At 62.0% G+C, this 456,614-nt stretch carries 400 protein-coding genes, 7 tRNA genes, 7 rRNA genes, 1 pseudogene and 1 riboswitch (2 of these 416 only partly in view); of the genes and pseudogenes, 284 read left to right on the plus strand and 131 right to left on the minus strand.

Annotation, left to right across the window (positions count from 1 at the left end):
* On the plus strand, positions 1–6,594 hold the 3' portion of the coding sequence (locus FJQ89_RS20060) for a glycoside hydrolase family 94 protein (RefSeq protein ID WP_141172904.1). The gene continues 2,034 nt to the left of window position 1, outside the view; 6,594 of the gene's 8,628 nt are visible here — the last part of the coding sequence; its start codon lies beyond the left edge, outside the window; the stop codon is at positions 6,592–6,594.
* A gap of 73 nt (positions 6,595–6,667) precedes the next feature.
* On the opposite strand, the gene FJQ89_RS20065 is transcribed toward FJQ89_RS20060, so the two are convergent.
* Entirely contained in the window at positions 6,668–7,243 is a 576-nt protein-coding gene (locus FJQ89_RS20065; protein ID WP_141171444.1) for a TMEM165/GDT1 family protein, read from the minus strand.
* A gap of 21 nt (positions 7,244–7,264) precedes the next feature.
* A riboswitch (yybP-ykoY riboswitch) is annotated at positions 7,265–7,434 on the minus strand.
* A gap of 145 nt (positions 7,435–7,579) precedes the next feature.
* On the opposite strand from FJQ89_RS20065, the gene FJQ89_RS20070 reads away from it, so the two are divergent.
* The 3 genes from FJQ89_RS20070 to FJQ89_RS20080 all read left to right on the plus strand — a co-directional run bounded on the left by FJQ89_RS20070 (position 7,580) and on the right by FJQ89_RS20080 (position 13,611).
* The gene (locus FJQ89_RS20070) at positions 7,580–9,973 is read left to right on the plus strand and encodes a M1 family aminopeptidase (protein WP_141171445.1); all 2,394 of its coding nucleotides are present in this window, start codon (positions 7,580–7,582) and stop codon (positions 9,971–9,973) included.
* 118 nt (positions 9,974–10,091) lie between these two features.
* Positions 10,092–11,951, plus strand: a complete 1,860-nt coding sequence (locus FJQ89_RS20075; protein ID WP_141171446.1) for a M1 family metallopeptidase — start codon at positions 10,092–10,094, stop codon at positions 11,949–11,951.
* Between the two features lie 22 nt (positions 11,952–11,973).
* Entirely contained in the window at positions 11,974–13,611 is a 1,638-nt protein-coding gene (locus FJQ89_RS20080; protein ID WP_141171447.1) for a serine hydrolase, read from the plus strand.
* A gap of 45 nt (positions 13,612–13,656) precedes the next feature.
* Here FJQ89_RS20080 and FJQ89_RS20085 read toward each other — a convergent pair whose 3' ends face one another.
* Together FJQ89_RS20085 and FJQ89_RS20090 are read right to left on the minus strand one after the other, a co-directional pair.
* Positions 13,657–14,484 (minus strand): class I SAM-dependent methyltransferase, encoded by an 828-nt coding sequence (locus tag FJQ89_RS20085; RefSeq protein ID WP_168208489.1) that lies wholly within the window; start codon positions 14,482–14,484, stop codon positions 13,657–13,659.
* Between the two features lie 80 nt (positions 14,485–14,564).
* On the minus strand, positions 14,565–15,224 hold the full coding sequence (locus FJQ89_RS20090; protein WP_141171448.1) for a pyridoxamine 5'-phosphate oxidase family protein: 660 nt from the start codon (positions 15,222–15,224) through the stop codon (positions 14,565–14,567).
* Positions 15,225–15,330: 106 nt separating this feature from the next.
* On the opposite strand from FJQ89_RS20090, the gene pdxR (FJQ89_RS20095) reads away from it, so the two are divergent.
* Positions 15,331–16,815, plus strand: a complete 1,485-nt coding sequence (gene pdxR / locus FJQ89_RS20095) for a MocR-like pyridoxine biosynthesis transcription factor PdxR (RefSeq protein WP_141171449.1) — start codon at positions 15,331–15,333, stop codon at positions 16,813–16,815.
* A 15-nt stretch (positions 16,816–16,830) separates the two neighbouring features.
* On the opposite strand, the gene FJQ89_RS20100 is transcribed toward pdxR (FJQ89_RS20095), so the two are convergent.
* From FJQ89_RS20100 to FJQ89_RS20135, 8 genes are all read right to left on the minus strand, one after another.
* Positions 16,831–17,610 carry a spermine/spermidine synthase domain-containing protein gene (locus FJQ89_RS20100; RefSeq protein ID WP_141171450.1) on the minus strand — a complete coding sequence of 260 codons (780 nt, stop codon included), beginning with the start codon at positions 17,608–17,610 and terminating at the stop codon, positions 16,831–16,833.
* Between the two features lie 59 nt (positions 17,611–17,669).
* On the minus strand, positions 17,670–18,194 hold the full coding sequence (locus FJQ89_RS20105) for an FxDxF family PEP-CTERM protein (protein ID WP_141171451.1): 525 nt from the start codon (positions 18,192–18,194) through the stop codon (positions 17,670–17,672).
* Between the two features lie 238 nt (positions 18,195–18,432).
* The gene (locus tag FJQ89_RS20110; protein WP_243136147.1) at positions 18,433–19,749 is read right to left on the minus strand and encodes a sensor histidine kinase; all 1,317 of its coding nucleotides are present in this window, start codon (positions 19,747–19,749) and stop codon (positions 18,433–18,435) included.
* A gap of 14 nt (positions 19,750–19,763) precedes the next feature.
* Entirely contained in the window at positions 19,764–21,116 is a 1,353-nt protein-coding gene (locus FJQ89_RS20115; RefSeq protein ID WP_141171453.1) for a sigma-54-dependent transcriptional regulator, read from the minus strand.
* 28 nt (positions 21,117–21,144) lie between these two features.
* Positions 21,145–22,383 carry an ABC transporter permease gene (locus tag FJQ89_RS20120; protein ID WP_141171454.1) on the minus strand — a complete coding sequence of 413 codons (1,239 nt, stop codon included), beginning with the start codon at positions 22,381–22,383 and terminating at the stop codon, positions 21,145–21,147.
* 37 nt (positions 22,384–22,420) lie between these two features.
* On the minus strand, positions 22,421–23,743 hold the full coding sequence (locus FJQ89_RS20125; protein WP_141171455.1) for an ABC transporter permease: 1,323 nt from the start codon (positions 23,741–23,743) through the stop codon (positions 22,421–22,423).
* 9 nt (positions 23,744–23,752) lie between these two features.
* Complete coding sequence (locus FJQ89_RS20130) at positions 23,753–24,469, minus strand: ABC transporter ATP-binding protein (RefSeq protein WP_141171456.1); 717 nt, start codon at positions 24,467–24,469, stop codon at positions 23,753–23,755.
* Between the two features lie 34 nt (positions 24,470–24,503).
* Complete coding sequence (locus tag FJQ89_RS20135) at positions 24,504–25,769, minus strand: efflux RND transporter periplasmic adaptor subunit (protein WP_141171457.1); 1,266 nt, start codon at positions 25,767–25,769, stop codon at positions 24,504–24,506.
* A gap of 207 nt (positions 25,770–25,976) precedes the next feature.
* On the opposite strand from FJQ89_RS20135, the gene FJQ89_RS20140 reads away from it, so the two are divergent.
* Positions 25,977–27,542 carry a MutS-related protein gene (locus FJQ89_RS20140; RefSeq protein ID WP_141171458.1) on the plus strand — a complete coding sequence of 522 codons (1,566 nt, stop codon included), beginning with the start codon at positions 25,977–25,979 and terminating at the stop codon, positions 27,540–27,542.
* 9 nt (positions 27,543–27,551) lie between these two features.
* Here FJQ89_RS20140 and FJQ89_RS20145 read toward each other — a convergent pair whose 3' ends face one another.
* Entirely contained in the window at positions 27,552–29,477 is a 1,926-nt protein-coding gene (locus tag FJQ89_RS20145) for a phosphoethanolamine transferase (RefSeq protein ID WP_141171459.1), read from the minus strand.
* Positions 29,478–29,910: 433 nt separating this feature from the next.
* Between FJQ89_RS20145 and rpsL the strand changes: the two genes are divergently transcribed.
* From rpsL to FJQ89_RS20175, 6 genes are all read left to right on the plus strand, one after another.
* Entirely contained in the window at positions 29,911–30,294 is a 384-nt protein-coding gene (gene rpsL / locus FJQ89_RS20150; protein ID WP_010394376.1) for a 30S ribosomal protein S12, read from the plus strand.
* A 152-nt stretch (positions 30,295–30,446) separates the two neighbouring features.
* Entirely contained in the window at positions 30,447–30,917 is a 471-nt protein-coding gene (gene rpsG, locus FJQ89_RS20155; protein ID WP_010394377.1) for a 30S ribosomal protein S7, read from the plus strand.
* Between the two features lie 108 nt (positions 30,918–31,025).
* Positions 31,026–33,131: an elongation factor G gene (fusA, locus tag FJQ89_RS20160; protein ID WP_141171460.1), complete on the plus strand. Its 2,106-nt coding sequence runs from the start codon at positions 31,026–31,028 to the stop codon at positions 33,129–33,131.
* A gap of 72 nt (positions 33,132–33,203) precedes the next feature.
* Positions 33,204–34,394, plus strand: a complete 1,191-nt coding sequence (gene tuf, locus FJQ89_RS20165; protein WP_070345915.1) for an elongation factor Tu — start codon at positions 33,204–33,206, stop codon at positions 34,392–34,394.
* Between the two features lie 179 nt (positions 34,395–34,573).
* Complete coding sequence (gene rpsJ / locus FJQ89_RS20170; protein WP_010394389.1) at positions 34,574–34,891, plus strand: 30S ribosomal protein S10; 318 nt, start codon at positions 34,574–34,576, stop codon at positions 34,889–34,891.
* 502 nt (positions 34,892–35,393) lie between these two features.
* A complete protein-coding gene (locus FJQ89_RS20175; protein WP_243136149.1) occupies positions 35,394–38,141 on the plus strand; it encodes a TonB-dependent receptor plug domain-containing protein in 2,748 nt (915 codons plus the stop codon).
* Between the two features lie 83 nt (positions 38,142–38,224).
* On the opposite strand, the gene FJQ89_RS20180 is transcribed toward FJQ89_RS20175, so the two are convergent.
* A complete protein-coding gene (locus FJQ89_RS20180) occupies positions 38,225–39,193 on the minus strand; it encodes an IS1595 family transposase (RefSeq protein WP_141171461.1) in 969 nt (322 codons plus the stop codon).
* Between the two features lie 163 nt (positions 39,194–39,356).
* On the opposite strand from FJQ89_RS20180, the gene FJQ89_RS20185 reads away from it, so the two are divergent.
* The 33 genes from FJQ89_RS20185 (at position 39,357) to dsbD (ending at position 60,556) form a co-directional block, all read left to right on the plus strand.
* Positions 39,357–40,202 (plus strand): DUF817 domain-containing protein, encoded by an 846-nt coding sequence (locus FJQ89_RS20185; RefSeq protein ID WP_141171462.1) that lies wholly within the window; start codon positions 39,357–39,359, stop codon positions 40,200–40,202.
* A 100-nt stretch (positions 40,203–40,302) separates the two neighbouring features.
* Positions 40,303–41,025 (plus strand): two-component system response regulator CreB, encoded by a 723-nt coding sequence (gene creB / locus FJQ89_RS20190; RefSeq protein WP_141171463.1) that lies wholly within the window; start codon positions 40,303–40,305, stop codon positions 41,023–41,025.
* Positions 41,022–42,443: a two-component system sensor histidine kinase CreC gene (creC, locus tag FJQ89_RS20195; RefSeq protein WP_141171464.1), complete on the plus strand. Its 1,422-nt coding sequence runs from the start codon at positions 41,022–41,024 to the stop codon at positions 42,441–42,443. Before creB ends, creC begins: the two co-directional genes overlap by 4 nt.
* A gap of 248 nt (positions 42,444–42,691) precedes the next feature.
* Entirely contained in the window at positions 42,692–44,101 is a 1,410-nt protein-coding gene (gene creD / locus FJQ89_RS20200) for a cell envelope integrity protein CreD (RefSeq protein ID WP_168208490.1), read from the plus strand.
* Between the two features lie 215 nt (positions 44,102–44,316).
* The gene (rplC, locus tag FJQ89_RS20205) at positions 44,317–44,973 is read left to right on the plus strand and encodes a 50S ribosomal protein L3 (RefSeq protein ID WP_071079769.1); all 657 of its coding nucleotides are present in this window, start codon (positions 44,317–44,319) and stop codon (positions 44,971–44,973) included.
* 3 nt (positions 44,974–44,976) lie between these two features.
* Positions 44,977–45,597: a 50S ribosomal protein L4 gene (rplD, locus tag FJQ89_RS20210; protein ID WP_034753197.1), complete on the plus strand. Its 621-nt coding sequence runs from the start codon at positions 44,977–44,979 to the stop codon at positions 45,595–45,597.
* Positions 45,594–45,911 carry a 50S ribosomal protein L23 gene (rplW, locus tag FJQ89_RS20215; protein ID WP_010394398.1) on the plus strand — a complete coding sequence of 106 codons (318 nt, stop codon included), beginning with the start codon at positions 45,594–45,596 and terminating at the stop codon, positions 45,909–45,911. Before rplD ends, rplW begins: the two co-directional genes overlap by 4 nt.
* Positions 45,911–46,738 carry a 50S ribosomal protein L2 gene (gene rplB / locus FJQ89_RS20220; RefSeq protein ID WP_010394400.1) on the plus strand — a complete coding sequence of 276 codons (828 nt, stop codon included), beginning with the start codon at positions 45,911–45,913 and terminating at the stop codon, positions 46,736–46,738. Before rplW ends, rplB begins: the two co-directional genes overlap by 1 nt.
* 10 nt (positions 46,739–46,748) lie before the next feature.
* Entirely contained in the window at positions 46,749–47,024 is a 276-nt protein-coding gene (gene rpsS, locus FJQ89_RS20225) for a 30S ribosomal protein S19 (protein ID WP_008444295.1), read from the plus strand.
* Positions 47,021–47,353, plus strand: coding sequence for a 50S ribosomal protein L22 (gene rplV / locus FJQ89_RS20230; RefSeq protein ID WP_170840583.1), 333 nt, complete (start codon positions 47,021–47,023; stop codon positions 47,351–47,353). Before rpsS ends, rplV begins: the two co-directional genes overlap by 4 nt.
* Positions 47,354–47,362: 9 nt before the next feature.
* Entirely contained in the window at positions 47,363–48,187 is an 825-nt protein-coding gene (gene rpsC / locus FJQ89_RS20235) for a 30S ribosomal protein S3 (RefSeq protein WP_034753199.1), read from the plus strand.
* Between the two features lie 2 nt (positions 48,188–48,189).
* Positions 48,190–48,609, plus strand: coding sequence for a 50S ribosomal protein L16 (rplP, locus tag FJQ89_RS20240; RefSeq protein WP_010394411.1), 420 nt, complete (start codon positions 48,190–48,192; stop codon positions 48,607–48,609).
* Positions 48,610–48,621: 12 nt separating this feature from the next.
* Positions 48,622–48,813, plus strand: a complete 192-nt coding sequence (gene rpmC, locus FJQ89_RS20245; RefSeq protein ID WP_010394412.1) for a 50S ribosomal protein L29 — start codon at positions 48,622–48,624, stop codon at positions 48,811–48,813.
* On the plus strand, positions 48,810–49,082 hold the full coding sequence (gene rpsQ / locus FJQ89_RS20250; protein WP_010394415.1) for a 30S ribosomal protein S17: 273 nt from the start codon (positions 48,810–48,812) through the stop codon (positions 49,080–49,082). The genes rpmC and rpsQ overlap by 4 nt, the downstream gene beginning before the upstream one ends.
* Before the next feature lie 253 nt (positions 49,083–49,335).
* The gene (gene rplN / locus FJQ89_RS20255) at positions 49,336–49,704 is read left to right on the plus strand and encodes a 50S ribosomal protein L14 (RefSeq protein ID WP_008444317.1); all 369 of its coding nucleotides are present in this window, start codon (positions 49,336–49,338) and stop codon (positions 49,702–49,704) included.
* Positions 49,705–49,713: 9 nt separating this feature from the next.
* A complete protein-coding gene (gene rplX, locus FJQ89_RS20260) occupies positions 49,714–50,028 on the plus strand; it encodes a 50S ribosomal protein L24 (RefSeq protein ID WP_034753204.1) in 315 nt (104 codons plus the stop codon).
* Positions 50,029–50,034: 6 nt separating this feature from the next.
* A complete protein-coding gene (gene rplE / locus FJQ89_RS20265) occupies positions 50,035–50,574 on the plus strand; it encodes a 50S ribosomal protein L5 (RefSeq protein WP_010394421.1) in 540 nt (179 codons plus the stop codon).
* A gap of 2 nt (positions 50,575–50,576) precedes the next feature.
* Positions 50,577–50,882 carry a 30S ribosomal protein S14 gene (gene rpsN / locus FJQ89_RS20270; protein ID WP_010394423.1) on the plus strand — a complete coding sequence of 102 codons (306 nt, stop codon included), beginning with the start codon at positions 50,577–50,579 and terminating at the stop codon, positions 50,880–50,882.
* Positions 50,883–50,896: 14 nt separating this feature from the next.
* Positions 50,897–51,292: a 30S ribosomal protein S8 gene (gene rpsH / locus FJQ89_RS20275; protein WP_010394425.1), complete on the plus strand. Its 396-nt coding sequence runs from the start codon at positions 50,897–50,899 to the stop codon at positions 51,290–51,292.
* 10 nt (positions 51,293–51,302) lie between these two features.
* Positions 51,303–51,836, plus strand: a complete 534-nt coding sequence (gene rplF, locus FJQ89_RS20280; protein ID WP_141171466.1) for a 50S ribosomal protein L6 — start codon at positions 51,303–51,305, stop codon at positions 51,834–51,836.
* 13 nt (positions 51,837–51,849) lie between these two features.
* Positions 51,850–52,212 carry a 50S ribosomal protein L18 gene (gene rplR / locus FJQ89_RS20285; protein ID WP_071079767.1) on the plus strand — a complete coding sequence of 121 codons (363 nt, stop codon included), beginning with the start codon at positions 51,850–51,852 and terminating at the stop codon, positions 52,210–52,212.
* A gap of 9 nt (positions 52,213–52,221) precedes the next feature.
* A complete protein-coding gene (rpsE, locus tag FJQ89_RS20290; RefSeq protein ID WP_010394433.1) occupies positions 52,222–52,740 on the plus strand; it encodes a 30S ribosomal protein S5 in 519 nt (172 codons plus the stop codon).
* Between the two features lie 10 nt (positions 52,741–52,750).
* Complete coding sequence (rpmD, locus tag FJQ89_RS20295) at positions 52,751–52,930, plus strand: 50S ribosomal protein L30 (protein WP_010394435.1); 180 nt, start codon at positions 52,751–52,753, stop codon at positions 52,928–52,930.
* 30 nt (positions 52,931–52,960) lie between these two features.
* On the plus strand, positions 52,961–53,392 hold the full coding sequence (rplO, locus tag FJQ89_RS20300) for a 50S ribosomal protein L15 (RefSeq protein WP_034753211.1): 432 nt from the start codon (positions 52,961–52,963) through the stop codon (positions 53,390–53,392).
* A gap of 32 nt (positions 53,393–53,424) precedes the next feature.
* Positions 53,425–54,759: a preprotein translocase subunit SecY gene (gene secY / locus FJQ89_RS20305; protein WP_010394438.1), complete on the plus strand. Its 1,335-nt coding sequence runs from the start codon at positions 53,425–53,427 to the stop codon at positions 54,757–54,759.
* Positions 54,760–54,777: 18 nt separating this feature from the next.
* Positions 54,778–54,996, plus strand: a complete 219-nt coding sequence (infA, locus tag FJQ89_RS20310) for a translation initiation factor IF-1 (RefSeq protein WP_005663428.1) — start codon at positions 54,778–54,780, stop codon at positions 54,994–54,996.
* 42 nt (positions 54,997–55,038) lie between these two features.
* Entirely contained in the window at positions 55,039–55,152 is a 114-nt protein-coding gene (gene rpmJ / locus FJQ89_RS20315; RefSeq protein WP_010394471.1) for a 50S ribosomal protein L36, read from the plus strand.
* 14 nt (positions 55,153–55,166) lie between these two features.
* Positions 55,167–55,532 carry a 30S ribosomal protein S13 gene (gene rpsM / locus FJQ89_RS20320; RefSeq protein ID WP_046681666.1) on the plus strand — a complete coding sequence of 122 codons (366 nt, stop codon included), beginning with the start codon at positions 55,167–55,169 and terminating at the stop codon, positions 55,530–55,532.
* 17 nt (positions 55,533–55,549) lie between these two features.
* A complete protein-coding gene (gene rpsK / locus FJQ89_RS20325) occupies positions 55,550–55,954 on the plus strand; it encodes a 30S ribosomal protein S11 (RefSeq protein WP_010394475.1) in 405 nt (134 codons plus the stop codon).
* A gap of 255 nt (positions 55,955–56,209) precedes the next feature.
* Positions 56,210–56,833, plus strand: a complete 624-nt coding sequence (rpsD, locus tag FJQ89_RS20330) for a 30S ribosomal protein S4 (RefSeq protein WP_010394478.1) — start codon at positions 56,210–56,212, stop codon at positions 56,831–56,833.
* 111 nt (positions 56,834–56,944) lie between these two features.
* A complete protein-coding gene (locus FJQ89_RS20335; RefSeq protein WP_008444343.1) occupies positions 56,945–57,922 on the plus strand; it encodes a DNA-directed RNA polymerase subunit alpha in 978 nt (325 codons plus the stop codon).
* A gap of 133 nt (positions 57,923–58,055) precedes the next feature.
* Complete coding sequence (rplQ, locus tag FJQ89_RS20340) at positions 58,056–58,448, plus strand: 50S ribosomal protein L17 (RefSeq protein ID WP_010394482.1); 393 nt, start codon at positions 58,056–58,058, stop codon at positions 58,446–58,448.
* A gap of 158 nt (positions 58,449–58,606) precedes the next feature.
* The gene (gene dsbD, locus FJQ89_RS20345) at positions 58,607–60,556 is read left to right on the plus strand and encodes a protein-disulfide reductase DsbD (protein ID WP_141171467.1); all 1,950 of its coding nucleotides are present in this window, start codon (positions 58,607–58,609) and stop codon (positions 60,554–60,556) included.
* Between the two features lie 100 nt (positions 60,557–60,656).
* Here the strand turns inward: dsbD and FJQ89_RS20350 are convergent, their stop codons facing one another.
* A complete protein-coding gene (locus FJQ89_RS20350; protein WP_168208491.1) occupies positions 60,657–61,160 on the minus strand; it encodes a Spy/CpxP family protein refolding chaperone in 504 nt (167 codons plus the stop codon).
* 198 nt (positions 61,161–61,358) lie between these two features.
* Between FJQ89_RS20350 and FJQ89_RS20355 the strand changes: the two genes are divergently transcribed.
* The 5 genes from FJQ89_RS20355 to FJQ89_RS20375 all read left to right on the plus strand — a co-directional run bounded on the left by FJQ89_RS20355 (position 61,359) and on the right by FJQ89_RS20375 (position 68,984).
* Positions 61,359–62,087, plus strand: coding sequence for a response regulator (locus FJQ89_RS20355; RefSeq protein WP_141171469.1), 729 nt, complete (start codon positions 61,359–61,361; stop codon positions 62,085–62,087).
* The gene (locus tag FJQ89_RS20360) at positions 62,084–63,442 is read left to right on the plus strand and encodes an ATP-binding protein (RefSeq protein ID WP_141171470.1); all 1,359 of its coding nucleotides are present in this window, start codon (positions 62,084–62,086) and stop codon (positions 63,440–63,442) included. The genes FJQ89_RS20355 and FJQ89_RS20360 overlap by 4 nt, the downstream gene beginning before the upstream one ends.
* Positions 63,443–63,529: 87 nt before the next feature.
* Positions 63,530–64,702: an efflux RND transporter periplasmic adaptor subunit gene (locus tag FJQ89_RS20365; RefSeq protein WP_141171471.1), complete on the plus strand. Its 1,173-nt coding sequence runs from the start codon at positions 63,530–63,532 to the stop codon at positions 64,700–64,702.
* Positions 64,699–67,809 carry an efflux RND transporter permease subunit gene (locus FJQ89_RS20370; protein WP_141171472.1) on the plus strand — a complete coding sequence of 1,037 codons (3,111 nt, stop codon included), beginning with the start codon at positions 64,699–64,701 and terminating at the stop codon, positions 67,807–67,809. Before FJQ89_RS20365 ends, FJQ89_RS20370 begins: the two co-directional genes overlap by 4 nt.
* Positions 67,810–68,075: 266 nt before the next feature.
* Positions 68,076–68,984 carry a hypothetical protein gene (locus tag FJQ89_RS20375; RefSeq protein WP_243136152.1) on the plus strand — a complete coding sequence of 303 codons (909 nt, stop codon included), beginning with the start codon at positions 68,076–68,078 and terminating at the stop codon, positions 68,982–68,984.
* Positions 68,985–69,054: 70 nt separating this feature from the next.
* Here the strand turns inward: FJQ89_RS20375 and yihA are convergent, their stop codons facing one another.
* Positions 69,055–69,792 (minus strand): ribosome biogenesis GTP-binding protein YihA/YsxC, encoded by a 738-nt coding sequence (yihA, locus tag FJQ89_RS20380; RefSeq protein ID WP_141171473.1) that lies wholly within the window; start codon positions 69,790–69,792, stop codon positions 69,055–69,057.
* A 186-nt stretch (positions 69,793–69,978) separates the two neighbouring features.
* Here yihA and FJQ89_RS20385 point away from each other — a divergent pair, with 186 nt between their 5' ends.
* The 5 genes from FJQ89_RS20385 (at position 69,979) to FJQ89_RS20405 (ending at position 75,873) form a co-directional block, all read left to right on the plus strand.
* Positions 69,979–70,650 carry a c-type cytochrome gene (locus FJQ89_RS20385; RefSeq protein ID WP_141171474.1) on the plus strand — a complete coding sequence of 224 codons (672 nt, stop codon included), beginning with the start codon at positions 69,979–69,981 and terminating at the stop codon, positions 70,648–70,650.
* A gap of 185 nt (positions 70,651–70,835) precedes the next feature.
* Positions 70,836–72,932: a cytochrome c biogenesis protein ResB gene (locus tag FJQ89_RS20390; protein WP_141171475.1), complete on the plus strand. Its 2,097-nt coding sequence runs from the start codon at positions 70,836–70,838 to the stop codon at positions 72,930–72,932.
* A 64-nt stretch (positions 72,933–72,996) separates the two neighbouring features.
* Positions 72,997–74,148 (plus strand): c-type cytochrome biogenesis protein CcsB, encoded by a 1,152-nt coding sequence (gene ccsB / locus FJQ89_RS20395; protein WP_141172908.1) that lies wholly within the window; start codon positions 72,997–72,999, stop codon positions 74,146–74,148.
* An 84-nt stretch (positions 74,149–74,232) separates the two neighbouring features.
* Positions 74,233–75,210 carry a protein-methionine-sulfoxide reductase catalytic subunit MsrP gene (gene msrP / locus FJQ89_RS20400; RefSeq protein ID WP_071079758.1) on the plus strand — a complete coding sequence of 326 codons (978 nt, stop codon included), beginning with the start codon at positions 74,233–74,235 and terminating at the stop codon, positions 75,208–75,210.
* Positions 75,211–75,219: 9 nt separating this feature from the next.
* The gene (locus FJQ89_RS20405; protein WP_141171476.1) at positions 75,220–75,873 is read left to right on the plus strand and encodes a protein-methionine-sulfoxide reductase heme-binding subunit MsrQ; all 654 of its coding nucleotides are present in this window, start codon (positions 75,220–75,222) and stop codon (positions 75,871–75,873) included.
* Here the strand turns inward: FJQ89_RS20405 and lptM are convergent.
* A complete protein-coding gene (gene lptM / locus FJQ89_RS20410; protein ID WP_141171477.1) occupies positions 75,870–76,052 on the minus strand; it encodes an LPS translocon maturation chaperone LptM in 183 nt (60 codons plus the stop codon). The two genes, FJQ89_RS20405 and lptM, sit on opposite strands and share 4 nt — an antisense overlap.
* Positions 76,053–76,092: 40 nt before the next feature.
* Between lptM and cyaY the strand changes: the two genes are divergently transcribed.
* Positions 76,093–76,422: an iron donor protein CyaY gene (gene cyaY, locus FJQ89_RS20415; RefSeq protein WP_071079755.1), complete on the plus strand. Its 330-nt coding sequence runs from the start codon at positions 76,093–76,095 to the stop codon at positions 76,420–76,422.
* A gap of 139 nt (positions 76,423–76,561) precedes the next feature.
* On the opposite strand, the gene FJQ89_RS20420 is transcribed toward cyaY, so the two are convergent.
* Entirely contained in the window at positions 76,562–78,907 is a 2,346-nt protein-coding gene (locus FJQ89_RS20420) for a penicillin-binding protein 1A (RefSeq protein ID WP_141171478.1), read from the minus strand.
* 300 nt (positions 78,908–79,207) lie between these two features.
* Between FJQ89_RS20420 and pilM the strand changes: the two genes are divergently transcribed.
* The 10 genes and pseudogenes from pilM (at position 79,208) to FJQ89_RS20470 (ending at position 93,247) form a co-directional block, all read left to right on the plus strand.
* On the plus strand, positions 79,208–79,840 hold the full coding sequence (gene pilM / locus FJQ89_RS20425) for a pilus assembly protein PilM (RefSeq protein WP_168208492.1): 633 nt from the start codon (positions 79,208–79,210) through the stop codon (positions 79,838–79,840).
* Positions 79,837–80,397, plus strand: coding sequence for a PilN domain-containing protein (locus FJQ89_RS20430; protein WP_168208493.1), 561 nt, complete (start codon positions 79,837–79,839; stop codon positions 80,395–80,397). The genes pilM and FJQ89_RS20430 overlap by 4 nt, the downstream gene beginning before the upstream one ends.
* Before the next feature lie 15 nt (positions 80,398–80,412).
* Positions 80,413–81,435: a pilus assembly protein PilP gene (locus FJQ89_RS20435; protein WP_141171481.1), complete on the plus strand. Its 1,023-nt coding sequence runs from the start codon at positions 80,413–80,415 to the stop codon at positions 81,433–81,435.
* 98 nt (positions 81,436–81,533) lie between these two features.
* A pseudogene (locus FJQ89_RS20440) lies at positions 81,534–82,859 on the plus strand (type IV pilus secretin PilQ); the annotation flags it as partial.
* 97 nt (positions 82,860–82,956) lie between these two features.
* A complete protein-coding gene (locus tag FJQ89_RS20445) occupies positions 82,957–85,149 on the plus strand; it encodes an Ig-like domain-containing protein (RefSeq protein ID WP_243136153.1) in 2,193 nt (730 codons plus the stop codon).
* Between the two features lie 39 nt (positions 85,150–85,188).
* On the plus strand, positions 85,189–86,808 hold the full coding sequence (aroKB, locus tag FJQ89_RS20450) for a bifunctional shikimate kinase/3-dehydroquinate synthase AroKB (protein ID WP_423245169.1): 1,620 nt from the start codon (positions 85,189–85,191) through the stop codon (positions 86,806–86,808).
* 1 nt (position 86,809) lies between these two features.
* On the plus strand, positions 86,810–87,946 hold the full coding sequence (locus FJQ89_RS20455; RefSeq protein ID WP_141171485.1) for a deoxyguanosinetriphosphate triphosphohydrolase: 1,137 nt from the start codon (positions 86,810–86,812) through the stop codon (positions 87,944–87,946).
* Between the two features lie 242 nt (positions 87,947–88,188).
* Positions 88,189–88,899 (plus strand): sulfate reduction electron transfer complex DsrMKJOP subunit DsrO, encoded by a 711-nt coding sequence (gene dsrO / locus FJQ89_RS20460; RefSeq protein WP_071079747.1) that lies wholly within the window; start codon positions 88,189–88,191, stop codon positions 88,897–88,899.
* 3 nt (positions 88,900–88,902) lie between these two features.
* On the plus strand, positions 88,903–90,015 hold the full coding sequence (nrfD, locus tag FJQ89_RS20465; protein ID WP_141171486.1) for an NrfD/PsrC family molybdoenzyme membrane anchor subunit: 1,113 nt from the start codon (positions 88,903–88,905) through the stop codon (positions 90,013–90,015).
* 10 nt (positions 90,016–90,025) lie between these two features.
* On the plus strand, positions 90,026–93,247 hold the full coding sequence (locus FJQ89_RS20470) for a molybdopterin dinucleotide binding domain-containing protein (RefSeq protein WP_141171487.1): 3,222 nt from the start codon (positions 90,026–90,028) through the stop codon (positions 93,245–93,247).
* Here FJQ89_RS20470 and FJQ89_RS20475 read toward each other — a convergent pair.
* Genes FJQ89_RS20475 through mutM form a run of 5 tightly spaced genes read right to left on the minus strand, consistent with a single transcriptional unit; the run spans position 93,244 to position 99,628 of the window.
* Entirely contained in the window at positions 93,244–93,858 is a 615-nt protein-coding gene (locus tag FJQ89_RS20475; RefSeq protein WP_141171488.1) for a response regulator transcription factor, read from the minus strand. The genes FJQ89_RS20470 and FJQ89_RS20475 overlap by 4 nt on opposite strands.
* Positions 93,855–95,660, minus strand: coding sequence for a sensor histidine kinase (locus tag FJQ89_RS20480; protein WP_141171489.1), 1,806 nt, complete (start codon positions 95,658–95,660; stop codon positions 93,855–93,857). The genes FJQ89_RS20475 and FJQ89_RS20480 overlap by 4 nt, the downstream gene beginning before the upstream one ends.
* Positions 95,660–96,835 carry an A/G-specific adenine glycosylase gene (gene mutY, locus FJQ89_RS20485; RefSeq protein ID WP_243136155.1) on the minus strand — a complete coding sequence of 392 codons (1,176 nt, stop codon included), beginning with the start codon at positions 96,833–96,835 and terminating at the stop codon, positions 95,660–95,662. Before mutY ends, FJQ89_RS20480 begins: the two co-directional genes overlap by 1 nt.
* Positions 96,836–96,879: 44 nt before the next feature.
* Positions 96,880–98,781 (minus strand): dynamin family protein, encoded by a 1,902-nt coding sequence (locus FJQ89_RS20490; protein ID WP_141171490.1) that lies wholly within the window; start codon positions 98,779–98,781, stop codon positions 96,880–96,882.
* A gap of 10 nt (positions 98,782–98,791) precedes the next feature.
* Positions 98,792–99,628 carry a bifunctional DNA-formamidopyrimidine glycosylase/DNA-(apurinic or apyrimidinic site) lyase gene (mutM, locus tag FJQ89_RS20495; protein WP_141171491.1) on the minus strand — a complete coding sequence of 279 codons (837 nt, stop codon included), beginning with the start codon at positions 99,626–99,628 and terminating at the stop codon, positions 98,792–98,794.
* A 166-nt stretch (positions 99,629–99,794) separates the two neighbouring features.
* On the opposite strand from mutM, the gene FJQ89_RS20500 reads away from it, so the two are divergent.
* The 7 genes from FJQ89_RS20500 to pth all read left to right on the plus strand — a co-directional run bounded on the left by FJQ89_RS20500 (position 99,795) and on the right by pth (position 105,912).
* A complete protein-coding gene (locus FJQ89_RS20500) occupies positions 99,795–101,585 on the plus strand; it encodes a tetratricopeptide repeat protein (RefSeq protein ID WP_141171492.1) in 1,791 nt (596 codons plus the stop codon).
* Between the two features lie 61 nt (positions 101,586–101,646).
* Positions 101,647–102,297, plus strand: a complete 651-nt coding sequence (locus FJQ89_RS20505; RefSeq protein ID WP_141171493.1) for an outer membrane lipoprotein LolB — start codon at positions 101,647–101,649, stop codon at positions 102,295–102,297.
* Entirely contained in the window at positions 102,294–103,178 is an 885-nt protein-coding gene (ispE, locus tag FJQ89_RS20510) for a 4-(cytidine 5'-diphospho)-2-C-methyl-D-erythritol kinase (RefSeq protein ID WP_141171494.1), read from the plus strand. Before FJQ89_RS20505 ends, ispE begins: the two co-directional genes overlap by 4 nt.
* Before the next feature lie 78 nt (positions 103,179–103,256).
* Positions 103,257–103,333: transfer RNA gene (locus FJQ89_RS20515), tRNA-Gln, on the plus strand.
* Between the two features lie 150 nt (positions 103,334–103,483).
* The gene (locus FJQ89_RS20520; protein ID WP_034753270.1) at positions 103,484–104,434 is read left to right on the plus strand and encodes a ribose-phosphate pyrophosphokinase; all 951 of its coding nucleotides are present in this window, start codon (positions 103,484–103,486) and stop codon (positions 104,432–104,434) included.
* Positions 104,435–104,600: 166 nt separating this feature from the next.
* A complete protein-coding gene (locus FJQ89_RS20525) occupies positions 104,601–105,212 on the plus strand; it encodes a 50S ribosomal protein L25/general stress protein Ctc (RefSeq protein ID WP_141171495.1) in 612 nt (203 codons plus the stop codon).
* Positions 105,213–105,327: 115 nt separating this feature from the next.
* Positions 105,328–105,912, plus strand: coding sequence for an aminoacyl-tRNA hydrolase (gene pth, locus FJQ89_RS20530; RefSeq protein WP_141171496.1), 585 nt, complete (start codon positions 105,328–105,330; stop codon positions 105,910–105,912).
* A gap of 2 nt (positions 105,913–105,914) precedes the next feature.
* Here pth and FJQ89_RS20535 read toward each other — a convergent pair whose 3' ends face one another.
* Positions 105,915–107,012 (minus strand): serine hydrolase domain-containing protein, encoded by a 1,098-nt coding sequence (locus tag FJQ89_RS20535; RefSeq protein ID WP_141171497.1) that lies wholly within the window; start codon positions 107,010–107,012, stop codon positions 105,915–105,917.
* A 118-nt stretch (positions 107,013–107,130) separates the two neighbouring features.
* On the opposite strand from FJQ89_RS20535, the gene FJQ89_RS20540 reads away from it, so the two are divergent.
* The 3 genes from FJQ89_RS20540 to ychF all read left to right on the plus strand — a co-directional run bounded on the left by FJQ89_RS20540 (position 107,131) and on the right by ychF (position 109,182).
* Positions 107,131–107,706: a hypothetical protein gene (locus tag FJQ89_RS20540; RefSeq protein ID WP_141171498.1), complete on the plus strand. Its 576-nt coding sequence runs from the start codon at positions 107,131–107,133 to the stop codon at positions 107,704–107,706.
* The gene (locus FJQ89_RS20545) at positions 107,706–107,939 is read left to right on the plus strand and encodes a helix-turn-helix domain-containing protein (protein ID WP_141171499.1); all 234 of its coding nucleotides are present in this window, start codon (positions 107,706–107,708) and stop codon (positions 107,937–107,939) included. Before FJQ89_RS20540 ends, FJQ89_RS20545 begins: the two co-directional genes overlap by 1 nt.
* Positions 107,940–108,090: 151 nt before the next feature.
* Positions 108,091–109,182, plus strand: a complete 1,092-nt coding sequence (ychF, locus tag FJQ89_RS20550) for a redox-regulated ATPase YchF (protein ID WP_099760900.1) — start codon at positions 108,091–108,093, stop codon at positions 109,180–109,182.
* Between the two features lie 222 nt (positions 109,183–109,404).
* Here ychF and FJQ89_RS20555 read toward each other — a convergent pair whose 3' ends face one another.
* Positions 109,405–111,117, minus strand: a complete 1,713-nt coding sequence (locus FJQ89_RS20555) for a PAS domain-containing hybrid sensor histidine kinase/response regulator (protein WP_141171500.1) — start codon at positions 111,115–111,117, stop codon at positions 109,405–109,407.
* A 117-nt stretch (positions 111,118–111,234) separates the two neighbouring features.
* On the opposite strand from FJQ89_RS20555, the gene FJQ89_RS20560 reads away from it, so the two are divergent.
* The 10 genes from FJQ89_RS20560 (at position 111,235) to FJQ89_RS20605 (ending at position 123,375) form a co-directional block, all read left to right on the plus strand.
* Complete coding sequence (locus tag FJQ89_RS20560) at positions 111,235–111,963, plus strand: hypothetical protein (RefSeq protein WP_141171501.1); 729 nt, start codon at positions 111,235–111,237, stop codon at positions 111,961–111,963.
* A 65-nt stretch (positions 111,964–112,028) separates the two neighbouring features.
* Positions 112,029–112,547 (plus strand): sigma-70 family RNA polymerase sigma factor, encoded by a 519-nt coding sequence (locus FJQ89_RS20565; protein WP_141171502.1) that lies wholly within the window; start codon positions 112,029–112,031, stop codon positions 112,545–112,547.
* A 3-nt stretch (positions 112,548–112,550) separates the two neighbouring features.
* Positions 112,551–113,522 carry a FecR domain-containing protein gene (locus tag FJQ89_RS20570; protein WP_141171503.1) on the plus strand — a complete coding sequence of 324 codons (972 nt, stop codon included), beginning with the start codon at positions 112,551–112,553 and terminating at the stop codon, positions 113,520–113,522.
* A 102-nt stretch (positions 113,523–113,624) separates the two neighbouring features.
* Positions 113,625–115,391 (plus strand): ABC transporter ATP-binding protein, encoded by a 1,767-nt coding sequence (locus FJQ89_RS20575; RefSeq protein WP_141171504.1) that lies wholly within the window; start codon positions 113,625–113,627, stop codon positions 115,389–115,391.
* A complete protein-coding gene (locus FJQ89_RS20580; protein ID WP_141171505.1) occupies positions 115,385–117,151 on the plus strand; it encodes an ABC transporter ATP-binding protein in 1,767 nt (588 codons plus the stop codon). Before FJQ89_RS20575 ends, FJQ89_RS20580 begins: the two co-directional genes overlap by 7 nt.
* Before the next feature lie 13 nt (positions 117,152–117,164).
* Complete coding sequence (locus FJQ89_RS20585) at positions 117,165–118,121, plus strand: ABC transporter permease (RefSeq protein ID WP_243136157.1); 957 nt, start codon at positions 117,165–117,167, stop codon at positions 118,119–118,121.
* Positions 118,118–119,068, plus strand: coding sequence for an iron chelate uptake ABC transporter family permease subunit (locus tag FJQ89_RS20590; RefSeq protein ID WP_141171507.1), 951 nt, complete (start codon positions 118,118–118,120; stop codon positions 119,066–119,068). Before FJQ89_RS20585 ends, FJQ89_RS20590 begins: the two co-directional genes overlap by 4 nt.
* Entirely contained in the window at positions 119,065–119,835 is a 771-nt protein-coding gene (locus tag FJQ89_RS20595; RefSeq protein ID WP_141171508.1) for an iron ABC transporter ATP-binding protein, read from the plus strand. The genes FJQ89_RS20590 and FJQ89_RS20595 overlap by 4 nt, the downstream gene beginning before the upstream one ends.
* 1 nt (position 119,836) lies before the next feature.
* Entirely contained in the window at positions 119,837–120,820 is a 984-nt protein-coding gene (locus FJQ89_RS20600) for a siderophore ABC transporter substrate-binding protein (protein WP_141171509.1), read from the plus strand.
* A gap of 107 nt (positions 120,821–120,927) precedes the next feature.
* The gene (locus FJQ89_RS20605; protein ID WP_141171510.1) at positions 120,928–123,375 is read left to right on the plus strand and encodes a TonB-dependent receptor; all 2,448 of its coding nucleotides are present in this window, start codon (positions 120,928–120,930) and stop codon (positions 123,373–123,375) included.
* A gap of 5 nt (positions 123,376–123,380) precedes the next feature.
* On the opposite strand, the gene FJQ89_RS20610 is transcribed toward FJQ89_RS20605, so the two are convergent.
* The gene (locus tag FJQ89_RS20610) at positions 123,381–124,217 is read right to left on the minus strand and encodes a MipA/OmpV family protein (RefSeq protein WP_141171511.1); all 837 of its coding nucleotides are present in this window, start codon (positions 124,215–124,217) and stop codon (positions 123,381–123,383) included.
* Positions 124,218–124,234: 17 nt separating this feature from the next.
* Entirely contained in the window at positions 124,235–124,729 is a 495-nt protein-coding gene (locus FJQ89_RS20615) for a tetratricopeptide repeat protein (protein ID WP_141171512.1), read from the minus strand.
* A 133-nt stretch (positions 124,730–124,862) separates the two neighbouring features.
* On the opposite strand from FJQ89_RS20615, the gene FJQ89_RS20620 reads away from it, so the two are divergent.
* The 3 genes from FJQ89_RS20620 to FJQ89_RS20630 all read left to right on the plus strand — a co-directional run bounded on the left by FJQ89_RS20620 (position 124,863) and on the right by FJQ89_RS20630 (position 128,132).
* On the plus strand, positions 124,863–125,957 hold the full coding sequence (locus FJQ89_RS20620) for a type II asparaginase (RefSeq protein ID WP_141171513.1): 1,095 nt from the start codon (positions 124,863–124,865) through the stop codon (positions 125,955–125,957).
* A gap of 128 nt (positions 125,958–126,085) precedes the next feature.
* Positions 126,086–126,937: an MOSC domain-containing protein gene (locus FJQ89_RS20625; RefSeq protein WP_141171514.1), complete on the plus strand. Its 852-nt coding sequence runs from the start codon at positions 126,086–126,088 to the stop codon at positions 126,935–126,937.
* 34 nt (positions 126,938–126,971) lie between these two features.
* Positions 126,972–128,132, plus strand: a complete 1,161-nt coding sequence (locus tag FJQ89_RS20630) for a GGDEF domain-containing protein (protein ID WP_141171515.1) — start codon at positions 126,972–126,974, stop codon at positions 128,130–128,132.
* Positions 128,133–128,146: 14 nt separating this feature from the next.
* Here FJQ89_RS20630 and FJQ89_RS20635 read toward each other — a convergent pair whose 3' ends face one another.
* Positions 128,147–130,126 (minus strand): monovalent cation:proton antiporter family protein, encoded by a 1,980-nt coding sequence (locus tag FJQ89_RS20635; RefSeq protein ID WP_141171516.1) that lies wholly within the window; start codon positions 130,124–130,126, stop codon positions 128,147–128,149.
* 84 nt (positions 130,127–130,210) lie between these two features.
* Between FJQ89_RS20635 and FJQ89_RS20640 the strand changes: the two genes are divergently transcribed.
* From FJQ89_RS20640 to FJQ89_RS20675, 8 genes are all read left to right on the plus strand, one after another.
* Positions 130,211–131,245 (plus strand): KpsF/GutQ family sugar-phosphate isomerase, encoded by a 1,035-nt coding sequence (locus tag FJQ89_RS20640; protein ID WP_373629837.1) that lies wholly within the window; start codon positions 130,211–130,213, stop codon positions 131,243–131,245.
* Positions 131,245–131,778 (plus strand): KdsC family phosphatase, encoded by a 534-nt coding sequence (locus FJQ89_RS20645; RefSeq protein WP_141171517.1) that lies wholly within the window; start codon positions 131,245–131,247, stop codon positions 131,776–131,778. The genes FJQ89_RS20640 and FJQ89_RS20645 overlap by 1 nt, the downstream gene beginning before the upstream one ends.
* A gap of 45 nt (positions 131,779–131,823) precedes the next feature.
* Positions 131,824–132,435: an LPS export ABC transporter periplasmic protein LptC gene (gene lptC / locus FJQ89_RS20650; RefSeq protein ID WP_243136159.1), complete on the plus strand. Its 612-nt coding sequence runs from the start codon at positions 131,824–131,826 to the stop codon at positions 132,433–132,435.
* 25 nt (positions 132,436–132,460) lie between these two features.
* Positions 132,461–133,024, plus strand: a complete 564-nt coding sequence (gene lptA / locus FJQ89_RS20655; RefSeq protein ID WP_099760889.1) for a lipopolysaccharide transport periplasmic protein LptA — start codon at positions 132,461–132,463, stop codon at positions 133,022–133,024.
* On the plus strand, positions 133,024–133,779 hold the full coding sequence (gene lptB, locus FJQ89_RS20660; RefSeq protein ID WP_071079722.1) for an LPS export ABC transporter ATP-binding protein: 756 nt from the start codon (positions 133,024–133,026) through the stop codon (positions 133,777–133,779). The genes lptA and lptB overlap by 1 nt, the downstream gene beginning before the upstream one ends.
* A gap of 4 nt (positions 133,780–133,783) precedes the next feature.
* Complete coding sequence (locus tag FJQ89_RS20665) at positions 133,784–135,262, plus strand: RNA polymerase factor sigma-54 (protein ID WP_141171518.1); 1,479 nt, start codon at positions 133,784–133,786, stop codon at positions 135,260–135,262.
* Positions 135,263–135,331: 69 nt separating this feature from the next.
* On the plus strand, positions 135,332–135,694 hold the full coding sequence (gene hpf / locus FJQ89_RS20670; RefSeq protein WP_141171519.1) for a ribosome hibernation-promoting factor, HPF/YfiA family: 363 nt from the start codon (positions 135,332–135,334) through the stop codon (positions 135,692–135,694).
* Positions 135,695–135,828: 134 nt separating this feature from the next.
* Entirely contained in the window at positions 135,829–136,914 is a 1,086-nt protein-coding gene (locus FJQ89_RS20675; protein WP_141171520.1) for an enoyl-CoA hydratase/isomerase family protein, read from the plus strand.
* Here the strand turns inward: FJQ89_RS20675 and rapZ are convergent, their stop codons facing one another.
* From rapZ to ilvA, 5 genes are all read right to left on the minus strand, one after another.
* Complete coding sequence (gene rapZ / locus FJQ89_RS20680) at positions 136,915–137,778, minus strand: RNase adapter RapZ (protein WP_141171521.1); 864 nt, start codon at positions 137,776–137,778, stop codon at positions 136,915–136,917.
* A gap of 148 nt (positions 137,779–137,926) precedes the next feature.
* The gene (gene hprK, locus FJQ89_RS20685; protein WP_034753337.1) at positions 137,927–138,862 is read right to left on the minus strand and encodes an HPr(Ser) kinase/phosphatase; all 936 of its coding nucleotides are present in this window, start codon (positions 138,860–138,862) and stop codon (positions 137,927–137,929) included.
* 36 nt (positions 138,863–138,898) lie between these two features.
* Positions 138,899–139,381 carry a PTS sugar transporter subunit IIA gene (locus FJQ89_RS20690; protein ID WP_096233534.1) on the minus strand — a complete coding sequence of 161 codons (483 nt, stop codon included), beginning with the start codon at positions 139,379–139,381 and terminating at the stop codon, positions 138,899–138,901.
* A gap of 333 nt (positions 139,382–139,714) precedes the next feature.
* Entirely contained in the window at positions 139,715–140,557 is an 843-nt protein-coding gene (queF, locus tag FJQ89_RS20695; RefSeq protein WP_141171522.1) for an NADPH-dependent 7-cyano-7-deazaguanine reductase QueF, read from the minus strand.
* A gap of 112 nt (positions 140,558–140,669) precedes the next feature.
* Entirely contained in the window at positions 140,670–142,205 is a 1,536-nt protein-coding gene (ilvA, locus tag FJQ89_RS20700) for a threonine ammonia-lyase, biosynthetic (RefSeq protein WP_141171523.1), read from the minus strand.
* A gap of 202 nt (positions 142,206–142,407) precedes the next feature.
* Between ilvA and FJQ89_RS20705 the strand changes: the two genes are divergently transcribed.
* The 29 genes from FJQ89_RS20705 to FJQ89_RS20845 all read left to right on the plus strand — a co-directional run bounded on the left by FJQ89_RS20705 (position 142,408) and on the right by FJQ89_RS20845 (position 171,736).
* On the plus strand, positions 142,408–142,899 hold the full coding sequence (locus FJQ89_RS20705; RefSeq protein ID WP_071079715.1) for a YqaA family protein: 492 nt from the start codon (positions 142,408–142,410) through the stop codon (positions 142,897–142,899).
* A 268-nt stretch (positions 142,900–143,167) separates the two neighbouring features.
* Entirely contained in the window at positions 143,168–147,208 is a 4,041-nt protein-coding gene (locus FJQ89_RS20710; protein WP_141171524.1) for a DUF3683 domain-containing protein, read from the plus strand.
* Positions 147,208–147,657 carry an HIT family protein gene (locus FJQ89_RS20715; RefSeq protein ID WP_141171525.1) on the plus strand — a complete coding sequence of 150 codons (450 nt, stop codon included), beginning with the start codon at positions 147,208–147,210 and terminating at the stop codon, positions 147,655–147,657. Before FJQ89_RS20710 ends, FJQ89_RS20715 begins: the two co-directional genes overlap by 1 nt.
* Positions 147,658–147,666: 9 nt before the next feature.
* Entirely contained in the window at positions 147,667–148,119 is a 453-nt protein-coding gene (locus FJQ89_RS20720; protein ID WP_141171526.1) for a gamma-butyrobetaine hydroxylase family protein, read from the plus strand.
* A gap of 98 nt (positions 148,120–148,217) precedes the next feature.
* The gene (locus FJQ89_RS20725; RefSeq protein WP_141171527.1) at positions 148,218–148,562 is read left to right on the plus strand and encodes a YciI family protein; all 345 of its coding nucleotides are present in this window, start codon (positions 148,218–148,220) and stop codon (positions 148,560–148,562) included.
* Positions 148,563–148,564: 2 nt separating this feature from the next.
* Positions 148,565–149,806: an RNA polymerase sigma factor gene (locus FJQ89_RS20730; RefSeq protein ID WP_141171528.1), complete on the plus strand. Its 1,242-nt coding sequence runs from the start codon at positions 148,565–148,567 to the stop codon at positions 149,804–149,806.
* A 29-nt stretch (positions 149,807–149,835) separates the two neighbouring features.
* Complete coding sequence (gene ubiE, locus FJQ89_RS20735) at positions 149,836–150,570, plus strand: bifunctional demethylmenaquinone methyltransferase/2-methoxy-6-polyprenyl-1,4-benzoquinol methylase UbiE (RefSeq protein ID WP_010394608.1); 735 nt, start codon at positions 149,836–149,838, stop codon at positions 150,568–150,570.
* Between the two features lie 31 nt (positions 150,571–150,601).
* The gene (locus FJQ89_RS20740; protein WP_141171529.1) at positions 150,602–151,543 is read left to right on the plus strand and encodes a Tim44 domain-containing protein; all 942 of its coding nucleotides are present in this window, start codon (positions 150,602–150,604) and stop codon (positions 151,541–151,543) included.
* Between the two features lie 152 nt (positions 151,544–151,695).
* The gene (locus tag FJQ89_RS20745; RefSeq protein WP_168208494.1) at positions 151,696–152,334 is read left to right on the plus strand and encodes a ubiquinone biosynthesis accessory factor UbiJ; all 639 of its coding nucleotides are present in this window, start codon (positions 151,696–151,698) and stop codon (positions 152,332–152,334) included.
* Positions 152,331–153,902, plus strand: a complete 1,572-nt coding sequence (gene ubiB, locus FJQ89_RS20750) for a ubiquinone biosynthesis regulatory protein kinase UbiB (protein ID WP_141171530.1) — start codon at positions 152,331–152,333, stop codon at positions 153,900–153,902. Before FJQ89_RS20745 ends, ubiB begins: the two co-directional genes overlap by 4 nt.
* A gap of 18 nt (positions 153,903–153,920) precedes the next feature.
* Positions 153,921–154,523, plus strand: coding sequence for a methyltransferase (locus FJQ89_RS20755; protein WP_141171531.1), 603 nt, complete (start codon positions 153,921–153,923; stop codon positions 154,521–154,523).
* Between the two features lie 90 nt (positions 154,524–154,613).
* On the plus strand, positions 154,614–154,922 hold the full coding sequence (locus FJQ89_RS20760) for an FmdB family zinc ribbon protein (protein WP_099760875.1): 309 nt from the start codon (positions 154,614–154,616) through the stop codon (positions 154,920–154,922).
* 39 nt (positions 154,923–154,961) lie between these two features.
* Positions 154,962–155,603 carry a DUF502 domain-containing protein gene (locus FJQ89_RS20765; RefSeq protein ID WP_141171532.1) on the plus strand — a complete coding sequence of 214 codons (642 nt, stop codon included), beginning with the start codon at positions 154,962–154,964 and terminating at the stop codon, positions 155,601–155,603.
* 63 nt (positions 155,604–155,666) lie between these two features.
* A complete protein-coding gene (aspS, locus tag FJQ89_RS20770) occupies positions 155,667–157,469 on the plus strand; it encodes an aspartate--tRNA ligase (protein WP_168208495.1) in 1,803 nt (600 codons plus the stop codon).
* Positions 157,470–157,554: 85 nt separating this feature from the next.
* On the plus strand, positions 157,555–158,019 hold the full coding sequence (gene nudB / locus FJQ89_RS20775; protein WP_141171533.1) for a dihydroneopterin triphosphate diphosphatase: 465 nt from the start codon (positions 157,555–157,557) through the stop codon (positions 158,017–158,019).
* 19 nt (positions 158,020–158,038) lie between these two features.
* Positions 158,039–158,332, plus strand: a complete 294-nt coding sequence (locus tag FJQ89_RS20780) for a hypothetical protein (RefSeq protein WP_072457749.1) — start codon at positions 158,039–158,041, stop codon at positions 158,330–158,332.
* A gap of 69 nt (positions 158,333–158,401) precedes the next feature.
* On the plus strand, positions 158,402–158,704 hold the full coding sequence (locus FJQ89_RS20785; RefSeq protein WP_141171534.1) for a hypothetical protein: 303 nt from the start codon (positions 158,402–158,404) through the stop codon (positions 158,702–158,704).
* 71 nt (positions 158,705–158,775) lie between these two features.
* Positions 158,776–159,597, plus strand: coding sequence for an endonuclease/exonuclease/phosphatase family protein (locus FJQ89_RS20790; protein WP_141171535.1), 822 nt, complete (start codon positions 158,776–158,778; stop codon positions 159,595–159,597).
* Between the two features lie 9 nt (positions 159,598–159,606).
* The gene (gene clsB / locus FJQ89_RS20795) at positions 159,607–160,770 is read left to right on the plus strand and encodes a cardiolipin synthase ClsB (protein WP_141171536.1); all 1,164 of its coding nucleotides are present in this window, start codon (positions 159,607–159,609) and stop codon (positions 160,768–160,770) included.
* Positions 160,767–161,156 carry an RNA-binding S4 domain-containing protein gene (locus FJQ89_RS20800; protein WP_141171537.1) on the plus strand — a complete coding sequence of 130 codons (390 nt, stop codon included), beginning with the start codon at positions 160,767–160,769 and terminating at the stop codon, positions 161,154–161,156. The genes clsB and FJQ89_RS20800 overlap by 4 nt, the downstream gene beginning before the upstream one ends.
* Positions 161,157–161,414: 258 nt before the next feature.
* A complete protein-coding gene (locus FJQ89_RS20805) occupies positions 161,415–162,017 on the plus strand; it encodes a TetR/AcrR family transcriptional regulator (protein WP_071079697.1) in 603 nt (200 codons plus the stop codon).
* Between the two features lie 80 nt (positions 162,018–162,097).
* A complete protein-coding gene (locus FJQ89_RS20810; RefSeq protein ID WP_035824186.1) occupies positions 162,098–163,888 on the plus strand; it encodes an acyl-CoA dehydrogenase C-terminal domain-containing protein in 1,791 nt (596 codons plus the stop codon).
* A gap of 14 nt (positions 163,889–163,902) precedes the next feature.
* A complete protein-coding gene (locus tag FJQ89_RS20815; protein ID WP_096233572.1) occupies positions 163,903–166,302 on the plus strand; it encodes a 3-hydroxyacyl-CoA dehydrogenase/enoyl-CoA hydratase family protein in 2,400 nt (799 codons plus the stop codon).
* An 11-nt stretch (positions 166,303–166,313) separates the two neighbouring features.
* Positions 166,314–166,811, plus strand: coding sequence for a PaaI family thioesterase (locus tag FJQ89_RS20820; RefSeq protein WP_243136161.1), 498 nt, complete (start codon positions 166,314–166,316; stop codon positions 166,809–166,811).
* Between the two features lie 60 nt (positions 166,812–166,871).
* Complete coding sequence (locus FJQ89_RS20825) at positions 166,872–168,068, plus strand: acetyl-CoA C-acyltransferase (protein ID WP_071079694.1); 1,197 nt, start codon at positions 166,872–166,874, stop codon at positions 168,066–168,068.
* Between the two features lie 202 nt (positions 168,069–168,270).
* Positions 168,271–169,050: an enoyl-CoA hydratase gene (locus tag FJQ89_RS20830; protein ID WP_141171538.1), complete on the plus strand. Its 780-nt coding sequence runs from the start codon at positions 168,271–168,273 to the stop codon at positions 169,048–169,050.
* A 137-nt stretch (positions 169,051–169,187) separates the two neighbouring features.
* Positions 169,188–169,796 (plus strand): TetR/AcrR family transcriptional regulator, encoded by a 609-nt coding sequence (locus FJQ89_RS20835; protein ID WP_141171539.1) that lies wholly within the window; start codon positions 169,188–169,190, stop codon positions 169,794–169,796.
* 82 nt (positions 169,797–169,878) lie between these two features.
* Positions 169,879–171,036: an iron-containing alcohol dehydrogenase gene (locus tag FJQ89_RS20840; RefSeq protein WP_141171540.1), complete on the plus strand. Its 1,158-nt coding sequence runs from the start codon at positions 169,879–169,881 to the stop codon at positions 171,034–171,036.
* 22 nt (positions 171,037–171,058) lie between these two features.
* Positions 171,059–171,736, plus strand: coding sequence for a type 1 glutamine amidotransferase domain-containing protein (locus tag FJQ89_RS20845; RefSeq protein ID WP_141171541.1), 678 nt, complete (start codon positions 171,059–171,061; stop codon positions 171,734–171,736).
* Between the two features lie 7 nt (positions 171,737–171,743).
* Here the strand turns inward: FJQ89_RS20845 and FJQ89_RS20850 are convergent, their stop codons facing one another.
* Entirely contained in the window at positions 171,744–172,331 is a 588-nt protein-coding gene (locus tag FJQ89_RS20850; protein ID WP_168208496.1) for a TetR/AcrR family transcriptional regulator, read from the minus strand.
* 41 nt (positions 172,332–172,372) lie between these two features.
* Here FJQ89_RS20850 and FJQ89_RS20855 point away from each other — a divergent pair, with 41 nt between their 5' ends.
* Positions 172,373–172,939: a dihydrofolate reductase family protein gene (locus FJQ89_RS20855; RefSeq protein ID WP_141171543.1), complete on the plus strand. Its 567-nt coding sequence runs from the start codon at positions 172,373–172,375 to the stop codon at positions 172,937–172,939.
* Here the strand turns inward: FJQ89_RS20855 and FJQ89_RS20860 are convergent.
* A complete protein-coding gene (locus FJQ89_RS20860; protein ID WP_141171544.1) occupies positions 172,885–173,700 on the minus strand; it encodes a metallophosphoesterase family protein in 816 nt (271 codons plus the stop codon). The two genes, FJQ89_RS20855 and FJQ89_RS20860, sit on opposite strands and share 55 nt — an antisense overlap.
* Before the next feature lie 139 nt (positions 173,701–173,839).
* Between FJQ89_RS20860 and bla the strand changes: the two genes are divergently transcribed.
* The 3 genes from bla to FJQ89_RS28100 all read left to right on the plus strand — a co-directional run bounded on the left by bla (position 173,840) and on the right by FJQ89_RS28100 (position 176,455).
* Complete coding sequence (gene bla, locus FJQ89_RS20865) at positions 173,840–174,784, plus strand: subclass B3 metallo-beta-lactamase (protein WP_141171545.1); 945 nt, start codon at positions 173,840–173,842, stop codon at positions 174,782–174,784.
* A 277-nt stretch (positions 174,785–175,061) separates the two neighbouring features.
* Positions 175,062–176,270 carry an RtcB family protein gene (locus FJQ89_RS20870; protein WP_141171546.1) on the plus strand — a complete coding sequence of 403 codons (1,209 nt, stop codon included), beginning with the start codon at positions 175,062–175,064 and terminating at the stop codon, positions 176,268–176,270.
* A gap of 11 nt (positions 176,271–176,281) precedes the next feature.
* Positions 176,282–176,455 (plus strand): hypothetical protein, encoded by a 174-nt coding sequence (locus tag FJQ89_RS28100; RefSeq protein WP_168208497.1) that lies wholly within the window; start codon positions 176,282–176,284, stop codon positions 176,453–176,455.
* Here FJQ89_RS28100 and FJQ89_RS20875 read toward each other — a convergent pair.
* Together FJQ89_RS20875 and FJQ89_RS20880 are read right to left on the minus strand one after the other, a co-directional pair.
* Positions 176,452–177,255 (minus strand): metallophosphoesterase family protein, encoded by an 804-nt coding sequence (locus FJQ89_RS20875; RefSeq protein WP_141171547.1) that lies wholly within the window; start codon positions 177,253–177,255, stop codon positions 176,452–176,454. The genes FJQ89_RS28100 and FJQ89_RS20875 overlap by 4 nt on opposite strands.
* 46 nt (positions 177,256–177,301) lie before the next feature.
* Positions 177,302–178,207 carry a LysR family transcriptional regulator gene (locus FJQ89_RS20880; RefSeq protein ID WP_141171548.1) on the minus strand — a complete coding sequence of 302 codons (906 nt, stop codon included), beginning with the start codon at positions 178,205–178,207 and terminating at the stop codon, positions 177,302–177,304.
* A gap of 118 nt (positions 178,208–178,325) precedes the next feature.
* On the opposite strand from FJQ89_RS20880, the gene FJQ89_RS20885 reads away from it, so the two are divergent.
* Together FJQ89_RS20885 and FJQ89_RS20890 are read left to right on the plus strand one after the other, a co-directional pair.
* The gene (locus FJQ89_RS20885; RefSeq protein WP_141171549.1) at positions 178,326–179,192 is read left to right on the plus strand and encodes a pirin family protein; all 867 of its coding nucleotides are present in this window, start codon (positions 178,326–178,328) and stop codon (positions 179,190–179,192) included.
* A 65-nt stretch (positions 179,193–179,257) separates the two neighbouring features.
* Positions 179,258–179,959 carry an isochorismatase family protein gene (locus FJQ89_RS20890; protein WP_205704514.1) on the plus strand — a complete coding sequence of 234 codons (702 nt, stop codon included), beginning with the start codon at positions 179,258–179,260 and terminating at the stop codon, positions 179,957–179,959.
* Between the two features lie 5 nt (positions 179,960–179,964).
* On the opposite strand, the gene FJQ89_RS20895 is transcribed toward FJQ89_RS20890, so the two are convergent.
* Positions 179,965–180,726 (minus strand): substrate-binding periplasmic protein, encoded by a 762-nt coding sequence (locus FJQ89_RS20895; RefSeq protein ID WP_141171550.1) that lies wholly within the window; start codon positions 180,724–180,726, stop codon positions 179,965–179,967.
* 135 nt (positions 180,727–180,861) lie between these two features.
* Between FJQ89_RS20895 and pnuC the strand changes: the two genes are divergently transcribed.
* Positions 180,862–181,464 carry a nicotinamide riboside transporter PnuC gene (pnuC, locus tag FJQ89_RS20900; RefSeq protein ID WP_141171551.1) on the plus strand — a complete coding sequence of 201 codons (603 nt, stop codon included), beginning with the start codon at positions 180,862–180,864 and terminating at the stop codon, positions 181,462–181,464.
* 329 nt (positions 181,465–181,793) lie between these two features.
* Entirely contained in the window at positions 181,794–184,361 is a 2,568-nt protein-coding gene (locus FJQ89_RS20905) for a TonB-dependent receptor (RefSeq protein WP_141171552.1), read from the plus strand.
* Positions 184,362–184,370: 9 nt separating this feature from the next.
* On the opposite strand, the gene FJQ89_RS20910 is transcribed toward FJQ89_RS20905, so the two are convergent.
* On the minus strand, positions 184,371–185,177 hold the full coding sequence (locus FJQ89_RS20910) for a response regulator transcription factor (RefSeq protein ID WP_141171553.1): 807 nt from the start codon (positions 185,175–185,177) through the stop codon (positions 184,371–184,373).
* A gap of 341 nt (positions 185,178–185,518) precedes the next feature.
* Here FJQ89_RS20910 and FJQ89_RS20915 point away from each other — a divergent pair, with 341 nt between their 5' ends.
* The 5 genes from FJQ89_RS20915 to FJQ89_RS20935 all read left to right on the plus strand — a co-directional run bounded on the left by FJQ89_RS20915 (position 185,519) and on the right by FJQ89_RS20935 (position 188,257).
* A complete protein-coding gene (locus FJQ89_RS20915) occupies positions 185,519–185,755 on the plus strand; it encodes a hypothetical protein (RefSeq protein WP_141171554.1) in 237 nt (78 codons plus the stop codon).
* A 19-nt stretch (positions 185,756–185,774) separates the two neighbouring features.
* On the plus strand, positions 185,775–185,975 hold the full coding sequence (locus tag FJQ89_RS20920; RefSeq protein ID WP_141171555.1) for a hypothetical protein: 201 nt from the start codon (positions 185,775–185,777) through the stop codon (positions 185,973–185,975).
* Positions 185,976–186,022: 47 nt separating this feature from the next.
* The gene (locus tag FJQ89_RS20925) at positions 186,023–186,580 is read left to right on the plus strand and encodes a winged helix-turn-helix transcriptional regulator (RefSeq protein WP_141171556.1); all 558 of its coding nucleotides are present in this window, start codon (positions 186,023–186,025) and stop codon (positions 186,578–186,580) included.
* 155 nt (positions 186,581–186,735) lie between these two features.
* Positions 186,736–187,209, plus strand: a complete 474-nt coding sequence (locus FJQ89_RS20930; protein WP_141171557.1) for a CHRD domain-containing protein — start codon at positions 186,736–186,738, stop codon at positions 187,207–187,209.
* A 94-nt stretch (positions 187,210–187,303) separates the two neighbouring features.
* On the plus strand, positions 187,304–188,257 hold the full coding sequence (locus tag FJQ89_RS20935) for an AEC family transporter (RefSeq protein WP_141171558.1): 954 nt from the start codon (positions 187,304–187,306) through the stop codon (positions 188,255–188,257).
* On the opposite strand, the gene FJQ89_RS20940 is transcribed toward FJQ89_RS20935, so the two are convergent.
* Together FJQ89_RS20940 and FJQ89_RS20945 are read right to left on the minus strand one after the other, a co-directional pair.
* Positions 188,241–188,894: an FMN-binding negative transcriptional regulator gene (locus FJQ89_RS20940; RefSeq protein WP_141171559.1), complete on the minus strand. Its 654-nt coding sequence runs from the start codon at positions 188,892–188,894 to the stop codon at positions 188,241–188,243. The genes FJQ89_RS20935 and FJQ89_RS20940 overlap by 17 nt on opposite strands.
* Positions 188,894–189,355, minus strand: a complete 462-nt coding sequence (locus FJQ89_RS20945) for an OsmC family protein (protein ID WP_141171560.1) — start codon at positions 189,353–189,355, stop codon at positions 188,894–188,896. Before FJQ89_RS20945 ends, FJQ89_RS20940 begins: the two co-directional genes overlap by 1 nt.
* Before the next feature lie 111 nt (positions 189,356–189,466).
* On the opposite strand from FJQ89_RS20945, the gene pdxR (FJQ89_RS20950) reads away from it, so the two are divergent.
* From pdxR (FJQ89_RS20950) to FJQ89_RS21000, 11 genes are all read left to right on the plus strand, one after another.
* A complete protein-coding gene (gene pdxR / locus FJQ89_RS20950; protein ID WP_141171561.1) occupies positions 189,467–190,963 on the plus strand; it encodes a MocR-like pyridoxine biosynthesis transcription factor PdxR in 1,497 nt (498 codons plus the stop codon).
* Positions 190,964–191,001: 38 nt separating this feature from the next.
* The gene (locus tag FJQ89_RS20955; RefSeq protein ID WP_141171562.1) at positions 191,002–191,565 is read left to right on the plus strand and encodes a DNA-3-methyladenine glycosylase I; all 564 of its coding nucleotides are present in this window, start codon (positions 191,002–191,004) and stop codon (positions 191,563–191,565) included.
* Positions 191,565–193,196, plus strand: coding sequence for an FAD-dependent 5-carboxymethylaminomethyl-2-thiouridine(34) oxidoreductase MnmC1 (gene mnmC1 / locus FJQ89_RS20960; RefSeq protein ID WP_141171563.1), 1,632 nt, complete (start codon positions 191,565–191,567; stop codon positions 193,194–193,196). The genes FJQ89_RS20955 and mnmC1 overlap by 1 nt, the downstream gene beginning before the upstream one ends.
* Before the next feature lie 118 nt (positions 193,197–193,314).
* Positions 193,315–193,812 carry a rhodanese-like domain-containing protein gene (locus tag FJQ89_RS20965; RefSeq protein ID WP_141171564.1) on the plus strand — a complete coding sequence of 166 codons (498 nt, stop codon included), beginning with the start codon at positions 193,315–193,317 and terminating at the stop codon, positions 193,810–193,812.
* A 19-nt stretch (positions 193,813–193,831) separates the two neighbouring features.
* On the plus strand, positions 193,832–194,818 hold the full coding sequence (epsC, locus tag FJQ89_RS20970; RefSeq protein ID WP_141171565.1) for a serine O-acetyltransferase EpsC: 987 nt from the start codon (positions 193,832–193,834) through the stop codon (positions 194,816–194,818).
* A gap of 7 nt (positions 194,819–194,825) precedes the next feature.
* A complete protein-coding gene (locus FJQ89_RS20975) occupies positions 194,826–195,050 on the plus strand; it encodes a helix-turn-helix domain-containing protein (protein ID WP_070305409.1) in 225 nt (74 codons plus the stop codon).
* Between the two features lie 113 nt (positions 195,051–195,163).
* On the plus strand, positions 195,164–196,093 hold the full coding sequence (locus FJQ89_RS20980) for a family 2A encapsulin nanocompartment shell protein (RefSeq protein WP_034784363.1): 930 nt from the start codon (positions 195,164–195,166) through the stop codon (positions 196,091–196,093).
* Positions 196,068–197,867 (plus strand): family 2A encapsulin nanocompartment cargo protein cysteine desulfurase, encoded by a 1,800-nt coding sequence (locus FJQ89_RS20985; RefSeq protein ID WP_141171567.1) that lies wholly within the window; start codon positions 196,068–196,070, stop codon positions 197,865–197,867. Before FJQ89_RS20980 ends, FJQ89_RS20985 begins: the two co-directional genes overlap by 26 nt.
* A 157-nt stretch (positions 197,868–198,024) precedes the next feature.
* Positions 198,025–198,744: a sensor histidine kinase gene (locus tag FJQ89_RS20990; RefSeq protein WP_141171568.1), complete on the plus strand. Its 720-nt coding sequence runs from the start codon at positions 198,025–198,027 to the stop codon at positions 198,742–198,744.
* Between the two features lie 11 nt (positions 198,745–198,755).
* Positions 198,756–200,486: a tetratricopeptide repeat-containing response regulator gene (locus FJQ89_RS20995; protein WP_141171569.1), complete on the plus strand. Its 1,731-nt coding sequence runs from the start codon at positions 198,756–198,758 to the stop codon at positions 200,484–200,486.
* A gap of 64 nt (positions 200,487–200,550) precedes the next feature.
* Complete coding sequence (locus tag FJQ89_RS21000; protein WP_010394693.1) at positions 200,551–200,766, plus strand: hypothetical protein; 216 nt, start codon at positions 200,551–200,553, stop codon at positions 200,764–200,766.
* 21 nt (positions 200,767–200,787) lie between these two features.
* Here FJQ89_RS21000 and FJQ89_RS21005 read toward each other — a convergent pair whose 3' ends face one another.
* Positions 200,788–201,510 (minus strand): PhaM family polyhydroxyalkanoate granule multifunctional regulatory protein, encoded by a 723-nt coding sequence (locus FJQ89_RS21005; protein ID WP_141171570.1) that lies wholly within the window; start codon positions 201,508–201,510, stop codon positions 200,788–200,790.
* 149 nt (positions 201,511–201,659) lie between these two features.
* Between FJQ89_RS21005 and FJQ89_RS21010 the strand changes: the two genes are divergently transcribed.
* From FJQ89_RS21010 to FJQ89_RS21040, 7 genes are all read left to right on the plus strand, one after another.
* Positions 201,660–202,778: a DUF3108 domain-containing protein gene (locus FJQ89_RS21010; protein ID WP_243136163.1), complete on the plus strand. Its 1,119-nt coding sequence runs from the start codon at positions 201,660–201,662 to the stop codon at positions 202,776–202,778.
* A complete protein-coding gene (locus FJQ89_RS21015) occupies positions 202,779–203,540 on the plus strand; it encodes a DUF3108 domain-containing protein (protein ID WP_141171571.1) in 762 nt (253 codons plus the stop codon). It abuts the gene before it with no gap.
* A gap of 271 nt (positions 203,541–203,811) precedes the next feature.
* Complete coding sequence (locus tag FJQ89_RS21020) at positions 203,812–205,182, plus strand: hypothetical protein (RefSeq protein ID WP_141171572.1); 1,371 nt, start codon at positions 203,812–203,814, stop codon at positions 205,180–205,182.
* A complete protein-coding gene (locus tag FJQ89_RS21025; RefSeq protein WP_141171573.1) occupies positions 205,175–205,909 on the plus strand; it encodes a hypothetical protein in 735 nt (244 codons plus the stop codon). The genes FJQ89_RS21020 and FJQ89_RS21025 overlap by 8 nt, the downstream gene beginning before the upstream one ends.
* Before the next feature lie 8 nt (positions 205,910–205,917).
* Positions 205,918–208,749: an ATP-binding protein gene (locus FJQ89_RS21030; RefSeq protein ID WP_141171574.1), complete on the plus strand. Its 2,832-nt coding sequence runs from the start codon at positions 205,918–205,920 to the stop codon at positions 208,747–208,749.
* A complete protein-coding gene (locus tag FJQ89_RS21035; protein ID WP_168208498.1) occupies positions 208,749–209,768 on the plus strand; it encodes a DUF4424 family protein in 1,020 nt (339 codons plus the stop codon). The genes FJQ89_RS21030 and FJQ89_RS21035 overlap by 1 nt, the downstream gene beginning before the upstream one ends.
* A 12-nt stretch (positions 209,769–209,780) precedes the next feature.
* The gene (locus tag FJQ89_RS21040) at positions 209,781–210,581 is read left to right on the plus strand and encodes a hypothetical protein (protein ID WP_141171576.1); all 801 of its coding nucleotides are present in this window, start codon (positions 209,781–209,783) and stop codon (positions 210,579–210,581) included.
* 1 nt (position 210,582) lies between these two features.
* Here the strand turns inward: FJQ89_RS21040 and FJQ89_RS21045 are convergent, their stop codons facing one another.
* Positions 210,583–211,101 carry a CcdC protein domain-containing protein gene (locus tag FJQ89_RS21045; RefSeq protein WP_141171577.1) on the minus strand — a complete coding sequence of 173 codons (519 nt, stop codon included), beginning with the start codon at positions 211,099–211,101 and terminating at the stop codon, positions 210,583–210,585.
* Between the two features lie 189 nt (positions 211,102–211,290).
* Here FJQ89_RS21045 and FJQ89_RS21050 point away from each other — a divergent pair, with 189 nt between their 5' ends.
* The 3 genes from FJQ89_RS21050 (at position 211,291) to FJQ89_RS21055 (ending at position 214,270) form a co-directional block, all read left to right on the plus strand.
* Complete coding sequence (locus FJQ89_RS21050; RefSeq protein ID WP_168208499.1) at positions 211,291–213,786, plus strand: alpha/beta hydrolase family protein; 2,496 nt, start codon at positions 211,291–211,293, stop codon at positions 213,784–213,786.
* Between the two features lie 67 nt (positions 213,787–213,853).
* Positions 213,854–214,006 carry a hypothetical protein gene (locus FJQ89_RS28105; RefSeq protein ID WP_168208500.1) on the plus strand — a complete coding sequence of 51 codons (153 nt, stop codon included), beginning with the start codon at positions 213,854–213,856 and terminating at the stop codon, positions 214,004–214,006.
* A gap of 24 nt (positions 214,007–214,030) precedes the next feature.
* A complete protein-coding gene (locus FJQ89_RS21055; RefSeq protein ID WP_034753464.1) occupies positions 214,031–214,270 on the plus strand; it encodes a hypothetical protein in 240 nt (79 codons plus the stop codon).
* A gap of 112 nt (positions 214,271–214,382) precedes the next feature.
* On the opposite strand, the gene FJQ89_RS21060 is transcribed toward FJQ89_RS21055, so the two are convergent.
* A complete protein-coding gene (locus FJQ89_RS21060; protein WP_141171578.1) occupies positions 214,383–218,807 on the minus strand; it encodes a translocation/assembly module TamB domain-containing protein in 4,425 nt (1,474 codons plus the stop codon).
* Positions 218,807–220,714: an autotransporter assembly complex protein TamA gene (locus tag FJQ89_RS21065; RefSeq protein WP_141171579.1), complete on the minus strand. Its 1,908-nt coding sequence runs from the start codon at positions 220,712–220,714 to the stop codon at positions 218,807–218,809. The genes FJQ89_RS21060 and FJQ89_RS21065 overlap by 1 nt, the downstream gene beginning before the upstream one ends.
* Before the next feature lie 223 nt (positions 220,715–220,937).
* Here FJQ89_RS21065 and queC point away from each other — a divergent pair, with 223 nt between their 5' ends.
* Together queC and FJQ89_RS21075 are read left to right on the plus strand one after the other, a co-directional pair.
* Entirely contained in the window at positions 220,938–221,663 is a 726-nt protein-coding gene (gene queC / locus FJQ89_RS21070) for a 7-cyano-7-deazaguanine synthase QueC (protein ID WP_141171580.1), read from the plus strand.
* Between the two features lie 83 nt (positions 221,664–221,746).
* Positions 221,747–222,652 (plus strand): sterol desaturase family protein, encoded by a 906-nt coding sequence (locus tag FJQ89_RS21075; protein WP_141171581.1) that lies wholly within the window; start codon positions 221,747–221,749, stop codon positions 222,650–222,652.
* Here FJQ89_RS21075 and FJQ89_RS21080 read toward each other — a convergent pair.
* Positions 222,636–223,319 (minus strand): helix-turn-helix domain-containing protein, encoded by a 684-nt coding sequence (locus FJQ89_RS21080; protein ID WP_205704515.1) that lies wholly within the window; start codon positions 223,317–223,319, stop codon positions 222,636–222,638. The genes FJQ89_RS21075 and FJQ89_RS21080 overlap by 17 nt on opposite strands.
* A gap of 299 nt (positions 223,320–223,618) precedes the next feature.
* Between FJQ89_RS21080 and FJQ89_RS21085 the strand changes: the two genes are divergently transcribed.
* Positions 223,619–226,624: a sensor domain-containing diguanylate cyclase gene (locus FJQ89_RS21085; protein ID WP_243136164.1), complete on the plus strand. Its 3,006-nt coding sequence runs from the start codon at positions 223,619–223,621 to the stop codon at positions 226,622–226,624.
* Here the strand turns inward: FJQ89_RS21085 and FJQ89_RS21090 are convergent, their stop codons facing one another.
* On the minus strand, positions 226,625–226,999 hold the full coding sequence (locus FJQ89_RS21090; protein WP_141171582.1) for a hypothetical protein: 375 nt from the start codon (positions 226,997–226,999) through the stop codon (positions 226,625–226,627).
* A 210-nt stretch (positions 227,000–227,209) separates the two neighbouring features.
* Between FJQ89_RS21090 and FJQ89_RS21095 the strand changes: the two genes are divergently transcribed.
* Positions 227,210–227,446 carry a hypothetical protein gene (locus FJQ89_RS21095; RefSeq protein ID WP_141171583.1) on the plus strand — a complete coding sequence of 79 codons (237 nt, stop codon included), beginning with the start codon at positions 227,210–227,212 and terminating at the stop codon, positions 227,444–227,446.
* Positions 227,447–227,531: 85 nt separating this feature from the next.
* Here FJQ89_RS21095 and FJQ89_RS21100 read toward each other — a convergent pair whose 3' ends face one another.
* Positions 227,532–228,170: an Npun_F0296 family exosortase-dependent surface protein gene (locus FJQ89_RS21100; protein WP_243136165.1), complete on the minus strand. Its 639-nt coding sequence runs from the start codon at positions 228,168–228,170 to the stop codon at positions 227,532–227,534.
* Positions 228,171–228,533: 363 nt separating this feature from the next.
* Between FJQ89_RS21100 and FJQ89_RS21105 the strand changes: the two genes are divergently transcribed.
* A complete protein-coding gene (locus FJQ89_RS21105; protein ID WP_099760825.1) occupies positions 228,534–229,043 on the plus strand; it encodes a hypothetical protein in 510 nt (169 codons plus the stop codon).
* Positions 229,044–229,117: 74 nt separating this feature from the next.
* On the opposite strand, the gene FJQ89_RS21110 is transcribed toward FJQ89_RS21105, so the two are convergent.
* The 5 genes from FJQ89_RS21110 to FJQ89_RS21130 all read right to left on the minus strand — a co-directional run bounded on the left by FJQ89_RS21110 (position 229,118) and on the right by FJQ89_RS21130 (position 236,861).
* On the minus strand, positions 229,118–232,300 hold the full coding sequence (locus tag FJQ89_RS21110) for an efflux RND transporter permease subunit (RefSeq protein WP_141171584.1): 3,183 nt from the start codon (positions 232,298–232,300) through the stop codon (positions 229,118–229,120).
* A gap of 25 nt (positions 232,301–232,325) precedes the next feature.
* Entirely contained in the window at positions 232,326–233,531 is a 1,206-nt protein-coding gene (locus FJQ89_RS21115; protein ID WP_141171585.1) for an efflux RND transporter periplasmic adaptor subunit, read from the minus strand.
* A gap of 13 nt (positions 233,532–233,544) precedes the next feature.
* Entirely contained in the window at positions 233,545–234,783 is a 1,239-nt protein-coding gene (locus FJQ89_RS21120) for a TolC family protein (RefSeq protein WP_141171586.1), read from the minus strand.
* Between the two features lie 119 nt (positions 234,784–234,902).
* Positions 234,903–235,271 carry a cation efflux protein, CzcI family gene (gene czcI, locus FJQ89_RS21125; RefSeq protein ID WP_141171587.1) on the minus strand — a complete coding sequence of 123 codons (369 nt, stop codon included), beginning with the start codon at positions 235,269–235,271 and terminating at the stop codon, positions 234,903–234,905.
* Positions 235,272–235,313: 42 nt separating this feature from the next.
* Complete coding sequence (locus tag FJQ89_RS21130) at positions 235,314–236,861, minus strand: C13 family peptidase (RefSeq protein ID WP_141171588.1); 1,548 nt, start codon at positions 236,859–236,861, stop codon at positions 235,314–235,316.
* 185 nt (positions 236,862–237,046) lie between these two features.
* Between FJQ89_RS21130 and FJQ89_RS21135 the strand changes: the two genes are divergently transcribed.
* The gene (locus FJQ89_RS21135; protein ID WP_141171589.1) at positions 237,047–238,990 is read left to right on the plus strand and encodes a GAF domain-containing sensor histidine kinase; all 1,944 of its coding nucleotides are present in this window, start codon (positions 237,047–237,049) and stop codon (positions 238,988–238,990) included.
* A 138-nt stretch (positions 238,991–239,128) separates the two neighbouring features.
* On the opposite strand, the gene FJQ89_RS21140 is transcribed toward FJQ89_RS21135, so the two are convergent.
* Positions 239,129–240,640: a DUF3369 domain-containing protein gene (locus FJQ89_RS21140; protein ID WP_141171590.1), complete on the minus strand. Its 1,512-nt coding sequence runs from the start codon at positions 240,638–240,640 to the stop codon at positions 239,129–239,131.
* Between the two features lie 434 nt (positions 240,641–241,074).
* Here FJQ89_RS21140 and FJQ89_RS21145 point away from each other — a divergent pair, with 434 nt between their 5' ends.
* Positions 241,075–241,578: a DUF3016 domain-containing protein gene (locus tag FJQ89_RS21145; RefSeq protein ID WP_141171591.1), complete on the plus strand. Its 504-nt coding sequence runs from the start codon at positions 241,075–241,077 to the stop codon at positions 241,576–241,578.
* Between the two features lie 155 nt (positions 241,579–241,733).
* The gene (locus FJQ89_RS21150; RefSeq protein ID WP_243136166.1) at positions 241,734–242,276 is read left to right on the plus strand and encodes a DUF3016 domain-containing protein; all 543 of its coding nucleotides are present in this window, start codon (positions 241,734–241,736) and stop codon (positions 242,274–242,276) included.
* Between the two features lies 1 nt (position 242,277).
* Here FJQ89_RS21150 and FJQ89_RS21155 read toward each other — a convergent pair whose 3' ends face one another.
* The 3 genes from FJQ89_RS21155 to FJQ89_RS21165 form a co-directional block, all read right to left on the minus strand.
* Complete coding sequence (locus FJQ89_RS21155) at positions 242,278–243,069, minus strand: substrate-binding periplasmic protein (protein ID WP_141171593.1); 792 nt, start codon at positions 243,067–243,069, stop codon at positions 242,278–242,280.
* Between the two features lie 59 nt (positions 243,070–243,128).
* Positions 243,129–243,572 (minus strand): thioesterase family protein, encoded by a 444-nt coding sequence (locus tag FJQ89_RS21160; protein ID WP_071079638.1) that lies wholly within the window; start codon positions 243,570–243,572, stop codon positions 243,129–243,131.
* 145 nt (positions 243,573–243,717) lie between these two features.
* Positions 243,718–245,178: a PQQ-dependent sugar dehydrogenase gene (locus tag FJQ89_RS21165; RefSeq protein ID WP_141171594.1), complete on the minus strand. Its 1,461-nt coding sequence runs from the start codon at positions 245,176–245,178 to the stop codon at positions 243,718–243,720.
* Positions 245,179–245,454: 276 nt separating this feature from the next.
* On the opposite strand from FJQ89_RS21165, the gene FJQ89_RS21170 reads away from it, so the two are divergent.
* Positions 245,455–246,561 carry an S-(hydroxymethyl)glutathione dehydrogenase/class III alcohol dehydrogenase gene (locus tag FJQ89_RS21170; protein ID WP_141171595.1) on the plus strand — a complete coding sequence of 369 codons (1,107 nt, stop codon included), beginning with the start codon at positions 245,455–245,457 and terminating at the stop codon, positions 246,559–246,561.
* 116 nt (positions 246,562–246,677) lie between these two features.
* Positions 246,678–246,911 (plus strand): hypothetical protein, encoded by a 234-nt coding sequence (locus FJQ89_RS21175; protein WP_141171596.1) that lies wholly within the window; start codon positions 246,678–246,680, stop codon positions 246,909–246,911.
* A gap of 22 nt (positions 246,912–246,933) precedes the next feature.
* Here FJQ89_RS21175 and FJQ89_RS21180 read toward each other — a convergent pair whose 3' ends face one another.
* Positions 246,934–247,938: a GlxA family transcriptional regulator gene (locus FJQ89_RS21180; protein WP_141171597.1), complete on the minus strand. Its 1,005-nt coding sequence runs from the start codon at positions 247,936–247,938 to the stop codon at positions 246,934–246,936.
* A 115-nt stretch (positions 247,939–248,053) separates the two neighbouring features.
* Between FJQ89_RS21180 and FJQ89_RS21185 the strand changes: the two genes are divergently transcribed.
* The 3 genes from FJQ89_RS21185 to FJQ89_RS21195 all read left to right on the plus strand — a co-directional run bounded on the left by FJQ89_RS21185 (position 248,054) and on the right by FJQ89_RS21195 (position 252,326).
* The gene (locus FJQ89_RS21185; protein WP_141171598.1) at positions 248,054–250,990 is read left to right on the plus strand and encodes a polymer-forming cytoskeletal protein; all 2,937 of its coding nucleotides are present in this window, start codon (positions 248,054–248,056) and stop codon (positions 250,988–250,990) included.
* A gap of 91 nt (positions 250,991–251,081) precedes the next feature.
* The gene (locus FJQ89_RS21190) at positions 251,082–251,780 is read left to right on the plus strand and encodes a dienelactone hydrolase family protein (RefSeq protein WP_141171599.1); all 699 of its coding nucleotides are present in this window, start codon (positions 251,082–251,084) and stop codon (positions 251,778–251,780) included.
* 129 nt (positions 251,781–251,909) lie between these two features.
* Complete coding sequence (locus FJQ89_RS21195; protein ID WP_071079630.1) at positions 251,910–252,326, plus strand: SRPBCC family protein; 417 nt, start codon at positions 251,910–251,912, stop codon at positions 252,324–252,326.
* 60 nt (positions 252,327–252,386) lie between these two features.
* On the opposite strand, the gene FJQ89_RS21200 is transcribed toward FJQ89_RS21195, so the two are convergent.
* Positions 252,387–254,003 carry a M28 family peptidase gene (locus FJQ89_RS21200; protein ID WP_141171600.1) on the minus strand — a complete coding sequence of 539 codons (1,617 nt, stop codon included), beginning with the start codon at positions 254,001–254,003 and terminating at the stop codon, positions 252,387–252,389.
* A 134-nt stretch (positions 254,004–254,137) separates the two neighbouring features.
* Between FJQ89_RS21200 and FJQ89_RS21205 the strand changes: the two genes are divergently transcribed.
* The 3 genes from FJQ89_RS21205 to FJQ89_RS21215 all read left to right on the plus strand — a co-directional run bounded on the left by FJQ89_RS21205 (position 254,138) and on the right by FJQ89_RS21215 (position 259,516).
* Positions 254,138–254,983 carry an alpha/beta fold hydrolase gene (locus tag FJQ89_RS21205; RefSeq protein ID WP_141171601.1) on the plus strand — a complete coding sequence of 282 codons (846 nt, stop codon included), beginning with the start codon at positions 254,138–254,140 and terminating at the stop codon, positions 254,981–254,983.
* A 271-nt stretch (positions 254,984–255,254) separates the two neighbouring features.
* A complete protein-coding gene (locus FJQ89_RS21210; protein WP_141171602.1) occupies positions 255,255–257,417 on the plus strand; it encodes a DEAD/DEAH box helicase in 2,163 nt (720 codons plus the stop codon).
* A 455-nt stretch (positions 257,418–257,872) separates the two neighbouring features.
* Complete coding sequence (locus tag FJQ89_RS21215; protein WP_141171603.1) at positions 257,873–259,516, plus strand: methyl-accepting chemotaxis protein; 1,644 nt, start codon at positions 257,873–257,875, stop codon at positions 259,514–259,516.
* A gap of 34 nt (positions 259,517–259,550) precedes the next feature.
* Here the strand turns inward: FJQ89_RS21215 and bamE are convergent, their stop codons facing one another.
* Genes bamE through FJQ89_RS21240 form a run of 5 tightly spaced genes read right to left on the minus strand, consistent with a single transcriptional unit; the run spans position 259,551 to position 262,989 of the window.
* A complete protein-coding gene (bamE, locus tag FJQ89_RS21220; RefSeq protein ID WP_141171604.1) occupies positions 259,551–259,859 on the minus strand; it encodes an outer membrane protein assembly factor BamE domain-containing protein in 309 nt (102 codons plus the stop codon).
* A complete protein-coding gene (locus FJQ89_RS21225; RefSeq protein ID WP_141171605.1) occupies positions 259,856–260,644 on the minus strand; it encodes a hypothetical protein in 789 nt (262 codons plus the stop codon). The genes bamE and FJQ89_RS21225 overlap by 4 nt, the downstream gene beginning before the upstream one ends.
* 47 nt (positions 260,645–260,691) lie before the next feature.
* Positions 260,692–261,051, minus strand: coding sequence for a nucleotide pyrophosphohydrolase (locus tag FJQ89_RS21230; protein WP_141171606.1), 360 nt, complete (start codon positions 261,049–261,051; stop codon positions 260,692–260,694).
* On the minus strand, positions 261,048–261,542 hold the full coding sequence (locus FJQ89_RS21235) for a GNAT family N-acetyltransferase (protein WP_243136167.1): 495 nt from the start codon (positions 261,540–261,542) through the stop codon (positions 261,048–261,050). Before FJQ89_RS21235 ends, FJQ89_RS21230 begins: the two co-directional genes overlap by 4 nt.
* A 4-nt stretch (positions 261,543–261,546) precedes the next feature.
* Entirely contained in the window at positions 261,547–262,989 is a 1,443-nt protein-coding gene (locus FJQ89_RS21240) for a cytochrome P450 (protein WP_243136169.1), read from the minus strand.
* A 135-nt stretch (positions 262,990–263,124) separates the two neighbouring features.
* Between FJQ89_RS21240 and FJQ89_RS21245 the strand changes: the two genes are divergently transcribed.
* On the plus strand, positions 263,125–263,982 hold the full coding sequence (locus FJQ89_RS21245) for a helix-turn-helix domain-containing protein (RefSeq protein WP_243136172.1): 858 nt from the start codon (positions 263,125–263,127) through the stop codon (positions 263,980–263,982).
* Positions 263,983–264,077: 95 nt separating this feature from the next.
* Here FJQ89_RS21245 and ilvB read toward each other — a convergent pair whose 3' ends face one another.
* Entirely contained in the window at positions 264,078–265,817 is a 1,740-nt protein-coding gene (gene ilvB, locus FJQ89_RS21250; protein WP_141171608.1) for a biosynthetic-type acetolactate synthase large subunit, read from the minus strand.
* A 99-nt stretch (positions 265,818–265,916) separates the two neighbouring features.
* On the opposite strand from ilvB, the gene FJQ89_RS21255 reads away from it, so the two are divergent.
* On the plus strand, positions 265,917–266,378 hold the full coding sequence (locus FJQ89_RS21255) for an Lrp/AsnC family transcriptional regulator (RefSeq protein WP_070217690.1): 462 nt from the start codon (positions 265,917–265,919) through the stop codon (positions 266,376–266,378).
* A gap of 93 nt (positions 266,379–266,471) precedes the next feature.
* Positions 266,472–268,961, plus strand: coding sequence for a TonB-dependent receptor (locus FJQ89_RS21260; RefSeq protein ID WP_243136174.1), 2,490 nt, complete (start codon positions 266,472–266,474; stop codon positions 268,959–268,961).
* Positions 268,962–268,965: 4 nt separating this feature from the next.
* On the opposite strand, the gene FJQ89_RS21265 is transcribed toward FJQ89_RS21260, so the two are convergent.
* Both FJQ89_RS21265 and FJQ89_RS21270 read right to left on the minus strand, forming a co-directional pair.
* Positions 268,966–269,634, minus strand: a complete 669-nt coding sequence (locus tag FJQ89_RS21265) for a response regulator (RefSeq protein WP_141171610.1) — start codon at positions 269,632–269,634, stop codon at positions 268,966–268,968.
* Positions 269,631–270,539, minus strand: a complete 909-nt coding sequence (locus FJQ89_RS21270) for a histidine kinase (protein WP_168208501.1) — start codon at positions 270,537–270,539, stop codon at positions 269,631–269,633. The genes FJQ89_RS21265 and FJQ89_RS21270 overlap by 4 nt, the downstream gene beginning before the upstream one ends.
* A 436-nt stretch (positions 270,540–270,975) precedes the next feature.
* On the opposite strand from FJQ89_RS21270, the gene FJQ89_RS28230 reads away from it, so the two are divergent.
* From FJQ89_RS28230 to FJQ89_RS21295, 5 genes are all read left to right on the plus strand, one after another.
* Positions 270,976–271,791 (plus strand): NF038120 family PEP-CTERM protein, encoded by an 816-nt coding sequence (locus FJQ89_RS28230; RefSeq protein WP_243136175.1) that lies wholly within the window; start codon positions 270,976–270,978, stop codon positions 271,789–271,791.
* A gap of 1 nt (position 271,792) precedes the next feature.
* Positions 271,793–274,957 (plus strand): S8 family serine peptidase, encoded by a 3,165-nt coding sequence (locus FJQ89_RS21280; RefSeq protein WP_141171612.1) that lies wholly within the window; start codon positions 271,793–271,795, stop codon positions 274,955–274,957.
* Positions 274,958–275,080: 123 nt separating this feature from the next.
* Entirely contained in the window at positions 275,081–275,734 is a 654-nt protein-coding gene (locus FJQ89_RS21285) for an AIM24 family protein (protein WP_141171613.1), read from the plus strand.
* 17 nt (positions 275,735–275,751) lie between these two features.
* The gene (locus FJQ89_RS21290; RefSeq protein ID WP_141171614.1) at positions 275,752–276,393 is read left to right on the plus strand and encodes an AIM24 family protein; all 642 of its coding nucleotides are present in this window, start codon (positions 275,752–275,754) and stop codon (positions 276,391–276,393) included.
* Between the two features lie 3 nt (positions 276,394–276,396).
* Positions 276,397–277,134 carry an AIM24 family protein gene (locus FJQ89_RS21295; protein ID WP_141171615.1) on the plus strand — a complete coding sequence of 246 codons (738 nt, stop codon included), beginning with the start codon at positions 276,397–276,399 and terminating at the stop codon, positions 277,132–277,134.
* Positions 277,135–277,268: 134 nt separating this feature from the next.
* On the opposite strand, the gene FJQ89_RS21300 is transcribed toward FJQ89_RS21295, so the two are convergent.
* Positions 277,269–278,072 carry an enoyl-CoA hydratase gene (locus FJQ89_RS21300; protein WP_141171616.1) on the minus strand — a complete coding sequence of 268 codons (804 nt, stop codon included), beginning with the start codon at positions 278,070–278,072 and terminating at the stop codon, positions 277,269–277,271.
* Positions 278,073–278,115: 43 nt separating this feature from the next.
* Entirely contained in the window at positions 278,116–278,745 is a 630-nt protein-coding gene (locus FJQ89_RS21305; protein WP_070305483.1) for a head GIN domain-containing protein, read from the minus strand.
* A 160-nt stretch (positions 278,746–278,905) separates the two neighbouring features.
* Between FJQ89_RS21305 and FJQ89_RS21310 the strand changes: the two genes are divergently transcribed.
* Positions 278,906–279,463 carry a flavin reductase family protein gene (locus FJQ89_RS21310; protein WP_096233711.1) on the plus strand — a complete coding sequence of 186 codons (558 nt, stop codon included), beginning with the start codon at positions 278,906–278,908 and terminating at the stop codon, positions 279,461–279,463.
* Between the two features lie 60 nt (positions 279,464–279,523).
* Here the strand turns inward: FJQ89_RS21310 and gdhA are convergent, their stop codons facing one another.
* From gdhA to FJQ89_RS21345, 7 genes are all read right to left on the minus strand, one after another.
* A complete protein-coding gene (gene gdhA, locus FJQ89_RS21315) occupies positions 279,524–280,867 on the minus strand; it encodes an NADP-specific glutamate dehydrogenase (RefSeq protein WP_141171617.1) in 1,344 nt (447 codons plus the stop codon).
* Between the two features lie 194 nt (positions 280,868–281,061).
* Positions 281,062–282,309 (minus strand): DUF819 family protein, encoded by a 1,248-nt coding sequence (locus FJQ89_RS21320; RefSeq protein WP_141171618.1) that lies wholly within the window; start codon positions 282,307–282,309, stop codon positions 281,062–281,064.
* A gap of 184 nt (positions 282,310–282,493) precedes the next feature.
* Positions 282,494–283,855 carry a prephenate-dependent tRNA uridine(34) hydroxylase TrhP gene (gene trhP / locus FJQ89_RS21325; RefSeq protein ID WP_141171619.1) on the minus strand — a complete coding sequence of 454 codons (1,362 nt, stop codon included), beginning with the start codon at positions 283,853–283,855 and terminating at the stop codon, positions 282,494–282,496.
* A 212-nt stretch (positions 283,856–284,067) separates the two neighbouring features.
* Positions 284,068–284,658: a choice-of-anchor J family PEP-CTERM protein gene (locus FJQ89_RS21330; RefSeq protein WP_243136177.1), complete on the minus strand. Its 591-nt coding sequence runs from the start codon at positions 284,656–284,658 to the stop codon at positions 284,068–284,070.
* A 412-nt stretch (positions 284,659–285,070) separates the two neighbouring features.
* Complete coding sequence (locus tag FJQ89_RS21335) at positions 285,071–287,440, minus strand: acyl-CoA dehydrogenase (RefSeq protein ID WP_141171620.1); 2,370 nt, start codon at positions 287,438–287,440, stop codon at positions 285,071–285,073.
* A 122-nt stretch (positions 287,441–287,562) separates the two neighbouring features.
* Positions 287,563–287,895 (minus strand): collagen-like protein, encoded by a 333-nt coding sequence (locus FJQ89_RS21340; RefSeq protein ID WP_141171621.1) that lies wholly within the window; start codon positions 287,893–287,895, stop codon positions 287,563–287,565.
* 285 nt (positions 287,896–288,180) lie between these two features.
* A tRNA-Phe gene (locus tag FJQ89_RS21345) sits at positions 288,181–288,256 on the minus strand.
* A gap of 131 nt (positions 288,257–288,387) precedes the next feature.
* Here FJQ89_RS21345 and FJQ89_RS21350 point away from each other — a divergent pair.
* A complete protein-coding gene (locus FJQ89_RS21350) occupies positions 288,388–289,146 on the plus strand; it encodes a hypothetical protein (protein ID WP_243136179.1) in 759 nt (252 codons plus the stop codon).
* Positions 289,147–289,188: 42 nt separating this feature from the next.
* Here FJQ89_RS21350 and FJQ89_RS21355 read toward each other — a convergent pair whose 3' ends face one another.
* The gene (locus FJQ89_RS21355; RefSeq protein ID WP_141171622.1) at positions 289,189–289,614 is read right to left on the minus strand and encodes a hypothetical protein; all 426 of its coding nucleotides are present in this window, start codon (positions 289,612–289,614) and stop codon (positions 289,189–289,191) included.
* Positions 289,615–289,822: 208 nt separating this feature from the next.
* On the opposite strand from FJQ89_RS21355, the gene FJQ89_RS21360 reads away from it, so the two are divergent.
* Positions 289,823–290,818, plus strand: coding sequence for a cytochrome-c peroxidase (locus FJQ89_RS21360; protein ID WP_141171623.1), 996 nt, complete (start codon positions 289,823–289,825; stop codon positions 290,816–290,818).
* Between the two features lie 136 nt (positions 290,819–290,954).
* Here the strand turns inward: FJQ89_RS21360 and FJQ89_RS21365 are convergent, their stop codons facing one another.
* From FJQ89_RS21365 to FJQ89_RS21380, 4 genes are all read right to left on the minus strand, one after another.
* Positions 290,955–293,354 (minus strand): S9 family peptidase, encoded by a 2,400-nt coding sequence (locus tag FJQ89_RS21365; protein WP_205704516.1) that lies wholly within the window; start codon positions 293,352–293,354, stop codon positions 290,955–290,957.
* A gap of 92 nt (positions 293,355–293,446) precedes the next feature.
* Positions 293,447–295,711, minus strand: a complete 2,265-nt coding sequence (locus FJQ89_RS21370) for a putative bifunctional diguanylate cyclase/phosphodiesterase (protein ID WP_141171624.1) — start codon at positions 295,709–295,711, stop codon at positions 293,447–293,449.
* Between the two features lie 120 nt (positions 295,712–295,831).
* Positions 295,832–296,242: an energy transducer TonB gene (locus FJQ89_RS21375; protein ID WP_243136181.1), complete on the minus strand. Its 411-nt coding sequence runs from the start codon at positions 296,240–296,242 to the stop codon at positions 295,832–295,834.
* An 88-nt stretch (positions 296,243–296,330) separates the two neighbouring features.
* Positions 296,331–296,636 carry a PsiF family protein gene (locus FJQ89_RS21380; protein WP_071079602.1) on the minus strand — a complete coding sequence of 102 codons (306 nt, stop codon included), beginning with the start codon at positions 296,634–296,636 and terminating at the stop codon, positions 296,331–296,333.
* A 266-nt stretch (positions 296,637–296,902) separates the two neighbouring features.
* Between FJQ89_RS21380 and FJQ89_RS21385 the strand changes: the two genes are divergently transcribed.
* The 3 genes from FJQ89_RS21385 (at position 296,903) to FJQ89_RS21395 (ending at position 299,179) form a co-directional block, all read left to right on the plus strand.
* Entirely contained in the window at positions 296,903–297,442 is a 540-nt protein-coding gene (locus FJQ89_RS21385) for a DUF2058 domain-containing protein (RefSeq protein ID WP_071079601.1), read from the plus strand.
* 247 nt (positions 297,443–297,689) lie between these two features.
* Positions 297,690–297,833 (plus strand): DUF2256 domain-containing protein, encoded by a 144-nt coding sequence (locus tag FJQ89_RS21390; protein ID WP_243136585.1) that lies wholly within the window; start codon positions 297,690–297,692, stop codon positions 297,831–297,833.
* Entirely contained in the window at positions 297,830–299,179 is a 1,350-nt protein-coding gene (locus FJQ89_RS21395; RefSeq protein WP_141171626.1) for a DASH family cryptochrome, read from the plus strand. Before FJQ89_RS21390 ends, FJQ89_RS21395 begins: the two co-directional genes overlap by 4 nt.
* Positions 299,180–299,292: 113 nt before the next feature.
* Here FJQ89_RS21395 and FJQ89_RS21400 read toward each other — a convergent pair.
* Positions 299,293–299,368, minus strand: a tRNA-Phe gene (locus FJQ89_RS21400).
* 186 nt (positions 299,369–299,554) lie between these two features.
* Here FJQ89_RS21400 and dkgB point away from each other — a divergent pair.
* The 9 genes from dkgB (at position 299,555) to FJQ89_RS21445 (ending at position 310,264) form a co-directional block, all read left to right on the plus strand.
* On the plus strand, positions 299,555–300,379 hold the full coding sequence (gene dkgB / locus FJQ89_RS21405) for a 2,5-didehydrogluconate reductase DkgB (protein WP_141171627.1): 825 nt from the start codon (positions 299,555–299,557) through the stop codon (positions 300,377–300,379).
* Between the two features lie 10 nt (positions 300,380–300,389).
* The gene (locus FJQ89_RS21410; RefSeq protein WP_141171628.1) at positions 300,390–301,319 is read left to right on the plus strand and encodes an LLM class oxidoreductase; all 930 of its coding nucleotides are present in this window, start codon (positions 300,390–300,392) and stop codon (positions 301,317–301,319) included.
* A gap of 66 nt (positions 301,320–301,385) precedes the next feature.
* Positions 301,386–302,630 (plus strand): FAD-dependent monooxygenase, encoded by a 1,245-nt coding sequence (locus FJQ89_RS21415; protein WP_243136182.1) that lies wholly within the window; start codon positions 301,386–301,388, stop codon positions 302,628–302,630.
* Between the two features lie 161 nt (positions 302,631–302,791).
* Positions 302,792–303,508 carry a DsbC family protein gene (locus tag FJQ89_RS21420; protein ID WP_243136184.1) on the plus strand — a complete coding sequence of 239 codons (717 nt, stop codon included), beginning with the start codon at positions 302,792–302,794 and terminating at the stop codon, positions 303,506–303,508.
* 132 nt (positions 303,509–303,640) lie between these two features.
* Positions 303,641–304,099, plus strand: coding sequence for a (2Fe-2S)-binding protein (locus FJQ89_RS21425; RefSeq protein ID WP_071079595.1), 459 nt, complete (start codon positions 303,641–303,643; stop codon positions 304,097–304,099).
* Between the two features lie 10 nt (positions 304,100–304,109).
* Positions 304,110–306,383 carry a xanthine dehydrogenase family protein molybdopterin-binding subunit gene (locus tag FJQ89_RS21430; RefSeq protein WP_141171630.1) on the plus strand — a complete coding sequence of 758 codons (2,274 nt, stop codon included), beginning with the start codon at positions 304,110–304,112 and terminating at the stop codon, positions 306,381–306,383.
* Positions 306,384–306,396: 13 nt separating this feature from the next.
* A complete protein-coding gene (locus tag FJQ89_RS21435; RefSeq protein ID WP_141171631.1) occupies positions 306,397–307,005 on the plus strand; it encodes a nucleotidyltransferase family protein in 609 nt (202 codons plus the stop codon).
* Between the two features lie 27 nt (positions 307,006–307,032).
* The gene (locus FJQ89_RS21440; RefSeq protein WP_141171632.1) at positions 307,033–308,874 is read left to right on the plus strand and encodes a M61 family metallopeptidase; all 1,842 of its coding nucleotides are present in this window, start codon (positions 307,033–307,035) and stop codon (positions 308,872–308,874) included.
* 214 nt (positions 308,875–309,088) lie between these two features.
* The gene (locus tag FJQ89_RS21445) at positions 309,089–310,264 is read left to right on the plus strand and encodes a GGDEF domain-containing protein (protein WP_141171633.1); all 1,176 of its coding nucleotides are present in this window, start codon (positions 309,089–309,091) and stop codon (positions 310,262–310,264) included.
* Here the strand turns inward: FJQ89_RS21445 and FJQ89_RS21450 are convergent.
* From FJQ89_RS21450 to rpe, 7 genes are all read right to left on the minus strand, one after another.
* A complete protein-coding gene (locus FJQ89_RS21450; protein ID WP_141171634.1) occupies positions 310,215–310,679 on the minus strand; it encodes a hypothetical protein in 465 nt (154 codons plus the stop codon). The genes FJQ89_RS21445 and FJQ89_RS21450 overlap by 50 nt on opposite strands.
* A gap of 20 nt (positions 310,680–310,699) precedes the next feature.
* Positions 310,700–311,500 (minus strand): indole-3-glycerol phosphate synthase TrpC, encoded by an 801-nt coding sequence (trpC, locus tag FJQ89_RS21455; protein ID WP_116743124.1) that lies wholly within the window; start codon positions 311,498–311,500, stop codon positions 310,700–310,702.
* 36 nt (positions 311,501–311,536) lie between these two features.
* Positions 311,537–312,580 carry an anthranilate phosphoribosyltransferase gene (trpD, locus tag FJQ89_RS21460; protein WP_141171635.1) on the minus strand — a complete coding sequence of 348 codons (1,044 nt, stop codon included), beginning with the start codon at positions 312,578–312,580 and terminating at the stop codon, positions 311,537–311,539.
* 65 nt (positions 312,581–312,645) lie between these two features.
* Positions 312,646–313,209: an aminodeoxychorismate/anthranilate synthase component II gene (locus tag FJQ89_RS21465; protein ID WP_092719017.1), complete on the minus strand. Its 564-nt coding sequence runs from the start codon at positions 313,207–313,209 to the stop codon at positions 312,646–312,648.
* A 1-nt stretch (position 313,210) separates the two neighbouring features.
* Positions 313,211–314,707 carry an anthranilate synthase component I gene (gene trpE / locus FJQ89_RS21470; protein WP_141171636.1) on the minus strand — a complete coding sequence of 499 codons (1,497 nt, stop codon included), beginning with the start codon at positions 314,705–314,707 and terminating at the stop codon, positions 313,211–313,213.
* 255 nt (positions 314,708–314,962) lie between these two features.
* Entirely contained in the window at positions 314,963–315,679 is a 717-nt protein-coding gene (locus FJQ89_RS21475) for a phosphoglycolate phosphatase (protein ID WP_141171637.1), read from the minus strand.
* The gene (rpe, locus tag FJQ89_RS21480) at positions 315,679–316,353 is read right to left on the minus strand and encodes a ribulose-phosphate 3-epimerase (protein WP_071079585.1); all 675 of its coding nucleotides are present in this window, start codon (positions 316,351–316,353) and stop codon (positions 315,679–315,681) included. Before rpe ends, FJQ89_RS21475 begins: the two co-directional genes overlap by 1 nt.
* A 159-nt stretch (positions 316,354–316,512) precedes the next feature.
* Here rpe and apaG point away from each other — a divergent pair, with 159 nt between their 5' ends.
* The gene (gene apaG / locus FJQ89_RS21485) at positions 316,513–316,887 is read left to right on the plus strand and encodes a Co2+/Mg2+ efflux protein ApaG (RefSeq protein ID WP_034753698.1); all 375 of its coding nucleotides are present in this window, start codon (positions 316,513–316,515) and stop codon (positions 316,885–316,887) included.
* Between the two features lie 23 nt (positions 316,888–316,910).
* Here the strand turns inward: apaG and FJQ89_RS28110 are convergent, their stop codons facing one another.
* Positions 316,911–317,057: a hypothetical protein gene (locus FJQ89_RS28110; RefSeq protein WP_168208503.1), complete on the minus strand. Its 147-nt coding sequence runs from the start codon at positions 317,055–317,057 to the stop codon at positions 316,911–316,913.
* A gap of 181 nt (positions 317,058–317,238) precedes the next feature.
* Here FJQ89_RS28110 and mltA point away from each other — a divergent pair, with 181 nt between their 5' ends.
* A complete protein-coding gene (gene mltA / locus FJQ89_RS21490; protein WP_279239613.1) occupies positions 317,239–318,348 on the plus strand; it encodes a murein transglycosylase A in 1,110 nt (369 codons plus the stop codon).
* A 29-nt stretch (positions 318,349–318,377) separates the two neighbouring features.
* On the opposite strand, the gene FJQ89_RS21495 is transcribed toward mltA, so the two are convergent.
* Complete coding sequence (locus FJQ89_RS21495; RefSeq protein WP_141171639.1) at positions 318,378–318,815, minus strand: universal stress protein; 438 nt, start codon at positions 318,813–318,815, stop codon at positions 318,378–318,380.
* Between the two features lie 138 nt (positions 318,816–318,953).
* Positions 318,954–320,255 carry an MFS transporter gene (locus FJQ89_RS21500; RefSeq protein ID WP_243136185.1) on the minus strand — a complete coding sequence of 434 codons (1,302 nt, stop codon included), beginning with the start codon at positions 320,253–320,255 and terminating at the stop codon, positions 318,954–318,956.
* Between the two features lie 76 nt (positions 320,256–320,331).
* On the opposite strand from FJQ89_RS21500, the gene FJQ89_RS21505 reads away from it, so the two are divergent.
* The 6 genes from FJQ89_RS21505 (at position 320,332) to rrf (FJQ89_RS21530) (ending at position 326,693) form a co-directional block, all read left to right on the plus strand.
* A complete protein-coding gene (locus FJQ89_RS21505; RefSeq protein WP_141171640.1) occupies positions 320,332–321,108 on the plus strand; it encodes an enoyl-CoA hydratase in 777 nt (258 codons plus the stop codon).
* Positions 321,109–321,504: 396 nt separating this feature from the next.
* Positions 321,505–323,035 (plus strand): 16S ribosomal RNA (locus FJQ89_RS21510).
* Between the two features lie 100 nt (positions 323,036–323,135).
* Positions 323,136–323,212, plus strand: a tRNA-Ile gene (locus FJQ89_RS21515).
* A 19-nt stretch (positions 323,213–323,231) separates the two neighbouring features.
* Positions 323,232–323,307: transfer RNA gene (locus tag FJQ89_RS21520), tRNA-Ala, on the plus strand.
* Between the two features lie 246 nt (positions 323,308–323,553).
* Positions 323,554–326,442, plus strand: a 23S ribosomal RNA gene (locus FJQ89_RS21525).
* Between the two features lie 138 nt (positions 326,443–326,580).
* Positions 326,581–326,693: ribosomal RNA gene (gene rrf, locus FJQ89_RS21530) — 5S ribosomal RNA — on the plus strand.
* Together the 16S, 23S and 5S rRNA genes with 2 tRNA genes alongside form the textbook arrangement of a ribosomal RNA operon.
* A 286-nt stretch (positions 326,694–326,979) precedes the next feature.
* Here the strand turns inward: rrf (FJQ89_RS21530) and rtcR are convergent.
* A complete protein-coding gene (gene rtcR / locus FJQ89_RS21535) occupies positions 326,980–328,587 on the minus strand; it encodes an RNA repair transcriptional activator RtcR (protein WP_141171641.1) in 1,608 nt (535 codons plus the stop codon).
* Positions 328,588–328,882: 295 nt separating this feature from the next.
* On the opposite strand from rtcR, the gene FJQ89_RS21540 reads away from it, so the two are divergent.
* The 4 genes from FJQ89_RS21540 to FJQ89_RS21555 all read left to right on the plus strand — a co-directional run bounded on the left by FJQ89_RS21540 (position 328,883) and on the right by FJQ89_RS21555 (position 332,626).
* On the plus strand, positions 328,883–330,118 hold the full coding sequence (locus FJQ89_RS21540) for an RtcB family protein (RefSeq protein WP_141171642.1): 1,236 nt from the start codon (positions 328,883–328,885) through the stop codon (positions 330,116–330,118).
* Between the two features lie 16 nt (positions 330,119–330,134).
* A complete protein-coding gene (gene rtcA / locus FJQ89_RS21545) occupies positions 330,135–331,151 on the plus strand; it encodes an RNA 3'-terminal phosphate cyclase (protein ID WP_141171643.1) in 1,017 nt (338 codons plus the stop codon).
* A gap of 131 nt (positions 331,152–331,282) precedes the next feature.
* Positions 331,283–331,768, plus strand: a complete 486-nt coding sequence (pedF, locus tag FJQ89_RS21550) for a cytochrome c-550 PedF (RefSeq protein ID WP_141171644.1) — start codon at positions 331,283–331,285, stop codon at positions 331,766–331,768.
* Between the two features lie 24 nt (positions 331,769–331,792).
* Positions 331,793–332,626, plus strand: a complete 834-nt coding sequence (locus FJQ89_RS21555) for a substrate-binding periplasmic protein (RefSeq protein ID WP_243136187.1) — start codon at positions 331,793–331,795, stop codon at positions 332,624–332,626.
* Between the two features lie 120 nt (positions 332,627–332,746).
* On the opposite strand, the gene FJQ89_RS21560 is transcribed toward FJQ89_RS21555, so the two are convergent.
* Positions 332,747–334,885, minus strand: coding sequence for a TonB-dependent receptor family protein (locus FJQ89_RS21560; RefSeq protein WP_141171645.1), 2,139 nt, complete (start codon positions 334,883–334,885; stop codon positions 332,747–332,749).
* 203 nt (positions 334,886–335,088) lie between these two features.
* Here FJQ89_RS21560 and FJQ89_RS21565 point away from each other — a divergent pair, with 203 nt between their 5' ends.
* The 7 genes from FJQ89_RS21565 to FJQ89_RS21595 all read left to right on the plus strand — a co-directional run bounded on the left by FJQ89_RS21565 (position 335,089) and on the right by FJQ89_RS21595 (position 344,752).
* Positions 335,089–336,045, plus strand: a complete 957-nt coding sequence (locus FJQ89_RS21565; protein WP_141171646.1) for a beta-propeller fold lactonase family protein — start codon at positions 335,089–335,091, stop codon at positions 336,043–336,045.
* 348 nt (positions 336,046–336,393) lie between these two features.
* Positions 336,394–337,914 (plus strand): aldehyde dehydrogenase, encoded by a 1,521-nt coding sequence (adh, locus tag FJQ89_RS21570; RefSeq protein ID WP_099760759.1) that lies wholly within the window; start codon positions 336,394–336,396, stop codon positions 337,912–337,914.
* Positions 337,915–337,968: 54 nt separating this feature from the next.
* On the plus strand, positions 337,969–338,358 hold the full coding sequence (locus FJQ89_RS21575; RefSeq protein WP_034756816.1) for a DUF779 domain-containing protein: 390 nt from the start codon (positions 337,969–337,971) through the stop codon (positions 338,356–338,358).
* A gap of 49 nt (positions 338,359–338,407) precedes the next feature.
* Positions 338,408–340,144: a methanol/ethanol family PQQ-dependent dehydrogenase gene (locus FJQ89_RS21580; protein ID WP_279239614.1), complete on the plus strand. Its 1,737-nt coding sequence runs from the start codon at positions 338,408–338,410 to the stop codon at positions 340,142–340,144.
* 287 nt (positions 340,145–340,431) lie between these two features.
* A complete protein-coding gene (locus tag FJQ89_RS21585; protein WP_243136197.1) occupies positions 340,432–341,592 on the plus strand; it encodes a porin in 1,161 nt (386 codons plus the stop codon).
* A gap of 117 nt (positions 341,593–341,709) precedes the next feature.
* Positions 341,710–343,752 carry a NosR/NirI family protein gene (locus FJQ89_RS21590; protein ID WP_243136198.1) on the plus strand — a complete coding sequence of 681 codons (2,043 nt, stop codon included), beginning with the start codon at positions 341,710–341,712 and terminating at the stop codon, positions 343,750–343,752.
* Positions 343,742–344,752 (plus strand): FAD:protein FMN transferase, encoded by a 1,011-nt coding sequence (locus FJQ89_RS21595; protein ID WP_141171649.1) that lies wholly within the window; start codon positions 343,742–343,744, stop codon positions 344,750–344,752. The genes FJQ89_RS21590 and FJQ89_RS21595 overlap by 11 nt, the downstream gene beginning before the upstream one ends.
* 1 nt (position 344,753) lies before the next feature.
* Here the strand turns inward: FJQ89_RS21595 and FJQ89_RS21600 are convergent, their stop codons facing one another.
* On the minus strand, positions 344,754–346,742 hold the full coding sequence (locus tag FJQ89_RS21600) for a sigma-54-dependent Fis family transcriptional regulator (RefSeq protein WP_243136199.1): 1,989 nt from the start codon (positions 346,740–346,742) through the stop codon (positions 344,754–344,756).
* Positions 346,743–347,342: 600 nt separating this feature from the next.
* Here FJQ89_RS21600 and FJQ89_RS21605 point away from each other — a divergent pair.
* The 6 genes from FJQ89_RS21605 to rrf (FJQ89_RS21630) all read left to right on the plus strand — a co-directional run bounded on the left by FJQ89_RS21605 (position 347,343) and on the right by rrf (FJQ89_RS21630) (position 352,789).
* Positions 347,343–348,873 (plus strand): 16S ribosomal RNA (locus tag FJQ89_RS21605).
* A 100-nt stretch (positions 348,874–348,973) separates the two neighbouring features.
* Positions 348,974–349,050: transfer RNA gene (locus tag FJQ89_RS21610), tRNA-Ile, on the plus strand.
* Positions 349,051–349,061: 11 nt separating this feature from the next.
* Positions 349,062–349,137: transfer RNA gene (locus FJQ89_RS21615), tRNA-Ala, on the plus strand.
* A gap of 238 nt (positions 349,138–349,375) precedes the next feature.
* Positions 349,376–352,248: ribosomal RNA gene (locus FJQ89_RS21620) — 23S ribosomal RNA — on the plus strand.
* 137 nt (positions 352,249–352,385) lie between these two features.
* Positions 352,386–352,498, plus strand: a 5S ribosomal RNA gene (rrf, locus tag FJQ89_RS21625).
* 178 nt (positions 352,499–352,676) lie between these two features.
* Positions 352,677–352,789: ribosomal RNA gene (gene rrf, locus FJQ89_RS21630) — 5S ribosomal RNA — on the plus strand.
* A 61-nt stretch (positions 352,790–352,850) separates the two neighbouring features.
* Here rrf (FJQ89_RS21630) and FJQ89_RS21635 read toward each other — a convergent pair.
* From FJQ89_RS21635 to FJQ89_RS21650, 4 genes are all read right to left on the minus strand, one after another.
* Positions 352,851–353,195: a DUF1840 domain-containing protein gene (locus FJQ89_RS21635; protein WP_141171650.1), complete on the minus strand. Its 345-nt coding sequence runs from the start codon at positions 353,193–353,195 to the stop codon at positions 352,851–352,853.
* 180 nt (positions 353,196–353,375) lie between these two features.
* On the minus strand, positions 353,376–353,921 hold the full coding sequence (locus tag FJQ89_RS21640; protein WP_141171651.1) for a hypothetical protein: 546 nt from the start codon (positions 353,919–353,921) through the stop codon (positions 353,376–353,378).
* Between the two features lie 64 nt (positions 353,922–353,985).
* Complete coding sequence (locus FJQ89_RS21645) at positions 353,986–355,506, minus strand: YifB family Mg chelatase-like AAA ATPase (protein ID WP_141171652.1); 1,521 nt, start codon at positions 355,504–355,506, stop codon at positions 353,986–353,988.
* A 111-nt stretch (positions 355,507–355,617) separates the two neighbouring features.
* Complete coding sequence (locus FJQ89_RS21650; protein ID WP_035824443.1) at positions 355,618–355,866, minus strand: accessory factor UbiK family protein; 249 nt, start codon at positions 355,864–355,866, stop codon at positions 355,618–355,620.
* Between the two features lie 270 nt (positions 355,867–356,136).
* On the opposite strand from FJQ89_RS21650, the gene FJQ89_RS21655 reads away from it, so the two are divergent.
* The 13 genes from FJQ89_RS21655 (at position 356,137) to FJQ89_RS21715 (ending at position 368,914) form a co-directional block, all read left to right on the plus strand.
* Positions 356,137–356,904 carry a TorF family putative porin gene (locus FJQ89_RS21655; protein ID WP_141171653.1) on the plus strand — a complete coding sequence of 256 codons (768 nt, stop codon included), beginning with the start codon at positions 356,137–356,139 and terminating at the stop codon, positions 356,902–356,904.
* Positions 356,905–356,915: 11 nt separating this feature from the next.
* Entirely contained in the window at positions 356,916–357,254 is a 339-nt protein-coding gene (locus tag FJQ89_RS21660; protein ID WP_010393464.1) for a P-II family nitrogen regulator, read from the plus strand.
* Between the two features lie 11 nt (positions 357,255–357,265).
* The gene (locus FJQ89_RS21665; RefSeq protein ID WP_141171654.1) at positions 357,266–358,801 is read left to right on the plus strand and encodes an ammonium transporter; all 1,536 of its coding nucleotides are present in this window, start codon (positions 357,266–357,268) and stop codon (positions 358,799–358,801) included.
* A gap of 204 nt (positions 358,802–359,005) precedes the next feature.
* Entirely contained in the window at positions 359,006–360,304 is a 1,299-nt protein-coding gene (gene gshA / locus FJQ89_RS21670; protein WP_071079543.1) for a glutamate--cysteine ligase, read from the plus strand.
* Positions 360,305–360,401: 97 nt separating this feature from the next.
* Positions 360,402–361,370 (plus strand): glutathione synthase, encoded by a 969-nt coding sequence (gene gshB / locus FJQ89_RS21675; protein ID WP_141171655.1) that lies wholly within the window; start codon positions 360,402–360,404, stop codon positions 361,368–361,370.
* Positions 361,371–361,372: 2 nt separating this feature from the next.
* Positions 361,373–361,777, plus strand: coding sequence for a PTS sugar transporter subunit IIA (locus FJQ89_RS21680; RefSeq protein WP_029496035.1), 405 nt, complete (start codon positions 361,373–361,375; stop codon positions 361,775–361,777).
* Positions 361,778–361,869: 92 nt separating this feature from the next.
* Positions 361,870–362,139 carry an HPr family phosphocarrier protein gene (locus tag FJQ89_RS21685; protein ID WP_010393142.1) on the plus strand — a complete coding sequence of 90 codons (270 nt, stop codon included), beginning with the start codon at positions 361,870–361,872 and terminating at the stop codon, positions 362,137–362,139.
* Between the two features lie 44 nt (positions 362,140–362,183).
* Entirely contained in the window at positions 362,184–363,926 is a 1,743-nt protein-coding gene (gene ptsP / locus FJQ89_RS21690) for a phosphoenolpyruvate--protein phosphotransferase (protein WP_141171656.1), read from the plus strand.
* A 167-nt stretch (positions 363,927–364,093) separates the two neighbouring features.
* Positions 364,094–365,260, plus strand: coding sequence for a homoserine O-succinyltransferase MetX (gene metX, locus FJQ89_RS21695; protein ID WP_243136588.1), 1,167 nt, complete (start codon positions 364,094–364,096; stop codon positions 365,258–365,260).
* Positions 365,257–365,868 carry a methionine biosynthesis protein MetW gene (gene metW, locus FJQ89_RS21700; protein ID WP_141171658.1) on the plus strand — a complete coding sequence of 204 codons (612 nt, stop codon included), beginning with the start codon at positions 365,257–365,259 and terminating at the stop codon, positions 365,866–365,868. The genes metX and metW overlap by 4 nt, the downstream gene beginning before the upstream one ends.
* Complete coding sequence (locus tag FJQ89_RS21705; RefSeq protein ID WP_141171659.1) at positions 365,868–367,127, plus strand: AmpG family muropeptide MFS transporter; 1,260 nt, start codon at positions 365,868–365,870, stop codon at positions 367,125–367,127. Before metW ends, FJQ89_RS21705 begins: the two co-directional genes overlap by 1 nt.
* Positions 367,108–368,010 carry a M48 family metallopeptidase gene (locus FJQ89_RS21710; RefSeq protein WP_141171660.1) on the plus strand — a complete coding sequence of 301 codons (903 nt, stop codon included), beginning with the start codon at positions 367,108–367,110 and terminating at the stop codon, positions 368,008–368,010. Before FJQ89_RS21705 ends, FJQ89_RS21710 begins: the two co-directional genes overlap by 20 nt.
* Before the next feature lies 1 nt (position 368,011).
* Positions 368,012–368,914 carry a pseudouridine synthase gene (locus FJQ89_RS21715; protein ID WP_141171661.1) on the plus strand — a complete coding sequence of 301 codons (903 nt, stop codon included), beginning with the start codon at positions 368,012–368,014 and terminating at the stop codon, positions 368,912–368,914.
* 134 nt (positions 368,915–369,048) lie between these two features.
* Here FJQ89_RS21715 and FJQ89_RS21720 read toward each other — a convergent pair whose 3' ends face one another.
* A complete protein-coding gene (locus FJQ89_RS21720) occupies positions 369,049–369,825 on the minus strand; it encodes an exodeoxyribonuclease III (RefSeq protein ID WP_141171662.1) in 777 nt (258 codons plus the stop codon).
* A gap of 109 nt (positions 369,826–369,934) precedes the next feature.
* Here FJQ89_RS21720 and pyrE point away from each other — a divergent pair, with 109 nt between their 5' ends.
* Positions 369,935–370,597 carry an orotate phosphoribosyltransferase gene (gene pyrE, locus FJQ89_RS21725; protein ID WP_141171663.1) on the plus strand — a complete coding sequence of 221 codons (663 nt, stop codon included), beginning with the start codon at positions 369,935–369,937 and terminating at the stop codon, positions 370,595–370,597.
* Here the strand turns inward: pyrE and FJQ89_RS21730 are convergent.
* Together FJQ89_RS21730 and FJQ89_RS21735 are read right to left on the minus strand one after the other, a co-directional pair.
* Positions 370,594–370,839, minus strand: coding sequence for a GNAT family N-acetyltransferase (locus FJQ89_RS21730; protein ID WP_168208504.1), 246 nt, complete (start codon positions 370,837–370,839; stop codon positions 370,594–370,596). The genes pyrE and FJQ89_RS21730 overlap by 4 nt on opposite strands.
* The gene (locus FJQ89_RS21735; protein ID WP_141171665.1) at positions 370,836–371,579 is read right to left on the minus strand and encodes a sulfite exporter TauE/SafE family protein; all 744 of its coding nucleotides are present in this window, start codon (positions 371,577–371,579) and stop codon (positions 370,836–370,838) included. Before FJQ89_RS21735 ends, FJQ89_RS21730 begins: the two co-directional genes overlap by 4 nt.
* A 125-nt stretch (positions 371,580–371,704) precedes the next feature.
* On the opposite strand from FJQ89_RS21735, the gene FJQ89_RS21740 reads away from it, so the two are divergent.
* The 5 genes from FJQ89_RS21740 to FJQ89_RS21760 all read left to right on the plus strand — a co-directional run bounded on the left by FJQ89_RS21740 (position 371,705) and on the right by FJQ89_RS21760 (position 374,786).
* Positions 371,705–372,598 carry a LysR substrate-binding domain-containing protein gene (locus FJQ89_RS21740; RefSeq protein ID WP_071079533.1) on the plus strand — a complete coding sequence of 298 codons (894 nt, stop codon included), beginning with the start codon at positions 371,705–371,707 and terminating at the stop codon, positions 372,596–372,598.
* A 21-nt stretch (positions 372,599–372,619) separates the two neighbouring features.
* Positions 372,620–373,486 carry an alpha/beta fold hydrolase gene (locus tag FJQ89_RS21745; protein WP_141171666.1) on the plus strand — a complete coding sequence of 289 codons (867 nt, stop codon included), beginning with the start codon at positions 372,620–372,622 and terminating at the stop codon, positions 373,484–373,486.
* Positions 373,487–373,580: 94 nt separating this feature from the next.
* Positions 373,581–373,772, plus strand: coding sequence for a YqaE/Pmp3 family membrane protein (locus tag FJQ89_RS21750; protein WP_034749384.1), 192 nt, complete (start codon positions 373,581–373,583; stop codon positions 373,770–373,772).
* A gap of 220 nt (positions 373,773–373,992) precedes the next feature.
* Positions 373,993–374,457 (plus strand): carboxypeptidase-like regulatory domain-containing protein, encoded by a 465-nt coding sequence (locus FJQ89_RS21755; protein ID WP_141171667.1) that lies wholly within the window; start codon positions 373,993–373,995, stop codon positions 374,455–374,457.
* Complete coding sequence (locus FJQ89_RS21760; protein WP_141172930.1) at positions 374,457–374,786, plus strand: hypothetical protein; 330 nt, start codon at positions 374,457–374,459, stop codon at positions 374,784–374,786. The genes FJQ89_RS21755 and FJQ89_RS21760 overlap by 1 nt, the downstream gene beginning before the upstream one ends.
* 21 nt (positions 374,787–374,807) lie before the next feature.
* Here the strand turns inward: FJQ89_RS21760 and FJQ89_RS21765 are convergent, their stop codons facing one another.
* From FJQ89_RS21765 to gatC, 4 genes are all read right to left on the minus strand, one after another.
* On the minus strand, positions 374,808–375,845 hold the full coding sequence (locus FJQ89_RS21765) for an oxidoreductase (protein WP_141171668.1): 1,038 nt from the start codon (positions 375,843–375,845) through the stop codon (positions 374,808–374,810).
* A gap of 103 nt (positions 375,846–375,948) precedes the next feature.
* Positions 375,949–377,409, minus strand: a complete 1,461-nt coding sequence (gene gatB, locus FJQ89_RS21770) for an Asp-tRNA(Asn)/Glu-tRNA(Gln) amidotransferase subunit GatB (protein WP_141171669.1) — start codon at positions 377,407–377,409, stop codon at positions 375,949–375,951.
* A gap of 51 nt (positions 377,410–377,460) precedes the next feature.
* Positions 377,461–378,945 (minus strand): Asp-tRNA(Asn)/Glu-tRNA(Gln) amidotransferase subunit GatA, encoded by a 1,485-nt coding sequence (gene gatA / locus FJQ89_RS21775; protein ID WP_141171670.1) that lies wholly within the window; start codon positions 378,943–378,945, stop codon positions 377,461–377,463.
* 53 nt (positions 378,946–378,998) lie between these two features.
* Positions 378,999–379,301, minus strand: a complete 303-nt coding sequence (gene gatC, locus FJQ89_RS21780; protein WP_101483781.1) for an Asp-tRNA(Asn)/Glu-tRNA(Gln) amidotransferase subunit GatC — start codon at positions 379,299–379,301, stop codon at positions 378,999–379,001.
* Positions 379,302–379,652: 351 nt separating this feature from the next.
* Between gatC and FJQ89_RS21785 the strand changes: the two genes are divergently transcribed.
* The 6 genes from FJQ89_RS21785 to FJQ89_RS21810 all read left to right on the plus strand — a co-directional run bounded on the left by FJQ89_RS21785 (position 379,653) and on the right by FJQ89_RS21810 (position 386,540).
* Positions 379,653–380,696: a rod shape-determining protein gene (locus tag FJQ89_RS21785; RefSeq protein ID WP_010393186.1), complete on the plus strand. Its 1,044-nt coding sequence runs from the start codon at positions 379,653–379,655 to the stop codon at positions 380,694–380,696.
* 108 nt (positions 380,697–380,804) lie between these two features.
* Entirely contained in the window at positions 380,805–381,872 is a 1,068-nt protein-coding gene (gene mreC, locus FJQ89_RS21790; protein WP_141171671.1) for a rod shape-determining protein MreC, read from the plus strand.
* Complete coding sequence (mreD, locus tag FJQ89_RS21795) at positions 381,869–382,381, plus strand: rod shape-determining protein MreD (RefSeq protein ID WP_035824494.1); 513 nt, start codon at positions 381,869–381,871, stop codon at positions 382,379–382,381. The genes mreC and mreD overlap by 4 nt, the downstream gene beginning before the upstream one ends.
* Positions 382,382–382,393: 12 nt before the next feature.
* Complete coding sequence (mrdA, locus tag FJQ89_RS21800) at positions 382,394–384,364, plus strand: penicillin-binding protein 2 (RefSeq protein ID WP_141171672.1); 1,971 nt, start codon at positions 382,394–382,396, stop codon at positions 384,362–384,364.
* Positions 384,365–384,372: 8 nt separating this feature from the next.
* Positions 384,373–385,488, plus strand: a complete 1,116-nt coding sequence (gene rodA / locus FJQ89_RS21805; RefSeq protein ID WP_141171673.1) for a rod shape-determining protein RodA — start codon at positions 384,373–384,375, stop codon at positions 385,486–385,488.
* Entirely contained in the window at positions 385,488–386,540 is a 1,053-nt protein-coding gene (locus FJQ89_RS21810) for a septal ring lytic transglycosylase RlpA family protein (protein WP_141171674.1), read from the plus strand. Before rodA ends, FJQ89_RS21810 begins: the two co-directional genes overlap by 1 nt.
* Positions 386,541–386,591: 51 nt before the next feature.
* Here the strand turns inward: FJQ89_RS21810 and FJQ89_RS21815 are convergent, their stop codons facing one another.
* The 7 genes from FJQ89_RS21815 to argS are packed head-to-tail and all read right to left on the minus strand — an operon-like array spanning position 386,592 to position 392,778.
* The gene (locus tag FJQ89_RS21815) at positions 386,592–387,290 is read right to left on the minus strand and encodes an SPOR domain-containing protein (RefSeq protein ID WP_141171675.1); all 699 of its coding nucleotides are present in this window, start codon (positions 387,288–387,290) and stop codon (positions 386,592–386,594) included.
* On the minus strand, positions 387,284–388,042 hold the full coding sequence (locus tag FJQ89_RS21820; RefSeq protein WP_141171676.1) for a type III pantothenate kinase: 759 nt from the start codon (positions 388,040–388,042) through the stop codon (positions 387,284–387,286). Before FJQ89_RS21820 ends, FJQ89_RS21815 begins: the two co-directional genes overlap by 7 nt.
* Positions 388,043–388,046: 4 nt before the next feature.
* The gene (locus tag FJQ89_RS21825; RefSeq protein WP_141171677.1) at positions 388,047–388,850 is read right to left on the minus strand and encodes a biotin--[acetyl-CoA-carboxylase] ligase; all 804 of its coding nucleotides are present in this window, start codon (positions 388,848–388,850) and stop codon (positions 388,047–388,049) included.
* Positions 388,851–388,860: 10 nt separating this feature from the next.
* The gene (locus FJQ89_RS21830; protein WP_141171678.1) at positions 388,861–389,622 is read right to left on the minus strand and encodes an SDR family oxidoreductase; all 762 of its coding nucleotides are present in this window, start codon (positions 389,620–389,622) and stop codon (positions 388,861–388,863) included.
* Between the two features lie 37 nt (positions 389,623–389,659).
* A complete protein-coding gene (locus FJQ89_RS21835) occupies positions 389,660–390,331 on the minus strand; it encodes a thiol:disulfide interchange protein DsbA/DsbL (protein WP_141171679.1) in 672 nt (223 codons plus the stop codon).
* Between the two features lie 9 nt (positions 390,332–390,340).
* Complete coding sequence (locus FJQ89_RS21840) at positions 390,341–391,048, minus strand: SPOR domain-containing protein (RefSeq protein WP_141171680.1); 708 nt, start codon at positions 391,046–391,048, stop codon at positions 390,341–390,343.
* 20 nt (positions 391,049–391,068) lie between these two features.
* Positions 391,069–392,778 (minus strand): arginine--tRNA ligase, encoded by a 1,710-nt coding sequence (gene argS, locus FJQ89_RS21845; protein WP_141171681.1) that lies wholly within the window; start codon positions 392,776–392,778, stop codon positions 391,069–391,071.
* 376 nt (positions 392,779–393,154) lie between these two features.
* On the opposite strand from argS, the gene rsmB reads away from it, so the two are divergent.
* The 8 genes from rsmB to FJQ89_RS21885 all read left to right on the plus strand — a co-directional run bounded on the left by rsmB (position 393,155) and on the right by FJQ89_RS21885 (position 401,387).
* Complete coding sequence (gene rsmB / locus FJQ89_RS21850; protein ID WP_141171682.1) at positions 393,155–394,576, plus strand: 16S rRNA (cytosine(967)-C(5))-methyltransferase RsmB; 1,422 nt, start codon at positions 393,155–393,157, stop codon at positions 394,574–394,576.
* A 43-nt stretch (positions 394,577–394,619) separates the two neighbouring features.
* Positions 394,620–395,180, plus strand: coding sequence for a DUF4390 domain-containing protein (locus FJQ89_RS21855; protein WP_242428526.1), 561 nt, complete (start codon positions 394,620–394,622; stop codon positions 395,178–395,180).
* Complete coding sequence (locus FJQ89_RS21860; RefSeq protein ID WP_141171683.1) at positions 395,180–397,477, plus strand: sensor histidine kinase; 2,298 nt, start codon at positions 395,180–395,182, stop codon at positions 397,475–397,477. Before FJQ89_RS21855 ends, FJQ89_RS21860 begins: the two co-directional genes overlap by 1 nt.
* 98 nt (positions 397,478–397,575) lie before the next feature.
* On the plus strand, positions 397,576–398,295 hold the full coding sequence (locus tag FJQ89_RS21865; protein ID WP_099760725.1) for a response regulator: 720 nt from the start codon (positions 397,576–397,578) through the stop codon (positions 398,293–398,295).
* On the plus strand, positions 398,292–398,693 hold the full coding sequence (locus FJQ89_RS21870; RefSeq protein WP_141171684.1) for a GTPase: 402 nt from the start codon (positions 398,292–398,294) through the stop codon (positions 398,691–398,693). Before FJQ89_RS21865 ends, FJQ89_RS21870 begins: the two co-directional genes overlap by 4 nt.
* Positions 398,694–398,845: 152 nt before the next feature.
* Positions 398,846–399,103: a BTH_I0359 family protein gene (locus FJQ89_RS21875; protein WP_071079509.1), complete on the plus strand. Its 258-nt coding sequence runs from the start codon at positions 398,846–398,848 to the stop codon at positions 399,101–399,103.
* Between the two features lie 86 nt (positions 399,104–399,189).
* Positions 399,190–399,969 carry a class II glutamine amidotransferase gene (locus FJQ89_RS21880; RefSeq protein ID WP_096238274.1) on the plus strand — a complete coding sequence of 260 codons (780 nt, stop codon included), beginning with the start codon at positions 399,190–399,192 and terminating at the stop codon, positions 399,967–399,969.
* Between the two features lie 137 nt (positions 399,970–400,106).
* A complete protein-coding gene (locus FJQ89_RS21885) occupies positions 400,107–401,387 on the plus strand; it encodes an EAL and HDOD domain-containing protein (RefSeq protein ID WP_071079507.1) in 1,281 nt (426 codons plus the stop codon).
* A 104-nt stretch (positions 401,388–401,491) separates the two neighbouring features.
* On the opposite strand, the gene FJQ89_RS21890 is transcribed toward FJQ89_RS21885, so the two are convergent.
* Positions 401,492–401,863, minus strand: coding sequence for an SPW repeat protein (locus FJQ89_RS21890; RefSeq protein ID WP_141171685.1), 372 nt, complete (start codon positions 401,861–401,863; stop codon positions 401,492–401,494).
* Between the two features lie 112 nt (positions 401,864–401,975).
* Entirely contained in the window at positions 401,976–405,770 is a 3,795-nt protein-coding gene (gene metH / locus FJQ89_RS21895; RefSeq protein WP_243136200.1) for a methionine synthase, read from the minus strand.
* Positions 405,771–406,286: 516 nt separating this feature from the next.
* Between metH and FJQ89_RS21900 the strand changes: the two genes are divergently transcribed.
* Positions 406,287–408,758 (plus strand): hypothetical protein, encoded by a 2,472-nt coding sequence (locus FJQ89_RS21900; RefSeq protein ID WP_141171686.1) that lies wholly within the window; start codon positions 406,287–406,289, stop codon positions 408,756–408,758.
* Positions 408,759–408,835: 77 nt separating this feature from the next.
* Here the strand turns inward: FJQ89_RS21900 and fmt are convergent, their stop codons facing one another.
* Both fmt and def read right to left on the minus strand, forming a co-directional pair.
* Positions 408,836–409,792 carry a methionyl-tRNA formyltransferase gene (gene fmt, locus FJQ89_RS21905; protein WP_141171687.1) on the minus strand — a complete coding sequence of 319 codons (957 nt, stop codon included), beginning with the start codon at positions 409,790–409,792 and terminating at the stop codon, positions 408,836–408,838.
* Between the two features lie 96 nt (positions 409,793–409,888).
* Positions 409,889–410,431 carry a peptide deformylase gene (gene def / locus FJQ89_RS21910; RefSeq protein WP_141171688.1) on the minus strand — a complete coding sequence of 181 codons (543 nt, stop codon included), beginning with the start codon at positions 410,429–410,431 and terminating at the stop codon, positions 409,889–409,891.
* A gap of 303 nt (positions 410,432–410,734) precedes the next feature.
* Between def and dprA the strand changes: the two genes are divergently transcribed.
* The 3 genes from dprA to FJQ89_RS21925 all read left to right on the plus strand — a co-directional run bounded on the left by dprA (position 410,735) and on the right by FJQ89_RS21925 (position 415,437).
* Positions 410,735–411,838: a DNA-processing protein DprA gene (gene dprA / locus FJQ89_RS21915; RefSeq protein ID WP_141171689.1), complete on the plus strand. Its 1,104-nt coding sequence runs from the start codon at positions 410,735–410,737 to the stop codon at positions 411,836–411,838.
* Positions 411,839–411,932: 94 nt separating this feature from the next.
* The gene (locus FJQ89_RS21920; protein ID WP_141171690.1) at positions 411,933–412,397 is read left to right on the plus strand and encodes a Smg family protein; all 465 of its coding nucleotides are present in this window, start codon (positions 411,933–411,935) and stop codon (positions 412,395–412,397) included.
* Positions 412,398–412,770: 373 nt separating this feature from the next.
* A complete protein-coding gene (locus FJQ89_RS21925) occupies positions 412,771–415,437 on the plus strand; it encodes a DNA topoisomerase III (protein WP_141171691.1) in 2,667 nt (888 codons plus the stop codon).
* Positions 415,438–415,517: 80 nt separating this feature from the next.
* Here FJQ89_RS21925 and FJQ89_RS21930 read toward each other — a convergent pair whose 3' ends face one another.
* The 3 genes from FJQ89_RS21930 to FJQ89_RS21940 form a co-directional block, all read right to left on the minus strand.
* A complete protein-coding gene (locus tag FJQ89_RS21930; RefSeq protein ID WP_141171692.1) occupies positions 415,518–416,243 on the minus strand; it encodes a hypothetical protein in 726 nt (241 codons plus the stop codon).
* Between the two features lie 78 nt (positions 416,244–416,321).
* A complete protein-coding gene (locus FJQ89_RS21935; protein WP_141171693.1) occupies positions 416,322–417,746 on the minus strand; it encodes an alkaline phosphatase in 1,425 nt (474 codons plus the stop codon).
* Positions 417,747–417,775: 29 nt separating this feature from the next.
* Positions 417,776–419,227, minus strand: a complete 1,452-nt coding sequence (locus tag FJQ89_RS21940) for an alkaline phosphatase (RefSeq protein ID WP_168208505.1) — start codon at positions 419,225–419,227, stop codon at positions 417,776–417,778.
* Positions 419,228–419,497: 270 nt separating this feature from the next.
* On the opposite strand from FJQ89_RS21940, the gene FJQ89_RS21945 reads away from it, so the two are divergent.
* From FJQ89_RS21945 to FJQ89_RS21960, 4 genes are all read left to right on the plus strand, one after another.
* The gene (locus FJQ89_RS21945; protein ID WP_168208506.1) at positions 419,498–420,367 is read left to right on the plus strand and encodes an MBL fold metallo-hydrolase; all 870 of its coding nucleotides are present in this window, start codon (positions 419,498–419,500) and stop codon (positions 420,365–420,367) included.
* A gap of 20 nt (positions 420,368–420,387) precedes the next feature.
* Entirely contained in the window at positions 420,388–421,044 is a 657-nt protein-coding gene (locus FJQ89_RS21950; protein WP_141171694.1) for a DsbA family protein, read from the plus strand.
* 93 nt (positions 421,045–421,137) lie between these two features.
* Positions 421,138–422,601 (plus strand): catalase, encoded by a 1,464-nt coding sequence (locus FJQ89_RS21955; RefSeq protein WP_141171695.1) that lies wholly within the window; start codon positions 421,138–421,140, stop codon positions 422,599–422,601.
* 176 nt (positions 422,602–422,777) lie between these two features.
* Positions 422,778–423,158 carry a hypothetical protein gene (locus FJQ89_RS21960; protein WP_141171696.1) on the plus strand — a complete coding sequence of 127 codons (381 nt, stop codon included), beginning with the start codon at positions 422,778–422,780 and terminating at the stop codon, positions 423,156–423,158.
* Between the two features lie 53 nt (positions 423,159–423,211).
* Here FJQ89_RS21960 and FJQ89_RS21965 read toward each other — a convergent pair whose 3' ends face one another.
* The 4 genes from FJQ89_RS21965 to FJQ89_RS21980 all read right to left on the minus strand — a co-directional run bounded on the left by FJQ89_RS21965 (position 423,212) and on the right by FJQ89_RS21980 (position 429,855).
* Positions 423,212–426,790, minus strand: coding sequence for an ABC transporter permease/M1 family aminopeptidase (locus tag FJQ89_RS21965; protein WP_141171697.1), 3,579 nt, complete (start codon positions 426,788–426,790; stop codon positions 423,212–423,214).
* Between the two features lie 10 nt (positions 426,791–426,800).
* Complete coding sequence (locus tag FJQ89_RS21970) at positions 426,801–427,694, minus strand: ABC transporter ATP-binding protein (protein ID WP_099760708.1); 894 nt, start codon at positions 427,692–427,694, stop codon at positions 426,801–426,803.
* 181 nt (positions 427,695–427,875) lie between these two features.
* Complete coding sequence (locus FJQ89_RS21975; protein ID WP_141171698.1) at positions 427,876–429,072, minus strand: ABC transporter permease; 1,197 nt, start codon at positions 429,070–429,072, stop codon at positions 427,876–427,878.
* 3 nt (positions 429,073–429,075) lie between these two features.
* Entirely contained in the window at positions 429,076–429,855 is a 780-nt protein-coding gene (locus FJQ89_RS21980; RefSeq protein WP_141171699.1) for an ABC transporter ATP-binding protein, read from the minus strand.
* 148 nt (positions 429,856–430,003) lie between these two features.
* Between FJQ89_RS21980 and FJQ89_RS21985 the strand changes: the two genes are divergently transcribed.
* Together FJQ89_RS21985 and coq7 are read left to right on the plus strand one after the other, a co-directional pair.
* Positions 430,004–430,435 (plus strand): hypothetical protein, encoded by a 432-nt coding sequence (locus FJQ89_RS21985; RefSeq protein WP_071079494.1) that lies wholly within the window; start codon positions 430,004–430,006, stop codon positions 430,433–430,435.
* 86 nt (positions 430,436–430,521) lie between these two features.
* The gene (coq7, locus tag FJQ89_RS21990) at positions 430,522–431,166 is read left to right on the plus strand and encodes a 2-polyprenyl-3-methyl-6-methoxy-1,4-benzoquinone monooxygenase (protein ID WP_070222718.1); all 645 of its coding nucleotides are present in this window, start codon (positions 430,522–430,524) and stop codon (positions 431,164–431,166) included.
* A gap of 109 nt (positions 431,167–431,275) precedes the next feature.
* On the opposite strand, the gene FJQ89_RS21995 is transcribed toward coq7, so the two are convergent.
* A complete protein-coding gene (locus FJQ89_RS21995) occupies positions 431,276–431,698 on the minus strand; it encodes an OsmC family protein (protein ID WP_141171700.1) in 423 nt (140 codons plus the stop codon).
* Between the two features lie 225 nt (positions 431,699–431,923).
* Here FJQ89_RS21995 and rplM point away from each other — a divergent pair, with 225 nt between their 5' ends.
* The 5 genes from rplM to erpA all read left to right on the plus strand — a co-directional run bounded on the left by rplM (position 431,924) and on the right by erpA (position 434,904).
* The gene (rplM, locus tag FJQ89_RS22000; RefSeq protein WP_010393282.1) at positions 431,924–432,352 is read left to right on the plus strand and encodes a 50S ribosomal protein L13; all 429 of its coding nucleotides are present in this window, start codon (positions 431,924–431,926) and stop codon (positions 432,350–432,352) included.
* A gap of 9 nt (positions 432,353–432,361) precedes the next feature.
* The gene (gene rpsI, locus FJQ89_RS22005; RefSeq protein WP_010393285.1) at positions 432,362–432,754 is read left to right on the plus strand and encodes a 30S ribosomal protein S9; all 393 of its coding nucleotides are present in this window, start codon (positions 432,362–432,364) and stop codon (positions 432,752–432,754) included.
* Between the two features lie 170 nt (positions 432,755–432,924).
* Positions 432,925–433,962 carry an N-acetyl-gamma-glutamyl-phosphate reductase gene (gene argC / locus FJQ89_RS22010; RefSeq protein WP_141171701.1) on the plus strand — a complete coding sequence of 346 codons (1,038 nt, stop codon included), beginning with the start codon at positions 432,925–432,927 and terminating at the stop codon, positions 433,960–433,962.
* A gap of 91 nt (positions 433,963–434,053) precedes the next feature.
* Positions 434,054–434,443, plus strand: a complete 390-nt coding sequence (locus FJQ89_RS22015; protein ID WP_141171702.1) for a bactofilin family protein — start codon at positions 434,054–434,056, stop codon at positions 434,441–434,443.
* Positions 434,444–434,541: 98 nt separating this feature from the next.
* Positions 434,542–434,904, plus strand: coding sequence for an iron-sulfur cluster insertion protein ErpA (gene erpA, locus FJQ89_RS22020; protein ID WP_029496047.1), 363 nt, complete (start codon positions 434,542–434,544; stop codon positions 434,902–434,904).
* Between the two features lie 65 nt (positions 434,905–434,969).
* Here erpA and FJQ89_RS22025 read toward each other — a convergent pair whose 3' ends face one another.
* Positions 434,970–436,064, minus strand: coding sequence for an anhydro-N-acetylmuramic acid kinase (locus FJQ89_RS22025; protein ID WP_141171703.1), 1,095 nt, complete (start codon positions 436,062–436,064; stop codon positions 434,970–434,972).
* 123 nt (positions 436,065–436,187) lie between these two features.
* Positions 436,188–437,555, minus strand: coding sequence for a M23 family metallopeptidase (locus FJQ89_RS22030; RefSeq protein WP_141171704.1), 1,368 nt, complete (start codon positions 437,553–437,555; stop codon positions 436,188–436,190).
* 154 nt (positions 437,556–437,709) lie between these two features.
* Here FJQ89_RS22030 and tyrS point away from each other — a divergent pair, with 154 nt between their 5' ends.
* The 11 genes from tyrS to FJQ89_RS22085 all read left to right on the plus strand — a co-directional run bounded on the left by tyrS (position 437,710) and on the right by FJQ89_RS22085 (position 446,880).
* Positions 437,710–438,975 carry a tyrosine--tRNA ligase gene (tyrS, locus tag FJQ89_RS22035; protein WP_141171705.1) on the plus strand — a complete coding sequence of 422 codons (1,266 nt, stop codon included), beginning with the start codon at positions 437,710–437,712 and terminating at the stop codon, positions 438,973–438,975.
* Positions 438,972–439,421 (plus strand): D-aminoacyl-tRNA deacylase, encoded by a 450-nt coding sequence (gene dtd / locus FJQ89_RS22040; RefSeq protein WP_141171706.1) that lies wholly within the window; start codon positions 438,972–438,974, stop codon positions 439,419–439,421. Before tyrS ends, dtd begins: the two co-directional genes overlap by 4 nt.
* A 19-nt stretch (positions 439,422–439,440) precedes the next feature.
* Positions 439,441–440,073 (plus strand): YbhB/YbcL family Raf kinase inhibitor-like protein, encoded by a 633-nt coding sequence (locus tag FJQ89_RS22045; protein WP_141171707.1) that lies wholly within the window; start codon positions 439,441–439,443, stop codon positions 440,071–440,073.
* A 3-nt stretch (positions 440,074–440,076) separates the two neighbouring features.
* On the plus strand, positions 440,077–440,721 hold the full coding sequence (locus tag FJQ89_RS22050) for a histidine phosphatase family protein (protein WP_141171708.1): 645 nt from the start codon (positions 440,077–440,079) through the stop codon (positions 440,719–440,721).
* A gap of 166 nt (positions 440,722–440,887) precedes the next feature.
* Positions 440,888–441,892: a tRNA dihydrouridine synthase DusB gene (dusB, locus tag FJQ89_RS22055; RefSeq protein WP_423245219.1), complete on the plus strand. Its 1,005-nt coding sequence runs from the start codon at positions 440,888–440,890 to the stop codon at positions 441,890–441,892.
* Positions 441,893–442,061: 169 nt separating this feature from the next.
* Complete coding sequence (locus FJQ89_RS22060; protein ID WP_008445162.1) at positions 442,062–442,295, plus strand: helix-turn-helix domain-containing protein; 234 nt, start codon at positions 442,062–442,064, stop codon at positions 442,293–442,295.
* Positions 442,296–442,397: 102 nt separating this feature from the next.
* Positions 442,398–443,984: a bifunctional phosphoribosylaminoimidazolecarboxamide formyltransferase/IMP cyclohydrolase gene (gene purH / locus FJQ89_RS22065; protein ID WP_071079484.1), complete on the plus strand. Its 1,587-nt coding sequence runs from the start codon at positions 442,398–442,400 to the stop codon at positions 443,982–443,984.
* A 181-nt stretch (positions 443,985–444,165) separates the two neighbouring features.
* Positions 444,166–444,705: a crossover junction endodeoxyribonuclease RuvC gene (gene ruvC / locus FJQ89_RS22070; RefSeq protein WP_141171710.1), complete on the plus strand. Its 540-nt coding sequence runs from the start codon at positions 444,166–444,168 to the stop codon at positions 444,703–444,705.
* A 31-nt stretch (positions 444,706–444,736) separates the two neighbouring features.
* Entirely contained in the window at positions 444,737–445,315 is a 579-nt protein-coding gene (gene ruvA / locus FJQ89_RS22075; RefSeq protein WP_071079482.1) for a Holliday junction branch migration protein RuvA, read from the plus strand.
* 6 nt (positions 445,316–445,321) lie between these two features.
* Positions 445,322–446,377: a Holliday junction branch migration DNA helicase RuvB gene (ruvB, locus tag FJQ89_RS22080; RefSeq protein WP_071079481.1), complete on the plus strand. Its 1,056-nt coding sequence runs from the start codon at positions 445,322–445,324 to the stop codon at positions 446,375–446,377.
* A gap of 32 nt (positions 446,378–446,409) precedes the next feature.
* On the plus strand, positions 446,410–446,880 hold the full coding sequence (locus FJQ89_RS22085) for a YaiI/YqxD family protein (protein ID WP_141172934.1): 471 nt from the start codon (positions 446,410–446,412) through the stop codon (positions 446,878–446,880).
* 40 nt (positions 446,881–446,920) lie between these two features.
* Here FJQ89_RS22085 and FJQ89_RS22090 read toward each other — a convergent pair whose 3' ends face one another.
* From FJQ89_RS22090 to FJQ89_RS22105, 4 genes are all read right to left on the minus strand, one after another.
* Positions 446,921–448,060, minus strand: coding sequence for an OmpA family protein (locus tag FJQ89_RS22090; RefSeq protein ID WP_141171711.1), 1,140 nt, complete (start codon positions 448,058–448,060; stop codon positions 446,921–446,923).
* 13 nt (positions 448,061–448,073) lie between these two features.
* The gene (locus FJQ89_RS22095) at positions 448,074–449,849 is read right to left on the minus strand and encodes an Ig-like domain-containing protein (protein ID WP_141171712.1); all 1,776 of its coding nucleotides are present in this window, start codon (positions 449,847–449,849) and stop codon (positions 448,074–448,076) included.
* A 276-nt stretch (positions 449,850–450,125) separates the two neighbouring features.
* The gene (locus FJQ89_RS22100; RefSeq protein ID WP_141171713.1) at positions 450,126–450,593 is read right to left on the minus strand and encodes a DUF2147 domain-containing protein; all 468 of its coding nucleotides are present in this window, start codon (positions 450,591–450,593) and stop codon (positions 450,126–450,128) included.
* A 114-nt stretch (positions 450,594–450,707) separates the two neighbouring features.
* Positions 450,708–453,515, minus strand: a complete 2,808-nt coding sequence (locus FJQ89_RS22105) for a valine--tRNA ligase (protein WP_141171714.1) — start codon at positions 453,513–453,515, stop codon at positions 450,708–450,710.
* Positions 453,516–454,005: 490 nt separating this feature from the next.
* Between FJQ89_RS22105 and FJQ89_RS22110 the strand changes: the two genes are divergently transcribed.
* Positions 454,006–455,046 carry a porin gene (locus FJQ89_RS22110; RefSeq protein ID WP_141171715.1) on the plus strand — a complete coding sequence of 347 codons (1,041 nt, stop codon included), beginning with the start codon at positions 454,006–454,008 and terminating at the stop codon, positions 455,044–455,046.
* Here the strand turns inward: FJQ89_RS22110 and FJQ89_RS22115 are convergent.
* Positions 455,043–456,614: the 3' portion of a putative bifunctional diguanylate cyclase/phosphodiesterase gene (locus tag FJQ89_RS22115; protein WP_243136202.1), read on the minus strand. 513 nt of this gene lie beyond the right edge of the window; the window shows 1,572 of its 2,085 coding nt (coding positions 514–2,085); the start codon falls outside the window, past its right edge; it ends in the stop codon at positions 455,043–455,045. The two genes, FJQ89_RS22110 and FJQ89_RS22115, sit on opposite strands and share 4 nt — an antisense overlap.

Genomic DNA, 456,614 nt, shown 5'->3' on the forward strand with positions numbered 1-456,614 from the left:
GCCGGCTATGGCATCCTGCAGCCGCGTGTGGCCGTGGCGCTGCCCAGCGCGAATGCCTCGCGCTACGAACTGCTGTGCGGTGGCGAGCCGGGCATCGACCCCTACACGCGCACCGTCTCCGACCTGTACCAGGACGTGTTTTATGAGGGCTCCTTCATCGGCAAGGGCATCTACGACCTCGACATGTTCGAGCGCGTGCTGGGCCAGCGCCTGCCCGACAATAAAATCCTCAGCCACGACCTGCTCGAAGGCTGCTACCTGCGCGCCGGCTTGCTCAGCGACTCGCAGCTGTATGAGGAATACCCGGCCCGCTACGACGCCGACGTGAGCCGCCGCCAGCGCTGGATACGCGGCGACTGGCAGCTGATCGGCTGGTTGCTGGGCCGCGTGCCGGGCCGCGCCGGCAAGCGCGAACGCAATCCTCTGTCGATGCTGTCGCGCTGGAAGCTGTTCGACAACCTGCGCCGCAGCATCGTGGCACCGGCCACCACCGTGTCGTTGCTGCTGGTGTGGGGTTTCTTGCCGCACGTGGTTTTCTGGAGCGTGGCGGTGCTGGCCATCATCTTCCTGCCGCCCGTTTTTTCGGCCCTGTACGATCTGCTGCGCAAACCGCGCGACACTCTGTGGCGCCAGCATCTGACCGCGTTCGAGCGGCGCTGCGGCGTGCAGTTTTCGCATGCCATGCTGACCCTCGTCTTCCTGCCGTACGAGGCGTGGATCAGCCTCGATGCCATCGCCCGCACCCTGTGGCGTCTGGGCGTGTCGCACAAGCATTTGCTCGACTGGCGTGCCTCGAACCTGCATACGTCTTCCGGCTCGCAGGCAGACAGCTGGCGCGCCATGTGGTGCTCGCCCGCGCTGGCGCTGGCCACCTTTGCCGCCTTGCTGCACTGGCGCCCGGCAGCGTTGCCGGCCGCCGCCGTGGTGCTGCTGTTATGGCTGGCCGCACCCGCCATCGCCTGGTGGATCAGCCGCCCCATCGAACGGGCCGTGGCGCGCCTGTCGGCCGAGCAGGGGCGTTTCCTGCATGGCGTGGCGCGCAAGACCTGGGCCTATTTCGAGACCTTCGTCGGACCGGACGACCACTGGCTGCCGCCCGATAACATGCAGGAGCATCCGAACCTGGTGGTGGCGCACCGCACCTCGCCGACGAATATCGGCCTGGCCCTGCTGGCCAACCTGACGGCCTACGATTTCGGCTATGTCACCATGGGCCAGTTGATCGAGCGCAGCCGCGCCACCTTGCACAGCATGGGGGAACTGGAGCGCTTCCAGGGGCATTTCTACAACTGGTACGACACGCAAACGCTCAAGGCGCTGCAGCCCATGTATATCTCGACGGTCGACAGCGGCAATCTGGCCGGCCATCTGCTGACCTTGCAGCCCGGCCTGGTGGAACTGTACGACGCTCCCATCATGGGGCCACAGATCGTGGACGGCATCCGCACGACGGCGCAGGTACTGCAGGAATTCATTGCCGCGGAAGGCGAAGACAAGGCGGTGCGCGCATCGCTGGCGTTGCTGCAGATGCCGGCCGCGCCAGCCAGCCTGCCCGAATGGCATGCCTACCTGAGTGCCGCGAATGGTGCGGCCGACGCGCTGCTGTCGCTGACTCTGCAAAGCGACGATAGCGAGCTGGCCATGTGGAGCGGCGCGCTGGCGCGCCAGTGCCGCGCGGCGCTGGCCGAGTTGCTGCAACTGGCGCCGTGGGCGGCACAGGCGGGCCTCGATGCGGCGTGGCTGCGCGTGCCGACCCTGCGCGAACTGGCCAATCTGGAGACGCCGGAAGGCTTGCCTTCCGAGCTGGCTGCATGGCTGGCGCAAGGCCGCGAACAGGCGGGCCGTCACATGCGCGACATCGCCCACGCGGCGGGCCAGGCGCGCGACTTCGCGCAGATCGAATACGCGTTTCTGTACAACCCGTCGACCAAACTGCTGGCCATCGGCTACAACGTCAGCGAGCGGCGCCTCGACCCCAGCTATTACGATTTATTGGCTTCCGAAGTGCGCCTGGCCAGCTTCATCGCCATCGCGCAGGGCCAGCTGCCGCAGGAGCACTGGTTCGCGCTGGGCCGCCAGTTGTGCATGGTGGCGGGTCAGCCCGTGCTGCTGTCGTGGAGCGGCTCGATGTTCGAGTATCTGATGCCGCTGCTGGTGATGCCGAACTATCCGAACACCTTGCTTGACCAGACCTACCACTCCGTCATCGAGGCGCAGATCGACTATGGCCGCCAGCGCGACGTGCCGTGGGGGATTTCCGAATCCGGCTACAACACGGTCGACGCCAGCCTGAATTACCAGTACCGCGCCTTTGGCGTGCCGGGGCTGGGCCTGAAGCGGGGCCTGGCCGACGACCTGGTGGTGGCGCCATACGCCAGCATGATGGGTTTGATGGTGCAGCCGGAAGCGTCGTGCCAGAACCTGCAGCGCATGCAGGCGGCCGGCTACATGGGCCGCTACGGCTTCTTTGAAGCCATCGATTTCACCACCGCGCGCCTGCCGCGCGGACAGGTCAGCGCCGTCATCCGCTCGTTCATGGTGCACCACCAGGGCATGGGTTTCCTGGCTCTCAGCTACCTGTTGCACGACCGCCCGATGCAGCGCCGTTTCGAGTCCGATCCGCTGCTGCAATCGGCCTTGCTGGTGCTGCAGGAGCGTACGCCGCAAGCGGGCGCGTTTTATTCGAACACGGCCGAACTGGCGGTGCTGCGCAGCGGCGCGTCCGAGCAGGCCATGCCGATGCGCATCCTCACCCAGGCCAACAGCGCCGTGCCCGAAACGCAGTTGCTGTCGAATGGCCGCTACCACGTCATGGTGAGCAATGCGGGCGGCAGCTACAGCCGCTGGAAAGACTTGTCCGTGACGCGCTGGCGCGAGGACAGTACGCGCGATAACTGGGGCAATTTCTGTTATTTGCGCGACCTCGACGACGGTGCCGTCTGGTCCACCATGTATCAGCCGACCCTGGTCGAACCGAAGAAGTACGAAGTGATTTTCTCCGAGGGGCGCGCGGAATTTCGCCGTGCCGACCATGGCCTCGACCTGTACACGGAAATCGTCGTCTCGCCCGAGGACGACATCGAAATCCGCCGCACGCGCATCAGCAACAATTCGAACCGCCAGCGGCGCATCGAGATCACCAGTTTTGCCGAAGTGGTGATGGCGCCGGCGGCGGCCGATGCGGCGCATCCCGCGTTCAGCAAGCTGTTCGTGCAGACGGAAATCCTGGCGCATGAAAATGCGATTTTATGCACGCGCCGGCCCCGCTCGAAAGACGAGCAGATGCCGTGGCTGCTGCATGTGATGACGGTGCACGATATCGAACACTATGCCGTGTCGTTCGAGACGGACCGCGCGCGCTTCATCGGCCGCGGCAACACGGCGCAGCTGCCGCTGGCGTTGCAGGAGAGTGGTCCGCTGAGTGGCGGCCACGGTTCCGTGCTCGACCCCATCGTGGCCATCCGTTACGTGATCACGCTCGAACCGGACCAGGCGGTCACGGTCGACAGCGTGACCGGCATGGTGGAACAGCGCGAGGCGGCGCTGCACCTGATCGACAAATACCAGGATCGCCACCTGGCCGACCGCGTGTTCGAACTGGCCTGGACGCACAGCCAGGTGGTGCTGCGTCAGTTGAATGCCAGCGAAGCGGACGCGCAGTTGTATGCACGCCTGGCCAATGCCGTGATCTACCCGAATGCGACCCTGCGTGCCGAGGCCGGCATCCTGATCAAGAACCAGCGTGGCCAGTCCGGCCTGTGGGCGTATGCCATTTCCGGCGACTTGCCCATCGTGCTGCTGCAGATACGCGACGTGGCCAATATCGAACTGGCGCGCCAGATGGTGCAGGCGCATGCCTACTGGCGCCTGAAAGGATTGATAGTCGATCTGGTGATCTGGTACGAGGACCAGTCGGGCTACCGCCAGCTGCTGCACGACCAGATCATGGGCTTGATCGCCTCGGGCATCGATGCGCAGGCGATCGACCGCCCTGGCGGCATTTTCGTGCGCCTGGCCGAGCAAATTGCCAACGAAGACCGCATCTTGCTGCAATCGGTGGCGCGCGCCATTATCAGTGACCTGCGCGGCACCCTGGCCGAACAGGTCAAGCGCCCGCCCAGCCCCGTGCTGCGCATGCCGCCGCTGCTGCAGGATTCTGCCCGCGAACAGGGCGGCGTGCCGTACCAGGCGCCAAAGCGCGCGCTGATCCTGGAAAATGGCCTCGGTGGTTTTACGCCCGACGGGCGCGAATACGTGATCACCACGGGCGAAGGCACACAGACGCCGGCGCCCTGGTCGAACGTGCTGGCCAATGCGCAATTCGGCACGGTGGTGTCGGAAGGCGGCCAGGCGTATACGTGGAGCGAGAATGCGCATGAATTCCGCCTCACGCCATGGCAGAACGACCCTGTCTCCGACCTGTCCGGCGAAGCGTTTTATGTGCGCGACGAGCAAACCGGCCAGTTCTGGTCGCCGTCGGCCCTGCCGGCGCGCGGCAGCGGCGACTACGTGACGCGCCACGGCTTTGGCTACAGCATTTTTGAACACAGCGAGGGCGGTATCGCCACCGAACTGTGCACCTATGTGGCGCTCGACGCGGCCGTCAAATACGCCGTCATCAAGGTGCGCAACGACAGCGGCGTGCCGCGCCGCCTGTCCGTCACAGGCTACGTGGAATGGGTGATGGGCGACCTGCGCGCCAAGTCCTGCATGCACGTCGCGACCGAGGTCGACACCATCAGCGGCGCGCTGTTTGCGCGCAATAACTACAACACGGAGTTTTCAGGCCGTGTCGGCTTTTTCAATACCGACGCCAGCATCCGCTCCATCACCTGCGACCGCAATGAATTCATCGGCCGTAACGGCAGTCTCGCGCAGCCGGCGGCGCTGCGGCGCGTGCGCCTGTCCGGCAAGGCGGGTACGGGGCTGGACCCGTGCGCAGCGATCCAGGTGCCGTTTGAACTGCAGCCGGGGCAGGAGCGCGAAATCGTCTTCATCCTCGGCGTGGGCGGGCGCCGCAACGCCGACGCCAGCACCATGGTGCAGCGCCATGCGGGCAAGGACGCGGCCCGCATGGCGCTCGACGCGGTGCGCGCGCACTGGGAGAGCACGCTGGGCGCCGTGCGCATCGAAACGCCCGATCCATCGCTGGACGTGATCGCCAATGGCTGGCTGATGTACCAGACCATCGCCTGCCGTTTGTGGGCGCGCAGCGGCTATTACCAGTCGGGCGGCGCGTATGGCTTCCGCGACCAGTTGCAAGATGCGATGGCCATGATCCACACGGCGCCGCAACTGCTGCGCGGCCATTTGCTGCTGTGCGCGGCGCACCAGTTTGTCGAAGGCGACGTACAGCATTGGTGGCATCCGCCGTCGGACCGGGGCGTGCGCACGAACTGCTCCGATGATTACCTGTGGCTGCCGCTGGCCGCCTGCCGCTATGTGATTGCCACGGGCGACGTCAACGTGCTGTCCGAAGTGGCGCCCTTCATCGAGGGACGCGCCGTCAAGCCGGAAGAGGATTCCTATTACGACTTGCCCGTGCGCTCAGGCGAGTCCGCCGACCTGTACGAGCACTGCGTGCGTGCCATCCGCCACGGCTTGCGCCTGGGCGTGCACGGCTTGCCCCTGATGGGCTCCTGCGACTGGAATGACGGCATGGACAAGGTGGGCGAACACGGCAAAGGCGAGAGCGTGTGGCTGGCCTTCTTCCTGTATGAAGTGCTGCAGCGCTTTGCCGAGGTGGCCGTGCTGCGCGGCGATGCGGCGTTCGCCCAGTTCTGCCGCGACGAAGCCGTGAAACTGGCGGCCAATGTCGAGGAACATGCATGGGATGGCGAGTGGTACCGGCGTGCCTACTTCGACGACGGCACGCCTTTGGGATCGCATACGAACGAGGAATGCCAGATCGATTCGATTTCGCAAAGCTGGGGCGTGCTGTCGGGCGCGGCCAACAAGGAGCGCGTGGCCGGCGCCATGCGCCAGGTCGATGCGCGCCTGGTGCGCCGAGATTCCGGCGTGATCCAGCTGCTCGATCCGCCGTTCGACAAATCCGATCTCAATCCCGGCTACATCCGCGGCTATGTGCCGGGTGTGCGCGAGAACGGCGGTCAGTACACGCATGCGGCCATCTGGACGGCGATGGCGTTTGCCCGCATGGGCGATGGCGAAAAGGCGTGGGAACTGCTGCGCATGATCAATCCCGTACGCCATGGCGTGGATGCGCAGGCGGTGCAACGCTACAAGGTCGAGCCGTATGTGGTGACGGCCGACGTGTATGCCGTGGCGCCGCATGTGGGGCGCGGCGGCTGGAGCTGGTACACGGGATCGTCGGGCTGGCTGTACCGGCTGATTGTCGAATCCCTGCTCGGCTTGACGCGCGAAGCGAACGTGCTGCGCCTGCTGCCGACCATGCCGGCCGAATGGGACAGCTTCAAGCTGCATTACCGCTTCGGTGCCAGCAGCTATGCCATCACGGTGGAAAAGGCACAGGGGCGGCCCGCAGGACTGTCGCTCGATGGCGTGGCGCAGGAGGGCAACAGCATCGCCCTGCGCGACGAGGGCCGCGAGTATGCGGTGCTATTGCTGGTGTAGTCTTGCCCATGTCTCTGGAAAGCGCGCTGACCGTTCAGGATCAGCGCGCCGGTATGCATGTTGCCGACATTGGTCAGAAGCCCAGGGCCGCGCCCGCACCCAGCAGGGTCGCCACGCCCAACGCGGCAAAGACCAGCGCCGCGATGCCGTGTACCAGTCGCAGTGACACGCGGTTGGCGATCTTGTCGCCCAGGTACACGGCCGGCACGTTGGCCAGCATCATGCCGAAGGTGGTGCCCAGCACGACGGAAACAATGTCGTGGTAGCGCGCCGCCAGCGCCACGGTCGCCACCTGCGTTTTATCTCCCATTTCCGCCATGAAGAAGGCGATCAGGGTGGTCAGGAAGACGCCATACTTGGCCAGCTTCGTTTCGTCTTCATCGAGCTTGTCGGGGATCAGGGTCCAGGCGGCCATCGCCAGGAACGATACGCCAAGTACCCAGCGCAGCACGTCGGGCCCCAGCATGCTGGTGATCCAGGCGCCGACGGCGGCGGCAAACGCGTGGTTGGCGACGGTGGCGACGAAAATCGCCAGCACGATGGGCAAGGGTTTGCGGAATTTGGCCGCCAGCAGAAAGGCCAGGAGTTGGGTTTTGTCGCCGATTTCAGCGAGACCGACGATGCCGGTGGAGATGAGGAATGCTTCCATGAGATTGCAAGAGGTACGCGGGCCGGACGAATTAACCAATGATCCATGGGCGACTCCGGCCCATGCGGCCGCCCTGGATCAATGGTCTCGTCAAGTTCTGCAACCACCTGCACCATGGCCTGCGGGCCAATTATGTTGATACAGGTTCCCGCGGCAGGACCGCAGGACGACTACTCCCCAATGTTCGAGGCGCATCATACGCCAATGCCCGTGCTGGCGCCAGTGCTGCCGGGGCATGGCGCTGGCTGGTGTGTGGGACTTCCACAACAATGAGCGATTTGCAAACAGACTCGACTTAGAATGCAGTCTGTCCACGACTCCCAGATGGAATGCGCCATGCCGGTCCTTGTCCGCTTGCTTGCCTTGTGTTTGACCTTGCTTATCCCCTTGCCCGGCCTGTGCGCCGCCGCGCCCTTCGACGACAAGTTCCGCCAGCTGGAAGAATTGCTGCCCACGCCAAATAACTACCGCACGGCGTCCGGCGCGCCGGGCCAGGCCTACTGGCAGCAGCGCGCCGATTACGTGATCCGCGCCACCTTGGACGAAGCGCGCCGCGAAATCACGGCCAGTGAGCAGATCACCTATCACAACCGCTCGCCGGACAGCCTCGCGTATCTGTGGCTGCAACTGGACCAGAATGGCTTGCGCCACGATGCCGACCAGCGCCGCGTATTGAGCGCGCCGTCGCGCCAGGCCTGGCTCAGCGGCACCGAAGAGGAAGCGCTGAAATTCGAAGACTTGCGCGCCCTCCATGCGGGCCGAGAATTCGACGGCGGCTTCAAGCTCACCGCCGTGAAAGCGGCCAGCGGCAAGCCGCTGCCGTATGTGGTCAACCAGACCATGCTGCGCATCGATTTGCCGGTGGCGCTGGCGCCCGGCCAGAGCATCAGCTTTGGCATCGACTGGTCCTATCAAATCAATGACCAGAAGGTGCTGGTCGAGCGCTCCGGCTATGAATATTTTGAAGACGACAAGAACACGATTTTCCAGATCGCACAGTGGTTTCCGCGCATGGCCGCGTATTACGACGCCGTTGGCTGGCAACACAAGCAATTCCTCGGCTCCGGCGAATTCACGCTGGAATTTGGCGACTACGAGCTGTATCTGACGGTGCCGGGCGACCATGTGGTGGCCGCCACGGGCGAGCTGCAAAATCCTGCCAGCGTGTTGAGCGCGGTGCAGCGCGAGCGCCTGGCGCGGGCGAAAAACAGCAATACGCCGCTGCTGGTGATCACGCCCGCCGAAGCGCTGGCGGCGGAAAAGGGCCGCGCGGCGGGGATGAAAACCTGGCACTTCAAGGCGGCCAATGTGCGCGACGTGGCGTGGGCGTCGAGCCGCAAGTTCATCTGGGATGCGCAGGGGCTCGACAGCGGCGGCAAGCGCGTGATGGCCATGTCCTACTATCCGAATGAGGGCAACCCGCTGTGGCAGCAGTACAGCACGCGCGCCGTCGTGCACGCGATCGAGCAGTACAACAAGTACAGTTTCGACTATCCGTATCCGAACGCGATTTCCGTCAATGGCGCCGTGGGCGGCATGGAGTATCCGATGATTGCGTTCAATGGCGGGCGTCCCGTGAAGGACAAGAAGACGGGTGAACTCACGTATTCGAAGACGGCGAAATATGACCTGATCGGCGTGATCATCCACGAAGTGGGACACAATTACTTCCCCATGATCGTCAACTCGGACGAGCGCCAGTGGACGTGGATGGACGAAGGCCTCAATTCCTTCCTGCAGTACCTGGCCGAGCAGGCGTGGGAAGAGCATTTCCCGTCCTGGAATGGCGAGCCGCGCAAGATCGTCGACTACATGCGCAGCCAGAACCAGGTGCCCATCATGACCAATTCCGAGTCCTTGTTGCAGTTCACGGCGAACGCCTACGACAAGCCGGCCACGGCGCTCAACATCCTGCGCGAAACTATTTTAGGGCGCGAGCTGTTCGACTTCGCCTTCAAGCAGTACGCCTTGCGCTGGAAGTTCAAGCGTCCCACGCCGGCCGACTTTTTCCGCACCATGGAAGACGCTTCCGGCACTGACCTGGACTGGTTCTGGCGCGGCTGGTTCTATACCACCGACGCGGTCGACATCAGCATCGACGGCATCAGCGAATATGGCGTGAGTACGAAAAATCCGGAGGTCGAAAAAGCGTGGAAGAAGGCGCAGAAGGCCGCGCAGCCGATTTCGATCTCGGACCAGCGCAACCAGGCGCTGCCGAAGAAGGTGGAGCTGGACCCCGCGCTGAAGGATTTCTATAACCGGCACGATGAATTCACGGTCACCAACAAGGACCGCAACAGCTATGCGGAAGAACAGGAAACGCTGGAGCCGTGGGAGCGAAAGCTGCTGGAGCAGCGCAACATGGGCAAGCATCTGTACCTGGTCGATTTTTCGAATCTCGGCGGCCTGGTGATGCCGCTGATCCTGGAAATTGAACTGAAAAGCGGCAAGAAGATCATCGAGCGCGTGCCGGCCGAAGTGTGGCGCTATGCGCCGCACAAGATCAGCAAGGTCATCGTCACCGACGAGCCGATGGTGGGGCTGGTGCAAGACCCGTACTGGGAGACGGCCGACATCGACACCAGCAACAACGCCTGGCCGCGAAAAATCACGCCATCGCGCCTGGAGTTGTTCAAGCTGGACCGCGACAAGAACAACCTGATGAAGGATTTTAATACGCCGCTGAAGGCACCCGAGGCCAAGGCCGAAGTCCGGCCAGATACGAAATAGGAAAAAAGCGCCGGCCAGCCCGGCGCTTTTTTATGCCGGCCTGCGCCGGAAGTGCTATTCTGCGCGACGCCCCGGCGCACACGGACCGGGGCTTTCGCAAATCATTCAAAAGACGACCATGCAAACTTTGACCTTCCTGCGCGCGCTGGGCTGTGCGCTACTTTGCCAGGTGACCCTGGCAGCGCACGCCGATCCCCTCAGCTACGCGCGTTACGACCAGGTGCGCACGCGCGACCTGCAGCTGGACCTGAAAGCCGATTTCAAGCAAAAGACGCTCTCCGGCTATGCCGAGCTGTCCTTGAACTGGATCGACCCGGCGGCGCGTACCCTGGTGCTCGATACGCGCGATCTGTCGATCGCGAAAGTGCAGGTACAGGACAAGCGCGGCGCATGGCAGATGGCGCCGTACCAGCTGGACAAGGCCGACCCGGAAAAAGGCCAGGCGCTGCGCATCACCACCACGGGCCAGCCGGGCAAGGTGCGCGTCTACTATCACACGGCGCCGAACGCCATTGCGCTGCAGTGGCTCACGCCGCAGCAGACCATGTCGGGCAAGCTGCCTTTCATGTTCAGCCAGTCGCAAAGCATCAATGCCCGCTCGTGGGTGCCATCGCAGGACACGCCGGCCGTGCGTTTTACCTACAGCGCGCGCATCGATGCGCCAGCGGGCATGCGCGTCGTGATGAGCGCCGAGAATGACGACAAGGCGACGGGCAAGGGTGGCTGGAAATTCAGGATGCCGCAGCCGATTCCATCGTACTTGCTGGCCATCGCCATCGGCGAACTGGAAGTGCGCAAACTCGGTCCCCGTTCCGCCGTGTATGCCGAACCGCCGCGCATCAAGGCGGCCGAATACGAGCTGGCCGATACGGAAAAGATGATCCAGGCCGCCGAAGCGCTGTATGGGCCGTATGGCTGGGGACGCTACGACATGATCGTGCTGCCGCCATCGTTCCCCTACGGTGGCATGGAAAACCCGCGCCTGACCTTCCTCACGCCGACCATGATCGCGGGCGACCGCAGCCTGGTCGACCTGATCGCGCATGAACTGGCCCACTCGTGGTCGGGCAACCTGGTCACCAACGCCTCGTGGAAGCACATGTGGCTCAACGAAGGCTTTACCACCTACGTCACCACGCGCATCGTCGAGCAGCTGTATGGCAGCGACGTGGCGCAGATGGGCGTGCAGGTCGACCAGGAAGAACTGGCCGCCTCGATCAAGACATTGCCGGCGGCGAAAACGGCGCTGATCACGCGCGATGCGGACGCCAACCCGGCCGAAACGTACACGGATGACGGCATCATTTATCCGAAGGGCGCCTGGTTCCTGGCCACCATGGAACGCCGCGCCGGCCGTGCCGTGTTCGATCCTTTCCTGCGCGGCTGGTTCGACCAGCACGCGTTCCAGAGCGTGACGACGGAGCAGTTCATCGCCTACCTGCGCAAGAACCTGCTGGCGCAGCATCCGGACGTGATGCCGCCAGCGGAACTCGATGAATGGCTGTATGGCACCGGCGTGCCGGCCAGCGCGCAGCGCGTTGTCTCGCCGCGCCTGGCGCTGCTCGACCAGCACCGCGACGCCTGGCTCAAGGGCGAGCTTGCCACCAAGGACCTGGGCATGGACAAGTGGATTGCCATCGAATCGATGCACTTCCTGAACGACATCAACAACAAGGCCAGCGCGGCGCAATTGCGTGAGCTGGACCAGGTCTACGGCGTGGGCAAGAGCGGTAATAATGAAGTCGCCTACCGCTTCTATCTGGCCTCCGTGAATGCCGGCTACGACGTGCGCCAGCCCTTGCAGGCATTCCTGCTGAGCGTGGGTCGCCAGAAGTTCGTCGTGCCCCTGTACAGCGCCTTGATGAAGACGCCGCAGGGCCATGCCTGGGCCAAGGACGTGTATGCGCAGGCGCGCGAACGCTACCACCCGGTGACGCAGGAAAGCGTCGATAAATTGATGGCCGCGCAAGCGCATTGAACCTTATTTGGACATCCTGACCATGCATACCATGAACCGCATTGCCGCCGCCATCGTGCTGGCGTTTTCCAGCATCGCCGTGCCGGCGCTGGCCTTTGATGCCGCCCCCGTCGTTGCCGCTGCGCCTGCGCCCGCGCCGGCCTTCGATCTTGAGCGCGACGTCGCCACCGCCCTGAAAGTGTTCGACGTACCCGGCATGGCGATCGCCATCGTCAAGGATGGCAAGGTCATCACCGCCAGGGGTTTCGGCGTACGCAAGCTGGGCGAACCGGCATCCGTCGACGCCAAGACGCTGTTTGAAGTGGCATCGAATTCGAAGGGTTTCACGGCTGCCGCGCTGGCCATGCTGGTCGACGATGGCAAGCTGGCATGGGACGATCCCGTCACCAAACATTTGCCCGGCTTCCAGATGCACGATTCGTACGTGACGGGCGCCATGACCATCCGCGACTTGCTGACGCACCGCAGTGGCCTTGGCCTTGGAGCGGGCGACTTGCTGTGGTGGCCCACCACCACGTTTTCCACCGACGAGATCATCGAGAAGCTGCGCTACATCCGTCCGGCCACGAGTTTTCGCAACAGCTATGCCTACGATAACCTGCTGTATATCGTGGCCGGCAAGATCATCGCCGACAAGGCGGGCAAGAGCTGGGGCGAGGCGATGCATGAGCGCATCCTGGCGCCGCTGGGCATGACGGCTACCACCACCAGTCTGGCGGAAAACGTGGGTAATCCCGACGTCGCCAATGCACACAGCAAGATCGACGGCAAGATCGCCGCCGTCAAATCGATGCCGGTGCCGAACGCCGTGGGCGCCGTCGGCATCAACACGAATGCGGAAGATATCGCCAAGTGGATGATGGTGTTGCTCGACGAAGGCAAGATCGCCGGCGTGAAAGACAAGGATGGCAAGGACGCGCGCCTGTTCAGCGAAAAGCAGGGCCGCGAAATGTGGACGGCGCAAACGCCGATCAAGATTGCCGAGCCTAAACCGCCGCTTGCCGCGACGAAACCGAACTTCAGCGCGTATGGCCTGGGCTTCCAGCTGCGCGACTACAAGGGCATGAAAGTGGCCATGCACGGCGGCGCGCTGCAGGGATTTTATTCGCGCGTGGTGATGGTGCCGGAAGCGAAACTGGGTGTGGCCATACTCACCAATGCGGAAAATGGCGGCTCCATGACGGCACTGCAATGGCGCATCCTCGACCATTACCTGCAGGCGGCGCCGTCGGACTGGTTGGCGCTGGTGGCCAAGGTGGAGCAGGACCAGCATGCCGAAGAAGTCAAAAAACAGGGCAAGGCGTCGAGCGCGCGCGCGGCCAAATCAGAGCCATCGTTGCCGCTGGCCGCGTATGACGGCGAGTATGAGGACGCCTGGTATGGCAAGGTCGTCATCAAGCCGGAAGGGAAAAAGCATATCCTCAGCTTCACGCGCACGCCGGACCTGACGGGCGAGCTGGAACACTGGCAGCACGATACCTTCATCGTGCGCTGGAATGAGCGCAATTTCAACGCCGATGCCTACGTGACGTTCTCGCTCAATCCCGATGGCAGCATCGACAGGGTCAAAATGGCGCCCGTGTCGGCCGAGACGGATTTCAGCTACGACTTCCAGGACCTGAACCTGGCGCCGGTAAAGCCGAAGGAAACGAAGAAATAAAGCGGCAGGTCGGGTTGGCGCGCAGCGCGTAACCCGACACTCTCATTATGGCTTGACGAACTTCAAGGTCATGCGGTCGCTCTCGCCGATGGCCGTGTATTTGGCCCTGTCCACATCCTTGTTGGCGTAGGTCGGCGGCAACGCCCAGACGCCGCCCTGGTGGTCGGCATGGTCTTTCGGATTGGCGTTGATCTCCGACCTGGCCGCCAGCTTGAAGCCAGCATTTTCCGCCAGCTTGATCACATACGCTTCGTGCATGTAGCCGCTGCTGGCCGTGGCATCTTGCGCCTTGCTGGCCGGCAGGCGGTGCTCGACGACGCCGAACACGCCGCCCGGTTTCAGGCTGTCATACACTTCCTTGAACAAGGTCTGCATGCCTGCTTCGCCGATGGGTATCCAGTTGTGGATATTGCGGAAGGTGAGCACCATGTCGGCCGTGCCCTTGGGCGCGATGCGGTAGGTGGTGGGCGGTGCGAAGGCACCGATCTCCACCTTGCCGAAAGCGGCGGGATTGGCGTCGAGTTTTTGCTGGAAGCGCGCCGCGCCACGGCGTGCGCCTTCGCTGGCGGATTGAGGATCGTTGCCGGCGGCGATCAGCTTGCCGTTGTCGCGCAGGTAGGGCGCCAGGATCTCCGTGTACCAGCCGCCGCCAGGCGCCAGCTCCACCACCGTCATGCCCGGCTTGATGCCGAAGAACGTCAGCGTTTCATACGGGTGGCGGGCGCTGTCGCGCAGCGCGTTGGCCGGCGTGCGGGCGTTGCCGGCAATGGCCGCCTTCAGGGCCGCGTCGCTGCTGTCGGCCGCCAGCGCCGCGCCGCTGCCGCCGCAGGCCAGCATGACCGTCAGGGCCGCGGCCAGGGATACTCGCTTCATCATCATCTGCTCCATTCATGAGTGGGTCGATTGGTGGCGATCGCCATCAACGCCGATCATCGGGCAAGCACGCTGGCCGGTCAAGCGGATTCCGTACTCCATGCGGCGGCATACGCGGGCAGCGCGCTGGTGTTGAGGGCATCGGCGATGGCCGCGCCACGGCTGTGCGTAAAAGGCAGTTCGCCCGTCCAGACGACGTGCGCCATGTCGCCCGCATCGTCGAGCGGGCCACCCTTGCGCTGCTTGACGGCGCATTCGTCGAGCGCGATGCGCAGCACGGTGGTGGCCGCGTATTCCTTGGCGCTGCCGCCGCGCACCTGCGCCAGGCGTCCCGGCGCCAGCTTTTCCATCAGCGCATCCATGGCCGCATGCTGCTGGCCGATGTCGCTCACCTTGTCAAACTGCCCGTAGACCATCGCCGAGCGGTAGTTCATGGTGTGATTGAAAGCGGAGCGTGCCAGCACCAGGCCGTCGAGATGGGTGATGGTCACGCACACGTCGGTGTCGTTGACGAGTTGCTTGAGCATGCGGCTGCCGTTTGAGCCATGGATGTACAGGTGGCCGTCGATGCGCCAGCAGGCGGTCGGGATGCAATGGCTGCCCTTGTCGTCGCGGAAGGCAATATGGCACAGAAAGGCGGCGTCGACGATGGCGTACAGGGTGGCTTGCTCGTAGCTGGCCAGTTCGGCGACGCGGCGCACGCGGGTACGGGGGCTGGGAGGGAGGGCGACAGCGGTCATGGTGGGAATCCGGTTGGTTGAGGAAGCAGGCCGCACTATAATCGGCATCTGGCCCTGAAAAAAGATCCAGAAGTTAGAAATAATTTGGAGCCATAACGGGAGTCGCATGGATTACGCATTGCTGCTGAACGCTTTCGAACGCACGCACCGCGAGCGGGGCTGGCCGCGCCAGCGCCTGCTGCATGAATGCCTGCGCGCGGCGATCCGCGGTGGCCAGCTGGCGCCAGGTACGCGTCTGGCCGCCACGCGCGTGCTGGCGGCCGAACTGGGACTGGCGCGCAATACCGTGCTGTACGCCTACGAGCAGCTGGCCAGCGAAGGGTTTGTCTTGCCGGACCGGCGCGGTACCGTGGTCGCCGGCAACGTCGGCCAGCCGGTGGTGGCGCCGCCGGCCAGCAGCAAGGATGGCTTGTCGCGCCGCGCACAACATTTGCGCGGCGTGGCGGGACAGGACAGGAATGCGACGGTGGTGTTTCCCGCCGACGCGATGGGGGCGTTCGCGCCTGGCGTGCCGGCGCTGGACGAATTCCCGCAGGCGCAGTGGCGGCGCATGCTGGACCGCGCGTGGCGCGCGCTGACGCCGCGCCAGCTCAATTACGGCGACCCTGCCGGTGAGCCGCAGCTGCGCATGGCCATCGCCGACCATTTGCGCGCTGCGCGCGGCGTCGTCTGCGATGCGGGCCAGGTGTTCATCACGGACGGCACGCAGAGCAGCCTGGATGTGTGCCTGCGCGCCTTTGCCGACCAGGGCGACACCTTGTGGATCGAGCACCCCGGCTATGGCGGCGCGCTGGCGGCGGGGCGTGGCGCCGGGCTGCAGGTGACGGGCATTGCCGTCGATATGGATGGCATCGCGCCGACGGACGACGACTGGAACGCGGCGCCGCCGCGCCTGATCTACACCACGCCGTCGCACCAGTATCCGACCGGCAGCGTGCTCAGTCCCGCGCGCCGCATGGCGCTGCTCGAACGTGCCCGCGCCGCAGGCGCCCTGATCATCGAAGATGATTACGACAGCGAATTTCGCCATGGCGGCCCGCCCCTGGCGGCCATGCAGGGACTGGTGGCCGACGCGCCCGTCGTGTATCTGGGTACCTTCAGCAAGACCATGTTTCCGGCCTTGCGGCTGGCCTTTATTGTCGTGCCGGCAGGGCTGGCCGGGGCCTTTGCGCAGATGCAGGCGCAGGGCGCCACACGGGGACGTGTCGCCGAACAGCTGGCGCTGGCCGAGTTCCTGCGCAGCGGCCTGTTTGCGCGCCATGTGCGTCGTATGCGCCGCCTGTATTGCCAGCGCCGCGACGCCTTGAGCGAGGCATTGCAGCGCCATGCGTGTGCGGGCGCGGTCATCCATGGCGGCACGGCCGGCATGCACCTGGCGCTGCGTTTTCAAGACGTCCAGTGGGATGACCTGGCGTTGAGCCGCCGCGCAGCGCAGGACGGCATCGTGGCGCTGGCGTTGTCGGCGCACGGCACGGGCGACAGGATGGGGGAAGGTGCGGGCTGGAACGGTTTCCTGCTCGGTTATGCGCAGGTGCCTGCCGAAAACATGGACGGCCTGGCGCGCCGCCTGGGCGCGCTGCTGCCGGCGTGATGCGGCGCTACTGCCTTACTGCTGGTCCTGCATCCACTGCTTCAAGCCGTTGACCCAGTTCTTGGCGGGCAGGTTGAATTGCTTCTTGATGGTGGCGGCGCGTTCGTACAAGTCGCTGAAATCGAGCGATGGCGATTTTTTGAAGGCCAGCACGACGATGTTTTCATCTTCAATTTCCGGCACCCAGACGACGGCATCGAAGACCAGTTCCATCGCCTGCAAATTCTTGTCGTAGTTGGGAAAGTCGCCGAAGACATTCGTGCACATGATGCCGTCGTCTGCCAGGCAGTCGAAGCAGGCCTGGTAGAACTCGGGCGTGTCGAGCACGGGACCGCGCGCGTCTTCGTCGTACAGGTCCACTTGCAGCGCATCGACCGTGCCATGGTTGGCAGGATCGAGCACGAAGTCGAGCGCATTCATTTCGCGCACGTCGAGACGCGCATCGTTCGGCGGCAGCGCAAACTGGGCGCCGCAAATGGCGATCACGTTCGGATTGAGTTCGATGGCCGTGACCGTGGCGTCGGGGAAGCGGCGGTAGCTGAATTTGGTCAGCGCGGCGCTGCCCAGTCCCAGCTGCACGATGCGTTTTGGCTGCGTCTTGAACAGCATCCACATCATCATCATCTGCACGTATTCGAGCTCGATGGCATCGGGCTTGTCCAGGCGCATGGCGCCCTGCACCCACTTGGTACCCAGGTGCAGGTAGCGGATGCCGCGGTGTTCGGTGGTGGTGGCCGGCGGGTGGCCCGGATGGCTGAAAGCGGTATGGCTGGTGGAGGTAAAGTCGGTCGTCATGGCGTCAGTGTAGCAGCCGACTGGAAAAAAGACGCCGAGGCGTCTTTTGGGTGGGGAGATCAAGATTGCTTGCGGCGCCGTGCCAGGAAGCCCAGTATGCCCAGGCCGGCAAGCAGCATGGCATAGGTTTCCGGTTCAGGAACGGGAGCCAGGTTCAGGTTGAAGACGCCGCCATAGCTGCCGCCCTTGGTGTTGCCCGTCACGGTCAGGACCAGCGGGCCATTGAACAGAACGCTCGTTGGTGCGAGTACTTCACCCTGGGCATAGCCAAAGACGGTAGGTCCGCCAAAGCCGGTCAGTCCTATGCCGTTCAGGTCGGCGCTGGAGAAGCTGATGGAGGAACTGTCCGAGCCCGTGACGGACAGGTTTGCCAGGAAGGCTTGCGCGGTGGAACCGAAGGTCGCATTGGGTGTGAACGTGAAGGTATCCGTGAAGTTGCCAAGCGGGCTGGGCACGGCGTTGAAGCCGCTGGTCCACAGATTGCCGGTGGTATTGACGAGGTTGACCACGTAGGCGGTGGCGCTGGCGCTACCGATGGAAGCAGCGCTCAGTACTGCCGCTGCGATGAGTGATTTTAGTTTCATGTTTATCCCCGCGAAAAAACGATTAATGTTTCAAAAAAACCGTACCGCTCAGATAAATTATCGCCAGGACATCTTATTGTCAATCAGCTATTTTTATATCATTATGCAAACTTAAATAGCTTATTTCTAACACAAGGGCATGAAATGCGGAGAGTTGATGTAATTGAAACTATTATTATCAATATTTTACTCAAAACTCGTCTGGGATTTTGTGATCTAAAAATCGTTACATGAGGAACTAATTTCTGTCCAGCAAGGGGAAAATCAATGTCACCGCCAGTCCACCACCTTCGCGGTTGGCCAGGGTGATGCGTCCGCCATGCGCTTCGGCGATCTCGCGCGCCAGGGCCAGGCCCAGTCCCGTACCGCTGCGTTTGGTGGAGTAAAACGGCACCAGCGCGTTTTCCAGCACGGCGCCATTCATGCCCGGCCCCCGGTCGCGCACTTCGATGCGCAGCTGCCCATGCGCCTGGCTGACGTGCAGACCGATATGCTCTTCCCGCGAGCCCGATTCCAGCGCATTCTTGAGCAGGTTCAGCAGCGCCTGCTGCATTTGTGCCGCATCGAACACGGCTGCCTGCGCCGGCGGCGGGCCGTCGAGCGTGAACGCCGCTTGCGAGGCCAGGCTGTCGAGGAAGGGTTGCCACTCGCATGGCGCCAGGCGCGGCGCGGGCAGCTTGGCAAAGCGCGCATAGCCGAGGATGAAGGTTTCCAGGTGACGCGTGCGCTCTTCGATGGTGGCGAGGATTTGCGGCAGGCGTTCGGTCTGGCCGCGGCGTACCAGCTCGGCGCCGGAATGGGCCAGCGAGGCCAGTGGCGCCAGTGAGTTGTTGAGCTCATGGCTGATGACGCGGATCACCTTTTTCCAGGTTTGCACTTCCTGGCGCCGCAGTTCCAGGGTCAGCTGGCGCAGCAGCAGCAGTTCATGCTTGCGCCCGTTCAGGCTGAAGCTGCGCCGCGCCAGGTGATACACCTCTTCCTGTTCCCCTTCGCCGCTGGTAAACAAGCCGTCGTTGCGGCGCGCGAGCGCTTCGGCCAGGGCCGGCGCCGCCTCGCGCACGATGTCGGCCAGGTGATGCCCTTCGAGCCGGCGGCCGTGGTGCAGCAATTGTCGCGCGGCCAGGTTGGCGTAGACGATGGCGTTACCCTCGGCCACCAGCAGCATGGCGACCGGCGTGTTTTGCACCATGGTGTCGAGCAGCAGTTCGCGCTGCACCAGGTCCAGGCGCTGCTTGCGCAGCACGTCGCCCAGCGCATTGTGGGCCGCCACCAGGTCGGCCAGTTCATCGTTCTGCGGCCAGCGCAAGCTGAAGCCGAAGTCGCCATCCTGGTAGCTGGCGACCGTGCCGCTCAAGGCGCGAAACAGCGACAGCATCGATTGCAGCTGCGCGCGGATGGTAATGACGGCCACCGGCAGCACGCATAGCAGGGTAGCGGCCAGCACCAGCAGCGGCTGACCTGGCAAAAAATGCGCGAGCAGCAGGGCGATGACGATGCCCAGCACCAGCAAGGTGACGATCAGCGCCGTCCAGCGCGTGAGCAGGGAGAGGCGCATGGGACGCAATGCCATCAGCCGCGCGCGATGCCCAGGCGTTCCATGCGCCGGTACAGCGCCTGGCGCGACAGCCCCAGTTCCTGCGCTGCCTGCGCCACCACGCCGTGTGCGCGCGCCAGGGCGGCAACGACGCTGTCGCGGTCCGGCTCCGTCGCGGCGGCATCCTGCGGCGCGCGCGGCGACGTGATATCGGCCAGCGGCAAGCCCGTTTCCTGCGCGCCGATCACCGGGCCTGCCGTCAGCAGGCTGGCGCGCTGCATCACGTTTTTCAGTTCGCGCACGTTGCCCGGCCAGCCGTGCGCCAGCAGGGTCGCCTGCGCCTGCACGTCCAGGGTTTTTTCGCTGCCCAGGAAATGCCGCGCCAGTACCAGGATATCCAACGGGCGCTGCGCCAGCGGCGGCAGGCGCAGTTCGATCACGTTCAGGCGGTAGAACAGGTCTTCGCGAAATGTGCCGGCCTTGATCATCGCCGGCAGGTCGGCGTTGCTGGCGCTGATGACGCGCACTTTCACTTGCCGCTCGCGGTTCGAGCCGAGGCGCTCGAAGCGCCCCGTTTCCAGCACGCGCAGCAGTTTCATTTGTCCGGCCAGCGGCAGGTTGCCGATCTCGTCGAGGAACAGGGTGCCGCCGTCGGCCGCGTCGAACTTGCCGTCGCGCGCGCGCGTGATGCCGGTATAGGCGCCCGCCTCGGCGCCGAACAGTTCCGCCTCGATCAGCTCCACTGGCACGGCGCCGCAATTGAGCACTACGAAGGGGCCGCTGGCGACCTGCGAATTGGCTTGCACGATGGCGGCGATGCGTTCCTTGCCGCTGCCGTTCGGCCCCGAAATGAGCACGGGCACGTCGGCACGCGCCACCTGGCACGCCAGGTGCACCACTCTTTCGGTGGCCGGGTCTTGCCACACCATGCCGCGCAAATCGAAGTCGTGTTCCAGGGCGTGGCGCTGGCGCCGCTCGGCCACCACGCGCTGGCGCAGCGCGCGGTTGGCCTGCCCCAGTTCCAGCAGGTTCTGCACGGAAGCGATCAGGCGCCGGTCATCCCATGGCTTGGCCAGGTAGTCGGCTGCGCCGGACTTGATCAGGTCGACGGCCGCGTCGAGCTGGGTCCATGCCGTCAGCAGGATCACGGGCAGGTCCGGGTAGCGCGCGCGGATGGCGTGGAACAGCGCGCTGCCTTCCTCGCCCGAGGTGGTGTCGGCCGTGAAGTTCATGTCCTGCACCACCAGGTCGATGGCGTGCCGTTCCAGCAGTTGCAGGCCTTCCTCGGGCGAGGCGGCGCGCACGGCGTCGATCTCGTGCAGGGAGAACAGCACGTCGAGCGCGATGGCCACGGCGGCATTGTCGTCAATAATCAGTACGGTAGGCATGCGCGCAGCATATCACTCAGGTGCCGACTCAGGTACTGCGGGTGGCCGTGGCCGGCGAAATGCTGGCCGCGCGCCAGGCCGGGCCGTACACGGCGCCCACGCCCAGCAGCCAGAACACCAGCGCGCCGGCCAGCAGATAGCCGGGTGGCAGGCGCGCCATTTCCAGCTGGCTCACCAGCAGCTGGTTCAAGCCCAGGGCCAGCAGAACGCCGCACGCCACGCCGACGCTGGTAATCATGAAATTCTCGGTCAGGAAGTAGCGCAGGATGTCGATGCGGCGGGCACCCAGTGCACGCCGCACGCCGATCTGCTTCCTGCGCTGCGTCACCCACAGGCTGGCAATGCCGACGATGCCGCTGGCCGTCACCAGCAGCAGCAGGGTCGAGACGGCGATCAGCATCCATGACAGGCCGCGGTCGGCCCGGTAGCGTTCCTGGCGGTGCTGCTCCAGTGTGTCGATGCGCACCAGGATGCGATCCGTGGTGGAGGTGCGGATCGCCTGGGCCGCCTCCTGCATCAGGCGGTCGCGCTGGCCCGGTTCGGCGCGCACGGCATACATCAGCGAATCGCGCCTACCCGTCAGGCGTGCCGGCAGCAGGGCCGAATATTCGCCTCGGGGCTTGACCTGGGCACCCTGGGTCTGCAGCCGTTCGACGATGCCGACCACGCGCAGTTCCGGGTCGTTATCGCCGGTGCCCTTGTACAATGTCTTGCCAACAAAACTGGTCTCGCCGGGCCAGATTTTCTGCGCCGCCAGGCGCGTCAGGATCAGCACCTTGGGATAGGTGTCATCGACATCGTCGTCGATCTCTGGCACCTCGTCGGGCCGGAAGTCGCGTCCTTCGACCAGTTGCAAGCCATAGGTCTTCAACAGCGAATCGGGGCTGAAGTAGGTTGACACTTCGGCGCTGGGCGTGGCCTGGCCGCGCTTGGCCGACACGCTGGTGATATTACCGGAACGTGACAGCACGGCCTGTGATGTTTGCGCCACCGACATCGCTCCCGGCAAAGCGCGCAGCAGGGCAGCCTGGCGTTTCTGTTCGGCCAGCTGGCGCTGGTGGCCGCCGCGGTCCATGTTCTGCACATTGACATAGAAAATATCGTTTTCAGCGGCCACGCCGGTGGGCCGCGCGGCCACGGCCTGGCGCACGTTGACGATATACAGGGCGTTGGCCAGGATGGCCAGGCTGATGGCCACTTGCACGGCCACCAGGATGGCGCCGGTTTTGCTGCGCATCAGCGCCGACAGGATGGGACGGATTTCCATGCTGGACCTCATAGTGGGTAAGTGTGTGTGATCGGCTTCATTGGGACTTGAGCTGAATCGCCGGCGTGACCTGGCAGGCGCGCCAGGTGGGCAGCAGGCCGGCCAGCAGGGCGGCGGCGACCGACATGGCAAACGTCAGCAACAGCATCGGTATGTCCATGTGCGCCACGGTGCCCAGCTCTTCCGATTGCTGGCTGACCACGGCCAGCGCGCCAAACGCCAGCAGCAGGCCCAATACGCCGCCGGCCAGGCCGATCACGCCCGTCTCGATCAGGAACTGGCGGAAGATGTCGCGCCGTGTGGCGCCCAGTGCGCGGCGGATGCCCACTTCGGAGGCGCGCACCGAAAACTTCGCCAGCAGGAGGCCGATGGTGTTGACCAGGCACAGCAGCAGGAAACCAAAGGCCAGCCAGGCAGCCAGCCGGTTGTCGTTGTCGACTACCTGCAGGTAAGCCATCCACTCTTGCAGGTCGTACAGGTGGTTAGGCGCGTTGCGCATCATGCGTCCCAGCTTGCGCTGCTCGCCTGCGTAGGCGTCCAGGTATTGCTGCAACTGGCCACGCTCGCTGCTGCTGGCCATCTCGAACCAGAACTGCAGCCAGGTGCAGCCTGACGCCAGCATGCCCTGATAGCCGGGCGCGACATTGTCGCCGTTGCAGCTCATGCCGCCATCGTGCACGGTCTCGTGGCGGATCGCGCTGGCAAACGGAATGAAGAATTCGTCCTCCGGGCCGAACGCTCCCTTGCTGCCGATAATGTGATGCGCGCGCGGCACCACGTCCCAGGTCTTCAGCACGCCCGTCACCATGTAGGGGCGGCCCAGCACCGTCACGCGCTGGCCTACCGGATTGCTGGTACCCACCAGTTTTTCGGCCAGGGCGCGACTGAGCACGATCACGTCGGCGCCGCTGGCGTCATCGGCTTCGCTCCATGGCTGGCCATGCAAAAAAGGTGGTTCGAACATGGTGAAGAAGTCGCGCGTGGGTGCCATGCCCTGGGCGAAGAAGGAACCGATATCCTTGCGCGCCGGTTCTACCTGGCCGGCCACCCCATACATCACGGTGCGGCGCACGCCCATTTTGCTGCGCATGAAGTTCTGCGCATCGATATAGCTCATCTGCATCTGTGAAAAGCCCGGTTTTTCGCCGGGTACATAGCCTTTCACGGGCAGGATGTCGATCAATGGCACGAACAGGCGGTCGCTCTTGTGCGGCAGCGGATCGCCCGACATGGCGTGCAGGATGGTGACGGTGGATACGCTGGCGGCGACGCCGACGGCCAGGGTCAGTATCATCAATGCGGTCAGGGCGCGGTTGCGGCGCAGGCTGCGCAGGCCCAGCGTGAAATAGTAGCGGAACATGTTCTCTCCTTACGCGGTCACGGGGTGCTGCGGCCTGGCCGACAACGTGGCACTGTGTTGCACCAGGTCCGACACCTGGCCATCGATGATGTGCACATTGCGCTGGCTGCGCAGCGCCAGTTCCGGATCGTGCGTGACCATCAGGATGGTGGTGCCTTGCGCATTGATTTCTTCCAGCAGTTCCATCACGCCGCGCGCCATCTGCGTGTCCAGGTTCCCGGTCGGCTCATCGGCCAGCAGTAGCTTGGGCGAGCCGGCCAGCGCGCGCGCGATCGCCACGCGCTGCTGCTGGCCGCCCGACAGTTCGGCCGGATAGTGTTTCATGCGCGATGCCAGGCCCACCTTGGCCAGCGCTTCCTCGATGCGCTCCTTGCGTTCGGCGCGGTTGAAACCGCGGTAGCGCAGCGGCACGTCGACGTTGTCGAACAGCGACAGGTCGGGGATCAGATTAAAACCCTGGAAGATGAAGCCGAGTTTTTCATTGCGCAGGCGCGAGCGGGCATTGTCGTCCATGCCCCTGACATTGACGCCGTCGAGTATGTATTCACCGTCGGTGAATTCCTCGAGCAGGCCGGCGATGTTCAGGAAGCTCGTCTTGCCCGAGCCGGACGGTCCCGTGACGGTGACGAATTCACCTTGTTGCACATGGATGTCGAAGCCGCGCAGCGCGTGGGTTTCGATCATGTGGGTACGGTAGACTTTGCTCAGGTTTTGCATGCGCAGCATGGAGGGGCCTCTTGTAGAGTGAGATGAAGGAGATTCAGTTGAGCGAGACGCGCGCGGCGTTCGCGAAGTTTTCCGTGCCGGCGACGACCACCTTGTCGCCCAGTTTCAAGCCGTCGAGGATTTCCACTGCCGACACGCTGGTGGCGCCCAGTTTGATCGGCGTGCGCATCGCCACGCCGTCGCGCACGACGTAGGCGAAACGGCCGCCTTCGGCTTCGACGAAGGAGCCGCGCGCCAGCATCAGCACATTCGGTTTTTCATCGATCAGCAGGCGCGCCGCCACGCGCTGGTTCTGGCGCAGGCCGGCTGGCTGCTGGCCATCGAAACGCACGCGCGCCAGCACCTGGTTTTTGACCACTTCGGGCGACAGCGCCGACAACTTGCCGCTCGCCTTGATGACGCCTGTTTCGATCTCGGCGCGCATGCCCAGGCCCATGTCGGCGACATAGGTTTCCGGTACCTCGAGCTCGACTTCCAGCTGCGACAGGTCGACCAGGGTCATCAGGGCCGTATTGGCTTGCACCACGCTGCGGTTGGCCACCGACAGGGTGCCGATGAAGCCGTTGACGGGCGCGCGCACGGTCAGCTCGTCGACTCGGCGCTGGGCATTGTCGCGGCTCAGGCGCTGGCGTTCCAGTTCATTGCTTTTTGTTTTCAGGGCCAGGGTCACGTCTTCGCTTTCCAGGCCCGCCGCCTGCGAAGCGTGCTTGCTGCGGATGTCGGCCGAATTCAAGGCATCCTTGGCCTTCTGGTAATCGATCTTGGCGATGATGCCCACCTGCGCCACGCTTTCATAGCGTTCCAAAGTGCGCTGTGCGGACAGGCGCTCGATCTCCGCCGTGTCGGCTTCGCGGCGCGCCAGCAGCTTCTGCTTCTTGGCCAGGATCTGCTGGCGCGCCACCTCGGCTTCCAGTTGCTGCACGCTCGATTGCTCGCGCTTCAATGCGTCGGACAGGTCAGGCGATTCCAGTACGGCCAGGATGTCGCCCTTTTTCACCGTGTCACCGGCCTTGGCCTTCAATGTCACGGTCGCCACCGTTGTCGAATACAGGGTGGGACTGATGGCGGCCACCACGCGGCCATTCACGGCTGCGTCGCGGATCAGGGTGCCGCGTGTGACCTCGGCGATGCGCAGGCGGCTGCTGTTGACGGAATGCTCGCTGTTGCGCCAGGCGGCAACGGCAGCGATGGCGGCGCCGATGACGATGACCGCGCCAGCGAGCAGCAGGGCGCGTTGCTTGTGGCGCTGGCCCGGGGGGGCGGACAGCACGGCATCTTGGGAGGAAGTATCGCGGATCATGGTCAGGTCTCGTGAAGGATGCCTTTTCCAGTGCAGGATTCGTGCCAGTTATCAAGTCGTTGATTTGAATGGATATTTTGTTGGTGTCCGGCTGTCCGCCGTGTCCGCGTTGTCCGGCATGTCCGTTCGCGCAGGTTGGACTTGATAAATTGGCAATCGCCTGCATCTGCTGTGGCGACTCCTTTTTTTGACTCCTCCCCAGGCGCCATGCATCCATTTCTCCAGCAACTTTTCCCTGCCCGCGCCTTGGCGCCGGCGCTCGATTATCCTTTCGCGCGCAGCGACGTGGCGATGCTGCAGCGGTTGACGGGCGAGGCGCCATCGCTCGATGGCCAGACTTGGAACGAGCTGCTGCTCGACCAGTATGCGGCGCATCTGGCGCGCGAGACCAGCATCTTCGGCCAGCAGGAGCTGCACCGGCGCCTGAGCGGTGGTCAGGCCGATCCCGCCTCCATTGCGCGCGTCCGGCGATTGCTGGACGATCCGGCCCAGGCGTCCAGCCTGCAGCGCGCCTGCCTGCCCTTGCGTCAGGCCGATACGGAGGTGAGCGAGACCCTGTTCGGTGCGGCGCTGGCATCGGCACCCTGGTGGAGTGCCTGGCTATGGCTGGTGCCGCTGGCCTTGTTGCTGGCCATCGCCGCCAGCTGGCTGGTGGGTTGGCCGGCGCTGTTAGGCGTGCTGGCCGCCTGTGTTGCGCTGATGACCGTGCAGGTACGGTTTTACGAAAGTGCCAAACTATGGGAGCGTACGCTCGATACCTTGCGCCACCTGTTGAAAACCCGTGCCGCGCTGGCGCGGCTCGCGGTGCCGGCAGCCTTGCCATTGGCGGCAGGCGGCGCGCAGGCGGCCAAGCTGACGCGCGCCATCGAGCGCTCGCTGCTGCATTACGTGCCCTTCATTGATACGCTGCTGGTCGAGTATGGCGACTGGCTCCTGCTGAAAAACGTCAAGCGCTATTTCCGCACGCGCCAGCTGGTGGCGCAGCAGCTGCCCTTTCTGCGCGACAGCTTTACCCAGGTGGCCCAGCTGGAAGCGGACCTGGCGCTGGCGCGGCAGTTGCGCGCGGCCCCCGTGTTTTGCTGGGCGGGCACTGCGGCGCCGCGCGCGCTGGCCTTGCAGGGCATGCTGCATCCCTTGCTGGAGAACGCGGTGCCGCTGTCGTTCAGCGTGCAAGGCAGGGGGGGCTTCATCTCCGGCCAGAACGGTATCGGCAAGAGCACGTTGCTGCGTTGCATAGGCTTGAACCTGGTCTGCGCGCGGGCCTTTGGCTTTTGTCATGCGGACAGCGCTGATGTGCCGCGCCTGGCCGTGTATGCGAGCATGCAGAATGAAGATTCGCTCGATGGCGGCGAAAGTTTATATATTGCTGAACTGCGGCGCGCGCGCGAATTGCTGGCGCTGGCCGAAGCAGGGGCGCCGGCCTTGTTCCTGATCGACGAGATTTTCCGCGGCACCAACCACCTTGAATCGGTGGCGGCGGCGGCCGCCGTGCTGCACAGCCTGGCGGCGCGCCACCTGGTGCTCGTCTCGTCGCACAACCTGGTGCTGGGGCCGCTGCTGGAAGACTGCCTGGCGCCGTGGTGCGTGCGCCGCGATGAAGGGGGCGCGCTGCTGCTGGCGCCCGGCGTGCTGCAAGCCACGAATGGCATCGCCCTGCTGGCGCAGCGCGGTTTTGACGCCGGCATCGCGGACAAGGCGGGGCGCGTCTTCGACTGGCTCAGCACGCACATGGCGCAACCGGCCGATTGCGGCGGCGTCCTCGAACGCGCCTGATGGCCGCCCTTACTTGTCCTGCTTTTCCGGCGTGCTCTTGTCGATCACTTCGCGGCAATCGCCGCGGATGATGGCGTTGTCGTAGTTGGTCCAGCCGTAGCTGTCGACGTAGCGCTTGTGCTGCTTGAAGCGGGGGCTGGCGATGCTCCATTCGGGCTGTTCGCCGGCAAAGCGGATGTCGCCCAGGTCGAGCAGCGTGTGGAACATGTTTTCCGTCGACAGGCGCGCCTTCTGATGGCGCTGCAGCTGCGTCACTTTGTCCGGATAGTGCTGCTGGAATTGCGGCGAATACCAGACGAAGGCGGGCACATGGAATTCGAATTGCGTGTTGTGGCCATGGAAGGCCAGGCGGCAGGTGCCGTCGTACAGGGTCTGGCCATGATCGGCCACGTAGACGAGCGAGCTGCGCAGGGCGGAGCGCTGGCCATCGTCCTTCAGCATGCCGATCACGTTCGACAGGAACCAGTCCGTGTACAGGATGGAACTGTCGTAGCTGTTGTTGAGCTGCGGCTTGATGGCCGTGTCCGTGTAGACGGGCTTGTCGACGCCGAACAGCGACGGCTGCCACTTGTCGAATTGCTTGGGGTAGCGCTGGCTGTAGTTCCAGTGGCTGCCCAGCGTGTGCAGCACGATGAGTTTTTTCGGCGCCGGGTCGGCCAGCGCATTCCTGAACGGGTCGAACAGGATCTGGTCGAAGTTGGAACTGTTGGTAAAGCCGCCCAGGTTCAAAAATTGCACCACGTCCGCTTCCTTGGCAAACACGGACACGGGCGTGTCGAACTGGCCGAAGGAAATCTGGTTCGACAGCCAGTAAGTCTTGAAGCCCGCTTCCTTGTAGGCGGTGAGGAAGGATTTTTCCGAGAAGCCATCCTTGAGGCTTTGCGTGGCCGGCTTGCGCGAGATGATGACGGGCACGGACAGGCGCGTGGCGGAAACGGCCGTGATGACATCGGCCAGCGGCACCAGGTTGCTTTCCTGTTTCAGCAGGGGATTGGTGTCGCGTTCGTAACCATTCAGGCTCCAGCGGTCGTAGCGCGACGATTCGCCGATCACCATGACCACCACTTCCGGATGGGCATCGGGCTGTTGCTGGTGCGCGCCGAAACGGAAGTTGCTGCTTTTCTGTCCCAGCTCGGCCAGGTACTTGCGTTCCTTGTAGAAATCGAAGCCGCGCGCGGCCAGGCCGAATGGCCAGGAATTGCTGACGGTGTCGAAGGCGTACGGCAGGCGCGCCCAGTGGGGCAGGCTGGGCCAGCCCAGGCCCGTTTCGTCGGCGCCGGCGATGCTGGCGTTCTCCGGCTTGCTGCTTTCCTCGTCTTCCTCGGCTGTTTCGTCTTCGGCCGAGCTGGCGTCGCCGAAGCCGGAGGCGCCCGCCTTGCCGCTGGCCGCCGGATGGCTGGCCTTGGCCGGCGCGGGCGCGCTATGCGGAACCTTGGCCTCGAAACCGAATTCGTAGCCGTACCACCAGAAGCCGCCCAGCAGGATCAGCAATATGAAGGCGGCCGGGCGCGTCTTGCCGCGCCAGTCCAGGTCGCGCGTGCGCGTGGCGGCAAACCAGGCCAGCGCGCACCAAGCGATCACGCCCAGCATGACGGCGCCCATCAGCCACACTTTTTGCCCGAGGAATTCCATCGCTTCCTTGGGGCTGGTTTCGAAGATGATGCCCAGGTGGTGCGTGGAAATACCCTGGCCATAGAAGATGAACAGGTAGATTTCCGTCGGCAGGGCCAGGAAGGCGGGGACCAGCAGCCAGTGGAACCAGGCGGGGCGCTTGAACACGCTCCAGACAGCCAGCCAGGCCAGCAGCTCGAAGCTGAGCATCTGCCAGGGATGTTCGGGCGCACGCCCCAGCAGCGCGGGGACGAAGGGCACGGCCGTCAGCAAAGCATATGTCAGGAGCAGGAACAAATTGGCGGGGCGAAGCAAGAAGCGCATAAGGGTGGGCGGGAGGGCAGCGAAAAATGTCCGCTATTATCAATCCTTTTGTTGTCTTGCGGTCGTACAAGAATGCGCGTGCCAGATGCTTGGTTGCAGAGAAAGAGTGCCAAATCATCAAGCACTGCGAGGTGCCGGCGTCTGTGCGTCGCAGCCAAAGATTAGTCAAAATGCCACAAAAGCGCCTCTTTTTTGCCTTTTTTTATAGCAAAAAGCGGTAAACTGATTGACCCCCTGTAACACAAGGTCTAAACTAGCGAGTTCTCGATTTTATTCTGCTCATCGTTTACGCATTACTTGGCATTTCATGGCCGCTCCTTATCGAGTGGCTGCGGGCGCCTCCGGTGCGCAGTAGATGGAAGCGGGACGAGGTTTTAGTCGCCGGGCATCTTGCCCGGGTTATTAATCGTAGTTTTTTGTTGGATTTATAACGATGCCAACCATCAATCAATTGATTCGCAATCCACGCGTCGCTTTGACCGTGAAGAGCAAATCGCCGGCGCTGGAAAACAGCCCGCAAAAACGTGGCGTTTGCACACGTGTTTACACCACGACTCCAAAGAAGCCTAACTCGGCTCTGCGTAAAGTCGCTAAAGTTCGCCTGACCAATGGTTTCGAAGTCATTTCGTACATTGGCGGTGAAGGCCATAACCTGCAAGAGCATAGTGTTGTGCTGTTGCGCGGCGGCCGCGTCAAGGATTTGCCGGGTGTGCGTTACCACATGGTTCGCGGTGCTCTGGATACCCAAGGCGTTAAAGACCGTAAGCAATCGCGTTCGAAGTACGGTACCAAGCGCGCTAAAGCAGGCAAGAAGTAATAAGTTGTACGCAGCAAACCCAAGTTTCGCTCAGTGGCAACTAGCTAAGTGAATGTAGTCGACCGCATCTGGTCGAGTAAGTGGAAGACTATGATGGTCGTCCGCGAGTGTGCGAAGAACGCGCGCTCAACTGAAGATTGAAAGGAATTGATATGCCACGTCGTCGTGAAGTACCCAAGCGCGAAATTTTGCCAGATCCAAAATTCGGCAACACTGATGTCGCTAAATTTGTAAACGTGCTGATGCTGTCCGGTAAGAAATCGGTTGCAGAAAACATCATCTACGGTGCTTTCGAGCACATCGCAGCAAAATCGGGCAAAGATCCGCTCGAAGTTTTTGCTACCGCAATCAACAACGCCAAGCCGCTGGTTGAGGTGAAATCCCGTCGCGTCGGTGGTGCAAACTACCAGGTGCCGGTCGAAGTTCGCCCAGTCCGTCGTATGGCTCTGTCCATGCGTTGGTTGCGTGAAGCTGCTAACAAGCGCAGCGAAAAATCGATGCCACAACGCCTCGGCGGTGAGCTGATGGAAGCGGCTGAAAGCCGTGGCGGCGCGATGAAAAAACGCGACGAAGTCCATCGTATGGCTGAAGCGAACAAAGCGTTCTCGCATTTCCGCTTCTAATATAAAGCCAGCTACCGCAAGGCGGCTGTCAAGCATCTGTTGTTCGAGGCCGGGCTCATTTTTGCAAAAAAATGCTGCTCGGTTTTGTCCATTCATTTAGGATTAATTATGGCCCGCAAGACCCCCATTGAGCGCTACCGCAATATCGGTATCTCCGCTCACATCGATGCAGGTAAGACGACCACCACCGAGCGCGTTCTGTTCTACACGGGCGTGAACCACAAGCTGGGCGAAGTCCATGATGGCGCTGCTACCACCGACTGGATGGCGCAAGAGCAAGAGCGCGGCATCACGATTACCTCGGCTGCTGTTACGTGCTTCTGGAAGGGCATGGCAAACAACTTCCCTCCGCATCACATCAACATCATCGACACCCCAGGTCACGTTGACTTCACCATTGAAGTAGAACGTTCGATGCGCGTGTTGGATGGCGCCTGCATGGTTTACTGTGCAGTCGGCGGCGTGCAGCCACAATCGGAAACGGTTTGGCGCCAGGCTAACAAGTACAAAGTGCCACGTCTGGCCTTCGTGAACAAGATGGACCGTACCGGCGCCAACTTCTTCAAGGTCTACGATCAGATGCGTTCGCGCCTGAAGGCCAACCCAGTGCCTATCCAGATGCCTATCGGCGCTGAAGACCTCTTTACCGGTGTTATCGATCTGGTCAAGATGAAAGCGGTTATCTGGGATGACGCTTCGCAAGGCATGAAGTTTGAATACGGCGACATTCCAGCGAATCTGGCTGCTGAAGCTGCCAAGTGGCGCGAAAACATGGTTGAGGCCGCTGCTGAAGCGTCCGAAGAACTGATGAACAAGTACCTGGAAGAAGGCGACCTGTCGGAAGCCGAGATCAAGGCTGCTCTGCGTCAGCGTACCATCGCCAGCGAAATCGTTCCAATGCTGTGCGGTACCGCCTTTAAAAACAAGGGCGTACAAGCCATGTTGGACGCGGTGATCGAGTATCTGCCATCGCCAATCGACATTCCACCTGTCCCAGGTCTGGACGAGGACGAGCAGCCAGTTGAGCGCGCAGCCGACGACAATGAGAAATTCTCGGCATTGGCGTTCAAGATCGCAACCGATCCGTTCGTCGGTCAGCTGTGCTTCATCCGCTGCTATTCGGGCACGTTGAATTCGGGCGATTCGGTCCTGAACTCCGTGAAGCAGAAGCGTGAGCGTATTGGCCGTATCGTTCAGATGCAAGCCAATGAGCGCGAAGAAATCAAGGAAATGCGCGCTGGCGACATCGCTGCCGTCGTGGGTCTGAAAGACACCACCACTGGCGATACGCTTTGCGACGAAAAGGCAAGCGTCGTTCTGGAGCGCATGGTCTTCCCTGAGCCGGTGATTTCGCAGGCAGTCGAGCCAAAAACCAAGGCCGACCAGGAAAAAATGGGCCTGGCGCTGAACCGTCTGGCAGCAGAAGATCCATCGTTCCGCGTGCGTACCGATGAAGAATCGGGCCAGACCATCATCGCCGGTATGGGCGAGTTGCATCTGGACATCATCGTTGACCGCATGAAGCGCGAATTCAACGTTGAAGCGACCGTCGGCAAGCCACAAGTGGCTTACCGCGAAACGATCCGTAAAGTGTGCGAAGAGTCGGAAGGCAAATTCGTCAAGCAATCGGGTGGTCGTGGTCAATACGGTCACGTGGTTCTGAAGATCGAACCGCAAGAACCGGGCAAGGGCTTCGAATTCGTTGACGCGATCAAGGGCGGTACCGTTCCTCGCGAATACATCCCTGCAGTTGAAAAAGGTGTGCGCGATACGCTGACTTCGGGCGTGATGGCTGGTTATCCAGTTGTTGACGTTAAAGTCACGCTGTTCTTCGGTTCGTACCATGATGTTGACTCGAACGAAAATGCATTCCGCATGGCCGCTTCGATGGCATTCAAAGATGGCTGCCGCAAAGCATCGCCCGTCATCCTGGAGCCGATGATGGCCGTGGAAGTGGAAACGCCGGAAGACTACGCCGGTACCGTGATGGGCGATCTGTCGTCGCGTCGCGGTATGGTGCAAGGCATGGATGAAATTGCTGGTGGTGGCGGCAAGATCATCAAGGCCGAAGTGCCTCTGTCGGAAATGTTCGGTTACGCCACATCGTTGCGTTCGTCGACCCAGGGTCGTGCGACTTACACGATGGAATTCAAGCACTATGCTGAAGCACCTAAGCATGTGACTGAAGCGATCGTAAGCTCGAAAGCTAAGTAATAGAAGTTCCGGGCCGGCTTTCACGAGAATGCCGGTCCCTACATTTAAATCATTGTTCTAAGGAAGAATAAAATGGCAAAAGGTAAATTCGAACGGACCAAGCCGCACGTCAACGTCGGCACCATCGGCCACGTCGACCACGGTAAAACCACGCTGACCGCTGCAATCGCAACGGTTCTGTCGAAGAAATTCGGCGGCGAAGCTAAAGCATACGACCAGATCGATGCAGCACCGGAAGAAAAAGCGCGCGGTATCACGATTAACACCGCCCACGTCGAGTACGAAACGGCATCGCGTCACTACGCGCACGTTGACTGCCCAGGCCACGCCGATTACATCAAAAACATGATTACCGGTGCCGCGCAGATGGACGGCGCGATCCTGGTATGCTCCGCAGCTGACGGCCCAATGCCACAGACCCGCGAACACATCCTGCTGGCCCGCCAAGTTGGCGTTCCATACATCATCGTGTTCCTGAACAAGTGCGACCTGGTCGACGACGCAGAGCTGCTGGAACTGGTTGAAATGGAAGTGCGCGAGCTGTTGTCGAAGTATGAGTTCCCTGGCGACGACGTGCCTATCATCAAAGGTTCGGCACGTATGGCGCTGGAAGGCAAAGAAGGCGAAATGGGCGTAGATGCAGTGTTGCGTCTGGCCGATGCCCTCGATTCCTACATCCCAACGCCAGAGCGCGCTGTTGACGGTGCTTTCCTGATGCCAGTGGAAGACGTGTTCTCGATCTCGGGTCGCGGTACCGTGGTCACCGGTCGTATCGAGCGCGGCATTGTCAAAGTCGGCGAAGAGATCGAAATCGTTGGTATTATCGATACCGTCAAAACGACTTGCACCGGCGTGGAAATGTTCCGCAAACTGCTGGATCAAGGTCAAGCAGGCGACAACGTTGGTCTGCTGCTGCGCGGCACCAAGCGTGAAGACGTGCAACGTGGTCAAGTTCTGGCCAAGCCAGGTTCGATCAAGCCGCATGCGCACTTCACCGGCGAGATCTATGTTCTGTCGAAAGACGAAGGCGGCCGTCATACGCCATTCTTCAACAACTATCGTCCACAGTTCTACTTCCGCACGACGGACGTGACTGGTTCGATCGAGTTGCCAGCAGATAAAGAAATGGTTATGCCAGGCGATAACGTGTCGATCACCGTCAAGCTGATCAACCCGATCGCGATGGAAGAAGGCCTGCGCTTCGCTATCCGTGAAGGCGGTCGTACCGTCGGCGCTGGTGTTGTTGCAAAAATCCTGGCTTAATTCTTAAGCCTGCATAAAAGAAGACGCGTCGTCGCCCGGCGCCCTTCTTTTTATTCAACTGCCGGGGTTGGCAAGCATTTTGGTGCTATCATGTCGACCCTGACGGTTGTTGCGTCAGAAATTCCCGTATGACCTCATTGCCGTGCAGATCGCGCGGTTCGTTCTTTTAAGGAAATATCATGTCGGCACCAAACCAAAAAATCCGTATCCGCCTGAAGGCTTTCGATTACAAACTGATCGACCAGTCCGCTCTGGAAATCGTTGAAACCGCGAAGCGCACCGGCGCTGTCGTCAAAGGCCCAGTACCACTGCCTACCCGTATTCAACGTTTCGATGTGCTGCGTTCCCCGCACGTCAACAAAACTTCGCGCGATCAGTTCGAGATCCGTACGCACCAACGCCTGATGGACATCGTTGACCCAACGGACAAAACCGTTGACGCGCTGATGAAGCTGGACCTGCCAGCTGGTGTTGATGTTGAAATCAAACTGCAATAAGAGTTTCAAGGGCAGCTGACAATACCGTAGCACCAGGTAGTGACAGCTGTTCCAGGCCGGCGGGGTGTCCCGCTGCCTGATGATGGGGCCGGGCCTGCTCACAATCGTGAGTGCGCCCGGCCCCATTGCTATTGGCCTGCAGTATTGTGTTTACGCCGTACATCTTTCACTCTCCCTGTCTCTTTCTCCGCTTTACTTTCTTTTTCTATCGTTATGCAAACGGACGGACCAGGCCGGCACAGGCCAAATTAATACCGGAAAACAACAAGTTGGCGAATAAAGTTGTATAAGAACAACAATTGTTAAATTTTCTCTTCCTTGCTGGGCCTCAATGTGAGAAATTTGTAATATACGCCGAGATTGTGTGACTTTTTTACAAAAATAGTCAATGAGACGTATCGATTTATAAAACGAAAACAATATTTGAGGAGTAGTTTTGAAAGTTCCGGTAATTAACAATACACCACGGTTGAAGAAAAGTACGCTTGCAATTGCATTGACATTGGCCTTCTCTCAATACGCCACGGCACAAACAGCTGCCGAGCCTGTAGAAAAACTGCAGCGCGTCGAAGTCACCGGTAGTAGCATCAAGCGTACCGAAGCTGAAACAGCTGGCGCGCTGCAGGTTCTGACCCGCGACGACATCGAGCGCACCGGCCAGACCACGGCGCTGGGCATCCTGAATTCCTCCGCCGCCATCAGCACCTCGATCGACTCGGCAAGCTCCAGCTCCGGCAGCTTTGCTACGGGCTCCTCGGGCGTGGGCATGCGTGGCCTGGGCAAGGTCGCCACCCTGGTGCTGGTTAACGGCCGCCGCATTGCACAATACGGCCTGGCCGATGGTGCACAGCAAAACTTTACCAACCTGGATGCGATCCCGGCTGCCGCCATCGAGCGCATCGAGATCCTGAAGGACGGCGCTTCGGCAATCTACGGTTCCGACGCCATCGCCGGCGTGATCAACATCATCTTGCTGAAGAACTTTGAAGGCGCCAAAATCACTGGCAACTACAAGGAAACCGACGGTTTCAAAGATCAGCGTAGCCGCAGCGTTTCCGGCATCGTCGGTTACGGTGATGTCGACAAGGATGGTTTCAACACCTACCTGACGTACGAAGCCTACAAAAACGACGGCTACACCGTCGACGATCTGCGCAGCCACTATCCTGACTGGCACCGCCAGACCCCGACCCGTTCGACCTGGGACGCGAAGAACTCGTATTCGCCAACCGGCAACTACTTCCTGGATAGCAACAATATCGTTGCCGCGCCAGGCTGCCCGGCTGACATGATCGATGCCAAGGACAAGCTGTGCAAGATGGACCTGTTGCCGTACAGCGGCCTGGCAACCAAAGCCAAGCGTTATGCGCTGGCCAGCAACACGCATTTTAAAATTGGCAAGTCTATCGACGCCAATTTCGAGATCACCAATGCCGGCGCCAGCAACGATTACATCGTCGCGCCATTCGCCCTGAGCAGCACTTCGTCGCCGAGCACCTGGTATAACGCGATGGACGGCAAGATGGTCGGTCCGTTCTACTATCCAAAATTGCCAGTTGGCCACGCCAACAACCCTTACGGCAAACCGGTGGAATACCGTGCCCGTCTGATGGACACCGGCAACGGCTTCAATTTCAACCGTACCGAATCCGACCAGACGCGCGTCATGCTGAGCCTGAATGGCGACATCGGCAATTTCGACTGGAAATCCGCAGCCGGCTACATGACGTCGAATGCCACCAAGGCCACCCGTGCAGCCAGCGCCGCTGGCTACACCAACGCCATCGTCAACGGCACCTACAAGTTCGGCCAGCAAAACGATACCGCGCTGCTGGAGTCGATGTTCCCTGTGCGTACCACCAAGGGCGAGTCGAAGATCACCTTCATCGACGCGACCGTGTCCGGTGAAGTGGCGCAATTGCCAGCCGGTCCTTTGAACGTGGCGTTCGGTACCGACATCCGCCGCGAAAAGTATGAAATGACCAGCTCGGACAACGTCCTGCGTGGTGACCTGGTCGGCATCGCCGGCCTGCAAGTCAAAGACACCATGGATCACTACGCGCTGTTCGCTGAAGCGACCATTCCGGTGGTCAAGCGTGTGGAAGTGAGCGCCGCAGTACGTGCCGACAAGTCCACCAACAGCGACGTGCACTTTTCGCCGAAACTGGGCTTGCGCGTCAACGCGACCGACACCCTGTTGCTGCGTGCCACCGCTGCTGGCGGCTTCCGCGCGCCTAACATCGTTGAAACCGGTAACGGTCTGGGCCGCAGCTCGTTTGCTACCGATGTCAGCGATCCACGCCGCTGCGCAACCGCCAGTGCCTTGAACAAGCTGGTGCAAGGCAATCCAGCCGTCACCCCCGCCGACAAAGCGCAGGGCAACACCTTCCAGAACAGTGATTGCAAAGGCGGCGTTCCTAGCTTCGTGTCGGCGAACAAGGACCTGAAACCGGAAACCTCGCGTTCGATCACCGCCGGTTTCGTTTTTGAACCGGTCAAGAACTGGACCGTGGCACTGGACTACTACCATATCGAACGCAAGGACGAAATCGGTACCCGTGCCGTGGCCGACATTCTGCGCGGCGAAGCTGCTCTGCCAGCCGGACAGCTGGTGCGTGTCGACAACTCGGCTTCGGATGCGCAATTCCTGGCACTGGTGAAAAAGTACGCACCAGGCAATACGACCAACTTCGGCGGCGTTGGCGTGATCGGCCTGTTGTACAACCCATACGTCAACAGCGGCAAGACCCGTGCTTCGGGCTTCGACTTTGATGCGGGTGGCCGTTTCAACACCAGTATCGGCCAGGTTCGCCTGAAACTGGAAGGTAGCTACCTGTGGAAATACCAGGAGTTCAGCGTGACCGACAATGCTTATGCTGACAACCTGGCTGGCAACTGGGCCCTGCGTTCGCGTCTGAACACCAAGCTGCGCGCCAGCCTGAAGGCCGGTTCGTTCGATCACGGCATGACCCTCAACTATGCCAGCGGCTATAGCAACAACGACGATACGTCGCCGACCTTCTGCGCCACGAATAAAGTTTCTGCCGAGAACATGGCAGCATGCTCGCGCGTCGGCAGCAACACGACGGTCGACTACAACCTGTCGTACAACGGCATCAAGAACACGCGTCTGAGCCTGTACGTGGATAACATGTTCGACAAGGCAGCGCCAATTCAATGGCGTTCCGGCTATGCTGATACGTTCCAGATGCGTCGTATCGGTGTGACCGCCAGCTACACTTTCTTCTGATCGTCGTCAGCTGACAAGCTTTCGCCCGGCATCATTGCCGGGCGCAGCAAAGACCAGGCCTCGTGCCTGGTTTTTTTTTGGGGCTATGTCACCGTCAGATGTGGAAATGCTCCCAGGGTTGCTTTCAATAACGTTTCTGGTGAACGGATGCGCCCGGCGTCGAGTATCCAGCGCCATCCCAGGTAGTTCGGCAGGTAACGCGTCGCCACGCCGTGAAAGGGCCGTAGCCACTCCCGCAGGCGGCGATGATACGCATTGACGTTCTGCACATGGGCCGCGCCCCGCACGCGGATGCCGGCGCGCAAGTTGACGGCCTGGTGGCTGATACCCGCCTCCCTGGCGAAGGCCCGGTAGGCGGCATGGCCATCGGTCACCAGCAAAACATCCTTGTCGATGACGGGCAACAAACAATGGTGCAACTGCGCCTTCGTCAGCGCCCCTTTGCCCGTGACAAAATCGAGGGTTTGTCCCGTGCGGTCGCGCGCCACCAGGATACAGACCTGTTCATTGGAAATGCCGCGTTGGCGGGCATGGCCGCCCCGGCGGCGGGCTCGGCGCGTCATTTGTCTGGCTCCCTTTTCCGATTCCGGCAGATATAACTCGTCGGCCTCGGCGATGCCATGCAGGCCATGCGGCCGGTCCGTCTTGGCGACCGTTAAAAAACGGTGGCGCCAGCGAAAGGTGGTATTGCGGTGCACACCCAGCTGCTGAGCGGCCTGGCGCACCGAGGCGGAGTCGAGCAGACAATCGGCATACGCGAGCCATAGCGCCTTGTGGCGCAAGCGGGCCAGCGGCGTGCCCGTCAAGGCATTGAAGGTACGCCCGCACGGCACGCAACGGTAGCGTTGCAAGCCGTGTGCATGGCCATGCCGGTGCAGCTGAGGCGAGTGGCAGGCGGGACAGGCCAATCGCCGCTGCGCCACACTTTCCAGCAGAGCGACAGTCGCGTCGTGTGGGGCATTGCCACGCAGCAGGGCCATTCCAGCCTGCCGCTGGCGTCGGTTCAACTGCGCAAATTGCGCGATAAAGCTGATCCATTCGGCTGCCTGCATGATCTGCTCCTTGTCAGGTGAGTATGCAGAGTCAGACAGCACTGTCAAAGGAAGATTCCAGCATTTACCCTACTTACCGATGACAGAGCCTTTTTTTGCCCTGCCATCGATGCATGGGGGGATATCGCTTTACAGTGCTGAGGCTGGACGATAAAGTTGCCGCATGCTCAATGCCCTCGATACCCACCTGTTAAATGCGACGCCACGTCTGCGCTTGCGCGGCTGGCCGCGCTTCCTGACCGAATTCCTGTATTTCGGCATCAAGGAGGCGAGGTCGTGCCTGTTCGTGGGGCTGTTTTTTGCTGCCGTGTTCCTGGTGCCGCGCGCGGGCCTGTTCGGCCTGCCGCGCTATGACGTGCTGCTGCTGGTAGCGCTGGCGATCCAGGGCGCAATGGTGTGGAGCGGGCTGGAAACGTGGGATGAGTTGAAAGCCATCTGCCTGTTTCATGCGGTCGGCTTCGCGCTGGAAGTGTTCAAGGTATCGGGGACGATCCAGTCATGGAGCTATCCCGACTTCGCCTACAGCAAGGTGTTCGGCGTCCCCCTGTTTTCCGGCTTCATGTATGCGGCCGTCGGCAGTTACATCATCCAGACCTGGCGCCTGCTCGACATGCGGATCCGCCACCATCCGCCGTACTGGATGGCGGTGCTGATCGCGCTGCTCATCTACGCCAACTTCTTCACCCATCACTACATCGGCGACTACCGCTGGTATCTTGCCGCCTGCGCGCTGGGCTTGTACGCGCGCACCAGCGTGGTGTTCCGTCCGCTCGACCGCGACCGCAGCATGCCCTTGCTGCTCGGTTTCGTGCTGGTCGGCTTCTTTATCTGGCTGGCCGAAAACATCAGCACCTTCTGGGGCGTGTGGCGTTATCCGAACCAGCTTGGCGCCTGGTCGGTGGTGCATGTCAGCAAATGGAGTTCATGGTCGCTGCTGGTGGTGATGACGTTCACCATCGTGGCCCACCTCAAGCACATCAAGGCCAGCATCCACGTCGCCCAGCCTTAGGTCGGGCGGCTTTTTGCCCGCGCACGGCAAGGCGCGCGATTGACGCCGCTTGCCCGCTTCAGGGATACTCCGGACTTGTCCATTAATGTGTGCCGCCGCCATGTCCAAGACTGTCCTGATCGTGGAAGATGAACAGGCGATCGCCGACAGCATCGCCTATGCCTTGCGCACGGACGGCTTTACGCCGCGCCATGTGACCTTGGGTGAGCAGGCGCTTGCCGTGCTGCGCAGTGAGGCCGCACCGCAACTGGTGGTGCTCGATATCGGCTTGCCCGACATGAGCGGGCTGGAAGTGTGTCGTCGGCTGCGCCAGTTTTCCGAGGTGCCGGTGATCTTCCTGACGGCCCGCAGCGACGAGATCGACCGTATCGTCGGCCTGGAAATCGGCGCCGATGATTACGTTACCAAGCCGTTCTCGCCGCGCGAACTGGTGGCGCGCATCCGCGTCATCCTGCGCCGCGCAGGCGCCGCGCCAGCGCTGCGCGAGACTGGCATGACGATCGCCGATGCCGTCACGGCGGCCGCGCCGGCGCCGGCGCGCTTCGAGTTGCGCGCGCTGGAGGCGAAAGTGCTGTTTCACGGCCAGCCGCTGGACCTGACCCGTTACGAGTACCTGCTGCTGAAAACCCTGCTCGAGCACCCGGGCCACGTGCTGTCGCGCGCGCAGCTGATGGCGCGCGTGTGGAGCGCAGCGCCCGACACGCTCGAGCGCACGGTTGATGCACACGTCAAATCGCTGCGTGCCAAGCTGCGCGCCATCGATGCGCAGGCTGACCCCATCCACACCCACCGTGGCCTCGGCTACAGCCTGGCCGGCGCATGAAGATCGGCCTGCGCATCCTGCTCGGCTACTTCCTGATCGTGGGCCTGGCCGCGTGGTTCTTGCTGAACGTCTTCATGGAGCAGGTCAAGCCGGGTGTGCGCTCGACCCTGGAAGATACCCTGGTCGATACCTCGCAACTGCTGGCCAGCCTGGTGGCGCCCGAATTGAAGGCGGGCACGCTGGCGCAGTCGCCCGTGGCCGAGCGCATGCAGGACTATGCGCGCCATGGCGTGGACGTCAATATCAATGGTGTGCGCAAGCGCACGCTCGACTACCGTATCACCATCACGGACCGGCACGGCATCGTGCTGTTCGATTCCAGCGGCCGCGACGTGGGACGCGACTATTCGCGCTGGAATGACGTGTATCTCACCTTGCAGGGCAAGTATGGCGCGCGCAGCACGCGCAGCCGGCCCGACGACGAGATGTCGACGGTGATGCACGTGGCCGCACCGATCCGCGACGGCAATGAAGTGATCGGCGTGCTGACGGTGGCCAAACCGAATGCCAGCGTGCAAGCCTTTGTCGAACGCAGCCAGCGCAAGATATTGCAGCGCGGCGCCATCCTGTTGCTGTTGTCGTTGCTGATAGGCCTGGCATTCGCCTGGTGGCTGCACCATGCGCTGGGCAAGCTGATGCATTACATCGGCGACGTGGAAGCAGGGCGCAAGGTGGCGCTGCCGGCGCTGGGCAGCAACGAGATCGGCACCCTGGGGCGGGCGCTGGAGGCGATGCGCACGCGCCTGGAAGGCAAGGAATACGTGGAGCAGCTGATGCATACCCTGGCGCATGAATTGAAAAGCCCGATCGCCGCCATCCAGGCATCGGCCGAGCTGCTGCAGGAAGACATGCCGCCGGCCGAGCGGCGCCAGTTCCTCGCCAGTATCCTGGAACAGAATGCGCGCCAGCGGCAGCTGATCGACAAGCTGCTGGCCCTGGTGCGCGTGGAAAAGCAGCAACGGCTGGAGCATCCCGAGCGCATCGCGCTGGCGCCGCTGCTGGCGCAAGTGGCGCAGGACGCGGCCGCCACCCTGGCGGCGCGCGGCGTGCGCCTGCAGGTACAGGCGGAAGAGGGGAGTGTGGCGGGCGACGCCCTGCTGCTGCGCCAGGCGCTGGGCAACCTGCTCGACAACGCGGCCGGCTTCGCGCCACCGGGTAGCTGCATCGAGCTGATGGCGCAGCGCCACGGCAGCCAGGTGGAAATTGCCGTGCGCGACCGCGGCGAGGGGATCCCCGCGTATGCGCTGGAACGTATCTTCGAGCGCTTTTATTCCCTGCCGCGCCCGAGTACTGGCAAGAGCACGGGCCTGGGCCTGCCCTTCGTGCGCGAGGTCGCTTCCCTGCATGGCGGCACGGTCGAAGTACTCAATCATCCCGATGGCGGTGCCTGCGCGCGCCTGTGCCTGCCGCTGGCTTAGAGGCTATCCCAGTAGGGAGCGCCATCTGCTGGTAGTTCATCAGGAGCGCGGACAAGGCGTGAGGAGGACGCGTGGCGAGCCACGCGACGACGATCAACGCCGTCCCCGCTTCTGAGGGGCGCCAGCAGGGGATGTATTCATCTACTGGGATAGGCTCTTGGCGCGCATTTATTTCCAGACTTCACACGCAGCGCATCATCAGCGCACATGTTTTTTCTACACTGGCCTCCTTACTTCAAGGATGCGCCATGCAAAAAACTCTCTTCGTCAAAGCGTTGATCGTGTTCGGCCTGATGTTGCTGATCGGCCTGCCTCTGCTGATGATTCAGGAAACGATCAAGGAGCGGATGGAATTCCGCCAGGAAGCCGTCAACAGCATCGCCGCCGATTCGGTGCGCGAACAAACCATCATCGGTCCCATCCTGGTGATCCCCTACACGGAGCAATATGAAGAGCGCGTGGAGGTGGCCAAAGGCGATGACAGGGAAGCGAAAGCGCCTGTGCGCACGGAGTTGCTGCACCGCACGGTGCAGCGCCGCTTGCTCGTGTATCCGAACGACTTGCAGATCAATGGCAATATCGACACGGACCGCCGTTACCGCGGTATCCACCAGGTGCTGGTGTACAGCGGCCAGCATGCCTTCAAGGGAGATTTTACGGTGCCGGCCAGCACGCAGTTGGCGCGCAAGTCGCCGGACTCGCGCATTACCCTGGGCACCCCTTTCGTCGCGCTATCCATCGAGGACGTGCGCGGCATCCGCAATATCCCGAAAATCGACTGGGGCGGGCAGAAGATCGAGTTCGAGCAGGGCACCGACTTGTTTGCCTTCCGCAGCGGCCTGCACGCGCCGCTGGGCGCCATGCCGCTGGCGCAAGCGCAACAGGTGAAATTCAGCTTCGACCTGGGGCTGGACGGTATCGAACGCCAGCATTTCGTGCCGGTGGCGAAAAACAGCCAGGTCAGCATCAAGTCGAACTGGCCCCATCCGCAGTTTGGCGGGCGCTTCCTGCCATCGCCGAAGAATCGCCAGATCGATGCCCATGGCTTCAATGTGGCGTGGAATATTTCGTCGCTGGCGACGAATGCGCAAACGCAGCTGAGCACCATCGAGGGGGAATTCAAGGTGCCCGACAGTGCGCCGCTGGGCCAGGTAGACCGCTTCAGCGTGGGCTTCATCGAGCCGGTGAACGTGTATTCGCAATCGGATCGGGCCACCAAGTATGGCTTGCTGTTCGTGGCGCTGACCTTTGCCGCCTTCTTCATCTTTGAAATCCTGAAGAGCCTGCCGATTCACCCGGTGCAGTACTTGCTGGTGGGCCTGTCGCTGGTGATCTTCTTCCTGCTGCTGGTGGGCCTGGCCGAGCACATCGCCTTCCTCGCTGCCTACCTGATCGCCAGCGCCGCCTGTATCGCGCTGACCAGTTTTTATCTGGCGCACGTGCTGCACAATGCCTGGCGCGGCATCGGCTTCGGCATGGCGCTGACGGCGCTGTATGGCGCCCTGTATGGCTTGCTGAGCTCGGAAAACAATGCGCTGGTGATGGGCAGCATCCTGTTGTTCGCCGTGCTGGCAGCCATCATGGTGGCGACGCGCAAAGTTGACTGGTATCAAGTGGGCAAGGGCGCAGTGGCACCCGCTGCAGAGCCGCATGAATAGGCGATGTATGCTACATTAGCCGACCTTTGCAGCGCCCCTGGCAACTGTCGCAGGGGCGTCGCGCAACACTTTGACATACCTCGTGTTAACTTGTTGCGTCAAGGGTTTTTGTGCTATATACTAGCCGGCTTCGGTATGGATTCGTCTTTTTTGGATCCTACGTTACTTTGTAGTTAAACAAGCCCCGCCCAATCGCAGGTGGGAATGGAGAAAAAATGAGCCTAGGCCTTCTCGGTCGCAAGGTTGGTATGATGCGCATTTTCACGGATGAAGGGGATTCGATCCCGGTCACCGTGTTGGACGTATCGAACAACCGTGTTGCGCAAATCAAAACCCCTGAAACAGATGGCTACTCCGCTGTTCAGGTCGCATTCGGTCAACGTCGCGCTTCCCGCGTGACCAAAGCTGTTGCTGGTCATCACGCTAAAGCTGGCGTTGAAGCCGGTACTCTGTTGAAAGAGTTCCGTGTCGATGCTGCTAAAGCCGCTGAACTGAAAGCTGGCGATGTTGTCGCTGCTTCCCTGTTCGAAGTCGGTCAAAAGATCGACGTGCAAGGCGTTACCATTGGTAAAGGCTATGCAGGCGTTATCAAACGTTATCACTTCTCTTCTGGCCGTGCAACGCACGGTAACTCGCGTTCGCACAACGTTCCAGGTTCCATCGGTATGGCACAAGATCCAGGTCGCGTTTTCCCTGGTAAGCGCATGACCGGTCATCTGGGTGACGTTAACCGTACGATCCAGAACCTCGTGATCGCCCGTATCGATGCCGACCGTCAGCTGTTGCTGGTCAAAGGCGCGATTCCAGGTGCGAAAAATGGCCAGGTAGTTGTCTCGCCAGCCATCAAAACCAAAGCCAAGAAGGGAGCTTAAACGATGGAACTCAAGCTTCTGAATGCGCAAGGTCAAGCCGCCTCGAACGTTGCTGCAGCCGATACGATTTTCGGCCGTGACTACAATGAAGCGCTGATCCACCAAGTCGTCATCGCGTATCAAGCGAATGCACGTAGTGGTAACCGCAAGCAAAAAGACCGTGAAGAAGTTCACCACACGACGAAAAAGCCATGGCGCCAAAAAGGTACCGGCCGCGCTCGTGCTGGTATGTCGTCGTCGCCACTGTGGCGCGGCGGTGGTCGGATTTTCCCGAACTCGCCTGACGAAAACTTCACCCACAAAGTGAACAAAAAGATGTATCGCGCAGGTATCTGCTCGATCTTGTCGCAGCTGGCTCGCGAAGAGCGCCTGATCGTCATCGACGATCTGACGATCGACGCGCCAAAGACCAAGCTGTTGTCGCAAAAATTGAACGGCCTGGGCTTTGATTCGGTTCTGATCATCACCGACGTTCTGAACGAAAACCTGGAACTGGCATCGCGCAACCTGCCTAACGTACTCGTCGTTGAGCCACGTCACGCAGACCCGATGTCCCTGGTGTTCTACAAGAAGATCCTGGTCACCAAAGCTGCATTGGCCAAGATTGAGGAGATGCTGGCATGAGCGCGATTTTGAAACATAGCGAAGAACGCTTGATGAAGGTGCTGTTGGCGCCCGTGATTTCCGAGAAGGCCACCATGGTCGCGGAAAAGAACGAGCAAATTGTATTCCGCGTACTGCCGGATGCAACCAAGCCTGAAATCAAGGCAGCGGTCGAACTGCTGTTCAAGGTTGAAGTTCTGTCCGTGCAAACTGCAAACCGCGAAGGTAAGCAGAAACGCACCGGCAAGTTCAACGGTCGTCGTAACCATACCAAGCGTGCTTTCGTGTGCCTGAAGCCTGGCCAGGAAATCAACTTCTCCGAGGAGGCTGCATAATGGCACTCGTTAAGATGAAACCAACCTCGCCAGGCCGTCGCGGCATGGTAAAGGTGGTGAACCCAGACCTGTACAAAGGTCGTCCGTTCGCTGCCCTGGTTGAAAAGAAATCCAAGACCGCTGGTCGTAACAACAACGGTCACATCACCACCCGTCATATCGGTGGTGGTCATAAGCAACACTATCGCTTGATCGACTTCAAGCGCACCAAAGATGGTATTCCAGCGAAAGTGGAACGTATCGAATACGATCCAAACCGCACCGCGAATATCGCTCTGTTGTGCTACGCCGACGGCGAACGTCACTACATCATCGCAACCAAAGGCATGGCCGTTGGCGACAGCGTGATGAACGGTTCGGAAGCACCGATCAAATCGGGTAACTGCTTGCCAATCCGTAACATCCCAGTCGGTACCGTGATGCATTGCGTCGAAATGCTGCCAGGTAAAGGTGCCCAAATGGCACGTACCGCTGGCGCTGGCGTTGTGCTGATGGCACGTGAAGGTACCTACGCTCAAGTGCGTCTGCGCTCGGGTGAAGTACGTCGCGTGCACATCGAGTGCCGTGCAACGGTTGGTGAAGTCGGCAATGCCGAGCACAGCCTGCGTAAAATCGGTAAAGCTGGCGCGATGCGCTGGCGCGGTGTTCGTCCTACCGTTCGCGGTGTGGTCATGAACCCGGTCGATCACCCGCACGGTGGTGGTGAAGGTAAAACAGCAGCTGGTCGTCATCCAGTTTCGCCATGGGGCCAACAGACCAAGGGTAAGAAAACACGCAGCAACAAGCGTACGACTTCCATGATCGTCTCGCGCCGCGGCAAGAAATAAGGGGTAGCACATGACACGTTCATTGAAAAAAGGGCCGTTCTGTGACGCCCACCTGGTGAAAAAAGTTGAAGCCGCGCAAGCAGCCAAAGACAAAAAGCCAATCAAAACCTGGTCGCGTCGTTCGACAATCATGCCGGATTTTATCGGCCTGACGATCGCGGTTCATAACGGCAAGCTGCACGTGCCGGTTTATGTTTCCGAAAACATGGTTGGTCACAAGCTCGGCGAATTCGCACTGACCCGTACGTTCAAGGGCCATGCAGCTGACAAAAAGGCTAAGAAATAATGGAAACTAAAGCTATCCTCAAAGGTGTGCGCCTGTCGGACCAAAAGGGCCGCCTGGTTGCTGACCTGATCCGTGGCAAGAAAGTTGACGCTGCACTCAACATCTTGCAATTCAGCCCGAAAAAAGGTGCTGCGATCATCAAACGCGTTCTGGAATCCGCTATTGCGAATGCCGAGCACAATGATGGTGCGGACATCGACGAATTGTTCGTGAAAACGATCTACGTCGAAAAGGGCCCCGTCCTGAAGCGCTTCACCGCGCGTGCAAAAGGCCGTGGCGACCGTATTTCGAAACAATCCTGTCACGTTTACGTGACTGTCGGTAACTAAGGAGCCACGATGGGTCAGAAAATTCATCCAACCGGTTTCCGTCTGGCGGTCACCCGTAACTGGGCTTCGCGCTGGTATGCAGGCAACGGTAATTTCGCTGCCATGCTGAACGAAGACTTGAAAGCACGTGCTTACCTGAAAAAGAAACTGAAGAACGCATCCGTTGGTCGCATCGTTATCGAGCGTCCAGCCAAGAACGCGCGCTTCACGATCTACAGCTCGCGTCCAGGCGTGGTCATTGGTAAAAAAGGCGAAGACATCGAAGTACTGAAGTCCGCGCTGACCAAGATCATGGGCGTACCTGTTCACGTGAACATCGAAGAAATTCGCAAGCCAGAAATCGACTCGCAACTGATCGCCGATTCGATCGCTCAGCAGCTGGAAAAACGGATCATGTTCCGCCGCGCCATGAAGCGTGCAATGCAAAATGCAATGCGCCTGGGTGCTCTCGGTATCAAGATCATGTCGTCCGGCCGTCTGAACGGTATCGAAATCGCGCGTAAAGAGTGGTACCGCGAAGGCCGCGTGCCTCTGCATACCCTGCGCGCCGATATCGACTACGGTACCAGCGAAGCGTCGACCACCTACGGCATCATCGGTGTCAAGGTGTGGGTATACAAAGGTGACCGCGCGCCTAACGGCGATGCACCAGTCATCGATACCCCAGCTGACGAGAAGAAAAGCCGCGGCCCACGCCGTGACGATGGCAAGCCAGCTGGCCGTCCACGTCCAGCCGGTGCCGGTGCGAAACCATCCACAGCACCAGGTGCACGTGTGCGTACCGCCGCTAAACCGGCCGCCGCAGCAGCACCAGCTGAGAAAGCAGGAGAATAATCATGCTGCAACCAGCACGCAGAAAGTATCGTAAAGAGCAGAAAGGCCGTAATACCGGTATTTCGCACAGCCGCGGCACCGCCGTGTCGTTTGGCGAATTCGGTCTGAAGGCAGTTGCGCGCGGTCGTATCACTGCGCGTCAAATTGAAGCGGCGCGTCGTGCAATGACGCGTCACATCAAGCGCGGTGGCCGTATCTGGATCCGTATTTTCCCGGACAAACCGATTTCGAACAAACCGGCTGAAGTCCGTATGGGTAACGGTAAGGGTAATCCTGAGTACTACGTCGCTGAAATTCAGCCAGGTAAAGTACTGTACGAAATGGATGGCGTTGATGAAGCGCTGGCACGGGAAGCTTTCCGTCTTGCCGCCTCTAAACTGCCACTGGCGACGACGTTTGTCATCCGCCAAGTCGGCCAATAATTGGAGTTGTATATGAAAGCATCTGAACTCCGCGGCAAAGACCAGCCAGCTCTGCAAAAAGAGCTGAATGACTTGTTGAAGGCACAGTTCGGCCTGCGTATGCAAATCGCTACGCAGCAGCTGAGCAACACTTCGCAGCTCAAGAAGGTACGCCGCGATATCGCGCGTGTGAAGACGGTAATGAATCTGAAGGAAGCCAAATGAACGAACCAGTGAAACAGTCGCTCAAGCGCACGCTGATCGGTAAAGTGGTTTCGGACAAGATGGACAAGACCGTTACCGTTCTGATCGAGCGCCACGTAAAACATCCTTTGTATGGCAAGATCATCATGCGCTCGAACAAGTATCACGCGCATGACGAGACCAACCAAGTCAAGGCCGGTGATACGGTCGAGATCCAGGAAGGTCGCCCGATCTCCAAAACGAAGGCATGGACGGTGACACGTGTGGTTCAAGCCGCACCAACCGTTTAAATAAAAACCACCGTTTCGGCGGTGGCTTTTAATTAGTACTTGCAGGCCCGCAAATTGTATGTAATACTTGCGGGCTTCGTTCATGTAACGCCGCAAAGTGTCTGGTCACAGACAGTAGCATTCGCGGTCAGTTAATGTATGAAGGTCATGCACCCAAACAGTGAAGCCCAGCAGGGCGGCTCTGGCGGGACCAAGACTGACCGTGGGTCTACATTGTGTGGATTCTTCGGCTTAAGTTGGGAAAGAGAATACTATGATTCAAACTGAAAGCCGGCTCGAAGTGGCTGACAATACCGGTGCCAAAGAAGTAATGTGCATCAAGGTATTGGGCGGCTCCAAGCGCCGTTATGCTGGCATTGGCGATGTGATCAAGGTAACCGTTAAGGTTGCTGCGCCACGTGGCCGTGTCAAAAAAGGTGAAATTTATAACGCCGTGGTTGTGCGCACCGCTAAAGGTGTTCGCCGCCAAGACGGTTCCCTGGTGAAGTTCGACGGCAATGCCGCCGTTCTGTTGAACGCCAAGCTGGAACCGATCGGTACCCGTATTTTTGGACCTGTCACACGCGAACTGCGTACTGAGAAGTTCATGAAAATCGTGTCCCTGGCACCGGAAGTCCTGTAAGGAGTCGTAATGGATAAGATTCGTAAAAACGACGAAGTCATCGTTCTGACCGGGAAAGACAAGGGCAAACGTGGTGTGGTACAGCAGCGTATCGATGCTGAACATATCGTGGTTGATGGCATTAACATCGCTAAAAAAGCGACTAAGCCAAACCCGATGACTGGCGTAACTGGTGGTATCGTCGATAAGACCATGCCAATTCACGTGTCCAACGTTGCATTGTTTAATGCAGCGACTGGCAAGGCAGATCGCGTGGGTTTCAAAGAAGTGGACGGCAAGAAAGTTCGCATCTTTAAATCCTCCGGCGAAGTAGTGAAGGCTTAAGAAATCATGGCACGTCTCCAAGAATTCTATAAAGAAAAAGTCGTTGCCGACCTGACCAGCAAGTTTGGTTACAAGTCGGTAATGGAAGTTCCACGCCTGACCAAGATCACCCTGAACATGGGTGTTGGTGAGGCTATCGCGGATAAAAAAGTTCTCGAGCACGCAGTTGCTGACTTGACCAAGATCGCCGGCCAGAAGCCAGTGACCACCAAGTCCCGCAAAGCGATCGCAGGCTTCAAAATCCGTGAAGGTTACCCGATCGGTACGATGGTCACCCTGCGCGGCGCTCGCATGTACGAGTTCCTGGATCGCTTCATTACCGTGGCTCTGCCACGCGTACGCGATTTCCGTGGTGTGAACGGCCGTGCATTTGATGGTCGTGGTAACTACAACATCGGTGTCAAGGAACAGATCATTTTCCCTGAAATCGAATACGACAAGATTGACGCGTTGCGCGGTATGAATATCAGCATCACGACAACCGCTAAGACCGATGACGAAGCCAAAGCTTTGCTCGCCGCCTTTAAATTCCCTTTCAGGAACTGATCATGGCCAAACTGTCACTGATTAATCGTGAGATCAAGCGTGCTGACCTGGTGGCGAAATTCGCCCCTAAGCGCGAAGCTCTCAAGGCCATCGTCGATGACCAATCGAAATCGGAAGAAGAGCGCTACGAAGCTCGCCTGAAATTGCAGGCGCTGCCACGTAACTCGAACCCGACGCGTCAACGTAACCGTTGCGCCATCACTGGTCGTCCGCGCGGCACATTCCGTAAATTCGGTCTGGGTCGTATCAAGCTCCGTGAATTCGCCATGCGTGGTGAAATTCCGGGTATGACAAAAGCAAGCTGGTAATAGGAGAATATGCAATGAGTATGAGCGATCCTATCGCCGATATGCTGACCCGCATTCGCAATGCACAAGGCGTGCAAAAGACGACCGTGGCCATGCCATCGTCGAAAGTCAAAATTGCGATTGCCAGCGTCCTGAAGGACGAGGGTTACATTGAAGATTTCGCTGTTACCGAAGCTGGTGGCAAAGCGGAACTGAAAATCGGTTTGAAGTATTATGTTGGCCGTCCCGTTATTGAGCGCTTGGAGCGCGTGTCCCGTCCGGGTCTGCGCGTCTACAAGGGTAAAGACGAGATCCCTGTTGTGATGAATGGCTTGGGTGTGGCGATCGTGTCGACTCCGCAAGGCGTCATGACTGACCGCAAAGCACGCGCTACCGGTGTCGGCGGCGAAGTTATTTGCTACGTGGCTTAAGGAGTTACACATGTCTCGAGTAGCTAAAATGCCTATCGTAGTGCCAGCTGGCGCCGAAGTCGCCATCTCCGCACAATCGATCACCGTAAAAGGCCCGCTGGGCGTACTTTCCCAGGCCCTCACCGGCCAGGTCAAAGTGGAAAACAATGCAGGAACCCTGAGTTTCGACGTGGCGAACGACAGCCGCGAAGCCAATGCCATGTCCGGCACGCTGCGCGCACTGGTCAACAACATGGTTGTTGGCGTCACCAAGGGTTTCGAGAAAAAGCTGAACCTGGTAGGCGTGGGTTACAAGGCGCAAGCTCAAGGCGACAAGTTGAATCTGTCCCTGGGTTTCTCGCACCCTGTAGTGCATGACATGCCAGCTGGCGTTACCTGCGCAACACCAACCCCGACCGAGATCCTGATTAAAGGTATCGACCGTCAACAGGTTGGCCAGGTAGCCGCTGAAGTTCGTGCTTACCGCGCTCCTGAGCCTTATAAAGGCAAGGGCGTTCGCTATGCGGACGAAGTGGTTAAGCTTAAAGAAACCAAGAAGAAGTAATTAGGGGCTGACGATGGATAAGAAAGAATCACGGCTTCGCCGCGGACGCCAAACCCGCATCAAGATTGCGGAATTGAAAGTAAATCGCTTGTCGGTGCATCGCACCAACCTGCACATTTACGCCAACCTGATCAGCCCGGATGCAAAAATCCTGGTTTCGGCCTCGACGGCTGAAGCGGAAGTTCGCGCTGAACTGGCAGGCCAATCCGGCAAAGGCGGCAATGCCGCTGCTGCAGCCTTGATCGGCAAGCGCGTCGCTGAAAAAGCGTTGAAAGCAGGGATTACCGAAGTTGCGTTTGACCGCTCCGGTTTCCGTTACCACGGCCGTGTGAAAGCGTTGGCAGAAGCCGCACGCGAAGCCGGTCTGAAGTTCTAAGGATCAATCATGGCAAAAATGCAAGCAAAAATGCAAAGCGACAAGCCGGATGATGGCATGCGCGAAAAAATGATCGCGATCAACCGCGTGACCAAAGTGGTCAAGGGTGGTCGTATCATGGGTTTCGCCGCGCTGACCGTAGTTGGTGATGGCGATGGCCGCGTCGGCATGGGCAAGGGCAAATCGAAAGAAGTGCCAGTTGGCGTGCAGAAGGCAATGGAAGAAGCCCGTCGCAACCTGATCAAAGTGCCGCTCAAAAACGGTACCTTGCATCACACGGTTGTTGGTCGTCACGGCGCCTCCAAGGTCCTGATGAACCCAGCTAAGCCTGGTACTGGCGTGATCGCTGGTGGCGCCATGCGCGCTATCTTCGAAGTGATGGGCGTGACGGACGTGGTGGCGAAATCCACCGGTTCGAACAACCCATACAACCTGGTACGCGCTACGCTGGACGGCCTGTCGAAAATGAGCACTGCTTCCGATATCGCTGCCAAACGCGGCAAGTCGGTTGAAGACATTCTGGCTTAAGGTGGACAAAATGACAAACACAGTCAAAGTGCAATTGGTCAAGGGCTTGATCGGTACGCGCGAATCGCATCGCGCTACCGTGCGCGGTCTGGGTCTGCGTCGTGTAAATTCGGTTTCCGAATTGCAAGACACCCCATCCGTACGCGGCATGATCAATAAAGTATCGTATCTCGTTAAAGTTGTCGGGTAAGCCTTCGGGCTTACACGAACGGAGCAAATCATGGAATTGAATACTATTGCACCAGCCGAAGGCGCTAAGCACTACAAGCGTCGCGTCGGTCGCGGTATCGGCTCCGGCCTGGGTAAAACCTCGGGTCGTGGTCACAAGGGTCAGAAATCGCGTTCGGGCGGCTTTCATAAAGTCGGTTTCGAAGGCGGTCAGATGCCTCTGCAACGCCGTCTGCCTAAGCGCGGTTTCAAATCGATGCACGCAACCTTCAAAGCTGAAGTGCGCCTGTCCGATCTGAACAACCTGGCTGTTGGCGATGTCGACATTCTGGTCTTGAAGCAAGCTGGCGTTCTGGGCGTGTTGGCCCGTGACGTGCGCGTGATCTTGTCCGGCGAAATCACCAAAGCGGTGAATTTGAAGGGCTTGAAAGTGTCCGCTGGCGCGAAAGCCGCCATCGAAGCAGCCGGCGGCTCGGTAGCCTGAGTTGACCGCTAACAGCTTGATCGGAGCGAAAATTGGCGACTAATCCACAACTTGCTAAAAGTGCAGCGGCCGGTTTCCCTTGGGGACGGCTCTGGTTTTTGCTTGGCGCATTGGTGGTTTATCGTATCGGTGCTCACGTCCCGGTTCCCGGGATTGACCCGACACAATTAGCCTCGCTGTTCAAGGAGCACGAAGGCGGCGTCCTGGGCATGTTCAACATGTTCTCGGGCGGTGCCTTGTCTCGTTTTACAGTGTTTGCGCTGGGTATCATGCCTTATATCTCGGCCTCGATCATCATGCAATTGCTGTCGATCGTGTCACCGCAGATGGAAGCGTTGAAAAAAGAAGGCGAAGCAGGTCGTCGCAAGATCACCCAGTACACCCGGTATTTCACGGTTGCCCTGGCACTGTTCCAAGCGTTAGGCATTGCAGTCGCACTGGAGTCGCAAGCTGGTCTGGTGTTGGAACCTGGTCTTGCATTCCGCTTCGTGACGGTCGTCACTTTGTTGACCGGAACAATGTTTTTGATGTGGTTGGGTGAGCAAATTACCGAGCGCGGCTTGGGGAATGGCATCTCGATCATCATTTTTGCCGGGATTGCAGCAGGTCTGCCGTCGGCGTTGGGTGGCTTGTTCACTCAGGTGTCGAATGGTTCGATCGGCAGCTTCAGCGCGATTTTCATCGTGATCCTGGTAGCACTGGTAACGTACTTCGTTGTATTCGTCGAACGTGGTCAGCGCAAAATATTGGTCAATTACGCGAAGCGCCAGGTAGGCAACAAGATTTATGGCGGTCAAACCAGCCATTTGCCGTTGAAGCTGAACATGGCCGGCGTGATCCCGCCGATCTTTGCTTCTTCGATCATCTTGTTTCCGGCCACTATCGTGGACTGGTTTTCAAAGGGCGCCGACAACGCTAACCCTGCGGTGCGGTTCTTGAAAGATTTGGCAGCATCGATGGGGCCTGGTGAGCCTATCCATGCGCTGTTGTACGCAGTGGCGATCGTGTTTTTCTGTTTCTTCTATACAGCGCTGGTGTTTAACAGCAAGGAAACAGCAGATAACTTGAAGAAAAGCGGTGCGTTCATTCCCGGGATTCGTCCAGGCGAGCAGACAGCCCGTTACATCGACAAGATCCTGACACGCTTGACACTTGCCGGCGCAGTCTACATCACCCTGGTGTGTTTATTGCCGGAATTTATGCAAGCCCAGTGGAAAGTACCATTCTATTTCGGCGGTACTTCTTTATTGATTATTGTAGTTGTCACCATGGATTTCATGGCGCAAGTACAGAACTACGTGATGTCGCAGCAATATGATTCGCTGCTGCGCAAAGCAAATTTCAAGGGCGGAATTCCGACGCGTTAAGCGCGGTAAACATACCGAATGGCAAAAGACGACGTCATACAGATGCAGGGCGAGATTCTTGAGAATCTCCCAAATGCAACATTTCGAGTGAAGCTGGAGAACGGACACGTGGTGCTCGGGCATATTTCAGGTAAAATGCGGATGAACTATATTCGCATTCTCCCTGGAGACAAGGTGACGGTGGAGTTAACGCCGTACGACTTGAGCCGAGCCCGCATTGTGTTCCGTACCAAGTAACACACTGAATCAAACCAAAGAAGCGAAAGAAAGAGCCCAAAAATGAAAGTTCTCGCATCAGTCAAGCGGATCTGCCGCAACTGCAAGATCATCAAGCGCAAAGGCGTAGTCCGCGTAATCTGCGTGGAACCACGTCACAAGCAGCGTCAAGGTTAATCGAGGAATAACAAATGGCACGTATTGCAGGGGTTAATATCCCAAATCATCAGCATACCGTTATCGGCCTGACAGCCATCTACGGTGTGGGCCGTCCACGCGCAGAGAAAATCTGTGCATCGACCGGTGTAGCAACCAACAAAAAGATCAAAGATCTGGATGACAGCGAACTGGAAAAACTGCGCGATGAAGTAGGTAAATTCATCGTCGAAGGCGATCTGCGTCGTGAACTGTCCATGAACATCAAGCGTTTGATGGATCTGGGTTGCTACCGCGGCATGCGTCATCGTAAGGGTCTGCCTTGCCGTGGCCAGCGTACGCGTACGAACGCACGTACCCGCAAGGGACCGCGTAAAGCCGCTCAATCGCTGAAAAAATAATCCGCTAGGGAATAATTATGGCTAAGTCGCAAAATAACGCCGCATCAGCACGCGTGCGTAAAAAAGTTAAAAAGAACGTCGCTGAAGGCATTGCACATGTCCACGCTTCGTTCAATAACACCATCATTACCATCACCGATCGTCAAGGCAATGCCTTGTCGTGGGCTACCTCCGGCGGTGCAGGCTTCAAGGGTTCGCGTAAATCGACCCCGTTCGCAGCGCAGGTCGCCGCGGAAGCCGCTGGTAAAGTGGCTGTTGAGTGTGGCGTCAAGAACCTGGAAGTACGTATCAAGGGCCCAGGTCCTGGTCGTGAGTCCGCTGTTCGCGCGCTGAACAACCTGGGCATCAAGATCACCGAGATCCAGGACGTGACGCCGGTACCGCACAACGGTTGCCGTCCACCGAAACGCCGTCGTATCTAAGATAGTGTTGCAGAGGGCGCTTCGGCGCCAGCTGCTTTTCTATCTGTTGTATTAGTACAGTTGTGTGAAATTGCTGGAGCAGGGAGCCGGAAACGGTTATACTGCCCGGCTGTTCTTGCCTGTCAAATTCCATTTGGCGGGTTTTTCGTTTTCAGCCACCGTCTGATTGAAGCTGAGTCAGACTAGCGCCTAACCGCAGCAGCGTGTTCGATCATGCATGTGGCTGGGGCGTTATCATTAAAAAAAGGAAGTATCGTGGCACGTTATATCGGACCTAAAGCAAAACTCTCCCGCCGTGAAGGTACTGACCTGTTCCTGAAGAGCGCACGTCGCTCGCTCGACAGCAAGTGCAAACTGGACGTCAAACCAGGCCAGCACGGTGTCAAATCCGGCGCCCGCACCTCGGACTACGGTAACCAACTGCGCGAAAAGCAAAAAGTAAAACGCATGTACGGCGTGCTGGAACGTCAATTCCGCCGCTACTTCGCTGAAGCAGACCGTCGTAAAGGCAACACCGGCGAAACGCTGTTGAAGTTGCTGGAAACGCGTCTGGACAACGTTTGCTACCGCATGGGCTTTGGCTCGACCCGCGCTGAAGCGCGTCAATTGGTCAGCCACAAAGCGTTCACCGTGAACGGTATCGTTGTGAACATCGCTTCGTACGCAGTCAAAGTTGGCGACATCGTTGCTGTTCGTGAAAAATCGAAAAAGCAAGTGCGTATCGTTGAAGCACTGTCGCTGGCTGAACAAGTTGGTATGCCTAGCTGGGTTTCGGTTGATGCCAAGAAAATGGAAGGTACCTTCAAGTCCCTGCCAGAGCGTAACGAAATCGCTAACGACGTCAACGAATCGCTGATCGTCGAGCTGTACTCGCGTTAATAGTAGTCAGTAGCAAGATCTCCGCCCACTTTGCTTTTGTAAAGTGGGCGTTTCACTAATGCCATCAGCCTTATCGGTGTAATGAGCCGAGGGTATTGAAAAGGACATTTCATGCAAAACAGTTTGTTGAAGCCACGTATTATCGATGTTGAAGCTCTCGGTGCAGGTCACGCCAAAGTCGTGATGGAACCGTTCGAGCGCGGCTATGGCCACACATTGGGTAACGCGTTGCGCCGCGTTCTGCTGTCGTCGATGGTAGGCTACGCGCCGACCGAAGTGACGATCGCTGGCGTCGTCCACGAATATTCCTCCCTCGATGGCGTGCAAGAAGACGTCGTCGATCTGTTGCTGAACTTGAAGGGTGTGGTTTTCAAAGTCCACAACCGCGATTCGGTAACCCTGACCCTGAAAAAAGAAGGCGAAGGCGCGATCCTGGCCTCCGACATCGACCTGCCGCATGACGTCGAACTGATCAACCCTGACCACGTGATCGCCCACCTGACCGCTGGTGGCAAGCTGGACATGCAGATCAAGGTTGAAAAAGGCCGCGGCTACGTGCCTGGTAACGTGCGTCGCCTGTCGGAAGACACGAACAAGACCATCGGCCGCATCATCCTGGACGCGTCGTTCTCGCCAGTGCGCCGTGTATCGTACTTCGTTGAATCGGCGCGCGTTGAACAACGTACCGACCTGGACAAGCTGATCATCAACATCGAAACCAACGGCGTGATCTCGCCGGAAGAAGCGATCCGCCAGTCGGCCCGCGTCCTGGTGGACCAGTTGAATGTGTTCGCTGCCCTGGAAGGCACGGAAGCTGCCGCCGAAGCGCCATCGCGCGCTCCGCTGGTCGATCCTATCCTGTTGCGTCCAGTCGATGACCTGGAGTTGACCGTGCGTTCGGCGAACTGCCTGAAAGCGGAAAACATCTACTACATCGGCGACCTGATCCAACGTTCGGAAAACGAACTGCTGAAAACGCCAAATCTGGGCCGCAAGTCCCTGAACGAAATCAAGGAAGTGCTGGCATCGCGCGGCTTGACCTTGGGCATGAAGCTGGAAAACTGGCCGCCTGCAGGCCTGGAAAAGTAATTCGTAGTTGTAGCAAACTGCTTGGGACAGGTGTCCCAGGCTTTTATTTTGAAGCACCAAACCGGCCCGCGATGTTGCACTAGCTTCATCGATCGAAGAGCTGGAATTTAAACACTCACCGAAAGGATTTATCATGCGTCACGGTCACGGCCTCCGTAAACTGAATCGTACCTCGTCCCACCGTCTGGCAATGCTGCGCAACATGACAGTATCGCTGCTGCGTCACGAAGCGATCAAAACCACCCTGCCAAAAGCAAAAGAACTGCGCCGCGTTGTCGAGCCAATTCTGACCTTGGGCAAAACTGACTGCCTGGCAAACAAGCGTCTGGCCTTCAACCGCCTGCGCGATCGTGAAATGGTCTTGAAGCTGTTCGCTGAACTGGGCCCACGTTACGCTAACCGTAACGGCGGCTATGTGCGCATCCTGAAAATGGGTTTCCGCGTAGGCGATAACGCTCCTATGGCGTTCGTCGAACTGATGGATCGTCCAGACACGACCGAAGCAGTTGAAATCGCTGGCGAGTAATCCCGCCAGTTGTATCTGAGAAAGCCAGGCCTAGCCTGGCTTTTTTGTTTTCTGCTGCAGTCATTCTTACCGCAGTGTACTATTCTCCTTTCGCGCCGGCCCGGCACACGCGCTGCCTGCTCCGCGCGTCCTCTGTCGAATGGTCGAAAAGGTAGTTCATGTCCCGTCTCCTCTCCAGCGCCACCGCGCGCGCCGCGCCACGCCATCCTTTGCTCACCTGGTTTGCTGCCTGTTGCTTCCTGTTGATCGCCGTTTTTGGCGCCGGCCATGCCCGTGCCGACGATGAGTTCCTCGATCCCGAGCTGGCCTTCAAATTTTCCGCCCGCATGCAGGATCCGTCCACCATCGCCGTCACCTATGTGATTGCCGATGGTTACTACATGTACCATGAGCGCTTCAAGTTCGACGCCGTGGGTGCCAAACTGGGCACGCCCGTGTATCCGGCTGGCAAGGTCAAGTTTGACGACACTTTCCAGAAAAACGTGGAAACGTTCCGCAAGACGCTGACCATCACGATTCCAGTGCAGGCCGCTGGCGCGTTCACCCTGAAGGCGACGGGGCAGGGCTGTTCCGACAAGGGCCTGTGCTATGCGCCGCAGGATGCGACGGCCCAGCTGGTGGGCGGTGGCGGTGGCCAGAGCGTGGCGCCCGGCACGGGTCTGCCGTCGAAATTCGCCTTGCCGGCCGCGCCGGCAGTCGACACGTCGGCCGTCAACGGGCCGCAGGCGCAAGCTTCGCCTGGCGTGTCCGTGCTGAGCATTCCCCAGGCGGACATCATCAGCACGCCCGAGCCGGTAGCGGCGGTTCCTGTGGCGGCAAGCGCGGCGCCCGCGCAAAACGAGCTGGGCAAGATCGAATCGGCCCTGAAGGGCGGCAAGCTGCTGGTCATCGTGCCCCTGTTCATGCTGCTGGGCCTGGGCCTGGCGTTCACCCCGTGCGTGCTGCCGATGGTGCCGATTTTGTCGTCGATCATCATCGGCGATGGCGCCAAGGTCAGCCGCTCGCGCGGCTTGCTGCTGTCGCTGACGTATGCGCTGGGCATGGCCATCGTCTACACGGCGCTGGGCGTGGCGGCGGGCCTGGCGGGCGAAGGCCTGGCGGCCAAGCTGCAAAATCCGTGGGTGCTGGGCTTTTTCGCCTTGCTGATGGCGGGCCTGGCGCTGTCGATGTTCGGTTTTTATGAGCTGCAAGTGCCGGCTTTCCTGCAAGGCAAGCTGACGTCCGTGTCGAACCAGCAATCGTCGGGCCGCCTGGCGGGCGTCTTCGTCATGGGCGCCATTTCCGCCCTGATCGTGGGGCCATGCGTGGCCGCGCCGCTGGCCGGTGCCTTGCTGTATATCAGCCAGACGCGCGACGTCGTCATCGGCGGCAGCGCCCTGTTCGCCATGGCGGTGGGCATGAGCGTGCCTTTGCTGTTGGTGGGCGTCTCGGCCGGCACTCTGCTGCCGCGCGCCGGCGCCTGGATGGATGCCGTCAAGCGCTTCTTTGGCGTGCTGCAGCTGGGCGTGGCCTGGTGGCTGGTCTCGCCCGTGCTGCCGGGCGCCGTGCAGATGCTGGGCTGGACGGTGCTGTTCGTCGGCTATGGCATGTATCTGCTGGTGGGCAAGAGCGGCGCGCGGAACGCCTGGGTGGCCAAGGCCTTCGGCCTGGTGTTTGCCGTGCTGGGTGCGATGCAGCTGGTGGGCGTGGCCAGCGGTGGCCGCGACCCGCTGGCGCCGCTGGCGCACCTGGGCGGTGGCCAGGTGCATGCGCAACCATTTACGCGCGTAAAGACCGTGGCGCAGCTCGATGCGGCGCTGGCCCAGCTTAATGGCAAGCCGGCCTTGCTGGATTTTTATGCGGACTGGTGCGTGTCGTGCATCGAGATGGAAAAGCTGACCTTCGTCGACCCTGCCGTGCGCGAGAAGATGGGGCAAGCCGTGCTGCTGCAAGTGGACGTGACGGCCAATGACGCGGACGACAAGGCCATGCTGAAGCGTTTTCAGCTGTTCGGCCCGCCTGGCATCATCATGTTCAACCCGCAGGGGCAGGAAATCGCCCAGTCGCGCGTGATCGGTTTCCAGAATGCATCGACGTTCCTGACTTCCTTGCGCAAGCTTGACGAGTAGGTCGGATTACGGCCCTTCGGGCCGTAATCCGACACCACCACGTTCAGCACCAACAATGTTGTCGGATTACGCGGCGTTCCGCCGCTAATCCGACCTACGCTCAGCCTGCTTTATGGTGACCACCACGATGGCCACCGTGCTTGCCGCCAGGCACGCTGTCGTCAAACACTTTCTTTTGCTCCGGCGTCAGCACGGCATAAAAGGTTTTCAGCGAGGCCAGGCGACTTTCCTGGCTGGCGATGCGTTCCTTCGACATGGCGATCCATTGTTCCATGCGTTCCGGCGCCGACAGCTTGGCCGTCGCTTCGTGCTTGGCCTTCCAGTCGCCCATCGGTTTTTTCGGCGCATTGGCGGCCGTGAAAGTGGCCCAGGCCGGTTCCTGCGCGGCTGTCAGCTTCAGCTTGTCGTGCAAACGGGCCTGGTACTTGGCCATGCGCTCGGCCGGGTTGCCACCGCGGTGCTGGCCGCGTTGGCCATCATGTTGCATCTTGGTGCTGGCGGCAGGCGCGCTGGCGGCCGCTTCCTGGGCGTGGACGGTCAGCGATGCCGCACCCATGCCGAGTACGCTCATGGCGATGATCAAGTTTTTGCGTAAAGTCTTCATTGAGGCGTTCATCTGGATTCCTTTGTAAAAATGAGAGGTGTGCATGCTGCTGCACATGAATCCATGGTGGACGCGCCATGTTTCCCCGAAGTGTCCGCTGCCAGACAGTTTGTATCTATATGTTTCTTCGGGTCTCCTATATACAAGACGATACAAATGCGCTGTGCAAGGGTAGGGGAAGTGGGGATAATTCGTACCATGGAACCCACTTCTACAATTCTCATCGTCGACGATGACCGCGATATCCGCAGCTTGCTGGCGGACTACCTGGAAACGAACGCCTACCGCACCCTGGGCGCGGCGGATGGCACGGCCATGTGGAAAATTCTCGACGAAACGCGGCCCGACCTGATCGTGCTCGATTTGAACCTGCCTGGCGACGACGGCCTGACCTTGTGCCGCAAGCTGCGTGCCCAATCGATTGTGCCGGTGATCATGTTGACGGCGCGCAATGAACCGCTGGACCGCATCCTGGGCCTGGAAATGGGCGCCGACGATTATTTGCCGAAACCGTTCGAGCCCCGCGAATTGCTGGCGCGCATACGCAGCGTGCTGCGCCGCAGCCATGCCATGCCGTCGAACGTGCCCTCGGACAAGGCGCAGCAAATTCGTTTTTCCGGCTGGACCCTGGACCTCACGGCGCGCCACCTGCTCAATCCCACGGGCCTGGTGATCATGCTGTCGGGCGCCGAGTTCCGCTTGTTGCGCGTGTTCCTGGAACACCCGAACCGCGTGCTCAACCGTGACCAGTTGCTGAACCTGACGCAAGGGCGCGACGCCGACCCGTTCGACCGCTCGATCGATATCCAGATCAGCCGCCTGCGGCAAAAACTCGGTGAAGATGCCCGTTTGCCGCAAATCATCAAGACCGTGCGGAACGGCGGCTACGTGCTGGCCGGGCAAGTCAACGTGGAGCCGCACGCGTGAAGGCCTTCCTGGGGTCGATGACGGGCAGAGTCTTCATGTTTCTGCTGATCGGCATCGTCGCTTCGGCCGCGCTGACGCAGTGGCTGGCCGTGGGCGAACGCCAGCGCGCCATCGAGCAATACCGCGATTACCACGCCGTCGAGCGGGCCGAGCAGCTGGTGATGGCGGCCGACGTGGTGCCGCTGGCCTCGCGCGCCGCCTACCTGAAGGTCGCCAACAAGGGCAGCGTGCGCCTGGAATTGCGTCCCGACACGGCACATACGCCCGGCGCGCCGACGGAATTTTCCAGCGCCCTGCAAGCCAAGCTGGGCGAGGGTTTCAAGGTCAGCGCGCTGGCCGAACGCCCGGAAGCCTGCGTCAAGCCGCGCCAGTCGCCGGGCATGTTCGGCGCCAAGCCTTGGGGCGGCACCTGCGAAAACCTCGACGTGCGCATGCAGGATGGCCACGTGCTGCGCCTGATGGTCTTGCCGCCGCGCCAGCAACCGCCGTTCAATGAACATAACGACTGGATGACCCTGCTGCCTTTCCTGATCAGCATCGCCATCCTCGCCTACCTGGTCACGCGCATGACCATGCGCCCGCTGAAACAGCTGGCGCAGGCGGCAAAAGACCTGGGCAACGACATCAACCATCCGCCGCTGACCCTGTCCGGGGCCAGCGAGATCCGCCAGGCCAGCGCCGCCTTCAATGCCATGCAGGCGCGCATACGCCAACATATTTCCCAGCGTACACAAATGCTGGCCGCCATCACGCACGACTTGCAGACGCCGCTGACGCGCCTGCGCCTGCGGCTGGAAAAGGTGGCCGATACGGAATTGTATGAGCGCCTGGTGGGCGACCTGTCGGCCATGCAGAGCATGGTCAAGGAAGGACTGGACCTGGCCCGTTCGATGGACAGCACGGAAGCGATGCAGGCGCTCGATCTCGATTCCCTGTTAGATAGCGTCTGCTCGGATGCGGCCGATGCCGGCCAGAACGTGACCCTGGCCGGGCAGGCCAGCATGGCCTTGATGGCCCGGCCCATCGCCATGCGGCGTTGCCTGGTGAACTTGATCGACAATGCCGTCAAATATGGCCAGTATGCGCAGGTGACGGTCGAGCGCATCGCCGGCGTGGCGCGCATCCGCATCCGCGACGGCGGACCGGGTATTGCGCCAGATCAGCTGGCCAAAGTGTTCGAACCGTTTTATCGTATCGAGACCTCGCGTTCGCGCGAATCGGGCGGCACGGGCCTGGGCCTGACCATCGCGCGCAACATCGCCGAGCAGCATGGCGCCACGGTTTCACTGCTCAATCATGTCGACGGTGGACTGGAAGTTACCCTGATCGTGCCAGAGTATTACGCTGGAAAGTGAGCATTTCCGTGCGACAATATTGTGCTTTATGCCCCCTGGCAACTACATCCAACCTGCAGCCCTGCGCTGCAACAGCGTGACAGAACAATGAAAAAGACTAGCCTGGCAATCCTTGTGGGTGCGGCCCTGTGTATCGGTGGCGGCATCTGGTATTTCAATCATCAGTCGGGCAAAGCGGCCGGTGGGCAGGATGGCAAAGGGGGCAAGGGCGGACAGGGGCCGACCACGGTGAGCGTGGTCGCGCCGCTGCGCCAGGACGTGCCGATGCTGCTGCAAGCCAATGGCAGCGTGACGCCCATCAGCAGCGTCGACCTGCATCCACAGACGACCAGTACGATCACCAAGGTGCACATCCGCGAAGGCCAGTTCGTCAAGCAGGGCGAACTGATGTTTACGCTGGACGCGCGCAGCGAACATGCGAATGTCGACAAGGCGCAGGCGCAAGTATTGCGTGACCGCGCCTCGGTGCTGGACCTCGAACGCCAGCTCAAGCGCAGCCAGGATTTGCTGAGCAAGAACTTCATCGCCCAGGGCGCCGTGGATACCCTGCAAAGCCAGCTCGACGCGGCACGCGCCTTGCTGGCCGCCGACCAGGCCGCCTTGCGCGCCGCCCAGGTCGATTCCAGCTACACCGTCCTGCGCGCGCCGCAGGGGGGCCGCGTGGGCGCCATCAATGTGTACGCGGGCAGCCTGGTGCAGCCGACTACTTCGCTCACCAGCATCACCCAGCTCGACCCGATCGATGTGGTCTTCACCTTGCCGGAAAGCAGTCTGTCGGGCTTGCTGGCGGCGCAGAAGGCGGGCGAGGTGGCGGTCAAGGCGCTGCTGGCCGATGCGGGCGGCAAGCAGCTGGAAGGTAAACTGAGTTTCATCGACAATGCCGTCGATCCCGCTACGGGCGTGATCAAGGTCAAGGCCCGTTTCAACAATGGCGCTACCGACCTGTGGCCTGGCCAGTATGTGAATACGCAGCTGACGGTGCGCACGCTCAAGGATGCGCTGGTCATCCCGCAAAACGCCATCATCACCAATACCACGGGCATCTTCGTGTATTCGATGGAAGCCGATAATACGGCCAAGGTGCGCAAGATTGCCCGCGTGTATGCGTTCGGCCCGAATGCCGTCGTCACCGGATTGACCGGCGACGAAAAAGTCATCGTCGACGGCAAGCAGAACCTGCGTCCTGGCGGCAAGGTGCGCCTGGCGGAAAAACACAAGGCCGCCGATGGCGCTGCCGCACCGCAGGGCAAGCCAGCATGAACCTGTCCGAACTGAGCATCCGCCGCCCCGTCATGGTGGTGCTGCTGTCCCTCTCCATTATCCTGGCCGGCGTGCTGGCGTATGGCCACATTCCCGTGGCGGCCTTGCCGAGCTATAACACGCCCGTCATCAACGTCAGCGCCGACCTGGCCGGCGCCAGCCCCGAGACCATGGCGTCTTCCGTGGCCTTGCCGCTGGAAAAGCAGTTTTCCACGATTGCCGGCCTGAGCCTGATCACCTCGACGAGTACCCTGGGCAATACCTCGCTGACCCTGGAGTTTGACGCCAGCATCAATGTCAACGAGGCTGCCGTCGATGTGCAGGCGGCCCTGCTGCGCGCGCAGCGCCAGTTGCCGACGGAAATGACGGACTTGCCGTCCTACCGCAAAGTCAATCCGGCCGATGCGCCGGTGCTGTTCATCCAGATGACGTCGCCATCGCTGAACTTGTCGGATCTGAATGATTATGCGGAAAACCTGATTGCGCCCAGCCTGTCGACCTTGCCTGGCGTGGCCCAGGTCAGCGTGAATGGCCAGAAACGCTTCGCCGTGCGCGTGCGTGCCCGTGCCGACCTGATGAATGCGCGCAACCTGACGATGGACGAGCTGGCCGCCGCACTGCGCGCTTCGAACACGAATTCGCCGCTGGGCATCCTCGACGGCCCCAGCCAGACGCTGACCATCCAGGGCAACCCGCAGATGATGAAGGCGGCCGATTTTGCCGAACTCATCGTCGCCACGCGCAATGGCCAGCCCGTGCGGCTCAAGGAAGTGGCCGAAGTGGAAGACAGTTTCCAGTCAACCAAGACGGCCGGCAGTTTCAATGGCGAGCGCTCGATCACCTTGCTGGTGCAGCGCCAACCGGATGCGAACACGGTGCAAGTGGTCGATGCCGTGCGCAAACTCTTGCCGGGTTTCAAGGCGCAATTGCCCGCTTCCATTCAGATCAGCCTGGTCAATGACCGTTCCGTCTCGATCCGCGAAGCGATCCACGACGTCAATCTGACCCTGGCCCTGACGGTGATCCTGGTAGTGCTGGTGATCTTTTTGTTCCTGCACCGCGCGGCCGCCACTTTCATTCCCGCCGTCACCATGCCGATTTCCCTGCTCGGTGCGCTGGCCCTGCTGTACTGGCTTGGCTACAGCCTCGACAATATCTCCCTGCTGGGTATCACCCTGGCCGTGGGCCTGGTAGTCGACGATGCCATCGTGGTGCTGGAAAACATCGTGCGCCATATCGAGATGGGCAAGAAACCGATCCAGGCGGCTCTCGTGGGCGCCAAGGAAATGGGGTTCACCATCATTTCCATTTCCGTCTCGCTGGTGGCCGTGTTCATCCCCATCTTCTTCATGCCGGGCGTGATCGGCTTGCTGTTCCACGAGTTTGCCGTCGTCGTCTCGCTGTCCATCCTCGTCTCGGCCATCGTGTCGCTGACCCTGGTGCCGATGCTGGCCAGCCGCTTCCTGCCGGCCGACTCGCGCGAACACAACGACAGCGACCCCACGCATGGCGAAAAGTCCTTCATCGGCCGTCACTTCGAGGCGGGGTTCACGAAGTTGCGCAATGGCTATGTGCATCTGCTCGACAAGGCCCTGGCGCACCGCAACGTGGTGCTGTTTGTTGCCGTGTGCACCTTTGCGCTGACAGTGCTGCTGTACGCGACCATTCCGAAGGGTTTCTTTCCCGAGGAAGACCTGGGCCAGATCCAGGTGAATACGGAAGCGTCGGAGGATATTTCTTCTGCGGCATTGCAGGACTTGCAATCGCGCGTGGCGGCCGTGCTCAAGGCGGACCCCAGCGTGCAGGATGTGACCTCGTTCGTCGGTGGCGGCAACACGGGCCGCATGTTCATGGTGCTGAAACCGCGCAGCGAACGGCCGAAAATGCCCGTGGTGCTGGAAAACCTGCGCCGCGCGACGAGTACCGTGCCCGGCATGGCCGTGTATTTCCGTCCCGTGCAAAACTTGCAGCTGGGTGGACGCCAGAGCAAGAGCCGCTACCAGTACACCTTGCAAAGCGTCAGTCCCGATGCCTTGAATGACTGGGCGGAAAAGTTTATTGCTGGCATGCGCGCCGATCCCGCGTTCCGCGACGTCACCAGCGATTCACAGATCAAGGGCTTGCAGGCGTCCCTGCGGATCGACCGCGACAAGGCCAGTCTGCTGGGCGTGCAAATGTCCGATATCCGCACGGCCCTGTACAGCGCCTTTGGCGAGCGGCAAGTGTCGACCATCTATTCGTCGGCAGCGAGCTATTACGTGATCCTGGAAGCGGCCACGGCGGATCGCCAGTATGACGATGCGCTCACGCGCGTGTCCGTGCGCAGCAAGTCGGGCGAACTGGTGAAACTGTCGAGTATTGCCTACGTGGAGCGCACGATCGGACCCACGTCCGTGAATCACCAGGGACAGTTGCAGGCCGTGACCATCGCCTTCAACCTGGCGCCGGACGTGCCGCTGGGTGTCGCCACGGGCAAGATCGACGTGATGGGCAAGGACATGAGCTTGCCGGCCTCCATCATCACGCGCTACGGCGGCGACGCGGCCGTGTTCCAGGATTCGCAGTCCAGCCAGATCATCCTCATCATCGCCGCGCTGGCCGTGATCTATGTGCTGCTCGGCGTGCTGTATGAAAGCTATATCCACCCGCTGACCATCCTGGCTGGCTTGCCGTCGGCGGCCGTGGGGGCGCTGTTGACCTTGCGCCTGTTCGGCATGGACCTGACGATGATCGCCATCATCGGTATCTTGATGCTGATCGGTATCGTCAAGAAAAACGCCATCATGATGATCGACTTTGCCTTGCATGCGCAGCGCAATGAGGGCATGAGCCCGCCTGAAGCCATCCGCCAGGCCTGCATCCTGCGTTTCCGCCCCATCATGATGACATCGGCGGCGGCCCTGATGGGTGCCTTGCCCATCGCCCTGGGCCTGGGCGCCGGCGCCGAGCTGCGCCAGCCGCTGGGTCTGGCCGTGGTCGGCGGGTTGCTGTTTTCGCAAGTGATTACCCTGTTCATCACCCCCGTCATCTATTTGTTCCTGGATAAGTACAGCGGCACGGGGCCGGTGACGGACGAGCAACTGGTGGCACTCGACAACAAGGCTTGAGCGCTTGCGTTGCCCTTTGATCCGTTGACCCGTGACCGGCGCCCCATTCCTGCGTGAATGGGGCGCCGGTTTTGTATGGGCAGTGATACATACGGTAACAACCATCAAGGGACGGCTCGGGTACTCTGGTGGCGCTGCAAGGAATGTCGCTATCCTGTACGCTTCGGGTTGGAAAGGCCGAGGAAGTGTTCCCAAAAGCAAGGGACTCTGGCACTATGGCTGGCCTGTAATGTTATTTCTTCGCTACACAGAAAGCACGATTCATTTTGCATGACACGACCCATTTGTTGGCTGCCGATTCCGATGTTTGCCCCACCTGCGGGCAAGTGATCCAGCCACTGCCGGCCTACGGGTCCAGGACCAGCACCACGCGCAAGGTTGCGCTCGGCGTGTCCGTCTTGCTGCATGTGCTGCTGGCGGCGTATGTCCTGTTGCGCAGCGACAAGATCGAAAAGATCCCGCCGCCGAAGAAGGAAAGCGCGATGGTCTACATCGCACCCCTGAAGGACAAGCCGCAACCGAAGCCGCAGCCGAAACCCACGCCCAAGCCGAAGGACACGAAAGTGGCCAAGGTGAAACCGCCACCGGCGCCGAGCAAGCGCGTGGTGAGCAAGGACGTGCCGCGCGACAAGCCAAAACTGGAAACCTTCACGCCGCCGCTGGTATCGAAAGTGCCGTTGCCGCCGCCGCCGGCCGAAGACATGAGTTCGATGATCGAGCAGCGCCGCAAGCAGCGTGAGGCGCAGAATCCCACGCCGCCTGCCGAGGAAAGCGAGAACGACCGTGCCATGCGCGTGGCCAAGGCGAATATCGCCGGTGCCCAGGGGCGCAATTCGGGCAGCGACCGCGAGGATTCGGGTGGCGTGTTTTCCATCGTCAACCAGACTTCGTTCAGTGCCGAAGTCAAGTTCAAGGGCTGGAATGGCAACTTCAAGCGCAATTGGCTGAAGCAGGAAAAAGTGGAACTGGGCAATGAACCCGATATCGAATCGGCCATCATCAAGAAGATGATCCAGTTGATCCGTGCCGAAAAACCGGGCGACTTCGTCTGGGAGTCGCGGCGCCTGGGGCGTAACGTCAACCTCAGCGCCCGCGTGGAAGACACGGCCGAGCTGACTGCCTTCCTGCGCCAGGAATTCTTTTCCGAGAAGAGGCCAGGGCCGGGACGGCGTTAAACGCTCAGCGCAATAAAAAAGGCTGCACCGTGTGAACGGGCAGCCTTTTTTTACGTAGCGTTGATCTCGATCAAGCCGGTTTGTCCGACTCCGGCTCGACGTCGTCTTCCATGTCGATCAGTTCGACCATCTGGGCCGCGCCATCTTCGCTGATGCCGGCCAGTTCCATGATTTTGTCATTGGCTTCGTCGATGCCAACGCGCTTCAATGCGGAAAACAGCTGCACGGTGAACGGGAAGCCGATGCCGTCTTCATCCACATAGCTGTCGAGCTTGGCTTTCGCCTGGCGCAAGGCATTCACCGATTCATTGCGGTTCAGCTTATCGACTTTGGTCAGGATGCAGTGAATTGGTTTACCCGTCGGGGCGAACCATTCCAGCATCTGGACGTCCAGGTCGGTGAACGGACGGCGCGAATCCATGATCAGGACCAGGCCCGCCAATTGCTCGCGGCGCTGCACGTAGTCGCCCAGCAGGCGCTGCCAGTGCAGTTTGGCCGAGCCCGAAACTTCCGCGTAGCCATAGCCGGGCAAGTCGACCAGCAGGCATTCGATCTCTTCGACGATGGTCGCATCCTTGCGGTGCTGCGCCACATGGGCGCCGCCGATGGAGAAGTAGTTGATGTGCTGGGTACGGCCAGGTGTCTTGGAGGCGAACGCCAAGCCTTTCTGATTACACAAGATGTTGATGGCGGTCGATTTACCGGCATTGGAGCGGCCGGCAAAAGCGATTTCCGGCACCGTGGTATCGGGCAGGTCACGCAATTGGTTGACGGTCGTAAAGAAGCGGGCTTGCCAGAGTTTTGACATGGGAGTAGTAAAGCAACAAAATGGAGCGATAAGGGAGCGATAACGCCAAGAAGCTATTGTACAATAAGGGATTGTTAATTGTTGCCGGCGTAGCAGCGATGCGGCTTGCGGCCCTGAAAATAAATCAAAAATCTCAGGAGCGCGGCAATGTCCACCACTAATTTCTCACTGTCTCAGGGTGCCTGAATGAATCGTGCGTTTTCACCGTTTATCAAATCCATGCTGCTCGCTTTGCTGGCTGTATCGGCAACTGCTTCCGCGGTCGAAGCACCGAAACCGGCCGTCAAGGCCGATGCCGCCAAGGGCGCTACCCTGTACGCCGATGGCGATGCGGCGCGCGGCTTGCCTGCCTGCGTGTCCTGCCATGGTGCGGCCGGCAACTCGACCATCACGGTCAACCCGAAGCTGGCCGGCCAGCACGAAAGCTATATCTACAAGCAACTGGTCGATTTCACCACGCCGGAGCGCAACCAGCCCGTCATGACGACGTACGCGAAGATGCTCAGCGACGCCGACAAGAAGAATATCGCCGCCTACCTGGGCGCGCAGCTGTCCAAGCCGGGCGCCGCGAAAAACAAGGATACGATCGACCTGGGCAAGAAAATCTACCGTGGTGGCATTGCTTCCAAGCAAGTTGCTGCCTGCGCCAGCTGTCATGGCGCGACGGGCAATGGCATGCCCGTCCAGTATCCGCGCATCGCCGGCCAGCACCAGGACTACACGGTGGCCCAGCTGACGATGTTCCGCAGCACCAAGGCTGATGCCCGCAAGAACAGCGCGCAAATGCACACCATCGCCGCCCGCATGTCGGATGACGAGATTGCTGCCGTGGCCGATTACATCGCCGGCCTGAAGTAAGTTTTCATAGTGGCAAGAGATTGCCTGGCGTACCATCGCGCATGAACCAGGGCGGCCGTCTCAACAGGCTGCCCTTTTTTATGGCAGGGGCCAAAACTGGAGTATGCTGCCGCCTTGCGTGGAGAAACTATCTGCTCCATGCCACATTTTCTTGAAGATTGCATATCCCGTATGAGTATCCACGTATGAGCACAGGCACGACCGGAATCGAGTTAAAGACCCAACGCCGCAGCCTGGCTGAATTCGTCGAGCTGGTCTCGTCGATGCGCTTTGCCATCAGCCTGCTGACACTGATCGCCGTCGCCTCCATCATCGGCACCGTGCTCAAGCAGAACGAGCCCATGCCCAATTATGTGAACCAGTTCGGTCCGTTCTGGTTCGCCGTCTTCGACAAGCTGAGCCTGTATTCCGTGTATTCGGCCTGGTGGTTCCTGGTGATCATGGGCTTCCTCGTCGCCTCGACCTCGCTGTGCATCGTGCGCAATGCGCCGAAGATGCTCAAGGATATGCGCAGCTGGCGCGACAATGTGCGCGAGCAATCGTTGCGCAATTTCCATCACAAGATGGAATGGCAGGTGCCGCTGCCGCGCGCCGTGCTGGCACAGCAGATGGTGATGCGCCTGAAAGACAGCGGCTATGCGGCCAAGGTGGTCGAGAAGGACAACGCCACCCTGGTGGCGGCCAAGCGCGGCGCGGCCAATAAATGGGGCTATATCTTTGCCCACGGCGCCATCGTCATCATCTGCGTGGGCGGCTTGCTCGACTCGGAAATGCCGATCCGCGTACAGCAATGGTTTTTTGGCAAGACGCCATTTTCCGGCAGCGGCGTGATTGCCGACATTCCCGCCCAGCACCGTTTGAGTCTGTCAAATCCTACTTTCCGTGGCAATACCATGATCCCGGAAGGCTCGTCGAGCAACACGGCCATCATTCCCCAGGCCGATGGCGTGCTGATCCAGGATCTGCCGATCACCATCCTGCTGAAAAAATTCCACATCGATTTCTACAGCACCGGCATGCCGAAGCTGTTTGCCAGCGATGTCGTCATCACCGACCATGTCACGGGAGAAAGTTTTCCTGCCACCATCAAAGTCAACCAGCCGCTGTTGTACAAGGGCCTGGCCCTGTACCAGTCCAGCTTTGAGGATGGCGGCAGCAAGCTCAAGTTGACGGGTTTTCCCATGACGGGCAAGACGACGAAACGCTTCGATATCGGCGGCGAAGTAGGCGGCAGTACGCCGCTCGAGCGCAGCGATGGCAATTCCTACACGGTGGAATGGTCGGGTTTCCGTCCCTTCAACGTGGAAAACCTCAGCGCCGGCCAGGATGTGCGCGCCGTCAGCAAGGCGGAAAGTTTCAACGATAAATTTGCCGTCGGCCTGGACAAGCGCCTCGGTTCGGCCGCGAAAAATGCGAACAACAAGGATCTCAAGAATGTGGGCCCCTCGGTGCAATACAAATTGCGCGACAAGACGGGCCAGGCGCGCGAGTACCAGAACTACATGCAGCCTGTCACAGTGGATGGCACGACGGTGTTCCTGGCCGGCATGCGCGTCAACCCCAGCGACCCGTTCAGCTATCTGCGCATTCCCGTCGATGACAATTACAGCGTGACGGAATGGATGCGTTTGCGTGCCGCGCTGCAAGATCCGGCGCTGCGCCAGCAAGCTGCCGCGCGCTATGCGGCGCGCGCCATGCCGCAGGCGAACGCGGAAGCCCTGCGCGGCCAGTTGCAGGAATCGGCGGCGAAAAGCCTGGGCATCTTTGCCGGCAATGGGCAAGAGGGTGGTTTCCTCGCCATTTCACGTTTCCTGGAGAAAGTGCCTGCGGCCGAGCAAGAAAAAGCGGCCGATATCTTCATGAAAATCCTGAATGGCAGCCTGTGGGACTTATGGCAGGCGGCGCGCGCCCAGGATGGCTTGAAAGCCATCGAGGCCGATGACAAGCACGGCCGCTTCCTGCAACTGGCCACGAATGCGCTGTCCGACAGCTTCTTCTATGGCGCGCCCGTGTATCTGCAGCTCGACGAGTTCACGGAGATCAAGGCGTCCGTGCTGCAGGTGACGCGTTCGCCGGGCAAGAGCGTGGTGTACCTCGGTTGCCTGTTCCTCGTGATCGGCGTGTTTTCCATGTTTTATATCCGCGAGCGCCGCCTGTGGGTGTGGATCAAGGATGGCGAAGGCGGCAGCGAAGCCTTGATGGCCATGAGCACGCAACGCAAGACGCTGGATTTTGAAAAAGAATTTGAGACTTTGAAGGCAAAGCTGCCGCAATCGGCGTAAGCTGCGCTGAGTTGGATTGGCTGAGTTTCGGGACGCTTGCGCGTCTCCGGGAATGGAGAAAATGATGGAATTGGCAAACAAGCAAATATATACGCAGGAACCAGGATTTTTCAAGCGCCTGAGCCTGATCGATTGGCTGTATGGCGCCGGCTTGCTGGCCGCCTCCCTGTTCGGCCTGATGCGCTTTGGCGCCTTCATGGATATCTATGAAAAGGCCATCCTGCTGGCTGCGGCGCCCACGTTTGCGTGGCTGGGCTGGTACTGGAAGCCCGTGCGCTGGCTGATCCCCGTGGCGGCCGTGCTGTCGCTGTTCGCCATCGAGCTGTACGCGGGCCATCTGGAGATGGCGAACCAGAAATTCTTCCTCAAATACATCTTGTCGAGCCAGTCCGCCATTCTGTGGATGGGCACGCTTTTCGTGCTGTCGACCCTGTTCTACTGGATCGGCCTGGTGGCGCGCTCGGAATTCGGCTCGTCCGTCGGCTCCCTGCTGTGCTGGGCCGGCGTGGTGCTGGGCCTGACGGGCATGCTGGTGCGCTGGTACGAGTCTTATCTGATCGGCGCCGACGTGGGCCATATTCCCGTCTCGAACCTGTATGAAGTGTTCATCCTGTTTTCCTTGATCACGGCCATGTTCTACCTGTATTACGAGCAGCATTATGCGACGCGCCAGCTGGGCGCCTTCGTCATGCTGGTCATTTCGGCAGCCGTGGTGTTCCTGATGTGGTACACGGTCACGCGCGACGCGGCCGAAATCCAGCCGCTGGTGCCGGCCCTGCAAAGCTGGTGGATGAAGATCCACGTGCCGGCCAACTTCATCGGCTACGGCACGTTCGCCCTGTCGGCCATGGTGGCCGCGGCCTACCTGCTCAAGTCGAGCGGCTACCTGGTCGACCGTCTGCCGTCGCTGGAAGTGCTCGACGACGTCATGTACAAGGCCATTTCCGTGGGCTTTGCTTTCTTCACGGTAGCGACCATCCTGGGCGCCCTGTGGGCGGCCGAAGCGTGGGGCGGCTACTGGTCGTGGGATCCAAAAGAAACGTGGGCGCTGATCGTCTGGCTCAACTATGCAGCCTGGCTGCACATGCGATTGATGACGGGCTTGCGCGGCCGCGTCGCCGCCTGGTGGGCGCTGGTGGGCTTGCTGGTGACGACGTTTGCCTTCCTGGGCGTGAATATGTTCCTTTCAGGCCTGCATTCCTACGGCAAGTTGTAATTGATTTTTGCATGACAGAAGCGTCATGAACGGCCCGGAAAAACTGGTGTAAGGTATATCCAATCACCTTTTTCCGGAGCCGCCATGTTGATCAAGCGCAGTCCCAACGGCATTGAATTGCCGTATTCTTCCGAAATCACGCCGCGCGCCGTGTTTGAATCGCGCCGCAGCTTCATCAAGCAAGTGGCACTGGGCTCCGTGTCCAGCGCGGCCCTGCTGGAAATGGCCAGCCGCGAAGCGTTCGCGCAAGGCACCAATCCGAAGCTGGCTGCCAAGCTCAATCCCGCCTATTCGGCGCTGGAAAAGCAGACGGCCTATAAAGACGCCACCAGCTACAACAATTTCTACGAATTCGGTACGGACAAGAGCGACCCCGCGCAAAACGCGGGCACCTTGCGCACGCGGCCGTGGACGGTCAGCATCGAAGGCGAGGTCAAGAAGCCCATGACCCTCGATCTCGATGCGCTGTTAAAACTGGCGCCGCTGGAAGAGCGCGTCTACCGGCTGCGCTGTGTGGAAGGCTGGTCGATGGTCATCCCGTGGGTCGGCTATTCCTTCTCGGAAATCATCAAGAAGGTCGAACCGACGGGCAATGCCAAGTACGTGGAATTCATCACCCTGGCCGACAAGAAGCAGATGCCGGGCGTGGGTAGCCGCGTGCTGCAGTGGCCGTATACGGAAGGCTTGCGCATCGATGAAGCGAACCATCCGCTGGCGCTGCTGACCCTGGGCATGTATGGCGAAACCTTGCCGAACCAGAATGGCGCGCCCGTGCGCATGGTCTTGCCGTGGAAATATGGTTTCAAGTCAGCCAAATCCATCGTCAAGATCCGTTTCGTCAAGGAACAGCCGCGCACGTCGTGGAACCTGTCGGCGCCGTCGGAATACGGTTTTTACTCGAACGTGAACCCGAACGTCGATCATCCGCGCTGGTCGCAAGCGTCCGAGCGGCGCATCGGCGAAGACGGCTTTCTCACGCGCAAGCGCAAGACCCTGATGTTCAATGGCTACAACGATGTCGCTTCCTTGTACGCGGGCATGGATCTGAAGAAGTTTTTTTAAGGAACGACCATGGCCCTCAACCCCACGTCGAGACAATTGTCGCTATTCAAAAGCCTGGTTTTTCTGCTGGCGCTGCTGCCGTTTGCGCGCATGGTCTGGCTGACGTACACGGGGCAACTGGTGGAGCCGCTGGAATTCATCACGCGCGGCACGGGCGACTGGACCCTGTATTTCCTGTGCATCAGCCTGGCTGTCACGCCCTTGCGGCGCTTCACGCAATGGAACTGGCTGATCAAGCTGCGCCGCATGCTGGGCCTGTTCGCGTTTTTCTACGCGGCGCTGCACTTCACCACTTTTTTATGGTTCGATCACTTTTTTGATGTGCAGGAAATGTGGAAGGATGTGCTCAAGCGGCCGTTCATCACGGTGGGTTTCATCGCCTTCGTCTTGCTCATTCCGCTGGCCGTGACGAGCACGAACAGCATGGTCAAGCGCCTCGGTGGCAAGCGCTGGCAGTGGCTGCACCGGCTGATCTACATCATCGCGCCGCTGGGCATCCTGCATTTCTGGTGGATGAAGGCGGGCAAGCATAATTTCGCGCAACCGATCCTGTTCGGCAGTATCGTCGCGCTACTGCTGCTAATACGCGTGGCTTTTGCCTGGAACAAGCGAGAGAAGAGCGCCAGGGCGGCCAAGGCAGCCACCCCGGTGCGCTCCGTTTAGGTGACGGGCACGATGACCGGTGGCGGCGGCACGGGGGCCGGTTCGACCGGGCCCTTGGCTGGCGCACCTTTGGCCGCTGGCGGCTTGGGCAGGTACAGGGGGCCGGGCTGGCCACAGCCGGCCAGGACGCTGGAAACCACAATGGCGGTGCCGATATAAAACGCTGAGGATGACTTCACGATTAGAATCACGGTTTGATTAAGATCTTTGGAGTGTAGCATGAGCGAATCGGAATTCCTGGCCCTGGCCGAAGCCACCCTGACCCAGATCGCCACGGCGCTGGACCGGCTGAACGATGAAGACGTGCTCGACGTCGAATGCAGCCGCAGCGGCAATGTGCTGGAAATCGAATTCATCGACAACGGCACAAAAATCATCGTCAACAGCCAGGCCCCCATGCGCGAAATGTGGGTGGCCGCCCGTTCCGGCGGTTTTCATTACAAGCGCGTGGGCGATGAATGGATCAACACGCGCGACGGCTCGGAACTGTTTGCCGCCTTGTCCAGCATGGCCAGCGAGCAGGCGGGCGCGCCCGTCGTGCTGAAGTAATTGTTTTAGCCGCACGCAATAAAAAAAGGGCAGCCTGCATGGGCTGCCCTTTTTGCTTGCGTAATCCGACAACATCTGGCGCCGGCGTGGTGTCGGGTTACGGCCTGCGGCCTAACCCGACCTACTCCATGCGCTGCCGTCAGAACAACTCGTTCTTCACGGCTTCTTTCGCTTTTTCTTCCTCCGGCGTGCCGCGCGCCGCGCCTTCCAGGCTGCCTACGCCCGTGCCCGGCGGATTTTCCGCATAGTAATACTCGTCGCCCACGCGTATCAGGCCTTCCGGCACGGCGCGTTCCTCGACGGGAATGCTTTTCAATGCCTTCGCCATGTAGTTGATCCAGATTGGCAAGGCCAGGCCGCCGCCCGTTTCCCGGTTGCCCAGGTTGCGCGGCTGGTCGTAGCCGATCCAGGCGATGCCCACCAGCTTGGCCTGGTAACCGGCGAACCAGGCGTCGATGGAATCGTTGGTGGTGCCTGTTTTGCCGGCCAGGTCAGGGCGCTTCAAGGCCATGGCCTTGTTCGCCGTGCCGAAGCGCACGACGTCGTTGAGCATGCTGTTCATCATGAAGGCATTGCGCTCGTCGATGACGCGGTTGGCTTCCTCGCCCGCCAGGTCCGGCTTGGCTTGCGACAGGATATTGCCATCGCTATCGGTCACCTTGGCGATCAGGTACGGGTTGATCTTGTAGCCGCCGTTGGCGAAGACGGCGTAGGCGCCCGCCATCTGCAGCGGTGTCACGTTACCGGCGCCCAGGGCCAGGGTCAGGTACGGCGGGTTCTTGTCCGCATCAAAGCCGAAACGCGTCGCGTATTCCTGGCCATACTTGGCGCCGATCTTGTGCAGGATGCGGATGGAAATCATGTTCTTCGATTTCATCAAGCCCTTGCGCATGGTCATCGGGCCATCGTATTTGCTGTCGTAGTTTTTCGGTTCCCACGCCTGGCCGCCCGTCTGGCCCGCATCGAACGAGATCGGCGCATCGTTGATGATGGTGGCCGGCGACAGGCCCCGTTCCAGCGAAGCGGAATAGATGAAGGGCTTGAAGGCGGAACCGGGCTGGCGCCACGCCTGCGTGACGTGGTTGAACTTGTTGCGGTTGTAATCGAAGCCGCCCACCATGGCGCGAATGGCGCCGTCGGTGGTGCTGGCCGACACGAACGCCGATTGCACTTCCGGCATCTGCGTCAGGACCCAGGCGTTGCCTTCTTGCATGACGCGGATCACGGCGCCGCGCTTGATGCGCCGGTTCGGCGCCGCTTTTTCCGACAGCCAGGCCGCGCCGAAGGTCAGGCCGGGGCCGGTAATGGTGATTTCCTCGCCGGCCGACGTGACTGCCTGCAACGATTTGGGTGATGCCTGCAGCACCATGGCGGCGATGATGTCGTCGCTGTCCGGGTGGTCGGCCAGCTCCGTCTCGATGGCGTCGTCCGCTTCGGCCTTGGTTTTCGGAATCTCGATGTAGGCTTCCGGGCCGCGGTAGCCGTGGCGTTTCTCGTAATCCATCACGCCCTTGCGCAAGGCGATATAGGCGGCGTCCTGGTCGGCCTTGGTGATGGTGGTGTAGACGTTCAGGCCGCGCGTATAGGTGTCTTCCTTGAATTGTTCGTAGACCAGCTGGCGCGCCATTTCCGACACGTATTCCGCGTGCACGCCGAAGGCGCTGCTGTCGGTCTTTACTTTCAGCTCTTCATTTTTCGCTTCTTCGAACTGCGCCGGGGTGATGTAGCCCAGCTGCGCCATGCGCTGCAGAATGTATTGCTGGCGCATGCGCGCGCGTTTCGGATTGACGACGGGGTTGTAGGCCGACGGCGCCTTCGGCAAGCCTGCCAGCATGGCCGCTTCGGCCACGGTCAGGTCCTGGATATTCTTGCCGAAATAGATTTGCGCGGCCGAGGCGAAGCCGTAGGCGCGCTGACCCAGATAAATCTGGTTCATATACACTTCGAGGATCTGGTCCTTGCTGAGGTTTTTCTCGATTTTCCATGCCAGCAAGACTTCATAGGCCTTGCGTTTCAAGGTCTGTTCGCTGGACAGAAAGAAATTGCGCGCCACCTGTTGCGTGATGGTCGATGCGCCTTGCTTGGCGCCGCCCGTCAGGTTGTGCAGGGCCGCACGCGTGATGCCCAGGTAATCGACGCCGCCATGTTCATAGAAACGGTCATCTTCGATGGCCAGCACGGCTTTCTTCATGACATCGGGAATATCCTTGATGTGCACCATGTTGCGTCGCTCTTCGCCGAACTCGCCGATCAGCACACTGTCGGACGTGAACACGCGCAGCGGCATCTTTGGCTTGTAATCGGTCAAGGTATCGAGCGCCGGCAGGTTCGGATAGGCCATGGCCAGGCCAAAGACCACCAGCAAGACGCCGACGATGCCCAGGCCCAGCAGCGATACCAGGGCCATCAGCAGGAAACGTTTGGGTTTGCTGCCCTTGGTGGGCGGCTTCGAGCCAGCGGAGCCAGCGGAGTTTGAAGATGTCATGCGTCGTATGTCTTTCGGTTAATTATGCCGGCCAATTATAAGCGAGCTTGCCGGGGTGGCAGCGCGCCGTGGCGCTTGCCGGGGGAGTGTTGAAACTTGTCGATACTCTATATAAGCGTGTATTGGCCCGCTGGCAACCAGGATTTGGTAACAGTTTTTCTGCGCCAGATCACAGCCAGGCCAGATAGACGCCGCGCGCCGCAGACACCGGCGTGAAATCCGTTTACAAGCGCGCGCTGCCAGGACTAGGCTTGCCGAAGGCAGCAACCCCTCCCACGCTGACGTTTCTCTATGAAAAACATGTCTATCCGCAGTTTTCTTGGCATCGGCTTGCTGGGCGTCGACATGGCGGACGATGGCGTGCGCGTGGTCGAGTTGAGGCGCCGGCGAGGGAAATTGTCGTGCCGGCATTGCGGCAGCGCCGCGCTGGCGGCAGGAGTGATGCTGGAAGGTCATGTCGAAGATCCGCAGGGCCTGGCCAGCGCCGTGCGCCTGGCATGCCGCAACAGTGGCAGCGGCTGCACCCGCGTGGCGCTGGCCATGCCGGCCACGGCCTTGATCACGCATGTGATACGCCTGCCCGCCGGCTTGCCGGAGGAACAGCTGGAAATCCTGGTGGAGCTGGAGGCGGCCCAATACATGCCGTTTGCACTGGAAGACGCCAGCCTGGATTTTTTCATTCTTGGCCCCGCGCCGCCGCTTGCGGGCCAGACGGACACGGAGATCGACGTGCTGCTGGTGGCGGCGCGGCGCGCCAGCGTGCAGCGCCGCCTCGATGCGGCCATGGCGGCCGGCTTGACGCCCATCGTCATGGATAGCGAGGCGCTGGCCCTGCAGGCGGCACTCGCGCAGGGTGGCTGGCAAGCCTTGCCGGACGGCGGCCTCAGTTATCAGCTGGCCTGGGGCCTGGCCATGCACCGGTACGCGCGATGACGGCCGTGGCGCAAGTGCCAGGCATCAACTTGTTGCCGCATCGGCAGGCGGCACGGCGCCGGCGCAGTCAGCTGCTGCTGTGGCAACTGGCCGGTGGGGCGATGCTGGGATTGCTGTTGGCCCTGGCGGCAGGCGCCTGGCTGCAACACCAGCTCGACGCGCGACTGCGTCGCCAGGAGGACTGGCGCCATGCCATGCAGCAGGTGAATGCCGTCCTCGTCTCCGGCAAGCGGGTGCAGGGCGAGACGGCGGCGCTGCTGCTGCGCCAGCAGGCCATTGCCAAATTACAAGCGCAACGCCATGCCTGGGTGCGCATGCTGGACGCGCTGGCGCGGGCGATGCCGGCCGGTGTGGCCTTGCACAGTGTGCGCCAGGAAACGGCGCTGGTGCGCCTGCAGGGGCAGGCTGCGTCGCAGGACAAGGTCGCGGCACTGCTGCTGGCGCTGGAGCAGGCCGCCCCCTGGTCCCGGCCGGAAGTGATTGAAGTGCGCGGCGCGTCAGAGGGCGCCGTGGAATGGACGATACGGCTGGCGTTGGCACCCGCTGGGCAATCTTAGTCGTGGAGGTTGATCATGCTGAGCTTGAAGACCGCGTCGCTGTGGCCGCTACCCGTGCGCCTCGCTTGCGCCACCCTGGCCGGTACGCTGGTAGCCGCGCTGCTGCACGCCGCGTGGCTGGATGGACTGGTGGCCGCCGTGCAGGCGGCGCAAGACGAGGAGGGCCGCTTGCGCGCCGGGTATCTGGCGGCGCAGGCCAGGGCGAGCCAGTTGCCGCAGTGGCGTGCGCAGCGGCGCCAGGCTGGCGCCGAGCTGGCCCAGCTGGAACAGCAATTGCCCGACCCGCAGGCGATGGCGCTGTTGTTGACGGACATTAACGCCGCAGGCCAGTCGCGCGGCCTGCAAGTTTCGCTGTTCAAACCGGGCGCGGCCCGGCCGCAAACGCCGTATGTCGCCTTGCCGATCGCCATACAGTTGCGCGGTGGCTATCACGCCATGGGCGCGTTGCTGGCGGACCTGGCGCGCCTGCCGCGCATCGTCACGGTGCATGAGCTGGCCTTGACCCTGGGCAAGGATCGCTTGCTGACCCTCGATGCCGTGCTGCACGCGTATCGCTTGCCCGAAGCGGGGGAGCTGGCGGCGCAAGCGGCATTGCCTCCAAAGACCGGCGCGCCAGCATGGCGCCCGCTTGCCGCTGTCGCGCCGCAGGCGTACGCGGCCGCTGCCCTGGCCGACCCTTTTGGCGCCTTGCCAGCGGCAAGCGCGCCAGGGCAGCATGGCAGCGTGGCCGGACCCGACCCGCGCCGTGTGCGCGAGCCGCTGGAAAGCGTCGCCTTGCCGGCCATCAGCATGGTGGGCAGCGTGCAACAGGAAGGGCGCCTGAGCGCGCTGCTGCTGGCGGGCCAGCGCGTGTACCGGGTGGCAGTGGGCCAGTATCTGGGGCCAGACCACGGCCGGGTCACGCAGATGAGCGAACAGGCGCTGCAGTACAAAGAGTTGCTGCCGGACGCGGGCGGCGGGTGGCGCGAACGGCATGGCAGCCTGTCCCTGCAAAAGCCGGGTGACGCCAGGACCAGTGTGCCGGAGGCCACACCATGAAGCCGTCTGTGTGGATGTGTTTCATGTGTTGGCTATTGCTGCATGGCGCCGCCCTGGCCGGGGACGAGGCGGTGGTGCAGGTGACGGCGCCGCGCCTGTATGCGGGCGAAAAAATCTCCGTCGATTTCCAGAACGTGGGCGTGCGCGCGGCCCTGCACATCCTGGCCGACGCATCTGGGCAAAACATCATCGCCAGCGACAGCGTGACGGGCAACCTGACGCTGCGCCTGCACAACTTGCCGTGGGACCAGGCGCTCGACGTGCTGCTGCAGGCGAAGGGGCTGGACATGCGGCGCAATGGCAACGTGCTGTGGATCGCGCCGCGCGAGGAAATGCTGGCGCGCGAAAAACTGGAACTGGAACAGCGCGCGCAGATCGCCGAACTCGAACCGCTGCAGTCGGCCATCTTCCAGCTCAACTACCAGAAGGCGGAAGCGTTCCGCAGCGTATTCGGCCTCGATGCGGGGGAAGGGCGCAGCCGGCTGCTGTCGCGCCGTGGCAGCGTGCTGATCGAGCCGCGCACGAATCAGTTGTTCGTCACCGACGTGCCGGCGCGCCTGGAGCAGATCCGTCAGCTGATCGCCAAGACGGATATTGCCACGCGGCAAGTGATGATCGAGGCGCGCATCGTCGAGGCGAACGACAGCTTCAGCCGCAACCTGGGCGCGCGCCTGGGTTTTACGGACCAACGACTGGCAGCGGGCCAGCTGCCCGGTTTTTCCCTGGGCGGCAGCGGGCGCCGCGCAGCCATCGGCGGCACGTATCAGGGCGTGGGCGAGGCGACGGGGCAAACGGTGGCAGGCAGCGGCGCTTTCGTGCCGAACACGCAATTTGTCAACCTGCCGGCCGCCAGCATCAATGGCTTGCAACCGGCCAGCTTCGCCCTGAGCCTGTTTTCGGCGGCCGCCAACCGCTTCCTGAACCTGGAATTGTCCGCATTGGAAGCTGATGGCAGGGGCAAGATCATTTCCAGCCCGCGCGTGGTGACGGCCGACAAGGTGCTGGCGCTGATCGAGCAGGGCATCGAATTGCCCTACCAGGTGGCCACCAGCAGCGGCGCCACGTCGATCACGTTCCGCAAGGCGAACCTGCGCCTGGAAGTGACGCCGCAGATCACGCCGGACGGCAACGTGGTACTGGAAGTGGACGTCAACAAGGATAGCGTGGGCCAGGAAACGCGTTCCGGCTTCGCCATCGACACCAAGCATGTGCGTACGCAAGTGATGGTGGAAGACGGCGGTACGGTGGTGCTGGGGGGCATTTATCAGCAATCCGAACGGGGTACGGACAGCAAGGTGCCGCTGCTGGGCGACATCCCCGTGCTCGGTGTTTTTTTCCGCAGCACGGGCCGCAGTCAAGAAAAAACGGAACTGATGGTGTTTATTACGCCGAAAATAGTGGCAGATCGGCCAGCAACACGTTAATGTCACATCTTTACGTTTAAGTAACAATGCAAACGAAAGCGGACTGATGGCGACTATGCGGAATTTTTCTTTAGGCAATACTTCTTGGAGTAGGGCATTGAATTGGCTGGCTCTGCTGGTCTTGAGCACTGTACTGGCCGCGTGTGGTGGCGGTGGCGGTGATCCGACCCTGGGTACGCCCGGCGGTGCAAACAACGGCGTTGCCAGCATCTCGCTCGTGGCCAGCGCCACGACCATTGTTGCCTCAGGCGCCGATGGCACCGAAGTCACGCTGACGGCAATTGTCAAAAATACAAGCAATAATGCCTTGAGCGGCCAGACGGTCGCCTTCACTGCCAGTTCGGGTACGATCAGCAATACCACGCGCGTCACGGATGCCAACGGCACCGTGGTTGAAAAGCTCAGCGTGAAGGGGGACGCGACCTTGCGCGACATCACGATCCAGGCCAGCAGCGGCGGCATCACGTCCACGCCGGTCGTGGTCAAGGTGGTGCCAGTCACGTCCGGTATTGCTACCTTGCTGCTGACTTCCTCTGGCGGCACCCTGGCATCGTCGGGCGGTACCGCAGTCAATGTCATCGCTTTTGTCAAAGATGCCAACAATGCCATCGTGCCCAATGCCAGCGTGACGTTCAGTGCCGATTCGGGTGCGCTGGGCGCGACGGTGGTCAGCACCAATGCGCAAGGGCAGGCTACGGTCAGCCTGAATACGGGGGGCGATGCCAGCCTGCGCACGATCAAGGTCAGCGCCAGTGCCGGTGCGCAAACGGCCAGTACCGATATCAGCGTCAGCGGCACGAAACTGGCCGTCAATGCCTTTTCGTCGATTAACCTGAAAACGAGCACCGACATGGTGATCAAGCTGGTCGACTCCAGCGGCAATGCGCTGGTGGGCAAGCCGGTGGCTTTCAGCGCGCAGGTCAATCCGCTGACGGTGAAGGGTGGCGGTGCCAGCCCGGCATTGACGGACAATAACGGACAGCTGGTATTGAGCTACAACGCCCAGTCTGGCACCAGCGATACGATCACCATCAAGGCCCAGGGCGACAGCCTGGTCATGCCCGTGGCGATCAATGCAGCCAATTTCACGATCAACGCCGTCTCCGGTGCGAATGTCGCGCTGACAACGCTGGCAACGCAAACCTGCTACGCCATCAGCGTGCATAGCGATGTGGCCGGCACACCGCAAACGGGCAATGTCCGTTTCAGCACGTCGCGCGGCGCGATTTACCAGGATGCAGGCTGCGCCACGCCGTTGCTGGCGCCGCTGGCGCTCGTTGGCGGTAATGCCGTTGCCTACGTGCAGGCTGCCGGCGCGGGCCGCACCTCGCTGACCGCCAGGAACGAGAGCACGGGCGTGTCGGTCCAGGCTGACGTGGAATTCGTCGCTCCGCTCACGCCGCAGGCAAGCATCACTTTGCAGGCCGACCCTGCGGTGATCGGTGCCAATACGGCAGGCAGCACTTCCCAACGCAGCTCCCTGCGCGCCATCGTGCGCGATGGCACGGCGGAAAACAATCTCGTCAAGAATGCCCAGGTCGGCTTCACCATCCAGAGCGATGCCAGTGGTGGTTCCTTGAGCTCGCCGTCGGTGGTCATGACTGATAGCGACGGCATGGCCACGGTCAGCTATATCGCCGGCCAGGCCAGTACCGGCGTCGACGGCGTGGTCGTCCAGGCGCGATTGCAGGGCGTATCGACCAGCAGCGTCACGGCCAAGTTGACGGTGACGAAGAAATCGCTGTTCATCAGCGCCGGCAGCGGAAATGTGCTCGATGGCACGGACAGCAGCACCTATCGCAAGACCTATACCGTGTTTGTGACGGACGCTGCGGGCAATCCGGTCCCTGACGTGATCATCACGGCCGCGGCCTGGCCCAAGGAGTATTACAAGGGTTATCTGCAGTTTTCCACTGCGGCATTAAGCTGGGTTCGGGTGCCGAGCGTGACATGCAAGAATGAGGATCAGAATCGCAATGGCATGCTCGACGCGAACGAAGATGAGAATAAGAACGGCTTCCTCGATCCCGGCATCCCGCTCAATCTGTCCACTGGAGGCAAAACGGACAGTAGCGGCACCACCACCGTTACCTTGACTTATCCGCGCGACAGGGCCAACTGGCTGAACGTCGAATTGACGATTCGTGGCAACAGTTCCGGGACGGAGGCAACTTATGTCGGTTACACTTTGCTTCCGGGACTGTTCTCGGACTTTAACCGCCTGGATGTGTCTCCACCGGGCATGTATAGTCCGTACGGGCAGGCGAATGTTTGTAGTGATTCAAAATAACTGTCGCAGCACATGCAAAATCTGTTTTTAGTAGGCCTCATGGGCGCAGGCAAAACCACCATCGGGCGCATCCTGGCCCGCAAGCTGGGCTTGCGCTTTGTCGATTCCGACCACGAAATCGAGGCGCGCACGGGAGCGACCATCCCGTGGATCTTTGAAATCGAGGGCGAGGCCAGCTTTCGCCGGCGCGAGGCCGAGGTCATTCGCGACTTGAGCGCCCAGGAAGGCATCGTCATGGCCACCGGCGGCGGCGCCATCCTCAATGCCGACAGCCGCGCCTACCTGAAGGAACGGGGTACGGTCGTGTATCTGCGCGCCAGCGTCAGCAACATCCTGGCACGCACCAGCCATGACAAGAATCGTCCGCTGCTGCAGACGGCCGACCCGCGCCGCAAGCTGGAAGAATTGACGTCGCAGCGCGAGCCCTATTACATGGAAGTGGCCGACATTGTCATCGACACAGGCCGTCCTAACGTACAATCGATGGTTCAGACCATCCTGATGCAGCTGGCCAGCCTCGAATGCGAGGCTTCGCCCAACTGCGTCATTCATGCAGAGCCTTCGATGAACGAGCAATCCAAAATGTTGTTGAGCGTAGACCTCGACGAACGCAGTTATCCGATCGCCATCGGTCCCGGCCTGCTGGCCGACGCCGATGCGCTGCTGCGCCATATCAGCGGCCACAAGGTGGCCATCGTCACCAATACCACCGTCGCGCCGCTGTACCTGGGCCGCCTGCAGGCAGCACTGGCCAGCGATGGCCGCGAAGTAATCTGCATCGTCCTGCCGGACGGCGAAGAATATAAAAACTGGGCCAGCCTGATGCAGATCTTCGACGCGCTGCTGGCCAATAAATGCGACCGCAAGACTACCCTGGTGGCGCTGGGCGGCGGCGTGATCGGCGACCTGACCGGCTATGCGGCGGCCAGTTACATGCGCGGCATCGGCTTCGTGCAGGTGCCCACCACCTTGCTGGCGCAGGTCGATTCCTCCGTCGGCGGCAAGACGGGCATCAACCACCCGCTGGGCAAGAACATGATCGGCGCGTTTTATCAGCCGCGCGCCGTGATCGCCGACACCTCGACCCTGGAAACCCTGCCGGCGCGCGAGCTGTCGGCCGGCCTGGCCGAAGTGATCAAGCATGGCGCCATCATCGATGCCGCCTTCTTTGACTGGATCGAGGCGAACATGGCCAAGCTGATGGCGCGCGACAAGGGCGCCCTGGCTTACGCCATCGCCCGCTCGTGCGAAATCAAGGCCGACGTGGTACGCCAGGACGAGCGCGAAGGCGGCTTGCGCGCCATCCTGAATTTCGGCCACACCTTTGGCCACGCCATTGAAGCTGGCCTGGGCTACGGCCACTGGCTGCACGGCGAAGCCGTCGGCTGCGGCATGGTGATGGCGGCCGACCTGTCCTGCCGCATGGGGTATATCGACCAGGTGGCCGTGGAGCGCTTGCGTAAACTCGTCGCCGCCGCCGGCTTGCCCGTCAAGGCGCCGGACCTCGGTGTCGCGCGCTGGCTGGAACTGATGGAAGTAGACAAGAAGAACGAGGGCGGCGCCATCAAGTTCATCCTGTTGAAACCGCTGGGCAGCCCGTGCATCACGTCGGCGCCGCACGAACTGGTGCTGGCCACCCTGGCCGCCGGAGTGCAATAAGATGCTGCCCGAAGACTTCCTGGCTCCCTATGCGGCCCATTCGGCGCAGGGACAGGGACGTCGCTTTGCCGAGGCGCCGCACGCCTCGCGCAGCCAGTTCCAGCGCGACCGCGACCGCATCATCCATTCCTCGGCCTTCCGCCGCCTCGAATACAAGACGCAGGTGTTCCTCAATCACGAGGGAGACCTGTTCCGCACGCGCCTGACGCACAGCCTGGAAGTGGCGCAAGTGGGCCGCTCCATCGCACGCAACCTGCGCCTGAATGAAGATCTGGTGGAAGCCATCGCCCTGGCGCATGACCTGGGCCATACGCCATTCGGCCACGTGGGCCAGGACGTGCTCAATGAGTGCATGCAGGCGCACGGCGGCTTCGAGCACAACCTGCAAAGCCTGCGCGTGGTCGACACGCTGGAAGAGCACTACGGCGCCTTTGACGGCTTGAACCTGATGTTCGAGACGCGCGAAGGCATATTGAAACACTGCTCGCTGGCGCATGCGCGCGAACTGGGGCCCGTGGCCCAGCGCTTCATCGACCGCACGCAACCGACCCTGGAAGCGCAGCTGACCAATCTGGCTGATGAAATCGCCTACAACAGCCACGATATCGACGACGGCCTGCGTTCCGGCCTGATCACCATCGCCCAGCTGGAAGAGGTGGAATTCTTTGGCCGCCTGTGGCGCGACGTGCAGCAGGCATTTCCAGGCCTGTCGGGCCGGCGCGCCATCTACGAGACCCTGCGCCGCCTGATCACGGCCCTGGCCGACGATCTGATCGTCACGTCGAATGCCCTGATCCTCGACGCGGCGCCGCGCGATGTGAACGAAGTGCGTGCCAGTGCCCCGCTGATCCGTTTTTCGGACGCCATGCGGCGTGACGCGACGGACCTGAAACGCTTTTTAAGAGCAAACCTGTACCGCCACTACCAGGTCAACCGCATGCGGGTCAAGGCGAGCCGCATCGTGCGCGAACTGTACGACAGCTTCATGGCCGAACCGGCCCTGCTGCCGCCCGACTATCAGGTCAATGGCGATGATGTGAGCAAGCAGGCGCGCAAGATCGCCGACTACATCGCCGGCATGACGGACCGCTACGCGATCCGCGAGCACCGCCGGCTGTATTCGCTCGACGAGCTGTAACGGTCACTGCGTGGACTGACATGTCCGCGCGACGCTTCATGTCGGGTTACGCCGTGCCGGCTAACCCGACCTACCAATGCAAGCGGTCATGGGGAATCCGACCTACTCCGCATTGTCGATCCTGTCAATTGGCATGATCATCTAGGTCCCCGCACTATCACCCCAATATCCGTACGGCAACTTCTTTTCTATCATGGCAGCAAGTCAACAAGGGCTTGCCGCCCATAGTCAAGGAGAGTGTCATGATTGAATCGCGCCGCAGTTTTTTGCGCGCCTTGCCAGCCGTTACCATCGGGGCGGCCATCGCGCCGCTGCCCGGCAAGGCTGCAACGAAGGGCGAGGGCGGGCAGCGCTGGGCGATGGTGGTCGATGTACAGAAGTGCATCGGCTGCCAGGCGTGCACGGTCTCCTGCATCATGGAAAACGCCGTACCGGAAAACAGCTTCCGCACCGTCGTCTCGACCTATGAAGTCAAGGAAGAGAACCGCTGCGGCACCTACATGCTGCCGCGCCTGTGCAACCACTGCGCCAATCCTCCCTGCATTCCCGTCTGTCCCGTGGGCGCCACCTTCCAGCGCAAGGATGGCGTTGTCGTTGTCGATGGCGACCGCTGCGTGGGCTGCGCCTACTGCGTGCAAGCCTGTCCGTACGACGCGCGCTTCATCAACCACGAGACGGGCAAGGCCGACAAATGCACATTCTGCGCGCACCGCGTCGACGAAGGCTTGCTGCCGGCCTGCGTGGAAACCTGCGTCGGCGGCGCGCGCATCTTCGGCGACCTGAATGACCCTGAAAGCATGGTGCACCAGCTGCTCACCGAGAACAAGGTGAAAGTGCTGAAACCCGAACAGGGTACCCAGCCCCACGTGTTCTACCTGGGATTGGACACGCGCTTCGCCGGCCACGTCGAGGGCGAAGCGACACTTTGGCAACCGAGCAAACACGGGAAATAAACCATGGACAGCCACATCACCGAAATTGTCAACGTCACGCGCGAAGCGGCATGGCTGCCGTGGGCGGTGCAGTATTTTTTCCTCATCGGCCTCAGTTACGGCAGTTTCATGCTGACCTTGCCGTACTTCGTCTTTGGCCGCAAGGCGTATGAACGCCTGGGGCGCATCGCGCTGCTGGCGTCCCTCGTGTGCGGCATGACGGCGCCTGTGGCGCTGCTGGCCGACCTGCACGGGCCGGGCCGCTTCTATCACTTCTATATTTACTTCCAGCCGCAGTCGTGGATGTCGTGGGGCTCGTTCTTCATTCCTCTGTATCTGGGCTGCCTGATGCTGTACGCATGGCTGGCGCTGCGCGTGGACTTCGCCACGCGGGGGCAGGGCCAGGACCGTCTGGCTTTCCTGTACAGCCTGGCCGGGCGCGGTGGCGCCGCATCGCGCAAGGCCATCGTCACCGCCGCCGCCTTCACCTTGCTCGCCGCCTTCGTGGTGGGCCTGTACACGGGCATGGAAGTGATGGTGGTGCGCGCCCGTCCCCTGTGGTTCACGCCTTTCCTGCCGGCGCAATTTGCCGCCACGGCCTTTGTCGGGGCCGTGGGCCTGGCGTTGCTGTTCAACCGTTTCCTGCCGGGCCGCGAGCAGGCGCTGGAAGTATCGCTGAACCGCGCGCTGGCCCTGTCGCTGGCGCTGGTGCTGGCGCTGGGCGGCGGCTGGCTGTTCGTCAGTCTCTCCGGCGTGAGCGCCAGCCACAGCATGGCGTTTACCCAGGTGGCGGGCATGCCGCAATGGCAGTTCACGGCTGTCTGGGCCGTGCTGTCGTCCATCGTGCCGATGGCGCTGGCCATCTGGCGCCCGGCCACGAGTGGCCTGGTGAATGGCCTGATCGCGCTGCATAGCGCCTGGATGATGCGCTGGACGATTTTCATCGGCGGCCAGAACATCCCGAAAACGGGCGCGGGCCTGTACGACTACCACCTGCCGATGGGGAACGACGGCTTGCTGGGGATCATCGGCACGGCCGGCCTGTGGATCGCGCTGCTGTTGCTGATGCTGGAATTTTTGCCATGGGCGGGACGCGCGATTGCAACACGCAGCCGCCCTGCCATGGCCACGCACTGAGGAGTCAAAAATGAACGAACACACAAATAACGACGACCGCAACGACGTCCCTGAAGATGAAAACGAAAAGCGCCGCAAGCTGCTGCGCTACGGCGCCATCGGCGGTGGCCTGGCCGCCTTTGCCGCCAGCTTTTCCACCACGGCCGGCCGCATGGTCGACCACGCGCTGGGCAAGGATAAACCCGTACAGCGCTTGCACGGCAATTCCCTGCCGCCCGAGTTTTCCGTCGACACGGCCACGGGGAAACTGACCGTCAACCCGGACCAGCAGGTCAGCTACACCATGTGCATGGGCTGCACCACGTTTTGCGGCGTGCGCGTGCGCCTGGATAAAAAAAGCGGCAAGGTGCTGCGCGTGGCGGGCAATCCCTACAGCCCCATGTCGGCCGACCCGGCGCTGCCTTACCAGACCTCGATACGCGACAGTTTTGTGTCGCTCTCGCGCTTCCAGGAAAAGGGGCTGAAAGGCCGCTCGACCGCTTGCGGCCGTGGCAATGGCGTGCTGGAACAGATGGAGTCGCCGTTCCGCGTGCTGGCGCCCATGAAGCGCGTGGGACCGCGCGGCGGCGGCCAGTGGGAGCCGATCGCCTTCGATCAGCTGGTGAAGGAAGTGACGGAAGGCGGCGACCTGTTTGGCGAAGGCCACGTGCAGGGCTTGCGCGCCTTGCGCGAGCTGGAAAAACCGATCGATCCGGCGCAGCCGGAACTGGGGCCGCAAGTCAACCAGGTGGGCCTGATGTGCAGCACGGACGACGGCCGCCTGGCGTTCGGCACGCGCTTTTTCAAGCAGTCGTACGGCAGTTTGAACCTGGTCAACCACGGTTCGTATTGCGGCGGCGCGTATCGCAGCGGCTCGGGCGCCATGTTCGGCGACATGAAGAAAATGCCGCATGCGAAAGTGGACCTGGAAAATACGGAATTTTGCATTTTTGTGGGCACTGCGCCGGGCAATGCGGGCAATCCGTTCAAGCGCCAGGGCACCCTGATCGCAAAAGCCCGCTCGGGCAAGCGCGATTTCAGCTATGTCGTCGTCGACCCCGTGCTGACGAATGCCGACAGCCTGGCGGCGGGCGACCGTAGCCGCTGGGTACCGATCAAGCCGGGCACGGATGGCGCGCTGGCCATGGCGATGATACGCTGGATCATCGAACACGAACGCTATGACCGCAACTTCCTCGTGCAGCCGAACCTGAAGGTGGCGGAATCGGCGGGCGAGGCCGCCTGGTGCAACGCCACGCATTTGATCATCAACGAAAAGGGCCATCCGCGCGATGGCCGCTACCTGCGCGCGTCGGACATCGGCGCGGTGGAGCTGGCGGAAGAAGAGCGCTACAAGGATGGCGATGCCTTTTGCGTGATCGACGCCGCCACGCAAGCCATCGTGCCGCACAACGCGGCCAAGGGCGAGGGTCGCTTGTTCTTCGACGGTCCGCTGGAGGTGGCGGGCGCGCAGCTGCACCTGAAGACGGCCATGACGATGTTGAACGAAGAAGCACAGCGCCACAGCATGGATGAATACGCAGCTGCCTGCGGCATCGGGCGCGACATCATCGAAGGCCTGGCGCAGGAACTCACCAGCCACGGCAAGCGCGCCGCCGTCAATGCGCACGGCGGCATGATGTCGGGCGCCGGTTTTTATAACGCGTATGCGCTGGTCATGCTCAATACCCTGATCGGCAACTTGAACCGCAAGGGCGGCACGCTGGTCAATGGCGGCAGCTTCAAGGATGCGGGGCCTGGGCCGCGCTATAACCTCGAGAGTTTCGACGGCGAGATCAAGGCGGCGGGCATGCCGATCGGGCGCAATGTGCCCTATGAAAAAACCTCGGAATTCAAGCTGAAGAAAGAGGCGGGAAAGGCGTATCCGGCCAGGGCGCCGTGGTATCCGAACGCACCTGCGCTGGCGACCGAGTGGCTCACCAGCGCCATGAACGGCTATCCGTACACCTTGAAGGCGCTGATCCTGTGGAGCTGCAATCCCGTCTACGGCATCACGGGCTTGCGCGCCCAGATCGGCAAGGAGCTGGCCGATCCGAAGAAAATTCCCCTGATCGTCGCCATCGACCCTTTCATCAACGAAAGCTCGGCGTTTGCCGACTACCTGTTGCCCGATACCTTGCTGTATGAAAGCTGGGGCTGGGCCGGCGCCTGGGGCGGCATGCCAGTCAAAATGAGCACGGCGCGCTGGCCCGTGGTCGAACCGCGCGTGCAGAAAACGCCGGATGGTCAGACCATCTGCATGGAATCGTTCTTCATCGCGCTGGCCAAAACGATGGCCTTGCCGGGCTTCGGCCCGGAGGCCTTGCAGGACATGGATGGCCAGCGCTTCCCCTTGCTGCGCGCGGAAGACTGGTATCTGCGCGGCGGTGCCAACATCGCCTGGCAGGGCAAGACGGCCGTGCCTGAGGCCAGCGACGACGACATTGCGCTCTCTGGTGTGGCGCGCATCCGCCCCGAACTGGAGCAGACCTTGAAGCCGGAAGAGTGGCGCAAGGTGGCTTTCATGCTGGCGCGCGGGGGACGCTACCAGAGCTATGGCGAGATGTTCGGCCTGCGCCTGCCGCCGCCCGTGAACCCCAAGGCGCCGGCGGCGCCCGTGCCGGTGCTTGATGAAACGCCATATCCGCAGGACTGGTCCACGCACCGCTATCTGAAACCGATGATGCTGTACAACGAGGGCCTGGGCGTGAGCAAGAACAGCTTGAGCGGCAAACGCTTCCCCGGTACGCCCGCCTGGAGAGTGGCGGCGTTTGCCGACGGCACGCCCGTGCGCAAAACCTACCCGGCCAGCGAGTGGCCATTCGAGTTGATCAGTTTTAAATCGGCGCTGCAGAACTCCTACAGCATCGGCGCGCGGCGCTTGCGCGGCATCCATCCCGACAACCCGGTTGCCGTGCATCCCGACGATGCGGCGCGTCTGAAACTGCAAAATGGCGATGAAATTGTTCTGGAAACGCCGGGCGGCAGGGCCAGGGCCACGGTGATGCTGCGCCATGGCGTGCAGCGGGGCGTGATTGCCATTGAACATGGCTTTGGCCACAAGGAGCATGGCGCGCGGGCCCACCGCATCGGCAAGTCGCGTCAGCCCGACGAGCCGGCCATCGGCGCGGGCATCAATCTGAACGATCTGGGATTGACGGACCCGAGCCGCAGCGACAAGAACGTGTTTGTCGATCCCGTGTCGGGCACGTCGGTGCGGCAAGGACTGCCGGCGCGCATCGTGCGGGCTTAAATCTGTCCACCGGCCATCAGCAGCCGGGCTACCTCGGCTGCTGAGTGCAGGCCCAGTTTTTCCATCGTGTTATGGCGGTGTACCTGCACCGTCTTGTCGCTGATGCCCAGCTCGCGGGCGATGACTTTCGAGGCTTTGCCTTCGGCCATCAGCAGCGCCACTTCGCGCTCGCGCGCGGTGAGCCTGGCCAGCGCCGATTGCGCCGTATTCGCGCTGGCGGCGTTGCGGCTCTCATCCACGCTGCGGGCCACGGCGCGCGAGACGGCGTCCAGCAGCACCTGGTCCTTGCACGGCTTTTCCAGAAAATCACAGGCGCCGGCCTTCATCGTCTGCACGGCCATGGCCAGGTCGCCATGGCCGCTCAAGAAAATCACGGGCAGCGAAATGGCGTGGCGCACCAGTTCCTGTTGCAATTCCAGTCCGCTCATCAAAGGCATGCGCACGTCGAGCAGCAAGCAACCGGGCGCATGGCCATCATAGCGTTGAAGGAAGTCGCGCGCCGATTCAAACGTCGCCACTTGCCAGCCGGCCGAATCGAACAGATAGGCCAGCGAGCGGCGCATGGCGGCGTCGTCGTCGACGACAAAGATGATCGCATCGCTTTCATTCATGGTGTTTCCTCTTGGTTTTCCTTGTGCGCTTCCATACCGGTATCTTCGGGCAGTCGGAACCAGACCGTCAAGCCTGGCGCATCGGCGTTGGCGTGCGCCGACAGGCTGCCGCCGAACGATTCGATGATGCTTTTGCTGAGCGACATGCCCAGGCCCAGGCCTTCGGCCTTGGTGGTAAAAAAGGGTTCGAACAGGCGCGCCATCTGCGCGGCCTGCAGGCCGCAACCGGCGTCGCGCACGGCCACCGTGCAGGCGCCGTTTTCGCGGTGCAGCAGTACGCCGATGGGGTGCCCCGGATTGTCGTTTTCCACCTGCGCATCGAGCGCATTTTTCAGTAAGTTGAGCAGCACCTGCTGCACTTGCTGCGGATCGGCCAGCACGCGCGGTGCAGCGCTGACCTCCTCGTGACGCCCGCTGATATTGGCTTGCGGATGGGCCGCGCGGAACAGCGATACCGCCTGCTCCACGGCGTCGGCCAGGGCGAAGGGCGTGCTGTGCGCGGGACGCTTTTGCGCCATCGCGCGGATGTGCCGGATGATGGCGCCCGCGCGTTCGCTTTGCGTGGCGATTTCCTGCGCGCCGTCGAGCAGTGGCGCCGCGTCGAGCCGGCCCGCCGCGATGCGGCGCGCCATGCCGCGCGCGAAATTGCCGATGGCCGCCAGCGGCTGGTTCAATTCGTGCGCAATGGCGCTGGCCATTTCGCCCAGGATGGCCAGGCGCGCCGTGTGGTCGAGCGTGGCCTGGCGCTGGCGCGCCTGTTCTTCCAGCGCGCGCTGCTGGTGCTGGGCGGCACGCAATTGCTCCGTGCGCCGGCTGACCAGGTATTCCACGCGCACCGTATGCACGGCCCAGGCCACCAGCAAGGCCAGCACCAGCAGCATCCAGCCCCAGTAGCGGCGCAGGGCCGTCTCGAACGTCAGCTTGTCCAGGTAGGCGTAGGGGCCGATGCGCAGCTCGCGGAACAGTTCATCGACGATCTGGTAATCGCTGGGCACCGTCCAGCTGTAACCTTCATCGGTACGCGGCATGGCCAGCAGGGCCTGCGCCACTTTTTTCGCCAGCGCCGGCGGCGTCTGGCGCAGGGCCACGAAGGGCCAGTCCGGATACAGCCGCGACGAGCTGGCGCAGCGAAAACCGGGAATCGGGCGCGTGGTGATCACGCGCAGTTCATCGGCGCGCACTTCGCCGCGCGCCACCATCTGCTCCAGCAGACAGGTGCGCACGATGCCGGCATCCATGCGTCCCGCCCGCACGGCTTCGACGATTTGCTGCGAGGGGAAACCGCTGTAGCGCAGGCTGGCAAAATCATGCGTGGGATCGATGCCCGCTTCGCGCAGTTCGCGTGCGGCGATCTGGTAGCCGCCAAACGCATCGGGCGCCACCGCCATCACGTTCTTGCCCGCCAGGTCGGCCAGGTCATGCAGCGGCGACGTGCTGCGCACGACGATGGCCGAGCCGATGGCCTGGCGCGGCGAGTCCGTCCATGGCGATTCGAGCGTGGCGATGCGGCTGGCGCCATCGCTGTGTTCCAGCGCCACGTAGTGGCCGCTGCTGGTGATGGCGAAGGCGATCGCTTGCGACTGCACGGCACGCGTCAAGCCCGCCTGGTCGTAGTCGGCCAGTGTAAAACGGATGCCGGGGATGCTCGCTTGCAGGTGGCGCGTCACGTAAGACCAGTCCTGCTGCACGGCGTCGGCGCCCTTGTAGGCGAGTACACCGATGCGTACCTCCGGCAGCGCGTCAGCCGCTTGCGCGCCGTGCAGGCACAGCGCCGCAAGCACCAGGGTAGCAAGCCGGCGCACTAGAACATGCTGCGCTGCGCCGCATGCGCATCGCCGAACAGCTCCAGCAGCAGTTTCTTGATCGGTGCGGGCAGCGGCGCGTCGGCAATTTTCGCGCCGTCATACCAGACGTGCGTCGCTTCCCCGGCCAGCGCCAGGCGCCGCGCCAGGGTGATGCGGCAGGGCACGATGTGCAGCTTGTAGTGGGTGAAGACGTGCACGATGGGCAGCAGCCGTTCCTGCGTCTCGATTGCGCCGAACGGCGCCACGGCGCGTGCCAGTACCTGCGGGTCTATCTCTCGCGGCGAGTCTGCATCGGCCAGCATGTGGCCATCGAGTTCGGGCAGCGACAGCAAGCCGCCCCAGATGCCCGAGCCGGGGCGCTGCTCCAGCAGCACCTGGCCATCGTCGACGATGACCAGCATGACGGCATGTTTTTCCGGGCTGGTTTTCTTCGGCTTGCGTACCGGCAGATCTTTGGTGCGGCCAGTGGCGTAGGCCACGCAGCGCGGCTGCAAGGGGCAGCGGCCGCAATCGGGGCTGCTGCGCGTGCACAGGGTGGCGCCAAAGTCCATCAGGCCCTGCGTGTAGGCTTCGATACCCGATTCAGGCAGCAGCGCTTCGGCGCGGCGCCACATTGCTTCCTCGACCCGTTTCTCGCCGGGATAGGCATCGATGCCGAAGGTGCGCGCAAACACGCGCTTGACGTTGCCGTCCATGATGGCCGCGCGCGTGCCGCTGGAAAACGCGGAAATGGCGGCCGCCGTCGAGCGGCCGATGCCGGGCAGGTCGGCCAGCAGGGCCGGGTCGCTGGGAAAGACGCCATCGTATTCGGCCACCACGCGCTGCGCGCACTTGTGCAGGTTGCGCGCCCGCGTGTAGTAGCCGAGGCCGCTCCATTGCGCCATCACGTCTTCCACCGGTGCTGCGGCCAAATCGCGCAGGGTGGGGAAGCGTTCGAGGAAGCGCGCGTAGTAGCCGAGTACTGCGGTGACCTGCGTTTGCTGCAGCATGATTTCGGACAGCCAGATCAGGTAGGCATCGCGCGTGTTTTGCCATGGCAGTGCATGGCGGCCATGCTGCTTTTGCCAGGCGATGACGGTGGCGGAAAAAGTCGGGTCGATATAATTTTCAGGCGCGTTTTCAAATTGAGTCGTGCCCGTGGCGGGCGAGAGCGGATGCAGCAGACGTTTCATGCAGGATTCCAGTGTTCTGTTGTTTGATGGTGCTGATGTTGCGTTCAGCTTGCGCTGGCCGCGCGCAAGGCGGCCAGCAATTGCGCCAGCTGCGCCTTGTCGCGTTCGAGCGCCGCCAGGCTGGCCTCGAAACCGGCGATTTTCTGTTCCAGGCTGCCCGTGGCGTCGTGGATGCGCTGGATCGAGGCAAAGCGCAGTTTCAGCTGCTCCTTGTACTCGACGATCTGCGCTTCGAGGGGTGCCATGATGACTTTCAGCCAGGCGCTCGCGTCGTCGTTGGCGTTGGTGAAACTGCGGCGCACGCGCGAGGCGATGGTGTCGAAGAATTTTTCCATCAGCACGACCCGGCTGGTGGTCAGCAGGGTCGCCGTGCCGAACTGCTTGTGATACACGGCTTCGATGTCGGCGATCTCCTGGCGGTAGCGGGCCAGCGAAAACGGCATCGGCAAGGCCAGTGCCAGGCCGTGTTCGGAGGCGAATTTTCGGTACATCACGTTCATCATTTCCGTGATCTCGGCCGTCTTGCCTTCCGAGCGGTCCAGGTTACTGGCGATGCGCTCGAAGTACTGGCGCACGGCTTCGCGCAGGCCCGTGAAAAAGCGGCTGCGCTGCATGGCCGCGCGCACGCCATCGATATCGTCGCGCACGATGTCCATGCCCAGGCTCGTATACAGCTCCGTCGACAGGCGGGTAAAGACGGCGCGCGTCGCTTGCAGCTTGAACAGGCTGCTGTCGAATTCCTTCTTCTCGATATCGATGCGCCGCATCATGTGGGCGATCACGCTCTGGTTCTTGCCGCGCAGGCTGTGCAGCTCGTGCAGCTGCTCGGCGATGCCGCGCGCGCGCGCCGCCGCCTGCACCTGCTGCGCCGCTTCGATGGCGTCCAGGTCGAACGCCAGCTGGCGCCGGATGATGTCCTTGCGCGCGGGGATCAGCTCATCGAACAAGGCCGTCTCGAGCGCCTGCAGGCGGCTCTTTTTCAGCAGCGCCGCATCGTGGTTGATCTTGCCCACCAGGGCCTTTTGCGCCGACACGGGAAACACCTGCCCAGCGTCGAGCGTCAGCAGATGCGCCACGCTGGCCTGCTGGCGCTCGATGGCTTGCGCCACCTCGGCGTCGCCGCGCAATTCATCCCACATGCTGTCGATCTTGTTGAGCACCACCAGGCGCCCCGCACCGGCGCCGATATGGTTGCGCCATACCTCGATGTCGCTGCGGGTGACGCCCGTGTCGGCCGCCAGAATAAACAGCACCGCGTGCGCATTCGGGATCAGGTTCAGGGTCAGTTCCGGTTCCGTGCCGATGGCGTTCAGGCCGGGCGTATCGAGAATCACCAGGCCCTGTTTCAGCAGCGGATGGGGGAAGTTGATGATGGCGTGGCGCCACATGGAAATTTCCACCTGGCCGTTGTCGTCCAGCATGGCGGGAGCATCCGCGTCGTCGGCGTCGTACAGACCGTAACGCGCCGCTTCTTCCACGCTGACTGTTTTCGTCAGGCTGACCTGGCGGATGGCTTCCTGCATGTCGCCGCCCGCATCGATGTTCAGGGGCAGGACGGTCCAGGCGGCGGGCAGGTCGCGGTAGTCGCTGGTCGACAGGTTTTGCGCGCGCGTCTCGATGGGCAGCAGCCGGATCGATGGCGGCCAGGCGGCGTCGTACAGCAGCTCGGTGGGGCACATGGTGGTGCGGCCCGCGCCCGAGGGCAGGATGCGCTGGCCATAGCCGGCAAAGAAGATGGCGTTGATCAGCTCGGATTTGCCGCGCGAAAATTCCGCCACGAAGGCGACAGATAGACGGTCGTCGAGCAGGCGGGAACCACAGCGCGCCAGGCGCAGCGCGGAAGCGCCGTCGACCAGGCCCACCGCGCTGGCGGCTTGCCGGTATGCCTGCAAGGCGGCCTGCACGTCCTGCCGCCATGCGCTGTATTGTTCCAAATCTCTGACCATCAGGCCCCCTTTACTTTTGACAGTTCACGCAGTAGAACGTGGAACGCTGCCCCTGCACGATCTGGCGGATAGGCGCGCCGCATACGCGGCATGGCTTGCCCGCGCGGTTGTACGTGAAATACGTCTGCTGGAAATAGCCGGACTGGCCGTTCACGCCGATGAAGTCGCGCAGGGTGCTGCCGCCTTGCACGATGGCTTCGGCCAGCACGTCGCGGATCGATTGCGCCAGTTTCTCATAGCGCGCCAGGCCGATGCGCCGGGCCGGCGTCTTCGGGTTGATCCCCGCGCGAAACAGGCTTTCGGAACAATAGATATTGCCCACGCCGACGACGATATCGCCCGCCATCAGTACCTGCTTGATATTGGTGCCCTTGTTGCGCGTTTTTTCGAACAGCAGCCGGCCCGTGAAGCCGCCTTCCAGCGGTTCCGTGCCCAGGCCGCGCAGCAGCGCGTGGCCATCGAGCGGGCCGTCGGCCTCGTCGTGCCACAGCACGGCGCCGAAGCGGCGCGGGTCCGTCATGCGCAGCACCTGGCTGCCGCCGTCCGCGTCTTCCACGACGAGGTCGAAATGGTCGTGCTTTTGCGCCTCCGTGCCCGTCGGCAGCACGCGCAAATGGCCCGACATGCCCAGGTGGATGATCAAGGTGCCGTGGCGGAAGTGGATCAGCAGGTATTTGCCGCGCCGCCCCGTCAGGCCGATGGTTTGCCCCGACAATTGTTCGCCCAGGGCCGGAGGGAAGGGCCAGCGCAGGCCGTCGCGGCGCAGCACGACGGCGCGCACGGCGCGGCCCTCGATATGGGGCGCGACACCGCGCCGTGTGACTTCGACTTCTGGCAATTCTGGCATAGGGCTCGAATGGTTGAAAACCGGGTAAAAACAGGCGGGTTGCCGGCGCAGGGCTGGTTCGGGCCAGCTACGCCGCCACGACGTATATATTTCGTTACATACGTGAAGTACGCGATAGCCGTGTTGGGCGTAGAATCAAACTTTGCCGTTTAGCCAGGATCAGCCTTTGAAAAACGCTTTCGCCATTGTAACCTTGTCCGCCCTGATGGCCACGCATGCCATGGCACAGACGCCTGTCGCCCCCGCCGATGCCGCGGCCAGCCCCACTGCGCCCGCGCCCGCCGCGCCGCAGGAGCCGGACGCCACCTCCAAGGAGGGGGCCGGCGGCGACGAGCTGCCGAAGGTCGAACTGAGCAGCGACTTGCTGTACAAGCTGACCAAGGCCGAGATGGAATTCAAGAGCGGCCAGTGGCAAGGTCCGTACGTGACGATGATGGTGGCGGCGCAGCAGACGCGCGACCCGCGCCTGGCGCGCCGCGCTTCGGAAATGGCGCTGGCCGCCAAGCAGGGTGGCGAAGCGCTGGCGGCCATCCGCCTGTGGCGCGAGCTGGCGCCTGATTCTGACGAGGCGACGCAGTTCTTCCTCGGCTTTGTCGTGTTGACGGACAAAATCGAAGAAGCGGAACCGATTTTCGCCGAGCGCCTGGCCAATGCGCCGGCGGGCGCGCGCGGCGTGGCGCTGTTCCAGATGCAGCAGATTTTGTCGCGCTCGAATGACAAGCTGTATGCCTATTCGATGGTGACGCGCCTGGCGCAGCCTTACCTGGATATGTTCGAAGCGCACCTGGTGCTGGCGCAGGGTGCCCTGTCGATCGGCGAGCGTGAGCGCGCCATCGGCGAAGCGAACAAGGCGCTGGCCATCAAGCCGAACTCCGAGCTGGCCGTGCTGACCCTGGCGCAGGTGACGGGCGAGGCCGAGGCGGCGGGCAAGGTGCTGGCCACTTTCCTGCAAAAGAATCCGGACGCCGTCGAAGTGCGCGGCGCGTATGCGCGCCTGCTGGTCGAACAAAAACAGCTGGAACCGGCGCGCGACCAGTTCCTGCTGCTCCTGAAAAGCGCGCCCGATAACGTGGGCGCCCTGTATGCGCTGGGTATCGTGGCGCTGCAGCTGGAAGACACCAAGGGCGCGGAGCAGTATTTCAAGCGCTTCCTGGCCGTGCTTGAAAAATCCCCTGGCGACACGCGCGATCCGTTCAAGGCCCTGATGATTTTGTCGCAGATCGCCGAGACGCGCGGCGACACGGCCGGCGCCATCGCCTGGCTGGACAAGGTCGACAACAGCGCATCAAGCGGTTATGTCGAGGCGCGCTTGCGCCGCGCCCAGCTGATCGCCCGTGGCGGCAATCTCGATGCGGCGCGCAAGGCGCTGACGGAAATCGAAACGGACGATCCGGCAAGCCAGGCGCAGGTGCTGCTGGTCGATGCGCAATTCCTGCGCGACGCCGGCTATGTGCAAAGCGCCTACACGGTGCTGGAAAACGCCTTGCTGCGCTTCCCCGACAATCCGGAACTGCTGTATGACTACGCCTTGCTGGCCGAGCGCCTGGATAAACTCGAGCTGATGGAAGCGAGCCTGCGCCGCGTGATGGCGCTGGCGCCCGACAATCAGCATGCATATAACGCCCTGGGCTACTCGCTGGCCGAGCGGGGTATCCGCCTGCCGGAAGCCCATGCGCTGATCGAAAAAGCCTTGCAGATGGCGCCGGGCGACCCGTTCATCATGGACAGCATGGGCTGGGTGCAGTTCCGCATGGGCAACCTGGCCGCGGCGGAAAACGCGCTGCGCCGCGCCTATGCCGTGCGCAGCGATCCGGAAATCGCCGTCCACCTGGGCGAAGTGCTGTGGCAGAAGGGCGACAAGGATGAAGCGCAAAAACTGTGGCGCGAAGCGCGCAGCAAGGACCCGAAAAACGATGCGCTGAAAAGTACCCTGGCGCGCTTGAATGTCAGTTTGTGATTGAACCGATTAACTCAACTATAAAAAACCAGCGCCATGGCGCTGGTTTTTCCTTGTGCCCATGTTAAAAAAACTCCTCCCCCTGGCTCTCGTCTGCCTGTCCCTCTCGGCCTGCTCGACCCTGACTTCGCCATTCTCGTCCGGCGCCGCGCCATCGGGCGCTGCTGTGGCTCCGTACCGCGAACAGGTGGAGCTGACGGGCCGCTTGAACGTGGTGTACCAGAAAGACGACAAGCCCGAATCGGCGACCGTCAATTTCAACTGGCAGCAGACGGCGCAGCGCACGGATGTGACGCTGTATTCGCCCGTCGGCAGCACCTTGGCCACCATCGCCGTCACGCCGCGCGAGGCCGTGTTGACGCAAAGCGGCAAGGCGCCGCGCAGCGCGCCCGATGTCGATACCCTGAGCGCGCAGATGCTGGGCTGGTCCTTGCCCGTGTCGGGCTTGCGCGACTGGCTGCAGGGCTATGCCATGGGCGCCGATGGCAAGCGCTTTATCGCTTCGCCCGCGAACGACAGCGTGACGACCAAAGACGGCTGGCGCTTGCGCTATGTGTCGTGGCAAGAAGTAGGGCAAAATGTGGCTGACAATACACCGGGCGCCTTGCCGCAACCGCGGCGTATCGATGCCGAACGCAATGCCAGCGCGCAGGCCGATGCCGTCTCGCTGCGCATCGTGCTCGATCCCGCCACTTCCGCACCTGCACCATGACACTGACGACCCTGAACAATTGCCCGGCCCCGGCCAAGCTGAACCTATTTCTACACGTTAACGGCCGCCGCGCCGATGGCTACCATCTGCTGCAGACGGTGTTCCAATTGCTCGACCATGGCGACACCTTGCATTTTGCGCTGCGCGACGACACGGCGATTGTCCGCGTGACGGCGCTTGCCGGCGTACCGGAGGAGCAGGACCTGATCATCCGCGCCGCGACATTGCTGCAGGCCGAAGTGCTGCGCCGCAAGGGCGCCTTGCCGCGCGGCGTCGATATCGCCATCGATAAAGTGCTGCCCATGGGTGGCGGCCTGGGGGGCGGCTCGTCCGATGCGGCCACGGCACTGATGGCCTTGAACCGCCTGTGGCAAGCGGGATTGACGCGCGAGGAATTGATGGCGCTGGGCTTGCCGCTGGGCGCCGATATCCCGTTTTTCATCTTTGGCGAGAATGCCTTTGCCGAAGGCGTGGGCGAGGCCTTGCAGCCTGTCGCCACGCCAGAATGCTGGTATGTGGTGATCGAGCCGGGCGTGCAAGTACCCACCGCTGCAATTTTTTGCGCGGAAGGCTTGACGAGAAATACCGAACCCGTCACAATAGCGGACTTTTCCAGGTACCTCGCAGAAGGAAACGATGCGGGCGGGTTTGGTAAAAATGATTTACAGCAAGTAGCATGCAGTCTTTTCAAGCCGGTAGCAGATGCGGTAAAATGGCTGGGTGCTTACGGTGAGGCCAGGATGACTGGTTCCGGTGCTTGTGTGTTTAGTGCGTTTGGCAGTCAGGAAGAAGCGGATGCGGTGCTCAGCAATGTGCCACCAGTCTGGATCGCCTGGAAGGCAAAAGCGCTGAGTCGCCACCCGATGCTCACCATGTTGTAGAGAGCAAAAAAAGATTTTGCTTAGCGTCAAATAGTCGGTATAATACTGGCCAACATGACGGCAAGCAGTCAGTAACGTAGGGGAATCGCCAAGCTGGTTAAGGCACTGGATTTTGATTCCAGCATGCGAAGGTTCGAATCCTTCTTCCCCTGCCACCATTTCACCGTAGTCTGTCGATGCGAAGTTAGCGTCCAGTGCGGGAAAAAGCAGATATGTCGCCACGCGGCATATTCTAAACAATGACTGACCGGGCCTATGCCCGGTTAGTGCTTTTCAAGACTTCTATATCACCTCTTGGGACTCCCATGGCTTACGAAAACCTGATGGTTTTTACCGGCAACGCGAATCCAGCGTTGGCAGAGGGGGTCGCAAAAAACCTCGGCATCCCTCTCGGTAAAGCAAACGTTTCGAAATTCTCCGACGGCGAAGTAATGGTCGAGATTAACGAAAACGTGCGCGGCAAGGATGTTTTTGTTTTGCAATCCACCTGTGCTCCAACCAACGACAGCCTGATGGAAATCATGCTGATGGTTGATGCCTTGAAACGTGCTTCCGCTGGCCGCATCACCGCCGCAATTCCTTACTTCGGCTACGCCCGCCAAGACCGTCGTCCGCGCTCCGCGCGTGTGGCGATTTCGGCCAAGGTGGTGGCGAACATGCTGGAAGAAGCCGGTGTCGAGCGCGTCCTGATCATGGACTTGCACGCTGACCAGATTCAAGGTTTCTTCGATATCCCAGTCGACAATATCTACGCTTCGCCAATTTTGCTGGGCGACCTGCAAAAGAAAAACTACCAGGATTTGCTGGTAGTGTCGCCGGACGTCGGCGGTGTGGTACGTGCGCGCGCCCTGGCAAAACGCCTGGGCTGCGACCTGGCCATCATCGACAAGCGTCGTCCAAAAGCGAACGTGTCCGAAGTGATGAACATCATCGGTGAAGTCGAAGGCCGCAACTGCGTGATCATGGATGACATGGTCGACACGGCAGGCACCCTGACCAAGGCTGCCGAAGTGCTCAAAGAGCGCGGCGCGAAAAAAGTCGTGGCGTATTGCACGCACGCGGTGCTGTCTGGCCCGGCGATCGACCGTATTTCGGCTTCGCCACTCGATGAGCTGGTCGTGACCGACACGATCCCCCTGTCCGAAGCGGCCCTGGCCTGCGGCAAGATTCGTCAATTGACGTGCGCGCCGCTGCTGGCCGAGACGTTCAAGCGCATCATCAAGGGTGATTCGGTTATTTCCCTCTTTATCGACTAATTCGATAAATAGAAACAGACGTAATGCCTGCGGCGCGACCGGCTTTTTGCCTGTTGCGCCGCAGTGTTTTAGTTTTCGGGGCGCGTCTGCGCCCATTTCCGAAGATTCCTGGTCGCGGGAATCTTCATAACACAAGGCGCAAGCCTTGTTCTTCTTGGAGTTTCACATGAAAGTTATCGCATTTAAACGCGAATTGCAAGGTTCCGGAGCGAGCCGCCGCCTGCGCATTTCCGGCCAAACCCCTGGTATCGTCTACGGTGGCGCTGAAGCCCCGGTGCTGATCTCGCTCGATCACAACGCCCTGTACCACGCGTTGAAAAAAGAAGTGTTCCACTCGTCGATCCTGGATCTGGAAATCGACGGCGTTTCCCAGCAAGTTCTGTTGCGCGACTTCCAAGTCCACGCATACAAACAACTGGTTCTGCACGCTGACTTCCAGCGCGTTGACTCGAAGCAAGCTATCCACGTAAAAGTGGCGCTGCACTTCATCAACGCTGACGTTTCCCCAGCAGTCAAACTGCACGGCGCGACCATCAGCCACGTAGCCAACGAAATCGAAGTTTCGTGCCTGCCAGGCCAACTGCCAGAATTCATCAACGTTGACCTGTCGAACATCGACGTCGGTCACTCGCTGCACGTCGGCGACCTGGTCCTGCCAGCTGGCGTGACCGTTGTGGCCCATGGCGACAACCTGACCATCGCTACCGCTTCGGTACCGGCTGGCCACGTTGCTGCTGAAGCTGAAGCAGCTGCTGCTGTCGAAGCCGACAAGAAGTAATTTTGCCGCCGCAGCAATGCGGTAGTCGCAAGGAAAAACCCGCCAGGTTCGCCGCGCGGGTTTTTTTCTGCCTGTTTTCACCGATAATGTTTTCTTTTTCATTGCAGACACAGCCATGCCCATACGCCTGATCGTCGGCCTCGGCAACCCGGGACCCGAATACGAACAAACCCGCCACAATGCCGGTTTCTGGCTGGTGGACAATCTTGCCAACAGCTTGCCCGGCACGCGCTTGCAGCGCGATTCGCGCTATAACGCCATGCTGGCAAAAACATCGATCGCCGGCAAGGAAGTCTGGCTGCTCGAACCGCTGACCTTCATGAACCGCTCGGGCCAGTCCGTGGGCGCGCTGGCGCGCTTTTTCAAGATCGCCGCCGATGAAGTGCTGGTGGTGCACGACGAGCTCGATCTGATGCCCGGCATTGCGCGCCTGAAGAAAGGTGGCTCGGCCGGCGGCCACAATGGCTTGAAAGACATCACGGCCGCGCTGGGCACCCAGGATTACTGGCGCTTGCGCCTGGGCATCGGTCACCCACGCACCCTGAGCCTGCAGCAGCAGGTGGCCGACTTCGTGCTGCACCGGCCGCGCCGCGAAGACCAGGAATTGATCGAGCAAGCCATCGAGAAATCCTTGCAGGTCATGCCGCAGATCATCGAAGGCAAGTTCGAGGCGGCGACCATGAAGCTGCATACGGCTTAAGCCTAGTTGCCTGCCTTGCCGAAGCCGGCCATGATGGTTTTCGCCATCTGTTGCTGGCTGGCCTGGGCACTGCTGCCTTCGCCTGCGTTAGCGGCGATCAGCAAGCCGTCGCCGCTGCCGGGCGCCAGCGCGATCAGCGCGTGCCAGTAGCCGTTCGAGCCCAGGTGCGTGAGTACGCGCTGCGGCGCCTGCGGTGGAAAGTGCATCACGCCCCAGCCCAATGCCGCATTCGTGTCGCCTTGCGCCGTGTGCAGCAAGACATACGTTTCCCGTTTCAGCAATTTCCCCTTGCCCTGCTCGCCATGCAGTTGATCGAGCGCAAACTTGGCCCAGTCTTGCATGCTCAGGTGAATTTCCCCATCGGGCGCCATCATCAACGGATTGCTGGCCATCAAGCCGGCAATCGGCTTGCCTTCCTTGTGCCCCAGGTTCTGCCCGCGCACGGTGGGACCGAACGCGGCCTGCATGCCCAGCGGGCCGAACACTTCAGCCTGCATTAATTCCTCATACGTCTTGCCTGTGACGCGCTCGGCAATGGCGGCGGCGATCATGGCGCCGCTGTTCGAGTAGTGCGATTCGCCGCGCGGCGTGGCCACCGGCGCGTCGGCCAGCGCGCGTTGCGCGTATTCCAGGCGCAGCAGCGGCAATGGACGCGGGTCTGTGTAGGTGGAATTGATCCACGCCTCATCGGGATTGGGCGGCAGGCCGGCGCGGTGCGACAGCAGATCCATCAGGTTGACGTCACGGTACGCGGCGCGCATGCCGCCGGCCAGCGCGGGCAGCATGTTCGACAGCGGCGCATCCCACGACAGCACGCCCCGTTCCACCAGCCGCGCGATCAGGGTCACCGTCATGGCCTTGCCGTCGGAGCCGATATTCCACACATCGTCGGCGCGCACGGCGTCATGCCCGTCATTGGCGCGCACGCCCGCCTGCGCCTGCGCATCGATCTTGCCGTCGCGGATCACGAGTATGGCCATGGCCGGCACGCTCTTGTCGGCCAGCGCCTGCTGCAGCGTGGCGTTCAAGTCATGCGCGCGGACGGTGCCGCTGAGCAAAAAGGCGGTGCTGCAAACGAGTGAGGCAAGCAGGGTTTTCATGGTGTCTCCAGTCGATGGGGGTGGGCTAACATGTTAAAATAGTCGCAAAACATGATTTAGTTATTGTTTTACGATAATTTATTCTAACCATACTTGACGTTCTCGTATACTTTTAAATATGAAAAAAAATCCAACGGGGCCGGCAGCGCTGAGCCGGCGCGTGCGCTACGGCGTTTCGGGTTTCTTTGTGCTGTACCTGCTGCTGACGGTGCTGGGCTGGCTGGCGCCCGCGCCTGCCGTGCAGGGAGCGGTCGGTGGCGCTGGCATGTATGAACTGTTGCTGCAATTGCAGAGCCAGCCATTCGAACGCCTGGCCGCCATGCCCCTGTGGCAGCGTGGACTGGGCCTGGCGCTGGCCTTGCCGGCCTTGCTGGTGCTGGGCGATGCCGTGCGCCAGCTGGCTCTGGTCTTGCGCCAGTTCGAGCAGGGCGTGTTTTTTACGCCGCAGGTGGCGCGCCACTTTCGCCGCTTCGCCGGCGGCTTGCTGCTGGGAACGGTGTTGACCTTGCTGGAGCCGACCGTGCGCGGCATGCTGTTTGGCTTGCTGGAAGACGGGGCGAGCCAGTTGCGCCTGGTCATCGACATCACGGGCGGCGACCTGTGGACCTTGCTGCTGTGTTCAGTTTTCTTTGCACTGGCACAAATCCTCCATGAAGGCCAGCGCCTGGCCGATGAAAACAGTGGTTTCATCTGATGGGTATCATCGTGCGCCTCGACCTGGTACTGGCCAGGAAAAAAGTGAAATCGAAGGAACTGGCCGCCTTTATCGGCATCACAGAGCAGAACCTGTCCCTCTTAAAATCGGGCAAGGTGCGCGGCGTGCGTTTCGATACCCTGTCGAAAATCTGCGAGATGCTCGAATGCCAACCCGGCGACATCCTGGAATTCGATGCGTCGCAGCCGGACGACGGGGATGGCGACAGTTAGCGTCACCGGGGCGGTTTTTTTGAAGAGTAGGGTGCATAGAGGTACAATTGACCCCTAGAGCACCAATACAGCAAGATTATCCAGAAAACGCCCGCAACGGCCGTTTTGCACCAGCCGCTTGCCGGCAATATTGATTATTTAAAGGTTTTCCATGAGTCTCCAATGCGGTATCGTCGGCTTGCCGAACGTCGGCAAGTCCACCCTGTTCAATGCACTGACGAAAGCCGGCATTCCGGCTGAAAACTATCCGTTCTGCACCATCGAGCCGAACGTCGGCGTCGTCGAAGTGCCGGATCCACGCATGGATGCGCTGGCCGCCATCGTCAAGCCGGAACGCACGGTCAACGCCATCGTGGAATTCGTCGACATCGCCGGCCTGGTGGCTGGCGCATCGAAGGGCGAGGGCCTGGGCAACCAGTTCCTGTCGCACATCCGCGAAACGGACGCCATCGTCAACGTCGTGCGCTGTTTTGAAGATGACAACGTCATCCACGTGGCCGGCAAGATCAGCCCGCTCGACGATATCGAAGTCATCCAGACCGAACTGGCGCTGGCCGACATGGGCACCGTGGAAAAAGCGATTCATCGCGAAAACAAGAAAGCCCGCTCGGGCGACAAGGACGCGGCCAAGCTGCTGGCCATCATGGAACGCATGATGCCGTACCTGAACGACGCCAAACCGGTGCGCGCGATGGGCCTGGACGCCGACGAAATGGAACTGATCAAGCCCTTGTGCCTGATCACGGCCAAGCCAGCCATGTTCGTGGCCAACGTCTCCGACACGGGCTTTACCAACAACCCGCTGCTGGACCAGCTGACCACCTACGCACAATCGCAAAACGCGCCCATCGTCGCCATCTGCGCATCGATGGAAGCGGAAATCGCCGATCTGGATGCGGCCGACAAGGGCGCTTTCCTGGCCGACATGGGGCTGGAAGAGCCCGGCCTGGACCGCCTGATCCGCAGCGCCTACAAGCTGCTGGGCCTGCAAACCTACTTCACGGCGGGCGTGAAGGAAGTGCGCGCCTGGACCATCCACGTGGGCGACACGGCACCGCAAGCGGCCGGCGTGATCCACACCGACTTCGAACGCGGCTTCATCCGCGCGCAAACCATCGCCTATGACGATTTCATCACCTACAAGGGTGAAGCCGGCGCCAAGGAAGCGGGCAAGATGCGCGCCGAAGGCAAGGAATACGTGGTCAAGGATGGCGACGTGCTGAACTTCCTGTTCAACGTCTAAGTAATGCTCAGGAAATTATTGTGAAATTATGACGAACAGAACCGGATGCTATGCAAGGCGCCCGCTGCTAGCAGCGGGCAAGCCTCGTCGGCCACCTTGCAGAGCGCCGGTTATGGAAGTCAGAAATCACAATAATTTATTGGGGGTTACTTGGACGTCTGGCAGATAAAAAAAACCTCGCGGCTTGCGAGGTTTTTTTGTTTCTGACGCGCGTACAGCACGCTATGGCGTTGTGGCGCCCTTTGCCGGCGCTGCCGTCAAGCTGAGCGCCGTGTCGAGCGCCTCCATGAACTCGGGTACGTTGATGGGCTTGGTCAGATAGCGCAGGAAGCCGGCGTCGAGGCCTTTGCGCACGTCACGCGGCAGGGCGTTGGCCGACAAGGCGATGACGGGGATGTGCGCCGTCAGCGGATCGACGCGCAGCAAGCCGAGCACCTCGGTGCCGCTGATGCCGGGCAGGTTGATGTCCATCAGGATCAGGTCGGGCTGGTGCTGGCGCGCCAGCGCGATGCCGAGGTGGCCATCGACGGCGCTGAGCATGCCCAGGTCGCTGCGGCGGGCGATCAATTGCTCGACCAGGATCAGGTTGGCCGGATTGTCCTCCACGTACAGCACCTTGCGGCGCGGCGCATCGAGCGGCGCATCAGCCGATGGCTCCCGGCCCATATTCCCGGCATGCTCGCCGAGTTGCAGTTCAGGAGCAGATGAGGCTGCCAATTCGATCCAGAACAGCGTGCCGACCCCGACCTCGCTCTCCACCCCCAGCGTGCCACCCATCAGCTCGACCAGCTGCTTGGTGACCACAAGGCCGATGCCGGTGCCTTCCTCGCTGCCGGCTTCCTGTCCCAGCCGGTTAAACGGCTGGAATAATTGTTGCAATTGCTCGGCGCTCAGGCCGTTGCCGGTGTCGCGCACGCTCAGGCGCACTTTGTCGCCATGCCGTTTGCATTCCACCTGCACGCTGCCGCCCGTGCGGTTGTATTTGATCGCATTCGACAGCAGGTTGATGACCACCTGTTTGACGCGCGTCAGGTCGGCATGTACGTAGAACGGCTGGTCGAGTGTAGGGAAGGACAGCGTGATATGGCGTTTTTGCGCTTGCGGCATGATCATGGCGCGGCAATCGCGCAAGACTTCGGTAAGCGCCATCGCCTCGCGCGACATGGCGACCCGCCCCGATTCGATCATCGACAGGTCGAGAATTTCATTGATCAGGCGTAGCAGATACCAGCCGCCGTTGAGGATCTGGTCCAGCGAGCGTTGCTGCGATGGGCTGGGCGGCGGCGTGTCCGATGCCATCAGCTGGGCAAAGCCCAGTACCGCGTTGAGCGGCGTGCGCAACTCATGGCTCATGCTCGACAGAAATTCCGACTTGGCGCGGTTGGCCTTGTCCGCTTGCGCACGCGCATTTTCCAGTTCCACGCTATTGTCGCTCAGCACACGATTGAGCAGCTCGCGCTCCTGTTCCGCATGCTTGCGCACGGTATTGTCGGTGCCGATCAGCAGATAGCCGATGATGGCGTCGTCCGCATCGCGCAGCGCCGTCACCGAGACAATCGCGGGGAAGCGGCTGCCATCCTTGCGCACATATGTCAGCTCATAACTGTCTTCGATGCCGCGCGACGCCTTGTAGACCAGCGCCTCAAAACCGGGCGCGATCAGCGTACCGATTTCCTCGGAGAGGGCGGTGGCGCGGCTGATGACCTCGGCCGGATCGGATATGCCGGCCGGCGTGATCTGGTTGATCACCTCGTCTGCCTGATAGCCCAGCATGCGCTCGGCGCCGACATTGAATAATTGGATCACACCCTGTGCATCGGTGGCGATGCAGGAAAAATAGGGGCTGTTGAAGATGGCTTCCTGTAGTACGCCCGCTTTCAGGAGCGCAGGCTGGGCTGCGCGCGCGGCGGTGCCGGCACGGTGAATGTCGTTCATGCTTACTGCCCTTGGTTCGCAACGCCCGCTTCCGGTCGGATAGGGCTGGCTGCATATTGTTGAGCGACAGGCGCTGTGGCTTTGTGAAAGACGCTGCTGTCTGTGTTGCTAAACCACATGACAAAGGATATTTTAGCAAATTTCCTTCCCATCGCCGCGTGCATCACGCGGACAAGACGGACGGTCTGGCGTGGGCAGCCAGTTGTACCAGATTTCGCCCGCACCGGCACCGCGGCAAGTGCCGCCGCGCCGGTGGCCGCCAACATGCCGTCGTCGGCCGTCCATATCGAGGTCAGGCGCTTGCGCGTGATGCGCGCCCGGGTCTATCCGGAAGCGGCGCGGCTGGCCCAGACGGCCTTCCAGCCGGGTAGCTGGCTGACGTCGACCACGCCGCAAACGCTGGAATGGAACGCCGGTCTTGACGTGCTGGTCAATGCGACGATCACCTCCAGCACGCCTTCAGGCAATCCGACGGCATCGTGTATATCCCTCCAGAAACCCGACCGGCCAGTTCCGTGTTCCCGCACTATCCGGCACAATCATCATTCGACGGCCATGCGGCCCGAGCGTTGCCACGTCCACATCAGACCGGTGTCGGCATCAGTCTGGCCCGCCGGCCCGCCTTGGTCATTCTCGCCTTCGCGGCGGGCCATGCGTTTTTTGCGCAGCGTCTGGGGCCGCTTGCCCCGCTGGCATGGTGCGTGCTGCTGGCGGCCGTACTGTATGTCTGCCGGCCTTCGCTGTGGGCCGCCTTCAGGCTGCTCAGGCCGGTCAAACAACAGCACTCTGACAGCGTTTGCTGCCCGCAGCCGTATTGCGCTTTCCTCGTCATTCCGCGTACAATGAGAATAATTCTCATTTATAATCCGATGCGCCTGTTCTTGCTGGCCGTTGGCGACAGGAAGGGTAACGTGACCACCGCCGAGTTAGCGCTTCAGCAGCAAGTCAGCAGTCTGTACACCGACCACCATGGCTGGCTGCGGGGCTTGTTGCGCCGAAAGCTGGGCAATGCCTTCGATGCGGCCGACCTGGCGCACGACGTGTACCTGCACCTGATGAAGACGGGCCGCGTACCGCCAGCCGGGGAGTCGCGCCGTCACCTGACGCGGATCGCCAATGGCATGGTCATCGACCTGTACCGCCGCCGCCAGATCGAAGCGGCTTACCTGGAAGTGCTGGCCCAGGTGCCCGAAGCGCTGGCGCCGTCCGAGGAAGAGCGCGCCCTGGTACTGGAAGCGCTGGCGGAAATCGACGCCGTGCTGCATCGGCTGCCGTCCAAGGCGCGCCAGGCCTTGCTGCTGTGCAAACTCGACGGTATGAGTTACCGCGACATCGCCGCTGAACTGCAAGTCTCTGTTTCGTCCGTTGAAAAATACATCGCCGCCGGCTTGCTGGCCTGCTACCAGGCCTTGCATGGGCAGGATGCCTGAGCCATGGAAGTGCTGATTGCGCCCGCCATCGTCCAGCAGGCTGCCCGGTGGATGGCGCGCCTGTGGTCCGATGACGCCAGCGACGAGGATCAGGCCGAGTGCGCCCGCTGGCGCGCTGCCCATCCGCACCACGACCTCGCCTGGCAGCGCCTGCAAGCGTTCGAAGGCAAGCTGCACAGCGTGCCGCGCGAGGTGGCCCGCCATGCGCTGCGCGAACCGGCCGCCGCCTACCTGAACCGCCGCCGTGCCCTGAAGGTGCTTGCCTTGCTGTTTCCCGTGGGCGGCATGCTGTACGCGGCGCGCGGCACGGATGCCTGGCAAGTGGCCATGGCCGGCCACGGTACGGAGAAAGGGGAAATTCGCGAGTTCATATTGCCTGACGGCACGCGCGTGATGCTCGCTTCCGCTTCCGCCATCGACGTGCGCTTCGACGCCAGCGAGCGCCTGCTGATCCTGCGGGCAGGGGAAATCCTCGTCACCACGGCCCACGACCCGTCACAGCGGCCTTTCCGCGTGCAGGGCCGCCACGGCACGGTGCGGGCCCTGGGTACGCGTTTTACTTTGCGGCAAGACGAACACACGTCGCGCGTGGCCGTCTTCGAGGGCGCCGTCGAGGTGCGCCTCGCGCATGCGCCGGAGCGGCCCGTGCGCATCGCCACGGGCCAGGGCGCCGTCTATTCGGCCGACATCGTGCAGTCTGGCGCGCCTGCCTCCGCCAGCGCCGCGGCCTGGATCAAGGGTGTGCTGGTGGCCGACAACATGCGCCTCGATGACCTGCTTGCCGAACTGTCCCGCTACCGTCCTGGCCTGCTGCGCTGCGATCCGGCCGTGGCCAGCCTGAGCGTCAACGGCGTGTTTCCCTTGCGCGATACGGACCGCGCGCTGCACAACCTGGCGCTGGCCTTGCCGGTGCGAATCCTTGCGCGTACGCGCTACTGGGTGACGGTTCAAGCCATCCCCCAGGCAGCTGCCTGACAATTTCACGGGCCCGATTGAGGGTTTTGCCATCTCGTTCGGGATATAGGTAAGAGCCACCCTTATCCATTGACCTTATGCACGTTTTTTTCCGTTTTTCCCATGAGTAGCCCAAGCCGCCAAGCCGGCCCCATCAGCCGGATCTTGCACCCTATCCGAGGACGGCTGATCGCCGCTGCCGTGCTCGCCGGCACGGGTTCCATGCTCACCCTGGTGCCGCTGGCGGGCATCGCGCACATCGCGCACATCGCCCTGAACCCGGCGCTGGCGCACGGCGATGTCTGGCCCGCCATCATCGCCAGCGTCGCTTGCCTGTTCCTCGGCATGGCGCTGATGTCGCTGGGCGAGCTGGCTGCCCATCTGGCCGACAACCGCCTCACCCACCAGTTGCGCCTGCAAGCCATGCAGCGCCTGGGGCAAGTGCCGCTGGGCTGGTTCACCAGCCGGGCCTCGGGCGAGGTCAAGCAGGCGATGCAGGATGACATCAACACCCTGCACAGCCTCACTGCCCATTTTTATACGACGACGGGACGCGCCGTCGGCGCCATCGCTATCTCGGTGGTGTACCTGTTCGCCATGGACTGGCGCCTGGCCATCGTCTCGCTATTGCCATTCCCCGGTTTTTTCCTGTTCTTTGGCCGGGCCATGAAGGCCAGTGGGAGTAACATGGAGCAATTCGTCGCCGGCATGGGGCGCATCAACAATGCGGTGGTGGAGTTCGTCAATGGCATTCCCGTGGTCAAGGCCTTCGGCGCCACGGGCCGCGCGCACGGCAGCTACCGCGCGGCCGTCGACGCTTTTGCCGTCGCGTTTTCTGCCTTCACTCGTCCGCTGGTCGGTTCCATGGCCAACGCCAATGCGCTGATCGCACCCGTGGCCGTGCTGGGCGTGGTGGTGCTTGCCGGCACCGTGTGCGTGGCCCTTGGGGCGATGGCGCCCGTGGACATCCTGCCGTTCGCCCTGGTGGCGCCCGGCATTTCCGCACCGATGCTGCTGCTGCATTACCTGACGCACGACCTCAATAATGCCACCGGCGCCGCCCAGCGCGTGCAAGCCTTGCTCGATACGCCCGTGCTGGCGCAGCCGGCGCCCGACCAGCAGCAGTTGCCAGATGGCACCGAGATCCGCCTGGAAGGTGTGGGCTATGCCTACGATGGCCACAACAAGGTGCTGTCGGACGTCAGTTTCACTTTGCAAGCTGGCACGGTGACGGCTATCGTCGGCGCCTCCGGTTCCGGCAAGTCGACCCTGGCGCGCCTGCTGCTGCGCTTTTTCGACCCGAGCGAAGGGCGCATCACCCTCGGTGGCGTCGACCTGCGCCACATCGCCACGCCCGAGCTGTACCGGCGCGTCGGTTTCGTGCTGCAGGAAGTGCGATTGATCCACGCCAGCGTGCGCGAGAACATTGCGCTGGGGCGGCCATCGGCCAGCAGCGACGAGGTCGAGGAAGCGGCGCGCCTGGCGAACATCCACGAACGCATCCTGGCCTTGCCGCGCGGCTACGATTCCGTGATCGGCGAGGATGCGCAACTGTCCGGCGGCGAGCTGCAGCGCGTGAGCATCGCCCGCGCCGTGCTGCTCGATCCAAACGTGCTGGTGCTCGATGAAGCCACGGCGGCGGCCGATGCGGAAAACGAGGTGGCGATCCAGGACGCGCTGTCGCGCTTTGCCCGGGGGCGCACCCTGCTGGTGATTGCGCACCGGCTCGATAGCATCATGCACGCCGACCACATCATCGTCGTCGAGAACGGCGCCATCGTCGAGCAGGGCAGCCATGCCGGATTGCTCGCAGACAAGGGCCGCTACGCGCAACTGTGGGCGCTGGGCGGTTACCAGGATACCGAGAAAGAGGCGACCCCGTCATGCTGAAGACTTTCATACAATTGCTGGGCGATGATGCGCCTGTCTTCCGCCGCTACTGTGCCATGGCCGTCGCGTATGGCGTGCTCAGCGGGCTGACGATCACCGCGCTGGTGCTGGCGCTGGGCCGGCTGCTGGCTGGAGACACGGGCGGCGCGGCCTTGTGGCTGCTGGTGCTGCTGGCCGGGCTGGTCGCTTGCTGGGGCTGGCGGCGCCAGGTGGAAAAGGCGGGCGTGCGCGTGGGCGTGACGGTGCTGCAAGGGGCGCGCCAGCGCCTGGGCGACCACGTGGCGCGCCTGCCTGTCGGCTGGTTCACGCCGGAAAACACGGCGAAACTGGGCCACGTCATCACGCAGGGCATGATGAACGTGGCGCAACTGCCGGCCCACGTATTGACTCCCGTCATTTGCGGCGCCGTCACGCCCCTGGTGCTGGTGGCCGCGCTGTTCGCGCTGCACTGGCAGCTGGGCCTCATTGCCCTGCTGGCGCTGCCCCTGCTGGCGGGCGCCTTGCGGCTCACGGCGCACCTTGGCCAGCGCGCCGACGACGCCTATCACCGGCATTTTGCCCAGACCAGCCAGCGCCTGGTGGAGTTTGCGCAAGCGCAATCCGTCTTGCGCGCTTTCAATGGTAACGGCGATGGCGACGGCACGCGTTTTTTGCGGCAAGCCATCGACGAGCAACGCCATGCGGGCACGCGGCTGATTTATCTGTCGGCCTTGTCGTCGGTGCTCAACGCCTGGGCAGTGCAAGCCATCTTCGCCGCCTTGCTGGCCGCCGCCGCGCTGTGGCTGCAGGGCCTTCTGGGTGCGGCATCCGCTGCGGGTGACGCTATTTCTGTCATCGTGGCACTGCTGCTGGTGGTGCGTTTTGTCGACCCGCTGCAGGAAGTGGCCAGCTATGGCGAGGTGCTGCGCGGCGCGCGGGGACCGCTCGACGCTGCGCGCGACATTTTCGCCGTGCAACCCTTGCCGGAAGCTCCAGCGCCGCAAGCGCCGCGCGATGGTGGCGTCGAGCTGCGCGGCGTGGCTTTTCGCTATGCACAGGACCAGCCTGACGTATTGACGGACATCAATCTGCAGATTGCACCGGGCAGCATGACGGCGCTGATCGGCGCTTCCGGCTCCGGCAAGACGACGTTAGTACGTTTGATCGCGCGCTTCTTCGATGCCAGCGAAGGTAGCGTGCTGGTGGGCGGTGTCGATGTGCGCGACGTGTCCAGCGAGCAATTGGCCGGGCAGATCAGCCAGATCTTCCAGGACAGTTATCTGTTCCACGGCAGCATCGGCGACAACATCCGCCTGGGCAAGCCGGACGCGACCGATGCCGAAGTGCTGGACGCGGCGCGTCAGGCCGGCGTGGCCGAGATCATCGCCCGCCTGCCGCAGGGACTCGCTACGCCCGTGGGCGAGGGCGGCGCGCGCCTGTCCGGTGGCGAGCGCCAACGCATTGCGATTGCCCGCGCGCTGATCAAGGATGCGCCGATTTTGCTGGTCGACGAAGCGACAGCCGCGCTCGATGCGGAAAACCAGGCCGCCATCGCCGAGGCGCTGGCGCGGCTGCGCGGCAAGCGCACGGTGATCGTCATCGCCCACCAGCTGTCGACGGTGGCCATGGCCGACCAGATCGTCGTGCTCGATGGCGGCACGATCCGCGAGCAGGGCGCGCCAGCCACCTTGCGCGCGCACGATGGCCTGTATGCGCACTTCCTGGCCCAGCGCCAGGCGGCCAAGGGCTGGCGCATCGCCTGCGCTGCGCCGCAGCAATGAACGGGATGACGATTTGACACAAGCGCGTCTGCTGTTCCTGTTCTTGATCCTGTGTTGCGCCTCGCTGTTGGTCGGCGCCAGGCACATTGCCTGGACGCAGCTGTTTGCGCTGTCCGGCGCGCTGTCCGCTGATGCATGGCTGACGCTCACGGCCAGCCGCCTGCCGCGCCTGGCGGCGCTGGTGCTGACGGGCGTGGGCCTGTCCGTCTGCGGTGTCATCCTGCAGCATATCGTGCGCAATAAATTCGTCGAACCGGCCACCTCGGGCGGCCTCGACGCGGCCAAGCTGGGCATCCTCGTGTCGCTGACCGTGGCGCCCGCAGCGGGCACGGCGGGCAAGATGGCGTTCGCGCTGGCCTTTTGCTTTGCCGCCAGCTTGCTGTATGTGGCGCTGATCCGCCGTATCCGCTTCAGGAACACGATTCTGGTGCCCGTCATCGGCCTCGTGTATGGCGGCGTACTCAGTGCCGTGGCCGAGTTTTATGCCTACCGCAACAATATCCTGCAAAGCATGCAGGGCTGGCTGCTCGGCGATTTTTCGCGCATCGTGCAGGGCAACTATGAAATCATTTATCTGATCCTGCCCATCGTTGCCCTCACGTATTTGTACGCGCAGCGTTTTACCGTGCTGGGCATGGGAGAAGGGATGGCCACCAGCCTCGGCCTGAACTATGCGGGCACGGTGGCGCTGGGCCTGATGCTGGTGGCCGTCACGGTGGCGGCCACGGTGATCACGGTAGGGGCGATTCCGTTTGTCGGGCTGGCCATTCCGAACCTGGTGGCTTTGCGCCATGGCGACAACCTGGGCCGCACCCTGCCCATCGTGGCCCTGTGCGGCGCCTCGCTGCTGCTGGCCTGCGACATCGCCGGGCGCTTGCTGATCTATCCATTCGAGGTACCGATCGGCCTGACGGCGGGCGGCGTGGGCGGCGTGCTGTTCCTCATATTGATCATCCGGGGACGGCGATGAGGCGCGTACTGAAGCCGCGGACGCTGTCGCTGCTCGTGTTTGCCCTGGCGCTGACCTTTCTCTTCCTCTGCGCGAATTTTGACTTTGATTACGTCATCCCCAAGCGCCTGGCGCGCCTGGCCGCCATCGTCATCGGCGGCGTCTGCGTGGCCGTCTCGTCCATCGTGTTCCAGACCATCGCCAGCAACCGGATACTGACGCCGGCCGTCATGGGTTACGAAGCCGTGTATCTGCTGCTGCAGTCGCTGCTGATCCTGGCGATGGGCATGCACAGCGTGCTGCTGCTGGGGCCGAGCGGCAATTTTGTCGTATCGATCGCGCTGATGCTGGCGTATTCCTGGGCCATCCACTATTGGCTGTTTCGTGATGGCAAGAACAACGTGTATTTCCTCTTGCTGCTGGGATTCGTGCTGACGATGGTGATCGGCACGTTCACCCAGTTCATCCAGCTGCGCATCAGTCCCGGCGAATTTGCCATCTTGCAAGGATTCAGCCAGGCATCGTTCAACAAGGCGCAGCCCGCACAATTGCTGACCTCGGCCCTGCTGGTGGGCGCCGCCTGCGTGGCCGTGCTGAAAGCCTTGCCGGCGCTCGACGTGCTGGCGCTGGGCCGCGAGCAAGCCATCTCGCTCGGTATCGATTACCGGCGCATGGTGCAGCTGCAGCTGGCGCTGATCGCCGTGCTGGTGGCGGTGTCGACGAGTCTGCTGGGTCCGACGGCCTTCATGGGCATCTTTGTGGCGAACACAAGCTATGCCCTGGCCCGCACGGCGCGCCATCGCGTCATCTTGCCATTGGGCTGCGCCATCGCCATCGCCATCTTCCTGGCCGCCCAGTTGCTGGTCGAGCACGTTTTCAATTACCGGACCACGGTCGGCATCCTCGTCAACCTGGTGTGTGGCGCGTATTTCCTCGCGCTCATGGTCCGCACCCGAGGCACCGCATGATCCATGTCAAACAGATTGAAAAAAGCTACGGCGCCAGGCGCGTGCTGGCCAACGCCAGCGCGCAGTTTCCCAGGGGGAAAGTGACATCTTTGATCGGCCCCAACGGCGCCGGCAAGACGACCTTGCTGATGCTCATCGCGCGTCTGCTGGAAGCGGAGCAGGGGGAAATTCTGCTTGGCGGGCGCAGCATCGCGGACATTCGCATTGCTGACTATGCACGGCAAGTGGCCACCCTGCGCCAGTCGCCTGATTTCAACCTGCGCCTGACGGTGGAAGAACTGGTCGCATTCGGCCGCTTCCCCTACAGCCGTGGCACGCTGACGCCGCAGGACCGGCTGGCCATCGACGAGGCGATCGCCTTTTTGTCGCTCGAAGCGCTGCGTGCCGCGTATGTCGATGAACTGAGCGGCGGCCAGCGCCAGATGGCCTTCCTGGCCATGACGATTGCCCAGCAGACGGACATTTTGCTGCTCGACGAGCCGCTCAACAACCTCGACATGAAACACGCCGTGCAGATCATGCGCGCCCTGCGCCGCCTGTGCGACGAGCAGGGCCGCACCGTGATTCTGGTGATCCACGACATCAACTTCGCCGCCAATTACTCGGACCACATCGTCGCCATGCAGGGCGGCACCGTGCGCTATGCTGGCCCCGCGCACGAGGTCGTCACCGAGGAACGCTTGCGCGCCCTGTACGACATCGATTTCCACATCGTGCGCAACGAACGCGGCTGCGTGTGCAATTACTTTACCCCCACAGGAGCTTGAGATGATCTGCAACCAACCCCGTCTGGCAATCGCCGTGCTGCTCGCCGCCATGGCGGTCTTGCAAGGCTGTACCGACAAGACGGCGAGCGTACCGCCGGCGCCTGCCGCCTCGGCCACACAGCCGGCGTTTGCTCCCATCACCATCGTGCACAAGCTGGGCACGACGGTGATCGAACAGCGTCCCCGGCGCGTGGCCGTGCTCGACATGAACGAAGTCGATTTCCTCGATCAGCTGGGCGTGCCGGTCGCCGGCATGGTGAAGGATTACGTGCCGCACTTTCTCATCCGCTACAAGGAGGACCAGGGCATCCGCGACCTGGGCGCCATCGTGCAGCCGAATCTCGAACATATCCACGCGCTCCAGCCCGACCTGGTGCTGATGACGTCGATCCAGGCAAACCACTATCAGGAGCTGAGCCAGATCGCGCCCACCTTGCACTTCGACGTGGATTACCAGAACAGCGAGAGCAAGCACATCGAGGTGGTCAAGCAACACTTGCTGACACTGGGACGTATCTTCGGCAAGGAAGACCTTGCTCGCCAGAAGGCCGCCGAGCTCGATGCGAAGGTGGCGGACGCGCGCAAGGTGACGCAGGAGCGTCCCGAGAAGGCGCTGATCGTGCTGCACAACAACGGCGCCTTCAGTGCATTCGGCGTGCAGTCGCGCTACGGCTTCGTCTTCGATGCGCTGGGCGTCAAACCGGCCAGCACGGCCATCGAAGCGGGCTTGCATGGGCAGCCCATTTCCAGCGAGTTCATCCAGCAAGCCAATCCCGACATCATTTATGTTGTCGACCGTACGGCCGTGATGGAACACCGTCCCGTCATGACGGCCGAACAGATGGCCAATCCGCTCTTGCGCCAGACCAATGCCTGGAAGAACGGTCGTGTCATCTTTGTCGATGCCGATGCCTGGTACATCACGGCAGCCAGCGTGACGTCGCTGAAACGGGTGATCGACGACGTGCTCAGGGGGTATGAATAATAGAAGTTATTTTTGTAATGATTCGTATTTGCATTGAGGGTTTTGCCTTTTCGTTCGGGAGATAGGGTGAGAACAAGCAATCATCCCATCTGAAAAGGACTTAACTTATGACAACACGCATGGCGACACGCCACCTTCCCGCCTTGAACCTGAGCCGTATCGCCACTGCCGTGCAACTGGTGCTCGTCACGGGCCTGACCGTGGGGGCGCTGAGCGCGGCTAGCCCGCCAGCCTTTGCGCAAGCGGCGCAAGTCCGGCAAGCGTTCAGCGTGCCGGCCGGTGCACTGGGCCTGGCGCTCAACACCTTTGCTGCCGAGGCAGGCGTCGAACTGACGGTTGATGCAGGTTTGCTGCAGGGCAAGCACAGCGCCGGCCTGTCCGGCAGCTACAGCGTGCCCGAAGGATTTTACGAATTGCTGCGCGGACACGGCTTGCAGGCCGTGCGCGAGGGCAATGGCAGCTACACGCTGCGCCGCGAGCCGGCGCACAGCGCCAGTGCAGAGGCCGCCGCAATCATGCCGGCCGTGACGGTGTGGGGCACAGGCAATACTGTCACCGATGCCTACGCAGGCGGGCAAGTGGCGTCCGGCGGGCGCGTGGGCTTTCTGGGCGACAAGGATTTCATGGAAACCCCGTTCAACACCATCAGCTATACGGATAAATTCATCGAAGACCGGCAAGCGCGCGACATCACCGATGTGATCTCGGCCACCGATCCCACCGTCTTCAGCAGTGGCATGACGGGCATCATCGGCGAGAATTATTCGATACGCGGGTTCAGTTCCGGCACCAGCGACGTCGCGTTCGGCGGGCTGTTCGGCGTCTCGCCCGTGTACCGTACCTCGCCCGAGATGTTCGAACGCATCGAAGTGCTGAAAGGCCCGTCGGCCTTGCTCAACGGCATGCCGCCGGGCGGTTCGGTGGGCGGCAGCATCAATCTGGTGCCCAAGCGCGCGGGCGAGGCACCGCTGGCGCGCGTGACGGCGTCGTATATGTCGGATTCCCAGTTCGGTGGGCATGTTGATCTGGGTCAGCGCTTTGGTGAAAACAAGCAATTCGGCATCCGCATCAACGGCGTCTACCGCGACGGCGATGGCGCCATCGAGCATCAGAAAAAGAAGACCCAACTTGCGTCCGTGGGACTCGACTGGCGCGGCGTTGGCGCGCGCCTGTCCGCCGACCTGTACAGCAGCGAAGACCGCGCGCGGGGCTTGAACCGTGGCGTCAACCTGGCAGCCGGCTTGCCTGTGCCGCGTCCGCCGAAAGCGGAGACCTTGCTCAATCCCAGCTGGGCCTTCTATGACACGAAGGACAAGGGCGCCATGCTGCGCGGCGAATATGACGTGAGCGAACAACTGATGGCGTATGCCGCCATCGGCGCCGGCAAGGCCGATTACCAGTCGACGGGCGCCTACCTGATCCAGGTGTTCAATACGGCCGGCGACTACCGCACCAATCTGGCCGACCTGGGTTTTAAACTGGAAAAACAATCGGCGGAAGCGGGCGTGAAGGGCAAGTTCCGCACAGCCGGCATCAGCCATCAATGGGCGGCCAACGCCACGTATTACCACCACACGGACCAGCAGTTCGGCCGCAGGAATACCTTGGCGCAAGATTGGATCACGAATATCTACCATCCCGTCTGGGGTCCAGCGACCCGCTTCGAGGCGCCGCAAATTTCGAAGACGGAATTGCGCCTGGCCAGCTATGGTCTGGTCGATACCCTGTCGTTTGTGCAGGATCAAGTGCAACTGACGGTGGGCTTGCGGCGCCAGGAAGTGCTCAGCGACAGCTTCAACGTGAAGACGGGGGCGCGAACCTCCCGCTATGACGCCGCCGCCACGACGCCGGCCGTCGCCCTGCTGGTCAAAGCCGCCAGGAACGTTTCGCTGTACGCCAACTACATCGAAGGCTTGAGTCAGGGTGCGACGGCCCCCATGACGGCGGCCAACGCGGGGGAAGTGTTTGCCCCGTATAAATCGAAGCAGATGGAGGCCGGCGTCAAGGTCGACCTGGGCGAATTCGCCCATACGCTCAGCGTGTATGAAATCAGACGCCCCAGCAGCTATGTCGATCCGGTCAGCAATGTCTTTTCCTTTGGCGGCGAGCAGCGCAACCGCGGCGTCGACTGGGGCTTTTTCGGCGCGCCCGTGCGCGACATGCGCCTGATGGGCGGTATCGCCTATGTGGACCCGACCCTGGCCAGGACGGATGACGGCGTCAACCAGGGCAAGCAGGCGGCGGGCGTGCCCAAGCTGCAGGCCAAGCTGGGCGTGGAGTGGGATGCGCCGCCAGTGCCGGGGCTGACCCTGACGGCGAACGTGACGGCGGCATCGAAGCAATACATCAATGAAGACAATTCATTGTCGGTACCGGGCCGCAGCGTATTTGACCTGGGCGCGCGCTATGCCACCCGTGCCGCCGGCCGGCCGTTGACCGTGCGCGCCAGCGTGAACAATGTGGGCAACAAGGCGTATTGGGCGTTGCCGCAATGGACCAGCCTGGGGCTGGGCGCGCCGCGCACCTTCATGCTGTCGGCCACGACGGACTTTTAAGCCGGCTAGTCGTCCGGGCCGCGCGCCTGGCTGCTTGAACGTTGCCACGTCCACAGCAAGCCGATACCGGCCGAGGTGCCGCTGTTCTGGCGCAGCAGGGGGCTGGCACGGTTGGCGGCGCTTGCGTAGTTGTCATAGCGTACAAAGGCAAAGGCGCGCCAGTCCTGGTGCAGCCGGTAGGAACCGCCCAGGCCCAGGCGCGTGAGCATCAGCCCGCTTTTTGCCGCATACGCCGGACGCTGGCCGGTGGCAAACGCCGGGCTGACGCCATAAAAGTAATCGTTGATGGCGGCATTGCCCAGTACGGCGCCGACGCTGGCATAGACGTGCCATGCCTGCTGATCGCCTTGCAGTGCATACACGAGGCGCGGTTCGAACGTGGCGCCCTGGCGGCGCAGGCCGCCGCGCGCTTCGATGACGGCGCGCAAGGGCAGTTCCAGGCCCAGGCGGCTGTGTTGCGTCGGCTCGGCCAGCTTGATTTTCAGGCGCGGGCCAAATTCCACCAGGGTGCCCAGGTCCGGCATGCCGTGCCGGGCCGGCACGTCGCTGGACCTGGCCGGCAAGGACAGGGCGAAACCCACGTCGAATTCCACTCGGTCCGTATTGAGCAGGCGCGCGCCCACGCCGGAGCGGTCGGCACGCAGCACTTTCCCGCGATAAATCAAATAGGGCAGGGCCAGGCTGCGCGTCGAGCGCTCGCTGGCGCCGGGATAGGCGGGCGTGACGGCCGTGCCGCCGAAGATGCCCGCTTCCCATAAGGGTAACGCTGGCTCGGCGGCGCACGCGGGCGCCATGGCAGCGAAGAGGGCGGATGTGGCCAGCAGCGTGCGTGTCACTCTCATCGGTGGACTTTCCTGTGCTAGGGAGGTGTGCCGCAAGACTTGCCCACCGGCAGCGATTCCCGGTCGGCAAAGGCGCCCAGGGCCGACGATTGATGAAAGCCCAGTTCGTTACGCACTGCCAAGGCTTCCGTCGACTTGCCCTGGCGGTCATATTGGTCGATCAGCGCCTTGTAGCTGAGCGCGCTCGACCGTTCGCTCTTCTTTGCCAGCGCGATGGCCTGGCGGAAATGAAACTCGGCCGCATCGTAGCGGCAGGCCCCGCTGGCGGCGCGTCCCGCCTGGTGATGCAGCCGCGCCTGCCAAGCGAAGTCGCCCCGGCCCAGTTCGGCATTGTCGACAGCCGCCTCATAGCTGCGCATGGCCTGCGCCCAGTCGCCCTGGCTGGCCGCCTCGCGTGCGAACTGCTCCTGCTGCGCGGCCATGCGCAGTTCGGTTTGCGTGGAGCAGGCGCCCAGCGCGATCAGGATCAGCGGCAGGACGAGGCAAGAGCGGAAGGGGAGTAGTGTGGACATGGCGCCACTGTAGCGCATGCGCGGGCGCGCACGTTTGCGCGGGACGCATGAATTGGGGGATTCGTGCGGCACCGATGACATATAATTTGCACACGACTTTGTTATTTTTGACATATCACCGAACAGGAGCACCATGTTTTCACGTAAATTCCATTCTTGTGCACAGCTGATGCTGGCCACCTTGCTGATGGGCTTTGTCGCCGCGTCCCCTGCGCGCGCGCAGCAAGCGGCCGTCAAATTGCCGAATGTGGTGATCCTGGCCACGGGCGGCACCATCGCCGGCAGCGGCGCCGACAGTACCACCACCGTCGGCTACACCTCGGCCACCGTGGGCGTCGAGCGCCTGATCGCGGCCGTGCCGGAACTGAAGAAAGTGGCGAATGTGAAAGGCGAGCAAGTGTTCCAGATCGCCAGCGAAAGCATGGGCAATAGCCACTGGCTGGCCCTGGCCAAACGCATCAACGTGCTGCTGGCCTCGAACGATGTCGATGGCGTGGTCGTCACGCACGGCACCGATACCATCGAAGAGACGGCGTATTTCCTGAACCTCACCGTGAAGAGCCACAAACCCGTGGTCGTGGTGGGCGCCATGCGTCCGTCGACCGCCATTTCGGCCGACGGCCCCATCAACCTGTACAACGCCGTGATGCTCGCTGGCAGCAAGGAAGCCGTGGGCAAGGGCGTGCTGGTGGCCTTGAACGACCAGATCAACGCGGCGCGCGAAGTGACCAAGACGAACACCTCGACCACCGATACCTTCAAATCGCCGGAACTGGGCATGCTCGGCTACATCCAGGGCAGCAAGGCCTTTTTCTACCGCCAGTCGACGCGCAAGCACACGCTGGAATCGGAATTTGACATCAGCAAGCTCGATGCCCTGCCGCAAGTGGACATCGTGTATGGCTACGCCAACATGAACCGTGTCGGCATGGATGCCTTCATCGCCGCCGGCGCCAAGGGCATCATCCACGCGGGCGTGGGCGATGGCAGCGTGGCCGCGCAAATGAAGCCGGCCCTGGTGGAAGCGCGCCAGAAGGGCGTGCTGATCGTGCGTGCTAGCCGCGTCGGCCAGGGCATCGTGGCGCGCAATGGCGAAGCCAACGACGATGAACTCGACAGTGTCGTGTCCGACACCCTGAACCCGCAAAAAGCCCGCATCCTGCTGATGCTGGCCTTGACCAAGACCAACAGTACGCAAGAAATCCAGCGTATTTTCTATACCTATTGATCGCCGTCACGCCGGCCCAGCCACTGCGGCTGGGCTTGGCTGATTTACGCTAGCCCGCTTTGCTGCCATACTTCGCATCTGAATAATTTCCTGGCAGAAGCAGCAATACTGTTCCTTGTCCCCTGTTCATGGCTATCCTGTCCGACATCATCCTGTATCCGATCAAATCGTGCGCCGGCATCCATTTGCGCGAGGCGGTCTTGACGCGCTCAGGGCTGATGAGCGAACACGTGTTCGACCGCGAATGGATGGTGGTCGATGCGCAGGGCCGTTTCCTGACCCAGCGCGAACATCCGCGCATGGCGCTGATCGTGCCTTCCATCAAGGCCACCACGCTGGAATTGCGCGCACCGGGCATGCTGCGCCTGGAAATCGAACTGGGCTTGCCACATCCGCAACTGGCGCCCATGCTGGAAGTGCAGGTGTGGGACGATAGCGTGCGCGCCTACGATTGCGACGACGTCACGGCCACCTGGTTTTCCAACGCCATCGGCGTGCCGTGCCGCCTGGTGCGCTTTCACCCGGACGTGGTGCGCGCCACCAGCACCACCTGGACGGGCGGCGTGGCCGCTTCGACCATGTTTGCCGACGGTTACCCGGTGCTGATCGCCGGCAGTGCCTCGCTGGACGATGTCAATGACAAGCTGCGCGCCGCCGGCCGCGAGGCGCTGCCGATGAACCGTTTCCGTCCCAATCTGGTGATCGGCGATATCGGTGCCTTCGAGGAAGACTACGCCGCGTTCCTGCAATTTGGCGCCACCGTGTTAACACCCGTCAAGCCGTGCTCGCGCTGCCCGATCCCGTCGGTGGACCAGGCCACGGGCGTGCCGGGACCGGACCCGCTCGACGTCATGCATGGCTATCGTGCCAAGCCCGAACTCGATGGCGCCATCTGCTTCGGCATGAACGCCATCGTCACCGACGGCGGCGACGAGCGCATCGTGGTGGGGCAGGACATCGGTTTCGAACTGGCATTTTAAGCATGGCGCCCGCACACAAGGGTTTAAGGTTTTTATGAATCAAGCAATACCGCCGGACCCGCGCATTGCCAGCCTCGAAGCCGAAAACCAGGCCTTGCGCGCGCGCATGGCTTTCCTGCTGGAACAGGTTGAACGCAACCACGACATCATGTGCCGCCACCAGGCGTTCGACCTGGAAATCGTCAGCGCGTCCACCTTTCCCGAACTGATCGGCACCATTTTTCGCACCTTGCCCGTGATCTCCGACCTCGACGGCGTCACCTTGAGCCTGCTCGACGAGGATGACGATATCGTGCTGGTGATGGAAAAGCTGGGCGTCGATTTCAGCGCCTTTCCGCAGTTGCTGTTCGTGCATGCCGTGGCGGAGCTGGGTTTTGCTTCGCCAGCGCCCGCAGCCGAAGGGGAAGCGGCCTTGCCGCCGTCGCCCCTGCTGGGACAGTTCGACGCCGCGGTGCATGGCCCCCGCTTTCCGGGCATCGACGCTCCCCTGCGCAGCGTGGCGCTGGTGCCCTTGCTGCGCAACAAGCGCCTGATTGGCAGCCTGAACCTGGCCAGCGGCGACATGACGCGCTTCACGCCTTCGCTGGGCACGGATTTCATCAAGCACATGGCCTCCATCATCGCCATTTGCCTGGAAAACGTGATCAGCAATGAAATGCTGAAGTACATCGGCTTGACCGATTCCTTGACGGGCGTCTATAACCGCCGCTATATCGACCGTCGGCTGCTGGAAGAAATCGGTCGCGCGCGGCGCCAGAATTATTGCATTTCGTGTATGTATATCGATATCGACCATTTCAAGCTGGTCAATGACACCTATGGCCACCAGGGCGGCGATGAAGTGCTGCGCGAAGTGGCCACGCGCATCCGCACGGAATTGCGCCGCTCCGATGCGCTGGGCCGCTTCGGCGGCGAGGAATTCGTCGTCCTGCTGATCGATGCCGACCTCGACAGCGCGACCTTCGTTGCCGAACGCATCCGCGCCAGCATCGCCGGCACCATGTTTGACTTGCCGGGCAGCGCGCAAGCGTGGGTCAGCGTGTCGATCGGCGTGGCCAGCCTGGAAGCGGACGCGGCGCTGCTACCCATTGAAACGGTGGCGCAGCAGCTGGTGGCGCACGCCGACCAGGCCCTGTACCAGGCCAAGGCGGGCGGACGCAACAAGGTCATCAGCTGGCAGGCGCAGATCGGCTGACCAAGATCGGCTGACTATTTCAATAATAGTGTTTCGGCTTTGGCCACGGCATCCGCGCTGCCGCGCAGCACCACCACATCGCCGCTGGCCAGCTGCGTCTCGGGGGTGACATCGAGGCGGCCACGGCCGCGGCGGATGGCCGTCACGGTCGCGCCGCAGCCAGCGACGTCGAGCATGCTCAAGGGCAAGCCCACACACTGCGCGCCCTCGCTGACGGTGACTGTATGCAGGCGTTCCAGCTCGGCATCGTCGCCCGCGTCGCTGGAGCCATGGAAATAGCCGCGCAGCGAGGCATAGCGTTCCTCGCGTGCCGCCTGCACCCGGTGCACCACGCGGCGCAGGGGCACGCCCATCATGATCAGCGCGTGCGAGGCGAGCATCAGACTGCCTTCCATCAATTCCGGCACCACTTCGGCCGCGCCCGCTTTCTTCAACTGGTCGAGGTCGCTGTCGTCGTGGCTGCGCACGATGACGGGCAAGGTGGGCGCCATGTCGTTGAGTAAATGCAATAACTTCAGTGCCGAGGGGGTATTCGCATAGGTGATCACCACGGCGCTGGCCCGGTAGATACCGGCCGCCACCAGGCTTTCGCGCCGGCCCGCGTCGCCATACGAGACGTGGGCGCCAGCCAGCTGCGCCTCCTGCACCCGTTCCGGGTCCAGGTCCAGCGCGTGGTACTCGATCTTTTCTTCCGCCAGCAGGGTGGCCAGGCTTTGCCCGCTGCGCCCGAAGCCGGCGATCAGCACGTGTTTCTGCGACGCCATGGTGCGCGTGGCGATCTTGGTGAGCGCCAGCGATTGCATCATCCAGTCGTTGGCCGCCAGCTTCATGACGATGGCATCGGACTTGGCGATGAGGAAGGGCGCCACCAGCATCGACAGCACCATCGAGGCCAGTACCACCTGCACGACGAACGGATCCATCAGCTTGATGCCGCCCGCCAGGTTCAGCAGCACGAAGCCGAATTCGCCCGCCTGCGCCAGTCCCAGTCCCGTGCGCAAGGCCACGCCGTTGCTTGACCCGAACAGCCGGGCCAGGCCCGCGATCAGGGCAAATTTCAGCAGCACGGGGCCGCACAGCAGCAGCAAGACCAGCCACCAGTTGTCGAGCACCACACGGATATTGAGCAGCATGCCGACGGTGATGAAGAACAGGCCGAGCAGCACGTCGCGGAAGGGCTTGATATCCTCTTCCACCTGGTGCTTGAATTCCGTCTCGGAAATGAGCATGCCGGCAACAAACGCGCCCAGGGCCAGCGACAGCCCCGCCCGTTCCGTGATCCAGGCCGCGCCCAAGGTGATCAGCAGCAGGTTGAGCATGAACAATTCCTGCGAGCGGCGCTTGGCGACGATGGTCAGCCAGCCACGCACCAGCTTCTGGCCGATGAACAAGAGCAGAATCAGGACAACCAGGGCCTTGCCACCGGCCCAGGCCAGGGTTTCGGCCAGGTTGTCCGAATCGCGCGTGAGGGCGGGAATCAGGATCAGCAGGGGCACCACGGCCAGGTCCTGGAACAGCAAAATGCCGATGATCTTGCGGCCGTGTTCGCTTTCCAGTTCCAGCCGTTCCGTGAGCATTTTCGAGACGATGGCCGTCGACGACATGGCCAGCGCACCACCCAGGGCGAAGGCGGCTTGCCAGCTCAGGTGGATGTAGGCGGACAGGTAGCGTCCGACGAACCAGCCGAAGACGACTGTGGCGATGATGGTGGTGACCACCTGCGCCATGCCCAGTCCGAAGACGATGCGCCGCATGGCGAGGAACTTGGGCAGAGAAAATTCCAACCCGATGGAAAACATCAGGAAGACGACGCCGAATTCGGCCAGGGTGTGGCTGGCTTCGTTCTCGGCTGCCAGGCCCAGCGCGTGGGGGCCGATGACGATGCCGACGGCCAGGTAGCCCAGCATGGGCGGCAGATGCAACATTCTGAAAGCGACCACGCCCAGCACGGCGCTGCCGAGTAACATCAGGGTCAGTTCAAGCGAGGAAAACATGGGTTGCCCGGTGCGGTCAATGGAAATCGTTGTTTGTTGTGACTGGCAAGTTTTTTGCTTTCCTAATTCGTTTATACTTTGGGCATGAGTGTAACCCATGAAAAAACAATGCTGAAAGCTTTTGATCGAATTGACATGCAAGCGACGACCGAGCGCGCCGTCGCGCTGGCCCGCACCACCTTGCAGATCGAGTCCGACGCCATCGTTGCGCTGCACGCGCGCCTGGCCACGGACGACAGCGTAGGCCGCGCCGTGGCGATGTTGCTGCAATGCAAGGGGCGTGTCGTCGTCTCCGGCATCGGCAAGTCCGGCCATATCGCGCGCAAGATTGCCGCCACCCTCGCTTCCACCGGCACGCCGGCCCTGTTCGTGCATCCGGCCGAAGCGGCCCATGGCGACCTGGGCATGGTCACCTCGGACGATGCTTTTATTGCCATATCGTACTCCGGCGAATCGTCGGAACTGATGGCCATCATGCCCGTCGTCAAGCGCATGGGCGGCGTGCTCATTTCCATGACGGGCAAACCGAACTCCAGCCTGGCGCAATTGGCCGACGTGCACCTGGATATTTCCGTTGAGAAAGAAGCCTGTCCGCTGAACCTGGCGCCGACGGCCAGCACCACCGTCACCCTGGCTCTGGGCGACGCGATCGCCGTGGCCTTGCTCGACTTGCGCGGCTTCAAGGAAGAAGATTTCGCCCGCTCGCACCCGGGTGGCGCCCTGGGCCGCCGCCTGCTCACGCATGTGCATGACGTCATGCGCAGCGGCGAACGTGTACCGAAGGTGCCCGTGGACGCTTCCTTGCTGCAGGCGCTGGAAGAAATGACGAAGAAGGGCATGGGCATGACGGCCGTCGTCGATGCGGATGAGCGCCCCGTGGGCGTGTTTACCGATGGCGACTTGCGCCGCATGTTCGAGCGCGTGCAGGATTTCACGCAAGTGGCGATCCGCGACGTCATGCATGCGCAGCCGCGCAGCATCGCGCCCGAACGCCTGGCCGTCGATGCCGTGGCCGTGATGGAGCAGTTCCGCATCAACCAGATGCTGGTCGTCGATGCCGACGGCAAGCTGGTGGGCGCGCTGCATATCCATGATCTGACGCAAGCGAAGGTGATCTGATGGATAGCGTAGCGGACAACCTGGCGCGCGCGGCCAAGGTCAAACTGATGATCTTTGACGTCGACGGCGTGCTCACCGACGGCAGCCTGCATTTCGGCCCCGATGGCGAGATGATGAAAACGTTTAATGTGTATGATGGCCTGGGCATCAAGCTGCTGCAGGAATCGGGCGTGCAGACGGCCATCATCAGCGCGCGCCGCTCGGCCATCACGGCGCGCCGCGCGCAAGACCTGGGCATTACCCATGTGCACCAGGGCGGTCACGACAAGCTGACGCCGTTTCGCGAACTGCTGGCGCTGACGGGCTTGACGGAAGAGCAATGCGGCTATATCGGCGACGATGTCATCGATGCGCCCATCCTGCGCCGCGTGGGCTTTGCCGTCAGCGTGCCGGGCGGGCGTCCGGAAGCGCTGGACCTGGCGCACCATGTGACGCAGGCCGGCGGCGGCCGTGGCGCGGTGCGCGAGATCTGCGAATTCCTGCTGCGCGCTCAGGATAACTATGCGCGCGTCATGGCGCCATTCCTGGAGTGAGGCGCATCGCCTTGCCGCCAGTCAGATTTGAAAGAGTGAAATCCTATGCGTAAGCCAGGAGGCGCCCATCGCTGGCGCATGATTTTTACCGTGCTGGGGGCCGTCGTCTTTGCGCTGGGCAGCTTTTGGCTGCTGGAAGTGATGAACAAGAATGCCCAGGACATCACGGCCAGCAAGCATCTGGATGAGCCAGACTATTTCATCACCAATTTCAGCCTGGTGCGCATGGACTTGACGGGTAAACCCAGCTATATCGTATCGGGCACCAAGCTCACGCATTATCCGCTCGACGATTCATCCGATATCGACCAGCCTTTCGTGCGCAAGCTTACGCCTGGCATGCCGCCGATGAACATGAATGCGGAACTGGCGCATATCGACCAGGACAATACCCGGTTGCAACTGCACCGCAAGGTCGTGATCGACCGCGTGGCCAGTCCGAAGGCGCAGAACCTGACAGTCAAGACGGAAGCGCTGACGGTATTCCCGGATGAAGAAAGAATGGAAACGGACGTGCCTGTCGATATCCTGACGGGCGCCTCGCGCATCAATGGCATCGGCATGAAGGCCAATAACGCCACTGGCGTGGTGGAAGTGCAGAATGCGCTGCGCATGGTCCTCCCGCCGAAACCGCGCCCGGCTGCGGCGGCAAAATGACAGAATGAAACAAGGAAACCATACTATGAAGAATATCTTGCTGTTGACCGTATTTTCTCTGGCCATGATGGGCGTGGCGCATGCCGAGAAGGCCGATTCCGAGAAGGAAGCCGTCATCACGGCACGTAGCGGCCACGTCGATGACGTCAAGCAGGTACGCACGCTGACGGGCGACGTCGTGCTGGTGAAAGGGACTCTGACCATGAAGGCGGGCCGGGCCCTGATCACGGAAGACCCGCAAGGCTACCAGTTCATCACCTTCTGGGCCGATCCCGGCAAGCTGGCCACCTTCCGCCAGAAGCGCGATGGCGCGGGCGACCTGTGGGTGGAAGGCGAGGCGGAGCGCGTGGAATACGATAACAAGACGGAAGTGGTGAAACTGTTTTCCAAGGCCAAGCTGACGCGCCTGGAAGGCACGAAAGTGACCGACGTGGCCAACGGTGCCTTCATCTCGTATGACAGCCGCAAGGAAGTATTCAAAATGGAAAATTCCGACAGCGGCACCAGCACGCCCGATGGCGGCAGCGTGCGCATGGTGATCCAGCCGAAGCCCAAGGCGCCGGCCACGCCCGCACCAGGAAAGAACTAATGGACAATACACGTTGCGGCAGCACCCTGATCGTTCGCGGGCTGCAAAAAACCTATGGCAAGCGGCAAGTCGTGCATGATGTCTCGCTGCAAGTCGAATGCGGCGAAGTGGTGGGATTGCTGGGCCCGAACGGCGCCGGCAAGACCACCTCGTTCTACATGATCGTCGGCCTGGTGCCGTCGGACGGCGGCACCATCGATATCAGCGGCGTGGACATTTCCCGCCTGCCGATCCACCGCCGCGCGCAGATGGGCCTGTCGTATCTGCCGCAGGAAGCGTCCGTCTTCCGCAAGCTGACGGTGGAAGACAATATCCGCGCCGTGCTGGAAATCCAGACCGTCGAAGGCCGTCCCCTGAAGAAGGCCGAGATCGAGGAGCGCCTGGATAAATTGCTGGCCGACTTGCAAATTGAAAAGTTGCGCGAGAACCAGGCGCTGTCGCTGTCGGGCGGCGAGCGCCGCCGTGTGGAAATCGCCCGCGCGCTGGCGACCGACCCGCGTTTCGTGCTGCTCGACGAACCGTTCGCCGGTGTCGACCCGATCGCCGTGATCGAGATCCAGCGCATCGTGCGCTTCTTGAAGGAGCGCAATATCGGCGTGCTGATCACCGACCATAATGTGCGCGAGACGCTGGGTATCTGCGACCGTGCCTACATCATCAACCAGGGCTCGGTGCTGGCGTCGGGACGCCCCGACGACATCATCGCGAACGAGTCGGTACGCCGGGTCTACCTGGGCGAACACTTCCGCATGTGAGCCAATGAAACAATCATTGCAGCTGCGCACTTCGCAGCACCTGGCACTGACGCCGCAGTTGCAGCAATCGATACGCCTGTTGCAATTGTCTACCCTGGAATTGCACCAGGAACTAGAGCAACTGCTGACGGACAATCCCTTGCTCGAGCGCCTCGACGATCCGCTCGATCATTCGCTGCGCCTGCTGTCCGACGGGGCCCTGAGTTCCACGGCCGCGCCGGCCGAAGCGCCGCCCCAGCCGCCAGGCCAGGATGCGCCTGCGGCGCCGGCCGAAGCAGAAGCCTTTGATGGCGAGGCGGGCGACGGCCCGGCCGCCGCGGACGGCGGCGACAGCGACTGGAGCGAGGCGAGCCGGGGCAAGGCGCCCGACGACGAAGATTCCCGTCCGCAATTGGAAGCCCATCACTGCACCCTGCGCGAGCACCTGATGGAGCAGATGCGCGTGACGGTGCTCGAGTTGCGCGACCGCGCGCTGGTCGAGCTGATCATCGACGCGCTCGACGACAATGGCTACCTGGAAGAGTCACTCGACGACATCCTGGCGCGCCTGCCGGAAGAGCTGGAAATCGACGCCGACGAGATGCGCACGGCCTTGTCCCTGTTGCAAAGTTTCGATCCGCCCGGCGTGGGTGCGCGCAATGCATCCGAATGCCTGGCGCTGCAAATCAAGCGTTTGCCGCACGTCGCCATGGTGACGCGGCGCATGGCCCTCGTCATCGTGGAAAAGCACCTGGCCTGGTTTGCCCAGCGCGATTTCAACAAGCTGAAAAAAGCCCTCGATTGCGACGAGGAAGACTTGCGCGAAGCGCAGACGGTGATTCGCCAGTGCAATCCGCATCCGGGCGCCGTGTTCGCCTCGGACGTGTCCGATTACGTGGTGCCCGACGTCGTCGTCAAGCGCGCGCGCAATGGCTGGCAAGTCACCCTGAACAACGACGTCATGCCGCGCCTGCGCGTCAACGCCATGTACGCCAACTTGCTCAAGCAGGGCAAGGGCGAGGGCGCCATGGGCGCACAGTTGCAGGAAGCCAAGTGGCTGATCAAGAATATGCGCCAGCGCTTTGACACGATCCTGCGCGTGGCGCAAGCGATAGTAGAAAGACAAAAGAACTTTTTCTCGCATGGGGCCGTTGCCATGCGCCCCCTTGTGCTCCGTGAAATAGCTGATACACTGGGTTTACACGAGAGTACTATCTCGCGGGTAACAACTCAAAAGTACATGCTGACCCCGCACGGCATGTTCGAGTTGAAATATTTCTTTGGTAGCCACGTCGCCACCGAAGCGGGGGGCGAAGCATCATCGACGGCGATACGGGCATTGATCGTGCAACTGACAGGAGCAGAAGACCCTAAAAATCCTTTATCCGACAGTAAGATTGCGGACATGCTGGGGGAACAAGGCATGGTGATTGCGCGACGTACTGTTGCCAAATACCGGGAAGCGTTGAAAATTCCGCCAGTGAGCCTGCGTAAGTGTTTGTAAGTTTTTTTCGGTTCCTCTGCGGGCCGGATAGGATGGACCGCACGAACCCGATCATCTTTAGGAGTGTGTATGAATCTCACCATCAGCGGACATCATCTCGAAGTGACACCAGCCATCCGTGAATACGTACAAACGAAGCTGGAGCGCGTGAAACGTCATTTCGATCAAGTTATCGATATCGCCGTGATTCTGACCGTGGATAACCTCAAAGAGAAAGAAAAACGTCAAAAGGCCGAAGTCAACCTGCGTCTGAGTGGCAAAACTGTCTATGTGGAAAGCCTGGCGCATGACCTGTATGCCGCAATCGATATCCTGATCGACAAGCTGGACAGGCAAGTGATGAAATACAAAACCAAAGTGCAAGGGCACGGTAAAGAGGCGATCAAGCATCTGCCAGACAACTCCGAGGAAGACGCCGTCGTCGCCGTTTAAGGCCACCCGCTTCCAGCAGTTGTGATCAACTAAGGGCGCACATCTTGCGCCCTTTTTTGCGCCCGTACCTGTCGAACGCAATGTTCCCCATGCAGGCGCTAGAATGTTTGCACTTTCACTTCTTTCTGCCTGCCATGAGCGACTTCGTCCAGACCTCCATCCGCAACCGTACCGGGCACATCGTGCTCGACCGTCCGAAAGCCTTCAATTCCCTGTCGCTGGAGATGGTGCGCGCCCTGAGTGCCGTCTTGCTGGCCTGGCGCGACGATCCGCAGGTGGACGCCGTCGTGATCCGTTCCAGCAGCGAAAAAGCCCTGTGCGCCGGTGGCGACATCCGTTTCTTTTACGATGCGGGCCTGGCTACGCCGCAAGGCGGCAGTGCGTTGCTGGAAGATTTCTTTACGGAAGAATACGCCTTAAATCATGTGATTCATTTCTACCCGAAACCGTATATCGCCGTGATGGATGGCGTGGTCATGGGCGGCGGCATGGGCGTGGCGCAAGCCGGGCCCGGCAACCGCCTGCGCATCGTCACGGGCCGCACGCGCATGGCCATGCCGGAAGTCAATATCGGCTTGTTCCCGGACGTGGGCGGCAGTTATTTCCTGTCCCGCCTGGCCGGCCGGCTGGGCCTGTACCTGGGCTTGACGGGCTTGACGATCAACGCGGCCGATGCCCTGTACACGGGCCTGGCCGATGTCTACCTGCCCGAGGCGCAGATGGGGGCGCTGCTGGCCCTGTTCGACTCGACGCCGGGCGAGGCCTTGCCGGTGGCCATCAAGGCGCTGGCCGCGCCGTTTCAGGCCGAGGCGGGGGCTTCTCCTTTGGCCACCGCGCGCACGGCGCTGGACCGCCACTTCGGCGCCCCTTCCGTGGCTGCCATCATGGCCTCGCTGGCGCAGGACGACAGCGCGTTCGCGGGCAAGGCCCTGGCGGCCATGCGCCTGCGTTCTCCCTTGATGATGTCGGTGACCCTGGAATTACTGCAACGCGGTGCCCATCTGGGCGTGGCCGATTGCCTGCGCCTGGAGCGCAGCGTGGTGCGCCACAATTTCGCGCATGGCGAAGTGCTCGAAGGCGTGCGCGCGCTGGTGATCGACAAGGACAATGCGCCACGCTGGAACCCTGCCAGCCTGGACGAGGTCGATGCAGCCATGGTGGCGCGTTTCTTTGCGCCCGTCTGGCCGGCGTCAGCGCATCCGCTGCGCCACCTCGATTAATTAGCTGCGCTCGCGGTGGCGCAAGACCACGCGCTCGTTGGGGCCGAAGTATTGCGCCAGCCGTTCCGCCATGTACACGGAGCGGTGCTGGCCGCCCGTGCAACCGAGCGCCACCGTCAGGTAGCTGCGGTTGTCGGATTTGAATGACGGCAACCACTTCTCGATGAAGGCGCGGATGTCGGCCAGCAGCTCCAGCGCGCTCGGTTGCGCGTCGAGGAAGGCGATCACGGGCGCATCGCGTCCGTCGAGCGGACGCAGCGCCAGGTCGTAATAGGGATTCGGCAAGGCCCGCACATCGAAGACGAAATCGGCGTCCAGCGGCACGCCCAGTTTGAAGGCGAACGATTCGAAGAACAGGGTCAGCGGCGCGCGTTCGGAGGCGACGATATCCTTGATCCAGGCGCGCAATTTATTGGCGCTCAGTTCCGAGGTATCGATCACATGGCCCAGCTGTTCGATGGTCGACAGGCGCTCGCGTTCTTCCGAGATGCATTCGATCAGGGTGCGGCGGCTGGCGGGGTTCTGGTTCGGACGCAATTCGTGCGACAGCGGATGGCTGCGCCGCGTTTCCGAGAAGCGCGCCACCAGCGAATGCGTGGTGGCCGTGAGGAACATCACCTTGACGTCATGCCCCTGGTCGCGCAGCAGGGCCACATTGTGCGGCAGGCTGGCCAGCGACTCGGCGCTGCGCGCATCGACGGCGACGGCCAGTTGCGGTGTGCCTTCGTCGAGCAAGGTTTGCACCAGGCTGGGCAGCAAGGCCGGTGGCAGGTTGTCGACACAATAGTAGCCGGTATCTTCCAGCACATTGAGCGCGACGGATTTACCGGAGCCGGATATTCCGGTGATAAGGACGATATGCATACGCCGATCATACAATAAAGATTGGCACTGCGCTCCCGAGGCAATGATCTTTACAAATTATTGCAATTATTGTTCGAGCATTGCTTGTATTTAATTGTTGCCATTGGCGTCAATGTGGGGTCAGACCCGTCGGGTCGGACCCCGGTAATTAGTCACCACTCATTGCCAACCTCTGCCGCTCCATGAACTCCTGCAAGGTATCGATGCCGCGCAGCTGCAGAATCGTATTGCGCACGGCCGCTTCCAGCAGCACGGCGATGTTGCGGCCGGCGGCGACGGGGATGACGACCTTGCGCACGGGCAAGCCGAGCACGTCTTCCGTGGGGAACAGGAAGGGCAGGCGTTCGACTTCCTCTTCCAGCGCGTTGCGGCGCACCAGGTGCACGATCAGTTTCAAACGCATCTTGCGGCGCACGGCCGTTTCGCCAAAGATGGCCTTGATATCGAGCAAGCCCAGGCCCCGCACTTCCAGCAGGTTTTGCAGCAGGGGCGGGCAGCGGCCTTCGATCATGTTGGGCGCGATGCGCGAGAATTCCACGGCGTCATCGGCCACCAGGCCGTGGCTGCGCGAAATCAGTTCCAGGCCCAGCTCGCTCTTGCCCAGACCCGAATCGCCCGTGATCAGCACGCCCACGCCCAGCACGTCCATGAACACGCCATGCATGATGATGCGCTGCGCCAGCTTTTTGGACAGGTAGACGCGCAGGAAGTCGATCACTTGCGCGGCCGGCAGCGGGGTCGAGAACAGGGGAATGTTTTGCTCGTCGCAGATGGCGAGGATGTCGGGCGGCGTTTCCAGCCCTTGCGCGATGATCAGCGCGGGTGGGCCGCCGGCGATCAGTTCACCGATCACATGCGTGCGCGTGTTGACCTTCAGGCGCTGATAATAATTGATTTCCTGGTGACCGAAGACCTGGATGCGGCCCGGATGGATCAGGTTCAAGTGGCCCACCTGGTCGGCGGCCGACGAGACGTCGCCCGAGATCAGGCGCTCGCCGCCGGGAAAGCCGGCGAACCAGCCCAGTTGCAGACTTTCACGATTATCGTCGTACAGGCGTTGTATCGTCAGCGGCGTTTGCAACATGGCAGTCTTCTTCAGGAGTGGAGGAATACCTGAAGTTTAACCCGTCGCTTGCAGACTGGGTTGCCAATTGACGATGCGCGAATGCACGGATTTCGGTTCCGGATCCGTGGCCAGCGCCGTGCGGAAGGCATCGTCGGAAAACATTTCGGCGATTTCCGACAAAATTTCCAGATGTTGCTGGGTGACATGATCGGGAATCAGCAGGAAAAACAGCAGATTGACGGGCTTGCCATCGGGCGACTCGAACGGAATCGGCTCGGCCAGACGCACGAAGGCGCCCAGCGGGGCTTTCAGGGTCTTGCTGCCCTTGACCCTGCCATGCGGTACGGCCACGCCATGGCCCAGGCCTGTCGAGCCCAGGCGTTCGCGGGCAAACAGATTGTCCGAAACGGTAGAGCGGGCGATGCCGTAATTGTTTTCGAAGATCAGGCCGGCTTGCTCGAAGGCGCGCTTTTTACTGGACACTTCCAGGTCCAGCAGGACGTTTTCGAGGGATAGTATTTTGCTAAGATTAGTCATGACACTCAATGAAATGGTGCAATGCGCAGAGGGCTTGCGAGCCGAATTATAGGCCTGTTTCTGCGGCCTGTAACGCCAATTCTCAACAGTATACGCCCGCTGCGGGCACAGTGCGCGCTACAGCCCATGTCGCCATCATTTTAGCAAAAAAATAACATCGGGGTGTATCGGCTATTTCTTGATTAAAAACACACGGCGAACAGATTTTTCCGCCGCCGAATGGCGATTTTCCGATTTTTCAGCGTCTTTGACATGCTCTGCGGCACTACGGTAACGTTGTTTTAAAACACAGCCAACATTCCTGTTGGCATGGTTTTGTGGTGTTGCCTGGTATTACTGGCGCGCATTGCGCAGATTGCCCGGCATCGTGCCCGTGCTGAAGTTGCTGCGCCACGGATTGATATCGAGCCCGCCGCGGCGCGTATAACGCGCATACACGGACAGTTTTTGCGGCTTGCACTGGCGCAAGATATCGACAAAAATGCGCTCCACGCATTGCTCATGGAATTCATTGTGTTCGCGAAAACCGATCAGGTAGCGCAGCAGGCTTTCCTGGTCGATCTGTGGTCCTGCATACGCGATCTGCACGCTGCCCCAGTCCGGCTGACCCGTCACCAGGCAATTCGATTTGAGCAAGTGCGAGACGAGTTTTTCTTCCACGGGCGCATCATCGAACGCCGCCTTCAGCAGCAGCGGCGAGGGCGTGTATTGCGTGATTTCCAGGTCCAGGCGGTCGAGCAGCACGCCGTCGAACTCGCCCATTTTGAGCTTGCCGAAATCTTCCTGCAAGGTCAGTTCCACTTGCACGGGCGCGCCAAAGCCGTTCGACAAATCCTGCTTGAGCAAGGTCAGCAACGCTTCAGGGCTGTCCAGCTTGGTCTGGTTGAACGAGTTCAGGTACAGCTTGAACGATTTCGACTCGATGATGTTCGGCGAATCGGCCGGCGCGCTGACCTTGGCAATGGCCACCTGCGGCTTGCCGCGCTGGTTCAGCCACGACAGTTCATACGCATTCCAGATATCGAGGCCGAAGAACGGCAAGGTGCCGTGCAATTCCAGCTCGTCGCGCTTGCCTTGGCGGGGAATCGGAAACAGCAGTTCCGGCGCGTAATCGCTGCGGTAGGCGGAGCTTTTGCCGAGGGGAGATTGTTCGGCGAGGTCGTTGGTGGTGGTCATGGTCGTGTGGCGTGAATTCAGTCAAGCACGCATGGTAGCCTATTTCAACCCAACGGCGACGGCTGGGGTCGTACCCTGCAGGGTACGACCCCAGTATTTGCAGTTGGGCTTATTACCCCAGGAACAGTTTATACACAGGATTGCTGCTTTCATCCCAATAACGATAGCCGAGGGTATCGAGGAAGCGGGCGAATTCTCCCATTTCATCGGGCGGCACTTGCAGGCCCACCAGGATGCGGCCCACGTCGCCGCCCTGGCTGCGGTAATGACACAGGGAAATATTCCAGTTCGGCGCCATGCTGTCGAGGAAGCGCATCAGCGCACCGGGGCGCTCGGGGAATTCAAAGCGGTACAGCAGCTCGTCCTGTGCCAGGCGGCTCTTGCCGCCCACCAGGTGGCGGATGTGCGACTTGGCCAGCTCGTCGTGGGTCAGGTCCAGCGTCTTGAATTCATGCTCTTCGAATTTCTTCGCCATCGCCCCGGATTCATGCCGGTCGGCAATCTGGATGCCGACGAACACGTGCGCGGCTTTTTCATCGCTGATACGGTAGTTAAATTCCGTCACGTTGCGCGCGCCGATGAGCGAGCAGAAGCGCTTGAAGCTGCCCCGCTGTTCGCGCATGGTGACGGCAAACACGGCTTCGCGGAACTCGCCCAGCTCGGCACGCTCGGCAACGAAGCGCAGGCGGTCGAAATTCATGTTGGCGCCGCAGGCGATGGTGATCAGCGTCTGGTTGACGATGGGGTGCTTGCTCAGGCTGGCCCGCTCCACGTAGGCCTTGGCGCCCGCGATGGCCAGTGCGCCGGCCGGTTCCAGGATGGAGCGCGTATCCGTAAACACATCCTTGATGGCGGCGCAGATGGCGTCCGTGTCGACGATGATGATGTCATCGACATATTGCTGCGCCAGGCGGAAGGTTTCCTCGCCCACCAGACGCACGGCCGTGCCGTCCGAAAACAGGCCCACGTCGGGCAGGGTCACCCGTTCGCCCGCTTTCAGCGAGCGCGCCATGGCGTCCGAATCGACTGTTTGCACGCCGATGATCTTGATGTCGGGGCGAATCTGTTTCACATAGGCAGCCACGCCGGCGATCAGGCCGCCGCCGCCGATGGCGACGAAGATGGCGTGGATGGGGCCGGAATGCTGGCGCAGGATTTCCATGCCGATCGTGCCCTGGCCGGCGATCACGTCCGGATCGTCGAACGGGTGCACGAAGGTCAGCTTCTGTTCTTTTTCCAGGGTCAGCGCGTGGTTGTAGGCGTCCGTGTAGGACTCGCCGTGCAGCACGATTTCCACATGCACGCCGCCGCGCGCCTTGACGGCGTCGATCTTGACGGGGGGCGTGGTGGTGGGCATGACGATGACGGCGCGGCAGCCCATGCGCGCGGCCGACAGGGCCACGCCCTGGGCATGGTTGCCGGCCGAAGCGCAAATGACGCCGCGCTTGCGTTCCGCATCGCTGAGCTGGGCCATCTTGTTGTAGGCGCCGCGAATCTTGAAGCTGAACACACTTTGCATGTCTTCGCGCTTGAAGTAAATCTGGTTGTTCAGGCGCTGCGACAGGGCAGGGGCCAGTTCCAGCGGCGTTTCGGTGGCGACGTCATAGACGCGGGCGGTCAGGATTTTCTTGAGGTAGTCGATGTTCATAGTCTGCTAGCAAGTGATTCTGGGCCAGAAAGGTACTGGAGCGTGTCGGTCGATAGCGGCGGCGCCGCGGCGGATAGCCTGGCGACAAATAATGCTCTGTGGAACTGCGGGCGGGTATGCCTTTGCCTGCTGGCGCGATGTGTGCGGCGCCCAGGCTGCTCTTCATTATAATGGAGAGCCATACTGCATCGCGAAGTGTTCCATGATCGAATCCGCAATCGCCTGGCTGCTGCAGCTGATCGCAGCACCGGAAGTCGGGCTGACGTCGGTCTTTCTGATCAGCTTTATTTCCGCCACCTTGTTGCCGCTCGGCTCGGAGCCGGCCGTGTTTGCCGTCATCAAGGCCAATCCCGCACTGTTCTGGGCCGCCATCGGCGTCGCCACCCTGGGCAATACCCTGGGCGGCATGGTCGACTACTGGATGGGCTACCGGGCCAAGCAGGCGTTCGCCAAGGAGCGCGACACGCGCTGGTTCCGCTGGCTGGCCCGCTATGGCGCCAAGACCATGCTGCTGGCCTGGCTGCCCCTCGTGGGCGACCCCCTGTGCACCCTGGCGGGCTGGCTCAAGCTGCCGTTCTGGCCCAGCGTGGCCTACATGGCCATCGGCAAGTGCGCGCGCTACCTGAGCATGACGGCTTTGCTGCTGTACGTGCCCGATGGCGTATGGCACCGGATCGGACAAATGCTGGCGTAAACGGCAGGCAAACGGGCGTAATGCAACGCCTGTTTGCCCTATTTTTGGGCAGTTCGATAGTTTGTAGTAGAGTCCGATTCTTGGCATTTTTGCGTCAAAAAATCATGGAAACTGGTTTTTTATTCATGCAAAAGTAGGCTTTTCCGTATTTGCTATGGCAGCGGATGGGGTGCTTAAACCTTAGGCGGCCTAAGGCTGTTCCGGCATGGTGCGGCGCAATAAGATAAAATGATCCTTTAGGGTCCAGTCCACATCGTCACCACATTCCATGAACGCTCCCGCACATATCCAAGCTTTACTGGCAGAAACGCCGAATGGTCCCGCAGCAAGCCGCCTGCGCGAAATCCCGTATAACTACACGTCGTTTTCCGATCGCGAGATCGTCATACGCCTGTTGGGGGAGGACTCCTGGCGCCTGCTCGACGAGCTGCGCGGCGCCCGCCAGACGGGCCGTTCGGCCCGCATGCTGTACGAGGTGCTGGGCGACATCTGGGTCGTGCGCCGCAACCCCTACCTGCAGGATGACTTGCTGGACAACCCGAAGCGCCGCCAGGGCTTGATCGACGCCTTGCATCACCGCCTGGCCGAAGTCGACAAGCGCCGCCTGTCCATCGATGCGGCCGGCGGCGACGTCGCAGCCAGTGGCGAAGCGCCCGAAGTGGCCAAGGCGCGCAGCAACAATGTCGAGCTGTTGCTGAAGGCAGCCAGCAAGGCCGTGGCCGACTTTGGCGACGAATTCCGCAAGACCTACGATTTGCGCAAGCGCACGGTCAAGGTGCTGGGCCGCTACACGGAAAAGCACAATGTGCGCTTCGACGGCATGACGCGCGTGTCGCACGTGACGGACGCCACCGACTGGCGCGTCGAATACCCGTTCGTCGTGCTCACGCCCGACACTGAAGAGGAAATGGCCGGCCTGGTGAAAGGCTGTATCGAGCTGGGGCTGACCATCATCCCGCGCGGCGGCGGCACCGGCTACACGGGTGGCGCGATTCCCTTGACGCCGATGTCGGCCGTCATCAACACGGAAAAGCTCATCACCCTGGGTGCCGTGGAAATGACGGTCTTGCCGGGATTGAGCCACGAATACGCGACGATCAATTCGGGCGCGGGCGTGATCACGAATAAAGTGTCGGAAGCGGCTGAAAAAGCCGGTTTCGTGTTTGCCGTCGACCCGACCTCGGCGCACGCTTCTTGTATCGGCGGTAACGTTGCCATGAATGCGGGCGGCAAGAAGGCCGTGCTGTGGGGCACGGCGCTGGACAACCTGGCCTCGTGGCGCATGGTCGACCCGAACGGCGACTGGCTCGATGTCACGCGCCTCGACCATAACCTGGGCAAGATCCACGATATCGCACTGGCACGTTTCCAGCTGGAATGGCGTCACCCGAGCACGCGCGACGCGACGAAACCGAACGCGCCGTTCAAGACGGAAATCCTGGAAATTCCTGGCCGCAAGTTCCGTAAAGAGGGCCTGGGCAAGGACGTGACGGACAAATTCCTCGCCGGCTTGCCGGGCATCCAGAAAGAAGGCTGCGACGGCCTGATCACGTCGGCGCGCTGGATCTTGCACAAGATGCCGAAATTCGCCCGCACCGTCTGCCTGGAATTCTTTGGCCAGGCGCGCGATGCGATCCCGTCGATCGTGGAAATCAAGGATTACCTCGATGGCTTGCCGGCCAAGGGCGAGCAATACACGACCATCCGCCTGGCGGGCCTCGAGCACCTGGACGAGCGCTACCTGCGCGCCGTCGGCTACGCCACCAAGTCGAAGCGGGGCGTGCTGCCAAAGATGGCCCTGTTTGGCGACATCGTCGGCGACGATGAAAATGCCGTCGCGCAAGCGGCGTCGGAAGTGGTGCGCATCGCCAACACCCGCGTGGGCGAAGGCTTTGTGGCCGTCAGCCCGGAAGCGCGCAAGAAATTCTGGCTCGACCGCGCCCGCACGGCGGCGATCGCCAAGCACACGAATGCGTTCAAGATCAATGAAGACGTGGTGATTCCCCTGAATCGCATGGGCGAATACACGGATGGTATCGAGCGCATCAATATCGAACTGTCGATCAAGAATAAGCTGCAACTGGCCGATGCCCTCAGTGAATTCTTTGCCAAGGGAAACTTGCCAATTGGCAAGAGCGACGATGCCTCGGACGACCGCGTCGACGACGCTGAAATGCTGGGCGACCGCGCCGAGCAGGCGCAGCAGTTGCTGGCGCAAGTCACGGCACGCTGGACCTATCTGCTGGCCCAGCTGGACCGCCCGCTGGCCGACGTGAAGGGCGAACTGGCCGAGCTGGGCATGGAGCGCTTGCTGCCCGTCTTCGATGCGCGCCTGGAAACGCAGCCGGACGCCACCCTGTTCGACGTGGTGCAGGACCGCACCGTGCGCATTACCTGGAAGCAGGAAATTCGCGCCCAGCTGCGCCAGATCTTCAATGGCGCCGCTTTTAAACTGATCCTCGACGAGGCGACGGCGATTCACGCGCGCATCTTGCGTAGCCGCGTATTCGTCGCGTTGCACATGCATGCGGGGGACGGCAACGTGCACACGAACTTGCCCGTCAACTCGGACAATTACGAAATGCTGCAGGATGCCCATGAAGCCGTGGGCCGCATCATGATCCTGGCCCGCTCGCTCAATGGCGTCATTTCCGGCGAACACGGTATTGGCATCACCAAGCTGGAATTTTTGACGGAAGAGGAAATCGGCGAGTTCCGCAGCTACAAGCAGCGCATCGATCCGGAAGGCCGTTTCAACAAGGGCAAATTGCTGAACCTGCCGGGTATGGGCGCCGACTTGCGCAATGCCTACACGCCATCGTTCGGCCTGATGGGGCATGAGTCCTTGATCATGCAGCAAAGCGATATCGGCGCCATCGCCGACAGCGTCAAGGATTGCTTGCGTTGCGGCAAGTGCAAGCCAGTCTGCGCAACCCATGTGCCGCGTGCCAACTTGCTGTACTCGCCACGCGACAAGATTTTGGCGACCTCGTCCCTGATCGAAGCCTTCCTGTACGAAGAGCAGACGCGGCGTGGTATTTCCATCAAGCATTGGGAAGAGTTCGAAGACGTGGCTGACCACTGCACGGTATGCCATAAATGCGTCACGCCCTGTCCCGTCAACATCGACTTCGGCGACGTGTCGATGAACATGCGCAACTTGCTGCGCAAGATGGACAAGAAGAGTTTTAATCCAGGCACCAAGGCAACGATGCTGTTCCTCAACGCCACCGATCCCGTGACCATCAACGCCACGCGCAAGGTCATGATCGGCTGGGGTTACAAGGCGCAGCGCCTGGGCCACGACTTGCTGAAGAAATTTGCCAAGAAGCAGACCAAGGCGCCGCCGCCATCGACGGGCAAGCCACCGGTCAAGGCGCAGGTGATCCATTTCATTAATAAAAAGATGCCGGGCAACTTGCCGAAGAAAACGGCACGCGCGCTGCTCGACATCGAAGACGATAAAGTCATTCCGATCATCCGCAATCCGAAGACGACCACGGCCGATACGGAAGCCGTGTTCTACTTCCCCGGTTGCGGTTCGGAACGGTTGTTCTCGCAAGTGGGCCTGGCGACGCAAGCGATGCTGTGGGAAGTGGGCGTGCAGACGGTCTTGCCGCCTGGCTACCTGTGCTGCGGTTATCCGCAACGGGGCGCCGGTGAGTTCGACAAGGCCGAGAAGATGATGACGGATAACCGCGTGCTGTTCCATCGCATGGCCAACACGCTCAATTACCTGGACATCAAGACGGTGCTCGTCTCGTGCGGCACCTGCTATGACCAGCTGGCAACGTACCAGTTTGAAAAGATTTTCCCCGGCTGCCGCATCATGGATATCCATGAGTATTTGCTGGAGAAAAACGTCAAGCTGGAAGGCGTCAACGGCACGCGCTATATGTATCACGAGCCATGCCACAATCCGATGAAGTTGCAGGAATCGGGCAAGACCATCAATTCCCTGATCAGCACGGTAGACAACGTGAAGATCGAGAAAAATGACCGTTGCTGCGGCGAATCGGGCTCGCTGGCCGTCACGCGCCCCGACATTTCCACGCAAGTGCGTTTCCGCAAGGAAGAGGAGATGGTCAAGGGCGCCGACAAGCTGCGCGGCGACGGGTTTACCGGCGACGTGAAAATCCTCACCAGCTGCCCGTCGTGCCTGCAAGGCTTGTCGCGCTACAATGATGATTCGGGCACGACGGCCGACTACATCGTCGTCGAGATCGCCAAACACTTGCTGGGAGAGAACTGGATGCCGGATTACGTGAAACGCGCCAATGACGGCGGCATCGAACGGGTGCTGGTGTAATGTCCACGGGGTGCGATCTGTGCCAGTTGCTGGACGGCTACGCCAACAAGCAGGGTCTGGAGACCTTGCTGTGGCGCAGCGAACGCTTGTCCGTGGTGGCCGTCGATGATCCAGGCTACCCCGGCTTTTGCCGCGTGATCTGGAACAAGCACGTGAAGGAAATGACGGATTTGACACCGGGCGAGCGCAATTACGTCATGGAAGTCGTGTGGCAAGTCGAGCTGGCCGTGCGCGAAGTGATGCAGCCGGAAAAGGTCAATCTGGCCAGTTTCGGCAACATGACGCCGCACGTGCACTGGCACGTCATTCCCCGCTACCGCGACGATGCGCATTTCCCGAACCCCAGCTGGGCGGTGGTCCAGCGCGAGACGGCGCCGGAAGTACTGGCCACGCGGCGCGCCTTGCTGCCGGCACTGCGCGCCGCCATCATTCAACGTTTATCCGCATAAAGTATCGCCATGACTGAAAAAACAGCAACACCCCAACCGACCGGCTTGACCGTGCACAACCAGTCGCGCGTGCTCGATGTGGCCTTCGACGATGGCAGCACATTTGCGTTGCCGTTCGAATACCTGCGCGTGTACTCGCCGTCGGCCGAAGTGCAGGGTCATGGCAAGGGCCAGGAAACCTTGCAATTGGGTAAGCGCCTGGTGGGCATCACGGGTCTGGAGCCGGTCGGCAACTACGCCGTGCAACCCACCTTCAGCGATGGCCACAATTCCGGCCTGTACACCTGGGCCTATCTGTACAAGCTGGGCGCGCAGCAAGCGACCCTGTGGCAGGATTACCTGGACCGTCTGACGGCAGCCGGCTACCCCGGTGACAGCGGCCGCGACGCGAAGGCCGACATGACGGTCAAGCAATCTTCCGGTGGTCATGTTCATGGACCCAGTTGCGGGCACAAACACTAAGGTGAAAAAATAATGCGGTAATCTTGTCGGATTGCCGCATATCCATTCGTCGTACGAATGCCCGCGCTTGCGGGCATTTTTCTTTTGGAGAAGAGACTATGGAATACCTGATCCTGATCTACGCCGATGAATCCCGTTATGAAACGATGGCAGAAGGGCAGATGGCCAGCCTGATGGCCGACTTTGCCAGTTATACACAGGCACTGGAGGCCGCTGGCGTGCTGCGTGGCGGGGCCGAGCTGGCGCCCGTGGGCAGCGCCACCTGCGTGCGCGTACAAAATGGCAAGCCTGTCATCACGGATGGGCCGTTCGCGGAAACCAAGGAGCAGCTGGGCGGATATTACCTGCTAGCCTGTGCCAACCTGGACGAGGCGCTGGCCTGGGCCGGGCGTTGCCCGGCAGCCTCGCTGGGCACCATCGAAGTGCGGCCTGTCACGGCATAGTCATGGCTGGCGACGCCCTGTCGGCCGTCGAGTACGTCTTTCGCCAGGAACGGGGCAGGGTGCTGGCCGGCCTGATGCGGCGCTTTGGCGACCTGGGCCTGGCGGAAGATGTGTTGCAGGAAGCGTGCCGCAAGGCACTGGAACTGTGGCCGCGCACAGGCATCCCCGATCATCCCGCCGCCTGGCTCAGTGCCGTGGCGCGCAATGCAGGCCTCGATCTGGTCCGCCGCGCGGGCAAGAGCGTCGTCGATGCCGAGGTCGTGCTGTCGAGCCTGCCGGCATCCGCGATGGAAGAAACGCACGCCATCGAGGATGACCGGCTGCGCCTGCTGTTCATTTGTTGCCATCCCGCGCTGGCGCCCGAGGCGCAGGTGGCGCTGGCCCTGCGCACCCTGTGTGGCTTGTCCACGGCCGAGATCGCGCGCGCCTTCGGCGTGGCGGAAGCGGCCCTGTCGCAGCGGCTATTGCGCGCCAAACGCAAGATCGCCGAAGCGCGCATCCCCTTCGAGTTGCCGCCAGCGCAAGACTGGCCACCACGGCTGGCGCAAGTGTTGCACGTGATTTACCTGGTGTTCAGCGAAGGCTATTGCGCCAGCGGCGGCGATGTTTTGCTCCGCGCCGACCTGTGCGCGGAAGCGCTGCGGCTGGGACGGCTGCTCGACAGCCTGCAGCCGGGCCAGCCGGAAGTGCAGGGTTTACTGGCTCTGATGTTGCTGCAGGCGTCACGCGGCCCGGCCCGCCTGTCGCCCGAGGGTCATTTGCTGACCCTGGAAGAGCAGGAGCGGCGCCTGTGGGATGGTGCCCTGATTGCCGAGGGACTGGTCGTGCTGGCGCTGGCGCTGCCGGCGCGCGCACCGGGCCCGTACCAGCTGCAGGCGGCGATTGCCGCCTTGCACGCCCAAGCTCCCACGGCCAGCCAGACGGACTGGCGCCAGATCCACGTCCTGTACGGCGCCTTGTTGCGGCACAAGCCGGAACCCTTGATCTTGCTCAATGCGGTGATCGCCTGCGCCATGGCGCATGGCGCCGCACACGGACTGGCATGGCTGGCGCGCCTGGAAGCCGTGCCCAGCCTTGCCAACTCGCATTATCTGCATGCGGCCCGGGCCGACTTGCTGCGCCGCCAGGGTGATCGCTCAGGCGCGCTGGCGGCGTATGCGCAGGCGGCAATGCTTGCTTCAAATACAGTGGAAAGGCAATACCTTCTCCGGCGTCAGGGGGAAATGCGCCTGCCGCTTGTATAATGCGTGCAAGTTCAAACAGACTGCCTACCATGACCAATACGACCCATTTCGGATACAAAACAGTTGCAGAAGACGACAAAGTGCGCGAAGTCGCCAAGGTGTTCCATTCCGTCGCTGCCAAATATGACGTGATGAACGACTTGATGTCGGGCGGGCTGCACCGTCTGTGGAAGACGTTCACCATTGCCAACGCGGGCGTGCGCCCCGGTTTCAAGGTGCTCGACATCGCCGGCGGCACGGGCGACCTGTCAAAGGCGTTTGCCAGGCAGGCAGGGCCCACGGGCGAAGTCTGGTTGACCGATATCAATGAATCGATGTTGCGCGTGGGCCGCGACCGCCTCTTGAATCGCGGCTTGCTCACCCCCACCTTGTTGTGCGACGCGGAAAAACTGCCGTTCCCCGATAATTATTTTGACCGTGTCAGCGTGGCCTTTGGCCTGCGCAACATGACGCACAAGGATGTGGCGCTGGCCGAAATGCGCCGCGTGCTCAAGCCGGGCGGCAAGCTGCTGGTGCTGGAGTTTTCCAAGGTGGCAGCACCGCTGCAAAAGCCGTATGACCTGTATTCGTTCTCGGTCTTGCCGTGGTTCGGACAGAAAATCGCCGGCGACGCGGAAAGCTATCGCTACCTGGCCGAATCGATCCGCATGCACCCGGACCAGGAAACGCTGAAGACCATGATGGAAACGGCGGGCCTGGAGCGCGTGCAGTACTACAATTTGACGGCAGGCATTGCCGCTTTGCATACCGGCATCAAGATGTAATGCATCAATGTTGGTGATTTTAGGAGATGGAATGAAATTGAAGAAATTTATGGTCGGCATGATGCTGGCCGCGACCACGGTATCCATGCTCGGTGAGGCGCTGGCCCGTCCGATGGGCGGTGGCCGTTCGTTTGGCCGCCAGTCGCAAAACGTGGGCCGTCAGGCGCCCGCACCGGCGCCGACCCCGGCACCGGCTGCCGCGCCACGCCAGGCGCAACCTGCGCCCGCCCCCGCACCGGCACCTGCCGCCAAGGCACCGAGCCGCTGGAAGGGTTTGCTGGGCGGCGCCTTGCTGGGCCTGGGCCTGGGCGCGCTGCTGTCGCATTTCGGCCTGGGCGGCGCCCTGGCCAGCATGATCAGTACCCTGCTGATGGTGGCTTTGCTGGCCGGCGTGGCCTACTTCATCTACCGCATGGTGCGCGGCAAGCGTGACAGCAACACCAGCGGCAATGCGCCGTTCGCCGGCTTCGGCAACCAGCCGGCACCGGCCGGCAACGTGCCCGACATCGGTTCGCGCATTCCGCCGCTGCCGCCGCTGCAGCCCGTCTCGTCCGGCGTAGGCCTGGACAAGCCGGCGCCGGTGGCCGCGCCATGGGGCGTGCCAAGCGACTTCGACAAGGAAGCCTTCCTGCGCCACGCGAAAAGCAATTTCATTCGCCTGCAAGCGGCCTGGGACAAGGCCGACGTCAACGATATCCGTGAATTCACGTCGCCGGAAGTGTATGGCGAACTGCGCATGCAAATCCAGGAACGGGGCGCGCAGCCAGACTTTACCGATGTCGTCACCATCGATGCCGAACTGCTGGGCATCGAGACGAGCGTCAACGACTACCTGGCCAGCGTGAAGTTTACGGGCCTGATCCGTTCGGCGCCGGGCGCGGCAGCCGAGCCGTTCGCGGAAGTGTGGAATATGTCGAAACCCGTCAGCGGCAACAGCGGCTGGGTCTTGGCAGGCATCCAGCAATTGAATTAATTGTCAAAACTTGCTGAATAATGGCTTAAGTTCATGCGCAATGCATGATGCTTGACAGATATTTCCCGCTGAACTGGTAAGATCGAAACCGCCCACGTTGTTTTACGGGCGGTTTTTTCTTTTTAGGGGCGCGCGCGGCGCGCAGTATATAGATGGCACCACTTTCCGATCTCTCCCTGATGACGCCCGTCATTGCGACCATCAACCATTTGCTGGTGCAAGAGCCGTGGGCGCGCCAGCAACTGGCCGTGCACGCCGGCAAGCTGGCCTGCATCGACACGGGCGCCGTAGCCTTGCGCCTGCGTGTCGATAACGCCGGCATGCTGGAAGCGGCGCCGGCCGATATGCCGGCCAACGTCACCATCCGCGTGAAATTGTCCGATGTGCCGCTGATCCTGCAAAACCGCGAGCGGGCGTTTTCGTATGTAAAAATCGAAGGCGATGCCGAGTTTGCCAATGCGATTTCGCAATTGAGCAAGGGGTTACGCTGGGAAGCCGAGCACGACCTGGAAAAGCTGGTCGGTCCCATGCTGGCTACGCGCCTTGTTTCCGGCGCGAAGGATGCCGTCGCCTTTGTGCGTACGGGCCAGCAAAAGCTGGCGGAAAACGTGGCCGAATATTTTCTCGACGAACAGCCGATGCTGATTCGTCCTGCTACCCTGCAGGAGTATTCCTCTGGCGTGACGCGCGTGCGCGATGATGTCGAACGCCTGGCCAAGCGCCTCGCCCGGCTGGAAAAGGCGGCCGCCGCCGTCCAGCCGCAGTCCTCCTCACCGGATTTGTCTACATGATATTGAAATTCCTGCGCCTGTTTAAAATCATCCGTGTTTCCATCAAGTACGGTCTGGATGAGATAGCGATTTCTGGTCTGCAAGTTCCCCGCACCGCCAAATTGATCGACACCCTGATTTTCTGGCGCGACCTGTCGTCGCCACGGGGCATGCGCCTGCGCCTGGCGCTGGAAGAGTTGGGCCCCATTTTCGTGAAATTCGGGCAAGTGCTGTCGACCCGGCGCGATCTGATGCCACCCGACATCGCCGAAGAACTGGCGCGCCTGCAAGACCGGGTGCCGCCGTTCGATTCCGACCTGGCCATCGCACAGATCGTCAAGTCGCTGGGCGCGCACCCGGATCAGTTGTTTGCCCGCTTCGAGCGCGAGCCGGTAGCGTCCGCCTCGATTGCCCAGGTGCACTTCGCCACCTTGAAAGACGGCCGTGAAGTGGCCGTGAAGGTCTTGCGTCCAGGCATGAAAAAGCTGATCGACGAAGACGTGGCCCTGATGCATATCGCGGCCGACTGGACCAGCCGCCTGTGGGCCGACAGCAAGCGCCTGAAACCCAAGGAAGTGGTGGGCGAGTTCGACAAGTACCTGCACGACGAGCTGGACCTGATGCGCGAGGCGGCCAACGCCAGCCAGTTGCGCCGTAACTTCGCCAACTCGGACTTGTTGCTGGTGCCGGAAATGCACTGGGATTATTGCTCCAGCAGCGTCATTGTCATGGAACGCATGGTGGGCATTCCCGTGTCGCAGATCGACCGCCTGGTGGCGGCCGGCGTGGATTTGCGCAAGCTCTCCAGCGATGGCGTGGAGATTTTCTTCACGCAAGTGTTCCGCGACGGCTTTTTCCATGCGGATATGCATCCAGGCAATATTCTCGTGTCGATCGCGCCCGAATCGTTCGGCCGCTACATCGCGCTGGACTTCGGCATCGTGGGTACGTTGAACGATTACGACAAGGATTATTTGTCGCAAAATTTCCTCGCCTTCTTCCGCCGCGACTACAAGCGGGTGGCCGAGGCGCACATCGAATCGGGCTGGGCGCCGAAAGACACGCGTGTCGATGAACTGGAAGCGGCCGTGCGCGCCTGCTGCGAACCGATCTTCGACCGTCCGCTGAAAGATATTTCTTTTGGGCAAGTCTTGCTGCGCCTGTTCCAGACCTCGCGCCGCTTCAATGTGGAAGTGCAGCCGCAACTGGTGCTGCTGCAAAAGACCCTGCTCAATATCGAGGGCCTGGGCCGCCAGCTCGATCCGGAACTGGACCTGTGGCAAACGGCCAAGCCTTACCTGGAAAAATGGATGAGCAACCAGGTGGGGCCGCAAGGCTTCATGGAACGCCTGCGCGCCGAGGCGCCCCGTTATGCGCACATCTTCCCGCAATTGCCGCGTTTGCTGCACCAGGCCTTGACCGTGCATGGCGAACCGCGCGAAAACGATGTGGAATTGATGAAAACCTTGCTGGCAGAGCAACGCCAGACGAACCGTTTGCTGAGTTTTATCGTGTACTTCGTGGGCGCCTTCGCGCTCGGCGCGCTGGGCTTGCAAGTGTTCATGCGCTGGCATCAACTGCCGTTTTAAAGGCTGAGGACGTAAGTGATGGCTGACTTTCAGACCCGCGATCCGCTCTCGCCCGCCTTCTGGGACGAGCGTTTCGAGAAGCAATTTACACCCTGGGACCAGGGCGGCGTGCCCACGCGTTTGCGCCGCTTCGTTGCCGGCAGTCCGGCGCCGCTGCGCTGCCTGATTCCCGGCTGCGGCTCGGCCTATGAACTGGTCTTCATGCTCGATCACGGCTGGGATGCCACGGCCATCGATTTTTCGCCGGCCGCCGTGGCCGCCGCGCGCGCCGTCGTCGGTGCGCGGGCAGGGCAGGTGGTGCAAGCCGATTTCTTTGCCTGGCAGCCAGCAGCGCCGCTGGACCTGATCTATGAACGGGCGTTTCTGTGCGCCATGCCGCGCGCCATGTGGCCACAAGTGGCGGACCGCTGGGCGCAATTGCTGGCGCCGGGCGCCATGTTGGCCGGCTACTTTTTCTTTGACGACAATGCCAAGGGACCGCCGTTCGGCATGTCGCGTGAGCAATTGCAGGCCTTGCTGGCGCCGCATTTCGACTGCCTGGCCGATGAGGCCGTGGACGATTCCATCGCCGTCTTTGCCGGCAAGGAACGCTGGATGAGCTGGCGCCGCCGGGCGGACTGAGGCGGCAACGGTCGCGGCCGGGCATTTTCCGCTGGGAATGGCGGAAAAGCTTTATAATTCAGGGTTTTTGATGATTTTCTCGGAGTAGAGATGCCGATTTATGCTTACCGTTGTGACGAGTGTGGTTTTGCCAAGGACGTCTTGCAAAAGATCTCCGATCCAGTACTGACGGTGTGCCTGTCGTGCGGCAAGCCCAGTTTCAAGAAACAATTGACGGCCGCCGGTTTCCAATTGAAGGGCACCGGCTGGTACGCGACCGATTTCCGCGGCGGCACGGCGCCCACCACGGCCATTCCGACCGGCCCGGCCGATGGCGCCAAGCCCGCCCCAGCCGCCGAGAGCACGCCTGCGGCTGCACCTGCGTCCGCCCCGGCTGCCGCTGCGCCGAAAGCGGACTGAGAGCGCGCCGCGCCGATACGTTCCATTACCGAGAAACCGATGCGTAAATACTTTATTACCGGATTACTGATTTTAGTGCCCCTGGCCATTACGGCCTGGGTCTTGAATCTGGTAATCAGCACGATGGACCAGTCACTGCTGCTGGTGCCCGGCAGTACGAAGCCCAGCGTCTGGTTCGGCCACCAGGTGCCCGCGCTGAGCACCATTCCCGGTCTGGGCACGGTATTGACGGTACTGATCGTGTTCTTCACGGGCTTGCTGACGAATAACCTGGTCGGCAATTATGTGGTGAAGCTGTGGGAAAAATTGCTGCAACGTATACCCATCGTCAATTCCCTGTATTCCAGCGTCAAGCAAGTGTCCGATACCTTGTTTTCCCCGTCGGGCAATGCCTTCCGCAAGGCCGTGCTGGTGCCGTATCCGCACCAGAATTCCTGGACCATCGCTTTCCTGACGGGCGTGCCGGGCGGCGATGCGGCGAATCACCTGGTAGGCGACTATGTCAGCGTGTACGTGCCGACGACGCCGAATCCGACATCGGGCTTTTTCCTGATGATGAAACGCAGCGATGTCGTCGAACTCGACATGAGCGTCGATGCGGCGCTCAAATATATCGTCTCGATGGGCGTGGTAGCGCCTGCGGAAGTTGTTGCTGTACCGGCCCCGGCAGCCAAAGAATAAAGGCAGGCGTCCCACGCGGGACGTGGCCGGATTGAACACTCACTAACCTGAACTGAGAATTTTATGTCTATGCGTACTGAATACTGCGGCCTCGTCACCGAAGCCATGCTGGGACAAACCGTCAGCCTGTGCGGCTGGGTACATCGCCGCCGCGACCACGGCAGCCTGATTTTCATCGACTTGCGCGACCGTGAAGGTCTGGTGCAAATCGTCTGCAACCCGGAACAAGCGGAAATGTTCAAGGTCGCCGAAGCCGTGCGCAATGAATTCTGCCTGCGCGTGACGGGCGTCGTGACGAACCGTATCGAAGGCACCATCAACAACAACCTGAAATCGGGCAAGATCGAAGTGGTCTGCTCGGAGCTGGAAGTGCTGAACCCGTCCGTGCCCGTGCCGTTCCAGCTCGATGACGACAACCTGTCGGAAACGACGCGTCTGACGCACCGCGTGCTTGACCTGCGCCGCCCGCAAATGCAGAACAACCTGCGCCTGCGCTACAAGGTGACGATGGAAGTGCGCAAGTACCTCGACGCGCTGGGCTTCATCGACATCGAAACGCCGATGCTGACCAAGTCCACGCCAGAAGGCGCGCGCGACTACCTGGTGCCGTCGCGCGTCAACGCGGGCAGCTTCTTCGCTTTGCCGCAATCGCCACAGTTGTTCAAGCAACTGTTGATGGTCGCTAACTTTGACCGTTACTACCAGATCACCAAGTGCTTCCGCGACGAAGACTTGCGCGCTGACCGCCAGCCTGAATTCACGCAGATCGACTGCGAAACCTCGTTCCTGACGGAACAGGAAATCCGCGACCTGTTCGAAGACATGATCCGCGTCGTCTTCAAGAACACCCTGAACATCGACTTGCCGAACCCGTTCCCGGTGATGGATTTCGCCGAAGCGATGGGCCTGTATGGTTCCGACAAGCCGGACATGCGCGTCAAGCTGGCCTTCACGGACTTGACCGAAATCATGAAAACGGTCGAATTCAAGGTCTTCAACGGCGCCGCCAACATGAAGGGCGGCCGCGTGGTGGCCCTGCGCGTACCGCAAGGCGGCAGCATGCCCCGTTCGGAAATCGACGCCTATACGCAATTTGTCGCCATCTACGGCGCCAAGGGCCTCGCTTACATCAAGGTCAACGAGAAAGCCAAGGGCCCTGAAGGCTTGCAATCGCCGATCGTCAAGTTCCTGCCTGCCGACGTGCTGGCCACGATCCTCGAGCAGACGGGCGCGCAAGACGGCGACCTGATCTTCTTCGGCGCGGACAAGGCCAAGGTCGTCAATGACGCCATCGGCGCGCTGCGCGTGAAAATCGGTCACAGCGAGTTCGGCAAGAAAGCCGGCCTGTTCGAAGACGTGTGGAAGCCATTGTGGGTGGTCGACTTCCCGATGTTCGAACACGACGAAGAAGCGGACCGCTGGACGGCGACCCACCATCCATTCACGGCGCCGAAAGACGGCCATGAAGACATGCTGGAAACGAATCCGGGCGCCTGCATCGCCAAGGCCTACGACATGGTCTTGAACGGCTGGGAACTGGGTGGCGGTTCGATTCGTATCCACCGCGAAGAAGTGCAAAGCAAGGTCTTCCGCGCATTGAAAATTGATGCCGAAGAAGCCCAGCTGAAGTTCGGCTTCCTGCTTGACGCCCTGCAATACGGCGCGCCACCGCATGGCGGCCTGGCATTCGGCCTGGACCGTATCGTGACCATGATGACGGGTTCCGATTCGATCCGCGACGTGATCGCCTTCCCGAAAACCCAGCGCGCCCAGTGTCTGCTGACACAAGCGCCGTCGGAAGTGGACGAGAAGCAATTGCGTGAGCTGCACATCCGTTTGCGCGGCGCCGAGCCAAAAGTAGCGTAATGCGGCATGCGGCCGCTGCGGCGGCCGCTGTTTGATAATGCTATGCAAAAAGAGGCGCTGACGAGGCGCCTTTTTCATTGTTGATATGACTCATAAAATTCCCGTTTCCGTGCTGGTCGTCATTCATACGGCTGATCTGGACGTCTTGCTGATCGAGCGCGCGGGCCAGCCCGGTTTCTGGCAATCGGTGACCGGTTCCGTCGACGCCGTCGACGAACCGCTGCTGCAGACGGCCGCGCGCGAATTGTGCGAGGAGACCGGCATCGTCGTCGATGGACAGCACATCGTGCTGCGCGACTGGAACTTGTCGAATGTGTACGAGATCTATCCGATCTGGCGCCACCGCTATGCGCCCGGCGTGACGCGCAACACGGAACACGTGTTCAGCGTGCAAGTGCCGCGCGACACGTTGATTACGCTGAGTCCCCGCGAACACCTGCAGTACGCGTGGCTGCCGTACCTGGCGGCGGCCGACCGGTGTTTCTCGTCGTCCAACGCGGAAGCGATTTTGCAATTGCCGGCCATGACGGGCCTGGCGCGTCCCACCTGATTCCCCGAGAAAGCATTCCATGTTGAACTGGTTACATTTGACTGCGCAGCAAAAACTGCTGGGCACCCTGGGCATCGTTTTCTGCCTGTGCTTCATTTTTCTGCTGTTCAGCTCCACCGTGCCCGGCCGCACGCCGCCGATCGGCATGCCGCTGATGGCGATTGGCTGGCTGCTGCATCCGGGCGCCTTTGCCAAGGGCAAGCGTACCGTGGCCTGGCGCGGCGCACCGTTGCTGGTCAAGATCGTCTGGGCGGCCGGCATTACCGCGCTGCTCGTCAGCGTGACGGCGGGCGTGGGACGCATGCTGGCTTGAGTCGCCGCAACTATTGTCATATGGTATTATTGCCTTAATGGTAATTTCACTGGATGACGAAAGGCTTGCATGCTGAACTGGCCTCAACTTTCTTTTCAACAGCGCCTCCTGGGCGCCATCTTCCTGTCCTGGATCTTTGGCGCCCTGTATGCCGTGTGTTTTCCCGATCAGCCACATACCCGCTTGCCACAGGCAGGCTTGCCCTTGCTGATGCTGGGATTTCTCCTGCACCCCCGGTGCTTTGCCGGTGGACGCGGTGCCTTCAGCTGGAGCAGCGCACCCAGGCTGGTGAAGGGCTTGTGGGTCATCGGCATCGTGGTAGGCAGCATCAGTGCCGCCGATAGTTTGCTGGGAGCGATGGCAGGCAGATAAAGTGGGACTTGGGTGCGCACGCGCACCTATGTTGGCGCCGCGCGGGGCCCGTCTGGGAGTAGAATCAAGGCATGAAAATCCGCGTAGCAACTTATAATATCCACAAGGGTGTCTCCTCCGTGCGGGGCTTGCCCAGGGTGCACGCCTTGAAGCAGGCGATCGCTCTCTTCCATGCCGATGTCGTCTTTTTGCAGGAAGTGCAAGGCAAGCATGACCGCAATGCGGCCCGCTATGGCGCCGAGAACAACGGCCACAAGCATTGGCCGGAAGCGTCGCAGCATGAATTCTTTGCCGGCGCCGAGCACCATTCGGCGTATGGCATGAATGCCGTGTACGACCATGGCCACCACGGCAACGCCTTGCTGAGCAAGTTTCCCATCGCCTCGCAAACCAATCACGACGTGTCCGACCATGCCTACGAGCAGCGCGGCATCCTGCATTGCGTGCTCAAGACGCCGCAGGCCGACGTGCACTGTTATGTCGTGCACCTGGGCCTGTTCGAATCGGGAAGGGGCCGCCAGACGCAGGCGCTGATCGACGCCGTCCTGGAATCGGCGCCGAATGGCGAGCCCGTCATCATCGCGGGTGACTTCAACGACTGGCGCAACACGCTCAGCGACAAGCTGCGCAATGCGCTCGGTGTGGTGGAAGTGTTCGACCAGCGCGCGTCGAACTCGGCCCTGGGCGACCTGGTACGCACCCTGGCGCGGCGCCAGACGAAAACGCCCGTGCCCGTGCCGGCGCGCACCTTTCCCGCCGCCTTGCCGTGGTTCCGCCTGGACCGCATCTATGTGCGCGGTTTCCACGTGGAAGGCGCGCAAGTGATGCATGGCACGCTGTGGGCAAAATTGTCGGACCACGCGCCGATCGTTGCCGCTTTGAAACTCGCGTAGACTGCCGGCATGCGTACAGTCAATTTCATCGCCCACAACGACATCGAGCTGCTGTGTTGCGGCACCGATTACTTTCCCGCGTTGGTCCAGGCCATCGACGGCGCGCGTTCGGAAGTGTATTTCGAAACGTATATCTTTGCCGATGACGCGACGGGCACTCTGGTGCTCGATGCGCTCAAGCGTGCCGCCGCGCGCGGCGTGCTGGTGTGCATGATCACGGACTGGTTCGGCACGGGCAATCGCCGTGTGAAAGCCATGCATGCGCAGCTGGAAGCGGCCGGCGTGCACCACCGTATCTTCAACCCGTGGTTCCGGCGCGGCATCACGCGCACGCACCGCAAGATCTGCGTCGCCGACGGCGAGATCGCCCTGGTGGGCGGCATCAATATCAACGACGACATGTTTTGCGACTACGACCACAGCATCAGCCTGGAAGCGCCGCGCTGGGATTTCGCCGTGCAGGTTAAGGGCCCGCTGGTCGACGCCATCCATGAAGAAGTGCAGGCGCAGTGGGCGCGCTTGGGCAAGATGAACCTGGTGCGGCGTATCAAGCTGTACCGCAAGATGCGCGTGGTCAGCAAGGAGCTGGCGAAGAACCCCGTCGTGGCCGGTTTTGTCGTGCGCGACAACCTGCGCAACCGCCGCACCATCCAGCGCGCCTACCTGCAGGCGCTGGGGCAGGCGCGCAAGAGCGTGATGCTGGCCAACCCGTATTTCGCGCCCGGGCACAAGCTGCGCCACGCCCTGGCCCAGGCGGCCCAGCGGGGCGTCGACGTGGTGCTGTTGATCGGCGTGGGCGAATTTCGCATGCAAGATGCCGTGGCGCATTCGTTTTATCCGAAACTGCTGGCTGCCGGTGTGAAAATCGTCGAATACCGCAAGACGCAGCTGCACGCCAAGGTGGCCGTGGTCGACGATGACTGGGCGACAGTGGGTTCGAGCAATATTGACGCGCTGAGCCTGTTCCTCAACCAGGAAGCGAACATCGTCATCAAGGACGTGGCGTTCGCGCAAAGCCTGCGCCAGCACATCGAGCAGGGCGTAGCCGACGGCATCGTGATTCACCAGGATGATTTCAAGCACATCGGCCGTGTCCGGCGCATCGGCTACGAAGCCGCCTTCCTCGTGTACCGGCTGGTGATGCGCATTTTTTCAGTAGGCAAGTACGCATGAACGAGATGACAACGGTAAGGCTGGATAAATGGCTGTGGGCGGCGCGCTTCTTCAAGACGCGCTCGCTGGCCAGTGAGGCCGTCGACACGGGTAAAGTCAAAGTGGGCGGCGAGCGCGTGAAACCGGCGCGCAGCCTGCGAGTGGGCGACGAGCTGGCCATCGACAATGGCTTTGATACGTGGGAAGTGGCCGTGCTGGGCTTGTCCGACAAGCGCGGCGCGGCAAGCGTGGCGCGTTTGCTGTACGGAGAAACACCGGCCAGCATCGCCCGTCGCGAGCAGCTGGCGGAGGAGCGCAAGCTGTTCCGCGAGCCGGGCACCACCATCAAGGGGCGGCCGACCAAGCGCGACCGCCGTCAATTGAGCAAGGCAGGCGACCTTTCCTGAGGCGCGCTTGTTGCTATCAGGCAAGGGCGCGCACCGCTTTTGCCTGCCTGAAATCGCTACAGACACGCGGCCAAAAAATGCTGCGCTGCACCAATAGAACACCGGCTCTAAAGTTCCCGTTTGACTTTTACGTGGTAGTGGATAATAGTACGAGCGTTCGGATTTTTTCGAAGCGTGCTTTTTTTTACCCTCGCTTCAGTCCGCCAGATCGGCAACATCACTTTTAGAACGGACCTCTTGAATACTTCAGTCAAATTCATGCGCAAGGGCGAACTGACCCGTGCAGCCATCCTCGACGTGGCGCTGGACTTGTCCAGCCGCGACGGCCTGGAAGGCCTGACCATTGGGCTGCTTGCGGACAAAATGAACATGAGCAAGTCGGGCGTGTTTGCCCACTTTGGCTCGCGCGAAGACTTGCAGATGGAAGTGCTGAAGCTCTACCACTATCGTTTCGAGCAAGAAGTCTTTTTCCCCAGCATGAAAGAGCCACGCGGCATCCAGCGTCTGCAATCGATGTTTGCGCGCTGGGTCAAGCGGGTCAGCGTGGAGATCGCTTCCGGCTGCATCTATATCAGCGGCGCCGTCGAGTATGACGACCGTCCCGGCCCCATCCGCGATTCCCTGGTAGCCATGGTACGGGCCTGGCAAGGCGCGCTGCTGCGCTGTGTCGAGCAATCGATCGCCACGGGCGACCTGAAAGCGGATACGGACGCCCAGCAGCTGGTGTACGAGATGTATGGCCTGATCCTGGCCCTGCATCACGATGCGCGCTTCCTGCGCGTGCCGGGCAGCATCGAACGGGCGCAGGCAGGATTTGTCCGCTTGCTGGCGTCGTACCAGAATTCAGTAACAAGCAAATAAGCCGTCAGGCAGTATCCGCAGCAACGCACACGCAGTTCACAAGTACAACACTTTAGCTAAACGCCTTCAGGAGAAAAATTATGGGTCAATACGTCGCGCCAATCCGGGATATGCAATTCGTTCTGCATGAGTTCCTGCAAGTGGAAGAAGAACTGAAGCAAATGCCGTCGTACGCCGACGTCGACGCCGATATCATCAACCAGGTACTGGAAGAGGGCGGCAAGTTCACTTCCGAAGTGTTGTTCCCCCTGAATCACTCCGGCGACCGCGAAGGCTGCCACCACGATCCGGTCACGAAAAGCGTGACCACGCCTAAAGGCTTTAAAGAAGCCTACAAGCAGTACGTCGAAGGCGGCTGGGCGGCCTTGGCTTGCGATCCGGAATACGGCGGCCAGGGCTTGCCCGTCGTGCTGAACAATTCGTTCTACGAAATGCTGAACTCGTCGAACCAGGCCTGGTCCATGTACCCTGGCCTGTCGCACGGCGCCTACGAGTGCCTGAAGGAACACGGCACCGACCACCAGAAGGAAGTGTATCTGCCGAAACTGGTTTCGGGCGAATGGACGGGCACCATGTGCCTGACCGAACCGCACTGCGGCACCGACCTGGGCCTGCTGCGCTCGAAGGCGCTGCCTGAGGCGGACGGTTCCTGGACCATCACCGGCAACAAGATTTTCATCTCGGCCGGCGAGCACGACATGGCGGAAAACATCCTGCACCTGGTGCTGGCCCGCGTGCCGGACGCACCGGAAGGCTCGAAAGGCATTTCGCTGTTCCTGGTACCGAAATTCCTGCCGAACGCAGACGGTACGGTCGGTGAGCGCAACCCGATCACCTGCGGCGCCATCGAAGAAAAAATGGGCATTCACGGCAACTCGACCTGCCAGATGAACCTGGACGGCGCCAAGGGCTGGATCATCGGCCAGCCGAACAAGGGCCTTAACGCCATGTTCGTCTTCATGAACGCGGCCCGCCTGGGCGTGGGCATGCAGTCGCTGGGCCTGACGGAAATCGCTTACCAGAACGCGCTGATCTATGCCAAGGACCGCACGCAAATGCGTTCGCTGTCCGGCATCAAGAACCCTGAACTGCCGGCCGACCGCATCATCGTGCACCCTGACGTGCGCCGCATGCTGTTGACGGGCAAAGCCTACGCCGAAGGCGCGCGCGCCTTCACCTCGTACGTGGCGCTGCAGATCGACCGCGAACTGCACCACCCGGACGCCGACGTGCGCAAGGAAGCCGCCGACGAAGTGGCGCTGCTGACCCCTGTCATCAAGGCCTTCATTACCGACAACGCCTGGATCGCCACCTCGGACGCGATGCAAGTGTTCGGCGGCCATGGCTACATCTCGGAGTGGGGCATGGAGCAGTATGTGCGCGACGCGCGCATCAACATGATCTACGAAGGCACGAACACGATCCAGTCGCTGGATCTGCTGGGCCGCAAGATCCTCGGCGACAACGGCGCCAAGCTGCGCAAGTTCGGCGAAAAGATCAAGGCGTTTGTCGAAGACAACGGTACCGATGAAGCGATGAGCGAATTCGTCACCCCACTGGGCGACCTGGGCGACAAAGTCACCAAGCTGACCATGGAAATCGGCATGAAAGCCTTCCAGAATCCTGACGAAGTGGGCGCGGCATGCGTGCCATACCTGCGTGTCGTCGGCCACATGATCTACAGCTACCTGTTCGCGCAGATGGCCAAGATCGCCCTCGAAAAAGAGTCCAGCGGCGACACCTTCTACACCGCCAAACTGGCTACCGCACGTTTCTACTTCGCCCGCTTGCAGCCTGAAACGGCAACCCTGATCCGTCAGGCGCGTTCCGGTTCGGCCAACCTGATGGCACTCGACGCAGACCTGTTCTAAGACTTGAGGAAAATATGACCAATTTCATCGTTAAAAAAGTAGCCGTCCTCGGCGCCGGCGTGATGGGCGCGCAGATCGCCGCCCATTGCATCAACGCGAAAGTGCCGGTCGTGCTGTTCGACTTGCCAGCGAAGGAAGGCCCGAAGAATGGCATCGTGCTGCGCGCCATCGAGAACCTGAAAAAACTGTCGCCTGCGCCGTTGGGCAACAAGGATGATGCATCGCTGATCCAGGTAGCCAACTACGAAGACAACCTGGACCTGCTGGCCGGTTGCGACCTGATCATCGAAGCCATCGCCGAGCGCATGGACTGGAAACACGACCTGTATCAAAAGGTCGCACCGCACATCGGCCCGAACGCGATCTTCGCCTCGAACACCTCGGGCCTGTCGATCACCAAGCTGGCCGAAGGCTTCGACGCCGACCTGAAATCGCGCTACTGCGGCGTGCACTTCTTCAATCCGCCGCGCTATATGCACCTGGTCGAGATCATCCCGACCGAGTTCACCAAGCCTGAAATCGCCGATCAGCTGGAAGGCTTTTTGACCACCACCCTGGGCAAGGGCGTCGTGCGCGCCAAGGATACGCCGAACTTCATCGCCAACCGCGTTGGCGTGTTCGGCATCCTGGCCATCGTGCACGAAGCCGAGAAATTCGGTCTGTCCGTGGACGTCGTCGATGACTTGACGGGCTCCAAGCTGGGCCGCGCCAAGTCGGGCACCTTCCGCACGGCGGACGTGGTCGGCCTGGACACCATGGGCCATGTGATCAAGACCATGCAGGACTACCTGCCGAACGATCCCTTCGCTGCCGTCTACAAGACGCCGGCCGTGCTGGCGCAACTGGTGGAAAAAGGCGCACTGGGCCAGAAGAGCGGCGCGGGCTTCTACAAGAAAGTTGGCAAGGAAATTCAACGCCTCGATTTCGCTACCGGTGAATACGTCGCTGGCGGCGCCAAGGCTGCCGACATCATCGCCCGCATCCTGAAAGAAAAGGATCCGGTCAAGAAGATGAAGGCGCTGCGCGAATCGACGAATCCGCAAGGCCAGTTCCTGTGGGCGATCTTCCGCGACGCTTTCCACTACATCGCCATCCATCTGGACACCGTGGCCGACAATGCGCGCGACATCGACTTCGCCATGCGCTGGGGTTTCGGCTGGAACGTCGGTCCGTTTGAAACGTGGCAGGCATCGAACTGGCTGCAAGTGGCCAACTGGGTCAAGGAAGACATCGACGCCGGCCACGCGCTGTGCAACGCACCGCTGCCTGCATGGGTATTCGAAGGCCCGGTCGCTGAAAAAGGCGGCGTGCACACGCCGGAAGGTTCGTATTCCGCCGTGTCGAACAGCTTCGTACCCCGCTCGAGCCTGGCCGTGTACGACCGCCAGCCATTCCGCGCGCCCGTGCTGGGCAGCGGCGCCATCGACGGCAAGACCGCCGGCACCACCGTCTTCGAAGACGAATCCGTGCGCGTCTGGCATACGGGCGACGATGTATTGATCATCTCGTTCAAGACCAAGATGCACGTGATCGGTGAAGGCGTGATTAACGGACTCAAGCTCGCGTTGGCCGAAGCCGAGAAGAACTTCAAGGGCCTGGTGATCTGGCACGCGGACGCAGCCGAAGGCGGTGCCTTCTCGGCCGGCGCCGACCTGCAATCGGCCCTGCCAGCGTTCATGCAAGGCGGCGTGAAAGCGGTCGACCCGATCATCGCCGAACTGCAAAACACCTTCATGTCGCTGAAATACGCGAACGTGCCGGTGATCGCCGCAGTCGCTGGCCTGGCCCTGGGCGGCGGTTGCGAGCTGGCGCTGCACTCCTCGAAGCGCGTGGCCTCGATCGAGTCCTACATCGGCCTGGTGGAAGTGGGCGTGGGTCTGATTCCAGCCGGCGGCGGCCTGAAGGAAGCGGCGCAGCGCGCCTACAAGGAAGCCAAGGGTAACGATATCCTGCAATTCCTGAAAACGGGCTTCACCAATGCGGCCACCGCCAATGTGTCGAAATCGGCGCTGGAAGCGAAAAAAATGGGCTACCTGAAAGAAGACGACGTGATCGTGTTCAACGCCTACGAGCTGCTGCACGTGGCCAAGGTCGAAGCGCGCGCCATGTTCGACGCGGGCTTCCGTCCGCAACTGCCGTCGCTGATCCAGGTCACGGGCCGTTACGGCTGGGGCACCATCAAGGCGCAGCTGGTCAACATGCGCGACGGCGGCTTCATTTCGGCGCACGATTTCAAGCTGGGCGAGATGATCGCCGAGATCGTATCGGGCGGCGACGTGGACCAGGGCAGTTTCGTCAGCGAACAGTGGCTGCTGGATATGGAACGCAAGGCATTCCTGGAGCTGTTGAACCATCCGAAAACCCAGGAACGGATCATGGGCATGATGCAGACCGGTAAGCCGGTACGCAACTAAGCACAACGTCGATGACGATCCTGTCACTCGTTTTTAAAGTACTGCTGCGCGTGAGGCCAAGCATGGTGTATGACCGTATCAAACAACAGATGATGGACACCTTGCCCTTCGTGCGGCTGCTGGGGATCAGCATCGACGACATCGGCGCCGGCACCTCGAAGGTGTCGATGCCGGAAGATCCCAAACTGCATAATCACCTGGGCACGCAGCATGCGGGCGCCTTGTTTACCCTGGCCGAAACGGCTTCCGGCGCGGCCATGGCTGGCGGCTTCGCCGAGCTGATACTGGGCTTGCGCCCGGTGGCCAAGGAGTCGCGCATTCAGTACCAGAAGCTGGCCCGGGGCGCGACGCGCGCCGAAGGCCGGGTACCGGGCGACCTGACTGCATTGAAGGCGCAGCTGGCACAGGACGGCAAGGTGGCGTTTCCCGTGGAAGTCGATATCTTCGACTCCGAAGGCACGCTGGCGGCACAGGTGACGGTGGACTGGTATTTGTCGCAGAAGCGATAGGCCAGCATCCCGGACATTCGACAGAACACGAACCTCGTTCAACATCTTTGAAAGCATAAAATGAGCAAACAACTTCAAGACGCCTACATCGTCTCTGCAACCCGCACCCCGATCGGCAAGGCGCCGCGCGGCATGTTCAGAAACACCCGCCCGGACGACCTGCTGGTGCGCGTGCTGCAATCGGCCCTGGCGCAAGCGCCTGGCCTCGACCCGGCACTGATCACCGATGCCATCATCGGCTGCTCGTTCCCGGAAGCGGAGCAGGGCTTCAATATTGCGCGTAACTCGGTGCTGCTGGCCGGCTTGCCGAAAACCGTGGGCGGCGTCACCGTCAACCGTTACTGCGCTTCGGGCATCACGGCGATTGCCATGGCGGCCGACCGCATCCGCGTGGGCGAAGCCGACGTGATGATCGCCGGCGGCATCGAATCGATGTCGATGGTGCCGATGATGGGCCATCACCCATCGATGAACCTGGACATGTTCAGCGATGAAAACATCGGCATGGCCTACGGCATGGGCCTGACGGCCGAAAAAGTGGCGCAGCAATGGAAGGTGTCGCGCGAACAGCAGGACGCGTTCTCCGTTGAATCGCACCGCCGCGCCATCGCCGCGCAGCAAGCCGGTTTCTTCAAGGCCGAAACGACGCCAGTCGAAATCATCACGCGCACGCCGAACCTGGCCACCGGCCAGGTGGACGTCTCGCGCCGCACCGTCGACACCGACGAAGGCGCGCGTGCCGATTCGACGATGGAGTCGCTGGGCAAACTCAAACCCGTGTTTGCCGCCAAGGGCACCGTCACGGCCGCCAACAGCTCGCAGATGTCCGACGGCGCCGGCGCGCTGCTGATCGTCAGCGAGAAGATTTTGCGCGAGCATAACCTGACCCCGCTGGCGAAATTCTCCTCGTTCGCCGTGCGCGGCGTGCCGCCGGAAATCATGGGCATCGGCCCGAAATTCGCCATTCCCGCAGCGTGCGCCGCCGCCGGCATCACGCAAGACCAGCTGGACTGGATCGAGCTGAACGAAGCGTTTGCCGCGCAAGCCCTGGCCGTCATCGGCGACCTGGGCCTGGACCCATCAAAGGTCAACCCGATGGGCGGCGCGATCGCCCTGGGCCACCCGCTGGGCGCGACCGGCGCCATCCGCGCGGCCACCGTGATTCACGCACTGCAGCGCACCAAGCAGAAGTACGGCATGGTCACGATGTGCGTGGGTGCCGGCATGGGCGCAGCAGGAATCTTCGAGCGCGTTTGATGACACCTGGCATAAGCTACTGCGCGTTGCGATTCGCGGCCTACGATGCTCACTGTGCCTTCGCACAGCTGCGCGTCTCGGCCACAACTCGCTGCCGCTCGCTACGCTTCTGCCAGGCGTCGTGACGTAGGTGGTCAGATAAGATTAGTCAAAACTTGGGCGCTGAGGATACCTCGGCGCCCTTTATCTTTTTGGAGACGACATGGATATTTTGTGCAGCAAGAGCGAGGGCATTTTGACCCTGGAATTCAACCGCCTGGAACGCAAGAACGCGATCACGGGCGCCATGTACCAGACCCTGGCCGATGCGCTGGTGGCGGCCGAGACGGATGATGAGGTACGCGCCATCCTGATCTGCGGCAAGCGCGAGATTTTCACGGCCGGTAACGATCTCGATGATTTCATGAAGACGGCGCGCCCGAAGGATGGTTCGCTCGACCATGACCGTCCCGTGTTTCAGTTCATGCGCGCCCTGTACGGCAGCAGCAAGCCCGTGGTGGCGGCAGTCTCCGGCCCCGCCATCGGCATCGGCACGACCTTGTTGATGCACTGCGACCTGGTGTATGCGGCCGACAACGCCAGCTTCTCGATGCCGTTCACGCAGCTGGGCCTGTGCCCGGAATTCGGCTCCAGCCTGCTGCTCACGCAACTGGCCGGCTACCCGCGCGCGGCGGAAAAGCTGATGCTGGGCGAGTCCTTCCCCGCCAGCGAAGCGCTGGAAATGGGCCTGGTGTCGAAAGTCGTGCCCCTGTACGACCTGATGACGTTCGCGCAAGGCCAGGCCGCCAAGCTGGTGGCCCTGCCAGCGGCCTCGATCCGCGCCACCAAGCGCCTGATGAAGCAAAGCCGCATGGAACCGATGAAGGCCGCCATCGCCGACGAAAACAAACTGTTCAGCGCCATGCTGGGCGGCGCCGAAGCGAAGGAAGCGTTTACGGCCTTCTTTGAAAAGCGCAAGCCGGATTTCAAGAAATTTGCCTGAGCTGAATGCCGGGGTCAGACCCCCGCGCCCGTTAGCGCAAGACTGTGCGTTAGCGGCCTTGAGGGTCCGACCCCAGAATTTTTCTCTGGGTTCAACTTGCACTAGACGACTGGTCTAATTGTGCTACAATGCCTCGCATGAAAGCTGAATACACCGACGTGCGCCAGCACATTATTGACCAGGGCAAGGCCATCATCACGCGCAAGGGCTTTGCCGGCGTGGGGTTGAACGAGATTTTGTCGGCCGCCGACGTGCCCAAGGGTTCGTTCTACCATTACTTCAAGTCCAAGGAATTGTTTGGCGAGGCGATGCTGGAAGATTACGTCGCCGGCTACCTGGCCGGGATGGAAGACGTGCTGGGCCAGCCGGGCCAGAGCGCGGCGCAGTCGCTGATGGCGTATTGGGCCAGCTGGACCAGCGAAAGCCTCGATGGCAGCGGTTGCGATTGCCGCTGCCTGGTGGTCAAGCTCAGCAGCGAAGTGGCGGACATGTCCGAACCGATGCGCGTGGCGCTGCTCGATGGCACCCACCGCATCATCGCCAGGCTGGCCCTGGCCATCGCGCGGGGCAGGGTGGACGCTTCGCTGCCAACGGTGGCCGATCCGGCGCAAATGGCCGCCACCTTGTACCAGCTGTGGCTGGGCGCGGCCATGCTGACCAAGCTGCGGCGCGACGCCAGCGCCTTGCAAACGGCCTGGCGGGCGACCCTGGCCATGCTGCAGCTGCCGGCGGACAGCTACCGATAGACAGCCAGCAAGCGGACGCAGCACGTCCGCGTTTTTTTTGAGTGAGTCATAGACGACCAGTCTAATAATAAGGAGCGACAGCATGAAAAATTTTGAATTCCATAACCCGACCCGTATCGTCTTCGGTCTTGATACCGTCGCCAAATTGTCCACCCTGGTGCCGCACGATGCGCGCGTGCTGATCTTGTACGGCGGCGCCAGCGCGGAAAAGACCGGCACCCTGGCCGAAGTGCGCGCTGCGCTGGGCCAGCGCAGCGTGCAGGAGTTTGGCGGCATCGAACCCAATCCCAGCTATGAAACCCTGATGCGCGCCGTGGCGCAGGTGCGCAGCGAGAAACTGGACTTCCTGCTGGCCGTCGGTGGCGGCTCCGTTATCGATGGCACCAAGTTCGTCGCCGCGGCCGCCCTGTACGACGGCGAGCCGTGGGAAATCGCCGAGCGCGGCGGCGCCAATGTGCGTCAAGCCCTGCCGTTCGGCACGGTGCTGACCTTGCCAGCCACGGGGTCGGAAATGAACAACGGGGGCGTGGTGACGAAAAAAGCCACGCATGACAAGCTGAGTTTTCGCAGTCCGTTGCTGTACCCGCAATTTTCCGTGCTCGACCCCAGCAAAACGTTTACCTTGCCGGCCACGCAGGTGGCCAATGGCCTGGTCGACGCCTTTGTCCACACGACGGAACAGTATCTGACCTATCCGGCGCAGGCGATGGTGCAGGACCGCTTTGCCGAAGGCTTGCTGCAGACCCTGGTCGAGATCGCCCCGCAGGCGATCGCCGCGCCCGACGATTACGATACCCGCGCCAACCTGATGTGGACGGCCACCCTGGCCCTGAATGGCCTGATCGGCGCCGGCGTGCCGCAGGACTGGGCCACCCACATGATCGGCCACGAACTGACGGCCCTGTATGACATCGACCACGCGCGCACCCTGGCCCTGGTGCTGCCGGCACTGCTGGACGTGCAGCGCGAGCAGAAACGCGGCAAGTTGCTGCAATTTGGCGAACGTGTCTGGAACATCACGCAGGGCAGCGACGACGAGCGCATCGACATGGCCATCGCCAGCACCCGCGCCTTCTTTGAAGGCCTGGGCATCCCGACCCGTTTGTCCGCTTACCAGCTGGGCCAGGACGCGGTGGAAGCGGTACTGAAACAATTGGAAGCACACGGCATGACCTCCCTCGGCGAACACCGCGATATCGACCTCGCGCGCAGCCGCCGTATCCTCGAAGCAGCACTGTAACCCTGACATAAAAGAAAATAACATGAACATCCTGATGGTACTGACCTCGCACGATCAACTGGGCGACACCGGCAAGAAAACCGGCTTCTGGCTGGAAGAATTCGCCGCGCCCTACTATGCCTTGCAGGAAGCGGGCGCCAAGCTGACGGTGGTCTCGCCCAACGGTGGCCAGCCGCCGCTGGACCCGAAAAGCGACGAACCGGATTCGCAAACGGACGCCACGCGCCGCTTCAAGCAGGACGCCGATGCGCAAGCCGTGCTGGCCAACACGGGCAAGCTGTCCGATGTGAAGGTGGCCGACTTTGACGCCGTGTTTTACCCGGGCGGCCATGGTCCGCTGTGGGACCTGGCCGAAGACCCGCACTCGATCGCGCTGATCGAGCAGATGATCGCCGCCGGCAAACCCGTCGCCGCCGTCTGCCACGCGCCGGGCGTGCTGCGCCACGTGAAGGCGCTGGATGGCACGCCGCTGGTGCGCGGCAAGCAGGTGACGGGCTTTACGAATACGGAGGAAGACGCCGTCGGCTTGACCGCCATCGTGCCTTTCCTGGTCGAGGACATGCTCAAGCAAAACGGCGGCGTCTACTCGAAGCTGGGCGACTGGCAGCCGTACGCCGTCACCGATGGCTTGCTGGTCACGGGCCAGAATCCCGCATCGTCGGAAGCGGCCGCGCAGGCGCTGCTCAAGCTGCTGGCCTGATGCCAGGCTAGTGACCGGCGGTCATGCCCGCCAGGATCAGGCCGACCGAGGCGTGCCATTGCGTCTCGCTGGCGGGCCTGCCCGCCAGCGCATAGCCGTGTAAAAAATCGACGAGCGCATCGCGCCCGCGCAGCCGGGTTTTTTTGTCCAGCTCAAGGCCTTCCACGGCCAGCTCGAACAGCGCCGTGAATCGCTCGGCGACATCGGTTTGTTCCACCAGCCCGCGCGCCATCAGGCGCACGAAATACGGCGTGGCGCTGACCAGTTCCAGGTACAGCGCGCACAGCGCGAGCAGGCGCCGCAGGGGCGTTTGGCGCCGCGTAAACGGCGGCTGGCGCGGATCGAGCGCGGCAAAACGCTGCGCCATCAAGGCCAGCAATAATTCCTCTTTTCCCGCGTAGTAGTGATACACGGCCATGGCGTCGACGCCCAGGCTGTGCGCCAGCGCGCGCATGGAAAACGCTTCGCCTTGTTCTTCCAGCAGGACCTGGGCAGCGTGCAGGATGCTGGCGTTGTCCAGCGCGGGCGCGATGCGGCGGGGGCGGCCCGCGCGGCGCACGGGATGTTCAATAGCTTGAATTTTTGGCGGTTTCATGGGCATAATTCTACACCGTAGAATTAATTGGGGAGTGCTTCATGCAAAAACCTTTCGTCAGTGCTTTTCTCGGCATCAGCATCGACGGCTGCATCGCGGGAGAAAACGGCGACCTGTCCTGGCTGGCCGAACTGGCGCCCGACTCGCCCGACGCCACCGGTTATACGGCCTTGATGGAGCAAGTCGATACCCTGCTGATCGGGCGCACCACGTATGACGCCGTGCTGGGGTTCGATCCTTGGCCGTATGCGGGCAAGCGCGTGGTGGTATTGAGCCACCGCGACTTTGCGCCACGGCATGGCGAGCAGCGCCGCGAAGGCGGCGTGCGCGAAGTGCTGGCAGGTCTGGCAGCGGAGGGCTGCCGGCACGTGTATCTCGATGGCGGCGCCGTCATCCGCGCTGGTTTACGCGAAGGCGTCATCGACAGCCTGACCTTGTCCGTGCTGCCCGTGGTGCTGGGCAAGGGCGTGCGCCTGTTCGAGGACGGCTTGCCGCGCAGCGACTGGCGCCTGGAAGACACGCGCCCGCTACCGAGCGGCGTGGTGCAGCTGCGCTATCGGAAACCTTCAACCGCGCTGGCGATGTCGACGATGAAGCCGGAATCGTAGCGTTCGTTTTCCGGCGTGCCGTCTGGCCGCTTGTAGCCGCAGGGGTTGCACACGACGCGGCACTCGCCTATCTGGTAGTCGAGCGAGGCATGCATGTGGCCATGCACCCACAGGTCCGCCTGCGCCACCAGGTCGTCCAGCTGCGAGGCGAACGCGGGCGAACCCAGGTTGGCTGCGTATTGCTCGTCCACCGACAGCATCGATGGCGCCATGTGGGTGATGACGACGGTCTTGCCGGCGAACGGTTGCGCCAGTTGCTCGGCTAGCCAGGTCTTGTGCCGCGCGTGCAGTTGCGCCGTGTCGCTGGCACACAGCAGACGCGGCGTGTCGCCGCCCGTGCTGATGTGCTTGTAGTCGGGCATATAGGCTTGCGCCGCGTTAAGCGCTTCTTCCTGGCGTTCCGCGCCGAACAGCAGAAAATCCGTCCACAGCGTGATGCCGAGGAAGCGCACGCCGTTCAAGACCACGGCGTCGCCGTCAAGCAGGGCGATGTTGGCGCCCTGCGCATTCGCGCTGGCGCAGGCATCGCGCACGGCGTCCTGCATGTGTTCGAGCTGGTGCCCATAGCCCTCGTGATTGCCATGCACATACAGCACGGGCAGGGCGCCGAAGGTGCGCGCGGCCCAGGCGATGGCATGGTTACCCGTGGCGATGTCGCCGGCCAGGATCACCACGTCTGGGCGGCTGGTGGCCAGGTCGATGGCGGGTGTGTCTTCACCCCAGACTTCCAGGTGCAGGTCGGACAGGATCAGCAAACGCATGGCAGTGGGCGCGGCAAGGCGCGCGGCAGTGGATGGTCCTCTATCGTAGCGTAAGTCGCTGCGTCCGTCTGCTTGACCGCGCCAGGGTGGCAACGTTACCCTATGGCATCGATTACCACACACTCACTCCTGGAGCCGCATGCCGCCTTTCTTCCTTCACAAGACCTTGCTGGGCATCGCGCTGGCCGCCATGGCGCTGCCGTTGACGGCACATGCCGCCACGCCCGCCATCGATCCCCTGACGCAGCCGATTGCCTCACCCTACGCGGCGCAGTGGAACCGCCCGCAGCAACCGGCGCGCATCCACGGCGACACGTATTACGTGGGCGTGGGCGGCTTGAGCGTGGTGCTGATCGACACGCGCGCAGGCCTGATCCTGATCGATGGCGCGTTGCCGCAATCGGTGGCCGCCATCAAGGAACATATCCTCGAGCTGGGCTTTCGCCTGCAAGACATCAAATTCATCCTGAATACGGAAGCGCATTTCGACCATTCGGGCGGCGTCGCCGCGCTGGCCCGCGACAGCGGCGCGCAAGTGGTCGCCAGTCCGCTGGGAGCTGAGGCGCTGCGCGCGGGAGCGGTGCTCGCTGCGGACCCGCAAGCGGGCGAAATCGATCCCATGCCGGCCGTGGAAAACGTGCGCGAGATCGCCGATGGCGAAACCCTGCAGCTGGGCGACGTGAGCGTGACGGCGCGCTACACGCCCGGCCATACGCCGGGCAGCACCAGCTGGACCTGGGTCTCTTGCGAGGATGCGCAGCGTCAGGACTGCCTGAACGTGGTGTTCGGCGCCAGCCTGACGCCGGTGGCGGCCGACGATTTTCACTACCTGGGCGATGAACGCCATGCGGACCTGACGCCGGCCTTCCGCCGCGTCATGCAGGACTTTGCCAAACTGCCGTGCGACATCCTGATCTCGGCCCACCCCGACCACTCCGGCGGCGACCGCAAGCTGACGCAATTGCTGGAAGGCGTCACGCCGAACCCCTTCATCGATGCGCAGGCATGCAGCCACTACGCGGCCAAAAATGAAGCCAAGCTCGATGCCCGCATCGCCAAGGAAAAGGCGGCTGCGACAAATTAACAACGTTGGCGTCTTCGCCATGAAAAGCGGTTGACGCACTGCAGCATAAGGTGCAGAATCACCGTCCGCAGTGCAGATCAACCATCAAATAGAAAGGAAACCCATGTTCGAGCAGGCTGGCAGCAAGTACGACCACTAGCCCCGTGCATGACGCTCGGGGCCATCGGCACATTGCCGATCCCGAGCCGGTGTCCTTCAAAACCCCGGTGAGGAAACTCGCCGGGGTTTTTTGTTTCATAGGAGCCCCGGCATAACGACAAGACCAAGGAATACCGTTATGCCCATTCATCAGACACTGCGCGGCGCCCAGGTGCCCGTGCATATTTTTACCGACGATATCGATGCACAGGCGCTGCGCCAGCTGCACAATATTGCCAGCCTGCCCATCGTCCATCCGCATGTGGCGGCCATGCCTGACGTGCATGCCGGCATCGGCGCCACCGTCGGCAGCGTGATTCCCACGCGTGGTGCGATCATCCCCGCAGCCGTTGGCGTCGACATCGGCTGCGGCATGAACGCCGTGCGCACGACCCTGACGGCCAGCGACCTGCCCGACAACCTGGCGCGCCTGCGCAGCGCCATCGAAGCGGAAGTACCCGTCGGTTTCGAGCAGCACGAATGGAGCCGCGTGCAAGGCTCGCGCCAGGCGCGCGCCGTGCGGCCCCTCGGCGACCGCCTGGCGCACATCGTCGAGCGCCACCGCGGCATCGCCAAGATGCTGCGCCAGTTCGAGCGCACGTGGATCTGCCAGGCAGGCACCCTGGGCGGCGGCAACCACTTCATTGAAATCTGCCTCGACGAGGAACAGCGCGTGTGGATCATGCTGCATTCGGGTTCGCGCGGCATCGGCAACGTGATCGGCCGCTATTTCATCGCCGCCGCGCAGAAGGACATGCGGCGCCACCAGCTGAAGCTGCCGGACGCCGATCTGGCGTACTTCAGCGAAGGTTCCACGGTCTTCGACGACTACGTGGAGGCGGTGGACTGGGCGCAGGATTACGCGCTGCTCAACCGCAGCGAAATGATGCGCCGCGTGCTCGACGTGCTGGCGAAGCATGCACCGCCGTTCCGGCTCGACGGCGAAGCGATCAACTGCCATCACAACTACATTGCGCGCGAAACGCATGGCAATGAGGATTTGTATGTGACGCGCAAGGGCGCCATTTCGGCGCGGCAGGGCGAGCTGGGCATCATCCCTGGCAGCATGGGGGCACGCAGCTTCATCGTGCGCGGCAAGGGCAACCCGGAATCGTTCTGTTCCTGCTCGCATGGGGCGGGGCGCAGCATGAGTCGCAGCGAGGCGAAGCGCCGCTTCAACCGCTTCGACCTGGCCGAGCAGACGGCCGGTATCGAGTGCCGCAAGGATGGCGGCGTGGTCGATGAAATTCCGGCTGCCTATAAAAATATCGACGCCGTCATGGCGCACCAGAGCGACCTGGTGGAAGTGGTGCATACCTTGCGCCAGGTCGTCTGCATCAAGGGCTGAAAGGAGAAACCATGAAAATCAAAGTGAAAGCCCCGTCCAAGCCGCGCAACCCGCTGGTGGCGGCTGCCAGGCTGCGCGGCGGCGCCGGCGCGCATCAGTCGGAGGCGTCGCCACGGGCTGCGCGCCGGGCTGGCAAGCACCGCTTGCAGCAATTGCTGGCGGGCCGGCTTAAACCGGACGATTAGCGGGCCGGTAGCTCGACGATGAAGTTCGGATCAAAAGCGGGATTTTGCGGCGTGCCGCTGCGCGTCTTGTAGCCGCAGGGGTTGGCTACGACGCGGCACGGGCCGATCCGATAGTCGCGCGAAGCGTGGATGTGGCCATGCACCCACAGGTCCGCCTGCGCGGCCAGCTCGTCCAGGCGCGAAGCGTAGGCGGGCGAACACCCTTCGCTGCCATACGCATCGTCGACCGACAGCAGCGACGGCGCCATGTGGCTGATGACGACGCTGCGGCCTTCGAAGGGCTGCGCCAGTTCGCGCGCCAGCCAGGCTTTTTGCTGCGCGTGGAACATGGCCGTGTCGGCCGCACGCAGCTTGCGATAACCCATGTTGGCCAGACGGATGCGCTTGTAGTCGTTCATGATGGCTTCCGCATCGCGCATGGCCGCTTGCCGCGTCTCGTCGCCCAGCAGGCGGAAATCCGTCCACAGGGTGGCGCCCAGGAAGCGCACCTGGTTACCGGCCTGGTCGGTGATGACGTGGCTGTCGGCGTCGAGGAAATGCACGTTGTCGGTGGTGGCGCAGGCCGCGCGCAGTTCCTGGCGCACCTTGTCTAGATGGTGGCCATAGCCTTCGTGGTTGCCATGCACGTACAGCACCGGCAAGCCCGCAAACGTGCTGGCCGCCCAGGCGACGGCGCGGGTGCCCGTGTCGATGTCGCCGGCCAGGATCACGGCATCGGGACGGCTGAGCGCAAGGTCGCCTTGCGGCGCATCTTCGCGCCATAACTCATGGTGCAGGTCCGACAAAATCAATAAACGCATGCGGTATCCGGGCGATTGGCGAGTACGCCATCGTACCTGAAAAGCCTCACTCTTCCTCCAGCGCGGCGAAGCTGTGCGCCAGGTAGTCGATCAGCGCGCGCACGGCCGGCAGCAGGCCGCGCCGCGACGGGAAGACGGCGTGGATGATTTCGCGCTGCGGCCGCCATTGCGCCATCAGCGGCAGCAGGCTGCCGTTGGCTACCTGCTCGACGATCATCATGGTCGGCAGCTGCACCACGCCCACACCGGCCACGGCCGCGTCGCGCAGGGTCAGCATGTCGCCGGTGACGAAGCGCGGCGTATGCCGCAGCTGGGCGCGCGCGCCATCGGGGCCGTGCAAATCCCATTGGTAGTGCTGTTGCGGCGCGCCCAGCGCCAGGCTGGGCCAGTCGGCCAGGTCGGCCGGCGCGGTTGGCCTGGCGGCGTCGCCGAACAGCAGCGGGCTGCCCACCATGCACTGGCTGCGCTCGGCCAGCACGCGCAGCACCAGGTCACTGTCGGGCAGCGGCGGCGGACGCACGCGGATGGCCACGTCGATGCCTTCGGCCACCAGGTCGACGCGGCGGTTGCTCGCTTCGAGCAGCAGGGTCACTTGCGGATGTTCGCGCATGAAGCCGGCCAGCATGGGCGCGACCAGGGAGTGCAGCAGGGCGATGGGGCAGGACAGGCGCACCGTGCCGCGCGGCGCGGCCCGCGTCAGCTCGATCGCTTCCTGCGCCGCTTCCGCTTCCACCAGCATGGCCTTGCAATGCTCGTAAAACGTCTGGCCCACGTCGGTGACGGAAAAATGCCGCGTCGTGCGCTGCAGCAGGCGCACACCGAGCCGCTCTTCGAGCAGCGCGATGCGCCGGCTGAGTTTGGATTTCGGCATGCCCAGCGCGCGTCCGGCCGGCGCGAAGCCGCCATGGTCGACCACCTGCACAAAGTAATACAAGTCATTTAAATCCTGCATGCCGACTCCTTTACCGTTCTATTTTTGGAACGCTGATGGCGTATTTTACAGTCTACCGCCCTCATCGTTGCAAGGATATTCTGTCTCCATCGTCATGCACACCCCACAGGAGATCGAGATGAATACAGTCACAGGTATCTACAGCGCACCGCGCCAGCACTGGGTCGGCGACGGTTTCCCCGTGCGCTCGATGTTTTCGTATAACGGCCATGGCAAGCAGCTGAGCCCCTTCTTGCTGCTCGACTATGCAGGCCCTGCCGAATTTGCGCCCGGCACGCGTCCGCCCGGCGTCGGTTCGCACCCGCACCGCGGCTTTGAAACGGTGACCATCGTCTACAAGGGCGAAGTGGCGCACCGCGATTCGACGGGCCAGGGCGGCGTGATCGGCCCCGGCGACGTGCAGTGGATGACGGCCGGTGCCGGCATCCTGCATGAAGAGTTTCACTCGCCTGCCTTCACGCAGTCGGGCGGCACGCTGGAAATGGTGCAGCTGTGGGTGAACCTGCCGGCCAAGAACAAGATGACGGCGCCCGGTTACCAGGCGATTGCCAGCGACACGATTCCCACCGTGGCGCTGCCCGATGGTGCCGGTTCCCTGCGCGTGATCGCCGGCGATTTCGATGGCCAGCATGGGCCGGCCCGCACGTTCTCGCCGATGCAGGTGTGGGACCTGCGCCTGGCGCAGGGCAAGCTGACGCAGCTGCCGGTGCACGCCGGCTGGAGTACGGCGCTGATCGTCCTGCACGGCACGGTGCTGGTGAATGGCGAGAGCGTGGTGCGCGAAGCGCAGATGGCGCTGTTCGAACGCGATGGCGACAGTATCACCGTCGAGGCGAACAGCGACGCCGTGGTGCTGCTGCTGAGCGGCGAGCCGATCGATGAGCCCATCGTCGGCCATGGCCCCTTCGTCATGAACACGGAAGCGGAAATCGCGCAGGCGTTCGAGGATTTCAACCGCGGCCGCTTCGCCCGCATCGCGACGTAATTTGTGTAGTTAATTTGTGCAGTACCCATGCCGCATCCCGCGGCATGGTTTTTCAGGAGACCACCATGAGCACCCCCGCCAACTTCCAAGGTTTGCCACCGATGATCGATCCCGACGACGCCGTCATGCTGCTGATCGACCACCAGAGCGGTTTGTTCCAGCTGGTGCGCGACATCGAGCAGCACGTGCTGCGCGGCCACGTCACGGCGCTGGCCAAGCTGTCGCGCCTGGCGAGCATGCCGACTTTTACCACCGCTTCCGTGCCCGACGGCCCGAACGGCCCATTGATCCCGGAAATCCACCATTTCAACCCGGATGCCGTCTACATCCCGCGCACGGGCCAGATCAATGCCTGGGACAATCCGGCCTGGGTCGAAGCCATCGAAAAAACGGGCCGCAAGACCCTGCTGATCGCCGGCACGCTGACCAGCGTCTGCATGGCGTTTCCCACCATTAGCGCGCTGGCGGCCGGCTACAAGGTGTTTGCCATCATCGACGCCTCGGGCAACTGGTCGAAGATGGCCACTGACATCACCATGGCGCGCGTGACGCAGGCGGGCGCCGTGCCGATCGATACGTATGCGGTGCTGGCTGAAGTGATGAGCACCTGGAACCGCGCCGATGCGATGGAATTCGCCGCCATCATGACGGACCATATCGTGCCGCCGTACCGCGCGCTGATCGAAAGCTACGACAAGGCGCAGGGCGTGCAAAAGAATGGCCGCGAGACGAAGCTGGAAATTCTGGAAGCGGCCAGCAAGGGCTGATCACCTTACGGCGCGTCGTAGCGGGCGCGTATCGCCGCCAGCACGCCACGCTGTTCCAGGTGCATGATGGCGGCGTTCATGCGCGCCAGGTCGTCGGCGCTGGTCGTGCGCGCATTGAGCATCAGGTGCACGGGGGCGCGCAGGAGCAGGAAGGGCAGGGTGTTCAAGGCGACGCCCTGCAGGCGCGCTTCGTGGCGTACGGCCAGCACATCGCCCAGCAACAGGTCGGCGCGGTCCGCGTCGAGCATGCGGATGCCCTGCTGGAAGCTGCCGAAGGTACTCAGTCGACCGGCCTTTTCCAGCGCCGGCCGGGCCGCCGCATACTGCGCGCCATACCAGCCCACTTTGGGCGCCAGCAAGGTCGACTTGCCGCGCGCCAGCTGCGCGAAGCTGCTGGCATGGCGCTGCGCTGCGTGCGTGCCGGCCTTGCCGAAGATGCCCACGGTTTCGTCGCGGTAGCTCACGCTGAAACGCGCATACGCATGGCGCTCCGAGGTGTCGGAGGCGGCCAGCATCAGGTCCAGCCCCCCTTTCTGGAACAGCAGCTGGCGCCGCGCCGTGGGCAGTTCCGGCGCGGTCAGCAAGGTGCAGCGCGCTTCCTTGAAAATGGCGCGCAGCAGCTCCAGGTCCAGCCCCGTATAGTTGCCTTGCGCATCGCGATACAGGTAGGGCGGCCATTGCTCAAGCGCCATCGTCATGCGGCAGGCCTGGGCGGGCAGAACGCTGCCAAGCAGCATTGCCGCAAGCAGCACGTGGCGCAAGCGCATGGAACATCTCCGCAGTGGTTCAGGGGTACTGTTTGCCAATTTGCCAGAATGGCCACGGAAGTCAAGCAGTACATGGCTGGTTGCGGATATCAAATGGGCTATAGTGGCGGCGTGCCCCACTCAAAGGAAGACCGCTTGACTCCCTCGCTCGAGATCGCCGCCAATGTGCTGATGACTGCCTCCATCATCTTGGCTGGACGCAATAATATTCATTCCTGGTGGATCGGCATCGTCGGCTGCGTGCTGTTTGCCGTGCTGTTTTTCCAGGTCAACCTGTATGCCGATGTGATGCTGCAGCTGTTTTTCATCGTCACCTGCGTCATCGGCTGGCTGCAATGGCGGCGTGGCGCCGGCGGCAAACCGTTGCCGATCACGCGCACGGGCTGGCGCAGCCTGGCCTGGGTGGTGCCAGCCGGCATCGCCTCGGTGGTCATCTACGGCATGCTGCTGCACCGGTTTACGAATGCCTACGCGCCTTTCATCGATTCGGCAGTGTTGGTATTTAGCATCATCGCGCAATTCTTGCTGATGAGCCGGCGCATCGAAACCTGGGCCTTCTGGCTGCTGGTCAACACCGTGGCCGTGCCCCTCTACTACAGCCGCGGCCTGCACCTGACGGCCGTACTGTATGCGGCTTACTGGGTCAATGCCCTGATTTCCTGGTACTGGTGGGGCGTGCAGGCACGCCGCGCGGCGCAGGTGCCCGCGGCGCCGTCCGCGGCAGTCGTCGACGCCTGATATTGCCAAACGCCAAGTCCTTAGATTCAAATCGTATATACAATCAATTTTTAATTCGTTCACGCCATAAAGACACCGGGATATAGTGGCCTTTCCCCGCTTACCGGTGTCTTTTATGTTGCGCTTTAGTCTTTCTGCCTGTTTTTATGCCGCCCCGCACCAGCTGACCATGCAATGCATGGCGCAGTCGATGCCGGTGCGTGCCCGTCCACGCATCCCGTAATTCCTTCCTGCCCCCGTCGTCGTTTTGCCCGCAGGCCCATCCGGTCCGCGTGCCCCTGCTCGGCCTTTTTTATCTGAAAAAGGCTCAATCCCAATAAGAGGAAACCATGTTCAAACCACTCGCCATCAGTCTTGCCATCGCCGCCGCCTTCCCCGCTTTCCCCATCCTTGCCCACGCCGAAGAGAACATGCTGCGGGTCAACGTCACCGGATCGAATATCCGCGTCAGCGAAAAGGAGGGCGCCAGCGCGGTGCAGGTCATCACCGCCAAGGAGTTGAAAGCCAGCGGCAAGACCAGCGTCTCGGACGTGCTGCGCGCCATCTCAGCCAACAGCGGCAACAGCTACAACGAACAATATACGGGCAGTTTCTCGGCCGGCACCTCGGGCCTGTCGCTGCGCGGCATCGGCCAGAAAAATACCCTGATCCTCGTCAATGGCAAGCGCGTGGCCAGCTATGCGACGGCGCAAAACCTGCAGGAAACCTTTGTTGACCTGAACAGCCTGCCGATGGCGGCCGTACAGCGCATCGAGGTGCTCAAGGATGGCGCCTCGTCCGTCTACGGCTCCGACGCCGTGGCTGGCGTGGTCAACATCATCCTGTACAAGGAATTCACGGGCACGGACATCACGGCGCAGTGGGGCGGCTCGACCGAAGGCACGGGCCAGCATGAAAAGAGCGCGGCGCTGCAGACGGGCTTTGGCAAGCTCGAGGAAGACGGCTACAGCCTGGTCTTCTCGGTCGACGCGCAGCAGCGCGACAAGCTGCAGCAAAGCGACGTGGCGTGGATGCGCGATGCGGATTTCCGCAAGCAGCAGCGGGGCAGCCTCGGCTGGGCCATCACCAATTACGCGGGCACGGACCCGACCCGGACCTTGGGCGGCGTGCGCGGGCCACTGCAACTGGTCAATTATGGCGACATCACGCCGGGCAAGACGGGCCAAGTGCTGGCGTATAACCCGTCGCCGTATAAAACCCTGATTCCCGGCATCGAGCGCGTGCATACGGCCGCGCGTGCCACTTTCAAACTGAATGCGGATACGGAAGCGTATGTCGACTTGCTGCACAGCTATTCGCGCGCCGACCAGACCTTCAGCGCGCCGCTCACCGTCAACAATGCCACGCGCGTGTGGAACAACGCGACGCAAGCGCTCGACACCATTCCTGTCGTGCTGCCTGTCGGCCACCCGAACAATCCGGGTACCACGCCGCTGCCGTTCACGGCTACTCTGTTCGACCTGGGGCCGCGCCTGAAGCAGGACAAGGTCACCTTCTACCGCGCGCTGGCCGGCGCCAAGGGCACCCTGGCAGGCTGGGACTGGGATGCGGCCGTGGGCCATTCGAGCAGCAAGCTGGAAGAAACGGTGCAAAACTTCGTCAACCGCTATGAATTCCAGGAGGTGCTGGCCGACGGCAGTTATAACTTCTTTGACCAGTCGCAAAACAGCGAAGCGGTGCGCAACCGCCTGCGCCTGTCGACCCTGCGTCCGGCCGAGTCGACCCTCGACACCGTCGATTTCTCGGCCGCGAAAGACCTGTGGCAGTTGCCGGCCGGTCCGCTGGGCTTTGCCGCCGGTGCGCAGTGGCGCCGCGAAAAGATGGATTCGCAAACCTCGACGGCCGTGCTGTCGGGCACGGAGCTGCGCCCGGCGATCAACATCATCAACGGCTCGCGCAGCGTGTCGGCCCTGTTTGCCGAATTCAACGTACCCGTGGTCAAAGACCTGTCCGTCAACGTGGCCGGCCGCGCCGACCATTACAGCGATTTCGGCAATGCGTTTTCGCCGAAAGCCAGCGCCCGCTACCAGGCGGCGCCGTGGCTGCTGGTGCGCGGCACCGTGTCGCGCGGCTTCCGCGCGCCGTCGCTGCCGGAAATCACGCAGAGCACGGCCGTCAGCTATGTCAGCGTGCTCGACCCGCGCGACCCGATCACGCCGACGCAGACGCGCGGCGTGACGGCCATTACCATCGCCAATACGGCGCTGCGTCCGGAACGGTCGAATAACCTGAACCTGGGCGTGGTGGTCTCGCCGACCAGCAGCTCGAGCATCGGCCTCGATTACTACCGCATCAAGCAAGATGGCGTGATCGGCACGGAAAGCGCCACCACCACCCTCGCCAATGAAGCGTCGGCGCCGCAGAAGATCACGCGCGACGCCGATGGCCGCATCACGACCCTGTACCGCCAGTACCGTAACCAGGGACAGCGTGAAGTGTCTGGCATCGACCTCGACCTGCGCCAGCGCTTCGTCGACCAGGAATGGGGCAAGCTGACCCTGGCCGGCCAGCTGAGCCGCGTGCTGCGCTTTGCCGAGCCGCTGTCCGATGGCGCACCGCTGACGAACGGCGCCGGCACCAATTATTTCGGCTCCATCCCGAAATGGCGCGGCGTCACCTCGGCCACCTGGGAGCAGGGCAAGTGGTCATCCACGCTGACCTGGAACTACGTGGGCAGCTATGCGCAAAACACGCATCTCGATGAAGCGGTGGCCGCCTTCAGCACCTTCGACGTGAGCAGCAGCTGGCAGGTGACAGCCAAGGCGAACGTCACCTTCATCGTGCAAAACCTGGCTAACAAACGCGCGCCGTGGGATTACTCGGCCTCGGGCTTCGACTATACACAGGCCGACCCGCGTGGACGCTTCGCCTCGCTCAAGCTGAACTACAAGTTCTGATCTGCAGTTCTAATGCCCGTTTGACACCTGCCGCTGGCCCGTCTGCTCCTGCAGGCGCTGGCGGTAGGCGCTGGGCGTCATGCCCATGCGCTCGCGGAAGGCGGTGGCGAAGTTGCCCGCGTTGTGAAAGCCGATCAGCAGGGCGACATCCTGCACGTCGATGTCTGTCTGCTGCAGCAATGCCACGCCGCGGGCGATGCGCGCTTCGCGGATGAAGGCAAACACCGTCATGCCCGTTTGTTCGCGGAACATCAGGGTCAGCTTTTCGCGGTAGGTGCCCACGCTGCGGGCGATTTCGGACAGGTTGGGCAGGCTGCCCAGGTTGTCGAGAATGAGCTGTTTGACGGCATTGACGAACACCAGGTCGGGATGCTGCTGGCGCTCGCTGGCCGGGACCGCGATGGGCAAGGTGCCGTTTCCTTTACGCATCAATCCCAGGTGGATATGAATGCGCGCGGCCAGTTCTTCCGGTGTGAACGGCTTCGAAATGTAGTCGACACCGCCCACCTGCAAGCCCATGATGCGTTCCTTGGCGGCATCAGCGCCGCTGAGAAAGATGACGGGTATCTGTTCCGTTTCGGGATTGGCCTTGAGCAATCGGCATGCCGTGTAGCCATCCATCTCGGGCATGCGCACATCGAGCAGGATCAGGTCGGGTAGCGTGGCCAATGCCAGCTGGTAGCCCTGGTAACCGTTGAACGCGATGCTGAAACGGTAGGGCTGCTCGCTGAGCAGCTCCATCAGCATGCGCTGCTCGAACGCGGAATCGTCCACGATCAAGATGTTTTTTTTGACGGTTTCGCTGGTCAATGGCATGGATGACTTAACCAAAAAGCAAGTGTGGCTTATTATGCCTCGCTTTTTCTTTTTTTTCTGCTTTTCTCGTATTTCAAAAGAGGTTTCTCCGCTAGAAGAAGCGGCGATTTCCCAGATCGCTAATAATCCACCCATGCATTGACTTAAAGCAATGTCGATTATTAAAAAATCTGTTTTGTAAATGCGGCAAAAAACCGACGCCCTCAGGTTCCTGGCTCTCGGCGCTGATATTTTGTTGTCCTGGTTTGCGTGCCCCAGAAAACGCCGGCAATACCGTGACTATCCTCGACGTCCTTCATATTGACGGGCTCATTAATGATGTTCGATCATCAGGAGGTATCATGTTGCGAGTTATTTCCCCCCACCTTATCGTTGCCGCCAGCACGGCACTGCTGCCGCGTGGCGCCGACGCTGCCGTGTATCTGAACGGCAGCGCCAGTATCACCTTTGACCAAAGCCAGGGTGTCCGGGCTACTGCCGTGAACGTCAATACGCGCGTGAGCGTGGCCTGCACCACGCGCTACCTGAGCGGCACCGGCGCCCGATACCTGCAAGTCGGGCATCACGGCCACCGTTGACTGTCAAGCCAGGCGCTGCGTGAAGGCCAGTTCTGCTTCCCTGTCGCTCAACCTCCGCCTTGTCCGTGCCGAGGCGGGCCTCGTCGCGCAGGAAAACACCTGTCGCGTGTTCATCGATGAGGTCAGCCGTGACGATGAGCCGGGGCGCATGATGAATATCGGATCAGCAGCAGGCGTGGCTGACTTTGCATTTGATCGTACTGATGTTTTCGTGTTGTAACTGAGATTTTTTCGATTGTTGTGTTGAATCAATGTGAGGAGATGGTCATGAAACATACCAACTTTAATAATTTGCCTTGCCCGATTGCCCGCAGCCTGGGCAAGGTGGGCGAATGGTGGAGCATCCTCATCCTGCGCGAAGCGTTTTATGGCAAGACGCGCTTCGACGAATTTGAAAAAAGCCTCAAGATCGCCCCCACCATCCTGACGCGCCGCCTGGCGGACCTGGTGGAGGGTGGCTTGATGACGCGCCGCTTGTATTGCGCCAAGCCGCCGCGCTACGACTATGTGCTGAGCAAGTCCGGGCGCGCCTTCAAGCCCGTCTTGCTGGCCTTTATCGCCTGGGGCAATGAAAATTTCGCACCGGAAGGCGCCAGCCTCGTCATCGCCAGCCGTGACACGGGCCTGGCTGCCGATCCCGTGCTGGTCGATGCCATGACGGGCTTGCCCATCAATGATGAGTACTACGCGTTCGCGCCGGGACCGGCCGCCAGCGACAGCATGCGCAGCATCATCCTCGATGCGGAAAAAAGCAGCGGCATCGCACCCAAACCGAAGCCAGCACCAACCAACCGGGGCTGGGTGGCGGAAGGGCATCTGGCCTGAGGCGCGACGGCAGGCGAGCAGCAAGTTTGGCGCACAGCAAAGCGGGCACGGCGGTATGGCGTTACCGTCGCAGTATGCAACACCAGTGCGGCGCAGGCCCGCTTACGCGGACTGGGCGCCCTCCCTGATCCGCTGTCCGCTGAAGGAGATCTGCAATGAGCATATTGCAACTACAAGTACGCCGCGCCGCCACCGTGCTGGCGCTGGCCGCCTTGCTGGGTGCCTGTTCCCATGGTCCGCATCATCCGGGCGGCCATGATGTCACCTTGACTGGCGCGCAGGAAGTGCCGGCCAATACCAGCACGGCCAGCGGCAGCAGCAGCATCCGCGTCGCCCACGACCGCAGTGTCAGCGGCGGCGTGCGCTACACGGGCATGCTGGCTACCGTCGCGCATATCCATGAAGCGCCGGTGGGCGCCAACGGCCCCGTCATCGTGCCGCTGGTGAAAACCGCCAACGGCCCCGTCATCGTGCCGCTGGTGAAAACCGCCGATGGCATGTTTGCCGTACCGGCCGGCACCCTGCTCACGCCGTCCCAGCATGCGAGCTACCAGGCCGGCAACTTGTACGTGAACGTGCACAGCGCAGCCTACCCGGCCGGCGAGATCCGCGCCCAGCTCAAGCCCTAGCTGCCGGCGTTATCCCCGAAACCTCCTTGGGCCGCGCGAGCGGCCTTTTTTTGCGCCAGGGGATGCTGCACGAGGCACGCTACAATGGCGCTCCATGCTGACCATCCTCGCCATCACCTTTCCGTTCTTCGCCCTGGTGCTGTGCGGCTACCTGGCCGTGCGGCGCACGCTGCTGCCGCTGGCCGCCATCGGCGGCTTGAACAGTTTTGTCCTGTACTTCGCGCTGCCCTGCATGCTGTACCGCTTCGGCGCCGCCACGCCCATCACCCAACTGCTCGACGCCAGCGTGTTCGGCGTCTACCTGCTATGCGCGCTGATCATGGTGGGCGTCACCACGGCCATGACGCTCAGCCACCGCATCGACTGGAATAACGCCGCCTTCGGTGCGCTGGTGGCGGCCTTCCCGAACACTGGCTTCATGGGCGTGCCCCTGCTATTGACCTTGCTCGGGCCGCGTTCCTCGGGCCCCGTCATCGTCACCATCGTCGTCGACTTGCTCATTACCAGCTCGCTGTGCATCGCCCTGTCGCGCATCGGCAGCGGCGGCGCGCACGGCAGCCGCACGGCCGTCGTCAACGCCATGAAGGGCATGGTAGGCAATCCCATGCCATGGGCGATCGTGCTCGGTGCCTTGACGTCGTGGCAGGCACTGGCCTTGCCCAAGCCTTTGACGCAGACGGTGGGCCTGCTGGCCGATGCCGCCTCTCCTGTCGCCCTGTTTACCATCGGCGCCGTGCTGGCCCGTTCGCAGATGAGCACCAGCGACCCGGCGCCGCTGGGGGAATATGTACCGGTGGCGCTGAAAAAACTGCTGCTGCATCCGCTGCTGGTATGGGGCATCGGCCACGCGGCCATCGCGCTGGGCGCGCCGCTCGAGCCGTTCGCGCTGACCTGCATGGTGCTGGTGGCTTGCCTGCCCAGCGCCAGCAACGTGTCGCTGCTGTCCGAGCGTTTTGGGGCTAACACGGCGCGCATCGCCCGCATCATTCTGGTCTCGACGGCGCTGTCGTTTTTGACGTTTTCGGCGGCCGTCAGCTGGCTGGCTTGACGTTCGCGGCGATCAGCGCACCCAGCGCCTGCGCCGCGCCGGCTTGATGCTCCAGCGCCAGGCCGTGGGCCATGCTGGCCTGGTCTTGCATGCTGCGGTTCTGCCCCAGCTTCCATTTTCCCGTGATGCGCGTGAGGGGAATTTCGATGCCGACGATGGCTTTTAACAGCTTGTCGATATAGTCGGCCGGCGCATCGCTCACCCGCCACGGCGTAGCTTGATCTGCCTCATGGCGCGCCGTCAGCCGCTCCACCAATCCCAGCAGCCATGCCGCGTCGTCGATGGCGCGCAGGGGGCCGTGCGCGTGCACCACCGCATAGTTGAAAGTGGGGACTTCCTTGCCGCTGCGCTGCTTTTCCAGATACCAGGCGGGCGTGATGTAGGCGTGCGGCCCCTGAAAGATCACCATGCATTCATCTTCTTCGCCCGCCGCGCGCCACAGCGGATTGGCGCGTGCCACGTGGGCGCGCAGGATGCCGAATGGGGCGTCAAGCGTGGGTGCGGCGATCTCGAACGGCAGATGGTCGGCGCACAGGCCATCGGCGCCGTGGCGCACCAGCGCGCCCAGCGGATGCGCGTCGATCAGGCCATGCAGCACGTCGAGGCGTTCTTCGCGGAAGCTGGCGGGCGTGTACATTAGGCGACGCCTTCCACGACCACGTCGGCCGTCAGCGAATTGGCGATGTAGCAGCGCTCGTGTGCGTCGTGGTGCAGGGTGGCCAGCACCTCGGGCGAGGGCGGTGTTCCCGCGAAGGCGATGCGCGGGCGCAGCACGATGCGCGTCATGGCCAGGCGGCCCGCGGCATTTTTTCCCAGCTCGCCGACGGCGTCGTCGCGGTAGTCGTCGATGACGTAGCCGCGCTGCGCTGCCAGCGACAGGAAGAACAGCATGTGGCAGCTCGACGTGGCCGCCACCAGCGCTTCTTCCGGGTCGATATTTGCTGCCACCGACATGGGCAGCGGCACGGACAAGGGCGACGACGAGGCGGGTACCGTCAAGCCGCCGTCGAACTGCCATGCATGGCCACGGCTATAGCGCTGGCCGGCGAAATCCTGGCCGTCGCGCTGCCAGGCCACGGTGGCGAAAAACTGATGCATGGGTGCTCCACGGGAGTAAGAGGGGATGCGTCATCTTAGCGCCAGTCTTGGCTATTTAAAACAGCCAATAAGTGCTATCTTGAGGCTACCAATTCAAGAGCCTTCCCCGCCATGCCAGCTTCCCACCTGAACCAGATCATCGCCGCCTTGCCGCTGCAGCGCGGCGCCACCGAACCGCTGTTCCGCCAGCTGTATGCCGCCATCAAGGCCGCCATCCTCGATGGCCGCATGAGTCCCGGCATGCAGCTGCCGCCCACGCGCGACTTTTGCCTCCTGCTGGCCGTGTCGCGCCAGACGGTGCTCAATGCGTATGCGCTGCTGACGGCGGAAGGCTATCTCGATGGCACCGTGGGGCGCGGCACCTTTGTCAGCCGCGACGTTCCCTTGTCCGTACCTGTAGCCGCGCCGGCCGGCAAGGTGGATGCGCCCGGCCTGCTGCGGCCCCTGTCGGCGCGCGGGCAGGGCGTGGTGGCGGCCATGCGCCAGGTGGCGTTCCACCGGGGCCCGCTGCGCGCTTTCCGCGTCGGCATGCCGCGCATCGACCATTTTCCATTCGACGTGTGGAACCGCCTGGAAGCGCGGCGCTGGCGCCGCCCCGACCACCAGTTCGGCTACAGCGACCCGGCCGGCTACCTGCCGCTGCGCGAGCTGCTGTGCGTGTACCTGAAGGCCTCGCGCGGCGTCCAGTGCACGCCGCAGCAGATCGTCATCACCTCCGGTTCGCAGCAGGCGCTGTTCATGCTCTCGACTATTTTGCTGGCACCGGGCGACGCGGCCTGGATGGAGTCGCCCGGCTACCGGGGCGCCAGCGGTCCGTTGCGCGCGGCCGGCGCGCGCGTGTTTCCCGTTCCCGTCGATGCGCAGGGGCTGGACGTGGCGTATGGCGTGGCGCACTGTCCGCAGGCGAAGCTGGCCTACGTGACGCCGTCGCACCAGATGCCGCTGGGTGTGAGCATGAGTTTGCCGCGCCGCCTGGCCCTGCTGGCCTGGGCCGCACACAACAAGGCGTGGCTGGTGGAGGACGATTACGACAGCGAATACCGCTACTCGGGCGCGCCGCTGGCCTCCCTGCAAAGCCTGGACCGCGATGGCTGCGTGGTGTACGTGGGTACCTTGTCGAAAGTGATGTTCCCCGGCCTGCGCCTCGGTTACATGGTGGCGCCGCCCGCGCTGGCCGAGGCACTGGTGCAGGCCAAGGCCGTGATGGACCGCCACACGGCCATCGTGCCGCAGATGGCGCTGGCGGACTTCATCGCCGAGGGCCACTTTGGCCGGCATATCCGCCGCACGCGCGACAGCAATGCCGAACGGCGCGACCAGCTGGTGCGCGGCTTGGCGCACGAACTCGACGACCAGCTCGCATGCGGCCCGGCCGACAGCGGCCTGGAATTGTGCGCGTACTTTCGCGCTGGCCATGATGAAGAAACGGTGTCGCGCGCGGGGCTGGAACGGGGCATCGAACTGCGCCCTCTGGGGCACTATGCCGACCCTGACGCCGGTGCCGCCTGCGCCACGCCGCCCGGGCTGCTGCTGGGCTTTGCCGCCATTGCCCCGGCAGAGATGCAGCACGGCCTGCTGGAACTGGGGCGCCTGCTGCGCGGCCGATAAACTATACTGGTGCTTGCCCGCACATGAAGAACACGACCATGACTATTACCCGCTGCGCCTGGGCCAATCCGGCCAATCCCCGCTACCTTGACTACCACGATACGGAGTGGGGCGTGCCCTGCCACGACGAGCGCCAGCTGTTCGAGATGCTGAACCTGGAAGGCGCGCAGGCTGGCCTGAGCTGGGAAACCATCTTGAACAAGCGCGACACCTACCGCGCCGCTTTCGATGACTGGGACGCGGAAAAGATCGCCGCGTATGGCCCTGAGAAGGTGGCGCAGCTGCTGGCGGATCCCGGCATCGTGCGCAACCGCCTGAAGGTGGCGGCGGCCATCACGAACGCACAGGCCTACCTGCGCCTGCGCGCGCAAGGCCAGACCCTGGACAGCTTTTTGTGGGCGTATGTCGATGGCCAGCCCATCGTCAACAGCTGGCAACCGGGCGAATTCCCCGCCAAGACGGCCTTGTCCGACACGTTGTCGAAAGACTTGCTCAAGCTGGGTTTCAAGTTCGTCGGCTCGACCATCGCCTACGCCTACATGCAGGGTATCGGCATGGTCAACGACCATGCGCCGACCTGCTTTTGCCGCGCGGGGCATTGATGCGCCGCCCGCTGGTCCTGCTCGACACCGATTTTGACGGCGCCCGCTTTGGCGCAGCCTGTGCGGCGCATGGCGGGCGGCGCCTGCATTACATCGCGCTGGCGCCGCGTCCCGTCGATGCCAGCCACTTGCCCGAGCAGTGGCGCGCACAGTGGCCGCTTTGCGTGCCGGGCCTGCATCGCATGGTCTCGCACGATGGCCTCGTCACGCTCGATGTGCTGATCGGCGAGCCCGATGCCTGCCTGGCGCAATTGTCGGCACGCATCGATGAAGTGCTGCTGGCGTGGGTGCCTGCCGCCATGGCGGTGCTGGCGCGCCTGATGGTCGATGGCGGCCAGCTGCATGCGCTGCATCTGGACGAGGCACAGCGCGCGCAGTTGCAACAGAATGGTTTTGTCTTCGACGAAAGCCGCTTGCGCGCCGTGTTTTATGCGCGGCGCGCAGAACACGTGGCTGCCGTGACGCCCGAACGGCGCGCCATCGTCATCGGCGCGGGCGTGGCCGGCGCGGCCGCCTGCGAACGGCTGGCCGCGCGCGGCTGGAAGGTGACCCTGATCGAGCGCCACGCGCAGCCGGCCAGCGAGGCGTCGGGCAACCTGGCAGGCATCTTCATGCCGTTGCTGTCGAAGGATGACAATATCCCCACGCGCCTGACGCGCGCCGCCTATCTGTACTCGCTGCGCCGCTGGAAAGACCTGGGCGGCATCGGCGCCGCCATCGAGGGTGCGCAAAGCGGCGTGCTGCACCTGGCGCGCGACGGCGCGCATGCGCAGGTGCAGCGGCAGATCGCCGCCAGCGGCCTGTATCCGCGCGAATTCGCCCGCTGGCTGGAAGCGCCCGAGGCGAGCGCCATGCTGGGTGCGCCGGCGCCCGATGGCGCCTGGTGGTTCGCACAGGGCGGTTGGGCACGCCCGTCTTCCGTCTGCGCGGCCATGCTGGATGCCTGCGGCACCTTGCTCACGCGGTGCTTTTCCAGCAGCGCCCTGCGGCTGGAGCGTGGCGATCAGGAGTGGCTGGTGCGCGATGCGGACGGCGCCCTGATCGCGGCGGCACCCACCGTCATCCTGGCGGCGGGCACGGGGGCAGTCAATTTTGAGCAGGCGGCCGGCCTGCCGCTGGACGCCGTGCGCGGCCAGGTCACGCACCTGGCCGAAGGCAGTCTGCCGTCGTTGCCGTTCGTCGTCTGCCGCGAAGCCTACATGACGCCGGCATACCAGGGCGTCATGTGTGTGGGCGCGACCTATGCTGCCGATGCAGACAGCAGCCTGCGCATGGATAGCCAGCACGACAATATCGCGAAGATCGCCGACATGCTCGATCTGTCTCCGTTCGAGGCGCCGCTGGCCGGGCGCACGGGCTTTCGCTGCATGGCGCCGGACCGCCTGCCGCTGGCGGGCGCCTTGCCCGATCCCGGCGTGCCAGGCCGCTGCGAGCGCCTGCGCGACGTACCGCGCTGGCCCGGCCTGTTTGGCTTGCTCGGTTACGCTTCGCGCGGCCTGATCTGGGCGCCGCTGGCGGCCGAGCTGCTGGCGTGCCAGCTGGAGGGCGAGCCGCTGCCGCTGGAGCGTCAACTGGCAGAGGCGCTTGATCCCGCCCGCTTCTTGTTACGTGAACGCCGGCGCGCTGCATAAATCCTCCATATACGTTTTTCAGCTTTCCAAACTCTTTTTAATTTGTTTTCCGAACAACATAAGTTCGCTACAGTGGACTCGTGCTGGTTTTTTGACGACGGAATAAAGAGGTGGAACGATGGCTGCTGCAGAACTGATTTTCGATCCCCGCGCCGCGCACGGCGCGGCGGCCTTTGACGAAGTACTCCATCTCGCGCGCGCCCAGGCGCAGGCCCAGGGCTTGCCGTATGCGGGCGTCGTCAGCGCGCAGGATGCATGGCAGCTGGTGCAGGCTGGCAAAGCCGTGCTGGTCGATGTGCGCACCAACGAGGAACGCACTTTCGTCGGCTACGTGCCCGCCTCGCTGCACGTGGCGTGGGCCACCGGCACGGCCATGAACCGCAATCCCCGCTTTACGCGCGAACTGGAAGCGAAGGCGGGCGGCAAGGATGCCGTCGTGGTGCTGCTGTGCCGCAGCGGCAAGCGCTCGGCCCTGGCCGCAGAAGCGGCCGCCAAGGCCGGTTTCACGCACGTCTTCAATATCGCGCAAGGCTTCGAGGGCGACCTCGACGCGCAGCAGCAGCGTGGCCATAGCGGCGGCTGGCGCTGGCATGCGCTGCCCTGGCTGCAAGATTAAATCTCTTTCCGGGACCACCATGAACCAGCGAGCCATTCCCCCCGCCTCCCTTGCCGCGCAGCCGCAATGGGAACTGCGCCAGATCGTCGACGAATTGCGCGCCGTGCGCGCGCAGTGGCGCGAAGGATTGGCCGGCAGCCAGGAGTGCGGCGCGCGCGAATTCCCGTCGCGCCAGCACTTGCACGACATCGTCGATGCCTTGTGCGCGGCCCTGTTTCCCATGCGCCTCGGCCCCCTCGACCTGCAGCAGGAGAGCGAAGATTTCTTTGTCGGCCACACGCTCGACACGACCCTCACGGGATTGCACGAACAGGTGCGGCGCGAACTCAGTTACCACGCGCGCCAGCACGGCTTGCAGCAGACGGTCTCCATCGAACAGCAGGCGCTGGCCATCGTGCAGCGCTTCGCCCGCGCGCTGCCGCGCATCCGCGCCCAGCTCGACACGGACGTGGCGGCCGCCTTCCATGGCGACCCGGCCGCGCACAGCGTCGATGAAGTGCTGCTGTGCTATCCGGGCATCCTGGCCATCATCCATTACCGCCTGGCGCATACCCTGTATGCACTGGGCGCGCCGCTGGTGGCGCGCATCATCGCCGAGGTGGCCCATTCGCAGACGGGCATCGACATCCACCCGGGTGCCAACATCGGCAGCAGCTTTTTCATCGACCATGGCACGGGCGTGGTGATCGGCGAGACGGCCATCATCGGCGAACGGGTACGCATTTATCAAGCCGTCACCCTGGGCGCCAAGCGCTTTCCCGCCGGCTTTGATGGCGTGTTGAAAAAGGGACTGGCGCGCCACCCGATCGTGCAGGACGACGTGGTCATTTACGCGGGCGCCAGCATACTCGGGCGCGTGACCATCGGCCAGGGTTCCGTCATCGGCGGCAATGTCTGGCTGACCCGCAGCGTGGCGCCCGGCAGCCATGTCACGCAAGCGCACAACCAGCAGGAAGCAGCGGACTTGCCGGCGCCATCGCATCCCGCTTTTGCCCACCACCCATGAGGACAGCATGTTGATCAAACAGTTTGGACTGGCCGTGCGCCAGTTGCGCGAAGGGCATGGCTGGTCGCAGGAGCGGCTGGCCGAAGCGGCCGACTTGAACCGCTCCTTCATCGGCGAAATCGAACGGGGCGCCGCTACGCCGTCGCTGCTGACGGTGGAAAAACTGGCCGTCGCGCTGGGTGTCGGCCTGGCGGGATTGATGGCCCGCTGCGAACCGGAGTTGGTGGATTAGGTCATTGAAAACGCCACGATGATGGCGATAGCATGTTGAGAGATCAGGGGAGACGCTTGATACTTTATTTGTTTTTCAGATAAGCATATTCACTTTTCTCATCAGGAGTAGTCATGGCAGAAGCAACAGAGAACCAGTTCGCGCTGGGCGATAACGCCGCGCGCCAGCTGGCCAATGCAAGCAAGAGCGTCCCCCAGTTATCCACGATCACGCCGCGCTGGCTGGTGCACCTGCTGCAATGGCTGCCCGTGGAAGCGGGTATCTACCGCCTCAATCGCGTGAAAAATCCGAAGGATGTGCGCGTGGCCTGCTCGCAGCGCGACGAGTCGGAACTGCCGCAAACGTTCGTCGACTACGACGACCAGCCGCGCGAGTATTTTCTCAATGCCGTCAGCACGGTGCTCGATGTGCACACGCGCGTGTCGGACCTGTACAGCAGCCCGCACGACCAGATCAAGGAGCAATTGCGCCTGACCATCGAGACGATCAAGGAGCGCCAGGAAAGCGAACTGATCAACAATCCCGACTACGGCCTGCTTGCTAGCGTGCATGACGACCAGCGCATTTTTACGCTGACGGGCGCGCCCACGCCGGACGACCTCGACGAACTGCTGACAAAAGTGTGGAAGGAACCGGGCTTCTTCCTGGCGCACCCGCTGGCGATCGCCGCTTTTGGTCGCGAATGCACGCGCCGCGGTGTGCCGCCACCGACCGTCAGCCTGTTCGGTTCGCAGTTTTTGACCTGGCGCGGCGTGCCGCTGGTGCCGTCCGACAAACTGCCGATCGAAGACGGCAAGACGAAAATCATTTTGCTGCGCGCGGGCGAGCAGCGCCAGGGCGTGATCGGCCTGTTCCAGCCTGGCCTGGCGGGCGAGCAAAGCCCGGGCCTGTCCGTGCGCTTCATGGGCATCAACCGCCACGCGATTTCGTCCTATTTGATTTCGCTGTATTGCTCGCTGGCCGTGCTGACCGACGATGCACTGGCCGTACTGGAAGACGTGGAGATCGGTAAATACCATGACTACCCAGATACCTACAAGTGATGGCGCGGCGGCCCTGGCGCCGTCGTCCCTCTTGCCCGATGAAGCGACCCTGAACCGGCTGGCAGGCGAGTTTTTCGCGCGTTTGCCGGGCTTGGACAAGTCGCCCAGCCTCGGTGGTTCCGGCAGCGTGCTCGATGCGGTGCCCCGCTATGCCAACCGGCCGCCGCCGCAGCCCGGACCTTCGTTCGCCGCCATCGCCCCCGGCGTGGCGACGGCGCAAGTGCCGCCCGTGACGGCGCCCCTGGAGTCGCCGATTGCGCCGGCGCCTGCTTCCGTGCCGACGCCACGGGCATCCAGCCTTGGTGCACCGTCGCCCTACTATTTTGTCGGTGGCGCGCATGGCTATCCCGCGTCGAACGGCAAGCTCGATGGCCTGGCGCAGCAGGGACTGGGGCAGGCGCCGGCGGCACCCGGTGATTTAAGCGGGCTGTTTGCCACGCCGCAGCGCTCGCCCGCGCGTCAGCTGCCCGTATCGCCGGCCAACAGCCAGCCCGCGTTCTATTTCCAGACCGAGCTGCCCTCGGCGACGCAGCCGGGCCAACGCCAGGCACCCGCGCCGTTCGACGTGCACGCCGTGCGGCGCGATTTTCCCGTGCTGCTTGAGCGCGTCAACGGCAAGCCTTTGGCGTGGTTCGATAATGCGGCCACCACGCACAAGCCGCAGTCGGTGATCGACCGCGTGTCGTATTTCTATGCGCACGAGAATTCGAACATCCATCGGGCGGCGCACGCACTGGCGGCGCGCGCCAGCGATGCGTACGAGGCCGCGCGCGCCAAGGTCGCCCATTTCCTTGGCGCCGCCTCGGCCAATGAAATCATCTTCGTGCGGGGCGCCACGGAAGGCATCAACCTGGTCGCCAATACCTTCGGCCGGAAGTACATCGGTAGCGGCGACGAGATCATCGTCTCGCAGCTTGAACACCACGCCAACATCGTGCCGTGGCAGCAGCTGGCGGCGGAAAAGGGCGCGACACTGCGCGTGATTCCCGTCGACGACAGCGGCCAGATCATCGTCGAAGAATTCCGCAAGCTGCTCAACGGGCGCACCAAACTGGTGTCCGTGACGCAGGTGTCGAATGCGCTGGGCACGGTCACGCCCGTGGCCCAGATCATCGCGCTGGCGCATGCGGCCGGCGTGCGCGTGCTGGTCGATGGCGCGCAAGCCGTGTCGCACCTGCGCGTCGACGTGCAGGCGCTGGGCGCCGATTTTTACGTGTTTTCGGGGCATAAAGTGTTCGGCCCGACGGGCATCGGCGCCGTGTATGGCAAGGCGGACTTGCTGGAGCAATTGCCGCCGTGGCAGGGCGGCGGCAACATGATCGCCGACGTGACGTTCGAGCGCACCGTCTACCAGGGCGTGCCGAACCGTTTCGAGGCGGGCACGGGCAATATTGCCGATGCCGTGGGCCTGGGTGCGGCCATCGATTACGTGCAGCGCATCGGCCTGGACAACATCGCCGCCTACGAGCACGCGCTGCTGGAATACGCCACGCACCATTTGCAGGCCATTCCCGGCGTGCGCCTGATCGGCACGGCATTCGAGAAGGCCAGCGTGGCCTCGTTCGTGCTGGCCGGCTACGAGCCTGCGGAAGTGGGGCGCGCCCTGAACGACGAGGGCATCGCCGTGCGCTCGGGCCACCACTGCGCCCAGCCGATTTTGCGCCGCTTCGGCGTGGAAGCGACCGTGCGGCCATCGTTCGCCTTCTACAACACGTATGAGGAAATCGACCGGCTGATCGCGGTGGTGCGCCGCCTGGCGGGTGCGCGCCGCTGATCTTGCCGGTTTGGCAATGCAATGCCGCCCTTGCGCCAGCTGGGGCGGCATTGTTGCGTCAGGTCACGGACTTTGCGCGCGGCTGGCTGGCGTCCGCAGGCTGGCGGTATAATTTATCCTTGGCAATATTCAAGCTGCGGCCCCAAGGAGATATCCGGTGGAAAATCAACACAGCTCGCCCGAGCTTTTCCTGTTCCTGGCGTCGACCGTGCACGACATGAAAAATTCGATCAGCGTGGTCAGCGGCACTTTGGAGTCGCTGCTGGCGGCCGAGCAGGCCAAGCCCGCGCCCCAGGCCGACCCCGCCTACCTGCAGATGGCGCAGATGCTGTACCAGACCAAGCGCCTCAACGATAACCTGATCCAGCTGCTGGCCCTGTACAAGGAAGTGGGCAAGCCTGGCTACCCGTTTGACGTGCAGCCGCAACTGGTGAGCCAGGTCATCGACCAGGTGGTGGACCAGGAAAAGATCCTGCTGGCCTCGAAAGGCATCCGCCTGGAGACGGCTTGCCCGGCCGAGCTGATCTGGACCCTCGATGAAGACCTGGTCATCGGCGTGCTGGCGCATGCCATCAACAACGCCATCCGCTACACGAAGGACACGATCCGCCTGTCGGTGCAGGAGCACGACAATATGCTCGAGCTGCGCGTGGACGACAATGGCGACGGCTACTCGCAGGCGCTGCTCGACGCGGGCGGCGCAGCCATGGATGGCATGGCGGCCGGTGTGAACTTTTCCACCAACAGCACGGGACTGGGCCTGTATTTCTCCAGCGAAGTGGCGAAGATGCACAAGCACCGGGGCCGTAGCGGCAGCATCGCCCTGGAAAATGGCGGCGCGCTGGGCGGCGGCTGTTTCATCCTGCGCCTGCCCTGAATGAGGATGCCATGACGACAGAGAGCCACGCCACCGCCGGCGAAGCGGGCAGCACCGACTGGGCCGACAAGCATTATCTGCTGGTCGACGACTTCATCGGCATTCGCATCCTGCTGCGCGAATCCTTGCGCAACCTGGGCGCGCGCCATATCGACCAGGCCGCCAGCGGCGGCGAAGCCATGAAGCTGCTGGCCAAGACGCGCTACGACGTGGTGCTGTGCGATTACAACCTGGGTGAAGGCAAGAATGGCCAGCAGGTGCTGGAAGAGACGCGCGTGCGCAACCTGACGGCGCCGTCGAGCGTGTGGCTGATGGTGTCGGCCGAGAAAAGCGTGGAATCGGTGATGGGCGCGGCCGAGCACCAGCCCGACGCCTACCTGATCAAACCCATCACGGAAGGCGTGCTGCTGACGCGGCTGAACCGCGTGTGGCACAAGAAGCAGGTGTTTCGCGAAATCGACCAGGCCTGCATGGAAAAGGATTATTTGCGCGCGGCCAGATTGTGCGACGCGCAGATCGAGCTCAACAAGCTGCACGCGCTGGAATTGCTGCGCATGAAGGCATCGTTGCTGCTGAAAAGCGGCGAGCCGGAAAAGGCCCGCGCCGTGTACGAAAAAGTGCTGGCCGAGCGCGATTACAGCTGGGCCAGGGCGGGCCTGGGCAAGATCCGCATGAATAACGGCGAGCACGAGGCGGCGCGGCAGATCTTCCAGGGCGTGATCGTCGAAAACAAGTATTACATCGATGCCTACGATCAGATGGCCGTCGCTTACCAGCTGATGGGCCAGCACGAGGAAGCCTGCGGCGTGCTGGAAAAGGCGGCGCGCCTGTCGCCCAATTCGGTGCCGCGCCAGCGCAATCTGGGGCTGGCCGCCTTGAAAGTCGGCAATGTCAGCATGGCGGAAAAGGCTTTTCGCAAGTGTATTTCCATCGGTGAATTTTCTGTCATGAAGACGCCGGATGCCTACCTGGGCCTGGCGCGCGTGTGCGGACTGAAAAAGGATGCCAAGGAGGCGCTGCAATGGCTGCTGCTGGCGCAGCGTGAATTCCCGCCCGAGCAGATCGGTTTGCGCGCGAAGATCACGGAAGGCATGGTGCACCACGAAACGGGCGATTACCGGCGCGCGCGCAAGTGCGGCGACGAGCTCGAAGCCATGCTGCTGGAAGACCCGGCGCGGCCCGAAAAAAGCATCTGCATGGAACTGGCGACCCTGCTGTTCGCCGTCGGCGTCAAGGATGCGCCGGCCGGCCTGCTGTGCTACGTGGTAAAGAATAACCACGACAACCAGGTGGTGCAGGACGAGGTGCAAAAGATCTTCGACAAGGCGAAGATGGGCGACGAAGGCACCAGCCTGATCATCGCTGCGCGCAAGGAAGCGTCGGACTTGATGAACAAGGGCGTGCTGCTGTGGAAGACGGACAAGCTCAACGAGGCGGTCGCCTGGATGCGCGCGGCACGCGAAAAACTGCCGAACAACCTGCGCATCCTGTTCAATTCCGCGCAAATCATCGTGTCTTTTTTGGAGCAGCGCGGTTACCAGGCGGAATTGGCGGCCGAAGCCATGGAAGTGTTGTTGTATGTAGACAAAATCGCACCGGGACAGCAGCGCTTTGCGCAATTGATGGAGCAACTGGTGCAGCTGACGCCGCCGCCCGGGCCGGAACAGGCCGTCGAGGTGGCGGAAAAAACGCTGCCGGCGCCGGAAAAAGGGGGAAAATCCGTGCGCGAGCGTGCCGGATGATAAACTAGGGGCCAGCGTGGGTTCGCCCGTGCTTGAGTTGCTTTACAACAATAAGGAAGAAACTATGCGTGATGTGGTCAATGAAGTGTACAAAAAAATGAAGGTCGGCAGTATTGCCTGGGTACGCCCGGTCGCCGCCAAGGGAGACACGCTGGAAACATTCCAGTCTTCGTACGAGCACGCCAAGGCGCTGGCCGACGAAGGCCTGATCACGATCGGTGACGTAAAACGCCAGGCCGACAACATGATCGAGGCGATCCGCATTCATCGTATCGCCTGATCATATCGCTGGCTTGACGCGTCAGGCCTTGCCTGGTGCTTTAGCCTTGGGCGCTGCGCGTTTCGCGGGCGCCTTGCGCAGCGGGGCCTTGGCCTTGGCTGCCGTGCCTGCTTCTGCCGGCTTGGCGGACTTGCTGGCCGCTGGCTTGGCCTTGGTGCCACCGCCGAAACTGGCCGCTGCCGCACTGGCAGCGTCGGGCGACATTGCCGTCGACACGGCCTGCTTGAACTGATCTTGTAACAAATTCCACCAAGCACTTGGATTGGCCAACTGGGCTGCTGCCTGGTTGTCGGCATCGTCGGGCACCGCCGCAGCGGGTTCCGGCGCGGGCGCAGGTGCGGGCGCCGGTTTTGGTGCAGGCGCGGGTGCCGCAGGTGTCGCCTGCTGGAAAAACGCGGAAGCGTAGGGCACTGATTCAAAGACGCTTTTCTCGCTGGCGCCGGGCTGGGTGATGGCCGCCGCCAGTGAAGCACCCATCGATTTCAGCGTGGCGATGGTGCCGCGCTGTACTTCCAGCGCCTGGATACTGCCGCGCAGCATGCTGGTATTGAGGTTCAGCCATGCTTCGACGGCTTTCAGGTCGCTGATTTTCTTGTCCAGCTCTTCCACCGACATGGTGGGCGCCGTGATGCCGGGCATGCCCATGCCGGGCACGCTCATGCTGCCCCACAGGTTCTTGACGAAGTCGAGGGTATCGGTCACAACTGCTGCGCCCGGCATTTGGGGCATTTGCGGATTTGCCATGCGAAATCTCCTGGTAGGTGGATGCCCCTAGCGTAGCAGATATCAGCTTGCAACTGACGCAACGCTGCCAACATTTTCTTACATAAAACATCAGGAGTTGAGCGCGGGCAAGAAGCGGGAAGTGGGGTGGAAGCGGTACACTACGGCCTATGATGCCCGACTCCTTCTTTTCGCCACCGCGCCGCCGTACCGTCATCTTTGTCGCGGTCATCGGCGCACTGCATTACGTGGCGTTGGAATGGCTCACCTCGCATGCCCGCATGGTGCCGCTGGGGCAGAATCGTGCGCAGATGGTCAGCATGGCCTTGATCGCCGAGCCGCCCAGGCCATTGCCAGTGGTGCCACCACCGCCGCCGCCCGAGTTCCCCATGCCCAAGCCCAGGCCGCCGCCACCGCCGCCGCCGACGGAACTGGCGTCGAGCGAAACGCCCCAGTGGACGGCGCCCGCCAGCGATGTGCCGCAAGGCCCTGCCACGTCCGAGCCGGCCGCAGTGGCTGCCCCGGCCATCACGGCGCCTGCGCCTGCCGTGGCGGCCGCGCCCGCGCCAGCTGCCGCGCCGCCACCACCGGCCGTCGAGCAGGCACGGCACTACAAGACGAATGTACCTGCCTCGGCCCAGTTCGACTTGCATGTGGACCGGCGCGATGCCGACGGCACCAAGTGGCAGGGCGTGGCCGCCATGGCGTGGGACAACAAAGGCGATACCTACCAGCTGACACTGGAAGTGGGCTTGAGCATGCTGATCACGCGCATCAACCTGCTGGTGCTGACCAGCGAGGGCGTGATCGACGGCAGCGGCATCGTGCCCGTCACGGCCACGGAAAAACGCAAGGGCCGCGCGCAAACGGCCACGCATTTCAAGCGCGACGCCAAGGCCATCACGTTTTCGGCCACGACGGCCACGGCGCTATGGCAGGAGGGGGCGCAGGACAAGGCCACGGTGCCGTTCCAGCTGGCCGCCATCGGCCGCGCCGACGTCAACCAGCTGGCCGGCAATATCGACATCCTCGTCGGCGAGGAAAAGGAAGCGACCGTGTTCCGCTTCCAGCTGGTGGGCGAGGAAGAACTCGATACCAAAATGGGCCGTCTGGTGACCTGGCATCTGCGCCGGCCACCGAAGCCCGGCACCTATTCGTCGCAGCTCGATATCTGGCTGGCGCCGTCCATGCAATGGTATCCGGTACAAATACGCAATACCGAGGCGAGCGGGGCGCTGACCACGCAAACCGTGACCCAAATTCGCGTCAATGACGCTACAGGAAAATAAATGATGACTTTGACTACTTTAAAACGCGTGGTGCTGGCCAGCTTGCTGGCCGCCACCCTGACTCCCGCCATGGCCGACGCGCCCGTGGAGCATCCCGTCATCAAGCGCCCCTACAAGCTGGCGCCATCGGCTGACCTCGTCTATTCGATCAAGGCCAAACAGCGCGGCATCGGACTGTCCGGCGAATCGGTCAGCAACTGGCGCGTGGGCGATGGCAAGTATTCGCTGCTGGCCGAAACCAAGGCTGCCCTGTTCGGCAAGATTTTGGAACAGCGCAGCGAAGGCACGGTGGACGATTTCGGCTTGGCGCCTTCTCAATTCGTGGAAAAACGCTTCCGCAAGGAAGCGGCCACCACCACGTTCAAGCGCGACAGCAAGAGCATCGTCTTCAGCGAGGGCGATGACAGCTATCCGCTGAAAGGCGGCGAACAGGACCGCAACAGTACCGTCTGGCAACTGGTCGGCGTGGCGCGCGCCACGCCCGAGAAATTCACGCCCGGTTCGGAATGGAGCTTCTTCGTGGCCGGTCGCCACGATGCCGAGCCGTGGACCTTCAAGGTCGTCAAGGATGACAAGGTCGCCACCGGCCTGGGCGAAGTGGCTGCCATCCACCTGGTCAAGGCGCCGCCGCCGGACAAGAAGGGCCAGCAAGTGGACCTGTGGCTGGCGCCGTCGCTGGAATGGTATCCCGTGAAGGTGACGTTCGCCGATGAAGACGGCGATTACGTCGAGCAAACCTTGCAAAAGATCGTCAAGAAGTAAGCGCTTGCTAATAACCCCGATGCAGAAACCGGGATCGGACCCTGCAGGGGGATGCACCCAGTGGGTGCATCCGATTCCGAAGGAACCGACCTTTCTTCGCCGTTGGGGTTTCCCTCAATACAACACTCGGCGAACTGACTGCCCGCTGGCGGCCCTCCCACGCGCTAAATTGCATGTCAGAACTGATATACTGACGCCCCCGCCCCGCAGCGCTGCGTTAGCCCGCTGCGCCGCCCGCTGAACACTCATCCGGAAAAGAATGATTGATATAATGGCAAGTGCAGCCGTGGCTACGGATGCACATCAGACAGAGCAAGAGCATCACGATTCCTTGCAGGCGCATTTCCAGCCCAATATTTCGGCCGATGAAATTGAGCAAGTTTTTCACTTGAAGCGGGCGCAGCCTTTGCTGCAAGTGTTTACAGCCCTGTTTCATGGCGGTTTCGATGGCGTGCTGGTGCGTTTGCTGGTGTTGCGCGAGCTGGCGTCCGATGCGGCCACGTCCGCCTATACGCGCGCCGATATCAACACCAAGCTGGCCTATTTATTGCCGGAAAGCCTGGAAACGGTCTTGATGCGCCTGCGCTCGAACCAGTTGCTGGCCTGGGATGCGCAGCAGGGCGTGTACCGCGTCACGCCCATGGCGCGCAACGTGCTGTCCGCTATCGACAGCCTGCTGGGCCTGGGCCAGACGGAAGACGAAGCGGAAATGGGCTTTTTGCTGTCGCAGGTGGCCGGTGCGCAAGCCGTCGGCGGCGTATCCGTTGAACAACTCCAGCATTTGCTGGGCCGCCTGGTGGATTTGACGGAAGAGTTCTCCGACGCAATTGCTTCCGGTTCCGAATTCCGGCTGCGCACGGCGCAAGCGAAGTGGAACATGGCCTGCGACTGGGTCGAGAAGGGGTCCGAGATTCTCGTGGCGATTACTTCCGATGAAAACGCGGACAGCGCCACGCACAAGGCGGCGCAGGCCATCGGCCGCGCACAAAGTAAATTGTTGAACATGCAAGGCATGTTTTCGCGCGCGCTGAACCAGATCGAGCGCCAGCGCGTGCACCTGGGCCAGTCGGGCCTGTCGACCACGGACATCAAGCGCTGGCTCTTGCTGCATGACGACCTGGCCAGCCTGGCCGAGGGCGCCATCGACCAGCCTGTCGTGCCCCTGTTCAGCACGCCGGCCGAGATGATCGACGTGGCCGAAACGGAACTGCTGTCCGAACGGGCGGCAGGTGTCATCAACACGGGCCTGCCCAGCGGAGAGGACGCGCCCACCACCATCAGCGACGGTCCCGCCATGCAGCTTGAACTCGATGACTTGCTCGAACGCCTGTCGAACTTTGCCAGCCTGGGCAATTTCCCCAGCATAGGCGAAGAAGGGCCGAAGTCCGTACCGGTGCAGGATTCGCTGCTGCCGGCCAGCTTTGCCGTGGCATCGTACCGCGCCTCGATGCTGCCGCTGCTCGGTGATGTGTCCGAAGCGAGCTTGCAAGGCTCGACGGCCGAACTGGCCCGTTTGCCGATCACCTTTACACCGACCGACGAGATGGTCCAACTGACCGACCCCCACGTGGCGGCCATGTCGATCGCCTCGCTTTCACTGAATGTTTCACTTGATTTAGATAGCGGCACTGCCGATGAATGACGATTCCCAAATCCTGATTGCGCGCCTGCTCACGCATCAAACCCTGCGCCGCGACGACAAGCTCGTCAAGCGCGTGCTGTCCGACGAGCTGTTCCGCGCCGAGATCGATGCGCGCCTGCTGGCCTGTGGCCTGAAACTGCTCGACAACGTGTATGCCGACCACGTAACTTTGGCCCTGACGCGCACCATCGAGCCGAAGATTTTCGGCGCGCGCGACGTCTGGCAAAACAATAATTTCGGTTTGGCGCGCGATGGCGTGGCCTTGCTGGTGGTGCTGTGGGCGCAGATCATCCTGCCCAAGCGCGAACGCCAGGAAACGCACCAGCACGCGGACGATGACCAGAACGATATGTTCGGCACGGAAAAACCGCTGCCGCGCGCGGAAGACGCCTCGATCGGCATTTCCTACAAGGCGCTGCTGTCGGACTTCGGCGACAAGCTGGGCAAGAAAACGCGCATGGACATGAACCTGGGCACGCTGGCCAAGCTGGGCTTCATCGAGCGTCGCGGCGACTTCATCCTGGAAGGTCCGCTGCTGGACCTGATGATGGATACCGACGTCTTGAAAGAGCGCATCATCAATGGCGCCCTGGCCGACGTGTTCAAGCGGGCGCCGGCACGCCTGGTGGCCGTCGATCCTGACGCCGACCTGGCTGACGACCTGTCCGCCGAGATCGGCGACTTGCCAGACGCCGGTGACGCCGATTCGTCCGACCTCCCTCACTGAAAGCGCCCATGTTTCATATCAAATCACTTGAACTGGTGCACTGGGATTACTGGCAGCGCATCAAGAATATTCCGCTCGACGCGAAGATCATCACCATCGCGGGGCAGAACGGCTCGGGCAAGACCACCTTGCTCGACGCCTTGCGCACCCTGTTCGGCCTCGATTGCTCGATGGGCCGCACGTACAAGCACTATGCGCGCCACTCGGGCCAGCAGACGGCCTGGCTGCGCGCCGTGGTCGACAACAAGAACGTGGGCAAGCAGCTGTCGAACCGCCCATTCCGCAGTTCCGGCTTCTTCAGCGACGATGAAGTGACCCTGTTTTGCCAGATCCAGAAGAATGGCGGCGACTGGAAGCGCCAGTATCTGATGCGTCCGGGCAATGTGCAGATCGAGGACATCACGGACGCCAACGACTGGCTGGGCGTGGAGAACTACCGCAAGCGCCTGGCCAATGCGGGCCTGTCGCCCGCCATGTCGAAAGTGCTGGCGCTGGAGCAGGGCGAGACGGACAAATTGTGCGAATACGCGCCGCGCCAGTTGCTCGACCTGGTATTCCAGGTGTTCGGCGACAAGGAAGTGCTGGACGCCTACGACGAAGCCAAGCGCCACCAGCGCGATACGGAAGTGGAGCTGAAACGCTTCGAGACGGAACTGGAAGCGTCGAAGACCAACCTGGAAGGCTTGCGCCTGCGCGTAGCCAATTACCACCAGTGGGAAGGGCTGCATAAAGAGCGCCGCAACCTGCTGGAAGAAGTGCTGCCCAGCTTGCAATACCACGAGGCGCGCGAAAAGGCGGCTCAGGCCAGCCGGCAATTGCGCGATGCGCGCAAACCGATGGCGCAGGCGGACCAGCAGCTGACGGATAAACGCAATGCGCTGGCGGCGCAAGCGAAGGCCCTGTCCGACGCGCAGATGAACGAAACTTTGCTGGAGCAGGAATCGATTGGCTTGCAGAGCCGCTTGTCCCTGATCAATAGCAAGCTGAAACCGCTGGATAGCCTGCTGGAACAGAAGGACCGTTTGCACAAGCTGGCAGCCGACTCGGGCAGCGACATCGCCGAAGTGACGGCACAGCTGGAACAGAAGGAAGCGCAATTGCTGCAGCAGCGCCAGCAGCGCGACGCCTTGTCGGCGCGCATCGCGGGCGAGCAGGCGACGATTGCCGCGCTGCAAGGCAAGACGGCCATGCCGGAGCCGGACAATGTGCGCGGCATGCGCCGCGCGCTGCGCGACGCGGGCATCAGCCACGCCATGCTGTCGGACATCGTCGAAGTGACGGACAGCCGCTGGCAGGGCGCCGTCGAAGGCGTGCTGGGCGGCTATGCCTCGGTCGTCCTGCTCGATAAAGCCAAGGATGCGGCTGCCGCCTACCGTCTGGCGGAGAAGGAGCGCTATCGCCACTTCATCGTGCCCGAGCTGGTCACGGCGCCTGTCGCGAAAGACGAGAGCTTGCTGGCCGTGGTGAAATTTTCCGCGCCCGTGCCCAGCTGGCTGATCGAGCAATTGTCGCGCATCGCCCGCGTCGATTCCGTCGAAGCTGGTTTCAAGTTGGGCAACAATGAGGAGTGGATCACGCCCGAGGCGTATCACCGCGAACGCCGCGGCGGGCGCTCGCTGTTCGTGGAAGCGTCGCGTTACCGCTTCGGCCAGGCCGGCCGCAGTGGCCGCCTGGAAGCGCTGCTGCGTTCGCTGCCGGGCCTGGAAGGACAGGAAGATACGCTGACCCTGGCGATCTCGAAACTGGCGGCCGAAGTGGGCGCCCTGAAAGCGCGCATCGCCGGCGTCGACGCGGCCAAGGAACTCAGTGCGCGCCAGGAAGAATTTGCCGAAGCGCTGCGCAACTCGAAGCCGCTCAAGGAAGAGCGCCTGGAAGTGGGCGGCCGCCTCGGCGAGCTGCAAAACCTGACGAAGAACGCCACCGTGGCGCGCACGCGTGCCGATACGGTGTGGCAAAACGCGCGCCTGGCGTTGTCCGAAGCGGAAGCGGGTGCGCGCCTTGGCTACAAGAAGCAGATCGAGCAGCGCACCGAGCATGCGCGCGCCTTGCTGGCCTTGCGCCATGCATGGCGCCATCTGCCGAAAAGCTGGCGCCGCCCTGCGCGCCGCGCGGCGCTCGTCGCCGAGCACCAGAATGCGCACCAGGTCGATCTGCGCGTGGCCAGCCTGCAAAACAGCCTGGCGCGCGACGACTGGGAACTCGACGCCACCGTCATCGACCAGCATCACCGCCTGTCGGACCAGCTGCATGGCCGCCAGTCGGAAACGGACGAGCGCCGCTACCAGAACAACCGCGCCATCGAAGCGACGGGCAATGCCCGCGGCGCCTACATGGAACGCTTGCGCTATACCATCAAGACCTACAGCAAGAACATCAAGGAGCTGGGCGAGCTGGCCGGCATCGAAGTGCATGCCGACCCCGTGCGCCTGGAAAACGATGACGTGCAGCTGTCGCAGGCGGGCTTGCACGTGCGTTTCAAATTTGACGGCAAGGGCGTGATCGGCATGAACGATGGCGAAGCGTCGGGCGGCCAGCAGGTGATGAAGTCGCTGGTGCTCTTGATCGGCTTGCTGAAATCGGACGACGGTTCCGGCGGCTTCGTCTTCATCGACGAACCGTTTGCCCACCTCGATATCCGCAACATTCAATTGGTCGGCGAATTCCTGAAAAACACGCAAGCGCAATACCTGATGACGACGCCATTGACGCACAACACGGATGTCTACGATCCATCGGAACTGACTTTGATCACCAGCAAAAAGAAAAAGGATAGCCAATGGGCGCAACCGATTTTCGTGCTGCAGCGCCGGGTCGAGCCCGTAGCGGGCAAGGTGGCGTGATGCGCCGTTTGCTGCTGTCGGCCGCGCTGGCGCTGGCGTGTTCGGCGCCAGCCATGGCCAATGACGGCATCGGTTCCGTCAGTGCCGGCGGCATTATCGTCGGCAAGACCGACGCCGTGGCCATGAAAAAGGAGGTGCTGACGGTCAGCACGGACTTGATCAAGGTCGAGTACGAGTTCCTCAACGAATCGGCAAGCGATGTGGAAGAGACCATCATCTTCCCGCTGCCTGCCTACCAGGCCGGTTACCACCAGTCGCCCACGTACTATGGCCAGCCGCAGCAGTTCTCGATCGAGGTCGACGGCAAGCGCAAGGATTACCAGACCGTGCTGCTCGCCAAACTCGACGGCCGTGACGTGACGGCGCGCCTGGCGCAGCTGGGCCTGTCGGACGCGCAAGTCGCCTATTTCCCGTCATTCAGCCCGTTCGAAAAAAAGGTGGCGCCTGTGACCGCCGCGCAGAAAAAAGCCATGGTGGCCGAAGGCTTGCTGGCCAAGCTGTCCGAAGACGACGAATGGGTGCCGGCCTGGTCCGTGACAGTGGTCTACCAGTGGCAACAGAAATTCCCGGCCGGTAAAACGGTGCGCGTGCGCCATCAATATGCCCCCTTCGTGGCCGCCGGCCCCGGTGCCTCCTACCTGGGCGAAGGCAAGGAGTTTGAACAAAAATATTGCGGCGACAAGGCTTTCTACAAGACGTGGAACCGCCTGGCGGCACAACAGGGCGAGGGCGGCTTCGTCAATGCCAAGTGGGTCTCGTACATCCTGAAGACTGGCAACACCTGGAAGAATGGCATCGAGGACTTTACCCTGAACCTGGTCAAGGGTAAGCCGGATGAGTTGATCAGCCTGTGCTTCCCTGGCACGTTTACCAAGATCAACCCCACTACCTTGCAGGTGAAACTGCGCAATTTCCGTCCGCAGCAGGATCTGAACGTGTATTTCGGCAATGTCGAGGGTGGCAGCGAGAATACGGGCGAGGCGCCTGCGCTGCGCCCCCATTATTTGCTGAAAAAATAGAAAGATATCGCCATGCCAACTGCAACTCTCAATCGTCCTCTGCGTATCCTGTTCCTGGGGATGCTGCTTGCCGCGCCCGCCGTCCGGGCCGACAGCTACACCGATTTCCAGGACGCCAGTGCGCGCCTGGAAGCGATGGTGGCCAAGGCGACGCCGCAAAGCGGCTTGCCGCGCGTGGGCGACCCTGGCGTGGCGGCACTGTTTGCCCAGGCCGCCGATGGCCCGCGCCTGTTCCAGGCACCCGTGGCCGCGCTGCAAGACATGAACCAGAGCGTGGCCGTGTGCGAGCGGGCGACCAACCTGGGTAAGGCGTATTACACGTTTGGCCTGCAACGGCCGCTGCTGCTGTCCGGCGCCGAGCTGCAGCAGGCGCGCCGGGAGCAGGTGACGCAGAATCTGGCCAATTATGGCGATGAAATGGCCGCCCTGTTTGCCTTCGGCGTGCATTGCCATGCGCACTTGATCGGCTTGATGGAAGCCGAGTTCAGTACGCAGCCGGCGCAGGGTGTGAGCGGTGCCGAGCGCATGCGCGCCCGCGCCTTCAGCAAGGGATCGAGCACCATGTTTGCGAACGTGGTGCAGTTTGTGCAGGTGCCGTTCTGGAATGTGGCGCAAAAGAACGTCATGCTGGCAACGGCGGCGCAGCACGCCACGGCGAATGCCAATCTGATGGCGCCGCCCTTGCGCGAGCGCCTGCTGACCAGTCTGGCCGATGCGGACAAGGATCTCGATCCATCCCTGGCGCCGGCGCTGGCGACGATACGCCAGGCACTGGCGGTGACGACGTGTACCGGCCTGTGCCAGTACTACTAAGTTACTCGGCGGCCTGCAAGGGCTTGTTGCGCTGGCGCCAGCGCACCAGGCCCCACGCATACATGGCGTAGTAGCCGATGACCAGGCCATAGGCGGCCATGGTCAGCGGGCTTTGGCCGAATGGCGGCGGCGGCACGGGCACGTCGAGGCGCGTGTTCAGGTAGATTTCCATGCCGCGGTACAGCAGGCGGGCGATGAACAGCATCGTGATGGCCAGGCCCAGGTAGCGGTGCTGGGTAAAAAAGAAATCTTTTCCGACTTGCTCGAAGCGCGTCAGCTTCAAGCCCAGCACGCCCAGCCAGCCGCCGGCCAGCGCTGCCGCGCCCAGGCTGGACAGGGGCAGGATGTCGAATTTCGTCGTTGTCGCCAGGAACAGCAGCAGCGCGGGAAACGCGATCGCCACGCTCCAGTGGCGCCACAGCTGCGACTTCTGGCGCGCCACCAGTTTCTTCAGGCGCGAATAAATACGCCAGACCAGCAGCGGGACCAGTAACAGCAGGGCGAGGGTGGTGGTTTCCATGTAGGCAATCGGGTGCGGGTAAAACAGCGATTGTAAGCGAGATGGGGACGGGCGGCGATGCTTGTCAAACGGTAAAAGTTGCTGGTTGACATTTACATGGCATGAACGCACTATGCCTTGTCACAATGCACCGCCATGAGCGGTGCGGTGCGTTCGCTGCTTGTCACCACCTTCATACACTGGAGTTTCATGTCTACTCGTTTGCCTTTGCTGCCCATCACTGTCGGCCTGTTGGCCTCGTCTTCCCTGGCCATGGCGCAAGATGGCGCTTATCAAGCCCCGCCAGCGCCCCTGCAAGCCATCGTCGATGCGCCGCGCGCGCCGACCCTGAGCCTGAGCCCGAAACGCAACCTGGCGGCCGTGCTGCCCACGCCATCCTTGCCCGGCATTAGCGAAGTGGCGCAGCCGGAACTGAAGCTGGCGGGTTTGCGCATCAATCCGCGCACCTATTCGGCCAGCCGCTTCAGCTTCCACACGGGACTGGGATTGCTCGACATCGATACGCAGAAGGAAATCAAGGTCAGCGGCTTGCCTGTCTCGCCCCGCATCGCCGACCTGGCCTGGTCGCCCGACCAGCGCTACCTGGCGTTTACGCATGTCGCCTATGCCGATCCCGCCAAGGGCGTGAAGGAATCGGGCGTGCAATTGTGGCTGCTCGACGTGCAGACGAAAGCGGCGCGCAAGCTGGCCAGCGCGCCCCTGTCGACCGTGTATGGCCGTGGTTTTTCCTGGATGCCGGACAGCAAGACCCTGCTGGTGCAGCTGAAGCCGGCCAAGCTGGGTGGGGCACCCGTGGCGAGCGGCATCCCGACGGGTCCGTCCATCCAGGATAGCGTGCCGGGCGGTGGCGTCAAGCAATTGCGCACCTATCCCGACCTGTTGAAGAACGAACAGGATGCCCAGCTGTTCGAACACTACATCACCGTCCAGCTGGCCTTGCTGGACGTGGCGGGCAAGCAGCGCCTGGTGGGCCAGCCGGGCCAGTTCTCGCGCGTGTCGGCCTCGCCCGATGGCAAGCACCTGCTGACGACCCGCATCGTGCGTCCGTATTCGTACATCGTGCCGGCGCATGACTTTGCCCACCAGATCGACGTACGCGACCTGAATGGCAAGGTGGAGCATGCGGTGGCGGCACTGCCGCTGGAGGAAGGGCTGCCGCCAGGCAATGACGCCGTGTCCGCCGGCGTACGCTCCGTCAGCTGGCGCGTCGATGCGCCCGCCACTCTGGTGTGGGCTGAAGCGCAGGACGGCGGCGATCCGGCCAAGACGGCGGAGATCCGCGACATCGTCTATACGCAGGCGGCGCCGTTTACCGACAAGCCGGCCGTGCTGGCCAGGCTGGGCTCGCGCTATGCGGGCGTGGCCTGGGGGCGCGGCGACCTGGCCCTGCTCAGCGAAGCGTGGTACAAGACGCGCGCCGTCAAGCAGTGGAAGATTTCGCCAGATCAACCTTCCACGCCAGCCGACCTAGTGTATGCGGGATCGTTCGAAGACCGCTACAACGATCCGGGCCAGCCCGTCATGCGCGCCGATGCGGCCGGCTTGCCGCGCTTGCTCATCGCCGCCGATGGTTCCATCCTGCTCGATGGCCAGGGCGCCTCGAAGGATGGCGACCGTCCCTTCATCGACCGCCTGAACCTGGCGACAAAACAGAAGCAGCGCCTGTTCCAGAGCGCCGCGCCGTACTATGAAAACGTGGTGGCCGTGCTGGACGAGGACGGCAGCCGTTTGCTGTCGACGCGCGAGTCGCCTGTCGAGCAGCCGAATTACTATGTGCGCAACCTGAAGCAGCAGGGCGCGGCACAATTGACGGCCCTCACGCACTTCCCCCATCCGCTGCCGCAATTGAAGGACGTGCAGAAAGAGCTGATCCGCTACAAGCGTGCCGATGGCGTGGACTTGACGGCCACCCTGATGCTGCCGCCGAACTACGACGTCAAGCGCGATGGCCCATTGCCGACCCTGATGTGGGCATATCCGCAGGAATTCAAGACGGCCAGCGCCGCCAGCCAGACCACGGGTTCGCCGTACAAATTCAATGCCGTCAGCTACTGGGGCCCGGCCGCCTTCCTGTCCATGGGCTACGCCGTGCTCGACAACCCATCCTTCCCCATCGTCGGCAACGGCGAGCAGGAACCGAACGACACCTATCTGCCGCAGCTGGTGGCCGATGCCGAGGCGGCCGTCGATGAAGTGGTGCGCCGTGGCGTGTCCGACCGCAACCGCATCGCCATCGGCGGCCACTCGTATGGCGCCTTCATGACGGGCAACTTGCTGGCGCACACGCGGCTGTTCCGCGCCGGCATCGCCCGCAGCGGCGCCTACAACCGCACCCTGACGCCGTTCGGCTTCCAGGCGGAAGAGCGCTCGTTCTGGCAGGCGCCCGCCGTCTACCAGGCCATGTCGCCGTTCAACTATGCGGACAAGATCAAGGATGCGCTGCTGATGATCCACGGCGAGCAGGACAACAACTCGGGCACCTTCCCCATCCAGAGCGAGCGCATGTTCCAGGCCGTCAAGGGACTGGGCGGCACGGCGCGCCTGGTGATGCTGCCGAACGAGAGCCATGGCTACCGCGCGCGCGAATCGATCATGCAGATGCTGTATGAAAGCAACAACTGGCTGGAAAAATATGTGAAGAACGCCGCGCCACGGGCCGCCGACGTCAAGCCGGCAGCGAAATAAGGGGCGCGCAGGGCAGGAGGCGCATTTCTCGTGGTATGGTCTTCTTTTGTCTGCAGGGAGGCCAGCCATGTCCGTCATCCACGCCCACCGCGCGCCCGACCCGGCGCCTGTCGATGAACCCATGCCGGCGCCGGAGCCGCAAGAAGCGCCCGGGCACCATCCGGGGCCCGTGCACCCGGTGCCGCAGGACGATCCGGTGCCACACCCGCATCCCAGTTAACCTCGTCAAGAAAGGCTGTTTCAGATGGCAATTGTCAAGGAAGTCTACACACGCAAAGTCAGCGGAGAATCGTTTGACTATGAACTCGATTACACCCAGGGCGCGGACGTGGCCTGGATTGCGCGCGTGTACCACGATGGCGTGCTGAAAGGCTCGCCGCACGGCGCGCTGACGGCCAACGTGCTGTCCGGCCCCGCGCTGGAACAATATCTGCGCGCGTATGTCGAAGGCATGATAGAGCGGGGGCTCGACGTGGCTGAATAAGATCGCCTTTGCGGTCGATCAAGAAAAAGGGCGCCGAGGCGCCCTTTGTTGTTTCTGTGGTGTCGGATTACGCGGCTGCGCCGCTAATCCGACAACATTGTTGGCCGCCACTCTAATCAAATGCCCACGTGTACAACACGTCCAGCGCATTGTTCGTGCCGGTCTGGAATTGCAGGGTGATGCGGCGATTCAATTTGTAGCGCAGTTTCACCAGGCTCGTCGCCGTGCTGGTGCCCTGCTCGAACGTCAGGTAGGCGCGCGAGGACAGGCGCTTGCCGACCGTGACGACGGTGCTTTCCAGCCCTTGCGCCTGCGACAGGCCCACTTCATCGAGTCCCAGCGAATTGGCCAGCTTGCCTTGCAAGCCGCCGCCGGAGCCGCCGAAGAGGGCGCCTGCGGCCGTCGTCAGCAAGGCCATTTCATCACCGGCCGCCGTTTCCGCGCCGTGACCGAGGATCAGCCAGGCCAGCTTGTCGCTGTCCGAGACGCTCGGCGTGGAGACCAGCTTGGCCGTCGGCGCCTGCGCCGTGCCGCGCACTTCCACGCCCGCTTCCACATTCGTTTCCGACAAGGCTTCGCCCTCGGGACGCTTGCGCACGGCCAGGATATTCAGCGACGGGTTGTCGTAGGCGCCCGTGAAGGCGATCAAGCCCCGTTCGATCGACAGCTTCTGCCCGTAGGCCGCGTACTGGCCGTTGGTGACTTTGATGCTGCCCGTCACGCGCGGCGCGGCGCGGTTGATGACGCGGGCGCGCACATTGCCGGCCAGGTCGGCGTCGAGTCCCATGCCGCGCAGGTGGAAGGCATTGCCCAGGTCAAATTCCAGGTCGATATTCAGGGGCAGTGACGGCGCTTCCTTGCCGCCCTTGACTTCCTTGCCCAGCACCACCACGTCGCTGCTTTGCGTCGGGGTATCTTGCGGCGCCAGTTCGATCAGCGCGCGGTTGGCCTTGAACTTGCCCTCGAAGCTGAAGCGCTTGTCGTTGCGCAGCAGGGTGCTGTTGCCCGACAGGATCAAGGTACGGTCGGGGCGCGACAGCGCCTGCAGGCGGTCGGCCATCAGTTTCAGTTCCAGGCTCGCTTCGCCATTCGCAAAGCGTACCCAGCCATCTGCCTGCACCTTGCCATCGCCGCCGTCAAAGCTCAGGCGCTGCAATTGCAATTGATCGCCGGCCAGCTTGGCTTGCAGCACGCCATTGCGCAATTTCAAGCCCTGGTCGGCCCAGTTCACCAGCAGCTTGCTGCCGTTGATATCGCCATTCAATTGCGGCGCGCCGATGGTGCCGCTGCCGGACAAGGCCACTTTCAAGGCGCCGCCCAGCTCCAGGCCCGGCTGGCCCGTCAGCGGCGCCAGCCAGGCCAGTGTATCGATGCTGGTGGTGCCCGTCAGCGAAAGGGCGCTGTCATTGCCGATACGCCCGTTCAGCATTTGCACGGTGGCATTGATATCGCTCTGGCCCGCGCGCGCGCCATCGAGTTTCACGGCCAGGCGCAGTTGCTGGTTGGCCACATCGATGCGGGCATCGAAGGTGCGCAGTCCCAGCGCCAGCGGCTGTTCCACGCCCACCGTCACATCGCCTTTTTCGCGGTAGATGTGCAGCATGCCGGCCAAGGACGGGTCTTTCTGTTGCGCCGTCGGCACTTGCATGTCGAGCGACCATTGCGCGCCCAGGGTCAGGTCGCTGCGCGCATTGGCTTGCAGCGAGGGAATCACTTGCGCCAGATAGGTCAGCGCCACGCCGGCCGCCTGGCCGGAACTGCTCCAGCGTGTACCATTCTTGACCAGGCTTTGCATGGTGATGCTGCCTGCCGGCAATTTGATGACGGTGTTGCCCACGCTGATCTGTTCAGGCTGGCCCAGGCCCGCCACGCCGCTGCCGGCCGGTCCGGCCACTTTCACCGGCACGGGCGCTTGCAGCACCAGCGCATAGCGGCCCTTGTTTTGCAGGCTGTCGATGGTGCCCGTCCAGCCAGCACCGCTCTGGCTGCCCCTGATTTGCACGCTGGCGTCGAAAGCGTCGTTGCGCGCCGCCAGGTTCACCGTATGGCTGCCGCGCGTGCCGGAGGTACTCAGGCGGGCGCTGCCCAGCTTGAAGGTGGGCGTGCTGTAGCCGGTAATCTCCAGGCTGCTGACCATGGGGTCAAGCGCGCCCTGGCCGGCGCCCACGCTGGCGCTGCCCTTGATGGATTTCAATTGCTGGTCGCCAAAGAAGGTCAGGTCACGGCCATCGAGCGTCAGTTGCGCGGCGGGCGCGTCCATCTTGCCCGAGACGGAGCCGGCCGCCTGCAGCACGCCGGCAAAGCGCGGGCCCAGGGTCGACAATTGCGGCGCATCGAGTTTCCATGTGAGCTTGTCGGTGGCGCCGCCCAGCGCGCCCTTGGCCAGCAGGCTGTTCGGCCCCAGGCGCAGTTCCGCATCGACGCTGTCGATGCGTTTCGCGTTGGCCGACAGCTTGGCGTAACCGGCCAGCGGCGCGTTTTGCAGGGTCGATTCGCGCAAACCCAGGTTCAGGGCCACTTGCCAGTCGCTGGTCAGGCGGCCGCTGCCGTTGAAATCCGCATTCACGTTGCCGTTGGGTAATGTCGCACCGAAGGCGGCCGGGTTAATCTTTTGCAAGGAACCCGTCATTTTCAATTCCGCTTCCTGCTTCGGACCCGTCAAGCCCACGTCGCCGCTGGCGTGGATGGCGCTGTCGGGCGCAGGGCGCTTGCCGCTGGTCAGGCCCAGTCCCTTCGCATCGGCAACAAAGCTCGTGCGCGGCTGCTGCAAAGTTCCCTGCACCACGCCGCTGGCTTGCACGGCGCCCAGCAAGTCGCTTTTCAGGGCGGACAGTTGCCGCGCATCGACGTTCCAGTTGAGTTTTTCGCCGGTGCCGCCAAAGTTGCCCTTGGCCGTGAGATTATTCTTGCCCAGCGCCAGTTGCACGTCGATGCCGCTGAAATGCGCCGCATCGGCCGTCAGCTTGCCCTTGCCGGACAAAGGCTGGTCGAGCAGCTTGCTGGGGCGTACGGTGAAGTCCGCATTCGCCAGCCACTTGGGGGTCACGTGGCCATTGGCGCGCACGTCGAGGTTCAGGTCGGCCACGGGGAAGGCGCCGAAGTCGGCGGGATTGAGGCGGCTGGCGTTGGCCACGGCCTTGAATGGTTGCTCGTCCTTCAGGCTGATCTGGCCCGTCGCGTTGACGCTGCTTTTGCCTGCTTGCAAGGTCGCCTTGCGTAGTTGCACCAGCGAGTCGGCCAGGGTGGCTTCCACGTCCAGGCGCAGCTTGGCTTCACCGAGCTTGGCGCGCAGGGTCTGCGTCTTGCCGTCGCTGTCGAGCACGATGTCGCCGACGATCTTGGTGCTGTTGATGCTGCTGTAGATATGCTGCAAGTCGATCTTGTCGGTGTGCAAGGTCAGCTGCGCATTGCCGATGGGCGCATCAACGGCGTCGCGGTTGAGCTTGCCGCTACCCGTGAATTTGCCCGCGTTGCCGAAATCGATGATGGCCGACTCTAGCGTCGTGGCCGTCAGGGTGCCGCCCAGGCGCGCTTCGAACTGGCGCAGCGGCAGTTTTTGCTGGTCGATGGGGCCGGGCGTGGCGTGGTTGAGGATGGCCAGCTTGCCCGACACCGTTTGCTTGGCCGGCCGGGTGTCGATGGCGGCATCGAGTTCCAGGCTCAGGTCCGCCTGCGGTAAAGTCGCGTCGAATTTGCCCGGATTGATGTTGCGCCCGCGAATGCTGGCCGAGCGCAGGATGATGACAGGGTCGAACGGCGCCAGCGCCAGCTGGGCGTCGGCCGTGGCCGCGCCCGCGCTGCCCTTGGCCGTCACGTTCAGCACGTTCAAGTCGCCACCCAGCTGCAGGGCCAGGGCAGCGGGTTTTTCGCCGGCGGCGGCATTAAGCTGCGTCAAGCCCGCCTTGCCTGACAATTTGAACGGCTGCGTGGCGTCTATCGTCGCGCTGGCCGTGGCCTGGCCGAACGGCGTCAACGCCGAGGCGTCTTGCAGCTGCCATTGCGTCTTGTCGCCCGACAAGGTGAAATGGATTTTCTCAAATACCGTGTTGCCGCCCGCACTGACCAAGGTCACCTTGTCCAGGCGCGCGTCGCTGATGCCGATCTTGAACGGCGAGGCCAGGCTGGCTGGCATCGTCGATGGTTCCTCGGACGGCGCCGTGCTTTCCACGGACAGGCTGGCCACGTGGAGTTCGCTGATGGCAATACCTTCCGAGAAGAACTGGAACGGCGACCAGTTGATGTCGATGTTGTCGGCCGTGATGTGCTGTGTCTTGCTGCGGTAGCTGACGTGGCCCAGGTGCATGCGGTTGTACAGCGAGCCGGACACGCCCGACACTGCGATGTCGCCGCCGCTGGCGCTGGCCACTTTTTGCACCAGCATCTGCAAGGTCGATTCGCGGCCCAGGAACCAGAAGGCGCCACCCAGCAGCACGGCCAGGCTGGCGACGGCGATCAGTACGTAGCGCACCCAGCGGCGCGGTTTTTTTGCCGGCGGTGGCGGCGCGGCGTCGTGGGACTCGGTAGTAATATCGGACATCAGAAAGTGAATCCCAGAGAGAAGTGCAAACGGTATTTTTGAACGGCGTGGCCATACGCCACGTCGACATTGATGGGGCCGACGGGGCTCTTGTAGCGCCCGCCCAGGCCATAGCCCGATTTCGGCGTCATGGCCGCTTTGACCGTGTCGGCCGCGTTACCGGCGTCATAGAAGGCGGCAATCGCCCATTTCGGCTTGAACCAGTACTGGTATTCGGCGCTGCCGGTGAGCATGTAGCGCCCGCCGATGGTGGCGTCGCCTTCCTTCACGCCCAGTTCCTGGTAGCCATAGCCGCGCACCGACTGGTCGCCGCCCGCGCGGAACAGGTAGACGGCCGGCACGCCGCGTTTTTCCTTCGAACCGAGCGCGCCCATTTCGCCGCGCACGATCAGCTCGCCTTTTTCACCGAGCGGACGGTAATACACGGCCTTGCCGGCCACGCGCACGAAGCGCTCGTCCGTCAGCACGGGCAGCAGGGCGCCGCCCACCTGGGCATTGATGACATAGCCCCTGGTGGGAAACAGCAGACTGTCGAGGCTGCGCTTGGTGATGGCATAGGTCAGGGGCAAGCTCTTGCTGCGCGTCTGGTCCAGGCCCACGACGGTCTTGTCTTCGCTGAGGAACTCGAACGTCAGGCTGCGCTCGAGGTTGGTACCGCCCCAGTTGCGCTTGGCCGAGATGGTGGTGACGGCCGTGATTTCATTGGAAATGTCGCTGCGCTCGAACGAGGCGCCGGCGCTGTCGTTGTAGCCGCGCTCGGTCGTTGGAAAGTAAAAATTGGCGTGCGCCGCCTGTTTCTTCGTTTCCATGGTGATCGCGCTCTTGAAGCGCGTGCCCCACACGTTCAGGTTGTCATAGTTGAGCTGGGCGCGATTGCCCGTATTCGTACTGAAACCGAGACCGGCGCTGACGTTTTGCTGCTTGTTCTCCGTCACGCGCACGACCAGCGGCAGCAGCGGCGCGGGGCCGCGGTTGACGGGCTTGGCCCCGGCGCTGGCACCTTCGGCCTCGGCTTGCTGGCTTTCCTGGCCAGCCTCGATCTGCTCGCCCAGGATGCTGCTCATGTCGGCGCTCACTTCCACGCTGGCGAAGTAGCCCGTGTCCTGCAGGCGCGCCTGGAACGATTGCAGCGCCGATTCGCTGTAATAGTCGCCCGGGCGTATCTTGTCGAGGTTGCGGATGATGCTGGCATCGTAGCGCTTCAGGCCTTCGATGCGCAGCTCGCCAAAGCGCAGCTCGGGGCCGCTGTCGAGCACCACCAGCAAGGACACCTTGTGCGTTTCCGGATCGACCACGGCTTGCGTGTCGACCAGCTGGGCGCGCGGGTAGCGCGTCTGCACCACTTCGCGCAGCAGCGCGCGCTTGGCCGATTCCCAGTCGGCCTGGCGGAACACGCTGCCCGATTTCAGCGACCAGCTGCGCTTCAGGGCTTCCGTGTCGAAGGGTTCGGACGCGGCCAGCGGCGGCGTGGGGTCGAAGCCGCGCAATTCCAGCTCGACCTTGTCGATGGTCACCGGTTCGCCCGGGTCGACGTCGACGATGACGACGGGTTTGGCGCCCGTCGTATCGATGCGCACCGTGACGACGGGCGTGTAGTAGCCGGCCGTGGCGATGAGGTTTTTGGCTTGCTCAGGCGTATCGCGCACGAGGCGCTGCAATTGTTCGCGGTCCATGCGCGGGTTGCCGCGGAAGCGTTCCAGGTCCAGGTTTTTTTCCAGCAATTCATCGAGGTCGCCCGGCGCGTTGACCTTGACCTCGTACTGCAGCGGCGCCGGTGCCGCTTCCGTGGCGGGGCTGTCCGCAACGGCATCTTGCGTGCGTTCTTGCGCACCTTCCTGCGCGCGGGCTTCGGCGATCGGGCATATCAAGATGACACTGCCGGCGGCCGCCAATGTCAGTTGCCCCATTACTTTTGTCACTACTTGTGCCAAAATTCGTGGTCGTATCGCCTTGCCGGCAGCCGTATGCCGTATGGGTCGTGCAGAAAACATGGTGCTCCAGATGAGTAAATGCTGACTGCATGTTACCGGAATAGGTAAACTGATGGCGGACGAATAAGTATTTTTTGCGCTGGGAATCACGTTTCCCCGCGCACGATTGCAACAGAGTAAAACTGAAAAGAAAGAAATTATGCTAGCAACGGACTCCGCACTGGTGCTCTTTAGCGGTGGACAAGATTCCACCACCTGCCTGGCCTGGGCCTTGAAGCACTATAGCCGCGTGGAAACCATCGGCTTTGACTATGGACAGCGCCATGCGATCGAGCTGACCGTGCGTCCCGGCGTGCTCGAACAGATGCGCCAGCAATCGCCCGAGTGGGACAGCCGCCTGGGCCAGGATCACATGATCGACCTGTCCCTGATTGCCGCCATTTCCGATACGGCCATGACGCAGAACGTCGAGATCGTCATGCAGGAAAACGGCTTGCCGAACACCTTCGTGCCTGGACGCAATTTGCTGTTCATGACGGTGGCCGCCACCGTGGCGTATCGCCGCGGCTTGACGGTGCTGGTAGGCGGCATGTGCGAGACGGATTTTTCCGGCTACCCGGATTGCCGTGACGACACGATGAAGGCCCTGCAAGTGGCGCTGAACCTGGGCATGAATACGCGCCTGAAGCTGGAAACACCGCTGATGTGGCTGGACAAGGCGCAAAGCTGGGACCTGGCGCAAGACCTGGGCGGTCAGCCGCTGGTCGACCTGATCCGCAGCGGCACGCATACGTGCTACCTGGGTGAGCGGGGGCAATTGCACGACTGGGGCTATGGCTGCGGCACTTGCCCCGCCTGTGCCCTGCGCGCAAATGGCTACCAGCAGTACGCGGCGAGGAAGGCAGCGAAACCGGCCCTGAAGTAAAGTAAACAGGTTGCGCCGTTTCTTCAAGCGGCGCGGCGGGGGGACAAGCCATGCTGTGGTTTTTGCCACAGGAGCGTCTTGCCATGAAATCCCTCTTTGCCGCGCTGTACGGCCCCGTGTTCTGGGCCGGCTTCATCGGCGCCGCCGCCTGGTTAATTGCGGTTCGCCAACATTCCCTCTGGGTATTGCCGCCCTTGCTGCTGCTGGCTCTGCTCACCTCTTTTCTTGCTGAACGCTATCTGCCATACGATGGCGCGTGGAACCATGCGCACGGCGACGGCTGGCGCGACGTGCTGCACGCGCTCGTCAACGAGGCGCTGTACCTGCTGGGCCTGGCTGCTTTCCCCCTGCTGGCTGGCCATCTGGCGCTGGGGCCGTTCTGGCCAGTCCAGCTGCCATTCTGGCTGCAACTGCTGCTGGCCATCCTCATCGCCGACTGCGGCATTACCCTGGTGCATTACCTGAGCCACCGTTATTACTTTCTGTGGAAACTGCATGCCGTGCACCACAGCGTGCAGCGCCTGTACGGTTTGAATGGCTGGATGAAACACCCGCTGCATCTGTTGCTGGAAGCGGCGGGCGGCATGCTGCCCTTGCTGTTGCTGGGCATCCCGGAGCCGCTCATGGCCGTGCTGGCGTTTGCCGTGGCGATCCAGCTGTTGCTGCAACACGCGAATGTCGACATGCGCATGGGGCCGCTGCGCCGCGTGTTTGCCTGGGCGCCGCTGCACCGTTTCCACCACATGAAATACGGTACGGCCGGCGACGTGAATTTCGGTCTGTTTTTTACGTGCTGGGACCGCCTGCTGGGCACCTGCTTCGACGCGCCGGATTACCGCATGCGTGGCGAAGACCTGGGTATCGGCAGCCGGCCCGATTACCCGCTTGCGTATGGGGCGCAGTTGCTGGAACCGTTCCGCGCGGAAGAGGGCGTGCGCGCGCCCGCGCTGCCGGCCGGTTTGCGCCAGGGTCTCAGTCGAGAAGCGTGACCTGCAACTGGCGCAAGCTGCGGTCGGCGCGCACGCCGAACAGGCTGCGCATGGTGCGCGAAAAATGCGCCGCATCGGCAAAACCGGCGCCGTGGGCCGCATCCGTCAATGTACCGCCGAGCAATATGAAACGGATGGCCAGGCGCAAGCGGCGCCACAGCACCAGGCGCCGTACGGGCAGTCCCAGCTGGGCGCTGAACAGCCGTTCCAGCTGGCTCAGCGACAAATGCGCCGCTTCGGCCACGGCGGCCGCGCTGACCTTGCCCGACAGCAGCGCATCGACCTGGTCCAGCGCGCGCTGCACGCGCGCGTCGGCCAGGATTTCCCTCGGTTGTGCCTGCAGCGCGGCGGCCAGGCTGTCGAGCTTGGGCGCGCCTGCGCTGTTGGCGGCCGCCAGCAAGGCCGCGCCGCTCAGACGCTGCGGTTCCGCATAGATTGTCAGCATGAAAGCCGGCACGGCCACGATGGAGTGCGGGCGCAGGCTTTCGATCAGCAAGTGTCGCGCCGTGTGGACGATGCCGTCGAGCTCTGCCGTGAAGGGCGCCCCGGTGCTCAGCATCAGCTGGTGCGCATAATGGGCGTGGCTGTCCGTGGCGCCCGCTGCGCCATGCAAGATGGCAAAGTCGGACGCCAGCCATAGTGTTCCCTGCCAACTATCGTGCTGCAAACGCGGCTCCCAAGTGATGGATTGCGGGGCGATCATACCAGCGGGAGGAGATGGTTTTCGTGGCATCGAATTTTCCTGGAGTACACATCATTGCATGCACGAAATATGTGGTCTTTTTAATACAATATTCAGCATTGCAAGGGCGCCCGCTGTAACGTACTATCATTCTCATCGACTACCGATGGTCGTCGTGCAACCCGCTGCCAGCCATGTTGCTGGCAGTGTCGCGGTTTGATGTCCGTTCTGCTTGTCTGCCTGTCATGCCTACACGCACGTCTACGTCTTGGTTTGCTCGATCAGTGTCGCACTGGGTGGGGCCGCGCGTGCTGGCTGCGCTGGTGCTGGCGCTGTGCCTGGGGCTGACGTATGGTGCCTGGCGCAATGCCCACGACGCCAACGAACAGCAGGTACAGGCCGATTTTGCCTTCCGCGTGCGCGAACTGGTGGGCAACATTGTCGTGCGCATGCAGACCTACATCCAGGTGCTGCACGGCGTGCAGGGAATGTATGCCAGTTCGCAAGACGTCACGCGCAGCGAATTCCATGCCTACCTGTCGGTGCAGCAGGTGGACCGGCATTTTCCCGGCATCCACGGCATCGGCTACCTGCCGTTGTTGCCCGGTGCCGGGCTGGCGCGGCATGAAGCGAGCGTGCGCGCGGAGGGCTATCCCGGCTATGCCGTGCGTCCGCCGGGCCAGCGCGCCTGGCATGCGCCCATCACTTATCTGGAACCTTTAAGCGAAAGCAACTTGCTGGCGTTCGGCTATGACATCTGGTCGGAACCCGTGCGCCGCGCCGCGCTCGAACAGGCGCGCGACACGGGGCAAGCGGCCATGACGGGCAAGATCCAGCTGGTGCAAGATGGCGGCAGCGCCCAGGCGCATGGTTTCCTGGTCGTGCTGCCCGTGTATGACAATGGCTTGCCGCGTGCCAGCGTGGCGCAGCGCCGCGCCGCCTTGCGCGCCTGGGTGTTTGCGCCGTTTCGCATGGTCGACCTGATGGCGGGCGTGGGCGGCGAGGGGGCGCGCCAGCTGGACCTGGAAATCTATGATGGGGTGCAACAGACTGAGGCGGCCCTGATGTATGACAGCTTGCCGGACATGCTGGCGGCGGCCGGGTCGGACAGCCTGGTGTCGCAGCAGGCGGTCAGCATCGCCGGCCATACCTGGACCTTGCGCGTGCGCGCCATGCCGGGTTTCGATGGCGAGCTGCTGGCGCGGCCCCGCCTGGTGGCCTGGACCGGTATATTGGCCAGCATCGTGCTGGCGCTGGCGGCCTGGCTGCTGGCGGCGGGCCGCACCCGCGCCCAGGCGGCGCTGGCGCGTTCGAGCCAGTTGACGGACCAGCTGGAGCAGGGCCAGGCCAGTGTGCTGGCGATGGCCGAGGCGGCGCAGCGCAGCCAGGCCATGCTGCGCAGCATCCTCGATTCGACCATCGACGGCATTTTGGTCGACAACGTCAACGGCCGCATCTTCACCTCGAACCGGCGCTTCCGCGACCTGTGGCAAGTGCCCGACGCGCTCGACTGGCAGGCGGACGGCACGGCACTGGTACGCCATGTGGAAAGCCAGTTGGAGCAGGCGGCGCCTTTCCTGGGAGCACGCGCCCACGCGCCACATGGCCACCGCGAGCGGCGCGACGTGCTGCACCTGCGCGATGGACGGGTGGTCGAGCAATACGTGCGCAGCATGCAGCTGGGCAATGAACAGGCACGCTTGTGGACCTTCCGCGATATCAGCGAGCGCAGCCAGATGGAACGGCGCGAGCACACGCGGCGGCAAGTGCTGGAAATGCTGGCCACGGGCGCGCCGCTGGAGCGGGTGCTGGAAAGCGTGGTGCTGAGCGTGCAAGCCGACCATCCCGCCATGCTGTGCAGCATCTTGTTGCTCGATGAAAATCGCCACCGCCTGGTGCTGGGCGCGGCGCCCAGCTTGCCCGCGTTTTTCAACGTGGCCAGCCATGGCCATGACCTCGATACCCTGCAGGGCGTGCATGGCATCGCCGCGCAAGCGCTGCGCGACGGCCAGCGCGTGATCGTGGGCGACCTGCATGCCGTTGCCGATGTGCAAGAGACGATGGAACTGGCGTGGCGGGCCCAGCTGCAATCGTGCTGGGCCGAGCCCGTGCGTGGCGGCTCGGGCAAGTTGCTCGGTGTGCTGATGGCGTATCACCGCCAGCCTACCTTGCCGGGCGCGGCGCATCTGGCGCGGCTGAGCGAGGCGGCGCACCTGGCCGGCATGGCCATCGAACAGGCGCAGGTGGCGCTGGCTCTGCGCGCCGGCGAAGCGCGTTTTCGCAGCCTGTATGACCATGCGCCCGTGGCCCTGTGGGAACAGGACTGGTCGGCCGTGCGCGCCGCGCTCGATGCGCTCGAACAAGCGGGCGTGCGCGACCTGGGTGCCCACTTCCAGGCCAATCCGGACGCGCTGCAGCGGCTGGCGGGGCTGGTGCGCATCATCGATGCGAACGGCGCCGCGCTGGCGCAGGTGCGTGCCAACGAGAGCGACCAGCGGCGCGGCGCGCTGGGCCTGGCGCAGAATTTCGATGCCAGCGCCTTGCCCCGTTTCGGCGATGCGCTGCTGGCGCTGGCCAGCGGTGCCCACCTGTACGAGTGCGAGAGCAGCTTCGTGCGTCTCGATGGCGCGGCGCGGCAAAATGAGCTGAGCTTGCTGGTGATGCCCGGCCATACCGACAGCCTGGACTTCGTCATGGTGTCCTCGCTCGATATCACCGAGCGCAAGCGCATGAACGCGGAATTGCTGCAACTGGCGACCACCGATTTTTTGACGGGCTTGCCGAACCGGCGCCACTTCATGGCGGCACTGGAAAACGAGCATGCACGGCTGCAGCGTGAACTGGCCAGCTGCGCCAGCGTGTTGATGCTCGATATCGATCACTTCAAGCGCGTCAACGACGAGTATGGCCACGCCGTGGGTGATACCGTGCTGCGCCACCTGGGCGCGCTGATGTGCCAGGCGCTGCGCAAGGTCGACGTGCCAGGCCGCGTGGGTGGCGAAGAATTCGCCATCTTGCTACCGGGCACCGACCTGGCGGCGGCAGCCGTGTTTGCCGAACGCTTGCGCCGGCGCGTGGCGGAAAGTTCGCTGACCACCGATGGCGGCATCCTGATCACCATCACGGTGAGCATCGGCATGGCCGCCATGGCCGGCACGGATGCCGATTGCGACGCCGTGCTGGCGCGCGCCGACGAGGCGCTGTACCGGGCCAAGCGGGGCGGGCGCAACCGCATTGAACAGAATGATGGCGGCAGCGACGGCGTGCTCAGCAAGTTCATGGCGCAGTGATTACAGGCTGTGCTGGTGCGCTTGTGCCTGCTTGTGCTTGCGGCTGACGATCAGCCAGACGATGGCGACGGGAATCAACAGGGGCAGCAGCACGGGCGTGCTCAGCGCCAGCACCAGTACCACGCAGAGTGCCAGCACGGCGATCAGCACCACGCCCACTCCCGCCAGCACCACGCCCGTGACGACGGCGGCGCACACCAGCGCAATGGCAGCGACCAGCAAACCGCCACCGGCAAACACCAGGCCGAACAGCCATTCCAGCGGACCGTCGACATCGTCGCCGTGGAATTGCATGTGCATGTCGCTGCCGCCGACCTTGTCGAGGAACAGGCAGGCCAGCATGACGATGAGGACGAAGGTGAGTAATTTTTTCATGATAAGCCTCAGTGTGTGGGGATGGGGTGTTGCATGATCACACTGTAGGGGCACGCCGGGCTGGCCGCCAGCGGCGTGCGACAGGCCGTCATTTTCACGGTATGGGAGGTCTGTACGGGCAGTAAACACTGATCTGTAACAAGATTTCTTTTCTTGTAATATGCGTAAGCCGTCCTATACTGAACACCTCAGTCTCGCAAGGAGGGCAACATGCTTTTGTTTGCAGATACCGGGGATCAATCGCTATCCCTTTCCCACCATCGAAGCACGCGCCAGCGTAGCGCCCCGCAGTCCTGCGCCGAACCCGTCGGCGCGCCATCGGCGATACCGCCGATCATCATCAATCCCTTTAATTACCATGCGCCACTGCCAGCCATCGACCCGCGCTGGGTGCCGCCCGGTCCGCCGCTGACCTGGCCTAACCGGCCTGCCATGTCCATGTGCTGAAGCGCATGTCTGCGTCGTCGCGGTCCATGTGATGGCTGCCGTAAAAAAAGCCCGCGTCGCGGGCTTTGGCTTGTGCATTGCCGTGTTATGAAGCTTTACGGCGCAGCATGAAGCCCAACAGGCCGAGGCCGGCCAGCAGCATCGCATAGGTTTCCGGTTCGGGAACGGCCGCGATGTAGGCGTGGTTGTCGCTTTCAAACGCGTTCGTGTTCGGCGATTGGAAGGCGATCGAGGTGAATTTCGCTCCTTCGCCAGCCCAGGCGTTGATATACAGGCCGACGGATTGGTTGCCGTTGGGGCTGACGCCACCCAAGGCAGCCATTTGCGAACCGGTCAGCATGACTGTGCTGCTGTCGCCCATGGTGAAGACGATGCTGTTATAGGTGTCGGGCGATCCCATGTAGAAACCAAAATAGCTGAGCCCGCCACTGAAGGTGGCCACGCCTGGCGTGATCTGGCCATCCGAGACGCCAACGGAATAGAAGGCCGTCAAATCATTCGGTGGTTGCGCGGCATAGCTGGGGTGGTTGCTGGTAAACACGGCACCCGTGTAGTTGCTTGGTAGTAAGCCATCGTTGAAGTCGATCGTCGTGGCACCTGCGACCGAGGTGACCAGGCCTTCACCTGCCAGTGCCGTGCCACCGGCAGTGAAGGTGGGGGCGGCGCTGGCGGTCCCGGCGGCGACAGTCAACATGGCCAAGGCCAGTGTAGTCAGGAGTTTCATGTTGAGTCCCTCTATTATGTTTATATAAGTGTATGCAGCGGTCGTGACCGAAAGAAGTACCTGGCGTGGCGATGCGTGCGGCGTGCGGGGGCGAGGGGCGTCGCATGGATGAAAATTTCTTGTGGCCAAGCATTACTAAATGCAATATTTGAAATATAAAAAACACAATTCAAATTGCAAATTAATAATAGGTTTACTTGAGTAATATCAAAGCCCGATCGCTAGAATAAAACTACTAGATTGATAGCTTGTCTTATTGTCGAGATCGACTATGGCGGGCCGCGCCTTACCTTACGGCAAGGCGGCACGGGTGGACGTTTTCGACTATCATGCTAGCCCCGACCTTCCATCACGAGCACCGCCATGAGTACCGATTTCCCCGACTTTTCCGACGAAGCAGCCGAGCAGGACAATGACGCCCCGATCCAGGAGCCGCGCCTGTGGGTAGGCAATGGCTGGACGGCGAGGGTGATCAAGAACGAGGAAGATGAAGGCTGGGCCGTAGCCATGATCAAGGATGGCGAGCCGGAGCCGGCGCTGGTGGGGCCGTGGACCATGGGCCGCGACAAGAAAAACCCGAAGCCGCTCGACGTCAACGCGTTTAATACGCTGGTCAAGACGGCCTCGGAAGTGCTGCGCCGCCACGAGCAGCAGCTGCATGCGCAATTGCACAAGAACCTGTTCGTCGCTACCGACGAGGGCCAAATCAAGGTGATGTTCGACATCGTGCCCGACGAAGAGCACCCGTACGCGGAATTGAGCGCCTATGACGCGGACGGCGAACAGATCGCCAAGGTGCGCACTTCGGCCGCCTTCAAGTTCAATGCTACCGCAGCGGCGAACTGGATCGAGGGCGGCTACCGCCGCCCATGACAGGCGTCGGTCGGATTAACGGGGCAAAGCCCCGCGTAATCCGATCTATTGTTGGCGCCAGTGGTGGTATCGGATTACGCTCCTTCGGACCTAATCCGACCTACCCCCTCTTCTTTCTCTTCCTCCTCCTCTTGCCGGCGGTACGCCAGCCGGTACAGCAATGGCAGCACCAGCAGGGTCAAGGCCGTCGACGACAGGATGCCACCGATCACCACGGTGGCCAGCGGACGCTGTACCTCCGCGCCCGTGCCCGTGGCAATGGCCATCGGCACGAAGCCCAGCGAGGCCACCAGCGCTGTCATCAGCACGGGCCGCAGGCGCGTGATGGCGCCTACACGTATCGCCTCCTGCAAGGGCATGCCCTGTTCGCGCAGCTGGCGGATGTAGGCGATCATCACCAGGCCATTGAGCACGGCCACACCGGACAGGGCGATGAAGCCGACAGCGGCCGAGATCGACATGGGAATGTCGCGCAGCCACAGGGCGACGATGCCGCCCGTCAGGGCGAACGGGATGCCGCTGAACACCAGCAAGCCATCCTTCACGTTGCCGAACATGGCGAACAGCAGCACGAAGACGAGCGCCAGCGCCACGGGCACCACCAGCTCCAGGCGTTTCGTGGCCGATTGCAATTGCTCGAACTGGCCGCCCCAGCTGGTCCAGTAGCCGGCAGGAATGGCCACCTGCGCCTGCAACTGCTGCGTGGCTTCCGCAACAAACGAGCCGATATCGCGCCCGCGCACGTTGGCGCTGACGACGATGCGGCGCTTGCCGTCTTCGCGGCTGATCTGGTTCGGCCCCGGCGCCACTTGCAGGCTGGCCACTTCACCGAGCGGGATGAAGCGCGCGCGGCCTTCCGCCGCCGCGCCCAGTGGCAGGGCGATGGGCAGGCGTTTCAACTGCTCCAGGTCGCTGCGCAGGCTGTCGGGCAGGCGCACGACGATGTCGAAGCGGCGGTCGCCCTGGAACAGGGTGCCCGCCTCTTGCCCGCCGATGGCCGTGGCAATCGCCGCTTGCACGTCGGCAATGTTGAGGCCGTAGCGCGCCGTCTGCTCGCGGTCGATCTGCACCGTCAGCATGGGCAGCCCCGTCGTCTGCTCGACTTTCACTTCCGTAGCGCCCGGTATCTTGCCCAGCACGCCCGCGATCTTCGCCGCCGTGCTGTCGAGGACAAGCATGTCGTCGCCGAACAGTTTCACGGCCACATCGCTGCGCACGCCGGAAATCAGTTCATTGAAGCGCAGCTGGATCGGTTGCGAAAACTCGTAGTTGTTGCCCGGCAAACTGGTGGCCGTCGCTTCGATTTCCGCCAGCAATTGCTCGCGCGATTTTGTCGGCTGCGGCCACTGATCGCGGGGCTTGAGCATGATGTAGCCGTCGGAAATGTTCGGCGGCATCGGGTCCGACGCGATCTCGGCCGTTCCCGTGCGGGCGAAGACGCGCGCGATTTCCTTGTGGTTTGCCATCAGCTTGCTTTCCAGTTGCTGCTGCATGGCCAGCGATTGCGTGAGGCTGGTACCGGGGATGCGCAGGGCCTGGATGGCGATGTCGCCCTCGTTCAGGCTGGGCACGAATTCGCTGCCCATGCGCGTGGCCAGCAAGCCCGACAGCACGACGGCCACCGCCGCGCCCGTCAGCACGACGGGGGTATTGCGCATCACCTTGCCCAGCAGCGGCGCATACCAGCGCTTGGCGGCGCGCATGATGGCGTTTTCCTTCTCCGCTACCTTGTCGCCGATAAACAGCGCCACGGCGGCGGGAATGAAAGTAATCGACAGCAGCATGGCGCCCAGCAAGGCGATCACGACCGTCAGGGCCATCGGTGTAAACATGCGGCCTTCGACGCCCGTCAGCGCGAAGATGGGCAGGTACACGACCATGATGATCAGCTGGCCGTACAGCAGCGGCCGGCGCGCTTCTTGCGATGCCGCAAACACTTCATGAAAACGTTCCTGCAAGGTCAGGGGCCGCCCGAGTTTTTGCTGCGCATGGGCCAGGCGGCGCACGCAGTTTTCCACGATCACCACGGCGCCATCGATGATGATGCCGAAATCGAGCGCGCCCAGGCTCATCAGGTTGGCGCTCACATGGTATTGCACCATCCCCGTAAACGTGAACAGCATGGCCAGCGGAATCACCATGGCCGTGATGACGGCCGCGCGGATATTGCCGAGGAACAGGAACAGGATGGCGATCACCAGTACGGCGCCTTCGAGCAGGTTTTTCTTCACCGTATTGATGGCCTTGTCGACCAGCACCGTGCGGTCATACACGGTGACGGCGTGCACGCCTTTGGGCAGGCTGCGGTTGATCTCGATCATCTTTTTGTCGACTGCTTGCGACACGGCGCGGCTGTTCTGCCCGATCAGCATGAAGACCGTGCCGAGCACCACTTCGCGGCCGTTTTCCGTGGCCGCGCCCGTGCGCAGCTCGCGCCCCAGCACCACGTCGGCCACGTCGCGGATGCGTATCGCCACGCCCTGCACATTGGCGACGACGATGTTGGCGAGGTCGTCTTTCGATGCCACCTGGCCCGGCGCGCGTATCAGCAGTTGCTCGCCCTGCCGTTCGATATAGCCGGCGCCCACGTTGCTGTTGTTGCGTTCGAGCGCCGTCACCACATCTTGCAGGCTGATGCCGTAGGCGGCCAGTTTTTCCGGATACGGCGCCACCTGGTATTGCTTGGCGTAACCGCCGATGGCATTGATTTCCGTCACGCCCGTGACATTGCGCAACTGCGGCTTGATGATCCAGTCCTGGATTTCGCGCAAGTCAGTCGGCGTGTACGGCGTGCCGTCCGGTTTCTTCGCGCCCTCCTGCGTTTCCACCGTCCACAGGTAGATTTCGCCGAGGCCCGTGGAGACGGGCCCCATCTTCGGCGTGATGCCGGCCGGCAAGCTTTCCTTGGCTTCCTGCAAGCGTTCGTTGATCATCTGGCGGGCAAAATAAATGTCCGTGCCATCCTTGAAGATCACCGTCACTTGCGACAGGCCATAGCGCGACAGCGAGCGCGTCTGCTCCAGGTTGGGCAAGCCGGCCATGGCCGTCTCGATGGGGAAGGTGACGCGCTGCTCGGTTTCCAGCGGCGAGTAGCCGGCGGACTGTGTATTGATTTGCACCTGCACATTGGTGATGTCGGGCACGGCGTCGATGGGCAGCTTCTGGTAGTTGTAGATGCCCAGGCCGGCCATGGCGGCCACGGCCAGCATCACCAGCCAGCGCTGCTCGATGGCGAAGCGGATCAAGCGTTCAAACATGATGGTTTCCTTTCGTTTGACGTGATCAATGTTCGTGGCCGGCGGCATCTTTGCCCAGCTCGGATTTCAGGACAAAACTGCCTTGCGCCGCGTACGGCGTGCCGGCGGCCAGTCCCTGTTTGATGTGCGTCAAGGTGCCATCGCTGCGCCCCAGCACCACGGGCGTGGCCTGGTAGCCATCTTTCACCTGCACGAAGACGACGGGCTTGTCTTCCACCGTCTGGATGGCCGTGCTCTGCACGGTGACGGGCGCGTCCGCTTCACCGGACACCACTTCCACCGTGACGAACAAGCCCGGACGCCACGCCATGTCGGGATTCTGCAAGCTGATGCGAGCTTTCGCCGTGCGTGTCTGCTCGCCCAGCAGCGCGCCCACATAGGTGATCGTGCCTTGCGCGCTGGCGTCAAAAGCGCTGGCTTTGACTTCCGCCTTGCCTCCCATGCGCACGGTGGCCAGATCTTTCGCCGGCACGGCGATTTCCGCCCACACGGTCGACAGGTCGGAAATGACGAAGATGTTTGCGTCTTCCTTGACCGCTTCGCCCAGGGTGATATGTTTTTCCAGCACCATGCCGTCGAACGGCGCGCGGATCTCGTAGCGGTTCAGCGGACCCTTGGCAGCGCCACTGGCGCCCAGCGCGCTGAGCTTTTGCTGCGCATTTTGCACGGCGATTTCCGCCTCGCGCCACGCCTGCTGCGCCTGCAGGTAATCCTGTTCGGCCGAAATTTTTTCGCGCCACAGTTTTTCTTCGCGCTCATATGTGGAACGGGCCAGCGACAAACGCCGCTGCGCCGACAGCAGTGCGCTGCGCTGTTCCGACAGCTCCGTGCTGGCGATGACGGCCAGTACTTGTCCCTTTTTGACCAGCTGGCCCAGGTCCGCTTGCACGGCTTCCACCACGCCGGCCAGACGCGGCACGACGTGGGCCGTGCGGTCTTCATTGAAACGAATTTCGCCGGGCAGGGCCACCGTCGTCTTGATGCGGCCGGGCGCGGTCGTGGCGATGACGATGCCGGCCGCGCGGCTTTGCGCCGCCGTCAGTTCCAGCCGGCCTTCCACTTCTTCGTGGCCGTGTTCGTCTTTCTTTTCAGCATGGGCTTCCGCCTGGACGGCAGGCGCTGGCGGGGCGCTGGACTTGCCCGTGCCGAGGATGAGGATGGCCAGTACGATGCCGGCGGCCGCGATGGAGACTATGGCGATCGCCTGTTTTTTGTTGAGTGTGATGTTCATTATCGGGTCTTCCTTACAGGGGAGCGGGGGCGCCAAGCAGGCGCTCGATCTCGGCGGCGGCGTGCTGCGCTTCGGTCAGCGCGCGCAGGTATTGGTTTTTGGCTTGCAGCAAGGTGCGCTGGGCATCGAGCACGTCGAGGAAGGCGAACTTGCCGAACTCAAAGCCCTTGCTGGCCGCATCGTAGGCGCTCTGGGCGCCAGGCAAGATGTCCTGGCGCAAGCTTTCCACGTCGAGCCGGGCTGTGGCCAGCCGTTCGGTGGCGGCGGCCACGGCCGTTTGCACGGCGATGCGGGCGGCGGCCAGCTCGTCGCTGGCCTTGTCGCTGCGGCGCAAGGCATCGAGTTTGTTGCCCGCGTTGCGGTCGAACAAAGGCAGCGGCAAGGCCAGGCCGATGATGGCCTGGTTGCGGCCCAGCTCTTCCGAGCGCTTCATGCCGATGCTGACAGTGATGTCGGGCGTGGCGCGTCGCTGTTCCACGTCCAGCATGGCTTGCCGCTGGGCCAGCGCGCTGTGCGCCTGGCGCACGGCCGGGGCTTGCCCCAGGCGCGCCGCCAGTTCGCTGCTTGGTGGCAGCTCGGGCAAGGTTTCCAGGCGACCTTCCGCCAGGCTGAAGCGTGGCGTGGCATTGCCCCACAGGGCGGCCAGGCGCTTGCGCGCGCTGGCCAGGGTGCTGCGGGCCAGGTTCAGCTCCAGCCGCACGCTCGCTTCGGCGACACGGGCGCGGGTTTCCTCGACAGGGGAAGCCTTGCCGGCTGCCACCCGGCGCGCCGTGATGTCGCTGGCGCGCGCCGCCAAGGCTTGCGCGCTGTCGGCCAGGCGCAAGCCTTCCTGCGCCGCCAGCACGTCGACAAAGGCGGTGGTCACTAGCGCGCGCGTGTCGGCTTGCTGCAGGGAAAGGCCGGCTTGCGCCAGGTCTTCGCCGCGCTGGGCGACGGCGGCGCGCGCCCCGCGCTTGCCGCCCAGCTCTATGAGCTGATTGAGCTGCACGGTGGTGCTGCGCGTGGCGCGCCGCGTGTCTTCCAGCACCGTTTGCAGTTCCGGGTTGGGCAGGGCGCGCGCCTGTTGCAGGGCGCCCCCTTGCGCCGCCAGTTCATGGCGGGCGGCCGACAGGGTGGCGTTGCCGCCTTCGGCCAGCAGCAGTGCGGCGGGCAGGGTCAGGGGGGCGGCGGGTTCCACGCTGGATTGCGCGTGGGTAAAGTTACCGGCCAGCAGGCCGGAGCAGAGACATAACAGATAGATGGAACGGTGCATCGAATTCTCCAAAAGCATGGAAAAGAATTCGACGGGACGCGCAGGCTTGCGCCTGACTTATTGCGCCTGACTTAATCAGGCGCGCATATGGCGATAAGTGATTGAAGCGTCCCGTCGGCCTAGGTGGCCGATGACCAGTCAGGGCGCTTGGGAACGTCCGGGATATGGGAAGCGTAAAAGAAGGGGGAAGTGTCTGCGTTGACGGACGCCATGTCGCCGATGGGCAGGCTGGAGCCGGCAGGCAGCCACGCATGGCCGATGCCATGGCAGACGTTGCAATCGCTGTGCGGCTGGCCTTTGGATTGCTTGTCAGCCACCTTTTTATCGGCCACGGGTTTCTTGTCCGCATCCGCCTTGTGCTGGTGGCTGTGGTGGCCCAGGTGCTGCGCCGCCTTGCCTTCCTCGTGCAGGCAATACGCGCTCGCCGCGGCCCAGGACATCTGGAGCGGAAGCACGAACAGCAGCAAAATGAGGAAGAATTTTTTCATGTGTGTGCTTATTGTACAGAAAGGCGGGCGGCCGTGCCCGGCTTAGTGCGGCTGGGCGCGCCACGCCTTCAGCTGCGCGGCGATGGCCTTGCCCTGGAATAGCTGTGGCTCGGAATGCTCTTCCGCTTCCATGCCGCCCTCGCGGAAGTCGGCCGCCTCGCGCGCCTGCACCAGCACCTTGGCCTGGTCAAAGGCTTCGGCAAAGCCGGCGCTTTTCGGCAAGGCTTCCTTGAAATACGCTTCGCTGAAATACGTAAAATCGTTCTGGTCGTCGCAGCCGAACGAGGTGCGGTCGCTGCGCGCGGCCGTGATGATGAGGGTGTTGTCATCTTTTAATGGTGCTATGAAGCCGCCCGCATAGCAGGCCGAGATCACGATGACTTTCCAGCGGATGCCGCTGTGCTTGAGCATGGATGCCAGCTCTTGCGCGGGCAGGCTGTGCAAATCCATGCCGTTTTGCGCCAGCGCCAGTGCGTGCTCGGGCGAACCGTGGCTGGTGAGGAACAGGAACAGGATGTCGTTGGCCTTGTCCATCTTCGCGCCCAAGGCGTCGAGGCTGGCGGCGATGCTGGTGCGCGTGGCCATCGGCTGCTGCGCCACCGTGTTGCGGCTGTTGACCAGCATCAGGGAACGCCCCACGGTGCCGTAATCGCGGTCGAACTGGCGCTGCACGAAGGCCGTTTCGCGGTGAAATACTTCCTGCGCGCCATCGCCGGCCACGCCCAGCAGGTACAGATTGATTTTTTTCGCCGCATCGCGCGGCGCGATGCGCGCCAGGGCGCCGTCGAGCAGGCTGCGCTGGTTATACAGGGCCAGTTCGATATTGTCGCGCGTGAGCTTGTCCAAGGCCGGGTCGTCCAGCTGGCCTTCCGTCCAGTTGCCGCTGTCTTCGCGCCGGCCGTCGGCCTGCGCCACGGCGTAGCGCAGCACGCCCTTGCCGTCGAACTGGCCATTCTTGAAGCCGCCCCGGTATTCGTCGCCGTCGGCCGTGCGCAGCACGCCTTCGCCGTCGAATTTCCAGTCTTTCAGCTCGCCTTCGTAGTGGATGCCGTCGCTGGTGCTGACTTTCGCCTTGCCCTGCAGCTGGCCCTGGACGAAGTCGCCTTCGAAGACGGTGCCGTCCGTGTCGGTCAGCTTGCCGGCGCCGTGCGGGCGCCAGTGTTTGAAGTGGCCTTCGAAGGTGGCGCCGTCGGCGCCCTGGAAGCGGCCTTGTCCCTCGAAGCTGCCCTTGACGAAGCTGCCCGCATAGATCTCGCCCTTGGGCGAGGTGTAGCGGCCGATGCCGTCGAAGGCGCCCTGGCGGAAGGCGCCCGTGTACTCGACGCCGGACGCCTGGCGCAGCGTGCCCTGGCCGGAAAACACGCCGCGCGCGAAGCCCCCTTCATAAAACGCGCCGCTCGCGTACTCGAGCCGGCCCTGGCCATGCATCTTGCCCGCGACGAGGGGGCCGAAATAGCGTCCGCCATCGGCCGTCTCCGCCGCCGGCACCTTGGCGGGCGCGGCGCACAGCGGCGGCATGCCCAGCGCGGCAAAGACCAGCAGGCCGGCGAGGGTATAGGGGCGAAGCGAGGCGCGTAGCGTGGCGGTCATGAGGACGGTCTGGTCTGTAGGAAGGGGCCTAGTCTGCCACTGTATCGCCAAGGTGGCAAATGCCGGCGTGGCGTGTGTTGCGCTGCCTCAAGGCAAGATTGTGCGTTTTATGCCGTGCCAAGGCTGGGCTGAACTGATAATATTGATTTTCAGAACATATACTTACACAAGGCACACAGTTACCCATGGAAAGCCGTCTCAGCCGCCTGGAAGCCGTTCAAACCGTGTTGCTGGAAATCGGGCAGCGCTCGAGCACCTGCAGCGATATCAGCGAATTCCTGCAGGCGGTGCATGCGGCGCTGGGCCGCATCATGTATGCGGCGAACTTTTATGTGGCCCTCAGCGACCACGATGACGGCCTGGTGCGCTTTCCCTACTTTGTCGACGAATTCGACGCCGCGCCCGATCCGGACGAGGGCGTGCGCCTGGCCAGTGCCGCGCAGTCGCCCACGGCGTGGGTCATCGTCAATCGCAAGCAGCTGGTGATGACGGCCGACGACGATGCCATGCGCGCCATCGGTGGCGGCGCCTGGGGCGGCGGCACGGCGGCCGAGCACTGGATCGGCTGTCCGCTGCTGGATCAGCAGCATCAGGTGCTGGGCGCCATCGTCATCCAGAGCTACGATGCGCAGCACCACTTCAGCCTGGAAGACCAGGCTCTGTTCGCGCTGATCGCCACGCACGTGTCGAGCGCCCTGCAAGGCATGCAAAGCATGGACCGGCTGGAAAAGGCGGTGCAGGAGCGCACGGCCCTGCTGGCGCACGAGGTGGCCGAGCGGCGCCGCGCGGAAAACCTGCAGCATGCGCTGTATGAAATCGCCAACCTGTCGGCGCAGGCAGCCGACGCCACGACCCTGTATGCGCGCCTGCATGCCATCATCAGCGAGCTGGTGACGGCGAAGAATTTCCTGATCGCCCTGTACCATCCCGACAACAAGGACATCACGATCCCGTATTTCGTCGATGAAAAGGATGCGCAGGCGCCTGTGAAACGCTTCCATTACGGTATCGGCATGAGTTCCTACGTGCTGGCGCGCCGGCAAGCGTGTTTGCTCGATGCCAGCAGCTATGCGGCGCTGGTGGCCAGCGGCGAGATGGACGAGCCGCTGGGCAATGTCGGCATCGCCAGCTGGATGGGCGCTCCCATGCTGCTGGGCCAGCGCAAATATGGCGTGATCATCGTGCAAAGCTACGACGAATCCGTCGTGTATGGCCAGGCGGAACTGGACGTGCTGGCCTTCATGGCCAGCCACGTGGCCGTGGCGATGGCCCGCATCCAGGCCGACAGCGCCATGCGCCAGGCCAAGGAAACGCTGGAAGAGCAGAACGCGGCCCTGAACAGCGCCCTGAGCGCCTTGCAGGAAGCGCAGTCGGAACTGGTGCGCCAGGAAAAACTGGCATCGCTGGGACGCCTGGTCGCTGGTGTGGCGCATGAAATCAATACGCCGCTGGGCATCTGCGTGACGGCCACCAGCCACCTGGTGCAGGAATTGAAACTCACGCGCGAAGACCTGGACGGCGGCCAGCTCGATGAAGACGGCTTGCGGCAATTCCTCGACATCATCGACCAGACCTTGCGCATCATGACGACGAATACGCAGCGCGCCGCGGCGCTGGTGCGCAGCTTCAAGCAGGTGGCCGTGGACCAGTCTTCGGACGAGTTGCGCAGTTTTAATTTGCGCAAATACCTCGATGAAATCCTGCTGTCCCTGCAACCCAAGCTGAAGGGCAAGCCGATCAAGGTGGAGATCGATTGCGCGCCCGAGGTACAGCTGCGCAGCTATCCGGGCGCCGTCTCGCAGATCGTCACGAACATGGTGGTCAATTCACTGGTGCATGGCTTTGTCGAAGGCGAGCCGGGCAAGATCAGGATCAGTGCCAGGGCGGCCGGCGAGATGCTGGAACTCGACTACAGCGACGATGGCATGGGCATGGACAGCGCCACCCTGGGCCAGCTGTTTGATCCCTTCTTCACGACCAAGCGGGGTTCCGGCGGCAGCGGCCTGGGTGCGCATATTCTGTATAACCTGGTGACGGGGCCGCTGGGCGGCACGGTGAAGGTGGTCAGCGCGCCCGGCATGGGGTTGCATTACAAGATCCGTTTCCCGCTGGAACCGAAGAGCGCTTGAAAACAGCTAGCTGAACAGCGCCCAACAAGACCGTAGCGAGCGGAAGGGAGATGTGGCTGAGAAGCGGAACCGTACTTTATGTACGGTGAGCATCGCAGGCCGCATATACCGACGCGCAGTAGGTTTGGTTGGGTACCCCTAATCAGGGAAACGCTGATTCAACGCAAGCGCTTCATCCAGATTCGCAATCAGTAACTCCACATACTGCGGATCGAGGTGGCTGCCGCTTACTTCGCGCAGGTAGCTCACTACCCGCTCCAGCGGCCAGGCGTCCTTGTAGCAGCGCTTGTGCATGAGGGCGTCGAAGACGTCGGCGACGGCGGCGATGCGCGCGTATTTGTGGATGTTTTCACCGACCAGGCCTTGCGGGTAGCCGCTGCCGTCGTATTTTTCATGGTGCTGGTGGGCGATTACGGCGGCTGCTTTGAGCAGCGGGCGCTGCGAACCGTCGAGGATGGACATGCCCACCGTCGGATGCTGCTTCATGATTTCCCACTCGGCAGCGTCGAGCTTGCCGGGTTTCAGCAGCACGGCGTCGGGCGTGGAAATCTTGCCGATGTCATGCATGGGAGCCGCGTGGCGCAGCACCATGGTTTCTTCTTCCGACATGCCGGAGGCCTGCGCCAGCAGCTGGCATACTTCGGCCATGCGGCGCACGTGGTTGCCGCCTTCGTGCGAGCGCGATTCGACCACGTCGCCCAGGCGCAGGATCAGTTCGGCCTGGGTATCGGTGATTTCCTGCGTCAGCAGGATGTTGTCGAAGGCAATCGCCACGCCGGAGCAGAATACTTCCAGTAATTGCGCGTCGAGGTCAGAAATTTCTTCCACGCCCTTCAAGACCAGCAAGGACGCCTTGCCGCTGCTGTTGGGAAAATAGCCGACATAGGTGTCACCGTGCAGGCGCGAGATTTTATTGCTCTTGGCGTCGTCCAGCTGTGACAGCAGGGAAGGGCTGAGGATGCCGTCATCGGCTTCATGGTCGCCGATCTGCGCGAGGATTTCATAGTCCTGCTCGCCCGAGATGGCGCTGGCGCCGCGCAGGCGCAGCAGCATGCTCGTTTCCAGGCGCAGCAGGGCGACGACTTGCTGCAGCAGGCCGCTGGCGAAGTCGCGCAGGTTGCGCTGCTTGAAGATATGCGCCGAGGCGGCGATGACTCTTTCCAGGCCTTCGCGGTAGTGCAACTGGGCCTGGCGCGCCTCTTCCACCTTCATGATGTCGCGGTAGGCGCGCAGGGCGGCAAAGGTGGTGGTGAACAGCTTGGTGCGGTCCAGTTCCGTCTTTTCCTTGTAGTCGTTGATGTCGTAGTTGACGATCACCCGTTCTTCCGGCGCCTGTCCCGGCTGCCCGGTGCGCAGCACGATGCGCGTAAACTGGTTGCCCAGGTCTTCGCGCATCCAGCGCGCCACTTCCAGGCCGCTGTCTTCGCGTTCCATCACCACGTCCAGGAAGACCAGCGCGATGCCTTCTTCGCGCGCCAGCACCTGCTTGGCTTCGGCGCCGCTGTAGGCGTGCACGAAGCTCAGGGCACGGCCTTCCAGGCGGAAACGGCTCAGCGTCAGTTTGGTGATGTCGTGGATGTCGGGTTCATCATCGACGAGCAGGACTTTCCAGGGGGGTAACTTGGGCGATGCTGAAGACAAAAATGACATGAGGGCGAGTTCCGCTAAAAGGCATAACTGACGCAATGTTGAGGCGCCTGCGCCAGGAATTCCTGTGCGCCATTACCGGCGTTGCGCATTTTTCGGGCGCATTTTGTCGATTGTAGACTGACAGCTAAATATTAACAATATGCAAGAAAAATTGACTAACAACATGCAACACACATGCCAAAAAAACACTTTAAATCCAGGCTGCTGGCACTATCTATGCTTTATCGCTTAGGCAACTATATTTTCAAGACAATACTTTGTTTTAATTAATATTGCCAATGAATCTGCAAAAAAAAACGGCGTCTCGCCTTTCTGGCGCGAAATCAGAAAAGTAACAAGGTATGAATTGCGCGTCAGAATGGGCCGCAGCGCGCTATATTGAACAGGTATAAGAAGTGGCACCATGCCACGCACATTTCCTGAAAGGGTACATCATGCAAAAGCAAACGACGCGCGCCCTGGTCGCCGGCCTGGCCTTGCTGGCCAGCAGCGCGGCCTGGGCAGGAACGGAAGTGCAGTTCAGCAAACCGGATCAATATACGGATGTCCCGTTCAACCCTCAGGAACGCGATGACGTATTGAAGGAACTGAGCCGGCATTTCGAGAAACTGGGCGCATCGCTGCCGCCCGGGCAGACTTTGAAAATCGACGTCACGGATGTGGACCTGGCGGGACGTGAAAATCCGTCCCTGCGTGCCGGGCAGGAGATCCGCGTCATGAATGGCCGGGTCGACTGGCCGCGCATGCGCCTGCACTATGTGCTGGAGCAGGATGGCAAGGTCATTCGCAGTGGCGATGCCGCCCTGTCCGACATGTCGTACCTGACCCGCATCAATCATTACTTCAGCAATGAAAAGCTGCGCTATGAAAAGCTGATGATCGATGACTGGTATGCCAATACCTTTGGCGTCAAGGTGAAACGCCAGGCGCGCAAGTAAGGGGCGCAGCCCGTCGGCGGCTTGCCGCTGCGCGTGCCGCCGCGCGAAACGTATTGCGCTACGGAAATTTTAACTTCGGGCTATAGTCAAACGGTGTCAGGCAGATGCGGCGTGGTGGCAGCTGCTTTCCCGTGACTTTTCTGAAAGGAATGCACATGCGTATTTCCAAGATGGCGAAAACATGGCTGGCCGCGTTGGCGCTGGCCGCCGGCAGCAGCGCCTGGGCGGGCGTGCAGGTGACGTTCGATAACCCCGATGACTATTCCGATGTTCCGTTCAGCTCGCGCGACCGGGAACAGGTGCTGGCGGGCCTGGAGAATCACTTCACCTGGCTGGGCAAGAGCTTACCCCCCGGCCAGGACCTCAGGATCGAGATCACCGATGTCGACCTGGCAGGACGCGAAGACCCGGCACGGCGCGGTGCCTTCGATGTGCGCGTGATGACGGGCCGTGCTGACTGGCCCCGCCTGCGCTTGCGCTACACGCTCGAGCAGCATGGCAAAGTCATTGCCAGCGGCAACGCTTATCTGTCGGACATGTCCTATTTGCAGCATATCAATCGTTATTCCCGCAACGATGCCTTGCGCTATGAAAAGCGCATGATCGACGACTGGTTCAAAAATACCTTCGGCGTCAAGCTCCAGGGCCGCAGCAGCCCCGTCATGAGCTTGCAGCCGCGCGAAGTGCAGCGTCGCTGATTCAGCGCAGGTAAGCCTCTTCGATGCGTGCCAGCTGGCCGTTGTGCCGCATGGCAAGCAAGGCCGCATTCATCTTCTCGATGAAATCGGCCTTGTAGACGGGCGTATTGCGTGCGCTGTAGGCGATATATGTGGCTTCGGACGACAGTTCCAGCACTTCGTGCAATTGAAAGCCGTAGCTGCTTAGTTCTCCTTGCAGTTGGCGTGCCGTGTAGCGGGCCGCGCCGCGGTCGCTGGCGTAGCAATCGATGCGCCGCAGGGCCAGTTTCTTCAGATTGGCATCGTTGCCCTTGGCCGCTGCCAGATGCAGCAATCCCTGGCGGGCCGGCGCCATCAATTTTTCCGACAGCAAAAACCCCGTGTTGACGCCGATGGTCAGGCCGGCGAAGTCGGTCGGGAAGTGCGTGCGCGGCTTGCGCATGACGGCGTCATGGCAAAACAGCACCACCGATTCGCGGTACAGCATGGCCGAATACGGTTGCACGTACGGCCGCTCTGTCTTGCGCCCGGGCGGGAACAGACCGAATACCTGGCCTTTTTCCAGCGCGGCTAGTCCCCGTTTCCAGGGGCGCGGCTGCAGGTCCAGCCGATACTCCGCCATGCTTGTGGCGGCTGCGCGCAGCATATCGACGTACATGCCCTTGAAGACGCCGTTTTCCACATAGCTGTACGGCGCATAGTCGTCGTCGCCATACAGGATGACGGTTTGCGGCGCGGCCAGGACGGTCTGCCACACGCCCGACAACGCCAGGGCCAGGGCCAGGCACAGTCTTGCCGTTATCGCTGCTTGCATGTCGCTCCAGTTTCAATGTCTTCCTGGCAAGCATACAGCATGGTGGCAAGGCGCTGCCGTTAATCGATCCAGTTCACCTGCGGGAACTTGCTGCCGAACTCTTCCGGCATGGGCACGACCTGGCTGCGCTTGTAGTTGAAAAACACAAAGCCGGACTTGGCCATCGCGATCAGGGTGTTGTCGCGCGGACGCGTGATGCGGAAGGTGATGTCGCCGCCATATTTATTGAAATCCATGACGCCCACTTCGAACAGCAGCTGGTCGCGCGCATGGGCTTCGGCACGGTAGGTGGTGGCCAGGTCGGTGACGATGATGCCGGTGCCATCCGCTTCAATGTCGCGCACGCCGAATTCAAACAGGAAGCGGGCGCGCGCCTCGGAAATCATGGAAATCATGGAGTCGTTGCCGAGATGGTTGCCGGCATTGATGTCCGTGGTGCGTACCGTCAGTTGCGAGGAATAACAGTACTGGTCTTCGGGAAATTCAAGTTTCAAACGGGCCATGGTGTTCTCTTGGGCTGGTGCGCGGGGCGCGACGGGAAAACCCATTCTAGCCGTTTCCCCGCGCCCCGTCGAAAAACGCCCTCTGCCGCGTGCGCCGCCATGTCCGCCTGCGCACGCTTATTGGCGTGCGCTTATTTATGTACTCTTATTTACGTACAACCTTGTACACCTTGCCCGTGCCGCTCAGCATGTACAGCTCGTTTTGCGCATCCTGGCCAAACGACAGGATATTGCCCACATTGGTGATGCCCCAGTCCGTCACGGCGGAGGGCGTGCCATTGCTGTAGCTGAAGCTTTTCAGCCAGCCGCTGCAGTAGTCCGAATACAGGTACTGCCCCGCCAGTTCCGGCAGGGCTGTGCCCCGGTACACATAGCCGCCCGTGATCGAGCAGCCGCCGGCCGTATCGTGGCCGTATTCGATGGCGGGCAGGACCAGCCCCGCCTGGTTGCAACTGGTGCTGTTGTAGCAATGCAATCCTTCCATGATGTTCCAGCCATAGTTGTTGCCCGCCTGCCCCACGGGACGCACGTCGACTTCTTCCCAATTGGCCTGGCCCACGTCGGCGATATACAGCAGTTGGGCCGGCACGTCGAAGGCGTAGCGCCACGGGTTGCGCAAGCCGTAGGCCCAGATTTCGGCGCGCCCGCCCGCCGTGGCAAAGGGGTTGCCAGGAGGAATGGCGTACGGTTGGGCTACCGTGCTGGCGTTGACGTCCAGGCGCAGCAGCTTGCCCAGCAGTACATTTGTGTTTTGCGCATTGCCGGGCGGGTCGCCCGCGCTGCCGCCGTCGCCCGTGCCCGCGGTCAGGTAGCCGTCCGGGCCAAAGCTGAGCAGGCCGCCATAGTGGTTGCTGAATGTGGGGTGGGGTATCGTCAGGATGGTCAGGGCGGACAGGGGATCGGCCACGTTGGCGTTGCCCGCCGACACTTGCCGCCGCTCGATGACGATGTCGCCGGCCAGGTTGGTGTAATAGATAAAGAAATAGCCGTTGCTGGCGTACTGCGGATGGAAGGCCAGCGACAGCAAGCCCCGCTCGCCGCTGGTAGTGGTGAGCGGGCTGATATCGAGGAAGGGCGTGGCCAGCAGGTTGCCGTTCTGCAGCACGCGGATGCGGCCGGGGCGTTCGAGAATGAAGAGGCGGCTGTCGCCGGGCGGCGCCGTGAGGAAGATGGGTGCGCTCAAGCCACTGGCCACCTCTTGCAGGGCCAGTGCCAGCGGTGCCGTGGCCGCATAGCTGACACTGGCGCTGGCCGTCGCCCCCGCAGTGACTTGGACCTGCTGCGTGACGGGCGTGGGCGCCAGCGTTTGCGTGCCTTGCGCCACGCTGGCGGCGCTGAGCGTGTAGGCGCCAGGCGCCAGGCTGGCGAGCGTGGTGCTGACCGTCAGCGTCTTGCTGTACGACCCGGGGCCGCTGAGCGTGACGGCGCCCGCCACGCCGGCCGGCAAGCCAACTATGCTGATTGTCAGGTCACCCGTGGTGGCGCCGGGCGGGTCGTCGTCATGGCCGCCACCACAGGCGGTCAGCAGGGCCAGGCAGCACGCCAGCAGCAGGGGCGGCAGCAGGGGCAGCCAGGGGCGGGAAAAGCGGGAAAGCAGATGGCGCATGTCAGTCTCCTGCGGGAACGACGCAACGGCTACGCGATGAATGGCGCTTGTGCCAAGAATGCGCGTCTGTCTGCCGGGAAGATTGAGCTGGCGCAAACGGACATCGCACTGACGCCAGCATACGCCCCGCGCCTGCCGCGCTTCCGTGCGCTGCTGCACCGTGCGGCGGTAGCGGACAAATGCGCCGCGTTTTCAGACAAGCGCAGGGCCCCTTGCCCCGCCACGTCCGCCGGCGCCCGATAATGGCGTATCTGAAACCGAGCAGGAAGACATCCCATGAAAACCAAAGCCGCGATTGCCTGGAAGGCGGGCGCCCCGTTGACCATCGAAGAAGTCGACCTGGCCGGCCCGCGCGCCGGCGAAGTGCTGGTCGAGCTGAAAGCCACGGGCATTTGCCATACCGATTACTACACCTTGTCGGGCGCCGATCCGGAAGGCATCTTCCCCGCCATCCTCGGTCATGAAGGCGCCGGCGTCGTCGTCGATGTGGGCCCGGGCGTGACGACCCTGAAAAAGGATGACCACGTCATCCCCTTGTACACGCCGGAATGCCGCCAGTGCAAATTCTGCCTGTCGCAAAAGACGAATCTGTGCCAGGCCATCCGCTCCACACAGGGCCGCGGCCTGATGCCGGACGCCACCAGCCGCTTTTCGCTGAATGGCCAGCCGCTGTTCCACTACATGGGCACCTCCACTTTCTCAAACTATATCGTCGTGCCGGAAATCGCTCTCGCCAAGATCCGCGAAGACGCGCCGTTCGACAAGGTGTGCTACATCGGTTGCGGCGTGACGACGGGCGTGGGCGCCGTCTTGTTCTCCGCCAAGGTCGAGGCGGGCGCCAACGTGGCCGTGTTCGGCCTGGGCGGCATCGGCCTGAACGTGATCCAGGCGGCGAAAATGGTCGGCGCCGACAAAATCATCGGCATCGACATCAACCCGGCGCGCCAGGCCATCGCGCGCAAGTTCGGCATGACGCATTTTATCAACCCGAACGAGGTGGAAAACGTTGTCGATGCCATCGTGCAACTGACGGACGGCGGCGCCGATTATTCGTTTGAATGCGTGGGCAACACCAACTTGATGCGCCAGGCGCTCGAGTGCACGCACAAGGGCTGGGGCAAATCGTTCATCATCGGCGTGGCGGCGGCCGGTCAGGAAATTGCCACGCGCCCGTTCCAGCTGGTGACGGGGCGCGAATGGCGCGGTTCGGCCTTCGGCGGCGCGCGCGGTCGCACGGACGTGCCGAAGATCGTCGACTGGTATATGGAAGGCAAGCTCAACATCGACGACCTGATCACGCACCGCTTGCCGCTCGAACGCATCAATGAAGGCTTCGACCTGATGAAGAGCGGCGAATCGATTCGTTCCGTTGTGTTGTATTAATTTTATCTGACTGTACTCATTGCGCAACACTTGACGGACGGGGCAGGGCGGCAGGCTGTACTTCGCCGCCTGCGCCTGCTAGTGTGAAGACATCCGCCTTGCTTTGGGAGCCGCTCATGTTTGCCACTGCCTACCTCGCCACGTTGCGCCGCATGCTGCCCGTCTTCCTCGGTGCGACCCTGTCTTCCCTGCTGGCCTTGTGGTGGAGCAATGCCGCCAGCCTCGCCACGCCCGCCATCTGGCTGGCGCTGCTGGCCACCTATCTGCTGTGTGCGCTGATGTTTACGCCGCTGGCCTGGCACCGTCAGCAGTTGGCCACGCGCCACGTGCGTACCAACAAGTCGCGCTGATTCCCGCTACCCCTCGCTGCGCCTAGCGCGCCGTGCTGGAAAAGCGTTCGCGGTAGTCGCGCGGCGTGATGGCGAGTTTCTTTTGAAACAGGCGGCGCAGCCTTTCCTCGCTGTGCAAGCCCGCCTGCACGGCCACCTGTTTTAAGGAAGACACATTGTCTTCCAGCAAGCGGCGCGCCACTTCAAAGCGCGCCGTCTCGATGAATTCCGTCGGACTGCTGCCCGTTTCGCGCTGGAACACGCGCGTAAAGTTGCGCTCGCTCATGGCCAGCCTTGCCGACAGCAGCGGTATGCCGAGCTCTTCGCCCAGGTGTTCCATGATCCAGCCCTGCAACTGGCGGATGGTCGGATGCGTGGTCATCTGGCTCGACAGGTGCACGGAAAACTGCGACTGGCCACCGGGGCGCTTCAGGTACACCACCAGGTCGCGCGCCACTTCCAGCGCGATATCGCGGCTGAAATCGTCTTCCACCAGCGCCAGCGCCAGGTCGATGCCGGCCGTTACGCCGGCCGACGTCCAGAATTTTCCTTCCCGCACGAAAATCGCATCGGCATTGACCTGTATCAAGGGATAGCGCTGGCGCAGGCTGTCCACGGCGCTCCAGTGCGTGGCGGCGCTCTTGCCGTCGAGTACACCGGCCTCGGCCAGGAAGAAGCAGCCCGTGCACAGCGCCGCCAGCGTGTCGATGCGCGGCGCCGCCTCGGCCACCCAGGCGGCGAGGGCGGGAATATCCTGCAAGACTTGCTCGACGTGGTGGCAGCCGACGATGACGGCCAGGTCGGGCAGGCGGTTCACATCGAGCGCCTTGCTGGCGTGCAGCGACATCAGCGTGTCGGACTCGACTGGGCCGATGGCTGTCGAGGCGATGCGCACGTCGTAGCCGCCGGGCAGATTGCGCAGGCGCAAATGGGTGTTGGCGTAATCAAACACTTTCATGGCACCGATGGCTTCGAGCGCCTTGAAGCCGGGATAGACGATGATGTCGACGGTACGCAGGGGAAATTCTTTGGGGCTTTGCTTGATCATGCGAAGTACGTGTGGGTGGAAAATACTGCCATAATGCAATACCAGCGGTGGCATAGATTAGCATGAAATAAGCGACGGACCGCCTGGTTTTCCACTCATCAGATTCTTCGATATCTTGCGCAATTACATTTTTCTCGTCGGCTTGTTCTTCTATCTATCGACCGGCATGGCCCAGGCGGCCACCTTCAATTTCAACGGCGTTGACGTCAGCAATTGCGCCCGGTCTGGCGCGCAATATACCTGCGGCAACCTGTCCATGGCCGATACCGACGTTATCGTGATCGCCAACGGCTATGGCGTGACCTTCAACAGTTCTCTGACCATGACTTATAACCAGGGATTGAGGATGAGTGGCAGCGCCGCGTTGACGGCCACGGGCAATCTCGATATCAAGGACATCAATCCATCCAACCTGAAGGTGACTGGTGGCAGTCTGACGGCGGAGGGCGGCACGTTCAGCATGGGAGCGCAGGCGCAGACGATCATTGCCAACATTGCCGCCACGACCATCAAAATGGGGGGGAGTGCCGTCAAGGTGACAGGCAGCATCAGCGCCAAGGGACTGGTGGAAATTGCATCGGGCTCGACCATCACGGGGGCGATTGGTGGCAATATCGTCAATATCCTTCCCGCGAATAGCCAGATCGAGGGCGATATCACAGCCAAGACTACGCTGACCATCGGTTCCGGCAGCCAGATCAAGGGCAACCTGGCTGCGCCGACCATCGATCTGAAAGCGTCCGGCCTGGTCGTCACGGGCGACGTGACGGCATTAAAGTCGCTGACCATCGCCTCTGGCAATGCCATCAATGGCAATGTCGAGGGCGGCAATGTCACCCTGGATGCGGCGAATGGGTATATCACGGGCAACGCTCTGGTCGACCACATCACGCTGGGATCGTGGACGCACGTGGATCAGACGATCACCTGCAAGGCCTATACTCCAGCCAACCCCTGCAGTTGCGTGACGAACAACAGCGGCTGGCCTGCCGGCAGCGTCAACGGCCCGAAATGCGGCCCCGGCACCCCCACCGGTCCCCACCATTTCCAGATCGATCATCGAGGCACGGCCCTGACGTGCGCGCCGCAAACGGTGACGGTCACGGCCTGCGCGGATGCCGCCTGCAGCGTCAAGTACACGGGCGGCACGGATGTCACCGTCAGCCCCGGCGGCACGCTGACGCCGATCGACAGCAGCGGCGTGGCGACGGCCAGCGTGCGCCAGTACACGGTCGGCACGGCCACCCTGAGCCTGACCAGCGTGCCCGGCGCCACCGGTGCGCTCGTCTGCAAGCGCGCGTCGGACAACAGCAGCAGCTGCGACATGAGCTTTGCGGCGACAGGCTTGATGGTCACTCCCGTCAATCATCATTCCGCCGTGGCCACGGCGTTCAATATCAGCGCCTTGCAAGACAAACCGAACGAGCAGGCCTGCGTGCCCCTGTTCAGGAATGCCAGCAAGGATTTGACCCTCAGTTGCGGCTACAGCAATCCTGCCACCGGCACCTTGCCGGTCCTGGTCAAAGGGACGGGGGCCTTCGTGCCATTGGCCGCGAGCGCCAGCAGCGCGTGCAGTGCGACGGGCCAGTCCGTCAACCTGGCGTTCGACAACGCTGGCGTTGCCACGGCAACCATGTTGTATGCCGACGCGGGCAAGCTGACGTTGAACGCGAAGTATGAATCGGCCAGCGGCAGCGACAAGGGCTTGAAGATGCAGGGCAGCGGTGAAGTGGTTGTCGCTCCCTACGATTTTGTGTTCAGTGCGATCGCCACGCCACAGCGTGCGGGCCTGGCCGTGACGGGCGTGGCGCCGGCAACGGTGGTTAGCGTATCGGCACGCAATGCCTTGAAGGCGGTTACGCCCAACTTTGGCCGGGAAGCGGCGGCGCCAGCCGTGCTGCTGGGACGTACTGTCGTTGAACCCACGTTTGCCGGCCACGCCGAACCGTCGGCCGATGGCAGCCTGGGCTTTAGCGGGGGTGTCTTGATCGCCACGGGCATGAGCTGGAAGGAAGTGGGGCTTGTTCAATTTACGGCCAGCTTGAATAATTACCTGGGATGGCAACGGCCTGCCGTCAATGGCGTCGTTCCACCGCTGGCAAGCGGCACGAGTGGCCAGGTGCAGTTCATCCCGCATCACTTCATCACGGAGCTGATCAAAAAGGACGACGGTGACGAGCCGGCCGCGACCAACGGCATCGCCACGCCGTGCGCCGCGCCGCTCACCTGTGCCAACGATGGGGAGAAAGGCCGCTACGCCTACTCGGGGCAGGCGATAGGCGTGCGCGTGACGGCGCGTGCCCTGGGGGGGGCGACGACCCAAAATTATGATGAGCTCAATCCGGGTGTCCTGGCGCCCGTGTTGCTCGAAGGCCTGGATGCGGCCACGGGCACGATTTCCTTTCCGCCGAGCACTCCTGATGGCAGCAGCCGCCTCACCGATGGCAGCAAGGCACAAACCACCGTCACCGGCGTGGCGCCCGCGAAATTCACCCTCGGCATCGCCCGAAGCATGGTCGCCTACCGTTTTCCGGGTAAGGCAGGCGTGCCGGTGACGGTGGCGCCCACCGACGTGCTGCTGCGCGCCAGCAGCACGTATCCCGGCGGCGCCGTCGTCAGCTCAAGTTCGGCATTGATACAGAACGAGGCACGGATGACCGTGCTGTCGGGGCAATGGCAGGTAGCCCACGGCTATGGCTCCGAGTTGCTGCCCGTTCGACTGGCCGTGCAAGTGCAGTACTGGAATGGCACGAAATGGATCACGAACCTGCTCGACAGCATCAGTGCGTTCAGCAAGTCGCAAGTACTGTTTGTCAATTGCAAGAAAACGCTGGACTGCAGCAAGCTGGCCGCTGATGACCTGGCCTATGCCGTCGTGCAAGGCGCGTTGCCGCAGGCCAATCGCCTGACCCTGCTGGCGCCCGGCGCCGGCAAGGCCGGCAGAGTGGACGTTTCCGTGGGCAACCATCCCTACCTGGGCAGCACGGTGGGCGTTGTTGTCTTTGGCATCCTCAGATCGGGCCCCGTGATTTACCTGCGCGAGATGTATTGAGCCTGGGCAAAGGGGTGCGGACGCAGGCGGCGTGAAAAACCAGTAACATGCCTGGCTGTGGCATTTCCCCCAACCTCAGACTGGAGTTTCTATGAGCACAACATCGCAGTGGATCGATATCGCCGGCCCGGACGGCAGCTTCCCGGCTTACCTGGCCGTGCCGCATATCGGTAAAGGCCCCGCCATCATCCTGTTGCAGGAAATTTTCGGCGTCAACGAGCACATCCGCGCCGTGGCCGACCAGTACGCGGCCGATGGCTACGTGGTGCTGGTGCCCGACCTGTTCTGGCGCGCGGGCGCACACATCGAGCTGGGCTATGACGAAGCAGGCTGGAAGCGCGCCGTGGAACTGATGCAGGCCACCGACAATCCGCATGCCGACGCCGATATCGCCGCCACCGTCGCCGCCCTGCGCGCGCGCCCGGAAGTGACGGGCAAGCTGGCTTCGGTCGGCTACTGCTTCGGCGGCCGCCTGTCATTCCAGACTGCAGCAGCCGGCCTGGTCGATGCCGCCATCGCCTATTACGGCGGCGGCATCCAGAACAAGCTGGACCTGGCCGACCGGATCACGGTGCCGTTGCTCATGCATTTCGGCGGCGAGGATAGCCATATTTCGCCGCAAGCCGTGCAAACCATCGCCGAGCGCTTCGAGGACCGGCAAGACGTGGAAATCCATATCTACCCGGGCGCCGAACACGGTTTCAATTGCACCCACCGCGACAGCTACCAGCAGCGCGCCGCCGCCCAGGCACATGGCAATTCCTTGATTTTCCTGTCGGAAAATCTGTAAGCGGGAGCGCCGCCAGCGCTGTCGACTCGGCAGTAAAGCCGCATGGGCGCTAAAATAGCGGCTGTGCCGGGCATCTCCGGCCGGCCGGGCGCAGCGCCCGGCAAACCTGGATGAGGAACCGAATCAAAGATGGCCCAAGTAATTGTTTCTGTGACATTGGCGGCAAGCGCCGAACGAGTGTGGGATTTTATTGGCGGCTTCCAGTCGCTGGCCGAATGGTCGAGCTCCATCAAGACCAGCCTGCCTGAGCACGGCGGCCGCGTGCGGCGCCTGAAAACCACGGACGGCGCCATCATCGCCGAACGCCTGCAAAGCTACAGCGAAGCGGACAAGAGCTACAGCTACACCATCGTCTCCGGTCCGATCCCCGTCAAGAACTACCGTTCCACCCTGCGCGTCACGGGCGAACCGGGCGGCGCTTCCTGCGTGGCCGAATGGTCGGGCGAGTTCGACGCGGCCGAAGGCGTGGAAGAGGTCATGGTGGGCGCGTTTCAGCATTTATACGAAACAGCGTTCGTCGACCTGAAACGCATCATGGCAATTTGAATCAACCAGTGTAGGTCGGATTAGCGGCTACGCCGCGTAATCCGACACCACCACTAGACGTTACCGCTTCACCTTTCCAAACGCCTCGCCCTTGTTCCAAGTAGGCAAGTTCTTGTCGTTCGCCACTTCGTAACCGAGGTTCAGGGTGAACTGTGCCTGCTGCAGCATGCCGGACAAATCCCACGACGGGTGGTACTCATCGGTGACCTGGTGGTAATCCTTTTTAAACGCCACCAGGCGCTCGCCTGAGGCTTTGGGTTCCTTGACGAAGTCGAAGGAGCCGTCGCCGGAGAATACTGCCGAGCCCACGTTGAAGGCGGGCACGCCGGCCTTGGCAAACGCAAAATGGTCGGCCCGGTAAAATGCGCCGGACAGGTCGGGAATGGTCGGCGCCAGGCGCAGGCCCATGCGTTTTGCCACCTTGGCGGCGCTGGCGTACAGGCTGCTGCGCTCGGCGCCGGCGACGCCGATGTCGTGCGTCTTGCCGACGAAGTTCATGCTATCGAGGTTCAGGTCGGCGGCGGTTTTCGCCAGCGGCCACAGGGGCGTGCGCGTATAGGCCGTGCTGCCAAGCATGCCCGTTTCCTCGCCAGCCGGCCACAGGAAGATCTGCGTGCGGCGCGCCGGCTGTTTCACGGCCACCTGCGCCATGGCCAGCAGGGCCGCCGCGCCCGAGGCGTTGTCGATGGCGCCGTTGTAGATATGGTCGCTTTGTCCTGTGCGGGCGCTGCCTTCGTCATCCTTGCCCAGGTGGTCCCAGTGCGCCGAATAGATCACGGCTTCGTCCTTGAGTTTCGGGTCCGTGCCCGGCACGATGCCGGCCACGTTGAATTGCTCGATGCTGCGGATCTGGCTATTGACTGCCACCTTGACCGTCGCGTTCAGGGGCACGGGGCGAAACGCGCGCGTTTCCGCCTGCGCGCGCAAGGCGTCCAGGTCTTGCCCGGCTTGCTGGAACAGGGTGCGCGCCATGTCTTCCTGCAGCCAGCCTTCCATCGCATTGCCCGCGCCAGCGAGGTTGAAGCGCTCGTGGCCGAAACCGTTGGCGGGCACCGACCATGGATACGAGGCGGACGCCGTCGTGTGGATCAGCAAGACCCCGGCGGCGCCCTGGCGCAGCGCTTCCTCGTACTTGTAGACCCAGCGGCCGTAATACGTGAGGGACTTGCCGGCAAAACGGTTTGCTTCGGCAACGGTCGGCTGCGGGTCGTTGACCATCATGATGACAAGCTTGCCCTTCAGATCGACGCCCTTGAAATCGTCCCAGTTTTCTTCGGGGGCGCGGATGCCGTAGCCGACAAACACGACGGGCGCGTCGAACGCCACTTTCTGCTGGCCATTCGCCGCGCCAAAGACGATGTCCTTGCCGAAGGCGGGAGACAAGGTCTTGCCGCCCGCGCTGAAGGTCACTGTGCTCGATGGCAAGGCCTTGCTGCCGACGATGGTCAGCGCCTGGCGATATGTGCCATCTTTTAATGGTTGCAGGCCGGCCACGGCCGCCTGCGTTTCCAGGTAGCGCACGGCCAGGTCGCCGCCGCGCTGGCCCGTGCCGCGTCCTTCCAGCAAGTCGTCGGCCAGGAAAGACAGATGGGCGCGCAGGGGCGCTTCGGCAACGAGCGGTTGGGCGAGGGCGGCCGTGCTGAGCAGGCTGGTGGCGAGGATGAAGGGAAAGCGCATGACAACTCCAAAAGTGAATACGGGAAAGCAAAGCAGCGACAATCTTACTCTACCGCAATGCTCTGGCGTAGCGCGCGGCGTGCGCGCGCCATTGCGGCCACAATGGCCGCTGGTCCACCGACAAGGAGCGTTCCATGACTGCCACTGACTTGCATTCAAACAATACCCTGCGTACCGCCGACGGCACCTTGATTTATTACAAGGACTGGGGCAGCGGCCCGCCCGTCGTCTTCAGTCACGGCTGGCCGCTGTCGTCCGATGCCTGGGAAGACCAGATGTTTTATCTGGCTGGGCACGGCTACCGCGTCATCGCGCACGACCGGCGCGGCCATGGCCGCTCCAGCCAGCCGTTCGACGGCAACGACATGGATACCTATGCCGATGACCTGGCTGCCCTGATAGCCGCGCTGGACTTGACGGGCGCCACCCTGGTCGGCCATTCGACGGGCGGCGGCGAGGTGGCGCGCTATATCGGCCGCCATGGCACCGAGCGCCTGGCGGGCGCCGTGCTGGTGGGCGCCGTGCCGCCGCTGATGCTGCAAACGGCCGACAATCCGCTGGGCTTGCCGCTGTCCGCGTTTGACGCCATCCGCGCCGGCGTGCAGGCCGACCGCAGCCAATTCTTCCGCGACTTGAGCGAGGCTTTCTATGGCTATAACCGGCCCGGCGCCACACCGTCGCAGGGCGTGCGCGACAGCTTCTGGCGACAAGGCATGCAGGCGGGCATGCCGGCATCCTATTTATGCATCAAGCAATTTTCCGAAACGGATTTCACCAGCGACCTGGCCAGCTTCGATGTGCCAACCCTGGTGATCCATGGCGACGACGACCAGATCGTGCCGATTGCCGCCTCGGCGCGGCGCACTGCCGAGCTCATCATCGGCAGCAAGCTGCTCGTGTATGCGGGCGCGCCGCACGGCCTGGCGACGACGCACAAGGACCGCCTGAACGAGGACTTGCTGGAGTTTTTGCGCACCTGAAACGGGGCGGGCGCCATGCTGGCGAGGCGCCCGCCGTTGCTGTTGCCGCGCAGAACAGGCGCAGGCGGCACATTGTTGTGTATCATTTAATGTTGGCAAAATCACGCGCCAATTGCGTGCGGATCACCGATTTTTCTGCCTTTTTTCGGTCCATATGCCGCAAAAAACGGCGTTCTGCGGCATGCAGCCACCCGGTAAGGGCCAGTAAAGAGTAAACTAGCAGATACACTCTTTCGCATTGGGCGATTCGAGCGAACTTGTGAGTGATTTCATGTCTGATACACCAATTTCCTTATTTTCCGACCTTAACCTGAGCGAGCCGCTGATTCGCGCGCTCAAGGATGTCGGTTACGAAACACCGTCGCCTATCCAGGCGGCCACGATTCCATTATTGCTCGCTAACCGCGACGTGCTGGGCCAGGCGCAAACAGGCACGGGTAAGACCGCCGCCTTCGCCTTGCCTATCCTGTCGCGTATTGATCTGAAACAAAGCTCACCCCAAGCCCTGGTCCTGGCACCGACGCGCGAACTGGCCATCCAGGTCGCCGAAGCGTTCCAGGTGTACGCCGCCCACATTCCCGGCTTCCACGTGCTGCCGATCTACGGCGGTCAAAGCTATGGCCCGCAACTGTCGGCCCTGCGCCGCGGCGTGCACGTCATCGTCGGCACCCCTGGCCGCGTCATCGATCACCTGGACAAGGGTTCGCTCGACCTGTCCAAGCTGAAGACGCTGGTGCTGGACGAAGCCGATGAAATGCTGCGCATGGGCTTTATCGACGATGTCGAACGCATCTTGAAAGAAACGCCGGATGGCCATCAAACGGCGCTGTTCTCGGCCACCATGCCTTCCGTCATCAAGCGCATCGCCACCACCTACCTGGTCAATCCAGCCGAAGTGACGGTCGCCGCCAAGACGGGCACGGCCGACAACATCCGCCAGCGTTACTGGCTGGTGTCGGGCATGCACAAGCTCGACGCTTTGACCCGCATCCTGGAAGCGGAAGCGTTTGACGGCATGATCATCTTTGCCCGCACCAAACTGGGTACGGAAGAGCTGGCCGGCAAACTGCAGGCACGCGGCTTCTCGGCTGCCGCCATCAATGGCGACATCCAGCAAGCGCAGCGCGAGCGCACGATCCAGCAGTTGAAAGACGGCAAGATCGACATCCTCGTGGCTACCGACGTGGCCGCCCGCGGCCTGGACGTCGAGCGCATCAGCCACGTCGTCAACTACGACGTGCCGCACGATCCGGAAAGCTATACCCACCGTATCGGCCGCACGGGCCGTGCCGGCCGCAGCGGCGAAGCGATCCTGTTCATCACCCCGCGTGAAAAGAACTTGCTCAAGGCCATAGAACGCTCGACCCGCCAGCCGATCAGCATGCTGGAATTGCCGACGATTCAGGCCGTCAACGATGTGCGTATCGCCAAGTTCAAGGAACAGATCAGCGAAACCCTGGCCCTGGGCGAACTGGAGCAATTCCAGTCGCTGATCGAAGATTTCGAACGCGAACAGAATATTCCTGCCATCGAAATCGCCGCCGCCCTGGCGAAGATGGCGCGTGGCAATACGCCGCTGCTGCTGGACAAGAACAAGGCGCGCGAGCAAGCCACCTGGCAAGACGACCGTCCGGTACGCCAAGAGCGCTTCGAACGCAACGACCGTCCGGAACGGGGCGACCGTTTTGAGCGTAACGAGCGCAGCGAACGTGGCGAACGTCCGGCCTTCCCGAAAAAGGAACGCATTTCCCGTCCTGCCGACGCCGGCATGCAGACTTTCCGTATTGAAGTCGGTCATCAGCATGGCGTGAAACCGGGCAATATCGTGGGCGCCATCGCCAACGAAGCGGGCATCGATTCGAAAAATATCGGCCGCATCGAAATCTATGACGACTACAGCGTGCTGGATTTGCCAGACACCATGCCAAAAGAATTGCTGGACCAGCTGAAGTCCGTTTGGGTCGCTGGTCAGCAATTGCGCATCAGCCGCGACGGCGATGCACCGGACCTGGCGCCGCCAGCCGCGCCGCGCAAGCCATTCGCCGCCAAGTCCGCGCCAGCGTTCAAGGATGCGCCAGCGGACGCGGGCGAGGCAGCACCAGCGCCGCGCGCGCCGAAGAAGGAGCGTCCGCGCCCGGGCGTGACGGCTTACCGCATCGAAGTGGGTCGTGAGCACGCCGTGACGCCAAGCAACATCGTGGGCGCCATCGCCAACGAAGCGAACCTGGAAGCCAAGCATATCGGCCGTATCGATATCTTTGACAACTACAGCGTGCTGGACTTGCCGGAAGGCATGCCGCCGGAAATCCTCGACCACCTGAAATCGGTCGTCGTGTCGGGCCAGAAACTGCGCATCAGCCTCGATGACGGCACGACGGAGCGCAAACCGGCGCCAGCGCGTCCAAAGTCGCCACCGCGTAAAACGTTCAAGTAAGCCCTCCCTTCCCAGGCGCCTCCCCGGCGCCTGTGTCGCGGATTGGAGACACATCCCCCACTGGCGCATTCGCGCCAGTTTTTATTTTCCCTCAATAAATATTCATTATTGCTGCGTCATGCTTGCGGACAGGCGTCGCCCTGTGCCGGCCTCTATCGCAATGCTTCCGCGTCCTTTTATCGGCGCAAACACCACATTTATTGCCTGCCGCATCGATACATAATTTTTTATTAATTATTGCATCTGCACGCAATTTGAATTTTGCATTTCAATAAAATCAATCAAGTTAATTCAAAGTAAATTCTAAAGCATAAATGAATTGACTTTTATTACATTATTTGACCGGCGTCACTGTCGCCGTGGCGATATCTCGCCGGTGCTTGATGTGGTATATTGTTTTTATGTTTTTGTTATGCTAGATGAAAAAAAATAGAGGAGCGACGATGCGGGTCAATATGCCTATCACGCAAAAGGAATACGTATTAAATGAAGGCATGACGATTGTTTCCACCACGGATTTACAGGGAAACATCAATTACGCCAATCAGTATTTCATTGAGGTCAGCGGTTTCTTGGAAACGGAACTGCTGGGTGCGCCACAGAATATTCTGCGTCATCCCGATATGCCGGCCGAAGCCTTTGCCGACTTGTGGGATACCATCAAGACGGGCATGCCATGGACCGGCATGGTCAAGAACCGCTGCAAGAATGGCGATTTTTATTGGGTCTTCGCCAATATCACGCCCGTCATCGAGAACGGCCGTCCGATCGGCTATATGTCCGTGCGTACCAAGCCTACGCGCGAGCAGATCAACGAGGCGGCGGCCCTGTATAAAAGTTTCAAGGATGGCAATACCGCCAGGCTGGCATTCCGCAATGGCCGCGTCGTGCGCCAGGGCTGGGCCGCCAAGCTGGCCGAGTGGCGCAAATTGACCCTGTCGCAAGACCTGGCCTTCCATTGCATCGTCTTTGGCGTGGTGCTGGCCATCCTCGGCTGCGCCGTGTGGAGTATCGACGGCGACACGAGCACGGCCACGCGCAGCTGGCTCAGCGGTGCTGCCGCCGCGGCCGTGGTGCTGATGCTGTATTTCTGGACCCATCTGCACAATTCGCTCGTTACCCCGCTGGGCGACGCCATCACGATGGCGCGCAAGATGGCCGGTGGCGACCTGACGGGCGTCATCGACAAGGTGCGCGACGATGATATGGGTCAATTGATGGCGGCCTTGCGCCAGACCAATATCAACCTGCACAGCATCATCGGCGACGTGCGCGCCAACTTCGAGGATATCCGCGTCACCACGGCGGAAATCGCCACGGGCAATATGGACCTGTCCAGCCGCACCGAATCGCAGGCGTCCAGCCTGGAGCAGACGGCGGCGAGCATGGAAGAGCTGACGTCCACGGTGCAAAACAGCGCCGACCACGTGGCCACGGCCAACGACCTGGCGGTGCAGGCGTCCACCGTCGCGGCCAAGGGCGGCACCATCGTCAGCGAAGTGGTCACCACGATGGATGAGATCAGCACCTCGTCGCGCAAGATTCTGGACATTATCGGCCTGATCGACGGCATCGCTTTCCAGACGAATATCCTGGCCTTGAACGCGGCCGTGGAAGCGGCACGCGCGGGCGAGCATGGCCGCGGCTTCGCCGTTGTGGCGGGCGAAGTGCGCAGCCTGGCGCAGCGCTCGGCGACGGCGGCCAAGGAAGTCAAGCACCTGATCGACCATTCGATCGCCACCGTGAATGCGGGCAGCGTGCTGACCAGCAATGCGGGCGCCACCATGGCGGAAGTGATCGCCTCGGTGGCCCGCGTGACGGAAATGATGGACGAGATTTCCTCCACTACGCGCGAGCAGAACCAGGGCATCGGGCAAGTCAACCAGGCCGTCATCCACATGGATGGCATTACGCAGCAGAATGCGGCGCTGGTGGAGCAGGCGGCCGCGGCCGCCACCAGCCTGGCGCAGCGCACCGACAGCGTGGCCCAGTCGATCGGCATCTTCAAACTGAAGGCCTCACCCAAGCGCAAGGTGGCCGGTGTAGGCCGCAGCGTGGGCGCGGGCGTGGCGGCAAGGGCCTTGCTGAAGGCACGCTAAGACCATCATCCCGCCAGCGCAACGCTGGCGGGAGCTACTTCGCTACCCGGTACACTTCCCCGCTGCGCACCTTCCGTACCACCCCGTCCCCGCCAAACAAAATCACATATTCTCCCTGCGCGCCCGAGGCGGTCGGGTAGGTGTACATCCACACTTCATTGCCGCTGTCGAAGCGGATGGCCGTGCTGTCGCCCAAGGCGGCGCGCACCTGCTCGCGCGTGCTGCTGCCCGGCTGCACCGTCTGTTCCAGGGTAGCGTAAGGCACCGTTTTACTTGCCAGCAAGGCGCGCGTGCCCGAGCACCCGGCGAGCAGCGTCAGCATGGCGAAGACCAGCCATTTCATGGCGCCACCTCATCCATATAAGTAAATTCCAGCAGGGTATCGTCGGGCCAGCGCGCATCCCACAGGGGCGCGTAATACGTGCGGTCAAGCAAGACCTGGCAATCGCAATAGGGCAGCGAGGCCGGCGTTTGCTCGCCGCCCGCGTACAGCATCTTGAAGGGTAGCGACACCCTGCGCTCGCCATGCACGAGGGTCACGCCGAACAGGGGCCGCTCCGTGAAGAACAGATAATTGCCGTCCGGCTGAGAGCAGACCTTGTCGGTGCTGTAGAGCATGCTGGACAGCCAGGCGATGATTTGCGGGTCGTTCGAAATCAGACCCGAATCCATGCCGGCGCGGCATTCCAGGCGCAAATCGCCCAGGCGCCGCGTGCCGGGCGGCAAGCCGGGCGTGATGACCTGCGCGCGCCAGCTCATGCTGGAAGCCTTGCGGTTGGCGATCAGCACGGCATCCTCGCGCGCGGCCTGCGCGTGGCGCACGGGGGCAAAGCTGTTGTCCTCGGCCAAGGGCAAGGGGATGCTGACGCTGTCGCCGGCGATGCGCAGCTGCACGCCCGTCATGTCCACGCCGGGCTGGCGCGGCAGCAAACGGAAGCGCAGCACCGCTTGCGGCGCCAGCGCATGGTCGCGCTCGAAACGCTCCACGCCCTGCAGCATCTTGCGGTAGGATTTATCCACGGGGTCGCGCGTGGCGTCCACTTTCACTTGCGGCACGGGCGCGGTTTGCGCCAGCGCAGCATGGCCGTGGATCAGGCAGACGAGCAGCAGGGAGAGAGGGATGCGCATGGCCCGATGCTACGCCTTTTTGCGCATCAGCCACGCACGGCTGGGGATCAGTACTCGCTGTATTTGCGCGCGTCGCCGCGCACCTGCTGCGCCGGGTATTTCTGTGCGTTGAGCTCCATCTTTTCCAGCACGGCCGCATGCAGGTCGACGCCGCTCTTGTCGGCCAGGCGCACCAGGTACATCAGCACGTCGGCCAGTTCGTGGCGGATGCCCGTGCGTTTGGCATCGTCCAGTTCGCTGTCCGCGCCGGTGGGCAGCCACTGGTAGTGTTCCATCAGTTCCGCCACTTCCACGGACAGGGCCATGGCCAGGTTCTTTGGCGTGTGAAACTGGTCCCAGTCGCGCTCGGCGGCAAAGGCGCGCAGGCGCGCGCGGATGTCCGTCAAGCTGTCGGCCGGCGCGCTCATGCCGCCACCTGCAGCGGTTTTTCCATGAAGACACTGAATGGATCATCGGGATAGGCGCCGTAGGGACCGCGCCGCTGGTAGCCATGGCGCGCGTACAGGGCGATGGCGGCGGGCTGGTGGATGCCCGTTTCCAGGGTCAGCAAGCGGCAGCCGCGCGCCAGCGCCTGTTCTTCCAGCAAGGCAAGCAGGCGCCTGGCCAGGCCCAGGCCGCGGCTGTCCGGGTGCACGTACATGCGCTTGACCTCGCCGAAATCGGGCGTGACGACGATGGCGCCGCAGGCGCGCGCCGTGCCTGCGGCATCGCGGGCGACGGCAAACAGCAGGGTGTCAGGCGGCAACGATGCCAGATCCAGCGAATACACGCATTCGGCCGGATACAGGGTCTGCTGATAGGCATCAAGCTCGGCGATCAGGGTTTGCACGTCGGCTTGCTGCGGCGATTCCAGGTGAATTTGCATGGGGGAAAGCACGTTGACTGAGATTGCCCCCATGGTATCACTGCGGCCGCGCCAGGCGCAGCGTCAGGCCGATGGGCGACATCACAAAGCCCATCAATTCCTGCGCCTCGCCGCCATCGGGCGTATCGACCCCGGCGATGTCGAAGCTGCCCAGCAGCATGGCCATGGCGATCTTGATTTCCAGCAAGGCCAGATAGCGGCCCGGGCACGTGCGCAAGCCGGCGCCGAAAGGCATCGAAGCACGCTTGTTGTTCGCCTCGCCGCCTTCGGCCAGCCAGCGTTCAGGCTGGAAGACTTGCGCGTCGGGAAAGTGCGCATCGGCTACGCTGTCGTTGCGCATCACGCACCACACGAGGGTGCCGGCCGGCACGGCAATATCGGCGATGACCGTGTCGCGCAGCGCCTCGACGGGCAGGAACGGCGCCACGGGTTTCAAGCGCATGGCTTCGCTGGCGCAGGCGCCCAGGTAGTCGAGGCTATCCATCTGCTCGATGGTGAAGCGGGCCACATCGGGCGCCAGGCGCCGCACTTCCTCGCGCGCCCGGGCCAGGGTGTGCGGATGGCGTTGCAACAAATAGATCATCCAGGATACCGTGTTGGCCGTCGTATCTTCGCCCGCCAGCAGCATGGTCAGCACATTGCCGGCCACGTTGCGGTCGGTCACGCCGCTGCCTTCCAGGTCGGCGGCGGCGATCATCGCTTCGAGCAGGTTGGGCGGCCGCTCGCGGCGCGCCGGGTCGTGCGCCATGCGCGTGCGCGCCTGCTGCACCAGGTCGGCCACGGCGGCGGAAAGCGCCGCCACGTCGCGGTCCAGCCGCCGGTCGACGGGCAGCTTGACATAGCGCCAGTACGGGAACATGGACAGGCTGCGCCGCGCCACGGCGGGCAGGATGTCGTCCATGTGGCGCTGGATCACGTCTTCGCCCGATTCGAGCGTGTTGACTTCCGTGCCGAAGGCCAGGCCGGCGATGATGTCGACCGTGTAGCGTTTCAGGTCGCCATCGAGGTCGATCGCCTGGCCTTGCGTGGCGGCCAGATGCCAGCGCCGCTGCAGGCGCTGCGCCACCGTCACCAGGGCCGGGAAGTAGGCCTTGATGGCGCCGGGCGCCATGCCGGCCATGACCATGCGGCGCTGGTTGCGCCACTCCGTGCCCTCGGCCAGGAACAGGCCGGGCACGCCGCCCATTTCGTCGGAGACGACGGAGCTGCTCAGGGGGCGGCGAAAACCGTCGGGCCGGTCGCGCAGCACGGCGCCGACGGCCTCGCTGTCGGCCACCACCAGCACCAGCGTGCGGCCGAACCAGGCGCGCATGAAGGGGCCGTAGCGCTGCACCCACTGTTCCACGTCGCGGTGGATGCGCGTGAGCTTGATCTGCAGGCTGTTGCCGACGATGGGCAGGGCGAAGGGCCCCGGCAAGCGGCGGATCTGGCGCAGCGGCCGCGCAATGTCGGGTGCGGCGGCGTGGTCGAGTGGCGGCATGGACATCTCCTGTCGATACGGTGAAAGTACGAGGATTGCTTGCAATAATGGCCATACTCTACGCGATTGCGGCCCGTTTGTATTGAACGAATACGACATCGTGCGCGGCCAGAAATTGCCGGTACAATCGTCGCCATGCCTGCCGCCCCTACGACCCTGACCCGCCTGATCGCGCCGCGTACCGCGCTCGCTTCCTGCGTGCGCGCTTTCCTCGTGCGCGACACCACGCGCTGCGCGCCCTTGCCGCCGGCCCAGCGCCTGAACCGCTTTCCCGCCGCGCCCATGTGCAGCATCATCTGGACCGTCGCGGGCGACGTGGAAGCGGCCGCGCCTGGCCTGTCGCTGCCGGACGTGCGCATGCCGCCCGCGCTGTTCGGCGGCCCCCGTTCGTATCCGCTGGTCAGCTACAACCCCGGCCCCGTGCATTCGTTTGTCGTGATGTTGTATCCGGCCGCCCTGCATGCCTTGACGGGCATATCGATGGATGCCTTGCTGGACCAGTTTCGCCCGCTCGGTGCGCTGTTCGATGCCGACTGGCTGGCCCTGTCCGACGCCGTGCTGGCAGCGCCCGACGACGCGGCGCGCATCGGCCTGGTGGAGGCTTTTCTTGCGCCGCGCTGGCAGGCGGCGCGCAAGGGCAGCGACGTGTCGGCCGGCGTGGTGCAGGACTGGGTGCGCCGCCTGGGCGTGCAGGCGGCCTCGACGGGCCTAGCCCGCAGCGCGCGGCATTTCGAGCGCCGCATCAAGGCCTGGGCCGGCCAGCCCATGCGCACCTTGCGCCGCATGCGCCGCGCGGAGCAGCTATTCCTCGACGAGCGCGGCGCCATCCTGCAAGGCAAGGTGTCCTGGTCCGAAATCGCCGCCAGCGGCGGTTACGCCGACCAGGCGCATTTCTGCCGCGAGACGCGTGAAATCACGGGCTTGAGCCCTACCGAGCTGGCGCGCGCCATGAAGGAAGATGAGAGTTACTGGATCTACCGGATTTGGGCGTAGGTCGGATCAGGTCCGAAGGACCGTCATCCGACAACGTCGTTGGCGAGGCCGGTGGTGGTGTCGGATTACGCGAGGCGTTGCCCCGCTAATCCGACCTACCGTTCCTTGTACACCTTTCCCTTGGATAACGTCATCTCGTGGTGCCCCGCGCCGGGCGCCAGCATGGGGAAGCAGTTTTCCGCGCCGTGCACGCGCACGTCGAGGAAGTACGGGCCTTCGCAGGCCAGGCAGACGGCCAGCGCCGCGTCGAGCTCCTCGCGCCGGCTTACCGTGTGCGCCTGCCAGCCAAACGCGCGCGCCAGGGCGACGAAATCGGGCAGCGCTTCCGTGTAGCTGTGGCTGTAGCGCCCTCCATGGAGGAGTTCCTGCCACTGGCGCACCATGCCCATGACGCCATTGTTCGACAGCACCACCTTGACGGGCAGGCGGTGCTGCACGGCGGTAGCCAGTTCCTGGATATTCATCAGAATCGAGGCGTCGCCGCTGACGCACACCACGCATTTTTCAGGGTGGGCGACCTGCGCGCCGATGGCGGCCGGCAGGCCATAGCCCATGGTGCCGGCGCCGCCCGAGGTCAGCCAGCGGCGCGGCTGCTCGAAGCGCATATGCTGCGCGGCCCACATCTGGTGCTGGCCCACGTCGGTGGCGACGATGGCGTCGCGGCCGTTCAGGGCCGCCTGCAGCCGGCGCATCAGCGCCTGCGGCGCGATCACGTCAGGCGTGTCGTCGAACGCCAGGCTGTCTTGCGCGCGCCAGCCATCGATGCGTTGCCACCACGGCTGGCGGTCCGCCAGCAAGCGGCCGCGCAGCTGCGCCAGCAAAGCGGTGAGCACGGGGGCGCAATCGCCGCGCAGAGGCACGTCGGCGCGCACCACCTTATGGATGGAAGCCGGGTCGATATCGATGTGGATGATTTTCGCGCCGGGACAAAAAGCGTCGAGGCGGCCCGTGACCCGGTCGTCGAAGCGGGCGCCGACGCAGACGATCAGGTCCGCATGGTGCATGGCCAGGTTCGCTTCCAGGGTGCCGTGCATGCCCAGCATGCCGAGGAAAGCCGGGTGCGAAGCGGGAAAGGCGCCCAGGCCCAGCAGGGTCAGAGTGCAGGGCGCGGCCGCCAGTTTCACCAATTGTTGAAACGCGGCGCAGGCCTCCGGGCCGGAATTGATGAGACCTCCACCGCCATAGAACACGGGCTGGCGCGCACCGGCGATCAGGCTGGCGGCGCGTTCCAGGTCAGTACTGTCTGGCAGGGGTGCGGCGACGGTAGCGGCGGGCGGCAGCGGCGCGGTTTCGATGACCTGCGCCAGCTGCAAGTCCTTGGGAAAGTCGATCAGCACGGGGCCGGGCCGGCCCTGCGTGGCCTGCGCGTAGGCTTCGTGCACCACGGCCGCCGTTTCGTCGGCCGTGCGGATTTGCCGGTTCCACTTGGTGACGGGGCGCGAAATGCCCAGCGCGTCGCATTCCTGGAAGGCGTTCGTGCCGATGCTGGTGGTAGCCACCTGGCCGCTGATGCAGATGACGGGAATCGAATCGCACAGGGCGTCGAGCAGTCCCGTGGTGGTATTGCTCATGCCGGGGCCGGAGGTAACGAAGACCACGCCGGGCCGGCCCGTGCTGCGCGCATAGCCTTCGGCCGCGTGCACGGCCGCCTGTTCGTGGCGCACCAGCACGTGGCGCAAGCGGGGCTGGGCGTGCAGGGCGTCGTACAGGGGCAGCACGGCGCCGCCCGGATAGCCGAAGACGGTGTCGACACCGAGCGCCAGCAGGGTGTCGATCAGGGTGCTGGCACCGTTATGGGATGCGCGAGCGAGGAGGGGAGCGGGATCGGGTTTCATGGCCTTATTTTCTGCCTGATACGGCAGAAAAGGCTGCTGGTTTTCTCGTATAGAATGCTAATTTAAGCAAAATTTGCTGCAAAATAGTGAAAGAACAGAATGAAGCTGGATAAATTCGACCTCGCCATCCTGACGGCCCTGCAGCAGGACGCCCGCATCAGCCTGCACGACCTGAGCGCCAAGGTGGGCCTGACCTCGTCGCCATGCTGGGCGCGCATCAAGCGCATGGAAGACGATGGCGTCATCGAGGGTTACACGGTGAACGTCAACGCGGCCAAGGTGGGGCTGGCCGACACCGTCATCGTGCAAGTCACGCTGGACGACCATTCCGACCAGGCCCTGTTCGAATTCGGCCACGCGCTGGCCATGATCCCGGAAGTGCTGGAAGCGTTTCTCGTCTCCGGCGACTACGATTACTACCTGCGCATTGCGGTGAGCGACACGCGCGATTATGAGCGCCTGCTGCGCGAGCGTTTATACAAAATTCCCGGTATCCGCCACAGCAAATCGAGCTTTGTCTTGCGCCAGCTCAAGCAGAGCTACCTGCCTTTGCAGCGTTAGGTCCCTGCACGGCGGGAGTTTTTCCCTAGTCCATTGGTGGCCGCTGCCCGATACTGGACAGTAATAAAAACCATGATAAAACTGGGGACCCGCATGAAACTGACTTTATTCGCCGCCGCCGCCATGGCGCTGTGCCAGGCGCAGGCCGCCGACCTTGCCAATCCTGCCAACCTGGAGCTTGCGTACGACTTGCCCACCGTCATCATCACGGGCAGCATGCCGCTGCCCACCGTGGAGCAGCCGCGCGATTCCCTGGCCGCGCCCGTGCAGACGGCCAGCGCGCAGCAGATCGCGCGCAGCGGCGCGCTCGACATTTCCGCCTTCTTGCGCCGCAACCTGGGCAGCGTGGTTGTGAACGAAGTGCAGAACAACCCGTTCCAGCCCGACGTCAGCTATCGCGGCTATACGGCTTCGCCACTGCTGGGCACGCCGCAAGGACTCTCTGTGTATCTCGACGGCATGCGCCTGAACCAGCCGTTTGGCGACGTCGTCAGCTGGGACTTGATCCCGCGCATGGCGATCGAATCGCTGACCCTGATGCCCGGCTCGAACCCCCTGTTCGGCTTGAATACGCTGGGCGGCGCGCTGGCCCTGCAGACCAAGGACGGGCGCAGCAATCCCGGCACCGCCATCGAGGCGCGCCTGGGCTCTGATCAACGGCGCGGCGTCGAATTCGAGCATGGCGGCAGCAATGCGCAGGGCTGGCACTGGTATGTGACGGGCAACCGCTTCAAGGAAGACGGCTGGCGTGACGACTCGCCGTCCGACGTGCGCCAGCTGTTTGGCAAGCTGGGCTGGAGCGATGCGCGCACCGACATTGCCGCCACCGTGGCTCACGCGGACAATGCGCTGACGGGCAATGGCTTGCAGGAGCAGCGCCTGCTGGCGCGCGATTACCGCAGTGTCTACACCAAGCCGGACTTGACGCAGAACAGGTCGACCCTGCTGAACCTGACGGGCAAGCACCAGGCCAGCGAGGCCTTGCTCTTGTCCGGCAATGTCTACTACCGCAAGATCGACACGCACACGTTTAACGGTGACCTGAACGACGAGTCGCTCGACCAGTCCGTCTACCAGCCCGGCGCGGCCGAGCGGGCGGCCCTGGCGGCGGCCGGCTACACGGGCTTTCCCGCCAGCGGGGCGAATGCAGGCAATACGCCGTTTCCGAAGTGGCGCTGCATTGGCAACGTGCTGCTGAACGATGAGCCGGCCGAAAAATGCAATGGCATGATCAACCGCAGCCATACGCAGCAGGAAAACTATGGGCTCTCCGGCCAGTTCACCGTGCTGGCCGATCTGGCGGGCGCGCGCCATGCCGTCACGGCCGGCGCCGCCTACGACACGAGCCACGCTACCTTCCGCCAGACCAGCCAGTTCGGCTACCTGAACCCGGACCGCAGCATCACGCCCGTCGACTTCTTTGCCGACGGCACGGAAATCGATGACGACGGCACGCCCGTCGATAACCGGGTCGACTTGAGCGGGCGCATGCGCACGTGGAGCGTGTATGCGAGCGACAGTATTGCATTGAATCAAGCGTTGACCTTGACCGTTTCCGGCCGCTACAACCGCAGCACGGTGCGCAACCGCGACGCCATCACGCCCGGCGGCGGCAGCGGTTCGCTCGATGGCGACCACCGTTTCAGCCGCTTCAATCCCGCCATTGGCCTGGCCTATTCGCCAGCGAAGGGCGTGAGCGCCTACCTCGGTTACAACGAAGGCAGCCGCACGCCGACGGCCATCGAACTCGGTTGCGCCGACCCGGAAAACCCATGCCGCCTGCCCAACGCCATGGCTGGCGACCCGCCATTAAAACAGGTGGTGACGAAGACGTGGGAAGCGGGCGTGCGCGGCAAACTCGCCGACGTGGCCCACTGGAGTGCAGGCGTGTTTCGCGCGGAAAACCACGACGACATCCTGTTCGTGGCCGACAACCAGGCGGGATTTGGCTACTTCAAGAATTTCGGCAAGACGCGCCACCAGGGCGTGGAACTGGCGGCGGGTGGTAAGGCGGGCGCGCTGGACTTCGGCGTCAACTACACGTGGCTGCAGGCGACGTATCAAAGCCGGGAAGTGGTCAACGGCAGCGCCAACAGCAGCAGCGATGCGGACGCAGCTGGCCTGGAAGGCAATATCGTTATCACGCCGGGTAACCGCATCCCTTTGACGCCGAGCCACATTGTGAAGGCGCACGTGGATGTCCAGGGCGGACGCGACTGGACGGTGGGGCTGGCCATGACGGCCGTGTCGAGCGCGTATGCGCGCGGCAATGAAAACAATGCGCACCAGGCGGGCGGGCCATCGTACCTGGGGTCGGGCAAGAGCGGCGGCTATGCCGTGGTGGAACTGAATGGCAAAGTCCAGCTGACGCCGCAGCTGAGCATATTTGCCCAGGTGAATAACTTGTTCGACCGGAAATATGCGACGGCGGCCCAGCTGGGCGCCACGGCTTTCGACGCCAACGGCAATTTCGCCGCCCGGCCGCTGCCCGCCGTGAACGGCGAGTATCCGATGGTCAACGCGACCTTCTATGCGGCTGGCGCGCCGCGCAGCGTGAATGCGGGCTTGCGCTACGCGTTTTAAACTGTCAAAGCTGGCGCTGCTCGATGATGCCGTTGCGCAGGGCAAGATGGACGAGGGCGGCGGGGCCGGGCACGTCGAGCTTTTCCTTGATGCACGTCTGGTGGTTGGCCACCGTCTTGCTGCTCACGTGCAGCAGGCGGGCGCAGTCGGCGGCGCTGCGGCCTTCGGCCAGCAGGCGGAAGATTTCGAATTCGCGCTGGCTCAGGCTGCTCAAGCGCTGCGCTTCCATGCTGGCCGTGCCCTGCAGCACGCCGGGCGCGCTGTGCGGGTCCAGGTAGCGCCGGCCTGCGTGGGCGGCGCGCACGGCGGCGACCAGGTGTTCCGGGTCTGCCTGCTTGCTGACGAAGCCGCAGGCGCCGCCGTCAAACGCGCGCGCGATCAGCTGCGGCGTGTCGTGCATGGAAAACACCAGCACGCGGGCAGCGGCGTCGCGCGCGAGCAGCTTGCGCAGCAATTCCAGGCCGCCGATGCCGGGCATGGACAGATCCGTGACACACACGTCGGGCGCCTGCTCCAGGTACAGGCCATACGCCGTTTCGCCATTGCCTGCCTCGGCCACGACGGCGATGTCGCCGCCCTGTTCCAGCAGGCGCCGGTAGCCCGTGCGCACCACCGGATGGTCGTCCACCAGCATGACGCGGATCGGCTGCAGGGCGTTGTGTATGGCGTTCATGCCGCGCACCGTGCTGTCAGCGCCACTTCGATGCGCAAGCCGTTGCCCAGCGCACTGATCCAGCGGATATGGCCGCGCAGGCCGGCGACTCTTTCACGCATACCCAACATGCCGAAGCCGGGATCCTGCTGCCTGTCCTGGCACAAGCCCCGGCCATTGTCTTCGATGGCCAGGTGCAGCAAGCCGTGCGCATCGGCGCGCAATTCCACGGTGGCCTGGTCGGCGCCCGCGTGGCGCGCCACATTCGTCAAGCCTTCCTGCACCAGGCGGTAGATGGCCGTGGCGATGCTGTCGTCGAGGTCGGCGGGGATGGCGTGCGGCGTAAAACGGCAGGCGATGTCGTGCTGCTGGGCCCAGCTGTCGCACAGCGTCTGCAGGGCCGCTTCCAGGCCAAGGCTGTCGAGCACGGGCGGGCGCAGCCGGTGCAGCATGCTGCGCACCATCGCATGCAGCGCTTCCGCGGAGCGGGCGATGCTGGCGGCGCAGGCTTGCACGTTCGCCTGGTCGCCATCGCGCGCGCGCAGGATGTAGCTGGCGGCGGCGCGGATGGCCGTGCAGTCCTGACCCACTTCATCGTGCAGCTCGCGCGCCAGCGCGCAGCGTTCCTCTTCCTGCGCGTGCAGCAGGCGCTGCGTGAGCGCGCGGTTTTGCGCCAGCAGCAGCGCCACCTGGCGTCCGCGCCAGACGGCAAAGCCGGCCAGCGCCAGCACCAGCAGCAGCAGGCTCAGGGCCAATTCATCGAGTTGCCAGTGCTCCTGGCGCCAGAGGACGCGCGTCAGCCGTTCGGCCAGGTCCAGCCTGGCGGCCAGCAGGAAAAAAGCCAGCGCCAGCGCGCAGCACACGATGCTGCGCCAGGCCGGCCGCGTGCCTGAGCGGCCGCTGCCGGCCAGTTGATAGTGTTCCATGATGCGGCTCCCTGAGCACGGTCGATTCCCTTGTTGTGCAAGCTTCATGCCATCGGCACTGGGGGCGCAGGGGGCGTCTGACGGAGCGCCGGCAGACCAGGCACTGTTCCAGGATGGAACAGGTGTACCGCGATGTGACGCAGAGGACGACGCGGCAAGCGCGGTTTTCGAGCTTATCTGAAGTCGGGCCGGCCCGTTGGCGCGCACGTCAATCGCGTGATGCGTTGTGGTTCAAATGTAACGTTGAGATTGCTCAATCTTTCATAGATAAAACAAAACAAAGTTTCGTGGACTTAGATAAAAAATAAATAAATGATATTAAAAATATGATATTTGTTTTATGCGATTTGCTATATTTGTTGACACTTTTGTCAAAAAGCTGAAAGCGGGCGCCAGACCTGTCGACCTATCTATCCACAACATACAAGGGAATAGAATGAAACGTTTATCACATGCGCGGGTATCGCCCGCCAGCGTCAATCCGCCCGCTACCCGCGGTCGCTCCACCGTTTTTGCCGCGCTGGCCACCTTGTCCGTGCTGGCTTCGGCGCCGGCCATGGCCAGCGTACTGAGCTTCGACACGCTGCGTCCCGATATCTATGAAAGCGGCCAGACGCTCAATACGTCGAGCTACAATCTGCTGTTCCTGGCCGACCCGACCACGGCGGCCGGCGGCGGCATCAGCGGCGTGGGCGCCATCCTCGATGGCAGCGTGGTATCGTCGTGCGATATCGCCGCCTGCCCGCAAGGCGCCAGCGGCAACTACCTGGCCATCCTCAACGATGGCGGCGTGAACTTCTCGCGTGCCGACCACCAGGCATTCACCCTGGCCGGTTTCGACTATGCCTTCATCGCGCCCGTGTCCGGCCTGCCCGACATGCAGTGGGGCCAGCTGCAGCTGAGCGGCACCCTCAGCAACGGCCAGGTAATCAGCACTTCGTGGGCGTTTCCGGGCCAGGGCAGCGATGGCAATTACCATTTCCAAAGCGCTTCCCTGCTCAGCGGCTTTGGCAACTACGCCTTCACGGGCCTGACCTTCAACGCCTGCATCTTCAACGAGACGGGCGCGTGCAGCAATTCCCTCGATTTCCCCGCCTTTAACCAGGGCCAGTTCGCGCTCGACAATATCAATATCAGCGCCGTGCCGGAACCGTCGACCTACATGCTGATGCTGGCCGGCCTTGGCGCCATCGGCATGCTGTCGCGCCGCCGCGCGGGCAAGTTCGCAGCTTCCACCGTGCAAGGAGCATGAGATGAAACTACGTCCCGTCTCGCTCGGTATCCTCCTGCTGGCCGCCAGCCTGGCGCAAGCGGCGCAGGCGCAGGAACGCCGCTCCTACATCGTGCAGCTGGTCGACAAGCCGGCCGCCACCTACACGGGCCAGGTCAATGGCCTGGCCGCCACCAAGCCGGCGCCGGGGACACGCATCAACGTGGGCGCCGCCGATGTGCAGGCCTACCTGAGCTACCTCGACACCAAACAGGCCGCCGTGGCCGGTACCGTCAGTGCGGCGGAAATCACGCACCAGTACAGCGTCGTCTTCAACGGCTTTTCTGCCTTGCTGACGGACGATGAAGTGCGGGCCCTGAAGAAAAACAGCGGCGTGGCCAGCATCAGCGCCGACTCCATCCTGCAACTCGACACCAGCTACACGCCCAGCTTCCTGGGCCTGGACAAGCCGGGCGGTATCTGGGAGCAGCTGGGCGGCAAGGCGCACGCGGGTGAAGACATCATCATCGGCATCGTCGACAGCGGCATCTGGCCAGAGAACACGGCCTTTGCCGACCGCCTCGACGAGAACGGCGTGCCCAGCCACAATGGCAACAACGTCGTGTACGGCGCGCCACCGGCCAGCTGGCAGGGCACGTGCCAGACAGGCGAGGGATTTTCCGCTGAGAATTGCAACAACAAGCTGATCGGTGCGCGCTACTACCGCGCCGCCACATCGGCCCTGCACTGGACGGAATTTTTATCGCCGCGCGATTCCGTCGCCGGCCCGACGGGGCACGGCGGCCATGGCACGCATACGGCGTCCACGGCAGGCGGCAACAATGGCGCCCTGGCCACCTCGAACGGCGTGTCGCTGGGCAAGGCGTCGGGCATGGCGCCGCGTGCCCGCATCGCCGCCTATAAAGTGTGCTGGACGGCCGCCTCGACGGGGCGCAACGGCTGCGCCACGGCCGACAGCGTGGCCGCCATCGATCAGGCGGTCAAGGATGGCGTCAACGTCATCAACTTCTCCATCGGCCCGAACGCGGGCGGCGGCGCCTTCGACGAGCCGACGGAAGTGGCCTTCCTCGGTGCGGCGGCGGCGGGCGTATTCGTCGCCACGTCGGGCGGCAATTCCGGTCCGGCCACGCCCGCACCCGACGTGCCGGCGCCGGTGTCGCACATCAGCCCCTGGCTGGCGACGGTGGCCAATTCCACCCACAACCGCCTGTACGCGGCCAACGTCATCCTCAGCAACGGCAGCAAGCTGGAAGGCGCATCGAGCAATGCGAAGACGCCGGCGCTGCCGCTGATCCGCTCGCGCGACGCGGGCCTGGCCGGCGTGTTGCCGACGGATGTCAACCTGCTGCGCTGCTTCGGCGTGGCCGATGCCACCTCGGCCTACCTGGACCCGGCGAAAGTGGCGGGCAAGATACTCGTGTGCGACCGTGGCGGTAACGTGCTGGTCAACAAGAGCGCGAATGCCAAAACGGCGGGCGCGGCGGGCGTGATCATCGCCAACGTGGCCGGTGGCGTCAACACCATCATCAACCAGGCGCATGTGCTGTCGACCGTGCACCTGGCGCAGGTGCAAGGCGACGCGCTGAAGGCTTTCATGGCGGTGACGCCCGACGGCACGGCGGCATTGGGCGAAATCCATACCATCCCCGACACCACGGTGCAGGCGCCCATCGTCAGCGACCGTTCCTCGCGCGGGCCGAACGTGGCCAATGCGAACATCCTGAAGCCGGATCTCTCGGCGCCCGGCACCAACGTGCTGGCCGGCGTGACGGCCGACCTGACCCTGGCGCAGCGCGATGCCGTGGCGGCCGGTGGCGTGGCGCCGTCGGCCGAGTGGGAGTTCTATTCCGGCACCTCGATGGCCAGCCCGCACGTGGCCGGCGTGGCGGCGCTGCTCAAGCAGCAGCATCCGAGCTGGTCGCCCGCGGCCATCAAGTCGGCGCTGATGACGACGGCGTTCAGCACGTATTCGGATGGCTTGAACGGTTCCGTGTCGTGGGATGCCACGGCGAAGAACTCGGGCCAGCTGCCGTGGGGCCAGGGCGCCGGCCACATCGCGCCGAACAGCGCGGCCGATCCGGGCCTCGTGTACGACGTGTCGGAAATCGACTATGCGCGCTTCCTGTGCGGTCTGAACCTGAAGGTCTACACTGCCGCCACCTGCCAGGCCATCGGCAGCATCGCCGCCTACAACCTGAATCTGGCGTCACTGACGGCGGCCAACGTACTGGGCACGCAAACATTGACGCGCACGGTGACCAACGTGGGCACCAGCAGCGCCGTCTATAACGTCTCGGCCAGCCTGCCCGGCTATACGGTGGCGGTGACGCCAACCAGCCTGAGCCTGGCGCCGGGCGCCAGGGCGCAGTACCAGGTCAAGCTGACGCGCACCACGGCGCCGGCCAATACCTGGACTTACGGCGCCCTGAGCTGGAGCGATGGCACGCACACGGTGCGTAGCCCGCTGACGGCGCGCGGCACCTCGCTGGCCGCCATTCCACTGGTCAGCAGCGAAGCGGCCACAGGCAGCAAGGTGCTGACCCTGGGCACGGGCTTCACGGGCGCGCTGGTGGGCGTCAAGTCGGGTCTCGTCGAAGCCGTGCGCCAGGCGCGCACGATCGGCCAGGCAGTGACCGGCGCTGCCGCATCGGCTGCCTGCAAGGCTGGCGGCGCCACGGGCGTGAACGTGCACAGCGTAGTGATTCCGGCCAGCACTCTGGCGGCGCGCTTTGCCACCTACGACGCGGAAACGACGGGCGGTGCAAATACCGACATGGACATGGAGGTCTACAACGCCGCCAATGTGCTGGTCGGCAGCAGCGGCAATGAAGGTTCCAATGAGCAAGTGGAACTGCGCCTGCCCGCCGCTGGCACCTACAAGGTGTGCGTGATCGGCTACGCGCCGCAAGGCGGCCAGGCCGACTACACCCTGTCGTCGTGGGTGCTGGCACCTGGCCTGTCGAATGGCGGCTTCAAGGCGCTGATGCCGGGCACGGCCTACACGGGCGGCACGGCGACTGTCTCACTGAGCTGGTCCAACCTGGCCGAAGGCAAGCGCCACCTGGGCGCCGTCGGCTACCAGGTGGGCGGCGTGGTGCAGGGCGTCACGGTGGTCGAGGTCAATACCAATGACCCCGTGCCGCTGTTCCAGAACGCACGCGGCGCCAGGCCGGTGCTGGCTGAATAAGCCGTTCTTTGCGTGAACGCAAGGCGTGCCTCCGGGCACGCCTTTTTTTTTATTCACTCATCCCCGTTCGGGAGGAATAGCGCTTGCGCGCCGGCAAAGCCATCGGTATCTTGTCGGATAGCCATGGCTTTGTGCCCTGGCATTCTTGGGGAGTCGCGCGTGACCAGTTTCCGCACCAATACCGACCGCCTGCTGGAAGTGCGCCTGCAGGATGAAAAAGTGCTGGCGATTGCCGGCGCCATGGTCGCCTATACGGGCAGCATCAAATTTGAAAAATCCTTGCTCGGCGGCGAGGGCATCTTCGGCGCGCTCAAGCGCAAGGTGACGAACGAAGGCATGCAGCTGATGCAGGCTTCAGGCAGCGGCACGGTGTTTTTCGCGCAGAATGCGGCCGAGATCACCGTCATGGCGCTGGCCGGCGAAAAGCTGACCATCGAAAGCAGCAGCCTGCTGGCCTACGACACCAGTCTGAAGACGGGCACCAGCTTTGCGGGCCTGCGCGGCGCCAGCTCGGGCCAGGGCCTGTTTTCCACCACCGTCGAAGGCCATGGCAACCTGGCTGTCATTTCGCGCGGCAACCTGATCATGCTGGAAGTGACGCCCGCGCACCCGCTGCGCGTGGACCCGGACGCCTTCGTCGGCTTCAAGGGCGATATCCGCCAGGAATTCGTTTTTGATGTCAACTGGCGCACCATGATCGGCCAGAGCTCGGGCGAATCGTACCAGCATAAATTCACCGGCCAGGGCGTGGTGTTCATCCAGCCCGCCGAACGTTAAGTCAGCGAGGACCCGCGATGCCTGTCTATCAGCAGATCAATGAAAAGATGCTTGAGGTCAAACTCGGCAATGAAGAAGTGTTTGCCCGCAAGGGCGCCATGGTGTCTTACCAGGGCGATGTGGCGTTCAGCCGCTCCTTCCTGGCCGGCCAGGGCGTGCAAAGCCTGGCCATGCGCGCCGTCACGAGCGAGGGTTATGCCCTGATGTCGGCGCGCGGCACGGGCAGCGTGTTTTATGCGCAGGGCGGTCTGTTCGTTACCATCGTGCCCGTGCGCGGCGAAACGTTCTATGTGGAAAGCGACTCCCTGCTGGCCTTCGATGCGCGTCTGACGGCCGGCACCATGTTCCTCGGCAACCAGGGCGGCGTCCAGGGCGTGGTGCGCGGCATGGCCTCGGGCCAGGGTTTGTTTACCACCACCTTGCAAGGCACGGGCGAAGTGGCGATTTTGTCGGACGGCAATGCCATTGGCTTGCCCGTCACGTCGGACGTGCCCGTGTTTGTCGACCCGCAAGCATATATCGGCCACACGGGCCAGCTGAGCTCGACCATCGTCACGGACCTGAACTGGAAAACCTTCGTCGGCCAGGCGTCCGGCGAATCCTACCAGGTGAAGTTCACGGGCCAGGGCACGGTCTACATCCAAGCGAGCGAAAGGTAAGCCATGACGATTTACAACCCCGATACCTTGCCGAAGAACGATAACCTGAACCGTTTTTCGTATGTCATCGACGTCAAGGAACAGATATTCATTCGCAAGGGCAAGATGATCGCCTTCTATGGCGAGCTGCGCTTCGAAGCCATGGGCAGCAGTGTGCTCGACTTGATCGTGCGCAATGCCTTCAATGCGCCCAAGTATGTGCACCACTTTGTCGTGGCGCAAGGCCAGGGCCAGTTGATCCTGGGCGATAACGGCAACGACCTGGCGTGCTACGACCTGGACAACGCCAACATGACCATCCGCGCGAAAAACCTGCTGGGTTTTACCAAGGATGTGATTTGCCAGGAATCGACCCTGCCCGGCTACCTGACGATGATAGGCACCGGTAAAGTGATCGCCTCGTCGAACGGCCCCGTGCATTTCCTGGAATTGCCGTGCCGCGTGGACGAGCAGGCCGTGCTGGGCTGGGCCGATTGCCCCAGCCCTTCGTATCACTACGATTACGCCCACGTGCAGGGCTGGGCCTCGGCCGCCGGCGCACTCACGGGTTTTACCCTGTCGGGCGAGGAAAAGCAGATCGACTTCACGGGCGCCGGCACGGTGCTGGTGCAGTCGTCCGAACTGGACGTGACGGGCAGCTCGGCCCTGATGCAGCTGCTGGCGCAACTGCCGCTGCTGGGCAAGGAAGACCTCGGTACCTTGAGTCTTTCCGTCCAGCAGCAGATGAAGGACAATCGTTAAGACTAGGAAGTCCAGAGTTCCTGACAGAACCGTAGCGAGCGGAAGGGAGAGGTAGCCGAGAAGCGCAACCGTACTAAAGTACGGTGAGCATCGCAGGCTGCCTATACCGACGCGCAGTAGGTTCGGTCAGGTACTCAAGGCCGCGCCCAGCTGGGCGTCCGTTTTTCAAGGAAGGCGCTCACGCCTTCGTTTGCATCCTCTTCCATCATGTTGCGTGCCATCACGTCGCCCGCATACGCATACGCGTCGTCCAGCGGCAGCTGGCGCTGCCGGTAGAACATGGCCTTGCCGTAGCGGATGGCTGTCGGGCTTTTTGCCATGATTTGCTGCGCCAGCCGCGCCACGGCCTCGTCGAGCGCCGTGTCGGCCACCGTTTCATTGACCAGGCCCCAGTCGGCGGCCGTATCGGCGTCGATGAAGCGGCCCGTCACCAGCATGTCGAAGGCACGTTTGGGCGACACATTGCGCGACAGGGCCACCGATGGCGTGGCGCAGAACAGGCCCACGTTGATGCCGGAGACGGCAAAACGGGCGGACGCGCCCGCCACGGCCAGGTCGCAGCTGGCGACTAACTGGCAGCCGGCTGCCGTGGCGATGCCGTGCACGCGGGCAATTACGGGCACGGGCAAGGCCTGGATGGCTTGCATCACGCGCGAGCATTGCGCGAACAGGGTTTGATAATAGTCAAGCTGGCGCGTGGCCTGCATCTGGCGCAAGTCGTGGCCCGCGCAAAAGGCCTTGCCTTCGGCGGCCAGCACCACGCAGCGCACGTGCGGCTGCTGCGCGATGGTATCGAACGCTTCTTGCAGCGCCGCCAGCATGGCTTCCGACAGGGCATTGAATTGCAGGGGGCGGTTCAGGCGCAGGGTGACCAGGCCATCGTGCTCTTCGCGCAGCACCAGCGGTGCGTTGTCTTGGGTATCGGGTATTGCGGTCATGCGGTCTCCAGTGGCCTGATGGCCTTGTTTTTTTCAGGGGATCTTATTTTGCTGCGTTGACGCTGCCGATGCCGGCGATCGACTTGTGCACGATCTTCGGCTTGCCGTAATACGTCAGTTCGCCCATGCCGCGCACCACGGCGTTCAGTTCGCCCGAGGAATACACCTTGACGGAGCCGATGCCTTCGAAATTCACATCGACGTTTTTCGCCAGCAAGGCTTTCGTATCGACTTCGCCCACGCCCTGTGCCTTCAGGCGCAGCCAGTCGACCTGGCCATCGGCGGCCAGGCGGCCCGCGCCCTTGTAGCTGATGTCGACTCTTGGGCCATTGAGCTTGGTCAGGATCTTCTCGCCCGCGCCTTCCGCGATCAGCTTGCGCAAGGTGGGCATGGTGATGATGATGCGCGGGTCGCCCTCGGTCTTCTTGATGTCCTTGTCCTTCATGGAAATTTTCAGCTCGCCATCGACCACTTCCGTGATCACGCCGCTGAGGAATTTCTGGTCGCCGCGCAGCAGCAGGCTTTGCTCCTTGCCCGATTCCACTTCGATGCTGATGGGGCCGCGGATGTCGATGGCGTTGAAGGCGGCTACCGTGCGGGTTTGCTCGTCGGCATGTGCGAGGGTGGAGAGGCAGGCGAGGGACAGGACTGACAACAGGAACAGAGGGCGCATGGCGGTTTCCTTGAGTAGTTGATCAGTGTATTCTATTGTGCAACATCTCCATTGGGGAGAAATTTGCGATGAACGGCACAAATCGCGGCGCGGATGACAGCCGCGCGCCCGGCGCGGCGCCGTTGGGCTATGCTATGGCGTACCGCGTCCTGGAGACCAGATGAAAAATTACCACAAAGAAGATTATCCCGTCGCCGATATCCGACGCTTCCTCGAACCGGGGCCGGTGGTGCTGGTCAGTTCAACGTGGAAGGGCGAGAGCGACGTCATGACCATGGCCTGGCACATGCTGATGGAATTTACGCCATCGTTGCTGGGCTGCTTCATTTCCGATGCGAACCACAGCTATGAAATGATCAAGCGCAGCATGGAATGCGTGATCAACCTGCCCACGGCCGACATGGTCGACCAGGTGGTCGCCATCGGCAATTGCAGCGGCGAAGACACGGACAAATTCACCGCCTTCGGCCTGACGCCGCAGCCGGCCGAGCTGGTGGGCGCACCGCTGATCGCCGAGTGCTACGCCAACTTCGAATGCAAGCTGGCGCAGGTGGCGGGCAATCCGAAGGGCGGCTTCTTCATCTTCGAGTGCGTGAAAGCCCACGTGGCCACCTCGCCCAAGCTGCCCGAAACCCTGCACTACCGGGGCAACGGCGAGTTCATGGTGTCGGGCCGCACGATCAGCCGCAAGAGCCTGATGAAGCCCGAAATGTTGTAGGTCGGCGTAGGTCGGATTAGGCGCAAGGCGGCGTAATCCGACAACATCGTTGGCCGATGATTAAATCACCCCTTGCGCCAGCATGGCATCGGCCACTTTGACAAAACCGGCGATATTGGCGCCATCCACATAGCTGACGGTGCCGTCAGGACGCGTGCCGTATTGCCTGCACGCGGCATGGATGCCTTGCATGATCTGCAGCAAACGCGCATCGACTTCTTCGCGCGGCCAGGAAATGCGGGCCGCGTTCTGGCTCATTTCCAGGCCGGAAGTCGCCACGCCGCCCGCATTGCTGGCCTTGCCCGGCGCATACAGCACGCCAGCCGCCTCGAAGGCCTTGGCTGCCTCGATGGTGGTGGGCATGTTGGCGCCTTCGGCCACGCATTGCACGCCATTGGCGATCAAGGTGCGCGCATCGTCGATGTTCAATTCATTTTGCGTGGCGCAGGGCAGGGCGATGTCGACCGGCACATGCCATGGCGACACGCCCGCTTCGAAGCGCACGCCCGTGCGTTCGGCGTAATCGCTGACGCGGCCGTACAGATGGTTTTTGACCTCCATCAGGATGGCCAGCTTTTCCGGCGTGAAACCGTCTTCATCGATGATGGTGCCGCTGGAATCGGAGACGGTGATGACTTTCGCGCCCATGGCCATGGCTTTTTCTACCGCGTACTGCGCCACGTTGCCCGAACCGGACACGGAGACGCGCATGCCTTCGAACGAGCGGCCCCGCGTTTTCAGCATTTCCTCTGCAAAATACACGGTGCCGTAGCCCGTCGCTTCCGGCCGCATCAGCGAGCCGCCAAAGCTGGCGCCCTTGCCCGTGAACACGCAGTCGGCGCGGTTGCTGAGTTTTTTCATCATGCCGGCCATGTAGCCCACTTCACGCCCGCCCACGCCGATGTCGCCGGCCGGCACGTCCGTGTCCGAACCCACGTGACGGAACAGTTCGCTAACGAAGGCCTGGCAGAAACGCATCACTTCGCCGGGGCTCTTGCCCTTCGGATCGAAATCGGCGCCGCCCTTGCCGCCGCCCATCGGTAACGTGGTCAGCGCATTCTTGAACGTCTGTTCGAAGGCGAGGAATTTCAACACGGACAGGGTCACGGAAGGATGGAAGCGGATGCCGCCCTTGTACGGCCCGATGGCCATGCTGTGCTGGATGCGGTAGCCGCGATTGACTTGCACTTGCCCATGGTCATCGACCCACGAGACGCGGAACATCACCACGCGCTCCGGCTCGATCAAGCGTTCCAGCAAGCCTTGTTCCGCGTATTTCGGGTGCTGTTCCAGGAACGGCCACAAGCTCTCCATGACTTCGGTGACGGCTTGCAGAAACTCGGGTTGACCTGGATTGCGTGCGGCGACATGCTGGACATACTCGTGAGCAGATGCGTATTTCATCAGAATTCCATGGAGGTAATCGGTTATTTGGGCAACTATCATCGCAGATTTCGCACAAAAATGGTGCGGAAATTTGGTTTTGAGGGGTTTCTGCTACATTTTGGGGATTTTTCAGGACGCTGCGGACGATGCGAGCGGTAAACGACAACGCCAGCCCGAAGGCTGGCGTTGTCGTCATTGTGCTGCCAGGAGCGTCACCCCGCCATGCTGCGCAAGATCAATCCTGTGATGTAGGCGCCATAGGTGCCCAGCGCGTAGCCGAGCACGGCCAGCAGCACGCCGACCGGCGCCAGGGATGGGTGGAAGGCGCTGGCGATGACGGGGGCCGAGGCGGCGCCGCCGATGTTCGCTTGCGATCCCACGGCCATGAAGAACAGGGGCGCGCGTATCAGCTTGGCGACGAGCAGCATCAGGCCGCCATGCACGGCGATCCAGATCAGGCCCAGCAGGAACAGGAAAGGCTTGTCGAACAGGGCTTTCAAGTCCATGTGCATGCCGATGGTGGCCACCAGCACGTACAGCATGGCCGAGCCGATGGTCGAGGCGCCCGCGCCTTCCAGGCTGCGCGCGCGGGTAAAGCTCAGCAGCAGGCCGAAGGTGGTGGCGAGCACGACGATCCAGAAGAAGTTCGATGTCAGGCTGTAATCCTGCAAGCGCCACTCGGCCGGCAGGGTGGCGATCCAGCTGATGATGGGGCCGGCCAGGAAGTGCGACAGGCCCGTCACGCCCAGGCCCACGCCGAGGATGATCATGATGTCGGTCAGGGTGGCGATGCGCGCGTGCTGGGCCCGATAACTTTCGATGCTGTCCTTGAGCGCATTGATGGCGGATAAATCCGCGCCGGTCCAGCGGTCGAAGGCCCCCGCACGGCCGGCCAGGAACAGCAGCACGGCCGTCCAGACGTTGGCCACCAGCACGTCGACAGCGACGAACTGGCCGAACAGCGTGGCATCGACTTCAAACACTTCCTTCATGGCCGCCTGGTTGGCGCCGCCGCCTATCCACGAACCGGCGACGGTGGTCATGCCGCGCCAGGTGTCGCCCGCCACCGTTTCCGGGTGGATCAAACGCAAGGCTTCGAACGAGACGAGGGCGCCCAGCATCACGCCGAGCGTTCCTGTGAGAAACATGATGATGGCCTTGGGGCCGAGGCGGATGATGCCGCCGAAATCGATGGCCACGCACAGCAGCACCAGCGCGCTGGGCAGCAGATAGTCGCGCGCCACGGCGTACAGGCCGGAGGCGTTGCCGTCGATGATGCCGAAGGTGTTGAGCAGCGCCGGGATCAGGTAGCACATCAGCAGCGACGGGATATAGGTATAGAACTTTTTCCAGAAGCCGTCCGCGCGGGAGGCTGTCCAGAAGACGGCCCCCAGGGTCATGGCGAGCAGGCCGAGGACGACGGCGTCGTTGGTGATGAGGGCGGTAGTGGCAGGTGGCATCGGGGATTCCGGTGAACGTGTCAGGGACGCACCGGGTTCCGATAACGGCCCCGGGCGCAGGGTGGCCGTATCGTATAGCAATGTTGAGGCTTAAACAAATTGTTTAAGCGGCGATGTGCGGATTTTTACTTGTCAAATCAAACACTTGCATACTGGCTCATCACCCCGCGCAGCAGACTGGCGGTTACAAATAGCGTGCCAGCAAGGCCTTGTCCAGCGCCCCGTCGAGTTCGATGTGCACGAAGTGGCCGCTGCCGGGCGCGACCTGGATCTCCTTGCCATCATCGCTGAGCATGCGGGCAATGGTGAAATCGCGGTTGCCGCCCGGATGCAGGGCCTCGATGCGGTCGCCCACGGCGAAGCGGTTTTTCACTTCCACCCTGGCCCAGCCGTCCGTCACGCCCAGCACGTCGCCCACGTACTGGCTGCGGTCCGCCTCGGACGCGCCGCGCATGTAGTTCTGGTGCGTTTGCGTGTGATGGCGCTGGTAAAAACCGTCCGTGTAGCCGCGGTTGGCCAGGCCTTGCAGCTGCCCCAGCAGGCTGATATCGAAAGGACGGCCCGCCACGGCGTCATCGATGGCCTGGCGGTAGACTTGCGCCGTGCGCGCCGCGTAGTACAGCGACTTGGTGCGGCCCTCGACCTTCAGCGAATCGACGCCGATCTTGACCAGGCGCTCGATATGCTCGACGGCGCGCAAGTCCTTCGAATTCATGATGTAAGTGCCGTGCTCGTCTTCGAGAATAGGCATCAGCTGGCCCGGGCGCTGGGCTTCTTCGATAAAGTAGGGCTGGTCGGCCAGCGGGTGGCGCGGCTGCTGGTGCAGGGCGGAAAACGCATTGTTGTCGGCCTCGGCCAGCGCCTGGTGAAATTCCAGCGGCACCACCTGCATGCCGCCCAGGTCACCGCTGGCGTCTTCCGAGGCATTTTTCACCTTGTAATCCCAGCGGCAGGAATTGGTGCAGGTGCCCTGGTTCGGGTCGCGGTGATTGAAGTAGCCGGAGAGCAAACAGCGGCCCGAATAGGCGATGCACAGGGCGCCGTGGACGAACACCTCGAGCTCCATTTCCGGGCAGCGCTGGCGGATTTCCTCGATTTCGTCGAGCGACAGTTCGCGCGACAGAATCACGCGCGTCAGGCCCATGCGGTGCCAGAACTTCACGTCGGCCCAGTTGACGGCATTCGCCTGCACCGACAAGTGCACGGGAATCTCCGGCCACTTGTCGCGCACCATCATGATCAGGCCGGGATCGGCCATGATCAGCGCGTCCGGGCGCATGGCGATCACCGGTTCCATGTCGCGCAAATACGTTTTCAGCTTGGCGTTGTGGGCGAAGATGTTGCTGGCGACAAAGAATTGCTTGCCGCGCGCATGCGCGCCATCAATTCCCTCCTGCAAGGCTTGCAAGGTTGAAAAATCGTTATTGCGCACGCGCAAACTGTAGCGCGGCTGGCCCGCGTAGACGGCGTCGGCGCCATAGTCGAAGGCGGCATGCATCTTGGCCAGTGAGCCGGCAGGCAGGAGAAGTTCGGGAGCGTGGCGCATGGGCGAGGGGCAAAGCCGGCCATTCTATGCGGGCTGGCGCCAGATTGCCTTGCCTTGGGTCAAGGGATTGGCATCCTGCGCCCGCCGACTTCCAGCCGGGGTGCCCTTGGGCCATCAGGGCGAAAGGCACGGCGCCGGCCCTGCCGTCGCTGGCATGGACGCCAAGGCTGGCCTTGCAAGGACTTGCCGCTGGCAAATCCTTGCTTGGTGACTCAGGCCTGCTGCTTGCGTTTGCGCATGCGCAGGAAGCCCAGCATGCCCAGGCCCATGCCCAGCATCATGTACGTGCCGGGTTCCGGCACGGCGGAGGTGATGTTCACGGTGTCGATGCCGATGAAGTTCGAGTTATTGCCATTCGGACCGCCGTCGCCCACCAGGTAGCGGAAGGCCAGGGCACCAGTGGTCGCGTTCGACAAGCCGCTCAAGGTAACGCTGTATTGCGTCCACGTTTCCGGATAGCCGAACAGGCCCAGGCTCGGGTTTACGCTCAGCAGTAGCGTCGAGAAGGTGCCCACGCTGCCGGCGCTGTTGCCGACATCGGTACCGCCGACATTGCTGAAGCGCACTTCCAGGTTATCCGGAAAGAACGACATATCCTCCGTGCGGGTAAAGAAGGACAGCGTGTCGCCATTGCGGTAAGTCGAGGTGGGCAAGATCAGCCAGGTGCTGATGTCGGACACGCTACTGCCATTATTGAAGTTGGCTGCCAGATAGGAGTTGGCTGCGCCTTGATGCGCGTCGAACACCGTTGGGTTGCCCTGGAACCAGCTGGTCGAACCTGCAGGCGAACTCAGGTTGTTCACGGTCCAGCCAGCGGGAAGGCCCTCATCGAAATTTTCAGTCAATGCATCGGCTGAGGCAGTGCTGCTAAGGCTTAAGGCCAGGGTCAGGGCAAGCGTGGAAACCAACGTGGATTTGAACGTGACAGACATCATGAACCTCCATCAAGGAATAGTGGAAAAGCGTAGTAACGCGTGTGGGCGTTGCAACCAAGATAACACTATTATTGGTAAAATTGCTAACAATAAATGCAACTATCACTATCTGTTTTTATGCGCAGCTTCATCGGCCTGCGTGAGACAGGCGCGGGCAAGGAAAAGCATGTTGTCAAAATGATAGTGCCAACCGGAGGGCTGGCACTGTTGAAGGTCAGGCACTGCCTGGTGGTCTTGGGCGGTATCGTCCGAGAGCCTGGCCCTGTGAGGAGCGTCCTGCCTATGCCGCGAGACTGCCGCCCGCAGGACTGTTGCCGCCGGCGCCGTATGCAAAGGCGCGGCCTGCGAGCGACGCGGCCGGTGGAAAATCGTCGACCTGGATCAAGCCATCGACCAGGCGCGCGTATTCCAGCAAGGTATTGTGATCCTGGCCGCTGACGGTGCCTGCCGCCTTGGCTGCAGCCAGCCATTGCTGCATGGCGGACAGGCTTTGCGGCAGGTGCCGCAGGGCCGCGCCTTCGGGCGTATCTTTCAGGCGCTTTTCGATGTGCAGCACGTCGGGCAGCAAGGCCAGTGCCCGCTCGGCGCAAGCCACGGGATCCGCCGCGTCGCTGGCCACATGGCCGTCGGCCAGCAGGCGCTCGCGGTCGGCGCCCGGCGTTTGCAGGGCCAGCGCCACTTCACTGCCCAGTTCGTCGGACGGCGGACGATGGGGCAGGCCAAACGGGAACAGCAAGGTGCGCAGCAGCACGGCCAGCACGCGCGCGGGGAAATTGTCGAGCACGCCCGTCAAGCCCTGCTGCGCCTTGACCAGCGCATCTTGCAGCGACCAGTGCACATAGGGCAGGTCGGCGGCCAAACGGCCATCGTCCTCGTAGCGCTTCAGCACGGACGAAGCCAGGTACAGCTGCGCCAGCACGTCGCCCAGGCGCGCGGACAGCCGTTCGCGGCGCTTGAGTTCGCCACCGAGCACGAACATCGACATATCCGTCATGACGGCAAACGCCGTCGACAGCCGCGTCAACGCGCGGTAGTAGGGGGCCAGTGCGGGCGCGCCGGCGTCGGGCACGGCCGCCAGGCGCGCGCCGCCCAGTCCGTACCACAGCCCTCTGGCCAGGTTGCCCAGCACAAAGCCTACGTGGCCGAAGAAGGCAGCGTCAAAATCGCGCACGGCCTTGCGACAGTCGCTTTCGCTGACGGCGGCCATTTCCCTGAGTACATACGGGTGCGCGCGGATGGCCCCCTGGCCGAAGATGATCAGGCTGCGCGTGAGGATGTTGGCGCCTTCGACGGTGATCGCGATGGGGATTTGCTGGTAGGCGCTGGCGAGGAAATTGTTCGGCCCCACGCAGATCCCCTTGCCGCCGAGAATGTCCATGCCGTCATTGACGAGCGCACGTCCCCGTTCCGTGACGTGGTATTTGACGATGGCGGAAATGACGGCCGGCTTTTCGCCCAGGTCGACGGCGTGCGCGGCCAGGGTGCGGGCCGCGTCCATCAGGTACAGGTTGGCGCCCATGCGTGCCAGCGCTTCCTGCACCCCCTCGAACTTGCCGATCGGCATGTTGAACTGGCGCCGCACGGCCGCGTACGCGCCGGTGCCGCGCACGGCCATCTTGCCCATGCCCACGCTGGACGAGGGCAGAGAGATGGCGCGCCCCGCCGCCAGGCATTCCATCAGCATGCGCCATCCTTTACCCACTTGCGCCTGGCCGCCGATGACCCAGTCGATGGGGATGAAGACATCGTTGCCGGACGTGGGGCCGTTCTGGAATGCGGCGTTCAATGGGTGATGGCGCCGGCCGATCACCACGCCGTCGTGACTGGCGGGGATCAGGGCGCAGGTGATGCCCGGTGCATCGTTGTCGGAGAGTAAATGTTCGGGGTCGCTGGTCTGGAATGCCAGGCCCAGCAAGGTCGCCACGGGCGCCAGGGTGATGTAGCGCTTGTTCCAGCTGAGGCGGAAACCCAGGGTGGCGCGCCCTTCATGCATGCCCATGCACACCACGCCCAGGTCGGGAATGGCGGCCGCGTCGGAACCCGCATACGGACTGGTGAGGGCAAAGCAGGGAATCTCGGTGCCGGCGGCCAATCGCGGCAGATAGTAATCTTTCTGGGCGTCGGTGCCGTAGTGCAGCAGCAGTTCGGCCGGTCCCAGCGAATTGGGCACCATCACGCTGACAGCCAGCGCCGAGCAGCGGCTCGACAGTTTCATCACCACCTGCGAATGCATGTAGGCGGAGAACTGTTTGCCGCCATATTGTTTCGGGATGATCATGCCGAGGAAACCCTGGCTTTTCATGTAGGCCCAGGCTTGCGGTGGCAAGTCGAGTTGCTGCTGCGTTTCCCAGTCGTTGACCAATTCGCACAGGCGCTCGACGTCATGCTCAAGAAAGTGGCGCTCTTCGGCCGTGAGTGTGGCGCGGCCATACGCGAGCAGTTTTGTCCAGTCGGGCCGGCCGGAAAACAGGTCGGCATCCCACCATGTGGTACCTGCCTCGAGGGCGTCGCGTTCCGTGTCGGACATCGTTGGCAGGATGCGCTTGAACAGGGCCAGCAGGCGCGGAGCAAGCAGGGCGCGGCGCACGGGGCCGGGCGCGAACAGTGCAAGCAGGCCCAGCAGGGCCACCATCAGTATGATCGTCAGCATGCGATATCTCCCATTGAATAGGGACAGGATAGGCTGATGCGGCCGATGTTACTGTGCGGTACAGCGCATACGCACAACGCCAACCGCAGGGGTTGGCGTTGTGGTGTCCGGAGTCGCTCGGATTAGCGTGGTGGAACGACAATCACCGTATCGCCCGTCTTGCCCTTGGCGCCCGTGTCGCCTTTGGCGCCTGCATCGCCAGCAGTGCCAGCGTCGCCCTTGGCGCCATCGTTGCCTTGCATGCCGCTGTCGCCGGTCTGGCCCGTGGCGCCGGTGGCACCCGTCGCGCCGGCAGGGGCTTCAGCGCCCTTGGCACCGGTAGCGCCGGCAGGACCAGGCGCGCCGGCAGGGCCGGGAACGACTTGCACGACGGTAGGCGCGGGTGGCGTTTCGCGCTGGCAAGCGGTCAAGGCGAGGGTAGAGGCGAGCGCGAGCAATATCAGGGTAGGTTTCATGATGCATCCTTTGGCAGTGTGCCGTTATGTACGGAACGGCTCGACGGCGTCGGGCGCGAGTTTCGCATGGCGGTATGGCGGGGAGAGCTGACCAGGCGACCCGTCTGCCGCGTCGCGCAGGGCGCTGGCGGCGGGAAGGGTGTGTGGTCTGCCTGCAGCATGGGCTCTTGGGCGGCGGCTGTCCGTACGTTTGCGTACACAGCGGTGGGGTGAGGGAAGTTTTGTGCAAAGGAAAACAAAAAAGCCACCCGAAGGTGGCTTTTTTGCTATGTACTGCTGAATTCTTGGTGGCCCGGGGCGGAATCGAACCACCGACACAAGGATTTTCAATCCTCTGCTCTACCGACTGAGCTACCAGGCCAAGGCGGCGAATTATAGCAGAAAGACTTTCCACCTGACCAGAGCTAGCTGTGTTCAAATGCAACAGATGGCCAAAACATGGTGTTTTGGCATCCTTGTATGACCTGAAGGGATGTGGCGATGCAGCGATGTATGGGAGTGCAAGGCCTGGCGGCTGTGGGCTTGTTCAGTTTGTTTTGCGGTACGGCGCGGGCCGATGGCCTGGCTGATCTGAATGCGGCGCTGGCGCGTTTGCAGGGCCAGATGCCGATCAAGGCGCAGGTCGAATCGAAAACCTGGCGCCGCGAGGGCGAGGGCAAGACGGCGGAAGACGATAGCGGCCAGGCCACGGTGGCTGTCGAGGGCGGGCCGGCGGGCTTGCAGGTGCTCTACAGTAAGGAGGTGCTGGCGAAAGTGGAAGCCGAGCAGCGTGCCAGGGTGAAAGATCCGAAGGTCAAGACGCCGATCGGCTTTGCGCTGGGAGAAATGAAGGCGACGGAGCTGCGTTCCATGGTGTCGGCGGCGGACGCCCTGTCGCGCGAAATCGAGGAAGCCGTGTTCAGCGGCGAGAAGATGGATAACTACAAGGGCAAGCCGGCGCGCCTGCTCAGCTTTACCTTGTCGCTCGACAAGGTGCCGGAAAAGGACCGCAAGTATGTGAAGAAGTTCGAAGGCGGCATCGAGGTGTGGATCGCCGCCGACGGCACGCCGCTGGCCAGCCATTTCCACTTTGACGTGAGCGGGCGCGCTTTCGTCGTCATCAGCTTTACGCAAAAGACGGACGAGACGCGCCAGTATGGCGTCAGCGGCGACCATTTATTGCTGCTGCGCAAGGAAAGCAAGAATGCCACCTCGGGCGCGGGCGAGAAGGTAGAAAGCAAAATTATCAAGACCTTGCAGCTGCAGTCCTGACCTGTTGCAGAACCCCCCAGGCCGCTGATTCAGCGGCTTTTTTTACATCGCCGAGCTGCCGCCCAGGCCGCTCTTTTGCAGCACGCAGCGTCCCGCTTCGCAGGTGGCGCCCGGGTCCGTGACGATGGAGCAGGTCGACATCATGCCGTCCGCCTGCTGCTGCTTGCGGCTCGCCTCGGCTTGCGCTTGGGTCAGTGCCTTGAGTTTCTTGCCGTCATAGTCCTTGCTGGACCAGGCCAGGTAGCGCTCGGGTCCGCCGCAGGCCTTGGCGCCGATGGCGATAGTCTGGCATTGCTGCGTGGAATCGCAGGCGGCGGCGCCCACCTCCGCCTGGATTTGCGCCAGCAAGCTGGCATTGCCGGGGGCGGGCGGCGCATCTTGTGCGGGGGCGCTGCCGCAGGCACTGGTGACCAGCAGCAGGATGGCGGCGCACGCGGCGCGTAGGACGGAGTAGGTTGGTGTTTGCATGCCTTCATCATGTGCCACGCTTGCCCAAATGGCAAGCGCGATTCGCGCGCTGGACTATCCTTGATCCCCGTCATTTTCATTGCCAAGCAGTCAAAGTTAATATAAATCAACATCCAACTAGCGATGTACGGGTGGCAACCGGGCCGGTGCGCTGCATTCCCGCGCCGGCGCGTGCCGCCGATTCGGGAATGTTTCCAGGAGTTAGACTATGCGCCGCACCCTCTCACCCTTCCTTTTCATCACCAGCCTGGCCTTCGGCGGTGTGCTGCACGCCGCCGACAAGGAACCGATCCAGCCGATCACTGCCGCCAAGGTGGCCAATCCGGCGATGGTCGAATTGGGCAAGAAACTGTTTTTCGACCCGCGCCTGTCGCGCTCGGGCTTTATTTCCTGCAATAGCTGCCATAACCTGAGCATGGGCGGCACGGACAACATCAAGACTTCGATAGGCCACAACTGGCAGCGCGGGCCCATCAATTCACCCACGGTGCTCAATTCCAGCATGAACGTGGCGCAATTCTGGGATGGCCGCGCCAAGGATTTGCAGGAGCAGGCGGGCGGCCCCATCGCCAATCCGGGCGAGATGGCTTTTACGCACGAGCTGGCCATCGACGTGCTGGCCTCGATTCCCGCCTACCGCTCGGAATTTCGGCAAGTGTTCGGCCAGGATAAATTGACCATCGAGCAAGTCACGCGCGCCATCGCCGCCTTCGAGGAAGTGCTGGTGACCCCCGGTTCCCGCTTCGACCAATGGTTGATGGGCAAGAAAAGCGCACTGTCGAAAGACGAGCTGGCCGGCTACCAGCTGTTCAAATCGAGCGGCTGTATCGCCTGCCATAACGGTCCCGCCGTGGGCGGCAACACCTTCCAGAAGATGGGCGTAGTGGAACCGTATAAAACGGCGATGACGGCGCAAGGGCGCTCGGCCGTGACGGGCAAGGATGCCGACCGTTTCAATTTCAAGGTACCGACCCTGCGCAACGTGGAATTGACGTATCCCTACTTCCACGATGGCGAAGCGGCCACCCTGACGCAAGCCGTCGACGTGATGGGCCGTTTGCAACTGGGCCGCACGTTTACGCCCGATGAAAATGCCAAGCTGGTGGCTTTCCTGAAGACCCTGACGGGCAAGCAGCCGCAGCTCGTGCTGCCGATCCTGCCGCCATCGTCGGACACGACGCCGCGGCCCGTGCCGTTTGACTGAGTAATTGGAGTGTGGGGGTGTCGGATTACGCGGCTGCGCCCCTAATCCGACCTACGCCTGAGCGAGTAGGTCGAATTAGCGAGGCCTCGCCTCGCGTAATCCGACAGTTTTTGCCGAGCGAGCCGGGCAATGACGATTACTTCAAGGTTCTTTGGAACAACTGATAAATCCGCCGGTATTCGTCATACCACGCTTCCGGCTGTACGAAGCCGTGGCGTTCCATCGGGTAGCTGGCCATTTCCCAGTTATCCTTTTTGAGCTCGATCAAACGCTGCGACAGGCGCACGGAATCCTGGTAAAACACGTTGTCGTCGATCATGCCATGGGCGATCAGGAGGTTGCCTGTCAGCTTGTCGGCGTATTCGATGGGCGACGAGATTTTATACGCCTGCGGATCGATGTCCGGCGTGTTCAGGATATTCGCCGTGTACTCGTGGTTATATGTGGTCCAGTCCGTCACGGGACGCAGGGCGGCGCCGGACTTGAAGATTTCCGGGGCGCGCATCAGGGCCATCAGGCTCATGAAGCCGCCATAGCTGCCTCCATAGATGCCCACATTTTTGATGTCGCCCTGGTGCTGCTGCGCCAGCCAGTTGGCGCCGTCAATAAAATCGTCCAGTTCCGGGTGGCCCATCTGGCGGTAGATGGCCGTGCGCCAGGCGCTGCCATAACCGAGCGAGGCGCGATAGTCGACGTCGAGCACGATATAGCCTTGTTCTACCAGCAGGTTGTGGAACATCTGTTCGCGGAAATACACGGGGTAGCGCTCGGTCACGTTCTGCAGGTAGCCGGCGCCGTGGGCGAACATGACGATCGGATACTGTTTGCCCGCCTCCAGCTGCGCCGGGCGATACAACTTGGCCCAGATGGGGGCTGCGCCATGCGTGGACGGCACTTGCACCAGTTGCGGCATGACCCAGCTGCGCGCCTTGAAGGCCTCGCTGCGCGTATCCGTCAGGATGTTCGCCTTGCCGCCTGCAACGGAAATCGTCGCCAGCTGTGCCGGCATATAGCTGGTCGAATAGCGCAGCAGCAGCTTGCCGCCATCGGGCGACAGGCCGAAGTTTTCCACGCCTTTCAACTGCGTGATTTCGCGCGCTCCGCCATCGCTGGCCGTACTGGCGCACACTTCATACGTGCCTGGCGCCTGCCGGTTGCACATAAAATAGGCGCTCTTGCCGTCGCGGCTCCATTCGACGGCGCTCACTTCCCACTGGCCGCTGGTCAAGGCGCGTGCCGGAGCGGCGCCCGTCTTCGTGTACAGGTGGGCGTAGCCGCTTTCCTCGGACAGATACCACAGGGTGGCGTTGTCGGGCAGCCAGCCGAATTCCTCGGCGCGGCGGTTGACCCAGGCCGCGTCGCTGATGCGGTGCACGGGCAGCAAGGCGCCATTGGCCAGATCGACGGTGGCAAGCCAGCCGTCCTTGTTGTCGATGGCGCGCACGCGCACGGCCACCTTGGAACCGTCATCGGTCCAGGCGATGCCGTCGCGCTGGGCATCGATGCGCACGGGGCGGTTGCCTTTCAACGGCGGAAGTTTTTGCTCGGCGCGCAGAAGCGCCAGCGGATCGACCGCGATGCCGGGCAGGCTGTCGAAAGCGATGTCGCGCACCTGGCCCGTGCGCAGGTCGGCCAGTTTCAGGCTTTGCGCGATGGGCATGTTGCGGCCCACGCGCGTGCGCTCGTCGTCCGCTTCCGGGTAGCCCGTTTCCGTCACGTAGCGGGCCAGTTTGCCCAGCTTGCCCTTCTCGGCGGCCTTGTCCTGCGTGACGAACAGCAGCCAGCGACCATCCGGCGACAGGGCGCTGCCGGAAATCGTGACTTTTTCGCCCAGATAGATCGGTTCCGGCGCGCGCGTGGCGTCCAGGCGGCGCTCTTCGTGGCGGCGCTCGCGGCTGGCGTCGCGGTCTTCCTTCTGGCGCGCCAGGTTGACGATCAGGCGCAGCTGCAGTTCGCGCAGGGCGTCCGCTTCCGGCTTGGCGTCCGGGTCCTTGGCCGCGCGCAGCAGGGCGACGGGGGCGCTCAGGCGGTCAACGCGGCTCCAGCTGAACCAGTCGGTGCCGCTGCGGTATTGCACCGCGCCGCCGTCGGCGGAGTATTGCGGGTCGCTGATGGCCGAGACGCCGCGTGTGATTTGCGTCAAGGCGCCGTTTTTCAGGTCGCGCTCGAACAAGTCGCCGTTGCGCAGCAGGATGGCGCGCGTGCCGGCCCGGTTGACGAGCATCTGCTGGCCGTCGAGGTTCGCCAGTTGCGCATCGTCAACCTTCTTGCCGCTATTCAGTTTGGCGCTGGCACCTGGCAATTGATAGGTGTCGCGCAAGGGCGAGCCGAGGCGCTTTTGCTTGTAATACAGTTGGCCATTCCAGCCCCACCAGGCCGCTTCGACGGGTGTGCCGATCCAGTCGGGATCGGCCATGGCCTGGTCCAGGGTGATGGGCGTGGGTGCTGCGGTGGTGGAAGGGGCCGCATGCGCGGTGGGCAGCAGAGAGAGCAGCAGCGGCAGCAGGAGCGGCAGCAGGGGAAGAACCAGACGCATCGGGGATCACTTTAGTCAAAGGGGATGGTGAAGGTACAGGCTATGAGGCCGGTATTCTAGCGGAGGAGTTTCGTGCAGGAAATGTCGGAAAGCTAAGCTTGCTGCCGGGCCAGCCAGGCGAGAAAGTTGGCAAGCGGCATCGGCCGCGCATACAGGTAGCCCTGCAAGCCGTCGCAATCGTGGGCGACCAGGAAGTCGGCCTGCTCCTGCGTTTCCACGCCTTCGGCCACCACGCGCAAGCCCAGGTGGCGCGCCATGGCCAATATCGCTTGCACGATGGCCGTGTCGCGCGGCGTGTCGTCGATGAAGCGTTTGTCGATTTTGAGTTCGTACAGCGGCATCGAGGTCAGGTAGGCGAGGCTGGAATAGCCGGTGCCGAAATCGTCGATGGAAAAGCGGATGCCCAGGGCTGCCAGTTCGCGCATGCGCGCCAGCGAGGCGTCGCGCTGGTCGATCAGCAAGCCTTCCGTCAGTTCCAGGATCAGGGCGCCGGCCGGCGTGCCGTGTTCGGCCAGCGCCGCCTGGACGCGGGAGGCGAAATCGGGCTGGCGAAACTGGGCCGGGCTGACGTTCACCGACAGGGGAACGTGCCGGCCAGCCTGCGCCAGCAGGCTGGCGGCGCGGCACGCTTCGCGCAGGGCCCAATGCCCCAGCTTGACGATCAGCCCTGATTCTTCGGCGATGGGGATGAAGATGCCCGGTGCGATAAAGCTGCCGTCCGGCTGCGGCCAGCGCATCAGCAATTCGGCGCCCGTGACCCGGCCATGGCGGTCGACCTGCGGCTGCACGTGCATGCATAATTGACTGGCATCGAGGGTGCGCGCCAGCGCCCGTTCCAGGGTCAGGCGACGCTCCACGTCCGCCTGCATGGCCGCTTCAAAGAAGGCGATGCCGTTGCGCCCTTCCGCCTTGGCGCGGTACATGGCGATATCGGCTTCGCGCAGCAGGTCGTGCGCCTGCCGCTGCGTTTTCGGCAGCAGGGTCACGCCGATGCTGGCACTGCAATGATACGACTGCCCGCCGATCTCGAAGTCGCGCGCGATGGCGGTGCGGATTTTCTCGGCCACCTGAGCCGCCGCATGGGCCGCGCCGTGCAAGTCATCGGCCAGGTGCGCCAGCAGCACGACGAATTCGTCGCCGCCGATGCGCGCCACCGTGTCGGCCTTGCGCATCAGCTGTGCCAGCCGTTCGCCCGCCAGGCGCAGCAGCGCGTCGCCCGTGGCGTGGCCGCGCGCGTCGTTGATGTGCTTGAAGTGGTCGAGGTCGATGAACATCAGCGCACTGATTTTATGGTCGCGCGGCGCGGCGGCCAGCAAGTGGGCGATGCGGTCCATCAGCAGGCGCCGGTTGGGCAAGCCCGTCAGCACGTCGTAGAAGGCCAGGCGGTGGATGTCCGCTTCCGATCGCTTGCGCTCGTCGATTTCGCGTTCGACAGCCACCCAGTGCGTTTGCCTGCCGTCCGCATCCGTAAACGGCACCAGTTCCGCTTCGACCCAGTACGCCTTGCCGGCCTTGTTGTAGTTCAGCAACTCCGCCCTGGCCGGCTGGGCGCAGGCCATGGCGGCGGCGACGCGCGCCAGTTCGCCCGCCTCGGTGGCGGGGCCCTGCTGGAACAGCAGGCTGCGGCCCAGCACCTCGGCGCGCGCATAGCCGCTGCTGCGCTCGAAGGCATCGTTGACGAAGATGATGCGCGTGGCCGGCACCGCGCCGGGGCCGGGTGGGGTATCAGCCACTTCGGCCACTTCGGCGATCATCACCATGTCGTTCAGGCGGGCCAGCGCCGTGGCCGTCAAGCGCAGCTCGGCGTTGCGTTGCGACAGGGCCTGGCTGCTGTCTTCCAGGTGGCGCAGCAGGAAGGCGCAGGAGAGGGTCAGCACGGCCGCGATGAACAGGAAGTTCAGGGCCACGATCAGCGCGCGCAGCACGGGAGAATCGGGCGTGCCCGGCAGGTGCAGGGCGACGTCCGGATGCAGGCCCAGGAAAAAGATGGTCAGCGAGGTCAGGGCCAGGGTGGACAGGGCGGGCCGCATGCCCAGCAGCAGTGCCGCCAGCACGGGCATGAGCATCATGTAGATCTGGCTGACGGGGCCGATTTTCAGCAGCAGGCCCACGCCCACCAGGTAGGCGACGATGAGGAATTGCCACACGCGCCAGCGGTAGGGCATGGCGCGCAGATGCCAGATGACGCCGACCCAGCCGATGGCCAGCAAGTCGAGGGCGACAATGGACCAGATGGCTTCGCTCGCGGCCAGCAACGCGCTGGGAATGGCCGTCACGAAGCCAAGCAGCAGCACCACCTGCAGCAGGTGCTTAAAGACCTGGCCGCGCCAGTGCGCGAGATCGTTCGACGCCGCCACGCTGCCGTCCTTTCTCCAGAATGCCGTGTAGCCGTACTGAGCAGTAGGTTGATTAAATACTACGCGTTATCTTTCTCCATGTCATCTTGATCATTAAGCATGATTGCCGGCGTTCAACGTTCAACGTTCAGCCTTGTCGACGGATGCATTGATCCATTCGTAGGGCATGATCACCTTGCTGGCGACGGGCTTGCCATCTAGCGTTTCCGGCTGGAACAGGCACTTGGCCAGCGCATCGCGGGCTGCCTGGTCGAGGGCGGGATAGCCGCTGGAGCGGATGACTGCCGCTGCGCTGACCTTGCCGTCCGCCTCCACCGTGAAGTGCAAGGTCACTCTGCCTTGGGCGCCGCGCCGTTGCTCGCCCGGGGGCCAGGCTGGCTGGGTGCAAGCAGCCGGCATGCTGGCCGGCACGCGCACGGCAGGTGCCGCGACGGGCGTCGGCGTGGCCGTGTGACAGCCTGCCAGGACGATGGCGAGGCAGGCGGTGGCCAGCAGGCTGCCGGCAGAGGAAGGGGACAGGCGATAGGGCAAGAGGGAACTCCATATTCGGAACAAAAAAAAGCCAGCCTTTCGGCTGGCGCTATGGGGTGAAGCGCACACTGGCGCTTCGAACCGGCGTTTATTTCTTGGGGGCGCTCAGGCATTCTTTCATGAATGCCTTGCGCGCGTCGCCCTTCATGTCCTTGGCATCGGCATTGCACGTTTTCATCTTGTTTTGCTGCGTCATGGCCGGTGCCGGCTTGGCGCTCAGGCATTCCTTCATGAAGGTTTTGCGCTCATCGCCCTTCTTGCCGGCGGCATCGGCATTGCAGGTGGTCATTTTCGACTGCTGCGCCGTCTTGGCGGCGGGGGCCGCTTCCGGTGCGGCGGCAAAGGCGGTGCTGGCAAACGCGGCAGCGATGCAGAGGGCGATTAATTGTTTCATGGCAAATCCTTGTAGACGCAGGCGATGGAAGGGAACGTGCAATCGGCAGTTCACTGCCGATATGCAGAACGTAACTAACTATATGACATTTATCAACAAAATTCCCGCGCGAGTGTGTCTTTTTGTTACTGTCAGGCGCCATGCGTCCACCGGCTGGCCCGGGCAGTCATGTTGCGGCGGCAGCGCTCCTGTTTTTTGCTATGCTAGCGTCTTTCCACCGGCCGATGCCGCTGCCTTGGCCGGCGCACCCTCAATACGGAGTAGTTATGGTCTCGTTGCAAGAGCAGTTTTTAAAGGCCGGCCTGGTCGACAAGAAGAAGGTCAAGCTGGCCAACCAGGACAAGAGCAAGCAGAAAAAGGACGAGCGCAAGAGCGGCACGCAAAGCGTCGACGAGGTGCGCCTGGCCGCGCTCGAGACGCAGCGCAAGAACGCCGAACGCGCGCGCGAACTGAACGCCCAGCGCGACGCGGCCGCCAACCAGAAAGCCATCGTGGCGCAGATCGCGCAAATGGTGCAAAAAAACCGCCAGAGCAAGGGCAACCACGGCGAGCTGCCGTACAACTTCACTTTTAATAACAAGATCGAGCGCATCTACGTGACGGCCGCCGTGCAAGCCCACCTGGTGGCGGGCCGTTTGGTGATCATCTGCCTGGGCGGCGCCGTGGAATTGGTGCCGCGCATCATCGCCGACAAGATCGCCGAACGCGATCCGGCCATCGTCGTGCGCGTGAAACAGGCCAGCACGGAAGTGGACGAGGACGATCCGTATGCGGCGTTCCAGATTCCCGATGATTTGATGTGGTAAGAGGGAGATCTCCCGGCGCCAGGTGCGTTGGATGATGTAGCGAGCGGGCCGGAAATGGCTCGTTCAGGACGGCGCTTATAGCAGCGCCAGATCCGTTTTTTCCGTAAGATTGTGGCACCGCCAGAATGTGGCATACTCGATCGTGCTGGCCGTCAGGCCGCCCAGTGGCGACCGGCTTCTGCTTCGCTTGCCTCGCGTGACACCCTGCGTCCTGCGTCCTACGTTAGCCAGAGTTATCAACATGCGTATGCGAAAAAAATCTGACCTTCCGACCAAACGCTGTCAGCAATGCCAGTTGTCGTTTGCATGGCGTAAAAAATGGGAAAAGGTCTGGGACGAGGTGAAATACTGTTCAGATCGCTGTCGCCAGGATAGCAAGCGTCAGAGATGATTACCGACCCCGCCGCAAGGTCCGCACAAACGCATATTTACTGGTTTCGCAATGATCTGCGGCTCGAGGATAATCCGGCTTTGCGCCAGGCCTGCCAACGCGCCGGCCATCTGTTGTTTGTGTATTGCCATCGCAGCGTGTCGGTCGCGACGCGCTGGAATGTGCCGCGCACCAGCCCGCATCGCCAGCATTTCCTCCGGTCGGGCCTGGCGGACTTGGCGACGCAGCTGGCGTCGTACGGCAGTCAGTTGCTGGAGGTCGAGGGCGATCCCGCCAAGGTGTTGTTGGCACTGGCGCACTCCATCGGCGCGACGACTATCCATTGCGAGGAGATTGCCGCGCCAGAAGAACAGGGCGACCTTGCCGCACTGCGTGCTGCTGGCCTGACAGTAGAAGCGCTGTGGCAATCGAGCTTGCTCGATCCGGCCGCGCTGCCGTTTCCGTGCGCTGCCTTGCCTGAGGTCTTCACCCACTTCCGCATACTCGTAGAGCGAGAGCAGGTGGCGCCGTCGGCCCCGCTCGCGCGGCCGACGACGATTCCGCCCTTGCCGCCGGCCTTCGAAGCACTGGCTGAAACCTGGGCGGTGGTGCCGGACGTGCTCCAGGACGTGCATCTTGCCACCGCACGGTCGTCCTTCCCGTACGCGCTGCCGGCCTTTTACGGTGGCCCGAGTGCCGCCGCTGAACATCTGCGCCAGTATTTCGGTGGTGAGCTGGCACACACCTACAAGCTCTCACGCAATGGTTTGACCGGCGTCGACTACTCCACCAAATTTTCTCCATGGCTAGCCTGCGGCGCGCTATCCGCGCGCGTGGTGTGCGCCGCGCTCAGGCAATTTGAAGCAGAACACGGCGCCAACGACAGCACTTACTGGATCTGGTTTGAATTGATGTGGCGCGACTATTTTCGCTTTCTGCATCTGCAGCATGGGGGCGCGCTGTACCGGGCGCAAGGCTTGAGCAGCCTGGGCCAGCCCAGTCACGATGCGCATCGATTCGAAGCATGGTGCCAAGCCCGCACCAGTGAACCGCTTGTCAATGCGGGCATGACCGAGCTCAGTGCCACCGGTTATCTCTCCAACCGGCTGCGTCAAATTGTTGCCAGTTATCTGGTGCACGATCTGGGCTGCGATTGGCGCGCCGGCGCTGCCTGGTTTGAAGCACAACTGATCGACTACGACGTCTACAGCAATCAGGGTAACTGGCTGTACATTGCCGGTCGAGGGACCGACCCGCGCAACGGGCGACGGTTCAAGCTGCAAAAGCAAATGCGTGACCATGATCCAGACGGGGCCTATCGGCGCCTTTGGGCGACGCAAGGCACGGCGCAGGTCGAGCTGAAGTGATGGATGTCAACGGGGTGCAGCTTTTGCGCCGGAAACGAACCGGCGCCAAGGACTGCGCACCCCGGAAACGACAACGCCCACTAACATGAGTGGGCGTTGCGTGAACAAATTCTTGGTGGCCCGGGGCGGAATCGAACCACCGACACAAGGATTTTCAATCCTCTGCTCTACCGACTGAGCTACCAGGCCAAGGTGGCGAATTATAGCAGACCAAAACGGGAATGCAAGAGCCGGCTGCGACTTTTCCCCGATTTCCTGCATGGCCATCACATTACTTGCCTGTGGGTCAAATATGATTTGATACAAACGGAATTTTTCTCAACAAAGGATGGGCGCATAGTGTGGTCATCGACATTTATTTGAGAGGACTGCCGCATGAACTCCAGCACCCAACACACCGCCATCCCTGAAGTCGGCCTGGGCACCTTCCGCCTGCAGGGCCAGGTCGTCATCGATTCCGTCACCGCGGGCCTCGATGTCGGCTACCGCCATATCGACACGGCGCAAATCTATGGCAATGAAGCCGAAGTGGGCCAGGCGATCGCCGCCAGCGCCGTCCCGCGCGACGCGCTGTTCGTCACCACCAAGATCTGGATCGACAATCTGCGGCGCGACAAGCTGATTCCCAGTTTAGAAGACAGCCTGCACAAGCTGCAGCTGGAACAACTGGATTTAACGCTGATCCACTGGCCGTCGCCGCAGGACGCGATTCCAGTCGCGGAGTACATGGCGGCGCTGGCGCAGGCCAAGGCGCAGGGGCTGACCAGGGCCATCGGCGTATCGAATTTCACCAACGCGCAGCTGCGGCAAGCCATCGATACGGTGGGTGCGGCAGAAATCGCCACGCAGCAGGTCGAAATCCATCCTTTCCTGCAGAACCGCACCGTCATCGACTTCGCGCGCAGCCAGGGCATCCACATCACGGCCTGCATGCCGCTCGCGTACGGCAAGGTGGTCGCCGATCCGGTCATCATGTCGATTGCGGCCAGACACGGCGTGACGCCGGCGCAAGTGGCCCTGAGCTGGTCGCTGCAGCAGGGCTTTGCCGTGATCCCGTCGTCGACCAAACGCGTCAACCTGGAAGCGAACCTGCATTTCCAGCGCATCACCCTGTCGCCGGACGAGATGGCGCAGATGGCCACGCTGGAGCGGGGCGAGCGCCTCGCCAACCCGGATGGCCTGGCGCCGCAGTGGGATTGAGGAGAAGCCCATGACTGCGATGCAAAAGCTGGGGCAGGGCGGTTTCAGTATCGGCCTGGAACTGCCGCTCGATAATGACTGGTCGTCCACGGGGCGCCAGGCGCATGCGGCCTCCGGCCGCGTGCCGGGCGAACCCGATATGCACCAGCACGCGGTGCTGGCAAAGCTGGCCGACCGCCTGGGTTTCCGGGCACTGTGGCTGCGCGACGTGCCTTTGTACGACCCGTCGTTCGGCGACGCGGCCCAGGTCTTCGAGGTGTTTACTTACCTCGGCTACCTGGCCGGCATCACGCAAAACATCTTGCTGGGTACGGCCGCCGTGGTGCTGCCACTGCGCGAGCCGGTGCTGACGTTAAAAGCGGCGGCCAGCGCCGGTCAGCTGAGCGGCGGGCGTTTGCTGCTGGGCGTGGCCAGCGGCGACCGGCCCGTCGAGTATCCCGTGTTTGGCCGCGACTTCGACCAGCGCGGCGCCGCCTTTCGCGAGCAGGTGGCCATGCTGCGCGACTGGGGAGAAATGCGCCTGCCGCCTGGCATCCGTTTGCTGCCCAAGCCGGGCGCGCCGTTGCCGCTGCTGGTGGCGGGCCTGGCGCAGCAGTCGCCCGCCTGGATCGGCGCGCAGATGGATGGCTGGCTCGCCTATCCGGGCACGCCGGAAGACCATGCGCGGCGTGCGGCGCAATGGCGCGCCGTGGCTGGCGACGACAAGCCGTATGTCAGCTTCATCCACCTCGACCTGGATGACGATCCGCACCTGCCGCTGCAGCGTTTCCGCTTCGGCGGGCGCACGGGGCGTGATGGCCTGATCGCGGAGCTGCACGCGATGCGCGCGGCCGGCGTCCGGCATATCGGCTTGCAGCTGCGGCAGAACCGCCGCCCGCTGGCCGAGACCTTGCAGGAGATCGCGGAATACGTGCTGCCCGTGTTTCATTGCGCGGCTTGATCTGGGGCACGCGCCCTGTACTTCCGGACTATCTGAAAAGGGTGGAGCAAACGCTATAATGACCGCATGAACAGTCCCACTCTCCCCACCATGCGGCGCTTCATGCACAGCCACAGCGACGTTTGCATCGTCGGCAATGGCGCCATCGCGAAAACCACGGCGCTGGCGTTTGCCCAGGCAGGACAAAGCGTCACCCTGTTATCCCCGGTGAGCCCGCCGGCGTCTACATCCACGTCGGCCGCCAAGCCTGTCGAAGCCAGCTGGGATGTGCGCGTGTATGCGCTCAATCACACGGCGCACCAGTTGCTGTCGTCGCTGAAGGTATGGGGCGCCCTGGAGGCCGACAGGGTGGCGCCCGTCGACGCCATGCTGGTCAACGGCGACGGCGCGCAGGCGGGCGGACTCGGTTTCGACGCCTACGGCGCCCATGTGAATACCCTGGCCTGGATCATCGAAGACCGTAACCTGGGCCAGGCGCTGGACGCTGCGCTGAAATTCGCACCTAACGTCAATGTGCTGCAGGGCCGCGCCAGTCGCCTGGAATGGACGAACGACTCGGCCATCGTGCACCTCGATGGCGGCGATACCGTCACCTGCGCGCTGGTGGTCGGCGCGGACGGCGCCCAATCGTGGGTGCGCGGCCAGTGCGACATCGGTCTCGATTACCGCTCGTATGGCCAGCGCGGCGTGGTCAGCAACTTCGCCTGCGAAAAGCCGCACCATGGCGCGGCCCACCAGTGGTTTACGGGCAGCGAAGGCATCGTCGCGCTGCTGCCGCTGCCGGGCGAGCGCGTGTCGCTGGTCTGGTCGGCACCCGATGCGCTGGCCGATACGCTGATGAGCGAATCGGCCGACGCCCTGGCTGCGCGTCTGGCTGCATACTGCCAGGATAAGCTGGGCAAGCTCACGCCGTTGCAGCCGGAACTGGTGCGCGCGTTTCCGCTGACCCTGATGCGCCCGCACGCCATGGTGGCGCCGCGCGTGGCCCTGGTGGGCGACGCCGCCCACGTGGTGCACCCGATGGCCGGCCACGGCATGAACCTGGGCTTTGCCGGCGTGGCGCAGCTGGTCAAGACGATCAGCGAACGCGAAGCGCACCGCGGCATCGGCGACGAGCGCGTGCTGGCCCGCTATGCGCGCGCGCGCAAGGAAGACGTGCTGCTGATGCAGCTGGCCACCGATGGCCTGGCGCGATTATTCGGCGCCGATCTGGAGCCGCTGCGCGTGGTTCGCAATTTGGGATTAAACTTGCTCGATAAATTACCTGCGCTGAAGCGAAAAATGATTGCGCATGCATTGGGACATCAGTAAATCTTAAGATAGCGCCGGATAATGGCAGGTGTGAAAATTCAAGGTCGCCGCAGCTGGTCTGCGGCGATCGTTTTGTCAAAGAGATAACGACGCCGGGCCAGAGGCCAGTTCCGCCAGGCGTTTCAAGTGGAGAAGTGATAGTGATAACAATGAACAGAAGCATGAGCAAAATCGCCTTGCTGATGGCATCGGGCCTGATGATGTCGTGCGCCGGCGCGGAAACGCCGACGGAAGCGAGCATCAAAAAGCTGATCGAGCCGCGCCTGGGCGAAGGCGCCAAGGTCGACTCGGTCAAGGAAACGCCGTACGGCGGCCTGTACGAAGTGCGCACGGGCGGCGACATCCTGTACACGGACAAGGCCGCGCAATACCTGTTCGTCGGCCACGTCTTCGACGCCAAGACCTCGCAAGACCTGACCAAGGTGCGCCTGGACGAAGTCAACCGCATCAAGTTCTCCGACCTGCCGCTCGACTCGGCCATGAAATCCGTCAAGGGCAATGGCAAGCGCGTGATCGCCGTGTTCGAAGATCCGAACTGCGGCTATTGCAAGCGCTTCCGCCAGAACGCGCTGAAGGAAATCGACAACGTCACCGTCTACACCTTCATGTATAACATCTTGTCGCCGGACTCCATCGTCAAGTCGCGCAATGTCTGGTGCGCCCAAGACCGCAACAAGGCCTGGGATGACTGGATGTTGAACGGCAAGGCGCCGGCCACGGTCGCCGCCACTTGCGCCAATCCGCATGAAAAAATCCTGGCCCTGGGCCAGCAGTTGCGCGTCTCGGGCACGCCGGCCATCTTCTTTGCCGACGGCAGCCGCATTCCGGGCGCAGTCGACGCGAAAACGCTGGAACAGAAATTCTCGACCATTAAGTAATCCGGGCTGTCGCCAGGAAGGCTGGACGGCGCGCCCTCGCAAGGCGCGCTTTTTTTTGCACTTTTTTCCGCTGTCGTATCATCAAGTGTTGTTTGTAGACGCCATAACAATCCAAAAAAGGGGAAGCAGCAGATGATTACCTTGAATATCAACGGACGCGACACGCAGGTCGACGCCGATCCATCCACGCCCATCCTGTGGGCGCTGCGCGATAACCTGAACATGACGGGCACCAAATTCGGTTGCGGCGCGGCCCTGTGCGGCGCCTGCACGGTGCACCTCGACGGCCAGCCCATCCGCTCGTGCATCACGCCGATTTCCTCGGTGGGCGCGCAAAAGATCACCACCATCGAAGCGATGGAAAACGACCAGGTGGGCAAGGCCGTGCAGGCGGCATGGGTGCGCCACGACGTGCCGCAATGCGGCTACTGTCAAAGCGGCCAGGTGATGAGCGCCACGGCGCTGCTGCGCAGCAACAAGGCGCCCAGCGATGCCGACATCGACGGCGCCATGAGCGGCAATATCTGCCGCTGCGGCACCTATCAACGGATCCGCGCAGCCATCAAGGACGCGGCCAAGACCCTGGCCTGAGGAGAGCGACATGCGTATCGAATGGTTGAATCAGGAAGCATTGCAGCATGGCGGCGTGACCCTGGGCGCGGCGCTGGCAGCGGCGCCGGTGGTTGTGGTTGGCGCGGCCGATGGCGTCTCGCGGCGCGGTTTCATGAAGGCCGGCGCGGTGGCCGGCGGCGGCTTGATGCTGGGCTTTTTCCTGCCCGGCGCCGGCAAGCCGGCGCAGGCGGCCGATGCCGCCCCCGCCAAGCCCGCGTACGCGCCGAACGCCTTTTTGCACATCGCCCCCGATAACACGGTGACGGTGCAGGTGAACCGGCTGGAATTCGGCCAGGGTGTGCAAACGAGCTTGCCCATGCTGATCGCCGAGGAACTCGACGCCGACTGGTCGACGGTAACGGGCGCGCTGGCGCCGGCCGGCGAGCAGTACAAGGATGCCGCCTACGGCATGCAGATGACGGGCGGCTCCGGCAGCATCGCCCATTCGTTTACACAGTACCGGGAAATCGGCGCCAAGGCGCGCGCCATGCTGGTAGGCGCCGCCGCCGCACAATGGAAAGTCAGTCCCGACCAGGTGCGCGCCGCGAAAGGCGTGCTGTATGGCCCCGGCGGGCAAAAGGCGACGTATGGAGAACTTGCCGACGCGGCCATGCGTCAACCGGTACCTGCCAGCGTCAAGCTGAAGGACCCGCGTGACTTTGCCATCATCGGAAAACCCGTGAAACGGCTCGACGCGGCCGCCAAGTCCACGGGAAAACAGCAGTTCGGCATCGACTTCAAGCCGCCTGGCGCGAAAGTGGCCATGGTGGCGCGCCCGCCCGTGTTTGGCGCGAAAGTGGCGAAGTTCGACGCCAGCAAGGCCAAGGCCATCAAGGGCGTGCTGGAGGTGCTGGAAGTGAAGACCGACCGTGGCGGCAGCGGCGTGGCGGTGATTGCCGACGGCTACTGGCCGGCCAAGCAGGGACGCGACGCGCTGGTGATCGAATGGGATAGCAGCGCCGTGGAAAAGGTCAGCAGCGACCAGCAACTGGCGGCCTTCAAGGCGCTGGCCAAGACGCCCGGTACGGTGGCGCGCGCATTCGATGTCGCCGCATTATCCAAGGCGCCGAAAAAAATCGAGGCCGTCTACGAATTCCCCTATCTGGCACACGCGCCGATGGAGCCGCTCAATTGCGTCGTCGACCTGCAGGCCGATAAATGCACGATGTGGGTCGGCTCGCAATTCCAGACCGGCGACCAGGCGGCGATTGCCGCCACGTCCGGCCTGAAAGCCGAACAGGTGACCCTGCACACGATGATGGCCGGCGGCGGCTTCGGCCGGCGCGCCGTGCCCTCGTCCGATTACGTGGTCGAAGCCGTCAATGTCGCCAAGGCGTACCGGGCGGCGGGCAAGAGCGGACCATTAAAGCTGATGTGGAGCCGCGAGGACGACATCAAGGGCGGCTACTACCGGCCGTCGCATGTACACCGCGCGCAGATCGGCCTCGACGCCAAGGGCAAGATCCTCGCCTGGGACCACACCATCGTGGGCCAGTCCATCATGGCCGGCACGCCGTTCGAAGCCTTCATGGTGAAAAATGGAGTCGATGGCACCATGGTCGAAGGCATGGGCGAGCCGTATACCCTGCCGATGAAATTGTCCGTGCACACGGCCAAGGCGAACGTGCCCGTGCTGTGGTGGCGCTCCGTCGGATCGACGCACACGGCCTTCGTCATGGAAACCCTGATCGACGAAGCGGCGCACGTGGCAAAGATGGACCCCGTCGCCTACCGCAAGCAGCTGATCGACGCGAAGCACACGCGCCACATCGCCGCGCTGGACCTGGCCGTGGCCAAGTCCGGCTATGGCAGGAAGAAGCTGCCGAAAGGGCAGGCCTGGGGCGTGGCCATGCATGAATCGTTCAATTCCGTGGTCGCCTACGTGGTGACGGCGTCGGTGGTCGAGGGCGCTCCCAGGCTGCACCAGGTATGGGCGGGTGTGCATTGCAACCTGGCCGTCAATCCCCTGACGATCGAGGCACAAGTGCAGGGCGCCGCGCTGATGGCGCTGGGCATGACCATTCCCGGCGCGGCCATCACGCTCAAGGATGGCGTGGTGCAGCAGCAGAACTTCGGCGACTACCCGGTGCCGCGCATGCCCGACATGCCTGTGATCGAGGTGCACCTGGTGCCATCGGGCGACGCACCGACGGGAATGGGCGAACCGGGCGTGCCGCCGCTGGCGCCCGCCTTCGCCAATGCGCTGTTTGCCCTGACGGGCAAGCGCCTGCGCAAGCTGCCGTTCGACCTGGCGGCCGCATGACGGTAGCAGTTTTTTGAGTACGGTCGGCATCTTGCTGGCAGCCGGAAGGGGACGCAGGTTCGACCCTTCCGGCGTGCAGAACAAATTATTGCAGCCGTTGACGGACGGCCCGCATGCGGGCTTGCCGGTCGTGGTGGCGGCGGCCAGGAACATGCTGGCGGCCTTGCCGCGCGTGCTGGCCGTGGTGCGTGCCGACGATACGCAGGTGGCGCGCGCGCTCGGTGCGCTGGGCTGCGAGGTGCGCGTCTGCCATGATGCCGATACGGGCATGGCCGCCTCGCTCACCTGCGCCATCGACTACGTGCGCGGCGCGCCGGGCTGGCTGATCGCCCTGGGCGACATGCCTGGTGTAGAACCGGCTACAATCGCCGCCTTGTCGCAAGCCATCGGCGATGGCGCGCACATCGCCGTGCCCGTGTTCCAGGGACGGCGCGGCAATCCTGTCGCGTTCAGTAACTTTCACTTGCCGCTGCTGCTGGCGCTCGATGGCGACCAGGGCGCGCGCAGCATCGTCAACAGCCATGCCGTATGCGACGTGACAGTGGACGACAGCGGCATCTTGCGCGATATTGATACACCTGACGATTTGTCGCCGGTGCATGGCGCGCCCGGGCGACTTTAGAACATCCATGCCAGACACGAGAAAAACATGAAAAAAGCTCCAATTAAAAAAAATATCGCCAAGTCGCCCGTCGCCGGCATCATCTACAGCATCGCCGCCTCCGACCTGGCTGGCCACATGTTCAAGGTGACCTTGACGGTCAAGTCGCCGGCCGCCATCGGCCAGGTCTTGTCCTTGCCGGCCTGGATCCCGGGCAGCTACATGATCCGCGAATTTTCGCGCAACATCGTCAGCATCCGCGCCGAGTCCGAGGGCAAGGCCGTGGCGCTGGCCAAGCTCGACAAGCATTCGTGGCAAGCGGCTCCGTGCAAGGGCGCCTTGACGCTCGAATACGACGTTTACGCCTGGGATTTGTCCGTGCGCGCCGCGCACCTGGACCAGAATCACGGCTTCTTCAATGGCACCAGCGTGTTCCTGCGCGTACTGGGCCAGGAAGCCGAGCCGCACGAGGTGCACATCGTGCAGCCGAAGGATGCGGCCTGCAAGACCTGGCGAGTCGCCACCACCCTGCCGGAACTCAAGGCGAAGCGCTATGGTTTCGGCAGCTACCAGGCGGCCAACTACGATGAGCTGATCGACCACCCGGTGGAAATGGGCGACTTCGCGCTGGCCACCTTCAAGGCGCATGGCGTGCCGCACGATATCGTCGTCACGGGCAAGGTGCCGAACCTGGACCTGGACCGTTTGTGCCGCGACCTGAAAGCCATCTGCGAAACGCAGATCGCCTTCTTCGAGCCGAAGACGAAAAAAGCCCCGATGGACCGCTATGTGTTCATGACCATGGCCGTCGGCGATGGTTACGGTGGCCTGGAACACCGTGCCTCGACGGCGCTGATTTGCGCCCGTGCCGACTTGCCGACGACGGCATCAAGCAGCACGGAGATCGGCGAGGGCTACCTGAAATTCCTGGGACTGTGCAGCCACGAGTACTTCCATACCTGGAACGTCAAGCGCATCAAGCCGGCCGCCTTTGCGCCGTACAACCTGCAGGCGGAAAGCTATTCGCCGCTGCTGTGGCTATTCGAAGGCTTCACCAGCTACTACGACGACCTGATGCTGGTGCGCGCGGGCCTGATCGACGAGGCAGCCTATTTCAAATTGCTGGGCAAGACCGTCAACAGTGTGCTGCGCGGCAGTGGCCGCAGCAAGCAAAGCGTGGCCGATTCCAGCTTCGACGCCTGGGGCAAGTACTACCGCCAGGATGAAAACGCGCCGAACGCCATCGTCAGCTATTACACCAAGGGTTCGCTGATCGCGCTGGCCTTCGACCTGACGATCCGCAGCAAGACGCATGGCGAAAAGTCGCTGGACGACGTGATGCAGGTGCTGTGGCAGCGCTATGGCCGCGATTTCTACAAGGGCAAGGGAGAAGGCAAAGGCCGCGGCGTGACGCCGGCCGAAGTCGAAGCCCTGTTCGATGAGGTCTCCGGCACGCGCATGAAGCCGTTCTTCGAGCGCTACATCCGCGGCACGGACGACGTGCCACTGGCGCGCCTGCTGGCGCCGTTCGGCGTGAAATACAGCGACCAGCGCAGGGCGGAAAAGCCCAGCCTTGACGTCACTCTGGGCCGCGACGGCAACGACGCCAGACTGGCGCAGGTACACCAGGGCGGCGCCGCCCATGTGGCTGGCCTGTCGGCGGGCGACGTGCTGGTGGCGGTCGATGGCTTGCGCGTGACGGGCACCAACCTGGACACCTTGCTGGGCCGTTATGCCGTCGGCGCCAGGGTGGCCATCCACGCCTTCCGCCGCGACGAGCTGATGACGTTTGCCACCATATTGCAGGGCGACCGTGTTCCTGGCGTCAGCCTGGCATTGCTGCCCGCGCCAAAGAAAGCCACGGGGCCGAAGCGTCCTAGCGCGGCATGATGCTGATGGTCATGCGTTAAGACAAAGAACCGGCCGTTATGGCCGGTTTTTCATTTCAAGATGCCACTTCTTAAATGCAAGTAATCCACCAATATTGGCGCTGTACCATCATATTTACCGCAAATGAACTAATTTTCCTTTAAGTAAACTAAAATTGCCGAACTCTTTCTTTTAGATCGTGCCCAACGTGCAAACCCTCGATCCACGAACGATTATGTTGATGACGACCCTGATGTGCGGGGCGATGAGCATTGTCATGTTCTCGGTGTATCGCAGTTTCCGGCGCGAGGTACACGGCCTGGGGCATTGGTCGGCCGGTTTGCTGTTGCTGGTGTGCGCATCGCTGCTGTTCGGCACCCGCGAGGTGCTGCCGTCGGCATTGTCCATGATCTCGGCCAATGCTGCGCTGGTGGCCGGCATCGGCCTGTCGATGCTGGGCACGGAGAAATTCTTTGGCCTGGCGACGAGTCGCCGCGCCTATCTGCTGATACTTGCCCTGGCCATCGCTGGCAATAGCTGGTGGCTGCTGGTGCACCCCGACTTCTCGGCGCGCGTGACGGTCTTCTCCCTGCTGGTCTTCCTGTTTTATGCGCGCCAGGTGCAGCTGGTATGGTGCTACGGCGAGCGCCATTTTTCGAGTTTTTTCTTTGGTGCGCTGATGCTGCTGCAAGCTGTCGTGGTGCTGGCGCGCGGCGTGTCGGCATTGCTGCATGGCGGCGCCAGCGTCAACCTGGCGGTGACCGGCACGCCGGCCGGCATCTATCTGGCGGTCGCCAATTTCATGGCGCTGCTGCTGACGGTGGGCTTCATGACGGTGGCGACGCGCCGCCTGCAGCAGATACTGGAGCGCCGCTCGACCCACGATCCGCTGACGCAGGTGCTGAACCGGCGCGGCTTTGGCGACGCCTATGCGCGCGAGATAGGTAATCTGCGCCGCCGCCGTTTGCCGTTGACACTGCTCAGCATCGACCTCGATTACTTCAAATCGATCAATGACCGCTACGGTCACGCGGTGGGAGACCAGGTGCTGGCACATGTGGCCACCGTGATCAAAGGCGCCTTGCGCGAATCGGATTGCGTGGCGCGTTTCGGCGGCGAGGAGTTCGTCGTGCTGATGCCGGATATGCCTGTACATAATGCCTTGGGCGTGGCCGAACGCATACGCGCCTTGCTGCGCGAGTCCAGTCATGCAGGACTGCCTTCGTGTACCGTCAGCATAGGCGTCGCTTGCCAGGCCTCGGTGGTGGAGGGGCTGGAAGAATTGCTGTCGCGCGCTGATGCTGCCCTGTACCTGGCCAAGAAGCGGGGACGCGACCGCATCGAGCTCGATGCCGCCGCGCTTACTGCGGACCGGACAATGTGCGCAGCTGGAATCGGTACTGTTCGTTGAACAGGAAGGTTTCGGAAAAATCGAAGGTTTTGGCGTGGCGGCGCATCAGGTGTGCCGCTGGCGGGAAGAGTTCTTGTACGCGCCGCACGGCGGCCAGCGCCGCAGCCGAGGCTTCGCTGTCGCGTGAGCGGTGTACCTGCACGCTTTTCAGCTCGCCGTCGGGGCCCACGCGCAGGTCGAGCACGACGATGGCCGGCAACATGGGCGGCAGGCGCCCGCTGAACGTATATGCGCCGTTGGCTGCCATGATCTGCTGCGCCACCAGCGACTTGTAGGCGTCGATGCTGGCGGCAAGCTGTATCGCGGCCGGCGTGCGAGGTGGCGTAGCTGCGGGCGTGCGCGCCCCTGGCGGGGCTGCAGTCTGGCAAGCCGACAGCAGGCTGGCGGCGGCAAGGACGATCATCGCGTGTCTCATGCCTGCCAGCCTACCATGGTTTAACTGAACAGGCGTTCCAGTTCCACGCCGGGGTCGGGTGCGCGCATGAACGCTTCACCCACCAGGAAGCTGTGGATGTGTGCATCGCGCATGCGTTGCACGTCGGCTGTGCTGTGGATGCCCGATTCCGTGATGATCAATTTGTCTTGCGGGATGCGCGGCAAGAGATTGATGGTCGTGTCGAGCGAGGTCTCGAAGGTGCGCAGGTTGCGGTTGTTGATGCCGATCAGCGCGCTCTTGAGCTTGAGTGCCGCGTCGAGTTCTTCGCCATCGTGGCTCTCGATCAGCACGCCCATGCCCAGTTCGTGGGCACACGCTTCCATTTCGGCCATCAGACCGTGGTCGAGCGCGGCGACGATCAGCAGGATGCAGTCGGCGCCCATGGCGCGTGCTTCATAGATCTGGTACATGTCGACCATGAAGTCCTTGCGCAGCACGGGAATGGCGCAGGCGGCGCGCGCCTGCTGCAGGTAATCCACGCAGCCCTGGAAGAACTGTTCATCCGTCAGCACGGACAGGCAGGCCGCGCCATGCGCCGCATAGCTGGCGGCGATGTCCGCCGGGCGGAAGTCGGCGCGGATCACGCCTTTCGACGGCGAGGCCTTTTTGACTTCGGCGATGATGCCGGGCTTGCCGGCTGCGATGTGCTGGCGCAGGCTGGCCTCGAAGCCGCGCAGATCGGCGCGCAGGGCGCTGTCGCTTTCCACGTCGCCGCGCAGGCTTGCCAGGCTGCGATGGGCTTTCGCCTTCGCCACTTCGTCGGCCTTCACGGCCAGGATTTTATCGAGTATGTCGGACATGATGGTCGCTATTCTATCAAGGAGGGCGGGGAGAGCTTACGCTTGCGCCGGGGTGCCAAGCTGCTGCGTCACCTGCACGAATTGTTCCAGTTTTGCCAGGGCGGCGCCCGAGCTGACGGCGATGCGCGCGCGCGCCAGGCCGTCTTCGATCGAGCTGGCCACGCCGGCCGCGTACAGCGCCGTGCCCGCGTTCAGGGCGACGATGTCTGCCGCCGCACCGGGCTCGCCGCGCAGTGCTTCCAGCATCTTGGCCTTCGATTCGATGGAGTTGGCCACCTTCAGGTTGCGGCTGGCGATCATCGACATGCCGAAGTCTTCCGGATGGATTTCATATTCGCGGATTTCGCCGTTGACCAGTTCTCCCACGAGCGTAGAGGCACCGAGCGACACTTCATCCATATTGTCGCGGCCATACACGACGATGGCATGCTGCGCGCCCAGGCGCTGCAGCACGCGCACCTGGATGCCGACCAGGTCGGCGTGGAATACGCCCATCAGAATGTTCGGCGCGCCGGCGGGATTGGTCAGCGGACCGAGGATATTGAAGATCGTGCGCACGCCGAGTTCGCGGCGCACGGGCGCCGCATGCTTCATGGCCGCATGGTGGTTCGGTGCATACATGAAGCCGATGCCCGTTTGCGCGATCGACTGGGCGATCTGCTCGGGCTGCAGGTTGATATTGACACCCAGCGAGTCGAGCACGTCGGCGCTGCCGGACGAGGACGAGACGCTGCGTCCGCCATGTTTGGCCACGCGCGCGCCGGCTGCCGCCGCCACGAACATCGAGGCGGTGGAGATATTAAAAGTGTGCGCGCCGTCGCCGCCCGTGCCGACGATGTCGAGCAGGTTGGTGGTGTCGGCCATGGGCACCTTGGTGGAAAACTCGCGCATCACTTGCGCGGCGGCGGCGATTTCGCCGATGGTTTCCTTTTTCACGCGCAGGCCCATGGTCAGCGCCGCGATCATGGTGGGCGACATTTCGCCGGACATGATCTGGCGGAACAGGTACAGCATTTCGTCGTGAAAGATTTCGCGGTGTTCGATGCAGCGCAGCAGGGCTTCTTGTGGGGTGATCGGCATGATGCTTCCTTCTTCAATGATGGCGCAGGAGGACACTGATGGCACGCCGGGGCGTGCGCAGGGAATCAGCGCTCGAGGAAATTCTTCAGCAGGGCGTGGCCGTGCTCCGAGAGGATCGATTCGGGGTGAAACTGCACGCCCTCGATATCGTATTCCCGGTGGCGCACGCCCATGATTTCGCCGTCGTCCGTCCACGCCGTCACTTCCAGGCAGGAAGGCAGCGAGGCGCGTTCGATCGCCAAAGAGTGGTAGCGGATCACTGTGAAGGGGCTGGGCAAGCCTTTGAAGACGCCGACACCCGTATGCGCGATGAGGGAAGTCTTGCCATGCATGACCTGCTTGGCGCGGATGACCTTGCCGCCAAACGCTTCGCCGATGGCCTGGTGGCCCAGGCAGACGCCCAGAATCGGCTTCTTGCCGGCGAAGTGCTTGAGCACTTCCACCGAAATGCCTGCCTGTGCCGGCGCTTTCGGGCCGGGCGAGATGCAGATGCGGTCCGGGTTCAGCGCTTCGATCTGTTCGATCGTGATTTCATCGTTGCGGTAGACCCGCACGTCTTCACCCAGTTCGCCGAAATACTGCACGATGTTGTAGGTGAAGGAGTCGTAGTTGTCGATCATTAGCAGCATCTTAAAACTCCCCATCCAGGCCATCTTGCACTTGTTCGGCGGCGCGCAATACGGCGCGCGCCTTGTTTTCGGTTTCCTGCCATTCCATTTCGGGGATCGAGTCGGCCACGATGCCGGCCGCGGCCTGTACGTACAACATGCCATCCTTGATCACGCCCGTGCGAATCGCGATCGCCACGTCCATTTCGCCGCCAAACGACAGGTAGCCGCAGGCGCCGCCGTAGATGCCGCGCTTGGTGATTTCGAGTTCGTCGATCACTTCCATGGCGCGCACTTTCGGCGCGCCCGTCAGGGTGCCGGCGGGGAAGGTCGCGCGCAGCACGTCCAGGTTCGACAAGCCATCTTTCAGCGTGCCTTCCACGTTCGAGACAATGTGCTGCACGTGGGAGTATTTTTCGATGACCATGCGGTCGGTGACTTGCACGCTGCCCGTTTCGGCGATGCGGCCGATGTCGTTGCGCGCCAGGTCGATCAACATCACGTGTTCGGCGATCTCTTTCGGATCGGCCAGCAGTTCGGCCGACAGTTCGGCGTCGCGCTCTGGCGTGGCGCCGCGTGGGCGGGTGCCGGCGATGGGGCGCAAGGTGACTTTCTTGCCGCCGTCCGCCCTCGTCTCGTTACGCACCAAAATCTCGGGCGAGGCGCCGATGATCTGCATGTCGCCGAAATTATAGAAGTACATATAGGGCGACGGATTGAGCGAACGCAGGGCGCGGTACAGGGTCAGCGGCGAATCGACATAGGGTTTGCGGATGCGCTGGCCGATCTGCACCTGCATCAAGTCGCCGGCCATCACGTATTCATGCGCCTTGGCGACCGCCTTCAGGTAGTCTTCCTTGGAAAAGTCGCGGATGGTTTCCGTACGCACGGAGGCGCTGGTGACGGGCGCATCGACGCCGCGGCGCAGCATCATGCGCAAGTCTTTGAGGCGCTGGCGCGCTTTCGAGAACGACTCGGGTTGCGTGGTGTCGGCATACACGATCAGGTAGAGTTTGCCGGACAGGTTGTCGATGACGGCCAGTTCTTCCGTCACCATCAACTGGATGTCGGGCAAGTTCAAGTCGTCTTTCGGCGCGCCGCCGGCCAGCTTTTTCTCGATGTGGCGCACGGTGTCGTAGCCGAAGTAGCCGGCCAGCCCGCCGCAGAAACGCGGCATGCCGGGGCGCAGGGCCACCTTGAAGCGCGATTGGTACTGTTCGATGAAGTCGAGCGGATTGCCTTCGTGCTCTTCGATCACTGCGCCGTTCTTGACGATCTCGGTGCGGTTGCCATGGCTGCGCAACACCGTGGTGGCGGGCAAGCCGATGAAGGAATAGCGGCCGAAGCGTTCGCCGCCGACGACCGATTCGAGCAAGAAGGTGTTCTTGCCGCCTTGCTGGGTTTGCGCCAGTTTCAGGTACAGCGTGAGCGGGGTTTCGAGGTCGGCAAAAGCCTCCGCGATCAGGGGGATGCGGTTGTAGCCTTGTTGGGCCAGCGATTTGAATTCGAGTTCGGTCATGTGTCTCTCCATGCCGCCAGGGTACGCGTGTGCGTCGTGCTTACAAAGCACAGATCCTGCGGTGGGTTATCAAAAAACCTGCCGGCGCATACAACACGCAAATGCGCGCGTGCCGCCGACAGCAATCTTACACGGCTCGGCCCTTAGGCCTGCCAGGATTGCCAGCGTCGCCAAAGCCAGGCCTCAATCGAGCCGGTTTGGGTGACATTGTGTTTTTTGATGAGAAACGTGTTCACGATATGGTGTTAGGTATGGTCAGTATGCTGGTCTGTTGTGCATGCTAATAAAATGCGCCGCTTCGAGCAGCGTATTTACTATACCATCGGAATCGGTGTCGTGTATAGAGTGTCCGTGGTTGTAACCATACGGTACGGTCAAGACGGGGCAAGCCGCAGCCCGTGCCGCTTGCGCGTCATTCGAGGAGTCGCCGATGGCCACCACTTTGGCGGGCGCCAGATCGAAGTCCGCACATACTTGCAGCAGCGGCATGGGATGCGGTTTTTTCTGCGGCAGCGAATCGCCGCCGTAGACGATCTCGAAATACCCGTCGAGTTTTTTCTGTTTCAGCAGGGGCAGGGCGAAGGCGATCGGCTTGTTGGTGACGCAGGCCAGGCGCAAGCCCGCTGCCTTCATCGCCGCCAGGCCTGCTTCCACGTCCGGGTACAGGGTGCTGAACTGGCCATTGACGGCCAGGTAGTGGCGCTGGTAGGCGTCCATGGCGTGCTCAAATCGCTGTTCCACGCCGGCCGCGTCAAAGTCCAGGGCCAGCACGGTGCGGATCAGGTTTTCCGAACCCTTGCCCACCATCAGCTTGATGGCGTCGGCGCTGATGGGCGCCAGATCGAATTCGGCGCGCATGCCGTTGATGGCGACCTGAAAATCGGGCACGGTGTCGAGCATTGTGCCATCGAGGTCGATGATGGCGGCGCGCACGCCGGCCAGTACGTGGTCTTTCACCGTGCCCGCTTGCATCAGGCGCCCGTCACTTTTGCCAATTCGGCACGCATGGCGTCGATGACTGCTTTGTAATCCGGCTTGCCGAAGATGGCCGAGCCGGCGACGAAGGTGTCGGCGCCGGCGGCAGCGGCGGCGCCGATGTTGTCGATCTTGATGCCGCCATCGACTTCCAGCATGATGTCACGGCCCGATTCGTCGATCATGCGGCGCGCTTCGGCGATTTTTTTCAGTGCTTGCGGAATGAAGGACTGGCCGCCGAAGCCAGGGTTGACCGACATGATCAGGATGATGTCGATCTTGTCCATCACGTGTTCCAGGTAGTGCAGCGGCGTGCCCGGGTTGAACACCAGGCCCGATTTGCAGCCATTGTCGCGGATCAGCTGCAAGGAACGGTCAAGGTGATCCGACGCTTCCGGGTGGAAGGTGATGATGTTCGCGCCAGCCTTGGCGAAATCCGGGATAATGCGATCGACAGGCTTGACCATCAGATGCACATCGATGGGTACTTGCACGTGCGGGCGAATCGCTTCGCACACCAGCGGGCCGATGGTCAGGTTCGGCACATAATGGTTATCCATCACGTCGAAGTGGATGATGTCGGCGCCGGCGGTGACGACGTTGCGCACTTCCTCGCCCAGGCGGGCAAAGTCGGCGGACAGGATGCTGGGAGCGATACGGAATGTTGTCATGGTGGCTAAAGGCTCAGAGTAGAAAATGCGAAGATGCGCTATTTTACGCTTGACGCCGTTACCATGGCTTACTGGAACGCAGAATACACGGCGCGCGATGGCCAATGCGGCGCGCGCGACACACAATATACGACTGACAATGTCTGAATAGGAATGACGATGGCGACTTATGAATTTACGGTAACGGTCAAGACACAATATCTGCCCGAGCAATCGGCCCCCGACCAGGGGCGGCACGTGTTCAGTTACACGATTCGCGTCGTCAACACGGGCACGGCCGGCGCGCAACTGATTTCGCGCCACTGGGTCATCACGGATGCGAACAACAAGGTGGAAGAGGTGCGCGGCCTGGGCGCCGTCGGCCACCAGCCGCTGCTGCAGCCGGGCGAGCAGTTCGAATACACGAGCGGCACCATGCTGGGCACGCCGCAGGGTTCGATGCACGGCGAATACTTCTGCGTGGCCGAGGATGGCCATCAGTTCGAAGCGCCGATTCCCGAGTTCGTGCTGTCGGTGCCGCGTACCCTGCATTAAGGAAACGCCGGGGGCTTGCACCCCTATTTCAGTTTTTCGATGGCGTCCTGTTCTTCGCTGAGCTGCTTGCGCGCCGGCGGTGCGGGTTTTTTACCCGAATACATGGTCCACCAGACTATAAATGCCAGCAAGAAGAACGCCACCAGCGCCTCTATCATCAAGATCCACATACGCACTCCTATGTTATTTACCCGCAGCTTAGTATTTACCCGCCGTCTGTTGACACGCGGTAGTCTACCCGTTTCAGTCGGCGCCGTCGCGCTTGCGCTTTCCGCCTGCACCACGCCGCCGGCAGAGCCGGTCACTGCGTCTGGCAAGGCACCGGCGATCGCTCCGACTGTCGTCAGGCCAGTGCCGGCCAAGCCGGCCGATGCCAAGGACGCCAAGGACACGCTGGATGCAGCGGCAGCCCCCACCTTCGTCCCCGCCAAATTTGCCGCTTTGCCAGGTTGGGCCCGCGACGACATGCGCGCCGCCTGGCCCGCCTTCATGGCTTCATGCGGCGTGCTGGTGAAACGCCCGGACTGGAAGGAGTCGTGCACCATCGCGCGCCAGGTGAATGCCGATAGCGACAAGGCCATCCGCCTGTTCTTCGAAACCTTCTTCGTGCCCAATCAAGTCGTCACCGCCGATGGCGCCAGTACCGGCTTGGTGACCGGTTATTACGAGCCGCTGCTGCATGGCGCGCGCAAGCGCGGCGGTCCATACCAGACGCCGCTGTACAAGGTGCCTGACGATCTCGTTTCGGTCGACTTGTCCGGCGTGTATCCGGAATTGAAAAACATGCGCTTGCGGGGCAAGCTGGTGGGCAAGAAGGTGATCCCGTACGCGACCCGCGCCGACATCGAGCGCGCCACGGCCGTCACGGGCAAGGAATTGCTGTGGGTTGATGACGAAGTCGAAGCGTTCTTCCTGCAAGTGCAGGGTTCCGGGCGCGTGCAGCTGACCGATACGCAGGAAACCGTGCGCGTGGCGTACGCGGACCAGAATGGTCACCCGTACAAATCGATCGGTCGCTACCTGGTCGACAAGGGCGAGCTGACGTTGAGCCAGGCGTCCGCGCAGGGCATCAAGGCGTGGATCGCCGGCCACCCCACGCGCAAGGATGAATTATTCAACGCCAATCCGAGCTATGTCTTCTTCAAGGAAGAGCGCCTGCCTGATCCGAAAGTGGGACCGAAGGGCGCATTGGGCGTGCCGTTGACGCCGCAGCGCTCGGTGGCCATCGATTCGCGCTTCCTGCCGCTGGGTGCGCCCGTGTTCCTGTCCACCACGCAAGCCAATAGCGAGATTCCCATGCAGCGCCTGGTGATGGCGCAGGATACGGGCGGCGCCATTCGCGGGCCCATCCGGGTCGATTACTTCTTTGGTTTCGGTGCGGAAGCGGCGGAGAATGCGGGCCGCATGAAGCAGAGCGGCGCCGTGTGGGTGTTGTTGCCGAAGCAGGCGCCGGCGCGCTGAGTTTCTCGCGGCGCCGGGTAAGCCGTGGCTTAGCGCAGAACCATGACTGGCAGCTCGGTATGTGCCAGCACTTTTTGCGTTTCGCTGCCCACGAACAGCTTGTTCAATCCTTTGCGGCCATGCGAGGCCATCAGGATGATGTCGCAATGGTGGGTTTGTGCCGCATTGACGATTTCCTCGTGCGGGCTGGGCGAGACGACGACCACGCCTTCGAAGGGCACGCCGACGGCGCGCGCCGCTTCGCCGATCTTGTCGACAGCGCGTTGCGATGCTTCCTGCATCTGCTGTTCATACAGGCTGGCGTCGAGCACGATGCCGCCATCGGCCATCGGCGAGAACGGGAACGGTTGCACCACGCTGAGGGCGACCAGCTTGGCCTTGTTCAATTGAGCGAAGGCGAGGGCCGTCTCGGCCGCTTTGTCGGACAGCGGCGAGCCGTCGGTGGGAAATAAGATGGTGTTAAACATGACGTTGCTCCTAGAGTGATGGAAGACAGCTTATGGATTTACCTCAACTAAAACCTTGATGTAAATCAAAACTCACAGGCTTTGGCATGAATAGTGTCGCCAAGGCAATCTTTTAGCAGTGTATGCCCGTTTATCGCTTCAGGTGCGCACGCTACGCAGCGGCGTGCCCCACACCATGGCGATCGTCAGTGCGATGCTGCCTGCCGCGATGCAGGCCAGGCCATTGCGCACGCCAAAGTGTTCCGCTACCCAGCCGGCGGCCAGCGCGCCCAGCGGCGCCGTCGCCACCGTCAGGAAACGCATGGTCGAGGTCATGCGGCCCAGCATGGGGTCGGGTGTGACTTTCTGGCGCAAGCCCAGGTAGGGAATAAAGAACAGCATCACGCCGCAATCAAAAAAGAACATCAGCACGGCATACGCCACGGCACTGGCCGCCGCACTGCCTAATAGTAAGGCAGGGATGGTGGGCGTCAGGGCAAAGCAGACGGAGGTGGACGCCAGTCCGATCAGAATGGTGCGGCCGGCGCCATAGCGGCGCGTCAATGGCTTGACGATGAAGGCGCTCAGCAGCACGCCGGCGCCACCGAGCATCTGCGTCATGCCCAGCACGCCAGGACTCATGCCCAGGTCGCGCGTGGCAAACAGCACCGTCAAGGCCATGCTGGCGTAAAACAGGAAGTGCCAGATGCCGGCACCCCAGGCCAGCGCGCGCAGCAGTGGTTCGCGCCAGACAAACAGCAAGCCGTCAGCGATGTCGCGCAAGGCGTGCTTGCTTGACGGCGCCGGGCGAGGGTCGCGCACGCTCATGGCGCGCAGATTGAAGACGGAAACCAGATAGCCGCAGGCCGTGCACAGGATGGCGACGGGCGCCGACAGGACTTGCACCAGCACGCCGGCCAGGCCGGGGCCGATCAGGCGCGAAGCCGATTCGGTGGCAGCAAATTTTGATTGCGCATCGATCAAGCCGTCGCGGCCCACCAGGAAGGTCAGGAAAACCTGTTCGGCGCCGCCACCGACGACGAAGCCGGTGCCGATGATGAATCCCACTACATATAACCAGGGCATCGACAGCACGCCGCACCAGTAGGCGACGGCGACGCTGGCCAGCGCCAGGCCCGACATGCTTTCGCTGAATAGCATGATCGGGTGCTTGCTGCGCCGGTCCAGCAGCACGCCGACGGGCAAGCCGAAGAGGGCAAACGGCAGCGCCTGCAGGGCGACGAGCACCCCCATTTGTTCTGGTGTCGCATGTAATAACAATACCGCGCACAGGGGCAGGGCCAGCGAGGTGATCTGGGCGCCGAAGCAATTGAGGCCGTTGCTGAACCACAGGCGGCGAAAATTGACGCTGGCGGCGCTGCCGTCGCCGCGCAGATGGCGGGCGCAGTACTGGAAGAAGGAAGAGAAAATACGCTGCTCGATAAAGGTGATCGGGTTCACAATAATAGCAGCGCACTTGTCGCGCCGCCGCTGTTAGCCGCTACAATCGTCACACCGTTCATCCAGAGGAGACACTATGCAATACGAAGACTTGATCATCGACATCCAGGACAAAGTGGCGGTCATCCGCCTGAACCGCCCGAAGGCGCTCAACGCCTTGAACGACAACATGATGAATGAGCTGGGCGACGCCCTGCTGAAATTCGACGCGGACGAGAATATCGGCTGTATCGTGCTCACGGGCAGCGAAAAAGCGTTTGCGGCTGGCGCCGATATTGCCGCCATGGCCGATTACACGTATCCGGACACCTTTACCCAGGGTTATATCAGCCGCAACTGGGAGCATATCTTGCGCGTGCGCAAACCGGTGGTGGGTGCCGTAGCTGGCTACGCACTTGGTGGTGGCTGTGAACTTGCCATGATGTGCGATTTCCTGATCGCCGCCGACAGCGCCAAATTCGGCCAGCCGGAAATCAAGGTTGGCGTCACGCCGGGCGCGGGTGGCACGCAGCGCTTGCCGCGCGCCATCGGCAAGGCCAAGGCCATGGATCTGCTGCTGACGGCACGCACCATCGACGCTGCCGAGGCGGAACGCATCGGCTTGGTGTCGCGCGTGGTGCCGGCAGATAAATTAATGGAAGAAGCCCTGGCCGCCGCCAAGACCATCGCCGCCATGCCGACCTCGGTTGCCATGATGATCAAGGATTGCGTCAACCGCGCCTTTGAAACGACCCTGACCGATGGTGTCGCCTACGAGCGCCGCTTGTTCCAGGCCGCCTTCGGCACGCCTGCACAAAAAGAAGGCATGCATGCTTTCCTGGAAAAGCGCTTGCCAAACTTCGACAGTCTTTGATATGATTCGCCTCCTCGCAAAACGACGCACACAAAACATGGTGTTGCAGAGTAAAACGGGGAGAAAAAGAAGGTTGACGAAATGCTGAAAAAGCTTCATACTCTTCCTTCTTCGCAGCTGACAAACACAACGCTTTGTCGATAGCGCGAAAGCAGTACCGAATACAGTTCTTTAACAATTAACAGTCGATAAGTGTGGGCATTTGATGTAAGTGCAGCGTCAATCTTCGGATTGGCGTCTAACTTAAAATATCAAATGTTCACAAGAAATAATGAAATAGGCGCTACGCAAGTAGTGGCCTGTCAGTTTTTTGAGTGAGCAAATCTTTTGCAATGCAAAAGATTTGGATGGTAGTGATACTGTCCGACCTGTCAGAAATGACATTAAACAGAGATTAAACTGAAGAGTTTGATCCTGGCTCAGATTGAACGCTGGCGGCATGCCTTACACATGCAAGTCGAACGGCAGCACGGAGCTTGCTCTGGTGGCGAGTGGCGAACGGGTGAGTAATATATCGGAACGTACCCTAGAGTGGGGGATAACGTAGCGAAAGTTACGCTAATACCGCATACGATCTAAGGATGAAAGTGGGGGATCGCAAGACCTCATGCTCGTGGAGCGGCCGATATCTGATTAGCTAGTTGGTAGGGTAAAAGCCTACCAAGGCATCGATCAGTAGCTGGTCTGAGAGGACGACCAGCCACACTGGAACTGAGACACGGTCCAGACTCCTACGGGAGGCAGCAGTGGGGAATTTTGGACAATGGGCGAAAGCCTGATCCAGCAATGCCGCGTGAGTGAAGAAGGCCTTCGGGTTGTAAAGCTCTTTTGTCAGGGAAGAAACGGTGAGAGCTAATATCTCTTGCTAATGACGGTACCTGAAGAATAAGCACCGGCTAACTACGTGCCAGCAGCCGCGGTAATACGTAGGGTGCAAGCGTTAATCGGAATTACTGGGCGTAAAGCGTGCGCAGGCGGTTTTGTAAGTCTGATGTGAAATCCCCGGGCTCAACCTGGGAATTGCATTGGAGACTGCAAGGCTAGAATCTGGCAGAGGGGGGTAGAATTCCACGTGTAGCAGTGAAATGCGTAGATATGTGGAGGAACACCGATGGCGAAGGCAGCCCCCTGGGTCAAGATTGACGCTCATGCACGAAAGCGTGGGGAGCAAACAGGATTAGATACCCTGGTAGTCCACGCCCTAAACGATGTCTACTAGTTGTCGGGTCTTAATTGACTTGGTAACGCAGCTAACGCGTGAAGTAGACCGCCTGGGGAGTACGGTCGCAAGATTAAAACTCAAAGGAATTGACGGGGACCCGCACAAGCGGTGGATGATGTGGATTAATTCGATGCAACGCGAAAAACCTTACCTACCCTTGACATGGCTGGAATCCTTGAGAGATCAGGGAGTGCTCGAAAGAGAACCAGTACACAGGTGCTGCATGGCTGTCGTCAGCTCGTGTCGTGAGATGTTGGGTTAAGTCCCGCAACGAGCGCAACCCTTGTCATTAGTTGCTACGAAAGGGCACTCTAATGAGACTGCCGGTGACAAACCGGAGGAAGGTGGGGATGACGTCAAGTCCTCATGGCCCTTATGGGTAGGGCTTCACACGTCATACAATGGTACATACAGAGCGCCGCCAACCCGCGAGGGGGAGCTAATCGCAGAAAGTGTATCGTAGTCCGGATTGTAGTCTGCAACTCGACTGCATGAAGTTGGAATCGCTAGTAATCGCGGATCAGCATGTCGCGGTGAATACGTTCCCGGGTCTTGTACACACCGCCCGTCACACCATGGGAGCGGGTTTTACCAGAAGTAGGTAGCTTAACCGCAAGGAGGGCGCTTACCACGGTAGGATTCGTGACTGGGGTGAAGTCGTAACAAGGTAGCCGTATCGGAAGGTGCGGCTGGATCACCTCCTTTCTAGAGTTTGCACGAATCAGGTAACTGATTCACGCATCAAATGTTCACACTTATCGGCTGTTTAATTAAGAAGAAACAGTAGTAGTAGTAGCACCGCGTTGGGGCTGTAGCTCAGCTGGTTAGAGCACCGTGTTGATAACGCGGGGGTCGTTGGTTCGAGTCCAACCAGCCCTACCAGCTAATTAGTAAAATCTCAGGGGGATTAGCTCAGCTGGGAGAGCACCTGCTTTGCAAGCAGGGGGTCGTCGGTTCGATCCCGTCATCCTCCACCAATACTTTGAAAGTGCAAACGTAAGCCGTCAGGTTTAGGTTTGATCTTTTAGCGATCAAAGCTGTTTCGTTCTTTAACAATCTGGAAGAAGTAAAGATTATTTATTGATCAAGTCTATGCGTGCAGCAATGCATGAGGCGACTTGATGGGTAATGATTGTATGTATCAACAAACAAGCAACAACGTTGTACTTTCTTATCCCTGTAGCGCTCTTTGGACACCTAGTGATCAGAGGCTAACGTTATAGGGACAAGCGAATAAGTGCACATGGTGGATGCCTTGGCGATTACAGGCGATGAAGGACGTAGTAGCTTGCGATAAGCTGCGGGGAGTGAGCAAACACACTTTGATCCGCAGATTTCCGAATGGGGCAACCCACCCTTTTAGGGTATTGCATACTGAATACATAGGTATGCAAGGCGAACGCGGCGAACTGAAACATCTAAGTAGCTGCAGGAAAAGAAATCAACCGAGATTCCCAAAGTAGCGGCGAGCGAAATGGGAAGAGCCTGTACGTGATAGTCGGACTGATAGAAGAATCCTCTGGAAATAGGAACCGTAGCGGGTGATAGTCCCGTATTCGAAATCAGACCGGTGATACTAAGCGTACGACAAGTAGGGCGGGACACGTGACATCCTGTCTGAATATGGGGGGACCATCCTCCAAGGCTAAATACTCGTAATCGACCGATAGTGAACCAGTACCGTGAGGGAAAGGCGAAAAGAACCCCGGAAGGGGAGTGAAATAGATCCTGAAACCGTGTGCATACAAACAGTAGGAGCGGACTTGTTCCGTGACTGCGTACCTTTTGTATAATGGGTCAGCGACTTACATTCAGTGGCAAGGTTAACCGCATAGGGAAGCCGTAGAGAAATCGAGTCCGAATAGGGCGATCAGTCGCTGGGTGTAGACCCGAAACCAAGTGATCTACTCATGGCCAGGATGAAGGTGCGGTAACACGCCCTGGAGGTCCGAACCCACTAATGTTGAAAAATTAGGGGATGAGCTGTGGGTAGGGGTGAAAGGCTAAACAAACTTGGAAATAGCTGGTTCTCTCCGAAAACTATTTAGGTAGTGCCTCAAGTATCACCATCGGGGGTAGAGCACTGTTATGGCTAGGGGGTCATTGCGACTTACCAAACCATTGCAAACTCCGAATACCGATGAGTGCGAGCTTGGGAGACAGACGTCGGGTGCTAACGTCCGGCGTCAAGAGGGAAACAACCCAGACCGCCAGCTAAGGTCCCAAAGATTGGCTAAGTGGAAAACGAAGTGGGAAGGCTAAAACAGTCAGGATGTTGGCTTAGAAGCAGCCATCATTTAAAGAAAGCGTAATAGCTCACTGATCGAGTCGTCCTGCGCGGAAGATGTAACGGGGCTAAGCCAGTCACCGAAGCTGCGGATATTGTTCTGTGATTTATCACAGATATATATGGTAGGAGAGCGTTCTGTAAGCCTGCGAAGGTGTCTTGTAAAGGATGCTGGAGGTATCAGAAGTGCGAATGCTGACATGAGTAGCGATAATGGGGGTGAAAAGCCTCCACGCCGTAAGCCCAAGGTTTCCTGTTCAACGTTCATCGGAGCAGGGTGAGTCGGCCCCTAAGGCGAGGCAGAGATGCGTAGCTGATGGGAAGCAGGTTAATATTCCTGCACCGTCGTATGATGCGATGGGGGGACGGATCGCGGAAGGTTGTCCAACTGTTGGAATAGTTGGTTTTTGGCTCATAGAAGGCACTTAGGCAAATCCGGGTGCGGAATTCAAGGGGTTGAGACGAGTGAACTTGTTCACGAAGCAATCGGAAGTGGTTCCAAGAAAAGCCTCTAAGCTTCAGTCATACGAGACCGTACCGCAAACCGACACAGGTGGGCGAGATGAGTATTCTAAGGCGCTTGAGAGAACTCGGGAGAAGGAACTCGGCAAATTGGTACCGTAACTTCGGGAAAAGGTACGCCCCGGTAGCTTGATTGGTTTACTCCATGAGGGTGAAAGGGTTGCAATAAACTGGTGGCTGCGACTGTTTAATAAAAACACAGCACTCTGCAAACACGAAAGTGGACGTATAGGGTGTGACGCCTGCCCGGTGCTGGAAGATTAAATGATGGGGTGCAAGCTCTTGATTGAAGTCCCAGTAAACGGCGGCCGTAACTATAACGGTCCTAAGGTAGCGAAATTCCTTGTCGGGTAAGTTCCGACCTGCACGAATGGCGTAACGATGGCCACACTGTCTCCTCCCGAGACTCAGCGAAGTTGAAATGTTTGTGATGATGCAATCTACCCGCGGCTAGACGGAAAGACCCCATGAACCTTTACTGTAGCTTTGCATTGGACTTTGAACCAATCTGTGTAGGATAGGTGGGAGGCTTTGAAGCGGGGACGCTAGTTCTCGTGGAGCCAACCTTGAAATACCACCCTGGTTTGTTTGAGGTTCTAACCTTGGTCCGTTATCCGGATCGGGGACAGTGCATGGTAGGCAGTTTGACTGGGGCGGTCTCCTCCTAAAGTGTAACGGAGGAGTTCGAAGGTACGCTAGATACGGTCGGACATCGTGTTGATAGTGCAATGGCATAAGCGTGCTTAACTGCGAGACTGACAAGTCGAGCAGGTACGAAAGTAGGACATAGTGATCCGGTGGTTCTGTATGGAAGGGCCATCGCTCAACGGATAAAAGGTACTCTGGGGATAACAGGCTGATTCCTCCCAAGAGTTCATATCGACGGGGGAGTTTGGCACCTCGATGTCGGCTCATCACATCCTGGGGCTGTAGCCGGTCCCAAGGGTATGGCTGTTCGCCATTTAAAGTGGTACGTGAGCTGGGTTTAAAACGTCGTGAGACAGTTTGGTCCCTATCTGCCGTGGGCGTTGGAAATTTGAAGGGGCTGCTCCTAGTACGAGAGGACCGGAGTGGACGTATCTCTGGTGTACCGGTTGTCACGCCAGTGGCATTGCCGGGTAGCTAAATACGGAAGAGATAACCGCTGAAAGCATCTAAGCGGGAAACTTGCCTTGAGATGAGATTTCCCAGAGCCTTGAGCTCTTTGAAGGGTCGTTCGAGACCAGGACGTTGATAGGCTGGGTGTGGAAGTGCAGTAATGCATTAAGCTAACCAGTACTAATTGCCCGTACGGCTTGTCCCTATAACCTTAGCAGGTACAGAGGATAAGACGGTACAACGTTGTGCGTTTGTTGATACTACTATTCATTACCCCAATCTTTGCTTCTTCCAGATTCAGGCTTTGTCGCTCAACTGAGGACAAATGCCAGTACAAGTTATGCCTGATGACCATAGCAAGTTGGTCCCACCCCTTCCCATCCCGAACAGGACCGTGAAACAACTTTGCGCCGATGATAGTGCTGCAACCAGTGTGAAAGTAGGTTATCGTCAGGCTTGTTATTCGCAGTAGAGAAAAACCCGATCAGAAATGGTCGGGTTTTTTTCGTCTGGTGGTTTTGTTTGCTGCTGGTGCTGGTGGTGGCTGTCGGCTTACGCGCGTTGCGCTAAGCCGACCTACGCCGACCTACGCCAACCTGCGCCGACCTGCGCCGACCTGCGGTCGGAGCCTCCATAGCGCCAACGCAAAAGTCATCGCCAACGTGCGCGGCGGGGGGATGCGCCCCGGTGGGGCACATCCCGATCACGAAGTGACTGACTCCGGCTGTACAGGCGTCGGGTTTTATCGGCTCACGTTCTCCCAGCTCACGCCAAACTTCGTCAGGTATTTTTTCAGCCTGTCGGCGTCATTCGGCTTGGCTTTCGCCGCACGCGAGACGGCATACAGTGTGCGGCCCGCATCGGACAGGCTGTTCGATTGCCGGCACACCTGGATCACAGCCTGCAACTGCAGCGCATCGAACAGGTCGAGTTGCGAAGCCGCCTGCTCTCCCATGATCCCTGTCAGGTCCACTTCCGCATTATCGCTGCGCCCATCATGATGTCGCCACATCCGCTGCAGGCGCTTGATCTCTTCGTCGACGACACTATCCGTGATGCGCCCCGCCTCCGACAGGGTGGCCAGGCGCGTGACAGCGGCAGACAGGTCGCGGAAATTGCCATTCCATGCCGAGGCGGGCAAGGTGGCGAAACGCATGAAGCGTTCGCGCGCCTCCTTGTTGAAGCGCACTCTTTCGCCCGTTTCGGCGCCATATTGCGCCAGCAGGTATTCCAGGTTCGGCTCGATGTCTTCCGGCCGCTGCGTCAGGCCCGGTAATTCGTAGGTCCACAGGTTGATGCGCGCGTACAGGTCTTCGCGGAAGCTGCCGGCAGCCACCTCTTTACCCAGGTCGCGGTTGGTGCCGGCGATCAGCTGGAAGTCGCTTTGCACTTCCGTATCGGCACCGACGGGGAAAAAGCGCTTTTCCTCGATGGCTTTCAGCAGCATCGCCTGCTCGTCGAGTCCCAGCTCACCGATTTCGTCGAGAAACAGCAATCCCTTGTGTGCGCTGCGCAGCAAGCCTGGCCGATCCGCTCCCGCGCCCGTGAAGGCGCCCTTGATATGGCCGAACAGAGTGGAAGCGGCGCCATCGCCATGCAAGGTGGCGCAATTGAGGTCGATGAATTTTCCGTCGATCTGGTGGCGTGATTTTTTCAGCTCATACACGCGGCGCGCGAGGAAGGATTTTCCTGCGCCGGTCGGCCCCATCAGCAGCATGGGGGCTTTCGATTTGATGGCGACTCGCTCGATTTCCTCGATCATCCCGTTGAACTTCGCATTGCGCGTGGCGATGCCGGACTTCAGGAAGGCCACGCCTTCGGCCTGTTCGCGCGTAAAACGCTGGGCGATCTGGTCGTAGCGCGACAGATCGAGGTCGATCAATGCGTAGCTGCCGGGATTGCCGGCAGCCTGGCGCCTGGGCGGCGACGTTTGCACGAGGCGGCCCGGAAAATAGCGTGCTTCCGTCATCAGGAACATGCAGATCTGCACCACGTGGCTGCCGGTGGTGATGTGGATCCAATAGTCTTCCTTGTCCGGATCGAACGGGTAGTTGTTGGCAAAATCGTAGAGGGCGCCGTACACGTTCTCGAAGTCCCAGGCATCGCTGATGGGTAGTTCGTGGGCGATCAGCCTGGTTTCAGGCGAGACGCTGGCGATATCCTGCGATACCTGGCGTACCAGATTGTCAAACTGGCTGCCCGCGTACAGCAGTTCGAAGCGGTCGATGATCTTGTCCTCATGCTGGGTCAGGGCGATGCTGGGGCGCCACTTTTCCCAGCGTGCCGCTCCCCTGCCATTGTCGAGCTGCGTGCCGAGAAAGCCGATGACGACGGTGCGTTTTGCTTGCATAAATTGGATAAATATTTATCTAAAAAGATAATTATAGTTTAGATTGTAATGCGCAGGAACTTGCTCGGCAGAACATGCATTTAAATATTATTTAATTAAATCAATGGGTTATATGTATCTTGGGTGAAATATTAAAAGCTGGCACAGCGCTTGCAATAGAGAGTGTAGCAACGAGATGAAAGTAGAGAGCAGGGAGGAACGAAAATGGCCAGTACCTACCTCCAGAGCCGATACGTCGGCAGACGTTTTACCAAGCCTTGTCATCACCCCTTATAAAATAGAAGAAAAGAAGCAGATGAAAAACGAAGAATACGAAGTCCTGCATACCGAAGGCAGCCGTCCCATCAAAATGTGGACCCGTGGCGTGCCCGTCGAAGAAGCGGCTAAAAAACAATTGCGCAACACGGCGGCCCTGCCGTTCATTTACAAGCATATCGCCGTCATGCCCGACGTCCACCTGGGTAAAGGGTCGACCATCGGCAGCGTGATTCCCACCCTGGGTGCGGTGATTCCGGCGGCGGTGGGCGTGGATATCGGTTGCGGCATGATGGCGGCGAAAACCACGCTGACGGCCAGCGACTTGCCCGATAACCTGGGACCACTGCGCAGTGCCATCGAACGCGCCATTCCGCACGGGATGTCGCCGAAGACGCGCGGCCACCGTGGCCGCGACGAAGGTTCCTGGCAGACGCCGCCATCGGTAGTTGATGCGGCATGGCTGCAATTGAAGGATGAATTCGATGCCATCTGCCTGAAAACGCCGAAGCTGAAAAATACGAATCACTACCGCCACCTGGGAACTTTGGGCAGCGGTAACCACTTCATCGAAGTGTGCCTCGACGAGCAGGGCTCTGTGTGGTTCATGCTGCATTCCGGCTCGCGCGGCGTGGGCAATGCCATCGGCACCCATTTCATCGAACTGGCCAAGCAGGATATGCGCACGCACTTCATCAACCTGCCCGACCAGGACCTGGCTTACCTGGCCGAAGGTACGCAGCATTACGACGATTACGTGGAAGCGGTGGGCTGGGCGCAGCGTTTTGCGCGCAACAACCGCGAAGTGATGATGCAGAACCTGATCGCGGCCGTGCGCACGGTCATCCATAAACCGTTCCAGACGCATGTGGAAGCCGTCAACTGCCACCATAACTATGTGCAGAAGGAACACCACTTCGGCAAGGACGTGCTGGTCACGCGCAAGGGGGCCGTGTCGGCCCGTGCCGGCGAGCTGGGAATCATTCCCGGATCCATGGGCGCGAAGAGTTTTATCGTGCGCGGCAAGGGCAATGCGGAGAGTTTTCATAGCTGCAGCCACGGTGCGGGACGCACGATGAGTCGCACGGAAGCGAAGCGGCGCTTCAACCTGGCCGACCAGATCCGCGCCACCGAGGGCGTGGAATGCCGCAAGGATGAAAATGTGATCGATGAAATTCCGATGGCCTACAAGGATATCGATGCGGTGATGCTGGCGCAGCGCGAGCTGGTCGATGTGGTGCATATCCTGAAGCAGGTCGTGTGCGTCAAAGGTTAAGAGAGAGAAAGCAGAGATGATAGAAATTGATGGAGCGCAAGGTGAAGGCGGCGGACAGATTTTGCGTTCGGCGCTGAGCCTGTCCATGATCACGGGGCAGCCGTTCCGGCTGATTAACATCCGCGCGGGACGGGACAAGCCCGGCTTGCTGCGCCAGCATCTGCTGGCCGTGCAGGCTGCAGCCGCCATTTGCGGGGCGCGCACGACGCCGGTGGCGCTGCGTGCAACCAGCCTGGAATTCGTGCCGGGGACAATTCGTAGCGGCGAATACCGCTTTGCCATCGGCAGCGCCGGCAGCTGCACCCTGGTGTTGCAAACCTTGCTGCCGGCCCTGCTGCATGCGGATGGGCCGACCACCGTGCGCATCAGTGGCGGCACGCACAATGCCATGGCGCCGCCCGTGCATTTCCTGCAGCGCGCGTATGGCCGTGTTCTGGAGCAGATGGGCGCCGAGGTAGAGATGACGCAACAGCGCTATGGTTTTCATCCCGCAGGCGGCGGCGAGGTGCTGGCCACCGTGCAACCGTGCCAGCGCTTGCGGCCCATTTCACTGCTGCAGCGCGGCGAACGGAAGGCCGGGTATGCGGAAAGCGTGGTGGCGGGCGTGCATGTAAACGTAGCGCAGCGCGAGCTCGAGCGTGTCGCCGACGGCATGGGCTGGAGCGGCAAGCAGCTGCGCCTCGTCGGCTTGCCGGCGGAGCAGGGACCGGGCAACGTCCTGTTGCTGACATTGGAACATGAGCACGTCACGGAAGTATTTACGTCGTTCGGTGAAAAATCCTTGCTGGCCGAAACGGTTGCCAAGCGCCTGTTGAACGAGGTGCGCGCCTATCTCAAGACGGACGCGGCAGTCGGCGAGCACCTGGCCGACCAGCTCTTGCTGCCGATGGCGCTGGCCGGTGGCGGTAGCTTCAGTTGCAGCAAGGTGTCGCAGCATGCGCTGACGAATGCGGAGGTAATTGCCCGATTTTTGCCCGTGCGTATCACTTTCGAGCAGCGGGAGGGGGGCAGCATCTGCACGGTGGCCGCCTGACCCTCTTGGTGACACAGATACCTGTTGCAGCTGTTCCAAATTGATACATGGGCGACCGGATGTGGGGCATGTACGCATGGCATGGCATTTGCTCTTCTTGGATATTCACTAAAAAAACCAAGGAGACCAGCATGACCTATTCCATCCGTACCCTGCTCGGCGTGGCAGCCGCCGGCGCCGTCGCCCTCACTTCCCTGCTGACCTTGCCGCAGGCCTATGCGCACGGCAATGTCACGCCGCAAGGCGTCGACACCACGGGCTTGCCCAAGGTGGGCGACAAGTGGCTCGAACAAAACCCGTATCGGGGCAACAAGCTGGCCTTGACGGTCGGCACGTCGGCCTACAACCAGAATTGCGCGCGTTGCCACGGTATCGAAGCTATCTCGGGCGGCATCGCACCGGACTTGCGCCAGCTCGACCGCGATTGCTTCGGTATCAAGAATGAGACAAAGAAACAGGCTTGCTACAAGGAAACTGACAATTATTTCCTGGCGAGCATCCGTCACGGTAAAGTACGCAATGGCGCCGTGTACATGCCGCCGTTCGAAGGCGTCTTCAACCAGGAAGCCATGTGGGCCATCAAGACCTATCTGGAAACCCGCCGCGAGCCTAACTGAGCCGATTGACCACCAAGGAGTCCCATGCATTCATTCCAACTCCCGGGCGCGCGCGCGATGCTCTCGCTCGCCTGCCTGGCGCTATGCGCAGCCGCGCCAGCGCGCGCCGACTGGCAGAAAGTGCAGCAGTCGGGCAGCCTGAAAGTGGCGGTGTACAACGAGTTCGCGCCGTTTTCCGACAAGGGCACGGGCATCGATATCGACATTGCCGAAGCGCTGGCCAAAAAGCTGGGTTTGAAACTGAGCTTGCTGCCCTTTCCCGCCGGTGAAAACCTGAACGACGATTTGCGCAATATGGTGTGGAAGGGGCATTACCTCGGCTATGGTCCCGCCGATGTGATGCTGCATGTGCCGGTCGATAAAAAATTGATGGCCGATAACGATAAGGTCGAAATCTTTGCGCCGTATTATGTGGAAACCGTGCGCCTGGCGCACAGCGCGCAAGCCGTGCCGCAATTCGATGGCGTCGCTTCGCTGGCCGGCAAGCGTATCGGCGTGGAAAAGGTATCGATCGCCGCCATGCTGATGCTGGGCGAAGACAATGGCAAGTACCGCGACGACGTGCGCATCTTCGACACGGCCGCCGAAGCCTTGCAGCAATTGCAGGCAGGCAAGCTCGACGCCGTGCTGGCGAATCGTTCGGAAATCGAGTCGGTGCTGAAAAGCGATCCCGCTTTTCCCTTGAGCGAAGTGGCGTTCGCCCGCCTGCCGCGTGCCGGCTGGGCCGTGGGCCTGGCCGTCAGCCGCCAGCAGCTCGACGTGGGCAAGTTGCTGCAGGCAGCCATGAACGAGATGGCGGCCAGCGGTGAATTGAAAGCCATCTTTGAGAAATATGGGGTGAAGGAAGCGCGGCCGTAATAGGCCATGTTGAATGACAATAAAGCCCGCGCTTCGGAAGAGGCGCGGGCTTTTTCATGAGAACGCCTGAAAAATGTTCAGGGCAATGCAACGCCGCCATGGACTTTTTCTCAGGTGTTCTTAAAACGAGTATTGCGCGCTAGCGCCTAACAACCAATTGCGTCCCGGCGCCGCTTCATAGTAGCGCTTGTTGCTGTCGCCGACGATGACGGAGCCCACGTAGGTCTTGTCGAAAAGATTGTTCAGGCGGGCAAACTCCTTGAAGCGCCAATTCCCCACGTTTTGCTTGGCATTGACCCTGGCATTGAACACCGTGTAGCCGGGCGCCGGTTTTTCGATATTGCTGTCTTCCGCGTACACCTGATTGCTGGCCACGCTTTCCAGCGCCGCGCCGAAGCGGTCGAGCGTGTCTTTCCAGGCCAGTTCCGCAAACAGGTTGGCGCTGGGCGCGCCCGGCAAGCGGCTGCCTTCGCGCACATTGCCAAAGGCCTGGTCATATACGGCGTGCAGGCTGGTCAGCGCCACTTTTGTCGTGAAACCATACGGCAGGCTGGAGTCCAGGGACACTTCCATGCCCTGGCGCAAGGTCTTGCCCGCATTGCGGTAGCTGGTGCGCCCTCCGCTGGAACTGTCGACCACCAGCTCGTCGTTGGTCTTGATCTGGAACACAGCCGCGTTCACATGCGTGTTGTTGCCGATCCTGGCCTTGACACCCGCCTCCAGGTTGGTGCTGGTGGCCGGTTTCAGCTGGTAATTGAAGCCGCCGCCCGTGCCCGAGTAAAACAGTTCGTTCAAGGTGGGTGCTTCGAAGCCGCGCGCGGCGCTGGCGTACACGTTGACGTTCGGCGTCAGTTTATACAGCAGGCCCAGCACCGGAGTCGTGTGGCTGAATTCCAGGCTGCCGCTGTCGTTGCCATTGCTGAGGAAATGGTCGTTAACTTCCACTTTCATCTTGCTGTAGCGCACACCAGCGCTGAGCAGCCATGGCCCGCTTTGCCATTCCATCTGGAGATACGGATCGAGGCTGGAGACGACATCCTGCTCGTCGCGGCGCAGCTTGCCTTTTACGCCAAAGCTATTGCCAATGTAATTCTCATAGCCGGTGCGGTCATCGCTGGAGCGGCCGTAATCGATGCCGATGGTGGTGCTCAGCTTGCCGTCAGCCAATTGATTTACGTGCAGCCAGTTGGTATCGATGCCATAGAACTGGCGCTGGAAGTCGACCACACCGCCCGAATGGCTGGCCGGTGCCTGGAAGCCTTTGGTGAAAGCCTGGTACTGGATGACATCGCGGTTGCCGCCATACACCATCACATGCAGGCGGTCGTCGCCAAACGCTTGTTCATAGGTGGCGCCGATCTGCTGGTGGTCGATACTCTTGCGCGTGTTGTAGCGCTCGGCCAGGGTGCGTTTCGGGCTCTGTGTATCCGTCGTATCGATTTCGCCGGCGCGCGGGTCGCGGGCAAACGTGGCCCAGGTGGCGCCCAGCGGATCTTGCGTGTTGCCCTGGTGCAGGCTGTTGGCGACGATGGTCAGCTTGCTGTCCGCATTGGGCTTGACGGTGATCTTGCCGAACGCCTGTTCGCGCGTGGCGGCGCTGTGGTCGCGGAAGCCATCCGTGCGGAAGCGCGAACCGTCGAGCACGTAGCCGATGCCGCCTGCCTGGCCTTGCGCCGTCAGGTCCACCTTGCTGGTGCCGAAACTGCCGCCCGTTACATTTAGTTCGACGGACGGGGGATTCTGCCCATCCTTGGAAAACAGCTGGATCACGCCGCCAGAATGGTTGCCATAGATGGCAGAAAACGGTCCGCGCAGCACTTCGATGCGCTCGGCCGTATCGAGGTTGAAGGTAGCGGCCTGGCCCTGGCCATCGGGCATGCTGGCAGGAATGCCATCGCTGATCAGTTTGACGCCGCGCACGCCGAAGGCCGAGCGGGCGCCAAAGCCGCGCGACGAGATCTGCAAGTCTTGCGCGTAGTTCTGGCGGTTCTGCACAACCAGGCCCGGCACTGCGGCCAGCGCTTCCGATGCATTGACGCGGATTTGGCCATCCTGAATGCGGGCGCTGTCGACCACGTCGAGCGAGGCCGGCACTTCCTGGCTGGGGTGGGCGATGCGGCTGCCGCTGATGACCACCGTATCCATGAGTTGCCCGTTGGCCAGGTCAGCTGCCTCGGCGGCGAAAACGTGGGGGGCGAGGGTGGCGCTGCCGGCGACAAACAGGCTGGCAATGGTGTTCAAGCGGAAACGATGCTGCATGCGGGTTCTCCAATGTGAATAAAAGCCTGCTTGAGCGCGTGAGCGGCGCAGGTCTGCATAGTTGTATCAAGCAATATGCCTGCCATGTCTCCATTGGTGGGCTGAAATTATACGCGCGTCAGTGGCACGGCGTTTGCATGCAGCAATGTTCAGAGGCGCCGATGCCGCGCGCTTTTCCTGTGTTTTCCATTGAAAAGGTGATTATGCCCAACTTCTTCTCACGCTTGCGACAGGTCTGCTGGCTGCTGCCTGCGCTTGCCAGCAGCGCCCTCCAGGCCGCTCCTTTTGCCTATGTCCCCAATGAAAAATCGGGCACCTTGAGCGTGATCGACACGGCGACCGACCAGGTGGTGCACCAGATCGCGGCAGGCAAGCGGCCGCGCGGCATCGCCGCCGACCCGACCGGGCGGCAATTGTTTGTCACCGATGCCGCCAGCAGCGCCTTGTTGCTGATCGATAACGCGAGCGGCACGCCCGTGCGCACGGTGGCGCTGGGCAAGTCGCCCGAAGGCGTCAGCGCTTCGCAGGACGGTCGTTACGTGGCCGTGGCCGTCGAGGAAAACAACAGCGTGAGCTTGCTCGATGGTCAGACGGGCGTCTTGCTCGCCGATATCAAGGTGCAGGGACGCAATCCGGAACATGCCGTGTTTAGCCCGGACGGGCGCTGGCTGCTGGTCAGTGCGGAAGAGGCCGAGCAAGTCGATGTCATTGATGTGACGCAACGCCGCCAGGTGGCGTCCATCGCCGTGGGCTTGCGTCCGCGCGGCATTGGATTCAGTCCGGACTCGGGCCACGCCTATGTGGCGTGCGAACTGGTCAACGCCGTGTATGTGATCGACATGGCTGCGCGCAAGGCCGTCGCCACCATTCCAGCGGGCAAGAATGCCAACGGCATCGCCGTCCATCCCAGCGGCAAGCAGGTGTATGTCTCGAACGGCACGGACGGCACGGTGATGGTGATCGATACGGCCAGCAACAAGGTGACGGCCACCATTCCCGTCGGCAAACGTCCGTGGAATATGGCCATCACGCCCGATGGCAGCAAGCTGTACGTGGCCAATGGCCGCTCGAACAGCGTGTCCGTCATCGATACTGCCAGCGCGCGCAAAGTGGCCGATATTGCCGTGGGCGAATTGCCATGGGGCGTGGTGATACGGTAGTGGTACAGGCGCAGGTGTTCCAGTCTGGTACACCTGTTCCATTGTGCAGCGGCGCAGGGAGCGCGATGCGGGGTGGTGGCGAGGCTGGCACGGATTGGAACAGGGGCCGCGCCGCCTGTTCAAAACGCCAACACAGCCACGCCCACGGCTCAAGCCCGGGGCATGCGCTGAAAAGCGCGCCGGTATTGACGCCACGCCCTTGTAACAGGGGGAAAAGCGGCTAAGTTTGTAGTGGGATGGTGAGCTGGCACGGCATTTGCGGAAGACTCCGTGTACTCACCCCATCTGTACCAGGACGTTTGATTTTAATTAAGTAATTCCATTCTAATTAACCCGATAGAGGACGACATGAATCTCGCAGACATCAGCAAACTGGGCGTAGCCAATCCCTTCAAACAACGTTATGACAATTACATTGGCGGCCAGTTCGTTGCACCAGTAAAAGGTGAATACTTTCCTAACATCACACCCATCACGGGCTTGCCGTTTTGCGAAATCGCCCGTTCCACGGCGGAAGATGTCGAGCTGGCGCTGGACGCCGCGCATGCCGCCAAGGATGCCTGGGGCAAGACTTCACCCGCCGAGCGCGCCAATATCCTGAACCGCATCGCCGACCGCATCGAACAAAACCTGAGCCTGATCGCCACGGCGGAAACCATCGATAACGGCAAGCCGATCCGTGAAACGATGAATGCCGACATTCCGCTGGCCATCGACCATTTCCGTTACTTCGCCGGCTGCATCCGCGCGCAGGAAGGTTCCGTCGCGCAAATCGACGCGGAAACCTATGCCTATCACTACCATGAGCCGCTGGGTGTCGTGGGCCAGATCATCCCGTGGAATTTCCCGATTCTGATGGCCGTGTGGAAACTGGCGCCAGCCCTGGCCGCCGGCAATTGCGTGGTCCTCAAACCGGCCGAGCAAACCCCCGCCTCCATCATGGTGTTGATCGAACTGATCGGCGACTTGCTGCCACCGGGCGTGTTGAACATCATCAACGGTTTTGGCCTGGAAGCGGGCAAGCCGCTGGCGTCGAGCAAGCGCATCGCCAAGATCGCCTTTACGGGTGAAACGGGCACGGGCCGCTTGATCATGGGCTATGCCGCGCAAAACCTGATTCCCGTCACACTGGAGCTGGGCGGCAAGTCGCCGAACATCTTCTTTGAAGATGTGATGGATGCCGATGATGATTATTTCGATAAGTGCCTGGAAGGCTTCACCATGTTTGCGCTGAATCAAGGCGAGGTGTGCACCTGCCCATCGCGCGTGCTGATCCAGGAATCGATCTACGAGAAATTCATCGAACGGGCCTTGAAGCGCGTGGCCGCCATCAAGCAGGGCAACCCGCTCGACTCGTCCACCATGATCGGCGCCCAGGCGTCGCAGGAGCAGCTGGAGAAAATCCTGTCCTACCTCGACATCGGCCGCCAGGAAGGCGCCGAAGTGCTGGCCGGTGGTGAGCGCCATACGCAGGCAGGCGATCTGGAGGGCGGCTACTACGTGCGTCCGACGGTGTTCAAGGGCAACAACAAGATGCGCATCTTCCAGGAAGAGATCTTTGGACCAGTCGTGTCCGTGACCACCTTCAAGGATGAGGCCGAAGCGCTGGCGATTGCCAACGATACCTTGTACGGCCTGGGTGCCGGCTTGTGGACGCGTGACGGTTCGCGCGCCTTCCGCATGGGACGCGCCATCCAGGCGGGCCGCGTGTGGACCAATTGCTATCACCTGTATCCAGCCCACGCCGCGTTCGGCGGCTACAAGCAGTCGGGTATCGGCCGCGAAAACCACAAGATGATGCTCGACCACTACCAGCAAACGAAGAACTTGCTGGTGAGCTATAGCCCGAAAGCCCTGGGCTTCTTCTAAACCGGCAACAGGCGCCGCGCCCTTAGCCGGGGGCGGCGCGCAGAAAGGGATGCCATGAGTGCAGCAATTGCCCGGGTGGTCGCCACCGATGCGGCGCTGGAAATGATGGACAAGTTACGCCAGCGTCACGGCCCGCTGATGTTTTTCCAGTCGGGCGGCTGCTGCGACGGGAGTGCGCCCATGTGTTATGCGCTGGGCGAGTTCGATGTCAGCGATACCGATATCTATCTCGGCAACTTGAATGGCACACCGTTTTACATGGGACTCGAGCAATTCGAGTACTGGGAGCATACCCAGTTGATTATCGATGTGGTCGATGGCAATGGCGGCATGTTTTCACTCGACAACGGCACTGGCAAGCGCTTCCTGACGCGCTCGCGCCTGTTCACCGATGAAGAGTGCGCGCTATTGCATGCCCAGCCGCATGAGCACCGCAAGACCTGATACACACATACTAATAAAACAGAGGGAGATGATTGTGCAGAAAAAAATCATGGGGATCGTCGTCGGTTTGAGTGTCGCCTCGTTGGTCCAGGCGGCCGACGTGGGCAATGTCACCAATGCCATGCTCGACAACACGGCGAAGAATCCGGCCAGCGTCCTGTCGTTTGGCATGGGCACGCAGGGGCAGCGCTATTCGCCGTTGACGCAGATCAATGACAAGACCGTGGCCAAGCTGGTGCCGGCCTGGTCGTTCTCGTTTGGCGGCGAAAAACAGCGGGGCCAGGAATCGCAGCCGCTGATTCATAACGGCAAGATGTTCGTCACGGCATCGTATTCGCGCATCTTTGCCGTCGACTTGAAAACGGGCGCCAAGCTGTGGAAATATGAGCATCGCTTGCCGGACGGCATCATGCCCTGCTGCGACGTGGTCAACCGCGGTGCCGCCCTGTATGGCAACCTGGTGATTTTCGGCACGCTCGACGCCTACCTGGTGGCGCTGGACCAGAACACGGGCAAGATCGTCTGGAAGGAAAAGGTCGACGACTATGCGGCAGGGTACTCGATGACGGCCGCGCCGCTGATCGCCGAAGGCTTGCTGCTGACGGGCGTGTCGGGCGGGGAATTCGGTATCGTGGGGCGGGTCGAGGCGCGCAACCCCATGACGGGTGACCTCGTGTGGAGCCGTCCTACGGTCGAGGGCCATATGGGCCACCGCTACGACAAGGATGGCAAGGCGAGCGATAACGGCGTATCTGGCACGGTCAACAAAACCTGGCCGGGCGACCTGTGGAAAACGGGCGGCGCGTCCACCTGGATGGGCGGCACCTACGATCCGCAAACCAAGCTGGCCTATTTCGGCACCGGCAACCCGGCGCCATGGAACAGCCATTTGCGTCCCGGCGACAACCTGTATTCCTCATCCACCGTGGCGCTGGACGTCAAGACGGGCCAGATCAAATGGGCGTATCAAAACACGCCCAACGATGCCTGGGATTTCGATGGCGCCAACGAGTTCGTCACCTTCGACATGGATGGCAAGCGCTACGGCGGCAAGGCCGACCGCAACGGTTTCTTCTATGTCATCGATGCTACCAACGGCAAGCTGCAGAACGCCTTTCCGTTTGTGAAGAAAATCACCTGGGCCAGCAGCATCGACCTGAAAACGGGACGGCCGAACTACATCGCCGCCGGCCGCCCAGGCGATCCGACCAAGGGAGAAGAAGGCAAGAAAGGCACGACCGTGTTTGCCGCGCCTGCTTTCCTCGGTGCAAAAAACCAGATGCCGATGGCGTACTCGCCGCAAACCAAGCTGTTCTATGTGCCGGCGAACGAATGGGGCATGGATATCTGGAACGAGCCGATCAGCTACAAGAAGGGTGGCGCCTTCCTCGGTGCAGGCTTCACCATCAAGCCCTTGTTTGACGACTACATCGGCGCCATGCGCGCCATCGATCCGAAGACGGGCAAGATCGTCTGGGAAATCAAGAACAACGCGCCGCTGTGGGGCGGCGTGATGAGCACTGCCGGCAATCTGGTGTTCTACGGCACGCCGGAAGGCTTCCTGAAAGCCGTCGACGCGAAGACGGGCAAGGAACTGTGGAAATTCCAGACGGGTTCCGGCGTCGTGGCGCCGCCCGTCACCTGGCAGGATGGCGATACGCAATATGTAGCCGTCGTATCTGGCTGGGGTGGCGCGGTGCCGCTGTGGGGTGGCGAAGTGGCCAAGAAGGTCAACTTCCTGGAGCAGGGCGGCTCCGTGTGGGTCTTCAAACTGGCATCGAAGTAACGGGGTGAAACGCCCGGGCCACTCGGACGGGTGTCTCCCTGTTCGCCGGGCGCTTTCTTTTTGCTGACGGCCCAGGCCGTCAGTTTTTTGTTTACCTGTACGCCCGCTATGCATACTTGCGGTCAAAAAATGAACACTATCTGTGGCAATTGATCCGCTGCTGCACACGTTAACGACGCTTTTTCTCTTTCTCCCTCTGAGCAGTGCTGGGCACGCTTATTGCCAAAGCTTGAGGTACATCAATCACTGGTGTGCACACTAAAAACAGAGAAGAAAGAGGAGACGCAATGAACACATTGAGCAAGCTGGGGAGCCTGGGTGTCATGACAATCGCAGCGATGGGGCAGGCACAAGCCGTCGATATCAAGGCGGGCGACTGGACCGTGTCGGTGGGCGGCATCGTCAACGCCTATTACACGCAAGTGTCGTGTTCGGGCGATGCGGTGGGTGGGCTGGCGCTGGGCGGCCAGGCGCTCGGTTGCGGTGGCGAGAAGGACCGCACCACGATCGGCAACGGCTTGCTGCCGAATGGCTTGATCACCTCGGCAAGCTCGCGCCTGGGCGAGTACGACGTGAAAGCCTTGATCGGCATCTACAACTCGACGGCCACCGACAGCGCCATCAGCCAGAACAGCGTGGTCGATGTGCGCCAGGCCTTCTTCACGTTCGGCAATGCGGAAATGGGCACCTTCAAGCTGGGCCGCGACTACGGCATCTTCGGCGCGAATGCGATCCTGTCCGACATGACCTTGTTGGGTTCGGGCGCACCCGTGCAGGCAACGCAGCGGGGCCGCGTGACCCTGGGCCATATCGGCGCCGGCTACACCTATCTGGGCAACTATGGCCAGATCATGTACAGCTCGCCGAAGTCCGGCGGCTTTGGCGTCGATGTGGCGCTGGTCAGCCCCGTTTCCGATACGCCCATCGTGGCAGGCTCGACCTATTCCTCGAAGTCGAGTCCGCAAGTGCAGGCGCAAGTGACGTATGCGCAGGAAGGCTTGAAAGCCTGGCTGGGCGTGAAGTCGCAAAAATTCACCTCGAAAACGCCAGGTGTCGATGACCTGACCATGCGCGGCGTGGAAGTGGGCGGCTCGTACCAGATGGGCCCGGCCGGCGTGCTGGTCAACTTCCAGGGCGGCAAAGGATTGGGGATACTCTCCGATGCGGATCAGGGCGATACCAAGTCGAAGAACTGGCTGCTGCAAGGCACGTATAAAACGACGGACAAGCTGAAGCTGGGCTTGTCCTACGGCATCAGCAAGAACGACGACAATACGGCCGGCACGGGCGGCTTGAAGTCGAACGCCAACCTGACGCTGGGCGCGTATTACTCGCTCAACAGCGCGATCACCCTGGTGGGCGAACTGGGCCAGACGCGCTCGAAAGGCTTTACGGGCGGCGAAGCGAAGATGAATGGCGTGTCGCTGGGCGGCATTATTTTCTTCTAACCAATAAATGCGGCGCCTTGCGACAGGGCGCCGCACGGAGTGCAATGCATGCGGATAATGCGGTTGTTCATCGGATGCTGGCTATTCCTGTTTATCTTGGGACAGGCGTGGGCAGGCGTGCTCACCAAGGCCGAGCTGGCACGGCGTTTTCCTGCTCCCATCGTCGTCGGCGACAAGGAGACCGACTTGCCCGTCTGGCCCTTGTTCCGGCAAAACGCCACGGCCACCGAACTGGTCGGCTACGTGTTTGAATCGGTGGACCTGGCTCCGATTCCCGGTTTTTCCGGCGTGCCCGTCAATCTGCTGATCGGCATCGATCCGAAAGGCAGTTTTCTGGACGTCGCCGTGCTGTCGCAACACGAACCGGTGTTTCTCGACGGCCTAGGTGAAGCGCCCCTGTTTCAATTCGTCAAACAGTACCAGGGTTTGTCGCTGAAACAGAATATCGCCATCGATGCGCGCACCAAGCGCGCGCCAGATGCGACCCACGCCGATATCGACGGCGTGTCGAAGGCCACGGCCTCCGTGCGCATCATCAACCAGAGCGTGCTGGCCTCCGCCTTGAAAGTGTCGCGCAAAAAACTGGGTTTTGCGCAAGGGCGCGACCCCGACCAGATTGCCCGCATCCGCATGGACGTGTTCGAAAAACTCAGCGCGGCGCAGATGCTCAAACAAGGCTTGATCCAGCATGTACGCCTGAGCAACAAGGACGTGGAAACCCTGTTTGCCGGCAGTCCTGGCGCGGGACTCGATACGCAGGCCACACGCGAACCGGACGGTGTGTTCATCGACCTGTACCTGGCGTATGTATCCGTGCCCACGGTGGGACGCAATCTGTTGACGGAGCGCAGCTGGAGCAAACTGCGCAACCGGCTCGACGAGGGCGACCACGCCATCCTCGTCATGTCGCGCGGGCGCTACAGCGTGCTGGGCGACGATTTTGTGCGCGGCACCGTGCCGGACCGGCTGTTGCTGAAGCAGGATGGCTTGCCCATCGACATGCGCGACCTGGACCTGGAATTGAGTTTGTCGGAGGGGGCAGCGTTGCCGACGGAAAATGTCGCTGTCTTTCGCATCATCAGCCAGGCGGGGCTCGATGCGGCCAGCCCGCTGGCGTTCACACTTCCCATCACGCGCAGCAAGGGCATCGTGTATCCGGAACGCATCGCCCGCAACGTGGATTTCAGTTTCCGCCTGCCGGCTGATTTTTATAGCGCACCGCAAGGCGACGATGCCACATGGCGCGGCACGTGGAAGAACCGCAAGGCCGAGCTATTGACCTTGCTGGCCGGGCTGGCGCTGCTGGCCGGCGCTTTGGCCTGGCAAAAACGCCTGGTGCGCGAGGGGCGGCAATTTACCTGGTTCCGCCGCCTGTTCCTGTTGTTTACCATCGCTTTCATCGGTTACTACGCGCAGGGGCAGTTATCGATCGTCAATATTACGGGCGCATTCCAGGCGCTGCTGGCGGGGCGCAGCCTGGGCTTTTTCCTGTTCGATCCGATGACGGTGATCCTGTGGGCTTTCGTGCTGCTCAGTCTGTTTATCTGGGGGCGCGGCACGTTTTGCGGCTGGCTGTGTCCGTTCGGCGCGCTGCAGGAATTCACGGGCAAGCTGGGCCAGTGGTTGCGATTGCCTCAGTGGAAGATCAAGCCGCGCCTGGACGGGCGCTTGAAATGGGTCAAGTATGGCTTGCTGGCGGCCATTCTCGGCAGCAGCGTGTTTTCCAGCCAGCTCACGGACAAGCTGGTGGAACTGGAGCCGTTCAAGACGGCGATCACTTTGAATTTCGTGCGCGCCTGGCCCTTCGTCGTCTATGCCGTGGGCTTGCTGCTGCTCAGCAGCGTTTCCTACAAATTCTTTTGCCGCTACCTGTGTCCGTTTGGCGCGGCGCTGGCGCTGCTGGGGCGCTTTCGCCTGTTCAACTGGATTCCCCGCCGCAAGGAATGCGGCACGCCTTGCCAGACTTGTCGCCACCGTTGCGAGTATCACGCCATCGCGCCCAGCGGGAAGGTCGATTACGGTGAGTGTTTCCAGTGCATGGATTGCGTGGTGATTTACGCCAGCGATGAAAAATGCGCACCCTTGATGCTGGAAATCAAGCGTGCCCGTACCATTCCCATCGTCCGGGCCACGGCGGAGGAGAGCAGCAATGCAGCGTAGAACCTTTATTTCCGCAGCGATCGGCAGCGTGGCCGGCATGGCGGGCGTGTCCTTGCCTGGCAGCATGGCGCGCGGCACGGCCACGGCGTCCGGCGTGCGGCCTTATCAAGGCGCCGCGCTGGCGTTTGGCACGACGATCGCCGTCACCGTGTTGCACCACGATCAGCACCAGGCCGAACTGGCGATTGAAGACGCCTTGCATGCGGCCAGGAATATCGACCGGCTGATGAGCATTTACAGCCCGGCCAGCCAAGTCTTTCAGCTGAATCGTGATGGCCGTCTGGCCCGGCCGGACGTGCATCTGCTGGCCGTGCTGGCGCAGGCGCAAGCCTTGTCGCAATCGAGCGATGGGGCGTTCGATATCACCGTGCAACCCTTGTGGCAGCTATTTCGCGCGGCGGCAGACCAGGCACGCTTGCCGACGGACACATTGCGTCGTGCCGCGCAGGCGCGGGTTGGCTGGCGGCAACTGGCGTGGGATAGCCGCGAAGTGCGTTTTCTTCAGCCCGGCATGGCGCTGACCTTGAATGGCCTGGCGCAAGGCTACGCGGCGGACATGGCGCTGGCGGCCGTGCAGGCGCGCGGCATACGGCACGCGCTGCTCGACACGGGTGAGTTCATTGCGCGCGGACAGCGCTCCCTGCGCCGTCCGTGGACCTTGGGCATCCAGGACCCGCGCGACAGGGAAATCCTGGCGGCTACCTTGAAAGTGGAAGGGCGCAGCGTGGCCACGTCAGGCGATTACGAATGCACGTTCACGCCCGACTTCGCGCATCACCACATCTTCGACCCTTCGAACGGCGATTCGCCGCGCGAACTGGCCAGCGTGACCGTGCTGGCGCCCACGGGTTTGCTGGCCGACGGTTTGTCGACGACCTTCATGGTGACGGGGGCCGCGCGTGCGCATGCGATGGCCGCACACATGCAGGGCGTCGACCTGATGACCATCGACAAGTCGGGCCAGCGCAAGATGTCTCCCGGCTTTGCCCGTCTAATCTAAGCTATTTCAGATGCGGTACCTTGCGATAGATCGTGTTGCGCGACACGCCCAGGGCCCGCGCCGTGGCCGAGACGTTGCCGCCGTGGGCATCGAGCGACTTGAGAATCGCGCTTTGTTCCATTTCTTCCAGGTTCGCGCCGGCGGCAATCATGCGGTCCGTGCTGGCGCTGGCGGCATGGGCCTGCGTCATCTCAATATCGTCGAGGAAATCATCAGGCATGTGGCGTAGACAGATTTCATGCTCGTCGCCTGCCATGACGATGGCCGTGCGCAACAGATTGGTCAACTGGCGGAAATTGCCTGGCCATTTATGCTGGTGGAACATGCGCAGGATGTCCGGCGCCACCGTGTAGCGCGTATCGGGCGCTTCCGTCGCGAGGATTTTCTTGACGACTGTGTCCAGGTCGGTGCGTTCACGCAGCGGCGGCAGTTTGACCACCAGGCCATTCAGGCGATAATACAAGTCTTCGCGGAACAGTCCCTTGGCCATGCGTTCGCGCAAGTTGTGATTCGTGGCGCAAATGAGTTCCACATTGACGGTGATCGATTTGCTGCTGCCCAGCGGGGTGACCATGCGTTCCTGCAGCACGCGCAACAGCCGCGCCTGCAAGCCGAAGGGCATGTCGCCGATTTCATCGAGGAACAGGGTGCCACCATTGGCTTGCAGGATCTTGCCGATGGCCCCTTTCTTGCGCGCGCCCGTAAATGCCCCGTCTTCATAGCCGAACAGTTCAGACTCGATCAGGGTTTCCGGGATCGACGCGCAATTGACGGCGATAAACGGTCCCATGGCCCGCGGCGAGTCGTTATGGATGGCTTGCGCCAGCAATTCCTTGCCTGTGCCCGTTTCACCCATGACGAGGATGGGAATATCGCGCCCCAGCACCTTGTTGACTTTTTCGATCACCAGTTCCAGTTGCGGATCGCCCGTGCGCAAGTAGCGCAGGCCGGACAGGCGGCGCGCCGCGTTGGCCGCATGGCTGGCTGGTGCGGGAACCTGGGCCGGCACGGCGTTGATATCGCTATGGTCGGTGCTGGCAGTGAAACCGTGCTGGAAAACGCTATTGGACAAGCGCAACTGCGCGCGCCCATACACGCGCACGCCGCTGTGCATGCACAGGTTCAGCAAACCGGGTGAGGCCGTCCGGTAATGTTCGTACAGGGCAGACACGGGCAAGCCGAACAGGGAGCTGAAGGTATGGGATTGCAGCGCGGCGAATGACAGGCCCAGCTGGAACAAACCGTTTTTATTGGCGGATAAAAACCGCCCGCCCGGCGTGAATGAGGCGATGCCTTCCATTAAGGTGCCGATGAATTCGGGACGCGCGTGGAAGTGCACGGTGATGGCGTCTTCAAAGGTGGCGGAAAACAGCTGATTCTCAATCATCAGCGCCGACATGCGCACCAAAGCCATCGTATGCTTGTGAAAGCTGCGCTGATCGCTGGACACGTCCAGCACGCCGATGACATTGCCCCGGTGATCGGTGATCGGTGCCGCGGAGCACGTCAGGAAATGATTGGCGGCCAGGTAATGCTGGTCCGCATGGACCAACGTCGGTACTTTCTCCGTGATGGCCGTGCCGATGGCATTCGTGCCGCGGCTTTGTTCCGACCATGCCACGCCCGGCTGCAGCGCCACGCGGTTGGCTTTCTCCAGGAAATCATCGTCACCCAGCGAATGCACGATCACGCCGTTGGCATCCGTCAAGATCACCATATTGTGCGTGTTGACGATTTGCTGGTACAGGGTTTCCATGGCGGGCAGTGCGTGCGTGTGCAGCATGCGGTTTTGCTCGATCAGCAGTGACAGGTCGGATTTGCCGGCCGGCGTAAAGTCGGGCGTGGCCGTGGGCGACAGCCCAAAGGCGACTGAGCGCTGATGGGACGTTTCGATGATGACGGGGACGTTGTCCTGTCCTGCCGGCAAAATGTTCGCGTCCGCGATGGACGAAAACGGTGCGCTACGGTAAGTAGCTGACGGTTGATACATGATCTCGTTGCCTCCGTTGGGCCCTGTACTGCGGCGCTCTTTTGAATATCGAGAGTGTTCCATAATGTAGCACCTGTCACAGATGGGAGCAAAGCAAAGCGAACCGGGCTGTCCCCAGTGTTGCTGCCAGGCCCAGAGTTGCTGCCATCAGTGTGCAGTGCATATGTCTGTATAAGCAAGTGCGGTGCCAGGGCTGTTTCTCGGAGCTGAAAAATAGCCCTTGCAGGGTGCACGGGGCAGGGCTATAATTCGCCCCCTCGCTGAACGATGCATGCAAATGCTGAGTGAAGCGGGTAAAAAAGAAGGTTGACGAAATGCTGAAAAAGCTTCATACTCTTCCTTCTTCGCAGCTGACAAACACAACGCTTTGTCAAGAGCGCGAAAGCAGTACCGAATACAGTTCTTTAACAATTAACAGTCGATAAGTGTGGGCATTTGATGTAAGTGCAGCGTCAATCTTCGGATTGGCGTCTAACTTAAAATATCAAATGTTCACAAGAAATAATGAAATAGGCGCTACGCAAGTAGTGGCCTGTCAGTTTTTTGAGTGAGCGACCCGTCGCAAGACGGTGCCAATAAAATGGCAAAGTAACAGAGATTAAACTGAAGAGTTTGATCCTGGCTCAGATTGAACGCTGGCGGCATGCCTTACACATGCAAGTCGAACGGCAGCACGGAGCTTGCTCTGGTGGCGAGTGGCGAACGGGTGAGTAATATATCGGAACGTACCCTAGAGTGGGGGATAACGTAGCGAAAGTTACGCTAATACCGCATACGATCTAAGGATGAAAGTGGGGGATCGCAAGACCTCATGCTCGTGGAGCGGCCGATATCTGATTAGCTAGTTGGTAGGGTAAAAGCCTACCAAGGCATCGATCAGTAGCTGGTCTGAGAGGACGACCAGCCACACTGGAACTGAGACACGGTCCAGACTCCTACGGGAGGCAGCAGTGGGGAATTTTGGACAATGGGCGAAAGCCTGATCCAGCAATGCCGCGTGAGTGAAGAAGGCCTTCGGGTTGTAAAGCTCTTTTGTCAGGGAAGAAACGGTGAGAGCTAATATCTCTTGCTAATGACGGTACCTGAAGAATAAGCACCGGCTAACTACGTGCCAGCAGCCGCGGTAATACGTAGGGTGCAAGCGTTAATCGGAATTACTGGGCGTAAAGCGTGCGCAGGCGGTTTTGTAAGTCTGATGTGAAATCCCCGGGCTCAACCTGGGAATTGCATTGGAGACTGCAAGGCTAGAATCTGGCAGAGGGGGGTAGAATTCCACGTGTAGCAGTGAAATGCGTAGATATGTGGAGGAACACCGATGGCGAAGGCAGCCCCCTGGGTCAAGATTGACGCTCATGCACGAAAGCGTGGGGAGCAAACAGGATTAGATACCCTGGTAGTCCACGCCCTAAACGATGTCTACTAGTTGTCGGGTCTTAATTGACTTGGTAACGCAGCTAACGCGTGAAGTAGACCGCCTGGGGAGTACGGTCGCAAGATTAAAACTCAAAGGAATTGACGGGGACCCGCACAAGCGGTGGATGATGTGGATTAATTCGATGCAACGCGAAAAACCTTACCTACCCTTGACATGGCTGGAATCCTTGAGAGATCAGGGAGTGCTCGAAAGAGAACCAGTACACAGGTGCTGCATGGCTGTCGTCAGCTCGTGTCGTGAGATGTTGGGTTAAGTCCCGCAACGAGCGCAACCCTTGTCATTAGTTGCTACGAAAGGGCACTCTAATGAGACTGCCGGTGACAAACCGGAGGAAGGTGGGGATGACGTCAAGTCCTCATGGCCCTTATGGGTAGGGCTTCACACGTCATACAATGGTACATACAGAGCGCCGCCAACCCGCGAGGGGGAGCTAATCGCAGAAAGTGTATCGTAGTCCGGATTGTAGTCTGCAACTCGACTGCATGAAGTTGGAATCGCTAGTAATCGCGGATCAGCATGTCGCGGTGAATACGTTCCCGGGTCTTGTACACACCGCCCGTCACACCATGGGAGCGGGTTTTACCAGAAGTAGGTAGCTTAACCGCAAGGAGGGCGCTTACCACGGTAGGATTCGTGACTGGGGTGAAGTCGTAACAAGGTAGCCGTATCGGAAGGTGCGGCTGGATCACCTCCTTTCTAGAGTTTGCACGAATCAGGTAACTGATTCACGCATCAAATGTTCACACTTATCGGCTGTTTAATTAAGAAGAAACAGTAGTAGTAGTAGCACCGCGTTGGGGCTGTAGCTCAGCTGGTTAGAGCACCGTGTTGATAACGCGGGGGTCGTTGGTTCGAGTCCAACCAGCCCTACCAGTCATTACCCAGGGGGATTAGCTCAGCTGGGAGAGCACCTGCTTTGCAAGCAGGGGGTCGTCGGTTCGATCCCGTCATCCTCCACCACGTTTTACTCGAAAGTGCAAACGTAAGCCGTGAGGTTTAGGTTTGATCTTTTAGCGATCAAAGCTGTTTCGTTCTTTAACAATCTGGAAGAAGTAAAGATTATTTATTGATCGGTTTGCCGTAAAAAGCGAATCGATGGGTAATGATTGTATGTATCAACAAACAAGCAACAACGTTGTACTTTCTTATCCCTGTAGCGCTCTTTCATCATGCAAATGATGAGAGGCTAACGTTATAGGGACAAGCGAATAAGTGCACATGGTGGATGCCTTGGCGATTACAGGCGATGAAGGACGTAGTAGCTTGCGATAAGCTGCGGGGAGTGAGCAAACACACTTTGATCCGCAGATTTCCGAATGGGGCAACCCACCCTTTTAGGGTATTGCATACTGAATACATAGGTATGCAAGGCGAACGCGGCGAACTGAAACATCTAAGTAGCTGCAGGAAAAGAAATCAACCGAGATTCCCAAAGTAGCGGCGAGCGAAATGGGAAGAGCCTGTACGTGATAGTCGGACTGATAGAAGAATCCTCTGGAAATAGGAACCGTAGCGGGTGATAGTCCCGTATTCGAAATCAGACCGGTGATACTAAGCGTACGACAAGTAGGGCGGGACACGTGACATCCTGTCTGAATATGGGGGGACCATCCTCCAAGGCTAAATACTCGTAATCGACCGATAGTGAACCAGTACCGTGAGGGAAAGGCGAAAAGAACCCCGGAAGGGGAGTGAAATAGATCCTGAAACCGTGTGCATACAAACAGTAGGAGCGGACTTGTTCCGTGACTGCGTACCTTTTGTATAATGGGTCAGCGACTTACATTCAGTGGCAAGGTTAACCATATAGGGAAGCCGTAGAGAAATCGAGTCCGAATAGGGCGATCAGTCGCTGGGTGTAGACCCGAAACCAAGTGATCTACTCATGGCCAGGATGAAGGTGCGGTAACACGCCCTGGAGGTCCGAACCCACTAATGTTGAAAAATTAGGGGATGAGCTGTGGGTAGGGGTGAAAGGCTAAACAAACTTGGAAATAGCTGGTTCTCTCCGAAAACTATTTAGGTAGTGCCTCAAGTATCACCATCGGGGTAGAGCACTGTTATGGCTAGGGGTCATTGCGACTTACCAAACCATTGCAAACTCCGAATACCGATGAGTGCGAGCTTGGGAGACAGACGTCGGGTGCTAACGTCCGGCGTCAAGAGGGAAACAACCCAGACCGCCAGCTAAGGTCCCAAAGATTGGCTAAGTGGAAAACGAAGTGGGAAGGCTAAAACAGTCAGGATGTTGGCTTAGAAGCAGCCATCATTTAAAGAAAGCGTAATAGCTCACTGATCGAGTCGTCCTGCGCGGAAGATGTAACGGGGCTAAGCCAGTCACCGAAGCTGCGGATATCCTTTATTGGATATGGTAGGAGAGCGTTCTGTAAGCCTGCGAAGGTGTCTTGTAAAGGATGCTGGAGGTATCAGAAGTGCGAATGCTGACATGAGTAGCGATAATGGGGGTGAAAAGCCTCCACGCCGTAAGCCCAAGGTTTCCTGTTCAACGTTCATCGGAGCAGGGTGAGTCGGCCCTAAGGCGAGGCAGAGATGCGTAGCTGATGGGAAGCAGGTTAATATTCCTGCACCGTCGTATGATGCGATGGGGGGACGGATCGCGGAAGGTTGTCCAACTGTTGGAATAGTTGGTTTTTGGCTCATAGAAGGCGCTTAGGCAAATCCGGGCGCGTAATTCAAGGGGTTGAGACGAGTGAACTTGTTCACGAAGCAATCGGAAGTGGTTCCAAGAAAAGCCTCTAAGCTTCAGTCATACGAGACCGTACCGCAAACCGACACAGGTGGGCGAGATGAGTATTCTAAGGCGCTTGAGAGAACTCGGGAGAAGGAACTCGGCAAATTGGTACCGTAACTTCGGGAAAAGGTACGCCCCGGTAGCTTGATTGGTTTACTCCATGAGGGTGAAAGGGTTGCAATAAACTGGTGGCTGCGACTGTTTAATAAAAACACAGCACTCTGCAAACACGAAAGTGGACGTATAGGGTGTGACGCCTGCCCGGTGCTGGAAGATTAAATGATGGGGTGCAAGCTCTTGATTGAAGTCCCAGTAAACGGCGGCCGTAACTATAACGGTCCTAAGGTAGCGAAATTCCTTGTCGGGTAAGTTCCGACCTGCACGAATGGCGTAACGATGGCCACACTGTCTCCTCCCGAGACTCAGCGAAGTTGAAATGTTTGTGATGATGCAATCTACCCGCGGCTAGACGGAAAGACCCCATGAACCTTTACTGTAGCTTTGCATTGGACTTTGAACCAATCTGTGTAGGATAGGTGGGAGGCTTTGAAGCGGGGACGCTAGTTCTCGTGGAGCCAACCTTGAAATACCACCCTGGTTTGTTTGAGGTTCTAACCTTGGTCCGTTATCCGGATCGGGGACAGTGCATGGTAGGCAGTTTGACTGGGGCGGTCTCCTCCTAAAGTGTAACGGAGGAGTTCGAAGGTACGCTAGATACGGTCGGACATCGTGTTGATAGTGCAATGGCATAAGCGTGCTTAACTGCGAGACTGACAAGTCGAGCAGGTACGAAAGTAGGACATAGTGATCCGGTGGTTCTGTATGGAAGGGCCATCGCTCAACGGATAAAAGGTACTCTGGGGATAACAGGCTGATTCCTCCCAAGAGTTCATATCGACGGGGGAGTTTGGCACCTCGATGTCGGCTCATCACATCCTGGGGCTGTAGCCGGTCCCAAGGGTATGGCTGTTCGCCATTTAAAGTGGTACGTGAGCTGGGTTTAAAACGTCGTGAGACAGTTTGGTCCCTATCTGCCGTGGGCGTTGGAAATTTGAAGGGGGCTGCTCCTAGTACGAGAGGACCGGAGTGGACGTATCTCTGGTGTACCGGTTGTCACGCCAGTGGCATTGCCGGGTAGCTAAATACGGAAGAGATAACCGCTGAAAGCATCTAAGCGGGAAACTTGCCTTGAGATGAGATTTCCCAGAGCCTTGAGCTCTTTAAAGGGTCGTTCGAGACCAGGACGTTGATAGGCTGGGTGTGGAAGTGCAGTAATGCATTAAGCTAACCAGTACTAATTGCCCGTACGGCTTGTCCCTATAACCTTAGCAGGTACAGAGGATAAGACGGTACAACGTTGCGTGTTTGTTGATACTACTATTCATTACCCAATCTTTGCTTCTTCCAGATTCAGGCTTTGTCGCTCAACTGAGGACAAATGCCAGTACAAGTTATGCCTGATGACCATAGCAAGTTGGTCCCACCCCTTCCCATCCCGAACAGGACCGTGAAACAACTTTGCGCCGATGATAGTGCTGCAACCAGTGTGAAAGTAGGTTATCGTCAGGCTTGTTATTCGCAGTAGAGAAAAACCCGACCAGCAATGGCCGGGTTTTTTTTCGTCTGGTGCTTTTTCGCTATAAAAAGCCACTTTTGGCCCCATTCCCAGATAAATTCGTATATAATTCGCCTCCTCAGATCAGATGGTTTGCTGCCCCGTTGGGAGCAGGCTGTTGAAAAAGTTATGCCTGATGACCATAGCAAGTTGGTCCCACCCCTTCCCATCCCGAACAGGACCGTGAAACAACTTTGCGCCGATGATAGTGCTGCAACCAGTGTGAAAGTAGGTTATCGTCAGGCTTGTTATATAAAAAAACCCCGCTAGGTGCGGGGTTTTTTTTCGTCTGCAGCGTTCATGGGATCAGATGCCCCAGGTAATGCTTTCACCTTCTGCCTTGGCCGAGCGCAGCATCTCCATCAAGGGATAGGCGCGCTGCGAAAAATGCACTTTTTGCGCGCGCGCATGGGCGCCCGATTCGCCATCTTCCAGCGTTTCCGGCGTATGGGTATCGTGCTCGATGTCATTTTCCGGATGCAATTTGCTTTCCGCGACTTCTTTTTCCAGCAAGGCCAGGGCATCTCCTGCTTCCGTTGGCGTAATGACGCCGCGCGTGGGATTCTTGTGCAGGATGTCGAGGATACGCTGGGCATGCTCCTGGTACATCAGTACTTCAGGGGAGGATTTGGATTTGAATGAGATCAACATAAGCGCTTTCTGAAACTTGTTGTTAGTGTCGAAACAATATCACGACTTGAAACATCGCACAGGCCGTCCGATTGCCCGGATTGCACATTTGCAAGCCGGATATCGCCATCTGTTGGACAGCGCACGTATTTACAAGAGCTTGCTGACCGTGAAAACATCCGTTTAAGCGATCACTAAGTCTCAATCCAGTTTCACTGAGTCCATGAAGGTGTCGATGGTGTCACGCGACAGCTTGCGCTCTTCACCGAGAATGATGATCTGGAAGATGTGCTTGTCCTGTGCCACAAAACGGCCGACCAGCAGGACAGGCTTGCCTTGCTGCGTGCCGCTGGCCTCGATGCTGAGCGAACTGCGCTGATGTATTCCGGCAGCAGTGCTGCTGGCTGCCGATGCGGACTTTTCGCTGCGTACAGTGCCGTTGATATTTTTCAACAGGGCGGTCTGCATGGCGGGCAGGGCCGCTTGCGCCTGTTCTGCGTTGTCGAGCACGGCACTGCCGATGGCGAAGGTATTGCCATCAACCTCGCTCGCCGTCATGGTCAGGCTGACTTTCTTGCCATCGAGATCGATCTCGCGCGTCAGCACGGCCGGCTTGCCTGGAAACAGGGCCGTGAACTGAGCGTCGGGGCTGCGATAGTCGCGCCAGTCGAATTTCGGACTGCAGGCGGACAGGACGCTGGCGGCCGCGAGCGTAGCCAGCAAGAGAGCAAGTGATGGTTTTTTCATCAGCAGATGGTAGCAGTGCCGCCAGTCACGCGCAATCGCGTATGTGTGGCGTTCATTGCTCTCCTTACATTTCACGCAGTACGCGCCGGTACTGGATCGCTTCGGCGACATGCGGCTGCGTGATCGTGGGGCTGCTTGCCAGGTCGGCGATGCTGCGCGCCACGCGCAGTACCCGGTGGTAGGTGCGTGCCGACCAGTGCAGGCGCGCCATGGCGCCATGCAACAACTGTTCGCCATGTGGCTCCAGGCGACAATGCTGTTCGATTTCCGTGCTGCTCAGGCGCTGGTTCGCTTTCCCCTGGCGTGCCAGCTGCAGGGCGAAGGCTGCCGCTACCCGCGTGGCGATGGATTGCGTGCTTTCGCCGGCGCCTGCGTGCCGCCCCAGCGCCGCCGCTGGCATGGCGGCAACTTCGATTTGCAGGTCGATACGGTCGAGCAGCGGGCCGGACAGGCGACTGCGATAGCGCAGCACGGCGTCCGGCGTGCAGCGGCAACGGCCGGAAGCATGCCCCAGGTAGCCGCACGGGCAGGGATTCATGGCGGCGATCAACTGAAAGCGGGCAGGAAACTCGGCCTGGCGGGCCGCACGCGAAATGCTGATGACGCCCGATTCCATGGGTTGGCGCAAGACATCGAGGACCCGGCGCTGGAATTCGGCGATTTCATCGAGAAACAACACACCGCAGTGTGCCAGCGAGATTTCTCCCGGGCGCGGCAGGTTGCCGCCGCCCACCGGGGCCACGCCGGACGCCGTCTGGTGCGGGGCACGATAGGGACGGCGTTTCCAGTGTTCCACCTTGAAGTGGCCGCCCAGCGAATGTACGGCGGCCGATTCCAGTGCCTCTGCATCGCTCATGGGCGGCAGCACGCCGGGAAACCGGCTGGCCAGCATGGTCTTGCCCGCACCCGGCGGTCCCACCATCAGCACGTTGTGGCCGCCCGCGGCCGCCACTTCCAGTGCGCGTCGCGCCTGCTGCTGGCCCTGTACATCGGCAAAGTCGGGATACGCAAAAACCTGCGCTGCCAGCACGGGTTGATGGCGTTGCAGGGCCATCTGGCTGGCGGGCGCGGCAAAATGCGCGCAGACCTCGAGCAGGCTGTGGGCGGGATAGATGCAGGCATCGCTGACCAGCGCCGCCTCGTCCGCGTTCGCTTGCGGCAGGATGAAGGCGCGTGGTGTGCCCGATTGGCTGCGCTGCATGGCAAAAGTCATGGCCAGCGCACCGCGGATGGGGCGTAGCTGGCCCGACAGTGACAGTTCGCCCGCGAATTCGTAGTGGTGTAGTTGGTTGCCCGGCAATTGGCCGGAGGCGGCCAGGATGCCCAGCGCAATGGGCAAGTCGAAGCGGCCCGATTCCTTGGGCAGGTCCGCAGGCGCCAGATTGGCTGTGATGCGCCGCGCCGGCATTTCAAAGCCGCAGTTTTGCAGCGCAGCGCGGACGCGGTCGCGCGATTCCTTCACTTCCGTATCCGGCAGGCCGACTATCGTAAACGAGGGCAAGCCATTGGCAAGGTGGACTTCGACACTTACCTCGGGTGCCTCCATGCCGGCCAGGGCGCGGCTTTTCAGGACGGCCAGACTCATCAGACTCCCCTGTGGCGCGAGCGCGGTCAGGATCAGTCTAGCGCTTGAAGCGCTGTCAGGCTTGAGATATGCCAGCAAGGCGGCGTATAACGCGACCTTGCTGGCGGTACGTTATGCCTTTGGGTCGTTCAGGCGCGTTTCCAGTTCGATCAGGCGCAATTCCAGTGCATCGAGCTTGGCGCGGGTCTTGGCCAGCACTTGCGCCTGGATATCGAATTCCTCGCGCGTGACGAGATCGAGACGGGCGAAGCCCTGGGTCATCATCGATTTCACGTTTTTCTCGATATCCTTGGCCGGCGAGTTCTCGATGGCCTGGTGAATCTTGCCTTGCAAGTCGTTAAAGAAGGTATTCATGTCCATGGTCAGTCCTTTTATGGTGCGGCATGTGCATCGCACCATTGCGGTGCACAGCGGTGTTAATCTGGTGCGGAAATGGGTAAATCCACAACGCTTCAGCAGCCCATTTCCGCATGCCCAATGGCTTGCAGGGTATGTATGGACGGAAATGCACCTGTCAAGGTGGCAAGAGAGCTGGCACGTATTCTGCTAAAGAAGGTATGAACGCTTTGTGATCTCCAGCCAAGATTTTAAACCTCAACCGCTTTAAAAGTTCAATAAAAGGAAATCGCCATGAAGAATCTCTCCAAGAACATGACTTTAGTAGCAGCGTTGACGCTGGCCATGACCGCCGTGTGCGGTAGCGCCATGGCCCAGGATGCAGTGGCAGCGCCTGCCGCGGCCGAAGCCGTACCTGATAACGTGGTGAGCTACAACGTGGCATTGACCACCGACTACCGCTACCGTGGCGTGTCGCAAAGCCGTCTTGACCCAGCCATCAGCGGTGGTGCCGACTATACCCACAATCCGACGGGCCTGTATGTGGGCACCTGGTTGTCGAGCATCAAATGGATCAAGGATGGCGGCGGCGATACCAATCTGGAATGGGATATCTACGGCGGCAAGCGGGGCGAGATCAGCAAGGATTTTACCTATGATGTGGGCGGCCTGTACTATTTCTATCCCTCGAATGGGCTGAGCACCAATGCCAACACTTTCGAGTTGTACGGCCAGCTTGGCTACGGCCCTGCCTATATCAAGTACTCGCACTCGACGACCAATCTGTTTGGTGTCGCCGACAGCAAGAACAGCGGCTACCTCGATGTGGGTGCGAATATCGATATGTACGAAGGTTATCTGCTGAACCTGCATGTGGGCCGCCAGAAGGTCGCGCACAACGATTCCCTCAGCTACACCGATTACAAGCTCGGTGTCACCAAGGATTTCGGCATGGCAACCGTTGCCCTGGCCTACGTCAAAGCCAATATCACGTCGCTGGCACCGAATGGCAAGAACCTGGCGAAATCCGGTCTCGTGCTGACCGTGTCCAAAACCTTTTAAGCGAGACTGCCATGAAAATGATTACCGCAATCATTAAACCATTCAAACTGGACGAAGTGCGTGAAGCCTTGTCGGCTATCAATGTGCAAGGCATTACCGTCACCGAAGTGAAAGGGTTCGGCCGCCAGAAAGGTCACACGGAACTCTACCGTGGGGCTGAGTATGTCGTCGATTTCTTGCCGAAGACCAAGATTGAAGCGGCCGTCGATGACGCCATTGTCGACCAGGCCATCGAAGCGATCGAAGGTGCCGCGCGTACCGGTAAAATTGGTGATGGCAAGATTTTCGTCTACAACCTGGAACAGGTCATCCGTATCCGTACCGGTGAAACCGGCAACGAAGCGCTCTAAGGGGAATATTGATGCATAAAAATATAACAAAATTGCTCGCCGGGATAGCCTGCCTGTGTGCGTTTGGCATCGCCACGCCAAGCTTTGCCGATGCGCCCGCCAAGACGGAGGCGGCCACGACCACGGCCGTCGCCGCCCCCGCCGTGACGCCGGTGCCTGACGCCGCGCCCGCTGCCGCCGCTCCGGCCCCGGCCGCTGCTGCGCCAGTCGCCGCGCCCGTCGCCAACAAGGGCGATACCAGCTTCATGATGATCAGCACCTTGCTGGTGATCTTGATGACCATCCCCGGCCTGGCCCTGTTCTACGGCGGCCTGGTGCGTTCGAAGAACATGCTGTCGGTGCTGATGCAGGTGTTCATGGTGTTCGCGCTGGTCATCGTGCTGTGGTGCATCTACGGCTACTCGATCGCCTTCACGGAAAAAACCGCCTTCTTCGGTGGCTTCGACCGCCTGTTCCTGAACGGTATCTGGGATCCGGCCAAGGGCACGTTTGCCGCCGCCGCCACCTTCAGCAAGGGTGTCGTCATTCCCGAGTTCGTCTTCGTGGCATTCCAGGGCACGTTTGCCGCCATCACCTGCGCGCTGATCGTCGGCGCCTTTGCCGAGCGCGCCAAGTTTGCCGCCGTGCTGGCCTTCGTCGTGCTGTGGTTCACGTTCGCCTACCTGCCAGCGGCCCACATGGTGTGGTTCTGGACCGGTCCTGACCTGATCACCAACGCCGCCACCTCGGCCAGCGAAGCCCTGAAGGCTGGCTGGATCTGGCAAAAAGGCGCGCTGGACTTCGCCGGCGGCACCGTGGTGCACATCAACGCCGCCGTTGCCGGCCTGGTAGGCGCCGTCATGATCGGCAAGCGCGTCGGCTACGGCCGCGAATCGATGGCGCCGCACTCGCTGACGATGACCATGATCGGTGCCTCGCTGCTGTGGGTGGGCTGGTTCGGTTTCAATGCCGGTTCCTCGCTGGAAGCGGGCGATGTGGCGGCATTGGCTTTCGTCAACACCTTGCTGGCCACTGCCGCCGCCACCCTGTCGTGGGTATTTGGCGAGTGGATCAGCAAAGGCAAGCCATCCATGCTCGGTGGCGCGTCCGGCGCCGTGGCCGGCCTGGTGGCGATCACCCCGGCAGCCGGCTTTGTCGGCCCGATGGGCGGCCTGGTCATCGGCTTGCTGGCCGGTGTCATCTGCCTGTGGGGTGTGAATGGCCTGAAACGCCTGATCGGCGCCGATGATTCGCTCGACGTGTTCGGCGTGCATGGCGTGGGCGGCATCCTGGGTGCCTTGCTGACGGGTGTGTTTGCTGCACCACAACTGGGCGGTCAAGGCATCTTCGACTATGTCACCAACAAGATGTCGGCGGATCCGTACTCGATCGGCCATCAGGTGTGGGTGCAGGCGCAAGCGGTCGGCACCACCATCATCTGGTCGGCCGTGGTCTCCGTCATCGCCTATAAACTGGTCGACATCGTCATCGGCCTGCGCGTACCGGAAGAAGAAGAGCGCGAAGGCCTCGATATCACCAGCCATGGCGAGCAGGCATATCATGGTTAAATGATGGCAATATGGCATGCCAGCGCCCCGGCGCGGCATGTCAGGCTGGAAAAGGCGCCTCGTTGAGGTGCCTTTTTTTCGTTGTGGGAATGGAAAAGGTCTTTAAAACAAGGCTTTTGCCCCGATTTGGGATACTTACACGGTAATATAGTCGGCAGTTCTGTGTGCTTTTTTGAATACTGCACATAATTTAAGGATGTAACTATGGTTCCCCATCTCGTCACGGCCCTGACCGGACCGCTGCTCGACCTCGAAAAAAAGATTCTGGCCGCGACGCCGGCCATTGAGCGCTGGTTTCGCATGGAGTGGCAAGAGCACACGCCGCCCTTCTATTGCTCGGTAGACTTGCGTAACGCGGGCTACAAGCTGGCGCCCGTCGATACCAATCTGTTCCCTGGCGGTTTTCATAACCTGGCCACGGAAATGCTGCCCCTGTCCGTGCAGGCGGCCATGGCTGCCATCGACAAGTATTGTCCGGACGCCCGCAATCTGCTGATGGTGCCGGAATTGCACAACACCACGCCGCAATACCTGCAAAACGTGGCGCGCTTGATGCAGATCTTCCGCCAGACGGGGCTGCACGTACGCCTGGGCTCGTGGTCGCCCGAGATCACTCAGCCGACGCCATTGGCGTTGCCAGATGGCAACATGCTCGTCATCGAGCCGCTCGTGCGCCTGAACAACGGCCGCCGCCTGGGCTTGAAGGATTTCGACCCGTGCACGATCTTGCTGAATAACGACTTGTCGGACGGCATACCCGATATCTTGCAAAATATTCATGAGCAAAGCCTGCTGCCGCCGCTGCACGCGGGTTGGGCCTTGCGCCGCAAGAGCAACCACTACACGGCCTACGATGAAGTGGTGAAAAAATTCGGCAAGATGATCGATGTCGATCCGTGGATGCTCAATCCCTTCCACGCCAAGTGCAGCGACGTCAATTTCCAGGAAGGCGAGGGCGAAGATGCGCTGGCCGCCAGCGTCGACGTGCTGCTGGCCAAGATCCGCAAGAAATACAAGGAATACGGCATCAAGGAAAAGCCGTTTGTCATCGTCAAGCCCGATGCGGGCACGTATGGCACGGGCATCATGACGGTGCGCGATGCCAGCGAAGTGCGCGACTTGTCGCGCAAGCAGCGCGAAAAAATGTCGATCGTCAAGGATGGCCAGCTGGTAACCGACGTGATCATCCAGGAAGGCGTGCCGACCTTCGAAAGCATCAAGGATGCGGTGGCCGAGCCCGTCGTCTACATGATCGACCGCTATGTGGTAGGCGGTTTTTACCGCGTGCATGCTGAGCGGGGCGTGGACCAGAACCTGAACGCGCCCGGTTCGCAGTACGTGCCGCTGGCGTTTGCCCAGCAGCATGCGGTGCCGGACTTGAAGGCCAAGCCGGGCACGGCCGCGCCGAACCGCTTCTATGTGTACGGCGTGGTGGCGCGTCTGGCCTTGCTGGCCGCGTCGCTGGAAATGGAGCGCACGGACCCGAATCCCGAGGTGTATTGATCTACCCCTGCCGCTTGCCAGGCGCGGTGACTACCGCGCCTGGCGATCTCGGCTAGAATCAAGCATTCCTTATCCAGGCTCCCCGATTGGACGCACCATGAAAATTGCATTCCTTGCCGACCCGCTGGCAGGCTTCAAGACTTACAAAGATTCCACCTTCGCCATGATGCGCGAGGCGGCCAAGCGCGGCCACGCCGTGTACGCCTTCGAACAGAAGGACATGGCGCTGGAAGAGGGCATCGTCACGGCATTGGTCAAACATATCGAACTGACGGGCGACGAACACGACTGGTACAAGGTGGTCTCCACCGAGGAAGTGCGCCTGTCGGCCCTGGACGCCATCATCGAGCGCAAGGATCCGCCGTTCGACATGGAATACGTGTATGGCACGTATCTGCTGGAACTGGCGGAAAAGCAGGGCGCCTGCGTCTTCAACAAGCCGTCCGCCATCCGCGACAACAATGAAAAGCTGGCCATTGCCCAGTTTCCCGAATTCACCTCGCCGACCCTGGTAACGTCGGATGAAGCGCGCCTGCGCGCCTTCCACGCCAAGCACCAGGACGTCATCTTCAAGCCGCTCGACGGCATGGGCGGCACGGGCATCTTCCGCGTCAAGGCCGATGGCCTGAACCTGGGCGCCATCATCGAGACCTTGAGCGAGAACGGCGCGCAGACCATCATGGCGCAGCGTTTTATTGCCGACATCGTCAAGGGCGACAAGCGCATCCTCGTCATCGGCGGCAAGCCGGTGCCGTTTTCGCTGGCGCGCATTCCGCAAGCGGGCGAAGTGCGCGGCAACCTGGCCGCCGGCGGCACGGGCGTGGCGCAGCCATTGACGGCGCGCGACCTGGAAATCGCTGAAAAACTGGGCCCGATCCTGGCCGCGCGCGGCCTGATGCTGGTAGGATTGGATGTGATCGGCGACTATCTGACGGAAGTCAATGTCACCAGCCCGACCTGCTTCCAGGAAATCATGCAGCAGACGGGTTTTGATGTGGCTGCCATGTTTGTCGACGCCGTCGAGCATGGCGTTGTGCAAGCGCAGCAGCGTCAGAAGGTGAAATGACTATGGTAGGGATTTTGCTCATGACACATGCACCGCTGGGACAGGCCTTCATCGCCGCCTGCGCGCATGTGTTTCGCGGGCCAACGGAACGGTTTGAAGCCATCGACGTCGTCGCCGACCAGGACCTGGCGGAGGTGCAGAAGCTGGCATCGGAAGCCATCTGCCGCCTCGACGACGGCTCCGGTGTGCTGGTGATTACCGACGTGAAGGGCGGCACGCCGTCGAACTGCTGCAACAAGCTGGCCGATGCGGGCAGGGTCGAAGTTATCGCCGGCATCAGCCTGCCGATGCTGCTGCGCGCCATCACGTATCGCCGCGACACGCTCGACGTGGTGGTGGAGATGGCGCTGGCCGGTGCGCAAAGCGGCGCCGTGCGCGTCGATAACCGTATCCGCGTGGGCGAATAGGGAAGTACAAGGCCGCCGCCCTGAAGGCGGCGGGTTTTATAGGCCAAGATTGTCATCAGCGTAGCGCATTCAGGGATAGAGACCATACAAAAATGATTCAAAAAGAACTCGAAATCATCAACAAGCTGGGACTGCACGCACGCGCCTCCGCCAAATTTACCCAGCTCGCCGCCAAGTTCAAGAGCGACGTCTGGCTGACCCGCAACGCGCGCCGCATCAACGCCAAATCCATCATGGGCGTGATGATGCTGGCCGCCGGCAAGGGAGCGAAAGTGACCCTGGAAGCCGAGGGCGATGATGAGCAGGCATGTGTCGATGCGCTCACCGCCCTGATTAATGACAGGTTTGGCGAAGGCGAGTAATGCCTGCCGAACGTAGCCGCAGCCGCATTCCGACAGGTCACCCCATGGCATCTTTCACGCTCCACGGCATCCCGGTCTCCCGCGGCATCGCCATTGGCCGCGCGCATCTGCTGGCGCCGGCCGCCCTTGACGTCAAACACTACCTGGTCGCCCAGGAACAGATCGAAGCCGAAGTCCAGCGTCTGCAAAACGCCATCGCCGCCGTCCACAAGGAACTGCAAACCCTGTGGAACGAGCTGCCGAAAGACGCGCCTACCGAACTGGGCGCGTTCATCGACGTGCATGCGCTGATCCTGTCGGATCCGTTGATCGCCGAAGCGCCGCTCGACATCATCCGTTCGCGCCATTACAACGCCGAATGGGCATTGCTGACGCAAATCGATGAATTATCGGCGCAGTTCGATGAAATCGAAGACCCATACCTGCGCGAACGCAAGGCCGACATCCAGCAGGTGGCCGAGCGCGTATTGAAAGTCTTGCTGGGCACGGAGCAGCTGCTGCCCAAGGCCGCCGCCGAAGACGAATTGATGGCGCAGATGATCGTGGTCGCCCACGACATTTCTCCGGCCGACATGCTGCAATTTCGCGACCGCTCCTTCATCGGCTTCATCACCGACGTGGGCGGACAGAACTCGCACACGGCCATCGTCGCGCGCAGCCTGGATATCCCGGCCGCCGTCGGCATGTCGCAGGCGTCGATGCTGATCGAGCAGGACGACTGGCTGATCATCGACGGCGACGCCGGCGTGGTCATCGCCAACCCCAGCGCGCTGGTGCTGGAGCAGTACCGCGAGCGCCAGGTGGCCATGCAGCGCGCGCGCAAGAAGCTGGGCAAGCTGAAAAAGACGCCGGCCGTCACCAAATGCGGTACCCCCATCACCCTGCTGGCGAATATCGAACTGCCCGATGATTGCGCGTTTGCGCTGGAGTCCGGCGCCAGCGGCGTGGGCCTGTTCCGCTCCGAATTCCTGTTCATGGGCCGCGCCCACAAGATTCCCACCGAGGATGAGCAGTTCGAGGCTTACCGCAACACGGTGCAGTCGATGAAAGGGCGCGTGGTGACCATCCGCACGCTCGACATCGGCGCCGACAAGCCGCTCGACCAGTCCGACCATACGGCCTTGAATCCCGCCCTGGGCCTGCGTGCCATCCGTTACTGCCTGGCCGAGCCGCAACTGTTCCTGACGCAGCTGCGCGCGATCCTGCGCGCCTCGGCTTTTGGCAAGGTGCGCATCCTGATCCCCATGCTCGCGCATGCGTTCGAGATCGACCAGTCGCTGGCCATGATCGCGCAAGCGAAGGCCAGCCTGCGCGAGGAGGGCGTCAAGTTCGACGATGCCGTCGAAGTGGGCGCCATGATTGAAATTCCCGCCGCCGCGCTGGCCCTGCCCATGTTCGTCAAGCGCATGGATTTCCTGTCGATCGGCACGAATGACCTGATCCAGTACACGCTGGCCATCGACCGCGTCGATTACGAAGTGGCGCATTTGTACAATCCGCTGCACCCGGCCGTGCTGCAACTGATCTCGATGACGATCGCCGCCGGCCACAAGGCGGGCATCGACGTGGCCGTGTGCGGCGAAATGGCGGGCGACGTGAAGCTCACGCGCTTGCTGCTGGGCATGGGACTGCGCGAGTTTTCCATGCATCCGGCCCAGCTGTTGGCGGTCAAGCAAGAGATCCTCAACAGCGACCTGGGCCTGATCGCACCACAAATGCGCAAAATTATGCGTTCCATGGAACCAAATGTGATCGCGGAAGCCGTACATCAGTTGCAGCTCATGTAAACTGTCACCCTATCAGCATCAGGACACATCGCGCGCGGCAAGAGGTGTCCTGATGCTAAAGTTGCAGCACCTATCATCGCGGTGCTGCATCGACCATGGCCCGTGGGGCCACCCCCTTTTATAAACCGACACACATGTCATCCATTGGAATCGTTTCGCCGCAAACCATGTATTTTGCGCAACCCCTGCAGCTGCAAAGCGGCGCATCGCTGCGGGACTATATGTTGATGTATGAAACCTACGGCACCCTGAACGCCGACAAATCGAACGCGGTGCTGGTCTGCCACGCCCTGAACGCCTCGCATCACGTGGCCGGCGTCTACGCGGATGAACCGAAAAGCACGGGCTGGTGGGACAATATGGTGGGACCGGGCAAGCCGCTCGACACCAATAAATTCTTCGTCATCGGCGTCAACAACCTGGGCTCCTGCTTCGGCTCGACTGGCCCCATGCACACCAATCCCGCCACCGGTAAGCCGTATGGCGCTTCCTTCCCCGTCGTCACGGTGGAAGACTGGGTCAGCGCGCAGGCGCGCCTGGCCGATGAACTGGGCATCACTCAGTTCGCCGCCGTGATGGGCGGCTCGCTGGGCGGCATGCAGGCGCTGGCGTGGAGCATCATGTTCCCCGAGCGGCTGCGCCACTGCGTGGTGATCGCCTCGACGGCCAAACTGTCGGCGCAAAACATCGCCTTCAACGACGTGGCGCGCCAGGCCATCCTGTCCGACCCCGATTACCATGGCGGCGACTTTTATGCGCATGGCGTGGTGCCGAAGAACGGCTTGCGCGTGGCGCGCATGGTGGGCCACATCACGTATCTGTCGAATGACGACATGGCCGAGAAATTCGGCCGCAAGCTGCGCGACGCGGCGCAGACGGGCGACTACAAATTCGGCTTCGGCATCGATTTCGAGATCGAATCGTATCTGCGCTACCAGGGCGACAAGTTCTCCGAGTACTTCGACGCGAACACCTACCTGCTCATTACCAAGGCGCTCGATTATTTCGACCCGGCGCGCGCGCATGGCGGCGACCTGGCCAAGGCCCTGTCGGGTACCAAGGCCAAGTTCTTCCTCGCCTCGTTTTCCACCGACTGGCGCTTCTCGCCCGAGCGCAGCCGCGAAATCGTCGAGGCGCTGGTGTGCAACCGCCGCCAGGTGACCTATGCGGAAATCGACGCGCCGCACGGCCACGACGCCTTTTTGCTGGAAGATGCGCGCTACATGAACATGGTGCGCGCCTATTATGGCCAGGTATGGAACGACATCGGGGCGGGCTTGCCCGCTCCTGCACAGCACACCGCCGTCCGCCAGGGCGCCAAGGAGATCGCATGACTTTTGACGAATTGAGCGCACTGCGCCCCGACCTGGCCTTCATCGCCCACTGGGTGCCGAACAACGCGCACGTGCTGGACGTGGGCTGCGGCGAAGGCGTGATGCTGCAGTATCTGCAAAGCGACAAGGACTGCAGCGGCTATGGCATCGAGATCGCCGACGACAAGGTGCTGGCCAGCACCCTGCGCGGCGTGAACGTGATCCAGCAAGACATGGAAAAGGGCCTGGCCATCTTTGGCGACAACAGCTTCGATACGGTGCTGTGCCTGTCGTCCCTGCAGATGATGAAGCAGGTCGAGCCGCTGCTGCGCGACATCGTGCGCGTGGGTGCCGAGGCCATCGTCTCGTTCCCCAACTTCGCCTACTGGCCGCACCGCGTGGCGCTGCTCAAAGGCCGCATGCCCGTGTCGAAATCGCTGCCCTACCAGTGGTACGACACGCCCAACGTGCGCTGCGCCACCATCAACGACTTCCGCGAGCTGGCCGAGGAATGCGGCCTGGAAGTGATCGAATGCGTGGCCCTGGCCGAAGGCAAGATGGTCTCCGTGCTGCCGAACCTGCGCGGCGACCTGGCCGTCTTCCGCCTGCGTAAAAAAGCGGTGCATTGATGACCACAAGCCCGGTGCCTGGCTGGCGCTCCTATGCCAATGGCCGCATGCTGGCCGTGCTGGTGCTGGGCTTCAGTTCCGGCCTGCCCCTGTTCATCCTGCTGTACCTGCTGCAGGCATGGCTGGCCAAGTCGGGCTTGAACGTCAAGGCGCTGGGGCTGTTCGCCCTGGTGCAGTTCCCGTACATCTGGAAATTCCTGTGGGCGCCGCTGATGGACCGCTACCGCATCCTGGGCCTGGGGCGCCGGCGCGGCTGGATGGCGGCCACGCAAGTGGCGCTGTTCTTCTCCATCGGCGCCATGGGCATGCTCGATCCGCTCACGCAGATCGGCCTGATCGCGGCGGCTGCCGGTGGCGTCGCTTTTCTGTCTGCCAGCCAGGACATCGTCATCGACGCCTACCGGCGCGAAATCCTTAGCGACAACGAGCAGGGCCTGGGCGCCGCCGTCATCGTCAACGCGTACAAGGTGGCGGGCATGGTGCCGGGCGCGCTGTCGCTGATCCTGGCCGACCGCATGCCGTGGCAGCCCGTCTTCTGGATCACGGCCGCCTTCATGCTGCCGGGCCTCGTGTGCACCTTGCTGATCAAGGAGCCTGCCGTCTACGGCTCGCCGCCGAAGACCATGCGCGAAGCGATCATCCTGCCGTTCCAGGAATTCATCGCGCGCGATGGTTGGCGTAACGCAATGTGGATCCTCGCTTTCGTATTACTCTACAAAATCGGCGACAGCATGGCCACGGCGCTGGCGACGAAGTTTTATCTGGACCTGGGGTTTTCCATGACGCAGATCGGCCTGGCCGCCAACACCACGGGTTTCTGGGCCAGCCTGGCCGGCGGCGTGGTGGGCGGCGTGTGGATGCTCAAGCTGGGCATCAACCGGGGCCTGTGGGTGTTTGGCGCGCTGCAGGCGATCGCGATTCTGGGATTCGCCTGGCTGGCACAGGTGGGGCCGAACACCATGCTGCTCAGCGCCGTGATCGGTTTTGAAGCCTTTGCCAGCCTGGGCCTGGGTGCGGCCGCCTTTGTCGCGTTCCTGTCGCGCACCACGGACCCGCGCTACACAGCCACGCAATATGCCTTGTTTTCCAGCCTGAGCGCCGTGCCGCGCACCCTGATCAATGCCTCGGTGGGCTTTCTGGTCGCGGAACTGGGCTGGTTTTCGTTTTTCATCGTGTGCTTCTTCCTGGCCTTCCCGGCCATGATGATGCTGCCTAAAATCGCTCCATGGAGGTCTGCCAATGGCACCAATATCCCTTAAACGTTACGCCATCCTGGCCAGCCTGTGCGCGGCCACCGCCCTGGCCCCCCTGTCCACCCACGCCCAGCAGGCGACGATGCAGGATGGCATCAAGGTGCGGCCCTTGTCGACCTCGCGCATCTTTGCCGGCGGCGCCGATTTCAATGCAGAATCGAAGCAGCAATATACGCAGCTGGTCAACGAAGCGAAGGAAAAAAACGCGCTGGTGCCCGACAGTGACCCGCAGGTCAGGCGTCTGCGCGCCATCGCCCAGCGCATTATCCCGTTTGCCACGCGCTGGAACGAGGCGGCGGCGAACTGGAACTGGCAGGTCAATCTGCTCAACTCGGACGAGGTCAATGCCTTTTGCATGCCGGGCGGGCAGATCGCTTTTTACAGCGGCATCATCACCAAGCTCAATTTGACCGACGATGAAGTGGCCATCGTCATGGGGCATGAAATTTCGCACGCGCTGCGCGAACACTCGCAGGCGCAGGCCGGCAAGGGCAACCTTGCGGCCGTCGGCGCCAAGCTGGCCGGCGCCGGGCTGTCAGCCTGGCTCGGCGTCGATCCGACCATCACCAGTACCGCCACGAATATGGCGGCGCAGGGCGTGATGCTGAAGTTCTCGCGCGACGATGAACGCGAGGCAGATTTGATCGGCATGGACCTGGCCGCACGCGCCGGCTTCGATCCGCGTGCCGGCGTGATTCTGTGGCAGAAAATGGCCGCCGTGAGCAAGGGCGCGCCACCGGAATTCCTCTCGACCCACCCGTCGGGCAAGGACCGCATCTCGCAGATGAACAGCCACATGGCGCAAGTGCTGCCCTTGTACGCGCGCAGCAAGGGCGTCAGCGTGGATGCCTTGCCGCCGTACCGCAGCACCGCCATCGCGCAGCGCTAGGATGTTGAAGCGTCACGCCGCCGCACCCTTGCCCATGCGCGATGGTGTGGCGCCCAGTTATCTGTGGTTGCCGGAAGGGCAGTGGCCGGACATGCTGTCGTTTCTGCTCGAGCGCTATCCGCAGATCAGCGCCGCGCAATGGCTGGACCGCATGGCGCGCGGCGAAGTGCTCAATGGCGATGGCGCAGTGCTCGGCCCCGACAGCGCATACCGGCGCGGCATGCGCATTTTTTACTACCGCGAGCTGGAACGCGAAACGCCGATCCCCTTCCAGGAAGAGATCCTGTTCCAGGACGAACACCTGGTGGTGGTCGACAAGCCTCACTTCTTGCCCATGACGCCGGCCGGGCGCTTCGTGCAGGAGACCCTGCTGACGCGCCTGAAGAAAAGCCTGGACTGCGCCGAGCTGACGCCGATCCACCGCCTCGACCGCGAGACGGCTGGCGTGGTGATTTTTTCGCGCCAGGTAGCCAGCCGTGGCGCCTACCAGACGCTGTTCCAGCGCCGCGAAGTGCGCAAGATGTATGAGGCGCTGGCGCCCGTCCTGGCAGGCCGCGATTTTCCGTTCACGTATCGCAGCCGCATGGTCGAGGGCACGCAGTTCTTCCTCATGCGCGAGGAGGCGGGCGAGCCGAACTCGGAAACCGTCATCGACGTAATCGAGCGGCGCGGCGAGGTGAACCTGTACCGCTTGTACCCGCACACAGGGCGCAAGCACCAGCTGCGCGTGCACCTGGCTGCACTCGGCATCCCCATCGTCAACGACGCGTTTTACCCGCTGGCCCAGCCGTGCAAGGAAGACGACATGTCGCACCCGCTGCAGCTGCTGGCGCGCGCCATCGATTTCACGGATCCTTTGAGCGGCGAGCCGCGCCATTTTGAGAGCCGGCGCATGCTCGGGTAATCCGACACCCCCATTGGCGTGTCAACCTTGTTGTCGGATTACGGCCCTGCGGTCCTAATCCGACCTACGATAGATCAGGCGTAGGTCGGCTTAGCGCGCAGCGCGTAAGCCGACACCACCACGGACGTATCAGATCAGCCCTTGACCGTGTAATCGATGATCAACGGCGCATGGTCGGAAAACCGCTCGTCCTTGTAGACGCTGACCGTATGCGCCTGCGCTGCGATGCCGGGGGTGGCGACGTGGTAGTCGATGCGCCAGCCGACGTTCTTCGCGTAGGCTTGTCCGCGGTTGCTCCACCACGTGTACTGGTCTTCGCGCTTGTCCAGGCCGCGGTGCACGTCGACAAAGCCCACTTCGTCGAAGACGCGCGTCAGCCACGCGCGCTCCTCCGGCAGGAATCCGGAATTCTTCTTGTTGCCCTTCCAGTTTTTCAGGTCGATTTCGTGGTGGGCGATATTCCAGTCGCCGCAGATGACCACTTCGCGGCCCAGTGCCTTCAATGCCAGCAGGTGCGGCAGGAACAGTTCCATGAAACGGAACTTGGCTTCCTGGCGCTCCGGGCCGGACGAGCCGGACGGGCAGTACACGGAGATGACGGACAGGTTGCCAAAATCACAGCGCACGTAGCGCCCTTCGGCATCGAATTCAGGGCTGCCGAAGCCGATATGCACGGCATCCGGTTCCACCTTGCTGTACACGCCCGTGCCGGAATAGCCCTTTTTCTCGGCATAGTGGAAATGGCCATGGTAGCCGTGCGGGTTGAGGAATTCCGGCGTCATGTCGGGCAGTTGCGCCTTCAATTCCTGCACGCAGATGAAATCGGCCGTTTGCGTGCCCATCCAGTTGAAAAAGCCTTTTTTGGCGGCGGAACGGATGCCGTTCAGATTGGCGGAAATAATTTTTGGCATAGATTGAGAGTGAAAAGGGCGCTGGACGGGGCCGGCGGGCGCGGCACGGCGATTGTCTCGCCGCTGCGCGCGGATTAAAATACAGGCACTTTTAAAAAATGAGGCTAATGTGAATAATTTACGCCAGCAGTTTATCGCGTTTTCAGTATCCAAGGGAGTCTTGCGGTTCGGCGAGTTCACCACCAAGGCCGGGCGCCAGTCGCCGTACTTCTTCAATGCGGGCCTGTTCCATGACGGCGCCACCCTGGCCGAGCTGGCGCAGTTCTACGCGCAGACCCTGCTCGATTCGGGCGTTCAATTCGACATGCTGTTCGGTCCCGCCTACAAGGGCATCACCCTGGCGTCGGCCACCGCCGTGGCATTGGCCGGCAAGGGCCGCAACACCTCGTTCGCCTTCAACCGCAAGGAAGCCAAGGATCACGGCGAAGGCGGCACCATCGTCGGCGCCAAGCTGCATGGCAAAGTCGTCATCATTGACGATGTGATCTCGGCCGGCACCTCGGTGCGCGAATCGGTGGACATGATCCGCGCCGCCGGCGCCGAGCCTTGCGCCGTGCTGATCGCCCTGGACCGCATGGAGCGTTCGGGTCCGGATGGCCAGCTGTCGCCAAGTTCGGCGGTGCAGGAAGTATCGAAACAGTACGGCATTCCCGTCATCTCGATCGGCAACCTGGACGACTTGTTCGGCTACCTGAACGGCGCGGGCGCCGATCCGGAACTGCTGAAACATAAAGAGGCTGTTTCCGCATACCGCACCAAGTATGGCATTTAAGTAGTCCTCTCCAGCAGCGCCCGCAACCGCGGGTCGCTGCAGGCGGTGGCAGCTTGCGGGTGGCATTGCAACAGCCGCCGCAACAGCGCGCCGCCGATGCCGCGCCGGCGGAACGGCGGTTTCACGAACAGCATGTTCACCGTTACCCCGTTCGCGCACTTGCTGATGTCGAGCATGGCCACCTGCTGGCCGTCGATCCACGCGCACAGCGCGCTGTCCCCCTGCCAGTCGATCTGCATCATGCCAGCCATGGCTTGAGCGCCGCATGCAAGCCCAGGGCGAACAGGCCGGCAAAAAAGCACCGTTTGAATACCTGTGGCGCGATGCGCCCGCGCAGCCATTGACCGGCCAGCATGCCGGCCAGCGTCGGCAGCAGCGCATACGCGGAAGCGCCGGCCGCACTGAGGTTGAAGTCGCCGTGCAGGGCCAGGCTGGCCGCCAGCGCCACGGTCGATGCCGTAAACGCCAGGCCCAGTGCCTGCACCAGCGCATCGCGTGCCAGTCCCAGTGCCTGCAGATACGGCACGGCGGGGATCACGAACACACCCGTGGCGGCCGTCACCAGCCCCGTCGCCGCGCCCGCCATGGGGCCCAGCCAGGCTTCGTGCCGCGCCGGCACGCGCAACTGCAGCGAGAACAATCCCGCCAGCGCATACAGCATCAGCGCCACGCCCAGCGCGACGACGGCCCAGGTGCCGCTGTCCTGCGGCAGCAGGGCGCCGCCCGCCAGGGTACCGGCCATGACGGCGGCCAGCATGGGCCACAAACGGTGCAGCAGCGCGCGCAGGCCGGAGCCGGCCGCCAACTGCCAGACATTCGTCACCATCGACGGCACGATCAGCAGGGCGGCCGCCTGCACGGGCGGCATGACGAGGCTGAGCGTGCCCATGGCCACGGTCGGCAAGCCCAGTCCGACTACGCCCTTGACGAAGCCAGCGACGAGGAAGCTGGCGCCGACGGCCAGCAGGAATGACGTCTCCATCTTTTTTATCCACAGTAATTTTGCGTGGATTTTGCGCGCGCTGGGCGGTTTCGCCAAGGTGGATTATTTTGAGCCAGCCTAAGGGATAGCCGAAGGCTGATAAGATGGCGAAAAGGAGAGCTGTCATGCGCTTTGATCTGGTCGATTTGCAGCTGTTTGTCAACGTGGTGGAGGCGGGCAGCCTGACGGCGGGCGCCGCGCGCAGCCATCTCGCATTGGCCTCCAGCAGTGCGCGCGTGCGCGGCATGGAAGAGGCGCTGGGCATGCCCCTGCTGCTGCGCGGGCGGCGCGGCGTGGAGCCGACACCGGTAGGGCAGACGCTGCTGCATCACGCGCGCCTCGTGTTGCTGCAAATGGAGAAAATGCGCGGTGAGCTCGGCGAATTTGCGCGCGGTTTGAAAGGGCAGTTACGCCTGCTGTGCAATACCGCCGCGCTCAGCGAATTTTTGCCCGAGGCGCTCGGCGCTTTTCTCGACCGCCATCCGAACCTGACCATCGACCTGGAAGAGCGCCTCAGTTACGATATCGTCAAGGCCGTCTCGGAAGGGCTGGCCGACATGGGCATCGTTTCCGACTCGGTCGACATGCGCGGCTTGCAGACGTTTCTGTTCCGCCCCGACCGGCTGGTGGTCATCGCGGCGGCCGATGGCGTGCATCACCGTGCGCTCGGCCAGGATGGTGTCGTCGCGTTCTCCACGCTGCTGGATCACGATTTCATCGGCCTGGCCGACGACAGCGCGATGCAGCAGTACCTGGGCATGCATGCGGCGCGCCTGGGCCGTCCGTTGAAGGTGCGCGTGCGCCTGCGCAGCTTCGATGCCGTGTGCCGTATGGTGGCCAGCGGCGTGGGCATCAGCGTGGTGCCGCTGGCGGCGGCCAGCCGCTGCCAGCAGACGATGGCGCTGCGCTGCCTGGAGTTATCCGATCCCTGGTCGGTACGCAATCTGACGATTTGCGTGCGCCAGTTCAGTGAATTACCCCTGTATGCGCGCCAGTTGATCGATCATCTGAAAGCGTGACAGGGCATGACAGGAGCAGCAATGCGTTTTTCAGAAGACAAGATGGCCAGCCTGCCGTGCAGCGACCAGGTCGAACGTCCCATCCACATCTGGCAGCCGGAGCATCCCCGTGCCGTGATCCTGGCGATCCACGGCGGCATGGCGCATGCGGGCGATTACGTCACGCCAGCGCTGTATTTCCGCCAGCACGGCTTCGCCACCGTCAGCTTCGACATGGTGGGCCACGATGGCAAGCGCAAGGTGGATATTCCCTCGTTCGAGGCCTTCCTCGACGACGAGGAATTGTTCCTCGCCTGGGTCAAGCAGGCGTATCCCGGCGTGCCGATTTTTGTCATGGGTCATTCCATGGGCGGTCTGATCGCCACGCATTTGGGGCTGCGGCGTTTTGCGGGCGACCCGGCGATCAAGGGCTTTGTTATTTCATCGCCGTATTACGTGAATGCGATTCCCGTGCCGAAGGTGCTGCAGATGTTGTCCGGCTGGCTGGCGCAGCGCTTCCCGACGATGAAGGTACCGCTGGGGAATCTGACCATGCTGCTGACGCACGATCAAACCATCACCGCGCGCCATTTCCAGGATGAGCGCGATGGCATACGCGCCAGTGCAGCGTCGGTGCGCTTCGCCCATGCCTTGACGTCGGCGCAAAAGGAACTGGCGGGCGGCTTGTCGGACTGGCGCTTCCCCCTGTTCGCCGTGGTGGCAGGCGACGACAAGCTGGCCGACAGCCGCGCCACGGAGAGCATGCTGCGCAGCGTGCCCGATGGCCTGCTCGACTATCACTACTATCCGGCCAATTATCACGAGAACTTCAATGAGGTGAACCGCGACGTGATCTTCGCCGCGATCCTGGCCTGGATGGAGAAACTGCTCGCACCCGTGCCGGCGTGAGGCGCCAGTATCGTTATAATCGGCTCAATGAATTGACCGCCGGTGCATGCCGGCCCGGTCCCCGCGGCACAGGGGAATACTCAAGGAACGAACGATGCGCTTGCTGATTGCCCTGTTACTCCCATGGCTGACCTTTTTCACGATCGGCCGCCCTATTGCCGGCATCATTTGCCTGATCCTGCAAATTACCTTGATCGGCTGGCTGCCAGCGACGATCTGGGCCGTATATGCGCTGAGCCAGTACAAGACGGACCAGAAGATCGCCGAGGCCATGCGCCGGCGCTAAGAGCCTATCCCAGTAGGGAGCGTCTTCTGCTGGCAGTTCATCAGGAGCGCGGACAAGGCGTGAGGAGGACGCGTGGCGAGCCACGCAACGACGAGCAACGCAGTCCCCGCTTCTGAGGGGCGCCAGCAGGGGATGTATTCATCTACTGAGATAGGCTCTAAGCTAAGACTGGCCTAAGCTGCGTTTCCTATCTTGAGTCAACCGACATGAGGAGAGTGAGATGGCACCAGACAGACGCGGTACCTTGAACCTGGCGGCGGCGATGCTCGCCGCCGGGTTATTGCTGGGAAGTGCGGCGCAGGCGCAGGGCGATAGCGCTTTGCCGCCCGTGCAAAAGAGCGGGGCGGTGGAGTACTTGAGCGGCGGCATCGGCCTCGATGAGTCGACTGCCATCAAGAGCGCCAGCCGGCATTGGCCTTTGAGCCTGGTGTTTTCCGTGCAGGCGGCGGGCAAGGCGGAATTTGCCTCCGACGTGAAGCTCGAGATACGCGATGCCAAGGGCGCGCCGGTGCTGGAAACGACGGCCAGCGGGCCGTTCCTGCTGGCGAAATTGCCACCGGGCAGCTACAGCCTGCACGCCACCTTGGCCGGCAAGTTGCTGGAACGCAAGGTGCAGGTCAAGGCGGGTAGTTCCGCGCGCGTGGAGCTGGTCTGGCCGGCGGGAACGAACCAGGGCCGGCCTTGATGCCCGGCGACGGCAAGGCACCCGAGCGGGGCTTGTCGGCGCGGGGCTTGTCGACGCATATCCTGCCCACGTCGGCGACGATGGTCGGCGTATGCATGACGGTGCTGTCGATCGGGCACCTGGCGCCGCGCGGCGAGGTGCGCGTGGCCATCGACAAGCTGCTCGCTGTCGATGCCATCGTTTTTCTCATCAGCGCCGTGCTCTCTTTCATGTCGCTGCGCCCCGGCCAGTCGCGCTTGCGCTACGAATGGTGGGGCGAGCTGCTGTTCATTTGCGGCCTGGCCCTGCTGGCGCTGGGCGCCGTGGTGCTGGCCTTCGTCATCAACTGACCTCGGTCAGTTGACATCGAATCAGCTGACTGCGAGTACGCGCCCTTCGGCGGCGCTTTGCAGCGCCAGTTCGATCAGGCGTATCGTTGCCGCCGCATCTTCGGCCGCCACGGGCGCTGGTGCGCCGTGGCTGATGGCGTCGGCCATGCCCTGGTAAAAGTCCTGGTAGCGGCCGGCCTGCATGTCGAGGTGTTCACAATGGCCGTCCGGCTGCGTGCCCAGGTGCAGCGCGCCGCGCACAGGGTCCACGCCCCAGCCGGGCTGGCCCGGCCTGCCGCCCGCCCTCAGGGCGTCTTCTTGCGGATCGAGGCCAAACTTCACGAAACTCCCCTTGTCGCCATGCACGGCGAAGCGCGCCGTTGGCGCTTTTACCAGGCAGCCGGCCTGCAGCACCACGCGCAGCCGGTCGTAGTACAGAACAAGGTGGAAATAATCTACAGCCTGCGCACCATCGCGCTGCAGGACGATATCGGCATACAGCTTTTCCGGCTGGCCGAACAGCTGCATGGCCTGGTCCAGCATGTGCGGACCCAGGTCGTACAGCAGGCCGCCACCGGGTGCGCCGGACTCGCGCCAGCGCTGGCGGATCTCCGGGCGGAAACGGTCAAAATGCGATTCGACGCTGGCGATGCGCCCCAGCGTACCCTGTGCCAGCAGCGCTTTCAGCGTCAGGAAGTCACCATCCCAGCGCCGGTTGTGATACACGCTGAGCACCAGCTTGCGTTCTTGCGCCAGCGCGATCAGGCTCCGCGCTTCAACGCTGGAAATGGTGAATGGCTTGTCGACCACCACGTGCTTGCCCGCCTGCAGGGCCGCTTGCGCCAGGCTGAAATGCGCCTCGTTTGGCGCGGCGATGACGACCAGCTCGATGGACGGGTCGGCAAACAGCTGCGCCGCATCCGCATACACGGTGGCGTGCGGCCAGTCTTTGTGCACAAGCTCCGGCTTGCTGGAGGCGACGGCAGTCAGCTCCAGGGCATCGATGGTGGACAGCACGGGAGCGTGGAAGGTGGAGCCGGCAAAGCCGTAGCCGACCAGGCCGGTCTTGATCTTGTTCATGGCGGGTTCACAGGTGCGTGGAAGAATCCATGATCATACCTGCAAGCGGGCGACGCATAAAAAAAGGACGCCGCAGCGTCCTTTTGCATGCATCTCGCGAAGATTACCCCGCCAGCTTGGCCTTCAGCAATTCCGTCAGCTGGGCCGGGTTGGCCTTGCCCTTGGAGGCTTTCATGGCCTGGCCGATCAGCGCGTTGATGGCCGCTTCCTTGCCGGCACGGTACTGCTCCACCGACTTCGCATTCGCCGCCAGCACTTCGTCGACGATTGCTTCCAGTGCGCCCGAGTCCGAGATCTGCTTCAGACCCTTGGCATCGATGATGGTGTCGACCAGGTGCTCGTCGTTCGATTTCGCTTCCCACATGCCGGCGAAGACTTCCTTGGCCGCCTTGTTCGAGATCGTGCCGTCGGCGATGCGCTTGAGCATGGCGGCCAGTTGTGCGGCGGAGACGGGCGCCTCATCCAGGTCCACGCCTTCGCGGTTCAGGGTCGACGCTACGTCGCCCATCAGCCAGTTGGCGGCGGCCTTGGCGTTTTCCTTGCCGGCCTTGTCGACCACGGCGACGAAATAGGTGGCCATGGCTTTCGATTGCGTCAGCACCAGTGCATCGTATTCCGGCAGCGCGTATTCGCTGATGAAGCGCGCGCGCATGGCGGCCGGCAGTTCCGGCATCGAGGCTTTGACCGTGGCGATCCACTCTGGCGAGATGACCAGCGGCGGCAGGTCAGGGTCCGGGAAGTAGCGGTAATCCTGGGCGTCTTCCTTGCTGCGCATTTCGCGCGTTTCCTTGCGGTCCGGATCGTACAAACGCGTCGCTTGCACGACCTTGCCGCCGTCTTCGATCAGTTCGATCTGGCGGCGCACTTCGACGTGCACGGCTTCCTCTATGAAGCGGAAGGAGTTCAAGTTCTTGATTTCGCAGCGGGTGCCGAATTCCTTCTGGCCGACGGGGCGCACGGAGACGTTGACGTCGCAGCGGAACGAGCCTTCCTGCATGTTGCCGTCGCAAACGCCCAGCCACATGACCAGCGAGTGCAGCGCCTTGGCGTAGGCCACGGCTTCGGCGGCGCTGCGGATTTCCGGTTCCGAGACGATTTCCAGCAGCGGCGTGCCGGCGCGGTTCAAGTCGATGCCGCTCATGCCCGCATAGTCTTCATGCAGCGATTTACCGGCGTCTTCTTCCAGGTGGGCGCGCGTCAGGTTGACCGTCTTGGTGACGAATTCGCCATCCTTCTCGTAGCCGAAGGTCAGGGCGCCACCGATGACGACGGGGTCTTCGAACTGGCTGATCTGGTAGCCCTTGGGCGAGTCCGGATAAAAATAGTTCTTGCGCGCGAAGACCGAGTGCGGCGCCACGGTGGCGCCCACGGCCAGGCCGAAGCGGATCGCGCGGTCGACGGCTTGCTTGTTCATCACCGGCAGCACGCCTGGCAGCGCCAGGTCGACGGGGCTCGCCTGCGTGTTGGCGTCGGCGCCGTACTTGATCGGCGAACCGCTGAAAATTTTGGATTCGGTCGTGAGCTGCACGTGGTTCTCAAGACCGATGACGACTTCCCATTGCATAGTGTTCTCGCTTTTTTCTGGTGGCGCCGGCAAAGCGGCGCAAATATATAGTTAGATGCCGGCAGGAGCGCGCGTATGCCAGTCCGTCACTTGCTGGAACTGGTGGGCCACGTTCAGCAGCTTGGCTTCGCCAAAATAGTTGCCGATGATTTGCAGGCCGACAGGGCGCTTGCTGTTTTTCTCGCCAGTGCCAAAGCCGCATGGAATCGACATGCCGGGCAAGCCAGCCAGGCTGGTCGACAGGGTGTAGATGTCGGCCAGGTAGTTTGCCACCGGGTCGTCCGTCTTGTCGCCCAGGTCCCAGGCAACGGTCGGCGCGACCGGTCCCATGATGACGTCGCAGACGGCGTTCGGTCCATTTAATACGGCATCGAAATCCTGTGCGATCAGGCGGCGGATCTTTTGCGCCTTCAGGTAGTAGGCGTCGTAGTAGCCGTGGCACAGCACATAGGTGCCGACCATGATGCGGCGCTGCACTTCCGGGCCGAAGCCCTGGGCGCGCGACTTTTTGTACATGTCCTGCAAGTCCTTGTACTCGGCGGCGCGGTGGCCATAGCGCACGCCGTCGTAGCGCGACAGGTTCGACGACGCTTCGGCCGGGGCGATCATGTAGTAGGCGGGAATCGACAGGGCCGTGTTCGGCAGCGAGATGTCGACCAGGGTGGCGCCCAGTTTTTCATACTGCGCCAGCGCGCCGCGCACGGCCGCTTCCACGTCCTTGGCCAGGCCCTCGCCGAAGTACTCGCGCGGCACGCCGATGCGCAAGCCCGTCAACGGCTGGCCCAGTTCACGTGAAAAATCTTCCGTCACACCGCCCTGTTCCGGCGACAGGCTGGTCGAGTCGCGCTCGTCGAAGCCGGCCATGGCGCTCAAGAGCAGGGCGCAGTCTTCGGCCGAGCGGGCCATCGGGCCACCCTGGTCCAGCGACGAGGCAAAGGCGATCATGCCGAAGCGCGACACGCGGCCATACGTCGGCTTGATGCCGGTGATGCCACAAAAAGCAGCCGGCTGGCGGATCGAGCCGCCCGTATCGGTGCCCGTGGCCGCTGGCGTCAGGCCGGCGGCCACGGCGGCAGCCGAGCCGCCGGACGAGCCGCCTGGCACGGCCGTCTTGTCCCACGGATTGCGCACGGCGCCGAAGGCCGAGTTCTCGTTGCCGGAACCCATGGCGAATTCATCGCAATTGACCTTGCCCAGGGTGACCATGCCGGCCGCCTGGAATTTTTCCACCACGGTGGCGTCAAACGGGCTGGCGTAGTTGGCCAGCATTTTCGAGCCGGCCGTGGTGCGCCAGCCTTTTGTCACGAACAGGTCCTTGTGCGCGATCGGCACGCCCGTCAACGGCGTGGCCGTGCCAGCGGCGATGCGCGCGTCGGCCTCGGCAGCTTGCGCCAGGGTCAGGGCACGGTCGACGTGCAGGAAGGCATTCGAAGTGTCCGCTGCGATGCGGTCGAGGAAATGCGTCGCCAGCGCAACGGCGGAAATTTCCTTGTTCTGCAAGAGCGTGGACAGCTGTTTGATGGATTTTGTATGCATGGCGTTTCTATTTTGATATTCGGCAAGAAGGCGGGAGCGGCGCAATGGCGTGTTTATTCGATAACCTTGGGCACGAGATACAGGCCATCCTGGACTTTCGGTGCCACGGCCTGATAGGCATCGCGGTGATTTGCTTCGGTAGCGATGTCTTCGCGCAGGCGCAAGGCGATATTGTCCATGTGGGCAGCCAGCGGGTGGCTCAGGGGGGCCACGCCATCGGTATTGACGGCTTGCATTTGTTCCGCCAAGGCAAAAATCTTGTTCAATTGGGCCAAGGACGTGACGGCCTGATCGTCGGCCATTTCGAGTTGTGCCAGGTGGGCGATGCGTTTTACGTCGGAGAGTGTCAGGGACATGGCGAATGGCGCGGAGTGCCGCGCATTAGTATTAAGTTGGCGTTTCGATAAAACGCGAATATTTACTGCTTTTTTGCTCACAAAAGCCGGGGAATGCCGCGTAACTCGCGGCTGCAAGAGTCGCACTTTTCCATGGTTTTTGAGCAAATCGCATTCAAATTATAAGGTAGAATGGCGGGTTAATGCGTTGCCGGCGCTGATGGACCGCTGCCGCAGCATAGAAAAGATTGCGCAAGCGCCAAGCGAAACCCGGAAAAATCGTCTTCATGGATTTTCAGGGTGCCTGAAAGCGCCCGCTTTGAAACTCCCCATAAACAGCTTTTGCGCAGCTCGATGCGCTACAGGACACTCATGTTTGGTTTTTTACGCAGGTATATCTCCACCGATCTGGCCATTGACTTGGGCACGGCCAACACCCTTATTTATGTGCGCGGCCTCGGTATCGTCCTGGACGAACCGTCCGTCGTCGCCATCCGCCAGGAAGGCGGTCCGAATGGCAAGAAGACCATTCAGGCAGTCGGCAAGGAAGCCAAGCAGATGCTGGGCAAGGTGCCGGGCAATATCGAAGCGATCCGTCCGATGAAAGATGGCGTGATCGCCGACTTCACCGTGACCGAGCAGATGCTCAAGCAATTCATCCGCATGGTGCATGACTCGAAATTCTTCCGTCCATCGCCACGCATCATCATTTGCGTACCGTGCGGTTCGACCCAGGTCGAGCGCCGCGCGATCCGCGAATCGGCGCTGGGCGCCGGCGCTTCGCAGGTGTACCTGATCGAAGAACCGATGGCAGCGGCCATTGGCGCCGGCTTGCCGGTATCGGAAGCGACCGGCTCGATGGTGGTCGACATCGGCGGCGGCACCACGGAAGTTGGCATCATCTCGCTCGGCGGCATGGTCTACAAGGGTTCCGTGCGCGTGGGTGGCGACAAGTTCGATGAAGCCATCGTCAACTACATCCGCCGCAACTACGGCATGCTGATCGGCGAACAAACGGCCGAAGCCATCAAGAAGGCCATCGGTTCGGCTTTCCCCGGTTCGGAAGTGAAGGAAATGGAAGTCAAGGGCCGCAACCTGTCCGAAGGCATCCCGCGCTCGTTCACCATCTCCAGCAACGAGATTCTCGAAGCGCTGACCGATCCGCTGAACAACATCGTCTCGGCCGTGAAGAACGCGCTGGAACAGACGCCGCCGGAACTGGGCGCCGACATCGCCGAAAAAGGCATGATGCTGACGGGCGGCGGCGCACTGCTGCGCGACCTGGACCGCCTGCTGATGGAGGAAACCGGCCTGCCGGTGCTGGTGGCCGAGGACCCGCTCACCTGCGTGGTGCGCGGTTCCGGGATGGCACTGGAACGTATGGACAAGCTCGGCTCGATCTTCTCCTACGAATAATCTGACAGAAGGGCCGGAAACCACTCCGGCCTTTTTTTGGTTTTGGCGCCGGCATTCGACCGGGGCCTGCACGTTGGCGCACTGCGCCTGGCCTGATTATTGGAAGTCATGGAATACAGTCCTCCGCCACTTTTCAAACAAGGCGCTTCCGCCCGCGTCAAGATGATGGTGTTCGCCGGCATTTCTATCGCCCTGTTGCTGGTCGATTCGCGCATGCACGCCTTGACGGCCGTGCGCCAGGCAGTCGGTACCGTGCTGTATCCGGTGCAGATGGCGGCCCTGGTGCCGCGCGATGTGGCGCTTGGCGTCGGCAACTACTTTTCTTCGCTGTCCGCCCTGGAAAAACAGGTGCGCGACCTGAAGCACGAACAAATCGCCTCGGCGCAGATCATGCAGCAGGCGCAGCTCAATATCGTTGAGAACAACCATTTGCGCAAGCTGATGGAAGCGCGCGAGCGCGTCCCCGTAAAGACCATGATGGCTGAAGTCCTGTATGACACGCGCGATTCGGCCACGCGCAAGATCGTGCTGGACCGGGGCATCCAGAATGGCGTCGAACTGGGCCGTCCCGTGATCGATAACCTGGGCGTGGTGGGGCAAGTCACGCGCGTGTTCCCGTTCACCTCGGAAGTGACCTTGCTGACCGATGAAGAACAGGCCATTCCCGTGCAGCTGCTGCGCAATGGCGTGCGCAGCGTGGCCATCGGCCGCGGCAAGTCCGGCACCATGGAGCTGCGCTTTACGGCCCCCACCGCCGACATCCAGATCGGCGACATCGTCATTACCTCGGGCCTCGACGGCCTGTATCCGGCCGGCCTGGCCGTGGCGCGCGTGACCCTGGTCGAGCGCAATGCGCATGGCCCGTTCGGCCGCGTCGTGTGCCAGCCGCTGGCCGGCATCGAACGCAACACCCAATTGCTCATCTTGATGACGTCGCCGGAGATCCCCGCGCGTCCGCCAGTCGAAGACGTCAAGACGGGCCGCAAGATCGCCGGCAAGATGGCGCCCATCAAGGACCCGGCCAAGGAGCCGGCCGCCGCCGGGGCAGCGACAGCGCCGGCCACCGCGCCGGCCACACCGGCCGCGAAGCCGCCCGCAAGCCCGGTTCCGAAACCGGCGACGCCGGCCGCTGCCGCAATACCTGCTGCCGTGCCACCGAAGGAAGCGACACGATGAACCGCCCGCATTACATCCTGCTGCCGGTCAGCCCCCTGTTCATCGGCTTTTCCCTGCTGTGCGCTTTTCTGCTGAACCTGCTGCCATGGGGGCAGTTCGTCGGCGTGCCCGATTTCGTCGCCCTGGTGCTGGTCTTCTGGGGCATACACCAGCCGCGCAAGGTCGGCATCGGCGTGGCGTTCTTCATGGGTTTGATGATGGACGTGCACGACTCGACCCTGCTGGGCGAGAATGCGCTGGCCTACACCTTGCTGTCCTACTTCGCCATCATGATGCACCGCCGCGTGCTGTGGTTTCCCATCCTGACGCAGGCGCTGCATGTGCTGCCGCTGCTGCTGCTGACGCAGGCGCTGCAATTGCTGACGCGCCTGATCGTCTCGGGCCGTTTCCCCGGCTGGCTCAATTTCATCGAGAGCTTCGTCGCCGTGGCCCTGTGGCCCTTCGTCACGTGGATCTTGCTGGCGCCGCAGCGCCGCGCCGTGGACCGCGACCATAACCGGCCGATTTGACGGGCGCCCGCCATGACTGAACTGAAAAATACCGAGCGCGAGCTGCATTTTTTCCGCATGCGCCTGACCATCCTGGGCGCGCTCGTCTTCGTCTGCTTTTCGCTGCTGCTGGCGCGCTTCATCTGGCTGCAGGTGATCAAGCACGAGGACTACGCGACCAAGGCCGAAGACAACCGCATCGCCGTGGTGCCCATCGTGCCCACGCGCGGCCTGATCCTCGACCGTAACGGCGTGGTTTTGGCGCGCAATTACTCGGCCTATACGCTGGAAATCACGCCATCGAAATTGAGCGCCAGCCTCGATTCGGTGATCGACGAGCTGTCGACCCTGGTGCAGATCGACATCAAGGACCGCCGCCGCTTCAAGAAGCTGCTGGAAGAATCGAAGAACTTCGTCAGCGTGCCGCTGCGCACGCGCCTGACGGACGAAGAAGTGGCGCGTTTCACGGCGCAACGCTTCCGCTTCCCCGGCGTGGAGGTGCAGGCGCGCTTGTTCCGCCAGTATCCGATGGGTGAAATCGCCTCGCATGTGGTGGGCTTCATCGGCCGCATCAACCGCAATGAAGCCAAGGCGCTGGAAGAGGGCGACGATGCGGCCAACTACAACGGCACCGACCATATCGGCAAGGAAGGCCTGGAAAAAAGCTACGAGAAGCAGCTGCATGGCACCACCGGCTACGAAGAAGTGGAAGTGTCTGCCGGCGGGCGCGCCATGCGCACCCTGTCGCGCACGGCGGCCATCCCTGGCAACAACCTGATCCTGTCGATCGACATCGAACTGCAAAAAGTGGTCGAGGAAGCGTTCGGCGAATGGCGTGGCGCGGCCGTGGCGATCGACCCGGCCACGGGCGACATCCTGGCCTACGTCTCCAAGCCCGGCTACGACCCGAACCTGTTCGTCGACGGCATCGACCAGCAAAGCTGGAATGAACTCAATACCTCGCTGGACCGGCCGATGGTCAACCGCCCCCTGTCCGGCACCTATGCGCCTGGCTCGACCTTCAAGCCCTTCATGGCGCTGGCCGCACTCGAACTGGGCAAGCGCACGCCGAGCCAGTCGATTTCCGATCCCGGTTTCTTCATCCTCGGCGGTCACACCTTCCGCGACGACAAGGTGGGCGGCCATGGCACAGTGGACATGCACAAGTCCATCGTCGTGTCCTGCAACACCTATTACTATCAGCTGGGCCGCGACATGGGCATCGATGCCATCCACGACTTCATGAAGCCGTTCGGGTTCGGCCAGCTGACGGGCATCGACCTGAATAATGAAAAGACGGGTGTGCTGCCGTCGACGGAATGGAAGCGCAACCGCTTCAAGACGCCACAGCAGAAAAAATGGGTGGGTGGCGACACGATTTCGGTGAGTAACGGCTCCGGCTACAACTCGTATACGCCGCTGCAGATCGCCCACGCGACGGCCAACCTGGCCAATAACGGCGTGGTGATGAAGCCGCATCTGGTGAAGATCATCGAAGATGCGGCCACGCGTGCGCGCACCCTGACGGTACCGAAGGAAAGCTACCGCATTGCGCTCAAGCAGGAAAACATCGACGTCATCAAGCGCGCCATGGTGGGCGTGACCAGCGAGCAGGGCGGCACGGCCGCGCGCATCTTCACCGGCGTGCAGTACACGGTGGGCGGCAAGACGGGGACGGCGCAGGTGGTGGGCATCAAGAAAAACGAGAAGTACAATGCCAAGCTGCTGGCCGAACGCTTGCGCGACAATGCCTTGTTTACGGCCTTCGCGCCGGCCGACAAGCCGCGCATCGCCATCGCCATCGTGGTGGAAAACGCGGGCTTCGGTGCCGGCGTGGCTGCGCCGATCGCGCGCAAGGCGCTCGACTACTACCTGCTGGGCAAGCGCCCTAGCGACAAGGAAAAGGACACCACCAAGGTGCCCAAGGAAGATGTCGATGAAGTGCGCACCCTGGAAGAAATCACTGACGAGCAGGCCGCCCCGGCGGCCCCTGCCAGGCAATAAGGAAGCACATGCCCATTAACGAAAGGCGCTCGCTGTGGCGGCGCGCCAAACCCTATCTGGCGGTATTCGATCCGCCGCTGATGATCATCATCCTGATGCTGCTCAGCACCAGTCTGCTGACCCTGTATTCGGCCAGCATCGGCATCCCCGGCAAGATCGAGGACCACCTGCGCAACATCCTGCTGTGCTTTTTCGTCATGTGGGTGGCGGCCAACATCACGCCGCAGATGATGATGCGCATCGCCGTGCCCGCGTACACGGTATCGGTGATCTTGCTGGTGGCCGTGGCGCTGTTCGGCACCATCAAGCTCGGTGCGCGGCGCTGGCTGCATATCGGCGTGATCGATATCCAGCCGTCCGAATTCCTGAAGATCGCCACGCCGCTGATGCTGGCCTGGTTCTTCCAGCACAATGCGGGCGCCCTGCGCTGGAAATCGTTCCTGATGGCGGCCGTGCTGCTGCTGGTGCCCGTCTACCTGATCGCGCGCCAGCCCGATTTGGGCACGGCGCTGCTGGTGGTGGCGGCCGGCTTTACCGTCATCTTCCTGGCCGGCCTGTCGTGGAAAGTGCTGGCCGGCCTGCTGATCACCTTTGTGTCCTGCCTGCCGATCGCCTGGTCGCACCTGCATGATTACCAGCGCGACCGCGTGATGATGCTGATCGACCCGACCAAGGACCCGCTGGGCAAGGGCTTCCATATCATCCAGTCCATCATCGCCATCGGTTCCGGCGGCATGACGGGCAAGGGCTGGACGCACGGCACCCAGGCCCACCTGGAATTCGTTCCGGAGCGCACCACCGACTTCATCTTCGCTGTATATTCCGAGGAATTCGGACTGGTCGGTAACTTGATCCTGATGCTGATGTATTTGCTGCTGGTGGGACGGGGGATGATGATCGCCGCCAACGCCCCCAGTTTTTTCACTCGCCTGCTGGCAGGAGCGATAACAATGATTTTCTTTACGTATGCGTTTGTCAACATGGGCATGGTCAGCGGCATCGTGCCGGTGGTCGGCGTTCCCCTGCCTTTCCTCAGCTATGGCGGCACCGCGCTGCTGACCCTGGGCGTGGCTACCGGTATCCTGATGAGCATCCAGCGCCATCGCAAGCTGGTGCAGACCTGATGCGCGCGCCTGTCGATACCGTCGCCATGCGCGGGTTGAGCCTGGCGGTCTTGCTGACCCTGGCCGCCTGCGGCACCACGCCGCACAAACCCGCATCGAACAACGTGCCGCTGCCGTCAGGCGGCAAGGTCAAGTCCCCCGTGCGCCAGGACCCCACCCTGCCGGCGCTGCCGGCGGCCGGCTCCGGGCGCGGCGGATACTACAAGGATGACGGCCCGGGCGAGAATCCGCCGGCCAACCTGCGCGACGTGCCCGATGCGGAAGTGCGCAACGAGCCGTATTCGACGCGCTCGAATCGTCCTTACGTTGTGTTCGGCAAGACGTACACGCCGATCACCGACAACGAACCATTTACGCAGAAGGGCACGGGCACCTGGTATGGCAAGAAATTCCATGGCCAGCGCACTTCGTCGGGTGAAATCTACGACATGTACAAGATGACGGCGGCCCATCCCACCTTGCCGATTCCGTCGTATGCGCGTGTGACGAGCATCGACAGCGGCGAACAGGTGATCGTGCGCATCAATGATCGTGGTCCCTTCCACGCCACGCGCGTGATCGACGTGTCCTACACGGCGGCGCTGAAACTGGGCTTCCTGGGCAAGGGCAGCCACCAGGTGGTCGTGGAACGGCTGCTGCCGGCCGATATCGATGCCATCCTGGCTGCCCGCGCGGCACCCAAACCGGCACCGTTGACGCCTTCCGTGGTAGCCATTTCCATCGATACGCCGGTGGAGACGGGCGCCGTGGTGCAGCCGGAAGTGTCGACGCAAATGCTGCCCGTCGATGCGACGGTCGCCATGCCTGCCCCGACGGTGCTGGCCAGCGGCTTTTATCTGCAGCTGGGCGCCTACTCGCGCGCCGACAATGCGGAAACGGGGCGGTCGCGCCTGGCGCCATACGCGGCGGCCCTGGGTACGCTTGGGGTGGTGCAGGCCGGTAAGCTGTTCCGCCTGTACGGCGGACCGTTCTCCAGCCGTGCCGAGGCGGCACGGGCGGCGGCGAATTTGCCGGAATCGACGGGTATCAAGCCCATCGTCATCGAACGATAAGCGTAGGTCGGATTAGCGCGCAAGCGCGTAATCCGACGCGATTGTCAGGTGTCATTTACAGGAGCGCAGTTCCTGCTCTTCGAACTGCTTCGTGATCTCGGCCAGCCGCGCGCGCGTGGCGGCGTCGAGGTCGCGGAACTGGTAAGCGAACTGCTTGCTGGCGCTATAGCGCGGCGCGACGCGGGCGCTGTGCACGCCCTGCTTGTTGAGCGATGCCAGCTGGCTTTGCGCGCTGGTTTCCGACTTGAACACGCCCAGTGAAATGCCCCAGCGCTGCGCGCTGCCTTCGTTGATGATGAAATAATTCTTCACGCCCAGTTGCTTCAATTCGCCGGCCTTGCGCTCGGCGCCTTCCTTGCTGCCCTGCGGCGGGATGTACACCATGTAGCTGGAAATGTCCTGGCCGGCCACGTTGCGGCGCGACTGGCGGTCGCCCAGCTCCAGCGCCGCCACTTGTGCTTCGAAGCGGCGCCCGTCAGCGAGCAGGAAATTGCCCACTTCCGTGCAGGCATACGATGGCGGTGGCGCAGGTACGGCCGCCGCCGGCGTCGCCCTCTCTTCGGCAGCGGGTGGCGCGGCGGGCGCCGTGGCCTGCTCCTGCGTCAGCAAGGTGAGTTTGCCCGCCTGCAGCTGGTTTTTCAGACGTGCCGGTTCGCGCGTCTCCGTGCGAAAACTGCCCAGATAACCCTGGCCGATGGCCAGGACCAGCAGGTTGACCCCGGCCAGCAGCCAGAAGACGAATTTCAGCATACGTGGTTTCCTTGTGTTCCCGCCGTGCCGGCGCGTGCGGATGCCTGCAGGCCGAGCATGACGATATTGTCCACCAGATGCAGCGGTACCGGCAGTGCCAGGGCCGGTGCGATACGCGGCGCGGCGCCGCCTGACAATAAACAGGCACTGGCGCCGTGCATGCGCACGGCCCGTTCGATGGCGCCCGCTTGCGCCGCCAGGCAGCCACTCAAAATCGCGTCGTCCGTGTTGTCGGCAAAACCGGCCGGCAGCATGGCGTCGCCGGCGATTTGCGGCAGCTGCGCCGTGTTGCGCGCCAGCGAGCTGGCCATCAGTCCCAGCCCCGGCAAGATCATCCCGCCGAGGAAAACGCCATCGGCCGTGATGGCGTCGATGGTGGTGGCGGTGCCGCAATTGGCGACGATGAGCGCCTGGCCAGGCGCCAGTGCGTGCGCGCCGATGGCGGCGGCAAAACGGTCGCAGCCCAGTTGCGACGGCGTGCGGTAGCCGTTCGTCAGTCCGGCCAACTGCGGCAGCGAGACAAAGTCACAGGGTGCTACCGGCAGCATGGCGCGCAGGCGCATGCCGATGACGCTGCCCGCCACGTTCGACAGCAGTGCTTCGCTGATGGCGAGTTTCGCCCATTGCGCCGCCAGGGTGTCGAGCTGCGCATGCGTGACGGCGCCGCTGGCCAGCCAGCCGCCGGCGGCACCATCGGCGGCCACGAGTGCCCATTTGATACGCGTATTGCCGGCGTCGATCAGCAGCAGCATGCGCTTACTCCCCGCTCAGGCGCAAGGACACGTCGCCCGACATGATCTCCTGCAGGCCGCCATCGGTGCGCAGCAGCAGGCGGCCCAGGTGGTCCACGCCGGCCGCCACGCCTTGCTGCAGCAACTGGCCGTTGTCGAGGATTTTCACGTGCTGGCCCTGCCAGGCGTGCAACAGGTTCCAGCGTTCGGCAAACGGCGCAAAACCCGTGTCGTCGAATTCGGCCAGCACGCCGGCCAGGCGGCTCAGGAGCGCCGCCACCAGGGTATTGCGCTCCATCTGCGCCAGCCACGGCACGGCCGAGACGCTGCGGCCGATCTGCCGTTCCAGCGCATCGGGCATCAGCAAATTGATGCCGCAGCCGATCACGGCCCACACGCCGCCACTATCGTTGCCCTGCGCCTGCTGCGTCTCGACGAGAATGCCCGCCAGTTTGTGGCCATCCTTGAGCAGGTCATTCGGCCATTTCAGTTGCACCGGCACGCCCAGCGCCGTCATGCTTTCGGCCAGCGCCACGCCGACGGCCAGCGGCAGGCCGACCAGCTGATGCAGCGGCCCCTTGAAGCGCCAGGCCAGCGAGAACATCAGGCTGGCGTCCGCCTGCGACACCCACGGCCGTCCGGCACGCCCGCGGCCGGCCGTCTGTTGGCCGGCGATGCGCAGGGTGGGGCCGGCCAGCGTGGCGCAGCGCGCCAGCAGGTCGGCGTTGGTCGAACCCGTTTCGTCGACCACTTCGATGGCCACATGGGAGGCGCCCGTGGCGCAATGGGCGGCGATGGCCGCGCTGTTCAAGTCTGAGTGCTTCGTCATGGTGATCAGTTCAGTTGCGCGCCTTGTGCGGCGCATTCGCGAAGACCCGGTCATAGATGGCATTCGGCAGCGCGCGCAGCAGCTTGGCGACGACGCCCATCTGCCACGGGATCACGCGGTAGCTGTCGCCGTCGGCGATGGCGCGCGCGGCGCGCACGGCGAATTTATCGGCCGGCATCAGGAAGGGCATGCGATAGGCGTTGTGGCGCGTCATCGGCGTGTCGATGTAGCCGGGCGTGATGGTGACGACCCTGATGCCGGCCGGCTTGAGTTCCAGGCGCAGCGATTCGCAGTAGCTGATGACGGCCGCCTTCGAGGCGCTGTAGGCTTCGGCGCCGGGCAGGCCGCGGATGCCGGCCACGCTGCCGATGCCCACCAGGCGTCCGCTGCCCTGGCTTTTCATGGCGGCGATGAAGGGCGCGAAGGTGGCGACGGTGGCCGTGACGTTGATGGCGATGAGGCGCGCGAAGGCGTCGAGGTCTTCCGCGTGTTCGCTCAAGGTACCGTATGATACGCCGGCGCTGGCGATGACGACGTCGATATGCCCGGCATGGCCGATGAAGTCCTGCGCCGCGCTTTTCAGGGCGGCGTGGTCGCACACATCGACGGCGTAGGCGCGGTGGCGTTCAGGGTGGGGCAGGGAAGCGATCAGTTGCTGCAGGGTGTCGCCGCGGCGCGCCAGCAAGCCCAAATGGGCGCCCTGGCGCGCGTACTGCAGCGCCAGGGCGGCGCCCAATCCGCTCGACGCGCCCGTGATGAAAACGCTGTGCATCAGGCGATGCCCGGGCGCGCCAGGGAAGTGGCCATGCTTATTTCTTTTCCGCTTTGGCTTTCGCAAGCAGCACGTCCATCACGGTCAGTGCCTGGGCGTTCAGCTGCTCTTCGTTCTTGGCCGACTTGCTGCCTTGATCGGCTTGCGAAGGCGAGGTGATGTAGCGGCCGTCGATGGCGATCATGGGCCAGAACGTCACGTTATAGCCCTGCATCATGGCATCCGCACGGCGCACGCGGGCCGAGACACCCATCGAACGGTAGGTGTCGATGAACTTCTGGCGGTCCACGCCCTGCTTGGCGACGAAGTCGAATACGGCGTCGTCGGTAGCCAGGCGGTTGCGCTCCACGTGCATGGCGTGGAAGACGCCGGTGTGCAGCTTGTCGAGCAGGCCCATGGCTTGCAGGGTGAAGAACAAACGCTGTTGCGGCGTCACGCTGTCATCGCGCGATACGTGCACGCGCTTGAAGACGATGTTGTCGCCCTGTTTCTTGACCCAGGCCGCCAGTTGCGGTTCGAGCACGTTGCAATGCGGGCAGTAATACGCAAAAAATTCTGTCACTTCGATTTTCTTGCCCGCTTCCGTCGCCTGCGGCGTGGCCAGGGTTTCGTATTCGACGCCGTTCTTTGGCTCGGCCGGTGAGGCCGATGCGCCCAGGGCAACGGTGCACAGGGCGGCGGCGAACAGGATTTTCTTCAGAAAACGCATGCTGGTTCCTTATTTTTGGTTGCGGACGACGGCGACATCGATGCCGTTCTCAGACAGTTTGGTGCGCGCGCGGTTCATCGCTTCGAGCTGGTTGAACGGCCCGATGCGCACGCGGTGCAGCACGCCGGCATCGGTGCTGCGGTCGCTGATGGCCGCTTCGAAGCCCAGCAGCGCCAGTTTGCCGCGCGTGCTCTCGGCGTCCGACATGTCGTGGAAGGCGCCGGCCTGCAGATAATAAATCCATTTGTCGCTGGCGGCATCGGCCTTGGCTTCGGCTTTCACGTCGGCTTTGGCTTGCGGCGCTGGCGCTGCTGCCGCCGGCGTTTTCGGCGCCGGCTTGTCCTTCAATGTACCGATGAGTTCCTGCAGCGCGTCCGGCGGCGGTGCCTTCGGCTGCTGCGCGGGGGCGGGTGCCGGTGCGACTGGCTGCGTCGGCGCGACGATCTCGCGCGGCTCCTTGGAGAAGTCGCGCGCCGCTTCCTTGGCCGCTTCCTTGTTGCCGTACATCGGCTTGTTCGGGTCGGCGATCTGGCCGGCGGTCGGTTCGGCAGACTTGCCGGCCTTGCCCGACTTGTCGGTGAAGGGCGAGGCGCCCTTGGTGATCACCAGGGCGACCACCACGGCGATACCCAGGCCGATGACCAGGCCGATGATGATGCCGACCAGCGTGTTGCCCTGCTGGCGCCGGGTCGAAGAGAAGCGGGAAGCATGATTCATTGACGGTTAGACCTTCGCGATTACATTTTGTTTGGCGCGGATACGCCGATCAGTGCCAGGCCGTTGCGCAATACCTGGCGCGCGGCGATGACGAGGGCCAGGCGGGCCATCTTGACGGCGTCGTCCTCGACCAGCACTTTTTCGGCGAAGTAGAAGCTGTGCAGGTTGGCGGCCAGGTCGCGCAGGTAGAAGGCGACTTGGTGCGGTCCCAGTTCGGCTTGCGCGCGCGCCAACGTTTCCGGGTAGGCGGCCAGGGTCGCCAGCAGGGTCGCTTCGGTCGGCGCCGTCAAAGGAGACAAATCGACGCCTGTGACCGTGTTCTCATCGCCGCCCCAGTTTTCCAGGATGCGGCAGATGCGTGCATGCGCGTACTGCACGTAATACACCGGGTTTTCATCGGTGGTTTTCAGCGCCACGTCGACGTCGAAGACGAATTCCGTATCGGCCTTGCGCGAGATCAGGAAGAAGCGCACGGCGTCGCGGCCCTTGGCGATGTCGCCGCCGCCCGACCATTCGATCAGGTCGCGCACGGTCACGTAGGAGCCGGCGCGCTTCGAAATCTTGACTTCTTCGCCGTCCTTCATGACGGTGACCATCTTGTGCAGCACGTAGTCGGGGTAGCCTTGCGGGATGCCCATGTCGACCGCTTGCAGGCCGGCGCGCACGCGCGCGATGGTGCCGTGGTGGTCGCTGCCCTGGATATTGATGGCCTGCACGAAGCCGCGCTGCCATTTCACCAGGTGATACGCGACGTCCGGCACGAAATACGTGTAGGTGCCGTCCGTCTTGCGCATGACGCGGTCCTTGTCATCGCCGAAGTCGGTGGTGCGCAGCCACAGCGCGCCATCCTGTTCGTAGGTGTGGCCCGCCTTGATCAGTGTTTCGACCGCGCTGTTGACCTTGCCGTCCGCATATAGCGACGATTCCAGATAGTAATTGTCGAACTTCACGCCGAACGCTTGCAAGTCGATGTCCTGCTCGTTGCGCAGGTAGGTGACGGCGAAGGGGCGGATCGAATCGATGTCGTCGATGTTGCCATTGGCCGTGGCGGGCAAGCCATCGCTGGCCGACACCGTCTTGCCGGCCTTGAAGTCGTTGGCGATATCGGCGATGTAGTCGCCGTTGTAGGCCGGTTCGGGCCATTCGGCGTCGCCCGGCTTGAAGCCGCGCGCGCGCGCCTGCACGGAATTGGCGAGGGTCTGGATTTGCACGCCCGCGTCGTTATAGTAGAACTCGCGCGTCACCTGGTAGCCTTGCGCGTCGAACAGCGACGACAGGGCGTCGCCCAGCGCTGCCTGGCGGCCGTGGCCCACGTGCAGCGGGCCGGTCGGGTTGGCCGAAACGAATTCCAGGATGACCTGCTTGCCGGCGCCTGCCGCGCTGCGGCCATAGCTGTCGGCTTCGCTCAAGATGGTTTTCACCACGGCTTGCTTGGCGGCGTTTGACACGCGCACGTTGATGAAGCCGGGACCGGCGATTTCCACTGCCTCGATCAGGCCCTTGCCAGCCGGGTTGGCCAGCACGGCCGTGACGATGGTTTGCGCCAGTTCGCGGGGATTCTGTTTCAGCTGCTTGGCCAGTTGCATGGCGATGTTGCAGGCGACGTCGCCATGCGATGCGTCGCGTGGTCGCTCGAGCACCACGGATGGCTCAAGCGTAGTGCCGGCCAGGACGGGAGCGAGGGCGGCCTGGAACAGGGCGATGATTTCTTGTTTCTGTTGGGCGAGCATGAGCAGGATGGCGGTGGAACCGCGTTAAGAATGAATAGAATGAATCAAAAAGCAAAACGGACGGCAAGTACCCAAGCCGCCCAGACTGCGTCAATTATACTGGTTTGCCGGCGGGAACAATACGCTTGCCGGCAAGGTCCCCGTGCCGGCGCATTTCACGATATTATCAGGACAACATGCCTATGTTGGTGCATGAAAACATCAGCATGGCGCATTCTGCTTGTATATATGCAGTTTTTTGCCGCAATTTACAGCTATCGCTGCAATCGCTTGGGCCAGAGGGCGCCACAAACGCTACAATCGACCCTTTATTGATAACGCGCGGCCGCGACTTTGCCACCATGCAGCCCGCCGCGCGCAGCCACACCGGATAACTATGAACAAGCGCCCCACGCTGAAATTGAAAACCAAGCCGGCGCCAGGCCAGGCGCCTGCCGCACCGAAATTGCGTCCCAGCTACCATCCCGACCTGAAGCCGGTCTTGCAGCCAGGCTTCCAACCCGATTTGCGCGCCGACTCGCTGGCGTTTTGCCTGCTGGGCGCCGCCAATGCCGTGGCGCAAGTGCGCACGGGCACGGCTTTGCCGCAGGCGCTGGCCAAGGTGTTTGCGCAATCGAACGCCAGCCCGCAGGCGCGCGGCGCCATCCAGGATATTTCCTACCGTACCATGCGCCAGCTGGGCCGCAGCGAAACCCTGGTCGGCCTGATGACGTCGAAGGCGCCGGAGCCGCCGATGCTGGCCGCGCTGCTGTGCTGTGCGCTGTCGCTGATGTCCGACGAGCCGGACGAGCAGCCGTACGAAGAATTTACCGTTGTCGACCAGGCTGTCACGGTGGCCACCTCGCACCCTGACCTGGCGCATGCCAAGGGCATGGTGAATGCCGTGTTGCGGCGTTTCTTGCGCGAGCGCAAGTCCTTGCTGGAAGCGGCCCTGCAGCAACCTTTGGCGCAATGGAATTATCCGCAATGGTGGATCGATTCGCTGCGCCTGGCTTACCCGCGCGACTGGCAAGCCATTCTGACGGCCGGCAATGCCGTGCCACCATTGACCCTGCGCGTGAATCGCCGCAAGAGCACGGTTGTAGCGTACCTCGCCGTGCTGTTTGATGCGGGTATCGCCGCGCGCCAGGTGGGACCGTTTGCCGTGCGCCTGGACAAGCCCATCGGCGTGGCGCTTATTCCCGGCTTCGAGCAGGGAGTCGTCTCCGTGCAGGATGCCGGCGCGCAACTGGCCGCACCGCTGCTGGACTTGCAAGACGGCATGCGCGTACTGGACGCCTGCGCGGCGCCCGGCGGCAAGACCTGCCACATCCTGGAACTGGCCGATGTGCACGTGACGGCCATCGATGCGGACGCCAAGCGCTTGCCGCGCATCGCGGAAAACCTCGAGCGCCTGGGCCTGGACGCTACCTTGAAGGCGCAGGATGCGCAATCGAGCGCGTGGTGGGACGGCCAGCAGTACGACCGTATCCTGGCCGACGTGCCGTGCACGGCCTCGGGCATCGTACGCCGCCATCCGGACATTCGCTGGTTGCGCCGCAAGGGCGACGCGTTCCAACTTGCAACACTTTCCTCCAAAATTCTGGACAACCTGTGGCAGATGCTGCGCCCCGATGGTAAATTGCTATTCGTGACATGTTCATTGTGGCCGCAAGAGTCCGAGGCACAGGCGGCGGCATTTGCGGTGCGCAATAATGCGACCCGATTGACAGCACCTGGCCAGCTGTTGCCGACTGGCAGCGCGGAGCAGGACCATGACGGTTTGTTCTATGCGCTATTCCAAAAAAATGCGGCTTGAGCGATTCGTCGAACCTTTTCCTACGGACACCACCGGCACACTTGTGACAACACGACTCTTCCGACTCCTGGCCTTGCTGCTGATGCTGGCATGTACCATGCCGCGTGCGCAAGCCGCCGACATGGTCGAGATCACCCGTGCCTATATCGAGTCGAGCGAAGAGGGCTACAAGCTGGCCGCCACCTACTCCTTCGATCTCAATCACGACCTCGATGATGCTGTGCAGCATGGCGTGCCGCTGTTTTTCACGACAGAAATCGAACTGACCCGGCCCCGCTGGTACTGGTTTGATGAAAAGGCCATCGTGGCGCGCCAGACCAGCCGGCTGTCGTACAACGTGCTCACGCGCCAGTATCATGTGTCGGGCGGCGGCTTGCAGCAAAGCTTCCCCACGCTCGACGACGCGCTGTTCCTGATCCGCCGCCCCAGCCGCTGGCTGGTGGCGCCGCGCGGCGCGCTGAAAGTGGGGCAGACGTATAACGTCACCTTGCGCATGGGCATGGACCGCGACTACCTGCCCAAGCCGATACAGGTCAATGCCTTCAATAACAGCGACTGGCGCCTGGCTTCGAATAAAAAAACCTTCTTGTATACGGCGGAGTAGTGAGTCAAGCATTGCGCTATCTGCTGGTGGTGGGCGGCGGCATTGTCAGTATCTTGCTGTTCCTGCTGGCGTCGGCTTCCGACAATTCCGGATTTTTCGACCGTTATTACACCTGGCTGCTGGGCCTGAACGCCGCCGTGGCTGTGGCCCTGCTGGCGCTGGTGGGGATTTCCCTGGGCCGTCTGTACGTGCGCTACAAGAGCGGCAAGTTCGGCTCCAAGCTGATGACACGTTTGGTGATGCTGTTCGCCGCCGTCGGCATCCTGCCGGGCCTGGTGATTTTCCTGGTCTCCGTACAATTCGTATCCCACTCCATCGAGTCCTGGTTCAACGTCAAGATCGAAGCGGCGCTGGAATCGGGGATTGAACTGGGTCGCGCCGGCCTCGATGCGGCCCAGGTCGAGCTGAAACGCCGGGGGCACAAGGCGGTCGCGGAGCTGGGCGCCGAGCCGGCGGCGGGTCCGGCCGTGCTGACGAGCCTGCTGCGCGAGGAGGGCATGCAAAATGTCATGCTCGTCAGCGGCGATGGCATGCTGCTGGCCAGCGCCGGGCCGCACAGCGCGGCTGACTTGCCGACGCCGGCCATGCTGGTGAAGGCCGCCTCGCCGGATGGCTATGCCTCCGCCGAAGGGGGCAAGGAGTTGCACGATGATGGCGCGGAGTCGGGCGGTGGCGGCCTGCGCGCGGGTACGCCGGCGTCGCTGGAAACGGCGACCAGCCTGCGTCTGCGGGTGCTGGTGCCGGTACCCGGTCCCTCCGTTTCGCCCCGCTACCTGCAATTGCTGCAATCGGCGCCGCCCAAGCTGGCGGCGAATGGCGAGGTGCTGCGCGCCGCGTATAGCGAATACAAGGAACGTTTCGTCGCGCGCGTGGGATTGCGCAAGATGTACATGGAAATCCTCACCTTGACCTTGCTGCTGGCCATCTTTGGCGCCATCGGCAGTGCTTTCCTGATCGCGGGCAATTTGGCCCAGCCCCTGCTGCTGCTGGCCGAAGGCACGCGCGCCGTGGCCGAGGGCGACCTGTCGCCGCGCCCCATTGTCGCGACCAAGGATGAACTGGGCACGCTGACGCAGTCGTTCAACATCATGACGCGCCAGTTGCTCGATGCGCGCACGGCCGTGGAAAGCAACCGCGCCGCGCTGCAAAACGCCAAGGCCCACCTGGAATCGGTGCTGGCGAACATGTCGGCCGGCGTGATGGTGCTCGACGGCGATTTCAAGCTGGTGACGTGCAATGAATCGGTCGAGCGCATCTTGCAGCATTCGGGCATGAGCATCGTGGGGCAGCCGCTGGCGCATATTGCTGGAATGGAAGAGTTTGGCGGCGCCATCATCAGCGCCTTCACGGCGCAAAGCGCGCAATCGGCGTCGGGCCGCAACCAGCAGCGCCTGCACTGGCAGCGCCAGATCGAGATTCCGCGCCGCCTGGGCAGCAGTGCCGACGAGCATGACATCACCTTGCTGGCGCGCGGTTCGCGCTTGCCGCTGGAGTCCGGCAGCGGCTACATCGTCGTCTTCGATGATATTTCCGACGTGATTTCCGCGCAGCGCTCGATCGCCTGGGGCGAGGTGGCGCGCCGCCTGGCGCATGAAATCAAGAACCCGCTCACGCCCATCCAGCTGTCGGCCGAGCGCCTGCAGATGAAGCTCGAAGGCAAGCTGGAGCAGCCCGATGCGGACTTGCTCAACCGCGCCACCACCACCATCGTCAAGCAGGTCGATGCGATGAAGCGCATGGTCGATGACTTCCGCGACTATGCGCGCACGCCGCCGGCCGTGCTCACGCCGTTGCGCCTGAACGAACTGATCGAAGAGATCCTGAACCTGTACCTGCGCGGCGATGATGGCGACATCATCCACCCGCAACTGGCGCCGAATCTGCCGATGGTGATGGGCGATCCGACCCAGTTGCGCCAGGTGATCCATAACTTGCTGCAGAACGCGCAGGACGCCATGGCCGACCTGCCGCCGGACTCGCCGCATCCGCGGATTGACGTAAGGACGGAAGCAATTCATTATCGCAGTGCGGACGGCGGCGTGAATATCGCCGTGCGGCTGGCCATCACCGACAATGGCCCTGGTTTCGCGCCAAAAATCCTGGCGCGCGCCTTCGAACCCTATGTGACATCGAAGGCGCGCGGCACGGGATTGGGCCTGGCGATGGTAAAGAAAATTATCGATGAACATGGCGGACGCATCGATATCGAGAACCGGGTCGACGGCAATGGCGCTTCGGTGGTCATTTTGCTGTTAAAGTTAGCTCCCGACACTCCTGCCCAGGATTTCCTGGCGTGAGGGTCTGGTTTAGTATTTAAAACACTAATAAAATCATAGCTGTCCGTCGTGTACATCTTGTGTGCGACGGCCGGCGAAATGAGGAAGGCAAGACACGAATGGCAAACATACTCGTAGTGGATGATGAAATGGGTATCCGTGAGTTGCTCTCGGAAATTCTGGGCGACGAAGGACATGCTATCCAGCTGGCCGAAAATGCGCAGCAGGCGCGTGAAGCGCGTGCCGCCGGCGCGCCGGATCTGGTATTGCTCGATATCTGGATGCCCGACACGGACGGCGTGACCTTGCTCAAGGAATGGCAGCGCGACGGCTTGCTGACCATGCCGGTGATCATGATGTCGGGCCACGCCACCATCGATACGGCGGTCGAGGCGACGCGTATCGGTGCCATGAACTTCCTGGAGAAACCGATTGCCCTGCAAAAACTGCTGAAAGCAGTCCAGCAAGGCTTGACGCGGGCACAGGAAACCGTGCGCGCACCGAGCGTGGCGCCGCGTCCCGTGGCACCCGTGGTGGCCGAGGAAAGCAGCCATCCCGTGCCCAGCTTTGGCGGCAGCGCACCGCAACAGCTGATGGTACGCCCGGGCATTGCCGTACCGGCAGTGGCCGAAGGCCATGGCTACAACCTGTCGTTCGACTTGCCGCTGCGCGAGGCGCGCGACGCGTTCGAGCGCATGTATTTCGAACACCACCTGGGCCGCGAAGGCGGCAGCATGACCCGCGTGGCGGAAAAAACAGGCCTGGAACGTACCCATTTGTACCGCAAGCTGAAACAGCTGGGCGTCGAACCGGGCAAGCTGGCCAAGAAAAACCTGTGACGGCAGCCGTGCGGCGTCCGACACCGCTGACCCTGGTCAGCGGTGGACGCGCCGCCGGGCGCGAGGCCGCCATCGCGCAAGCCTTGGCGCCTGGCGAGCCGGCCGCCGTGATCCTTGAGGGGCTCGCTGACGGCAACGCCATCCTGGCCGGCCTGGCCGGGCAAGCTTCCCCTTCTTCATCGTTTCCATTGCAACTGTTGCGCATCGCGCCCGGTTGCCTGTGCTGCAGCGGCAATCTCGTATTGCGTGTAACATTGAATCGTCTGCTGCGCCATCCTCCCGCGCGCTTGTTCATCAGCCTGGCCGACGCCACGCACATCGAACAATTGCGCGCCTGGCTCACTGCGAGTCCCTACGACGTCCTGCTGGCGCTACAAGCCGACATCGTGCTTTCCTGACGATTTCTCGATCGACTTACCGCAGTCGCAGTTTGCATCTCGTTACAACTCTGTAGCCCGCCTGGTGGCATGGCGCTTGAAATGGCGCCGTATCAGCCCCACCTCTGTTCTGAAACCGCAGGAGGCTCTCCTGCTTGAGCGAAGGATGCAAAATGAACTTGATCTATAACAGCGAACAATACAGCGTCGTGGAATTCGGCGCCGACGTCGACCTGGAAGCCCTGCGCTTTGGCGGCTATGAAATCGTCGACAAAGGCGGCAAACGCGAGACGTTTATCGCCGGCATCCTTGCGCAAAACTTCCGTCGCGACGTCACGGAATTGATCGCCAGCGAACCCAGCATGGAAGAGATCGATGAATTTTTGGGCAGCTACGATTCCCTCATGAGCCAGCCAGTGCTGTTGCACTGATAGTGGCTGTCTGATGGTGATCGCCACCATACCAATCTGCGGGGCGGCATGGTATGGTGGGCATGTTATCCAGCTGCAAACAGACCATGTGCCAACTTCTCGGAATGAATTGCAATGTCCCCACGGACATTGTCTTTAGCTTTACCGGCTTCGCCATGCGCGGCGGCCATACCGATACCCACCATGACGGCTGGGGCATCGCCTTTTTCGAGGGTGCCGGCGTGCGCCATTTCGTCGACCACCAGGCGGCCATCGCCTCGCCCGTGGCCGAACTGATCAAACGCTATCCCATCAAGTCGCGCAATGTCATCGCGCATATCCGCAAGGCCACGCAAGGCCAGGTGGCGCTGGAAAATTGCCACCCGTTCGTGCGTGAACTGTGGGGCCGCTACTGGGTGTTCGCCCACAATGGCGATTTGAAGCAATTTCATCCCGTGCTGACGGGCAGTTACCGCCCCGTCGGCTGCACGGACAGCGAACTGGCTTTCTGCTATCTGCTGCAGCAATTGCATGCGCGCTTTGGCGATGCTCCGCCGGCCTTGCCGCAATTGCATGCCGCGCTGGCGGAATTGTTGCCCAGCATCGCGGCCCACGGCACGTTCAACATGATGCTGTCGAGCGGCGAGGCGCTGTTTGCCCATTGCTCGACCAGCTTGCACTATTTGGTGCGACAACATCCGTTTCCAACTGCTAAACTCTCCGATGAAGACCTGAGCGTGGACTTTTCCCAGGTAACGACGCCCCAGGACCGCGTGGCCGTGATCGTTACCCAGCCGCTGACGACGAATGAGCAGTGGACGGCGTTTGCGCCCGGTGAATTGAAATTATTTGTCGACGGGATGGTGCAAGACACGCCAGTGGCCTAATTTGTTGACGACAATACGCTTGATTGCTGCCAAAATACCCACAGCGCGGGCGAAATTCAGCTAAAGTATTGTCAATAGTGAACCTTGATGCGGGCACGGCGCGGCCGGTGTCACTCGACCTGATTGATGAAGACTTAATGATCGATATTTCCAGCAACGACATCACCCCGAAACCCTTGCGCGTGCGCGAGTTCTATCTGGGGCGACAACCTATCCTCGACCGCAACCAGGCCCTGTTCGGCTATGAGTTGCTATTCCGCAACGCTCCGGTCGGCCCCGCCAACATTACCAGCGACCTGTCCGCCACGGCGTCCGTGATCGCCCATGCTTCCCAGCTGGGGATGGAAAAGGTCATCGGCGACGCGCTCGGTTTCGTCAACGTCGATGCCGACGTGATCATGAGCGACATCTTCGTTTTCCTGCCGCGTGAAAAAGTCGTGCTGGAAATCGTCGAATCGATGCCCGTCACGCCGGAAGTGCGCGCGCGCATCAGCGAACTGGTGGGCCATGGCTTCACCTTCGCGCTGGAAAACGTGGTAGCCGACACGTCGCAAGTGCAGGAATTGTTGCCGCTGGTGCAGTACGTCAAGATGGACATGAGCACGGTCGACCCGAAAGTGCTGGCAGCGCTGGCGCCCCGTTTCAAGCGGGAACACAAGAAACTGGTGGCGGAAAAAGTCGAGACGCGTGAAGAATTCAAGTCAGGCCTGGACCTGGGCTTCGATTATTTCCAGGGTTATTATTTCGCCAAGCCCGCCATTATGACGGGCAAGAAGCTGTCGCCGTCGCAACTGGCCGTGATGGAACTGATGACCCTGGTCACCTCCGACGCCGACAACATGGATATCGAGCGCGCCATCAAGCGCGATGTGTCGCTGGCTTTGAACCTGTTGCGTTTGGTGAATACACCGGCCGTGGGCGCACGCCAGCGCATCGATTCGCTGAGCCAGGCCGTTACCGTGCTGGGCCGTCGTCAGCTGCAGCGCTGGCTGCAAATCATGCTGTACGCGGAGCCAAGCAAGCGCGGCCATAGCATGACGCCGCTGCTGATGCTGGCCACCACGCGCGGCCGTTTGCTCGAATTGCTCGCGCATAAACTGCGCCCGAACCAGTCCCATTCGGCCGATATCGCCTTTACGGTCGGCATCATGTCCCTGATGGATACCCTGTTCGGCGTGCCGATGTCGGAAATCCTCAGCCAGATCGAAGTGATCGACGAAGTGGCCGAAGCGCTGCTGTCGCGCGAAGGCTTCTACGGCGACCTGCTGCGCCTGGCCGAATGCATCGAGCGCATCGAAGACATGGAAGGCGAGATCGTGCCGACCTTGCGCGACCTGGCCATGTCGCCGGACGACCTGGTGGAACTGGAAATGGCCGCGTATGAGTGGAGCGATAACGTTGTCAGGTATGCGCTGTAGGTCGGATTAGCGCGGCCGTCAGGCCACGCGTAATCCGACAACATTGTTGGCGCGTTCTTCAAAAGCCCTGCACGGCGATACCGTGACAGGGCTTTTTTGCGCCGCTACGCTGCCGCACCGGGCCAGTGCTTGTGCAGCTCGGGGTCGGTGCGCAATTCCCACAGGGCCAGCACGACGACGGCGATGCCGACGAGCAACTCGTTCCACAGGACGACGCGCTGTTCGGCCAGCCGCAAGATCCACGGCGAGGCGGCGACCCAGACGCCCACCAGCAGGTTGACGACGACGGCCCAGAAATACGTCTTGTACAAGTCGAAGGCGGCCAGCACGGCGATCACCAGGCCCGAGACAAAGGCATTGAGCATCTGCGGCGAGCCTTCGGGATAGGAAAAGGCCCAAGGCGAGACGAGCAGCCACAGGCCCAGCAACAGGATCAATTGATCTTGCCAGCGTTTCAGTTTGAAATTGCTTGCCATATATCCTCCTTAGCCAGTCAGGGTACGGGCCGGAGCGGGCATGCAGCATGCCGACCGGCATACTGCGTTAGTGCGCTGCGGCGCGCGATAAGTTCCGCGCGCCTTGTGCTTATCATGACAGATTGGGTGCCAGCCAGCGTTCCACGTCCTCGATGCTGGCGCCACGGCGCTTGGCCATGTCTTCCACCTGGTCCATGCCGATCTTGCCGACGACGAAGTATTTCGACTCCGGGTGGGCAAAATAGAAGCCGGAGACGGCCGCGCCGGGGAACATGGCATACGATTCCGTCAGCTGCATGCCGATTTCCTCGGCCTGCATGACCTCGAACATCTGTTTCTTGACCGTGTGCTCGGGGCAGGCGGGGTAGCCGGGCGCGGGGCGGATGCCCACGTATTTTTCGCCGATCATGTCGTCGTTGCTCAAGTGCTCGTCCGGCACATAGCCCCACAAATCCTTGCGCACGCGCTCATGCAGGTATTCGGCAAACGCCTCGGCCAGGCGATCGGCCAGGGACTTCAACATGATGGACGAGTAATCGTCGTGCGCATCCTCGAAGCGCTTTTCGTATTTCTCGATGCCCAGGCCGGACGTGACGGCAAACATGCCGATGTAATCCTTCACGCCCGATGCCTTTGGTGCAATGAAATCGGCCAGGCACTGGTTCGGCCGTTGCACGCCGTCGACCACGGGTTTGACGCCCTGCTGGCGCATGCCGTAATACGTAAACGCCACGCTACTGCGCGTATCGTCGGTGTACACCTCGATATCGTCGTCATTGACGCTGTTGGCCGGCAGCAAGGACACGACGCCATTGGCCGTCAGCCAGCGCCCGTCGATGAGCTTTTTCAGCAAGGCCTGGCCTTCCGCGTACACCTTGGTGGCCGCGTCGCCCACCACTTCATCCGTCAAAATGGCGGGGAAAGGGCCGGCCAGGTCCCAGGTCTGGAAGAACGGGCCCCAGTCGATATAGTTGGCCAGGGCGGCCAGGTCGACATTTTTAAACACGCGGCGGCCGATGAACTTCGGTTTCACGGGCGTGCAGGCGCCGTCGAAGGGCACGACCATCTTGTTGGCACGCGCCTGCGCCAGCGGCAGGATGGGCAGCGCCTTCTTGTTGGCGTGCTGCTCGCGGATGCGCGCGTAGTCGAGTTCGATGTCTTGCACATATTTGTCGCGCTGTTCCGGTGTCAGCAACGATTGCGCCACGGACACGGAACGCGAGGCGTCCGGCACATAGATCACGGGGCCTTCGTAGTTGTGCGCGATTTTCACTGCCGTGTGGGCGCGGCTGGTGGTGGCGCCGCCGATCAGCAGGGGAATCTTCAGCATGCGGAAGTGTTCGTCGCGCTGCATTTCCTTGGCGACATACGCCATTTCTTCCAGCGACGGCGTGATCAGGCCGGACAGGCCGATGATGTCCGCATTTTCCACCTTGGCGCGGGCCAGGATTTCCGAGCACGGCACCATGACGCCCATGTTGACCACTTCGAAGTTATTGCACTGCAGGACGACGGTGACGATGTTCTTGCCGATGTCATGCACGTCGCCTTTCACGGTCGCCATGATGATCTTGCCCTTTGGCTTGGCGACGATGCCCGTGCGCTTTTCTTCCAGCAGCTTTTCTTCCTCGATAAACGGAATCAAGTGGGCCACGGCCTGCTTCATCACGCGCGCCGATTTCACCACTTGCGGCAGGAACATTTTACCTTGGCCAAACAGGTCGCCGACCACGTCCATGCCGGCCATCAGCGGGCCCTCAATCACGTGGATGGGGCGCCCGCCATTGTGCAGCAGTTCCTGGCGCGCTTCTTCCGTGTCTTCGACGATGAATTGCGTGATGCCGTGCACCAGCGCGTGCGACAGGCGCGCCTGCACCGTGCCTTCGCGCCAGGCCAGGGTTTGCGCTTCGGCCTTGCCGCCCGCCTTCAGGGTGCCGGCAAATTCGATCATGCGCTCGGTCGAGTCTTCGCGGCGGTTCAGCACCACGTCTTCCACGCGCTCGCGCAATTCCGGGTCGAGGTTGTCGTACACGCCCACCATGCCGGCGTTGACGATGCCCATGGTCATGCCGGCCTTGATGGCGTGGTACAGGAAGACGGTATGGATGGCTTCGCGGGCCGGATCGTTGCCGCGGAAACTGAACGACACGTTCGACACGCCGCCCGAAATCTTCGCGTACGGCAGGTTTTCCTTGATCCAGCGCGTGGCGTTGATGAAGTCGACGGCGTAGTTGTTGTGCTCTTCGATGCCGGTGGCGACGGCAAAGATGTTCGGGTCGAAAATGATGTCTTCCGGCGGGAAGTCCAGCGCATCGATCAATAAATGATACGCGCGCGCGCAAATCTCGATCTTGCGCTCGAAGGTGTCGGCTTGCCCTTTCTCATCGAAAGCCATGACGATCACGGCGGCGCCGTAGCGGCGGCACAGCTTGGCCTGGCGCAGGAATTCTGCCTCGCCTTCCTTCATCGAAATCGAGTTGACGATGGCCTTGCCCTGCACGCATTTCAAGCCCGCTTCGATGACCGACCATTTCGACGAGTCGACCATGATGGGCACGCGCGAAATATCGGGTTCCGAGGCGATCAGGTTCAAGAAGCGCGTCATGGCCGCCAGCGAGTCGAGCATCGCTTCATCCATGTTGATGTCGATCACTTGCGCGCCGTTTTCCACTTGCTGGCGCGCCACGGAGAGCGCCTCGTCGTATTGCTCATTGAGAATCATGCGCGCGAACGCTTTCGAGCCCGTGACGTTGGTGCGCTCGCCCACGTTGACGAACAGCGATTCGTCATTGACGACGAACGGCTCCAGGCCCGCCAGGCGCAAGTCGTGCGATGGGGCCGGCACGGTGCGCGGCGTGTTCTTCGACAGCAACGCGCCGATGGCGGCGATGTGCTCGGGCGTGGTGCCGCAGCAGCCGCCCGCCATGTTCAAAAAGCCTGCGTCGGCGAATTCGCGCAGCAGGGCGGACGTGTCGGCTGGCAACTCGTCAAAGCCCGTGTCGCTCATGGGGTTGGGCAAGCCCGCGTTCGGGTAAATGCACACGAAGGTGTCGGCGATCTTGGCCAGCTCTTCCGCGTACGGGCGCATCAGGGCGGCGCCCAGTGCGCAGTTCAGGCCGATGGTCAGCGGTTTCGCGTGGCGCACGGAATTCCAGAAGGCGGGTACGGTCTGGCCCGACAAAATGCGTCCCGAGGCGTCCGTGACGGTGCCGGAAATCATCAAGGGCAGGCGCACGACGCTCGGATTTTGCTCGTAGAACAGGTCGATGGCGAACAGGGCCGCCTTGCAGTTCAAGGTATCGAAAATGGTTTCCACCAGCAGCACGTCGGCGCCGCCTTCCACCAGGCCCTGCGTCTGCTGCAGGTAGGCGGCCACCAGCTGGTCGAAACTGACGTTGCGCGCGGCCGGGTCGTTCACGTCGGGCGAGATCGATGCCGTCTTCGGCGTGGGGCCCAGGGCGCCGGCGACGAAGCGCGGCTTGTCCGGGGTGGAATACTTGTCGCAGGCGGCGCGTGCCAGCTTGGCTGCCTGGACGTTCATTTCATAGGCCAGGTGGGCCATGTGGTAATCGTCCTGTGCAATCGTCGTGGCGCCGAAGGTATTCGTTTCGATCAGGTCGGCGCCGGCCGCCAGGTAGCGCTCATGGATTTCCTGGATGATGTGCGGCTGCGTTAGAGTCAGCAGCTCATTGTTGCCTTTAACGAACAGTTCGCGCGCGCCACTGTCGGCCGGCGCGGCAAAATCGATGAAGCGGCCGGCGGGGCCGCCACGGTACGCTACTTCGTCGAGCTTGTATTGCTGGATGATCGTGCCCATGGCGCCGTCGAGGATCATGATCCGCTGCGCCAGAATGGCGCGCAAGGTGGCTTCGGTCGGGGACATGGCGGGGATCACGGTATCGTTCATTTCATGCTTTCAATAGGCAAACGGGCGGCGGCGCGGCGACAGGACAGGTACGGGGCGGTTGCGGGCCAGCAGGATCCGCTGACGGAGAGTGCCGGCCGGGTAGGGCAGGCAGAAGGTGGCAATCGCCTGATTTCACCGGGTCTAAAATTATACGGCATCAGGCTGCTTTGGTTTTAAGCAAAAGCGGCCGTTCGCCCCACGGCAAGCTTTCTTGCAACACATCGCCTTGCGCCTGGCCTGTTTCTGAAAAAGACATCCCTGAAAATTTTGCTCAAAATGTCAATTTTTCAGCCAATGCAGAGCGAGAGGAATGGGGTTCTACATAAAGTTTGCCAAGCAGATATTTCAATCATGATCAAAACTAATGGAATCAACAGCAGCAATAGTTGTCCTTAGGAATCGAATTAACCGATAATATTGGTTCCTCGAAAGTAAATTCCCACCAAAAGTCACCCATATGTCACATTTCTCTCGTCTCCTTCCCTGCCTCGCACTGCATCAGCATGGATGCCAGCCGTGAAAAACCATTTGCTTGTTGCATTGTTTGTCATGCTGGGCCTGTCCGCTTGCGGCGGCGGTGGCGGTGGTGGCGACACGGTGGTGACGACCACCTCGGGGAATCCCGTCGTGATTCCTGCCGTGACGGCCATCTCGGCGGCGAACGTCGCCGTGGGTGGCAGCCTGATAGTCACGGGCACGAATCTGAGCCGCGTGACGGCCTTCCAGGTGGGCGGCGTGCCGCTTGCTACCAGCGCCGCCAGCGACACCAGCGTGACCCTGTCCATGCCGGGCGTGCCCGTAGCGGGCGCCTTGAGCCTGGTCAGCGCCAGCGGCACGGCGGCCACCAGCTATAACGTCAATGTGTACCTGCCATTGAGCGTGGGCAGCATCGCACCAGCGACGGGCGGTGTCGGTTCCAGCGTGACGATCGCGGGCGGTGGCATGGGCGCCGTGACGGCGGTGCAGTTTGGCAATGGTGCGGCGGCGACGCCGCAAAGCCAGACGGCCGGCAGCGTGACCGTGGTGGTGCCCCTGGGCGCGGCAACGGGCGCGCTGACGGTGCGCGGTCCTTACAACGATGCCATCAGCAGCGATACATACAAGGTCTTGGCGAGCGTGGCCGTGACGTCGATCACGTCGGTTGTCAACAACGGGACCTTGTCGGTGACGCTGCAGGGCAGCAATCTCGACCAGGTCAGCTCGGCGTCGGTGGGCAATACGCCAGCCCTTATCGTCAGCGCCAGTGCCAGCCAGCTGCTGTTGTCTGCACCAGGCTCGGCAACGGGCGATGTGATGCTGTCAGCCGCTGAGCGCATCGCCGTCAATGCGGGTACGGTGTCGGCCTTTACCCTGGGCAGCATTGATTTCGCGCAGGTACTGAACCTGAACGCCAGCAATACAGCCTTGCGCCTGACGCGCGGCAAGCAGGCCGCCGTGCGCGTGTCCGTGCTGGCCTTGCAAGCGGGCCAGGCCAGCCCCGCCGTGACCTTGGTTGCGACCGCCGCCAATGGCAGCAACCTGGGCAGCATCAGCATGAGCGGTCCCTCGGTCTTGCCGACGGCGAAAAGCGATGACAGTTTCAATGGCAATTTCAGTGCCGTCCTGCCGGCAGGCTGGATCTTGCCCGGCGTGCGCGTGCGCGTAACGGCCGTGGGTAATGACGGTGTGCAAGTGAGCCAGGAAGCGGCGCCGGCGGTGGCCAGCCTGGCCAGGATTCGCCTGGTACTTGTGCCCTTGAGCACCGATGATGGCGTGGCACAACTGCCTGACGCCCAGGATATCCGCGCCGCGCTGCTGCGCGTATATCCATATGCGACGGAAAACATCAGCATCACCACGCGCGCTGCGCTGAGCATATCTGGCAGCAGCACGGCCGACAGCTGGTGGAGCAACGCCCTGGGGGCGCTGGACGACCGGCGGGTGCAGGAAGACAGCGGCGCCTATTATTATGGTTTCGTACCGAAAATGTCTGTCACCCGCGCCGCCGGCCTGGCCTACATCAACAACCGCAGCAGCGGCAGCGACAGCACCTCGGCGATCGGTCTGGACGCCAGCTTCGGCACCAGCGCGGCGTCCGATCCCTTCGGCAATGCCTGGCCTGAATGGCTGACGACGCTCGTGCATGAGCTGGGCCACAATCACTCGCTGCAGCACGTTGCCTGCGGCGGCGCGGCCGGCGCGGTCGCCGACTACCCGTATGCGAATGGCGAACTGGGCCCGCAACAGCTATACAACAGCAACTATGCGGGCAGCATCGGCCAGCTGAGCAAGGCAGTGTATGGCGGCACGCCGATGAAGGACGTGATGAGCTATTGCCGCGGCGCCTGGTTCTCCGACTACAGCTATGCGCGGGTGCAGCAATTCCTGGAAAAACGCAGCACGCAAATGACGGGCAGCAATGTGCTGGCCGCCAGCATGTCCGTGGCCGAAAATGGCTACCTGACCATTTCCGGCAGCATCACGCCGGCCGGTGTAAGCTTGCGTCCAGCCGTTGCCTCGTCCACGCGTGTGGGCGCAGCGGCCAGCGGCAGCGGCCAGGCGTACACCCTGCGGGTTCTGACGGCATCGGGAACGACTATCGACTTGCCCTTCGATGCGGTCACCGTGGCCGACCACGGCGGCAGCGCCATGCGCCACTTCCGCGTCAGTTTCGCCAACCCGGGCGATATCAGCGACGTGGAAGTATTGTCAAATGGTAAGCCATTGACCCGGTTGGAGCGTTCGGCGCGCCGCAGCAAGGCCGCCAACGATGGCCGCTTTGAGGTAGCGCAAAGCGCTGGCAAGCTGGCGCTGGTCTGGGATGCCCAGGCGGAGCCGTATGCGGCCGTGCTGCACGTGGCAGCCGATGGCCGCAAGACGCTGGTCGCCAGCGGCTTGACCGGTGGCAACGCTAGCGTTGACGTGAGCGCCTTGCCGACCGGCGGACGTTTCGAGGTCAGCCTGTCGTCGTCCGTGGGCGGACGTTTGATGAAGGTGCAGCGCCGCTAGGCAAGGGTGCTGGATGCAAGAAGGGCTTGCCGCGGCAAGCCCTTCTTTAATGCTCGTCGACAGACGATGCCGTGTCATCAAGTAAAGCGTTTGCCTTCCAGCGGGAAACCCTTGATGAATTCGGCCGCGGGCAGGCGCTTGCCGCCCGGTTTTTGCAGTTCCGTCAGGCGCAGGGAGCCATTGCCGCAGGCCACGACGATGCCGTGCTGGGCGTCGGCCGCCAGCACCTGGCCCGGCGCTTCCTTGCTGTCCGCTTCGAGTACCTCGGCGGCCCAGATCTTGATGGTGACGCCATCGACCTGGCCGCAGGCGCCGGGAAACGGATTGAAGGCGCGGATTTTCAGGCCCAGTTCCAGCGCAGGCTGGCTGAAATCGAGCGCCGCCTCGTCCTTGGCGATTTTTGCCGCGTAAGTGACGCCCGCTTCCGGCTGCGGCACGGCTTCGAGCGGCTGCTGCTGCATCTTGCGCAGGGTCTCGACGATCATCTTGCCGCCCAGGGTGGCCAGTTTGTCGTGCAGGCTGGCGGTGGAATCGCCCGCTTCGATGGGCGTGCGCTCGATGGCCAGCATGGGGCCCGTATCGAGGCCTTCTTCCATCTGCATGATGGTCACGCCCGTTTCATCGTCGCCGGCCTCGATGGCGCGGTGAATCGGTGCGGCACCGCGCCAGCGCGGCAGCAATGAACCGTGGATATTGATGCAGGGTTTGAGGTCGAGGGTGCTGCGCGGCAAGATCAAGCCGTAGGCCGCCACCACCATCACGTCGTAGTCAGTGGCCAGCAGGCGCTCGTGGGCCGCTTTTGCCTCGGCGGCGCGCTGCGGGTCCTTGCTGTCCATGCGCAGGGACAAGGGCTGCAGCACCTCGATGCCATGCTGCTGTGCATATTGCTTGACGGCCGAGGCGTGCATCTGCATGCCGCGTCCGGCCGGGCGGTCGGGCTGGGTCAGCACCAGCGGAATGTCGAAGCCCGCTTCGTGCAAGTCTTTCAGGGCCGTGGCGGCGAATTCAGGCGTGCCTGCGAAGATCACTTTCATATGGTTCCTTGACGTGAGGTGCGCAGGCCCGCGCCGGAGGCGCCAGGCTGGCATGGTGTAACGACGACTGTTGCTGCTTAGTCTATCAGCAGTGACTTAGAAACGGCGGTTCTGTGCGCGCAGATTGGCTTCGCGCTCGAGACCACGGACTTCCTTGATCATCTTGGCCTTGATGCGGTTGCGCTTGAGTGGCGACAGGTATTCGACGAATACCTTGCCCAGCAAATGATCCATCTCATGCTGGATGCAGACGGCCAGCAAGCCATCGGCTTCCAGCTCGAACTGCTTGCCGTGACGGTCCAGGGCGCGCACCTTGATGCGGGCCGGACGCTCGACGCCATCGTACACGCCAGGCACGGACAGGCAGCCTTCGTCGTAGACCTGCTTTTCTTCGCTGGCCCAGGTGATTTCCGGGTTGATGAACACTTGCAGCTGGTTTTTCTCTTCGGTGATGTCGATCACCATCATCTGGATATGCGCGTCCACTTGCGACGCGGCCAGGCCGACGCCAGGGGCGTCGTACATGGTTTCGGCCATGTCGTCGATCAGGGTTTGCAGGCGCGCGTCAAATTCGGTGACGGGCTTGGCGATCGTGTGCAGGCGAGGATCGGGGTAACGCAGGATATTTAATATGGACATACGGATTCGACTGGTTAAGGTGGGCGCGGTGCGCCTGATTATTCATGCCTGGGCCATGCGGACGATGGCAGGGCTATCTTATTTGAATACGCTACGGTGGGGCGCGTATGGCGCAACGGCGCGGCAGATGCGTTTGCCAGTGTGCTATTCGTTTGCTGCAAAGGGAAATTTTATCACAGACGCCCATGGCGCTGTGGATGCGGGGCCGTTTTGCAGCGCCATTGCACGCATCCTTGCGCGCATCGGTATCGCGTGTCTGCCAGGGCGCTAGCATGGGAGGGCACAGTACACAGTGAGGTTGTCATGCATGCAATTGCCACAACGGCAGACACGGCCACGGAACTGGCGGGCTGGCTGCGCCTGCAGCATCTGCACGGCGTGGGGCCGGTGGCGGCGCGCGCCTTGCTGACCCGCTTCGGCTTGCCGCCGAAAATCTTTGCCGCGCCGTTCGAGGCCTTGCGCGAGGTGGTGCCGGCCAGCGTGGCGCGTGCCATCGTGCAGCCGCCCAAACCGGTGGCCAACAGTCAGCTGGCGCTCACCCTGCAGTGGCTGCAGCGGCCCGGCAATGCCGTGCTGACCCTGGCCGATGCCGCGTATCCACCGCTGTTGCTGGAAATCGCCGATCCGCCGCTATTGTTATATGTACGGGGGCGGGCGGAACTGCTGTCGCGTCCCGGCGTAGCCATCATCGGCAGCCGCAATGCCAGCGCGCAAGGCATGCAGAATGCGGCCGCCTTTGCGCACGCCCTCAGCGCGGCGGGCCTGACCATCATTTCCGGGCTGGCGCTGGGCATCGACACGCACGCGCACGAGGGCGGCTTGCGCGGCGCCGGCGCCACCGTGGCCGTGATCGGCACGGGCGCCGATTTGGTGTATCCGCGACGCAACCTTGATCTGGCGAAAAGAATTGCCGAACAAGGCTGCATCGTCAGCGAGTACGCGCTGGGCTTGCCGGCCATGCCAGCTAACTTTCCGCGTCGCAATCGCCTGATCAGCGGCCTGGCGCGCGGCGTGCTGGTGATCGAGGCGGCCGCGCAATCGGGCTCCCTGATCACGGCGCGCCTGGCCGGCGAGCAGGGACGCGATGTGTATGCCTTGCCCGGCTCCATCCATGCCACCCTGGCCAAGGGTTGCCATGCGCTCATCAAGCAGGGCGCCAAGCTGGTCGAGTCGGCCGATGACGTGCTGCAAGAGTTGCAGTGGCTGGGCGGCGTTCCCCTCGTGCCGGCAGTGGTGGCAGACGAGACGCCGCTGCTGGCCGCACTGGGCCACGATCCCCTCGATGCCGATACCCTGGCCGCGCGCAGCGGCCTGGCCATGGGCGTGCTGATGGGCGAGTTGCTGGCGCTGGAGCTGGCGGGCCTGCTTGAACGCTTGCCGGGAGGACTGTTTCAACGCTGCAAATGACAGCTTGTCACTTGTGTGGCGGCCTTGCCGCACGGGCGCGCTTTGTCGGTGCGCACCCTTGTGTCGCAGCGAACTTAGCTGATAGAGTAGAGCCATGTTCGATATCCTGGTGTACCTCTACGAGACTTACTATCGCCCCGACGCCTGCCCCGAGCCGGCCGTCCTGGCGCGCAAACTGTCAGCCGTCGGTTTCGACGACGTGGAGATTTCCGAAGCGCTCGTCTGGCTGACAGACTTGAACGCCATGGCCGGCGTCGAGCAAACCCTGACGGCCAGTTCCACGGGCACGCGCTTCTATGTGCAGCAGGAAAGCGACGTGCTGGGCACGGCCGCCATCGGTTTCATCCAGTTCCTGGAAAGTGCCAGGGTGCTCTCGCCGCTGCAGCGCGAAATCGTCATCGAACGGGCGCTGGCGCTCGACGAGGCGCCCGTTTCGCTGGGCAAGCTGAAAGTCATCGTGCTGATGCTGCTGTGGAGCCAGGGCAAGGAACCGGATGCGCTGATGTTCGACGACTTGTTCGTTGACGACGAAGACCTGCCTCCCCGCCTATTGCACTAATAAAAATGTCCATGGCGGCGTTACAGCGTCTTGCCGTACTGGCGTACTGTCTGCGACGCTGCGCCTTGCCCTGAACATTTTTATGCTGTCTTGCGGCTGCCACTGCAGCCGTTGGGCCCGATCCTGGCGCCGCTGCCGCGCCATCGCCTCTAAGATGCCCTGCACCCGCGCGCACGCCAGCCCATTGTGTTTGCGCTGGCGCATTCTTGCTTGCAGATAACTTGCCGAATTCTTCAATAGGCGCTTATCATTGGCCGCTTGACAAGACCACAAGTCACAAGGCATTGCGCAGACAAAAGCGTCGGTGCCTGGCAATGCACTGTATGATGCGCATGCTGAAACTATCCTAGAGCATTTTTCGAGACCACAAAATATGACAAAAACCCTCATCATCGCCGAGAAGCCTTCTGTCGCGAACGATATCGCGAAGACGCTTGGCGGCTTTACCAAGCACGATGAGTACTTTGAATCGGATGAATACGTCCTGTCGTCGGCGGTCGGCCACTTGCTGGAGATCGCCGTACCGGAAGAATTCGACGTGAAGCGCGGCAAATGGAGTTTCGCGCACTTGCCGATGATTCCACCGTATTTCGCGCTGAACCCGATCGCCAAGACGGAAGCGCGCCTCAAAGTATTAAACAAGCTGATCAAACGTAAAGACGTTACCACCCTCATCAACGCATGCGATGCGGGGCGCGAAGGCGAGCTGATTTTCCGCCTGATCGCGCAAAACGCCAAGGCCAAGCAACCGGTCAAGCGCCTGTGGCTCCAGTCGATGACGCCGGGCGCCATCCGCGACGGTTTCTCGCACCTGCGCAGCGATGAAGAAATGCTGCCGCTGGCGGACGCGGCCCGCTGCCGTTCGGAAGCCGATTGGTTGATCGGCATCAATGGCACGCGTGCCATGACGGCGTTCAATTCGAAAGAGGGCGGCTTCTATCTGACCACCGTGGGCCGCGTGCAGACGCCAACGCTTTCCATCGTCGTTGAACGCGAAGACAAGATCAAAAAATTCGTGCCGCGCGACTTCTGGGAAGTGCGCGCCGAATTCGTCTGCGCGGCCGGTATCTATGAAGGCCGCTGGCTCGACACGAAGTTCAAGAAAGATGAGAACGACCCCGAGAAGCGCGCCGAGCGCCTGTGGAGCAAGACGGCTGCCGACTCGATCGCCACCGCTTGCCGCGGCCGCCAGGGCATCGTCACGGAAGAATCGAAACCGACCACCTCGATGGCGCCTGGCCTGTTCGACCTGACCAGCTTGCAGCGTGAAGCCAACTCGCGTTTCGGTTTCTCGGCCAAGAACACCCTGGGCCTGGCCCAGGCGCTGTATGAAAAGCACAAGGTGCTGACGTATCCGCGTACCGATTCGCGCCACCTGCCGGAAGACTACATGCCGACCGTGCTGCAGGCGCTGGAAACGGTCAAGGACAACAGCAACTACCACCAGTTCGCCAAGCAGATCATCGACAAGGGCTGGGTCAAGCCGAACAAGCGCATCTTCGACAATACCAAGATCTCGGATCACTTCGCGATCATCCCGACGACGATCGCGCCAAAGAATTTGTCCGAGCCGGAACAAAAATTGTATGACCTGGTCACGCGCCGCTTCATGGCCGTGTTCTTCCCGCCTGCGGAATTCCAGGTCACCACGCGCTACACGGAAGTGTCGGGCCATCAGTTCAAGACTGAAGGCAAGGTCATGACCAATCCCGGCTGGCTGGCCATCTACGGCAAGGAAGCGTCGACGGACGCGGACAAGGAAAGCAATGGCAACGGCAACCTGGTGCCGGTCGCCAAGGGCGAGAAAGTGCAGACGGAAAGCGTCAGCGCCAACGGCCTGGTGACCAAGCCGCCAGCGCGCTATACCGAGGCGACGTTGCTGTCGGCCATGGAAGGCGCCGGCAAGCTGATCGACGACGACGAGCTGCGCGATGCGATGGCTGGCAAGGGTCTTGGAACACCTGCCACGCGCGCCGCCACCATCGAGGGCTTGCTGACGGAACGTTATCTGATTCGCGAAGGCCGCGAACTGATCCCGACCGCCAAGGCCTCGCAGCTGATGACCTTGCTCAAAGGCCTGGGCGTTAATGAATTGACGGCGCCGGAGCTGACGGGCGAGTGGGAATACAAGCTGTCGCAGATGGAAAAAGGCAAGATTTCGCGTGAAGAATTCATGCGTGAAATCGCGCAGATGACGCAAATCATCGTCAAGCGCGCCAAGGAATACGACAACGACACGATTCCCGGCGATTACGCCACCCTGGAAACGCCGTGCCCGAATTGCAGCGGCGTTGTGAAGGAAAACTACCGTCGTTTCGCCTGCACCAAGTGCGAATTCTCGATGAGCAAGACGCCGGGTTCGCGCCAGTTCGAAATCGCTGAAGTGGAACAATTGCTGAAGGACCGCACCATCGGCCCGCTGCAAGGTTTCCGCTCGAAGATGGGCCGTCCGTTCGCCGCCATCCTGCGCATCGTGCGCGATGAAGAGATCAAGAATTTCAAGCTGGAATTTGATTTCGGCCAGAACGACGAAAGCGAAGATGGCGAAGGCGTCGATTTCACGGGCCAGACCCCCGTGGGACCTTGCCCCAAGTGCAACGCCGGCGTGTACGAAATGGGTCTGGCCTATGTGTGCGAACACAGCATGGCCAAGCCGAAGACGTGCGATTTCCGCAGCGGCCGCATCATCTTGCAGCAGGAAATCTTGCCGGAACAAATGGCAAAACTGCTCAACGATGGCAAGACGGACTTGCTGCCGGGCTTTGTATCACAGCGTACCCGTCGCCCGTTCAAGGCTTTCCTCGTGCGCGGCAAGGATGGCAAGGTGAGCTTCGAGTTTGAAGAGCGCAAGGCCAAGCCGGGCGCCAAGGCGAAGGCTGCAGCGACCGAGGTGGAAGGCGAAGAAGGCGCGGCGCCAGCGAAGAAAACGGCCGTCAAGAAAGCGGCAGCCGTCAAAAAGGCGCCAGCGAAGAAAGCCACGGCCGTGAAAAAGCCGGCCGCCAAAAAGGCGCCGGCAAAGAAAGCGGCAGCGGCGGAGTAATCTGACGCCAGCCAGACAGCCAGACAGCCAGACAAAAGCCAGGGATCGCTCCCTGGCTTTTTTTACGTCCCGAGGCTAGCTTAGTCCAGGTAGTCCGAGTATTCGCGCTGCGCGTAGTTCTGCAGATTCGCCCACGGCTGCGCCCTGCTGACGGTGGGCTGCAGCTTGACGTCGACCCGGCGATAGAAGGTGTTCGCGCGGTCGCCGCTTTCGATGACCAGCGGAATCTGTTTTTGCTCATCCCACAGGATGCGCTGGAACACGCCATTCTTTTCCACTTCGCGCCAGCGCGCGCCCGTCACGTTCGATGCCTGTTTCGACAGTGGCATGGCGGTGACCAGTTTCGGGTCCAGCAGATAAAAACTGTTTTCCCAGGAACCGTCGAAATTGACGTTTTCGTATTCGGCCTTGGGGATGGAGACGACGATCTTGTCGTGTGCATCGATGTATTCCACGCGCACGGTGTTCTTTTCCAGCATCACGTGGCGCGGGATCAGCACAGGATTGAAGTGCTTGTGTTCATGCTGCGTGGCCTTCAGCGCAACTTTGGTGTTGTCGCCATGCTTGTGGCCGGCATGCGCGTCGGTCGCTGGCGCCAGCACGCGCTCGACCCACACGTGGCCGGGGCGGCGCAGCATTTTTTCTTCGTAGCGGCTTTCGCGCGTCACGCCTTCCGGCGTCAGCACGCGGCTGTAATAGGTGATGCCCAGGTCCAGGTCGGCGGGAGCGGAAGGGGTTGCAGGAGCAGCTTGCGCGCTGGCGGCAAAGCCGGCGGCCAGGAGGACGGCGATCAGGGTCGATTTCATGGTGTTGCCTTTATCGTGCAAAGGGGGCGGAGGGCAATGCTGCCATCCGCCCCGGTGGGGTTACCGTGTTGATGCAGATCAGAAGCCGAAAGCCGCCTTCAGCAAGTCAAACACCTTGGTGTTGTCCAGCGTGCCCTTGAAGGCCTTGGCGCCGGCGCCCGTGGCCAGCAGCTTGACGTCGCCGCCGCCGTGGGTTTCGCTGGCCAGGCGCACGCCTGTTTCTTGCAGGTAGTTGTCGGACAGGGCCGTGGCGCTGTCGACGTTGGTGCGCAGGTCAGGGCGGTTCGGGCCGTTGCCGAACACCAGGGTGGTGTAGGTATTGCCGTCTTCATCCTTGCTTGGCTGGTTATCCTTGTAGCCGCGGTTGATGTCGAGGATAGGGTTGCCGCGCTTGCCGTAGCCGTTGAACGCCAGGGTGTGGTCGTGATCGGCCGTGACGACGATCAGGGTATTTTCCAGCTTCGGATCGGTTTCCCTGACCTTGTCGATGGCCGCCTTGATGGCGTCGTCGAAGGCGATGGTATCGACCAGCGCGCGCTTGGCATTGATGCCGTGCAAGGCGTGGTCGATGCGGCCGCCTTCGACCATCAGGAAGTAGCCAGCGCTGTTTTTCGACAGCAGGTCGATGGCTTTCAGCGTCATTTCCGACAGGCTAGGCTGGTTGGCGCCGTCGGCCGATGGCTTGGACGAGGTGCGGTCCAGTTCATAGTCGAGGTGGCTCTTTGCGCTGTACAGGCCGATGAACTTCTTGTTGCTCGGCGCGGCTGCCATTTCCGTCTTGTTGGCGGCCACGGTGTAGCCCTTGGCCGCGAATTCGGCCAGCAGGTCGCGGCCGTCGGCGCGGCCGGCCTTGTTGCTGGCCGACCATGGCGTGAAGTGGTTGCGTCCGCCACCCATCAGCACGTCCACGCCGTCGCCCAGGGCCGTGTTGTAGCCGGCGCCGCCTGGCGCCGTTTGCGCGGCGATCGCGTATTGCGCATTGCGGTTGCAGATGTGCGAGAAGGTCGTTGCCGGCGTGGCGTGCGTCAATTCCGTGGTGGTGATGGCACCCACGGCCTTGCCCTTGGCTTTCGCCAGTTCCAGGATGGTCGGCACGCTCTTGCCGCCGGCCGGGCAGTTGTTCACGCCCAGGTTGCCGTTGGCGTCGCGGCCCGGTTCCTTGGCGATGGTGTCCTGCGCCATCGAGATGACTTCATTGTTCATCTTGACGCCGGTCATGTAGGCGGCCATCGAGGGGGCGCTGTCCGTCGTTTGCGCATCGTTCGAGAACGTCTTGATGCGCGCCGTGCGTTCCAGCTTGTCCATGTTCAGGCTGCCCTCTTCCTTGTACTTGAAGATGCGCGCTGCCGTCACGACGGAAGGACCCATGCCGTCGCCGAGGAAGAAGATGACGTTCTTGGCGTCGGCGGCGTAGGCGCTGGCGACGCTGGCGGCCACGAGCGTGGTCAGCAAGGAGAGTTTCAGGGCCGATTTCAGTGCGGCGGGTGTCGATGCAAGTTTCATGTGCTTGTCCAATTCTTGTCTCTTGGGGATTACAGACCGCCGGCGGTCTTGACCAGGCCGAATACTGTGGTGTTGTCGATGGTGCCCAGGAAGGTTTCCGAACCTTTGCCGATGGCGCCCAGGAAGACGTCGGTGCCGCCATGGGTTTCGTTGCCTGCCGCCGTGCGGATCACCGCTTCCTGGTGGTAAGTATTGGCGCTGGTGACGGTTTCATCGAGGCTGGCCATGGCGGCGCGGCTCGATTGCGTGCGGTTTTCGCCATTGCCGAAGCCGATGATCGAATACGGTGCGCCGTCCAGGTCTTTCTCGACCGCGCCGGTAACGTAGTTCTTCACCACGCCCAGCACGCCAGGGTTGCCGGCAGCCGTCTTGCCCGTGCGCTTGGCGTAGCCGTTCAGCACCAGGGTGTGGTCATGGTCGGCCGTGACGACGATCAGGGTATTGGCCAGGGTCGGATCGGTCAGCTTGGCTTTTTCGATGGCGGCCTTGATGGCGTTGTCAAAAGCAACCGTGTCTTGCAGGGCCTTCTTGGCCGTCGTTTCGTGCAGCGCATGGTCGATGCGGCCGCCTTCGACCATCAGGAAATAACCCTTCTTGTTCTTGGCCAGGACGTCCATGGCCTTGGTGGTCATTTCCGCCAGGCTAGGTTCCTTGGCCGCATCGCGGTCCAGGTCGTAGCTCATGTGGCTGGAGGTAAACACGCCGAACAGGCGCTCCGTCTTGGCCGCATCGACAGCCTTGAAGTCGGTGGCGTTGTTGGCGATGGTGTAGCTCTTCGCCTTCAGCTCGGCCACCAGGTCGCGGTCGTCGGAACGCTTGCCGCCGTTCTTGAATGGCGTAAAGAATTGCGCGCCGCCGCCGAGCACCACTTCCAGGCCCGTGGTGCCCAGGGCGCTGTTGTAGCCCGTGCCGCCTGGTACGAGCGCTGCGGCGATATCGTTTTCCAGGTCGCGGTGGCAGATGTGCGAGTAAGTCGCCGCCGGGGTGGCGTGCGTCACGCGCGCCGTGCTGACGACGCCGGCCGCGTAGCCCTTGGCCTTGGCCAGTTCCAGCAAGGTGGTGGCGGGTGTGCCGTTGCCGGTGCCGCATTTGTTGACCAGCTTGTTGCCGTTGGCATCCTTGCCCGGATCGATGGCGAGCGTGTTGGCCGACATGGAAATGACTTCATTGTTCATCTTGACGCCGGTCATGTAGGCAGCCATCGATGGTGCGCTGTCAGTGACTTGCGCGTCGTTCGAGAAGGTCTTGACGAAGGCCGTTTCCGGCAAGGTGTCCATGGTCAGTGCGCCTTCTTCGCCTACCGAGTAGATGCGCGCGGCCGTCATGGTGGTCAGGCCCATGCCATCGCCGAGGAAGAAGATGACGTTTTTCGGCGGTGCTTCGGCCACTACCTCTTCTTTTTTGGCATCGCTGCCGCAGGCGGCCAGCATCAGGGTGATGGCGACGCTGCAGCCAGCGACGGAAATTTTTCTGCGTGTCATGTGGTTCATCCGGCTAGGTTTGAAAGAGCTAGCAAGATAACAATTCAATGTGACATCCTCATGACGCCGTGACACGTTTTGCGACACTGCTGCGCAGATGCAAGTGGCGTGGCTTTTGCGCGCGTCCTCGCTGGGAAAATACACCGTAGCGTGCCAGCCATCGCTAGATTGAATCGAAATATGCAACAAACTATTGCGTTTTATTGGGTTTTTCTACCGAATAAAGCAACGTAAGATGCATGCATCCCCATCATCTTGTGAAGGCACATCATGTTCTCCAAATCTATCAGCAGCGTTCTTGTTTCCACCCTGTTTGCCGCCGGCGCCGCTTCGGCCGCCGCCAGCGCCCCCCTGACCCTGGAAGTCTTCAATCCGGGCGAAGCGGCCATCTTCCCCGTCGCTTCCGTATTGGTCGCGGGCAAGCATGACGCCGTGCTGATCGATGCGCAATTCTCGCGTGCCGAAGCGCAAAAACTGGTGGAAAAGATCCGCGCCAGCGGCAAGAAACTGACGACCGTGTACATCAGCCACAGCGATCCCGATTTTTACTTTGGCCTCGACGTGATCAAGGCAGCTTTCCCACAGGCAAAAATCGTCGCCACGCCGGACACCGTGGCCGAGATCCGCCGCAAGGCTGACGCCAAGGTCGCCTACTGGGGCCCGATCCTGAAAGACAACGCGCCGCACAGCATCGTCATTCCCGAAGCATTGAAAGGCCAGCGCATCAGCCTGGAAGGCCAGTCGCTCGATATCGCCGGCCCGACGCCAGCGCGCACCTATGTGTGGATTCCCTCGATCAAGGCCGTCGTCGGCGGTGTGGTGCTGTTTGGCAACCTGCACGTCTGGACGGCCGATACGCAAAGCCTGCAATCGCGCCAGGACTGGCTCAAGACCCTGGACGGCATTGCCGCGCTGAAACCTGTCACCGTCGTACCCGGCCACTTCAAGGTGGGTTCGCCCCTGACGCCCGACAGCATCGGTTTTACGCGCGACTACCTGGTGACGTTTGAAGCGGAAACGGCCAAGGCCGCCAATTCGGCCGCGCTGATCGAGGCGATGAAAATGCGCTATCCGAAGCTGGGCCTCGATGGCGCTTTGGAAACCAGCGCGAAAGTGGCAAAAGGCGAAATGAAATGGTAAGCGGCAACAAGGAGGTCGCCATGCCCACACTGCACTACATTTTCGATCCCCTGTGCGGCTGGTGCTACGGCGCCGCGCCGCTGGTCGAGGCGGCGCGCGCCGTGCCCGGCCTGACGGTGGCCTTCCACGGCGGCGGCATGATGACGGGCAGCAATCGCCGCCAGATCACGCCCGAATGGCGCGGCTATGTGTTGCCGCATGACCGGCGCATCGAGCAACTGTCGGGTCAGCCCTTCGGCGACGCCTATGTCAACGGCTTGCTGAACGACACCACGGCCATGATGGATTCCGCACCGCCGATCACGGCCATCCTGGCGGCGGAAGTCCTGGCCGGCAAGGGCCTGGACATGCTGCAGCGCGTGCAGCGCGCCCATTACGTGGACGGCTTGCGCATCGCCGACCTGCCCGTGCTGCTGGCGCTGGCGCAAGAACTGGGCCTGGATGGCGCCGCCTTCCAGGCCCAGTATGCGCGGCAGGCGGGCGCCGCCACGCAGCAGCACATCGCTGCCAGCCGCGCCTTGCTGGCACAGGTGGGCGGGCAGGGCTTTCCCACGTTCGTGCTCGACGATGGCAGCGGCAAGTTGTCCGTGATCGATATCGGGGGGGTTTTGGGCCAGCCGGCGAAGCTACAGGCGCAATTGGGCGACGTATGCGATGCCCACGGTTGTTCATTGTAAATATCTATTGATTCGATAAAATCAATTATCTTTTCCTTTGTTGTTGACCTCGTTACACTGATTCTATTAGTCAACAACGAAGGAAAAGCAGCCATGCGCCAACAGCCGCCATTCAGTACCGCCTCGGGCATCCCCGTCGCCGACAACCAGAATTCCATCAGCGCCGGCCCCCGCGGCCCGCTGCTGCTGCAAGACTTCCACCTGATCGAAAAACTCCAGCATTTCAACCGCGAGCGCATTCCCGAACGCGTGGTACATGCAAAAGGCTCGGGCGCCTACGGCACCTTTACCGTCACGCACGACATCTCGCGTTACACCAAGGCCAAATTGTTTGCCGAAGTGGGCAAGCAGACGGCCACCTTCGCGCGTTTTTCCACCGTCGGTGGCGAACGCGGCAGTGCCGATACGGAACGCGACCCGCGCGGCTTCGCCGTGCGTTTTTATACGGAAGAGGGCAACTGGGATCTCGTTGGCAACAATACGCCCATGTTCTTCATCAAGGACCCGATCAAGTTCCCCGACTTTGTCCACACGCAAAAGCGCGATCCGCACAGCAACTTGAAATCGGCCGAGATGATGTTCGACTTCTGGAGCCATGCGCCGGAAAGCCTGCACCAGGTCACCATGCTGTTTTCGGACCGCGGCACGCCGGACGGCTATCGTCACATGGATGGCTTCGGCAGCCACACGTATAGCCTGATCAATGCCGAGGGCCAGCGCGTGTACGTGAAATGGCATTTCAAGACGCGCCAGGGCATCAAGAACCTGCCTGCGGCGGAAGCGGGCCGCCTGGCCGGTGCCGACCCCGACTACGCCCAGCGCGACCTGTTCGGCGCCATTGAACGCGGTGATTTCCCGCAGTGGGAAGTCAAGCTGCAAGTGGCGACGCAGGAGCAACTCGATGCATGGGAGCAGCGCACGGGCTGGAACCCGTTCGACCTGACGAAAGTGTGGCCGCACGCCGACTTCCCGCTGCTGCCGGTGGGTATTTTCGAGCTGAACCGCAACCCGGACAATTACCACGCGGAAGTCGAGCAGGCGGCCTTTTCGCCGGCCAATGCCGTGCCGGGCATGGGCTACTCGCCGGACAAGATGCTGCAAGGCCGGCTGTTCGCCTACCACGACGCCCAGCTGTACCGGGTCGGCACGAACCACCAGCATCTGCCCGTGAATGCGGCCCGCTGCCCCTTCCACAACCAGCAGCGCGACGGCGGCATGGCGATCCACAATGGCGGTGCGGCGCAGAATTACGCGAACGTGGCGGCGGCAGGCACGCAGCCGCAAGGGCTGGGCCATGGTGAACCGGCGCTGGCGCTCGACGGCGGCGCGGCCCGCTATGATGGGCGCGGCGTGGAAGACGATTACACGCAGGCCGGCAATCTGTTCCGTCTGATGTCCGTCCAGGCGCAGCAGAACCTGTTCGACAACCTGGCCGGTCCCTTGAGTCTGGTGCGGCCGGAAACCTTGCAGCGTCAACTGGCCCACTTCGACCAGGCCGATCCGGCCTATGGCGCCGGTGTGCGGGCCGCCTTGCAGGCGCGCGGCGCGGCGCAGTAATTGGCGATCACAGGCGGAGCTATCCTGTTCCGCCTGTTGTTGATATAGCCCAAATTGCTGGCAGATATTAAATATTGCCGTATGGACATAATTGTCTTCCATGCGTAGACTTGTCGGTCTGATGATGGTGCCGTCTTCCTGGCGGCATCCTGACTAGAAAGTCTTGCAATATGAATATGGTGAAGCTATCGGTGCATGGGGACGATCCCACGCTCAAATCCATTCTCGAAGTCTTGCCCACGGATCCGGAACGGCAATGGCGCAAGGGCGAGGCGAAGGGCGCGGCGGGGCGCGTGCATCTCGATTCCGGCTTCGAAGTCGTCATCGCGCAGGCGTCCAAAGCGCAAGTGTTGCCCTCGCGCATACGCAGCTACCTGACCGAATGCCGCTCGCGCGGTGTCACGTTCAGCATGCCGCGCATCGTGGCCGAGCTGCAACTGGAGTTGAACGGCGACGACACGCTCGATGCACCGCTGGACCTGACCCTGGCCGACATGCAGCACCTGACGGAGATGGGCATCAGCCTGAGCCTGGTGACGCGCTGCGCCGAGGCTTGATTCCCGTGTGACACTTAAAAAAATGGCCACCTGTTCAGGGAGGCCATTTTTCGTCATGGTTCGTCGAGCTCGACGGTCACCATATTGTCATCCGGCTTGCGGTCGATCAACTTGTTGTCGGGATCAATGCCCGCCTTGCCGGGCCGGCTGCCGACAATGACGGTGTAGCTCGCTTCTCGCGCCGTCATGCGCAGGCGTTCGCGCAGCAGCGGATGGCCATTCGCGTCGTCGACACCGATCTCGATCCAGTCATGCAGGGGCGCATCGTGTTCCTCTCCCTGTTCGCCGGCCGTCAATTTACCCGCCTGCACCTTGAGGGTGACGGCGTACTTGCCATCGCTGCGTTTGGTGGCCGTGGCCGACAGCGCACGGTTGTCGAACAGCACGATTTTCTCGAACAGGTCATCGATCAGGTAAGCCTGCTCGGGCGGCGTGACCTGGCGCAAGCCCTGCACCAGCGCCGTCACGCTCGCATACGGCGGCCCCTTCTGGCCATACGTCTTCAGCAGCTCGCGCAGCACGCCGTTGACCTTGTCTTCGCCGATCATATCCTGCAGCAAATACATGGCCAGGCTGCCCTTGTGGTAATGGATGTAGGCCTGGTTTTCATTCTCGGCCAGCGGCAGCTCCTTCTTGCGCTCTTCGCTGCGCCCCATCAGGTATTGATTCAGGTCATAGCGCAGGAAGCGGCGCATCTTGGCCGGCCCCGTGGTTTTTTTCATCACCATCAGGGCCGAATACTCGGCCAGGGTTTCGCTGAGCACGGTGGCGCCGCGCGTGTTGCCGCCCACCAATTGATGCGCCCACCACTGGTGCGCCACTTCATGCGCCGTGACGTAGAACGGATAGTCGAGGTCCTTCGGGTTCTTGTCGTCCACCTTGGCGATGAATCCCAGGCCTTCCGAATACGGAATCGTGTTCGGGAACGACTGCGCAAACGTGGCATAGCGGGGGAATTCCACGATGCGCAAGACCTTGTGCTGGTAGGGGCCGAAGTTTTTCGTGTAGTACTCGAGCGCTTCCTTGCTGCCACGCACGAAACGATCGAGGTTGTATTCATGGCCAGGATGGTAATACACGTCGATGGCCACATCCTGCCAGCGCTCGTGCCTGACGGCGTAGCGGGCCGACTGGAACGCGTAGAAATTCAGGATAGGCTGGTCCATCGTGTAATGGAAGTAATGGCGGCCCTGGGCGATCCAGTCGTTGTCCAGCATGCCCGGCGCGATGGCCGTCTGGCCGTCGACGGTGCTGACGGTAGCGTCAAAGTTGATGCGGTCGGCGTCCATGCTGACGTAATTGTCGGCCAGTCCCCGTACATCGTCGCGCGGCAAGGCCCGTTCGCGCGCCGGCAAGCCGTGTTTCTTGCGGTCGCGCGGGTCCGTCAATTCCAGCTGCGGCTGGTAGCCGATGTGCGGCAGCACGGCATTCGTGAAGAAGGTGCCGTTGGCCACGACGGGCGTGTCCTGGCCCAGGCCGAAGATGCCGCGCGGCGCGTAGCGGACGTCGAAATCGAGGCCCAGGCTGGCGCCCGGCGCCAGCGGCGCGGCCAGGCGGTAGCTGTAAAAGCCCAGCTTGCCGTCATCGAGGCCGGGGTGCACGCGCGTGTCAAAGCGCAGACGCATGGTGGCGCTGGGGTCTTGCTGCACAAAAATGTGGCTGATCGGCAGGCTGGTCTTGTTTTGCAGCACATAGCGGCCCGTGACGATGAGGGTGCGCTGCGCCGGGTAGATGGCCACGTCGAGTTTCACGTCGGTGATTTTCGGCTGCGGCGTGGCGGCAAACTTGCGGTACTGGCGCTCGACGCTGGCGCGATCCGCATCGCGGGCGAATTCGGACTTGTAATCGTTGGCCACGTGAAAGACGTAGAACAGCACGCCGCCGGCGCCCACGAAAATCAACAGGCCGATGGCAAAGCTGGCCAGCACGCCTTGCGTCAGGCCGTGGCGCGCCAGGCGCAATCGGATGCGCCAGCTATCGTGCGCGCCGCGGGGCCAGAGCAGCAGCGACAGCACCGTCAGCATGATGGCCACGCCGCTCCAGTACAGCAAGTACCAGCGCTCGCGCAACACATAGTGGCCGGCGCCGTTCATGGCCGAATAGATGAAATCCGGCGTGCTGGCGTACAGCAGCAGCGGGTCGCCCAGGCCCAGCGAGGCAAAGCTGATGCTGGCGATGTGGTACAGAATCATGGCGAAATACGCCAGGTACTTGTGATTGATCACTACCTGCAAAAAGATGGCCAGCACGGCGATCAGTGCGTAGTAGGGCAGGTGCGACAGGAACAGCGATTCCAGGTACAAGCCGGGGTCAAGGCGGTAATAGCCCTTGAAGACCTGGATCGACATGCCGCACAGCATGATGACCAGGCTCAGCAATGCCTGCAGGCCGATCAGGGCGAACAGCTTTGACAGCAGCGGCAGCCAGTTCGGCACGGGCAGGGCGTCGAGCATCAGGTGGATGCTGGTCTCGCGTTCGCGCCACACCAGTTCGCCCGCATAGAAGGTGGTAATGATCAGCATGAACAGGGCGAACGAGGCGCTGATCATGTCCAGCACTTTTTCCGTCACCGGATAGGTATTTGTGCCGTATATGGCACCCATGTCGAGCGCGCCCGCATACATGGTCAGCACGCCAGCGAGCACGATGACGACAAAATAGATGTTCTTGATGGTTTCGCGCAGGTTCAGCCAGCTCATCTTGACGAGCAGGGCGGCCAGGTTGCGCTGCGCAAAATCAGGCGCTTCCTGCGTGGACAGCGAAGCGCTCGACAGGCGCAGCGGCACATCGCCGTCGCTGCGGCGCTTGCTGGCGCCCGCGTCCGTCGTGGCGTGGAACTGGAAGCGCCAGTAGCCGAGCAGCAAGGCCACCAGGGCGAAGCCGGACCAGATGGCGCGGTTCAGCAAGTACACGCCCTCTAATGTCACCAGGCGCGTGTTGCGCTCCGCATTCGGCCAGTATTCCGTCAGGCGTATCAGCGCCGTGGTGCCGAAGGGATCGATCAGGGCGGCCAGGGTCTTGTAGTCGAGGTCGCGCGCCAGCGAGGGCGCCACCAGGTAGCCGATCAGCATGACCACCGAGCTGATGTACACGGGCAGCATGCGCCGCGTCAGGGCCGCGATGACGAAGAAGATGGCGCCGAAGATGAACAGGTTCGGCAGCAGGGTAAACACATACGGCATCAGATAGGCCAGCGCGCGCTGCGGCCCCAGCCGTTCGGGATCGATGCCGGGCAGCCAGGCGCCCAGCCAGGCGCCGATGACGATGCTGGAAAACACCACCGCCAGCACCAGATAGGCGCCGAGGAAGCGGCCAAAGACATACTGGTACTTTTTGATCGGCGCACTGAAGAAGAAATGCTGCATGCCGTACTCGAAATCCTGCTGCACCGAGCGGCCCATCATGGCGGCCACCACCACGGCGCCGAAGCAGCCCAGCAGGCTGCACGTGAACGCCAGCGAGCGCGGTGCGTTGATCAGGAACTTGCCGCCGAAACTGATGCTCGCTTCCTTGAAGACGCCGCCGGCGGCAGCCATCCACAGCATGGCCAGGGCCAGGAACATGGCGAAATACACCCAGGTGGACAGCAGCTTGAGCCGCTGTCGCGCTTCAAAGCGGGCGATGGCAAACATGGCCGCCCCCTCAGTCGCACTGCGGGGCAACGCGGTGGCGCCCGGCAATGGTGGCGAAATACAGATCTTCCAGGTCGCCGATGGCTTCCTCGAAGCCGTCGCCCGGGTCGTCGTCGCTGTAGACGTGGATCAGGGTGCGGCCCGACAGCAAGCGCGTGGAAATGACGGCGTGGCGCTGCTGGAAGCTGGCCAGCTCTTTCTTGTCGACAAAACGCGCCCAGATCTTGCAGCTGACTTCGTCGATCAGTTCCTGGGTCTTGCCGCACAGCAGCAAATGGCCCTTGTTGATGATGGCCATGTTGGCGCACAGGTCGGCCACGTCGGAGACGATGTGGGTCGACAGGATCACCGTCTTGTCTTCGCCGATATCGGACAGCAGATTATGGAAGCGCACGCGCTCCTGCGGGTCGAGGCCGGCCGTCGGCTCGTCGACGATGATCAGTTTCGGGTCGCCCAGCAGGGCTTGCGCGATGCCGAAGCGCTGGCGCATGCCGCCGGAAAAGCTGCCCAGGCGCTGGTGGCGCACGTCGAACAAATTGGTTTGCTGCAACAGGCCATCGACGACTTCGCGCCGGCGCGCCCGCTGCGACAGTCCTTTTAACATGGCGAAGTGGTCGAGCAGTTCATACGCCGTCACCTTCGGATACAGGCCGAAGTCTTGCGGCAGGTAGCCCAGCATGCGGCGGATCTCGTCCTTGTCGTCGAGCACGTCGTAGTCGCCGAAGAAGATGGAGCCGGAATCGCACTCCTGCAGGGTGGCCAGGGTGCGCATCAGGGTCGACTTGCCGGCGCCATTCGGGCCCAGCAAGCCAAACATCCCGGGCGGTATCGTCAGCGACACGTTATCCAGCGCCACCACGCCATTCGCGTAGGTCTTCGACAATTTGCGAATCTGCAATTCCATACAACTCCTGACTCATGCGTTGCTGCCCGATGCTACAGGGCTACTCTATGCTGGCATTGTATTGAATTTAAGACGTACTGGGCAGTTGCATGCGATACACGGCATTTTCGCGTACCCAGAGTGCAGTTGGCGGGGGTGGACGGCGGGCCGCTTGCGGCTCTTTCGGCCCGCCATGAGAGTATCAGTTACGGAACAAAACCGACTCCCGGTTGAACCACCAGCGGCACAGCATCAGCAGCGCGCCCGCGATCACCGTGGTCGAGGCCAGGATCACGCCGAACATGCGGTAATCCATGGTGCCCTTGACCAGCTCCTTCATGGCCAGCGACACATTCGTCAGCGGCACCATGGCCCATATCCAGTTCAGCTCGACGCCGGGCAGCATGGCCGCCACGGTGGGCAGGATGACGAACATCATCAAAGGCGTGATCATGCCGGCCGCTTCCTTGTAGCTTTTTGCGTAGATCGAGATCGACAGCAGCAGCGAGGCAAAGATGGCGGCTGTCGGCACCAGCATCAGGGTCACCATGGCCAGGTCGGGCAAGCCGATGCTGCGCACCATGACGGCCATGTTGCCTTCCAGGGAACTGCCGAAGATGGCCAGCAGGGCGCCCATGCTGCCCACCATCAGCACGGCCGACGTCATGCCCACCGTAAACAGCACGAGGAACTTGGCCAGCACGATGGCGCTGCGCGGCACCGGTGCCAGCAGCAGGGTTTCCAGGGTACCCCGCTCCTTTTCGCCGGCGCCCAGGTCGATGGCCGGGTACATGGCTGCCGTCAGGCACACCATCAGCAGCAGATAGGGCAGCATGCCGCCGACGATGGCACCCATCTGCTCGCGCTCGTTGGCCGTCGACTGCTTGTCGAGCACGATGGGGTGCAGGGCGAAGGCCAGTTGGGCCGGACTCAGGTTCAGGGCCGACAGCGCGCTTTCACGCAGGCTGGCGTTGTAGGCCTCGACGATCTCGCGCACCCGCTGCTGGGTCACGTCGACCGTGCTGGCGCTGTTGTAATGCAGAGTGACCTTGGCTTGCTGGTGTTGCTGCAGCGCTTCTTCAAACCGGGGCGGAATGACGACGGCGAACTTGATGCTGTCGTCGCCGATGGCGCGGCGGATGTCGCCTTCGCTGGCCAGCGGCACTTCGCGCAGATTGTGCTGCTGCGCAAAACGCGCGCTCAAGCCCGGCGAATGATCCTTGCCGAACAGCGCGTAGCGCATTTCCGCCGTCTTGGCGTTCTTGAACATATTGCTTGAAACGTAAGCGAAGCCGCCAAAGATCAGCGGCATGGCAAAGATGGGGATGAGGATGGTGAAAATCAGCGTCTTGCGGTCGCGCGTGAGCTCCAGCAACTCTTTCAGATAAATGGTCCACATGGCTCAGGTTCCCTGGTTGATGACGCTGACAAAGGCGTCGTACAGATCGGCACTGCCGCCCAGGTGGCGCAGTTCGCTGACCGTGCCGTTGAAGGCGGTGGTGCCGCGGTTGATGATGCAGACGCGGTCGCACAGCTTTTCCACCTCGTGCAGATGGTGCGTGGAAAAGATCAGCGGCACTCGCAGCGCCTTGTAGCTGGCGATGAAGTCGAGCAGGATCTTGGCCGACATCACATCGAGGCCCGTGGTCGGCTCGTCGAGGATCACCACCTGCGGCTCGTGCACCACGGTGCGGGCGATCGCGCACTTCTGTTTCATGCCGGTCGACAACTGATCGGCCCGCTTGCCGCCGTATTCCTCCATCTGCAGCAGGGCAAACAGTTCGTCGCAACGGCGTTTCAGCTTGTCGGCTGGCATGCCGTGCAGGCGGCCGAAGTATTCCACGTTCTCGCGCGCCGTCAGGCGCCCATACAAGCCCGTCGAGCCGGACAGGAAACCGATGCTCTGGCGCGCCACCAGCGGTTGCCGCAGCACATCGACGCCGTTGACGAGGGCGCTGCCCGCGTCCGCTTGCAGGGCCGTCGACAGCAGGCGCAGGGTGGTGGTCTTGCCGGCGCCATTCGGGCCCAGCAGGCCCAGCACCTCGCCCGGGGAGCAGCTGAAACTGACGTCGCGCACGGCGTGAAACCAGCCATCATGTTCGCGCGGATCGCTGACGTGCACGCCCTTGCCCTTGTGGGGCGGCATGCGGAAACGTTTTGCCAGGTGCTTGACTTCAATCATGTGCTTCATCCATTTGACGGTGAAGAACGAGAGTAGCATGCAAAAAATGTAACTTGCAAGGTGGAAATATCGTTTGGTCTATTGAAAAAAACAGCATCTTCATGCAAGCTGGCCCGGTAGGCGCCGGCGGACGGCGCGGGAGAGTGCAATGCGAACGATCGATCAGGCGATGCAGGACAAGGTACTGGCCGTGGCGCGCGCCGGCATGACCAGTGCCGAAGCCATCGGTTTCTTCCGTGTCAGCCTGGGCTTGTACTACCTGGCCGGCCTGATGACGGAAGAAGCGCTCGATTTCAAGCAGATCGACGCGAAGTACAACCGCTTTATCTACCACTCGCTAGGTGGCGGGCACAGCATTGCTAGCGTGCTGCAATTCATGAGTGGCGAGAAAGTCTTGCGCGTGCTGCAATCGGAGCGTTTTCGCGCCGCGTTTACCGAATACTGCCCGGACATCCCCGTCGACAGCATTTCCTTCCTGATTTCACTGAACCTGGGCGTGGCGAAAAGCCTGTCCGGCCTCGACGCCGTCGGCCCCGTGGTCGATTGGATCGAGCAGGAAAAAGCGCGCACAAGTCAATAAAGCCCCGTTCACCCTGCGCGCGGCGTGGGTACGGCTGGCCGCTCTCATCCTATAATTCATGTTTTCCCTTACATGAATAGCCCACGATGACCGCGAACCGCCATTTTGACCCCCTGGATCGTTTGATTGTTGGTGCCGACAAGGCCTTGCGCGTCATCGCGGGCGTGGCTTCTGCCTCGCGCCCCACTCCGGCCGCGCACGCGCCCGATGCGGAGCTGAGTCCGGCCGAGCAGCGCCACAGCGCCGGCTTGATGCGCGTCAACCACGTGGGCGAAGTGTGCGCACAAGCCCTGTACAACTCGCAGGCGCGCTATGCGCACAGCCCGGCCATCCGTGCCCAGTTCGACGAGGCGGGACGCGAAGAGGAAGACCATCTGGCATGGACGGCGCAGCGCCTGACGGAGCTGGGCTCGCGTCTGAGCCTGCTCAACCCTTTGTGGTATGCGGGTTCCTTTGCGCTGGGCACCATCGCCGCGCGCATGGGCGACGGCCGCAGCCTGGGTTTCGTGGTGGAAACGGAGCGCCAGGTGGAAGCGCACCTGGCCAGCCACTTGCAGGAATTGCCGCCGCAGGACGCCAAGTCGCGCGCCATCGTCAAGCAGATGGCCATCGATGAAGTGGAACACGGCGCCGCCGCGCAGCGATTGGGCGCCATCGACACCCCGGCGCCGGTGAAGGCGCTGATGGGCCTCATGGGCAAAGTGATGACAAAAACGGCGTATTACCTGTAGGTCGGATTAGCGCGGCAATGCCGCGCGTAATCCGACACATTGTTGGCGTTACTGGTATTGTCGGATTACGCGCTGGCGCACCTCGGCGGCCCCGCTAATCCGACCTACCTCATTCCTCGATGATCTCGAACGAGTGCGTGATCTCGGCAGTTTTCGCCAGCATGATCGACGCCGAGCAATATTTGTCGTGCGACAAAGTCACGGCCCGTTCCACGGCCGTCGGTTTCAGGGCCTTGCCCCGCACGGTGAAATGGAAGTGGATCTTGGTAAACACTTTCGGGTCGGTCTCGGCGCGTTCGGCCTTCAGGGTCACTTCGCAGCCACTGACGGCTTCGCGCCCGCGTTTCAGGATCAGCACCACGTCATAGGCGGTGCAGCCGCCCGTGCCCAGCAAGACCATTTCCATGGGGCGTGGTGCCAGGTTGTGGCCGCCGCCATCGGGCGCGCCATCCATGGTCACCAGGTGGCCGGAGCCGGTTTCTGCCCGAAAACTCATGCCCGACGGGCCATTCCAGCTGACTTTGCATTCCATCGTACTCTCCGAAAATTGTAAGCGTTTTGTATTGTAATAGAGGAATGCCTGTCCATGTGCCGCCTGCCAGCCCGCAGCCGGTCTGCATCGTGGCTTGACGCGGCAAGGCAAAGCCGCTTATACTTGTCGGCTTTCCGTTCGCTCAGGAAAAGTAAATAAGGCAGAGTCCGCATAGCAGCATCGGCGGAACCACCATTTGAGCGTGTAATCTATTAGGAAGTCAACATGAAAACATTTTCCGCTAAAGGACATGAAGTCCAGCGCGATTGGTTCGTGGTTGACGCGACGGACAAAGTCCTCGGACGTGTTGCCAGCGAAGTGGCACTCCGACTGCGCGGCAAACACAAACCAGAATTTACTCCTCACGTCGATACCGGCGACTTTATCGTCGTCATCAACGCAGGCAAACTGCGTGTGACCGGTACCAAAGCTACTGAGAAAATTTACTACCGTCACTCTGGCTATCCAGGCGGCATCTACGAAACCAACTTCCAGAAAATGCAACAGCGTTTTCCAGGTCGCGCGCTTGAGAAAGCGGTCAAGGGCATGCTGCCTAAAGGCCCACTCGGCTACGCAATGATCAAGAAGCTGAAAGTGTACGCGGAAGGTTCCCATCCGCACGCTGCTCAGCAACCTAAAGCACTTGTTCTCTAAGGAACTGACATGATCGGTAATTACAATTATGGAACCGGCCGTCGCAAAAGTGCAGTGGCTCGGGTTTTTATCAAAGTTGGCACAGGCTTGATCGTTGTTAACGGCAAACCAGCAAACGAATACTTTTCGCGCGAAACGGGTCTGATGGTCATCCGTCAACCTCTGGAACTGACCGGCAATGTCGAGCGTTTCGACATCAAAGTCAACGTCCATGGCGGCGGTGAGTCGGGCCAGGCTGGTGCAGTTCGTCACGGCATCACCCGCGCTCTGATCGACTACGATGCAGCGTTGAAACCGGAACTGGCTAAAGCCGGCTTCGTAACACGCGATGCACGTGAAGTCGAGCGTAAAAAAGTTGGTCTGCGCAAAGCACGTCGCGCAAAGCAATTCTCGAAGCGTTAATTTCTACGCTACAGCACCTTCCGGGGTGCTGGTCGAAAAGCCGCTGGACTTCGGTCCCGCGGCTTTTTTGCATTTCAGCGGGATGCGCCGTTGCGCTGTAAAATACGCGGAAAACCCGCAGGGGGAGCGTTTCCCTTCATCTTTATGCACTCTATACACAAGGAAAGAACATGATCAAAGTTGGCATCGTCGGCGGCACTGGATACACGGGCGTGGAATTGCTGCGCTTGCTCGCTACCCATCCAGATGTCGAGTTGACGGCGATTACCTCGCGCAAGGAAGATGGCTTGCCCGTTGCTGACATGTATCCTTCCCTGCGTGGCCACGTCAAACTGGCGTTTACTTCGCCGGACAAGGCGAATCTGGAACAGTGCGACGTGGTCTTCTTTGCCACCCCGCATGGTGTTGCCATGGCGCAAGCGCCAGCCCTGCTGGCCGCCGGCGTGAAAGTCATCGACCTGGCCGCCGACTTCCGCCTGAAAGACCAGGCCAAGTTCGAGCAGTGGTACAAGATTCCCCACACGGCACCCGAGCTGATCGAGCAGGCCGTGTATGGCTTGCCGGAACTGAACCGTGAAGACATTAAAAAAGCCAGCCTGATCGCCAACCCCGGTTGCTACCCGACCACCATGCAGCTGGGCTTTTACCCGCTGCTCAAGGCGGGCCTCGTCAATGCGGGCGGCTTGATCGCCGACTGCAAGTCGGGCGTGTCCGGTGCCGGCCGCAAGGCGGAAATCGGCATCCTGTTCTCGGAAAGCAGCGACAGCTTCAAAGCCTACGGCGTCGCCGGTCACCGCCACCTGCCGGAAACGACGGCGCAATTGCAGCGTTTCACGGACGACAAAGTGGCGCTGACCTTCACGCCGCACCTGGTGCCGATGATCCGCGGCATGCATTCGACCCTGTACGCGCAGCTGAACAAGGATGTCAGCAATGAAGAATTGCAATCCTTGTTCGAAGAGCAATACAAGGATGAGCCATTCGTTGACGTGATGCCATTCGGCTCGCACCCGGAAACCCGCTCCACGCGCGGCTCGAACATGCTGCGCCTGGCCTTGCACCGTCCCGAAGGCGGCAATACCGTCATCGTGCTGGTGGTGCAAGACAACCTGGTCAAGGGCGCATCGGGCCAGGCCGTGCAGTGCATGAACTTGATGTTTGGCCTGAAAGAAACAGCCGGTTTGCAACACATCGCCCTGCTGCCGTAAAAATAGGCAGGCGTGCTTGCGCAGGTACGGCGCCTTTTTGCCGGACCTGTGATAAATTGGATTGCCGCCTACCCCCGACAGGATGACGTTCATGTTCGAGCGCAACGCGAAAACCCCCATCGATACTCTGATCGGCGCCTCCACGCGGATCGAGGGCGACGTGCTGTTTTGCGGCGGCTTGCGCATCGATGGCCATGTGCGCGGCAACGTCATCGGCGAGCCAGGCGAGCCCACGCATGTGGTGCTGGGCGAGGCGGGCCGCATCGATGGCGAAGTGCGCTGCTCCAGCCTGGTCGTCAGCGGCGAGATCAATGGCCCCGTGTATGTGTCCGAAATGCTTGAAATCCAGCCAAAAGCCCGCATTGTAGGAGAGGTCTATTACAAGGTGCTGGAAATGCACAGCGGCGCCCAGGTGCAGGGCAAGCTCAGCCGCCACGACAGCGCCGACCCCGTGCTGCACCTGGCCGTGTCGGAAATGTGAGCAGGAACAACACCGTCCAGCCGCGTCAGTGGCGGCCGCAGCGCGAGTTGCGGCAACAGTCTATAATGAGTTAATGTTTTCTAGTAGGAGTGTCCGATATGAATGCCGTCGCTGAAATGCAAGATGTAATCCCTTCACCCATTATCTTTACCGATAGCGCTGCTGAAAAAGTCGCGCAGCTGATCGAAGAAGAAGGTAATCCCGACCTGAAATTGCGCGTCTTCGTGCAGGGTGGCGGCTGTTCCGGCTTCCAGTACGGTTTCACCTTCGACGAAATCGTCAATGAAGATGACACCACCATGGTCAAGAACGGCGTCCAGCTGTTGATCGATTCCATGAGCTACCAGTACCTGGTCGGCGCGGAAATCGACTACAAGGATGACCTGGAAGGCGCGCAGTTCGTGATCAAGAATCCGACAGCCACGTCTACCTGTGGTTGCGGTTCGTCGTTCTCCGTTTAAGTATTAAACGGGGCAAGCAAGAAAATAGCGGATCGATGATCCGCTATTTGTGTTTCTACATCTGCTCAACGCGGATACAGCGCACCGAGCACGCGTAAGCCCGCCGCGCCCGTCACCGCTGGCAAGTTGCCTGGTTTGCGCTGTGTAAAACGCCAGGCCAGCCAGGCAAACGCCAGCGCCTCGACCTGGCTGGGCGCCACGCCCAGCGTTTGCGTCGATGCCACCGTCATGCCCGGCAATTGCCGGGCCAGCGCCGCCATCAGGCTGGCGTTCTGCGCGCCGCCGCCACATACATACACGTTTTCTGCCTGCGCTCCGTCGCGCGCGATGGCATGCGCCAGGCTGGCGGCCGTCAGTTGCGTCAGCGTGGCCTGCACGTCGGCAGGTGTGGCCTGCGGATAGTTGCTCAGCTTGTCCTGTAACCAGTCGGCATGGAACAGGTCGCGGCCCGTGCTTTTCGGTGCCGGCAAGTCAAAATACGGGTCATTGAGCAATTCCGCCAGCATGGCAGGCAAGACTTTGCCCGTGGCGGCCCAGGCGCCGTTGGCGTCGTACGGCTGGCCCAGGTGCCGCATGGCCCAGCCATCCATCAGCGCATTGCCGGGGCCCGTGTCGTAGCCCGTCACCGTGCCGTCCGCGTGCAGCACGCTGATATTGCTGATGCCGCCGATATTGGCCAGCACGCGCGTGTGGCCGGGCAAATTGAAGATGGCCTGGTGAAAAGCGGGCACCAGCGGCGCGCCCTGGCCGCCGGCCGCCACGTCGCGGCTGCGCAAGTCGGCGATGACATCGATGCCCGTCAGTTCGGCCAGCAGGGCCGGGTTGTTCAACTGGCGCGTAAAGCCCAGTTCGGGGCGGTGGCGGATGGTCTGGCCATGCGCGCCGATGGCGGCGACGGCGTCCGGGCCGATACCCGCGTTGCTCAATAGCATGGCGACGCAGTCGGCGTAATGGCCCACCAGTTGATTCGCCGCCAGCGCTTCGCGTTCGATTTCATTCTGGCCGGCACTTTGCAAGGCCATCAGGTCGGCGCGCAGGCTGGCGGGAAAGGCAATATACGCGTCGCCCAGGCTGCGCACGCTGCCATCGTCGGAAAAATCGACCAGGGCGCCGTCAACGCCGTCCAGGCTGGTGCCCGACATCAAACCGATATACAGCATGGGTGTTTCCTTGAAGGCGTCAGTGATGGGTACATTGTGCCGCATTTTCTGGCGTACATAAAATAAAGGCACCGGCCATCTGCATGGGCGGTGCCTTTGACTATTGCCCGAAGGCAGTGTTGCTTAGCGCGACGCCAGTGCCGTGTCGTTTGGACGCAGCAGGGTGAAGCGGTGCATCATGTCGGCCGAGACCATGCGGAAGCGGCTCAGCTCGGCGGCCGTCAGCGGCGCCTGGGCTTGTACGTTCAGCTTGCTTGGGTCTTGTGCCACGCCGCCGACGCGGAATTCATAGTGCAAATGGGCGCCCGTGGACCAGCCGGTGGTGCCGACGTAGCCGATCACATCGCCCTGGCTGACTTTTTGACCTTTTTTCAGGCCCGAAGCGAAGCGGCTCATGTGGGCGTAGGCGGTGGTGTAGTTGGCCCAGTGTTTCAGGACAACAACATTGCCGTAGCCGTTTTGGCTGCCGACGGAATCGACCACGCCGTCGCCCGAGGCGCGGATAGGCGTGCCTGTTGCTGCGGCGAAATCGATGCCCTTGTGCGCTTTCCAGTTGCCGGAAATCGGGTGCACGCGCATGGAGAAGCCGGACGAGATGCGGGAGAATTCGAGGGGGGATTTCAGGAAGGCTTTTTTGAGCGACTTGCCGTCGAAACTGTAGTAACCGCCGCCTTGCTTGCTGGCTGGGTCTTCGAACCAAACGGACTGGTAAGTCGTGCCGCGGTTGGTGAATTCACCGGCCAGGATGCGGCCCGCTCGGACAAATTCGCCATCTTGCCAGAACGTTTCGTAGACGACATTGAAAGAGTCGCCGCGTTTCAGGTCGGAGCGGAAGTCGATATTGGTGGAGAACATTTCCACGATTTGCGCGGAAATCGAGTCTGGCAGGCGGGTGCCGTCCAGGCTGGAGTCGGTGGCGGCGAACAGGGTGGAAGTAATCTTGCGCGCGTGCATTTCAACGCGGCGTTCCAGCTGGGCTGCCACTTCCGTGGCCACGAACTTGTCGCCCTTGCGGGTGATCAGGATGTTCTTGACCGATTTGTCCGTGCCATCGACGAGGGTGGCGCGCATCCAGTTGAGGTCGCCGTTTTCGGTCGTTTGCGCTTGCACGCGCTTGCCCGATTTCAGCAACATCACGCCGCGCGCGATCTTGTCGGTTTTGATGAAATTGGCGGCCGCCGGATCATCCACGCCGAGACGGGTCAGCAGGGTGGCGAGGGTATCGCCGGCGCGGACTTTTTCTTCGTGGGTGAAATTCTGGTCTACCTGTTCCATCGCGGAAATTTGCGAAGCGAGATCAGGCATTTCCAGGTTCTGGGCGATGGACGTGACCGGCAAGTCCGATGCGTCGGGCGCCATGGGCGACACAGCGACTGCGCCGAAGGCGGCCACGGCGAGCAGCACTGCCGACGCGCCGATAATGCGTGCCTTGCGTGTCGTCGTCAGCTGTGTGTACAAGCGTGAGCTTGTGATTTTATGTATAGGGTTCATGCAATCAGTTAAAATTTGCCCTTGAACGTGACCTGAACTAATGCTCTTTGTTATTGTTATTTTGGTTCGTTTTCATACGGCAAGATTGATGGGATCGAGCATTATAACAAACTCCGCAAACCTACTACCATTTTGAGATTTATAGTCAAATTTTATGGAAATCAACACCACCGCATCGCCTGCCAAGGCTAACGCCGCTCAGACCGCACTTCCACTGTCGGACAGAGTACAAGAAGCCCTCGCGATTACCAAGCGTGGCGTCGACGAACTCTTGATCGAAAGCGAATTTGCGCAAAAATTAGCGCGCTCCGAAAAAACCGGTGTTCCACTGCGCATCAAACTGGGCCTGGACCCGACTGCACCCGACTTGCATCTGGGCCACACTGTCGTACTGAACAAGATGCGCCAGCTGCAAAACCTCGGCCATCAAGTCATTTTCCTCATCGGCGACTTCACTTCCATGATCGGCGACCCTTCGGGCCGCAACGTCACGCGTCCGCCTTTGACCAAGGAACAGATCGAGATTAACGCGATGACGTATTTCGCGCAAGCATCTTTAGTGCTGGATGCCAGCAAGACGGAAATCCGCTATAACTCCGAGTGGTGCGATCCGCTGGGTGCGCGCGGCATCATCCAGCTCGCTTCCCACTACACGGTGGCGCGCATGATCGAGCGCGACGACTTCACCAAGCGCTTCCAGGGCGGCATTCCTATTTCCGTGCATGAATTCCTGTACCCGCTGATGCAAGGCTACGACTCGGTGGCCCTGAAATCGGACCTGGAACTGGGCGGCACGGACCAGAAATTCAACCTGCTGGTGGGCCGCGAACTGCAAAAGCAGTACGGACAGGAGCAGCAGTGTATTTTGACCATGCCGCTGCTGGAAGGTTTGGACGGCGTGGAAAAAATGTCCAAGTCGAAGAATAACTACATCGGCATCACGGAACCGGGCAACACTATGTTCGCCAAGCTGATGAGCATTTCCGACGTCATGATGTGGCGCTACTACGAGCTGCTGTCGTGGCGCTCGATCGCTGAACTGGCCCAGCTGAAGCGCGAAGTCGAGGAAGGCCGCAATCCGCGCGATGCCAAGGTTGCATTGGCGCAAGAGATCGTCGCCCGTTTCCACTCGCAGCAGGCGGCCGAAGATGCGCTGGCCGACTTCGTCAACCGCTCGAAGGGTGGCATTCCCGACGATATCCCGGCAGTGACCCTGGCTGGCGCGCCGCTGGGCATCCCGCAATTGCTGAAACAAGCGGGTCTGTGCCCATCGACGTCGGAAGCCATGCGCAAGATCGACCAGGGCGGCGTGCGCATCGACGGCACCGTCATCAGCGACAAGGGCTTGCAAGTGGCGGCAGGCGAATTCGTGTTGCAAGTTGGCAAGCGCAGTTTCGCGCGCGTCACCCTGACGGCATGATCGCGCTGCTGCAGCGCGTTACCCAGGCGAAAGTCGACGTTGCCGGCGCCACTATCGGCGCCATCGACGCCGGCCTCATGGTGCTGGTGTGCGCCGAGCGTGGCGATACGGAAAAGGAAGCGGACGCCTTGCTGACCAAGCTGCTCGGCTACCGCGTGTTTGCCGACGAGGCGGGCAAGATGAACCGCAGCGTGACGGACGTGGCTGGCGGCTTGCTGCTGGTGCCGCAGTTCACGCTGGCGGCCGATACCAAGTCCGGCACGCGCCCGTCGTTCACGCCGGCGGCCGCGCCGCAGGACGGCTTGCGCCTGTTCACGCATTTCGTGGAGCAGGCGCGCCACCGCCATGCGAGCGTGCAAACGGGGCAGTTCGGCGCCGACATGCAGGTGTCGCTGACGAATGACGGGCCCGTCACGTTCTGGCTACAAGTGAACGCAAAACAATAACGATAAAAAGGAGCAAGCGATGAAATTGTGGAGCGAGACGTTTCGTGATGGCGGCCTGATGCCGGCCGACAATGCCTTTGCCGAGATCGATCCGGCCAGCCGCGTGCGCCTCGCCGGCAACCGCAATCCCCATCTGGCCTGGGACGAGGTGCCGAACGGCACCGAGTCGCTGGCCCTGTTCTGCATCGACTCCGATGCGCCGCAAGACGCCAGCCTGGCCAACCGCGACGACCAAGCCCTGCCGCTGACGGCGCCGCGCGGCGATTTTTATCACTGGAGCTTGCTCGACTTGCCGCCCGCCATGCGGGTTGTTGCCGCCGGGGAGTTTTCCAGCGGCATCACGCCGCGCGGCAAGGCGGCCGGCACTGTGTTGCGCGAGGGCATCAACGACTACACGGGCTGGTTTGCCGGCGATCCTGACATGGCCGGCGACTATTACGGTTATGATGGTCCGTGCCCGCCGTGGAATGACGAGCGCATCCACCATTATATTTTCCGCCTGTATGCGCTCGACGTGCCGCGCCTGGCCTTGCCCGAGCGTTTTACTGGGCAGCAAGCCCATGCCGCACTCTACGGCCACATCCTCGACGAAGCCCAGCTCGTCGTTGCCTACTCGCTCAACCCCGAGCTGGCACTTACCCTGAAGAAATAAAGCATGAGCACCACGATCTTACTGATACGCCATGGCGAAACGGCCTGGAATGCGGGCCGCCGCCTGCAGGGCCATATCGACATCGCCCTGAACGAGGCGGGCCTGGCGCAAGCTTGCGCGCTGGGGCAGGCGCTGGCCGATGAGCCGCTGGCCGCCATCCTCGCCAGCGATCTGCAACGCGCGCAGCAAACGGCGCAAGCCGTGGCCGATGTGAAAGACTTGCCCGTGCAGACGGACCCCTTGCTGCGCGAGCGCTGCTATGGCGCTTTCGAAGGCTTGCTGTATGCCGATATTGCCGCACGCTATCCGCACGAGTATGCGCAATGGCAATCGCGCCAGATCGATGCCGTGATGCCGTCCGGCGAGCGCGATGCCGAGAGCTTCCGCCAGTTTTATGCACGCGCGAACGGCGCCATCTCCCGCTGGGCCGAACAGTATGACGGCCAGACGATCGCCATCGTCGCGCATGGCGGCGTGCTCGAATGCGCCTTCCGCGAGGCGGTCGGCATGACGCTCGACAGTCCACGCGACTTCCAGGTGAAAAATGCCAGCGTCAACCGGTTTTCGTATGCGGATGGCAAGCTGCATTTAGTGCACTGGGGAAATATCGAACATCTGAGCGCGCCCGCGATGGACGAGCTGGGCTAAGAGCGCTCTAAGCGGCCCCATCGTCACTCTGACGCACTGATCGAAAAAAATAGTGCTTATTAATTAGGCAGGGAATCGGTTAAAATAGCAGGTTCCTCCGTCCATTCCAGGTTCTTCAGTGCAAATCGGCCCTCACATTCTGCGCAACAACGTTTTCGTCGCTCCCATGGCGGGCGTGACGGATCGGCCTTTCCGCCAGTTGTGCAAGCAGCTGGGTGCCGGCTATGCCGTGTCGGAGATGGCGGCGTCGAATCCGCGCCTGTGGGCGACGGAAAAAAGCACGCGCCGCACGGACCACGAAGGCGAAATGGAGCCGAAAGCCGTGCAAATCGCCGGTGCCGATCCGCAAGACCTGGCCGATTGCGCCAAGTTCAACGTGGACCGGGGCGCGCAGATCATCGACATCAACATGGGTTGCCCCGTGAAGAAGGTGTGCAACAGCTGGTGCGGTTCGGCCTTGCTGCAAAACGTAAGCCTGGTCGAAAAGATCTTGCACGCCGTCGTCAATGCCGTCGACGTGCCCGTCACCCTGAAATTTCGCACGGGCTGGAACCGCGAAAACAAGAATGCCCTGACCATCGCCCGCATCGCCGAGCAGGCCGGCATCCAGATGCTGACCTTGCACGGCCGCACGCGCGCCGATGGCTACAAGGGCGATGCCGAATATGAAACCATTGCTGCCGTGAAAGCTTCGGTGGGCATCCCCGTGGTGGCCAACGGCGACATTACGAGTCCGGAAAAGGCCCGCTTTGTGCTCGATCAAACGGGCGCCGATGCCGTCATGATCGGGCGTGCGGCGCAGGGCCGGCCGTGGATTTGCCGCGAGATCGACCATTTTCTGCGCACCGGCACCTTATTGCCGGCGCCCTATGTGGATGAAGTGCGCACCCTGATGGATGAGCATTTGCGCGCCCATTACGCGTTTTACGGTGAATTTCTCGGCGTGCGCACGGCGCGCAAGCATATCGGCTGGTACGTCAAGGATCTGGAAGGCGGCGAGGCGTTCCGACAGCAAATGAACTTGCTGGAGTCGACGGACGCGCAATTGCTGGCCGTGGATCAATTTTTTGAGTCGCAATGGAAATTTGGCGAACGGTTACAATACCGCCTCTCCGAATCCAGTGAAAGTGGCCTGATCGATGTGATCAAACCTACGGCCACGGCAGCATGAGCAGATAGCAACAAGCAGGGTAGTCAGTTACCAGCAGTACAAGGGCGAGCGCCTATATACAGAGCGTCATGCAATATTAATTACAACACCGAGGCAAGAGGGCAGCACGCGGACCGCATGAGCGGCGCGGCGCCCGATGGCCTGGTGTTCAGCCGGTTGAAGCATAAAAATGAGCAAAGAAAGCATTCAGGAAGTCGTACAGAAAAGTCTAGAAGATTACTTCAATGACCTGGGCGAACAGCAAGCATCGAATATCTATGACATGGTCGTGCTGACCGTGGAAAAGCCCATCCTGGAAGTCGTGATGACACGCGCCGATGGCAACCAGTCGCACGCCGCGCAGATGCTGGGCATCAACCGCAATACCCTGCGCAAGAAATTGCAGGAGCACGGTTTGCTGTAATGCCGGCATGCAAGTGACGCCAAGATTTGAATCCGCCGCCGCCTCAGCCAGACGACTGAGCGGCGCCATTCGCCAAGAACACTTAACCACCTAGCCACAGCCATGATCAAACAAGCTCTCCTCTCCGTTTCCGACAAGACCGGCGTTCTCGAATTCGCCCGTGCCCTGTCCGCCCTCGGCGTCAACCTCCTGTCCACCGGCGGCACCGCCAAATTGCTGGCCGACAACGGTGTTCCCGTCACGGAAGTTGCCGATTACACCGGTTTCCCGGAGATGCTCGATGGCCGTGTGAAGACCCTGCACCCGAAAGTGCACGGCGGTATCCTGGCGCGCCGCGATTTCCCTGAGCACATGTCGAAACTGGTCGAGCACGACATGCCGACCATCGACATGGTGGTGGTCAACCTGTACCCGTTCCAGGGCACGGTCGCCAAGGCCGATTGCACGCTGGAAGACGCGATCGAAAACATCGATATCGGTGGCCCGACCATGCTGCGTTCGGCGGCCAAGAATCACAAAGATGTGGTTGTCATCTGCGATCCGACCGACTACGACGCCGTGCTGGCGGAGCTGCGCTCGGCCGACGGCACGGCCGGCACGGTCAGCTACGACACCAAATTCATGCTGGCGAAAAAAGTCTTTGCGCACACGGCGCAATACGATGGCGCCATCACCAACTACCTGACCAGCCTGGGCCCGACGAAAGTGCACGCCGAGCGCGGCGCTTATCCGCAAGTGTTGAATGTTGCATTTGAGAAAGTGCAAGACATGCGCTACGGTGAGAATCCACACCAGAGCGCCGCCTTTTACCGTGACCTGGTCACCATCGATGGCGCGCTGGCCAACTACCGCCAGCTGCAAGGCAAGGAATTGTCGTACAACAACATCGCCGATGCTGATGCGGCCTGGGAATGCGTGAAGAGCCTGGGCGGTTTCGAGCAAAGCGCCGCCTGCGTCATCGTCAAGCATGCGAACCCATGCGGCGTCGCCCTGGGCAAGAATGCGGCCGAAGCGTACGCGCGCGCCCTGCAGACGGACCCGACCTCCGCGTTTGGCGGCATCATCGCGTTTAATACCGAACTGGACGGCGCTACCGCCGGCGAAATCGCCAAGCTGTTCGTGGAAGTGCTGATCGCCCCATCGTTCTCTGCTGAAGCGAAACAGATTCTGTCGAGCAAGCAAAACGTGCGCATGCTGGAAATCCCGCTGGGCAGCGGCGTCAACGCCATGGACTTCAAACGCGTCGGCGGCGGCTTGCTGGTGCAATCGCCGGACGCGAAAAACGTCGGCATCGGCGACTTGCGCGTGGTTAGCAAGCTGCAGCCTACGCCGCAGCAATTGTCCGACCTGATGTTCGCCTGGAAAGTGGCGAAATTCGTCAAGTCGAACGCCATCGTCTTCTGCGGCAATAACATGACCCTGGGCGTGGGCGCTGGCCAGATGAGCCGTATCGACTCGGCCCGCATCGCTTCCATCAAGGCGCAAAACGCGGGCTTGTCGCTGGCCGGTTCCGTGGTGGCGTCGGACGCCTTCTTCCCGTTCCGCGACGGCCTCGACGTCGTCGTCGATGCGGGCGCGACCTGCGTGATCCACCCGGGCGGCTCCATGCGCGACCAGGAAGTGATCGATGCGGCGGACGAGCGCGGCGTGGTCATGCTTTACACGGGAACGCGTCACTTCCGTCATTGATAGTGAAGAGAGTAGGTCGGATTAGCGGGGCCGCAGGCCGCGCGTAATCCGACAAGCGCAGTTGGCGACGCATGTCGGATTACGCGCACCGCTAATCCGACCTACGGCTTCTCTGAAAAGTACTCAGCGGCAGGCACCGGTTATTCACCGGTGCCTGCCGTATTCATTATAGAATCTGGCGATGATTATTCTTGGCATCGATCCTGGCCTGCGCACGACCGGCTTTGGGGTCATTGAAAAACACGGCAACAAGCTGCGCTATATCGCATCGGGGACCGTCAAGACGGGTTCCGAAGGGGAGTTGCCGCCGCGCCTGAAGATCATCCTGCAAGGCGTGAGCGAAATCGTCGGCACCTACCAGCCCGACTGCGCGGCCATCGAAAAAGTGTTTGTCAACGTCAACCCCCAATCGACCTTGCTGCTGGGCCAGGCGCGCGGCGCGGCCATTTGCGCGCTGGTCCACGCCGACCTGTCGGTGGCCGAATACACGGCCCTGCAAGTGAAACAGGCCGTCACGGGCCACGGCAAGGCGGCCAAGGAGCAGGTGCAAGACATGGTGTCGCGGCTGCTGTCACTGCCCGGCTTGCCCGGCACGGATGCCGCCGATGCGCTGGGCGTGGCCATTTGCCACGCCAACAGCATCGATGCGCTGGCCATGCTCGGCGCGCTGGCACCGCAGCTGCAGGGGCTGCGCATGAAGCGCGGCCGTTTAGTTGGATAATCACTCTCAAATTTAACATTAGGAACACGCGATGATAGGCCGTCTCTCCGGTATTTTGCTTGAAAAGAATCCGCCACAATTGCTGGTCGATTGCCAGGGCGTCGGCTATGAAGTCGACGTGCCGATGAGCACCTTTTACAACCTGCCCCATGTGGGCGAAAAAGTCGTGCTGTTCACGCACCAGGCCATCCGCGAAGATGCGCATCTGCTGTTTGGCTTCGGCAATGCGGCCGAGCGCGCCGTGTTCCGCCAGTTGATCAAGATCACGGGCGTGGGCGCGCGCATGGCGCTGTCGATCCTGTCCGGCATGACGATTGCCGACCTGGCGCAAGCGATTACCCTGCAGGATTCGGGCCGCCTGGTCAGAGTGCCCGGCATCGGCAAGAAGACGGCCGAACGCCTGCTGCTGGAACTGAAGGGCAAGATCGGTGCCGATCTTGGGCCGCTGGGCGCGCATGCGGCGCCCGATGCGCAGTCCGATATCCTCAATGCCCTGCTGGCGCTGGGCTACTCGGACAAGGAAGCAATGGCGGCCGTGAAAAACGTGCCGGCCAGCAGTGGCGTGTCGGACGGCATCAAACTGGCGCTGAAAGCGCTGTCGAAAGGCTGATAAAGCATGAGCATCCAGACCGATATCTTCACGGAGCAGCGCATCATCGACGCGGCGCCCATCTCGCACAACGAAGAGGCGATCGAACGGGCCTTGCGCCCGAAGCAGCTCGACGAGTACGTGGGACAGGAAAAGATCCGCGACCAGCTGGAGATTTTCATCACGGCGGCGCGCCAGCGCAAGGAAGCGCTCGACCATACCTTGCTGTTCGGCCCGCCGGGCCTGGGCAAGACGACGCTGGCGCACATCATCGCGCGCGAAATGGGCGTCAATTTGCGCCAGACCTCGGGCCCCGTGCTCGAGCGCCCGGGCGACCTGGCGGCGATCCTGACGAACCTGGAAGCGAATGACGTCCTGTTCATCGATGAAATCCACCGGCTGTCGCCTGTCGTGGAAGAAATTCTGTATCCGGCGCTTGAGGATTATCAAATCGATATCATGATCGGCGAAGGTCCTGCCGCCCGTTCCGTGAAACTCGATCTGCAACCGTTTACATTGGTCGGCGCCACCACGCGCGCCGGCATGCTGACCAACCCGCTGCGCGACCGTTTCGGCATCGTCGCGCGGCTGGAGTTTTATAACACGAGCGAATTGACGAAGATCGTCACGCGCAGCGCCGCCTTGCTGAAAGCGCCGATCGACCCGGAAGGCGCGCATGAGATCGCCCAGCGTGCGCGCGGCACGCCGCGCATCGCCAACCGCCTGCTGCGCCGCGTGCGCGATTTCGCGGAAGTCAAAAGCAATGGCGAGATCACCAAGGTGGTGGCCGACCGCGCACTGGCCATGCTCGACGTCGATTCCGCCGGCTTCGACGTGATGGACCGCAAGCTGCTCGAAGCCGTGCTGTTCAAGTTCGGCGGCGGCCCCGTCGGCATAGGCAATTTGGCGGCGGCCATCGGCGAGGCGGCCGATACCATCGAAGACGTGCTGGAACCTTACCTGATACAGCAAGGTTTCTTGCAGCGCACGCCGCGTGGCAGGGTCGCCACGCCGGCAGCCTATCTGCACTTCGGCGTCAGCGCGCCGCGCATCGGCCCCGGCGGCGAAGCGTGGGAATTGTGATGGCGGACGAGGGAAGGCCGGGCATGCCGGGTATGCAAATCTGGATCGACGCCGATGCCTGTCCCGTGGTCATCAAGGAAATCCTGTACCGCGTGGCCGACCGCCTGGAGTTGCCGCTCACCCTGGTGGCCAACCAGGGCTTGCGCGTGCCGCCTTCGCGCTTCATCCGTACCGTGCAAGTGCCGTCCGGCGCGGACGTGGCCGACCAGGAAATCGTGCGGCTGTTGAATCCCGGCGACCTCGTCATCACGGGTGACATTCCGCTGGCCGCTGACGTGCTGAGCAAGGGCGGTTTTGCGCTCAATCCGCGTGGCGAGTTTTACACGAAGGACAATATCGCCCAGCAACTGACGATGCGCGCCTTCATGGAAGAGTTGCGCAGCGGCGGTGTGGACACGGGCGGCCCGGCCGCCTTCAGCCAGTCCGACCGGCAGCAGTTCGCCAACAGCCTGGACCGGCATCTGAGCAAGCATCACCGCAAGCCGGCAGTGCCGCAGACGTAAAAAAACCGGCGCAAGCCGGTTTTTTACGTGCGCATGCAACTTAACGCGCGACTTTTCTCGTGCCCACCACTTCCACCGTCACGCGGCGGTTCTTGGCGCGCCCGGCGGCAGTGGTATTGTCGGCCACGGGCTGCGTTTCTCCCTTGCCTTCCGTGTAGACGCGATTCGTTTCCACGCCCTGCGCCACCAGATAGGCCTTGACGGCTTCGGCGCGGCGCTGCGAGAGCTTCTGGTTGTAGGCGTCGGAACCGACGGCATCCGTATGGCCTACCGTGACGATGACTTCCAGGTCCATGCCCGTCAACTGGCCCAGCAACTGGTCCAGCGCCGCCTTGCCTTGCGGCTTGAGTGTCGACTGATCGAAATCAAACAGCGCTTCCGAGGCAAACGACACTTTTTCCGCCACGGGGGCCGGTGCCGGTGCGGCCACGACGACGGGCGCCGGCATGGCGACGACAGGGGCGACTTCGGGCGCCGGTTGGTAGGCGGGCGTGGCGCTGGCCGGGCGGCCCAGTTTATACACGAGGCTGACGGAATACAGGTCCGCATCGCCACGGTTGCCGACGGCGTCGTTCAGGCGATAACGCTCGACTTCGCCGCGCAGGGCCAGCGCTTCGCTGAACTTGTATTCCAGGCCCAGGCCCAGCTTGGCGTTGAGCTTGCGTTCGCTGGCATGGGTATTGGTCGAGCCCAGCAGGCGGTTGCCGCTGAATTCCGTGTTGGTCTTGGTGTAATGCATGCCGACCCGGCCCAGCAAGGACAGGCGCTGCGACAGCGGCAGCTGACCCAGCAAGTCCAGGTTCACGCCGCGAAAACCCGCTTCGCCGTTGAGCACGCCGTTGCCACTGGTGCTCGACTTGAAGTCGAACTTGCCCAGGTCAAAGTAACCGGCTTCCACGGCGAAATACTGGTTCAGTTGCCGGCCGACAAACAATTTATAGCCGGTGTCGCGCTGGTCCTTGCTAAAGCCGGTGACAGTCTCGCCGTTGGCGGCCAGGCTGGCACGCAGACGCGGCTCGTCGATGGTGGCGCGCGACTGGCCCACGCCCGCGCCGATGTACCAGGCGCTGTTGGCCCAGTCCGGGTTGATGAAAGTGTTGTCTTGCGCCTGCGCCGATTGGCTTGCCAGCAAGGCGCCGGCCATCACGCTCAGGGCGCCCAGTGTGTGTGCGATAGTCATCGTCATGTCCCGATTATTTGGTGATCTGGTTGTTGCGCAGGGTAACGGCGGCAGCCGTCAGCACGCGGCCATTGAGCAGGGTCGTGTTGTCGCCCACCGTGATGGCGGCCGACTGGCCCAGGATATTGCCCTTGAAGACGCTGTTCGCGGCCAGGGTGGTGGGGCCGACGGGCAGCCAACTGACGTTGTCGGCGGTGGCGCCATTGTTCAGGGCAACGATGGAGTTGACGGTCGAATCGAGGGTCAATGCCGTGCGGAAGATGTACACGCCGGGGCCGTTCAAGGTCAGGGTGCCCGTGATACTGATGGCGCCCGCATAGCAGTACACGCCGGGGCCGAAGGTCTGGCCACCGAGGTCGATGCCACCGGCAAAGCTGACGTCGCAGCTACGGCTATTACCGTCCGTGATCGCCGCTTGCAAATCCGTCATGGCGCCGGCCAGGATGGCGCCCGACTTGTAGTTGGTAAAGCCGGCCGCCTGGGTCGGGTCTACCGTTTGCGAAGGCGCACCAACATCGCCCCGAATCAGCGTGGTGCCGCCCGAATTGTTGGTGATCGAGGTGCCTGCCAGTACGCCGAATGGCGCCGCGCGGCCCAGGATGAGCGGATTGAATACGGGCGGGATGGCGACGGCGGTGACGGTCAGCAGCGCGCTGCCCGACTGGCCGCCGGCTGTGGCCGTGATGTTGCTGGTGCCGACGGCGATGCCGGTGGCGAGGCCCGTGTTCAATACCGTGGCATTGGCGACGGTGCCCGAGGTCCAGGCGGCGCTGTTGGTGATGATGGCGTTCGAGCTGTCCGAATACGTTGCCGTGGCAACGAATTGCTGCTGGGTACCGACGGCGATGCTGGCGGTGGCGGGCGTGACGGCGATGCTGACCAGGGTGAGGGCGGGTACGGTCACGGTGGTGCTGGCAGCCTTGCCGTTGAAGCTGGCGTTCATGACGCTGCTACCAAAGGCGACGCCGGTGACGCGGCCGCTGCTGGCGACCGTGGCCGCCGCTGGCGTGACTGACACGAAGCTGCTGCCGGCCGTGACGTCAGCCGTGCTGTTGTCCGAGTAGGTGGCAATGACGGCCAGCTGGCGCGTCGCGGCCACTGGCACCATGGGGCTTTGCGGCGTGACGGCGATCGACAGCAAGGTGGCCGGGTTGACGGTCAAGACCGTGCTGGCCGTGAGCGTGCCCGTGGTGGCGGTGATCTGCGTCGTGCCGGCAACCTTGCCCAGTGCCAGGCCGCTGGCGTTGATGCTGGCCGTGGCGGGGGTGGCGGAGGCAAAGGCCGACATGGCTGTGACGTCGCGCGTGGCGCCGTCGCTGAAGCTGCCGCTTACCGTGAATTGTTGCGTTGCGCCGATGGCGATGGCTGGCGTGAGCGGCGTGATGGCAATTGCCGTGAGCGTGGCGGGCGAGACGGTCAGCTGGGCCGCCGCGCTCTTGCCGCCGAACGCAGCGCTGATGTTGCTGTTGCCGGCAGCGATGCCGGTGCTCAAGCCAGTGGCCGCATTGACGGTCGCGCTGGCCGGCGTGGCCGACGTCCAGGCCGCCTTGGCGCTGACGTCTTGCGCGGAGCCATCGCTATACGTGGCGATGGCCGTGAATTGCTGGCCGGCACCGATGGCGACCGTCGCCGTGGCTGGCGTGACAGCCAGGCTGGACAAGGTGGCAGCCGGCAAGCCGAGAATGGGATCGCGTCCCTGGTCGCCGCCGCCGCAACCGGCCAGGGTGGCCATGGCCAGCAGCCCTGCCGAGACGAGCAGCGGGTTCAGATATCGTTTGAAGAGGTTCATGTGTTTCCTTTGTGCATGGCAGTCACTGCCGGGCATCCGCGGATGAGGTCATCCGGCAGAGCCATGCCGCCCGTCGCTACAGGGCGATGGCGTCACAGGCATGCACTATTTCATTTAGGAAACTGAAGGTATGTGCGCTGGCGCGCTTAGCTTGTCGGCAATTGGAAAACTGTTCAAAAAGAAACGATTCGGCCTGAAAAACAACGGCGTATGCGGGCAGAAGACGTAAAAAAGCCGACGCAAGGGTCGGCTTCATCAGGGCAGGGCGTGCGTTGCTTACTCTGCGCGCACCCACGTCTGCGAGCGGCCAAACATCGGCACGCCGATATAGCCGCGCACTTGCAGCTTGGTGCCGCCTTCCGTCAGTTCGGCCTTGCTCTTGTAGGTCTTGCCATTGGCCGGGTCCGTGATTTCGCCGCCCGTCCATTCCTTGCCATCATATTTCAGGCCGGACAGGATCACCATGCCGACGATGGGCTGGTCCTTGTTGGCGCCCGTGCACTTGTCGCACTTGGGATTCTGGTCTTCGTCAGGGCCGCGGAACAGCTTGTCGATCTTGCCTTGCAAGACGCCGTTGTTTTCCGTGATGACGATGAGCGATTTCGGCTTGCCGCTGGCGTCGTCGATGGTTTTCCACGTACCGACGGGGGTGTAGTTGCCGTCGCGCGCGGTGGCGCTGCCGGCGATGGCCAGGGCGGCCACCATGATGCTTGCTGTGATGCTTGCTTTGAATATTGTATGCATTGCCAGTCTCCAATGGTTTTTTTTGATCGGGGCACGAACAGTTATATACCAAGGCAAGACCAGGAGTGCTGCGCGGCGTCACTGGGACAGCCGCGCAATCCTTCCAAACTTGCCTTATGCGCTGGCTAGTTTAGCAAACTGTTCGCGCAATTTTTCAATTGTGGCCGAAAAACTGAGCAAGCGCTCGTTTTCTTGCGCAACGATGGCGGCCGGGGCGCGCGCGACGAAGCTTTCATTGCCTAATTTACTATTTACTTTGGCAATTTCCGCTTCGATACGGGCGATTTCCTTGCCCAGGCGTTCGCGTTCGGCAGCCACGTCGATTTCCACTTTCAGCATCAGCTTGGTGGTACCGACGATGGCGACGGCCGCTGGCGAGTCCGGCAGCGCATCGACGATCTGCACCTCGGCCAGCTTGCCCAGCGACTGGATGTACGGTGCGTACGAGGCCAGCGCGGCCTTTTCCGTCGCATTGCCCGCTTCGACGATCAGCGGCACGCGCACGGAAGGCGAGATCTGCATTTCGCCGCGCAGGTTGCGCGTCGCGTCCGTCAACGCTTTCAGCTGCTGCATCCACGCTTCGGCCGACTCGTCGATCTTGTCGGTGTTGGCGATCGGATACGGCTGCATCATGATCGAATCACCGTCAGCTTTCAGGGTCTTGCCGGCCAATGGCGCCACCGTCTGCCACAGCGCTTCCGTGACGAACGGGATGATCGGATGGGCCAGGCGCAGCACCACTTCCAGCACGCGCAGCAAGGTGTGGCGGGTGGCGCGCTGCTGGCCTTCCGTGCCCTGCTGCACTTGCACCTTGGCCACTTCCAGATACCAGTCGCAATACTCGTCCCAGACGAATTTGTAGATGGTGGCGGCGATATTGTCGAAACGGAAGTCTTCAAAGCCCTTGGCCACGTCCAGTTCAGCGCGTTGCAGCAAGGAGATGATCCACTTGTCCGCTTGCGACAGGTCGGCTTCGTTCGGCGTGCAGTCCTTGCCTTCCGTATTCATCATGACGAAACGCGTGGCGTTCCACATCTTGTTGCAGAAGTTGCGGTAGCCTTCGCAGCGGCCCAGGTCGAAATTGATGTTGCGACCCAGCGAGGCATAGCTGGCCATGGTGAAGCGCACGGCGTCCGTGCCGTAGGCCGAAATGCCGTCCGGGAATTCCTTGCGCGTTGCCTTGGTGATCTTTTCCGCGTCGCGCGGGTTCATCAGGCCGGTGGTGCGCTTGACGATCAAGCCTTCCAGGTCGATGCCGTCGATCAGGTCGATCGGGTCGAGCGTATTGCCCTTCGACTTGGACATTTTTTGCCCCGTCGAATCGCGCACCAGGCCGTGCACGTAGACGGTTTCAAACGGCACCTTGCCCGTGAAATGCGCCGTCATCATGACCATGCGCGCGACCCAGAAGAAGATGATGTCGAAACCGGTGACCAGCACGGACGACGGCAGGAAAGCCTTCATGTCCGGTGTTTCTTCCGGCCAACCCATGGTCGAGAATGGCACCAGGGCCGACGAGAACCACGTGTCGAGCACGTCGTCGTCGCGCTTCAAGGGGCCCGTGCTGCCGGCGGCCAGGGCTTTCGCTTCCGCTTCGGCTTGCGTCTTGGCAACGAAAATATTGCCCGCGTCGTCGTACCACGCGGGGATCTGATGGCCCCACCACAGCTGGCGCGAGATGCACCAGTCCTGGATGTTGTTGAGCCACTGGTTGTAGGTGGTGCTCCAGTTTTCCGGCACGAACTTGATTTCGCCATTGGCGACCTTGTCCAGCGCCGTTTCCGCGATCGACTTGCCTGGGAAGAAAGTGCCTTCCGGGGCCGGCTTGCTCATGGCGACGAACCACTGGTCCGTCAGCATCGGCTCGATGACGACGCCCGTGCGGTCGCCGCGCGGCACCATCAGCTTGTGCGGTTTGACCTGTTCCAGCAAGCCTTGCGCGTCGAGGTCGGCGACGATCTGCTTGCGCGCGGCGAAGCGGTCCATGCCGCGATAAGCCGCCGGCGCGTCGTCGGTGATCTTCGCGTCCAGGGTCAGGATGACGATCTGCGCCAGTTTGTGGCGTTGGCCCACGGCGTAATCGTTCATGTCATGCGCTGGGGTAATCTTCACGCAACCGGTGCCGAATTCCTTGTCGACGTATTCGTCGGCGATGATGGGGATTTCGCGGTCGGTCAGCGGGAGTTTGAGCATCTTGCCCACCAGCGCTGCGTAGCGCTCGTCCGTCGGATCGACGGCCACGGCCACGTCGCCCAGCATGGTTTCAGGACGGGTCGTCGCCACCGTCAGGAAACCGCTGCCGTCGGCCAGCGGGTACTTGATGTACCACATGGAGCCGTCTTCTTCCTCGGACACTACTTCCAGGTCGGACACAGCCGTGCCCAGCACGGGGTCCCAGTTGACGAGGCGCTTGCCGCGGTAGATCAGGCCTTGCTCGAACAGGCGCACGAAGACATCGGTGACGACTTTCGAGCGTGGCTCGTCCATCGTGAAGTATTCGCGCTGCCAGTCGGCCGAGGCGCCCAGGCGGCGCATTTGCCCGGTGATGATGGAACCGGATTTTTCTTTCCATTCCCACACTTTTTCCACGAATTTCTCGCGGCCCAGGTCATGCCGCGAAATCTTTTGCGCGTCCAGCTGGCGCTGCACGACGATTTGCGTGGCGATGCCCGCGTGGTCGGTGCCGGGAATCCAGGCCGTGTTGTGGCCCAGCATGCGGTGGTAGCGGGTCAGGCCATCCATGATGGTCTGGTTGAACGCATGGCCCATGTGCAGGGTGCCGGTGACGTTCGGCGGCGGCAACTGGATGCTGAAGGAAGGTTTTCCGGCATCGAGGGTGGCGGTAAAGTAACCGCGCTGTTCCCACTCGGTGCGCCAGAATTGTTCAATGTCGGCGGGCTCGAAAGACTTGGCTAATTCCATGATTTGGCGTGTGATTGGCAAAAGGAATCATTATAGATGACGCGGCATCGCCTGCAGCGTGGCAACCTGACTTTTTCAGTGTTTTGGCGGCTTTGCGGGCCGTTTCCCAGCAACAGAACGGGGATGGAAGGGCTGCCGATGTTATAATGCCGGCCTCGGCGCCACCGCCCTATCTTTGCGGACGGCGCCAGCAGATGCAGTTTTATCGAACTCGCGTCCGCGTCACACGGCCAGCGCATCTGCGATGCCAGCCACCTTCAGAGCGTCCCCTTCGGGCCGGGCGCCTGAGCCACGCGCACCGCCAGCGGTGCACCATTCACGGCGGAATCAAAGCGGCGCGTCCATTGCACGCCGCTGCCGCCACAGCTTAGCCAGGATCTTTTGTCCGGCGCGTCGTCTTCTGATACGGCATCCCCCGCATGGCGCCTTGCCGCTTGTGGCCTTGCCGTGGCCGCCGCTTTCCTGGTTTCGCTTTTACAAGGAAATCATCATGAAAAAAATCGCCATCTTTGCCGGCCTTGCCACCACCCTGGGCGTCTTGCCTGCCGCACACGCCCAGTCGTCCGTCGACCTGTATGGCTTGATGGATGCGGGCCTGGTGCAGGAAGGCGGCATCAGCAAGCTCACCAGTGGCGTGTCGGCCGGTTCGCGCCTGGGCTTGCGCGGCACGGAAGCACTGGGCAATGGCTGGCAAGCCGTGTTCACCCTGGAAGCCGGTGTCCTGAGCGACACGGGCCGCTCCGACCAGGCGGGCCAATTGTTCGGCCGCCAGGCTTTTGTCGGGCTCAACAGCCCGCTGGGCATGCTGACCATGGGCCGCCAGTACAATCTGCAAAGCCAGGCACTGACCGACGTGGCCGATCCCTTCGAGGGCGGCCTGGCCGGCGCGGCGACCAACCTGGCCGGCTATTCGGCCACGCGCATCGACAATACCGTGCGCTATACCTCGCCCGAGCTGCGCGGCGTCACCGCCACCGTGATGTATGGCTTTGGCGAACATACGGGTGTGGTGGCCGATCAGCGCTCGCTGGGCCTGGCCCTGGGCTATGTCAACGGCCCATTGACCCTGCGCCTGGCGCGCCAGAGCCGTGCCGGCGAGCCGGGCAAGGCTGCCGCCAATAACACTATTCTGGCCGGCAACTACAACTTCGGCGTGGCCACGGCGTTTGCCGGCTATGGCCGCAACACGGGCGATGGCAGCACCATGTTCTTTGCGGAAAACCCGTATGGCGCGGCGCAGGCGCCGGCCCAGTCGACGGACAGCCGCGATGCCATCGTCGGCGTGTCCGTGCCGCTCGGTGCGACCACCGTGCTGGCCTCATATGTGCACAAGGATGACCGCAATGCGGCCAACCGCGATGCGCAGCAGCTGGCCATCGGCGCCACGTATGCCTTGTCCAAGCGCAGCAAGGTCTATGTGGCCTATGCGCACATCCGCAACCGCAACGACGCCGCCTACATGGTGGGTAATGCGACGGAAGTGGGCACGGGCAACCGCGCCTTCAACGTCGGCCTGCGCCACGCGTTTTAAGCAGCGGCCAGCATGCTGCCTTCGTGCAGCAGCGCTTCAAAGGCGGGCACGCTCAGCGGGCGGCTGAACAGATAGCCCTGCATCTGGTCGCAGCCGTGCTGGCGCAGGAAGGCCAGTTGCTGCGGCGTTTCCACGCCTTCGGCGATGACTTTCAGACGCAGGCTGTGCGCCAGCCAAATGATGGCGCACACGATGGCTGCGTCGTCGTCGTGCGTGATGTCGCTGACGAAGGTCTTGTCGATTTTCAGTACGTCGATGGGGAAGTGGCGCAGGTAGGCCAGGCTGGAATAGCCGGTGCCGAAGTCGTCGATGGACAGTTGCACGCCCAGCGCCTTCAGGTTGGCCATGATGACCGTGGCTTGTTCCACGTCATGCATGACCATGCTTTCGGTCAATTCCAATTCCAGATGGGCGGCGGCCAGCCCCGTTTCAGCCAGCGCCTGCGCCACCGCATGCAGCAGATTCCTTTGCTTGAATTGCCGCGCCGACAGGTTGACGGCCAGGCGCAGCGGGCCATGGCCGGCCAGCTGCCAGGCGCGCACCTGGGCGCATGCGGTGCGCAGCACCCAGTCGCCGATGGGGATGATCAAGCCCATTTCCTCGGCCAGGCCAATAAAACTGGCCGGCGCGATGCGCCCCAGTTGCGGATGTTGCCAGCGCAGCAGCGCTTCCATGCCCACCACCTTGCCGCTGGCCAAGTCCAGCTGGGGCTGGTATTCGAGGTGGAACTGCCCCCGTTCCAGGGCATGGCGCAACTCGCTCTCCAGTCCCAGCCGCTCCAGGGTGCCCGCATTCATGCTTGAGGCATAGAATTGCCAGTGGCCCCGTCCCTGTTCCTTGGCGCGGTACATGGCGATATCGGCGTGCTTGATCAGGGTGTCGGCGTCCTGGCCATCGTCGGGATACACGGCCACGCCCATGCAGCAGCTGAGAAAAAATTCATATTCGCCCAGTTGCAGCGGCTGCGCCACGGCATCCTGGATGCGCTGCAGGATGGCCGCGCCCGGTTCGCCATTGCCATGCTGGGGCAGCAGCAGCACGAATTCGTCGCCGCCCAGGCGCGCCACCGTGTCGACTTCGCGCGTGGCGTCGCGCAGGCGCTCGGCCACGCTTTTCAGCACAGTGTCGCCCGCATCGTGGCCCAGGGTATCGTTGACGAATTTAAAGCGGTCGAGGTCGATGAACACCACCCACAAGGGCAGGCCGCTGCGCCGCGTCACGGCCATCGCCTGCTCCAGCCGTTCACGCAGCAGGGCCCGGTTGGCCAGGCCCGTGAGGATGTCGTGCCTGGCCTGAAATTCCAGTTCCTGTTCGAAGCGCATGACGGTGCTGATGTCGTATTGCGCCACCACAAAGTGGCTGACGGGGCCATCGCCATCGTCGCGCACGGGTGCGACGAACAGCTCGCTCCAGTAGCAGCTGCCATCCTTGCGGAAATTGCGCACGATGGCCTTGCCTTCGCGCTGTTCGCGCAGGGCCGCTGTAATCTCATGCATGTCTTGCCGCCCCTGTTCGGGACCCTGCAAGTCTTCCAGGCGTTGGCCGATGACTTCGCCAGCCGCATAGCC

The organism is Janthinobacterium tructae, assembly GCF_006517255.1.
Taxonomy (GTDB): domain Bacteria; phylum Pseudomonadota; class Gammaproteobacteria; order Burkholderiales; family Burkholderiaceae_D; genus Janthinobacterium; species Janthinobacterium tructae.

What these genes read in the sequence shown, in the direction of transcription:
- FJQ89_RS20065 (WP_141171444.1), bottom strand. Translation starts at nt 7,243, where the DNA reads ATGGAAGCATTCCTCATCTCCACCGGCATCGTCGGTCTCGCTGAAATC.
- FJQ89_RS20070 (WP_141171445.1), top strand. Translation starts at nt 7,580, where the DNA reads ATGCCGGTCCTTGTCCGCTTGCTTGCCTTGTGTTTGACCTTGCTTATC.
- FJQ89_RS20075 (WP_141171446.1), top strand. Translation starts at nt 10,092, where the DNA reads ATGCAAACTTTGACCTTCCTGCGCGCGCTGGGCTGTGCGCTACTTTGC.
- FJQ89_RS20080 (WP_141171447.1), top strand. Translation starts at nt 11,974, where the DNA reads ATGCATACCATGAACCGCATTGCCGCCGCCATCGTGCTGGCGTTTTCC.
- FJQ89_RS20085 (WP_168208489.1), bottom strand. Translation starts at nt 14,484, where the DNA reads ATGAAGCGAGTATCCCTGGCCGCGGCCCTGACGGTCATGCTGGCCTGC.
- FJQ89_RS20090 (WP_141171448.1), bottom strand. Translation starts at nt 15,224, where the DNA reads ATGACCGCTGTCGCCCTCCCTCCCAGCCCCCGTACCCGCGTGCGCCGC.
- pdxR (WP_141171449.1), top strand. Translation starts at nt 15,331, where the DNA reads ATGGATTACGCATTGCTGCTGAACGCTTTCGAACGCACGCACCGCGAG.
- FJQ89_RS20100 (WP_141171450.1), bottom strand. Translation starts at nt 17,610, where the DNA reads ATGACGACCGACTTTACCTCCACCAGCCATACCGCTTTCAGCCATCCG.
- FJQ89_RS20105 (WP_141171451.1), bottom strand. Translation starts at nt 18,194, where the DNA reads ATGAAACTAAAATCACTCATCGCAGCGGCAGTACTGAGCGCTGCTTCC.
- FJQ89_RS20110 (WP_243136147.1), bottom strand. Translation starts at nt 19,749, where the DNA reads ATGCGCCTCTCCCTGCTCACGCGCTGGACGGCGCTGATCGTCACCTTG.
- FJQ89_RS20115 (WP_141171453.1), bottom strand. Translation starts at nt 21,116, where the DNA reads ATGCCTACCGTACTGATTATTGACGACAATGCCGCCGTGGCCATCGCG.
- FJQ89_RS20120 (WP_141171454.1), bottom strand. Translation starts at nt 22,383, where the DNA reads ATGGAAATCCGTCCCATCCTGTCGGCGCTGATGCGCAGCAAAACCGGC.
- FJQ89_RS20125 (WP_141171455.1), bottom strand. Translation starts at nt 23,743, where the DNA reads ATGTTCCGCTACTATTTCACGCTGGGCCTGCGCAGCCTGCGCCGCAAC.
- FJQ89_RS20130 (WP_141171456.1), bottom strand. Translation starts at nt 24,469, where the DNA reads ATGCTGCGCATGCAAAACCTGAGCAAAGTCTACCGTACCCACATGATC.
- FJQ89_RS20135 (WP_141171457.1), bottom strand. Translation starts at nt 25,769, where the DNA reads ATGATCCGCGATACTTCCTCCCAAGATGCCGTGCTGTCCGCCCCCCCG.
- FJQ89_RS20140 (WP_141171458.1), top strand. Translation starts at nt 25,977, where the DNA reads ATGCATCCATTTCTCCAGCAACTTTTCCCTGCCCGCGCCTTGGCGCCG.
- FJQ89_RS20145 (WP_141171459.1), bottom strand. Translation starts at nt 29,477, where the DNA reads ATGCGCTTCTTGCTTCGCCCCGCCAATTTGTTCCTGCTCCTGACATAT.
- rpsL (WP_010394376.1), top strand. Translation starts at nt 29,911, where the DNA reads ATGCCAACCATCAATCAATTGATTCGCAATCCACGCGTCGCTTTGACC.
- rpsG (WP_010394377.1), top strand. Translation starts at nt 30,447, where the DNA reads ATGCCACGTCGTCGTGAAGTACCCAAGCGCGAAATTTTGCCAGATCCA.
- fusA (WP_141171460.1), top strand. Translation starts at nt 31,026, where the DNA reads ATGGCCCGCAAGACCCCCATTGAGCGCTACCGCAATATCGGTATCTCC.
- tuf (WP_070345915.1), top strand. Translation starts at nt 33,204, where the DNA reads ATGGCAAAAGGTAAATTCGAACGGACCAAGCCGCACGTCAACGTCGGC.
- rpsJ (WP_010394389.1), top strand. Translation starts at nt 34,574, where the DNA reads ATGTCGGCACCAAACCAAAAAATCCGTATCCGCCTGAAGGCTTTCGAT.
- FJQ89_RS20180 (WP_141171461.1), bottom strand. Translation starts at nt 39,193, where the DNA reads ATGCAGGCAGCCGAATGGATCAGCTTTATCGCGCAATTTGCGCAGTTG.
- FJQ89_RS20185 (WP_141171462.1), top strand. Translation starts at nt 39,357, where the DNA reads ATGCTCAATGCCCTCGATACCCACCTGTTAAATGCGACGCCACGTCTG.
- creB (WP_141171463.1), top strand. Translation starts at nt 40,303, where the DNA reads ATGTCCAAGACTGTCCTGATCGTGGAAGATGAACAGGCGATCGCCGAC.
- creC (WP_141171464.1), top strand. Translation starts at nt 41,022, where the DNA reads ATGAAGATCGGCCTGCGCATCCTGCTCGGCTACTTCCTGATCGTGGGC.
- creD (WP_168208490.1), top strand. Translation starts at nt 42,692, where the DNA reads ATGCAAAAAACTCTCTTCGTCAAAGCGTTGATCGTGTTCGGCCTGATG.
- rplC (WP_071079769.1), top strand. Translation starts at nt 44,317, where the DNA reads ATGAGCCTAGGCCTTCTCGGTCGCAAGGTTGGTATGATGCGCATTTTC.
- rplD (WP_034753197.1), top strand. Translation starts at nt 44,977, where the DNA reads ATGGAACTCAAGCTTCTGAATGCGCAAGGTCAAGCCGCCTCGAACGTT.
- rplW (WP_010394398.1), top strand. Translation starts at nt 45,594, where the DNA reads ATGAGCGCGATTTTGAAACATAGCGAAGAACGCTTGATGAAGGTGCTG.
- rplB (WP_010394400.1), top strand. Translation starts at nt 45,911, where the DNA reads ATGGCACTCGTTAAGATGAAACCAACCTCGCCAGGCCGTCGCGGCATG.
- rpsS (WP_008444295.1), top strand. Translation starts at nt 46,749, where the DNA reads ATGACACGTTCATTGAAAAAAGGGCCGTTCTGTGACGCCCACCTGGTG.
- rpsC (WP_034753199.1), top strand. Translation starts at nt 47,363, where the DNA reads ATGGGTCAGAAAATTCATCCAACCGGTTTCCGTCTGGCGGTCACCCGT.
- rplP (WP_010394411.1), top strand. Translation starts at nt 48,190, where the DNA reads ATGCTGCAACCAGCACGCAGAAAGTATCGTAAAGAGCAGAAAGGCCGT.
- rpmC (WP_010394412.1), top strand. Translation starts at nt 48,622, where the DNA reads ATGAAAGCATCTGAACTCCGCGGCAAAGACCAGCCAGCTCTGCAAAAA.
- rpsQ (WP_010394415.1), top strand. Translation starts at nt 48,810, where the DNA reads ATGAACGAACCAGTGAAACAGTCGCTCAAGCGCACGCTGATCGGTAAA.
- rplN (WP_008444317.1), top strand. Translation starts at nt 49,336, where the DNA reads ATGATTCAAACTGAAAGCCGGCTCGAAGTGGCTGACAATACCGGTGCC.
- rplX (WP_034753204.1), top strand. Translation starts at nt 49,714, where the DNA reads ATGGATAAGATTCGTAAAAACGACGAAGTCATCGTTCTGACCGGGAAA.
- rplE (WP_010394421.1), top strand. Translation starts at nt 50,035, where the DNA reads ATGGCACGTCTCCAAGAATTCTATAAAGAAAAAGTCGTTGCCGACCTG.
- rpsN (WP_010394423.1), top strand. Translation starts at nt 50,577, where the DNA reads ATGGCCAAACTGTCACTGATTAATCGTGAGATCAAGCGTGCTGACCTG.
- rpsH (WP_010394425.1), top strand. Translation starts at nt 50,897, where the DNA reads ATGAGTATGAGCGATCCTATCGCCGATATGCTGACCCGCATTCGCAAT.
- rplF (WP_141171466.1), top strand. Translation starts at nt 51,303, where the DNA reads ATGTCTCGAGTAGCTAAAATGCCTATCGTAGTGCCAGCTGGCGCCGAA.
- rplR (WP_071079767.1), top strand. Translation starts at nt 51,850, where the DNA reads ATGGATAAGAAAGAATCACGGCTTCGCCGCGGACGCCAAACCCGCATC.
- rpsE (WP_010394433.1), top strand. Translation starts at nt 52,222, where the DNA reads ATGGCAAAAATGCAAGCAAAAATGCAAAGCGACAAGCCGGATGATGGC.
- rpmD (WP_010394435.1), top strand. Translation starts at nt 52,751, where the DNA reads ATGACAAACACAGTCAAAGTGCAATTGGTCAAGGGCTTGATCGGTACG.
- rplO (WP_034753211.1), top strand. Translation starts at nt 52,961, where the DNA reads ATGGAATTGAATACTATTGCACCAGCCGAAGGCGCTAAGCACTACAAG.
- infA (WP_005663428.1), top strand. Translation starts at nt 54,778, where the DNA reads ATGGCAAAAGACGACGTCATACAGATGCAGGGCGAGATTCTTGAGAAT.
- rpmJ (WP_010394471.1), top strand. Translation starts at nt 55,039, where the DNA reads ATGAAAGTTCTCGCATCAGTCAAGCGGATCTGCCGCAACTGCAAGATC.
- rpsM (WP_046681666.1), top strand. Translation starts at nt 55,167, where the DNA reads ATGGCACGTATTGCAGGGGTTAATATCCCAAATCATCAGCATACCGTT.
- rpsK (WP_010394475.1), top strand. Translation starts at nt 55,550, where the DNA reads ATGGCTAAGTCGCAAAATAACGCCGCATCAGCACGCGTGCGTAAAAAA.
- FJQ89_RS20335 (WP_008444343.1), top strand. Translation starts at nt 56,945, where the DNA reads ATGCAAAACAGTTTGTTGAAGCCACGTATTATCGATGTTGAAGCTCTC.
- rplQ (WP_010394482.1), top strand. Translation starts at nt 58,056, where the DNA reads ATGCGTCACGGTCACGGCCTCCGTAAACTGAATCGTACCTCGTCCCAC.
- dsbD (WP_141171467.1), top strand. Translation starts at nt 58,607, where the DNA reads ATGTCCCGTCTCCTCTCCAGCGCCACCGCGCGCGCCGCGCCACGCCAT.
- FJQ89_RS20350 (WP_168208491.1), bottom strand. Translation starts at nt 61,160, where the DNA reads ATGAAGACTTTACGCAAAAACTTGATCATCGCCATGAGCGTACTCGGC.
- FJQ89_RS20355 (WP_141171469.1), top strand. Translation starts at nt 61,359, where the DNA reads ATGGAACCCACTTCTACAATTCTCATCGTCGACGATGACCGCGATATC.
- FJQ89_RS20365 (WP_141171471.1), top strand. Translation starts at nt 63,530, where the DNA reads ATGAAAAAGACTAGCCTGGCAATCCTTGTGGGTGCGGCCCTGTGTATC.
- FJQ89_RS20370 (WP_141171472.1), top strand. Translation starts at nt 64,699, where the DNA reads ATGAACCTGTCCGAACTGAGCATCCGCCGCCCCGTCATGGTGGTGCTG.
- yihA (WP_141171473.1), bottom strand. Translation starts at nt 69,792, where the DNA reads ATGTCAAAACTCTGGCAAGCCCGCTTCTTTACGACCGTCAACCAATTG.
- FJQ89_RS20385 (WP_141171474.1), top strand. Translation starts at nt 69,979, where the DNA reads ATGAATCGTGCGTTTTCACCGTTTATCAAATCCATGCTGCTCGCTTTG.
- FJQ89_RS20390 (WP_141171475.1), top strand. Translation starts at nt 70,836, where the DNA reads ATGAGCACAGGCACGACCGGAATCGAGTTAAAGACCCAACGCCGCAGC.
- ccsB (WP_141172908.1), top strand. Translation starts at nt 72,997, where the DNA reads ATGGAATTGGCAAACAAGCAAATATATACGCAGGAACCAGGATTTTTC.
- msrP (WP_071079758.1), top strand. Translation starts at nt 74,233, where the DNA reads ATGTTGATCAAGCGCAGTCCCAACGGCATTGAATTGCCGTATTCTTCC.
- FJQ89_RS20405 (WP_141171476.1), top strand. Translation starts at nt 75,220, where the DNA reads ATGGCCCTCAACCCCACGTCGAGACAATTGTCGCTATTCAAAAGCCTG.
- cyaY (WP_071079755.1), top strand. Translation starts at nt 76,093, where the DNA reads ATGAGCGAATCGGAATTCCTGGCCCTGGCCGAAGCCACCCTGACCCAG.
- FJQ89_RS20420 (WP_141171478.1), bottom strand. Translation starts at nt 78,907, where the DNA reads ATGACATCTTCAAACTCCGCTGGCTCCGCTGGCTCGAAGCCGCCCACC.
- pilM (WP_168208492.1), top strand. Translation starts at nt 79,208, where the DNA reads ATGTCTATCCGCAGTTTTCTTGGCATCGGCTTGCTGGGCGTCGACATG.
- FJQ89_RS20430 (WP_168208493.1), top strand. Translation starts at nt 79,837, where the DNA reads ATGACGGCCGTGGCGCAAGTGCCAGGCATCAACTTGTTGCCGCATCGG.
- FJQ89_RS20435 (WP_141171481.1), top strand. Translation starts at nt 80,413, where the DNA reads ATGCTGAGCTTGAAGACCGCGTCGCTGTGGCCGCTACCCGTGCGCCTC.
- aroKB (WP_423245169.1), top strand. Translation starts at nt 85,189, where the DNA reads ATGGGCGCAGGCAAAACCACCATCGGGCGCATCCTGGCCCGCAAGCTG.
- FJQ89_RS20455 (WP_141171485.1), top strand. Translation starts at nt 86,810, where the DNA reads ATGCTGCCCGAAGACTTCCTGGCTCCCTATGCGGCCCATTCGGCGCAG.
- dsrO (WP_071079747.1), top strand. Translation starts at nt 88,189, where the DNA reads ATGATTGAATCGCGCCGCAGTTTTTTGCGCGCCTTGCCAGCCGTTACC.
- nrfD (WP_141171486.1), top strand. Translation starts at nt 88,903, where the DNA reads ATGGACAGCCACATCACCGAAATTGTCAACGTCACGCGCGAAGCGGCA.
- FJQ89_RS20470 (WP_141171487.1), top strand. Translation starts at nt 90,026, where the DNA reads ATGAACGAACACACAAATAACGACGACCGCAACGACGTCCCTGAAGAT.
- FJQ89_RS20475 (WP_141171488.1), bottom strand. Translation starts at nt 93,858, where the DNA reads ATGAATGAAAGCGATGCGATCATCTTTGTCGTCGACGACGACGCCGCC.
- mutY (WP_243136155.1), bottom strand. Translation starts at nt 96,835, where the DNA reads ATGAAACGTCTGCTGCATCCGCTCTCGCCCGCCACGGGCACGACTCAA.
- FJQ89_RS20490 (WP_141171490.1), bottom strand. Translation starts at nt 98,781, where the DNA reads ATGGTCAGAGATTTGGAACAATACAGCGCATGGCGGCAGGACGTGCAG.
- mutM (WP_141171491.1), bottom strand. Translation starts at nt 99,628, where the DNA reads ATGCCAGAATTGCCAGAAGTCGAAGTCACACGGCGCGGTGTCGCGCCC.
- FJQ89_RS20505 (WP_141171493.1), top strand. Translation starts at nt 101,647, where the DNA reads ATGTTAAAAAAACTCCTCCCCCTGGCTCTCGTCTGCCTGTCCCTCTCG.
- ispE (WP_141171494.1), top strand. Translation starts at nt 102,294, where the DNA reads ATGACACTGACGACCCTGAACAATTGCCCGGCCCCGGCCAAGCTGAAC.
- FJQ89_RS20520 (WP_034753270.1), top strand. Translation starts at nt 103,484, where the DNA reads ATGGCTTACGAAAACCTGATGGTTTTTACCGGCAACGCGAATCCAGCG.
- FJQ89_RS20525 (WP_141171495.1), top strand. Translation starts at nt 104,601, where the DNA reads ATGAAAGTTATCGCATTTAAACGCGAATTGCAAGGTTCCGGAGCGAGC.
- pth (WP_141171496.1), top strand. Translation starts at nt 105,328, where the DNA reads ATGCCCATACGCCTGATCGTCGGCCTCGGCAACCCGGGACCCGAATAC.
- FJQ89_RS20535 (WP_141171497.1), bottom strand. Translation starts at nt 107,012, where the DNA reads ATGAAAACCCTGCTTGCCTCACTCGTTTGCAGCACCGCCTTTTTGCTC.
- FJQ89_RS20540 (WP_141171498.1), top strand. Translation starts at nt 107,131, where the DNA reads ATGAAAAAAAATCCAACGGGGCCGGCAGCGCTGAGCCGGCGCGTGCGC.
- FJQ89_RS20545 (WP_141171499.1), top strand. Translation starts at nt 107,706, where the DNA reads ATGGGTATCATCGTGCGCCTCGACCTGGTACTGGCCAGGAAAAAAGTG.
- ychF (WP_099760900.1), top strand. Translation starts at nt 108,091, where the DNA reads ATGAGTCTCCAATGCGGTATCGTCGGCTTGCCGAACGTCGGCAAGTCC.
- FJQ89_RS20555 (WP_141171500.1), bottom strand. Translation starts at nt 111,117, where the DNA reads ATGAACGACATTCACCGTGCCGGCACCGCCGCGCGCGCAGCCCAGCCT.
- FJQ89_RS20560 (WP_141171501.1), top strand. Translation starts at nt 111,235, where the DNA reads ATGACAAAGGATATTTTAGCAAATTTCCTTCCCATCGCCGCGTGCATC.
- FJQ89_RS20570 (WP_141171503.1), top strand. Translation starts at nt 112,551, where the DNA reads ATGGAAGTGCTGATTGCGCCCGCCATCGTCCAGCAGGCTGCCCGGTGG.
- FJQ89_RS20575 (WP_141171504.1), top strand. Translation starts at nt 113,625, where the DNA reads ATGAGTAGCCCAAGCCGCCAAGCCGGCCCCATCAGCCGGATCTTGCAC.
- FJQ89_RS20580 (WP_141171505.1), top strand. Translation starts at nt 115,385, where the DNA reads ATGCTGAAGACTTTCATACAATTGCTGGGCGATGATGCGCCTGTCTTC.
- FJQ89_RS20590 (WP_141171507.1), top strand. Translation starts at nt 118,118, where the DNA reads ATGAGGCGCGTACTGAAGCCGCGGACGCTGTCGCTGCTCGTGTTTGCC.
- FJQ89_RS20595 (WP_141171508.1), top strand. Translation starts at nt 119,065, where the DNA reads ATGATCCATGTCAAACAGATTGAAAAAAGCTACGGCGCCAGGCGCGTG.
- FJQ89_RS20600 (WP_141171509.1), top strand. Translation starts at nt 119,837, where the DNA reads ATGATCTGCAACCAACCCCGTCTGGCAATCGCCGTGCTGCTCGCCGCC.
- FJQ89_RS20605 (WP_141171510.1), top strand. Translation starts at nt 120,928, where the DNA reads ATGACAACACGCATGGCGACACGCCACCTTCCCGCCTTGAACCTGAGC.
- FJQ89_RS20610 (WP_141171511.1), bottom strand. Translation starts at nt 124,217, where the DNA reads ATGAGAGTGACACGCACGCTGCTGGCCACATCCGCCCTCTTCGCTGCC.
- FJQ89_RS20615 (WP_141171512.1), bottom strand. Translation starts at nt 124,729, where the DNA reads ATGTCCACACTACTCCCCTTCCGCTCTTGCCTCGTCCTGCCGCTGATC.
- FJQ89_RS20620 (WP_141171513.1), top strand. Translation starts at nt 124,863, where the DNA reads ATGTTTTCACGTAAATTCCATTCTTGTGCACAGCTGATGCTGGCCACC.
- FJQ89_RS20625 (WP_141171514.1), top strand. Translation starts at nt 126,086, where the DNA reads ATGGCTATCCTGTCCGACATCATCCTGTATCCGATCAAATCGTGCGCC.
- FJQ89_RS20630 (WP_141171515.1), top strand. Translation starts at nt 126,972, where the DNA reads ATGAATCAAGCAATACCGCCGGACCCGCGCATTGCCAGCCTCGAAGCC.
- FJQ89_RS20635 (WP_141171516.1), bottom strand. Translation starts at nt 130,126, where the DNA reads ATGTTTTCCTCGCTTGAACTGACCCTGATGTTACTCGGCAGCGCCGTG.
- FJQ89_RS20640 (WP_373629837.1), top strand. Translation starts at nt 130,211, where the DNA reads ATGAGTGTAACCCATGAAAAAACAATGCTGAAAGCTTTTGATCGAATT.
- FJQ89_RS20645 (WP_141171517.1), top strand. Translation starts at nt 131,245, where the DNA reads ATGGATAGCGTAGCGGACAACCTGGCGCGCGCGGCCAAGGTCAAACTG.
- lptC (WP_243136159.1), top strand. Translation starts at nt 131,824, where the DNA reads ATGCGTAAGCCAGGAGGCGCCCATCGCTGGCGCATGATTTTTACCGTG.
- lptA (WP_099760889.1), top strand. Translation starts at nt 132,461, where the DNA reads ATGAAGAATATCTTGCTGTTGACCGTATTTTCTCTGGCCATGATGGGC.
- lptB (WP_071079722.1), top strand. Translation starts at nt 133,024, where the DNA reads ATGGACAATACACGTTGCGGCAGCACCCTGATCGTTCGCGGGCTGCAA.
- FJQ89_RS20665 (WP_141171518.1), top strand. Translation starts at nt 133,784, where the DNA reads ATGAAACAATCATTGCAGCTGCGCACTTCGCAGCACCTGGCACTGACG.
- hpf (WP_141171519.1), top strand. Translation starts at nt 135,332, where the DNA reads ATGAATCTCACCATCAGCGGACATCATCTCGAAGTGACACCAGCCATC.
- FJQ89_RS20675 (WP_141171520.1), top strand. Translation starts at nt 135,829, where the DNA reads ATGAGCGACTTCGTCCAGACCTCCATCCGCAACCGTACCGGGCACATC.
- rapZ (WP_141171521.1), bottom strand. Translation starts at nt 137,778, where the DNA reads ATGCATATCGTCCTTATCACCGGAATATCCGGCTCCGGTAAATCCGTC.
- hprK (WP_034753337.1), bottom strand. Translation starts at nt 138,862, where the DNA reads ATGTTGCAAACGCCGCTGACGATACAACGCCTGTACGACGATAATCGT.
- FJQ89_RS20690 (WP_096233534.1), bottom strand. Translation starts at nt 139,381, where the DNA reads ATGACTAATCTTAGCAAAATACTATCCCTCGAAAACGTCCTGCTGGAC.
- queF (WP_141171522.1), bottom strand. Translation starts at nt 140,557, where the DNA reads ATGACCACCACCAACGACCTCGCCGAACAATCTCCCCTCGGCAAAAGC.
- ilvA (WP_141171523.1), bottom strand. Translation starts at nt 142,205, where the DNA reads ATGAACATCGACTACCTCAAGAAAATCCTGACCGCCCGCGTCTATGAC.
- FJQ89_RS20705 (WP_071079715.1), top strand. Translation starts at nt 142,408, where the DNA reads ATGATCGAATCCGCAATCGCCTGGCTGCTGCAGCTGATCGCAGCACCG.
- FJQ89_RS20710 (WP_141171524.1), top strand. Translation starts at nt 143,168, where the DNA reads ATGAACGCTCCCGCACATATCCAAGCTTTACTGGCAGAAACGCCGAAT.
- FJQ89_RS20715 (WP_141171525.1), top strand. Translation starts at nt 147,208, where the DNA reads ATGTCCACGGGGTGCGATCTGTGCCAGTTGCTGGACGGCTACGCCAAC.
- FJQ89_RS20720 (WP_141171526.1), top strand. Translation starts at nt 147,667, where the DNA reads ATGACTGAAAAAACAGCAACACCCCAACCGACCGGCTTGACCGTGCAC.
- FJQ89_RS20725 (WP_141171527.1), top strand. Translation starts at nt 148,218, where the DNA reads ATGGAATACCTGATCCTGATCTACGCCGATGAATCCCGTTATGAAACG.
- FJQ89_RS20730 (WP_141171528.1), top strand. Translation starts at nt 148,565, where the DNA reads ATGGCTGGCGACGCCCTGTCGGCCGTCGAGTACGTCTTTCGCCAGGAA.
- ubiE (WP_010394608.1), top strand. Translation starts at nt 149,836, where the DNA reads ATGACCAATACGACCCATTTCGGATACAAAACAGTTGCAGAAGACGAC.
- FJQ89_RS20740 (WP_141171529.1), top strand. Translation starts at nt 150,602, where the DNA reads ATGAAATTGAAGAAATTTATGGTCGGCATGATGCTGGCCGCGACCACG.
- FJQ89_RS20745 (WP_168208494.1), top strand. Translation starts at nt 151,696, where the DNA reads ATGGCACCACTTTCCGATCTCTCCCTGATGACGCCCGTCATTGCGACC.
- ubiB (WP_141171530.1), top strand. Translation starts at nt 152,331, where the DNA reads ATGATATTGAAATTCCTGCGCCTGTTTAAAATCATCCGTGTTTCCATC.
- FJQ89_RS20755 (WP_141171531.1), top strand. Translation starts at nt 153,921, where the DNA reads ATGGCTGACTTTCAGACCCGCGATCCGCTCTCGCCCGCCTTCTGGGAC.
- FJQ89_RS20760 (WP_099760875.1), top strand. Translation starts at nt 154,614, where the DNA reads ATGCCGATTTATGCTTACCGTTGTGACGAGTGTGGTTTTGCCAAGGAC.
- FJQ89_RS20765 (WP_141171532.1), top strand. Translation starts at nt 154,962, where the DNA reads ATGCGTAAATACTTTATTACCGGATTACTGATTTTAGTGCCCCTGGCC.
- aspS (WP_168208495.1), top strand. Translation starts at nt 155,667, where the DNA reads ATGTCTATGCGTACTGAATACTGCGGCCTCGTCACCGAAGCCATGCTG.
- nudB (WP_141171533.1), top strand. Translation starts at nt 157,555, where the DNA reads ATGACTCATAAAATTCCCGTTTCCGTGCTGGTCGTCATTCATACGGCT.
- FJQ89_RS20780 (WP_072457749.1), top strand. Translation starts at nt 158,039, where the DNA reads ATGTTGAACTGGTTACATTTGACTGCGCAGCAAAAACTGCTGGGCACC.
- FJQ89_RS20785 (WP_141171534.1), top strand. Translation starts at nt 158,402, where the DNA reads ATGCTGAACTGGCCTCAACTTTCTTTTCAACAGCGCCTCCTGGGCGCC.
- FJQ89_RS20790 (WP_141171535.1), top strand. Translation starts at nt 158,776, where the DNA reads ATGAAAATCCGCGTAGCAACTTATAATATCCACAAGGGTGTCTCCTCC.
- clsB (WP_141171536.1), top strand. Translation starts at nt 159,607, where the DNA reads ATGCGTACAGTCAATTTCATCGCCCACAACGACATCGAGCTGCTGTGT.
- FJQ89_RS20800 (WP_141171537.1), top strand. Translation starts at nt 160,767, where the DNA reads ATGAACGAGATGACAACGGTAAGGCTGGATAAATGGCTGTGGGCGGCG.
- FJQ89_RS20805 (WP_071079697.1), top strand. Translation starts at nt 161,415, where the DNA reads ATGCGCAAGGGCGAACTGACCCGTGCAGCCATCCTCGACGTGGCGCTG.
- FJQ89_RS20810 (WP_035824186.1), top strand. Translation starts at nt 162,098, where the DNA reads ATGGGTCAATACGTCGCGCCAATCCGGGATATGCAATTCGTTCTGCAT.
- FJQ89_RS20815 (WP_096233572.1), top strand. Translation starts at nt 163,903, where the DNA reads ATGACCAATTTCATCGTTAAAAAAGTAGCCGTCCTCGGCGCCGGCGTG.
- FJQ89_RS20820 (WP_243136161.1), top strand. Translation starts at nt 166,314, where the DNA reads ATGACGATCCTGTCACTCGTTTTTAAAGTACTGCTGCGCGTGAGGCCA.
- FJQ89_RS20825 (WP_071079694.1), top strand. Translation starts at nt 166,872, where the DNA reads ATGAGCAAACAACTTCAAGACGCCTACATCGTCTCTGCAACCCGCACC.
- FJQ89_RS20830 (WP_141171538.1), top strand. Translation starts at nt 168,271, where the DNA reads ATGGATATTTTGTGCAGCAAGAGCGAGGGCATTTTGACCCTGGAATTC.
- FJQ89_RS20835 (WP_141171539.1), top strand. Translation starts at nt 169,188, where the DNA reads ATGAAAGCTGAATACACCGACGTGCGCCAGCACATTATTGACCAGGGC.
- FJQ89_RS20840 (WP_141171540.1), top strand. Translation starts at nt 169,879, where the DNA reads ATGAAAAATTTTGAATTCCATAACCCGACCCGTATCGTCTTCGGTCTT.
- FJQ89_RS20845 (WP_141171541.1), top strand. Translation starts at nt 171,059, where the DNA reads ATGAACATCCTGATGGTACTGACCTCGCACGATCAACTGGGCGACACC.
- FJQ89_RS20850 (WP_168208496.1), bottom strand. Translation starts at nt 172,331, where the DNA reads ATGAAACCGCCAAAAATTCAAGCTATTGAACATCCCGTGCGCCGCGCG.
- FJQ89_RS20855 (WP_141171543.1), top strand. Translation starts at nt 172,373, where the DNA reads ATGCAAAAACCTTTCGTCAGTGCTTTTCTCGGCATCAGCATCGACGGC.
- FJQ89_RS20860 (WP_141171544.1), bottom strand. Translation starts at nt 173,700, where the DNA reads ATGCGTTTGCTGATCCTGTCCGACCTGCACCTGGAAGTCTGGGGTGAA.
- bla (WP_141171545.1), top strand. Translation starts at nt 173,840, where the DNA reads ATGCCGCCTTTCTTCCTTCACAAGACCTTGCTGGGCATCGCGCTGGCC.
- FJQ89_RS20870 (WP_141171546.1), top strand. Translation starts at nt 175,062, where the DNA reads ATGCCCATTCATCAGACACTGCGCGGCGCCCAGGTGCCCGTGCATATT.
- FJQ89_RS28100 (WP_168208497.1), top strand. Translation starts at nt 176,282, where the DNA reads ATGAAAATCAAAGTGAAAGCCCCGTCCAAGCCGCGCAACCCGCTGGTG.
- FJQ89_RS20875 (WP_141171547.1), bottom strand. Translation starts at nt 177,255, where the DNA reads ATGCGTTTATTGATTTTGTCGGACCTGCACCATGAGTTATGGCGCGAA.
- FJQ89_RS20880 (WP_141171548.1), bottom strand. Translation starts at nt 178,207, where the DNA reads ATGCAGGATTTAAATGACTTGTATTACTTTGTGCAGGTGGTCGACCAT.
- FJQ89_RS20885 (WP_141171549.1), top strand. Translation starts at nt 178,326, where the DNA reads ATGAATACAGTCACAGGTATCTACAGCGCACCGCGCCAGCACTGGGTC.
- FJQ89_RS20890 (WP_205704514.1), top strand. Translation starts at nt 179,258, where the DNA reads ATGAGCACCCCCGCCAACTTCCAAGGTTTGCCACCGATGATCGATCCC.
- FJQ89_RS20895 (WP_141171550.1), bottom strand. Translation starts at nt 180,726, where the DNA reads ATGCGCTTGCGCCACGTGCTGCTTGCGGCAATGCTGCTTGGCAGCGTT.
- FJQ89_RS20905 (WP_141171552.1), top strand. Translation starts at nt 181,794, where the DNA reads ATGTTCAAACCACTCGCCATCAGTCTTGCCATCGCCGCCGCCTTCCCC.
- FJQ89_RS20910 (WP_141171553.1), bottom strand. Translation starts at nt 185,177, where the DNA reads ATGCCATTGACCAGCGAAACCGTCAAAAAAAACATCTTGATCGTGGAC.
- FJQ89_RS20915 (WP_141171554.1), top strand. Translation starts at nt 185,519, where the DNA reads ATGTTGCGAGTTATTTCCCCCCACCTTATCGTTGCCGCCAGCACGGCA.
- FJQ89_RS20925 (WP_141171556.1), top strand. Translation starts at nt 186,023, where the DNA reads ATGAAACATACCAACTTTAATAATTTGCCTTGCCCGATTGCCCGCAGC.
- FJQ89_RS20930 (WP_141171557.1), top strand. Translation starts at nt 186,736, where the DNA reads ATGAGCATATTGCAACTACAAGTACGCCGCGCCGCCACCGTGCTGGCG.
- FJQ89_RS20935 (WP_141171558.1), top strand. Translation starts at nt 187,304, where the DNA reads ATGCTGACCATCCTCGCCATCACCTTTCCGTTCTTCGCCCTGGTGCTG.
- FJQ89_RS20940 (WP_141171559.1), bottom strand. Translation starts at nt 188,894, where the DNA reads ATGTACACGCCCGCCAGCTTCCGCGAAGAACGCCTCGACGTGCTGCAT.
- FJQ89_RS20945 (WP_141171560.1), bottom strand. Translation starts at nt 189,355, where the DNA reads ATGCATCAGTTTTTCGCCACCGTGGCCTGGCAGCGCGACGGCCAGGAT.
- pdxR (WP_141171561.1), top strand. Translation starts at nt 189,467, where the DNA reads ATGCCAGCTTCCCACCTGAACCAGATCATCGCCGCCTTGCCGCTGCAG.
- FJQ89_RS20955 (WP_141171562.1), top strand. Translation starts at nt 191,002, where the DNA reads ATGACTATTACCCGCTGCGCCTGGGCCAATCCGGCCAATCCCCGCTAC.
- mnmC1 (WP_141171563.1), top strand. Translation starts at nt 191,565, where the DNA reads ATGCGCCGCCCGCTGGTCCTGCTCGACACCGATTTTGACGGCGCCCGC.
- FJQ89_RS20965 (WP_141171564.1), top strand. Translation starts at nt 193,315, where the DNA reads ATGGCTGCTGCAGAACTGATTTTCGATCCCCGCGCCGCGCACGGCGCG.
- epsC (WP_141171565.1), top strand. Translation starts at nt 193,832, where the DNA reads ATGAACCAGCGAGCCATTCCCCCCGCCTCCCTTGCCGCGCAGCCGCAA.
- FJQ89_RS20975 (WP_070305409.1), top strand. Translation starts at nt 194,826, where the DNA reads ATGTTGATCAAACAGTTTGGACTGGCCGTGCGCCAGTTGCGCGAAGGG.
- FJQ89_RS20980 (WP_034784363.1), top strand. Translation starts at nt 195,164, where the DNA reads ATGGCAGAAGCAACAGAGAACCAGTTCGCGCTGGGCGATAACGCCGCG.
- FJQ89_RS20985 (WP_141171567.1), top strand. Translation starts at nt 196,068, where the DNA reads ATGACTACCCAGATACCTACAAGTGATGGCGCGGCGGCCCTGGCGCCG.
- FJQ89_RS20995 (WP_141171569.1), top strand. Translation starts at nt 198,756, where the DNA reads ATGACGACAGAGAGCCACGCCACCGCCGGCGAAGCGGGCAGCACCGAC.
- FJQ89_RS21000 (WP_010394693.1), top strand. Translation starts at nt 200,551, where the DNA reads ATGCGTGATGTGGTCAATGAAGTGTACAAAAAAATGAAGGTCGGCAGT.
- FJQ89_RS21005 (WP_141171570.1), bottom strand. Translation starts at nt 201,510, where the DNA reads ATGGCAAATCCGCAAATGCCCCAAATGCCGGGCGCAGCAGTTGTGACC.
- FJQ89_RS21010 (WP_243136163.1), top strand. Translation starts at nt 201,660, where the DNA reads ATGATGCCCGACTCCTTCTTTTCGCCACCGCGCCGCCGTACCGTCATC.
- FJQ89_RS21015 (WP_141171571.1), top strand. Translation starts at nt 202,779, where the DNA reads ATGATGACTTTGACTACTTTAAAACGCGTGGTGCTGGCCAGCTTGCTG.
- FJQ89_RS21020 (WP_141171572.1), top strand. Translation starts at nt 203,812, where the DNA reads ATGGCAAGTGCAGCCGTGGCTACGGATGCACATCAGACAGAGCAAGAG.
- FJQ89_RS21025 (WP_141171573.1), top strand. Translation starts at nt 205,175, where the DNA reads ATGAATGACGATTCCCAAATCCTGATTGCGCGCCTGCTCACGCATCAA.
- FJQ89_RS21030 (WP_141171574.1), top strand. Translation starts at nt 205,918, where the DNA reads ATGTTTCATATCAAATCACTTGAACTGGTGCACTGGGATTACTGGCAG.
- FJQ89_RS21035 (WP_168208498.1), top strand. Translation starts at nt 208,749, where the DNA reads ATGCGCCGTTTGCTGCTGTCGGCCGCGCTGGCGCTGGCGTGTTCGGCG.
- FJQ89_RS21040 (WP_141171576.1), top strand. Translation starts at nt 209,781, where the DNA reads ATGCCAACTGCAACTCTCAATCGTCCTCTGCGTATCCTGTTCCTGGGG.
- FJQ89_RS21045 (WP_141171577.1), bottom strand. Translation starts at nt 211,101, where the DNA reads ATGGAAACCACCACCCTCGCCCTGCTGTTACTGGTCCCGCTGCTGGTC.
- FJQ89_RS21050 (WP_168208499.1), top strand. Translation starts at nt 211,291, where the DNA reads ATGTCTACTCGTTTGCCTTTGCTGCCCATCACTGTCGGCCTGTTGGCC.
- FJQ89_RS28105 (WP_168208500.1), top strand. Translation starts at nt 213,854, where the DNA reads ATGTCCGTCATCCACGCCCACCGCGCGCCCGACCCGGCGCCTGTCGAT.
- FJQ89_RS21055 (WP_034753464.1), top strand. Translation starts at nt 214,031, where the DNA reads ATGGCAATTGTCAAGGAAGTCTACACACGCAAAGTCAGCGGAGAATCG.
- FJQ89_RS21060 (WP_141171578.1), bottom strand. Translation starts at nt 218,807, where the DNA reads ATGTCCGATATTACTACCGAGTCCCACGACGCCGCGCCGCCACCGCCG.
- FJQ89_RS21065 (WP_141171579.1), bottom strand. Translation starts at nt 220,714, where the DNA reads ATGGGGCAACTGACATTGGCGGCCGCCGGCAGTGTCATCTTGATATGC.
- queC (WP_141171580.1), top strand. Translation starts at nt 220,938, where the DNA reads ATGCTAGCAACGGACTCCGCACTGGTGCTCTTTAGCGGTGGACAAGAT.
- FJQ89_RS21075 (WP_141171581.1), top strand. Translation starts at nt 221,747, where the DNA reads ATGAAATCCCTCTTTGCCGCGCTGTACGGCCCCGTGTTCTGGGCCGGC.
- FJQ89_RS21090 (WP_141171582.1), bottom strand. Translation starts at nt 226,999, where the DNA reads ATGAAAAAATTACTCACCTTCGTCCTCATCGTCATGCTGGCCTGCCTG.
- FJQ89_RS21095 (WP_141171583.1), top strand. Translation starts at nt 227,210, where the DNA reads ATGCTTTTGTTTGCAGATACCGGGGATCAATCGCTATCCCTTTCCCAC.
- FJQ89_RS21100 (WP_243136165.1), bottom strand. Translation starts at nt 228,170, where the DNA reads ATGAAACTCCTGACTACACTGGCCTTGGCCATGTTGACTGTCGCCGCC.
- FJQ89_RS21105 (WP_099760825.1), top strand. Translation starts at nt 228,534, where the DNA reads ATGAGTACCGATTTCCCCGACTTTTCCGACGAAGCAGCCGAGCAGGAC.
- FJQ89_RS21110 (WP_141171584.1), bottom strand. Translation starts at nt 232,300, where the DNA reads ATGTTTGAACGCTTGATCCGCTTCGCCATCGAGCAGCGCTGGCTGGTG.
- FJQ89_RS21115 (WP_141171585.1), bottom strand. Translation starts at nt 233,531, where the DNA reads ATGAACATCACACTCAACAAAAAACAGGCGATCGCCATAGTCTCCATC.
- FJQ89_RS21120 (WP_141171586.1), bottom strand. Translation starts at nt 234,783, where the DNA reads ATGCACCGTTCCATCTATCTGTTATGTCTCTGCTCCGGCCTGCTGGCC.
- czcI (WP_141171587.1), bottom strand. Translation starts at nt 235,271, where the DNA reads ATGAAAAAATTCTTCCTCATTTTGCTGCTGTTCGTGCTTCCGCTCCAG.
- FJQ89_RS21130 (WP_141171588.1), bottom strand. Translation starts at nt 236,861, where the DNA reads ATGACCGCCACGCTACGCGCCTCGCTTCGCCCCTATACCCTCGCCGGC.
- FJQ89_RS21135 (WP_141171589.1), top strand. Translation starts at nt 237,047, where the DNA reads ATGGAAAGCCGTCTCAGCCGCCTGGAAGCCGTTCAAACCGTGTTGCTG.
- FJQ89_RS21140 (WP_141171590.1), bottom strand. Translation starts at nt 240,640, where the DNA reads ATGTCATTTTTGTCTTCAGCATCGCCCAAGTTACCCCCCTGGAAAGTC.
- FJQ89_RS21145 (WP_141171591.1), top strand. Translation starts at nt 241,075, where the DNA reads ATGCAAAAGCAAACGACGCGCGCCCTGGTCGCCGGCCTGGCCTTGCTG.
- FJQ89_RS21150 (WP_243136166.1), top strand. Translation starts at nt 241,734, where the DNA reads ATGCGTATTTCCAAGATGGCGAAAACATGGCTGGCCGCGTTGGCGCTG.
- FJQ89_RS21155 (WP_141171593.1), bottom strand. Translation starts at nt 243,069, where the DNA reads ATGCAAGCAGCGATAACGGCAAGACTGTGCCTGGCCCTGGCCCTGGCG.
- FJQ89_RS21160 (WP_071079638.1), bottom strand. Translation starts at nt 243,572, where the DNA reads ATGGCCCGTTTGAAACTTGAATTTCCCGAAGACCAGTACTGTTATTCC.
- FJQ89_RS21165 (WP_141171594.1), bottom strand. Translation starts at nt 245,178, where the DNA reads ATGCGCCATCTGCTTTCCCGCTTTTCCCGCCCCTGGCTGCCCCTGCTG.
- FJQ89_RS21170 (WP_141171595.1), top strand. Translation starts at nt 245,455, where the DNA reads ATGAAAACCAAAGCCGCGATTGCCTGGAAGGCGGGCGCCCCGTTGACC.
- FJQ89_RS21175 (WP_141171596.1), top strand. Translation starts at nt 246,678, where the DNA reads ATGTTTGCCACTGCCTACCTCGCCACGTTGCGCCGCATGCTGCCCGTC.
- FJQ89_RS21180 (WP_141171597.1), bottom strand. Translation starts at nt 247,938, where the DNA reads ATGATCAAGCAAAGCCCCAAAGAATTTCCCCTGCGTACCGTCGACATC.
- FJQ89_RS21190 (WP_141171599.1), top strand. Translation starts at nt 251,082, where the DNA reads ATGAGCACAACATCGCAGTGGATCGATATCGCCGGCCCGGACGGCAGC.
- FJQ89_RS21195 (WP_071079630.1), top strand. Translation starts at nt 251,910, where the DNA reads ATGGCCCAAGTAATTGTTTCTGTGACATTGGCGGCAAGCGCCGAACGA.
- FJQ89_RS21200 (WP_141171600.1), bottom strand. Translation starts at nt 254,003, where the DNA reads ATGCGCTTTCCCTTCATCCTCGCCACCAGCCTGCTCAGCACGGCCGCC.
- FJQ89_RS21205 (WP_141171601.1), top strand. Translation starts at nt 254,138, where the DNA reads ATGACTGCCACTGACTTGCATTCAAACAATACCCTGCGTACCGCCGAC.
- FJQ89_RS21210 (WP_141171602.1), top strand. Translation starts at nt 255,255, where the DNA reads ATGTCTGATACACCAATTTCCTTATTTTCCGACCTTAACCTGAGCGAG.
- FJQ89_RS21215 (WP_141171603.1), top strand. Translation starts at nt 257,873, where the DNA reads ATGCCTATCACGCAAAAGGAATACGTATTAAATGAAGGCATGACGATT.
- bamE (WP_141171604.1), bottom strand. Translation starts at nt 259,859, where the DNA reads ATGAAATGGCTGGTCTTCGCCATGCTGACGCTGCTCGCCGGGTGCTCG.
- FJQ89_RS21225 (WP_141171605.1), bottom strand. Translation starts at nt 260,644, where the DNA reads ATGCGCATCCCTCTCTCCCTGCTGCTCGTCTGCCTGATCCACGGCCAT.
- FJQ89_RS21230 (WP_141171606.1), bottom strand. Translation starts at nt 261,051, where the DNA reads ATGAGCGCGCCGGCCGACAGCTTGACGGACATCCGCGCGCGCCTGCGC.
- FJQ89_RS21235 (WP_243136167.1), bottom strand. Translation starts at nt 261,542, where the DNA reads ATGGGGGCAATCTCAGTCAACGTGCTTTCCCCCATGCAAATTCACCTG.
- FJQ89_RS21240 (WP_243136169.1), bottom strand. Translation starts at nt 262,989, where the DNA reads ATGCCGCCACTCGACCACGCCGCCGCACCCGACATTGCGCGGCCGCTG.
- FJQ89_RS21245 (WP_243136172.1), top strand. Translation starts at nt 263,125, where the DNA reads ATGCCTGCCGCCCCTACGACCCTGACCCGCCTGATCGCGCCGCGTACC.
- ilvB (WP_141171608.1), bottom strand. Translation starts at nt 265,817, where the DNA reads ATGAAACCCGATCCCGCTCCCCTCCTCGCTCGCGCATCCCATAACGGT.
- FJQ89_RS21255 (WP_070217690.1), top strand. Translation starts at nt 265,917, where the DNA reads ATGAAGCTGGATAAATTCGACCTCGCCATCCTGACGGCCCTGCAGCAG.
- FJQ89_RS21260 (WP_243136174.1), top strand. Translation starts at nt 266,472, where the DNA reads ATGAAACTGACTTTATTCGCCGCCGCCGCCATGGCGCTGTGCCAGGCG.
- FJQ89_RS21265 (WP_141171610.1), bottom strand. Translation starts at nt 269,634, where the DNA reads ATGAACGCCATACACAACGCCCTGCAGCCGATCCGCGTCATGCTGGTG.
- FJQ89_RS21270 (WP_168208501.1), bottom strand. Translation starts at nt 270,539, where the DNA reads ATGGAACACTATCAACTGGCCGGCAGCGGCCGCTCAGGCACGCGGCCG.
- FJQ89_RS28230 (WP_243136175.1), top strand. Translation starts at nt 270,976, where the DNA reads ATGAAACGTTTATCACATGCGCGGGTATCGCCCGCCAGCGTCAATCCG.
- FJQ89_RS21280 (WP_141171612.1), top strand. Translation starts at nt 271,793, where the DNA reads ATGAAACTACGTCCCGTCTCGCTCGGTATCCTCCTGCTGGCCGCCAGC.
- FJQ89_RS21285 (WP_141171613.1), top strand. Translation starts at nt 275,081, where the DNA reads ATGGCTTTGTGCCCTGGCATTCTTGGGGAGTCGCGCGTGACCAGTTTC.
- FJQ89_RS21290 (WP_141171614.1), top strand. Translation starts at nt 275,752, where the DNA reads ATGCCTGTCTATCAGCAGATCAATGAAAAGATGCTTGAGGTCAAACTC.
- FJQ89_RS21295 (WP_141171615.1), top strand. Translation starts at nt 276,397, where the DNA reads ATGACGATTTACAACCCCGATACCTTGCCGAAGAACGATAACCTGAAC.
- FJQ89_RS21300 (WP_141171616.1), bottom strand. Translation starts at nt 278,072, where the DNA reads ATGACCGCAATACCCGATACCCAAGACAACGCACCGCTGGTGCTGCGC.
- FJQ89_RS21305 (WP_070305483.1), bottom strand. Translation starts at nt 278,745, where the DNA reads ATGCGCCCTCTGTTCCTGTTGTCAGTCCTGTCCCTCGCCTGCCTCTCC.
- FJQ89_RS21310 (WP_096233711.1), top strand. Translation starts at nt 278,906, where the DNA reads ATGAAAAATTACCACAAAGAAGATTATCCCGTCGCCGATATCCGACGC.
- gdhA (WP_141171617.1), bottom strand. Translation starts at nt 280,867, where the DNA reads ATGAAATACGCATCTGCTCACGAGTATGTCCAGCATGTCGCCGCACGC.
- FJQ89_RS21320 (WP_141171618.1), bottom strand. Translation starts at nt 282,309, where the DNA reads ATGCCACCTGCCACTACCGCCCTCATCACCAACGACGCCGTCGTCCTC.
- trhP (WP_141171619.1), bottom strand. Translation starts at nt 283,855, where the DNA reads ATGCGCCACGCTCCCGAACTTCTCCTGCCTGCCGGCTCACTGGCCAAG.
- FJQ89_RS21335 (WP_141171620.1), bottom strand. Translation starts at nt 287,440, where the DNA reads ATGCTGACGATCATACTGATGGTGGCCCTGCTGGGCCTGCTTGCACTG.
- FJQ89_RS21340 (WP_141171621.1), bottom strand. Translation starts at nt 287,895, where the DNA reads ATGAAACCTACCCTGATATTGCTCGCGCTCGCCTCTACCCTCGCCTTG.
- FJQ89_RS21350 (WP_243136179.1), top strand. Translation starts at nt 288,388, where the DNA reads ATGGGAGTGCAAGGCCTGGCGGCTGTGGGCTTGTTCAGTTTGTTTTGC.
- FJQ89_RS21355 (WP_141171622.1), bottom strand. Translation starts at nt 289,614, where the DNA reads ATGCAAACACCAACCTACTCCGTCCTACGCGCCGCGTGCGCCGCCATC.
- FJQ89_RS21360 (WP_141171623.1), top strand. Translation starts at nt 289,823, where the DNA reads ATGCGCCGCACCCTCTCACCCTTCCTTTTCATCACCAGCCTGGCCTTC.
- FJQ89_RS21365 (WP_205704516.1), bottom strand. Translation starts at nt 293,354, where the DNA reads ATGCGTCTGGTTCTTCCCCTGCTGCCGCTCCTGCTGCCGCTGCTGCTC.
- FJQ89_RS21380 (WP_071079602.1), bottom strand. Translation starts at nt 296,636, where the DNA reads ATGAAACAATTAATCGCCCTCTGCATCGCTGCCGCGTTTGCCAGCACC.
- FJQ89_RS21385 (WP_071079601.1), top strand. Translation starts at nt 296,903, where the DNA reads ATGGTCTCGTTGCAAGAGCAGTTTTTAAAGGCCGGCCTGGTCGACAAG.
- FJQ89_RS21390 (WP_243136585.1), top strand. Translation starts at nt 297,690, where the DNA reads ATGCGAAAAAAATCTGACCTTCCGACCAAACGCTGTCAGCAATGCCAG.
- FJQ89_RS21395 (WP_141171626.1), top strand. Translation starts at nt 297,830, where the DNA reads ATGATTACCGACCCCGCCGCAAGGTCCGCACAAACGCATATTTACTGG.
- dkgB (WP_141171627.1), top strand. Translation starts at nt 299,555, where the DNA reads ATGAACTCCAGCACCCAACACACCGCCATCCCTGAAGTCGGCCTGGGC.
- FJQ89_RS21410 (WP_141171628.1), top strand. Translation starts at nt 300,390, where the DNA reads ATGACTGCGATGCAAAAGCTGGGGCAGGGCGGTTTCAGTATCGGCCTG.
- FJQ89_RS21415 (WP_243136182.1), top strand. Translation starts at nt 301,386, where the DNA reads ATGAACAGTCCCACTCTCCCCACCATGCGGCGCTTCATGCACAGCCAC.
- FJQ89_RS21420 (WP_243136184.1), top strand. Translation starts at nt 302,792, where the DNA reads ATGAGCAAAATCGCCTTGCTGATGGCATCGGGCCTGATGATGTCGTGC.
- FJQ89_RS21425 (WP_071079595.1), top strand. Translation starts at nt 303,641, where the DNA reads ATGATTACCTTGAATATCAACGGACGCGACACGCAGGTCGACGCCGAT.
- FJQ89_RS21430 (WP_141171630.1), top strand. Translation starts at nt 304,110, where the DNA reads ATGCGTATCGAATGGTTGAATCAGGAAGCATTGCAGCATGGCGGCGTG.
- FJQ89_RS21440 (WP_141171632.1), top strand. Translation starts at nt 307,033, where the DNA reads ATGAAAAAAGCTCCAATTAAAAAAAATATCGCCAAGTCGCCCGTCGCC.
- FJQ89_RS21445 (WP_141171633.1), top strand. Translation starts at nt 309,089, where the DNA reads ATGTTGATGACGACCCTGATGTGCGGGGCGATGAGCATTGTCATGTTC.
- FJQ89_RS21450 (WP_141171634.1), bottom strand. Translation starts at nt 310,679, where the DNA reads ATGAGACACGCGATGATCGTCCTTGCCGCCGCCAGCCTGCTGTCGGCT.
- trpC (WP_116743124.1), bottom strand. Translation starts at nt 311,500, where the DNA reads ATGTCCGACATACTCGATAAAATCCTGGCCGTGAAGGCCGACGAAGTG.
- trpD (WP_141171635.1), bottom strand. Translation starts at nt 312,580, where the DNA reads ATGCCGATCACCCCACAAGAAGCCCTGCTGCGCTGCATCGAACACCGC.
- FJQ89_RS21465 (WP_092719017.1), bottom strand. Translation starts at nt 313,209, where the DNA reads ATGCTGCTAATGATCGACAACTACGACTCCTTCACCTACAACATCGTG.
- trpE (WP_141171636.1), bottom strand. Translation starts at nt 314,707, where the DNA reads ATGACCGAACTCGAATTCAAATCGCTGGCCCAACAAGGCTACAACCGC.
- FJQ89_RS21475 (WP_141171637.1), bottom strand. Translation starts at nt 315,679, where the DNA reads ATGCAAGCGGGCACGGTGAAAGACCACGTACTGGCCGGCGTGCGCGCC.
- rpe (WP_071079585.1), bottom strand. Translation starts at nt 316,353, where the DNA reads ATGACAACATTCCGTATCGCTCCCAGCATCCTGTCCGCCGACTTTGCC.
- apaG (WP_034753698.1), top strand. Translation starts at nt 316,513, where the DNA reads ATGGCGACTTATGAATTTACGGTAACGGTCAAGACACAATATCTGCCC.
- FJQ89_RS28110 (WP_168208503.1), bottom strand. Translation starts at nt 317,057, where the DNA reads ATGTGGATCTTGATGATAGAGGCGCTGGTGGCGTTCTTCTTGCTGGCA.
- FJQ89_RS21495 (WP_141171639.1), bottom strand. Translation starts at nt 318,815, where the DNA reads ATGTTTAACACCATCTTATTTCCCACCGACGGCTCGCCGCTGTCCGAC.
- FJQ89_RS21505 (WP_141171640.1), top strand. Translation starts at nt 320,332, where the DNA reads ATGCAATACGAAGACTTGATCATCGACATCCAGGACAAAGTGGCGGTC.
- rtcR (WP_141171641.1), bottom strand. Translation starts at nt 328,587, where the DNA reads ATGCAAGCAAAACGCACCGTCGTCATCGGCTTTCTCGGCACGCAGCTC.
- FJQ89_RS21540 (WP_141171642.1), top strand. Translation starts at nt 328,883, where the DNA reads ATGAAAAACGAAGAATACGAAGTCCTGCATACCGAAGGCAGCCGTCCC.
- rtcA (WP_141171643.1), top strand. Translation starts at nt 330,135, where the DNA reads ATGATAGAAATTGATGGAGCGCAAGGTGAAGGCGGCGGACAGATTTTG.
- pedF (WP_141171644.1), top strand. Translation starts at nt 331,283, where the DNA reads ATGACCTATTCCATCCGTACCCTGCTCGGCGTGGCAGCCGCCGGCGCC.
- FJQ89_RS21555 (WP_243136187.1), top strand. Translation starts at nt 331,793, where the DNA reads ATGCATTCATTCCAACTCCCGGGCGCGCGCGCGATGCTCTCGCTCGCC.
- FJQ89_RS21560 (WP_141171645.1), bottom strand. Translation starts at nt 334,885, where the DNA reads ATGCAGCATCGTTTCCGCTTGAACACCATTGCCAGCCTGTTTGTCGCC.
- FJQ89_RS21565 (WP_141171646.1), top strand. Translation starts at nt 335,089, where the DNA reads ATGCCCAACTTCTTCTCACGCTTGCGACAGGTCTGCTGGCTGCTGCCT.
- adh (WP_099760759.1), top strand. Translation starts at nt 336,394, where the DNA reads ATGAATCTCGCAGACATCAGCAAACTGGGCGTAGCCAATCCCTTCAAA.
- FJQ89_RS21575 (WP_034756816.1), top strand. Translation starts at nt 337,969, where the DNA reads ATGAGTGCAGCAATTGCCCGGGTGGTCGCCACCGATGCGGCGCTGGAA.
- FJQ89_RS21580 (WP_279239614.1), top strand. Translation starts at nt 338,408, where the DNA reads ATGGGGATCGTCGTCGGTTTGAGTGTCGCCTCGTTGGTCCAGGCGGCC.
- FJQ89_RS21585 (WP_243136197.1), top strand. Translation starts at nt 340,432, where the DNA reads ATGAACACATTGAGCAAGCTGGGGAGCCTGGGTGTCATGACAATCGCA.
- FJQ89_RS21595 (WP_141171649.1), top strand. Translation starts at nt 343,742, where the DNA reads ATGCAGCGTAGAACCTTTATTTCCGCAGCGATCGGCAGCGTGGCCGGC.
- FJQ89_RS21600 (WP_243136199.1), bottom strand. Translation starts at nt 346,742, where the DNA reads ATGTATCAACCGTCAGCTACTTACCGTAGCGCACCGTTTTCGTCCATC.
- FJQ89_RS21635 (WP_141171650.1), bottom strand. Translation starts at nt 353,195, where the DNA reads ATGTTGATCTCATTCAAATCCAAATCCTCCCCTGAAGTACTGATGTAC.
- FJQ89_RS21640 (WP_141171651.1), bottom strand. Translation starts at nt 353,921, where the DNA reads ATGAAAAAACCATCACTTGCTCTCTTGCTGGCTACGCTCGCGGCCGCC.
- FJQ89_RS21645 (WP_141171652.1), bottom strand. Translation starts at nt 355,506, where the DNA reads ATGAGTCTGGCCGTCCTGAAAAGCCGCGCCCTGGCCGGCATGGAGGCA.
- FJQ89_RS21650 (WP_035824443.1), bottom strand. Translation starts at nt 355,866, where the DNA reads ATGGACATGAATACCTTCTTTAACGACTTGCAAGGCAAGATTCACCAG.
- FJQ89_RS21655 (WP_141171653.1), top strand. Translation starts at nt 356,137, where the DNA reads ATGAAGAATCTCTCCAAGAACATGACTTTAGTAGCAGCGTTGACGCTG.
- FJQ89_RS21660 (WP_010393464.1), top strand. Translation starts at nt 356,916, where the DNA reads ATGAAAATGATTACCGCAATCATTAAACCATTCAAACTGGACGAAGTG.
- FJQ89_RS21665 (WP_141171654.1), top strand. Translation starts at nt 357,266, where the DNA reads ATGCATAAAAATATAACAAAATTGCTCGCCGGGATAGCCTGCCTGTGT.
- gshA (WP_071079543.1), top strand. Translation starts at nt 359,006, where the DNA reads ATGGTTCCCCATCTCGTCACGGCCCTGACCGGACCGCTGCTCGACCTC.
- gshB (WP_141171655.1), top strand. Translation starts at nt 360,402, where the DNA reads ATGAAAATTGCATTCCTTGCCGACCCGCTGGCAGGCTTCAAGACTTAC.
- FJQ89_RS21680 (WP_029496035.1), top strand. Translation starts at nt 361,373, where the DNA reads ATGGTAGGGATTTTGCTCATGACACATGCACCGCTGGGACAGGCCTTC.
- FJQ89_RS21685 (WP_010393142.1), top strand. Translation starts at nt 361,870, where the DNA reads ATGATTCAAAAAGAACTCGAAATCATCAACAAGCTGGGACTGCACGCA.
- ptsP (WP_141171656.1), top strand. Translation starts at nt 362,184, where the DNA reads ATGGCATCTTTCACGCTCCACGGCATCCCGGTCTCCCGCGGCATCGCC.
- metX (WP_243136588.1), top strand. Translation starts at nt 364,094, where the DNA reads ATGTATTTTGCGCAACCCCTGCAGCTGCAAAGCGGCGCATCGCTGCGG.
- metW (WP_141171658.1), top strand. Translation starts at nt 365,257, where the DNA reads ATGACTTTTGACGAATTGAGCGCACTGCGCCCCGACCTGGCCTTCATC.
- FJQ89_RS21705 (WP_141171659.1), top strand. Translation starts at nt 365,868, where the DNA reads ATGACCACAAGCCCGGTGCCTGGCTGGCGCTCCTATGCCAATGGCCGC.
- FJQ89_RS21710 (WP_141171660.1), top strand. Translation starts at nt 367,108, where the DNA reads ATGGCACCAATATCCCTTAAACGTTACGCCATCCTGGCCAGCCTGTGC.
- FJQ89_RS21715 (WP_141171661.1), top strand. Translation starts at nt 368,012, where the DNA reads ATGTTGAAGCGTCACGCCGCCGCACCCTTGCCCATGCGCGATGGTGTG.
- FJQ89_RS21720 (WP_141171662.1), bottom strand. Translation starts at nt 369,825, where the DNA reads ATGCCAAAAATTATTTCCGCCAATCTGAACGGCATCCGTTCCGCCGCC.
- FJQ89_RS21730 (WP_168208504.1), bottom strand. Translation starts at nt 370,839, where the DNA reads ATGATGCAGATCGACTGGCAGGGGGACAGCGCGCTGTGCGCGTGGATC.
- FJQ89_RS21735 (WP_141171665.1), bottom strand. Translation starts at nt 371,579, where the DNA reads ATGGAGACGTCATTCCTGCTGGCCGTCGGCGCCAGCTTCCTCGTCGCT.
- FJQ89_RS21740 (WP_071079533.1), top strand. Translation starts at nt 371,705, where the DNA reads ATGCGCTTTGATCTGGTCGATTTGCAGCTGTTTGTCAACGTGGTGGAG.
- FJQ89_RS21745 (WP_141171666.1), top strand. Translation starts at nt 372,620, where the DNA reads ATGCGTTTTTCAGAAGACAAGATGGCCAGCCTGCCGTGCAGCGACCAG.
- FJQ89_RS21750 (WP_034749384.1), top strand. Translation starts at nt 373,581, where the DNA reads ATGCGCTTGCTGATTGCCCTGTTACTCCCATGGCTGACCTTTTTCACG.
- FJQ89_RS21755 (WP_141171667.1), top strand. Translation starts at nt 373,993, where the DNA reads ATGGCACCAGACAGACGCGGTACCTTGAACCTGGCGGCGGCGATGCTC.
- FJQ89_RS21760 (WP_141172930.1), top strand. Translation starts at nt 374,457, where the DNA reads ATGCCCGGCGACGGCAAGGCACCCGAGCGGGGCTTGTCGGCGCGGGGC.
- FJQ89_RS21765 (WP_141171668.1), bottom strand. Translation starts at nt 375,845, where the DNA reads ATGAACAAGATCAAGACCGGCCTGGTCGGCTACGGCTTTGCCGGCTCC.
- gatB (WP_141171669.1), bottom strand. Translation starts at nt 377,409, where the DNA reads ATGCAATGGGAAGTCGTCATCGGTCTTGAGAACCACGTGCAGCTCACG.
- gatA (WP_141171670.1), bottom strand. Translation starts at nt 378,945, where the DNA reads ATGCATACAAAATCCATCAAACAGCTGTCCACGCTCTTGCAGAACAAG.
- gatC (WP_101483781.1), bottom strand. Translation starts at nt 379,301, where the DNA reads ATGTCCCTGACACTCTCCGACGTAAAACGCATCGCCCACCTGGCACAA.
- FJQ89_RS21785 (WP_010393186.1), top strand. Translation starts at nt 379,653, where the DNA reads ATGTTTGGTTTTTTACGCAGGTATATCTCCACCGATCTGGCCATTGAC.
- mreC (WP_141171671.1), top strand. Translation starts at nt 380,805, where the DNA reads ATGGAATACAGTCCTCCGCCACTTTTCAAACAAGGCGCTTCCGCCCGC.
- mreD (WP_035824494.1), top strand. Translation starts at nt 381,869, where the DNA reads ATGAACCGCCCGCATTACATCCTGCTGCCGGTCAGCCCCCTGTTCATC.
- mrdA (WP_141171672.1), top strand. Translation starts at nt 382,394, where the DNA reads ATGACTGAACTGAAAAATACCGAGCGCGAGCTGCATTTTTTCCGCATG.
- rodA (WP_141171673.1), top strand. Translation starts at nt 384,373, where the DNA reads ATGCCCATTAACGAAAGGCGCTCGCTGTGGCGGCGCGCCAAACCCTAT.
- FJQ89_RS21810 (WP_141171674.1), top strand. Translation starts at nt 385,488, where the DNA reads ATGCGCGCGCCTGTCGATACCGTCGCCATGCGCGGGTTGAGCCTGGCG.
- FJQ89_RS21815 (WP_141171675.1), bottom strand. Translation starts at nt 387,290, where the DNA reads ATGCTGAAATTCGTCTTCTGGCTGCTGGCCGGGGTCAACCTGCTGGTC.
- FJQ89_RS21820 (WP_141171676.1), bottom strand. Translation starts at nt 388,042, where the DNA reads ATGCTGCTGCTGATCGACGCCGGCAATACGCGTATCAAATGGGCACTC.
- FJQ89_RS21825 (WP_141171677.1), bottom strand. Translation starts at nt 388,850, where the DNA reads ATGACGAAGCACTCAGACTTGAACAGCGCGGCCATCGCCGCCCATTGC.
- FJQ89_RS21830 (WP_141171678.1), bottom strand. Translation starts at nt 389,622, where the DNA reads ATGCACAGCGTTTTCATCACGGGCGCGTCGAGCGGATTGGGCGCCGCC.
- FJQ89_RS21835 (WP_141171679.1), bottom strand. Translation starts at nt 390,331, where the DNA reads ATGCGTTTTCTGAAGAAAATCCTGTTCGCCGCCGCCCTGTGCACCGTT.
- FJQ89_RS21840 (WP_141171680.1), bottom strand. Translation starts at nt 391,048, where the DNA reads ATGAATCATGCTTCCCGCTTCTCTTCGACCCGGCGCCAGCAGGGCAAC.
- argS (WP_141171681.1), bottom strand. Translation starts at nt 392,778, where the DNA reads ATGCTCGCCCAACAGAAACAAGAAATCATCGCCCTGTTCCAGGCCGCC.
- rsmB (WP_141171682.1), top strand. Translation starts at nt 393,155, where the DNA reads ATGAACAAGCGCCCCACGCTGAAATTGAAAACCAAGCCGGCGCCAGGC.
- FJQ89_RS21865 (WP_099760725.1), top strand. Translation starts at nt 397,576, where the DNA reads ATGGCAAACATACTCGTAGTGGATGATGAAATGGGTATCCGTGAGTTG.
- FJQ89_RS21875 (WP_071079509.1), top strand. Translation starts at nt 398,846, where the DNA reads ATGAACTTGATCTATAACAGCGAACAATACAGCGTCGTGGAATTCGGC.
- FJQ89_RS21880 (WP_096238274.1), top strand. Translation starts at nt 399,190, where the DNA reads ATGTGCCAACTTCTCGGAATGAATTGCAATGTCCCCACGGACATTGTC.
- FJQ89_RS21885 (WP_071079507.1), top strand. Translation starts at nt 400,107, where the DNA reads ATGATCGATATTTCCAGCAACGACATCACCCCGAAACCCTTGCGCGTG.
- FJQ89_RS21890 (WP_141171685.1), bottom strand. Translation starts at nt 401,863, where the DNA reads ATGGCAAGCAATTTCAAACTGAAACGCTGGCAAGATCAATTGATCCTG.
- metH (WP_243136200.1), bottom strand. Translation starts at nt 405,770, where the DNA reads ATGAACGATACCGTGATCCCCGCCATGTCCCCGACCGAAGCCACCTTG.
- fmt (WP_141171687.1), bottom strand. Translation starts at nt 409,792, where the DNA reads ATGAAAGTGATCTTCGCAGGCACGCCTGAATTCGCCGCCACGGCCCTG.
- def (WP_141171688.1), bottom strand. Translation starts at nt 410,431, where the DNA reads ATGTCCATATTAAATATCCTGCGTTACCCCGATCCTCGCCTGCACACG.
- dprA (WP_141171689.1), top strand. Translation starts at nt 410,735, where the DNA reads ATGCATGCAATTGCCACAACGGCAGACACGGCCACGGAACTGGCGGGC.
- FJQ89_RS21920 (WP_141171690.1), top strand. Translation starts at nt 411,933, where the DNA reads ATGTTCGATATCCTGGTGTACCTCTACGAGACTTACTATCGCCCCGAC.
- FJQ89_RS21925 (WP_141171691.1), top strand. Translation starts at nt 412,771, where the DNA reads ATGACAAAAACCCTCATCATCGCCGAGAAGCCTTCTGTCGCGAACGAT.
- FJQ89_RS21930 (WP_141171692.1), bottom strand. Translation starts at nt 416,243, where the DNA reads ATGAAATCGACCCTGATCGCCGTCCTCCTGGCCGCCGGCTTTGCCGCC.
- FJQ89_RS21935 (WP_141171693.1), bottom strand. Translation starts at nt 417,746, where the DNA reads ATGAAACTTGCATCGACACCCGCCGCACTGAAATCGGCCCTGAAACTC.
- FJQ89_RS21940 (WP_168208505.1), bottom strand. Translation starts at nt 419,227, where the DNA reads ATGACACGCAGAAAAATTTCCGTCGCTGGCTGCAGCGTCGCCATCACC.
- FJQ89_RS21945 (WP_168208506.1), top strand. Translation starts at nt 419,498, where the DNA reads ATGTTCTCCAAATCTATCAGCAGCGTTCTTGTTTCCACCCTGTTTGCC.
- FJQ89_RS21950 (WP_141171694.1), top strand. Translation starts at nt 420,388, where the DNA reads ATGCCCACACTGCACTACATTTTCGATCCCCTGTGCGGCTGGTGCTAC.
- FJQ89_RS21955 (WP_141171695.1), top strand. Translation starts at nt 421,138, where the DNA reads ATGCGCCAACAGCCGCCATTCAGTACCGCCTCGGGCATCCCCGTCGCC.
- FJQ89_RS21960 (WP_141171696.1), top strand. Translation starts at nt 422,778, where the DNA reads ATGGTGAAGCTATCGGTGCATGGGGACGATCCCACGCTCAAATCCATT.
- FJQ89_RS21965 (WP_141171697.1), bottom strand. Translation starts at nt 426,790, where the DNA reads ATGTTTGCCATCGCCCGCTTTGAAGCGCGACAGCGGCTCAAGCTGCTG.
- FJQ89_RS21970 (WP_099760708.1), bottom strand. Translation starts at nt 427,694, where the DNA reads ATGGAATTGCAGATTCGCAAATTGTCGAAGACCTACGCGAATGGCGTG.
- FJQ89_RS21975 (WP_141171698.1), bottom strand. Translation starts at nt 429,072, where the DNA reads ATGTGGACCATTTATCTGAAAGAGTTGCTGGAGCTCACGCGCGACCGC.
- FJQ89_RS21980 (WP_141171699.1), bottom strand. Translation starts at nt 429,855, where the DNA reads ATGATTGAAGTCAAGCACCTGGCAAAACGTTTCCGCATGCCGCCCCAC.
- FJQ89_RS21985 (WP_071079494.1), top strand. Translation starts at nt 430,004, where the DNA reads ATGCGAACGATCGATCAGGCGATGCAGGACAAGGTACTGGCCGTGGCG.
- coq7 (WP_070222718.1), top strand. Translation starts at nt 430,522, where the DNA reads ATGACCGCGAACCGCCATTTTGACCCCCTGGATCGTTTGATTGTTGGT.
- FJQ89_RS21995 (WP_141171700.1), bottom strand. Translation starts at nt 431,698, where the DNA reads ATGGAATGCAAAGTCAGCTGGAATGGCCCGTCGGGCATGAGTTTTCGG.
- rplM (WP_010393282.1), top strand. Translation starts at nt 431,924, where the DNA reads ATGAAAACATTTTCCGCTAAAGGACATGAAGTCCAGCGCGATTGGTTC.
- rpsI (WP_010393285.1), top strand. Translation starts at nt 432,362, where the DNA reads ATGATCGGTAATTACAATTATGGAACCGGCCGTCGCAAAAGTGCAGTG.
- argC (WP_141171701.1), top strand. Translation starts at nt 432,925, where the DNA reads ATGATCAAAGTTGGCATCGTCGGCGGCACTGGATACACGGGCGTGGAA.
- FJQ89_RS22015 (WP_141171702.1), top strand. Translation starts at nt 434,054, where the DNA reads ATGTTCGAGCGCAACGCGAAAACCCCCATCGATACTCTGATCGGCGCC.
- erpA (WP_029496047.1), top strand. Translation starts at nt 434,542, where the DNA reads ATGAATGCCGTCGCTGAAATGCAAGATGTAATCCCTTCACCCATTATC.
- FJQ89_RS22025 (WP_141171703.1), bottom strand. Translation starts at nt 436,064, where the DNA reads ATGCTGTATATCGGTTTGATGTCGGGCACCAGCCTGGACGGCGTTGAC.
- FJQ89_RS22030 (WP_141171704.1), bottom strand. Translation starts at nt 437,555, where the DNA reads ATGAACCCTATACATAAAATCACAAGCTCACGCTTGTACACACAGCTG.
- tyrS (WP_141171705.1), top strand. Translation starts at nt 437,710, where the DNA reads ATGGAAATCAACACCACCGCATCGCCTGCCAAGGCTAACGCCGCTCAG.
- dtd (WP_141171706.1), top strand. Translation starts at nt 438,972, where the DNA reads ATGATCGCGCTGCTGCAGCGCGTTACCCAGGCGAAAGTCGACGTTGCC.
- FJQ89_RS22045 (WP_141171707.1), top strand. Translation starts at nt 439,441, where the DNA reads ATGAAATTGTGGAGCGAGACGTTTCGTGATGGCGGCCTGATGCCGGCC.
- FJQ89_RS22050 (WP_141171708.1), top strand. Translation starts at nt 440,077, where the DNA reads ATGAGCACCACGATCTTACTGATACGCCATGGCGAAACGGCCTGGAAT.
- dusB (WP_423245219.1), top strand. Translation starts at nt 440,888, where the DNA reads ATGGCGGGCGTGACGGATCGGCCTTTCCGCCAGTTGTGCAAGCAGCTG.
- FJQ89_RS22060 (WP_008445162.1), top strand. Translation starts at nt 442,062, where the DNA reads ATGAGCAAAGAAAGCATTCAGGAAGTCGTACAGAAAAGTCTAGAAGAT.
- purH (WP_071079484.1), top strand. Translation starts at nt 442,398, where the DNA reads ATGATCAAACAAGCTCTCCTCTCCGTTTCCGACAAGACCGGCGTTCTC.
- ruvC (WP_141171710.1), top strand. Translation starts at nt 444,166, where the DNA reads ATGATTATTCTTGGCATCGATCCTGGCCTGCGCACGACCGGCTTTGGG.
- ruvA (WP_071079482.1), top strand. Translation starts at nt 444,737, where the DNA reads ATGATAGGCCGTCTCTCCGGTATTTTGCTTGAAAAGAATCCGCCACAA.
- ruvB (WP_071079481.1), top strand. Translation starts at nt 445,322, where the DNA reads ATGAGCATCCAGACCGATATCTTCACGGAGCAGCGCATCATCGACGCG.
- FJQ89_RS22085 (WP_141172934.1), top strand. Translation starts at nt 446,410, where the DNA reads ATGCAAATCTGGATCGACGCCGATGCCTGTCCCGTGGTCATCAAGGAA.
- FJQ89_RS22090 (WP_141171711.1), bottom strand. Translation starts at nt 448,060, where the DNA reads ATGACTATCGCACACACACTGGGCGCCCTGAGCGTGATGGCCGGCGCC.
- FJQ89_RS22095 (WP_141171712.1), bottom strand. Translation starts at nt 449,849, where the DNA reads ATGAACCTCTTCAAACGATATCTGAACCCGCTGCTCGTCTCGGCAGGG.
- FJQ89_RS22100 (WP_141171713.1), bottom strand. Translation starts at nt 450,593, where the DNA reads ATGCATACAATATTCAAAGCAAGCATCACAGCAAGCATCATGGTGGCC.
- FJQ89_RS22105 (WP_141171714.1), bottom strand. Translation starts at nt 453,515, where the DNA reads ATGGAATTAGCCAAGTCTTTCGAGCCCGCCGACATTGAACAATTCTGG.
- FJQ89_RS22110 (WP_141171715.1), top strand. Translation starts at nt 454,006, where the DNA reads ATGAAAAAAATCGCCATCTTTGCCGGCCTTGCCACCACCCTGGGCGTC.